Genomic DNA, 436,300 nt, shown 5'->3' on the forward strand with positions numbered 1-436,300 from the left:
ACGGCGTCGTCCCGTGCGTCCATCATAAGCTTGTCGAGACCGCGGCGGGTGAAGGGATCGACGCCCTCATGCGCTGTGTGGGCGCCGTCCTCCATCAGGACGTAGTCGCCGCCCTGCGCGATCATCGCGGTCAGGAGGTGGTCGATGAAACCCGAATCGATGAAGGGCGCGTCGGAGGAGACGCGGACCACGATGTCCGCGTCGGTCGCTTCGGCGGCGAGGGCGAAGCGCGCCAACACGTCGTCTTCCGGGCCGCGGATCACGGCGATGCCGTTTTCCCGGCCGAATTCGACGATGGCATCGTCCGCGGCATTCGTCGTCGTGGCAACGGCGACGTCCTCGATCAGATGCGATTTCTTGAGGCGATGGACGATGTGCCAGAGCAGCGGACGGCCCGCGATGGGGCGCAGCACCTTGCCGGGAAGGCGCGTCGAACCCATGCGCGCCTGGATAATGGCGACGATCCGCAGATGCTCGCTCACGCGGCGCCTTTCCACTCGGCGCGAATGCGGCGCAGCGGACGCATGCCGTCGGACGGATCGGCGCGCCAATCGCGGTCGGCCAGCTCCGAGGGCTGCGGGCCCTTGAAGCCCTCGCCGTCGGCGATCATCGATTCGCGGATGCGGGCGATGACGGGCGCGATCTCGCCCGGCAGCCAGCAATGGCCGGCGGCGTATTCGGCGCCCTCGCCGTCGAGGTCGAGATGGAATTCGACCGCCGCCGCGTTCCAGTGGTGCACGGCGCGCTCGATCACGGCGGGACGGCGGGTGTGGTCGGACCAGCCGACCTTGCAGCCGGTGGCGTCGCGAATCGCGGCGATCGCGGCGAGATTGGCCTCGGCGGCCGGCGTCGGATAGGCCGAGACGCAGTGCAGGAGCGTGATCTCGGCAGCGCCGGCGCGCTTCAGCGTATTCGCGGCGGCGGCGATCTCCTCCATCGTCGCCATACCGGTCGACAGGACGACGGGCTTGCCCGTCCTGGCGCAGGCTTCGAGGAGCGGCGTCACGAGCAGCTCATAAGACGCGACCTTGTAGAAAGACACGAAAGGCCGCAGTTCCTCGACCGCTTCGAGATAGAAGGGCGTGCAGGAGAACTGGATGCCGCGCGCCAGGCAGCGCTCCGCCAGGGGCGCCAGATGGGCCTGCGGCAGCTCCCATTGCCGACGCGCCCGGTGCTTTTCGCTGCGCGCCAGAATTTCGGGGGCGAACATCCGGTCGATCTTGAAGAGCTGGAATTTCACCGCGTCGCAGCCCGCATCCGCCGCCGCGTCGACGAAGGCGAGCGCCCGGCCCAGATCGCGATCGTGGTTGCTGGAGGCTTCGGCGATGAAAATCGGCGGGGCGGTCATGCGTCGGCCATCTGAATGTGTCTTAACCGTTTTTAAATCGGTCATGGCTAAAAGAGCGTTAACGAGGGGCCGCCATGGGCGCAGAAGTCGCGCAAATCAGCATCGCATGGGCAGACCATGAAGGGCCGCGCGTCGCGCGCAAGGCCGGCTTCGACATCATCCATTGCGAGATGTGCGGGTTCCGCCATGCCGTGCCGTTGCCGTGCGCGGCCGACCTGGAACGCGAATACCGCGAGACATACTACAGCGACGAAAAGCCCGCCTTCCTTGCCCATGCCGGCGAGGACCAGCAATGGGGCGAACTCGCCCAGCAGGATCGGCTGGAAAGCCTGGAACGCATCCTGGGACCGGGACGGCGGCGGCTTCTGGATGTCGGGTCGGGACCGGGCTTCTTCCTGCAAACCGCGAAGAATCGAGGCTGGCAGACGGTCGGAATCGAGCCGTCCCGCCAGGCGGCAGCGCATGCGCGCGGCCTGGGCCTGGAGATCATCGAGGGCTTCTTCGGCCCGGAGACCGCATCCTGGCTCGGCCGGTTCGACGCCATCAGCCTGAACAACGTGCTGGAGCACGTGCCCGATCCGATCGCCGTCCTGATCGCGGCGCGGGATATTCTGGAGCCGGGCGGCGCGCTTTGCGTCACCGTGCCGAACGATTTCTCGCCGCTCCAGATCGCCGCCGCCGCGACGGCCGCGACCGGGGACTGGTGGATCGCGCCGCCGCACCACCTGAACTATTTCGACTTCGCGACTTTGGCGAACCTGCTCGAACGCCTCGGCTTCGATATCGCGGAGAAGACGACGAGCTTTCCGATGGAGGCGTTCCTTTTGATGGGCGACAACTATCGCGCCGATCCGGCGCTGGGCCGCGCCTGCCACAACAAGCGCAAGAAATTCGACCTTGCGCTGGATGCCGCCGGCCTGAAGGAAACGCGGCGCGGCCTCTATCGCGCGCTGGCCGAGGCCGGCATCGGCCGCGAAGCAGTCGTGATCGCGGTCAAGTCTTGAGCGACGTGACGCAGCCCTTCTTCGTCGTGTCGAGCGGACGCTCCGGCACGGCGATGCTGCACAAGGCGCTGTCGGCCGAGCCGGGTGTCGAGATGCATCACGAATACATGGTGCAGATCACCCAGCCGCTCGCGGTGCGGCGCTATCTTAGCCTCGTCGATGATACGGAAGCGCTGAAAATACTGGGCGAAACGCATGTCGCGGCGGTCGGCTACAGCGAGGCCCGGCATTGGGGCGATTCGTCCAACAAGCTGTCCTGGCTCATTCCGGACCTGGCGAAGGCGCTGCCTTCGGCCAAATTCGTCCACCTGGTGCGCGACGGCCGCAAGGTCGCCGGGTCCTATTTCCGCAAGCTCGGCGATGAATGCTACGACGACCGTTCCACCCGCATCCTTCAGGCCCACTACGACAACCCCGCCCATGCTCCGGCGCCGCCGCCCGAGAAGAAATATTGGTGGCCGGTGCCACGCAAGGCCGATCCGACGTCTCGGGGTTTCCGCTGCTTCAACCAGTTCGAGCGCATCTGCTGGCATTGGGCGGAGATCAACCGGGTCATCCTGAACGAGTTCGCGCGTCTGCCGGCCGGGCGGCAGATGTTCGTGCGTCTGGAAGATCTGCACGACGACCCCGGTGCGGTAGAGCAGGTGTACGATTTTCTCGACCTGCCCTTCTCGGATGCCGCCTTCGCGGCCTTCGCCCGGCCGCACAATGTGAACCGGCCGGAAGACCGGCTGCTGGAGCCCGCCGAGCGGGCCCGTTTCGACGCCATCGCGGGCGGTATGATGGAGCGCCTCGGCTATGCAAAACGTGCCGAGTACGTGATGAATTATTAACCAAGAAGCGCCGATGATGGTTACCGGACTATTTCATCGGGCCATTCCATGAGCGACCTCTGCGAGATCTGCCAACGCGCGGCGCTCGAGCCGATCTACAAGCCGGAAAAATCGATGCGCGGACTGACCGTCTATCTGTGCACGGTCTGCGGGCTGCTGCAGAGCCTGCCGCGCATCGACCGCGCCGCGCGCGCGCCGGCAGCGGTCTCCGGCGGCGCCGATTGGGGCAATGTCCGCTATGGCAAGGGTTTCCGCACCCAGATCGCGATCGAGGCGCTGCGCCGGCATCGCGACTTCGCAACCGAATTCACATTGCTCGATGTGGGATCGAACCGCGGCAGTTTCGCCCGCGCCTTCCTGGACGCCGCACCAGACGCACATCTCGTTGCCGTCGAGCCCGACGAACGGGTGGCCGCGAACTGCGCCGGACTTCCGCACACCCATCTGATCCGCGAGCGCATCGAGAACGTCGCGCTGGAGACGGGCCGGTTCGACGCCATCCATTCCTGCCACACGATCGAGCACCTGGTCCATCCGGCCGCCACGCTCGCCGATCACCACCGCATCTTGAAGGACGCCGGCATATTGGTGCTGGACGCGCCAAACACCGCTCTTCTTGCCAGCGACGACATCGTCGAAGAATGGTTCATCGACAAGCATCTCTATCATTTCTCGGAAACGACGTTGACGCGGATGCTCGAAGCTTCTGGCTTTACGATTCTGGAGCGGCCCGACGCCAAGGACCGCAGCAACCTGTTCTTCGTCGCCAAAAAGAACGGCAAGACGCCGTCCAACGCCGGCATCAATCTCGGCGAGGTCAGCCGAGCGCGCGATTTGATCGCGACCTATGTCGCGGGCCGCGCGCGCAATCTCGCCGCGCTGACGGCGGCGGCGACCGAATTGCTGAGCCTGGCGCCGCGGCGCGTCGCGATGTGGGGCGCGGGCCGGTTGTTCGACAGCCTGGTGACCCATGGCAAGTTCGACGCAAGCTCGCTCGCCGTGCTGGTCGACAAGCATCTGAAGGCCCATGTCGGCGAACGCCATGGTTGCGCCCTGACCGGACCCGAAGGCCTCGCCTCCGCCAAGCCCGGCGTCGTGGTGGTGATGAGCCGCGACTTCGCGAGCGAGATCGCGCAGGAGGTCAACAAGCTGACGCCGGGCGCCGAGATCATCCTCTATACCGACCTGATGAGTCGGGCGCGCGCCGCGGCATAGGAGCTCCCATGGCCTTGACCCTCAGGTCCATCACCGAAGAGGCGCCGCGCACCGCGGCGCAGGATCTGGAGGACCAGCTTGCGAAGGCCGCCGCCTTCGTGCGCCGGCATACCATCGCGTCGATCTATCACGCGGGCTCGGGCCATCCGGGCGGCGCACTATCTTGTGCCGACATTTTGGCCTGCCTGTTCGGCGCTGAGCTGAACTTCTGGCCCAACGCCGTTGACGATCTCGAGCGCGACCGCTTCGTGCTCTCCAAGGGCCATGCCGCGCCGGCGTTGTACGCGGCCGGAGCGCAATACGGCTTCTGCGACGCCAAAGCGGCGCTCAATCTGCGCAAGCTGGGAAGCCCGTTCCAGGGCCATCCGCATGTGCTCGACCTGCCCTGGGTCGAGACCAGCACGGGTTCGCTGGGCCAGGGGTTCTCAGTTGCGCTCGGCATGGCGATGGGGCTGAAGCTGAAGAACAGTTCGGCGCGGGTCTACGCCCTGCTCGGCGACGGCGAGTTGCAGGAGGGCGAGGTGTGGGAGGCCGCGATGTGCGCGGCGCATCATTGCCTGGACAATCTTTGCGTCATCATCGACTACAACAAGCTGCAGAGCGACAACCGTAACTCGGCGATCATGCGGCTGGAGCCGCTGGCGGCGAAGTGGCGCGCCTTCGACTGGGCGATCGCCGAGATCGACGGCCACGACATCCACGAGATCCTGTCGACCTTCCGCCGCGCCGGCATCACCCAGGGCCGCCCTTCGGTGATCATCGCCAACACGATCAAGGGCAAGGGCGTCAAATACATGGAAGACGTCGCGGCCTGGCACGGCAGCGTGAAGCTGACACGCGAGCAGGCCGAGGACGCGCTGCAATCGCTGGGCGCCAAGAGCGCCGAGATCAAGGAACTGCTCGATGGGCACTAATAGGCCTACCGCTTCGCTGCACGAGGACGGGAACGCGCCCGCACTGATCGGCACCAGCGGCGACAGCCTGCGCGAGGCGTTCGGCAAGGCGCTGTCCGCTCTCGCCGACGAATTTCCCAAAGTCGTCGTGCTCGACGCCGACATCGCCGGCGGCACGGGCGTGCATCACTTCCGCAAGAGCCATCCCGAGCGGCTGCTGCAATTCGGCATCGCCGAGCAGAACATGATGGCGGCGGCCGGCGGATTGGCCGCGACCGGGTTCATTCCCGTAGTCACGACCTTCGCGGTGTTCTGCCTGCGCGCCGTAGAACAGGCGCGGCTGTCGCTCGCCTATGCGCGGCGCAACGCCAAGATCGTCGCCAGCCATCCCGGGCTCGACGTCGGACCCGACGGCGGCTCGGCCCAGGCGCTCGAAGACCTCGCGGCGTTCCGCGCCATTCCCGGCATGACCGTGATCTCGCCGGCCGATCCGACCGAGATGGCGCTCGCGACCCGCGCCATCCTGGAATTCGACGGCCCCGTCTATATGCGCACCGGCCGCAGCGCGTCCAGGCGCCTGTTCGGCGACGACCACGCCTTCGAGATCGGCAAGGGCCGGATCGTGCGCGACGGCGGCGACCTCACCATCGTCGCCTGCGGCGTGGAAGTCGCCCGTGCGCTCGACGCCGCGGAGCTTCTGGCGCAGGAGAATATCTCGGCCCGCGTCGTGAACATGGCGACGATCAAGCCGATCGACGCCGATCTGCTCGTGCGCTGCGCCGAAGAGACCGGCGCGTTCGTCACAGCCGAGGACCATAACGTCCATGGCGGGCTCGGCAGCGCCGTCGCCGAGGCGCTGGCCCGTTCACGGCCCTCACCCATCGAATTCGTCGGCGTGAAGGACGTGTTCGGTGCCTCGGGAGAGCCGGAGGAACTGGCCGAATTGTACGGCCTGACCGCGCCGCACATCGCCGCGGCGGCACGTGCGGTGCTGGCACGGAAGGCGGGCAACGCATGAGTCGGTTCTCGCTTGCCGGAAAGAACGCCGTCGTCACCGGCGGCAGCCGCGGGATCGGACGCGCCATCGCGCTTGGCCTGGCAAATGCCGGCGCGGACATCGTCTTCACCTATCGCGAGAAGCGCGACGAGGCCGACGCCGTCGCGGCAGACATCGTCAAGACTGGACGCCGCGCCTTGGCGCTGCCGATGGACGTGACCGATCGCGCCAGCGTCGAGGCGGCGGCGCGCGGTGCGCGCGCTTTCGGCAAGATCTCCATTCTGGTGAACAATGCCGGCATCAACAAGCCGACCGATTTCGACAGGATCGCGGACGCCGACTGGGACACGATCCTGGCGACCAATCTCAAGGGCCCATTCATCTGCGCCCAGGTCTTTCTGCCGCTTCTTAGCGAGGCCGGCGGCGGCTCCATCGTGCATATCGGCTCGGTCAGCGGGCAGTATGGCGGGCCGCGCACGGCGCACTACGCCGCGTCGAAAGCCGGATTGATCTCGCTGGCGCAGGTCATCGCGCGGTTCGGCGCGGCGTCGCATGTGCGCTCCAACGTGGTGGCAGCGGGTCTGATCGCCTCCGACATGGGCAATGCCGGGCTTCAAGCGGCGAGCGTGCAGAAGGCGGCGGAGGGCATCATCCTCAAGCGGCTGGGCCGCACCGAAGAGGTCGCCGACGCCGTCGTGTTTCTGGCGAGCGAGGCGTCGTCCTACATCACGGCGCAGACCATCAACGTCAATGGCGGGCTATATTTCTGATGGCTTCCAGCGGCAAGACGCTCCTCATCGTGTCCGGCGGGATCGAGGCGGCCGACGCCGCCAGACGCGCCAAGGAAATGGGACACACCGTCGTGGTCTCCGACCGCGACCCGCAGGCGCCGGGCTTTGCTTTCGCCGATTCCTGTCTGATCGCGGATGTCTACGGCCCGACCGAGACGGCGGCCGCTGCCGAACGCTATAGCCGCAAGATCCGCAAGATCGACGGCGTGATCTGCGTCGCCGCCGACGCGCCGGTCACCGCCGCGACGGTGGCGCAGCGCTTGCGCCTTCCCGGCATCTCGCTCGCCAGTGCGGAACTCGCCTGCGACAAGCTCGCGATGAAGCGGCGCTTCGCGGACTGCGGCGTTCCGGTGCCGTGGTTCGCCGAAATCCCGACGCCGCAGGCCTTGCAGCGCGTCGCGATCGAACGCGGCCGCGACCTGGTGATCAAGCCGGTGGATTCGCGCGGCAGCCGCGGCGTGCAGCGCGTGGCGCAGGTCGCCGATCTCGACAAGGCCTTCCTGTTCGCCCGGTCGCATTCGCCCAGCGAGCGCGTGATGGTGGAGCAATATCTAGACGGCCCCCAGGTTTCCACCGAATCCGTGATCGTCGACGGCCGCTGCTTCACGCCGGGTTTCTCGGACCGCAATTACGAATATCTCGAACGCTACGCACCGTTCTTCATCGAGAACGGCGGAGATCTTCCGAGCCGTCTGCCCGCGGACATCCAGCAGAAGGTCAAGGATGTCGTGGCGCGCGCTGCCGCGGCACTCGGCATCACGAACGGCACCGTCAAGGGCGACATCGTGGTGCACAAGGGCGAGCCCTGTGTCATCGAGCTGGCGGCGCGGCTTTCGGGCGGGTTCTTCTGCACGCGTGAGATCCCGCTCAATACCGGCGTCGACTTCGTCGGCGCGGCGATCCGGATCGCGCTTGGCGAGGCGGTTTCGCCGGACGACCTCGAGCCCAAGCATTTCACGCCCGTCGTCCAGCGCTATGCCTTTCCCAAAGCGGGGCGCGTGGTCGCGATCGAGGGCGCCGAGGAGGCGCGCCGGATCGCCGGCGTCGCCGATGTGATCGTGACCGCCAAGCCGGGCGACGTCATTCCCGATGCCGGCGACAAGCGCCCCTCGGCGGCGATGGTGCTGACGGTCGGGCCGTCGCGCGAAGCAGCACTGGCGGCGGCGAATGATGCGCTCGCCTGTCTGAAGATCGTGACCGCATGAACGCCCCTCTGCAAAGACGCGAGCTGGCGGCCGCCGCGGGCACGCTTCAGCTGTTCGCGCTGTTTCATCTCAATCTCGCCTTCTCCTCCATCGAGGAGGAGCAGCGCGACGATGTCATCGCGCGCTGCTACTGGCCGCTGCTGCGCCTGGCCGAGCGGTTCGGACCCATCGGCATCGAGGCGACAGGCTACACGCTCGAAGAGATCGCCAAGCGCGATCCGGAATGGATCGGGCGTGCACGCGCGCTGATCGCTGGCGGGCGCGTCGAATTGATCGGCTCCGGCTATTCGCAGATGATCGGGCCGCTGGTGCCGGCGCGCGTCACCGAGGCCAATCTGCGCATCGGCAATGGCGTCTATGAGGACTTGCTGGGGACGCGGCCGACGCTGGCGCTGGTCAATGAACAGGCCTATTCCGCCGGCCTTGTCGGGCTCTATCTCGATGCCGGTTATGCCGCGCTGGCGATGGATTGGGACAACCCGGGCACCGCGCATCCCGAGTGGCCGGCCGAAACGCGTTACCTGCCGCAGCGCGCACTGGGCGCCGACGGACGCTCCATCGGGCTCGTGTGGACCAGCACCGTGGCGTTCCAGAAGATGCAGCGCGTCGTGCACCGCGACATCGGCATCGAGACCTATCTGGACTATATCCGCGGACGGCAGGCGACGGGTCGGCGCGCCCTTTGCGTCTATGCCAGCGACGCCGAGATCTTCGACTTTCGTCCCGGTCGCTACAAGACGGAAGAGAAGCTGACCGGCGAGAGCGAATGGGCACGGATGGAAGAAGCCTTCGCGCGGCTGACGGGCGAATTCGCGCTGGTCTCGCCGTCCGAAGTGCTTGCGCTGCGCGACACGGCAAATGCCGGACAAAGCCTGCGGCTGGAGACGGCGGCGAGCCCGATCCCGGTGAAGAAGCAGCGCAAATACAATGTGGCGCGCTGGTCAGTCACCGGTCGCGACGATCTGGGCGTCAACGCCGCGTGCCAGCGCATCTATCGCGGGCTGGACGGAGCCGGCGAAGACGCCTGGAAAGAGCTCTGCTATCTGTGGTCCAGCGATTTCCGCACCCATATCACCGAGACGCGCTGGACGAATTTTTGCGCGAGGCTGCGCGAGGCCGAGACGCGCTGGGCCGTGCCGGCGGCGCCGGCGCTGGCCGCGCCGGAAGGCGTGACGGTCGAAGACCGGTTTATCGCGATCGAAACCGGACAGGTGACGGCGCGTCTCGATCGCCGCCGCGGCCTGGCGCTTGACAGCGTCCATTTCGCCGGCCATGCCGTGGCATCGCTCGGCGGCGTACCGCACGGGCATTTCGACGATATTGCGCTTCAGGCCGATTGGTATACGGGCGACTGCGTCTTCGAGGCGCCGGGCGAACATAAGGCGACCGACCTCGATTGGGCCGCCACGCGCATGCAGACCGCGGACGATGGCGACGTGATCGTGTCGGGCCGGATCGACACGCCGAAAGGCACCATCGAGAAGACCCTGCGCTTCGCGGCCGGCGCGCCGCGCATCGATTTCGAGCTGACTTTCCATTGGTCCGATTGGGGCAAGGGCAGCCTGCGCCTCGGCCATGTCACACTTCTGGGCGAGGCGTTCGATCTTTCGCGCCTGTTCCTGACCACCCACAATGGCGGCCATGCGGCAGAACGTTTCGACCTCGCAGGCCAGACGGTCGAGCATGGCGCGCCGGTGTCGTTCCTGGTGTCCTCGTCGCAAGGTCTCGGCATGACCGAAGGCTGGGCCGAGATCGGCGACGACGCTACGCGAATCCGGGTCGACGTCGATCGGTCGGCGGCCTGCCTGCTCGGCTTGCTGACGCACCGCGTCAGCGGCGGGCGGCTGTTCTGCCAGTTGATCCTCTCGGCGCTGGAATTGGACGATACGCGCAAGCCGATGGCCTATGAGACCGGTCCGCGCCGCTTCCGCTTCAGCCTGATCGGCTGCTGACCCAAAAGGAATACGGACGACGTCCCGTGGACGCCGTCCGCTTCTTTTTACCCACCTTCGATAAATTCCCTACGCCCCAGGGCGCGAAGGGTCGATTCTTCGACTCCCTCGAAACCGCTGTGAGCGGCGACGCTTTCGCGCCGCCGCTCTCAGGCCTAGCGGAACAGCGACAGGATCGTCTGCGGCGCCTGGTTGGCGATCGACAGAGCCTGAACGCCGAGCTGCTGCTTGACCTGCAAGGACTGCAGCAGGGCGCTTTCCTGCGCCATGTTCGCGTCGACGAGGTTGCCGATGCCGGTCGTCAGCGTGTCGGACAGCTTCTGCGCGAAGGTCGCCTGGATCGAGAACTTCTTCGCGCCGGCGGAGAGCTTGGCGAGAGCGGAGTTCACGTTCGTGAGAGACGCCTGGATGGTGGCGACCAGCGTCGAGGCCTTGGTCTGGGTCGAGATCGTGTTGGTCGTGCGCAGCGTCACGATCGTGCCCGAAAGCGCGAGCTTCTGGGCGGAGGTCGTGATGCGGCGCGTGCCGTCCGAGGACGCCAGGGCCGTGATCTGGGTCGTCGAGCCGTCGACCAGGTTGGTGCCGTTGAACGAGGCGTTCTTCACGATCGTGGTGATCTGATCGCGGAGCGCGACGAAGTCCTGGTTCAGGGCCTGGCGGCTGGCGGTATCCAGCGAGGAGTCCGCGGCGCTGAGCGCCTTGGTCTTGAGCTGGATCAGGAGGTCGGAGATCGACTGTCCGGCGGACAGGGCGACATCGACCGCCGAAGTGGCGCGATTGAGGCTGTCGGTGACGGCGGAATAGCCGGCGACGGCGCCACGCTGGTTCTGCGCGATGGCGTAGGTCGAACCATCGTCACGGGCCGAAGACACTTTGAGGCCGCTGTTGATCGCGGCTTGGGTGGTGTTCAACTGCGACTGCGTCGCGTTGAGGTACTGCAGCGCGACGAGCGCGCCGGAGTTGGTGTTGACGCTGAAAGACATGGCTGTCTCCGTTCTGGTGTGGGTCGAGCATTTTGCTCGCGGGCTTTTTGCCCGCCCTCACCTGTTGGCAAGGGCCGTGCCGGAGACGGTTCAGGAATTTCTAACCATCGATTGCGAAGCGCGCCCGGAAATCGCTGCCCGGTAAAATTTGACGCGCATTGTCCGCATTAGGCATTTTCTTCCGTCGAAGCGGCAAAACTTGCCCGGTTCGGGGCAACTATTGCCGGGTCATGGAAAAAAAGACGAGAGCGGCACGGGATTCCCGTGCCGCTCTCAAACGCAATTCCCCACTGCTACTTGAACAGCGACAGGATGGTCTGCGGCGCCTGATTGGCGATCGCAAGGGCCTGTACGCCGAGCTGCTGCTTGACCTGCAAGGACTGCAGCATCGCGCTTTCCTGCGCCATATTGGCGTCGACCAGCTGGCCGATACCGGCGGTCAGCGTGTCGGACAGCTTACTGGTGAACGTCGACTGGATCGAGAACTTCTTCGCGCCGGCGGAGAGCTTGGCGAGAGCGGAGTTCACGTTGGTGAGCGACGCCTGGATGGTGGCGACCAGCGTCGAGGCCTTGGCCTGCGTCGAGATCGTGTTGGTCGTCCGCAGCGTCACGATCGTGCCGGAAAGCGCGAGCTTCTGGGCGGAGGTCGTGATGCGACGGGTACCATCCGAGGATGCCAGGGCCGTGATCTGGTTCGTCGAACCGTCGACCAGATTGACGCCGTTGAAGACGGCGTTCTTCACGATGGTCGTGATCTGGTCGCGCAGGGCGACGAAGTCCTGATTGAGGGCCTGGCGGCTCGCGGTGTCCAGCGAGGAGTCCGCGGCGGCGAGCGCCTTGGTCTTCAGCTGGATAAGCAAATCCGAAATCGATTGTCCCGCGGAGAGCGCAACATCGATCGCGGACGAACCACGGTTGAGGCTGTCTGTCACAGCCGAATAACCGGCAACCGATCCGCGCTGATTCTGGGCGATGGCGTAGGTCGAGCCGTCGTCCTTGGCGGATGCCACCTTGAGACCGCTGTTGATCGCGTTTTGTGTCGTGGTGAGCTGCGATTGCGTGGCGTTGAGGTATTGCAGCGCGACCAGGGCGCCGCTGTTCGTGTTGACGCTAAAGGACATTGTTGTCTCCATTCCATTCTGGTGGGTGACGGCGTTCTGCACGTCGAGGGCGCAAGCGCCCCGGCTGTGGATTTCGCAAGCGCCATGCCAGAAAACGGATCGGTGGAAACCTTTTAAGCCGTTGTTTTCTCTGTATATTACTGCGAGGCAAGCGAGGGGCTGTTAGGCATATTTTGCCGCCCGGCAGAAACGGAAAAGGCCGGCATGCGCCGGCCCTTCCCCTAACCCAAGCCTGTGCGACGGCCCTGTTCAGGCGGCGCCCTGGAGGCCCTGCATGATGGTGCGGTTGATCTCGATCAAGGGATCGAGCGAGGCGCCGTTGCGCGTGACCTGCTTGGAATACTTCGTCACCCACAGCGAGAGCGAGACGATCTTGGCGCGGACGTCGGAGGTCAGCGCGTTGCGGTCGTCCATGCAGTCGGCGGCGAGGGTGCGCCACAGCGTGCGATTCCAGTCGATGGCCTCGGCCAGCGGTCCGCCGGCGATGCCGCGCTGCTTCGCATCGATCAGCGCGCCGGTGACCTGGCCGAACAGCCGGTACTCGGTCGACCGCGGATCCTCAGTAACCCGCTGCGTATTTTGGTAGGCTCTCAGGGTCATAGCTCAAGCGTTCCTGTTCGAAATCGAAGAGTTTGCGGCACAAGATCAGCGCCTTGTAGTAGGCTCCGGCCATGACGTCCCGGCTGATCTCGATGCAGGTGGTGAGCGTCTGGCGGTTCTGGACGGCGCCCATGAACTCGGTCATGCGCAGCGCGAATTCGTTGTAGTACTGCTCGGTCGCGTCGGGATCGAGATACATCATCATGATCGGCACATAGATGCGGCGCGCCGGCGTGGTCGCCTCGTGCGGCTGCATGATGTCCTTCTCGCGCAGGACGCAGGCCTTGTTCTGGATGACGAGGCTGGTGCGCTTGTCGCCATTGGTCAGGACGGCGCCGTTGAGCACGAATTTCTCGCCCGGCTTCAAGGACAGTTTCAGCGGCATCGTTCTCGTCTCCCAGCGTGCCCCGGCAGCACCGGCACACGTTCGATAGAGGCGAGACTAGCGCTGCGTGGTTAACAAACTGCTTGCGATCCGCGCCTTCGCGTTTACGCGGGATTAGGCATACCCGGGTCTTAATCGCCGCGGAAAATCCGGAAAACCCGCCATGGCGCAGCCAGCCCCCATCCCTTCCCTGGAAAGCCTCGTCGGCATGGACGCCAAGATGCGGGCGATCGAAAAGCTCGAACTGCTGCAGGAAGAAGTCGACGCGGCGATCGCGCGCAAGACGTCCAACGGCGTGCTGCGCCGCGCGATCCGGGCATGGCGCCGTGGCGACATCGTCCGCGCCGGCCGGCTCGCGCTGGAATCCACCGGCATCGACGAGGACAACGCCAAGGCCTATCACGTGCTCGGCATGGCGCTGGAGCGCATGGGGCATATCCACAAGGCGCTCGTCACCTATGAGCGCGCCTTCCGGCTCGATCCGGACGATCCGGAGCTCCTGATCAATCTGGGCCTGATCGCCTGGAACCTGAAGCAGATCGAGGGCGCGGCGCGGATGTTCAGCCTCTATATCGAGGCCTGTCCCGACAGCCCGCTCGGCTACAACAATCTGGGCTCGGTGCTGTGCGACATGGGCGATCCGGAGCGCGCCATCGAGACGCTGCGCGCCGCGATCTTCCGCATGCCGCAGGAGCCGATCCTGTGGAACGCGCTGGCGACCGTGCTGGCCGAGGAAGGCCGCGCCGAGGAGAGCCTGGTCTTCTACAACGAGTCCGTCCGCCTCGATCCCAAATTCGCGCGGCTGCACCACAATCTCGGCTATGCCTATGCGCATCTCGGCATGCTGAAGGAATCGCTCGCCGCCTATGAGACCGCGCTCGCCCATGCGACGGATCCGAGCGAGAAGCTCGAAACGGCGCATTCGCGGGCCATCTGCCTGATCGGCATGGGGCGGCTGGAAGAGGGCTTCCGCGATTTCGAGATCCGCAACACGCCGCGCTTCCGCGCCTATATCAACCACTTCATCAAGGCGCCGCGCTGGCAGGGCGAGGACCTGACGGGCAAGCGCATCGCGGTGATCGGCGAACAGGGACTGGGCGACGAGTTCATGTTCGCCACCATCCTGCCCGACCTGGCGCGGCGGGTCGGCGATACGGGGCTGCTGCAGATCGCGGTCGATCCGAGGCTCGTGCCGCTGTTCCAGCGCTCCTTCCCCAATGCCGAGGTCGGCACCTATGACGACCGCACGCTGATCGATCCCGACGGCGAAAAGCCGCTGCGCTTCGTGAAGTTCATCACCGACAAACAGGAGCCGGATTATTGGGTGCCGATGGGCTCGGCGCTGCAATATCTGCGCAAGGACATCCAGGATTTCCCGCACGAGGCGTTCATCCTGCCCGACCAGGGCAGGGTCGCGAAATTCCGCGCCGCGCTCGCGGCGAAGGGACCGGGGCCCTATGTCGGCGTCTGCTGGCGGTCGATGATGCTGGCAGCCAAGCGGGCGAAATATTACTCGACGCTCGACATGTGGGCGCCGATCCTGAAGACGCCGGGCGTCACCTTCGTCAACCTGCAATACGGCGACGCGGCGGCGGAGATCGCCCATGTGCGCGAGACCTTCGGAATCGAAATCCATGCGCTCGACGTCGACCTGAAGGACGACATCGACGGCGCGGCGGCGCTGTCGGCGGCGGTGGACCTGGCGATTTCCGCCCCGACGGCAGCGGCGGCGAATGCCGCGGCGGTGGGAACGGAAGTGTGGTTCCTGACAGCGGGCCGTACCTGGCCGCAGCTCGGCACCGACGAATATCCCTGGTACCGCAAGACGCATGTCTATTCGCCCGAGAAATTCGGCGACTGGGCGAGCCTGATCCCGCAAGTCGCGGATGCGCTGGCGGATTTCGCGAAGAACCGGGCATAGAATCGCGCGCGAGCCGGGCGCGGCAGGCGGCGCGGGCGCGCGCGATCATCTCCATCTGGACGATCAGCGCTTTCGCCGCGGCGATGAGGGTGCGGATCTCGGCGCGGCGCGCCAGGGCGGCGCGCGCATAGCGCCCGTGACGGAGCCGGTTGCGATTTCCCCGCGGCGCGCCGCGCGGGCGTCCCGTTCGCCTGCCCAATTGAACCTCAGACCTTGGGAGGGGGTGGGGGGTCGGCCGCGACATGGCGCACATTGATGTCGTGATTGAACTGGCCGTTGAGCTTGGCGAGGGCGAGCACGAGGCTGGCGGAGGTCTTGGCGACGTTGATCGCGTTTTCGAACTCGGCTTTGCGGAGAAATCCGTTCTCGTCGTAGTCGAGCGGGATGGTGTTGGCGCGCTTCAGGGCGTCGCGCATGCCCTCGGTGAGGATGTCGAGCTGCGCCTCGAGGCGGGCCTCGATGAGGCCCGCGGCGAAACGCGGCTTCGGTTCGTCCGTTTTGCGCCCGGCGGCGTTCGGGTCTGTCATGACAGGAAGATTGTCACGGCGCGCACGCGATTCAAGCGATTTTTAAGGAAAAAATACTTATCCGACAGGCGGTCGAGCCAAGAGGCTGCTCCGATTGGTTTTCGCGAAAACGCTGCGGGGATAAGTGGGAGCGCGCGACGTGGCCATGGTCGGTCGCCGGATCGCCAGCGCGCGCATGACAGGATCGGATGGCCGAGCGGGAGAACCGGCTACTGGCCCTTGCGCAGATTGTCTTCCACCGAGACGAGACAGCGGCGATAGGCATCGGTGTCGGGCTGATAGCCGCGCGCCTGGCAGAAGCGGGGCGCCTGCGGACAGCCCTGCGCCGTGCAGCCGTTCGGCGCCATCGTCGCCGACGAATCGTCCTCGCCGAAAAGCATCTCGGTGCAGCCGCCGAGCAGCGCGGCAAGGCCGATGGCGAGTAGGGCGGCGCGCAGTCTCACGAATGTCTCCCTGCCGGTTCCTGTCGTGGGTTTTTATAGCGCCGCGCAGGACCCCTGCCTATGGCGGGCGCGGCTTGTGCACATCGGCGTTCCCGTCGCCCCCGATGCGGGCTAAGGCCCGCCCCGGCGCAAATTCTGCGTCACCGAAACGAGGCAGCGATCGTAGCTCGCGGTGCCCGGCGCATAGCCGCGCGCGACGCAGAATTGCGGCGCCTGGGCGCAGCCGGACGATTCGCAGCCCCCCGCTTTCGCCGGACGCCTGTCGGAATCGCCCTCGGGAAACAGCGCGTTCGTCGCGAAGCCGCGCTGCGGCAGCCCGAGGCCGGTGATGATCCGGTCGGGCGTCGAAACGATCCGGTCGACCGAGCAGCCGGCGACGCCCGCGGCCAGCAGCAATACGAGCAGATGTCTCGCGTTCACGGCGACCTCAGAACTGCATGACGAAATGGAGGCTGGCGCCGTTCGGCTCCGGCTCCACGCTCAGGCGGTAGCGTTGGGGGCGGTAGCGCGTCACGATGGCGTAGTTGAAGCCATAGGCGACCGCGGCGCTGGCCAGCGTGTCGTACCAGTGGTTCTTCTTGTTGTCGGTCAGCGCGTAGCTCGAGACGAAACGCGCGGCATAGGCGGGCATACCGTACTGCCAGCCATAGCGATCCCAGAGAAAATCCGCCGAGGAATCTGCGAGCGCCAGGTCGGGCGGCGCGAAGGAATGAAAATCCGAATGGTCCGGCCGGCGGATGCGCACGATCTGGTTCAGGGCATAGGTCGTGCCGACCGTCAGGCCGGCCGCCACCGCGAATTCGCCGAACCCTTTCCAGTCGCGATGCAGAAGCGCGACGCCCGCGGCGCTCACCGGAAGCGCGATATTTATGATGTTGCCGGCCTTGCGCAGACCGGCATCCGCCGCGAACGCCGGAGGGGCGGTGAGCAGGATCGCCGCGCATAGCGCCGCGGAAACCGTCCTTACCCGCATGGCGCCCCCCAAAGACCCTGGTTTTGCGCAGTTGATGCGCAAGGCGCGGCGCCGGTCAAGCGGCGCGCCTATTGCTGCTGCTGGTGATAGATGTGTTCGGGCATCGACGGCGTGGGGCGAGGCGCGCTCATCGGGCGGGCGACGCGCAGGAAATCCTCGTGGCGGACCGGCGCCTGGGTCGGCTCGACCGCGACGGAGATCGCAAGCTCGCTCTCCGCGCCGCCCTTGTAGGTGCCGCGCGTCGGCGGCACGTCGGCATAGTCGCGGCCGACCGCGGCGCGGATGTGGCGCTCGCCCGCCACGATGTCGTTGGTGGGATCGATGCCGATCCAGCCGAGGCTGGGCAGATAGGCCTCGATCCAGGCATGGGTGGCGTTGTCGGCGGAGCGGTCCTGGCGGCTGCCGCGATGGTAGAGATAGCCCGAGGCGTAGCGCGCCGGGATGCCCCAGGAACGCGCGATCGCGATCATGATGTGGGCGAAGTCCTGGCAAACGCCGCGCCGCTCCTTGAGCGCGACCTCGATCGGCGAGGACGCATCGGTGATGCCGGATTTGTATTCGAAGGCATCGTGGATGGTCGTGCTCAGGCGGCGGAGCGCGGTCAGGGGATCGCCGACGGGCTTCTCCAGCCCATGGGCGGCGATGAAGGCACGCAGGGCCGGCGTGGTGTGCGCGAAGGTCGAGGGCTCGAGCAGGTCGAACTGCTCGTCTGAGAGGTTGTAGGAATTGTAGCGGCCCCATTCGAGCGAATCGGCGGCGGCGGGGAGCGGCGGCAGGCTCGCGATCTCCACCACGGCTTGCGCCTCGATCCGCAGCTCCTCGTGGTCGCGCAGCACGTTGAAGTGATAGACCGCGTTGCCGAGATAATCCGTATACGCATAGAGCTGGGCGCGCGGATTGGTGGCGATCTGGAAGCTGCGCAGCGACTGGGGTCCTTCCGAACGCGGCTGCATGCGCAATTCCATCACCGATTCGCGGATCGGCGCGGAGTAGCGGAAGCGGGTGATGTGCCGGATGGAGTAATACATCAGATGATGCTCCGCGATGCGTTTCCTCCCCCGCTGTTGCGGGGGAGGGGGACCGCGAAGCGGTGGAGGGGGACCGCTCCACACAAGCCCCCTCCGCCTCGCTTCGCTCGGCACCTCCCCCGCAACAGCGGGGGAGGGAAATGCTCGGCTTCGCACTTCGTTTTCACAGCACGGTCTCCGCGCCGTAGGAGATGTAGGCCAGGTGCACGCTTTCGTGGATCTGCTCGCATTGCCGCGTGATGTCGGCGAGGAAGGGGACGATGTCGCCGCCCATCAGATCGTCGATCTGGCCGAAATCGACCGTGGCCTTCAGCCGGCCCGCCAGGCGCTCCACCACGGCGCGGCGCGCGGACGGCGCGGCGGCGGCGACCTTGCCGAGCGAATCCACGACGCGGTCGACCGAGAAGCGCACCGAATGCGGGAATTCGCCGTCGAAGACGAGGAATTCGGCGATCTTCTCGGGCCGGATCTGCGCGGTGTAGGCGCGGCTATAGGGCTCGAAGGCGGAGCAGAATTTGAGCAGCACCAGCCAGTCGAAATATTTCGGCGCGGCGATGCCGGGCAGGTTGCGGAAATGCAGGTCGAGCAGGCGGCTGACGAGATGGGCGCGCTCGATATGGCGGCCGAGCTGAATGAAGTACCAGCCTTCGTTGTGGCTGAGCGTGGAATAGACGACGCCTTCGAGGGTATGGAAATCCTCCAGCGCCTCGCGGAAGACTCGGGCGGGATGATGGCCCCACACCGCCTCCGCCGTGACCGGCGACAACCGCAGATAGAGCTTGTTGAGGTGCTCCCACACTTCGGTGGAAAGCTGCTCGCGCACCTGGCGGGCATTGTCGCGCGCGAAACGCAGCGAGGCGACCAGCGAGGCGGGGTTGACGCGGTTGAAGGCGAGGTCCTGGGTGATGACATAGGCGTCGTGCGCCTTGGGCACGAACTCCTCGCCCGACAGCGCCTCGACCACGCGGTGCCAGGCGGCGTCGGCGTCCTCGCGGCTCTGCTCGACCATGGATTCGAGCTTGACGGCGACGAGGCGGGCGGTGTGCTCCCCGCGCTCGATATAGCGGGCCATCCAATACAAACTGTCCGCGACCCGACTTAGCATGCGCAAATCTCACGCGGAGACGCGGAGCCGCGGAGAAGAATTACCCTGCCCTTGAGGGAGGGTCGAAAAATTCGAAGCGGCGCGTAGCGACAGCGTTCGCGCGAGAATTTGTCGGGGAGGGGTTCTTTGCGGGGCCCGACCCCTCCCCGAAATTTGCTTCGCAAATTTCCACCCTCCCTCAAGGGGAGGGTAGAAACCTCGGCGTTCTCCGCGGCTTCGCGTGCGACGAAAATCATTCGCTCAGCACCCAGGTGTCCTTGGAGCCGCCGCCCTGGCTGGAATTCACCACCAGGCTGCCGCGCTTCAGCGCGACGCGGGTCAGCGCGCCGGGGACGATCGTGGTGTGCTCGCCGTGCAAAATGAACGGGCGCAGATCGACATGGCGCGGCTCGACCCCGCCGTCGACGAAGGTCGGCGCGGTGGAAAGCTGGATGGTGGGCTGGGCGATGTAGTTGTCCGGATCGGCCTTGACCTTCAGCGCGAAATCCTCGCGCTCCTTCTGCGACGCATGCGGGCCGACCAGCATGCCGTAGCCGCCGCTCTCGCCCACCGCCTTGACGACCAGCTTGTCGAGATTGGCGAGGACATAACCCAGCGATTTCTCCTCGCGGCACAGATAGGTCTCGACATTGTCGAGGATCGGCTCTTCGGAGAGGTAATAGCGGATCAGGCGCGGGACATAGGCGTAGACCGCCTTGTCGTCGGCGACGCCGGTGCCCAGCGCATTGGCGACGACCACGTTGCCGGCCCGGTAGGCGTTGAACAGGCCGGGCACGCCGAGCGAGGAATCCTCGCGGAAGATGAGCGGATCGACGAAATCGTCGTCGATGCGGCGGTAGATCACGTCGATGCGCTTGAGACCCGAGGTGGTGCGGGCATAGACCACGTTGTCGTTGACGAGGAGATCGCGGCCCTCCACCAGCTCGACGCCCATCTGGCGGGCGAGGAAGGCGTGCTCGAAGAAGGCGGAGTTGAACACGCCGGGCGTGAGCACCGCGATCGAGACGTCGTCGTGATAGGGCGCCAGGCTGCGCAGCGTGGCGAGCAGCTCGTTGGGATAGTGCTCGATGGCGCGCACGCCGGTGGAGCGGAACACCGCCGGGAAGGCCCGGCGCACCACGTCGCGGTTCGCCAGCATGTAGGAGACGCCGGAGGGGACGCGGAGATTGTCCTCCAGCACGACGAAATCGCCGGCCTCGTTGCGCACCAGGTCGCTGCCGCAGACATTGACATAGGCGCCGTGCGGCACGGGAAGGCCGCGCATCTCGCGGCGATAATGTTTCGAGCCGTAGATCATCGAGCGCGGCACGATGCCGTCCTTCAGCACGCGGGCGTCGCCATAGATGTCGCGCAGGAAGAGGTTCAGGACGGTGATGCGCTGGCGCAGGCCGGCGTCGATGCGGGCCCATTCCTTGGCGGTGACGATGCGCGGCAGAAGATCGGTCGGGATGATCCGCTCGGTCGCCTGGTTGTCGCTGTAGACGGTGAAGGTGATGCCCTGGTGCAGGAAGGAGAGCTCGCAGGCCTGCTGGCGGCGCTGGAGCTCCCCGGCGGGGAGCGTGGTCAGCCTTCCGTCCAGCGCGGCGTAGTGCGGGCGCACCGTGCCGTCGGACGCGAACATCTCGTCATAGGGCTTGCCGAGCGCGTAGTGCTCATAGGGCGCGTCCCGCCCGGGCAGGCAGGCGCGGTTGGGCTGGTGATGGTCCGGCCCCCCGAAATCCTCCGTATGCGCCAGCGCGTCGTGCTGCATCCGCGAAATGTGACGGGATTTCAGGCCCTTCCGTCAAGCGCTCCTTTTGCGGGTGCCCGGGCAAGCCGCGGTCAAATGCGCGCAGCCGCGCTCAGGCATGGGCCCGGCGATGCCGGACGGGCGCTCCCGGCACCATCCGGACGGGGCCGCCGAGGAATTTGCGCACGTCCAGGGCGGTCTGATCGGCGAGCTCTTCCATCGGGATATGGCCGGTCTCGGCATAGACGATGACCTTGGAGCCGGGGATCGCGTCGTGCCAGGCGGCCGCCACCGAGACGGGGATCAGGTGGTCCTGCTCGCCCCAGAGGATCAGGACCGGCATGGTCAGGGCGCCGATATGGTCCTTCACGAAGGCCGCGTCGGCCGGCGAAAACTGCGTGAAGCGCTGGGCGGTTGCCGGGCGCGAGCCTTCCATCCGCGCGAAATCGGCATATTGGTCGATCATCTGTTCGGTCAGGATCTTCTTGCGGACGATGGCGTCGGCCAGGCCCTCGCGCACCAGCGGCTTGGGATCGAGATGGCCGAGGACGGGCGTCAGCCAGGTCTGGCGCAGCAGCCAGAAGGCGATCGGCGGACGGTCGCCGCGCGGCGACGGCAGGCCGCCGGCATCGACCAGGATGAGCGCGCTGACGCGATCGGGATGGACCTCCGCGAAGCGGGCCGCGACGCCGCCGCCCATGGAATTGCCGGCCAGCGCGAAACGCTTGAGGCCGAGCTTGTCGGCGAAGGCGGCGACGAAGTTCACCATGCCGGCGGGGCTGTAATCGCCATTGGCGGTCGCGCCGGTAAGGCCGTGGCCGGGCAGATCGACCGAGACGACGCGGAACTGGTCGGACAGGGTCTGCGACCAGGGCTCCCAGGTGAACAGCGAAGCGTTGGAGCCGTGCAGGAGAAGAAGCACCGGCGCGTCGGCGGCGCCGCGGATGCGGTAATGGGCGCGGGCGGTAGGCATCGCGGACGCGGATTGCCCGGACGACGGGGCGGGCAAGGTCGAGGGATAGTTCAATGCGACGAATTGCGAGGGCGGCGTCGCGTATTTCGCTTCCAGCGCGGCGCGCGGGATGTCCGGGGCGCTGTAGACGTAGAGCAGGACGCCGAACAGCACGAGGAAGATGGCGACGATACCGGTGAACACACGCATGGACAGCTCCGGGATTGATGCGCAAGTGTAGAACGCTTTGAAGCGTCGCATCTATCCTACCCTGCCCTCGAGGGAGGGTGGACAGAGTCAATACTCCATCCCGCCCGGGCCGGGATCGTCGGGCGGACGCGGCAGCGAAACGATCGTCGCGGCGGGGCGTTTCGGGCTCGGGAGCTTGCGCGGCAGGGGATCGGAGGAGGCGGGCAGAAGCTCGGCGCGTGCCGCGCCGGCCGCGGACCACGCCAGCGTGTCGAATTTCGAGCAATGGGCGCAGACGGCCGACCATTCGGCCTGCGCCATGCCGCAGGAACGGCAGCGCCATTCGGCGTCGCGCGGCGCCCACGCGGCGCGGGCGAGCCAGGCGTGGGCGAGCGTCGCGTCGCCGCGCTCGCCTTCCTCGATCTCCGCCATCAGGGCGCAGACGCGCGCGCTGGCGGCATCGTTCGCGAGCGGCGCCAGGAGACGCCGCGCCTCGGACCAGTTCGCAGTCAGCACCGCTTCCTCGCATTCCAGAAGCCGGCTCTCGAAATGATCGCGGTTCAGATGCGCGAGCCCGACGAGGCGCGCGACGCGCTGCGCATTGCTCTCCTCGGGCTTCATCGCGGCATAGACCGCGGCGAGGTCGGGATGCGGCGACGCCGCCCAGCAGGCTTCCACCACGCCCTGCGCACGCCACAGCTTGCCGGCACCGGCCAGCTTCCTCGCCGCCAGCATCGCGACGGGCGCAAGGCCCGGTTCGAGCGCCAGTGCCTCTTCGGCGCGCGCAAGCGCGGTTTCGGAATCGCCGCGGCGGTCGGCGTCCAACGCTTCGGCGGCAAGCAGCACGGCGCGGCGGCGGCGCAGGACCGGACCGTCCAGCAGATTGAAGCGCGCGATATCCTCCAGCACCTTGCGCGCATCGCTCCAGTCGCCGCGCGCAGCCTTCAGCTCGAACAGCGCGTTCGCGGCCCAGGCCACGCGCGGCCGCAAGGCATGCGCGCGCTCGGCGAAGGCCAGCGCCTGGTCGGGCTCGCCGTCGCGCGCCGCCAGCAGGAAGAGGCCGCGCAGACCCAGGAACTCCGTCTGCTCGTGCTGCAGCATGGCGCGATAGGCGCGACGCTGCGCCGTGGCGTCGCCGTCGGCCAGCGCGCTCTGCGATTGCAGCAGCAGGGCGAGCGGATGCGTGCCGAGGATGCCGCGGGCGCGTTCGGCGTGGCGGCGCGCCTCGGCCGCGTCGCCCGACGCGATGGCGATGAGGCCCTGGCTGAGCGCATCGTTGCCGCGCCGCATGCGCCGGGCGTTGAACCAGGCGCCGATGGCGCCCGGGCCGCTGATGACGGCCGCGATCAGGCGCGCCAGAACGATGGCCGCGAGGGTGAAGAGCACCGCGAGCGCGATGGCGACTGCCGCGCGCATATGGATTTCATAGGCGTCGAGGATGAAGACGAGTTCGCCCTGGCGGTCGGCGATCCACACGATGCCGATGGCGATCAGCGCGGCGGCGATGAGGATGCCGACAAGGCGGATCACGGCGCGGCCAGCAGCGCCGCCATGCGGCGGGCAAGGCCGGCGGTGTCGCGCGCGATGGCGGCGCGCGCCCGCGCATCGTGGAGCCAGGGCCCGATGCTTGCGCGGGCGGCGCCGGCGAGGCCGTCCAGCTCTGCGATGGCGCCGTCGAGATCGCCGCCGTTCAGCCGCGCGCCGGCACGGGCCAGCACGGCGTCGCTGTCCCGGCCCGGACGCTCGCCGATGCGGCGCACCACGACGAGATTGCCGATATTCGCCCAGAGCCGGCCGAGCCAGGTCCTGGCGCCCGCGGCGCGTTCGGCGGCCAGCGCCTGTGCGGCGGCGGCGGGGAAGCGGGCGGCCAGCAGAGCTTCGGTCGGCGCGCCATGCGGCGCTATCGCCGCGAGATCGGCGGCCTCCGGCGTGCCAGGCATCAGGGCGGCGAAGGCGGCAAGCTCGGCCGTGAAGGCGGAGGCGGTGGCGCTGCCGCGCACCAGATTGGCCAGCGCGAGCGCGGCGGCGGCGCGTTTCAGCGTGACCGAGGCGTCGAGACTTTCGAGATGGGCGATGCGGGCGGCAAGCGCCGCCTGCTCCGCCTGCAAGTCGGTGAGGCGCTGGACGAGATCGGCGCCGGCCGTGCCGCGTTCGAGCGTGGCGAGCCGCAGATCGAGATCGGCGAGGCGACGGTCGGAGGCATCGAGCCGGGCCGCGGCCTGCGGATCGGGCGTGGTTTCGAGCTTGCCGACGCGGTCGGCGAGCGCCGCCAGATCGCTCCGGCTCTGCGCGAGCGCGGTCTTGGCACCGTCGTCGGGTTTCTCCAGCGCGGCGAGGCGGGCCTCGTCGGCGGCGAGACGTTCGCGCAGCAGCGCGACTTCGCTCTGCGTCGCGGGCGGCGGCTTGGCCCGATCCATCTGCCAGAACAGAAAACAGCCGGCGACGACGACGGCGAGGATGAGCAGGGCCGCGATCAGCCCCGCGCCGGCGAAACGCCGCGGCGGCGGATGCACGGCATGCGCGGTGTGCGGACCGGAGGAATCGGCGGCGCTCATGGGGCAAGTATGGCGTGCGGACAACAGCGAACCAAGCGACCTTCCTCCGCCCCGCTAAGGCGGCGAAGGAGAATCTTTTATCAGGTCCAAGAGCGCCGCCTGGTTCGGATGTCCGGCGATGCGGATGTCATGGAATGTCAGTCCGGCGAGCGGCCTGGCGGCGGCTTCGCTGATGCAGCAGGCGACGAGGCAAGCGCAGGCCGGCTTCAGGCCGGCTTCGGCGACGCAGGCGGCGAAGGCCCCGGCGCTGCGGGCGGAGAAGAGCAGGACGGCGTCGATCTCGCCGCCGTGCAGCGCGGCGCGGGCGGCTTCCGGGAACCGTTCAAGAGCCGGCACATCGTAGAGAATCTCGGTGCGCACGGTGAACCCGGCGGAGCGCAGCGCGTCCGCAAGGCGGCCTTCGGCCTCGGCGCCCGCGGCGTGGAGCAGCACCCCGTCCTGCGGCTTCGCCCAGCCGCGCACGGCGGCGGCCAGCGCTTGCGCATTGCCGTCGGCGTTGCGGACTTCGGCGAAACCGGCGGCGCGCGCCGCCTCGGCGGTCTGCGCACCGACGGCGAAGACGGGGAGATCGCGGCGCGAGGTGCGCCGGGCGAAGGCGCGCACGCCATTGGCGCTGGTGGCGAGGATCGCCTGCACGCCGTCCAGATACAGCGGATGGCCGTCGCGATAGCGCACGCTCAGGAGCGGCGCGACGAGCGGTTCGTGGCCGCGCGCGCGCAGGAGCGCGGCGGTTTCTTCGGCATCGTCGGCGGGGCGTGTGACGAGGACGCGCACCCGCTCACCCTGTCATTCCCGCGCAAGCGGGAATCCAGAGCAGCCGCCCGGTCGCTGGATGCCCGCCGTCTCGGGCATGACAGAAATAATTTTGCAGCAGGAGGATCATCGCTACAGCGCCAGCCATTGCGCGACGCGGGGCTTGAGGGCTTCGCCGGCTTCGCGGCCGGCATCTTCGGCTTCGGCGCGCGGGTTGTGGCCGAGCACGACCGTGAAAGACGCGGCATCGAAGGCGCTGCCGTCCGGCGCCAGCACTTCGCCGGCGAAAGCGAGCGCCGCGCGGTCGAGCGTCGCGAGGCCGGCGATCGGCGTGCGGCAGGAGCCGTCCAGCGCCGCCTGGAACGCACGCTCGCAGGTCAGCGCGAATTCGGTGGGCTCGTGATTCAACAGGCCGACGATCTCGCGGGCATGGGTGTCGGTCTCGCGGATCTCGATGCCGACGACGCCCTGCCCCAGCGACGGCAGCCAATCGAGCGGATCGAGCACCTGCGTCGCGCGCGCGGCGAGGCCGAGCCGCTTGAGGCCGGCGAGCGCCAGGAAGATCGCATCCATCTCGCCGTCGTCGAGTTTGCGCAGCCGCGTGTCGACATTGCCGCGCAGCAGCACGACGTCGAGATCGGGGCGGGCGCGCAGCGCCTGGGCGCGGCGGCGCACCGAAGAGGTTCCGAGACGCGCCCCTTGCGGCAGGTCGGCCAGCGTCGCCGCCTTGCCCGAGAGGAAGGCCTCGCTCGGATCCTCGCGTTCGAGGAAGGCGCCGAGCGCAAGGCCGGGCGGCAGCAGGGTCGGCACGTCCTTCATCGAATGGACGGCGAGGTCGATCTCCTCGTTCAGGAGCGCGTCTTCGAGCTCTTTCACGAAGAGGCCCTTGCCGCCGGCATCGGCGAGGCTCTTGTCCTGGATGCGGTCGCCGGAGGTTTTCAGGATCGCGATCTCGCAGGCCGCACCGTTCGCGATCAGAAGGTCGCGCACCATATTGGCCTGGACCAGGGCGAGCTTCGAGCCGCGGGTTCCAAGGCGAAGGGTGCGGTTTTGCGGCATGGGAGCAAACGGTCTAGAGACGGCGCGCGACGGTATCAAGAGTGCAAACGCTTTGCGCGATCTGACGGTTCTGGGCATCGAGACGAGCTGCGACGAAACGGCCGCCGCCGTGGTGCGCGGGCATGGCCCCGGGCCGGGGACGATCCTGTCCAACATCGTGTTCAGCCAGCTCGAGGCGCACCGGCCTTACGGCGGCGTGGTGCCCGAGATCGCGGCCAGGGCGCATATCGAGCGGATCGACGCCATCGTGGAAGAGGCGCTTGCGGCGGCGGGCGTGCGCCTCGGCGAGCTCGACGCGGTGGCGGCAACCGCGGGGCCGGGGCTGATCGGCGGGGTGATGGTCGGGCTGACGACCGCCAAGGCGCTGGCGCTGGCGGCGGGCAAGCCGCTGGTCGCGGTCAATCACCTGGAGGCGCATGCCCTGACCGCGCGGCTGACCGAGGGGGTGGAATTTCCCTTCCTGCTGCTGCTGATCTCGGGCGGCCATTGCCAGCTTCTGGGGGTCGAGGGCGTCGGCCGGTTTCGGCTCTACGGCACGACGATCGACGATGCGGTGGGCGAGGCGTTCGACAAGGTCGCCAAGCTGCTGGGCCTCGCCTATCCCGGCGGGCCGCGCATCGAACAGCTCGCGGCGGGCGGCAACCCCAAGGCCTATGCCCTGCCGCGGCCGATGCGCGGACGGGCGGGGGCGGACTTTTCATTCTCGGGGTTGAAAACGGCGGTCAGGCTGATCGCCGATGCGGGACCGGTCGACGCGGCCGGGCTGGCGGCGTCGTTCCAAGCGGCGGTGGTCGATATCCTGACCGACCGGACCGCGGCGGCCATGCTGCGCTTCCGGAGCGATTTCCCGGACGCCGCGGCGCCGGCCCTGGTGCTGGCGGGCGGCGTGGCCTCGAACGGGGCGATCCGCGCGGCGCTCGGCGGGCTCGCGTCGCGCGAAGGCTTTCAGACAAAAATACCCCCGCCCAGGCTGTGCACGGACAATGCCGCGATGGTCGCCTGGGCGGGGGTGGAACATGGCCAGCTGAGCTTGTTCGACGGCATTGGGGTATCGCCGAAGGCCCGCTGGCCGCTTGCCGGAACGCCGCTCGGGGGGAGAGAGAGCGCGCCGGCGAAGCTCTTGACCGGATCCTAAACGTTCAGGAACGCGGTGAACGCCACGACGCCGGCCATCGCCAGGATGGCGACCGAGAACAGGCTGGCGACGGCACCGCCGACGGCGGAATGCTGGGCGGGGGTGCGATAGGTTGCGTTGGTCATGACTGCCTCCAGTTGGTTGGGCGCCGTGGGTTTCGCCCCGTATCGCCGCTTCGAAATTCGTTGCCGGCCCTTGCCGACACGACCGATATAGGCGGCGTTCCTTGAAGTTCAATAAATGAAATGAATATTATTCAGCGTTCAGAGGTCTGTTTTTCAGGCATAAGATATTGAAAAACAACATTTATTGTGCAGTGCAGCGCAAAGCCATGCGCGGCTGTCATAGTTGGAAGGCCACTATTTCATAGGTCACACTAGGCCCGTCTGCCGGCGCCTGGGGACGGACGGGCGGGGCTCTTGTTTTCCGCAGCTCGAACCGTCACCTGTCGCTGTCCCCTTGCCCGCGAGTCCCCGTGAAGATCGCCACCTGGAATATCAACTCCGTCCGCCTGCGCGCGCCCCTGCTGGCGCGCTTCCTGCGCGAGCATCAGCCCGATGTCATGGCGCTGCAGGAGACCAAGGTCGAGAACGGGCTGTTCCCGGCAAAGCCCTTCGCGCAGCTCGGCTATGTCCATCAGGCGATCAACGGGCAGAAAGGCTATCACGGCGTCGCCGTGCTCTCGAAGATACCGTTCAAGAAGACCGAGGTCCTGGGCTTCTGCCGCGAAGGCCATGCGCGGCACATGTGCGTGACGCTTCAGAACGGCGTGGAGATCCATGATTTCTACGTGCCGGCCGGCGCCGATGTGCCCGACCCCGACGTCAATCCGAAATTCGCGCACAAGCTCGACTTCCTGCGGGCGATGGAACGCGACTTCGCGCGGCGGAGCGACCGCGCCGGCGCGGCGGCGATCCTGGTCGGCGACCTGAACGTGGCGCCGCTGGAGCACGACGTCTGGAGCCACAAGCAGCTTCTGGACGTCGTCAGCCACACGCCGGTCGAGACCAACCTGCTCGGCGAGGCGAAGGCGGCGTTCGAATGGACCGACGTGACGCGGGAGTTCGTGCCGCATGACGAGAAGAGCTATTCCTGGTGGAGCTATCGCGCCGCGGACTGGCTGACCAGCAATCGCGGCCGGCGCCTCGACCACATCTGGATCAGCCCGGCGCTGAAGGGCGGGCTCAAGAGCCAGGCCATCGTGACCAAGATGCGCGGCTGGCAGAAGGCCTCGGACCACGTGCCGGTGGTGGCGGAGATCGAGGTCTAGCGGACGGGTCCGCGCGGCAATTCCTGCCGGGCGCCGGCCGCGAAAACCCAGCCATTCCGCCGCGTCCCGGTTGGCGCGCGTCTTGCGGTGGCCCGGACATGACGTTCGCCGACTACTCCATGCATGCGGTCAATCCGATTGCCGCCGGCCCGGCGCCGGCTGCCGCGACCGCGTCCGGCGACGAAGGCGGCTTTTCGTTCGACGACCTGCTCGACATCGTCAATCCGCTGCAGCATCTGCCGGTGGTCGGCACGCTCTATCGCGCCATCACCGGCGACCGGATCAAGACCTTTCCCAAGATCGCGGGCGATGCGCTCTATGGCGGCTTCCTCGGCTTCGCCGGCTCGCTCGCCGATTCGATGTTCGAGAAGGTCACGGGCAAGAATTTCGGCGACACGGTCCTGGCCGCCGTCGAGGACGCGTTCTCGCCGTCCGACGCAGCGCCCACGGGCCTGGCGCGCGCCGCCGCGCCGCCGGTCGACACGACGGCGACGCCGGTCGCCTCCACCGCGCCGGCGCTGCCGGCGCCCGGCAATGTCGCGCCCGCCGCGTTGGACACCCTCATGGTGCCGGGCCAGGACGCGCTGCTCACCGCCCTGTCGCGCAACGCTGTCGGCCCCGATACCGCGACGCGCGCGGCGCTGGCCTATCGCCGCTCCCTCAACGTCGCGCCGGGTGCCGTTCCGCAGCCCGCGGTTCGCGCTACTGTCGGGCAATGAACGTCATCGTGCGGCCTCACGGCCGGCAAGCCCTGGTCGATTGGGGCAAGGGTCCGCGCCGCGCCGCCATCGGCCGCGCCGGCATCGGCGTCAAGCAATGCGAGGGCGACGGCATCACGCCGCTCGGTGCGTTCGCCGTGCGCCGCGTGCTTTATCGCGCCGACAGGATCGCCGCGCCGGCAACCGCGCTGCCGGTTGCGCCGATCGCGCCGCAGGACGGCTGGTGCGACGCGCCCGCCGACCCGGCCTACAACATGCCGGTGACGCGCCCCTATCCCGCGAGCAACGAAGCGCTGTGGCGCGGCGACGGTCTCTACGATCTCATCCTCGTGCTCGGCTTCAACGACAATCCGGTGGCGCCGGGCAAGGGCAGCGCGATCTTCCTGCATGTCGCGCGGCCCGATCGGGGACCGACGGAAGGCTGTGTCGCGCTGGCGCGGGAGGATCTGCAAGACGTCGTGGCAATCCTCAAGCCGGGAGATCTTGTTGTGGTTCGTCCCTGACAATCCCGATTGTCGTGCCCGCGAAGGCGGGCATCCAGCCTGCGACTCTGGATGCCCGCCTTCGCGGGCATGACAATTACACTTGTGCCCTGATGCGTTCGCCGAAGATGGCGCTGCCGACGCGGACATGGGTGGCGCCGAAGCGGATGGCGATCTCGAAATCCTCGCTCATGCCCATGCTCAGGAGCGGCAGGTCGTGGTCGCGTGCGAGCTTCGCCAGCAGCGCGAAATGCGGCGCCGGCGCCTCGCCGGCCGGCGGAATGCACATCAGCCCCTTGAGCGGCAGGCCGAGCGATTTGGCGTGGGCGATCAGCGCATCGGCCTCGCGCGGCGCCACGCCGGCCTTCTGCGGCTCCTCTCCGGTGTTCACCTGCACGAACAGGAAGGGGTTGCGGCCCGTCTTGTCCATCTCGGCGCGCAGGGCATCGGCCAGCCGCGCGCGGTCGAGCGTGTGGATGGCGTCGAACAGCATCACCGCGTCGCGCGCCTTGTTGGTCTGCAAGGGTCCGATCAGGTGCAGTTCGAGATCGTCATATTCGACGCGGACCGGCGTCCATTTGGCCGCCGCTTCCTGCACCCGGTTCTCGCCGAACACGCGCTGGCCGGCGATCAGCGCCGGCTGGATCGCCTCGGCGCCATGGCCCTTGCTGACCGCGACCAGCGTGGTCGACGGCGCCGGCGCGACGGCTGCCTTTCGCGCCGCCTCGATGCGCGCAATGATGGCTTCGAGGTTCTCGTTGATCTGTTCGGGGGTCATGTGAGCGATGCGCTTTCGAGACGGAGGCTAGCAAGCGCCGCCGCGCGCCTCAACGCAATGCACCGCATGGCGGGCCGGTTGCCGCCGCTGGTGCTGATGACCGACGACGAGCGCCTGCCCGATCCGCTGGCCGCCGCCGCCGCGCTGCCCAGGGGCGCGATGGCGATCGTGCGCGCGCGCGACGCGGCGCGCCGCGGCGAACTGGGGCGCGCGCTGATCGCGCTGGCGCGTCGCCGCGATCTCTTCGTGCTGATCGCCGACGATCCGGCGCTCGCGGCGCGGCTCGGCGCCGACGGCCTTCACCTGCCGCAGGCGCGTGCCCGCGAGGCCGGCCATTGGCGCGCCCGGCATCCGGCATGGCTCATCACGGCCTCGGCCCATGCGCCGCGCGCGCTGCAGGCGGCGGTGGACCTTCTTTTTCTCTCGCCTATCTTCCCGACGCGATCGCATCCGGATCGCGCCGCGCTGGGCGCCGTCCGCGCCAATCTCATCGCGCGGTCGGCGCGCGTGCCGGTCTATGCCCTCGGCGGGATCGCGCCGCGCAACGCGGCGCTTCTGAGCGGGTTCGCGGGGATCGCGGCGGTGGAGGCGCTGGCCCCCTCCGCCTCGCTTTGCTCGGCACCTCCCCCGTAAACACGGGGGAGGAACGTCAGATGTTCACCACGGCGTGCAGGAAGACCGCGTCCATCGCGATGCGGGGGGCGCCGTTGTAGAACGTGCCGCTGCTGCGCGCGTAATTGTACTTCTGCCAGCCGCCCGAAATCTGCAGGTTCGAATTCACCGCATAGGCCGCGTCCACCACATAGGCATGCAGCCCCAGCGTCGGCAGGCCAAGCAGGGGCGAACCGTCGGCGCCGCCATTGCCGAACTCGCCGCCGAGCGACCAGGAACCCCGCGTCACCACCGCGCTCAGATGCAGGCTCTGCGTCGCGCCCGTCGCCAGCGCGTCGTTGATGTCGAAGGTATAGGTATTGGCTTGGCGGAAGGCGCCGCCGACCGCGAGCTTGGTGTCGTCGTCGATATTCCAATCGGCCTCGCTGCCGACGGCCCAGTCGGTCAGGCCGGCATGGCCCGGCGTCTTGCGGTCGCCATGGGCGACGGTGACGCCGGCATAGAGACCGAGCGTGATCGGCCCGAAACTGTCCGAATAGTTGACCGCGCCTTCCCACATGCTTTTCTGGCGGTCCATCACATTCGGCCCGTTGTTGACGAAGGGCAGGATGTCCTTGCCTTCCGACGGCGTGAAGGAGACGGCGATCTGCACGCCGAACAGCCGGGGCGTGTAGTAGGAGATCTTGGCGTAGTTCAGCGAGGATTCGACCGCGCTGTTCAGCGCGAAGACGTTGATGAACGCCGCGCCGCCGGTCGAGGGATCGCGGAAGAAGGTCGCGTTGGGATTGTCGATCGTCACTTCGGGATTGACGGTCGGCCCGGTGATCGAGAGCGCATAGGCCGCGCCGTCGGCCATGCCCACATCGATCCGCCCCAGGCCCGTCTGGGCCGTGCCGTAGAGCTTGGCGAGGAAATCGCTGCCGTAATTATCGCCCGACAGCTTGTCGTGATAGAGCTCGAACTGCCCCTTGAGCCCCAGCGACAACCCGCTGTCGTAATCGCGCTGCACGCTGGTGTAGAGCGTGGCGGCGCCGGTGCCGTCGGTCTTGGAGAAGGTCCCGGGCTGGTCGGCGTCGAACGCGCTGCCATAGACCTGGCCGCCGACATTATAGTTGAGGTTGCCCAGCGAGCCGGTGAGCGGCGACAGGCTCCAATCGTCCCACGCGGCGTGCGCGGGCGCGGCCAGGGCCAGCGACAGGGCCGATCCGGCCAATAGCGATAATCTCATGCCCAAGCGATCCCGACCTTTTTGTTGCTCATAGCACATCCCCGCTGCAGTCAACGCCAACTTGCGCGCGCGCCGGTCAAGCCGGTGTTCTTAACCGCCCGGAATGGGTCCGGTTGCGCGGTCGAAAACGGCCATCTATAAGCGCGGACCTAGGGGGGACGCGCGAGGAAACGCCGTCCAGGCGTTCCAGACAACGAAAGCGGCCCAATGCGATTTCTGCCCCACCGAGTGTTGATAGCGTGCGCTCTGGCCCTCGCCCTGGCGGGTTGCAGCTCGGACAATACGATGCCCGATGTCGGCACCGGCGCGACCTCCATCTCCTCCGGCACCGGCGCGCGGACCCTGGGCGTCAATTCCTATCTGTGGCATGCCACGCTGGACACGCTGTCCTTCATCCCGCTGGCCTCCGCCGATCCGTTCGGCGGCGTGGTGATCACCGACTGGTACTCCGCCTCGCAAGTTCCCAATGAGCGCATGAAGGTCACCGTCTATATCCTGGACCGCAAGCTGCGGGCCGACGGGCTGAAGGTCGCGGTGTTCCGCCAGGTCAGGGGCGCCGACGGCTGGGCCGATGCCCAGGTCGCCAGCGACACCGCCACCAAGCTCGAAGACGCCATCCTGACGCGCGCCCGCGAGCTTCGACTTGCGAGCGAAGGCAACTAGTTTTCTGCAAATCGCTGTAGCCTGATCCATGCCGGAGGCCTCAGCGTCTCCAGAACCGGCAGCGGGAAGGTCTCGAAGCGATGGCGCGATACAACGCCAAGGAAGCGGAACGCAGATGGCAGGCGGCGTGGAACGCCGCCGGCAGTTTCCTGACGCCGTCGCTCGCCGAATCGGGCGGCAAGCCCAAATGTTATGTGCTGGAGATGTTCCCCTATCCGTCGGGGCGCATCCATATGGGCCATGTGCGCAACTACACGATGGGCGACGTCATCGCCCGCTTCCGCCGCGCGCAGGGGTTCAACGTCCTGCATCCGATGGGCTGGGACGCCTTCGGCCTGCCGGCCGAGAACGCGGCGCGCGACAATGTCAGCGCCGGCAAGAACACCGGCACCAATCCGCGCGACTGGACCTATGCGAACATCGATGCGATGCGCAGCGAGCTGCAGGCGCTGGGCCTGGCGATCGACTGGACGCGCGAATTCGCCACCTGCGATCCGGAATATTACCGGCACCAGCAGAAGCTGTTCCTGGATTTCTACAAGGACGACCTCGTCTACCGCTCCGAAGCGGATGTGAACTGGGATCCGGTCGACATGACCGTGCTCGCCAACGAGCAGGTGATCGACGGCAAGGGCTGGCGCTCCGGCGCGGCGGTGGAGCGGCGCAAGCTGAGCCAGTGGTTCTTCCGCATCACCCGCTATTCGCAGGACCTGCTGGCGGCGCTCGATACGCTCGACAAATGGCCGGAGAAGGTCCGGCTGATGCAGAAGAACTGGATCGGGCGCTCCGAAGGGCTGCGCTTCGCCTTCGACCTGTCGAGCGGCGGGACGCTGGACGTGTTCACGACGCGGCCCGACACGCTGTTCGGCGCCAGCTTCGTCGCGCTCTCGCCCGATCATCCGCTCACGGAAGAGCTGGCGAAATCCGATCCGGGGCTGGTCGCCTTCATCGCCGAGTGCCGCCGCACCGGCACCGCCGAGGCCGAGATCGAGACGGCGGAGAAGCTCGGCTACGACACCGGCCTGACCGCGGCGCATCCCTTCGATCCGGCCTGGAAGCTGCCGGTGATGGTGGCCAATTTCGTGCTCATGGGCTACGGCACCGGGGCGATCTTCGGCTGTCCGGCGCACGACCAGCGCGACCTGGATTTCGCGCGCAAATACGCCCTGCCCGTGCTGCCCGTCGTGGTGCCCGAAGGCGCCGACCCCAAGGACTTCAAGGTCGGCGAGGAGGCCTATGTCGGCCCCGGCCGGCTCGCCAATTCCCGCTTCCTGGACGGGCTGTCCGTCGAAGACGCGAAAGCCGAAATCGCCAGGCGGCTGGAGGCGCAAGGCCGCGGCACGCGCACGGTGAACTACCGGCTGCGCGACTGGCTGGCCTCGCGCCAGCGCGCCTGGGGCTGCCCGATCCCGATGATCCATTGCGCCAAATGCGGCGTGGTCCCGGCGAAAGAGAGCGACCTGCCGATCCGCCTGCCCGACGACCTGGATTTCACAGTCAAGGGCAATCCCCTGGACGCGCATCCCACCTTCAAGCACACGACCTGCCCCGCCTGCGGCGGCGAGGCCCGGCGCGAGACCGATACGCTCGACACCTTCGTGGATTCCTCCTGGTACTTCGCGCGCTTCGCCGATCCGACGGCGGCCGATCCGGTGAACCGCGACGCGGTGAATTACTGGCTGCCGGTCGATCAGTATATCGGCGGCATCGAGCATGCGATCCTGCACCTGCTCTATGCCCGCTTCTTCACCCGCGCGATGAAGGCGACCGGATGGGTCGCGCTCGACGAGCCCTTCGCGAGCCTCTTCACGCAAGGGATGGTCTGCCACGAGACCTATCAGGACGCGGCGGGCGCCTGGCTCCTGCCCGAGGAGGTCGAGAAGCGCGACGGCAAGGCCTATCGCAAGGGCAGCGGCGCCGAGGTGACGGTCGGCCATTCGGAGAAGATGTCGAAGTCCAAGAAGAACGTCGTCGCGCCGATGGGCATGATCGACACCTATGGCGCCGACGCGATCCGCTGGTTCATGCTGTCGGATTCCCCGCCGGAGCGCGACGTCGACTGGTCGGAGGCCGGGGCCGAGGGCTGCTGGAAATTCGTCCAGCGCATCCACCGGCTGGTGACGGAGGCCGAGCCCCTGCCGCCGCCCGGGGCCGCGATCGGCGACGTCGCCGGCGGGGCGCTGGCGCTGCGCCAGGCGACGCACCGCGCCATCGCCGCGGTGACCGAGGATCTCGCCCATCTGCGCTTCAACCGCGCCGTGGCGCAGATCTATACGCTGGCCAATGCCGTGCAGCAGCATGCGGGCGCCGACGGCGCGGTCCGGCGCGAGGCGCTGGAGGCCATCGTGCTCCTGATCGCGCCGATGATGCCGCACTTGGCGGAGACCTGCTGGGAGGCGCTCGGCCATAAGACGCTGCTGGTCGATACGCCCTGGCCGTCCTTCCGCGAAGCCCTGACGCGGACCGACAGCGTGACCATCGCGGTCCAGGTCAACGGCAAGCGGCGCGGCGAGATCACCATGCCGGTCGGCGCCAGCGAAGCCGAGCTGCGCGCCGCGGCGCTGAGCGAGGACAACACCGTGCGCGCGCTGGAGGGCAAGACGCCGAAACGGGTTATCGTGGTGCCGAACCGCATCGTGAATGTCGTGATATGACGCGCTTGCCCGCCATCGCGCTTGCCTTGGGCCTCGCCGGCTGCGGCTTTCATCCGCTCTATGGCGGGATGAACGGCGCGATGCGCGCGACGCTGGCGACGATCTATGTCGAGCCGGTGTCGGACCGGATCGGCTACGAATTGCGCAACCAGATGATCGACCTGCTCGACGGCCCCGGCACGCCGAGCGGCGCGGCCTATCACCTGAAGCTCCAGCTTACCGAGACGACCCAGGGCGTCGCCTTGCAGAGCGACCCGAACACCTCGACCATCACCCGCTACAACGACACGCTGAAGGTGACCTATTCGCTGACCGACGGGACCGGGAAGGTCGTGACCAGCGGCACCGAGACCGGCCTCTCGGCCTATAACGTGCTGCCGACGGGTCCGACGATTCCGCTGAGTCCCTCGGCCAATTACGGCACGCTCGCGGCGCAGCAGGACGCCGACAAGCGCGCCGCGCAGGACATCGCCGAACGCATCCGCCTCGACCTCAACGTGTTCTTCGCAAAGCGCTAGCTTGGGGCTAGTATGGCGGCATGAAGAAACGCCCGTCATCGCGCGGCATCATCGGCCACGACCGCTTCGCCAAGATCAGCGCCGTCGAGGGCATCCCGCGCAACGCCGACCTGGACGCCGATTTTCGCCGCTTCGAGGTGCGCAAGCTTTCGCAGGCGGAACGGCGAAAGTTCCTGGTTCGAAAATATGGCGGCAAGGGGTGACCGGGTACGACCCCGTCGCCGATCCTTATCGCTACGAAGGCACAACGATCCTCAGAAATCTCCAAGGCATCCGCAGCGCGCCCGATCTCGAGCGGTTCGAAGACGCGATGGCCCGCCAGCGCGCCAATGAACCGCCGCCAGCCGGCCGGTTCGGCGTCGCGCATTATCGCGCCGTCCACCGGCATCTTTTCCAGGACGTGTATGCCTGGGCGGGCAAATTTCGTACGGTGCGCGTGTCGAAAGGCGCGAACGCCTTTTGCTATCCCGAGCATATCGAACGCGAGATGCGGTCCCTTTTTCTGTCTCTTGGGGAGCAACGCCAACTCAGAGGATTGGCCAGGAAAGACTTCGTGCATTCGGCGACGGCCTTTCTTGCGACCCTGAACGCGATCCATCCGTTTCGCGAAGGAAACGGTCGGACGCAGCTCTCCTTCCTCATGCTCCTTGCGGAGCGAGCCGGGCACCCCATGGACATCGATCGTCTCGAACCGCGACTTTTCCTTGCCGCCATGATCGCCAGCTTTAGCGGCGATGAGCGGCCGCTCGCCGCCGAACTTGCCAAGCTCACGGAGGCATCATGACCGAGATCAAGGGGGCTGGGGTCGACCGTGCGCTTTCGCATTTCCCCAAGGAGATGGTCGCGGCGCTGATCTTCGGGCCCGACCAGGGATTGGTGCGCGAGCGCGCCGAGACGCTGATCAAATCCGTCGTGCCCGATCTCAAAGACCCGTTCCTCATCGCCGATCTCGACGATTCGACGCTCGCCTCCGACCCGGCGCGGCTGTTCGACGAGGCGGCGGCGATCTCCATGCTGGGCGGGCGGCGCGTGGTGCGGGTGCGCGGCGCCGGCAACGGCCTCGCCAAGCTGTTCGAGCGCTTCCTGGACGATCCAGCGGGCGACGCGCTGGTCGTGGTCGAGGGCGGCGATCTCGCGCGCGGAACCGGCCTGCGCAAGCTGTTCGAGGGCGCCGACAATGCCGCCGCCATCGCCTGCTATGGCGACTCGGCGCGCGACCTTCCCGATGTCATCCGCGACGCCCTGCGCGCCGACGGCTTCACCATCGCGCCGGACGCGCTGGCCGATGCCGCGTCGCGGCTCGGCTCCGACCGGGGCGTCACCCGCCGCGAATTGGAAAAGCTCGCGCTCTATGCCCGCGGACAGAAGCAGATCACGCTGGAGGATGTCCGTGCCGTGCTGGGCGACGAGGCGGAGGTGCGCGCCGAGGAGGCGCTCGACGCCGCCGGCCAGGGCGACCTGAAGAAGCTCGACCTGGCGCTCGAACGCCTTTGGGTCGCCGGCACCTCGCCGGCCGCGATCATCCGCATGGGGCTGTCGCATTTCCAAAGGCTCGCGCTGGCCAGATCGGAGATGGAGAAGGGCGAACCGCTCGACAACGCGCTGCGCAAGCTGCGCCCGCCGCTGCACTTCATGCGCCAGGCCGCGTTCAAGGCCCAGGCGAATGTCTGGGACAGCCAGCGCCTGCTCGAAGCCTGCGATCTGCTCCTGGAGACCGAGGCGCTCACCCGCACCACCGCCGTGCCGGCCGAAACCGTGACGGCGCGGGCGCTGTTCAACATCGCCGCGATGGCGCGGGCGCGGCGCTAATACTTTCCTCCCCCGCTGTTGCGGGGGAGGTGGCATGCCGTAGCGAAGCGAAGGCATGACGGAGGGGCGGCCGTCCCGCACAGGCCCCCTCCGCTTCGTTCGCTACGCTCACTCAGCACCTCCCCCGCAACAGCGGGGGAGGAAAACCGCGTCGCGATTTTGATGCGACTGCGATAGGCTTATGCAATGTTGAAAATCCGCATCATTCCCTGCCTGGACGTGAAGGACGGCCGCGTCGTCAAGGGGATCAATTTCGAATCCCTGCGCGATGCCGGCGATCCGGTCGAGCAGGCGATGGTCTATGACGCCGCCGGCGCCGACGAGCTCTGCTTCCTCGACATCACCGCCTCCCACGAGAACCGCGGCACCATCCTGGACGTCGTGCGCCGCACCGCCGATGTCTGCTTCATGCCGCTGACCGTCGGCGGCGGGGTGCGCACGCTGGAGGATATCCGCGCCCTGCTGCTCGCCGGGGCCGACAAGGTCTCGATCAACACCGAGGCGGTGCGCCGCCCGGAATTCGTGCGCGAGGCGGCGGAGAAATTCGGCAGCCAGTGCATCGTCGCCGCGATTGACGCGAAACAAGGTTCCCACAATCACAATGGCCCACCCTTCGAGGTGTTCACCCATGGCGGGCGAAACGCGACCGGCATCGACGCCGTCGCCCATGCCGTGAGACTTGTGGAATACGGCGCCGGAGAGATATTGCTGACCTCGATGGACCGCGACGGCACCAAGATCGGCTACGACATCCCGCTCACCCGCGCGGTCTCCGACGCAGTGCCGGTTCCCGTCATCGCCTCGGGCGGCGTCGGTACGCTGGACGATCTCGTCGCCGGGGTGCGCGACGGCCATGCCTCGGCCGTGCTTGCCGCCTCCATCTTCCATTTCGGCCAGGCGACGATCGCGCAGGCCAAGGCGGCGCTGGCGAAAGCCGGATTGCCGGTCAGGCCCGCATGATGGAATATAGGCTCATGGAAGAGCCGCGCGTCGCCATCGTCCGCTCCTACCGGCCCAGCCACGGCGATCCCAATGCGCGCGCGGTGAACGCGCGCCCGGTGCAGCTGCGCAAGCGCATGAGCGCGGCGGATGCCTTCCGCTCCACGGTGCTCGAATGCCTCGCCCAGGTCGGCGGCAACGCGCCGGCGATCCGCGCCCGCGATCCCGAGGGCGTGCACCAGGTGCGCGTCGGCCTGCGCCGGCTGCAGATGGCGCTGAAATCCTTCGGCGCGGAGACGCCGGAGCTCAGGGCGCTGGGCAAACGCGGCCGCGCCATCGCCGACGCCTTCGGCCCGGCGCGCGAGCTCGACGTCTTCGCCGGCGAACTCTTGAAGCCCGTCCAGGCCAAATACGCCGATCACGAATCCTTCGCCGCCTTCGTGCTGGCGCTGCGCCATGCGCGGGGCGAGGCGTGGGACGACGCGCTGGCCGAGATCCTCAATCCCGATTTCGGCGCCTTCCTGAACGACGTCGCCGCTGCGGCCGAGCAGATCCCGCGCGACGGGCGGCGCATCGGCAAGGTGAGCCGCAAGGCGCTCGACGAACACTGGGCCGTCGCGAAGAAGCGCGGCAGGAAGGTGAGGAAGACCTACGACCGGCGCACCCACAAGCTGCGCATCGCGCTCAAGAAGCTGCGCTATGCGGCGGAGTTCTTCGCGCCGCTTTATCCGCGCCGCAAGACCGCGGCCTATATCCGCGCGCTGAAGGACCTGCTCGACCGCATGGGCGAGGCGAACGACGTGCACGGCATTTCGGGCACGCTGGCGCGGATCGGCAATGCGGCCGAACTGCGGTTCGCCGCCGGCGTCGTCGCCGGCTGGCACGCCGGCCGCGAGAAGCGCCTGACGAAGAAGGCGATGAGGGGCTGGAAGGACTTTAGGAAGCTCAAGCCGTTCTGGGATTGAAGCGTCGGCCGCGGCCAATCCAAACTGTCATGCCCGCGCGGGCGGGCATCCAGGGCAGTCCCGAACGATGTCGCGAGACCATCGCTATTTCGTCTACATCATGGCGAGCGGCCGCACGGCACGCTCTATGTCGGCGTCACGAGCGATCTCCTTCGGCGTGCCCATGAACACCGCGAAGGACTGGTAGAGGGCTTCACCAAGAAATACGGCGTGAAGACGCTGGTCTGGTTCGAGGAATTCCGGGACGTCCGCGATGCGATCGATTTTGAAAAGCGTCTGAAGAAGTGGGAACGAAAGTGGAAGATACGGCTGATCGAAGAGGTCAATCCCACATGGGCGGATATCGCTCGCAATCTCTGAACGGTCGAGTTGTCTTGGCTCAGAGATCAGCAATCGTGCAGTCGGCTCTGGATGCCCGCCTACGCGGGCATGACAGAAATAGGTTTGTCATGCCCGCGCAGGCGGGCATCCAGAGTAGTCCCGCTCAGCGCTGCAGTGACATATTCAGCGCTCCCGCAACGGCACGTTCATCGCCGCGAGCCTGGGCACGCCATCCGCGCCGACCGCCAGAATCAGCGCCCCCGCCAGATCCAGTTTCTCCGGCATCGCCGTCGCCATGTTCCAACCCGTCGCCAGCGTGTACGCGCTTCGCAACACCCCGCGATGCGCAAACGCGATCGCGTCGCGCTCGTCCCGCGCCGCGTCGCGGAGGAAGCCCGCCACCCGCGCCAGAAGCGCCCGCGTGCTCTCACCGCCCTTGGGCGTGAAGTCGATGGCGCTGCCCGCCCGTACGAAAGCGTCGGCGCCGTCGCGCGCCATTATCTCCTCCCGCGTCAGGCCCTCCCATTCGCCCCAATGGTGCTCGGCGAGCCGCGCATCCGGCACGGCGTCGGGAAAGCCCAAGAGCGCCGCCGTCTCTCGCGCGCGGACCAGCGGGCTGGTGAAGGCCCGCGCCCGTTCGAAGCCCTCCGGCGGCAGGAGACCCGCCATCTTGGCGCGGCCGGCGGCCGACAGCGGCATGTCGATGCGGCCCTGGATGCGGCCTTCCGCGTTCCAGTCGGTCGGCCCGTGACGCAGGAATGCGATGCGCAATTTGTCTTCCCCCAAGCGGTATGCAGGATGGACGCATCGATATCATAAGACGGAATCCCATGCGCCGCGTCGTCGACAAGACCAAGCCGGAAGACTTCCCCCCGAACGTCCAGGCGATCTTCAAGCGGGCCGCGCCGTGCTCGGCCTGGCTGAACCAGGAGTTGCTGGAAGTCGACGTCGAGGAGGGCTGGGTCAAGATCGGCTACGACCTCGGCGCGGCGCATTTCAACCGCTTCGGCGCGCTGCATGGCGGGGCCATCGCCTGCGCGATGGACGACGTGCTGGCGGTCGCCGCCGGCTTCGTCGCGCAATGGGGCGAGATCGCGCCGACGCTGGAGATGAAGGTGAGCTATCTCAACCAGGGCGCCGCGGGCCGCCATGTCGCCGAGGCCAGGGTGCTCAAGCGCGGCCGCACCATCAACTTCCTCGAAGCGACGCTGGCGCGCGCCGACGGCAAGACCATCGCGACCGCCACCGCCACGATCATGATCGCGCCGCTGAAGCGCGGATAGCCTCACAGCAGGTGGCCGGACCGCTCCGCCTTGGTGCGCAGATAGGCGCGGTTGTGCTCGTTGTCGGGGAAGGCGTGGCGGACGAGGGCCGCGACCTTCACGCCGGCCGCCTTCAGCCCGGCGACCTTGTCGGGATTGTTGGTGAGCAGGCGCACCGATTTGTAGCCCAGCAATTGCAGCATGCGCGCGGCGATGCCGTATTGCCGCTCGTCGGCCTCGAAGCCCACGCGCTCGTTGGCGTCGATGGTATCGAACCCCTGGTCCTGCAGGCGGTAGGCGCGCAGCTTGTTGATCAGGCCGATGCCGCGGCCTTCCTGGGCGAGATAGAGCAGCACGCCGCCGCCGGCCTTGGAGATCGTGTCTATGGCGCCGCGCAACTGCGCGCCGCAATCGCATTTGAGCGAGCCCAGAAGATCGCCGGTGAAGCATTCCGAATGCAGCCGCGTCAGCACCGGCTTGCCGGTCGGCGGCGCCCCGATGACGATGGCGTAATGCTCGGGCCCGCCGTCCTCGGGACGGAAGGAGACCAGCTCCGTCTTCTCCGCGCCTTCCAGGGGCACGCGGGCCCGCGCCACGATTTTCAGGGTACGGACGATCTCGTTCTCGTAGGCGAAGGCATCGGCGGCGGCGAGCGCGGCTTTCGCGCCGCGGCGCGCCGGCTCGACCACGGCGGCAGGCAGAAGGCCCGCGAGCTTGGCGAGCTTGACCGAAGCGGCATAGGCGGCGGGCAGGGTGTCGCGCACCGTATCGAACGGGCCTTTCAGCGGATAGGCGAGATCGTCGGTCGGATCGGCGATGGCGCGCAGATGGGCGAGGTCCATGTCGCGCGGAACGGCGAGCGCCACGACGTCGGGCGTGTAGAGGCGGATCTTCAGCGTGCGGGCGCGCGCATGGCTGAGCACCAGGCGCGCCTTCCCGGAACGCCCGAGCGCCGCCAGCGCCGGCGCGGCCAGGGTTTCGACGGCGCGTGCGACGATTGCGCCGCCCGGCCCGCCGATCGTCACGGGACGGCCGCGGCGAAAGGCATCGACCGCCAGGATGACGCGGTCCACGACCGAGGGCACCGGGGATTTGGGGGAGGGCTTCATCGCGTTTCCACATACACCCGCGCCGCAAAACCGGGTAGAGTCCGCCGCCCCTAACCGAACGCCCATAAACGCATGCCCAGTGCCAAACGCGTCCTTCTCGTCGACGACGATGCCATGCTGCGCAGCTCGCTCGCCGAGCAGCTCGCGAGCGAAGGCCCCTATGCCATCGTGGAGGCCGCCGATTGCGCCGAGGCGCGGCTCCGCGCCCGCGAAGGCCTCTACGAATTCATGATCCTGGACGTCAGCCTGCCGGACGGCGACGGCCGGGCCCTGTGCCGCGAATTCCGCGACAGCGGCGTCACCGCGCCGATCATCCTTTTGACCGCGGCCGATTCCGACGCCGACACGATCGAGGGCCTGAATTCGGGCGCCAACGACTATATCGCCAAGCCCTTCCGCTTCGCCGTGCTGATGGCGCGGGTGCAGGCGCATCTGCGCAGCCACGGCCAGAGCGAGGAGGCGGTCTACCGCATCGGGCCCTATACTTTCCGCCCCAGCGCCAAGGTCCTGCTCGACGCGGCGGAGCGCAAGATCCGGCTGACGGAGAAGGAAACCAATATCCTCAAATTCCTCTACCGTTCGGGCGAGACGGTGCCGCGCGAGACGCTGCTGCACGAGGTGTGGGGCTACAACCCGGCGGTGACCACGCACACGCTGGAAACCCATATTTACCGGCTGCGCCAGAAGATCGAGACCAATCCCGGCCAGGCGCGTATCCTGGTGACGGAAAGCGGCGGCTACCGCCTGATGCCGTGAAACCAGGGGCTTAGCACTAGTTTGTTCCCCTTCCGTCCTCGCAGGGCGGTCGCGCAAAAATAACGTTCGTGTGCCACTAATGGGGACACCCTATGTGTCCCTCAAGACGAACGGCGCTCTCTGGCCGGCACTTCGCCGGCTTGCGCTTACGAGGCGAAAGAAAATGAATAGCGGAAGACATTCCATGCTGATCGGGGCCGCGGTGGCGGCCTTGCTGGTGCTGCCGGCGGCGGGCGCGGATTCGGGCTGGGTGGTGTGGCCGACCAAGAGCTTTCCCGCCAAGACGCTGCGCGTCGACGACGTCGTCGGCTCGGTCAAGGTCAACGTCCAGGACGGGCCGATGAAGGTCGACGTCTCCGGGTCGCGGGCGATGGTCGCCGGGCTGACGGTGAAGCAGGACGGCGGCCAGCTCACGATCTCGGGCAGCGAGGTCGAGAGCTTCAACGTCTGGGACTGGAAGAAGTGGTTCGACTTCTCCCACATCAATGACGGCCGCGAGGGCAAGCTGTTCATCAAGGTGACGGTGCCCAAGGGCGCGGACGTCCGCGTCGTCGACCTGGTCGGCAACGCCACGATCGGCGACACCTTCGGACCGGTGCGCCTGGACACCGCCGGCGACGCGACGGTCGGGCGGACCTCGACGGCGCGCATCTCGATGTCCGGCTCCGGCAAGACCACGGTCGCCGACGTCGCCGGCGAATTGCGGCTGGAGATCGCGGGCTCCGGCCGGATCGAGGCGCACAATGCCGGCTCGGTCCGGGCCGACATCGCGGGCTCGGGCGACGCCTTCGTCGGGGCGGTGGCCAACGGCATCAATGTCGACATCGCGGGCTCGGGCGATTTCACCGCCCAGAAGGTCAACGGACCGGTCAAGGTCGACATCGCCGGCTCGGGCAATGTGAAGATCGCCGACGGCTATGCCGATCCCCTGCATGTCGACATCATCGGCGCGGGCGACCTTTATTTCGGCGGCATCGCGGTGAACCCGCGGATCTCCGCGGTGGGCTCGGGCAGCGTCAGGATCAAGGCCTATCGCGGCAAGCTGTCGAATGACGGCATGGCCGATGTGCAGATCGGCGGGCAGAACTATCCGGCGGCGAATGCGATACCTCCGGTCCCTCCGATCCCGCCCATTCCGCCGGTTCCGCCGATTCCCGGCAGCCATGCGCCGCCGCCCGCACCGCCCGCGCCGCATCATTCGGACGACGACGACAATTAGCAGGCGTTCGGCCCACCCCTTGCGGAAGGGTAGATACTTCTACTCGTGCCGGAGCGCTTCGATGGGGTCGAGGCGCGCGGCGCGGCGGGCGGGGAAATAGCCGAAGGCGACGCCCACGGCCGCCGCGAAGAGAACCGCGATCACCACGATGCCCGGCTGGAAGATGAAGGGCATGTGCAGCACGCGCGCCAGCCCGGCCGAGGCCGCCAGGCTCCACAGCACGCCGACGATGCCGCCCGACGCCGACATCACCACCGCCTCGATCAGGAACTGCAGCAGCACGTCGCGCTCGCGCGCGCCGATGGCGAGGCGGATGCCGATCTCGCGCGTGCGCTCGGTCACCGACACCAGCATGATGTTCATGATGCCGATGCCGCCGACCAGGAGGCTGATCGCGGCGACGGCGGAGAGGAAGGCGGTCAGGATGCCGGCGACGCCCTGCACCACCTGGGTGATCTCCTGCATGTCGGTGAGGTCGAAATCGTCGACCTGGCCGGGCAGGATGTGGCGGCGCTCGCGCATAAGGCGGTTGATGGCGTCCTTGGCGTGTCCCATCTCCGAGGCGCTTGCCACCGAGACGCGGATGACGTTGATCTGGGTCGTGCCGGCGAGGCGGCGCTGCACGGTCTTGAGCGGCATCAGCACCAGCTCGTCCATGTCCTGGCCGAAGGACGAGGTGCCTTTCGGCTCCATGACGCCGATCACCTCGCAGGTCATCTTGTTGATGCGGATGCGCGAGCCGACCGGGATCTGGTCGCCGAAGAGCTCGCGCCGGGGCGTCTCGCCCAGGATGCAGACCGATTTGCCGCCGAGAATCTCGGCGGCCGAGAAATCGCGGCCGTAGATGACGTTCCAGTTGCGGCTGCGCAGATAGGAATTGTCGGTGCCGTCGATCTGGGTGGAGTGGTTGTGGTTGCCGCTCACCGCCACGCCCGGCGTGGCGAGCTCCGGCACGACTTCGGCGAGGCCCGGCACGTCGCGCCGGATGGCGTCGACCGTCGCCATGTCGAAGGGCGTCGTCGCGGTCGGCGGGCCGTTGCGCTGGCCCGGGAACAGGATGAGCATGTTGTTGCCCATGGTCGCGATGTCGGAGGTGACGCGGCTGTTGGCGCCGGCGCCGAGCGTGACCATCAGGATCACCGCGCCGACGCCGATGACGATGCCGAGCGTGGTCAGCCCGGCGCGCAAGAGGTTGTTGCGGATCTCGCGCAGCGCGAGCAGGAAGGCGTTGAGGATCATGGCGCCCCCGTGTCCGAGGCGATCAGCCCGTCATGGAAGCGCACCTGGCGGCTCGCATAGGAGGCGACGTCCTCCTCATGCGTCACCAGCACGATGGTGAGGCCGCGCTCGGCGTTCAGCGATTTCAGGAGACGCATGATCTCGTGGCTCTTGGCGCTGTCGAGATTGCCGGTCGGCTCGTCGGCGAAGACGACGGAGGGATCGGCGACCAGGGCGCGCGCGATGGCGACGCGCTGCTGCTGGCCGCCGGAAAGCTCGGCGGCGGTGTGGTTCTCGCGGCCGGCGAGGCCGACCTGGCCCAGCACGGCGAGGCCTTCGCGGCGGCGCTGGGCCGTGGCGACGCCGCGATAGATCAGCGGCAGCTCGACATTCTCGAGCGCGGTGGTGCGCTTGAGCAGATTGAAGCCCTGGAACACGAAGCCGAGATAGTGACGGCGCAAGAGGGCGCGCTGGTCGCGCGTCAGCGAGCTGACATCGGTGCCGCGGAAGAAATAATGTCCGGCGGTCGGCGCGTCGAGGCAGCCCAGGATGTTCATGCAGGTCGATTTGCCCGAGCCCGAGGGGCCCATCACGGCGACGAATTCGCCGTCCCGGATGGTGAGGTCGATGCCGGCCAGCGCCGCGACCTGAGCCTCGCCGGTCCCGTAAATCTTGGTGACCTTGCGAAGCTCGATGAGCGGGACATCGGCCATTCTATTCGGCCCAACGAGTCGATTGCCGGGGCCCCCTGCCTGCCGTCATCCCCGCGAAAGCGGGGATCCAGACACCGTTGCCGCCCAGACACTGGATGCCTGCCTTCGCGGGCATGACAGTTTTTGTTGGGATGGAGAGCATCATGCGCTACGGCTTCGCGACCGGCTTTGCGGCGGTGTCGATGACGGCGAGGTCGCCGTCCTTCAGATCGCCCGACAGCACGACGGTCAGATGGCCGTCGCTGGCGCCCAGCTTCACGTCATGCGGCTTCAGAACGCCGTTCTCCTGAACCCACACCCGGCCCCAATTGACGCCGTTCTGCGGCACGGGCTGCGGCGGCGCCTTCGCTTTCACGTCGTCGGGCGGCACGAAGCGCAGCGCCGTGTTGGGCACGAGCAGCGCATGGCGAACCTGGGCGGCGTCGATCTGCGCCGTCGCCGTCATGCCGGGCTTCAGGAGGCCTTCCTTGTTGGTGACCAGCAGCACGCCGCGATAGGTGACGACGCCCTGCACGGTCTGCGGCGCGTTGTGGATCGAGATCAGCCTGGCGGCGAAGCGCCGCGCCGGATAGGCATCGACCGTGAAGCTCGCCTGCGCGCCGGTCTTGAGCAGGCCGACATCGGCCTCGTCGATGTCGACGTCGAGTTCCATCTGCGACAGGTCGCTCGCCAGCGTGAACAGCACCGGCGTCGTCATCGCGGCGACCACGGTCTGGCCGGCGGAGACCTTGCGGTCGAGCACCACGCCGTCGATCGGCGAATAGATCGTCGCCTTGGCCAGCGTCGTCTCGTTCGAGTTCACCTGGGCGCGGGCGAGCTTCACGCCGGCATTGGCGCGGGCGAGATCGGCATTGGCGGTGTCGTATTCCTGGCGCGAGGCGGCGTTGCCCTTCATCAGGGCGGCGGTGCGGCGCTGGGTCTGGCCGGCCTGGATGAGCGTCGCCTGGGCCTGGGCCAGCGTGGCGCGGGACTGGGCCAGCGCCGCCTCGAAGGCCAGCGTGTCGATCCGGGCGAGCTTCTGGCCCTTCTTCACATGATCGTTGAAATCGACATAGAGCGCGTCGATCTTGCCCGAGACCTCGGCGCCGACATCGACCTCGTCGCGCGGGGCGAGCGTGCCGGTGGCGCTGACCGTGATGGCGAGATCGCCGCGGGCGACGGCCTGGGTCGTGTAGGCGGGCGCGGCGCCCCGGCCGAAGGCCATGCCGAGACCCACCAGCACGGCGACGATCCCGCCGGCGATCCACAGCCATTGGGTGCGGGTGAATTTCGGCGCGGACAACGCGCCCAGCCCGAGCCGCGAGGCGAGATCCTGGTCCTGCTTTGAATCGGCCAAGGCCCGTTAACCCCAAAACCCGGCAGACAAGTAGTGATCCGGCGGTTCAGGCGCAATGCAGTACCCGACATTTCTGTAGGGGAAGCTCCGAATGGTTCCCGCCGCCCGGATCGATATGTTTAACACCCGTTAACACTTGGCTCCTAGAAGCAGGATCCGAAGGGCCGCCCGATGCCACGCAAGGCACAGTCCGAACCGAGTTTCCGCGAGGGTCCCCCCCGGCCCGCGCCACCCGCGCCGCCGCCCCAAAAGCCGCGCCGGCGCCGCGCCTGGCCCTATGCCGTGATGCTGCTGATCGCCTGGGGCGCGATCTTCGGGGCGGTGTTCTGGTCGCATTTCCTCTCCGACCTGCCCGACACCACCAAGCTGATGATCGCAGGCTCGTCGCATGACGTGACGGTGCTCGACGTGCAGGGCCGGCTGATCGCGCGGCGCGGGCTGACGCAGGGCGAGCGGGTCGACGTGGCGCGCCTGCCGCCCTATGTGCCCAATGCCTTCATCGCGATCGAGGATCGCCGCTTCCGCTCCCATCTCGGCATCGATCCGATCGGGCTCCTGCGCGCCGCGTTCGAGAACATGCAGGCCGGCTATGTCCGCCAGGGCGGCTCGACCCTGACCCAGCAGCTTGCCAAGAACCTGTTCCTCAGTCCCAGCCGCACCTTCGAGCGCAAGCTGCAGGAGGCGATGCTCGCCCTCTATCTGGAGTCGCGCTATTCCAAGGACCAGATCCTCACGCTCTATCTGAACCGCGTTTATTTCGGCGCCGGCGTCTACGGCATCGAGGCGGCGGCGCAGCGCTTCTTCGGCAAGCATGCCGAAGAGCTCACGCTTCCCGAGGCCGCGATGCTGGCGGGCAGCGTGAAGGCGCCGGCGCGGTTCAATCCGCTGGCCGACACCGATGCCTCGATGCAGCGCGCCACCGTCGTGCTGCAGGCGATGGTCGAATCCGGCTTCATCGATGCCAAGACGCGCGCCGACGCCGAGGCGACGCGGCCGCGCATCGTGCGCGGCTCGGGCACGCCGGGCTCGGGCTATTTCGCCGACTGGGTGCTGAGCCGCCTGTCGGGCTATATCGGCGATACCGACGATTCGCTCATCGTCGAAACGACCTTCGATCTCGACGCCCAGGCGCTGGCCGAGCGGGCGGTGGCGCAGGGCCTGGCGGCGGACGGCGACAAGCTGCATGCGAGCCAGGCGGTGCTGGTGGCGATGACGCCGGACGGCGCGATCCGCGCCATGGTCGGCGGCCGCTCCTATGCCGCAAGCTCATTCAACCGCGCCACCGATGCGCTGCGCCAGCCGGGTTCGGCCTTCAAGCCCTTCGTCTATCTCGCCGCCTTCGAGCATGGCCGCACGCCGGACGACGTCATCAATGACGGCCCGGTCGACATCCATGGCTGGCGGCCGCAGAACTATGAGGGCCGCTTCGAGGGCGCGATGAGCCTGACGCGGGCCTTCGCGAAATCCTCCAACTCGGTGGCGGCGCAGTTGACGCAGGAAGTCGGGCCGGCGGCGGTGGTGCGCACCGCAAGGCGTCTCGGCATCTCCTCGCCGCTGGAAGCGGTGGCTTCGCTCGCGCTCGGCACCTCCGGCGTTTCGCCGCTGGAGCTGACGAGCGCCTATGTGCCGTTCGCCAATGGCGGGCATGGCGTCAACGCCTTCACGATCACCCGCATCAAGACGCGCAGCGGCAAGGTGCTCTACCAGCGCCGGGGCTCGGGCCTGGGCGAGGTGATGTCGCCGCTCAGCGACCAGCAGATGACGCGGCTGATGATGGAGACCGTGACCACCGGCACCGGCAAGGCGGCGCGGCTCGACGGAAGGCCGACGGCGGGCAAGACCGGAACTACGCAGGACTATCACGATGCCTGGTTCGTCGGCTTCACCGCCGATCTGGTCTGCGGCGTGTGGATCGGCAACGACGACAACGCGCCGATGGTGAAGGCGACGACCGGCGGCACGCTGCCGGCGCGGATCTTCCACAGCTTCATGGTTGCAGCGGAGGCCGGCCTGCCGGTGAAGCCTCTGCCGGGCGATGCCGGCGGCGTCGTGGCGACCGATGCGGCGGCGGTGACGCCGGCCGCAACGCCCGATGCCACGCCGGCCGCCGCGGCGCCCGCGCCGGATGCGCCCGACGCCGACAAGAAACCGGGGACGATCGAGGACCTGATCGACAATATCTTCGGCAAGAGCGGGACGTAGCTTAAGCCCTTAAGCACCCTACGGAATTTGTATTATTGAACTATTAGCTCCGAACGACTACATTAGTCGCGGAGGCTTTGTGGCGTGCGCGCTGCATTGCCTTTCTCATTCTCCTCCCGATTTTTCGATGATCGTGCGCAGGTCTGTGATGTGCGCGACGCTCCATATTTCGAAATTGGGATTACCCTGCCTATTGCGAAATGCGCGATGTCTCATCCGGGCGAGTTGAACGATATAGGGTGTTAGTTCTTCGCGCCGCGGCTTTGTCATGTTTGGCAGCCGAAAGCACCACGACATGCAATATGCCACGAGATCTGCGATTTGAACGCCGGTCGTAAGATCGCTGTGAACAAAAAACGGTTCCGGAATGATGAGCGACGCGCGGTGCCTACCGATTGCCGTTTCTTTAAAATAGCGCTGGGTTTGGTCAATTAGGATGTGACTTTTCGATTTCTCTAGCTCGTCGAAAACAACAATGCCCTGCGGCTGCGTACCCATCTCGGCGGCCGAATCTTCCAAGAAGTAGAAAAATCTCTCAAATAAATAACCGTAGTCCTTCCGCAAGCCATCGTGTTCCGTGTCCGGAGCACCTTGCTCCACCATGCTCACGAATATCTTGCAGCGATGTCTTTCGCAGATCGAAAATACTTCCGAGACATACCTGATTTTTGCAAGCGCCTGAGCTTTAAGATGACGCACAGTCGCGTTGAGCGCTCCGTCTTCGAGAGACGCCTTGGCGAGTGAAGGTATTTCGTGCGGTAACACCTCACAGTTTAAAGACGCGAGGCGAAACGTCTTCGCCTTAAGTATCTTCTTACCCTTAAGCTCTCTGCTTCCCGCGCTGTAGCGACGACCAAAGTTTGAAACCTCAGCGTCGTGCAGTTCCTTTATCAGATTCCAGAGGACGCGATCTTCTATAGCAACGCCCGCCAATACTTCGTAAGGCGACTCGTTATGATCTTGTCCACTTTCGTCTACAAATAGAAACCAAGCCATGCGCCATCATAACTCGCGCCGGCCGGCGGAGCCAATCGCCTACTTCACGCCGTAGCGGTGCAGGCCGGCGCCGTTCTTGCGCAGCCAGGCCTGCGGGGTCTCGATGTCCGGCACGAGGCTTTTCACCACGCGCCAGAAGCGCGGGCTGTGGTTCATCTCGCGCAGATGCCCCACCTCATGCGCCACGACGTAGTCGAGCACGAATTCGGGCGCCAGGATCAGGCGCCAGGAATAGGAGATGCACCGGCTGGTCGAGCAGGAGCCCCAGCGGCTCGACGTGTCGCGCACCGTCACGCGGCGCACGCGGGCATCGATGCGGCCGGCATAGTCGCGGGTGCGCGCCTCGAGCACCTTGCGCGCCTCGCGCTTGAGGAAATCGGCGAGGCGGCGCGGCGCATGCGCGTCATGGCCGCCGACGCGGATGACGGCGCGGTCGGGATCGAGCACGGCGGGGCCGCCCCGGTCGCACTTCACGATCTCGTGCTCGCGGCCGCGCAAGGGGATGCGCGCGCCGGGGACGAGCGCGATCGGCTTGGGCACGCGGGCAAGCTGGCTGGCGATCCAGGGCGTCTCGCCGCGCGCAAAATCGAGCGCGCGGTCCAGCGCGCGCTGCGACGGCGCGACGACGGTGACCTCGCCGGTCGAGGGATTGACCTTGACGATCAGCCTTCGCGCGCGCGGATTGAGCCGCATCGTCACTTCCACGGCGCGGCCGTCGATCTTCAGCAATTCCCGCCGATGGCTGCGGGTTGCCAGAGGCTTACGCATACGCTTCCCTGTACTTTCGCAAATTCGACCTGCCGCTCAACGAGATCCGACCCATGACCTCTCGCCCGCGCTTCCATCTGGCATTTCCCGTTCGCTCGCTCGGCGAGGCGCGTGCCTTCTATGGAAGCCTGCTCGGTTGCCCCGAAGGACGCTCGAGCGACGATTGGGTGGACTTCGATTTCTTCGGTCACCAAATCGTGGCGCATTTAAGCGCGGATGAGGCCGGCGTGAAAGCGCATAATGATGTCGACGGCGAACAGGTACCGGTGCGGCATTTCGGCGTGATCCTTTCTTTGGCGGAATGGCGCGCGCTTGTCGACAAACTGTCGCGCGAAAAAGTTCCCTTCGTCATCGCGCCTGACATAAGATTCGAAGGCCAGCCCGGCGAGCAGGCGACGTTCTTCATCCGCGATCCGAGCGGCAATGCGCTGGAGTTCAAGGCGTTCGACGACGAGAGCCGGATTTTCGCGCGTTAATCGAGGCGTGCCTGCGTATGACGATGACAGCAAATCAAATCGCATGGTTCGAAGGCGCGGTCAGCCTGGCGCTGATCCTGGGCGCGCTCGGCTTTCAGTACATCGGCCATTATCCGCCTTGCGAAATGTGTCATTGGCAGCGCTGGCCGCATATCGCCGCCGCCGCGATCGGGCTGGGCGGCATGGTCCTGGTAAGCACGCAGATTCTGCCGGCGCGCGCCGCGCTCGTCCTTGCGGCGCTGGCGACGCTGTGCGTCGCGATCACCGGCGGCCTGGGCATCTATCACGCCGGCGTCGAATGGCATTTCTGGCAGGGGCCCACGGCCTGCACCACGGGCTTTCAGTTCACCGGCGGGCCGCTCGACCTCAATGCGCCGGTGCCGCAATGCGACCACGCGGCGTGGCGGCTGTTCGGGATTTCCATGGCGGGCTACAATGCGATCATTTCGCTGGCCGCCGCGGCGTTCGGCGCCTTCCAACTGGTGCGCGCGAAATGACCCGCAAGGCCCGCCCCGCTTCGCCCGGCGCCAGGACCGCCGACGAGATCGAAGCGATGATCCGCGTCGACCACGCGGGCGAATACGGCGCGGTGCGCATCTATGAAGGCCAGCTTGCGGTGCTGGGCGCGCGTTCTTCCAAGACCGCCGACGCCATCCGCCACATGGCGGAGCAGGAACAGGTGCATCTGAAGACCTTCGACGCGCTGGTGAACGAACGGCGCGTGCGGCCGACGGCGCTGGAGCCGGTGTGGCGGGTGGCGGGCTTCGCGCTGGGCGCCGCCACGGCGCTGATGGGCGAGAAGGCGGCGATGGCCTGCACCGCGGCGGTGGAAGAGGTGATCGACGATCACTATGCCGCGCAGGTGGCGAGGCTCGGCGATGCCGATCCGACGCTGAAGAAGACGGTCGAGGATTTCCGCGCCGACGAGATCGCCCATCGCGACACCGCGCTCGAACACGGCGCGGAAGAGGCGCCGGGCTATCGGCTCCTGAGCGAAGCCATCAAGGCCGGCTGCCGGCTGGCGATCCGGCTGTCCGAGAAGATATGAGCGAGGATCGCCACGCCCTGCTGGCGGCGGCGGCCGATCCGCGCCGCGCCACGATCGACGATGCCGGCGCGCTGTCGCGGCTGTTCGCGGCGGCCTTCACCCATGACCCGGTGATGGACTGGATCGCGCGGCCGGCGCCGATGCGGGCCCGCGCGCTGGAACAGTTCTTCTTCTGGCTGCTGCGGGTGCGCGCGATTCCGTATGGCGAGGTGTGGATGAGCCGCGACGCGGGGGTCTGCGCCGCCTGGCTGCCGCCGGGCGCCGATGCGAGCCCCGGCGGCTTCGTCGAGCAGATGAAATTGATGCCGCTGTTCGTGCGCCTCTGCGGCTTCCCGCGCCTGTTGCGCGGCTCGGCCATGGCGGATGCGATGGAGAAGAACCATCCGGCGCAGAAGCACTTCTATCTCGCCTTCATCGCGGTGGCGCCGCGGCTGCAAGGGCTCGGACTTGGCGGCGCGATGCTGGAGACGACGGTCAGGCGCGCCGACGCGGCCGGCATGCCGGCCTATCTGGAGAATTCCAATCCCAAGAACACGCGGCTCTATGAGCGCGCCGGATTCGTCGCGGGCCGGAACATCGCGCCGAAGAACGCGCCGCCGCTGATCGCGATGTGGCGGAAAGCGGCCGTCTAGGCGGTTCTTTGCATGTGCGCGACGGGCGCGACGAAGCCGCATCCCGGAGCCAAGCCATCGCTTGCGCGTTCCCGCCATCGAACCGAAGCGGAGTTTCCGATGCGCCTTCCCGCCCTTCTGGCCGCAGGAGCGGTCATCTTCCTGAGCGCCTGCGCCAACGACGTCGGCGTCGCCGGCGGCGGCGATTATTTCGACGGCTATTATGACGGATTTTACGGGCCGTTCGACGACGGCTATTGGGGCACGGACGGGTTCTATTACTATTCGGACGGGCGCGATCATTCCTGGCACCGCGATGACGGCCACCATTTCCGCCACGATCCGTCGGGCGGATTCAATCACGTGCATGGCAGCGGCAGGCCGCCCGGCGCCGGGATGATCAATCATCCGGGCGGCGGAGGCGGACGACGGTAACGGCAACCTCTCCCGCGAGGCGGGAGAGGAGGACTCACGGCTCGAGCTCGCTGTCCCAGTACAAATAATCCGCCCAGCTTTCGTGCAGGTAGTTCGGCGGGAATTTGCGGCCGTTGGCCCGGAGCTCGTTGATCGTCGGGCGGTGCGGACGGTGCTTGGGATGCATGCCGATATGCTGCGGCAGGCGTCCGCCCTTCAAGAGATTGCACGGCGCGCAGGCCGTCACCACGTTCTCCCAGGTCGTGCGGCCGCCGCGCGAGCGCGGGATCACGTGATCGAAGGTCAGGTCCTCGCCATCGCCGCAATACTGGCACTCGAACCGGTCGCGCAGGAACAGGTTGAACCGCGTGAAGGCGGGATTGCGCGCCGGCCGGATATAGGTCTTCAGCGACACGACCGAGGGAAGCTTCATCTCGAAAGAGGGCGAGCGCACGACGCGGTCGTATTCCTCGAGGATGTTCACACGCTCGAGGAAGACCGCCTTGATGGCGTCCTGCCAGGACCAGAGAGACAGCGGATAATAGCTGAGCGGCCGGTAGTCTGCGTTCAGCACCAGCGCCGGGCAGTTATCGGGAACGCGCGCGGCTAACACGGAAAGGTCCCTTTGGCGAATACTCCTCGTTGCTCAGCCGAACATAAGGGGAAGCGCATGCCCTGCCAAGTTCGCCGAAATACTACGCGATTCGGCGTGACAGAAAGGTAACGGTCAGGGCACGGATCGAAGATGGGCGGCGGCGAGCTCGGCCGCCGCGGCGTCGTATTCCTTGCGGAAATCGGGGTTCTTCTGGAGTTCGAGCGCGAGCACGGTGCCAAGCGCCTGGCCGCCGACGATGTCGCTGCGGAAATGCATGCCGCAGACCAGCCGCCGCTCCGCATAAAGCGCGGCGCGGGCGAGGATCGCCTGCGCCTTGTCCGGCATCAGCCGCGCCAGCGTTACGCCCATAGCGTAGGCGATGGTGGCGTGGCCGCTGGGATAGGACGTCGGCGCCGGGCCGGGCTTGACCGGCGTGCAGGTCTTGATGTCGGGCGCCACGATCCAGGGCCGGTCGCGATGGAAATAGGTCTTGGCGGTCGTCGCGACGCCCTCCTCCGTGTCGCCGATATCGGCGAGCAGGTGCTGCGTCGCCGGCAGCCTGGCGAAATCGAAATCCGGGCCGATGGCGGAGGCGAACCAGTCGCCCGTCGAGTCCTTGGCGTCGGCCGTCGCGGCGTCCCATTCGGCGGGCGTGCGATGGGCGGCGATCGCCCGAAGCTCCGCGATCTCCTCCGCCTCGCGCGGCGAATCGTTCGCGGGCGGCGGCGGCAGGAGCAGGCCGGCGTCGATCTGCCCGGCCGTCAGGAACGACGCCGCGGCGGCCGGCGCGGCGAGCGCGCAGGCGAGCACGATGGCAAGGGCGAAACGGCGAACGATCATCATGGCGACCTCGGTCTTGATAGACGGGTTCTGTTTCAGGACTGCGAAGGCACGGGACAGCTTATCTCGGCCTCGCGGCGGCGCAGAAGGCCGCGGAACGCGGACGAGAGGAACGCGCCGCCCATCTCCAGCCCGACCGGATCGATGCCGTGCCCGACACCCGACGCGATGTGCCATTGCACGCCGGCGCCGGCGGCGCCGAGCATCATCGCGGAGGCCAGCATCGCCTCGGCCGGGATCATCTGGTCGGCATCGCCATGGATCAGGAGGATCGGCGGCGTGTCGGGCGGCAGCGTCTCCAACGCCGCGCCGCGCGCCAGGAGGCCGGAGAAGCCGACGATGGCGGCCGGTTTCACGGCGCGGCGCAGGCCGACTTGCAGCGCCATCATCGTGCCCTGGCTGAAGCCGACCAGCGCGAGGCGGTCGCCCGGCAGGCCGAGGCGCGCCAGCTCCGCATCGAGGAAGGCGTCGAGCTGACCCGCGGCGGATTCGACGCCGCGCTGCATCTCGCCGGGATCGAGGCGGGTGATCGGAAACCATTGATAGCCGTTCGGCGCGCCGGCGCAGCGCTCGGGCGCGTTGGGCGCGACGAAGGCGGCGGTCGGCAGCAGGCGCTGCCAATGCGGCGCCAGGCCGATCAGATCCTTGCCGTCCGCGCCATAGCCGTGACAGAGCACGACGAGATACGTGGCGGCGCCGCGCGTGGGCGGCAGACGCGGGCCGGAGAGGGTGCCGAAAGCCATGACCTATCTAAACCGCGCCTGCCGCCGGAAAGCCATAGGCCAGTTCGCGCAGATGCGCGCCGCCGATTTCGGTGACGACCTGCGCGCCTGAAATCAGTATGCCGCCCTGGCGTTCATAGAACCGTCTTGCGGCGCTGTTGGCCTCGAACACCCAGAGCAGGAACTTCGCATGGCCGCGCGCGCGCAAGCCGGCGGATGCGGCGCGGAACAGCGCGCCGCCGATGCCGTTCCGCATCGCGGCGGGACGCAGATAGATCGCGTAGAGCTGTCCGTCATAGCCGGGCGCCGCGTCGCGCACGGGTCCGAACATCGCATAGCCGGCGATGCCGTCCGCGCGATCCGCGACGAGGACGGAGTCGGCGAAGCTTGCGACATCCGTGCCCAGCCATTGGCGGCGCACCTCCTCCGGCGTCATGGCACCCAGCACGGCATCCGGCACCAGGCCGCGATAGGCATGACGCCAGGATTCCACCTTGATGGCGGCCACGGCGGGGATGTCGCTCTCGGTCGCGGGACGAATGATCACGGCGACGGGCTCGTGTAGGCTCCGGCGCATGATTGTCACGCGTTTCGCGCCGAGTCCAACGGGGCTGCTGCATCTCGGCCATGCCTTCGCCGCGCTGACGGCGGCGCGGGCGGGAGAGCGGTTCCTGCTGCGCGTCGAGGACATCGACGCGTCGCGCTGCCGCGCGGAATTCGTCGACGCGATCTTCGAGGATCTGCACTGGCTGGGGCTGGACTGGGAGACGCCGGTGCTGCGCCAGTCGGCGCGCGGCGCGGCCTATCGCGCGGCGCTGGATGCGCTGGAGCGGCAGGACCTGCTCTATCCATGCTTCTGCACCCGCAAGGAAATCGCCGAGGAGATCGCGCGCGCCGCCGCGGCGCCGCACTTCGAAGATTTGGCAGCGCCACGGCCGGGGCCCGATGGGCCGATCTATCCCGGGACGTGCCGGCATCTGTCCGAAGGCGAACGCGCGGCGCGGATCGCGGCAGGCATGGCCCATGTGCTGCGGCTCGACAGCGCCAAGGCAGCGGCGGTGGCGGGGCCGCTGACCTTCGAGGAACGGGGCGCCGGACCGATGGGCGAGCGCGGCGTCATGGCCGTCGAGCCCGGGATGTTCGGCGATGCGGTGCTGGCGCGCAAGGACATGCCGGCGGCGTATCATCTGGCGGTGGTGGTGGACGACGCGCATCAAGGCGTCACGCTGGTGACGCGGGGGAACGACCTGTTCGCGGCGACACATGTGCAGCGGCTGCTGCAGGCGCTGCTCGGACTGCCGGCGCCAGCCTATGCGCATCACCGGCTGATCCTGGATGCGAATGGAAAGAAGTTCTCCAAGCGCGACCATGCGGTGACGCTGCGAAGCTTGCGGGCGGATGGGGTGACGGTGGAGGAGAGCTGCAAGCGGATCGGGCTAGCTGGTTTGTAGAAGCGCTCTCAATTATTTTGCCATTCCCGCGGCTCCGGATGCCCGCCTTCGCGGGCATGACAGTTTTCATAGCGCCGCGAACAGCGCGTCGGCTTCTTTCCAATTCGCCAGCACACGTTCGGCGCCGGCTTGCGTGAGGCGGGCGCTCAGGCGATCCGTCATGTGGCCGCCGCCGGCGAAGCCCCAGACGCGCATGCCGGCCGCGATGCCGGCGGTGACGCCGTTGACGCTGTCTTCGATCACCAGGCAGTCCTCCGGCGCGACGCCCAGTGCCTTCGCCGCGTGGAGGAAGAGGTCGGGCGCCGGCTTGGAATGCGCGACGTGCTCGGACGAATAGATATGGGGCGCGAAATGCTCCCAATGGCCGACCTTTTTCAGCTTGATATCCAGGCCGCGCACCGAGCTGGAACTGGCGACTGCCTTGGGCAGGCGGCAGGCCCTGACCGCGACGAGCGCGCCTTCGACTTCCGTCAATCGCGCCGCGACTTCTTTCGCATAGCGCTCCCTGATCGGGCCGCGGATCTCGTCGGCGATGGGGCGGCCGAGGCGGGCGCGGCCGTCTTCGTCCAGCAGCTGGTAGAAGACCTTGCTGCTGCGGCCCATGAAGCGGGTAATGAAATCGTGGCTGTCATAGGTGAGGCCGATCTCGGCCAGGACCGCGATCTCGACCGCGTGGGCGATGACCTCGCTGTCGACCAGGACGCCGTCGCAATCGAAAATCACCGCCGAAATCATGGCGAGGGCGTAGGCGATCCCCGGCGGCTTCGCCACACACGAAAGGTTGCGGAATCTAACGGGTGAATTCCATCGCCACGGCGGCGAAATGCATGGCGGCGGCGACCAGCACGAAGGCGTGCCAGATCGCCTTGTGATAGGGGATGCGCTCGATCACATAGAAGGCGACGCCGGCCGAATAGACGATGCCGCCCGCCATCAGCAGCCAGAAATCGGTCGCGGTCATCGCGGCGTGCAGCGGCTGGATGACGAAGACGATCAGCCAGCCCATGGCGAGGTAGAGCCCCAGGCTCAGCCATTCGTAGCGGCGGGGGAACAGGACCTTCATCGTCACGCCGAAGCTGGCGCTGAGCCAGATCGCGGCCAGGATGACGGTGCCGTAGGGCGCGGCGAGCCGGTTGGCGGCGAAGGGCGTGTAGGTCGCGGCGATCATGATAAAGATCGCGGCGTGATCGAGCCGGCGCAGGAACTGTTTCGACGGCCCGTGCGGCGCCAGGTTGTAGGCGGCGGAGAAGGAGATCATCGCCAGGAGGCCGGCGCAGTAGATCAGCACGCTGATGGCCGCCGACATGCCGGTGACGTGCCAGAGCAGCCACAGGCTGGCATTGATCGCGAAAAGGATGCCGAGCACATGGACGACGGTGTCGGCCCGGTGCTCGAACTCGGAATAGATCCGCTCGGCTTTCTCGATGATGGTCATGTCAGGTTCCAACGCATGGCCCGAGGATGCCGTTCCGGCGGCCATTCGTCCATTTGGGAAATGTTCGCAGGGTAAATATGCCGATACCTCGATCCCGGGCGCCGAACGGCCCCTTTGCGGAAATGACAGGGCCGCGCTTGACTGGGCGGATGAAAGCCCCGCTCGCGATCCTGACCTGGCTGGCCGCGCTCGGCGGCGCCGCGGGCTTCGGCGCCCCGCCCGCGGATCTCGATACCAAGCTGGACAGACTCGTTGCCGCCTATCCCGACTTTCTCGCCGGCCATGACGGCAATCGGCTGCTTCTGAAGGACGGGCGGCGTTTCGCGATCTCCGACGGGCGCACGGACAAGTCGCTCGACGCGATGATCGAGCATCCCGACATCGACGACATGTTCTATGCCGACTATCCGGCGGGCGCCGACGCCGCGGCGTCGCCGGAGGATCCCGGCCGGGTGCGCTATGCGCCGCTGTTCGACGCGATGTATGGCGACTGCGCGAAAGGCGGCGTGACCGCGAAGCTGCGCCGCATCGCCTGGCTGCCCCTGCACCATGGCGGACAGGTCGAGATCACGACGGTCAACGGCGTGGACCGCAAGCTGGAGGCCGCCATCGCGGAACTCGACGCCCTGCCCGCGCCCGACATGCGATACCTGATCCCGAGTTCCGGCACCTATAATTGCCGCGCCGTGGCGGGATCGGCGGCGCGTTCCGCCCATGGCTGGGGCATCGCCGTCGACCTCAACAGCGCGGCGGCGGAATATTGGCGCTGGTCCGGCGCGGGCTGGCGCAACCGGGTTCCGGTCGAGATCGCACACATCTTCGAGCGCCACGGCTTCATCTGGGGTGGGCGCTGGCAGCATTACGACACCATGCATTTCGAATACCGTCCGGAATTGATCGCGCCGCGTTGACATGGATCATGGCTTTTCTCGCGCCGCCGGCGCTTATGGCCTTATCCGCTAGAGATCGGCTCGACAGATGAACCAAGACGATTTGCCTCCCCGGCCGCTCCAGACCGAGGACGGCTTTGCCGGCGAGCTCGGCGGCATGGTCGGCACGCTGGTGTGGATCGGCGGCTTCCTGGCGCTGGCGGGCGTGGCGCTGTTCTTCGTCATGCGGTGGAGCGGCCATAGTCCTTGGTAGGATAACTCCCGCGGCCACATCGTATTGTTTTCGAGATCGCGAATTTGCCGCCGCCCCGCGCATTGGTGCGCGGCCCCGGCCCGACTAGCATGCCCCCGACTTTACCGCCGGGAGGGGCGCATGCATACGGAAACGTTCGGGACGATCGAGATGCAGATGCTGTGGCTCAGCATCGTGCTGGGGCTCGTACAGCTTGTGCTCGCCACGCTGTTCAGCGTCGGCAAGCGCGGCATGCCCTGGGGCGTGGGGCCGCGCGACGAGCCGGCGCCGCCGATGGGCAAGTTCGGCGGGCGCATCGAGCGCGTCTTCAAGAACTTCCTCGAGACCTTCATGTTCTTCCTGGGCGCCGTCCTGATCGCGCAGGCGCTGGACAAGCACACCGCGGCGAGTGCGCTGGGGGCGCAGATCTATTTCTGGACGCGGCTGGCCTATCTGCCGGTCTATGCGCTCGGCATCCCGTTCCTGCGCACCATCCTGTGGGTCGCCTCGCTGGCCGGCATCGGCATGGTGATGCGCGCCGTATGGCCGGGGATGTGAGCCAAACGCGCCGCCATGCGTTTCGTTGAACGATGACGAAGCGCGCGAAACCGCAAGACGACGAACCGGACCTGTTTGGCGCGGCGCCGAAACAGTCGCTCGCGAACTTGCGCAAGGAGGCGGCGCATTGCACGCGCTGCGATCTTTACCGCCACGCCACCCAGACGGTGTTCGGCGAGGGGCCGGAGGCGGCGCGCATCGTGCTGGTCGGCGAGCAGCCGGGCGACTCGGAAGACCTGGCCGGCAAGCCCTTCGTCGGGCCGGCGGGCAAGCTGCTCGACCGCGCGCTGGAGGAGGCGGGGATCGAGCGCGACAAGGTCTATGTCACCAATGCGGTCAAGCATTTCAAATTCGAGCCGCGCGGCAAGCGGCGCATCCATTCCAAGCCGAACGCCGGCGAGATCAAGGCGTGCAAATGGTGGCTGGAGCGCGAATTCGCGGCGCTATCGCCCGCGATCGTCGTCGCGCTGGGCGCCACGGCGGCGCAGGCCCTGCTCGGCCACACCGTGTCGGTCATGCGGGAGCGCGGACGCGAGACGCAGATGATGGGGCGGCGGGGGCTGGTCACGGTGCATCCGTCCTACCTGCTGCGCATCCCGGACGACGATGCCAAGGCGGCGGAGTACAAGAAATTCGTCGCCGACCTGAAGCAGGCGGAAGCGTTGGCGGGCGCGGATTGACCCGGTAAGCTGCGCGTGCCGACCGCCGGGCGGCGCGGCCGCGAGGGGCACGCCGGGACAGAGGACGGGGTGCGCTGCCAAGCGCCGGACGGCGCGCTGATCGGCAAGATCCGCCTGCTGGAGACGACGGCCAATCTGTGCTTCGGCGGGCGAAGGCGGAACCGGCTGTTCATCGCGGCGAGCACGAGCGTCTATGCGGTGTATGTGAATGCGGTGGGGGCGTAGCTATGTGTCGCTCATCGGACGATCGCGAGCCGATGCTGGATCGTGAGGACGACAAGCTCATCCGCCGGCTCGTCGAGGAGATAGTAGACGATATTGCGTTACGACGCGTGACCAGCTTGCGGACGCCTTCGATAGACTGCCGGTGCACGATACGGGGGAAGTCGGCCGCGATGCGCAGCGATTCCAGGATGGCGTCGCGGACACGACGGGCGCCCTGTGGGCTCTGCGTTGCGATATAGTCGGCAATGTCGATCAGGTCGGCAGTAGCGCGCGGTGTGAGGCGGAGCTTCACCCGTCGAAGCGGCGGAACGCGGCCTCGACGTCGACAGCGGCCGCGTAACGACCGGCTTTGGCCTGCTCCAGACCTTCGAGCAGCGCCGGTAGATGTGCGGGATCGATGGCTTCCGGTTCGGCGTCGTTGGCAAGTTCCAACATCGCGCGGGCGATCTCATCCTGGCTTTCCGAGGAAAGCCCGCGGACGGTTTCGACGGCTTTTTCCAGCAGCTTCGTCATGGGGCCATAATAGGACAAATCCCGCGATCCGGAAAGAACGGCGGTACGGGTCTGAGAGAACCCCTCACCCGAAATTCGCTTTGCGAATTTCGACCTCTCCCGCGTTGCGGGAGAGGTATGCGTTCTCAATTATCGAGGAACGAACGCAGCTTCCTCGACCGGCTCGGGTGCTTCAGCTTGCGCAGAGCCTTCGCTTCGATCTGGCGGATGCGTTCGCGGGTGACCGAGAACTGCTGGCCGACCTCTTCCAAGGTGTGATCCGTGTTCATGCCGATGCCGAAGCGCATGCGCAGGACGCGCTCCTCGCGCGGCGTCAGCGTCGCCAGGACCCGCGTCGTCGTCTCGCGCAGGTTCGCCTGGATCGCGGCGTCGATGGGGAGGATCGCGTTCTTGTCCTCGATGAAGTCGCCGAGATGGCTGTCTTCCTCGTCGCCGATCGGCGTTTCCAGGCTGATCGGCTCCTTGGCGATCTTCAGGACCTTGCGGACCTTCTCCAGCGGCATGGCGAGACGCTCGGCCAGCTCTTCCGGCGTCGGCTCGCGGCCGATTTCATGGAGCATCTGACGCGATGTGCGCACCAGCTTGTTGATCGTCTCGATCATGTGCACCGGAATGCGGATCGTGCGCGCCTGGTCGGCGATGGAGCGGGTGATCGCCTGGCGGATCCACCACGTCGCATAGGTCGAGAATTTGTAGCCGCGGCGGTATTCGAACTTATCGACCGCCTTCATCAACCCGATATTGCCTTCCTGGATCAGGTCCAGGAACTGCAGGCCACGATTGGTGTATTTCTTGGCGATGGAGATCACCAGGCGCAGATTGGCCTCGATCATCTCCTTCTTGGCGACGCCGCTCTCGCGCTCGCCCTTCTGCACCGTCTGCACGTTGCGGCGGAATTCGCTGACCGACTGGCGCGTCTCCTGCGCCAGGGCCTGCATGTCGTCGCGCAGCTGGTTGATCTTGTCGCGCTCGTCCTGGACGAAATCCTTCCAGCCGGTGCGGCTGAGCCGGCCGACGCGGCGCGCCCAGTGCGGGTCGAGCTCGTTGCCGAAATGCTCTTTCAGGAAATCCTCGCGCGCGACGCCATGCGCTTCGGCGAGGCGGAGCAGACGGCCCTCCAGCGACACCAGCCGCTTGTTGATGCCGTACATCTGGTCGACAAGGGCTTCGATGCGGTTGTTGTTGAGCTTGAGGCCCTTCACGAGATCCATGGTCTCGTTGCGCAGCTTCTTGAAGCGGCGCTCCTGGCCGGTCGAAAGCTCGTCCGAGGCCAGCGCGGCTTCCACCGAGGCGTCCTGCAGGCGGCCGAGCTTCTTGTAGAGCGCGGCGATGGCGTCCAGCGCCTCCAGCACCTGCGGCTTCAGCGAGGCTTCCATCGCGGAGAGCGGCAGATTGCCCTCGTCGTCGAAGCCGTCGTCGTCCTGGGCGCTGTCGGCCGCGGCGGCGGCTTCGGCGGGATCGGGTTCCTCGCCGTCGGCGCGCGGCGCGGGCGCCGGCTTGGGCGGCGCGGGCGGCGGGGTCGGCTTGGGCGGCGGCGGCTGGCCGTTGATCGCCGCGACATGGGCGGCGGAGGCGGCGGCCTGGGCCGCGGCCTGGGCCTGGCCTTCGGGACCGACGGCATACATCGCTTCCAGATCGATGATGTCGCGCAGGAGGACCTTGCCCTCGTTCAGCTCGTCGCGCCACACGGTGAGCGCTTCGAAGGTGAGCGGGCTTTCGCACAGCGCGCCGATCATCAGCTCGCGGCCGGCCTCGATGCGCTTGGCGATGGCGATTTCGCCCTCGCGGGAGAGGAGCTCGACCGAGCCCATCTCGCGCAGATACATGCGCACCGGATCGTCGGTGCGGTCGTATTGCTCGGCGGCCGTGCCGGTCTTGGTGGTGACTTCCTTGCCGCCCTCGGGGACGGCGGGGAGGTTCTCATCGCCACCCTCTTCCTGTTCTTCGGACTCGATGACATTGATGCCCATCTCGTTGAGCATCGACATCGTGTCCTCGATCTGCTCGGAGGACACCTTGTCGGAAGGCAGAACCTTGTTCAGCTCGTCATAGGTGACGTAGCCGCGGGTCTTCGCCTTGGCGATCATCTTGCGGACGCCGACGTCAGACATGTCGAGCAGGGGCGAATCCGCGTCGCCGGGGGTCTCTTCGCCGGGCTTGCCCGCCTTGGCGCCGGCTTTCAGGGGCATCTTGGCATTGGCCTTGGCGGTGGGCTGGACCGCGGGTACGACGCCGGGCTTGGCACCCGCCTTGGCGGCAGGTGCCGGCTTGGCCGCAAGCTTGGGATCGGGCTTCTTGGCGGCGGCGGCCGTGGTCTTGGCGGCCGGCTTGGCGGTGGCGGCAGTCTTGGCGGCGGCGGGCTTGACGGCGGCCTTGGCCGGCTGGGCCGGCTTCTTGGGCGCGGCGTGCTTCGCCGGGAGAGGCTTCTTGGCGGGTTTCGCCGCTTTCTTGTTCGCCGTCTTGGTCGCCACGCTCATTACCGTCCGCAAAGGGCCTCTATATAGAGGCGAGTGAATCCCATTTTACGAATGGGCGCATCGCTGCGCCTCAATCGCCGTGCCGGGTCAGAAGGCGCTCGGCCTCGATCCAGCTTTCCTCCGTGCCCTCGGTCTTGAAACGCTCCATGGCACGGGCCCGTTCAGGAGCCCGTTCGGCCATTTCGCGAAGATCGCTGGCAGCCTTGAGAAAGCGGGCGTCGGAACCCTCGATTTCGGCAGGATCGCCGGCCGTGCCGGTCGTCCGCGCGCTCAATCGGGCAACGAGATCGTCCATTCCCAGACGGCTCAAATGGTGCTGAAACCCCTGTTTTTCAAGGCTGGAGCCGGAGGCGGCGAGGTTTAAGAGCACGTGGCGCAGCCTGTCAAGCGAGGGGTCCGAGAAGGGCAGGTCGGCCAGGAGCTCGGCATGGTGCATGCCCAGCGCCGGTTCCGCAAGCAGGAGCGCGGCCAGCTCCGCCTCTTTCATCCGGCGCGCGCCGGTCCGGCCAGAGCGGGCGAGCGGGCTGGATTTCACCGCCGAGGACACGGTTTCGCCCGAACCCAGCGGAGGGCGGGGCCGCTCGCCGCGGCGGTTGTTCCAGCGCGGCTGCCAGTCGCGTTTCGGCGCGGCGGGACGGCGCTTGAACGCCTCGAACACCTTCTGCTCGAAGTCGCGGCGATAATAATCGGCGATCTTGCCGTCGCCGATGGCGGCGACCACATCGGCCAGCGCCCGCTCGAGCCCGGCGCGGCGCTCGGGCGTGGAGAAATCCTTGCCCTCGGTCTCCACCTTCCACAGCACCTGGGAAAGCGGCAGCGCCTCGTCGAGCAGCTTCTTCATCGCGGCAGGGCCGTTCGCGCGCAGGAAGGAATCCGGATCCTCGCCCGAGGGCAGGAAGGCGAAGCGCAGCGAGGTGCCGGCCTTCAGATGCGGCAGGGCGAGGCGCGCGGCGCGGTGGGCGGCCTTGAGGCCGGCATCGTCGCCGTCGAACGCCAGGATGGGCTCGGGCGCGATGCGCCACAGGATATGGAGCTGGTCCTCGGTCAGGGCGGTGCCGAGCGGCGCCACGGCATAATCGAAGCCGGCGCGCACCAGCGCGATCACGTCCATATAGCCTTCGGCGACGACGATGCATTGCGCCTTGATCGCGGGCGCGCGGGCGGCGGCGAAATTGTAGAGCTGCTGGCCCTTGGAGAAGAGCGACGTCTCGCCGGTGTTGATGTATTTCGGCTTGGCGTCGGGCGAGAGGCCGCGGCCGCCGAAGGCGACGACGCGGCCGCGCCCGTCGGCGATCGGAAACATCAGCCGGTCGTAGAAGAAATCGCGCGGGCCGCGATCCTCCGAGGCGGGGCGCACGAGGCCGGCCTCGACCATGTCGTCGATGGTGACGTTCTTGCCCGTCAGGTGATCGCGCAAGGCGCTGTTGGAATCGGGGGCGTAGCCGAGGCGGAATTTCTTGGCGACCTCGCCGGTCAGGCCGCGCGTCTTCAGATATTCGCGAGCCTCGGTTCCGGCGCGCGCCTGCAACTGCTCCTCGAAAAAGGCGCAGGCCAGTTCGACGATATCGTAGAGCGACTTCTTCTTTTCCTCGCGGGCCTCTTCCTCGGGCGTCCATTTGGGCAGCTCGACGCCTGCCTCGCCGGCCAGCCGCTCGACGCTTTCCGGGAAGGAGAGGCCCTCGGTCTCGACCAGCCATTTGAAGGCGTCGCCGCCCTTGCCGCAGCCGAAGCATTTGTAGGTGCGCCGCGCATTCTCGACCTTGAAGGAGGCCGATTTCTCGTTGTGAAAGGGGCAGCAGCCCCAATAGGCCTGGCCCTTGCGGGTCAGCTTCACGCGGCGGCCGACGAGCTGGACGATATCCGTCCGCCGGAGGATTTCGTCGAGAAGATGGGGGCCGAAACGCATCCGCGCATTGTAGGGCCTGGGCGCGGCGCTGTCCCAACGGATGTTTTTCGTAACCCCTTTGTGGATAAGCTGTGGACGGCTCCGCGCCGTTTGCCCGAAACACCGGACACATTCTAGCGTTGCATCCATGACCCGCGACACGATCGACCCGGACGACGACCCCCGCTGGAAGCTTCTGGACGCGGCCCGCGATAGGCTCGCGGCGGCGCGAAACTTCGACGACATCGTTTCCGTGGTGCGGTCGACGGCGCGCTCGGTGACCTCGGCCGACGGCGTGACCTTCGTGCTGCGCGACGGCGACAAGTGCCACTATATCGAGGAAGACGCGGTCGGACCCCTGTGGAAGGGGCAGAAATTCCCGCTGAGCGCCTGCATTTCCGGCTGGTGCATGCTGAACGGCGAGACCGCGGCGATCTCCGACATCTATGCCGATCCGCGCATTCCGCACGACGCCTATCGGCCGACCTTCGTGAAGAGCCTGGTGATGACGCCGGTGGGCCGCCACGACGCGCGCGCCGCCATCGGCAGCTATTGGCGCGACCGGCGCATGTTCACCGCGCGCGAGATCGCGGCCATCAAGACGCTGGCCGACAGCGTCGCCGAGGCGATGGCGCGGCTGGGCTGAGGCGCGCCGGCCACCCTATTTCGGCGGACTCAGCGCGTCTTTCACCGCACCGCTCGCCTTGCCGAAATCCATCTGGCCGGCATAGCGCTCCTTCAGCGCCGACATCACCTTGCCCATGTCCTTGATCGACGCGGCGCCGACATCGGCGATCGCCGCGGCGATGGCGAGCTTGGCCTCGTCGGCCGTCATCTGCCTGGGCATGAAATCGCGGATGATCGCGATCTCGTCGCGCTCGGCGGCGGCGAGTTCCGGGCGGTTGCCCGCCTCGTAGGCGGCGATCGAATCCTCGCGCTGCTTGATCATCTTTGCGAGCAGCGAGAGGATCTCGTCGTCGCCCAGAAGATCGCGGCTGGTTTCGGTGCGCGCGGCGATGTCCCGGTCCTTCAGCGCGGCGTTGACGAGGCGCAGCGTGGCGACGCGGCGCGCATCCTTGGCCTTCATCGCCTCTTTCAGCGAATCGTTGATCTGTTCGCGCAAGCCCATGAACTGATTCCCGGTTGAGAAGGCGGCACTCTAGAACACGAAAGCGCCCGGCGAAAAACCATCTGTCATTCCCGCGCAGGCGGGTATCCAGCGGCCGGGCGATCCGCCAAGCGTGGATTCCCGCCTGCGCGGGAATGACGGTCCGGAATTCGGTCCAGACGGAATCGAAGTTCCATTTCCAATCGCGGCACTTTGCCAACCGGTTGAACCGCCAAGACAAAATAGCCGCCACATCCGCTTGACCCTGCCGGACACGCTCCCTATTTTCCGCCAAATCAATCCGGACCTCTCCATGCCCATCGCCTCGCCCGCCTCCGCCGCACCGCCAGCGGCGGATTTTGCGCGCGGACGGCTCGTGCTGGCGGACGGAACCGTGTTCGAGGGCCAGGCCTTCGGCGCGGCCGGCGACGGCGTCGGCGAGGTCTGCTTCAACACCGCGATGACGGGCTATGAGGAGATCCTCACCGATCCGTCCTATGCCGGGCAGATCGTGTGCTTCACGTTTCCGCATATCGGCATCGTGGGGACCAATCTGGAAGACATCGAGTCGCTCAATCCCGTCGTGCGCGGCGTGATCGTGCGCGCCGATGCGGAGCATCCGTCGAACTATCGCGCGCTGTCGGCGCTCGACGCCTGGCTCAAGAAGAACAACATCCCCGGCCTCGCCGGCATCGACACGCGGGCGCTGACCAACCGGATCCGCGAGAAGGGCATGCCGCATGGCGCGATCACGCGCGGCGGCCCCGATGACGGGCTTGCGGCGGCGAAGGCGTTTCCGGGACTGGTGGGCCTCGACCTCGCCAAGGACGTGTCGTCGCGCCAGACTTACAAATGGAGCGAGATGCCCTGGGCCTGGGGCAAGGGCTATGGCGAGCTGCCGGAACCCTCCTGGCGCGTGACGGTGGTCGATTACGGCGTCAAGCGGAACATGCTGCGCATCCTGGCCGGGCTCGGCGCCGACATCACCGTGGTGCCGGCGCAATCGACCTTCGACGAGGTGATGCGGCATAAGCCGGACGGCGTGCTGCTGTCCAACGGGCCAGGCGATCCGGCGGCGACCGGAACCTATGCGATCCCGACCATCAAGGGGCTGGTGGATTCCAATGTGCCGGTGTTCGGCATCTGCCTCGGCCATCAGATGCTGGGCCTGGCACTGGGCGGCGAGACGCGGAAGATGGCCCAGGGCCATCACGGCGCCAACCATCCGGTGAAGGACCTGGAGACCGGCAAGGTCGAGATCGTGTCGATGAACCACGGCTTCACGGTGGATCGCGACAGCCTGCCGGCCGGCGTTAAGGAAACGCATGTTTCGCTGTTCGACGGCAGCAATTGCGGGATTAGAGTCGAGGGCAAGAGGATATTCGGCGTGCAATATCACCCCGAGGCGTCGCCCGGGCCGATGGACAGCCACTATCTGTTCGACCGTTTCGCGCGCGCCGCGAAGAGAGAAGCCTAGGCCATGGCCAATCCGCCGTTGAAGATCGATTTCATCGCCTCGGCGGCCAAGCTCGCGGCGTCCGGCCAGCCGTCGGTATCGCTGTTCCAGCAGGGCGACGCCAATCTGCTGCTGTTCGTGCCCGCGGACCAGGACACCCAGCAGGCGCATAAGCGCGACGAGATTTATATCATCCAGGCCGGCCACGGCATCTTCAAGCGCGGCGGCGAGACGGTGCGCTTCGACGCCGGCGACGTGCTGTTCGCTCCCGCGGGCGTGCCGCACCGCTTCGCGAGCTTCTCCGCCGAGTTCAAGGCCTGGGTGATGTTCTTCGGGCCCGAGGGCGGGACGAAGGCGTGATCGCGTCCCCTCCCGCGCGGGAGAGGTAGAAAATGCGCAGCATTTTCGGGCGTCGTGCAGAACCCGTCACCTGGCAAAATCTAACGCTTAGCTTCGCTACGCGCTTCGCTAAGCGTGAGATTTTGCGTCCTCTCCCGCTCGCGGGAGAGGGTGTTTACTCCAACGGTCCGGCGACGACGTAGTCCGCTCCGTCCTTGCGCGCCACGGCGCGGGTGAAACCGAACAGCTTTTCCGTGTCGGCTTCCAGCATGGCGATGCCGTCGGCCGCGGATTTGGCATGGAAGCCGGTCAGGAGCGGCTGCACGGCGCGATACCAATCGAGCCACAGCGCAGGACCGTCATCCATCGCATCGGCGGTTTCGACGGCGACGAGGCCGGTCTTCTCCCAATGGCGCCGCCACCAGCCGGGCGAATGGAAGCAGCAGAAATCCCATTCCCACCAGGGTTCGAGATGCGGCGGCACTGCCGCGATCTCCTGCGCCAGGCCCGGCACGACGATGCCGAGGCGTCCGCCAGGCTTCAGGAATTTCGCGATATATCCGAGATAGAGATCGTCGGTGCCGAAATACTGATAGGCGTCGAGGCTGACGATGGCGTCGAACTCTTCGTGCGCGAAGGGCAGCGCGTGCGCTTCGGCGTGGACGGAGAAGACGCGGTCGGCGAGGCCGGCGGCTTCGATGCGGGCAAGATTCTCCGTCGGCTTGATCCAGAGATCGGCGGCGGTGACGGTCACGCCGAACTCCTTGGCGAAGAAGATCGAAGAGACCGCCTTGCCGCAGCCGAGATCGAGGATGCGCATGCCGGACTTGAGATCGAGCGCCTCGCTGAGATACTCCGCGAGCCAGAGCACGTTCGGGCCCATCAGATTGTCCGCAACCCAGCGGGCGTCATAGCCGGAACTGCGCGGAAAGCGCGGCTTTGCCAGCCGCGCGGTGAGCTGTTCGTTCGTCATGTCGTTCTCCTATCGGTTGTCCAATTGCGCGCGCACGGATGCGAGGCCCAGCCGCGAGATGCGGTAGGGTGCGCCGCCGCGAGACTCGATGAGTCCGCGCTGCTTCAGCTTCTTGAAAAGGCCGAGCGTGCAGTCGGCCAGGCGGTGGCCATCGCGGTTGTAGCAATCGACCTCAACGATGCGGCCGTCGTTTCGGGTATGTCGAATGCGGCCGCCCTGCGCCAGGCAGTGCAGCACGCGCTGCTCCAGTTTCGAGATGTTCAAGGATGTCGTCTTTCATCGCACCGAACTCCGCGCGACGCGACGGACAGGCAACAGCCTGCGCGCGCGAGAGCGCGTGTCTAGGCCCGCTTTCGAACGCGGGCGATCAGCGGATGGCGACAATCTCTAACATAAAACCTCTGGGGAGGCGGGCGAACGCGATCTATCGCGCAAGCCGGATCGTTGTCAAATATGCTATACGCAGCCCATGAACGATGGCCATGAACACTATGCGGGAGCCAGCGAAATCGGCTTGGCGGACTACACTTTCCAAGCCCACAAGGCGACGTTTGCATGCCAGCATGTCATGGCCGGCAAGCCAGTTCTGTCGGTTTTCCACGAAATGGATGGCGACTTGCAATTCTTGTGCGGCACGCCTGACCATGATGATGAAAAGCCAATACTGATCTGTCTTCACTGCGTAACGGAGCGGCATCCCGATCTGCTCGCGCTTCCGACTGTCGATTTCGGCATGGTTGCATGGCGCAAGAACGCAGACGCGCCTTGGACCGTGGCGATTTCCGAGCCGAACGCGTGACTAGAGTCGTTTTGGTTTGGACTGAATCACTCAGGAACAACCGTCATCGCCCGCTTTATGCGGGCGATCCAATTTGGCGGCGAGAAAAATGGGTTGCCCGGACAAGCCGGGCAATGACGACTTTTATGTCGGTAATTTCCAACCAAAACGACTCTAGCGCTTGAGCTCGATCACATCCAGCGTCGACTCCTGCACCGGGAAGGGCATTTCCAGGCGGGCGTGGCCGGCGCTGATCATCGTCAGGATGCCGATCTGGTCGTCCGGCGTCGCGGCGGCGCCGGCGCTGGCGCCGTTGCCGGAATAGGCGTGCGGCGGCTCGCCGGTCACCGACGAGGCGCCGAGATAAACAAGCCCGCCATCGGCGGGATAGAGGAAGCCGGCGGTGTGCTGGCTGCCGCTGGTCTTCTCGAAGAACAATCCGCCGCCGCGCTGCGAGATGCGGCAGTTGAACCAGGAATAGACGACATAGGGCGTGATGCCGCCGAGCTTGATGGTGCGGCAGCGCCAGCCGCCGAGAAGCTCGCCGCCCGAAGGCGCATGGCTGGCCGGGCCGAGCGCGGCGTCGATCGCCGAAGCGTCGCCCGAACCGGTGCCGGCATGGGCTTCGGCGAGGGCCTTCTCCTTGGCTTCGCCGAGCCGGGCGAGACGCTGCTGGTCGTAGGGCGAAGCGACGTCCTGCCAGGCGGCGGAGGCGGCGGTCGCGGTCAGCGCCAGGACGGCGGCACCGAGGAGAAGTTTAGACAGGTTCGCGGACATTCGCTTTGGCCCCTTCGGTCGCTTCGTTCTCGGGCGCGACCCAGCCTTTGAGATCGGAGGTCGGCGGCATGCCGACCACGTTGAATCCGGCATCGACGAAATGCACCTCGCCCGTCACGCCGCCCGCCAGATCGCTGAGCAGATAGAGCGCGGCGCCGCCGACATGATCGAGCTCGACGCTTCTCTTGAGCGGCGCGTGGCTCTTGTTCCATTTGAATACCATGCGCGCATCGCCGACGGCGGAGCCGGCCAGGGTGCGCATCGGGCCGGCGCTGATCGCGTTGACGCGGATGCCGTCCTTGCCGAGATCGGCGGCGAGATAGCGGACCGAGGCTTCCAGCGCCGCCTTGGCGATGCCCATGACGTTGTAATTCGGCATGACGCGGCTGGCGCCGAGATAGGTCAGCGTGACCAGCGAGCCGCCATCGGTCATCAGGGCGGCGGCGCGCTGCGCCACCGCGGTGAAGGAATAGCAGGAGATCGACAGGGTGCGGGAGAAATTGCCGCGCGTGGTGTCGACATAGCGGCCCTTGAGCTCGTCGCGATCCGAGAAGGCGATGGCGTGGACCAGAAAATCGATCTTGCCCCAATGGGTCTTCAGCCGGTCGAATACCGCGTCGAGCTCGGCATCGTTCTCGACATCGGCCGGCAGAACGATCTGCGCGCCGATGGATTGCGCCAGCGGCCTGAGCCGCTTGGCCTGGGCATCGCCCTGATAGGTGAAGGCGATTTCGGCGCCCTGGGCGGCGAGCACGCGCGCGATGCCCCAGGCGATGGAATGGTCGTTGGCGACCCCCATCACCAGGCCCCGCTTGCCCTGCATCAACTTGCCGTCCGCCATGTCTAACCTCGCCCTGTGTGGGTCTGTACCGTTTTGGGACAGCCGACACAGGGTCGGACCATCCGATGCAAGTTCTATGCGGCGCGCTGGAACACCAGCGAGGCATTGGTGCCGCCGAAGCCGAAAGAATTGGACAGCGCGGTCTCGATTCGGGCGTTGTCGATGCGCCGGCGCACGATGTTCGCGGAGGCGACGGCGGGATCGATCTCTTCGATATTGGCGCTTTCGCAGATGAAGCCCGATTGCATCATCAGGAGCGTGTAGATCGCCTCGTGCACGCCGGCGGCGCCCTGGCTGTGGCCGGTGAGGGACTTGGTGGCGCTGATCGGCGGCATGGCCTCGCCGAAGACCTCGCGGATGGCGTTGATCTCCGGGATGTCGCCGACGGGGGTCGAGGTCGCGTGCGGGTTGATGTAGTCGATCGGGGCCTTCACCTTCTCGATCGCCATGCGCATGCAGCGCACCGCGCCCTCCCCGCTCGGCGCCACCATGTCGGCGCCATCGGCGGTGGCGCCATAGCCGACCATCTCGGCATAGATCTTGGCGCCGCGGGCTTTGGCGTGCTCGTACTCTTCGAGGATGAGGATGCCGCCGCCGCCGGAGATGACAAAGCCGTCGCGATTCTTGTCATAGGCGCGGGAGGCCTTTTGCGGCGTCGCGTTGAACCTGGACGACATCGCGCCCATCGCGTCGAACAGTTCGGAGAGCGTCCAGTCGAGTTCCTCGCCGCCGCCGGCGAACATCACGTCCTGCTTGCCCCATTGGATCATCTCATAGGCGTTGCCGATGCAATTGGCCGAGGTCGAGCAGGCCGACGAGATCGAGTAGTTCACGCCCTTGGTCTTGAACCAGGTCGAGAGATTGGCCGAGGCGGTGGACGACATCGCCTTGGGCACCGCGAAGGGGCCGATGCGCTTGGGCGAATGGTTGGCGCGGGTGACGTCCGCCGCCGCGACGATGGCCTTGGTCGAGGGACCGCCGGTGCCGACGATGAGGCCGGTTCGCGGATTGGAGATGTCGTGCGCCTCAAGCCCCGCATCGGCGATGGCCTGGTTCATCGCGACCCAGCAATAGCCGGCGCCGTCGCCCTGGAAGCGCCGCGCGCGGCGGTCGACCACGGCGTCGAGATCGATCTTCAGGCTGCCATGCACCTGGGAGCGGAAGCCGTATTTCACATAGTCTTCCGCCGTCACGATGCCGGACTTGGCTTCGCGCAGCGAGGCGACGACTTCCTGGGTGTTGTTGCCGATGGATGAGACGATGCCCATCCCGGTGACCACCACGCGTCTCATGACGTTTTCCTAGATCCGATTGCGTCCGTCATTCCCGCGGAAGCGGGAATCCAGACCGGTCCGAGTCTGGATGCCCGCCTGCGCGGGCATGACAATGTGCGTGTGATAGCGCAAGCGCCACTATGGCAGCTAGGCCGTGACGGGTTGCGCGCCGGCGTTCTTGAGCGCTTCGACCGCGTCGCTGAAGAGGCCGACCTTCATGTCCTTCACCTCGTAGACGACCTTGCCGTCCACCTTCATGATGCCGTCGGCGACGCCCATCACGAGTTTGCGCATGATCACGCGCTTGAGCTCCACGTAATAGGTGATCTTCTTGGCGGTGGGCAGCACCATGCCGGAGAACTTCACTTCGCCGACGCCGAGGGCACGACCCTTGCCCAGCCCGCCCATCCAGCCGAGGAAGAAGCCGACCATCTGCCACAGGGCGTCCAGCCCCAGGCAGCCCGGCATCACCGGATCGTCCTGGAAATGGCATTTGAAGAACCACAGGTTCGGGTTGACGTCGAGTTCCGCCTCCACCGTGCCCTTGCCGGCCTCGCCGCCGTCGTCGGTGATCTTGGTGATGCGGTCGAACATCAGCATCGGCGGCAGCGGCAACCGGGCGTTGCCGGGGCCGAACAGCTCCCCGCGGGCGCAGGCGAGCAGGCCGGCCATGTCGAAGGAGGATTTGCGTGCGGGATTGGGCTTGTCCACGTCTTGGGTCCTTTGCGGCGGGCCCTTGACAGAGAAGGGCTTTGGGCCGATTTCTATGTTAGAAACGTTCTAACGAATACGCTTCGGGCAGGATAGCAAAGTTAGGCCCCAAGTGTCAGCGGTCTGGATCAGGTAACTCGACATGGCCAAGAAGGTTCGCGAAGCCGGAACCGACGCGGTGGAGCGCCTGCGCGACGCGGGCCTGCGCCCGACGCGGCAGCGCGTGGAGCTGGCCGGCCTGCTGTTCGCCCGGGGCCATTGCCACATGACGGCCGAATCGCTGCATGGCGACGCCCAGGCGGCGGGCGTCCAGGTTTCCCTGGCGACGGTCTACAACACGCTGCACCAGTTCACCGCCGCCGGCATCCTGCGCGAAGTGGTGGTCGACGCCGCGCGGTCCTATTTCGACACCAATACCGGCGATCACCAGCATTTCTTCGTCGAGGAAGACGGCGAGCTGATCGACATCCCGGGCGAGCATATCGAGGTCGCCGGCGTGCCCGAGCCGCCCAAGGGCATGGCCGTAGACCGCATCGATGTTGTCGTGAGAGTCAAAAAGACCCCCTCCGCCCTTCGCGGCTAACGCCATTACGGGCGTCGGCACGCTGCCGCCAGCGCGCTATGCGCATAGGAGGAGGTGGGCATCGTAAGTTTCGCCAATCCTGAGAACGACTCTCAACTTCTTTAGAAGCGTTCTAAACTGTTGACACGCGGTCCGCCGCGGAGTTTCCTTCTGCGCGGAAAGTGATTTTCCAGCCCCGAAGGAGAAGACGATGGCCGAGCTCAAAGGCTCCAAGACTGCCCAGAACCTTCGCGACGCGTTCGCCGGCGAAAGCCAGGCCAACCGCCGCTATCTCTATTTCGCACAGAAGGCCGACGTCGAAGGCTACAACGACGTCTCCGCCGTGTTCCGCTCCACCGCGGAAGGCGAGACCGGCCATGCCCATGGCCATCTCGAATATCTCGAAGCGGTGGGCGATCCGGCGACCGGCGAGCCGATCGGCGACACGACGCTGAACCTCAAGGCGTCGATCGCGGGCGAGACCCACGAATACACCGACATGTATCCCGGCATGGCGAAGACCGCGCGCGGCGAAGGCTTCGACGAGATCGCCGACTGGTTCGAGACCCTGGCCAAGGCCGAGAAGTCCCACGCCGGCCGCTTCCAGAAGGCGCTCGATACGCTGGGGAAGTAAGCCCTTTTCCTCCCCCGCTGTTGCGGGGGAGGTGCTGAGTGAGCGAAGCGAACGAAGCGGAGGGGGCCCGCCCGGTCGGGCCCCCTCCACCGCTTCGCGGCCCCCCCGTAAACACGGGGGAGGAAAGAAGAGATTTTCCCCATGTCCCGCGAAGGCTCCCTCGAAGCGCCGACACGGCATCCGATCGCCTGGCGCGACGAGGCGTTCTATGACGCCGAGGCGCTCGACAAGGAGATGCGGCGCGTCTTCGACATCTGCCATGGCTGCCGGCGCTGCTTCAATCTGTGCGATTCCTTCCCGCGCCTGTTCGACCTGATCGACAACAGCGCCGACGAAACCATCGAGGCGGTGAAATCGGAGGATTTCGGCAACGTCGTCGAGGCCTGCACGCTGTGCGACATGTGTTTTATGACCAAGTGCCCTTACGTGCCGCCGCATGAATTCCAGCTCGACTTTCCGCATCTGATCCTGCGCGCCCGCGCGGTCGAGGCGAAGCAGGGCAAGAAGGATTTCACCCAGCGCCAGCTCGCCGAGATGGACCGCAACGGCACGATGGCGCGTGTCGCCTCCCCGATCATCAACTGGGCATCAGCCACGACGAACAAGCCGATGCGGGCGCTGATGGAAAACGTCGCGCATATCGACCGCACGGCGGAGCTGCCGACATTCCACACGCGGACTTTCGTATCGGTCGACAAGGGCGATCCGATTCACGCCAATGCGGCGGCACCGGCCTATGGCAAGCGCAAGGCGGCGCTCTATGCCACCTGTTTCGTGAACTACAACAAGCCGGCGACGGGGATTGCGGCGCGCGCGGTGCTCAATCACATCGGCGTCGAGACCAAGGTCGCCTATCCCGGCTGCTGCGGCATGCCGTTCCTGGAGCAGGCGGAGCTCGATCGCGTCGCGAAGAACGCGGCCAAGGTCTCCAAGGAATTGGTCAAGCTGATCGACGAGGGCTACGACATTGTCGCGCTCACCGCGTCGTGCGGATTGATGCTGAAATTCGAATGGCCGTTGATCGTGCCGGAGAATGCGGACGTCAAGCGCGTCGCGGACGCCACCTTCGATATCGACGAATACGTCGTCGATGTCGCCAAGAAGGAAGGCCTGCCGGCCGGCATGAATGCGCTGCCGGAAGGCGTGACGGTGCATTTGGCCTGCCATGCGCGGGCGCAGAACATGGGGCCGAAGGCGGCGGAGATGCTGCGGCTGATCCCCAACACGCCGGTCGACGTGATCGAGCGCTGCTCCGGCCATGGCGGGACCTTCGGCGTGGTCAAGCCGACGCACGATCTGGCGGTGAAGGTGGGGCGGCCGGTGTTCCGCACCGCCAAGCAACAAGGGCGCGGCCATATCGTCAGCGATTGCCCGCTGGCGGCGCAGCATATCGTGCAGCAGGTGAAGGAATTGGCGGGGAAGGACGGAAGCGAGGCCAAGGCGCGCGAGCCCGAGCATCCGATTCAGATCATGGCGCGCGCCTATGGGTTGGAGTTTTCATGATGTCCCTCGCAGACCGCAAGATCACGCCCGCCGACATCATGTCGGACGCCGATTACAACGCGATGCGCACGGCGCTGCGCACGCAATCCATCGCGGAGAAGAAGGACCGGCGGATGGAGGTCGGGCCCTATGCGACGTTCTATTTCGAGAATTATCAGTCGATGTGGCTGCAGGTGCAGGAGATGCTGCGCATCGAGAAGGGCGGCGCCGAGCAGGTTGCCGGCGAGCTCGAAGCCTATAATCCGCTGATCCCGCAGGGCGCGGAGCTGATCGCCACCGTGATGATCGAGATCGAGGATGCCGACCGCCGCGACCGCGAGCTGCGCCGCCTCGGCCATATCGAGGACACCGCCTTCCTGGAGATCGGCGGCGACCGCATCAAGGGCACGCCGACCGATTACGAGGACCGCACCACGGCGGACGGCAAGACCTCATCGGTGCACTGGCTGCGCTTCACCTTCACGCCGGCGCAGATCGCCGCGTTCCGCGCGGGGACGGAGCCGGTGGTGTTGGGCTTCACCCACGAGAATTACGGCCATATGGCGGTGATGCCGGCCGCGACGCGCGCGGCGCTCTCGAAGGATTTCGCGTAGAGGCCGATCGGTCATATCATTCACAATGTCATTCCCGCGAAAGCGGGAATCCAGTCTTGGCAGATTGCCGGTTTCCTGGATGCCCGCCGGCGCGGGCATGACAAAGGCGTTTCAGGCCAACGACGCCGCGATGGCCTTGAACAGGGCGAACTGGTCGGCGGTGCGGTAGTGCTCGGGCCTGGCGCTGCGGCCGTAATCGCGGAAGGCCGAGGTCTTGGCAATCACCACGCGCGCCTTCGGGTCGACATAGATGAACTGGCCGTAGATGCCGATCGCAGTGTAGGCGCCGCTGTCGTCCGGCACCCACCATTGATAGCCATAGCCCCAGGGCAGCGCCGCCGATTCCCGCACGCCGGGCATCACATGCGGCGCGTCGGGTGTCGTCGAATCGCGCACCCAGGCGGACGGCACGATCTGAACCCCGTCGAAGACGCCGCCGTTCAGATAGAGAAGACCGAGCCTGGCATAGTCTCTGAGCACCGCGTTGAGGCCGCCGCCCGCGAATTCGGCGCCCTTGGTGTCCACGATCCAGAAGGCGTCGGCTTCCATGCCGAGCGGCTCCCAGAGCTTGTCCCGCAGATAGTCCGTCAGCGCGCGGCCCGTCGCCTGGCGCACGACCATGCCCAGGACATGCGTATCGGTCGTGTTGTAGCGGTTGAAGGTGCCGGGCAGCCGGTCGGGCACGCAGCTTGCCGCGAAATCGTCGAACGAGGTGCCGTCCACCAGCAGGCGGCCGAAACGGTTGATGTCCGATTGGGGGTCGCTATAGTCCTCGTTCCAGCGCGCGCCGGACGACATCTGCAGGACGTCCTTGAGCCGCACGCCGTCATAGGCGCTGCCCGCCAGCGCGGGCGCGTAGCGGGTGACGGGATCTTCGACCGAGCCGATGGCACCTTCGCCGATGGCGATGCCGATCAGGGCCGAGACGAAGGATTTGCACACCGACCAGGATATCGACTGCGTCGTCGCGTCGTTGCCGAGCCAATATTCTTCGAACACCAGACGGTCGTCTTTCAAGACGAGCAGGCCGGTGGTTTCGACCTTGGCCAGAAGCTCCGCGGTGTTCTGCGGTTTTCCGTCGAATTCGAACGTCTCCGGCAGGGTCAGCGATTCGCCGCGCGCGAAGGCGGCTGGCTTCGAGGCGCGGCGGATCACTCGGACGGGATAGATCGAACTCATCGCGCGGAAATTCGCGGCCTGCTCCGCGCCGGAAAAAAGCCGTGTGTTCTTCGTCGTCCAGCGCGCAGCCATCGTCCCCCCGGTCTTTCGCACGGCGCATTGTAGGCCGCGCGAATGCGGCACCACCACCATTCCCCAGCGGAAAATCGACGGCCTTGCGCCCAATGCCCGCCGCAATCGGCGCGCAGATTTCCGCCGTTCCCGGGGGAGTTCATGCGCGCGTTTCTTTCGATCCTGATCCTGTTCGGCTGGGCCGCCGCGGCGCAGGCCGCGACGGTGAAGGCCGAGAACGGCCGCATCGTGGTGGACGGCAGGCCGATCACGGCGGGGCCCCGCGACAGCGACCCGGTGCTGTCGCCGGACAGCAGGCGCGTCGTGTTTAACCGGCAGGGCCCGGCCATAAAATCCTGCTCCTGGGACGGTTCGGAAAATACCGCCTTCGAGCTTTGGAGCGTCGGCGCGGACGGCAGCAATCCCCGCGCGCTGCTCCGCGCCCATCACGACGACAAGCCCCAGGCGACGATCTGCGGCTTCGACGACAAGCAGTTCTCGTCGGACGGCAGGCTGCTCTATTTCGAGACGCCGGCCTGGGCGACATCGGGGGCGCTGCATGTGCTGGACCTGCGCAGCGGGCGCCAGCGCTATGTCATGGCGAGCAACGGAGCGACCGTGCTGGCGCATTGCCGCGACCCGCGCTACCGCGACGATCTGATCGTGTCGCAGCATCGCTATTTCGTGTTCGGCGGCAGCTATGACTGGGCGTTCCTGTTCACGCCGGCCGGCAAGGAAGTCGGACCGCTCGGCGACGGCGATTTCACGTCCTATCTCCAGGATGTGTGCGGGTGACGTCCGCCAGCGCAAAATCGATCGGATAGAACCGCTCATTGTCATACCCGCGCAGGCGGGCATCCAGAGTTGCTTGCAGGCAAGGCTGGATTCCCGCTTTCGGGGAATGACAATCGGGAAGCGATTCAATCCGACTCAGCGCTGCCTCAAGATTGCGGATAGGGCGTGCCGTCCTTGTGGACGAAGCGGCCGTCGGAATTGGCGCTCTTCATGTCGATGTCGGAGCACGTCGTCATGTCTTCGGGCGCGCGCGACCCGACTTCCAGATAGATCGCCAGTGCGGCCGACCGGTTGATCATGTGATGGCCGTTGCCCGAGCCCTTCGGAAAGGCGGCGCAGTCGCCGGCTCGCAGCACCGTCTCGCCGCCGTCCTCGATCAGCGTCAGCTCGCCCTCCAGCACATAGACGAATTCGTCCTCATGGCTGTGCCAGTGGCGCTGGCTCGACCAATTGCCGGGCGGCAAGCGCATGAGATTGACCCCGAAATCCGTGAGGCCGCCGGCATTGCCCAGCCTTTGCCGCACGCGCTCGGCGCAAGGCGCATCGAAAGGCGGCGGATAGCCGGAGCCTTTGCGTTCCGGCGCGGCGGCGATGTCGATCTTCGGCATGGCGGCCCTCCCCGGCTATCCCGGAACGCCCATGAAATCGCGCTTGCCGACGTCGACGCCGACGCTGCGCAGGATGTTGTAGGCGGTCGTGTAGTGGAAGAAGAAGTTCGGCAGGGCGAAGCCGACCAGGAACGGCAGCGCCTTGAACGGCGCCTCGCGCGTGCCGAACTTGACGACGATGTCCTTGTCCTCGGTTCCGTCGATCGCGGCCTCCGTCGCGGCCTTCACGAAATCGATCGTCCGGCTCACGCGGCCCTTCAGGCCCGCCAGCGTGGTTTCGGCCGGAACGAAATCGGGCTGCTCCACGCCGGCGAGGAGCGCTATGCCGCGCAGGGCATGGATCGAGACCTGCTGCACCTGGACGTTCAGGGGATACATGTCGGGATAAAGCCGCGTGGCCAGCAGCACCGCCTGGTCGAATTTCCGGGCCTCGGCGAACGCCGCCGCCTTGTCGAGCACGCCGTCCAGCGCCCGCAGGTGGCGCAGGAAAACGGGCACGGAAATCTGGAACATAGAAATAGTCATGCAGTCCCTCCGGTTGTCTTTGCCGGCAGTCTAGCGATGGGACCGATGCGCGCAACGCGGGGCTGCGCGTGCTAAAGTGGGTTCAGGCAACATGGGAGACGCGCGATGCTCGAACTCTATTACTGGCCGACGCCGAACGGGAAGAAGGTCACCATCCTGCTCGAAGAGCTGGGCGTGCCTTACGGGATCAAGCCGACCAATATCGGACGCGGCGACCAGTTCGATCCGCAGTTCCTGAAGTTCTCGCCCAACAACCGCATGCCGGCGCTGGTCGACACCGCGCCGCATGGCGGCGGCGAGCCGATCCGCATCTTCGAATCGGGCGCCATCATGATGTACATCGCCGAGCGCGAGGGACGCTTCCTGCCCAAGGACCTTGCGAAGAAATACGACGTCGTGCAATGGGTGATGTGGCAGATGGGCAATCAGGGGCCGAAATTCGGCGAGTGGGGCCATTTCACTCGCGCGGCGCAGAACCCGGCGAATGGCGACCTCGCCTACGCCGTCGCGCGATTCACCGACGAGGTGCACCGGCTCTACGGCGTGATGAATCTCGGTCTGCACAAGAAGGACTGGCTGGCGGCGGGCGAATACAGCATCGCCGACATGATCTGCTATCCCTGGGCGAGCGGCTACAAGCTGCGCAAGATCGACATCGAGGAATTCCCCAATGTGAAGCGCTGGCTCGAACGCATGGAAGCGCGGCCGGCGGTGAAGAAAGCGATGGAGGCGGCGCTGCCGCCCGCGGCGGTCGAAGATCCGGCGACGCTGTCCGACGAGGAGAAGGCGCGGCGCGCCAAGCTCCTGGTCAACCAGCGGGCGACGCGGATCCCGCAGGAATGGGCCTAAGGCGTCAGGCGAGCGTCATGCCGGTCGCCGCTTCGAGCTCGGCGATGGCCTGGGCCGCGGTCTCGACCTTGATGGTCGTCATGCCCATCGCCTTGGCGGGCTTCAGATTGCCGCCGAGGTCGTCGAGGAAGACGCAAGCCGGCGGTTCGACGCCGAGCCGTTCGCACATCAGCGCGTAGATGCGCGGGTCGGGCTTGCGGATGCCGATCTTGGCCGATTCGATCACGACGTCGAACAGCTCCATGATCTCGCGGGCATAGAGCGAACGGCCCGCCGCGGTACCGCCCGCCGCGTTGTGCGGCATGTTGTTGGTGATGCAGCCGGTCTTGAACCGCGTCTTGATGCGGCGCAGCGCCTCGATCATCTCGGGGCGGAAATCGCCGGCCAGCAGCGGAAGCACGTCCCGGCCCGGGATCGCATGGCCGAGCACGGCCGCTTCCGCCGCGAACAGGCGGTCGAAGCCGTCGATGTCGACCTTGGACTGCTCGAACAGCGCCCAGGCATTGGTCTCGTGGTTGGCGGAGTTGATCCTGCGGATGGTTCCGACGGGGATGCCGCGTTCCGTTTCGTAACGCGCGAAGGCCTCGAAGGGCGAAGTGGTGAACACGCCGCCGAAATCCCAAATCACCGCTTCGATCATGATCTTCCTCAATCGTCGTCCCGAGCCCGCCGAAGGACCTTGCTTCAAAAAGCAGGGCGCGCCCTAATCGGTCAAGGTCCGGCATCAGACCGCGACGGTGCAGGTGACAGGATGACGCTTTCCTTCCGTAAGGCTTCGTATGAACCCGGCGTGGTCGATTTCGGCACCGGCGCCTTCGCCTATCTGCAGCCGGACGGCGGCTGGGGTTTTTCCAATGCCGGGCTGGTGACGGATGGCGGCGAGGCGCTGCTGGTCGACACGATGTTCGATACCGCGCATACGCGCGATGCTGGACGGCTTCGCCAAGGCGACACCCGCCAAGATCGGCACGCTGGTCAACACCCATCACAATGGCGATCACTGCTACGGCAATGGCTGCCTCGACTGCGAGATCGTCGCGACCGTGGGCGCGGCGGAGGCGATGAAGCACGAGACGCCGAAAGGGCTGGCGCAGTTCATGAAGGCGGCGCCGGCGCTGGGCCTGACCGGCGAATATCTGCTGCACTGTTTCGGCGATTTCGATTTCGAGAATTGCGCGGCGCGGGCGCCGGACACCACCTTCACCGGGCGGGCGACGCGCATGGTGGGCGCCAAGCACGTCGAGCTGATCGAGGTCGGCCCGGCGCATACCGGCGGCGATGCGCTGGTCCATGTGCCGGCGGACAAGACGCTGTTCACCGGCGACATCCTGTTCATCGGCGGCCATCCCATCATGTGGGCCGGGCCGGTGGCGAACTGGATCGAGGCCTGCGGGGCGATCGAGGCGATGGATGTCGAGACCATAGTGCCGGGCCACGGGCCGGTGACGGACAAGAAGGGCGCGGCGCGGGTGAAAGACTATCTCGTTTATATCCGGGACGCGGCGAAGGCGCGCTACGAATCGGGGATGGGCGCACTGGAAGCGGCGCGATCCATCGCGCTCGACGACTTTGCCGGCTGGGGCGACGCCGAGCGCATCGCGGTCAACACCGCGACGCTCTACCGCGAATTCGGATCGAAGGATGTGCCGGGCGACCCCGCCACGCTGTTCGGCTGGATGGCGCAATTGTGGAAGGACAGGACATGACCGTCATCGTCTATGAGCATCCGCTCAGCCCTTATGCGCAGAAGGTGAAGATCGCGCTGGACGAGAAGGGCGTCGCCTACGAGACCAAGATGCCGGCGGCGATCGGCACCGGTCAGCCCGATCCGGAATTCCTCAAAGCCAATCCGCGCGGCGAGGTGCCGGCGCTGATCGACGGGGAGACCCGCATCTTCGATTCGACCATCATCCTGGAATATGTCGAGGACAAATGGCCCGCGCCCGCCCTGCTGCCGGCCTCGCCGGCGGAGCGCGCCACGGCGCGGATCATCGAGGACGTGATGGACACGCATTTCGAGCCGATCAACTGGGGCATGGGCGAGATCCGCTGGTTCAAGCGCGCCGACGGCGAGCGCGCCCGCACCATCGAGGCGAACGCGGCGATGCAGGCGCGCGGCATCTATCAATGGCTGACGCGGCACCTCGGCGACCGGCCCTGGTTCAACGGCGAGAGCTTCGGCTGGGCCGATCTTTCGGTGGTGCCTTATCTCAACGGCGCGCTCGGCAGCGGCTTCGCGCCGGAGCGCGGCTCGGCGCTGAGCCGGTGGCTGGCGCGCGCCAATGAGCGGGCGTCGGTGCGCAAGGCGGCGCAGGCCGCGGCCGACGTGCTGGCGAGCATGAGCCAGGTCGCGGGCGCGGTGGAAAGCGGGAGGTTCAAGCGCGAATACCGCGACCATCGCCTGGAGTGGATGATCCGCTCCGGCGGCATCGACGTGGTGCTGGAAGGGATGAAGAAGAACAATATCCGGTTCTCGAACGAGTTGACGTGATCGGGATTGCATTGCGCGGAAACCGGTCAAAGCTCCGCTGTCACTCCCGCGAAAGCGGGAGTCCATGCCTGCCGCAAGCGATTCTGGATGCCCGCCTGCGCGGGCATGACAGTTTTTGTTTGCTCGAGCGTGCGGCCCTGACGGAGTGACGACGCCATGACGACCGACGAGATCATCCTGCACAATTATCCGAACTCGCCCTTCTCGGAAAAAATCCGCGTCGCATTCGGGATCAAGGGGCTGGCGTGGCGCTCGGTCGTGCAGCCGGTGATCATGCCCAAGCCGGACCTGATCCCGCTGACCGGCGGCTATCGCAAGATTCCCGTGCTGCAGATCGGCGCCGACCTCTATTGCGACACCCCGCTCATCCTGCGCGAGCTGGAACGGCGCTTTCCGGCGCCCAGCCCGTCGCCGCAGAACAAGGGCGCGCCCTATGCGATCGGCCTCTGGGCCGACCGGCAGATGTTCCCGGCCGCGGTCGCCATCATCTTCGGCGAGATCGGAGATCTCGTGCCCGAGGATTTCAAGAAGGACCGCGCGGCGATGAGCGGCGGATCGTTCTCCTCCGAGGCCTTGAAACGCGCCGTGCCGTTCATGCGCGACCAGTATCGCGCGCATCTGGCGTTCCTGTCCGACCAGCTGGCGGACGGGCGGCCGTTCTGGGGCGGCGCCCAGGCGGGGCTGGCCGATATCCACGCCTTCATGAATCCCTGGTTCGTCGCCAACGCCCTGCCGCACAAGGCGAAGGAGATGACGGTAGAGTTTCCCGTCATCGAAGCCTGGTACGAGCGCGTGAAAGCCATCGGGCATGGTGCGAAAAGCGATATGTCGCCGGCGGAGGCGCTGGCCGTCGCCAGGGCCGCGACGCCGACGGCGCAGGATGCGGCCGATCCGCACGATCCCAACGGCCGCAAGCCGGGCGACAAGGTGACGGTGGCGGCCGACGATTACGGCCGCGATCCGGTCGCGGGGACGCTGGTGTTCTCCAATGCGCGCGAGATCGCGATACGACGCAGCGATCCCGCGGTCGGCGAGGTCGTGGTGCATTTCCCGCGCGCGGGATTCACGGTGACGGCGGGATGACGCTGTCCGATATCGCGCGAATTCCAGACTGTCATTCCCGCGCATGCGGGAATCCATGCAGGCCGCAAGCGACCCTGGATGCCCGCCTGCGCGGGCATGACGGTTTTTTTGCGGATGCCCCTACGCGCTCTCGGCCCGCGACAGCGCCTTGGGCGTGAAGTAGGTGCAGGCGATGATCGTGGCCGGCTTCTTGATGCCGTTGGAGAGCGGCGCGGAAAAGCTCTCGCCGTTCAGGTAGGACACCCGCGGGATTTCGAAATAGCTCAAAAAGCGCATCGGCACGCCGCCTTCGAGCACCGCGTCATAGCCGGCGATCCAGCGCTTCAGCCGATCCGGCGGGATCGACATCTCGATGAACTGGCCGGTCTGTTCGCCGAAGCGCTGCGCCAGCGCGCTGCCGTAGAAGCGGAAGCGGTAGCTGGGGCGGCCCGACGGATGCGTCGCACGCTCCACGATGGAGACGTTGCGCAGGAACGGCTTCAGCGTGCGGGCGTCGAAATCGGCGCGGGACGGCAGGCCGCCGGCGGCCTTGGCCTTCTCGGTCCACACATCGCGGATCGCGTTGAGCTCGGGGCAATCGAAATTCAGGGTCGTGTCCGCGCGCATGGACCAACCTTCCTTGTGCGACAATGCATTCAGTGTTTCGGCCGGGTCTGCCATCGCCGCAGGTTGTGCCCAATCGGTAGCCAAAGTCTTAAACCGCCCGTTCGAATTTTCATTTCCGCAACGGTTTCGGGGCCTTGCGCGGCGGCACGGGCGACGGGATCATGACCGCAAACGTGGAAAAACAGGAAGGAACCCGACATGGACCAAGCCATCGCCGCGACCGTCGAAATCGCCTGCGGCAAGCTTGCCGGCCTGGCGCGCGACGGCGTGCTGCGCTTCAACGGGATTCCCTTCGCCAAGCCGCCGGTCGGGCCGCTGCGCTGGCGCCTGCCCGAGCCGGCGGAGCCCTGGGCCGGGGTGCGTGACGCCACGCGCTTCGGCAACATCGCGCCGCAGGTGGCAAGCGCCAGCGGCGCCGTCCTGGGCGGCACGCCGGGCACCCGGTCGGAGGATTGCCTTTATCTCAACGTCCAGACGCCGGGCTGCGACGACGCCAAGCGGCCGGTGATGGTGTGGATCCATGGCGGCGCCTTCAACACCGGGGCCGGCAGCGTCGGCACCTATAACGGCAAGTTCTTGGTCCCGCGCGGCGACCTGGTGCTGGTGACGATCAATTACCGGCTGGGCGCCTTCGGCTTCCTCAACCTCGCGGATGCGACGGACGGCAAGCTGCCGGGGACCGGCGCAGAAGGGCTGGCCGACCAGATTGCGGCGCTGGCCTGGGTGAAGGACAACATCGCCGCGTTCGGCGGCGATCCGGACAACGTCACCATCTTCGGCGAAAGCGCCGGCGGCATGAGCGTGGGCGCGCTTCTGGCCTCGCCGAACGCCTCAGGGCTCTATCACAAGGCGATCCCGCAATCGGGCGCGAGCGATATCGGCACGGCGCGCGAGGTGTCGGCGCGCGTCGCGAAGCTCGTGCTGGACAAGCTCGGCGCGGCCGATCCGCGCGCGCTGTCCTGGGAGGCGATCCTGGAAGTGCAGAAGGCGCTGCTGGACGCGCCGCGCGAAGTCGGCCTCGGCATGCCGTTCGCGCCGACCGTCGACGGGACGATCCTGCCCCGGCGGGCGATCGAATGCGTCGCCGAAGGCTCGGCCAAGGGCGTCGCGGCGATGACGGGGACGACGCGCGACGAGTGGAAGCTGTTCACCGTCGCCGCCGCCAATCTCAAGACCATGGACGAGGCCGGCCTGCGCAAGCTGACGGCGCGGCTGGCGGGTGAGGAACACGCCGACGCTATCCTGGCGGCAACCGCGAAGGGCACGCCGTTCGACCGCTGGAACGACATCATGACGGATCACAGCTTCTTCGTGCCGGCGACGCGCCTGCTGGACGCGCAGAGCGCGCACGCGCCGACCTATGCCTATCGCTTCGACTGGCCGTCGCCGTTCCTGGACGGCGCGCTGGGCGCGTGCCATGCGCTGGAGCTGGGTTTCACCTTCGGCACGTTCCGCCTCAAGGGCGCGGCGCCGTTCTTCGGCGAGGGCAAGGAGGCCGAAGCGCTGTCCGATGCGATGATGGATTCGTGGATCGCGTTCGCCAATGACGGCAATCCGTCGAACGACACGTCGGGAGCCTGGATGCGCTACGATTCGGCCAAGCGCGCCACGACGATCTTCGGCGACGGCCCGCCGCATGTGACGAGCGCCCCGAACGAGGCGCGCCGGAAGGCCTGGGAGGCCGTTCCGGCGGCCAAGATCGGTCCGTGATGCGCCGCGCCTAGTGCGTCGCCGCCTTTTCGATCAGCGCCGCGACCGCGCGGGGCTGCGAGATATAGGCGACATGGCTGGCCTTCACCTCGACCGTGTCGGCGTGGGAGCGCTTGTACATGAAGCGTTCGAGCTCGGGATTGATCGAGCGGTCCTGCGTCGCGACCATCGCGTAGCTCGGCTTGGTCTTCCAGGCCGGCGAGGTCACCGGCGTGCCCGCGGCCTTGCCCGACACGAACACCTGCGAATGGGCCATGAAGTCGGCGACGGAGGCTGGCAGATCGGCCGCGAAATCGGCATGGAACGCGGCCGGGTCGATGAACAGGAAGCCGTCCTTGGTGGGCGTGATCGCCTTGGAGGCCGGTGGGATCTTCGCCGCGAGCGAACCCAGGCTCTCTCCGGTATCGGGCTGGAACGCCGCGATATAGACGAGGCTCTTCACATGGGCGTTGTTACCGGCCTCGGTGATGATGATGCCGCCATAGGAGTGGCCGACCAGGATCGCCGGACCGTCGAGCGTATCGAGCGCGCGGTTGGTGGCGGCGACGTCGTCCTCGAGCGAGGTCTCGGGCGGCTGGACGATGCTGACATGGTAGCCGTCCTTCTTCAGGATGTCGGCCACAGCCTTCCAGCCCGAGCCGTCGGCGAAGGCGCCGTGGACGAGCACGATGTTCTTCACCGCGTTCGCGGGCGCCGCCGAGGCGGCAGGGGCCGCGCCGCACACGGCAAAAGCGGCGGCGACCGCCATAAGACGGGATAGCCTGATCATGAAAATCTCCTTTGGTCAGTTTTTGGAACGATAGGGATGCCGGAGGTCCGCCGATTGGACGATTGGCGCCGAATGGGACGTTTGCAGCGCGTTCGGCACCCCTCGGGGAAACGCCACCTTACGCCACGGCAAATTCCGCGAGCCATGCAATGCCGCTACGGCGGGCTTGCGCGCCGGCGGGGTTGCTCACCGGCTCGTGATCCGGGTCCGCCGCAACCCGTACTATCTCAGCCGCGCTCGGGGAGCACGACTGGAGTGGGCCATGAATCCGATAGTGAAATGGGGCGGCGGCGCGGTAGGCAAACGGGTTCGAGTCGATCCGAAGTAGCGATCGTCATCGCCCGGCTTATGCGGGCGATGACGACGTTTGAGCGACGAGTACCCAGATCAAAATATCTTACGCGAATGGCCTGCCCGCCCGCGCATAAGCCGCCGCCGAGTTGAAGATGTTGATCGTCATGAGGCTCGTCTCGGTGTCGGCGCGCTTTTCGTAAACCGCGGCGACGCGGGCCTGGACGTCGGCATCGCCCGGCGCGGCTTCGAGCGCGAAATCGGCCAGATGACAGGCCAGGCGGAAATCGCCGGCACCAGCCAGCGCCTCGGCGCGCTCCGCGAGCGTGCGCACGCCGCCGGCGAGCGCGGCGACCTCGTTCGCGAGTTTCGCGCGCGGCGCGGGCTTGAGCTCGCTGGGACGCCCGCTCCACCAGCCGCCATAGAAGCGGATGACGTTGCGCACCAGGAATTCGGTGTCGTCATAGACCGGCTGCAGCCAGGGCGAATCCGATTTCGGCAGCGCGATCCCCGTGACGATGTCGACATGCGGCGGCGAGCCGTTCTCCATCGCCGCCAGGGTGCGGGACACGACGGTTTCGAGAAACGCCGCCGTCTCGGTCAGCATGCGGGCGATCTTTTCAGGCTCGTCGATCACCGGGCCGCCATGGCCGGGACAGAATGACGCCGGCGCCTTCGCCGCCATTTCGCGCAAACCCTTGGCGCGTTCCCACGGATAGCGCTGGACCTTCTGCGGATTGCCGTCGTTCGGTACCGCCCAGATGAAAAGATCGCCGGGGCACAGCACGCGCCGCGCCGGCGCGTAGACCCAGGTGTGATCGTCGGTCTCGCCCTTGCAGTGATGCAGTTCGAAGCGCTCGCCGCCGACGGTGACGGCCATGCGGTCTTCGTAGAGCGTGTCGGGCGGGATCGGCGGCTGGCCGAAAGCGGCATAGGCGTCGGCGCTCTGCGCCTCCACCGTGCCGCCGAACTGGCGGGCGTTGAGCGCCGCATTGTGCCGCGCCGTCGCGGCATAGCGCGCGAAGCGGGCCGGCATCGCCGCATGGGCGATGACGCGCGGTTTTTTCTGTCCCGGAAGAAGAAAACGGTCGAGGCCATAGGCGTGGTCGACATGGCCATGGGTGTAGATCGCGGTGTGCACCGGCGCCTGCGTCTTCTGCCGCAGCATGGCGGCGAGCATCGGCGCGAACTGTTTCGTGCCGGTGTCGACCAGGACGAGGCCCTCGTCGGTCTCGAAGGCGGTGCAGCCGGAGAATTGCGAGGCGAACCAGGTGCGCGGCGCGATATCGATGGGCCCGCCGGTCCAGAAGAACTTCGCCTCCTCCGGACTCTTGCCCCGCATGCTGCCGAATTTCATTGCCGGATTCACTGCCATGTTCCGCCCCTGACGATTGTTTGGTGTTTTGTGCCGGGGTTCATGCTAACGCGGGCCATGACAAGCCACAAAACCGTCAAGCTGAAGCCGAAAGAAGGCCGCCGCGCCCGCGCCGGCGCGCCGTGGATCTTCTCCAACGAAATCCAGATGGACGCCGCGGCGAAGGCGCTGGCGCCCGGCAGCGTCGTCAACATCCTGTTCGATGACGGCCAGCCGCTCGGCACCGGCTATTTCAACCCGAAGAGCCTGATCGGGCTGCGCGTGCTGGACAAGGCGGTCGACACCGTCATCGGCACCGGTTTCTTCGTGCGCCGGCTGGAGCGGGCGCTGGCGCTGCGCAGCGCGCTCTATGCGCGGCCGTTCTACCGGCTGGTGCATGCCGAGGGCGACGGGTTGCCGGGGCTGACCATCGACCGGTTCGGCGACAGCCTTGTGGCGCAGATCACCACGGCGGGAATGGAGGCGCTGACCGAGCCGCTTCTGAAGGCGCTCGACAAGGTGCTGGAGCCGGCGAACGTCATCCTGCGCAACGACGCGCCGTCGCGGGTTCTGGAAGGGCTCGACGAGCATGTCCGCGCCGCCAAGGGCGAGGCGGGGCGCATCGCGGTCGAGGAGAACGGCGCGCGCTATTTCGCCGATCTCGGCGCCGGGCAGAAGACCGGCTGGTACTACGACCAGCGCGACAACCGCGCCTTCCTGGCGTCGCTGGCGAAGGGGCGGACGGTGCTCGATGCCTATAGCTACACCGGCGGCTTCGGCATCGCGGCGGCCAAGGCGGGCGCGGCGGAAGTGATCTGCCTCGATTCATCGGCGCCGGCACTCGCGCTCGCCGAAGAGTCCGCGGCGGCGAACGGCGTGCGGGTGAAAGGCGTCAAGGCCGATGTGTTCGAGGAACTGGAGCGGCTCGCGGCGGCGAAGGAAACGTTCGACATCGTGGTGGCCGATCCGCCGCCCTTCGTGCGGGCGAAGAAGGACCTGGAGCCCGGCGCCAAGGCCTATCGCAAGCTGGCGAAGCTCGGCGCAGACGTGACGGCGCCGAACGGATTCCTCGCGCTGGCCTCGTGCTCGCACAACATCCCGATGGAGCGCTTCGCGAGCGAGTGCGCCGCGGGCATCGCGCGCGCCGGGCGCAGGGCGGCGCTGATCCGCCAGGCCGGCGCGGGGCCGGACCATCCGGTGCATCCGATGCTGCCGGAGACGGCGTATCTCAAGGCGCTGGTGTACGCGCTGGATTGAGCCCGGCCGCTTCCGGAGTGTCATTCCCGCGTAAGCGGGAATCCAGCCTTGGCCGCAAGCGACTCTGGATGCCCGCCTGCGCGGGCATGACAATCTTTTTAAATCACGGCCGCCGCACCGCATCGAACTCCGTCTTGCGGAAGTTCGCGACCGGGTGCGGGTGATCGTCGATGACCAATGTCTGCGGCGCGGCGCCTTCGAATTTCGGCCATGGCGGCAGGCCGGCGCCGTTGGGATCGCCGGTCTTGGCGAAATTCGTCCAATAGGACTGCATCGCCTGGCTTATCGCGGTGTCCTGCGGCGGGGCGAAGGCTGCCAGGGGACCGAAGCCGAAGATGAAGATCATCTCGCCGCCATGCGGCACGCCGGTCAGGCCGCGGCGCCGCGCCAGATCGGCCAGGAAGCCGAAGCGATAGACATAGGCGGGTAAGCCGGCGCGCGACACGGCAGTCGCGAGCGCCGCGGCGGGACCGGCGAGGAACTTGTCGCTGAAGACCAGGCGATGGAAGGCATCATCGCTCAGCTTGCCGTCCGTCTCGTACAGCGCGCGCACCGCATCGCGCCGGGCGCCCAGCGCTGCGTCGAGCCAGCCGGCATCGCCGGCGCCGAGCAGCGCGCCTTCGTCGCTGTTGGTGCCGGCGAGATAGGGCATGGCGGCAAAGCGGCCGGCGGCGAACGCGTCCACGATTTCTTCGGTGAGAACGTGCCCGTCGACGACCGGGCCGGATTCGTCGTCGCTCACGACCCGGTCGGCGCCGACGGCGCGCAACGTTGTCAGCGCGTCGGGGCCGGTGGCGTTCAGCCGGACGGCGAACGCCTGCGCGGCGGCGCGGGCTTCGGCCAGGGTGTCGGTCTTGAACAGGCCGGCGGATTCGCCGATCGCCTTGGCGAACAGGCCTTTCGCGAGCGGCGAGACCATCAGCGCATCGACGCTGACGCCGCCCGCGGATTCGCCGAACACGGTGACGTTGCCGGAATCGCCGCCGAACGCGGCGATGTTGCGCTTGATCCATTGGAGCGCCGCGATCTGATCGAGCAGGCCGAAATTCACCTCTTCGAGTCCCGGATAGGCGAAGAAGCCGAGTCGGCCGAGGCGATAGTTGATGCTCACCAGAACGACGCCGTGCCGCGCCAGCGCGGCGCCGTCGAACCGCGGCACGGAGGACGCGCCCTGGGTGAAGCCACCGCCATGGATCCACACCATGACGGGAAGCTTTGCCGAGCGGGTCTCGGGCGTCCACACGTTCAGCGTCAGGCAGTCCTCGCTCTGCGGAAGATTGGCGTGGACGAGGAGGCCCTCGGTCGGATGCTGCGGGCAGATGGGACCGAAGGCGGTCGCATCGCGGGTGCCCGGCCAATGCAGTGCGGGCTTGGGCGCGCGCCAGCGCAGCGGACCGACCGGCGGCGCGGCGTAGGGAATGCCCTTGTAGGCGTCGATGCCGTCGCCGCCGACGCCCGACAGCACGCCCTGTTCGACGACGACGGTTGGCGCGGCGAAGGCCGGCAGCGCCGACACGGTCGCGATGAGCAGTCCCAGGACGGCGGAGCGGATTTTCATGGGCCTGTTCGATGGGTGCTGCGGGCGGATAACGATTGTAGCAGGGGATTCCGGCGCCAACTAAGTAAGGTTTGCCATGCCCCGCGAATGCGGGGCACCCGGTTGGAGCCTGCACATTCGTTGCAAGGTTTCACCTGGGTCCGCCGCATTCGCGGCGGATGACGGCATGGATTTCGACGGGACGTGCCAAGATTCAAATCGTGATCTGCGTGCCCAGTTCCACCACGCGGTTGGGCGGGAGCTGGAAGAAGCGCGCGGGCGAGAGCGCGTTGGTCGCCAGCCATGTGTAAAGCGCGATGCGCCAGCTCTTGAGGCCGGGATGCTCGCCCGCGACCAGCGTCTCGCGGCCGAGGAAATAGGTGCAGGTCTCCGGCTCCAGCGGCAGGCCATAGGCGCGGCAGCGGGTCAGCGCCTCGGGCACGTCGGGGAATTCGAAGAAGCCGAAGCGGATCTTCACCTCGAAGAAGCCCTTGCCGAGCTTCTTCACCTCGACACGGCGGGTAAGGGGAACAAACGGCACGTCGTCGACCGCGATCGAGGTCAGGACCACGCGCTCGTGCAGCACGTGATAGTGCTTGAGGCTGTGCAGCATCGGGCCCGGCGTCACGTCGGTGCGGGCGGCGAGGAAGATGGCGGTGCCGGCGACGCGCTCCGCCGGGGCGCGGGCGAGGAAGAGATCGATGGGAAGCGTTCCGTCGCGCAGATGCTCCAGATGCACCCGCCGGCCGACGCGCCAGGTGTCGATCAGGACGAATACCAGCGCCGCCATCGCAAGGGGCAGCCAGCCGCCCTGCACCACCTTCAGCGTATTGGCCGAGAGGAAGGCGAGATCGACGAGGCCGAGCGTGCCGAACACCGCGATCACCACCGGCAGGCGCCAGCGCCAGCGCCGGACCGCGACCACGGCGACCAGGAAGGTCGAGATCACCATCACGCCGGTCACCGCGATGCCATAGGCCGCGGCCAGGGCGTCGGAGGTCTTGAAGATCAGCACGATCAGCACGACGCCGACCGCGAGCATCGTGTTGATGCGCGGCACGTAGATCTGGCCCAGCTGGGTCGCGGAGGTGTGGCGGATCTCCATGCGCGGCACCTGGCCCAACTGAACCGCCTGGCGGGTGATGGAAAAGACGCCGGAGATCACCGCCTGGCTGGCGATCACCGTGGCCATGGTGGCGAGCGCAACGACCGGGTAATGCGCCCAGTGCGGTGCGAGCGCGTAGAAGGTATTGGCGGTGGCGCGCGGATCGGAAAGCACCACCGCGCCCTGGCCGAAATAGTTCAGCAGCAGCGCGGGGAAGGCGAAATAGAGCCAGGCATTGCGGATCGGTCCGCGCCCGAAATGGCCCATATCGGCATAGAGCGCCTCGCATCCTGTCACGGCCAACACCACCGAGCCGAGCGCGACGAATGCGGTCCAGGGCTCGCGCGCGAACAGCGCATAGCCGTAATAGGGATTGATGCATTCGAGGATCTGCGGATTGTGCGCGATGGCGGCGGCGCCCAGTGCCGCCATCACCACGAACCACACCACCATGACGGGGCCGAACATCTTGCCGATGCGCTCGGTGCCGAAACGCTGCAGCAGGAACAGGCCGATCAGGATGGCGAGGGTCAGGGGCAGGATCAGGTGCTTCAGGCCGGCGCTTTCGACGCCCAGGCCCTCGACCGCCGAGAGCACCGAGATCGCGGGCGTCAGCATGCCGTCGCCGTAGAACAGCGCGAGGCCGGCGAGCGAGACCAGCGCGATGGCGGTCTTGAGGCGGCGGCCCAGCCCCGAGGAGCGATGCGCCAGCGCCGCCAGCGCCATGACGCCGCCCTCGCCATTGTTGTCGGCGCGCATGATGAAGACGACGTATTTGACCGTCACCACGATCACGAGCGACCAGAAGATCATCGAGAGCGCGCCGAGGACGGCGAAAGGCCCGGGCGAAAGGCCGCCGGCCGCGATCACCGACTGCTTCACCGCGTAGAGCGGGCTGGTGCCGATGTCGCCGAAGACGACGCCCAAGGCGCCGAGCGTCAGGCCGGCTTCGCGCCGCCAGCCGGTCGGCGATGCGATCGCGGCCGCTGTCATCGAGTCGTCGCAACGTCCCGACTGTCATTCCCGCGGAGGCGGGAATCCACGGCCGGCCCAAGCGACTTTGGATGCCCGCCTTCGCGGGCATGACAATGGAAAGTGGACGCGACGAACCCCGTCATCAGATCGTCACCTGCGTTCCGAGCTCGACGACGCGGTTGGGGGGCAGGTGATAGAACCGCGCCGGCGACAGCGCGTTGGATGCAAGCTGCATGTAGAGCCAGGTGCGCCAGCGGCCGAGCACCGGATGCTCGGCGGGCACCAGCGTCTCATGGCCGATGAAGAAGGTCGCGGTCTCCACATCCACCACGATGCCGAAGGGCCGCGCCTCGGACAAGGCGCGCGGCACGTCCGGCGTCTCGAAGAAGCCGTGATGGATCTTCACCGAATAGAAGCCCTTGCCGAGCTTCTCGACCTCCAGACGCTTCTCCGGCGGGACCAGCGGCTGATCCTCGACCATCACATTGCAGAGGATGACCCGCTCGTGCAGCACCTTGTTGTGCTTGAGGTTGTGCAGCAGGGCGCCCGGCATGACGTCGTTGCGCGAACTCATGAACACGGCGGTGCCGGCGACGCGCGTGGTGAACTTGTCGGCCCGCTCCAGGAACAGGCTGAGCGGCATGGATTCGCTGCGGATGCGCTCCTGATGGGCCCGGCGGCCGATGCGCCAGGTCTCCATCACCAGGAACACGCCGGCGGCGATGGCGAGCGGCAGCCAGCCGCCTTGCGGGATCTTGAGCAGGTTGGAGAGCAGCATCGTGACGTCGATCAGCGCCAGGAGGCCGAACACGCCGAAAGCGAGCTTCAGGCCCCAATGCCATTGCCGCGCCGCCACCAGGCTGACATGGAAGGTGTCGATCACCATCACGCCGGTCACCGCGATGCCGTAGGCGGCGGCGAGGTTGGACGAGTTGCGGAAGGTCAGGACGATCAGGACGACGCCGATCAGCAGGAGCGCGTTCATGCGCGGCACGTAGATCTGGCCGTAATCGGTCATCGAGGTGTGGCGGATCTCCATGCGCGGGAGCTGGCCGAGCTGCACCGCCTGGCGGGTGATCGAGAACACGCCCGAGATCACCGCCTGGCTGGCGATGATGGTCGCCAGCGTCGCCAGCGCCACCAGCGGATAATGCGCCCAGGCGGGCGCCATCGAGTAGAAGGCGGTGGCGGCATGATGCGGATTGATCAGCAGCGAAGCGCCCTGGCCGAAATAGTTCAGCACCAGCGCCGGCAGCGCCACGATGAACCAGGCGGCGCGGATCGGCCGGCGCCCGAAATGGCCCATGTCGGCATAGAGCGCCTCGCACCCTGTCACCGCCAGGACGACCGACCCGAGCGCGACGAAGGCGGTCCAGGGCTCGCGCACGAACAGCATGATGCCGTAATAGGGATTGAGCGCGGTCAGGATGATCGGCGCGCGGACGATCCAGCTCACGCCCAGGATCGCCAGGACCGCGAACCACACCACCATGACCGGACCGAACAGCCGCCCGATGCGCGCCGTGCCGCGGCTCTGGATGAGGAACATGCCGATCAGGATCGCCAGGGTCAGCGGCAGCACGAACGGCTCGAGCGAATGACGCCCGACCGTCAGGCCTTCCACCGCCGAAAGCACCGAGATCGCCGGCGTCAGCATGCCGTCGCCGTAGAACAGCGCCAGTCCCAGGATGGCGCCGAAACCGATCATCGCCTTGACGCGGCGGCCGAGCCGGGCCGAACGGTGCGCCAGCGTGGCCAGCGCCAGCACGCCGCCCTCGCCATTGTTGTCGGCGCGCATGATGAGGACGACGTATTTCAGCGTCACGATAATGACCAGCGCCCACAGGATGAGCGACAGCGCGCCGAAGATCGCGAGCTCGGCCGGCATGGCGCCGACCTTGGTGGTGGCGAGCACCGTCTCGCGCATCGCGTAGAGCGGGCTGGTGCCGATATCGCCGAAGACGACGCCGAGCGCGCCCAGCGTCAGCACCGCGTCGCGCTTGAGCGAGCGCGGCCCCTCGGCCACCGGTGGCGCGTGCACGGCGGGCACGTCGATGCCGGCGAGGGGATCGTTCGCCGAAACCGAGGCGAGGCGTTCTGGCTGGCTCACGGGGTTGGCTTAGGGCTCATCCGGTGGGGCGGTAACGCGAAGCTGGCCTTCAAGGTTTGCAACGCTCTCGCCCCTTTCGGGCGGGACTCGCGACAAAAGTTCCGTGCCGCGAGGGGCGGGAAAATAGGCTCCCCCGCCCGAGACGCAAAGAGGGGAGAGGCGGAATAGCGCAGAATTCCGCTAAAGGGCTGAAAATCTTCAGCGATCGACGTCGGGCGCGTCCATATCGGCGCCCGTGGCGGCGATCTGACGGGCGATCGGGTCATCCGCCGGGGACCTCCGGTTCGAGGCGACCACCGGATTGCCGGCCGGACCGGGCCCGATGAAGCCCTGGACGCGATAAACGCGGGTGCCCCAGGAACCGCTGCGGATGTTCCACACTTTCACCTGGGTCCAGTCGTTGTTCTCGCTGACATCGACCACCGGGTCGTTGACGTAGATCGCGCCGTCGTCGAGCCAGTTGGCGTGGTCGACGCGGATTTCGCGCGGCGAGACGATGCGGCGGACCACCGCGACATGGGCGCGGTGACGGGAATAGCCGTTGAGGACCAGGACCGCGCCGGGCATGGGCGACGACCCGCGTTCGTAGACGCCGGCAGCCTTGTCCCACCAGGCCGTGGCGTTGCCGAAGAGATTCACGCCGGAATGGTCGCGCGCATAGGGCACGCATTGCAGATGGGTGCCTTCGACGGTGGAGGGCGCCGTATCGGCGTCGTCGTCGGGGTAGAGGGTCGGGTCCACCAGCGGCGTCGCGGGCGTGGTGCCTCGCACGACGGGGGTATAGGCAAGGTCGGCGGTAGTCAGGCCGGTCCCGGCCGTCGCACCGCAGCCGCCCAGCAGGGCGCACACGGCTACAACGGACGCGATCCGGACGAGCGGTCCAGCGTTCATGCGATTTACCCCTTCAAGGCCCGGTGCAGCAGCCGGATGGCCACGCTATCGGGTCGGGTTCAAATCGCAGTTAGAGAAACCCACCGCATTTGAAAAGATCAAAGTTTACTTGATTTTTTTACCGTTCTTCGGGCCGGATTCCGCGGCGGGGCACCGAATTGCCCGATCCGGTGAGGCCCATGGCCCCGATCGAGACCAGGCCGGTGACGGCGAAGAAGAAGAAAAGGGCGCTCCAGGACTGTTCGGTAAAGGCGAAAATCGGCAGCAAAAGACCGATCGCCAGCTCCGGCCCGCCGCGCCAGCCGCCGGCATAGCGCTCCCCCGGGCGAAGCGTCCGGTGGAAGGTCATTTCCGAGCTGAAGAAGGCTTCCAGCGTGGCGCGGGTATTGGCCAGGATCAGCCCGGAGGGGAAGACCACGGCCAGCGCGATCGACCGGGCGATGCAGGGCAGCTTCTCGCGCCCCAGCACGACCTGGCCCAGATAGAGGTAGCCGGCCGAGGCGACCAGACCCAGGGCGGATACCGACAGGCCCAGGAGCGAGACGCTGAGCAGATAGACCACGTCCATATACATCAGCGTCAGGCTGATGGCGGCGCTCGCGAAGGCCAGCGCGAAAAACGCGAACTGGCCCATCTGCAGGGTCATCGCCGCCTTCTTCCAGAGCGGCATGGCGCTTGCCCAGATCAGCGGCATCAGCTTGACCGCGGTCTGGGCGTGGCCCTTGTTCCAGCGCGCCTGCTGCGAGCGCCAGGCGGCCGCGGTCTCCGGCAATTCGCCGGGCACTTCGATGTCGGACAGCATGGCCGAGCGCCAGCCCTTCATCACGCAGCGCATGGAGAGGTCGAGGTCCTCGGTCAGCGTGTCGCCGGTCCAGCCGCCGCCATGGTCGATCGCCTTGCGGCTCCACACCCCGGCGGTGCCGTTGAACGACATCGGCAGACCGGCACGAAAGCGCCCTTCCTGCTCGACCGCGAAATGGGCGTCGAGCAGGATGCCCTGCGCCCGCGTCAGCCAGTTCTTGGTGCGGTTGGCGTGGCCCCAGCGCGCCTGGACGAAGGCGAGGCCCTGGTCGGCGACGAGCGCGGGCACCGAACGGCGCAGGAAGTCGGTCGGCGGCACGAAATCGGCGTCGAAGATCGCGACATAGGGCGCGTCGGAGTGATTGAGACCGAAGGCGAGATTGCCGGCCTTGAAGCCGCTGCGGTCGTTGCGGCGAAGCACGTTGAGGTTCACGCCGTCGGGCACCACGCTCAGGATGTTGCGGACGAGCTCGCCCGGATCGCCGACGCGGCCGTCGTCGAGAACCTGGATCTCCAGCTTGTCGGCGGGCCAATCGAGCCGGGCCGCCGCTGCGGCAACCCGCACCGCGAGCGGGCCTTCGTCGCACACCGGAAGCTGCACCAGGACGCGCGGCAGCGCCTCGTCGGGGAGCAGCGGCAGGCGCACGCGCGGCTTGGCGCTGAAGAGCCGGAAATAGCTAAGCACCACGAGCTGGATCGACAGCGCCGCGATGATGCAGAGCACGCCCGCCAGGACACATTGCAGTACAAGAGACAACCCGGTCATGCGAAGCGTTCGGTCCCCACTCGAATTTCCGAAGGTAAACGCCCCGCTTGCCGGGGAGTGGCCGGGAATTTGTAACGGCCGGTTCGCTTTAGCAAGGTCCGCTCGACGTCTTAGTTCTACCGGCGGATCATGTCCGTATGGCGATGATCGATTTGGTCATCCCCAGGAAGCGCTCCCGTCGAATTGTCGCATCAGGAAATAATTCCCGCATCTCCTTTACGGTCAATAGCTTAATGCCGCGCAGGAACGCCTCGGTCTGAGCACGGCTGCGACGCTGGGCCCAGCCGCGCAGCGAGAGCCAGGGCATCAGCCGGACCGCCCATGGGGTCGGCAGCCAGTGGATGAAGACGGCGAGCAGATGCGGCTCGACGAAGAACCACCGGTTGGGAGTCTGCACATAATAGCGCGGGGCGACACGACGCACCTCGCGCGCGAAAGCCTGGATCGCCTGCCAGTCCCCCACATGCTCGATGACCGAGTTGCTGAAGGCCACATCGAAGGCGCCGGCAGCCACGGGAAGAGCACGGGCATCGCCGAACTTGCAGACGACATTGCCCACGATCCTGGGCTTGCCGATCAGATTGAAAGCGATGACCCGCGGCTTCCGCGCGATGAGCGTCCAGTTGAAGGGACCGCCGCCGATGTCGACGACCGTCGTGCCGTCGACGATGCCGAACAAATGGACGAACGCGTTCATCCGTCGCGTGCGGAAGTGGCGCGATAGCCTGTTGTAGAGCGCGTAGATGTCGATGGCGCAGACCCTTGCTTGGCCGACCAACGATAACCTCAATCGAGGGTGCGGCGGAAGCGCAGCAGCGCGATGGTGCCCACGGCGAACAGGAAGAGAATGAGCGGCCAGACATCGGGCCAGATCTCCGCCGGGCCGTTGCCCTTGAGCAGGATGCCGCGCACCACGCGCAGGAAATGCGTCACAGGCAGGACTTCGCCGATCCATTGTGCCCAGACCGGCATGCCGCGGAACGGGAACGCAAAGCCGGACAAAAGGATGGCGGGCAGAAGGAAGAACACCATCATCTGCATCGCCTGAAGCTGGCTCTGCGCGATGGTGGAGAAGGTATAGCCGACGGCGAGATTGGCGGCGATGAAGAGCACCGCCACCACGAACAACAGGCCGAGCGAGCCGATCATCGGCACGCCGAAGACGAAGCGCGCCGCCAGGAGCACGAGCGAGGCCTGCACGAGCCCGACCAGGATGTTGGGCGCGATCTTGCCGATCATGATCTCCAGCGGCCGCGTCGGCATGGCGAGGAGATTCTCGTAGGTGCCGCGCTCGCGCTCGCGGGTCAGCGCCATCGACGTCATCAGCACCATGGTCATGGTCAGGATGATGCCGAGCAGGCCGGGCACGATGTTGTACTGGGTGATGACCTCCGGATTGTAGAGGCGGTGGATTACGGTGGCGAAGGCCGGCGTCGGCGGCGCGCGGACGGCGAGCGGTCCGGTCAGGTCGTCGCGCAAGGCGTCGCTCGCGATCTCGCCCAGCGCGCCGACGGCGTTGGAGGCGGAGGCCGGATCGGTGGCGTCGGCCTCGATCAGGAGTTCGGGATGGGCGCCGCGCACGAGGTCGCGGCTGAAATTGGTCGGGATCTCGACGATGAAGGAGACCTTGTCCTCGGCGAGCAGGCGGCGCGCGACGGCGGGATCGTCGGTCGCCTGCACGATCTCGAAATAGCCGGAATTGCGGAGCGCCGCGACGATGGAATTGGCGAAGGTGCCGGGATCCAGGATCGAGACCGCCGTCGGCAGATGCTTGGGATCGTTGTTGATCGCGAAGCCGAACAGCAGGAGCTGCATCAGCGGTACGCCGAAGATGAGCGCGAAGGTCAACCGGTCGCGGCGGAGCTGGATGAACTCCTTGATCAGGACGGCGTAGATGCGGCGGAGGGAGAATGCCGCGCTCACGCGTAGTCCCCCGTGCCGCGCTCCTGGAGCTGGATGAAGACGTCTTCCAGGCTGGGCGGGGCTTCGTGGATCGCGAGGTCCGGCGTGTCTCGGAACGGCGCCAGCGCGGCCTCCAGCGCGGCGCGATCCCTGCCGCTGACATGCAGCGCCGCGCCGAAGAAGGCGACGAATTCCACGCCCGGCCGGCCGCGCAGCCTGCCCGCCAGGGCACGGGCGCCCTCGCCTTCGACCACGAAGGTGAAAAGTCCCGACTGCGCCACCACCTCGGCCACCGTGCCGCGCGCCATGACGTTGCCGAGATTGATGTAGACGATGCGGTCGCAGCGCTCCGCCTCGTCCATGTAATGCGTGCTGACGAGCACCGTCAGCCCTTCGCCGGAGAGGCGGTGGATCTCGTCCCAGAAATCGCGCCGCGCCTTCGGATCGACGCCGGCGGTCGGCTCGTCGAGCAGGAGCATTTTCGGGGAATGCAGCATGCACGCGGCTAGCGCCAGGCGCTGCTTCCAGCCCCCGGAGAGATCGCCGGCCAATTGCTCCTGGCGCTTGACCAGGCCGAGGCGCTCGAGCGTCTGGGTCACCGTCGCGCGGGCATGCGGCAATTCGTAGACCCGGGCGACGAAATCCAGGTTCTCGCGGATCGACAGATCCTCCCAGAAGCTGAATTTCTGCGTCATGTAGCCGACATCGCGCTTGATCCGCTCGGATTGGGTGCGGAAGTCGTGGCCGAGCACCGTGCCCTCGCCTTCGGTGGCGCTGAGCAGGCCGCACAGCATGCGGATGGTCGTGGTCTTGCCCGAGCCGTTGGGGCCCAAGAACCCCCACACCTGACCCGCCGGCACGGCGATGTCGATGCGGTTGACGGCGAGCTTGACGCCGAAGCGCTTGGTCAGGCCGCGCACGTCGATGGCGAGCGAGTCGGACATCTAGACCGATCCCGCAGTCTTACGATTGTCATTCCCGCGTAGGCGGGAATCCAGTTGCACCGCCGGCACAAGTGACTCTGGATGCCCGCCTTCGCGGGCATGACAGTCGGAGAGCATCATCACAGCGGCCTGACGTCGACCGGCTGGCCGGGGTTGAGCCTGATGCCGCCGGGGACGCGCGCCTCCAGCTTGAAGACCAGCTTCTCCCGGCTGCCGATGGAAAAGATCACCGGCGGCGTGAACTCCTCCTGGCTCGCGATGAAGGTGATCGTCGCGGCGATGGCATGCGTGCAGCCGTCGCAGGAGATCGCGACGCGCTGGCCGAGCTTGACCCGCGCAAGCTCGCTTTCCGGCACGAAGAAGCGGACGAAGACGTTCTGCGGCGGCAGGACGGAGACGACCGGCGTCATCGCCGGGGCATATTCCCCGGTGCGGAAGTAGACGTCCTCGACCCGCCCGGTGGTGCGCGAGACCACGCCGCGCTCGGAAAGCTGATAGGCGGCGCCGGTCAGCGAGGCGCGGGCCTGGGCGATCTGCGCCTCGATCTGCGCCACCTGCGCGGCGGCGGAATCGTAGCTCGCCTTGGCGACGTCATAGGCCTGTTTCGTGCCCGCCTGTTCGGCGAGCAGGTTCGCCTGGCGCGCGAGCTGTTTCTGCGCCAGCACCAGATTGGCCCTGGCGGCGGTGAGCTGGCCTTGCGCCATGCCGATCGCGGCGTTCGCCTGGTCGCGGGCCGAGGCCTGGTTGGTGTCGTCGAGCGTGAAGAGAAGATCGCCGGCCTTCACCGCGTCGCCGCGCCGGACCGCGACCTGCGCGACCCAACCGGCCTGCGGCGCGGCGATGAAGGCGTTTTCGCCTTCGACATAGCCGAGCCAGGCCTTGCCCTCGTCGCCACGCCCGCAGGCCGCGAGCAGCAGCAACAGGGCAAGGGTCAGCGCGCGTTTCATGGCGTGGCTCCTTCCGGCGCGAGGCCGCGGAACAGGACGTCGAGATGGGTTTCGATCAGGCCCTGATAGTCGTAGGGCTCCGGATCGAAGACCGCGAAGGTCGAGCGCCACACCGCGCCCAGGAGCACCGGCGCGACGCAGATGCGGATCACATGATTCACCGGGGCGCGGCGGAATTCGCCCCGCGCCATGCCGCTTTCGATCACCGAGGACAGCGCCGCAAGACCCGTCTCGATGATCTCGAACCGGTAGAAGCGCGCGAGTTCGGGGAAATTGCCGCTCTCCGCGATGATGATCTTGGGCAGCACCACGCGGTCGCTGTTCATGAGAAGCGTCGCCATCGCGGCGAGCGCGAAGCGCAGGAGGTCGCGCGCCGGGCCGTCATGGCCGGCGATCTGGCCGGCGACGGCGCCGATCGTGGTGCCGATCGATTCGCGCACCAGCGATTTGAACACCGCCTCCTTGTTCTCGAAGTAGAGATAGATCGTGCCCTTGGTCACGCCGGCCTCGCGCGCGATGTCGTCCATCCGGGCCGCGGCATAGCCCTTGGCGGCGAACACTTTCAGCGCCGCGTCGAGGATTTCGGCCGGACGGGCCTGTTTGCGGCGACTCCAGCGCTGTTCGTGGGTGTCCATATTTCCACATTAATAACTGACCGGTCAGTTATAAAGTGAAACTTACGCGAGCACGCCGCGCCGGAACTTTTGGGTATAGGATCGTGTTTTACAGATGGCGGCAGGAGAATAATAATGAAATTCAAAGCCCTAGCTGTTCCCTTCGTGCTTCTGGGCCTCGCCGCCTGCGCCACGCCGACGCCCTATGCGCCGGCGACGAGCGACCGCGGCAACGGCTATGCGGACCAGCGCCTGGCCGAGAACCGCTATCGCGTGACGTTCAACGGCAATTCCCTGACCAGGCGCGACATGGTGGAGAACTACCTGCTGCTGCGATCGGCCGAGGTGACGCGCGATGCGGGCTATTCCTGGTTCGAATTCGACACCCGCGACACCGAATCCAAGACCACCTATCACACCGACTTCGCGCCCGGCTGGGGCTGGGGTCCGGGCTTCGGCGGCTATTGGCATAGCTGGCGCTACGATCCCTGGGATCCCTACTGGCACGACACCGCCTTCCCGACGACGCGCTACGAAGCCTATGCCGAGATCATCCTGCTGACGCCCGAACAGGCGAAGCAGGACCCGCATGCGCTGCAGGCGTCGGACGTGATCGCGCGGCTCGGCCCGCAAGCCGCGCCGCCGCCGCCGGCACATTGAAGCGATTTCGTCTTTGATGGGACAATTCCAGATTGTCATTCCCGCGAAAGCGGGAATCCAGGTTTGGCAACGCTCCCAGTCTCTGGATGCCCGCCTTCGCGGGCATGACAAGCTGGCTGCGCGGGGAACGCATCAAATATCAGGGCCGGCGCACCACCAGCCTGACGACAGCGCCGTCGCGTTCGCTCGAAACGACCGCGTAGCCTTCCTGGCGGCACATATGCGGGATGTCGATATGCGCGAGCGGATCGTCGGCCAGCAGCGCGATCTCCGCGCCGGGCGCGGCACGGGCCAGGGCGCGGCGCACCATCAGGGCTGGCAGCGGACACTTCAGGCCTCTGAGGTCGAGCGGCTCGGTCATAGTCTCGCAATCGTTTACCGGCTAACCATATCCTGGTCTTGAAACCGTCATCCCGCCTATCACGGATCCCATGGGACTTGCCGACGCCGTCGCGCGCGAAGCCACTTATATAACCACGATCGCCAGGACGCTGTGGTCGCTGCGCGACGTCAAGCCGGACAGCCCGCACACCATCGTCGACATCGTCAAGAAACAGGCGAAGGCGACGCCGGACGCGGTCGCGTTCTACTACCTCGACCGCACCATGACCTATGGGCAACTGGACGCCTATGCGGATCGCGTAGCGCATTGGGCACGGGCGTGCGGCATCGGACGCGGCGACGCGGTCGCCCTCCTGATGGAGAACCGGCCGGAATATGTCGCGACCTGGCTGGGCCTGTTGAAGGTGGGCGCGGTGACCGCGCTGATCAACACGAATTTGCGGGGCCAGCCCCTCGCCCATTCCATCGCCATCGCCGAGGCGAAGCACGCGATCGTCGGCGCCGAGCTGGCCGAGACCTTCGCCGAAGCCGCGCCGCAGATCGCGCCGGCGCCCAAGGCCTGGAGCGCCGGTGGTGCCGCGGCCGGATGCGAAGACTTCGATGCCGCGCTGGCGGCCCAGCCGGCCGGGCCCGCCGACAAGGCCTGGCGCGACGGCGTCACTGCCAAGGACAAGGCGTTCTACATCTATACGTCCGGCACCACGGGGCTGCCCAAGGCGTCGAACTTCACCCATCTGCGCATGCTGTTCATGATGCATGGCTTCGCCAGCGGGCTGAACGCCAAGGCGACCGACCGGATGTACAACGTGCTGCCGCTCTATCATTCGGCGGGCGGGGTGTGCGCCATCGGGCCGGCGCTGCTGACCGGCGGATCGGTCATCCTGAAGCGCAAGCTTTCCGTGCATGAGTTCTGGGACGACGTGCACCGCTATCGCGCCACGCTGTTCCAATATATCGGCGAGCTGTGCCGCTATCTCTTGAACGCGCCGGCGCGGCCGCATGAGCGCGACCACGCCATCCGCGCCATCACCGGCAACGGGCTTCGGCCCGAAATCTGGAAGAATTTCCGCGAACGCTTCGCGATCCCGAAGATCATCGAGTTCTACGGCGCCACCGAGGGCAATGTCTCGATGCTGAACTATGACGGCACGGTCGGCGCGGTCGGGCGGGTGCCGCCCTATATGCGCTCCATCATCGAGACGCGGATCGTGAAGTTCGACATCGAGCACGAGATGCCGGTGCGCGGGCCCGACGGGTTCTGCATCGAATGCGCCGACAACGAGGTCGGCGAGACCGTCGGCAAAATCGAGAACGAGCCCGGCAAGACCTTCGACGGCTACACCAAGGCGGCCGACACCCAGAAGAAGGTGCTGCACGACGTGTTCGCGAAGGGCGATTCCTGGTTCCGCACCGGCGACCTGATGCGGCACGACCGGCTGGGCTACTACTATTTCGTCGACCGGATCGGCGACACCTTCCGCTGGAAGGGCGAGAACGTCGCGACCAGCGAAGTGTCGGAGGCGCTGGGCGTGGTGCGCGGCGTCAAGGAGGCCAATGTCTATGGCGTCGCGGTGCCCGGCGCCGACGGCCGCGCCGGCATGGCGGCGCTGGTGACCGGCGAGGGCTTCGATATCGGCAAGCTGGCCGAGGCGCTGGCCGGAAATCTGCCCGGCTATGCGCGCCCCGTGTTCGTCCGGCTGTTGCCGGAGCTGGAGATCACCGGCACGTTCAAGCAGCGCAAGGTCGATTTGGTGCAGGAAGGGTTCGATCTGAAGGCGATCCGTGATCCGCTCTATTGGCTCGATCCGGCGACGGGGCGCTATGAGCCGCTGACGCCGCAGGCGGTGGATGCGATCTGCAGTGGTGGGGTGAAGCTCTGAATTGCTTTCCTCCCCCGTGTTTACGGGGGAGGTGCCGAGCGGAGCGGTCCGTAGCGCCAGCGTACGGACGAGGGGGCCAGCGCGGAGAGCATCTGCCCAGTCGGCCCCCTCCACCGCTTCGCGGTCCCCCTCCCCCGCAACAACGGGGGAGGAAACGGGTTGCGCCATAGATCGCTATGCGAAAGTCACCATCGCCGTCGGGATCACGTCGGCGAAATCGCCGGCCATGGTGTCGTTCTGGATCGCGACGATGTCTTTCGCCTTCGCCACGCGCGTGTCGCCGGTCGCGTGCGCGTCGGCAACCAAGGTCACCGTGTAGCCGCGCTCATGGGCGCCGCGGATCGCGGAATCCACGCAATATTCCGACTGCATGCCGGCGATCACCAGATGATCGATGCCGGCCGCCTTCAGCTTGGCGTCGAAATCGGTGCCGTGGAAGGCGCTGGAATTGTGCTTCACCGTCACATCGTCTCCCGGCGCGGGCGCGACGGCGTCGTGGAAGGCAAATCCGGGCTTTCCCGGCATCAGCGGATGGCCCGGCTCGCCCAGCGCGTGATGCTGGACATACAGCACCGGAACGCCGGCGGCGCGGGCCTTGCCGATCAATTCGGCGATGCGCGCGACCACGCCGTCGCCGTCATGGGGCGGATAGTCGGGATGCTCCCACATGCCCTTCTGCACGTCGATGACGACCAGCGCCTTGCTCATGGGACACGCTCCGTAAGACCGCGCTTCGCAATATAGCGCAACCTTGCGCCCGCGTATGTCAGCAGAACGGCGCCTGCGACAGACCCCCTCCCCGAAAAATGCTCCGCATTTTTCGACCCCTGCTCCGCTACGCTCCGCGTCCGTACGCTGTCGCTACGGACCCCATCAACGGGAGGGTACGGGATTCCTTACTCCGCCGCCTTGGTCGCCTTCTTGGCTTCGGCCTCGTGATGCTTCTGGATCGTCTGCATCGCCGCGCTCATCGCGGCGCCGATGAAGCGCTCCTTGTTGTCGCGGGCCCAGGCGAAAGCCTCTTCGCGCTTTTCGTTGGCGCCGTTGATCACCGGCGTGACGTGGCGCTGCCAGAGTTCGTAGGACTTCTTGGTCGCGTCGAAATTCGCCCAATTGTGCGCGAGCTGGAGGAAGACGCCGAACTCGCCCTGCTTGGCCTGAAGCCGGCGGATCTGCGCGATGGCGTCGTCGGGCGTGCCGATGACGAGCTGGCCGTCCTCGACCAGCTTCTCCACCGAGCGCGCCTCGGTCGCCTCGCGGCCCGCGACCGCGCTGATGCCGCCGAAATAGCTCTGCCATTTGGCGAGGCCGAACTTCACGTTCTCGAACGCCTGTTCGCGGGTCTCGGCGATGTGCACGGGACCGACCAGGCGCAGGCGCTGCGGGTCCATCGTCTTGCCGTGCTCGGCGGCGGTGTCGTTGGCGATCTTCCAGTTGATGCCGAGCGCGTCATAGCCGCCGGCCTGGGTCGCCGCCACGCAAAGCATGCCGAAGCCGTGACGGCCGGCGAGCTTGCCGCCCGAGGGCGTGACCGACGACGCCACCGCCACTTCGGGATGCGGCCAGGTATAGGGCTTGAGCTGGCAGGTCGCGTCGACCAGCGTGAACCAGTCGGATTTGTGCGTGACGCGCTCGCCCTTGAAGAGGCGCAGGATCACCTCGATCGCCTCGACCATGCGGTCGCGCTGGGTCGAAGGCTCGATCCCCATCGAGAAAGCGTCCGACGGCAGAAGGCCCGGACCGACGCCGAGCATGAAGCGGCCGCGCGTCTGATGATCGAGCTGGATGACGCGGTTCGCGGTCATCAGCGGATTGTGATAGGGGAGCGAAATCACGCCCGAGCCGAGCATGATGCGCTTGGTGCGCTCCGCCGCGGCGGCGATGAAGACTTCGGGACTGGCGATGATCTCGTAGCCGGCGGAGTGATGCTCACCGATCCAGGCTTCTTCGTAGCCCAGGCGATCCAGATGCTCGATCAGCTCCAGGTCGCGCTGGATGCAGAGCGTCGGATCCTCGTCGACCGGATGGAAGGGCGCGAGAAAGATTCCGTTTTTGAGTTTGATCGCCATGGTCGTTTCCCCGGTATATCTCTGAGGGCCTTATGCCATAGGCGCGGGTGCGAGTCGCCATTTCCCCAACGTCAAAGCGGCGGCGGCGCGAAGCCGCCGAGGTCTTCCTCAACGGCAGCGGCAAAATCGAACAGGCGATCCTCGCCGTGCCACGGGCCCATGATCTGCACGCCGACGGGGAGGCCCTGCGCCGTTTGCCCAGCCGGCACCGCAAGCGCCGGCGCGTGCAGCGCGGAAGCGGGCGAAATCCAGTTGAGCATGAAGCGGTACGGCACGGTCGTCCCGTCGACGTCGAGGACGCGTTCGTTGAATCCCGGCTCCTGCTGATGGGCGAAGGGCGGCACCATGCCGATGGGCATGACGACCGCGTCGTAGCGTTCGAAGAATTTCGCGAGCTTGTCTTTCAGCGCCTGGCGGCGCACCAGCGCCGCGACGTGTTCGCGATAGGTCGGCACGGCGAGCAGGCGCGACAGGGCGATGTCGGCGCCTTCGCCGCCCTCGGCGACAAGCTTGCGGTCGGCCTCGCGCATCGCCTCGAACGCCGCCAGCAGCGCGTCCGGATACTCGACCGAGACGATCGGCACCAGGATCGCCAGATAGGTTTCGAGCAGCGCCTGGCCGTCGATGTCGGGCTTGGCGCGCTCGACATGCGCGCCGGATTTTTCGAGCGCGGCGGCGGCGCGGTTCACGCCGTCGCGCACGTCGCGGGCCAGCGGCCAGGAGGCTTCCTCATCCCACACCGCGACGCGGGCGCCTTTCACATCGCGGCGCGCTTGTTCGGGCGTGCCGCGCAGCACGCTCCACAACAGCTTGAGATCGCCGGCGTTGCGCGCCATCGGGCCGTAGACGCCGATGTCGCATTCGTAATAGGCGGCGGGATCCGGCGGGACATGGCCGCGGCCGTCGAGCACGCCCCAGGTCGGTTTCAAGGCCGTCACGCCGCAATAATTCGCCGGATGGCGCAGCGAGCCGCCGATGTCCGAGCCGATCTCCAGCGGCGTCACGCCGGTGGCGAGCGCCGCGCCGGCGCCGCCCGACGAGCCGCCGGGGACTTTCGTGAGATCGTAGGGATTGTTCGTGGTGCCGTGGAGGACGTTGAAGGTCTGGTAGTCGCCGAGCATGAAGGGGACGTTGGTCTTGCCCCAGATCACCGCGCCGGCGGCGCGCGTTTTGGCGACCAGCGCCGCGTCGGCGCAATCCTTGGCGCGGTCCTTGAACTGCGGCGCGCCCGCGGTGGCAGGCATGTTCTGGACGTCGAAGCCGTCCTTGATCGTCATCGGCAGGCCGGCGAGCGCGCCCGGCGCCGCGCCTTTCGCGCGGGCCGCGTCGATCGCGGCAGCGTCCGTCTTCGCGCGTGCGATATCGGTTTCGATGACGGCGTTGATCTTCGGCGCGACCGCATCGTTGCGCGCCAGATGCGCATCCAGCAGTTCGCGGGCCGAGACCTTCTTCGCCGCCAGATCGGCGAGCATCGATCGTGCCGTAGCGTAAGTGTCCATCGCTGCGCCCTCCCGTTTGCCTCAACCGGAACATGGCATAACGTGCCGCCGCTCGAAATGCTTTGGGGTCCCCATGCGCGCCGCCGTGTTCCAGGAAATCGCCAAGCCGCTGGTCGTGGAGACCATCGCCGACCCGGTGCCGGGGCCGCACGACATCGTCCTGCGCGTGAAGACCTGCGGCATCTGCGGCTCCGACCTGCACATGACCGAAGCCGGCACGATCATGCCGCTGCCGGGCGGAGCGGTGATGGGACATGAATTCGCCGGCGAGGTGATGGAGGCCGGCAAGGCCGTCACCCATCTGTGGAAGACAGGCGACCGTGTCGCGGGCTTTCCGGTGATCTGCTGCGGCGAGCATTCGCCGTGCCTGTCGCTGTCGCTGAGCAGCGCCTGCCCGAAACTCATTCCCGTCGGTCTCGGCCAGAGCCCGGGCGCCTATGCGGAGTATGTGCGGATCGGCGCGAGCAGCGGCTATCGCCTTCCCGACAGCGTATCGTTCCGCGAGGGCGCGATGGTCGAGCCGCTTGCCGTCGGCCTGCACGCCGTCGACATGGCGAAGCTGGAGCGCGGCGCGACGGTGCTGGTGATCGGCGCGGGGCCGGTCGGGCTCGCGGTGATGCTGTGGGCCAAGTTCCTGGGCGCGCGGCATGTGATCGTGAGCGAGAAGGCGGATGTGCGGAAGAAAATGGCGGCGCGCTTCGGCGCCACCGACGCGATCGATCCGGACCAGCCGCTGACGCCGCAAGTGATGAAGATCGCCGGCAAGGCACCGGACGTGATCTTCGAATGCGTCGGCGCGCCAGGGCTTCTGATGAGCGCGATGGCGGAGGCGCCGCGCGGCGGGCGCATCCTGGTCGCCGGCGTCTGCCAGAAGCCCGACACGATCATGCCGCTGATCGGCATCGTGAAGGAGATCGCGATCCAGTTCGTGCTGGGCTATCGCCCGGCGGATTTCGACTACGTCATCGCGATGATCGCGTCCGACCGCGTCGACGTCGAGCACATGATCACCGACATCGTCGACCTGGACGCCCTGCCCGCCGCCTTCGAGGCGCTGCGCAAGCCGTCGCACCAGTGCAAGGTGATGCTGGAGAACTGACGGTCATGCCGGCGCATTACGACTACCTGACCTTCACGCTGATGCGCGGGCGCAAGGCCTGGGCGGATTTCGCCGCGCATGTGCGGGACGTCGCGGCACCCGCCATCGCAGCGGATGGCGGCGAGGTGCTGGGACTGTTCCAGGGGCAGCTCGGCTTCGCCTCGAACGAGGCGGCGATCCTGCTGCGCTGGCCGGACGCGCGGCGCGACCGGCTGCGCGAGATCGACACGGCGCCCGGCGTCGCGGCGATTCATCCGCAGAAGCTGACGCCGACGGTGCGGCCGGCGGACGACAAGCGCCTCAGGAGCGGCGGCATTTATGTGCATCGCTGGTTCACCGTCGACGCCGACAGCGTGGCGGATTTCGTGGCGCTGTCGAACCGCGCCTGGGAGAACTTCGAAGGCAGCTACGACACCGAGATCTTCGGGCTCTTCACCGCCGAGGCCACGGCCGAGGACGTGCGCGACGGCGCCGGGCGGCTACTTCTGCTGACCTATTACGCGAGCCACGGCGTGTGGGAGACTTCGCGCGACCAGACGCGCGATCCGGCGGGCCTGTTCGCAAAGCGCCACGAACTGACGCGGTCGACCGTCGGGCGCAGCTCTTTGACGGTGCCGCTCGCCGCGGCGTAGGGAACTGATCTCAAACGGGAATTCTCGCCGCGGCCGAAATTTCGTGACGTGGACGTCACCTTAAGCCTTGCCTCGGCCCCCGCGTCTCTCTTAGATGCAGGCCTTCGATACAAGGGAGGACGATATGTCCGTCGATGGCAAGTGGAACATCACGATCAATTCACCGATGGGCGCGCAGAAGGCGACGCTCGATCTCAAAGCCGAAGGCGCCACGCTGACGGGCACGCAGGCCGCCGCGCAGGGCTCCATGGCGATCGCCAACGGCAAGGTCGACGGCAACACCATCTCCTGGGCGGTGTCGATCACCTCGCCCATGCCGATGACGCTGGAGTTCAGCGGCAAGGTCGAAGGCGACAGCCTGAGCGGCAATGTGAAGGCCGGCGCGTTCGGCTCCTTCCCGTTCTCGGGCGGCCGCGCTTAAGCCTGGTCCCGATCCATGGAACAGGGCGGTGCTCCGGCGCCGCCCTTTTTCTTTGCGCGCGCGTTACCATCGCGGCGCTTTGCATGAGGACCGTCTCCTTGCGCATTCCCATCCATCGCGAAGGCTGGCCGTTCATCGCGATTTTCGCGGTGGCCAATCTCCTGCTCTGGACGTTTTCGCCCTGGGCCGCGGCGGCGTTCCTGCCGCTGACGCTGTGGTGCGTCGCCTTCTTCCGCGATCCCGAACGCACGCCGCCGCCGGGCGAGGCGCGGATCGTCAGCCCCGCCGACGGCAAGCTGCTGCCGATCGTAGAGGCCGTTCCGCCGGAGGAACTGGGCCTTGGGCCCGAGCCGCGCCGCCGGCTGTCGATCTTCATGAACGTCTTCAACGTGCATGTGAACCGCATGCCGCTGAGCGGCACGGTCGTCGCGCTCGCCTACCGGCCGGGACGGTTCTTCAACGCCTCCTTCGACAAGGCGAGCGTGCACAACGAACGGATGTCGGCGCGGGTGCGGCCGGCGGGTGCAACCGATCCGAGCAGGGACCTTGTCGTGGTGCAGATCGCCGGCCTGGTGGCACGCCGGATCGTCTGCGACGTTAAACAGGACGAGGCCGTCCGGCGGGGGATGCGCTACGGCATGATCCGCTTCGGCAGCCGGCTGGACGTCTATTTGCCACCGGATGCCAAGATCGTGATACAAGACGGTTCTGTGACAAAGGCCGGCGAGACCGTGCTCGCCGAATTGCAAGGGTAGGTTAACCTATTGGCGCACCATAGACTTCATCGTCGGCGCATGGCCGAAAGGCTGGAAGAGCTTTCAGTCGGCCGCGTCGTGCCCAGCGTGCTGACGCTGCTGGGCCTGTGCAGCGGCATCACCGCCATCAAATTCGCCATCGAGGCCGATTGGAGCGCCGCGGTTATCGCCATCATCTTCGCGATGGTGTTCGACATGCTGGACGGGCGCGCGGCGCGCTTCCTGGGCGCCGACACCTCGTTCGGGGCGCAGCTCGATTCGCTCGCCGACCTCGTCAGCTTCGGCGTCGCGCCGGGCGTTCTGATCTATATGTGGAGCCTGGAGCGCATGGGCAATGCGGGCTGGATCGCGGCGCTGATCTTCTGCGTCTGCTCCGCCATCCGCCTGGCCCGCTTCAACGTGCAGAGCGTGCGCGACGAGGGCGCGTCCTCGCGCCATCCCTATTTCACCGGCCTGCCGACGCCGGCCGCCGCCGGTCTCGTGATGCTGCCGATGCTCCTGAGCTTCCAGGGCGGCGGCGAGATTTTCCGCGCGCCGATCGTCAGCGGCGTGATGATCGCGCTCTCCGCCAGCCTGATGGTGAGCCGGCTGCCGACGCCGTCGATCAAATACATGCGCCCGGCGCGCCGCCACCGCGTGCTGGTGTGGGGCTTCGTCGGCCTGTTGGCGGGCTTCATGTTCACCTGGCCCTGGGTGACGGCGACAGTGGCGATGGCGATCTATCTGATGTCGATCCCCTTCGGCATCGCCATGCAGGCGCGCCGCGCCCGCACCCATCCGGGCGAATAGCGGCCGCGTCAGTTCTGCGCCAGGATTTCGTCGAGCTTGATGCCCTGCTTCTGCAGCATGGCGAGCAGCATCTCGTTCTGCCGCTCCAGGTGATGCAGGATCAGCTCGACCTCCCCTTCCGCCTTGATGTTCACCTCCAGGTCGTGCTCGGCGCGCGCCTCGGAGGCGCGGCCCTGGATGTTCTGCCCGATCATCAGGAGCGGCATCAGCATGATCTGGATCAGGTTGGAGATGAACAGCCAGAACACGAAGCCCATCGGCGGGTCGAATTGCAGCGACGGCGGCGCCAGCAGGTTCCAGCCGAGCCAGAAGACCGTCCACACCACGATCGCGAGGAAGAAGGTCATGGTGCCGACGTGATCGGTGATCCACAGCGCGACTTTTTCGAGTTGGCCCATCTCGGCCCTGATGCCGGCATAGGTGTTGCGAAGCGGATGCCTGGCGCGGATTTCTGCAAGCTTGGCGAGCGCGGCGGATGCCATGGCGATGTCCCCCAATTCAAAGCGTCCGGACTATTGTCGCGCGCGTGCGGCGGGGACAATGGCCGGAGCGCGGCGATCCCCTAAACTTCGCGTAATGCGGTAGGCCCAATGCGCGCCGGCCAATTCAAAAATTGTCATGGCCCGCATTTGCGGGCCATGACACCGTTTTTTATTTGGAATTGCGAGCAGACACTACAGCGCGTAAGCCGCGCCGAGCAGCGCGATGCCGATCGCGCCGAACGCCATCGCGGCGGACCACAGCCAGTTCTTGTGCGTGATGATCGCAACGGTCGACATGGCAATGCCGATCTCGAACAGCGTGGCGGCGCCGGTCAGCCATCTGTGGCGCTCCTCATGGGCGGCGCTGGCGGCAAGAAGGCGGTCGCGGTCCTTCTCGTTGTCCTCGGCCTTCTCGCGCAGCTTGGCCTGGGTGTCGCCATAGTCCTTCGACTGCTTCTTGAAGAACGCGCCGTCGGCGCTGCCGGCCGGAGCGTTCCGCGCCGCGATGCCGTAGACGTGCTTCTTGATGCTGTCGGCCTGGAACTCGTTCCACGAATCGGTGGCGCGGTCCTGCTGCAGCACGGCCTCGCTGGTCGCGGCGAGCGAGCCTTCGCCCTCCATCGTCTCCAGGCTGCCGGCGACCGCGGTCAGGACCGCGAGGACGGCGACGGTGATCGCGACCCGCGAGATGAAGGGATCGTGCTCGTGCGAGGCGTGCTCGGCATGCTCCATGTGCTCATGCGCTTCGAGCGCGGGATTTTCCATCGTCATGCTCCCCCTAGAAACCGGTCGGCGATCGCGGCGTGCAGCGCGACGCCGTTCGCCATCGCCGCCTCGTCCATCATCATGCGGTTGGAATGACAGGCATGGGCATGGTGGGCGGAGACGCCGTGCGGCGCCACGCCCAGGAACACCATCGCGCCCGGCATCTTCTGGAGCACATAGGAGAAATCCTCGGCGCCCATGACCGGCGCCGGCAGGCGGGCGAAGCCGCGCTCGCCGAACAGGTCGGTGACGACGCCGTGCGCGAAGGCGACGAATTTGTCGTCGTTGACGGTGACGGGATAGCCCTGCGTCAGCGTCACCGTCGCCTCGATATCATGCGCCCTGGCGATGTTCTCCGCGATGCGGACGATGCCTTCGCGGGCGGCGGCGCGGCTCCTTTCCGAGAAGCTGCGAAGCGTGCCGAGCAGCTTGGCGCTTTCAGGCACGACGTTGCCGGTCGTGCCGCTTTCGATCTTGGTGATCGAGAGCACCACCGGATCGAACGCGTCGATGCGGCGCGTCACCAGCGTCTGCAGCGCGATCACGATCTCGCAGGCCGTCGGGATCGGGTCCAGCGTGTAATGCGGCTGCGAGGCGTGGCCGCCCTTGCCGGTGATCGCGATCTCGATCGTGTCGGTCGCCGCCATCAGCGGGCCGGGACGCGAAGCGATGACGCCGGTCGGGATGTTGGGCGAAATGTGGATCGCGAAGGCGGCGGACGGCGCGGGGGCGGCGTCCAGCATGCCTTCCTCGATCACATGGCGGGCGCCGGCAAAGCCTTCCTCGCCGGTCTGGAAGAAGAATTTGACGTTGCCGTTCAGGCGGTCGCGATGGCGATGCAAAAGATGCACCGCGCCGACCAGCATGGCGGTGTGCGAATCGTGGCCGCAGGCATGCATGCGGCCTTCGTTGACGGATTTGAAATCGAGATCGGTGTCCTCCGGCATGGGCAGCGCGTCCATGTCGCCGCGCAGCAGGATGGTCGGGCCCTGCTGGGCGCCGCGCAGCGTGACGATCATGCTGGAGGTGGTCTTGCTGTCGGCGATCTCGACATCGAGGCCGGCAAGCGCCTCGCGGGCACGGCGCGTGGTTTCGGGCAGGTTGAGGCCGAGCTCGGGATGCTTGTGGAGGTCGCGCCGGAGCGCCACCACCATCGGCATCAGGTCGTTGGCACCCTCGCGCCAGAAACTCAGATCGCCCGTCGGATTGTCCATCGCAGTCCCCCGCTGTTGTGTTTTGCTAGCGGGCCGCGAGGCCCGCGTAAAGTGTCTCAGCCCAGAACCGCCTCGATCAGGCGCGGGCCCTTGCCGCGCATCGCCGCCGCGAACTGGCTTTCAAAGTCGCGGATGTTCGCGGCGCGCGAGGCTTCGACGCCCAGGCCGCCGGCGAGCTTCGTCCAATCCAGCTCGGGATTGTGCAGGTCGAGCATCGAGAGCGCCTTTGGACCCGGATTGCCGGCGCCGACGCGGGCGAGTTCGATGTTGAGGATCGCATAGGACCGGTTGGCGAAGATCACGGTCGTGACGTCCAGTTTCTCCCGCGCCTGGGTCCACAGGGCCTGGAGCGTGTACATCGCGCCGCCGTCGCCCTGGATGCAGACGACCTTGGCGCCGGGCGCCCCGACGGCCGCGCCGGTGGCGACGGGAATGCCCTGGCCGATGGAGCCGCCGGTCAGGCTCAGAATATCGTGCGGCGCCGCGGTCGCGGTGGCGAGCGCGGTGCCGGCGCCCGAGGTGGCGCCCTCGTCCGAAACGATCGCGCCTTCGGGCAGATGGCGGGCGATGACCTGGCCGATGGTGTACTGGTCGAACTTGTCGGCGATGCCGTCGGGCCGCTTGAGCGGCGCGACATAGGCCGGCGCGGCCGGCGCGCCGAGGGCTTCCGCGACCGCTTCCAGCGCCTGCGTGCCGTCCTCGCCGGGATGGGCGAGATAGTGGATGACGCAGCCTTGCGGCAGACCCCAGCTCGGCTTGCCCGGATAGGCGAAGAAGGAGACCGGCGGCTTGGCGCCGACGAGGACGAGCTGCTCGGTGTCGGCGAAGAATTCGACGATCTGCTCGGCGAAATAGGGAATGCGCGCGACCGCGACGCGGCCGGCGCCGCGCTGCAGCCGCGGCGCGAAGGTGTCGCAGGCGAGGCGCGCATCGGACTTGGCCGCGATGCGGCCGGCGGCGGCGAGGCCGCGCTCTTTCAGGGCGAGCCCGCGGATCAGGATCGTCGTCTTCTTGCCGTTCTTGAGCGCCGAGACAGAACGATAGACCGCTTCGTCGGAAACGGGGGACGGATAGGGACGCGGCAGCGCGGGCGCTTCGCCTTCGGCTTCGTTCCACGCCGTGTCGGCGGGCAGGATGAGCGTCGCGATCTGGCCCGGCGGCGACAGCGCCGCCTGCACCGCGCGGGCGCCGTCGGCGGCGACGGTCAAGGCGCTCGGCGAGGACTGCACCCAGGCCGAGACGGGCCTTGCGAAGCCCGCGATGTCGGACGCGAGCGGCGCGTCGTATTGCGCGTGATAGGTCGCGTGATCGCCGACGATGTTCACCACCGGCGTCGCGGCGCGGCGGGCGTTGTGCAGATTGGCGAGGCCGTTGGCGAGGCCCGGCCCCAGATGCAGGAGGGTGCAGGCCGGCTTCTCCGCCATGCGGCCATAGCCGTCGGCCATGCCGGTCACCGCGCCTTCGAACAGGCCGAGCACCGCGCGGATGCCCTCCACCCGGTCGAGCGCGGCGACGAAATGCATCTCCGAGGTGCCGGGATTGGCGAAGCAGACCTCGATGCCCGAGGCCGCCAGCGTGCGCACCAGGCTTTCCGCGCCGTTCATGCGTTTCTCCCCTTTTTTCCGGACTTTCTTAGCACCGATTCCGCGGCCGACCGCCCGTTTCGACCGCTCCGGCGGCGACCTCGAAACGCTGACCGGCCGAAGCGCCGAGGCGCTGGAGGGGCCGGCGGTGAAGCGTCATCGCCATATCGAGATATCGAGCGTGGTCGATATCGACGCCATCGGCAAGGACGCCGCCAGCCGGATGACCAACGTCCTGCTGGCGGCGGTGAAAAGGGCGGCCGGCGGACGACCAGCGCGTGCGCATCGCCGCGATCCATGACGAGGAGCGGGCGCGCCTGAAGGTGATCGTCACCGGCGGGATCGATACGACGCGCGCGCTGCTGGGCACCATCAAGGCGCTGGCGATCCTGGGCGGCAAGGACGCGATGGCGGATTCGCCGGGCATCCGGCGGCGGCTCGAAGCCCATGCACCGCGCGTGCAGATCCGCTGGTTCGCAGAGGACGGTCACTTCCTGCGCGGACAGTCGCTGCCGGTCGACGACTTCCTGATGCCGGCAAACCGGATAACATGACAGGATATTCCTACAAGATGCCGCGACGCTCCCGCCTTAGCGTTCGCGCAACGAAGGAGTTTTCGATGTTCCGTCTGCTGACCGTTCTCGCAGCCGCGCTATTCGCCGCCGCCCCCGTCCGCGCGATGGCGGCGGATGCGCCGCCGGCGCTCGCGCCGCACGAAGCCGATTTCACGGTGCACGATTTCACCTTCGCCTCCGGCGAGACGCTGAAGGACCTGCGCCTGCACTACACGACGCTCGGCACGCCGAAGCGCGACGCCAAAGGGCGCGTGACCAATGCGGTGCTGATCCTGCACGGCACGGGCGGCGACGGGCATCAGTTCCTGGCGCCGCAATTCGCCAATGTGCTGTTCGTGCCGGGCGGACTGCTCGATCCGGCGAAATATTTCATCATCCTGCGCGACGGCATCGGGCACGGCAAATCCTCCAAGCCGAGCGACGGACTGCATGCGCGGTTTCCGCATTACGACTATGACGACATGGTGAAGGCCGACCATCTGCTGCTCACCGAGGGGCTGCGCATCGCGCATCTGCGTCTGCTGATGGGGACGTCGATGGGCTGCATGCAGAATTTCGTGTGGGGCGAGACCTATCCCGATTTCATGGACGCGCTGATGCCGCTGGCCTGCCTGCCGGTCGAGATCGCGGGCCGCAACCGGATGTGGCGCAAGATGATCATCGACGGGATCAAGACCGATCCGGCGTGGGAGGGCGGCGAATACAAGAGCCAGCCGCTCGCGGGTTTGCGCACGGCGGCCGATTTCCTGGTGATCGCCGGCACCGCGCCGCTTCTGGCGCAGAAGACCTATCCGACGCGCGACGCGGTCGACGCCTATCTCGCCAAGGTCATCGACAGGAACCTCGCGACGCTGGACGCCAACGATCTTCTTTATCAGGTGGAGTCCTCGCGCAACTACCATCCCGAGGCCAGACTCGGCCTCATCAAGGCGCCGGTGATGTGGGTGAATTCGGCCGACGATTTCATCAATCCGCCGGAGCTCGGCATCGCGGAGCGCGACGTCAAGAATATCGCGCATGCGCAGTTCGTCTTGATTCCGATCAGCGACCAGACGCATGGCCACGGCACGCACACCTGGGCGGCGCTGTGGCAGGATCATCTCGCGGAACTTCTGAAAACCTCAGCGCGCTGAAACGGAAAAAACATCGCGCGACGTCGGGCGGGCGCCGGTTCCCGCGGGAACCCGACGCAACTTCGCTCAAGCCTCTTGACGCAACTTCGTTGCCGGGCCATTTGCCCGCCTGCGCGCATGAGCGCGCGGGCCTTTGAGCGCAAGCCAAGGCATCCGGCGAAGCCGATGGCCTCGCCGTCCCCGTCAACGCACAGTTCGCGAGAAGGTTCCCCATGCACAACGACGTTCGCGCACGCCCCGTCATGCGCGATTGGTTTTCCTCCCTGCTTCACCTGGCCCTGGCCTTCGCCTTCATTCCGATGGCGGTCTTCCTGGCCCTGCCGCACAAGACGCGCGGCCCGATGACCTATGTCGTGAACGTGATCACGCAGATGGTCGGCGAAGCGGCGCCGCCGCCGGTCGGCGGCGTGTTCGCCCGCGAAGAAGCGATGAGCGCGAGCGCGCTTATCGGCCGCTGGAATCCGCTGATCGCGGAAGCCTCGCGCCGCTTCGGCGTTCCGGCGGACTGGATCCGCGCGGTGATGCAGGTCGAAAGCGGCGGGCGAACCGTGCTGGCACAGGATCGCCCCATCACCTCGCGGGCCGGCGCGGTCGGCATGATGCAGGTGATGCCCGGCACCTATGAGGAGATGCGCGCCCAATATGGGTTGGGCGACGATCCCTACGATCCGCGCGACAACGTGTTCGCCGGCACCGCCTATCTGCGCTGGCTGCACGGCAAGTACGGGTTTCCCGAGATGTTCGCGGCCTATAATGGCGGGCCCGGCCGGCTGGAGGCGCATCTGCGCGGCGAAGGCGAGTTGCCGAAGGAGACGCGCGACTATGTTGCGAGCGTTACCGGCAAGCTGAACGCGCCGCATCGGGCCACGCATGTCGCCGGCCGTCTGCGCCTTGGACGCGCGGCCGCCGCGCCCTAGCAACCGGAGGCCGTAACGGAACTGCCGCTTAAACAGGCGCTTTGCCGGACATCGCATCGTCCCCATGAAGCGACCGTGACGCAGGACCTTGGGTCACAATCCGCATGCGCCGCCGCCGCAATTTCACTACGCTCGGCCCGAAAGCGCGAAAGCGGGCATAGGCTATGAGGCAATCGAACCCACCGGCGGGGCCGCCATCGCTGATCGGCGCGGATCTCGTCGTGCAGGGGACGATCACGTCCGAGAGCGACATCCAGATCGATGGCCGCATCGAGGGAAAAGTGCGCGGCAAGGCGGTCGTGATCGGCGAGGCGGCGTCCGTCGAGGGCGAGATCGTCGCCGACGTGCTGACCATCCGCGGCCGCGCGAGCGGCATCCTGCAGTCGCGTAACACGCATCTGAAGGCCGGCGCGCGGGTCGAGGGCGAACTTCTGCACGATGTGCTGACGGTCGAGCCGGGCGCCCATCTCGACGGATCGGTCCGCCACACGCCGCGGCCGCTGACCCGCGAGATGGAACCGGCAGGGACGGCGTCTTCGGTCGCCATCGGATTGCTGGCGCCGGCAGCGACCTGACGCAGCGGCCGGTCGGCGCGGGGCGTTCTTTACGAGTCTTCCGCCGGGTCGCCGGCTAGGTTCTGGCGTAGTCCATGCGAAGACGATTCTTGTCGATCTTGCCCGTTGCCGCGAGCGGCATGCGCGCCACCTGGATCACCCGATCGGGTATCCACCAATCGGCCACATTGCCGCGCAACGCCGCCAGGAGCGCGCCGCTGTCGATGGTATGGCTCTGCTGCGGCTCGACCACGAGGATCGGCCGCTCGCCCCATTTGGGATCGGCCTGGCCGATCACGGCAACCTGCCCCACGCCCGGCAGGCGTCCCACGATGGCTTCGATCTCCGCCGGATTGATCCATTCGCCCCCAGATTTGATCAGGTCCTTGGAGCGGCCGCAGATCGTGAGGTTGCCGGCGTCGTCGATGCTCGCCAGATCGCCGGTGTCGAAATAGCCTTCGGCGTCCACGGCCTCGGCTTCGGCCTTGAAGTAGCGCTGCACGACGCCCGCGCCCTTCACCTTCAGATGGCCGGCGACATTGCGCTGCCGCGGCAGGGGCGCGCCGGCGGCGTCGGTGAGCTTGAGATCGAGCCCGACCGGCGGACGGCCGGAGGCGACGGCCCGGTCCCGGCCGCGCGGCGCCGCGATGGTGCCGAGCGGCGAAAGCTCCGTCATGCCCCAGCTCGTCTGCACGCGCGCCGCGAGGCGCGTCTCCATCCGTTCGATCAGCGCATCGGGACAGGTCGATCCGCCGATGATGATGCGCTCGAGCGTCGGCACGTCGCCGCCATTCGCGTCGAGATGGGCCAGCAGGCCCTGCCACACGGTCGGCACGCCCACGGCGATCGTGACGCCCTCCTCGCGGATGAGCCGCGCCAGATTCGCACCGTCGGCGTGACGGCCCGGCAGGACCAGCTTGGCGCCGGCGGCCGGCGCGGCGAAGGGGAGGCCCCAGCCATTGGCGTGGAACATCGGCACCGCCGCCAGGACGCAATCGGCGGTGGTCAGCGCGATGGCGTCGGCCTGCAGCGCGCGCAGCGTGTGAAGGTAGTTGGAGCGGTGGGTGTAAAGCACGCCCTTGGGCGCGCCGGTCGTGCCGGAGGTGTAGCAGAGCCCCGCCGGCGCGTTCTCGTCGAATGCGCCCCAGCCCGTCTCCCTGCCGAAGTCCGCGAGCAGCGCCTCGAACGCGAAGGTCCGGACATTCGCGATGGGTTCGTCCGGCGCGCCGTCCAGAAGCACGACCGTCTCGATGCCCGGGCAGCGGCCCACAAGGTCGCGCGCCAGTTCCGCGAGCCCGCCGCCGACCGCGAGGACGCGGTCTTCCGCCTCGTTCACCATCGCCGCGAGATGCGCCGCCGTGAGGCGCGGGTTGAGCGTGTGGCACACGAAGCCCGCGCCCATCGCGCCGTAGTAAAGCTCAAAATGGTGCTGCGTATTCCAGGCGAGCGTCGCGATGCGCTGGCCGGTCTTCAGGCCGAGCGCGCGCAGGCTTCCCGAAAGCCGGTTGGCGCGCGCCCGCAGGGCGGCATAGCCGATGCGCGTGGTCGGGCCCGCCACCGACACGACTTCGGCAGCGCTGTGCCACTTGGCGGCGTGATCGAGAAACTTGTCTACCGTGAGGGCGTAAGCTTGCATGGCCTGCATTCGAACAGTCCGGCCGCCGGCGGTCGTTCAGCCGGCGGCCAGAAAGAGCCCCCTCTCAGAAAAACTTGGACAAGCGGATGCCGTACTGCCGCGGCGCGCCGGCATAGAGGCCGCCGGAATTGTTGGACGCCACGTACTGCTTGTCCGTCAGGTTGTCGCCATAGAGCGTCCAGAACCAGCTGCCGGTCTTCCATTCGAGCTGCGCGCTGAGCAGATCGCGCACGCCCAGGAGATCGCCCAGGGCCGGATTGTCGAATATCGACGCCCATTGCCCCGATACATGGGCAAAGCTCAGGCGCGGGGTCAGCGTGTCGCCCTCGCCGATGTCGAAGATGTACTGGGCGCCGAGATTGTAGGTGACGCTGGGCGCATAGGTGATCGGATGCCCCTTCACGTTGACGCAGTAGGGATCCGTCCCGCCGGTCGCCGGCAGGCACGTCCCGCTCGCCACGAGATTGAATCGCGGGTCGACCGTCCAGTAGCTGCCCAGTTCGCTCTTCAGCAAGCCGAGGGAGGCGGTGAGGGAGAATTGCCCGAACGTGGCTTGGGTCTCCCCTTCGAAACCGTAGATCGTGGTCGTCTTGGGAAGGTTGATCTCGTAGCTGTTGCGCGGCGTCTGCGGATCGGACAGCGAGATCTGGAAGTTGTTGTAGGTCGTGTAGAAGGCGGCCAGCTGGGTGCGCAGATGCCCGTCGAACCAGGAATTCCTCTTCCAGCCCACCTCGTAATTGGTATCCGTCACGTCGCCGAACGGAGACGGGCCGCCGGCCGCGGATGTGAAGGTGTTGAGGCCGCCGCCCGTATAGCCCGTCGCCACGAAGGCATAGAGGAAGTCGCCGTCATTGACGGCCCAGTCGACCGCCGCCTTGTAGGAGAGATTGTTCGACTGCTGACCCTCGAAATCGTGGATCGGCACCGGCGTCAGCGTCGTCACGCCGAAGCCGTTGCCGTAGTTCCAGAGCATGACGTCGTTGTGCGTGCGGGTCTGGGTCCAGCGGCCGCCCAGGGAAACCTGGACGCCGTCGCCGAGCTTGGCTTCGACCTGGCCGAAGGCGGCAATGTCCTGATTGCTCGTATGTCCCTGGAACGTGTAGGAGGTATATTGATAGAGATTGCCCGCATTGGGCGTGGGGCCGCCCGGGAAGCGGGGGCCGACGGCGATCCAGAACTGATAGGGCGGAAGCCAGCCGTAGTCGTTTTCCTGCGCGTACAAGCCCAGCACCCAGGTGATCGGCCCGTCGTCGGGCGAGACCAGGTTGAGCTCCTCGGAATAGACGGTCTCGTCCACCCGATCCAGGAAGGTCCAGTTCTTCGTGCCGGCAAGCCAGTCCGCAACGGTGGCGGCGCTGCCGAAGTAAGGATAGTCGGACGGGGCTCCGTAATCGGTGCCGTCGAGGTCGGTCGTCCAATTGCCGTTGCCGACATTGTAGTCGGAAATGGACTGCAGCTTGATCCCGCTCGGGAAGACGTAATCGATCTTCACGATGCCGCGCTGCTCGCGATCCATTCGCGCCATCGGCGCATTGGCCGTCGCATGGAAAAGATTGCCGTCGTGATACGGATTGGGAATGCCGTATGGCGCGACGGGAGCGCCGACAGGTAGGAGCTGCGAGAACGGAACGGACGGCGCGGCGCCGAAATCCTGATAGAGGGCGTCGTACTTGACCGACACCGTCAGGGCGTCGGTGGGCTGCCACAGGACGCTGAGGCGCCCGGCGGCCACCCGGAGATCGCCCGGATTGTAGCCGGGCTTGCAGCCGTCATATTTGAAATGCGGACAGGCATCCGCCGGATCCCTGTCGATGATGCTGTAGAAGCTGCCGCGGGCCTCGCCGAAGCCCGAGATGCGGATCGCCAGGTCGTCGGTGATCGGAACGTTGACCGCGCCCTGCAACTGGCCGTCATTGTAATTGCCGTATTGGCCCATGAAATAGCCGTTATAGCCGCCGCCGATCACCGGATCGTTCGTCGACACGAACACCGCGCCGCCCGTCGCGTTCTGGCCCACGAAGGTGCCTTGCGGCCCGCGATACACTTCGACGCTCTTGATGTCGTAATAGGGCTCCGCCGTCAGATAGCCCGGGAAGGTCGACGCGCCGTCGCGGTAGGTGACGACGCCCGGCGGCGTCTGGGTGTTGTGCTCGCCCTTGCCGATGCCGCGGATGTCGAAGTCGACGCCCTGGCCCAGATCGTTGACCGTCACATTGGGCGCGATGAACTGCAGCGCGTTGACGTTGAACACGTCCCGGTTCTGAAGATCCTCGCCGCTCAGGACGCTCGCCGTGATCGGCGTCTTCATCAGATCTTCGGACCGGCGCTCTGCGGTGACGACCACCGTCTCGATGCCGCCGTTCGCATTGTCGGCGGCCGATGCGGCCGACGGCCAGGCCGCGCCGCAGCAGACAAGCGCCAGAACGGACGTGGATAGGCTAAGCGTGCGCCTCATGAGTTTCGCTCCCCTCTCGCCCGCGGGCGATGAACCTCGTGCTCTGCGGCACGTTCGCAAACGCTGGCAGGAAACCGGATCATGGTCAATACTGACTTACACAACAGTCAATATGTTTGGCCCGGCGTGATGCGGGAACGACACAGGGGCGGGGCGCCGGAGCGGTTCGAGCAGGTCCGGCGGAAGTGCCGGACGCGTCGCGCACGCGTCGAGGGACGCCGTCGACGCGACGGCATCGCGCTGTGCGACGACTCAAACCACCCCCCAGCGGATGTCGCCCATGCGCGCGAATCTTGAAGGAGCAGGCGGCCAGCGCGCCGCTTGCGAGCAACGACGCCGCGTTGACGCGTCAGTTACAGGTCGGCAATCTGGCCCGCAATGAGCAATATCGAAAAAGTCGTACAGACCGGCGCGCCGGCGCCGCGGCGTCCGCGTGCCCGGAACAACAAGGCGCGCGCGCGTGAAGCGTCGATCGAACGCATTCTCAACGCCGCCGAGCAGCTGTTCGCCGAGTTCGGCTATCACGGCGTCACGCTGAAGGACGTCGCATCGCGCATCGGCGTCAGCTCGACGCTGATTCACTACCATTTCAAGGGCAAGGAAAGCATTTTCGAGGCGGTCTGGGCGCGGCGGGCGCCGCTCTCGGCGCGCAACCGGCTCGAGGCGATGCGGCGCTATGCCGAAGAGGTGGGCGGGAACGTCACGGTCGAGGGCGCGCTGCGGGCCTGGATCAACACCGACCTGAACGTGCAGATCGAAGACGAGGAAAATTGGGCGTCGTTCGGCAAGATCGCGGCACAGGCCAACAGCACGGCCGGCTGGGGCGCCGAGAAGATGACGAAGTATTTCGATCCGGTCGCGCTCGCGCTGATCGACCTGCTCAAGAAAGCGATGCCGAATTGCGACGAGGAACGGATCTACTGGGGCTATCACTTCTTGTCGGGCGCGATGACCCACAATATGGCGCGCACCGGCCGGCTCGACAGCCTGTCCCATGGAATCTGCTCGTCGGACGATTTCATCTCGATCCGGGAGCATATGGCGGCGTTCATGGCCGCCGGCTTTCGGGCGATCTGCGAAGGCCCGGCCGCCGGGAAGACGGCGCGCCGCCGGCGCAGACCTTCCTGACCTGACCGGAGACGGCCGAAGCGGAGCCGGCGCGAAACAGCCCCAGACTCCGCCACGCGATGCGCCGGCGCGTCATTTTCCGGGCGGCTTGACGTCGCCGCCGCCGCCGTGACCGCCGCCCGAGCGGCCGCCGACCCCGATGTGAACATGGCCGAACACGTCGTCGAGGAACGAGCCGCGCTTCTGGCAGGTGCCGTTCTTCTGCTCCGTGCCTTCCGGACATTCGCACGCCGTGCCCTCTTCATCGAGGACCATGGGGGCGCGGCAACTCGGATGCCGCGGCACGGTGCAGATCTTCCGGGCGTCGTCCCAGTCCTCGCCGCGCTCGCAGGTCACGCAGCGCCGGCCGTTCCAATGGCTCCCGTCGGGGCAATTGTCGCCGGTCGTCGTGTGCGTCTCTTCGCATTGCAGTTCGTTGCGCACGAGGATCACGTTCGTCGGGCGCGCGCCGATCGTCACCGGGAAGGAGCGGATCGGCTTGCCGTTGAGCTGATAGCTCGTCTCCCAATGGCAGCCCTGGCGGCCGGGCGGCGGCGGCGCCGTCGGCTCGCGGACCGTGCACTTCGTGCCCGCCGGCACGGTCTTCTTGGTCGAGTCGAAGCCCGCGGCCGCCGAAGCGGTGTAGCTCAGATTCGTCACCGCACCCCGCGGATCGACGCAGGTCGCGCGGATCGGGAAGGACTGGCGCGGCGCATAGGTCAGCCGGCCGTCGATCACCGTCACCTTGGAGATCAGGACCGTCGCGCCCTCGGTCGGCTGCGTCTCGCAGACCTCGGTATTCAGAATGTGCACGGTGACGGTGCCCGCCGCGATCGTCGCCTGCTGACCGTCGGGGTAGGTCGTGACCCAATGGCACTTGGCGTCCACCGGCGGCGGCGGCGGCTGTTCCGTGACCGTGCACACCGTGCCGGTGGCCAGGTTCTCGACGTCCTGCGAATAGCCATTGGTGCTGCCCAGGGAGTTCGTGCCGCCGAGCGCAAGCGTAACCGTCACCGGCGTGCCGCCCGGCGGCGTGCACAAGGCATCCGCATGGAACTCGAGCGAGGAATTGTCGTGGCCGTCCACGGAGCGGAGGACCTTTTCGACCGTGAGCTTGCCGGAGCCGCCCTTGGTGCCGGTGACGCAGCTCTGGTCGTTCACCGGATTGTAGTCGGTCAGCCCGCTGCCCGTCGCAAAGCCGACATGGGCGCAATTGGTCACCGTCGGCAGCGGCACGCCCGGGCGCGCATTGGTCGAGACCACCGTGATCGGCGGGAGGAACTGGCCGGTCGCCACCGTCCCGCTGCCGGTATAGGTGCAGGTCAGCGTGCCGCCAGCCGCGATGGGGAACGGGCCCACGCAATTCCAGTCCGTGCCGGTGGCGCTTGCGAAGCTCAGCCCCGCGGGCACGACGTCGGTGACGACGACATTGTTCTGGCCGTTGATCGGCTCGCTGACATTGGTGACGGCCAGCGTATAGATATAGCCGCTGCCATCGGCCGGCCCCTGGCCTTCGGATGTGGCGGTCTTCTGAATCGCGACATCGGTGTGATGGTGGTGCTCTTCGCGCGGCACGACGACGGTGATCGTCGAGGAGCAGCATTTGTCGCTGCCGTTCGTGCCGGCGCCCGGATCGACGGCGTCGATCTGGATGTCGATGCTCTGGCCGGGCGTGACGCCGGTGAGGACGAAGGTCGTGTTGATCGGCCCCGGCGGCACGGTGCGGGTCGGCGGCGCGATGCCGACGCCGGGCGTGGTCGTGTGGACGTTGAGCGTCGTCGGATTGAACCCGGGCGGCCCCGATCCGGTGATCGTCAGCGTTCCCGTACCGTCCGGATTGAGCGTGATCGCCGATTGCAGGTCGAGCAGGCAGGGCGGCGGGCCGCAATGGCCGCCCACGACCTTGCCGAGATTGACGCTCGCCTGGTTGGTGCCGTTGGCGTCGGTATAGACCGCCGTGTTGGTGACGGGCCCCTGGGTCAGCGTCTCCGTGCAATCCAGCACCGTCGTCTTGTAGCAGATCTGCGGATCGACATCGGCGGTGTAGTTCAGCGTGACCTGATAGCCCGCGGTGGGCGGCGTGTTGGTGCCGTAGTTCGGCGTGAACTCGACCGTGAGCGTGGCGTTGGCGCCGGTCGCCGGCAGGTTGACGGCATAGGAATTGGCGGCCGTCACGGAGATCGTCTGCACCACCGCGCCGGTCGAATCCTTGATCGTGATCGTGCCGCCGACCAGCTCGGTCGGCCGGCCGACGATGTCCACCGTCGTCCAGTTCGCCTGTTTCGGCTTCTTGGCGCAGAACGGCGCGTTGATGTCGAAGGTCTGCTGCACATGCTGCTGCATGCAGACGCCGCGGCCCATCGAGCCGTCGCGGCGGAAGCGCCAGAGAATCTCGTGATCGCCCAGGCCGAGCAGACAGTGCTCCGGATCGGTCGGATCGGCGGCGTAGCCGTAATCCCGCGAGTCGTTCAGGATCGGATTGACTGGATTGTTGTTGTTCGAGTTCCACACGGCATTGAAGCCGGCGCACGCCGCATTGGTCGCGAAGTCGAAGCAATAGGGGCCCGTCCGGGTTATGTAGTAGGGATAAAGGACCTGCCGCGTGCCGGGGATATGGAAGGCGGCAATCACGTAGCGCGCATGATTGGTGGCGGCGTTGGGAACATAGGTGTTGTCCGTCCCATTGAACTGCCCGCCCGACGTGGTGAAAACCGACGGCATCGCATAAGCCGAGCCATTGGCCGTCTTCAGGCAGGCCGGCGGACCCTGCAGCGCCTGGTGCGCGCAGACCGCGACCCAGCCCGGACCGGCATCCGGAACGGGCGATATCGTCATGTAAGCTCCGGTCCTGAGCGGCAGAACGGTTTCCGACGATCCGCCGATCAAGGCCCATCCCGGGCAGTTCGCACCTGTCGCCAGAACGCGGCAAGCAATGCGGGCCGACGCCGTGCCGCCGTTGTATTCGACGAACACCCGCGGATTGCTTCCGGAGTCTTCCGCGATCATGTCGCGAAACTGGCCGGCCATCGTGGCGCCGGCCAGCGGCGGCGAACTCACCCAAGCCGCACAGGGCGCCGACGTCGTCGCATCGATGCAATAGAGCTGGTTGTTCGCGTTGACGATCAGATGCGTCGGCTGCGCCGGATCGGTCACCACGCCGGCCAGATAGCTGGTGGAGTGGGCGCCATACTGGCTCGTCGTGATCGACGACCAGACGAACGGGAACGTCGGGCCGCCGGGGAGCGTGATAAAGGGACACGCCGCCTCGGTCACGGTGTCCCAGCAGCCGATGCCGAGATCGGCGGTCGTGTTGTTGGCTTGCTCGTGGCTGGCTGGGAAATAGAACTTGGTGCCCACGACCACGGCATGCGGCCAATGGGGCGTGATCACATTGCCGCCTCCGGCCGCGCTGATCAGCTTCGAATAGCCGGCGCAGGGGCTGAGATCGGACGCGCTCCAGCACATCACGCCTGCGTAAGAACCGGGCTGAGGATTGGGCATGTGGTGCCACACGCTGTAGATACGTCCGGCCGCCGGGACCGGAATCGGCTGAAAGCCGTCGCCGGTGGAATTGCCGGCCAGGCCGATCGCCGGGCCGATCGGCGCGACATTCATCGTGAAGCCGGTGCCCGGCCCGAAGCCCGGATTGCTGTAGGTTTCGACGTTGCCGGGATAGCCGGGGCTCGTCGGATAGGTCCAGCCCGGCGGCGCCTGGATGGACGGATCGACATAGCTCTGGTTGGCGCTCAGCGTGTCGGTGATGGTGGCCGGGCCGCTCGAACCGCTGGCCGGCGGCTTGTAGGTCAGCACATATTCGATCCGGTCGCCGGGATGGACCGAGCCGGAAAAGGGCACGGGATCGCCGTTCGAATCGAGGACGAGATTGCCGCTCGAATCCACCTGATAGGCCGTCTTGGTGAAGTTGGGCGAGGTCGACGACGTCACCGGGGCCAGGGCCACGGCCGGTGCCTTCTTCTGAAGATAGGGCAGGCCGAAATAGACCGCAGCGGCGATCACGGCGGCGCCGGCGGCCGTGCCGCCGGCGATCAGAAGCGCTTTCATCCAGCCGGTCATTGGGCGCGCCCCTCGTTCGGCTTGCACACGCCACGCGGCACACGCACCCGGATCTTCTCGTGGCAGCAGTCATAGGGCTTGCCGGCCAGGTAGTTCGGATCGGCGCTGTTGAAGCCGCAGATGTCGACCGTCACGACCTGTCCCGGCGACGCGCCACTGAGCTGGATCACGCCCGGGGGCGGATTGAGCGGGATCTGCGGCCCGTTCGACACCGTCACGCCCGGCACGCGGGAATAGGCGCTCACCGTATCGATGCCGATCCCGAGCGGATCGGTCGCGGTCAGCTTGTAGACCCAGCCGCCGGAGGCGGGATCGCACACCGCGCGTCCCTCCACCGACATGCAGATCTTCGGACCCGTGCAATCCGGTCCTTTGCAGCAATCGGGGCCCGTGCAAGGCGGCCCGCAATCCGGCCCGGTACAGGGCGGTCCGCAATCGGGACCCGTGCAGGGCGGGCCGCAGTCCGGGCCGGTGCAGGGCGGGTTCGTGCAGTCCGCACCCGTGCAGCCGGCCGGGTTCGACGGCGGCGGCGGGGCGACGGGGGGAACGGTGTTGACGGCAAAATCGGCATCGCGCGGCAGGGGACACGCGCCGGTGCAGGGCAGGCGATAGACGCGCACGCCGCCCACGCTGCCGGCATGGTTGGCGTTGTCCATCTGGGCCGAATAGTTGACGAAATAGCTGATCGCCGGCGGCGCGTTGAAGCCGCGCACGGGCCGCGCGGGGCTGATCTGCAGGCCGTTGAGCTGGAGCGCGCCGACCGGTGCGAAGCCGTCCGGCGTCTTGTGGAAGCTGCGCAGGCTGTCGCCGGTGAAGACGATCGCATCCTCGCAGCCGTCGATGTCGAAAGTGACGACGCCCTTGTCGTCTATCCGGTAGCCATAGGCGAGATCGACGCCGCCGCCGCTGGCGCGGTTGCCGTGCCCATAGCCCACCGCATATTCCTCGGGCTGCTGGTACCAGGCGCTCGCCGTCTTCGGATCGTCCGGCCGTTCGGGCCAGAATCGCCAGACATGCGCGGCGCCGGAGGGCGCCAGCGGGCTGTAGTCGAAATGCGCGCCGATGACGGCGCGCTCGGCCACGATCATCGCGCCGTCATGGCCGAACACGATGTCGGAGACCGGCGCGTCACCGGCCGGAAGATCGATCTCCTTGCGCGGATCGCCCGCGAAGTCGCCGTCGTCCTTCAGCCCCACCGACCAGATATGGCCGTCGGCGGTCGCGTAATAGAGTCTGCTGTCATGCACCGCGAGGCCCCAGACGCGGCGGGCCGAGGGCGCGAAGCCCCAGGTGGCCGGGTTCTCCGGATTGAAACCCGTATCGGTGATCTGCACGCGGCCGGACGAATCGTAGGCGACCGCGTCCAGGCCGGCGGCGCGGCGGCCGTCCGTGCCGTGATCGAAATTGCCGAGATCGCGCCCCGCCAGGTCGAGCCTGTGGATCAGCCCGGTCGACAGGTTGGAGACGAAGATCTGACGATGCGCGGCATCGTAGGCGAGATTGCCGAGCCCCGCCGGTCCGCCGGCGCCGCCATCCACCGTCGCGAACAGCGTGACCTGGCCGGTGCGGCCGTCGACGCGCCAGATGCTCGAGGGACCGCCGCCGGCGCCGAACTGGCCCGCCATCCATTCCGCGCGGGGTCCGCCCGTGTGAAGGCGGTGCGGCAGCGCATCGTCGTCGTCGTCATCGCCCTTTTTCTTGTCGTCATCGTCGTCGTCGCCGTCATGCGGCGGCCGCTCGACCAGGTTCAATCCGTAGACGGACGTCGCGGCGAGATAGATATTGGGGTGGGAAGCATCGTCGATCGCGACGCCGAAGACCTGCCCGACATCCGCGGCGCGGATCGCATGGGTCTGCGGCGCGACCCACATGTCTCCGTTCCAGACCGAGCGCGGTTCGCGCGCGTTGAGGATGCGCGCCGCCGGACCATGGATGTCGATGAAGGTCTGCGCGAGCGCCTGTGCCCCCATCGGAGACGGGGCGAGCTCTTCGGCGCGGATTGCAGTGCCCGCGAAGCCGGTCACGACCGCATCGTTGAGGGCGAGAAGCTGCCCGCCGGCCAGCGAAACCGGCACGGCGCTTTTTTCGGGCGGCGTCTCGTGGCGAATGAGCGTGCAATAGGAAAGCAGCAGGACGAGCACAAGTATGACCACTGCCGCAAGCAGCCACAGCAGGCGATTGTTTTTCACGAAAATCCCCACGCGTCGGAAACAACGCGCCCCATCCATTACGAGAGTTTCACAAAACGGTTCGGAAAGGAAGGATTATAATATTTCCCGTCGCCGCTTCGCGATCGACCGACGGTCAACGCCTGAGAACGGCAAGTTGTAGGGCGCCTTATTTCGGCGCGCACTCAGGATATTCGTTTGGGCGACGCGACTTACCGCGGACGCGCCGGTGCTTTCCATCGATGATGCCGGCTGAACCAAGTCTTCGATCGCACCTCGAGACGATGCCGCGATCAGCGGTTGTCTTCGGGACCGAAAAGACTGGTGCCGCCTGCGTGACTCGAACACGCGACCCCATCATTACGAATGATGTGCTCTACCGGCTGAGCTAAGGCGGCTTTCCGAAGCGCGCCGCCAAAGGCCCGCCCGAAGAGGCGCGGAAAATACGCATGTCGCCCCAAGACTGCAACACAGGATTTCCCCTTGGGAAACCTCGATTTTTGCCGTTGCCGGACGCGGGAGCGGGGGCCATTCTGGCCGCCAACCACAATAAGAAGCGCCCATGCTGACCAAAGCCGACGACTACCCGGTGCACCAGCTGCCGGAACCCATCGCCACGTCCGGCACCGACCGCAACTTCTACGACCGCTATTTCTTCAACGGCTATTCCGCCGACGGCGCGGTGTTCTTCGCCGCCGCGCTCGGCGTCTATCCGCATCTGAACGTCATGGATGCCGCCCTGTCGGTGATCGACGGCGGGGTGCAGCACAATCTGCGCGCCTCCAAGCTGCTCGCCATGGAGCGGATGGATACCGCGGTCGGCCCCATCGCGGTGCAGGTGATCGAGCCCCTGAAGACGCTGCGCCTCGTCGTGGGCAAGAACGATCACGGCATCGCGGCGGACATCACCTTCCATGCCCGCGCCCTGCCCGTCGAGGAGCCGCGCTTCACCTATCGCATGGGGCCGCTCACCTTCATGGACTATACAAGGCTGACGCAGAACGGGACCTATGACGGCTGGATCGAGGTCGCGGGCAAGCGGATCGAACTTTCGCGGGACAAGATCGTCGGCACGCGCGACCGCTCCTGGGGCGTGCGGCCGGTGGGCCTCGCCAATCCGCAAGGCGCCGCGCCGCCGCGCCTGCCGCAATTCTATTGGCTGTGGTCGCCGCTGAATTTCCCCGACCGCTTCATGCTCTATCACAACAATGCCGACGCTTCGGGCAAGGCGTGGAACACCGCCTCGGTGATCGGGCCGGCCGGCACCGACGAGGCCGAGCACATGGCGGCCTGCTGGTCGACCATCGACTACAAGCCGGGCACGCGGCACGCCCGGCACGCGACGATCGAGACGCGCGACGCGCGCGGCGGAGAATGGCGCGCCGAGATGACGCCGAAGTTCAATTTCTACATGTCAGGCATCGGCTATGGCCATCCCGAATGGGGCCATGGGCGCTATCACGGCGAATTGGCGGTCGGCTATGACGCCTACAAGACCGCCGAGGTCGACGAGAACCTGCCGCAATTCCAGCACATCCAGGCCTTCGTCGAAGCCAGGCTGACCGGGCCGAACGTGAACACCAGCGGCACCGGCGTGCTCGAACAGCTCGTCGTCGGCGCCTATGCGCCGCACGGCCTCACCGGCATTTTCGATCCGGCGCCATGAACGATCTTTCCGACAGGCTTCAGACCTATCTGCGCAGCCGGCTCGACGCGCCCGATCTGACCGTCACGGGACTGGCGCGGATTCCGGGCGGCGCGTCGCGCGAGACCTATCGCTTCCGCGCCCGCAGCGGCGGGCGCGAGCGCGGACTGATCCTGCGCCGCGATCCGCCGGCCAGCCTGATCGAGACCGAGCGGACCACCGAATATCGCGCCTATGAGGCGTTCCATGCCCTCGGCCTGCCGGTGCCCGAGCCGGTGGCGCTGGAGCTCGACCCGGCGCCGCTGGAGCGGCCCTTCTTCATCATGGAGGAGATCGAGAACTGCCTGGCGGGCTCGATCATGAGCCCCGATCCCTATGGCGCGCATCGGGACGCGATCGGGCGGGAGTTCTTCAGCGTGCTGGGGCGGATCGCGTCGGTCGATCCGCGCGATGTCGGGCTGTCCGAATTCGAGGGCGAGACCGACATCCACGACGTCGCGATGCACGAGGTGGCGCGCTGGGAAAAGGTGATCGACGAGGACGAGAGCGAGCCGCAGCCCATCGTGCGCGCCGCGATCCGCTGGCTGAAGCGCAACCCGCCGCCGCCGGCGCAGAAGATCGCGGTGGTGCATGGCGATTATCGCACCGGAAATTTCCTCTATGACGAGACGGGGAAAATCCGCGCGATCCTGGACTGGGAGATGGCGCATCTGGGCGATCCGCTGGAAGACCTCGGCTGGGCGATCGATCCCCTGTGGTCCGGCGGCAATCCCGATTTTCCGGGCGGCATGATCGCGCGGGCGGAGGCCATCGCGATCTGGGAGAAGACGAGCGGCCTGAAAGCCGAGCCGGCGGCGCTGCGCTGGTGGGAGATCTTCGCGGGGGTCAAGGGCGCGGCGATCTGGATCTCGGCGGCGCGCGAATATGCGCAAGGGCGCAATATCGATCCGATCAACGCCTTTTCAGGATGGTATTGCCTCGCCTTCCACAACATGGTGCTGGCTCACCGGCTGGGAGACGCGGCATGAATCCCGACGTCGGAACGATCCTGGACAAGTCGATCGAGAAGATCGCGAGCGGCCTCAACGAACACGGCGCGGCCTTCGCGCAGGGCACGGTGGGTCTTCTTTCGACCGTGCTGACGATGGCGGCGAAGGAATACGACCGCGGCGCCGATATCCGTGTCGCGGAGAACAGCGATCTGCGCGCCCTGTTCGGCGAAATCGCGGGCGCGGTGGGCGATGCCGAATTGAGGGCCGGGCTCGAAGCGGCGGCGGCATCGGCGGACGAGAACCTGCGCATCTCCACGCTGAACGCGAACAACTACGCGCTGCGCCGCCTTCTGACCGAGGCGATGATCTTCGCGGAGCTGCATCGCCTCAGCGATGCGGAGAAGAAGATCTGGGCCGTTCTAAAGGCGGCGGCGACCCGGCGGCTTGTCCAGCTCGGTCCCTGAGCGGTCCTTTGCGCGGCACGATGGGTCCCGGCTCATGCTCGCTGCGCTCGCTTGGCCGGGATGACGATCTTGCACTATCCGCGCGGGTGGGCTTTTTCATAGACCGCCATCAGCTTCTTCGTGTCGATCTCCGTGTAGGTCTGTGTCGTGGACAGCGAGGCGTGGCCCAGGAGCTCCTGCACGGCGCGGAGGTCGCCCCCATTGGCGAGCAGATGCGTCGCGAAGGAATGGCGCATCGCATGCGGCGTCGCCCGCTCCGACAGGCCCAGCGCGCCGCGCAAGCGTTCCATCAGGAGCTGCGCCTCGCGCGGGCTCATCGGCTTGCCCCGGCGGGACAGAAACAGCGCTGTGTCCTTCGCGCCGGCGAAGGGAATGACACCCTCATAGGCGGCGATGGCCTCGCGCACGGAGTCGAGCATCGGCACGACGCGTTCCTTGGCGCCCTTGCCGAGGATGGTCAGCGACGGCGCCAGGGGCACGTCGCCGCGCTTCAGGCTCAAGGCCTCCGAGATGCGCAGGCCGGCGCCATAAAGAAGAGTCAGCAGCGCCGCATCGCGGCGCGCGATCCATTCGACGGCGTTCTCGCCCGCGACTTCGATGGCACGCGCCGCGTCGCGTTCGCTGAGCGGGCGCGGCAGGCCTTTGCGGATGCGCGGGGTGCGGATGCTGCGCGCGGCGGCGCTTTCCAGGATATTCTCGCGCGCCAGATAGCGGAAGAAGCTGCGCACCGCGGCCATGGCGCGCTGCACGCCCTTCGCGCCCAGACCTTCGGCGCGGCGGACGGTGATGAAGGCGCGGATGTCGGCCGGGGCGAGCTTGGCCAGCGCGCGTTCGTTGACGCCGCCGCCGAGATGGCCGTGCAGGAAAGCGAGAAAGCGCGCCATGTCGTCGCCATAGGCGCGCAGCGTGTGCGGGCTGGCGCGCCGCTCATGCGCGAGGCTGGCGAGCCAGGCCTTCTTCAGATCTTCGGCAGATCGAGCCATGCCCTTATGGCCCGTTCGAGCGCGCGCGCGGCGAAGCGCAGATCGGTGGCGATGGCCTCGTCCTCGAACGCGGCTTCCGCCAGGGCGCCGATGACGAGGAGCGCGGCGGGCGCGTCGCGGCCGATCTTGACGCGGAACACCGCGAGGCTGCGGAAGTCGCCGCCGCCGCTGCCCAGGAGAAGTTCGCCGCCGCCCGAGAGGATCGCCCCGGTGCCGTCGCGCCCCAGCACCGCTTCGGTCGTGCCGGGCGGGATCAGACGGACGCCTTCGGTGCGGATCTTCGCGATGCCGGCTTCGCCTTCGACGCAGATCGCGGCGCGGTCGGCGCCGAAGGAGGGCGCGGCGGCGATCACCACCGCGATGGCCTCGGCGAAGCTGCGCGCATCGATCAGGTCGAGCACGAAGCGACGCACGCCCTCGCCCATGCGGACGGAGGATTTCTGGAGGCCCAGCAAACCGTCGCGCTCGGCCCGCAGCGTCGCGTTCTCCGCCGCCAGCCGGTCGATCACGAAGCGCTGGAAATCCCGCGCGTCGCCGATGTCTTCGCGCTCGGGCAGCAGCAGCGACAGCAATTCGCCGTCATCCGCGAGCTTGCCGCGGTTCATCCGGATATAGGCCTTGATCGCGTCCGCCGCCGCCTGCCCCGGTGGCGCGGTTTTCGCCTGTTCGCTCATTCGTCCCTGATTCTGACGCCGGCCTTCTTCGCATCCGCGATGAAGGCCGCCAGCCCCTTGTCGGTCAGCGGATGGTTGAGGAGGGTCTTGAACACGTCGACCGGGATCGTCGCGACGTCGGCGCCGCTGAGCGCGCTTTCGCGCACATGCGGCACGCCGCGGATCGAGGCGGCGAGGATCTGCGTGTCATAGCCGTAATTGTCGTAAATGGTGCGGATCTCGCGGATCAGTTCCATGCCGTCCTGGCCGGCATCGTCGAGCCTTCCGATGAAGGGCGAGATGAAGGTGGCGCCGGCTTTGGCCGCCAGCATCGCCTGCACCGGCGAGAAGCAGAGCGTGACGTTGACCATCATGCCATCGCCGCGCAGCGCGCGGCAGGCGGCCAGCCCGTCCCAGGTGAGCGGCACCTTGATGGTGATGTTCTTGCCGATCTTGGCGAAGATCTTCGCCTCGGCGATCATGTCCTTGGTCTCGACCGCGAGCACTTCGGCGCTCACCGGGCCGGAGACGGAGGCGCAGATCTGGTGCAGCGATTCGACGTAGTCGAGGCCGGTCTTGGCGGCGAGCGAGGGATTGGTCGTCACGCCGTCCACCAGGCCGGTGGCGGCCCATTTCGCGATTTCCTTGGGGTCGGCGCTGTCGATGAAGAGTTTCATGGGACCACTTTACGGTTGACCCGGAAGAATCACCAACTCAAGTGTACCGCATGAAGCTTGCGGCGTTGAGACCTGCCGGGGATTTGTTGCTGCAGCCTGCGCCGCGGGCCGGAGTGTTGCTGCCTTTGCCGCTATCCGGCGCCTACGATTACAAGCTGCCCAGAGGAGCAAACGTGCTGCGCGGCCTTCTGGTTTCGGCGCCCTTGGGCCCGCGCGCGCAAATGGGCGTGGTTTGGGGCGCGGCGGAAGGAAGCGTCGGCGACAACCGCCTGCGGGAGGCCATACCCTTCGAAGGGAATCCCGCGATCCCGGAAAGGCTGTGCGACTTCATCGACTGGGTGGCGCAATACACGCTGTCGCCGCCGGGGTCGATCCTGGCCATGGTGCTGCGCAGCGGACGGGCCTTCGAGCCGCAGGCGATGCGCACGGCCTTCGTCCGCGGGGCCGAGACGCCGAAGCGCCTGACGCCGGCACGGGCGCGGGTGCTGGACCTGGCGGCGGACGGGCTGGCGCGCAGCGTGCCGACCCTCGCCGAAGAGGCCGGCGTCTCGCCGGCGGTGGTGCGCGGGCTGATCGAGGCGGGGGCGCTGGCGCCGACAGAGCTTCCCGAGTTTCCGCCCTTTCCCGCGCCCGATCCCGCCTTTGCCGCCGTCGAACTGAACGGCCCCCAGGGCGAGGCGGCGGAGGGCCTGCGCGCCGAGGTCGCGGCACATCGTTTCGCGGTCAGCCTGCTCGACGGCGTGACGGGATCGGGCAAGACCGAGGTCTATTTCGAGGCCGTCGCCGAGGCGCTGCGCGCCGGGCGGCAGGTGCTGATCCTTTTGCCGGAGATCGCGCTGACGGTGCAGTTCCTGGAGCGCTTCGCGGAGCGTTTCGGCTGCCGGCCGGCGGAATGGCATTCCGATCTCTCTTCGAAGGAGCGCACGCGCACCTATCGCGCGGTGATGAACGGCGAGGCGCGGGTCGTGGTCGGGGCGCGGTCGTCGCTGTTCCTGCCGTTCAAGGACCTCGGCCTCATCGTCGTCGACGAGGAGCACGAGCAGGCCTACAAGCAGGAAGACGGCGCGATCTATCACGCGCGCGACATGGCGGTGGTGCGGGCGCGCTTCGAGCAATGCCCCGTCGTGCTGGCGAGCGCGACGCCGTCGCTGGAGTCCTACGTCAACGCGACGAGCGGGCGCTATGCGCATCGGCGGCTTGGGAGCCGGCACGGCGCGGCGGTGATGCCGGTCGTCCGGCTGATCGACCTGCGCCACGAAAAGGCGGAAGCCGGAAGCTGGCTGTCGCAGCCCTTGCGCGAGGCGGTCACGGCGGCGCTGGCGGCGGGCGAGCAGTCGATGCTGTTCCTGAACCGGCGCGGCTATGCGCCCCTCACTTTGTGCAGCGCTTGCGGCCACAAGATGACCTGCCGCGATTGCTCGTCCTGGCTGGTGGAGCATCGCTATCGCAAGCGGCTGGCGTGTCATCAATGCGGCTATGAGATCGCGACGCCGCCGAAATGCCCCGCATGCGGCGCGGAGCACACGCTGATCGCCTGCGGCCCCGGCGTCGAGCGCGTGGCCGAGGAATTCGCGGCGCTGTTTCCCGGGGCGCGCGTCGCCATCGCGTCGTCGGACACGATGCACGGCCCGCGCGAGACCCAGGCCGCGATCCGCGCCATGGCGCGGCGCGAGATCGACGTGCTGATCGGCACCCAGATCGTCGCCAAGGGGCATCACTTTCCGCAGCTCACCCTGGTGGGCGTGATCGACGCCGATCTCGGCGGCTCGGACGGCGATCTGCGGGCGCGTGAGCGGACGTTCCAATTGCTGCATCAGGTGTCGGGACGCGCGGGACGCGCCGAGAAGCCGGGACTCGTGCTGATCCAGACGCGCAATCCGAAGGACGCGGTGATGGGGGCGCTGGCGAGCGGCGACCGCGACGCATTCTATGAACAGGAGCGCCTCTACCGCGAGCGCGCCGGCGCGCCGCCCTTCGGACGGCTGGCGGCGATCATCCTGTCGGGCCATGACGGCGTCGCGGTGATGGATGCGGGGCGGGCGCTGGCGAAAGCGGCGCCGGCGGCGCGCGGCGTGAAAGTGTGGGGCCCGACGCCGGCGTTCTATCACCTGCTGCGCGGGCAGACGCGTGAGCGGCTTCTTGTTCAAGCAGAACGAAACGTCGACGTGCAGGCCTATCTGCGGGCGTGGCTCGGCGGCGCGAAGCTGTCGAACAAGGTGCGGGTGACGGTGGACGTCGACCCGGTGAGTTTTTTTTGAAGACTCACGCGGAGACGCAGAGAACGCGGAGTTCTTTAGCGGTCGGCACGGATTGATCGTCATTGTCATTCCCGCGCAAGCGGGAATCCAGGGCCATCCCAAAGACTGGATGCCCGCCTTCGCGGGCATGACAATGTTAGAGGAAGCTGCAACTCCGAGTTCTCCGCGGCTCCGCGTGAATCAAAAACTGGCGGAGGGTGAAGGAGTCGAACCCTTAGCGTTGCCGCTACCCCGGTGTTCGGAACCGGTTGCCGGCCATTCGGCGGCACCCTCCGTTTGGCGGAAGGGGTTGGGATCGAACCAACGCGGGATAACGAACCCCGGCTACGGCTTTCAAAGCCGACACATTGCCTCTCTGTCACCCTTCCTGGTCAGGACGAGCAACGCGATGAGTGCAATGGAAGCCGCATGTTCATTGTTCTTATTTGCGCGAACTCAAGCGCAGGGTCAAGTCAGATCAGCCATGCGTGATCGACGGTCGGCTTCGATTTGGAAATTCGGTGGTACAACTATACATCGTGAAAATTCAGGTATGGCGCGATGGCTTCCTTGAGCCGTAGAAGCCCATTCTCAAAGTCGTTGAGTTGGATGTCCTGAATTTCTTCAAACTTCTTGTGATAAAAAGCGGGATCAGCCACATACAGCTCCGGATTCTCCTTGAAATATATTACTCGTCCACCTTTCTCGTTTAAGCCTTTGAGAAGAGACTCGATTTCAGATTTGTTGCTGAACAAAAATTTTGACTCTTGGTATGCGTGAAAAAATCGCCTTTTAGCGGCTTCTTGTTCTGGCGTTCCCTTCCACGAGACCATCGCATCCCAGTAGTCAAAGATACTATCAAAGATCGCGAGCCGCCTGCCGAAGAGGTCAAAGCGAAGCTTTTGTTCGGCAATTGTCTTTTGATGCCACGCGAAGTACGCGGTTACTGATAAGGCAGACAGCGCTGCAATAACTGTAGCTACAGGTCCTGCGAAATCTTTCAGCACTTGGTACATCGTTAAGCACTCCCTTCAAACTCGGGAATGCTACTGAAACTCCCGCACATCCGCGAGATGGCCGGCAATCGCGGCGGCGGCGGCCATCGCGGGGCTCATCAGATGGGTGCGGCCGCCGCGGCCCTGGCGGCCTTCGAAATTGCGGTTCGAGGTCGAGGCGCAGCGCTCGCCGGGCTCCAGCTTGTCGGCGTTCATCGCCAGGCACATCGAACAGCCGGGCTCGCGCCATTCGAAACCGGCGTCCACGAAAATCTCGTCGAGGCCTTCCTCTTCCGCCTGCGCCTTCACCAGGCCCGAGCCGGGAACGACCATCGCGCCGACATGGGCCGCGACCTTGCGGCCCTTCAGGATCGCTGCGGCGGCGCGCAGATCCTCGATCCGGCCATTGGTGCAGGAGCCGATGAAGACGCGGTCCACCTTCACGTCCTTGAGCGCCACGCCGGGGAGCAATCCCATATAGTCGAGCGCGCGCGCGACGCTGGCGCGATGCGCCTCGTCCTGGATCGCGGCGGGGTCGGGCACGTTTCCGGTCACCGGCAGCGCCTGCTCCGGCGAGGTGCCCCAGGTCACCATCGGCACGATCTCGGACGCGTCGAGCGTCACTTCCGCGTCGAACACCGCGTCGGGATCCGATTTCAGTGTCTTCCAGTACATCACGGCATGCTCGAACGCCGCGCCCTTGGGGGCGCGCGGCCTGCCGGCGACATATTTGAACGTCGTTTCATCGGGCGCGATCAGGCCGGCGCGGGCGCCGCCTTCGATCGTCATGTTGCACAGGGTCATGCGGCCTTCCATCGAGAGGCCGCGGATCGCGTCGCCGGCATATTCGATCACATAGCCGGTGCCGCCGGCGGTGCCGATCTTGGCGATGATCGCCAGCGCGATGTCCTTCGCCGTCACGCCGAGCGGCAGCGCGCCGCTCACCGTGATGCGCATGTTCTTCGACTTGCCGATCAGCAGGGTCTGGGTCGCCAGCACGTGCTCGACATCCGAGGTGCCGATGCCGAAGGCGAGCGAGCCGAAGGCGCCATGGGTCGAGGTGTGGCTGTCGCCGCACACGATGGTCATGCCGGGCAGCGTGAAGCCCTGCTCCGGCCCCACGATATGGACGATGCCCTGGCGGATGTCGGGCAGCGGCAGATACTCGACGCCGAACTCCTTGGCGTTGGATTCGAGCGTGGCGACCTGGAGACGCGATTCCGGATCGGAATTGCCCATGGAGCGGCCGATGGTCGGCACGTTGTGGTCGGGCACCGCCAGCGTCGCCTCGGGCCGGCGCACCTTGCGATGGGCGAGGCGCAGGCCTTCGAAAGCCTGCGGGCTCGTCACCTCGTGCACGAGATGGCGGTCGATATAGAGCGTGGCGGATTCGCCCGGCGGCTGCTGCACCAGATGGGCGTCCCAGATCTTGTCGTACAATGTCTTCGGCATGGGGTCACAAAGTCAGATTTTGGGTCAGAATGTTGCGTTGCCGTATCAGCCGGCGCAAGGACGCGCAAGCGGACTCGTTCCCGCAGCTATTTGCGGCTGAAATACAGGACCGCCATGATGATGACGACGGCGATGAACTGCGCCAGGACGCGCAGCCGCATCAGCCGGTTGGACCACGTCGCCGAGACGGCGCCGCCCTTCCAAAGCGTGTAAAGCCCGGCCAGCAACACGCCGAACACCACGGCGATGGCGATACCGACGGCGACCTTTCCGCTCATGAGACCTATATCCGCCCCGCGCCGGGCCGGTGCAAGACCCGCCGCGTCTCAGCCGCACCAGCCGTCGCGGCGGCCGCCGGCATAGGCGCGGGCGAGGCGGGCGCGGATCATCGCGTTCGCGATGTCGCCGCCGCCATCCGCTACCGCGGCGTCGACCCGGCCGCCGAACTTGTCGTAGCGCACGGCGCTGAGCGTCACGTCGCCGCCCTCGATCCGGCGGGCGAGATAGTCCCGCGCCGCCGCGGCGCCCCTGCGCTCGGCGTCGCAGCGCGCCCGCAGCTCCGGCGCATCGATGCCCGCGATGCGGACGCGGATGGAAATCTGCTGGTCCAGCCAGATGGCGGCGGAGGCCTCGAAGGTGTCGCCGTCGATCACCCGAACCACGCGGGCGTTGACCGGCCCCTGAAAATATCTATCGGAATCAAACGCTTGCGCAACTTTCGGCAATATAATTGTTATTGAGAGCAGCGCGAGACCCAGCCCAATCCGCTTCCAATCCAAGATCGCAACCCGCGCTCAACGCAAGGTTGCGTATAGAACAAATATGCAACCTATTCAAGCGAGGGCATCTATCTTCTCGTCGGAGAAATTGCCCGGGACGATGGTGACGGGGATCGCCTGGACGCCGCCGGTGAACAGGGACACCAGGGGCCCCGGGCCGTCTTTCGCGGTGCTCGAAGCGACGACGAGGATGGAAATGTCCTTATCGGACTTGATCAGCTCCAGCAGCGCGTCGGTGGGGCGGCCTTCGCCGAGCACCAGCTCGGGGATGATGCCGGCCAGCTCGTTCACGGTCTTGGCGGCGGCATAGATCAGGCCTTCGGCTTCCTGGCGCGCCTCGTCCTTCATGATCTCCTCGACGCCGCGCCATTGCTGGAAGTCGGCGGGCTGGGCGACGCAGAGCAGCGTGACGCGGCCGTCCGTATGCTGGGCGCGGCGCGCCGCGAAGCGCACGGCGATCCGGCATTCCGGCGTCTTGTCCACGACGACCAGGAATTTGCGTTTGCGGTCGGGCTCGCTCATGGCGGCCGATGCTGACACCAGGACGGGCGCGGCTTCAAGGGTGGCGCTGCCTATGGGCGCGGCCGCTTCGACAGATAGGCCGCCTGCATCTCCACGATCGCCGCGACGAAGGAGGATCGCGACGGCCGGCTTGCGAACAGGCCGGCCTGGGGCTCGAGCCAGGTCACTTCCACCGCGCCATACAAGGCGGCGAGCGAAAAGCGCAGTGCGGCTTCGCCGCCGGCGATCTCGGGCCCGAAGCGCGCCAAGGCGGCCTTCAGCAGCGTGGCGCGGCCCCGGCTCTGCTGCCGCGCGAACCGCGTGCGCCATGCGCGATCGGGCGTCGTCCGCGCGAAGGCGCGGATCGCGAGCAGGAGGCCGCGATGCTCGCACGCGACCCGAACGGCCGCCTCGCCGACGCGGCGCAGGAAGTCGGGCAGGTTCCGCGCGCTGGCGGCGAAGGCCGCGTATTCCGCCTCCCGCTTTCCGTCGCCCAGAGACGCGAAATCGAGGAACGCGGCCGCAACGAGGGCGTCCTTGTCGGGATAGCGGCGGTAGATCGTGCCCACCGCGACGCCGGCCCGTTCGGCGACGGCCGGCACGGTGCAGGCATCGAGGCCGCCCCGGTCGGCCAGCGCGAGAACCGCGGCGAGGAGGCGCTCTTCGGTGCGGAAGCTGCGCCGCTGGCGCTTCCGCTTCTGCGGGGAGGCCGGTGTCTTGACCAAGGCCGTCATTCTCCTGTTAATGTGAATCCACTTTCACATATGAGGTTGCCATGGGCCTGTCCAGTAGCCGTCAGCGAACGCGCCGCATCGTAGCGGTTCTCGGCCTTTATGCCCTGGCCTATCTCTTCGCCAGCTGGCTCGACCTGTTCACCACCGCGCTCGCCCTCGTCCGGCCGGAGGCCAGCGAGGGGAACATCTATGCGACGGGCGCGGCAGGCTATGTCTCCGCCAAGGCCTGGCTGATCACGGTCGCGGGCGGCATCGCGATCGAAGCGTGCCTGCTCTGGGCGATCCTGGCGGCCGGAACGGTGACGCAGCACTGGCTCGCCCATCCCATCCGCTCCTTCGCCCGCCCTTACGTCAATCCGTGGTCGCGACGGGTACGGGACCGTTCGCCGCTGCATATGGCGAGTTTCGTCATCGCTTTCGTGCCGCTGCGGGTGCTGGCCGCGCTGAACAATGTCGCCATCGCCGCCACCGGAACCGCGCCGCTCGGACGGCTCGTCGGCCTCGCCTCGCGGGCGACCACGCCGGCGATCGGATTCTGGCTGGTGCTGGGACCGCTATTCTATCTCCTGGCGATCCTGCTGGCGCCGCTCGCAGCGCGCCTCATCGTCTGGGTCCGCGGCGGCGAGGATGCCGCCAGGATGCCCCCGGACACGCGGTCTACGGTTTGATCGCCTTGAGCTTGTAGATCAACTCCAGCGCCTCTTTCGGCGTCAACGTGTCGGGCTCGATCGCGCGCAGCGCTTCCTGGAATCCGTCGGGCCTGGGCGCCGGCGCGGCCGCGGCGAAAAGCGGCAGGTCGTCGATGCGGGCCAGCGGCTTGTGGCCTTCGCGGCCGTCTTCGAGCGCCTTCAGCACCTCCTCGGCGCGGCCGACCACGGCCGGCGGCAGGCCCGCCAGCTTCGCCACATGGATGCCGTAGGAACGATCCGCGGCGCCCGGCGCGACCTCGTGCAGGAAGACGATGCTGTCGTTCCATTCGCGCACCCGCATCGTCACGCAGGCGAGCGACTTCAGACGTTCGGCCAGCGCCGTCATCTCGTGATAGTGCGTCGCGAACAGGGCGCGGCTCTTGTTCTTCTCGTGCAGATGCTCGGCGGTCGCCCAGGCGATGGCGAGGCCGTCGAAGGTCGCGGTGCCGCGGCCGATCTCGTCCAGGATCACCAGACTCTTCGCCGTCGCCTGGTTCAGGATCGCGGCGGTCTCCACCATCTCGACCATGAAGGTCGAGCGGCCGGCGGCGAGATCGTCGCCCGCGCCGACGCGGGAGAACAGCCGGTCCACGATGCCGATATGGGCCGAATCGGCGGGCACGAAAGCGCCGGCCTGGGCGAGGATCGCGATCAACGCATTCTGGCGCAGGAAGGTCGACTTGCCCGCCATGTTGGGGCCGGTGACGAGCCAGAGTCTTCCAATTCCCCCAGGAGACAGGTCGCAGTCATTGGGCACGAAGGGATGGGCGTTGTCGTGCGCCAGCGCGGCTTCGACCACGGGATGGCGGCCGCGCACGATCCTGAAGGCCGTGCCGTCGTCGATCTTCGGACGGGTGTGGCGACAGGCGACCGCGAGCTCGCCCAGCGCGCAGGACACATCCACCACCGCGAGCGCGGCCGCGATGCGGTTGAGCGCCGGGGCGCAGGCGATGGCCTCTTCGCACATCCGGTCGAACAATTCGCGCTCCAGCGCGAGGGCCTGGTCGGCGGCCTGGGAAATGCGCGACGCCAGCGATGCGAGCTCATCGGTGGTGAAGCGCACGGCGCTGCCGATGGTCTGGCGGTGGCGGAACAACGCGCGGTTGTCGCCCGATTGCAGCTTGTCGGCATGCTGCGGCGTGACCTCGATGAAATAGCCCAGCACGCCATTGTGCTTGATGCGCAGCTGCGCCACGCCGCTGTCGCCGCGATAGCGCGCTTCGAGGCCGGCGATCACGCGGCGCGATTCGTCGCGCAGCTTGCGCACCTCATCCAAGGGCGCGTGCACGCCGGCCGCGATGAAGCCGCCGTCGCGCGCGAAAAAGGGCGGCTCGGCGATCAAGAGCGTCTCGACCTTGTCGGCCAGGCGCGAGGCGCCGGTCGTGCCTTCGATGAGATCGTGGCAGGCGTCGCGCAATTCGCCGGGCGCCGGCTTGAGCGGATCGTCCAGCTTGAGGCGGGTGCGCAGATGGCGGGCGCATTTGATGCCGTCGCGCAGCGCGGCGAGATCGCGCGGGCCGCCGCGGCCGACCGAGATACGCGCCAGGGCGCGGGCGATGTCGGGGGCGCGGCGCAGATCCTCGCGCAGGCTGCGGCGCAATTCGGAATCGCCCTCGAAGAAAGCGACGGCGTCGTGGCGCCGCGCGATGGCCGTCTCGTCGGTCAGCGGCGCCGCGAGCCGTGCCGCCAATTCGCGCGCGCCGGCGGCGGTCACGGTACGGTCGACGGACGACAAGAGGCTGCCCTTGCGCGCGCCGGCGAGAGTCTCCGTCAATTCCAGATTGCGCCGCGTCGCGGCATCGATCCCCATGAAGGCGCGCGGCGCGACGCGGGCGAGCGTGCGCAGCGCCGGCAGGTTGCCCTTCTGCGTCAGGTCGAGATAGGCGATCAGCGCGCCGGCCGCCGACAACTCGGCGCGGGAGAAGGCGCCGAGGCCGTCCAGGCTCTGCACCTTGTAATGCGCCTTCAGCGCGCGCTCCCCGGCGCCGGACTCGAACTTGATCGACGGCAGCGGCGACAGGGCGGGGCCGAGCGCTTTGAGAATCGGCGCCAGCGCCGCGTCGGCGAGCAGCGCATCCGGTACGAGCAATTCGCGTGGGGACACGCGCGCCAGCTCCGTCGCGATCTCGTCCGCTTCGACCGGCGCGACCGAGAAGCTGCCGGCGGACATGTCGCAGGCCGCGATGGCGAAGGCGCCGCCGGAACGGCCGAGCGCGGCCAGCGTGTTGGCGGCGCGCGCCTCCAGCAGCGAATCCTCGGTCAGGGTTCCCGGGGTCACCAGACGCACGACCTCGCGCTTGACGACGGATTTGGCGCCGCGCTTCTTGGCCTCGGCCGGGTCCTCCATCTGCTCGCACACCGCGACGCGGAAGCCCTTGCGGATCAGCTTCTCCAGATAGCTTTCCGCAGCGTGAACCGGCACGCCGCACATCGCGATATCCTCGCCCTGGTGCTTGCCGCGCTTGGTGAGCGCGATGTCGAGCGCCTCGGCCGCCGCCACCGCATCGTCGAAGAACAGCTCGTAGAAATCGCCCATGCGGTAGAACAGCAGATAGCCGGCATGCGCCGCCTTGGTCGCCAGGTACTGCGCCATCATCGGCGTCGCCGCATCGGGCGACGCCTTACTTTCTTGCGGGGCCTCCGGCGCGTGTTCGTTCATGTCGCGGACTTTATCATGTCGCAGCGCATGCCGCGGTTGCGGCATTGATATAGGATGGGTCAAAGGGGGATATTCTGTGGATCACTTCAGCCGGTAACCCCATGTCCAACATCAAGAAGCCCTCTTTCACCAGGGACGAAGCCCTCGCCTTTCACGCCCAGGGAAAGCCCGGAAAGCTCGAGATCACGCCGACCAAGCCGATGGCGACGCAGCGCGACCTGTCGCTCGCCTATTCGCCCGGCGTGGCGGTGCCCGTGCTGGCGATCGCGGAGAATCCCGATCTCGCCTATGACTATACGTCGAAAGGCAACATGGTGGCCGTGATCTCCAACGGCACGGCGATCCTGGGGCTGGGCGATCTGGGCGCGCTGGCGTCCAAGCCGGTGATGGAGGGCAAGGCGGTGCTGTTCAAGCGCTTCGCCGACGTCGATTCCATCGACCTGGAGGTCGACACCTCCGACGTCGAGCAATTCATCGGCGCGGTGCGCTATCTCGGCCCCTCCTTCGGCGGCATCAACCTGGAGGACATCAAGGCACCGGACTGCTTCGTCATCGAGGAACGGCTGCGCGAGATGATGGACATTCCCGTCTTCCACGACGACCAGCACGGCACCGCGATCATCTCCACCGCCGGCATCATCAATGCGATGCACCTGACGGGGCGCAAATTCGAGGACCTCAAGGTCGTGGTGAACGGCGCGGGCGCGGCGGGTATCGCCTGCCTCGAACTGCTCAAATCCATGGGCCTGCCGAGCGCCAATGCGATCCTGTGCGATTCCAAGGGCGTGGTCTATCGCGGCCGCACCGAGGGCATGAACCAGTGGAAGTCGGCGCATGCGGTGGAGACCAAGGCGCGGACGCTGGAAGACGCGGTCAAGGGCTCGGACGTGTTCCTCGGCCTGTCGGTCAAGGGCGCGATGACCCAGGAGATGGTGATGTCGATGCGCAAGGCGCCGATCATCTTCGCCATGGCCAATCCCGATCCGGAGATCACGCCGGAGGAGGTGAAGGCGGTGCGCTCCGACGCCATCGTCGCCACCGGACGCAGCGACTATCCCAACCAGGTGAACAACGTGTTGGGCTTTCCCTACATATTTCGCGGAGCACTCGACGTGCGGGCGCGGACCATCAACGAGGCGATGAAGATCGCCGCCGCCGAGGCGCTGGCGGAGCTGGCGCGCGAGGACGTGCCGGACGAGGTCGCCGCCGCCTATCGCGGCGCGCGCCCGGAATACGGGCCGGACTACATCATCCCGGTGCCGTTCGATCCGCGCCTGATCAGCCGCGTGTCGCGCGCGGTGGCGGAAGCGGCGATCAGGACCGGCGTGGCGCGGCGCGAGATCAAGGACCTCGACGCCTATTCCTTCCAGCTTTCGGCGCGGCTCGATCCCTCCGCCGCGCTGTTCCAGCGCATCACAGCCAGCGTGCGGGCCAATCCCAAGCGCGTCGTGTTCGCGGAGGGCGAGGAGGAATCGGTGATCCGCGCCGCCGCCGCGTTCCAGAACTCCGGCCTCGGCAAGGCGATCCTGGTGGGGCGCGAGGAGATCATCAAGAACGGCATCCGCCGCGCCGGCCTCGACGAGCACGGGCTGGAGATCCGCGTGCCGCATTCGGCGCAGGACGCCCAACCCTATATCGAATTCCTCTTCAAGCGGCTGCAGCGGCGCGGCGTGCTCTATCGCGACGCGGTGCGCATGGTGACCAACGACCGCAACGTCTATGCGAGCGCGATGCTGGCGCAGGGCGATGCCGACGCGATGGTGACGGGCGTGACGCGGAACTATGCCGCGGCGCTGACCGATGTGCGCCTGGTGCTCGATCCGCCCAAGGGCGAGCGGCCGATCGGCGTGATGCTGATCTTCGCGCGCGGCAGGCTGGTGTTCGTCGCCGATACCTCGGTGCACGAGATGCCGACGAGCGAGGAGCTGGCCGACATCGCGGTGCAGGCGGCCGGCGTGGCGCGGCGCTTCGGCTTCACGCCGCGCGTGGCGCTGCTCGCGTCCTCGACCTTCGGCTTTCCGCGCAGCGAGCGCTCGGAGCGCATCGTCGAGGCGGTGCACATCCTGGACGAGCGCCATGTCGATTTCGAATATGACGGCGAGATCGCGGTGGACGTGGCGCTCGACCGCGAGAAGATGCTGCTCTATCCGTTCTGCCGGCTGACCGACACGGCGAACGTCCTGATCATGCCGGCGATCCATTCGGCGGCGATCTCGACCCGGCTCCTGTCGCAGCTCGGCGGCGTGACGATGATGGGGCCGCTTCTGATCGGGCTGGAGAAATCGGTGCAGATCGCCCCGCTCGGCGCCAAGATGAGCGAGATCTACAACGCGGCGGTGATCGCGGCGCTTTAGGGCGCAATGAGCGGCACGGACGGAAAATAGGTTCGATAGCGGCTAGGATCACGCGTCAGGAGCCGATAGCCGCCGACCGCCGCATGCGCTCCGATGAAGAAATCCGGCAGCGGCGAGCGACGGACGCCGCCGCGTCTGCGATATCGCGCGAAGGCCTTGCCGGCGAGGAATGCCGCCTCGTACGGAACGATCTCACGCTCGATGGCGGATGGTATCGCGTCGTCGGCCAGCTCCGGACTGTCATAGCCGACCGACATTTCGGCGTAGATCACCAGATTGATGACCACGCGTCCGCGATCGAGCGCATCCAGCAGTGCGGCAGATGAAACCGCCGACCAAACAGGATCCGGAACCAGAATGTCGAGAAGGACATTGCTGTCGACAAGAACCGCCACTCAGTCGTCGCCGCGCGTAAGCGCCATGATCTCGTCGGTTGTCATGCGGATCGGATGCGCCTTGGCGAAACGCCGCATATGCTCGACGACCTTCTCGCCGCGGGTCTTGCCTTTGGGCTTCTTGGCGCGGAAGAGCACCACCCGATCCTTCCCTTCATAGGCGAAGTCGACTTCCGTGTCCGGAAGAAGCCCGGCTTTTTCGCGGATATGGGCCGGGATCGTGACCTGGCCCTTGCTGGTGATGCGCATCGCCCTACTTTCTTACTTGGCCGGGTAATACTACCGCCGGGGCCGCGCGGCGGCAACCGTCAGACACGCACGAACGGCCGCAGCACCATGCCCAGCATCACCAGGCTGACGAAGGCGCGGTAGAAGGCGAGCGTCAGTGCCATCGGGAAGTAATTCGGGTTGGGCTCGATCTGCGAGAGCTGGCAGCCGAAGGCGGCGGGGATGTCGAGCGTCATGGCGTTGAACGTGTCGTTCAGCCAGAGCTGGGCGAGCTGCTGGGCGCGGTCGCGCTCGGGCGCATAGCTCGCGGCGTCGAAGGTCTTCAGGTGCAGGGCGCCCATCATCGTTTCGGTGCAATGGGGCGTGACATGGCGCAGACCGTAGCGACCGAACTCGCCATAGGCGCTGGCCGGATCGGCGATCCAGTTGGGATTGCCGCGCTGGAACGGGACCGTCTCGCGCTCCAGGAAGGTGCCGAAGGCGACCAGCGCGAAGGGCATGGCGAGGATGCCGAGCACGCCGACGACATAGAGGTGCCAGTAGAAATCGGGATTGCGGAAGGCGTGCACGATGGGGATCGCGATAAGCAGGAGCAGCGCGGGTCCCCATATCCAGGTGGCGGAATCGCGCACCACGATGAAGATGTCGAGGAACAGGAGATCGGCGTCGCCCAGGATGTCCGCCGGATCGAAGGTGGCGACGAAGCCGTGCGGCAGCCAGTAGAGGCTCGCGAGCCAGCTTCCCAGAAGGATCATGGCCACCGCGAAGGGGGCGAGCAGCCAGGGATCGAAGCCGAAGCCATCGCCCCGGGCCAGGCGGCGCAAGCCGGCCCCGATCTCGCGCAGGCCGCGCCAGATGGCGAGCAGCCACAGGATCGCCAGACTGAGCGCGCAGAGCTTCAGCAGGATGAATTCGGTCGCCATGGCCCCCTTACGGAGCCATAGCATAATGGCGGCATGACCGAATTGGGGCGGCCCGGATGACGCAACCGGCGAAATGCGGCATGTTCGGCCGCCCTCCAACGAGCCCGACCATGACCGTGCCCGCCTTCATCGAACGCATCTGGGAAGACGACATCCTTCCCGTCCTGACCGACTATATCCGCATCCCCAACAAGTCGCCGCATTTCGACCCGCAATGGGAGGCGCACGGCCATATGGAGCGCGCCGTCGCCATGTTCGAAGCCTGGGCACGCAAGAAGCTCGCGGCCGTCGCGGGCGCCACGCTGGAGGTGGTGCGCCTCAAGGGCCGCACGCCGCTGATCTTCATCGAGATCCCGGGCGAGGCGAAGGGCACGGTGCTGCTCTACGGCCATCTCGACAAGCAGCCGGAGATGAAGGGCTGGGCCGAGGGGACCGGGCCGTGGACGCCGGTGTTCAAGGACGACAAGCTCTATGGCCGCGGCGGCGCCGATGACGGCTATGCGATGTTCGCCTCGCTGGCTGCGATCCTGAATCTGCGCGACGAGAAAAAGGACCATGCGCGCTGCGTGATCTGCATCGAGGCGTGCGAGGAATCGGGCAGCTACGATCTGCCGTTCTACATCGATCACTTAAGCGACCGCATCGGCACGCCCGATCTCGTCGTGTGCCTGGATTCCGGCTGCGGCAATTACGACCAGCTCTGGCTGACCACCAGCCTGCGCGGCATCGCGATGGGAAACCTGACCGTCCGTGTGCTGACGGAAGGCGTGCATTCGGGCGACGCCAGCGGCATCGTGCCGTCGTCCTTCCGCATCGCGCGCACGCTGCTGAGCCGCATCGAGGACGAGAAGACGGGCACGATCCTGCTCGACGAGCTGTTCGTGCAGGTGCCGCCGGACCGGCTGGAGCAGGCGCGCGCCTCCGCCGCGATCCTCGGCGACGAGGTCTATACCAAGCTGCCGCTGGCCGGCGCGACCAAGCCGATGGCATCCGACCTGACCGAGCTGATCCTGAACCGCACCTGGCGGCCGCAGCTCGCGGTGACCGCGATGGACGGCTATCCGCTGCCCGAGGACGGCGGCAATGTGCTGTTGCCCTATACCGTCGCCAAGCTGTCGATCCGCCTGCCGCCGACCTGCGACGCCGAGCGCGCGACCCAGGCGATCAAGGCGAAGCTGGAGGCCGAGGCGCCCTACGGCGCCGAGGTCGAATTCGACGCCGATGCCGGCCAGACGGGCTGGAACGCGCCGGCGCTGGCGCCCTGGCTGGCGGCTTCCTTGAAGAAGGCGAGCGAGGCGCATTTCGGCCGGCCGGTGGCGTTCATGGGCGAAGGCGGCTCGATCCCGTTCATGGCGATGCTGGGGGAGAAATATCCCAAGACGCAGTTCGTCGTGACGGGCGTGCTGGGGCCGAAGTCCAACGCGCACGGGCCGAACGAATTCCTGCACGTGCCCACGGCAAAGAAGGTGACGGCCTGCATCGCCGACGTGCTGGCGGATCACGCGGGGCGCCAACCGTAGAGCCTCGCGCCGTGGCCGACGAACAAAGGCCTCCCTGGCTTGTACCGCGCATCACGGCGGCGCCGAAGATTCGGCAACTCTACTGGTGCGACTTCTGGAAAGATGCCGTGTTGCCGGAGTTCTAGAAGACCCGGCCCGTTATTGTCATTTCCTACAAGAACACGCTGCACGGCCCGTGCCTGGTCGTTCCGACGACGACAATTCCCCAGGACGACAACAGGTGGGCGCACCGGCTGTCGGTGACCTTCGACGGCGTCCAGTCCTGGGCGGTATGCAATCAGCCGACGACGGTCTCTCCCAGCCGTTTCAGCCAATTCCGGGGCCGGATTCCGCTGGTTCCGGAGGCCGATTTCAATGCGATTCTGACCATTTTGAACCTGTGGCTCCCGAAGCCATTTCCGTAATTGAAAATTCAGAGCCGCAATACTATGTTTTCAGCATATGCGGCCCCGAAAGGGTGTCCGTTGCCCGCAAGGGAGACAATCGACCAAGGGGAGCCCTAAAAAGCTCCCCTTTGGTTTAACTGGACGGCGGGATCGCAAGCTGCGGCGCCGCCAAACTACCCCGCCGACAGCACGATCACACCCACCGCCGCGGCGAAGAACGCGATGTGGACCGCGAAGCTCGTGCGGTCCAGCCGCATGACGCGCTCGTCCGGCACGTTCGACGTCTTCTGCCAGCTTGCCGTGCCCACCACCTGCGCCAGGGTCGCGATCACCAGCAGGTAGGCGATGGCGTAAATCTTGTCCATCAAGACCAGCGAGCCGATCTCCGGCAATTCGTCGGAATAGGATTTCTGCAGGAAGACCAGGGTCAGGAGCGCGGTCGCGGTCAGCGCGGTGCGCACGTCGACCAGGTCCGGCTTGATCAGGAAGGCCAGCCAGTTGGCGAACATCACGATCAGGAGCGGCAGGAACAGCTTCCAGAGGAAGAAGCTCGCGCGGCGCTCGATCGCGATGGCGAAGCGCAGGCTGGGGTGATGCGTGCCCTCCACCACGCCGGGGGCGCCGAAATGCGTCGCATAGTCCTGCACCGACGCCTCGGCATGCCAGCCCAGCATGCGCCAGCCGGGGACCTCAAGATTGGCGCCGAAGCCCGAATCCTTCAGGTCCGGAACGTAGACGAGGCGGTGATGGGCGTTGATCTCGTCCTCGATCACGATGCTCAGCATCTGCCGGTCGAACGGGAAATCGATCAGGCTGAAGGGCTGGAAGAAGCGGCCATGGATCTGCAGGAGCTGGTAGGAGCTGCCGTCGGCCAGCTTGCGCGGGACGTCGAACAGCTTCTGCTGGGTGAAATTCTGCCGCTCGCTGGCATTGGCGAATTCCAGGCCCTCGGTCGGATCGACCGGGCCTTTCCATTTGAGCCAGACATAGGCGACGACGTCATAGGTGCTGGCGGCGATGTTGAGATCGTCCACCACGGTCGGATAGACGCCGACCGTGACGACCTCCGCCGGCGCCGGCTGGGCGAGCGCGGGCGCGGCGCAAAGGACAAGCGCCGCCAGCAAAGCCCAAAGCCGTCCGAACGCCTCCGCCATCGCGCCTGCCCTCCTGTGTTTGTCCTACCGCTTATGCCAAAAAGTCGAGGGGATTGAAGGGCTTTCTGCGAGATCCCGTCTGCGGCCTGTGGCGCCGGGGCCGCGAATCAGGCCCTGGCCGCCCTTGCCGTGCCGGTAGGCCGACCCTATATACCCCATGACGCGGTAAGGGCCATTTCCCGGCCTTTTGCCGTGGTTTTTTATGCTAGGGGACGGCCCGGAGGGCGCTTCTTCGGAAGGCCAGGAACCCGTCCGCCAAAGGTAAGGAAACAGACATGGCAAAAGTCATTGGCATCGACCTCGGCACCACGAATTCGTGCGTCGCGGTCATGGAGGGGTCGGCCCCCAAAGTCATCGAGAATGCGGAAGGCGCGCGCACCACGCCCTCCATCGTGGCCTTCGCCCAGGACAGCGAACGCCTCATCGGACAGCCCGCCAAGCGGCAGGGCGTCACCAATCCCGAATTCACCTTCTTCGCGATCAAGCGCCTGATCGGGCGCCGGTTCGACGATCCGATGACCCAGAAGGACATCGGCATGGTCCCGTACAAGATCGTGAAGGCCGACAATGGCGACGCCTGGGTCCAGGGCCGCGACGGCAAGAAATACAGCCCGTCGGAAGTCTCCGCCTTCATCCTGCAGAAGATGAAGGAGACCGCCGAGGCCCATCTGGGCGAGAAGGTGACCCAGGCAGTCATCACCGTCCCGGCCTATTTCAACGATGCCCAGCGCCAGGCGACCAAGGACGCCGGCAAGATCGCGGGCCTCGAAGTCCTGCGCATCATCAACGAGCCGACGGCCGCGGCGCTGGCCTATGGCCTCGACAAGAAGCAGTCCGGCACCATCGCGGTCTACGACCTTGGCGGCGGCACGTTCGACGTGTCGGTGCTGGAGATCGGCGACGGCGTGTTCGAGGTGAAGTCGACCAACGGCGACACCTTCCTGGGCGGCGAGGATTTCGACCAGCGGCTGGTCGGCTATCTGGCCGACGAGTTCAAGAAGGAAAACGGCATCGACCTGCGCGCCGACCGTCTGGCGCTCCAGCGCCTGAAGGACGCGGCCGAGAAGGCGAAGATCGAGCTTTCCTCCGCGCAGCAGACCGAAGTGAACCTGCCCTTCATCACGGCGGACGCCTCGGGTCCGAAGCACCTGACGATCAAGATCACCCGCGCCAAGCTGGAAGCCCTGGTCGACGACCTGATCCAGAAGACGGTCGGGCCGGTCAAGGCGGCGCTCAAGGATGCCGGCGTCACCGCGAACCAGATCGACGAAGTGATCCTGGTCGGCGGCATGACCCGCATGCCCAAGGTGCAGGAGATCGTCAAGAACCTGTTCGGCAAGGAGCCGCACAAGGGCGTCAACCCGGATGAAGTGGTCGCCATCGGCGCCGCGATCCAGGGCGGCGTCTTGAAGGGCGAGGTCAAGGACGTCCTGCTGCTCGACGTGACCCCTCTCAGCCTCGGCATCGAGACGCTGGGCGGCGTGTTCACCCGCCTGATCGACCGCAACACCACCATCCCGACCAAGAAGTCGCAGATCTTCTCGACCGCGGAGGACAACCAGACCGCCGTCACGATCCGCGTCTTCCAGGGCGAGCGCGAGATGGCGGCGGACAACAAGATCCTCGGCCAGTTCGACCTGATGGGCATTCCGCCGGCGCCGCGCGGCGTACCGCAGGTGGAAGTCACCTTCGACATCGACGCCAACGGCATCGTGTCGGTGACCGCCAAGGACAAGGCGACCAACAAGGAACAGCAGATCCGCATCCAGGCGAGCGGTGGACTTTCGGAAGCCGACATCAAGAAGATGGTGCAGGAAGCCGAGAGCCATGCCGCGGACGACAAGAAGCGGCGCGCGGCGGTGGAGGCCAAGAACCAGGCCGACGCGCTGGTCCATTCGACCGAGAAGGCGCTCTCCGAGCACGGCGACAAGGTCGGCGCGGAAGAGCGCACCGCGATCGAGAATGCGATGGCGGCCTTGAAGGAAGCTTCCAAGGGCGACAATGTCGACGACATCCAGGCCAAGACCCAGGCCCTGGCGCAGGCGTCGATGAAGCTCGGCGAGGCGATGTACAAGGCGCAGCAGGCCGGCGCCGCCGCGGCGGATGCCGCAGCCGACGGTGCCGGCAACAAGCCGGACGACAATGTGGTCGATGCGGAGTTCTCCGAGGTCGACGACAAGAAGGACGGTTCGGCTTAAAAGCCGGGCCAGATAACAAAGAGCCCGGCGTGTCGAAGCGCCGGGCTTCTTTTTAAAGGGGCGTGTGTGCACAGACCGTCATGAGCAAGCGCTGCTATTACGAAGTCCTCGGGTGCCAGAAGGGCGCCGGCGTCGCCGAGCTGAAGGCAAGCTATCGCAAGCTCGCGATGGAGCTGCATCCCGACCGCAACCCCGACGACGCGACCGCCGAGGTCAAGTTCAAGGAAATCAACGAAGCCTATGACGTCCTGAAGGACGATCAGAAGCGCGCGGCATACGACCGCTTCGGCCATGCGGCGTTCGAAGGCGGCATGGGCGGGCGGGGCCCGAGCGGCTTCGACTTCGCCTCCTCCTTCACCGACGTGTTCGACGATCTGTTCGGCGAGTTCATGGGCGGGCGGCGCGGCGGGCGGCGGCAGAACCGCGGCGGCGACCTGCGCTACAACCTCGAAATCTCCCTCGAAGAATCCTTCAAGGGCCGGGGCGCCGAGATCAAGGTGCCGAGCGCGGTGGCCTGCGAGGCCTGCGGCGGCTCGGGCGCCGAGCCCGGCACCAAGGCCGAGCAGTGCCCGACCTGCTCCGGCATCGGCAAGGTGCGCGCCCAGCAGGGCTTCTTCACCATCGAGCGGACCTGCTCGACCTGCCGCGGCAACGGCCGCGTGATCAGGAGCCCGTGCAAGAGCTGCAAGGGCACCGGCCATGTGCAGAAGGAACGCACGCTCTCCGTCGACATCCCGCCCGGCGTCGAGGAGGGCACCCGCATACGGCTTTCCGGCGAGGGCCAGGCCGGGCTGAACGGCGGGCCGGCCGGCGATCTCTACATCTTCGTCTCGGTGAAGGCGCATGAGATGTTCCAGCGCGAGGGCCACGACCTTTATTGCCGCGCGCCGGTGAGCTTCGTGACCGCGGCGCTGGGCGGGGCGATCGACGTGCCGACGCTGGACGGCGGGCGCACGCGGGTGACGATCCCCGAAGGCACGCAGTCCGGCCGCCAGTTCCGCATGCGCGGCAAGGGCATGCCGGTCTTGCGCGGCGGCGGCATGCACGGCGATCTCTATGTCGAGGTCGCGGTCGAGACCCCAGCCAAGCTGAGCAAGAAGCAGAAGGAACTCCTGAAGGAGTTCGACAAGCTCAGCGACGCGAGCACGCACCCCGAAAGCGAAAGCTGGCTCGCCAAGGCGAAGAATTTCTTCGAGACGAAGAATTAGCGAGCGTCCCGCTCACCTGTCATCCCCGCGATAGGACGGCAGGTCAATTTATGATTGAAAAACAGCCGGATATTTTGCTGATTTTGGCTGTGTAGGATTTGTGTAGGTTGTTCTGCACATTCTGCCTATTTCTACCAGTTGGTACAGCGGTTTGCATCTTTTGCAGCGACGTTGTCCACATCGGAAAACGTCGCTGAATTTGCGAGCCATATTTGGAGCGAGCAACGGACCATCCAGCTATAGTACGCGCGGGTTCCCCGAGGCGAGCGTGATGACCAACTATGAGCCGTCCTTCTTTGTCGGTAAATACTTCAACGTCTTTCCGGCTGTCGTCAGTGTGTTCACAATTCCAAACGAACGGCTTCGCCTCGTCCTGCGCCGTCACTGGATGTTTGCCGTGACGGGATATTCCGATACCGAACTGACCGCTATCAACACCACGACCCATCACAACCTGACCATTTCACTGGATGAAATAGCTTCGTGCGCTGATGAAGGTAACGGGCTGCCGAGCCATCTGAATCCCCTTGCCCTGCGGCTTACTTCTCAGGTCTGTTGGGATCATACGAGATTATGGCGTCAGTCGTTACACAGCTTCAGCGACCTTGGCCCTCGCGACCGCCTCTTGGTATCGAGGCGGCGTACCGTTCATTGAATTTTGTGGTTGCGCATGCAACCGAACTAGCCCTGCGGCAATGAGCGGGGTTAAGCCGTCATAGGCCGCAGCGCGTGAATCTTGGTGCGGGCCGGAGTGAAGCGACTACCCGGTCACTCGATGCGCTTGTCTTGGCCTTGACGGAAAGAGGGGCGCAGCCCCAACTCACCTGCTACTTTAGAGGCTTTCAATTGGATCGATTCTCAGAATAAACGCTGCTGTGCACCGCTATCTGCAAGACCGTATAATTGGCGCATCTGTCCCAAAAACTCCGTCTGTCCGCCATAACTCGGATGACGCACTTGCGTGATCTCTAGAGTGTCGGTCAGACGGCCAGCAGCGTGTGCCGCATCATTGCCTATTGCGATCAGTCTGCGCGGTTTCAAAAGTAGAATTAGCTGGACAAGAATTTCTTCCCCGGCCCGTCGTTCTCGGGAATTGTGCGAACGATTGCTGAAGGGATCGCCGGGTTCATGTGGATGTAGCGGAAACACATTCCAAAGAAATACCGGGGCTTCTATTTGAAATAGCACAGCCCAGATGACCGCGGCTGTTCGCTCCGCGACAGCGCCTCCCTTGGTGGGGCGCTCCACTGAAACACCCCATCGCTCCGCGTGCGCGTCTATATGGACATCATCGGTTAGTGCAAGTCCGGTCCGCCGTCCTCCACGATATCCTAGGTCTCGACCAATCCATATGGAGTCGATATCGCTATCGACTGCGACTTCGAGCATGGCCCGCAACGTTGCGGAACGCCGGCGTGGCGCATCACGCACATCGTGCACAGCACAGTGATCGGAGTAGGGGTTAAAGGTGTTGTCAAAATCTAACGCGCCGAGCGCATCGACAAACTGAGTCGGTGTCATGTACGCCTCCCCCTTTTCAACGATCTGTACCCAATGGTGCGCGCCTTACGATCACCGATGACGATGCCTCCGTTGTTGTCACGCACTTTCCGAAAAACCGCAAATCCTTGCAGAATGGCCCTTTCCCAAAGCATGAGCGGACATTGATCGACCTCGTAACCCTTTACGAACTGGCCAATTGTTTTCAGTAGATCGAACGAAATGCTCTTCTGATCTTCAAAATAGTTTAGAGCTTTCGCGCGCGAGAAAATCCAAGCCGTCAAGCCTTCCTCCACGACGATAGCTCTCCCGCCGTCCTGGGCCTCGTCATATTCGCGGTCGCTTTTACGTTTCTGCTTGATGAGCGCACGAAAGACCGGCGACCAATGAAGGATTGCAGCGTGCGCGAAGTGAAACACATCGTGGAATCGGTAGCCGTCTCGGTCGAGGATATTGTCGGTTAATGGATCACCGACGAATACGCCGTTCCATTGCAGATAACTTTGACCGCTCTTGCGCTGGGTTATCTTGATCGCAAAATTCTGTGGAATCCGTTCTTCTTCGAGAAACTTGTGATCGAATGTTGGCAAGCGAGAGAAATCGGGATGGAGAAACCGGCCACGCGTTTTAGCGATATTTTCATGAACGACGCTTGAGAAGGTTACGCCTGCCGCTCGTAGCGCTTGCAAATAGTGGTCGGCGAACACGCTAAGGTGCCCACGAACACTTTCTCCCGGCCCTCTCAGGTCGAGAAGGGGAGAAACTGCGTCGCCGAGCTTCAGGAATGCGTCATGCAGGGATGGTGAAGCAACGAAGGACGCAACGTGAGAAACGGAACCTTCCAGAAGATCGCTAGCGGCAATGCTCTCGCCATACCCCGGCCCCTTGGAAACCGCCGAGAATACTGATTCGAGCTCAATCTTGAGACGTCGGCATAACGCAGCGAAATACCACAGGGTGTCGCCGAATTCTTCGGCGACCGTGTCATGAAATCCGATATAGGCCTTTCCCTCGCGGTCGACCTTTTTTGCGGTAGCCAGGATGCTTCCGACCTCACCGAATAGGCCCAAAAGAACGGGGCGCAGATCATGGGGCGGCAGTTTGTCGGTCTTGGCTATTTCGCTTACGTACTCGCGCAGCAGAATCGAGCCTTTATCAGAGGCTGATTTCGGCCTTTTGAGACTGACGATCTGTTTAGTCATGGCGACCGTACCCAATCAAGCGGTCGTCCCGCGTAGCCATGCCGATCTAGAGATTGGAGCCATGCCGCAAAATCTCCGATCAAATGGGGATCGTCAAAGATTTTGCGACCTTGACCCTGTTTGCAGATGTCTTCGCCGCCATAGTTGCGAAATTGCGCGGGTATTTTCGGACCTTCGCCGCCAAAATAGACAAACGTGTTGCTTACCAATACCCGGTCAACGCCTGTGTCACGCTTAATATGTCGCGGGTTGGGCGAGCCATCGTCTCGGCTATGGAACGAATTGAGCTGGCTCCATGCCCCGTCGGCCGATTGGCTATATATATTATCGCCACATTCACGCATGCGACTACGGCTCAAATTCGGCTTTTTGTTCTGGAAACGCGGATCCTGCCAATACTGTGCAAAACGGGGCGTTTCGGTGACGCGCATTGCATATACGAGAAAGCCGCCACGCTTGAGTTTCTTGTCTGCGCTGCCCGAGCCTACCACCCAGTCTCCGATTGCCGCTGCCTTTCGTATGTCGGGCTTGCAGGTTGCGAGGGTGCAGAAACCATAGAACGGATTGGGGGCAAAACCGCTGTCATAGCGTACGACGTAGGAATGTAACCGCATGGCTGGAGGGCCAGCTAACACGGGTGCCGCTTTATAGGCCGAGGCAACGTGGGCGTGCCGTCAGGTTTCTCCCAATCTTCATTTGTCCCGTTGATCGCATCGACGATGCTCGGCCCATGCCAGCCGACAATGACCGCATCGGCATAGTTCTTGAGAGCTTCCGGCATATCGCATTCGGCGGCCCCGTGTTCCCAAACGCCGACAATTTTCTTTTCCAGCTTAAGGGCGTATTCGATTTCCCAATTCACCCATTCGCTGTTTTTGGTGTCCGGCGAAATGTACACCAGTAGCGTGCTCGCCCACTGAATCTGAGGAGCCAGAATCTGAGACTTTATGTACTCTAGCGACGTGGCGTCGTTGGGCTTTTCGGAATTAATCGAGGAATCGCGGATTTCCATGCCGTGTTTCGCCAGCAATTCCTTGATCTTGCCAAGTGCCGCATCGTCCTCGTGAATATGGCTTATAAAGACATGCTTTCTGTCATCGGCCATGACACACACCAGCCCTTCTAGATCGCAGAGGATGCGCGCAACTAATAGTATTGAGCATTCGATTCGTGCAATTTGCCATAGATAAGTGCAGAGCGCCAATGTAAATGGGTTCTATACGGCGTGCGTCTACTTGGACGATGGCGAGATGTGACATGTGGGGGACACGATGGAGTGGAATTGCCCTGAACAAATCTTCAAGCGTCTCAACAGCGCGTCTGAGCGTGTGGTCAATAACCTCTTGGCAACGCTATGACCGGCGCGACGCCATCACCCGGACTCGGGCTCTTTTCAGTGAGCCTGCAGCCCGACTGGTCACTCTCGATCCAAGTCAGCTTTTGGGTCGGGTTGGCGTTGATTGTCGGCGTCGTCATCTATTTTTTATGGCGCTGGTACTACGGAAGCGCGGCCTGGAAAAACTTCGAGATAGACCGCGCTGAAATCGGGGTTGGTACGGGAAAACTCACGCTCAAACCCAACATGACCGATCGACAGGTCGCCTACTCAATATGGGTCGAACTCAGCACTCGAAAGATCGGCCTGCCAATTGATTTTGAACATGACGTGATCGCGGAGATTTATGATAGCTGGCATACATTCTTTTCCGTCACTCGCGACCTCATAAAGTCCGTGCCCGTCAACAAGGTTCGGCATGGCAGCACGCAGAAGATCATCAAACTGTCGATAGAGGTCTTGAACGATGGTCTGCGGCCACATTTGACAAAATGGCAGGCGCGTTTCCGGCGGTGGTATGACTACGAGCTTGGGAAAGTGAGCGGTGAGCTTGTGATTGATCCGCAAGACATTCAGCAGAAATTTCCAAAATGGGCTGAATTAAAAACCGACATGGAGCGCGTCAACGGGCACCTAATGCACTATAGAGAGAAGATGCGATTACTCGTGTTGACCGACTAACGGCGTGGGCGTCACTCGCTCAAAGTAGCCGAACCTCGGCACACCATCTTTGCCGGTGAATTTTGTCGCTTGCGGCAATGCCTGTATAGCCGCCGGAGGGTCGGTGTTCTCTACGATGATGACCTGCTCGTTGGCGCTTAGCGCTTGCAGATAAGTGTAAAACTTAGTGTTCAAATCCGTGCCACGCAGATCATCTTCCTGATTGTCGGGCTTGCGATAGGACAACAGCGGCGAATCGAGGATCAAAAAACCTGGGTGGGGTTTATCGTTTTTGCGGCAGAACTCCATTAATCCGACGCTGAACGCGGCCTGCGTGATCGCGCGCATACCTTTTCCGTAAGAAATGCGATCCTTGCCGTTTATGACCAAGTCCTTCGCTTTCAGATCGAAGTGAACGCGGTCGGCATTTGGGAAATGCCATGCTTTGAGAATAGCAAGAACTTCGGTAGCGAATGCATCTACTACGGTGGAGGGAAGCCCAACATCGACAGAGCCCGCCCCTCCATTCGCGGCCTCTTCGGCGAGCAGCCTGACCTTGCGGTCTTCCAAATCCTTCAGGGTTTTATGGAAGCCCAGCGCCTCGCGAACTTCCCCCTTTTTATCCGCGAGTTGGCCGTAACCGCTACGAAGCTGACGCAGATTGGGCGCTAGCAGCGTCTCGATCTGCTGCGCCGCAGCGTGGTAATCCGCTTCGATTTTTGGAAGTCGGCGCTCGAACGACCGTTGCTCTTTCTCAAGGTTGGAAATCGTGTCCTGCAACTCCGATTGCCGAAGCTGGATCTTCGCAGCCTCAGCTCGCGCAGCCGCCACGACTGCATCTACATTCCCGTCGCATTCTTCTTTGAGACGATGATGCTCTGGCAATGCGCCGCACAACGGACAGGCGGTTTCCGCCAGCGCGGAGAACAGGCTGCCGGCTTCCTCGATTCCCTTGAGGCGCTCCAGGTCAGAGCTGTAATGGTCGTCCAGCAGGTTAAAGCGATCCAACAGATTCGTAATCTCGGTCAGCCGATTGTTGCCTTCATCCAGCCGGGTCAGTAAGTCACGACGCTTGGCGGAGGCTTCGCGATACTGCGCCTCCGAACTAGGGTCCAGACTCATAAAGTCCACCACACGATAGCAGCGACGAGGCATACGGAGGCTAGGAAGTTTCTGGCGAGCCTGTCGTAGCGTGTGGCGATGCGCCTGAAGTCCTTGAGGCGGCAGAAGGCGTTCTCGATCTTGTGTCGCTGCTTGTAGGATTTTCTGTCGAAGCTGAAGGGCTGCTTGCGGTTCGATCTGTTGGGCACGACGGGCTTGGTGCCGCGCGCCGTCAGCCATAATCGCAGTTCTTCGCTGTCGTAGGCTTTGTCGCCGAGCAGCTTCTTGGCGATCTTGCTTCGGCGGATGAGACGCTGGGCCGGCGGGCAATCGTGCGCCTGGCCGCCGGTCAGGAGGATGGAAAGAAGACGGCCCTTAGCATCTGCGATTGCGTGGATTTTCGTGTTTCGCCCGCCGCGCGAGCGGCCGATCGCCTGCTTAAGCTCCCCCTTTTTGCGCCCGATGCCGAGCGGTGGGCTTTGACATGCGTCGAGTCGATCATCTGGGTATCGGTGGATCGTCCGCGCTCCGCCAATTTGCGGAACAGCCGCTCCCAGATGCCGCGCTCGGCCCAGCGCACGAAGCGATTGTAGATTGTCGTATGGGGGCCGTATTCCGGCGGGCAGTCGCACCACCGGCAGCCGCTCTTCAAGACATGTAGGATGCCGCTGATTACGCGACGGTCGTCCACACGATCTTTGCCGCGCACGTCCGTCGGCAAGTGCGGCTCGATCCGAAGCCATTGCTCGTCGCTCAGCCAAAACAGGTTGTTCCGCATCCCAATGCCTCCGAATCACGAAGCAACGGAATCATCAACCGATTCAACCGACAATGACTTTTTTGGGTTTCGGCCCTAGCCAATTGTTGTCCACGTTCCGCAATGGATGCATCGAGTTTTTCGAGCTGGGCTTCGAGTTCTGAAGGTGCGCCCGCCAATTCTTTCACCTGGCGTCTCATGTCGGTGATAAGCTGGTCGAGCAATTCGAGCTGACCCTCGCGCGAATTCTCTTCGGCGCTGGCGGTGCGTGTCGCAGTCAGCGCCGAATCGTCCATGCCGGTAATCAGAAGCTTGAATGCGGATGTGTTAGCTGTGTCTGCGGTGTAGTTGCCGTCTGACAGCGGCGAGCGTTTTTGGATTATCTCTTCTTCGTTCACGATCACAAGTCGGGCTAGGTTGCGAAAGCTCAAACTTTGGGTTTCCAATCGCGCATTCTTACGAATGCGTTTTCCCGCTAACCCAATCTTTTCCAGCAGGAACATCGACAGGTTGTCGGTCCGCTTTTCGTTATGTGTGTCAGACAGCGGTATGCCTTGGCCTTCTGGTGCCTTCTCGAAGTGAAGACCCTGGAAGAGCAAGAATGCACCGCCATCGACGCTGCGCTGAACCGTATACTTTTCTCCCGCCAGCGTTTCGAGGGCGAGTAAGATACGGTCGTATCCATCCCGCTCGGTAAAGTAGCGCAACGGCCCCTTACCACCCAGCATGTAGTCGATACTATCGACGATAAAGGACTTACCGGTGTCCGACGCGCCATAGATCACATTAAGCCCGGCACCAAATTCCATGGTGGCGGGTAGTCGCACCGGCCCCATGAAAGTTAGGTGGCGAATACGCAATCCAAGGGCGGTCATTCGACCCCCAGACTATTCTCGACGGCTTGGAATTCCATTATCCAGCTATCGAAAAAGCGGCGCATCAGCTCATCGAAATCAGCATCGGTATAGTCAGCAAGATACGTCACCAACCAACGCGCACGCTCCTTGAGAGCATCCATATAAGGTGTTTGTAGCGAATTCAGAAAGAACGAAGCCGTCTCGCCAGCACGGTAACGAATACCGTCCGCATGCGGCTGCCGCACGACAAGGTCACGCGCCATCATCAACAACAACGATTGCTGCACAAGCTTACGTCGCACTTCAGTAGCCGGGGTCTTAAGCGGCGTTGAAGGGTGTAGGTCCTCAGGGCCGCCCAGCTGTTCCGTCCTGACAAGCAAATAATCGAGCGCCGTCAGGCGCTGAAGGTCGAACGAGCGCGGAAACGCGGCAGCTAAAACGGCAACGGCGCGCACACCGGCCTCCAGCGGACCGTTGAAGGTCAGTGTCAGTCTGTCTGCTGTCACTCCGTCCATGTAATCCGTTCGTCATTTGCTAGCTGGTGGCAGATGCCGTGCTTATCCTCAGCAAAAGTGTTGTGAACCAGCGGGTGGGCAGTAAGCGGTAGAATCTGCGCCCGGTCGGTCACCGCAACCAGACGCTCAAGCTGATCGCTATACGCTGCGTCGCGCGTGTCAATGATGCCCTTGTAAATCTCGTCTTGGAGATTTTCAAACGTGCCCGCTTCGACCTTATCGCGTACGAACACGCGAAGTGATTCGGCATGGTAAAATGCTTCGCGCTGGCGTCGGAAATGTTGTGCCAGCTTTTGCGTGAGTTCCGCAGCGGCGGTCACCGGCTTTTGAAGCCGTTCGGAATAGGCAACCAGCAACTTCGTGATGTAACCGCTTTCCACGTCGTCGATTTCGACTGGCGGTGCGCCCGGCTTTGGCCGCGGTGGCAAGCCGCCCCCAAAACGTGACAGGAAATACGGCGTAGCTTTGTGCTGCTCTATGATCTCCCGGACGGTCTTCGCCTGAAAGATCGAAAAGTCAAACGCGTTCACATACACTGCGAACGCACCTTCAAGTGGCACGGGCTGAGTCTTGGTGATGTGTTCGCGAATGTTAGCGTCCCATACCTCCAGCACCTTTGCCTTCAGCACAGGCGCGTTGGCAAGGTACTGGCTTAGCGTCGTGCCACACTCGCGCGGCGCCACGAAGTAGTAGGCGCGCGGCGGAACGTAGTGCCCCTTAAATGAATGCCAGAGTATCTTGCCAATCTCGGGCCAAGCATCGCCGGGGTGAAGCGGGTGGTCATAGTGCTTGCACTGATAATTATCCCAGGCACCTTTCAGCATCGACTTATGCATGAACCCGGCAATGTCGATGCCGCGATCATTCGAACCTGAGAAGCGCTTGACGGCCTTGTACTTCGGTTTCTTCAAACCGTGTGTCGCCCATTCGTCGATGAACTTTTCCCAGTCGTCGGCTGTGTAGGTGAGAATGCGCGTCAGCGGGTCGATGGGCGGCCCGCTCTGCAATTGCATGGCGGTAAGCATGGTATTAGCAGGTGGAGGCGGCGCGATATCCGAGAAATCATCCATGAAGCCCACATCGTGTTTGCGTTTGAAATCGCCGGTGGCGGCTATGAATGCCGCTGAAATAAAATGAGTCCTATAATACCCACACAGCAATAGAGGATTGTAAAAATATAGACAACAATGACATTCGCCTAGCATGGCCGATTGCGTGACTGCGGCGTGCGAAGAACCGCAAGGAGTCGAGCGTGACCGTGCGAGGGGCTGTAGCAATCCGAACTTTGACGCAGAGCTCACGTGCCGGACCGGCGCGGTGGCACGTCGCGCCGGAACGCAGTCGGGCAATTTCGCATTCCTTCGACCGGAGGCTGCTAGGAGCCTGCGCAACAGCGCAGGCGGGACGCGCCGGATCGCCCTGCCAGTCAGCGCCGCGAGGCGCACGCAGTGGCGCACCCGTAGGAGTCGCGTAGCGGCGGGACCGAGTGCGCCTGACTGGCATCGCCATTCTCGAAACGAGAGGCCGGTCTTGGATGGCCCGAACCCAAGCGCAAGGGTGCGGGAAGGCGTACTGCCCGCTCCGCCAAAATGGGAATGGCGGCGGATCGCCGGGTCACAGGGGTTGGCGCGAACCCCTCCAAGTCCCCCTCGCTCGGGTGTGTGCTCGATGCACCAGTCCGACGCGAATACATCAACTTTTGCTCAACCTGAAAGCGAGTACTTGAAAACGCACGTTGCGTAGCAATGTATAAGTGCACCCATAGCGGTTGAGCTACTTACTTCTTACTTCGTTCGGCAGGCGGGGTTAAAGGAGTTGCGGCTAGTGGCGATCTACCACCTTCGCCTCAAGGTGCTGTCCCGTTCGCTTGGCAGAGTTGCCAGGTCTGGCGGCGCTACGCGCAGATCGGCGGTGGCGGCAGCTGCTTATCGCTCGGGCGAAAAACTTTACGACCAGTCGCAGGGCAAATGGTTCGAGTTCGAAAACGCCGTCATTCATAACCACATCCTTGCACCGGAGGGGGCACCCGCCTGGGTATTTGACCGACAGGCCCTCTGGAACGTGGTTGAACGTGCTGAAAAGCAAGTGAATTCCCAGCTTGCCCGGGAAGTCGAACTCTCGCTGCCGCGTGAACTGACGCGCGCACAGCAGATCGACCTTGTAACGCGGTTTGCGCGCGACCATTTCGTGTCCAGGGGAATGATCGCGGATGTGGCGATCCATGAACCGCTGGCGACCGACGGCATAAAACAGCCGCATGCTCATATTCTATTAACGATGCGTCCTCTCGACCCGAGTACCGCGACGGGGTTCGCACGCAAAAAGAACCGCGACTGGAACGAACGCGAGGATGTCGCCCGGGTCGTGGCGGAAGCGCGCAAGCGGTTCAACGACACGGGGGCGCCGCATCACAAGGAAGCGCTCGCGATGGCCGAGGCGCTGCGCAATGTGAATATCTGGCGCAAGGGCTGGCAGGACTATGCCAACCGGGCGCTCGCCGATGCCGGATCGGCGGCGCGGATCGATCACCGGACGCTGGAAGCGCAGGGGATCAAGCGGCTCGCACAGCCCAACCTCGGCATCGCGCGCCATATCGAGCATGCTTATGCCTACCTGAAAGACCGCCTCACTCAATGGGTTGCGGTCAAGAAACGGGCGGGGCTTTACGAGGAAGCGGCGCGCTACCAGCGGCGCGATCCGGCCAAGCTCGCCGACTTCCTGCTGCGCCTGCACGACATGGCGGAAGGCATCACCTCGCAATTCAAACGGCCCACCCCTATCCCGGAGGTCCCCCTTGAGCGCTAACGATTTCGACCGCGTGTTCGGCGGGGGCTCCCGCCCCAGCTTCACCGACCGCCTTGGGCGGGCAACCCCCGAGGCGGCGGCAAGCGCGCCCGATGCAGCCACGCCCGACCCGCACGAATACCGGGCCTATGGCTACCTACCCAGCGGCAATGTCGGGGAGACGTGCGAGATCGCGCGCTGGATTGACGGCACGGATGTGCCGGAGGGGATGGAGTTCGGCTACCGGTTCCTCATGCGGATGGGGTTCGTGGCCGACGAGGAGATCCGTCTGTTCCTGCCGGACTGCATCATCGTCGTCGAAGGGCGGAACCTGCGCGAGCTGCGCCAGAAGCTGGCGCGCCGGCAGGTAACCTTCGTGCGGCAATATTCGGCGCGGGTCTGGCCGAAGGCCCCGGCGCCGACGGACCCGATCATCGAGCGGGTGACGATCACCGTGCCGGACCGCGACTAGTGTCCTGAGTCACAAATTCGCCACCATAGATTCGCGTTAGATTCGTGCTTGGCCCTCATGCTTTTCTGGAAGCGAAGCGGGAGCGGACGGATGGCGGGTCGGCAAGTTTCAGGGCTGGAGCTGAGCGCTGAAGAGCGTTCGGAGCTTGTGTCGCTATCCTCGCGGCGCAAAACGGCGCAAGCCTTGGCGCTGCGGGCGCGGATCGTCCTGGCCTGCGTGGACAGCGGACAGAACGACAAGCAGGTCGCGGCGGCGCTGGGCCTGGACCGCTCGACGGTCGGCAAATGGCGACGCCGCTTCCTTGCGCAGGGCATAGACGGCTTGCACGACGAGGCGCGCTCAGGTGCGCCACGTTCCATAGACGATGCGCGCATCGAAGCGGTCATCGTCAAGACGCTGGAGAGCATGCCTGCCAATGCCACGCATTGGAGTTCGCGCGGCATGGCCAAGGCCAGCAACGTGTCGGTCTCCAGCGTGCAGCGCATCTGGCGCGCCTTCGGCTTGCAGCCCCACCGGATGGAGACGTTCAAGCTCTCGACCGACCCGAACTTCGTGTCCAAGGTGCGCGACGTGGTGGGCCTCTATGTCTCGCCGCCGCAGCACGCCATCGTGCTGTGCGTGGACGAGAAGTCCCAGATCCAGGCGCTCGACCGCAGCCAGCCGATGCTGCCGATGCGGCCGGGCCAACCGGCACGAAGGACCCACGACTACAAGCGGCACGGCACCACGTCGTTGTTTGCGGCTCTGGACATCGCCACGGGCCATGTCATCGGCAAATGCTACAGCCGCCACCGCGCAGCCGAGTTCCGCAGCTTCCTCGACGAGATCGAAGCCGCCGTGCCGGCCGATCTCGACGTTCACTTGGTCATGGACAACTACGCCACTCACAAGACGCCGATGGTGCGCAAATGGTTCGCCAAACGGCCGCGCTGGCATGTGCATCTGACACCGACAAGCGCATCTTGGCTCAATCAGGTCGAGCGCTTCTTCGCTCTCATAACCGGCAACAAGATCAGGCGTGGCGTCTATCGAAGCGTCGCAGCGTTGCGCGCCGACATCTCATCCTTCATCGACAAACACAACGCCAGTCCAAAACCCTTCCGGTGGACGAAGTCCGCAGACGACATCCTCGCTTCTATCGAGAGGTTCTGCCGCTACAACGCACCGGCCAAGCCGTGACAAAAGATAGCGAACTTCTGGTTCAGGACACTAGGTAGAAGCCCCCAAGGGGAAATGCACGCGCGGGGTCGCACGTAATCCTTTTTTTTCGCTTCCATTGCGATTTCGCAAAGGCGGCCCGGCCCCACTTCGTTAAAGAACTCTTAACGCGGCCAGTAACTTTTGTCCGGGCGGAATCTGTCAATTCCATCCGGGCATTAGCTAGAATCACGCTGCCGACTCATCTTTTTTGGAAGCCGCCCGGTTCATGACCAGCGTTGCGCCATTTGAATTGCGTCTCCCGCGACCCGCGCTGGCCGTCGCACGCCCGCAGGAGATCGCCAGCGTAATTCAATTTACCTATGCCGCCGAGACCATCGCGGCGGCAAAGCAATGGGTCGCCAAAGCCCGGGCAGCGCTCACCTCCGCCAAGGCGGACGCTGCCGCCGATGCGGTCGAAAAAACAATTGCCTTCATCAATGAAGCGCTGGCATCCCATCTACCCGCCGACTTCGTCCGAAGCGACGAAGCGCTGATCGCACGGGCTTTGGCCGTACCCGGCTTCCGCACATGCCTTGAGGAAATATTCGGCGGACCGCCGCGTTCGCCGCCATTTCCCATCAACAGCGATGCGCAGGAGCCAAGCGGTGCTGACGGGTATCTCGCCGCGTTCTTTTGGGAGGAAATTGAAACCCTTAGCAAATGGCATAGGACGCCGACCGCTGCCGAACTTGCGGCCTACCTCTCACATGATCGAGCAACTAGCCGAGCCTTAGCCAATTTCAACACCGCAATGCCGGGCCTGAATGTTTTGCGCCTCATGCTCCGCGACGAAGCGGCGATTCAATTCAACAGCAAGCTGAGTAAAGAATTTGGAACGCCGTTAAATCGATTGCTCGGCGTTTCGGATTCGGTTGCGAGAAAATTCATTGGGGCAAAAGTCTGGGACAAGTACCTAAGCTTTCGCGCGAAAAAATTGCAGAAAGACGAAAGCATTCCTGATCTGCTCGACGTGTTGCTGAAAGTCACACGTTACGCGCAGGACGAGATTTTGTGCCTTGTTCGTTGCAATAGCTCTCCTAATGAAGTTCCCGAAAATTCAGATGCTTTGTCGGCTGAACAAGCTGCGCAACTAGCTTCGAAGTGTTTAGTAGTCGGCGGTTGCCTGCTCAGCGACTATCGAACGTATAGCGATAAGTTTCGACGTACCGCATTCGACCGCAATATGTTGCAGTTCGCCAAATTTCATGGCGATAACCAACCAAGTGACAAAGCGGCCGGAAGAATTGATCGGCGAAGCAAAAAAAACGCGACCCTCAACGAACAAATTGCCGAACTGGACAAAGTCCGGTATCCTGTACGCAAGCTAAATTCATTTGTTGAGTTTGCATTCGAAGTCATTTCTGAAGGCGTTATCGGCAACGACAAAACAAATTTAGAGAAGCGCCGCGAGAGCATCGAGGAATGGCTAGCCTCGCTTGACAAGTTTGCGACCGATAACCCCGACACACCGATCTCTAGCTACGTGCGTCGGACATTGCCATCGCCCATTCGGCATTTGCTTGAGCCCTCACCGCTCTCCGAGCAGCGCCCATTGCCTACCAAAGCGCCTGCGCTTTGGGCAAAGGATCGAAAGCCGGGTGACACCCCCGCTAGCTTTTTTGCGCGTGTTTATGAGCCGTGGGTCGGACGAATGACGCGCAAGGATGTTGGGAGGCTTGATCATGCTTGGTATGCCGCGCTCTCAAATTGGCTGCGGCGAAACGAAATTCCGGCAGATATCGATTTACCGACGGTAAGCGAGATGAATGATCGACTTCTGGATCAGTTCCAAGTGCGCGAACGAACACTTGATAGGCAGGCAGACGATAGCGCCAAATTTAGAGAACTAAAGCGTCTAGCTTCCGCCATGCAGCGACGCACGGGAAAAAAAGAGCTATAAGTCGCCTGTCCTTCGCTATTCTTTGCGTTAGAAATAATACAAGAAAATCATGGCCAGCACCGTACCTATGGCGGTCGCGGCGGTCATGACCAAGAAATCTGCCACATAGCGCATCTTTGATCCCAACGAATCTGCTTCGATTGGGCAAAGGTACAGACACAACCCTAACATACATTGAACGGTACACGAGATACGCGAAATTAACACTTTTCGGCCAACATCCGTCAGTCAGCGAACGCACTCCGATCAATAGGCGCTCGCAACGGGAGTGGCACCAATGCCTCAACGAAGACTACTTATTTCGCTGCTCGGCCGTGTGGCCGGTGCGGTCCTCAGTGCCGTTCTAACCGCCGCTTTCCATAGTGCGTCTCGGCCGTTCTTCCCATGAACATCCTGCGCCGCAGCACGCCAACCCGCGTCGTCGCCCCCAAATGCTGGAGCCTCGACGCGCCGCTCGTCTCGCTTTCGAGCGCAACAAGCGACAGCCTCACGCTGGGCGATTGCCTTGAGCATGTCGCCATTTTCGGCGGCACCGGCAGCGGCAAGACGAGCGGCAGCGGCAGCACCGTCGCGCAAACTTATTTGCGCGCCGGGTTCGGCGGCCTCGTCTGCTGCGCCAAGCCGGACGAGGCCGCGCGGTGGCAAGCCTATGCGCAAGCCACCGGCCGCGCGAATTCCGTCATCCGCTTCGACGCGTCGGGCCGCTACCGGCTCAACGTCCTCGACTACCTGCTGCACCTGCCGCCCGAACTCGGCGGCGGGCTGGTGGACAATGCGGTGCATACGCTGATGCACCTGCTGCAGGTCGCCCAAGGCAAGAACGGTGGCGATAGCGAGCGGACAGACTTCTGGCTGAAAGCCGTCCGCGAACTGCTCTCCAACGCGATCGCCAGCCTGTACCATGCCTATGGGACGGTGCGGCTGGATGAATTGCTGCAACTCATTCACTCGGTGCCGACCTCCGAAGAACAGGCGCGCGATCCCGATTTCCAAACATGGTCCACCTGCTATTCGACCATGCGGCGGCTTTTCGACAAGCCGAAGATCCCGCTGCCGGAGCGCGAGGCCAAGCTGCTCGTCAGCTATTTCGGGCAGACGTTCGGGCGGCTCGATCCCAAGACGCGCTCCAACATCATCATCACGCTATCGACGGAGCTGAGCCCCTTTCTCAAGGGGCCGCTGCATACGCTGTTCTGCACGGGCACCAATATCACGCCCGAGGTGACGCATGACGGCGTCGTGCTGGTGATGGACTTGCCGCTAAAGCGTTTCGAGCAGGCGGGCTATGTCGCCCAGATGCTCGTCAAGTATCTCTGGCAGAAAGCGGCGGAACGGCGCGGGCCGTCAGGGCAGGCGCGGCCGATCTTCCTGTTCGCCGACGAGGCGCAATTCTTCGTCTCGCCCTATGACATGGAGTTCCTGAGCACGGCCCGCTCGGCACGGGCGGCGACGGTCTATATCACGCAGAACCTGCCGTCGCTCTATGCGAGCGTCGGCGGGACGCATCCGCAGGACCGCATCGATGCGCTGCTGGGGAATTTCCAGACGAAAATCTTCCACGCCAATAGCTGCCACCGCACCAACCAATGGGCGGCGGACCTGATCGGCAAGTCCGTCCAGCGGCGGTCGAACCGCAGCTGGTCGTTCGGCGAGAGCAGCCAGACCAGCGACGGACACAGCGGCAATTGGGGCATGCAGCGCGGCACCAGTCGCGGCGACAATCGGGGCAGCAGCGTGGGCGGTTCTTATAGTGCCGAAGGACAGCACAGCATCTCATTCAATGTCAGTGCGGGACGGCAGAAAGGCACCAGCCATTCGCGTTCCGTCGGCGGTGGCTGGTCGACCGGCACCAGCAGCGGGCAGAGCGATACGGCGGGCGGCGGCTGGTCGGAAGTAAGCGACTACACGGTTATGCCCAGCGACTTCGCCAATGGACTGCGCCAGGGCGGGCCGCGCAACCACTTCGTGGTGACCGGGCTGCTCCTGCAAGCCAATCGCCGGTTCTCGCGCAGCGGGGCGTGCTGGACGCCTGTCAAATTCAAGCAGCCATAGGAGATATGCCATGATGAACAAAGACAGCGGCAGCTTTCGCGCCTTCGCCTGCCTGACAGGTGTTGTTGCGATTCTTGGCTTCTTCCTGCCCGTCGGCGGGCTGGCGACACTGGCGATCATCTGGGCGGCGTACCTGCTCCTGCATACGGCCGTCGCCGTGGCGCGGTATGGCATCCGCGCCTTCTTCATGGCGACTGGCGCAATTGCCGTTGTCGGCGTCCTGCATCTCGACGCGCTGGGCGGCCTCTGCCTCGGCCTGTGGATCGCAACGGCGCTGCTTTCGATCTGCGTGCTGCCGCTGCGCGGCGTCTTCGCCAAGATGTTCGGCTATGCGCTGCCGCCGTCCGCTGCCGGCGGCGCGGACAAGCGCGAGTTCGTCTCCATCGCCGTGCCCGGCGCAGGCGATGTCGATGCGCAAACCGTGCTGGCCGAACACGGCCTTGGAGGGAGCTAGATGAGCGGGCGGCAGGATAGCGGTCTCGGCGCGTTCTTCGTCCACGAAGCGCGCCAAGCCGTCCAGGACATAAGGCAGAAGCTGTTCGAGGAGGCGTGGTTCGGCCGGGTCGTGACCGCCGCGCCGGTGATGGAAGTGGAAAAGGAGAGATCGCCGGAGGACCGGCGCACCGTCCATGACGGGTTGGGCGAACGGCGCTCAGCGTTCGACGAGGCGTGGGGCAAAGGGATGCACCCATCCCACGCCGAGGAGCGGCAGTTGACGCGCGAGCAGGACTTTGAACGGTAACAGGAGGATGGGATGAGCACGGCGAACGACGATTCCAAGACGCAGGGCGAGATTCCGCTTTGGCTGAGTGTTGCGATCCTTGCGCTGGTTCCTATCGTCATTGTGCTTCTCGGCGGTGGCAAGATCGTTTTCGCCGTGTTTGTTGGTTGTGGGCTGATTTTTCTCATCACGAAACTTCTTCCGGCTGCGCCTGACGGCCGCAAGCCGGTGCGAGCATCGAATCTCATGTCGCTGGAGCGGCTACGCACCTTGCGCGAGAGGCTTGGCGACAGCCTTTCCGCATTTTCGCGGCTCGAAGTGTTCCGCGCCGACGACGCCGAGCTTGCGGCGGCATGGGCGCGCAAGAACACGGCCAGGATCGAGGAATTGCTGCGGAAAGGCGATGCCCTGACGCGCAGCAACTGGAAGGCGGGAATCCGCCTTTATAACGACGCGGCCAAGGCTGTGGACCTCGCGCGGGGCAAGATGGCCTACCTGCTGACGAAGGCTGAGGGCGCGCTTGCGCCATTCGCCATCGACTATGCTTCTATCGCGGTGGGCGAAAGCAAGCTGCTCCGTGGCAGCGCCCCAAGCATGAAGCGGCAGCGGCGCGTTGCCGAGCGGCTGAATTACTGCCGCGGCGCCGGTATCACGCTGGCGCGCGGGCTGAACGGCCAGATCTCCGGCCCGGCCGCTTTGGCTGTGAGCGCGGGCCTATTGATCCATCACGCCATCAACCAGAGCAAAATCCTGCGGCAGTTGAAGGAAGTCGAGGGCAAACTGAAAGCCAACGCGACGGCAGCCAAGGGCGATTTCCGCATGTTTCAGGCGGTGCTTAAGACCCGCATCCTGCCGCAGTTCGACGGGCTGCTGGCGATTGCGGCGAAGCTGGAAAGCGAGTTGGCGGCGCTTGGCCGGACAAACGATATCGCCGCGCCCGAGCAGAAGGACCGCGCATTCCGGCTGGCCTGCGCGCTGTTGGAAGGAAAGCAGCTTCTTGAACTGACGGCAGGTGACTGATGGGCGAGATTGAAGACAGCACGGGAACGATCTTGATGGCGGCGCGCGAGCGCGGCCGCAGGGCGGTCAGCGCAACGGCGATTCCAGCCGGGCTTGACCATTTCACTGTCTATGTCGGGCTGATTGGCAGCGCCCTGGAGCTCGGCAAGCTGGTGGCGACGCAGAAGCGCGATCTCAAGGTGATCGACAGCCACTACGAGATCGAGGCGTCGAAGATCGATACCGCGATGCGCGAAGTGGAAGCGGCGATGAGCGCCGATTTTCGACGGGACCGCTCGCTGCGCAAGCGGACCTTCGAGTCGATCAACATGCTGATCGCTGCCGGGCAGCATGAGATTGCCCTGAAGTTCTACGAGCGCCTGCTGGACGGATTTACGCGTGGCGCGCTCGAAGGGCTGATCGCGCTGAGAAACCATGTCGCCGTCGAAAGCGGCACGCGGCTGCGCCTCAAATGAAACACTACCATAAACTCATTATGCATGCTTCAATCGTAACAGAATCTTCTTATTCGTATCTGAGTCTGAGCTGTACAATGGGGCGTTGGAGACATCCGTCGAGGGAGCGGAAAGATGAATATGGGCAAGACAACAGCGGATGTCGTTCAAAGACCTAAATGAGAAGTATTTCTGGCTGAAGAAAAAACAGACGAAGACCTTTTGAATAGCGTCGATGGATTAGTGGCTCGACTGCACGAGCTGCTTTTGAGCAATCCAAAGGCTGAGATTTCCTCAGCGACACGCGACAAACTCGTTGCCGTGGCGCAGGTAGTGGATGAAAGGGGCAGGCCCGACCGCCCTCCGCTGCCTAAGAAGGCGCCGGCGCTTTGGGCAAAGGATCGTCTCAAGGGCGATACGCCAGTCAGTTTTTTCAAACGCGTCTATGAGCCGTGGGTCGGTCAAATGACGCGTAAAGATGTCGGCAGGCTCGATCATGCCTGGTACGCGGCGCTGTCTAATTGGTTGCGGCGAAATGAAATTCCGGCCGATGTCGATCTTCCAACGATAGCGGAGATGAACGACAGGCGTTTGGAGCAGCTATTTGCGGGCCGCGAAAACGAACTCGGCGGCGGAAGAGCAATGGTCAAGCAACTGAGGCGGCTATCGTCGGCCATGGAATGGCGGATACATAGGACAGAGAGATAGATATCGGCGAAGAGAATACAGACAAAGCTTCCCCTTCGGATAATGCCGACGATCTGATCGCACGCTTGGACAAAGTTTTGGCTGATGATCCAAACGTAGTCATTTCCGATGTCGCGCGGGCGAAGCTTGCCGTGCTGGCGAAGAAAGTGACCGAATTTAAAGACCCACTGTCGAATGTGCCACCGTCGCCGAAGAATATTCCCCCATTGCCAGTCAAAGCGCCCGTCCTTTGGGCTGACGGTCGAAAATTCAAGGAGCGACCACCACAGTTTATCGCACGAGTTTATGGGCCATGGTTGGGAAACGGATTTACAACAGGTGTCCTTTATAGTCTCGACGCTCGCCTGTACTCGGCTTACCAGAAATGGGAGGGCGCGCACCCAGGCGCTGACTTTCGACTTCCAAGAAAAATGCAAGACAATGACCAATGGATTGCACAGCTGACCGCCGAAACGCCGGGAGGATTGTCGGCTGTGCTGAGGGAGGCAGAACGGCGTGTGTCAGCGCTGCGCCGTCGAATGACCCATCCTGATCTTCCGCCGTTGCCTAAAGTGCCTCCAGCGTTATGGGAGAAGGATAAACTGCCGGACGATACGCCAATGAGCTTCTTCATGCGGCATTACCAGCCGTGGGTCGGGCGACTGTTCGAAGGGGACTACCGGCGCCTGGACCAGAAGGGCTACAACGCCCTCCGGTACCATTTAAAATGCGGCGGTGAAATTCCAGAAGACTTCGAGCTTCCGTCGCGCCGCGACCGAAACCGGAAGTGGGCTGAAGAAGTGGAAACGACCGGCGTACTGGTGCCACCGACCGGCAAGGCAGAAGTGTCATATCGGGACTTGGAAAGGCTGGCGGCATCCATGAGACGTAAGATCGACCGGTCAAAGAGCTAATTTATCTTTCAGCATCGCCAGCTGCGCCAAAGTCGCCGTGCAAAGGCGGTTTCCTCGCGGCCCACTGCCTGCTGGTAGATGGCGGTGGTTTCCAGCTTGGCGTGGCCGAGCCATTTCTGTGTGGTCGCCATCGGTACGTTCTCCTCCGCATTGGCGACACCGAAACCATGCCGCAAGCCCTTCGGCATGGCTTGCGACCCGGTAATGCCCGCGTCCTCCATGACGGCTTTGACATGCCGCCATGCGGTCTGTCGGCACCAGCGCCATAGCCGCTCGCCCGGTGCGCGGCCATCGGCCAGGCGGACCAAAGCCGCCATCAGGTCGGCCGGGACGGGCACGGCACGGAAGGCCTGCCGCCGCCGCTTCAGGGTGCGAAAGACCACGCGGCCCGTCGCCGGGTCCAGCTGGTCGGGCGTCAATGCCAGCGCTTCACTGATGCGACAGCCGGTGAAGGCAAGCAACCGGCAGAAGGTGCAGGTCAGCGTATCGGCGCGGCGCGCCGCATCGAGGAATCGCGGCAGTTCACTTGCGCAAAGATATTTGCGCCCGCCGTCATGATCGAACAGTGCGATCTGATTGGACCCGTTCATCGGCCTATTCCAGGTGCTGCAACACTATGAGGAATAGTGTTGCAAGCCGGGGGGCCGCCGAAAGGCGCAGCCAATCTAACAAAATCGAGAATCTGCGGATCGCGCCGCTTACAGCTATCCATGGAAGGAAACATGCGTTCACTCTTGGAAGATCGCCGCCAATGGCGCAACCGAATTCCTCATAGTGTTACAAATTCCTTGCCAATTACCGGGGCGAGGACCTGCACATGGCGCATAAATATGAAGCTCACACGAAGCACGGCAAAGTCTACGCTGTGACAACGGACCACCATCACGACGATCACACCGACGATAACTTCAAGAAGTTATTGGCAAAGATCATCGAAGGCGCGGCAAGCGGCGCGGCGAGCAGCGTTGTCGGCGTCGTCGTCACCAAGTTCGTCTTCAAAGGCAAGCACTAGCGGGCGGCCATGTCTGGAAGATTTCGAACGGCAGTGCGTATGGCTGCCCTGCCGGCGGCCTGTGCCTTTGCGCTCTGCGCGGGCACGGCCGCCGCGCAGGACGACGCGGTAACCCGCGCAAATCGGATGGCATATGAGCTGGCGATGAAATGTTACGTCGCGAATGGTGTTGCGCGCGGCGACAATCTCGACGCAGGTAACGCCGCCTATGCGAAGATTTTCGAGGCGGACGCACGGAAAGCCTTCGATATCGCGGTGAAGCTGGGCAACGCGCTTGGCTATTCGGGCAGCCGGCAAAATCAGGACTTCGGCATGGCGGAAGCGCAAGAGCTTGCGCGCTTCGTGAAGGACAAGGCCTACCTTAAACAGACGCTGGCGACGTGCAAAGCTGCCGGCGCGACCTAGAATTCATCCGCGCAACGGAATGTCCGCTTGCGCGACGGCGGCGGCGGAAACGCCGTGACCCTGTCGCGCATTGTCCCCACCCGCGAGCTGCGCTGCCCGGAAAACCGCGACCACGTCGGGCGGGACCGATGACGTTGCATCCGGCGATGCGGCGTTGGCAGGGCCGGGCGGGCTGACTGCAGGCGGCTTGCCTTCCTTCGCAGGCGGCGAAGCCGCTATCAGCTGGTCGCGCGCATTCTGGAGGCCCGTCAGCCTGGACGCATAATCGGGACTGCGGTCGGCGCCATGCGCGCCGGCGTCTTTTAATTGGTCGATCGCCAATTGATTGGCCCGCAGGTTGCCTTCGGGCGTGCCCTCGGCAAGCGCCTTTTCGATGGCAAGGCGGCGTTCTTCCTCGCGGTGGCGATAGCCGTCCTCATCCTCAGCCGAGGCGAATTTGAGATAAGGATCGAAGATACGGCGACCGTAAAAGTCGCGTTCGAAGTCGGTGACGGCGCTGCGGGCCGCATCGCTCGCCTGGGCGAGCGCCGCCTGCGCCGCGCCTGCGGCCTTGTCCGCCTGCTCCTGTCGCACGAAGGCTTGCGTGGCGGCGACACAGGCAGCCACCTCATTGCGGATGGCAGTGAGCGTGGCTGCATCGGCGGATGCGATGCGGCGCTGGAGTTGGGAGAGGCCTTGCAGTTGCGTTGTCGCGGAGATGACGGCGCTGCCGACTGCTCCCGTACTCAGCGCGCCGCGCAATTCCGAAAGCCTGTTCTCCACGTCGAACTGGGCGCTGGCGATTTTCGTGGAAAGTTCGGCGCGGAGATTGGAATCTGCCTCATGCGGCGGCTGGGCCGCATGGCGTAGCATCGAAGGCTGATCTGTACGGTCGAATGCGATGGCGCGTCCGTCTACGAGTGCATGTACTCAATTCTAGATTGCAGGCGTTAAGAACGCGTTAAGTTTTCGGCTTATGCCCAGGCCGCGGCAAAGACGAAAATTCAGTCGCTTACGCGACCAGGTCCGCACGTCGTCATCCAATCTTCTCTTTTTGGGCCCGCAGATGATCCGTATACTGATTGTACTAACGTCCTGCTTGCATGGAGACCTTATCGGACAAGAGCGAACAGCGCACGATGCAAGGTCACTCGATGAAAAGTTCATCGAGTTTCTTCGCGAGCATGGTATCGCCGAGCCCGCCGACAAATCCATTCTTTCGAAGTTTCTGGAACGCGAGGTGCCCGAGTTTGCGGCGCTACCGGCGATTCGCGAGTTGCGCGACCAACTCACATTGCAGAAAGTGCCGCCGCGAGCACCCTACCACGATAGTGGCGGCGCCGATCCGTTCACTCATCTGAAGGAGCAATATGGCGAGGACATTCGGCAAGGGAGGCTTGGGCCGGGTCGATTGGTCCGCCTAGACTATAAATTGTACGCGAAGTGTGCCGCCAGATTGAAAGATATGGAGCCGCCCAAATCCATGACCGAGTATTTTCAAGAGCTCGCAGATGAGGGTAAAGCCGGTTCACCATACAAGCGACGGGTCCGCGCCTGCGCTGCCATCCTCGGCACGGACGAAGAAAGGGCAAAGGCATTCTTCCATGGAATCTACCGTGGGCGCGCGTCCCTGCCGAACGATGAGCAAGTCCCAGTCCGGTAAGACTCCATTTAGACACATATGATAGAGCTACGGTGCCACTGGAAGTCTGAAATGACCCGTGAAGTTGGGGGGCGTTTTGACACTGGAAGGCATTTGCAATGACAAGAAAGCAGCGCGAACGCGCGCAAAAAATTAGTGCCGCTGTCGGAGCGGTCATCGGTGCCATCGTATTTGCGCCGTTGACGCCTCTGGGCCTTGCGCTTGGCGCCAAGGCCGGATGGGCGATTTACGAAGACCCCAAAAAGCAGCGGGCTAAGAGGCGGAGATAAACGCCGACCAACGGCTATCGAATCGGCCATCGCCGTTCGATCCAGCCAACCTAGAGATTTGTCAGCTCGGCCAGCGCGTTAAGCGCAGCCGGGGAAAGGAGAGCTATGGCTAAAGGGATATCCAACCGTCTGGTGAAAATTCCAACTGCGATGCAGAGAACCATCTATTGGTCGGCACTCGCCCTTGGGATTGAAGGTTTGTTTGGCGTGTTCACGGTGCATGCCGACGTACCGATAATCGTTGCGGCATGGACCGGGATGTTTGTCAAACTCGCCTCTCAGGCCGGACGCAAGATGGACAAAACCACTGCAACAAAAGTCGCGGCAGGTATTGTGGTCGGCGTCGGCGGGATCGCCTCAGGCATGAGGCTCGCCGAAACCTGGCTGGCCTATACCGGGGTTGGCACGCTCCCCGCCATGATCTGCAATGCCGGGACCAATGCTGTCTTTACCTACATGGTTGGTTGCGCCATCGCGCGCGTCTTTCTCGCGAGAGACAGGAATGCACCGGTGGCGACGATCGTCAGGGAGGTAAAGAAATTCCTTCTTATGTCGTTGGGGCATGGCGTTCATCGCCACGCGTAGCAATAAAAGTGCAGTCGGACGGTCAAGCCATTAAACAATGCGGAAAGTAGCCGGTCACTCGCCCGGCCAGTCATAGCGCGTGCCTCTGAGACGGCGTATTGCCTCGGCAATCCGCACAACGTGCCGGCGGCAGAATTCGGCAATCTCAATGTATGCGCAGGGATCGCCGTTACCATATGCGTCCAGCACGACTTCAAATTCCAGCTTGCTGAGAACAGATATGCTGGCGATAAAATCGATCAGCAGTCGCTCCGCGCCCTGACGTACGTACCGCGTCAAGCGACCTTGCTTGCAAGCGCCGCTCAAATGATCTGCATAGTTCAGGAGATTGCGGAAAGATTCTTCGCGCTCGATTTGCGACGATCTGCGACCTTCCGTCGAAAGGGTATGGAAGCGTGCGGAGATTTCAGCGAGCGCCGCTAGATCTTCCCTACCGACCGAGCGAACGGCGTTAAAGATCGAAACAGCAAGGGCTACTAGCGATATGATGAGGCCGCCGCCGCTTAAGGCAAGCGAATCGAGTTGGTATTCCTGCACTTGAAAAGCCTCCCACGAATAATCACTTTCCGCCCCGCCTGTTCTGCGAGCGGGCACAGTTTGAAATCGCCATGAGATTCTTGAGTCTTAGTTGGCGGCGGGTGAGTCGCGCTCAGCGCTCGCGCGTGACGCGGAATGTCGCGCAAAACGTCGAGCAGTTCGGGAGTGGGAAATAGGCTGAACACGGCCACGACAGGGTGCTTTCAAAATATCAGGCCCCCGCCTTTAGCGATCAAAACGCGATATGTATTAAAGAGTCGTCAAAAAGCCAATTACCGGCCTAGACCGTCTGTTTTTCGGATGAGGGCAGACGGCTCATCGTCAACGACGTTTTTGATTCTGGGCACGCGGATGTTCGTCAAAAAGCGCGCCGCTTCGCGCTCATCTGTCGCAAGAATTTCCGCGCAAGCGCGAAACCGCCGTTGAAACGGCGTTGTCAGGGTTTTGCCATCCGACAGCTCCGCGAAATATTCGCCGATCGAAAGGGGAGGATTGCGCCGTGCAAGCTCGAAGCCAAGGCTTACATACAGTGGGCGGTTAATGGTCTGCAGTCTGCCCGGTCCCATACGACCGCCGCGAATGTCATCGCCATAGTGCTCCAGCAGGAAATCGAATGGATCAACGCCCTCGCGTTTCCCGGGATACGGCCTTTTTGCCTCGACCTTACCACCATGGAGTTGCCGGCGAAGCTCCGATACCGCGTCGATTGCGCCGAACTCAGGAAAGAGCTCTTTGAGATAGGTGGAGATCGGTTTGCCCGGATGCAGGGCGGCCCATTCGTCAAGCTTCTTCAGCCGCGCTTCCGCAGTACTTTCGCCGTAGGTCTTGTCTGTAGGCGGTAATTTAATAGAGCCGGGTTCAATGACGGTGTGAAGCGAATATGCGCAATTATAGCGCTCGCTGCCGAAGATTCAACGAATAAGCGATGCGAGATGCAACGCGGAGCCAGTCGAAGCTGTATCATCGCAGTCGTGGACCGGGCCGTCTTTCGGCCCGGTCCACGAGCCGGTCAGAAAAGGCTCAACTGCCGTGATGCCTGTTCCCGGCGCTTCCACGCGGGAGTTGCTGCTTCGGACTCCAGCCAGCGGCGCACATATGCCAGCGGACCGCCGGCCTCGTCCACGTAGACACTGCTGATGAAATGGGAACGGTAGCCGGTATCGGTCAGCGGAATGACTGCGCCTTTCGGGCCCAGCACACGGATTTGCAGATGGGCGATGGTGTCTTTCATCCCCATCCAGTCGCGCTCGTAGGAGACTGCGAGCGTGACATCGCGCCATTGCAGCGTCTGCTCGCGGATGGCGCGCTTCTTCCGCCTGGCAACCGGTTTCGACGGCTTGCGTTTTGCGGGCTTGCACCGGCGCTTGCGAGCGGAAGAGGAGGTCATTGCTGGCCTCCCTCGGCGCGAACGGCGCGCATGACGATGCGGCCTTGCAGCGGCACGGCATCGCAGGAGAGCGAGAAGCCCTGACCGTCCTTATGGTTCCATGCTGCGCCGATGGGCGTCCAGCTTGCGGCATCGCCTTCGCCGATGACGCGGTAGAGCCGATGCGTCGGCTTGCGGCCCGGCAGCTTCGGTTGGGTTGTCGATTTAGCCATGATGGTCTCCTTCCAATTCCGCCACGGACCATTCCGCGGCTTCATGGGGAGCCAGGGGAGCGGGCCACCGAGCCGGCGGTCACACCCCGCGCGGATGCGCGCCCGAGGGAGCGGAGCTGCACGGACCCCGCACTAGTTGCGGGGGTAGGAAGCGAGCTGGGTTGATCGGCGGCGGGCCCGCTCCATAACGCTCACCCATAAGAAGCCGTGATGGTCACGGTTGCCGGCAGGAAGGGACCATGGCGAACAGACCAACGCGCCAGGCGGCACGACCCGTCGGCTCTACGTTGCGGAATGAATGACCGGGCTGTGTCGGGGAAGCATATTCACAGCGGTTCAGGCGTCCTCGCAGCTCCGCGCGCCCTTTGCGGCCTGGCTTGATCGGTAGCGCCTTCGTCGGCTTGGGGCGGCAAGTGCAGGCACTCCTCCTCTTCGTTGCGGTCGCAGGCGATGCAGCCGCCTCCTGCGGCGCGAAAACCCTCCGCGCATGGCCGCGACGGTCGCGGTCGGAAACAAAGGAGCACTTATGGAACCACTGACGAATATCGATCTCAGCCGCTGCAAATGGCTTGGCGCAATCGCCATCGCCTGCGCGGTCGCCGCCGAGCTGATCGACATTGCGCAAATCCCGGCACGGCAACGCTCTACTTTCGCAAGCCGCGAGCGGCTGCGCCGCTCGGTGCGCCAGCGCAAGCTTCGCTCTCGCTAGGAGGCCGGTCATGACCAGCACGAAATTCGCGTTATTGCTGGCTGCGCTCGCACAGTTGATCGCAGCTCTTGCCCAACTCGTTGGAGCAATCAGGATGCCGCCGTGAGCGCGACAAGCTCTGACATACAACGTGTGCACTTTCATTGCTTACAGTAAGATTCTGAGTAGAGGATCCTCGCACCCGTCCATCCCAGAGGCCAGCGGCCGATGGGCGTGTGCTGCGGAAGACGCCGGCAGGCGGGTCGCATCGAGGCTCGACGCGCCTTTTCCGCCTGCCGTCTTTGCGCCATGACGGCTAAGTTCGCCAGCGGCGCGCCGTCATGGCGCGGAGCCGCCCGCCGCCGGGCGCAGCGAAGCTCGCTGCTTGGTTTCCCGGCTTCGGGCGGCTCCTGAGAAGATCAGTGAGGTTTGGTGTCCTTGCGGCGGATCGCCATCGCGCGGGCGGCCTTTGCGTCGGCCTCCGTGGGGGCGCTGGCCTTGGCGCGCGCCTTCTTGCGCGAACCGGCCTTCTTGTCCTTGAGCTCGCCATCGGTGCTGGCCGCCTCGGCATTCTGCGCCGGATCGATTGGGTCCCAGCTGCCGATGCCCTGCAACACGCGGTCGGCGTGCTTGATGGTGTTCACGTGGCCGTAGTGCTCCTCGATCATCTTGACTGACGTGCCCATCTGCTCGGCCAGGAAATACACATCGACGCCCTCGCTCAAGCGAAGCGTGGCGTAGGTGTGGCGGAAGCAATAGGTCGAGCGCGGAATACCCTGCGGGCCGTCGCGCAGCTCGGCAAAGTTCAGCATCATGTCGATGAGGCGCTTATAGAGCGACTTGTCGGACTTGCCGTTGTGGGTCGAGAATACCGGATCGGCAGGCCCCGTAGCCCTGCTCAGTTTGCGAATACGGTCGAGGTAATCACCGACGCTTGCGGGAGCGACCAGCTTGCGCGACTTGCCCTTTCCGGTCACGTAGAGCACGACCAGCTCGCGCCCTTCGCGGTCCTTGGCATGGGTGACGTCCCGCCAGCGCAGATTGCGTGCCTCGGGCGGCCGCATGCCGGTGTTGCACATGACGAGCATGAAGTTATAGGCAACCTCGCGATACCATTTCGAGCGGGCGTCTGTCGCCTCCTTGATCCAATCGCGAGCCTTGGTATGCAGGCGGCGGTATTCCTCCAGCGTGAACTCGTCGCGCCGCAGCTTCTTGAGATTGAGTCTGCCTTCGAAGCGCTTTTCGGCCGACACGTAGCGTTTGCGCTGCGCGTAGGCCATGACCGCACCGAAGATGGACATCTCGAAACCGATGGTGGCGTCGCTGACGATGATCCACGGCTTGTCCTTGCCCTTGGCGGTGGCGTTGACCTTGGGAAACTTGCGCCCGTCTATTTTGGCGCGCTTTGCTTTGGCGCGGGCGGCGTCGGCCGCGTCGGCCAGTTTCTTCGACCGCTCGGCTTCCTCATCGGTGCGCGGGCGGGTAAAGCCGGGACGCGCCATGCGGCCCTCTCCATAGGCGCGGCGCCAGTTGGGGTAGTTCTCCCAGCGGTCGGACCCGATGAGGTTGATCTGAATGGAGCCAACGTAAGCGTTGAGCTTGCTTTCGATCACCGAGCGGATGCGCTTCACGCGCTCGTAGGTGATCTGGCCGGCCTTGGCCCGCAGCTCCTCCTCGGCAAGGAAGTCCTTCGCGATCTGGCGGAAAGGCCGGTTGAACAGCGGCATGTCGTGCTTGATGGCGACACGCAACTCGATTTCCTGCTCCCCCGCCATGCGGCGCGCATCTTCGATGTACGGCGTCTTGAGGGAGACCGTCTTGTAGCGGTCCTGCTTCGGCAGCCGCATCCGGCAATACCAGTCCTTGTGATCCACGTCAGCGCGCCGAAAGATCACGACGCCGCGCTTCACCTCCTCCTTGTCCATCATGAACGCCATGACGCCTCCGATCCTGTGCAGATTCTGTGTAGGTTTTCCATCGTAAGTATTTGATTGATCGTGCTGTGTGGGTTTTGTGTAGATACTTTATACCAGAAATAGTTGTTTACTTCTAGTTATTTAGCTTATTATTGTCATCCCCGGCCGAGCATCACGCAGTGATGCGGGGAAGGGGACCCAGGCGCTCAAGCGTCCCCGTCGCTGCAATTCAAGTACGAACGCATCGGCATCACGCCATGTCGAACCACCTGGGTCCCCTTCCCCTCACACCGCTTCGCGGTGTTCGGCCGGGGATGACAAGTGGTACACAATGGCCCTATGTCCGACACGCTTCGCTTCATCGCCCGCCTGATCGCCCAGCCCCGTGCCGTCGGCGCCATCGCGCCGTCGTCGAAGGCGCTGGCGCGGGCTATGGCCGGCGAGATCGACGCTGGCGGAGACGGACCCGTGTTGGAATTGGGCCCGGGCACCGGCGTGGCGACGCAGGCGCTGATCGCGCGCGGCATCGCGCCGGAGCGCATCTGGGCGGTGGAATATGACGGCAATTTCGCCCGGCTGATCGCGGCGCGCTTCGCCGGCGTGCATGTCATCGCGGGCGACGCCTTCGACCTCGACAAGACGCTGGGCGCCCGCGCGCTTCCGCCCTTCGCCGGGGCGATCTCGGGCGTGCCGCTGCTCAACCATTCCATGGCGCGGCGGCAGGTGTTCCTCGAAGGCGTGCTGGCGCGGCTGGAACCCGGGGCGCCCTATGTGCAGTTCTCCTACGGGATGCACGCCCCCGTCGCACCGCCGGCCGGCGTCACGGTGCACCAGTCGGCATTCGTGCTGTTCAACCTGCCCCCGGCGCGGGTGTGGGTGTATCGGCGACTTGGGTGACCTGCAGGCCGAATTTTCCGGCTGCGAAATGCGCGACAAAGCCGCAGGGCGAGATCAGCGTCACCATCGGCACCAGCGGTCCGACCAGCGAGACGCGACCGTCACGCAGCAGCGGCATCGAGACGGCCAGCGATGGACCGACCTCCCATGTGTTTGCGCCGCACCACGGGCATGCGGCAGGCTTGAGCGTACCCTTCATCGCCTGGGCGATGTAGTCGCGTTCCGCCTGTGTCAGGAGACCTTTGTCGTCAGGCATCGATCCTCCCTTAAGCAAAAGGCCCGCGACGGGTCGCGGGCCTTTCGATGTCATGATCGAGAGACTACTCCGCCGCGACGGCCAGGGCGGGGGCGGCTTCCAGGACGTCCTGGCCGACATGGGCCTCGAACTTCTCGAAATTCTTGCGGAACATGCCGACCAGCTTGGTCGCCTGCGCGTCATAGGCCGACTTGTCGGCCCAGGTGTCGCGCGGGTTCAGGATCTTCGAGTCGACGCCGTGCACCGCCACCGGCACGCGGAAGCGGAAATGCGGATCGACCCGCATCTCGGCATTGGCGAGGCTGCCGTCCAGCGCGGCGTTGAGCAGGACGCGCGTCGCCTTGATCGGCATGCGCGAGCCGGTGCCGAAGGCCCCGCCCGTCCAGCCGGTGTTGACCAGCCAGCAATCGGCCTGGTGCAGGCCGATCAGGTCGCGCAGCAGGTTGCCGTATTCGGACGGATGGCGCGGCATGAAGGGGGCGCCGAAGCAGGTGGAGAAGGTGGGCTGCGGCTCTTTCCCCAGGCCCTTCTCGGTGCCGGCGACCTTGGCGGTGAAGCCGGAGAGGAAATGGTACATCGCCTGGCTGGGCGTCAGCTTGGCGATCGGCGGCAGCACGCCGAAGGCATCGGCCGTCAGCATGATGACGTTCTTGGGGTGGCCGGCGCGGCCGGTCTCCGACGCGTTCGGAATGAAATCGATCGGATAGGCGGCGCGGGTGTTCTCCGCGTAATGCGCGCTGTCGAGGTCGAGGACGCGGGTCGCATCGTCCATCACCACGTTCTCGAGCACGGTGCCGAAGCGTTCCGTGGTCGAGAAGATCTCCGGCTCGGCCTCGCGGGAGAGCTTGATCACCTTGGCGTAGCAGCCGCCTTCGAAATTGAACACGCCGTGCTCGGACCAGCCATGCTCGTCGTCGCCGATCAGCGTGCGCGAGGCGTCGGCCGACAGCGTCGTCTTGCCGGTGCCGGAGAGGCCGAAGAAGATCGCCGACTTGCCGTCCTTGCCGACATTGGCCGAGCAGTGCATCGGCATCACCCGCTTGGGCGGCAGGAGGTAGTTCAGGATCGTGAACACCGACTTCTTCATTTCGCCGGCATAGGAGGTGCCGCCGATCAGGACGAGCTTCCTGGTGAAGTTCACCGCGATGACCGTCTTGCTGGCGCAGCCATGCTTGGCCGGATTGGCCTCGAAGCTCGGCAGGTCGACAATGGTGAATTCCGGCGCGAAATCCTTGAGCTGCTCAGCGGTCGGGCGGATCAGGAGCTGGTGCACGAAGAGCGAGTGCCAGGCATATTCGGTGACGATCCGCACCGGCAGGCGGTGCGCCAGGTCGGCGCCGCCGAACAGGTCCTTGGCGAAGAGTTCCTTGCCTTCGGCGAAGGCGACCATGTCGGCATAGAGGGCGTCGAAATGCGCCGGGGACATCGGCTTGTTGTTGTCCCACCAGATGTTCGGCTCGCTGGCGGCGTCGCGCACGACGAACTTGTCGGAGGCGGAACGGCCGGTGTGCTCGCCCGTGAGCACGACGAGCGGGCCGTCCTTGGCGAGGCGCCCCTCGCCCCGCCGGATCGCGATCTCGTAGAGCTCTGCCGGGGTCAGGTTCCACCGGACGGCTTTGAGACTGCGAAAGCCTTGCTGCTCAAGGCCATAGGCGCTGGACATGGACTACCTCAAGGTGAAAGCGGACCGGCGCCGGACCGGCACAGGTTCTTTGGGACTGGCTCGCAAAATAGAGACTGGCGCCCCCGCGAGCAACGCGAGGTTCGATTCAAGGTTTCTCAAGAAATGTTACTGATTTCAAACGGTTAATTATGACACCGGTAGCAATATCGGGCGTCACTCCGCCGCGCATGACGGTTTTGAGGCGCCCGCCAATGGGTTATGACCTGCCCATGGCCCTGTCCGACGACGAGATCGACCGCTATGCCCGCCATATCGTCCTGCGCGAGGTGGGCGGCACCGGCCAGCGCAGGCTGAAGGACGCCCGTGTCCTGGTGATCGGGGCGGGCGGGCTTGGCAGTCCCGTCATCCTCTATCTGGCGGCCGCCGGGGTGGGGACGATCGGGATCGCCGATTTCGACACGGTGAGCCTTTCCAACCTGCAGCGCCAGATCGCCCATCGCACGGCGGATATCGGCCGGCCGAAGACGGAGTCGGCGCGCGCCGCCGCGCTGGCGATCAATCCGAACGTCCGGATCGAGACCCATGACCTGCGGCTCGCCCCCGACAATGCGCCGGCGCTGATCGGCGAATACGACATCGTCGCCGACGGGTCGGACAATTTCGCCACGCGCTTCCTTGTCAACGATGCCTGCTTCTTCGCGCGGAAGACACTGGTGTCGGCCGCGGTGACGGAGTTCGACGGCCAGCTCGCGACCTTCAAGGCGCATGAGCCCGGCTGCCCCTGCTATCGCTGCCTGTTCCCCGAGGCGCCGCCGCCGGGCACCGCGCCATCCTGCTCGGAGTCCGGCGTGCTCGGCGCCGCGGCCGGCGTGATGGGGACGCTGCAGGCGCTGGAGGTGATCAAGGAGATCACCGGGGCCGGCGAATCCATGGCCGGCAAGCTTCTGATTTACGAAGCGCTAACCACGCGCTTCCGCACCGTGCGCTTCAAGCCGGATCCGGCCTGCGCCCTGTGCGGTGCGGTGCCGACGATCCGCGCCGGATCACGCTTAACCGCGATTTAATTCCCGAAAATACATAGTGCCCATGCCGCCGACATCGGTCGCAGGGAGCGCATGGCGCAGTCCATCCACTACGAAGTCTTTTCCCGCCAGGGCGCCAAGGGCGGCTGGAAGATGCTCGACGTCCGCACCGAGCGCGATGCGGCTATCCAATACGCCCAGAACCTGATGGCCGAGGAAAAGGCGACCGGGGTGAAGGTCGTCAAGGAGACCTATAACGACGAGACCGGCGATTATCTCACGCTGAAGATTTTCGAGGACGGCCACAACCAGGTGAAGACCACGCCGGCGCAGGAAGACGTGCCGCATGCGCTGCCCTGCTTCAAGCCGGACGATCTTTATTCCTATCACGCGCGCGCGACGATGACCCGGCTCATTCCGGACTTCCTCAGCCGCAACAAGATCACCATCACCGAGCTCAGCCATCGCGCCGATCTTCTGGAGAAGCTCGAGGCCACCGGCACGCTCCTGCAGCACGCGATCCAGAAGATCGCGGTGGCCCAGGCGGCGTCGACCACCACGCCGGTCGCACAGATCATCAAGAGCCTGAACGAGCTGACCACCAAGGCGTTCAATCGCGTCTATCGCGACGACCGCGCCAAGCTGTTCCCGAGCACCAAGCCGGGCGGCTTCGGCGCGCTGGCGGTCAAGCTGGCGGCGCAGCCCGACGGGCTCTATGTCCTGAACGGCGCGATCGCCAACCATCTGCGCAACGCGGGCGGCTGGGACGAGAAGGTGCTGCGCCTCCTGAAGATCATGGCCGAGGCACCGGCGGAAGGGCCGGGGCGCACCCTGCTGCTGAGCGCCATCGATTCGCTGCTGGCCGAGATCCTGACGGGATCGGCGGCGCTGCACGAGCTGATCGGCGATAGCGAGAATCTGGGCGAGGCGCTGATGAGCCTGGTCCGGCTGTTCCTCGGCCAGGAGCCGCTCGGCGCCGGGGCGCGCGCCGGATTGATCGCGCTGACCCAGAATTTCGCCGCCGACAACCTGCCCGAGGCGCGCACCGCGGTCGCGAGCCGCATCATGGCGGAGTTCAAGAGCCCCAAGCGGCTGGTGCCGACCGCGCTGGACGAGGAATTCAAGACACTGCGCCAGATCGCCAATCGCGTCGTGCTCGGGATCGGCAAATATCTCAGCCACGAAGACCTGATCGGCGCCTTCACGCTGCGCTCCAAGCGGCTGGTGACGCATGAGACGCTGGGCGAATACATGGCGGGCGCCGCCACGCCGGATGAGAAGCTGGAACGGCTTCTGTTCGTCGAGGAGAACATCATCGGGGCGGAGAACAAGCGCCAGCTCTCGACCTTCGTCCTGCCGCTCCTCACCGCGGCCAGTTTCGAGACCCATTTCACCGTCGCCCGGACGCCGGTGCTGGCGCGGCTGCAGCGCCTGGCGCAGCTTCAGGCGCGGATCCGGCGCTCTGGCTTCCAGGAGAACCAGCGCCAGGAGATGGCGGAGGTGCTCGACAAGCTCGCCTGCACGCTCGAGGCGCGCGCGAAGATCTTCGAGGCGATCGAGACCAAGCCGGGGAGCCCGTCCGACAAGGCGACCACGATCCTGAAGCTGTGCACCGGCGGGATGCTGACCGAGGGCCGCCTGTCGGGCCGCGCCCGCGACATGGTGCTCGGCTATCTGGGCCGGCCGGGGTTCCTGAGCGGCTATATCGCGCAATCCGCGCCGCCGCGCGACGCCGACGCCGCCGTGGCCGAGCTGATGGCGATGCTGGGCAAGGCCGGCATCACGGCCGAGACCGGGCTCAAGAACATCGCCGCCTGAGGCGGGCGCACAGCTTCGTCCGAATCCAGCCACATCCACGCCGTCATCGCCCGCGTCTGCGGGCGATCCATCTCGGCCGCTGCGTGAAAATCGGGTTGCCCGGACAAGCCGGGCAATGACGACTATTCTGGAAAGCGCATCGCGAGTCCGACAACGCCATGATGTTCACGAAGAAGCTGCGCGAGCCCGTCATGCGCGGCAAGATCACGACCAGCATTCGCATCTGGCAGAAGCCGCGCGTGAAGGTCGGCGGCACCTATGCGCTGGGGCCTGGGCGTATCCGCGTGACATCGATCAAGGAGATCGGCCTCGCCGACATCACGCCCAGGATGGCGCGGGATTCCGGCTTCGAGGGCGTCGTCGACCTGCTGAAGACCGCCAAGCACGGGCCGGGCGAGCGGGTGTATCTGGTCGAGTTCGTGTACGAGGAATAGGGTCAGTCCGGCGCGAGTGTAGACAGTTCGACCGCAATATCCATTGCGCCGTGTAGGACACGTACGACCTTGACCTGCGGGCCACCCAACAAAAAATATGCAATCAAATACCGCTTGAAACGGGACGATACCCGCATCAGCCGAATATCGGGATTGGCCGTCGCGGCACGAGCGACAGGGCACTCATCTGCGCCTTTTGGCGCGATCGATACCTTCCTGAACGGCGCGATCAATCAGTTCCGGCGTCAGCTCGCCGGCATCTGGCGATGCCAGGCCTTCCTCGATCTTCTTCAGGAACCACGGCTGCCGCGCAATGGCGTCGAGTTCGTCGCGATCTTCCAGCAAGAGAGACTCGATGTACCCGTCGGTCGTCGCAAAGCCCGCCTCGGCCGCGTTTTTCGCGGCCACCGCGAGAGCTTCCTGTGAAATCTCGATCTTCGCCTTGGCGTTCATAAGCCCGTTCTACCACATCAATGCGCCGCGTCCCAGTTCTGGGCGGCGCGGGCGTCGACGGTCAGGGGGACGCTGAGCCGGATCGCCGGCAGCGCGGCCTTTTCCATCACGCTCTTCACCGCGGCCTGGGTCTTCTCCACCTCGGCGTCCGGCGCCTCGAAGATCAGTTCGTCGTGCACCTGCAGAAGCATCTTGGCCTTCAGCTTCTTCGCCGCCAGCATGTCCGGCACGCGGATCATGGCCCGGCGGATGATGTCGGCGGCGGTGCCCTGGATGGGCGCGTTGATCGCGGCGCGCTCCGCCCCGCCGCGATGGCCGGGCACCGGCGACTTGATCTCGCGGATGTGCACGCGCCGGCCGAACAGCGTCTCGACATAGCCGTGCTCGCGCGCGAAGGCCTTGGTGGTCTCCATATAGTCGCGGATGCCGGGGAAGCGCTGGAAGTATTTCTTGATGTAGTCGTCCGCCTCGCCGCGCGGGATCGAGAGCTGGTTGGCGAGGCCGAACGCCGAAATGCCGTAGACGATGCCGAAATTGATCGCCTTGGCGCGGCGGCGCGTTTCGGCCGGCATGCCTTTCACCGGCACCCCGAAAATCTCCGAGGCGGTCATCGCATGGATGTCCAGCTCTTCGGCGAAGGCCTTTTTGAGCTGCGGGATGTCGGCGATGTGGGCCAGCAGGCGCAGCTCGATCTGGCTGTAATCGGCGCTGATCAGCTTCGACCCCTTGGGCGCGATAAAGGCCTGCCGGATGCGGCGGCCCTCTTCGGTGCGCACCGGGATGTTCTGCAGGTTCGGATCGGTCGAGGCGAGGCGGCCGGTCGAGGTCGAGGCCATCGCGTAGGACGTGTGCACGCGCCCGGTCTTGGCGTTGATATAGGTCGGCAGGGCATCGGTGTAGGTGCCGCGCAGCTTGGCGAGGCCGCGCCAGTCCAGCACCTTCTTGGCGATCGGATGGCCCTGGGCGGCGACGTCTTCCAGAACGTCGGAATCGGTCGACCAGGCGCCGGTCTTGGTCTTGCGGCCGCCTTCGAGCTTGAACTTGCCGAACAGGATGTCGCCGAGCTGCTTGGGCGAGCCGATGTTGAAGCTCTCGCCGGCGAGCTTGTGGATTTCCGTCTCCATCTTCGCCTGTTCCTGGGCGAAATCGTTGGAGAGCCGGCGCAAGAGGTCGGGATCGATCGTCACGCCCTCGCGCTCCATGTCGGCGAGCACGGTGACGAGCGGACGTTCGAGCGTCTCGTAGACCGTCGTCTTGCCCTGGGCGGGCAGGCGCGCCTTCAGAAGGAGATAGAGACGCAGCGTGACGTCGGCATCCTCGGCGGAGTAGCGCGTCGCGGCCTGGATCGGCACGCAATCGAAGGTGATCTTGTCCTTGCCCTTGCCGGCGACGTCGAGGAACGAGATCGGCTTGTGGCTCAAATGCAATTCCGACAGCTCGTCCATGCCGTGGCCGTGCAGCCCGCCGTCGAGCACATAGGAGATCAGCATCGTGTCGTCATAGGGCGCGACGCGGATGCCGCGCTGGGCGAAGATCAGGAAATCGTATTTCAGGTTCTGCGCGACCTTCAGAATCGACGGGTCTTCCAGCAGCGGCTTCAACCGCGCCAGCACATCGGCCGCGTCCATCTGCACGAGGTCGCCCTCGCCGCCCAGGTCGAAGCCGTCGCCCTTGCGGTGGCCGCAGGGCACGTAGCAGGCCTCGCCCGGCGCGACCGCCAGCGATACGCCGCACAGGCCGGCCGTCATCGCGTCGAGGCCGGTGGTTTCGGTGTCGACGCAGACGATTCCCGCCTCGCGGGCGCGGGCGATCCAGGCGTCGAGGTCTTTCGCGGTGGTGACGGTCTTGTAGGCGTCGAGATCGACCGGCTTCACGATGGCGTCGCGCAGCGGCACCGCGCCGACATGGCTTGCGACGGGCGCCGGCGTCTCGCGGTCGGCCTGTTTCACGACGCGGTTCGCGGCGGTGGCCGAGGGCTCGACCGCGGGCGCGATACCTTCCACGTCCTCGATGCCGAAATGGGCCGCGACGCGCCGCGTGATGGAGTTGAACTCCATCCCGCGCAGGAAGGCGATCAGCTCCTTGGGCTCGGGCTCGTGCACCGCGAAGCGTTCGGGCGTCTCCGGGATCTTCGCATTGAGATCGAGCGTGACGAGCTTCTTCGAGATGCGGGCGTTCTCGGCATTCTCGATCAGGGTCTCGCGCCGCTTGGGCTGTTTGATCTCACCGGCCTTCGCCAGCAGGGTTTCAAGGTCGCCGTACTGGTTGATCAGCTCGGCCGCGGTCTTGATGCCGATGCCGCGCACGCCGGGCACATTGTCGACGCTGTCGCCGGCCAGCGCCTGGACCTCGATCACCTTCGACGGCGGCACGCCGAATTTCTCCATCACCTCGGCCGAACCGATGCGCTTGTTCTTCATCGTGTCGTAGAGTTCGACCTTGCCGTCCTCGACCAGTTGCATCAGGTCCTTGTCGGAGGAGATGATGGTGCAGCGGGCGCCGGCCTCGCGCGCCAGGCGCGCATAGGTCGCGATCAGGTCGTCGGCCTCGAAACCGTCCATCTCGACGCAGGAGACGCCGAAGGCGCGGGTGGCGTCGCGCACCAGCGGGAATTGCGGGATCAGGTCTTCGGGCGGCGGCGGACGGTTGGCCTTGTACTGGTCGTAGATCGTGTTGCGGAAGGTCACGGCGCCGGCGTCGAACACCACGGCCAGATGGGTCGGCTGGTCGGGACCTTTCATGTCCTCCAAGAGCTTCCACATCATGTTGCAGTAGCCGCTGACGGCGCCCACCGGCAGGCCGTCGGATTTGCGCGTCAGCGGCGGCAGGGCGTGATAGGCGCGGAACAGATAGCCCGAGCCGTCGACCAGATAGAGGTGATCGCCCGCCTTCAGCGCGGCTTTCTTCGTCTCTGCGGGCGCCGGCTTGCTCAATGCCGATGCGCCCCCTTCTTCAGGACGAATTTGCGGTCGCAATAGGGGCACTCGACGAAATCCTTGTCGCCCATCTCCAGATAGACGCGCGGATGGCCGAGCGCGCCGCCAATGCCCTCGCACTTCACGCGGGTATCGTCGACTTCGATGATTTCGGGGGCTTCGATGGGCATTTTCTAGGGGCCTGGCTGGAAAGGCGGGCGGATATTAGCCTTGGCCCGGGGCACCGCAAGCGCCTTTGCCGGGGCTGCTGACAGGGGTTAGTTTGTCCCATGGTCACGCTGAACCGCATCTATACGAAGACCGGGGATACGGGCGAAACCGCGCTGGGGGACGGTTCGCGCCGGCCGAAATACGATCTGCGGATCGCGGCCTATGGGACCGTCGACGAGGCCAATTGCGCCGTCGGGCTGGCGCGGCTTCACACGACCGGCGAGCTCGACGCGATGCTGTCGCGCATCCAGAACGACCTGTTCGATCTGGGCGCCGATCTCTGCGCCCCGGAGGACGGGCGGCGCGGCGGCGAGCGGCTGCGCATCGCGGAGTCGCAGGTCGAGCGGCTGGAGCGCGAGATCGATGCGATGAATGAAGGCCTGGCGCCGCTCCAGTCTTTCGTCCTGCCGGGCGGGACGGCGGCGGCGGCGCATCTGCATCTGGCCCGCGCCATCGTGCGGCGCGCCGAGCGGCTGGCCGTCGAATTGGCAGAGGCGGAAAAGGTGAGCGCGGTCGCGATCCGCTATCTCAACCGGCTGTCGGATCACCTGTTCGTCGCGAGCCGCTTTGCCAATGACGGTGGCGCCAAGGACGTGCTCTGGATTCCCGGCGCCAACCGATAGCGCTTAAGCGACGTCGGCGACGCGGCGGCCGAACAGGAAGGCCAGGATGATTCCGGGAACGCCCGTCACGCCCCAGCCCGGCAGGCCGAACAGCGCGGCGATGCCGTGCGCCAGGAAGCCCGGCAGGTGACGATCGCACCAGGCGTGGAAGGCGACGACGGCGGATTTGTCGAGCAGCGCCCAGACCTGGTCGAGCGAGCGCACCATGATCTTGCCGCCGTTCTCCAGCGAAGTGACGATATCCGCGCCCAGCAGCATGATGGCCGACACGACGAGAATCAGGCTGAGCAGTCTCAGGACGACGAACATGGCGGTACCCCAACACCCCGGTAATGTACGCTAGCGAGCGGATTTCCGCGGCACAAGCAGGCCTAACCCCGGTTAACCATCATTCCTCGCGGAAGGTTTCCCGCTGTCGTTTTTGTGCCGCCGCTTTTGCGCAATTTGGCGCCAGCCTCGCTCCGAACTTAGGCAGACGCGCAAATTTTCGGCGGCGCCCATGCCAACATCGGTTCCGAGGCCGAGATACGGGACGCGCGCGACGACAATTTTTTAGCGATGAACAAGCAAAAAGCCGCCCGCGATTTCTCGCGGGCGGCTTTGGTTCGTAGGCGTTTCGGCTTACTCGGCCGCGGGGGCGTCCGACTTCGCCTTCTTGGAGAGGTCCTCGCCGGTGACCTGGTCGACCTGCTTCATCGACAGGCGGACCTTGCCGCGGTCGTCGAAGCCGAGAAGCTTCACCTTCACCGCCTGGCCTTCCTTGACCACGTCGGACGGCTTGTTGACGCGGCTCGCGGCCAGTTCCGACACATGGACGAGGCCGTCCTTGGGTCCGAAGAAGTTCACGAAGGCGCCGAAGTCCATGACCTTGACGATCTTGCCGTCATAGATCTCGCCGACCTCGGGCTCGGCCACGATGCCCTTGATCCACTTCAACGCGGCCTTGATCGACTCGCCGTCGGCGCTAGCGATCTTCACCGTGCCGTCGTCCTCGATGTTGATCTTGGCGCCGGTCTTCTCGACGATCTCGCGGATCACCTTGCCGCCCGAGCCGATCACTTCGCGGATCTTGTCGGTCGGGATCTTGATCTGCTCGATGCGCGGGGCGTGCTCGCCGAGTTCGCCGCGGGCGTGATCGATCGCCTTGTTCATCTCGCCCAGGATGTGGATGCGGCCATGCTTGGCCTGGTCCAGCGCCACCTTCATGATCTCCTCGGTGATGCCGGAGATCTTGATGTCCATCTGGAGCGCGGTGATGCCGTCTTCGGTGCCGGCCACCTTGAAGTCCATGTCGCCGAGATGATCCTCGTCACCCAGGATGTCGGAGAGCACCGCGAAGCGCTCGCCTTCCAGGATGAGGCCCATCGCGATACCCGCGGTCGGCTTCTTCAGGGGAACGCCGGCGTCCATCAGCGCGAGGCTGGTGCCGCAGACGGTCGCCATCGACGACGAGCCGTTGGACTCGGTGATCTCCGACACGACGCGGAGCGTGTAGGGGAACTCTTCCTTGGCCGGCAGCATCGGATGGATCGCGCGCCAGGCGAGCTTGCCGTGGCCGATCTCGCGCCGGCCGGGAGCGCCCATGCGGCCCGTCTCACCCACGCTGTAGGGCGGGAAGTTGTAGTGCAGCATGAAGTTCTGCTTCACCGTGCCTTCGAGCTGGTCCATGAACTGCTCGTCCTCGGTGGTGCCGAGGGTGGTCACGACCAGCGCCTGGGTCTCGCCGCGGGTGAACAGCGCCGAGCCATGGGTGCGCGGCAGGATGCCGACCTCCGCCACGATGGGACGCACCGTGGTCAGGTTCCGGCCGTCGATGCGCGTCTTGGTGTCGAGCACCGCGTTGCGCATGACCTTGGCTTCGAGGTCGTGGAAGAGGTTGCCGAACTCCTTGGCGGAAACCTTGCCGTCGCCTTCGCCGACGAAATACTCCGCCGTCTTCTTCTTGATCTCGGCGATGCGGTCGCGCCGCTCGAACTTCACCGGGATCTGGAACGCGCCGGCGAGGTTGATGCCGGCGACCTTCTCGATCTCCATCGCCAGCACATGCGTGCCGACGTCCGGCAGCGGCCGCGGCTCCTTGGCCGCCTTCTCCGCCAGCTTGATGATCGCGTCGATCGCGTGCTGCATCTCGCGATGGCCGAACATCACCGCACCGAGCATCACCTGCTCGGACAATTCCTGCGCTTCCGACTCCACCATCAGCACCGCGTCGGCGGTGCCGGCGACGACGAGGTCGAGCTTGGAATTGGCATAGTCGTCGATCGGCGGGTTCAGCTTGTACTCGCCGTCGATATAGCCGACGCGCGCGGCGCCGATCGGACCCATGAAGGGAATGCCCGAAATGGTGAGCGCCGCAGACGCCGCGACGAGGGCGACGATATCGGGATCGTTCTCCATGTCGTGCGAAAGCACCTGCACGACGACCTGGGTCTCGTTGCGGTAGCCTTCGGCGAACAGCGGGCGGATCGGGCGGTCGATCAGGCGCGAGATCAGCGTCTCACGCTCGGTCGGGGCGCGCTCGCGCTTGAAATAGCCGCCCGGGATCTTGCCGGCGGCGTAATAGCGCTCCTGGTAGTTCACGGTGAGGGGAAAGAAATCAATTCCCTCGCGCGGGCTGGGCGCGCCGACCACGGTGGCGAGAACCACCGTCTCTCCGTAAGTGGCGACGACCGAGCCGTCGGCCTGGCGGGCGACCTTGCCGGTTTCGAGCGTCAGCGTTCTGCCGCCCCATTCGAACGATTCCTTGTGTACGGTAAACATCTTCAGTCTTCTTTCTTCGTGCACCGGCGCCGGATTGCGGCGGTGCTTTGCACGCCGGGCCTCATTGCCCGGTCGAGCGGATGCACCCTTGGGCCCATGCCCTCGGGTGCGCATGCGCGCAAGCCCGCGACCATCGCGGGCTCGACGCGTATTCTTTTCGTGATGGAAGGCCGGCCGTTCAGCGGCGAAGCCCTAGGCGTTCGATCAGCGAATTGTAGCGCGCCACGTCGCTCGCCTTGACGTAGTCGAGCAGCTTGCGGCGCGTCGAGACCATCTTGATCAGGCCGCGGCGCGAATGGTTGTCCTTCGCGTGCTGCTTGAAGTGATCGGTCAAATTGTTGATGCGTTCGCTGAGCACCGCGACCTGGACTTCCGGCGAACCGGTGTCGCCTTCCTTGGTCGCGTATTGCGCAACGACTTCCTTCTTGCGTTCCGGGGTAATCATGTTCGGCGTCGGGTCCTTCAGAGGTTGAAAACACGGAATGGCCGAAGCTCGCCCAATGCGAGTTCCGCCAGCGCCACCGGCTCGCCCTCAGAGGTCTGAAGAAAAACCGTGAGCCCTTGAAGATCGTCGGTCTCGCCCCGGCCTTCCGTGATCTGCGCGAAATGGTTCGCGCGGATCAGGATCGGATTGCCGCTTCGAAGACGGACCGCATCCGGGCCCGTGACGGCCAGCGCCGGGATGCCGTCCAGCGCGGTCGCAATGGGCCTCAAGTGCTCAAAAGCGGCGGGAATATGCACATTACCCCCCTCCCGCGCTAGGGGGATCGCCATTTCTTCGGTAAATCCGCCGACCCGGGTGCGGCGGAGCTGGCAGACATGGCCCACCGTGCCCAGGGCGAGCGCCAGGTCGCGGACCCAGGAACGGACGTAAGTCCCTTTGCCGCAACGGATTTCGAACACGGCATGGTCCGGATCGGGCTGGCCGAGCAGGCGGGACTCATAGACCTCCACCGTGCGGGGGGCGAGTTCCACGATCTCGCCTTCCCGCGCCAGGTCATAGGCCCGCTCGCCCTGGACCTTGATCGCGGAGTAGGCCGGCGGCACCTGGACGATGGCGCCGGTGAAGCGGGGGAGCGCCGATTCGATCTCGTCTTTCGTGGGGCGCCTGCCGGACGTCCCGGTGACCTTGCCCTCGGCATCGTCGCTGTCGCGCGCCTCGCCCCAATGGGCGGTGAAGCGATAGGTCTTCTCCGAATCCATCGCGTAAGGCACGGTCTTGGTCGCCTCGCCGAGCGCCACCGCGAGCACGCCGGTCGCCATCGGATCGAGGGTTCCCGCATGGCCGGCCTTCCGGGCGTCGAAGATGCGGCGCACCGCGCCCACGACCTGGGTGGAGGTCATGCCTTGCGGCTTGTCGATGATCACCCAGCCATTGACCGGCTGGCCCTTCTTCCTGCGTCCCATCGAACTTCTTTCAGGACTTAGGATTGCGGCGCGCTTCTGCCAAAGGCCGAGGCAACAAGCAAGGCGCGGGTCAGGACTTGCCGTCGGCCAGCACCCGTATCGCGCGCGCCCGCGCGGCCAGCCAGCGTTGATATTCCGGTCGCCGCGTCAGCGCGAGCCAACGCGGATTCTGGAAGAACGCCGGCGGCGTGGTGACGCCGGGATAAAAGCCGAAAACCCATGCTTGCCGGTTGAAGGCTTTTTCATACCAGTCCATAGCCTGGTCAAAAGCCCCGGCATGACTCAGCATGAAGCCGGCGTCGCCGATGTATCCGATCGTCTTGCGGTCATGGGCCAGGACGTCATCGACATACGCGATCGCCGCCTTCGAGCCGTCGCTGTGCAAAGTGACAAAGAACTTGCAGTGGACGCCCATGAACGGCGGCGTCCCCGGCTGCAACAGCTGGCTCAAGACGTCCCTCGCCTCGCCGATGCGGTTCAGATTGGCCAGCGAAACGCATTTGTATTCCAGCGTCACCGGATCGCCGGGGTGAAGCTGGAGCGCCTTATCGCTGGCGGCGATTGCGTCCTGATACCGGCCCTGGGCGAAGAGATTGTTGGCAATCCCGTCCCATACGGATGCTGAGAACGGATCTCGCCGCGCCCCTTCCTGGTAGCTCGCCAAGGACTGGCCCAGCAGATTGAAGTCGAAATAGGCCCTCCCCAATCCTTGCGCGCCGACCGCCGTATGCGCGGCCGACCGCTTCAGCAGAACGGCGTTATCGATCACGCCGTTCCAGTCCCATATGCCTTCGGCATACTCTATCTTCACCAGCAGGGCCTGGGGGTTTCCAGGATCGATGCCGAGCGCGTGGTTTACGGCCTGCTGGATCTGCCCGTTCAATTCCGTATCATTCTGCGTCCATAGCAACGCGTGGGCCAGGGCCGCCTCTCCGTCCGCGAAATCCGGCGCCCGCGCCGCGACGCTGCGCAGCAGCGCCACGGCTTGAGCCAGGGCGTTCCGCGTCGCCGGCGTCTGGCTCTCGGACAAGCGCTGATCGAAATAGAATTGTGCCTGCAGGTAGTCGCGATAGACGTCCGGATCGATTTGCACCGGCTTTGGCGCGTGTGGCTTGGACGCTGTGCCCGTCAGCGTCGGCGCCAGCGCTTGCGCGATGGCCTGCGCGATCTCGGCCTGCACGGCGAGGATGTCGCTGAGCGAGCGGTCATAACTCTGCGACCACAATTGATAGCCGTTCTCGGCGTTGATCAGCGCCGCTTCGATGCGCACACGCCCGCCTTGCTGGCGCACGCTGCCTTCCAGGATGGAGCGCACATTCAGCTTTTGCGCGATGCCGCGGATGTCCTGTTCCTTGCCCTCGAAGAAGAAGGAGGACGTGCGCGCCGCGACGCGCAAGGCCGGGTTGCGCCCCAGAAGACCGATCAGCTCGTCGGAGATGCCTTCGCTGAAATAGCGTTGCTGCGGGTCGCCGCTCATATTGTCGAACGGCAGCACGGCGACGGAGCCGGCTGGCGCCGATGCGTCTTCGCTCGGTCCCGATGGAACGATGGCCGACCAATGCCATGCCAGCTCGCCCAGCGTCAGCACCCCGACCAGCGCGATGGCAGCCAGGAAAATCGCCTCGCTGCCCTTGAGCGATGACGGCGCGCCGACGCGCCCTTTGTTGAGGATCCAGCCGGCCGCCAAAGCGAGCGCAAAGCCGAGCACGGCCGCGACGATCAGCCAGCGCAGCGCCCAGGCCGGCGCATCGAAGGCCGGCAGGGCGATGGAGGCCGCTTGCACCAGCAGCCAGGCGGCCACGGCATAGGCCGCGGCCAGCCGGTCGAGCCGCCGCTCGCGGGCCGTTTCCAATAGCCGCTCGATCCATCCCGCCATTGGCGGTGTTTAGCATGAAAATGGCGGCCGCCATGGCCGGCCTGCGAGGAAACCCGTCCGTCACGCGCCTGTAATCAAGACGGGTACTCGTTCCCGATCACCCATTGCGCGGCACGCCTGTGGCCCGGCGAGCGGTAGGGGTGGTCCTGGATATGGGCCGCGAACATGCGATCGATCCACTGGGTGTTCTTGAAGATGCGGCGCGAGCGCGGCAGCGTGAAGGTCGCGATCTTGCGCGTTTGATTTTCCGCGTCGAACTCGGCCGCCGCGAGCAGCTCGCCGTTCGACGGATTGGCGCCGTCGACCCCGATATCGTCGAGATAGACCGGCACCAGCGGCAGACAATTCTCCGGCGCGCCTTCGAGGATCGGCATCGCGGCCTTGGCGGCGGAATAATTGTCGACATCGACCGACACGAAGCCGAGCGGGGCATCGGGCGTGAGCGTCCTGGCGAAGGCCGGCGCGGCTACGCGCGCTCCAGCCGCACCGCCAGGATGCCTTCCTCGCCCTTCACATAGGGCACATTGTCCTTCATCGAGGCGTAGAGATTGTGGTCCGCGCGGACGCCGAACAGGCGGACATCGTGCGCCTTGAACTCGGGACCGAATTTGTCGGCGACGGTTTCGTCCAGCTGGTGCGGCTCGGTCGGAGTCGGCGCGTGGCCGAACTCGACAATGACCAGGATGCGGCCGTTCGGAGCGGTGACGCGCTTGAGTTCGGCGACCGTGGCATCGACGTCGTCGACATGGTCCAGGCTGTTGAAGGTCGTGACGATGTCGAAATGGCCGTCGGGATACGGAATCTTCTCCGACGGCGCGGCGCAATAGGCCATCTTCTGGCGGTCGTCCTCCACCAGCTTGCGATAGGCCTCCGCCAGCGGATCGAGCCCGACGCGCTGGCGCGTATTGTCGGCCCATTCCAGGCTGCCGCAGGGGCCGCAGCCGATGTCGAGCACCGCCTTGCCGTCATAGTCCGCCTTGGTCAGGCCGAAGAAGGTCGTGAAGAAATATTCGTAGTGGGCGCGCTCATGCGCCTGCTGCGCCGGGTTCTCGACCATGGTCGCGGCCACGCCGCGCCAATAGCGCAGTTCGTGATGTTCCTTGTATTTCAGCCGCGCCGATTGCGGCAGCAGGGACAGGGCCGCGTTGAGCACCACCTTGGCCGTGGGCTTGAGCGAAGCGAGCATGGCAACGTCCTTCCGCGTGTTTCGAAACGGGACGAATCCCGCCGGCGGAAGAAGACGCTGCAAGGCCGGGGCCAGGACTATTCGTCGTCCTTGAGGTCCTGCCGCACGCGGGAGGATTTGAGGAGGGTCTCGATCTTCTGCGCCTCGGCGAAGGATTCGTCTTCCATGAAGCGCAGCTCGGGGGTGAATTTCAGGGCGATCAGCCGTCCCATTTCGCCGCGCAGGAGGCCCTTGTGCTTGTTGAGCGCCGCGACCACCGCCTTGGCGTTCTTGCCGCCGAGCGGCTCGCAGAACACCGTCGCGTGGCGCATGTCGGGCGAGGGCTTGACCTGGGTGATCGTCACCGAGACGCCGGCGAGGTCGGGATCGCGGATCTCGTCGCGGCGCAGGACGTCGGCCAGGGCATGGCGCAGCATCTCGCCGACGCGGAGCTGGCGCTGGGTGGGGCCGGAATCGCGGCCGGGCGCGGCATGACGGCGGGACATGGACGCCTTCTACTCCGGATAGCCGAAGCGCGCGACCCAGGGCGCCAGCACCGGCAGGACGGGCGCGAGCTGCCCGCCATAGCGCCGCCAGGCACCGACGCCCGCCGCGCTCACGCCCGCCGCGATCTGGCGGCTGGACGGCGTGTCGACGGCGCGCGCCCGCAGGCGTTCGGCCACCACGATCATGTCGCGATTCCAGGAGAGCCCGAGATGGCCGCAGAGCGCCCGCGCCTGGCCTTCGAAATCGGCGACGAAATCCTCGTGCCGAACGTCGCGCCAGTCGAGGCCGAGCTTCTCGCGATAGGCCGCGCAGGCGCCCATCACGGCATCGTAGTAGACCGCCGCACCTTCGAGCGTGAGGAGCTGATACATCTGGTCCGACATCGCGAAACGGCGGCGGAAGCTGGACAGGATCACGTCGCGCGGATCGCGCAGGGCGAACAGGATCCTGGCGTCGGGGAAAATCTTCGCCACCAGCGGCAGGAGCAGCGCGTTCAGCGGCAGCTTGTCGACGAAGACCTTGCCGGCCGCATCGAGGCCCGCCTCCGCGGTCCGCGCCCAATAAAGATCGCGGTAGCGGAGCGCCGCGTCGGGCGCGAGGGTCGAAAGCGTGTCGAGATCGGCCGGGCTGCGCGCGAAGGCCTGCGCGGCGTCGGCCAGAAGATCGCGCTCCTCGCTGGTGACGACGTCGGGATGGCCGGCGAGGGTCTGTTCGAGCAGCGTGGTGCCCGAACGCGGAAAGCCCACGAGAAAGACATGGCCGGCGGCGCGCGGATCGCGCGGCGCGTCGCGGTCGGCGGACCAGGCATCGCCCGGCGCCGTTTCGAAATAGCGCCGCAGCATCTGGGCGCTTTGCAGCGCCTCGCCGGCCCGGAAATGCGATTCATTGTCCCGGCGCTGCGCCTCGTTCGACCTCGCATAGGCATCGAAGGCGGCGTCCGCCGCGCCCTTGGCGTCGAACGCATCGCCGAGAAGGCCGAGCGCGATGACGCGATTGGCCGGGCCCAGCGCCGGATCGTTCAGCAGGGCGGTCAGCCGGGCGATGGCGGAGTCGGGACGGTCCAGCGCGATCTCGGCCATCGCCGCCGCGATCGCGCCGAGCTGATCGCGGGCATAGGACCCGAGCGCGCGCTCGGCGAAGGCCAGCGCCGCTTCGTATTGCCCGCGCAGGGCGTCGGTATAGGCCAGGCGCGAAAGCGCTTCGGCGTAGCCGGGCTGCGATTCGACCGCGCGCAGATAATCCGCGCGGGCGCGGCCGGCATCGCCCAGGCCTTCATGGGCGAGGCCGCGGTTGTAAAGCGGCGGGGCGAAGCCCGGCACCGCGGCGAGCGCCTTGTCGAAAGCGCGGATGGCGTCCCGATACTGGCCGAGATGATTGTGCGCGACGCCGAGCTGGTTCAGCAGGTTGGCGTCGTTGGGCGCCATGACGAGGCCGTTGCGCAACAGCGCGATCGCCTCCGCGACCCGGCCTTGGCGGATGTCGAGATAGGCGATCAGGTTGAAGAAGGCCGGATGGGCGAAGCCTTCCTCCATCGCGCGCTTGGCCCAGCCGAGGGCGCGCGGGATATCCTGTGCCCGCGTGGCGGCGTCGAACTCGCGCGCCAGCACCTGGAATCGCGCGGCGCGGACGGGATCGGCGGGACCTTTTTGAATCTCGACCATAGCTCGAACCGGCGCCCCCGCGGCCGGACCATCTCAACCGCGCCTTACAGCGCGCGCTGGATGGTCTCGACCTCGAAGCATTCGATGACGTCGCCCTTCTTCATGTCCTGGTAGTTGGCGAACGCCATGCCGCATTCCTGGCCGGTCTGGACCTCGCGCACCTCGTCCTTGAAGCGCTTGAGGGTCGAGAGCTCGCCCTCGTGGATCACGACGTTGTCGCGGATCAGCCGCACCTTGGCGCCGCGGCGCACGATGCCGTCGGTGACGCGGCAGCCCGCGACCTTGCCGACCTTGGAGATCTCGAACACCTCCAGGATCTCGGCATTGCCGAGGAACTTCTCGCGGATCTCCGGCGCCAGCATGCCCGAGAGCACGGCTTTGATGTCGTCCACGACGTTGTAGATGATGTTGTAGTAGCGGATTTCGACGCCGTCGCGCTTGGCCCGCTCGCGCGCGAGCTTGTCGGCGCGGACATTGAAGCCGATCACCGCCGCGCCCGATGCGTGCGCCAGGATGATGTCGCTCTCGGTGATGCCGCCGACGCCGCCCTGCAGGACCTGCACCGCCACTTCGTCGGTGCCGATCTTGGCGAGCGCGCCCTGGATCGCCTCGGACGAGCCCTGCACGTCCGACTTGATGACCAGCGGCAGAAGCCGCTTCTCGCCGCTGTCGCGGGTCTTGAGCAGCTGGTCGAGGGTCTGGCGCGAAGACGCGGCCTGGCGCGCCTCGCGGCGCTTGCGCTCGCGGTATTCGGTGACCTCGCGGGCGCGGGCCTCGTTCTCGACCACGACCATCTCGTCGCCGGCCTCCGGCGCGCCCGAAAGGCCCAGGACCTCGACCGGCATGGCCGGCCCGGCGCTGGGGATGGTCTCGCCGCGGTCGTTCTGCAGCAGGCGCACGCGGCCCCATTCGGAGCCGGCCACCACGATGTCGCCGACATGCAGCGTGCCGCGCTGGACGAGCACGGTCGCGACCGGGCCGCGGCCGCGGTCGAGCTTGGCCTCGATCACCGCGCCTTCGGCGGTGCGGTCGGGATTGGCTTTGAGATCGAGGATTTCGGCCTGGAGCAGGATCGCTTCTTCCAGCTTGTCGAGATTGGTGCCCTTGGTCGCCGAGACGTCGATGGCGAGCGTCTCGCCGCCGAGCTCTTCGACCTGGATCTCGTGCTGCAGCAGTTCGGTCTTCACCCGCATGGGATCGGCCGAGCCCTTGTCGATCTTGTTGACCGCCACGATGATCGGAACATGCGCCGCCTTGGCGTGCGCGATGGCCTCCACCGTCTGGGGCATGACGCCGTCATCGGCCGCCACCACCAGGATGACGAGATCGGTGACCTTGGCGCCGCGGCCGCGCATCGCGGTGAACGCGGCATGGCCAGGCGTGTCGAGGAAGGTGATCTTGTGGCCGTCCTTGGTCTGCACCTGATAGGCGCCGATGTGCTGGGTGATGCCGCCGGCTTCGCCCGACACGACATTGGTCTTGCGCAGCGCGTCGAGCAGCGAGGTCTTGCCGTGGTCGACATGGCCCATGACGGTGACGACGGGCGGACGCGACACCAGATGGCCGGCATCGTCCTCGCCGCCCTTCAGGCCCTCGAGCACGTCGGATTCGGCGACGCGCTTGACCGTGTGGCCGTATTCGGCGGCGACCAGTTCGGCGGTGTCGGCGTCGATCACGTCATTGGCCGTCGCCATATGGCCGTTCTTCATCAGGACCTTGATGATGTCGACCGAGCGGCGCGCCATGCGGTTGGCGAGTTCGGCGACCGTGATGGTCTCCGGGATCACGACCTCGCGCGGACCGGCCGGACCGGCGGGCGCCGATTGCACGCCCTTCACGCGCTGCAGATGGCGGCGATAGGACGCGACCGAGCGCATGCGCTCGTCGTCGCCCGACAGGGCCTTCGTCACGGTCAGCTTGCCGCGGCGGCGGCTGTCCTCGCCGATCTTCTTGGCGGGCGTGGGCTTCGCGGGGACCTTGGTGCCCTTCTTGGTGGTCGCCTCTTCTTCTTCCTCTTCCAGCGGACGGCGCACGCGCGCGGCGCCGGCCGGCGTCGCAGCGGCGGCACCCGCGGGCGCGGCGGCACCGGCAACGCCCGGCGCGGCGTCCGATTTGGGTTCGCGGCGCGCGACTTCCTCGGCGGCGTGCTTGCGCGCCAGTTCCTCGGCGGCCTTGCGGGCGTCTTCCTCGGCCTTGCGCTTCTCGGCGGCGATCCGCTCGATCTTCAGCTTTTCGTCTTCGGCGGCGCGGGTGCGTGCCTCTTCCTCGGCCCGTTTGCGGGCTTCTTCCTCATGGACGCGGGCGTCGGCCAGGGCCGCGCCGCGGCGGGCCTTTTCCTCTTCCGTGAGCTGGCGCAGCACGACGCCGCGCGGCGCCGGGGGAGGCGACGGCGCCGACGGCGCGCTCGGCGCGGGCTGGGCGGGCCTGACGGGCGCGACGGTCGTCTTGGCGGGCGGCGGGGTGGGACCCAGCGTGCGCTTCTTCTCGACCACGACCGCCTTGGTGCGGCCATGGCTGAAGCTCTGCTTGACGGTCGACGTCTCGACCTTCTTCAGCGTCAAGGGCTGGCGGCCGCCGGGCTTCTTCGTGGTGTCGTTCGTATCGCTCATTCGTCTCTTTCAAAGGGTCCGCGGCGCGCGAAAGCCATTCAGCCTCCCCGCGTCGAAGCTCAACCGTTCCTGCAGGCGCCCGGATTTGAGGGCTGCATGTATCACATTCTCGCGGCCCAGGGCCAAGCCCAATTCCGCGGAGCTAAGGCACTGGATCGTCTCGATTTTCAGGCCGCGGGCGTGCGCGGCGCCGAACAGCTTGCGCTTGCCGTCGGCGGCGCCGTCCGAGGCTTCGAAGATCAGCGCGGGCGGCGCGTCGGATTGCAGCGCGCGCTGGACCGTGTCGAAGCCTAAGAAAATCTGGCCCGAGCGCCTGGCCATGCCGAGATCGGCCTGGATGCGCGCGACCAGCAGCGCCTCGACGCGGGCCGCCAGATCGGGCGCAACCCTGACGGGCGCCTTCGCGGCCTTGGCGAACAGGCTGCGTTTCACGGCGGTATCGATGGTGGCCCGCGCGGCCCCGACCCAGATGCCGCGGCCCGGCAGGACCGCCGCGATGTCCGGCGTGACCTCGCCCTCCGGCGAGACGACGAAGCGGATCAGCTTGTCCTCGGACAAGACCTCTCCGCCGACGATGCACCGGCGTTCCCGCATCGCATCGTCCTCGTCGTTTATCCCGGTGGCGAGCGCCTGATTCAAGCCTCGGCGTCCTCCGTCGCTTCGCCGTCTTCGGCCGGCGCTTCGGGCGCCGCCGCCTCTTCCTCGATCCAGCCCGCCTTGACGCGGGCCTTCATGACGATGGCGTTGGCGTCGTCATTGGTCAGGTTGAAGCCTTCCAGGGCGCCGGGGATGCGGACGCGTTCCTTTTCCTTGTTGACCTCGTAATAGCCGAGCAGATCGTCGGTGGCGCAGCCGGCCAGATCCTCCAGGCTCTTGATGCCGGCCTCGCCCAGCGCGACCGCCATCGCCGGCGTCACGCCGTCGACCTCCAGCACGTCGTCTTCCACCCCGAGCTCCTTGCGCTTGTCGTCCATTTCCTTGTTCTTCGCCTCGATGAATTCGAGCGCACGCTGCTGCAGCTCGGTTGCGGTTTCCTCGTCGAAGCCTTCCACGGCCGCGAGTTCGTTCAGGGGCACATAGGCCACGTCCTCGATGGTCGCGAAGCCTTCCGACGCCAGAAGCTGCGCCACGGTCTCGTCGACGTCGAGCGAGTCCATGTAGAGCTTGGTGCGTTCGGTGAATTCCTTCTGGCGGCGCTCCGATTCCTCGGCTTCCGTCAGGATGTCGAGCTGCCAGCCGGTGAGCTGCGACGCCAGGCGCACATTCTGGCCGCGGCGGCCGATGGCGAGCGAGAGTTGCTCGTCGGGCACCACGACTTCGGTGCGGTGGGTGTCCTCGTCGAGCACCACCTTGGAGACTTCCGCCGGCGCCAGCGCGTTGACGATGAAGGTCGCGGCTTCATTGTTCCACGGAATGATATCGATGCGCTCGCCCTGGAGCTCTTGCACCACGGCCTGGACGCGCACGCCGCGCATGCCGACGCAGGCGCCGACCGGATCGATGCTCGAATCCTTGGAGATCACCGCGATCTTGGCGCGGCTGCCGGGATCGCGCGCCACGGCGCGGATCTCGATGATGCCGTCATAGATCTCCGGCACTTCCTGCGCGAAGAGGCGGACCATGAATTGCGGATGGCTGCGCGAAAGAAAAATCTGCGGCCCGCGGGTTTCGCGGCGCACGTCGTAGATATAGGCGCGGATGCGGTCGCCGGCGCGGAAGCTCTCGCGCGGGATCATCTCGTCGCGGCGGACCACGCCCTCGGCGCGGCCGAGATCGACGACGACCGAGCCGAACTCCGAGCGCTTGACGATGCCGTGGACGATCTCGCCGATGCGGTCCTTGTATTCGTCGAACTGGCGCTCGCGCTCGGCGTCGCGCACCTTCTGCACGATCACCTGCTTGGCGTTCTGCGCGTTGATGCGGTTGAAATCGACGGGGGGCAGCGTCTCGGCGATGATGTCGCCGACCTGGGCGGCGGGATTGCGGGCCCGCGCATCGGCCAGGGAAATTTCCGTCTTGTCGTTGTCGACCAGCTCCACGACGTGGAGATAGCGCGAGACATGGGTCTCGCCGGTCTTGGGGTCGATGTCGACCTTGATGTCGTTCTCGCTGCCGTAATGGGCCTTGGCGGCGCGCTGCATCGCCTCTTCCATCGCGGTGATCACCACCTGCTTGTCGATGGACTTGTCGCGCGCGACGGCGTCCGCGATCTGCAGAAGCTCGGTGCGGTTTGCGGCAATGCTGGCCATGATGGTTTTCTCTCTCTCCTTTAAAGTCACTGCGCGCGTTTGCGCGCCTTCAGATCTTCCGCGATGAGGGCGTCGGTCAGCACCAGTTTCGCCTCCGCGATGCCGCGGAACGGGAGCGAAAGGCGCTGACCTTGGCTCTCGATTGTGACGTCCTGCCCGTCGAGACCCAGGAGGCGGCCGCGGAACCGCTTGCGCCCGTCGATGGGATTCAGAAGTTCCAGCTTCGCCTCATGGCCGGCCCAGCGGGCGAAATCGGTCAGCCGGGTCAGCGGCCGGTCGATGCCCGGCGAGGAGACTTCCAGCTCGAAATCGCCGTCGATCGGGCTTTCCTGCTCCAGGAAATCCTGCAGCGCCCGGGCCAGGATGGCGCAATCCTCGACATTCATCGTGCCGTCGGGGCGCTCGGCCATGATCTGCAGCGTCTTGGTGTGGCCGCCCATCAGGCGCAGGCGCACGAGCCGGAACCCCGCCGCTTCCACGGCGGGTTCGAGGATCGGCTCCAGATGGGCCATGGCAGAAATCACGCGGCGAGGAACTCCGAATGCGAATACAAAGCCTTTTCCCGCGCGGCGGTCTTTCGACCGCCACACAACAGGACGTTCTGTTGTCTGGGATGACGGCTATGTACGCTTCGAAAGGGCCGATTTCAAGCCGCGCGGCCAATTAAGGCTGCGGCTTGGCCGGATGGATCGTGCTGCCCTGGCCTACGCCGATCATCACTTCGGTGGGCTGCGCCTGTGCGGCGGCCGGCTTCTCGGACGGAACCGTGAAGGTGAAGAAGCAGGTGGCGATGCCCGCCAGGGTGAGGACGGCGGCAATGCCGACCACGCCCATGTCCCAGAAGCCGCTGGGCTGCTTGATGTCGCCGTCTTCGTCGATCATGGGCCTGCGTTTAGCACAGAGGCTGCGGCCAAAAAATGGCTGACCTTGAAATCGGGGCTTGCTGTCATGCCCGCGAAGGCGGGCATCCAGAGGACGAGGCGCCGCGCCGCTTGCCCTGGATTCCCCGCTTGCGCGGGAATGACAGGTTTGGAAAGCACAATTCAAGGCCGGCCGACGTCCCCTAGCGCCGGACGAAGCGCAGAAACACCGGCGGGCCGTGCAATTCCTTGGCTTCGTAGCGGGTCGGCGGCCAATCGGGCGGCCGTGTTTTCCAGTCGGACGGTCCCGTCGCGGTCCAGGCGAAGGCGGGGTGCGCCATCAGCCGCTCCAGCGCATAGGCGAGATAGCCGGCGTCGTCGCTGGCGAAGCGCAATTCGGCGCCGGGCTTCAGAACACGCGCGAGACGATCGAGCATCTCCATCTGAAGGAAACGGCGCTTGTGGTGCCGCGTCTTCGGCCAAGGATCGGGAAAGAGGAGGAAGAAGCGGCCGATGCCGGCATCGGGCAGCGCATCGACGATATCGCGGGCGTCGTCTTCATAGAGCCGGATGTTGGGGAGCGGCGCGGCTTCGAGCTTCGAGAGAAGTTTCGCCGTGCCGGAAATATAAGGCTCGGCGCCGATCATCCCGATCCCGGGATGGTGCTGCGCCTGCCACAGCAGATGCTCGCCGGCGCCATAGCCGGTTTCGAGCCAGACGTCCTCGACCCCACCTCCCCGGAACGGGAAGGTCGAAAAATCGCGCAGCGATTTTTCGGGTGGGGCAGCGCAGGACGGCTCGCCACCACCCGACGCGCTGCGCGCGTCGACTTCCCCCGAAGGGGGAGGTGAGAAATAGGATCGCGGATCGGCGCCCGGCTCCAGATGCAGCAGGAACCGGGGCAGCAGCGTTTCGCGCAACCGCTCCTGATGTGCCGACAGCGCCGGACCCTTGCGCCGGCCGTAAAGCATCCGGCGCCGGCGCTCCGGCGCCGCGGTCACACCGCGTTCTTGATCGCGTCGGCGAGGTCGGTCTTCTCCCAGGAGAAGCCGCCCTCGGCATCGGGCTCGCGGCCGAAATGGCCATAGGCCGAGGTGCGCGCATAGATCGGCTTGTTGAGGCCGAGATGCTGGCGGATGCCGCGCGGCTTGAGGCTCATCAGCTCGGGCAGGATCTTCTCGAGCTTGGCCTCGTCGACCTTGCCGGTGCCGTGGGTGTCGACATAGACCGACAAGGGATCGGCGACGCCGATGGCATAGGCGATCTGGATCGTGCAGCGGTCGGCGACGCCCGAGGCGACGACGTTCTTGGCCAGATAGCGCGCCGCATAGGCGGCCGAGCGGTCGACCTTGGTCGGGTCCTTGCCGGAGAACGCGCCGCCGCCATGCGGGGCCGCGCCGCCGTAAGTGTCGACGATGATCTTGCGCCCGGTGAGGCCGCAATCGCCGTCCGGTCCACCGACCACGAAGGCGCCGGTCGGATTGACGTGCCACACCGTCTTGTCGCCGATCCAGGCGGCCGGCAAGGCCTTGCGGATATAGGGCTCGACGATCTCGCGGATGTCGGCCGAGGTCTGCTCCTCATGCATGTGCTGGGTCGAGAGCACGATCTGCGTCACCTCGACCGGCTTGCCGTTCTCGTAGCGCAGCGTGACCTGGCTCTTGGCGTCGGGACCGAGGGTCTTTTCCGCGCCCGATTTGCGCGCATGCGCCAGCAATTCGAGGATCTTGTGGCTGTAGAACAGCGGCGCCGGCATCAGCGCCGGGGTCTCGCGGCAGGCATAGCCGAACATGATGCCCTGGTCGCCCGCGCCTTCGTCCTTGTTGCCGGAGGCGTCGACGCCCTGGGCGATATGCGGCGACTGGGCGTGCAGCAGCACCTCGATATTGGCATTGCGCCAATGGAACCCGGCCTGCTCATAGCCGATGTCCTTGATCGCCTGGCGGGCGACTTCGACCACATCGTCGACCATGATGTGCTTGGGACCGCGGGTCTCGCCCGCGATCACGACGCGGTTGGTGGTCGCCATGGTTTCGCACGCGGCGCGGATGTCCCATTCGGACAGGCCGCTCTTGGGGCCTTCGCGGAAGAACAGGTCGACCACTTCGTCGGAAATGCGGTCGCAGACCTTGTCGGGGTGCCCCTCGGACACGCTTTCGCTGGTGAAGAGGTAGTTCGACCGCGCCATATGTCAAAACCTTTATGTGTTAGAGACTGTTTTTTGCAACAAACGCCCCCCGGGTCAACTGGCGCGTCAGCGCATCGCGCATTACCCTCGCCAAAAGCGGCGTTTCAGGGGGAATCGCATGGTCGCATCTTTTCAAGGCGGATGCCTCTGCGGCGCCGTCCGTTACGAAGCCAGGAGCGAGCCGATCGCCGTGATGGAATGCCATTGCCGCGATTGCCAGAAATCGACCGGCGGCGCGGCCACGGTCGCTGTCCTTCTGCCTCGGCCGGCCTTCGCCGTAACCCATGGGACGCCCAAGGGCTACACGGTGACGGGCGACAATGGCGGCGAGGTGACGCGGTATTTCTGCGCCGAGTGCGGCTCGCCGCTTTACAGCATACCGCACGCGGCGCCGCTGACCGTCGTCAAGGCCGGGTCGATGGACGATCCGAGCTGGATCACGATCGGCGGCGCGCTCTATGTGAGCTCGGCCCAACCCTGGGCCCATATCGACCGCAACCTGCCGGCCTTCGAGAAAATGCCGCCGATGGGGTGATCGGTGCGGTTTAGAGAATATACCGCGACAAATCCTGGTCCTTCGCCAGGTCGTCGACCCGGCTGTGGACATAGGCGCCGTCGACCGTGACCGTCTCGCCGTTGCGCTCGGATGCCGAATAGCTCACCTCGTCCAGCACGCGCTCCATGATCGTCTGGAGCCGGCGCGCGCCGATATTCTCCAGGCTGGCATTCACCTGCGCCGCGAGATCGGCGATGGCGGCGATGCCGCCCTCGGTGAAATCGAGGCTGACCTCTTCGGTCTTCAGGAGCGCTACATATTGCTTGATCAGGCTGGCCTCCGGCTCGGTCAGGATGCGGCGGAAATCCTCGCGCGTCAGCGCCTTCAGCTCGACGCGGATCGGCAGCCGGCCCTGCAGTTCGGGGAGCAGGTCCGAGGGCTTGGCGATATGGAACGCGCCGCTCGCGATGAAGAGGATGTGGTCGGTCTTCACCTGGCCGTATTTGGTCGCGACCGTGGTGCCTTCGATCAGGGGCAGGAGATCGCGCTGCACGCCTTCGCGGGAGACGTCGCCGCCGCCGCGCATCTCGCTGCGGGCGCAGATCTTGTCGATCTCGTCCAGGAAGACGATGCCGTGATTCTCCACCGTCTCGATCGCGTCGCGCACGATGCGGTCCTCGTCCAGCAGCTTGTCGGCCTCTTCCGCAACCAGGGGCTCATGCGCCTCCGTCACGGTCATGCGGCGCTTCTTGCCCTTCTGGCCGAACGCCTTGCCGAACATGTCGGAGAGGTTGAGCATGGAAATCTGCGCATTCGGCATGCCGGGGATCTCGAACATCGGGGCGCCGCCGGTGTCCTTCATCTCCAGTTCGACCTCCTTGTCGTCGAGCTCGCCGGCGCGCAGCGATTTGCGGAAGCTCTCCCGCGTATTGCCCGAGGACGAACCGACCAGGGCGTCGAGCAGCCGCTCTTCGGCGCGGGCCTCGGCCTGGGCCTCGACCTCGCGGCGGCGCGCGCTGCGCACCTGCGCGATGCCGACTTCGAGAAGATCGCGCACGATCTGGTCGACGTCGCGGCCGACATAGCCGACCTCGGTGAACTTGGTCGCCTCGACTTTGAGGAACGGCGCCTGCGCCAGCTTCGCCAGGCGGCGGGAAATCTCCGTCTTGCCGACGCCGGTCGGGCCGATCATCAGGATGTTCTTGGGCAGCACCTCTTCGCGCAGTTCGGCACCGAGCTGCTGGCGGCGCCAGCGGTTGCGTAAGGCAATGGCGACGGCGCGCTTCGCGTCGTGCTGGCCGACGATGTAGCGGTCGAGCTCGGAAACGATTTCGCGCGGCGTGAAGGAAGAACTCATGTGCTCTCGAGACTTTCGATGACGATGTTTTCGTTGGTGTAGATGCAGATGTCGGCGGCGATCTTCATGGCGCGGCGCGCGATCTCCTCCGCCGAGAGGTCGAGGCCGATCAGCGCGCGGGCGGCGGCGAGCGCGAACGGCCCGCCCGAGCCGATGCCGATCAGGCCGTCCTCCGGCTCGACCACGTCGCCGGTGCCCGACAGGATCAGCGAGGTCCTGGCATCGGCCACCGCCATCATCGCCTCCAGCCGGCGCAGATAGCGGTCGGTGCGCCAGTCCTTCGCGAGTTCGACGCAGGCGCGCGCCAGATTGCCGGGATGCTGCTCGATCTTGGCCTCCAGCCGCTCCGACAGCGCGAAGGCGTCCGCCGTGGCGCCGGCAAAGCCGACCAGCACGTCGCCCCCCTTGCCGATGCGGCGCACCTTGCGCGCATTCGATTTCATCACCGTGGCGCCCGCCGTCACCTGGCCGTCGCCGGCGACCACCACGCGGCCGCCCTTGCGCACCGCCAGGATCGTGGTGGACCGCCATTTCTCTTTGGTTGTCATGAACGCGTCACCTATGCTGCGCGACGTACCCAAGGGGTTCGCGCAAATGAGGAATTTGGCTATTCCGGCAAGCCTAGGCGCCCTGCTTTGGCTGGCGCAACCGGCTCTTGCCGCACCCCTCACCTATGACTGCCAGGCCCGCATGACAAGGGTTTGGGCCATCCCGCCCGTCGCCGTGGGCGACGCCGATCCCTGGCAATGCGCCGCCCCGACCGCGAAGACGCCGGCCGGCGTGCACTGGCAGCGCAATTCGCTGGAATATTGCCGGCTGAGCGTGAACGTCTACGACGAGGCGCTCGCCGCCGCGCAGCGCCTGGCCAAGAGCCACAAGCCGCACACCTGGCTGGTGCTGATGGATGCCGACGAGACCGTGATCGACAATTCGCTGTTCGAGCGCGAGCGCCAGATCTGCGGCGGCGAATTCAAGGACGGGCAATGGCGGAGATGGGTGAAGGCCGAGATGGCGGCCGATGTGCCGGGCGCCGCGGCCTTCACGGAGGCGGTGCACCGGCTGGGCGGACTGGTGGGCATCGTCACCAACCGCGCGGTCGAGGACGACGACCTGACCAGGGCGACCCTCAAAAAAGCCGGAATCACTTTCGACTATGAGATCGGCATGACGGGCGATCATTCCGACAAGACCGAGCGCTGGCGCGGCGCCGAAACCGCGCTGACGACCAAGGCGCATGGCCGGCCGGTGGCGGTGATGTGGCTGGGCGACCAGGTCACCGACCTTGCCATCCTCGACCGGCGCGGCAAGCTGCTGCGCGCGATGAACCAGGGCGACGCCGGCGACGGCATCGGCGACCATCTCTTCCTGCTGCCCAATCCGATGTATGGCGGCTGGCAGGACAATCCGGACCGGTGAGCATGGGCGAATTGCCGAGCATTCCTTACGCGGATATTCGCGGCGGCACGTCGCTCGACCTGCTGAAGCTCTATCCCGACAAGGCACGCGCCCTGGCGCGCGCCGCAACCGGCACCTTCGGCGTCGCCTCGCGCGCCGCGGGCGCGCTGGCGCTGCCGCTCGGCGACCGCGCCTCGCGCAACTGGCTGCGGCGGGCCGACAATCCGTTCCTCTCGGAGATCGACGCGCTGGCGGCACTGCTCCAGATCCGCGGCGTCTATTTCCTCAATCTGTGCTTCGAATGGGCCTGCACCGGCGGCGTGTGGCGGAGCGATGACGGCCCGGCGATGCGCCGGGTGCTCGACTGGCCGTTTCCCGATCTGGGGACGAGCATGGTGGTGGCGCATCAATCCGGACGCGCCGGCGATTTCTACAACATCACCTGGCCGGGCCTGAGCGGAAGCTTTCAAGGATTGGCGCCGGGCCGCTTCGCGGCGGCGATCAACCAGGCGCCGATGCGCAAGGGCGGCGCGGGCTATGCCGGCGACTGGGTGAAGAACCGTGTCCGGGTGAGGGGCGAGACCGGCATGCCGCCGGCCCATCTGCTGCGCCTGGTGCTGGAAAGCGCCGCCGACTATGCCGCGGCAAGGGCGATGCTGTGCGAGACGCGGCTTGCCGTGCCGGCGATCTTCCTTCTGTCGGGCGTGCGGGACGGCGAAGGCTGCATCGTCGAGCGCACCGAAACCGCGTTCGCCCTGCGCAAGCTGGACGGTGCGGCGGTGTGCGTCGCCAACCATTTCGAGACACCGATCGAGCGCGGCGGTGCCGGCTGGCGGGCGCGGCCGATCGACAGCCTGGGCCGCGCCGCGGCGGCGCGCGGATCGGCGCCTTGCGACGGCGGGTTCGCCTGGTTCCAGCCGCCCATCGCCAACGTCAACAGCCGGCTCGCCTTCGAGGCCAACGCAGCGACGGGATCGCTCGCGCTGATGGGCGCGGCAGGCGTGCATCCGTCGACCGGGATCTTTCGGTTGCCTCGCGCGGCTTGAGCCGGCGTTTCGACAGACCGCGGCGATTGGGATAAGAAACCGTCACAGAATCGGGAAGACGGCGCCATGCGTACCGCCACGGTGGAACGGAAGACTCGCGAGACGGAGATCACCGTCTGGCTCGACCTCGACGGCTCGGGCGAGACCGATATCGATACCGGCATCGGCTTCCTCGACCACATGCTGGACAGCTTCGGGCGTCATTCGATGATCGACCTGAAGGTGCGCGCCCAGGGCGATTTGCATGTCGACTTTCACCACACGACGGAAGACACCGGCATCGTCATCGGCCAGGCGGTGAAGAAGGCGCTGGGCGATTTCGCCGGCATCACGCGCTTCGGCGCCGCCACCATCCCGATGGACGAGACGCTGACGCGCGTCGCCATCGACGTGTCGAACCGGCCCTATCTGATCTGGCGGGTGGACATCCCCAAGCCCAAGCTGGGCGAGATGGACACCGAGCTGTTCAAGGAATGGTTCCAGGCCTTCGCGCAGAACGCCGGCATCTGCCTGCACATCGAAAACCTCTATGGCGAGAACAGCCACCACATCGTGGAGACCTGCTTCAAGGCCACGGCGCGGGCGCTGCGCCAGGCGATCGAGCCCGACGAGCGGCTCGAAGGCGGCGTCGCCTCGACCAAGGGCTCGCTCAGCGAGAAGGCCTGAGCGGCCGGGCTCAGCGCGACACGGCGGCCAGGATGTGGTCGCTCACCAGCTTGTCCGACAGCGCGTGCCCGCCGGGGCCGTTGAAGTTCGTCGTCGTGATCACGGCGACGAGGTCGAGTTCGGGAAAGGCCAGGACCTTGTTGCCGCCGGAGCCGTTCATCACGGCGGCGTGCCAAGTCCTGCCGCCGGCCGTGTAGTCCTGCAGCCAGATCAGATAGCCGTAGCCGGCGCCGCTGTCGGTCTCGGCATGCGGCGTCGTCATCGCCGCGATCCAGGACGCGGAGAGGACGCGGCGGCCCTGCGATGTCCCTTTGTCCAGGATCAACTGGCCGAGGCGCGCGAGATCGCGGCTGCGCAGGCCGAGCCCGCCGCCGCCCTGCGCCAGGCCGAGCGGCGAATATTGCCATTCCGGCGCGTCGATCCCGAGCGGGTCGAACAGGACCGCCTTGGCGAAGTCGGCCAGCTTGCGGTTCGTCGCCTGCTCGACCACCGCGCCGAGCGCCGTCGCGCCCGCGGTGCAATAGCTCCAGGCGCGGCCATATTTGGCTTTGGCCGGCGGCGTGGCCCAGGCCGCGAAGCCCTTGATCGGCAGGTCGAGCGCGAACTTGACCCAATCCTCGATCAGATACATGCGCTCTTCGTTGCCGCGCGAATAGGAATTGGAATCGTCGCATTCCAGGAGCGAACTCATGGTGAGGAAGTCCTCGATCGTGATCGCGTCCTTGCGCGGATCGGGATTTTCGAACGGCCCCCGCGCGCCGAGATAACGCATCACCGGCGTGTCGACGCCCGGAATCGCCTTGGCGTCGATCGCGGCGCCGACCAAAAGGGCGGTGACCGTCTTGGTCGCGGAGCGCGTGTTGCGGCGGGCCTCGGCGCCGCCGTCGTCGAAATAGCGCTCATAGGCGATGCGGCCGTGGCGGACGAGGACGACGCTGGTGGTCTTCTGGAAGTCGCCGCGCAGGATCGCCGCGCTCATCGCCGCGAGCCTGCCGGGGTCGAGACCGGCCTCGGCCGGCGTGGCCGTTTGCCAGGCGGCCGCCGCCGGCGACACGAAAGCGAGCAGGGTCAGGACGGAGAGGAATTTCGGCACGACGCCCTCATCGATGAAGCAGCGCGGAGCCTAGCCCGCGCCACCGCACGCATCTTGAACGGATCGAACCTGGCGGAACGCCGCGCGATAGCGGGCGGGCGTGGTGCGATAGGCGGCGCGGAAGGCGCGCGTCATATGGCTCTGGTCGCTGAAGCCGCTCGCATCGGCGATGCCGGCCAGCGACAGATCGGTCCGGCGCAGCCGGGCGGCGGCGCGCTCCAGCCGCAGCCGCTGGAGATAGGACGAGGGCGTGCAGCCGAAGGCCTGTCGAAAGCCGCGTCCCAGATGGACGGGATGAACGCCGGCGGCGGCAGCGAGCGTGTTCACCGTCGGCATTTTCGCGTCGCGCAGGAAAGCGAGGGCCCGCGGCATCCAGGGCAGATGCCGGTCCCGCCTGCCCGGCGCGGCGAATTGCAGGAGCGCCAGGGTCTCGCATTCGACGGCGAAGCGGTCGGCGCCGGCGATGCAATGACCCAGCATCCGCCGCGCCGCCACCATGCCGCCATGCGCCAGGACCGGCTCGCGCGGCAAGTCGAGGTCGGCGGACCATTCCGACAGCCGCGCGCGGGCGATGGACACGGCGAGGAAATGGCAGCCCGGCCCAACATAGCGGTCGCGGTGGACGGTCTGGAGCGGATTGAAGATCAGGACGGGCTCGGCGGAGACGACGGGAGCGTCACGGGCCGCGGTGACATAGCCCGGATCGAGCGCCAGCACGAAATGGGCGTCCTCGCCGTGGCAATGCTCGGCGACCCGGTCGGGCGGGATCGTGGCCTGGCGCAACGCCGCTTCTATTCCCGGCGCCGCGACGGCGCAGGAGCGGGAGCCGAAGAACCGGGCGGCGGCGAGATGGAGCATGCCACGTCCAAGATAGGCGGGCGGCGTCCGCTGGCAAGTGTGACGCTGGCGTCATTTTCATTGACTTTTAGGGGATGCCCGCTATATTGACGGGATCGTCATTCATTCCGCCCGTCGAGCCATTCGGAGATCGCCATGGTCCAGATCACCAAAGACAACGCCTATGACGCGGTGGCGCCCGACGATTTCCCCGCGATGCTGAACCCCGCGCGCTACAATGTGCGCTCGACCGCCTTCGACAAGATCATCAGCGCGACCCACGACCATTTCTGGGATCCGCTCGACAAGAAATACATCGACTTCGGCGCGCCCTATGACGCGACCGAGAAGATGATCATGCCGGAGAATTTCTTCCCGATCTTCCACACCCGCATCGGCGATACGATGACGCGCGAACAGAAGATCAAATTCGCCAACGAGGCGACGCGCTGGCAGCTTTCCGCCATCCTGCATGGCGAGCAGGGCGCACTCGCGCTCTCGGCCTCGCTTTGCCACATCCTGCGCGATCCGGGCGCCCAAGAATACGCCGCCAACCAGACGCGCGAGGAAGCCCGCCACGTCACCGCCTTCGCCGCCTATATCAAGTCGCGCTGGGGCACGCCGCTGCCCTGCGGCCCGACGCTGCAGTCGCTGCTGACCGAAATGGTCGGCGCGCCGGAGGTCTATAAGAAGATCGTCGGCATGCAGATGCTGGTCGAAGGCCTCGCCATGGGCGCCTTCGCGACGCTCTATCAGAACGCGCAGGACCCTTTGTTGGTCAAGCTATGTCAACTTGTGATGACCGACGAGGCGTTCCACCACAAATTCGGCAAGATCTGGGCCGACCGGACGATCCCCAAGCTTTCGAAGGACGAGCAGGCGCTGGTCGAGGACTGGGCGGCGCAGTGCTTCCAGACGCTGCTGTTCAACCTCATCAACGCCGAGCAGATGCAGACGGTCTATGACAGCGTCGGCATCGACTGGCAGGACGCGCGCGCCGCGATCATGGAGGCCTTCACCGACGACGACCGCCGCGAAGGCATGAAGCAGTCGGCCAACATCTTCCGCGTGCTGATCAAGACGCTGCTCAACGCCGGCATCATCACCGAGCGCACCAAGGCGTTCTACGGCATGTATGTCGACATGGACGAGCTGAAGAAGGAAGGCGACCGCATGGTCGGCGACGACATCGCCGAGGAGGGCATCAGATACCTCCAGACCATCAACTTCGCCGACCGCTCCAAGGGCGGCGAGCTGCTCGCGGCGGAGTAAGCCGGCACATTCCAGCCATGCGCGAAAGGGCGGTTCGAAAGAGCCGCCCTTTTGTTTTAGGGTCGCGCCATGGACAGGCGGTTCGACGACGGCAGCGCGGGCGATGCGGATTACGGCGCCATCGGCCCCGGCTATGCGGATTTCCGCCGGCCCGAGCCGCGCATCGCGGCATTCCTCCATGCGGCGCTGGGCGATGCGAAGACCGTGCTGAATGTCGGCGCGGGCGCCGGCTCCTATGAACCGTCCGACCGGATCGTGACTGCCGTGGAACCCTCAGCCCAGATGCGGGCGCAGCGGCCGGCGCACCTGCCGCGCGCCATCGATGCGGTCGCCGAGAAGCTGCCCTTCGCGGACGGTGCGTTCGATGCCGCGATGACGACCTTCTCGGTGCATCAATGGCCGGACCTCGCCGCGGGCCTGAAGGAGGTGCGGCGCGTGACGCGCGGGCCGGTGGCGGTCATGACCGGCGATCCCGAACGGCTCGATTGTTTCTGGCTGAACGACTATGCGCCGGAGGTGATCGCGACCGAGGCGCGCCGCTATCCGCCGGTCGCGGCCTTCGCGCCGCTCGGCGGCCGCATTGAAGCGATGAACATCCCCATCCCGCTCGACTGCAGCGACGGCTTCAACGAAGCCTATTACGGGCGGCCCGAAATGCTGCTCGATCCGAAGGCGCGACGGGCCTGCTCGGCCTGGAGCTTCGTCGCCTCCGAGGCAGTGGCGCGGTTCGAGCGCGACCTGGCGCGCGATCTCGCCAGCGGCGCCTGGGACGCGAAGCATGGCGCGCTGCGCGCCACGCCGGTCTTTCACGGCTCCCTCCTCTTGATAGTATCGCGGCCATGAGCATTGGAAGTGAGAGGGGGCGCCGCGCCAGGCTGGAAGAGGCCGAAGCAAAAGGACTGGCGCTGTTCGACGCCATCGAGCGCGAAGGCCTGATCGTGCCCGGCAAGCGCGAGGACGAGCTGAGCGCGGAGATCCACGCCCTCGCCCGCGACCGCTTCGGCGTGAAAGCGCATTGGCACAAGCGCATCGTGCGCGCGGGGCCGAACACGGTGTGCATCTTCTCCGACGATCCGCCGGTGCACACGATAGCGGAAGACGACCTGGTCTATCTCGATCTCGGCCCGGTGATCGCGGATTGGGAAGCCGATCTCGGCCGGACCTATGCGCTGGGACGCGATCCGCAAAAGACGGCGCTGGTCGCCGACCTGCCGCGCCTGTTCGACATCGTGGCCGCGCACTACCACGCCGCGCCCGACATCACCTGCGAGGCGCTCTATGCCTTCGCGCAGAAGACGGCCGAGGCGGCCGGCTGGCTGTTCGGCGGCGAGATCGCCGGCCACACGATCCAGGGCCGCTTTCCGCATCCGCCGGTGCCCCGCGCCGGACGGCTGATCGCGGCGGGCAACGCCAGCCGCATGCGCGACCCCGACGCCAAAGGCGAGGAGCGGCACTGGATCCTGGAGATCCATCTGGTCGACAAGGCGCGAACCTTCGGCGGGTTCTATGAGCGGCTTTTGTAGGTCGATTGACTCTTTCGTTCCCGAAGTGTTCCATCCCGATATGGCACTCGTCTCGACGGCAAATGCGGCGGAGGTGGCGCGCGGCGTCAGCCGGCTGCTGCTGCAACTGGGCTTCAGCCCGATCCTGGAATTCACCCTCGCCAACGGCCGTCGGCTCGACGTCGCCGCGCTGGGCGCCGACGGGACCCTGCTCGGCGTGGAGATCAAGGTGGCCCTCGCCGACCTGCGCGGCGACACCAAATGGCCCGACTATCTGGAGTTCTGCGAGCACTTCTATTTCGCCATCCCGCCGGATTTCCCCGACGAGCATGTGCCGCCGGGCACCGGCCTGATCGTCGCCGACAAATATGGCGGCGCCATCGTGCGGCACGCGACGCCGGCGCCGGTGCATGCCAGCCGGCGCAAGGCGGTCATGCTGCGCTTCGCCAAGGTCGCGGCCGACCGTCTCGCCACCCTGCTCGAATTCGCGGAAGACCCGCGCCAGCCTGCGGTGCTGCCCGATGCCGGTCACTAAGGCCGATCTGAAGAGGATCGCGCTGTCCTTTCCCGGCGCGCGGGAGGAACCGTCCTACGGCCGGCCCGCCTTCAAGATCGAGAAGAAATTCTTCACCCGGCTGCGCCGCGAGGACGATTCCATCGTCTGGGTCGTCGATTCGATCGACGAGCGCGACCACCTGCTCGAAATGGACCCAAAGACCTATTTCATCACCGACCACTACAAGAACCATCCCAGCGTGCTGGTGCGCATCGCCCGCATCGACAAGCCCATGCTGCGCAAGATGCTGGAGCGCCGCTGGCGCGCGGTGGCGCCGAAGAAGCTGATCAGGGCGGTCGAAGAGGCGTCGGCGAAGACGCTTCGTACGGGCGCGGCGGCGAGGAGGAAACGTTGAGGCAGTCCGTCCTTCTGGACTCGTTTCCTGATTGTCATTCCCGCGCAGGCGGGAATCCAGACGCGGCTGCTCGCCCGGTCGCTGGATGCCCGCCTGCGCGGGCATGACAGGCGTAGTTTGAGGGGCTATCTCAGCCTAACGCGGGCTGCGCTTCGCCAGGATGCGCTGCAGCGTGCGGCGGTGCATGTTGAGGCGGCGTGCCGTCTCCGACACGTTGTGGCCGCACAATTCGTAGACCCGCTGGATGTGTTCCCAGCGCACGCGATCCGCCGACATCGGATTCTCCGGCGGCTTGGGCTTGGAGCCGGGCTGCGCCATCAGCGCGGCCAGGATGTCGTCGGCATCGGCCGGCTTGGGCAGGTAGTCGATGGCGCCGTATTTCACCGCCGCGACGGCGGTCGCGATATTGCCGAAGCCGGTCAGCACCACGACGCGGCTGTCGGGCCGCACGACATGCAGCGTCTCCACCACGTCGAGCCCGTTGCCGTCGTCGAGCTTGAGATCCACCACCGCATAGGCCGGCGGCGCTTCCTTGGCGCGCGCCTTGCCCTCGGCCACGCCCTCGGCGATCATCACGGTGAAGCCGCGCGCTTCCATGGCGCGGGCCAGCCGCTCGCGCAGAGGGCGGTCGTCCTCGACCAGGAGCAGGGTCTTTTCGTCGCCGCTCATATTTTGCCTTTGATGTTGCCTTCAGGGGTTCTTGGCTGGCGGTGTCATATACCGCGCACCCCCCTGCGACAACCGAAAGCTTCGCCGGAAGTAGTACGTTGTTATGCTTAATGTTTTAATCCTGCGCCTCGATCGGGTCGGGGCTCAGCCTTCGCCGCGTCCGGGAGGGGCTTCGCCGTCGATCACGTTGCGCGGCCACACCGCGCTGACGCGCGCGCCGCCGGAATCGGGATTGACCGCGGCGACCGTCGCGCCGGTCTGTTCGAGCAAGGTCTTGGCGATGAAGAAGCCGAGCCCCATGCCCTCGTGCTTGTCGAGCGTGCCGGTCGGGCCGATCTCGGTCTCGCCGAGCGCGAAATGGCCGGGGCGCGAGGTGATGTAGGGCTCGCCAATGCGCTCGAAAATCTCCGGCGCGAAGCCCGGGCCGTCATCCTCCACCGCGATGCGCAGCAGGCTCGCATTCCAGCGCGCCTGGATGCACACCCGGCTCTGCGCGAAATCGGCGGCGTTCTCGATGATGTTGCCGAGGCCGTGCAGGAGCTCCGGCGCGCGCCACACTTGCGGCATGGCATCACCTTCGACATCGGGCCTGATCTCGATGGCGATCTCCAAGTCTTCGCCGCGATAGGGCTCGGCGAGGTCTTCGAGGAAGGCGCCCAGCGGCAGGCGCGCGGTCTCGCCCAGAAGCGTCTCTTCCGGATTGGCGAGGCGGGCGAGGATGGCGCGGCAGCGCTCGGCCTGCTCGCGCAGCAGCGCCGCGTCCTCGGCCTCCGGCGAGCCGCGCGGCAGGGCGCGTTCGAGCTCGCGCGCCACCACCGCGATGGTGCCGAGCGGCGTGCCCAGCTCATGCGCCGCCGCGGTCGCCAGCGCGCCGATCGAGGCCAGGCGATGCTCGCGCGACAGCGCGAGCTGCGTCGCCGCCAGGCCCGCCGACATCCGCGCGCCCTCGCTCGCGATGCGCCAGGAATAGATCGAGGTGAATCCGATGCCGATCACCAGCGAGGCCCAGATGCCCGCCAAGTACAGCGTCGGCAGGACCAGCGCCTCGCCCGCCGCCCAGGGCAGCGGCTTGTGCAACACCGAGATCACGCAGACCGAGGCGAAGGCGATGCCGGCCAGGATCAGCGTATTGCCGAGATTGAGCGTCGCGGCCGCGATCACCACCGGCGCCAGGAACATCAGCGCGAAGGGATTCATGATCCCGCCGGTCAGATAGAGCAGCGCCGCGAGCTGCAGCACGTCGAAGCCGAGATAGCCCGTCGCCTCGCGATTGGTGAGGCGGTGGCTCGCCGGATAGCGCAGCGTGAGCACGATATTGACGACCACGCTGGCCGCGATCGCGCCGGCGCATTGCAGAAGCGGGAGCGAATAGCCGAAGCCGAAATAGACGATGAACAGCGCCGCCGACTGGCCGCCCACCGCCATCCAGCGCAGATTGGACAGCGTGCGCAGCCGCACCCGTCCGCGCGCCGCCGAGGCCGGCGTCGCGGTGAAAGTCCGAAGCCTTGCCCGGTCCGTGTCGCTCACGCGCGCCGATTCGCCTCTTTCGCTCGAGGCATCCTGCCATTATCAAACGCCCGGCGCGCGGTTCAATCGCGGCACCCCAGACGGTTCCATGCGGCGCATTTCGGTCATTCTCATCCCGGTCCTTCTCCTGCTGGCGCTGCTTCTGGGCGCCGCGCTGTGGCGGGTGAGCGATACGCTGCCGGGGCTCGGCCGCGTCGTCGGAACCGGAACGCCGGCGATCGGGGCGCCCTTCGCGCTGACCGACCAGGACGGCAGGACGCGGCGCTCCGCGGAATTCCGCGGCCGCTACATGCTGATCTATTTCGGCTATTCCTATTGCCCCGATGTCTGCCCGACGACCCTGGCGATGATCGGCGAGGCGCTCGCCAAGCTCGGTAGCCGGCAGGACCGGATCGTTCCGATCTTCATCACCGTCGATCCGCAGCGCGATACGCCGGCGCAGCTCAAGACCTATCTGAAGGCATTCGGGCCGCAGTTCGTCGGGCTGACCGGCGACGCCAGGGCGATCGCGAAAGTGGCGGGCGACTACCGCGTCTATTTCAAGAAGCAGCCCCTGCCCGGCAGCGGCTACGGCATGGATCACTCCAACGTGATCTATCTGATGGGCCCGGACGGACGCTTCGTCACCTATTGGGACGACACCGCCATCGGCCCGGACAAACTCGCCGAAGAATTGCGCGCGCGGCTTTAGGGAATGACGGGCTTGCCGTCCTTCATCTCGACCAGGCCCATGCCGTTGCCGGCCGGGTCCTTGAACAGGCCGATCACCGCCACGCCCTTCGCCTCGAAACGCGGTACGATGACGGTGCCGCCGGCGGCCGTCACCTGCGCCAGCGCCGCCGTCACGTCGGGCACCCCGAGATAGAGGATCTTGTCGGCCGGGTCCTTGCGCAGCGTGCCGTCCAGCCCGGCATTCTTGATCGCGCCCGACGGATCGATGGTCCAGCCGAACACGCCGGCATAGAAGGCGTGCTGCTTGTCCTGGTCGGGGCCGGCGATATCGAAGAACACGATGGGGGCAGGGGTCACGAGTGTCTCCTTGGGATCGGCGGCGCGCGCCGCAACGGGCGCCAGCAGGATCAGGACGGCGAGCAGCGCGTTGCGCATCGGTTCACCCCGGCATCAGATGTTGGGCATGTCCAATCCTGCCTGAACGGCGGCGGCGATCAAGGTGTTCCGCATCAGGCAGACGATGGTCATGGCGCCGACGCCGCCCGGCACCGGCGTTATATAGGACGCGACCGCGGCCGCCGGCTCGTAATCGACGTCGCCGACGATCTTCGTCTTGCCGCCGCCCAGATCGATCCGGTTGATGCCGACGTCGATCACCGCCGCGCCGGGCTTCACCCAATCGGCCTTCACCAGCCCCGGCTTGCCGATGGCGGCGACCAGGATGTCGGCGCGGCGCGCCAGCGCGGGCAGGTCGCGCGAGCGCGAATGCGCCATGGTGACGGTGGCGTTGGCGGCGAGCAGAAGCTGCGCCGCCGGCTTGCCGAACAACAGCGAGCGGCCGATCACGATGGCGTCCTTGCCGGCGATATCGCCGACATACTCTTTCAGCAGCATCATCACGCCCGCCGGGGTGCAGGACACCAGCGCGGCGCGCCCGCTCATCAGCAGGCCCGCATTGGTCGGCGTCAGCGCGTCGACGTCCTTCGCCGGATCGAGCGTGTCGAGCACCGCGGCTTCGCGCACCTGCGACGGCAGCGGCATCTGGACCAAAATTCCGTGTACGGATTTGTCGGCGTTGAGCGCCCGGACGCGCGCCAGAACCTCGGCCTCCGACGCGTCGGCGGGGAGGGAGAAGTGCAGCGACTTGAAGCCGATGGCCTCGGCCGTCCTGCCCTTGTTGCGGACATAGACCTCGCTCGCCGGATCGTTGCCGACCAGCACGGTGGCGAGGCCCGGCACGATGCCGTGGGCGCTCTTCAGCGCTGCGGTCTCGGCCACGATGCGCTCGCGCAGCTTCGCGGCGGCGGCTTTTCCGTCGATGATCTTGGCGGTCACTTGGCAGCTCCGATGGTCTCCAGCCGCCGGATGGTGTCGGCGGCGGGCGCGGCGATGGCGATGGTCTTCAGGCGCGAGGTTTGCCCCGCGACGATTTCGATTGTGGTCTTGCGCACGTCAAGCGTCTTTGCCAGCAGCGCAATCAAAGCCGCATTGGCCTTGCCGTCCTCCGGCGGCGAAGCGACGCGGGCTTTCAGATGCTCGCTCCCATCGGCGCCCACGCTCCAGCCCTCGACGGCATCGCGGCCGCCTTTCGGCGTCAGGCGCAGCGCGAAGAGGATGCCGCCGTCCCGGGCCCGCACGCGCGCCATCGCCGTCAGCGCGGGTACATCAGATAGAGGATGAGGTTGTTGAGGAAGATGCGCAGCAGCTCGACGCAGATCCACACGATGATGGGCGACAGGTCGAGGCCGCGGATCGGCGGGATGATCCGGCGCACCTGGCGGAACACCGGCTCGGTCAAGGCGTCCAGGATCTGCATGATCTGGCGCGCCACCGGATTGCGGATGTTGAGAATGCCGAACGCGACCAGCCAGCTCGCGACCACCGCGATGATGATGATCATGATGTAGAGGTCCGCGACCGTGTTCACGAGCCACAGCAGCGGGGAGAGGAAGACGTTTGCCATCGAAGGAAAGAGGCCTTTCGCCAATCGCGTGAGCGCCCTTGTACTGGCTGGCTCGCCGCATTCCAAGCGCGCGGGAACCGGGCGGCGGCGTCAGATGCGCCGATTTCCCGGTGTTTTCGCCAGCCTTGACACGCGAAGGGCCCGCTCCCTACATACCCGCCGCGCCGGGCGACCGGCGTTCAAGCGTGGTTCGGGGCTGTAGCTCAGTTGGGAGAGCGCCTCGTTCGCAATGAGGAGGCCAGCGGTTCGATTCCGCTCAGCTCCACCAATCTACGCTGCGCAGCAGCGGAGATTGCCCTCCGAAGCTCCGCAGGAGCGTAGGAGGGCCGAGCCACGGACCTGCGCAGCTTCGATTGGCAGGCCAACCGATTCCATCCGCCTACTTCCCCGCATAGCTCACCCGCCACACCACGTTCCCGGCATCGTCGGCGATCAGGAGGCTGCCGTCCTTGGCGACGGCGAGGCCGGCGGGGCGGCCCCAGACCTCGGCCGGGTCGCCCGGCTTGGACGCACCGTTCCAGAAGCCGGTGACGAAATTCTCGTAGCCGCCCAAGGGCCGGCCGTTCTTGAACGGCACCAGCACCACCTTGTAGCCGGTCGGCGCGCCGGCGTTCCACGAGCCGTGCAGCGCCACGAAGGCATCGCCTTTGTAGGATGCCGGGAACTGGCCGCCTTCGTAGAACACCAGGCCCAGGGGCGCGGAATGGGCGCGGAATAAAAGGTCCGGCGGAATCGCCTTGGCCACCAGGTCGGGACGCCTGCTGCCCCAATCGGGATCGGGATGCGGACCGAGCCAGGCATAGGGCCAGCCGTAGAAGCCGCCCGGCTGCAGATGGGTGAGATAGTCCGGCACCATCTGGTCGCCATAGCCGTCGCGCTCGTTGACGGTGACGAAGAGATCGTCCGTACCCGGATAGAAGGCCAGGCCCACCGGATTGCGCGTGCCGGTCGCGAAGGGCCTCAACGAACCGTCGGGCGCGATGGTCTGCACGCTGGCGCGCGTCGGCGCATCCGGCCCGACATTGTTGGAGCTGCCGATGCCGACATAGATCGTCCCCTTGGAATCGATCGCCAGATCGCGCGTCCAGTGATAGCCGTTGGGCGACAGGTCCGGCGCGGTCGTCACGCGCTCTTTCTTGCCGGCCCTGGCCGCGCCGTCGGCATAGGCGAGGCGCCACACCGCCTTCACGTCGCCGACATAGAGCGCGCCCTTGCCCATCGCCAGGCCATGCGGCTTGTCGAAGCCGGAGGCGAAGGTGCTGACGACGACCTTGCCGCCCGCCTCGTGGAGCAGGTCGACACGGCCCGCGGATGGTTCGGCCAGGAAGACGTCGCCGTTCGGCGCCACCGCCATCCAGCGCGGATTGACGAAGCCGGACGCATAGACCGCGATCTTGAAGCCGGGCGGCACGGCGGGGACGGCGCCGGCCGGCCGGGCCACGACAGTCGATGAATTGGCCACCGCGGGCGTTGCGAAGGGTTTCGGCAAGTCCTTGACCTGGATATCGAATTTCTGTCCGGGCCGGTCGGCGGCCGGGCTCGGCCCGGCGCTCAGCAGAAGTGCGGCGGCAAGGGCGGGCAGGCGGGCCATGGGATCTCCCGAAAGGAAGGCTTTACGCGCTTAGCGTAAACCAGTGGCGAGAACGTTCGAGTCCCGTCATGCGATCCGTGCCCCTTGCCGCGCTGCTGCTATCGGCCGCCCTTCTGGCCGGGCCGGCGCGCGCCGCGGAGGGCGGCGACGACAAGGACGGCGACGGCAAGGCGCCCAAGCACAAGGTGACCCAATCGGATTCCTACATGATGGTCGATCCCCTGTATCTGCCGATCTTCGAGGGCGACCGGCCGGTCGGCATGCTGATGATCGGCGTCGGCATCGACATCCCTGACCCCCGGCTGCGCGCCGAGGCGGAGCACGCCATGCCGATCCTGCGCGACGGCTTCGTGCGCAACCTGATGAATTTCAGCACGACCTCGGTGCGCTCCTGGCGCCAGCCCGACGCGGCGGCGATCGCCGACCGCCTGCAGCGCGTGACCGATCGCGTCCTGCGCCGCAAGGGCGCCAGGCTCCTGCTCGCCCAGGTCGCGATGCGGATTTCGAAATAGCGAGGCTCAGCGACCGGTGAATTTCGGTTCGCGCTTTTCCAGAAAGGCCTTGATCGCCTCGCGGTAGTCCTCGCTCGTCGTGGCGAGCGCGTACTGGTCGAGATCCATGAAGGTCGTGGCGTGGTGCAGCGCATTGGCCGCGGCGTTCACGCCCTGCTTGGACATGCGAACCGCATTCGGCGGCAGCCCGGCGACCTTGTCCGCCCAGCGCCGTGCCGCGGCGAGCGCTTCGCCGTCCGGCACGACCTCGTCGGCGAGGCCCCAGGCGAGCGCCTGCTCCGCCTCGAGCTTCTCGCCGAAGATCACGAACTGCTTGGTGCGCGAGGGTCCGATCAGCGAGACCAGGCGCGGCACGGCGTGCCAGCTCATGTTCATGCCCAGCGGAATCTCCGGCAGGCGCATATGCGAGCCCCTGGCCATGATGCGGAAATCGCAGGCTGCGGCCAGCGCGCCGCCGCCGCCGATGCAGTATTTCTCGATGGCGCAGATGGTGACCTGCTCCACCTTCTCCCAGGCGTCGCACAGGTCGGGACCGATGCGAGTCATATGACGGCGTTCGAGCAGGCCGGAAGCGCGGCGGCGGTCCATCGCGGGGTCTTTCAGGTCGGCGCCGGCGCTGAAAGCGCCCTTGCCGGTGAGGATCACCGCCTGGGTCTCCAGATCGTCGGCGAAGCCCCGCGCCGCCGCGGTCATCTCCAGGATGAGCTGGCGCGACAGCGCATTGCGCCCATCGCCGCGATCCATCGTGACGGTCGCGACGGCGCCGTCGCGCTCCACCGATACGAACGCGCCGATCTTCGTCGCCATGCGATCCCTCCGGGCGAAAACTAGAGTTTGTTACAATCGGATTTATCCAAAAAACCGTCATCGCCGGCCTTGTGCCGGCGACCATAAGCACACCTGCCGCGGTTGGAAGTATGGGCGGCCGGGACAAGCCTGGCCATGACGACCTTTTCCAAACGATTCAACCCGATACGAAGCCAACCCTAGCGCATCACGGCGGCGAGTTCTGCACCGCGGTCACGGTCTGGCCGGAAACCATGTAGCGGAGGACATATTCCTCCAGCTCGGCACTGCCGGCCTCGCGGTCGTGGAAGCGGAACTCTGCCTCGTCGGCGCCGGCGCTCACGCTGCCGAAATCGTCGTCCGCGACGGACAGGCTGTGGCGCCCCGCGAATATCGTTCGCGGCGCGCGCGCGGTCGGGCCCGGCCGGCGGATGGAATAGGCGATGTCCGACAGCGGCGCCTCGCACAGCGTGGGCAGGTGTTTCTCAGCCAGGAAGCGTCGCCCGTCCGCGTCGGGCGGCGAAACCGCGTAGTCGAACCGGTCGTAGGATTTGCGGCTGTCGCGATAAGGCGGCGACGCCACGCGCATGATCTCGGTCCAGCCGGCGTCGCCATGCTGGAACAGCATGAGCTCGGTATCGGTGCCGCACGGGATTCCGAAGGTCGCCGTGATGCCGAGCAGGCCGGGATCGATGCGCCGCACCTCGAAGGTCAGCTCCCATCCGCCGCGGGCGGCGCCCATCGTGACCGGTGTGTCGGTGCGCGCCCAGCCGAGACGCGACAGATCGACTTCGATGCCGTCGGCGTCGACGTTTTCCGGCTGGCAGCGCATATAGGCGAGCACGAAAGCGGCCAGGCTCGACTTCATCTCGATGATCGCGACGCCGGCCTCGCGCGACAGGAGGGTGCTTGCATCGGCGCCGGCGGGAATCGTCAGCAGCGCGCTACGGGCGTCCTGCACCAGCGAGGCGGAGGCGCTGATATCGGCCTGCGGACAATTCGCGGCCCGCGCGAGCGGCGCCGTCGCGAGAACGATGACAAGCACGAATATCGGACGCCACACAGCACTCCCCCCGAGGCGGCGCGCGGAGCATCGGTTCGCTTTGCGGCGGATTTATGCCGGACTTTGCATGTTGTGCACGATGCCGAGCAGCGTGGTGCGCGGCAGGAAGGGCGCCAGCGTGGCGAGCATCCTGTTGCGCGCGCCGGTGACGACGATGCGGCGGTTCTTCTGGAAGCCGCGATAGCCCATCCGTGCCACCGTGGCCGAGCTCATCGGCGTTCCGAGATTCGACAGCTTGGTCTTGCCCGTGCCGGCGCGGGCGCGGAAATTGCTTTCTGTCGGTCCGGGACATAAGCAGCTCACATGCACGCCGGTGCCTTCGGCCTCTTTCCACAAGGCTTCGGAGAACGACAGCACGAAGGCCTTGGACGCGTAATAGACCGCCATCAGCGGGCCGGGCTGGAAGGCGGCGGTCGAGGCCACGTTGAGCACGCCGCCGCGGCCATAGGACAGCATCCGCGGCCAGAAGGCATGCGTAAGCTCCGCGAGAGCGCGGATGTTGAGATCGATCATGCCCATCTCGTCCTTGAGGTCCGAGCCGGCATAGGCGCCGGCGATGCCGTAGCCGGCATTGTTGACCAGAACGTCGACGCCGAGGCCGCGCGCGCGGATCGTGTCGGCGAGGACACTCGCGGCGCCGACGACGCCGAGGTCGGCCGCGATGGCGGTGGTTTTGATCTTATGTTTGGCGGCGAGTTCGCCCGCGAGCTTTTCCAGCGCATCCGCCGACCGGGCGGTGAGGATGAGGTCGTAGCCGCCTTCCGCGAAGCAGCGCGCCAGTTCGACGCCGATCCCCATGCTGGCGCCGGTGACGAGCGCGGTCTGTCCTTCACCCTTGCGTTTGCGAGCCATGATGTCCTCCCTCAGGTGTTGGCGATGGCGCGCCACAGCGCGTCTTCCATGGTGGCGGCGGTGACGGCGTCGAACGCGATCGCATCCTGGCCGGCGAATTTCGCGAGTCCGGCTGCGGCGCCCCACATCAGGGCGACGACGAGGGTCGGATCGATGTCGCGGATCGCGCCGGCCGCGCGCGCCTCGGCCATGAAGACCTGGGCGGTTTCGGCATAGGTGCGGCCGAGGGCGCGGGACTCCGCGTCGAGATAGGCGCCGTGATGGTGCAGGTCCATGAACCTTGCGGCGCTGGGATAGGTCCGGGCGAACGCCATCATGCGCTGCCAATAGGCGGAGAACTTCTCGCGCGCGGATAGCGACGGCGGCAGGGGCGCCAGGACGAAGGCGTTGTAGACGCCCTTCCAATGGCGGTAGAGCGCGTTGACCAGCGCCTCTTTGCTGGCGAAGTAACGGTAGACCGTGCCGATGGCGACCCCGGCCCTGGCGGCGATTTCCGGTACCGCGACGCCGTCGAAGCCCCGCGCCTCGAACAGGTCGAGCGCGGCATCGAGCAACCGGACGCGCTTGTCGCTTCCGGCGAATTTTCCTGTGTTCTCAATCGTTTCTAACGTCGTCACGTCGCGCTGACACATGAATGAACGTTCATTCATATCGCGACCCGGTGCTTTCGGCAAGGGAGGGAGGATCGGGAAAGAAGCCTATTCGGCCGGGACGAAGGCGGCGCGGGCGTCGCGCAGCGCGGCTTTCAGCGTGCCTGCAAAGCTGGCCCGCTCCTCCGGCGCCAGGAACTGGCCGATGCGCAGGAACCGGCCATGGCTCCACAGGGTGAGCTGGCTGGCGTGTTCGGGCGGATCGTCCATCTCGACCCGCACCCAATAGGGATTGAACATCCATTCCCGCGACGGGCCGTCCGGCGGGATGCGGGCGACGGTGAGCCGCGCCGGCGTCAGCGTCACCCGCTCCGCCCGCCTGGCGGCGCGGCTGCTGGCGCGGAAGGCCCAGGCCAGCAGCGCCACGTCGAGGCCCATGAACGGCGCGATCGGCCAAGCGCCCTTGAGGACGAAGCTCAGCGCGAAGACGACGTTGATGAGCCCGACCGCGATCAGGATCGCGCGCAGTGTCTGCGGCCGCAGTGGCGGACTGGGCCGCAGGACCGCGTCGAGCAGGATGTCGTCTTCGGACGCCATGGCGAGGGCAATACTTGCGCGGCAAATCCGTTCCCGCAACAGTCCGCGTGCATCCGCATCAGGCCCGCAATGCCACGCGCCTTCACGCCCGCCGAGATCGACGATTTCTTCGCCCGGCTGAAGAAGGCGATTCCCGAGCCCAAGACCGAATTGAAATCGGTGAATCCCTACACGCTGCTGGTGGCGGTGGTGCTGTCGGCGCAGGCGACCGACAAGAGCGTGAACAAGGCGACCGAGCCGCTGTTCAAGATCGTGGACACGCCGGAGAAGATGGTCGCGCTGGGCGAGGCGAAGCTGACACAGTACATCAAGACCATCGGGCTTTATCGCGGCAAGGCGAAGAACGTCATCGCGTTGTCGAAGCTTCTGATCGAACGCCATGGCGGGAAGGTGCCGCACACGCGCGAGGAGCTCGAAGCGCTACCCGGCGCGGGGCGCAAGACGGCGAATGTCGTGCTCAACGTCGCCTTCGGCCAGAAGACCATCGCGGTCGACACCCACATCTTCCGCGTGTGCAACCGCACCAACCTGGCACCGGGCAAGACCGTGCTCGAGGTCGAGCTGAAGCTCGAGAAGAAGGTGCCGGACAAATACAAGCTGCATGCCCATCACTGGCTGATCCTGCACGGGCGCTATACCTGCATCGCGCGCAAGCCGCTGTGCCCGACCTGCGTGGTGCGCGATCTCTGCCGCTACAAGAACAAGACGCAGGAAGGCGAGGTCGTCAGGAAACCGGCCGCGGCGGCGCGACGCGGGCGCGCAGCGCGCTGAGGCAGGTCTCGTCGGCGGCGATGCTTCGGCCGCGCGGCGCGGTCTCGACATGCCACACCGCGGTATCGCCGGCGCGCGAATAGAGGAAGAAGAACGCCTTGCAGGACGCGCCGTCGAAGCGCCAGATCTGCGCCGTACCGTCATGGCGCACGAAGGCCGGCTGGCCGTATTGCGCCTTCAAATCCGCCTCGTGCAGGCCGGTGGTTCCCACCGGCTCGCCTTCCGGCGGCGCGGCCGGAAGCGCGACATGGTCCGGCCCGGCCGACCGCGGCGCGGCGCAGGCGCCGAGCAGGGCGCAGAGCAGAAGAACGAGGACCGGCCGGTTCATGACTTTCCTTCCAGATGCGTCACGCGTTTGAACAGATGTGCCATCAAAGCGGCACCGAAAAAAGGCGCGATCAGGTCGATGCCGGGAATAAGGGTCAAGACCGCGATCACCAGTCCGCCGGCATAGACCTTTCCCGCATGGCGGCGCCGCAACGCATCGCTTTGCTGCGACGAAAGATGGCGCAACGCCGCGAGCTCGAAGAACTCGCGCCCCAGCAGCCAGCCATTGGCGAGCAGCGCGACGGCTTCCGGAACGAACGGGATCTCGGCGTCCAGCGCCAGCGCCGCGCCGTTGATCAGCACGGCCAGCACGATCAGCTTCACGCGCTCGCCGGTGCCGCCGAGGAAGGGCGCGCCCGGCGCCTTGGGATCGTTGGGATAGAAGCGGGCATCGACCTTGGCGGCGATGCGGTCGAGGAACAGCGAGCCGACCAGCGCCGCCACCGGGGCGCCCAGCGCGAGGACGGCGAGGAGCAGGGCCAGCGGCGCGGCGACTTCGAGCAGCGTCTTGAGCCAGGCCGGCACCGAGGCGGGAAGCTGGACGATGACGTATTCGAGGCCCACGATCAGGCCGACGAACACGAGCCCGGACACCACCAGCACCCAGAACAGCAGGCCCACGAAGTCGCGGCCGAACAGTGTCGCGACCGTCTTGCGCAAGCTTGCGAACATGGCCGGCGTCCTCTAACTCACTAGCGGTTATAGCGGGGAACGGCGCATGGCGCACAAATTCGACGTGACGGGAATGGGCAATGCGATCGTGGACGTGCTGGCGCCCGTCGAGGAGCAATTCCTGCTCGACCATTCCATCGCCAAGGGCGTGATGACGCTGATCGACGAGCATCGCGCGGTCCAGCTGCACGGCGCGCTCCGGAACACGCGCGAGATCGCGGGCGGCTCGGGCGCCAACACCATGGCGGGCTTCGCCTCGCTGGGCGGCAACGGCGTCTTTCAGGGCAAGGTGAAGCAGGACCGGCTGGGCGAGGCCTTCCGCGCCTCGATGAAGGACACCGGCGTGCATTTCACCACGCCGTCCGCAACGGACGGGCCCGCCACCGCGCTCTGCGTCGTCGCGGTGACGCCGGACGAGCAGCGCAGCATGAGCACCTATCTCGGCGCGGCGCAGAAATTCTCGGTCGCCGACCTCAACGCGGAAGAAATCGCGGCGTCGGCCGTCCTTTATATCGAAGGCTATCTGTGGGACCCGCCGAGCGCGCGCGAGGCCTGCATCGCGGCGATGGACATCGCGCACAAGGCCGGCAACAAGGTCGCCTTCGCGATGTCGGACCCCTTCCTGATCGGCCGCTATGGCGACGAATTCCGCGCCAGGCTCGACAGTTTCGACATCATCTTCGCCAACGAGGATGAGTCCAAGGCGCTGTTCGAGGTGGAGACCTTCGACGAGGTGCTGCAGGCGGCGCGCCGCCACAAGGGCATCAAGGCGCTGACGCGCTCCGAGAAGGGCTGCGTGATCGCCAGCGGCGACGAGGTGCATGTGGTGGACGCCGCGCCGGTCGCGCGCGTGCTCGACACCACGGGCGCGGGCGACCAGTTCGCCGCCGGCTTCCTCTATGGGCTGACGCACAAGAAGCATCTGGCCGATTGCGGACGGATCGCGGGTCTGTGCGCGGCGGAGGTGATCTCGCACTACGGCGCCCGCCCGGAAGTCCCGCTGCGCAAGCTCGCGGTGGAGGCGGGGTTGATCTAAGACGCGCTGGTTTCGCGGAACCAATTCCAAATCGTCATTCCCGCGAAAGCGGGAATCCAGACCCAGCTATCCGCCCGTCACTGGATGCCCGCCTGCGCGGGCATGACAGAAACTTTTCTTACGCGGCTATTCGCCCATCACATGCGCCGCGACCTCGCGCACATGCCCGCGATCCCGGTGCTCGAACACATAGATCGCCTGCCAGGTGCCCAGCACCATCCTTCCGTCCGAGACCGGAATCGACAGCGACGTCTGCGTCAGTGCACTGCGGATATGCGCCGGCATGTCGTCGGGGCCTTCCGTCGTGTGCCGGTAGAGGCCCGGGTCGCGCGACACGGTGCGGCGCATGAAACCTTCCAGATCGGTCAGCACATCGGGATCGGCATTCTCCTGCACCAGCAGCGACGCCGAGGTGTGGCGGATGAACAGCGTCAACAATCCCTCGCGGATTGCCGACTGCGCGACGAAGCGCGCGACCTCCGCCGTGATGTCGACGAGACCGGGACCGCGCGTGCGGATCGCGAGCGTGGCGGAGTGCTGCTTCATCGGCCCTTGCGCAGATAGACATAGAGCGCGCCCTCGCCACCGTGTTTGCGATGCGCGCCACGCGTGCCGGCGAGCAGGCCGGCGAATTCGGGCTCCTTGAGCCAGCGCGGCACCGCGGCCTTCAGCACGCCGCGCGCGCGTCCGTGCAATTCCAGGTCGAACGGCGCGTCCGCATCCATCGCCTTACCCTTTCCGGTCACCACCAGAACGAGCTTGTGCCCCCTTTGTTGCGCGCCCTTCAGAAACAGGATCAGCGCGCGATGCGCGGCATTCTCCGTCAGGCCGTGCAGGTCGAGCTTGGCCTCGGGCTCCAGGAGGCCGCGGCGCAGGCGTTCCGTGGTGCGGCCGTCGACGCCGCTGCCGCCCTCGACGATGCGCGCGGGGCGCTTGGGCGGCGCGGGCGGCTTCAGGACGTCGGCGTGGAGCGGACGCGCCTCGGCGAAGCTCTGCACGAAGAGCTCGCGTTCCTCCTCGGTCGTCTTGCGCCGGCTCATGGCGTCGGCGCCACGCCGTCCGGCAGCAGCACGAAGAAACGCGCATGCGCCTTCATCTTGCCGGCGGTGTCCTCGGCCTCCGGCCCGAAGCCGAAGAAGATGTCGGCGCGCGCCGGCCCCCGGATCGCGCCGCCGGTGTCCTGGGCGACGAACAGGCCCTCGCCCGCGATGAACATCGGCGTCCCGAAGGCATGAATCGTCGGATCAACGGCGACGCTGGCGCGCGGCGTCAGCGCCACGCCCTCGCTGCCCGCCGGGCCCAGCGCGCGGTCGCCCACCTCTTCCTGTCGGAAGAAGATGAACGACGCGTCGGTCTCCATCACCCGCCGCCCTTCGACCGGATGCGCCGTCAGCCAGGCGCGGATCGACTGCATCGAGACGTCCGCGCGCTTGAGCGCGCCGTCGGCGATCAGCGTGCGCCCGATCGGCGTATAGGGATGGCCGTTCTGGCCGGCATAGGTGACGCGCAGCATCCGCCCGTCGTCCAGCCGGACGCGGCCGGAGCCCTGGATGTGCAGGAAGAACACCGACACCGGATCGTCGCTCCAGAACAGCACCGGCGCGGTCCGGGGCGGATGCGCGTCGATCTGGGCGCGCGTCGGATAGGGCTTGAGATAGTGGCCGTCGACGCTTCCGGCGATGCGAACACCCTTCCATTCGGGGCGGAACAGGCCGAGATCCACCATCACCAGGTCGTCCGGCACGCCATAGACCGGGGCGCGATAGGCGCCGTGACGCGTGGCGCTGCCCTTCAGCAAGGGTTCGTAATAGCCGGTGACGAGGCCGTCGCCGTTGTCGATGGCATAGGGCGTGAAGGCGCTTTCGAAGAAGCCGCGCGCGTCGCCGGTGGCGGCGGCGCAGGCTTTCTGCCAGTCCCGGGCGGTTCCCGCATAGGCCATCGGGGCGTCCGGCGGCAGCGCGGCGATCTTGGCGCAGGACCGTTTGAATGCGGCCAGGGCGGCCGTCGTGTCGGCCTCGCGCCAGCCCGGCAGATCGGCATAGGTCGCGGCGCCGAGCCGCAAATGCTCCAGCGGCGGAACGCGGACATAGCTCCACCACACGCCGAAACCGACGGCGGCGATCAGGACAAAGAGGAGAACTAAGAGAATCCGCGGACGCATCGAGACACAGTAATGCGATTTCGGACTACGCTTAAACCCGTTAGGGGCGGGCCTGACCCGTCGATCTGTGATTCACGCGGAGCCGCGGAGACCGCGGAGTTCTGTATTACCTCCGCGGTCTCCGCAGCTCCGCGTGAAAACGAATCCGATAGACGGACGGTCGGATTAGGGCGTCCCGCCGGAGGTCGCGACCAGGAGCCAGTTGGGATCGCGGGCCTTCACGTCGCGCGTGAAGCTCCACACATCGGTGACGTCGCGCACCGATTTGGCGTCGCCCTCGATGGCCTTGCCGTCGGCGTCCACCGTCGCCGAGATGAACTGCGCCCCGATCGCCACCGTGATCTCGGCCGCGCGGTTCTTGAGCGCGGCATGCACGATCTTCACGTCCTTGAAGCCGACGAAGGTGAAATCGACCGTTTCCCTGCGCTGCTCGCGCCCGGCGATCACGCCCGCGAAGGCGGCGAACACCTCGGCGGACAGCAGTGGCTTGAGCGTCGCGCGGTCGCCCCGCGCGAAGGCGGTGACGATCGTCTCATAGGCGGCACGCGCGCCGGCGAGGAAATGCTCGGTCTCGAAGGTGCGGTCCGCCAGCTTGATGTCGAACAGGCCGCGCGCCACCGGATCGGCCGGCCGTTCGGCGATCTGCTCCGAGCGGCTCGGCAGCGTCACGACATTTTCCTTGGGCGGCGCATCGGCGGGCGGATTGCCCGACAGGCGATAGCTCTCCTGCGGCGGCCGCTCGTTTCCCGTGCGGCGGCCCAGCACGGTGTACAGACGGAACAGGATCACCGCGGCGACCACGGCGAGGACGAGGATTTCCAGATATTGCGCGTTCGGCATTGTCGTAACTTTCGCAGCGGCCCGCCCATCCGCCGAATTCCCATCCTAAACCCAGGAGGCCCGAGGGTCCAGCTTGGAGGTTCGGCGTATGGCGATGCCGCCTCGCGGAAACCAGCCCTTTGCCTTGTCACGCTTGCGCGATCCGTGGTACCCGGCGGCCCCCACAAAACCCTCTGCAAGGAACGCATGATGAGCGCAACCGGTGCCCCGCCAAGCGGCGACAATGGAGCGGGCGGCGCGCCGCGTATCCAGATCATCGCGCAATACGTCAAGGATCTGTCGTTTGAGAATCCCGGCGCCCCGGCCTCGGTGACCATCCGGCCGCAGATCGATCTCGGCGTGGACCTCCAGGCCAGGCGGCTGGAGGGGCAGCTGTTCGAGGTCGAGCTCAAGCTGCGCATCAACGCAAAATCGCCGGAGGACAAGCCGGTGTTCCTGCTGGAACTGGCCTATGCCGGGCTGCTCCAGATCGTCAACGTGCCCGACGACGTGCTGCAGCAGGTCCTTCTGATCGAGGGGCCGCATCTTTTGTTCCCCTATGCGCGGCGGATCATCTCGGACGCGGTGCGCGACGGCGGCATGCCGCCGCTGATGATAGAGCCGATCGATTTCGCCAGCCTCTACCGCTCCAAGATGGATCAGATGCAGCAGGTCCGCGGCGGATCGAACGGGCTGGCGTAGAATGAAATCTACCCTCCCTCAAGGGGAGGGTAGGGCCATTCCCCACAGCGGGTCCTTGCCGAGCTCCTTCGCCACGAAGGCGGCATGGGCTTCGGCTTCGGCCGCGGTCAGGCGGGTGCCGAGCGGCTCGGGACGCTGACGGGCGGCGCCGGCCATGACGGCCCCCAACGCCGCGATCGCCTCGACCGGATCCAGCGACAGCTTGCGCTGCCGCCCGCCGACGAGTTCGAGATAGACCTGTGCCGTCAACTCCGCGTCGAGCAGCGCGCCGTGCTTGGTGCGGGCCGACAGGTCGATGGCGAAACGCTTGCACAATTCGTCGAGCGAATAGCGCGCGCCGGGGATTTTGGCCTTGGCGATCTCGATCGTGTCGATGGCGCGGGCATGCGGGATGGGCGATTTGCCGACGCGGTGCAGCTCCGAATTGACGAATTTGAGATCGAAGCTTGCATTGTGGATGACCAGCGCCGCGTCGCCGAGGAATTCGAGGAATTCCTCGACCACTTCGGCGAATTTCGGCTTGTCGGCGAGGAATTCGTCGGTCAGGCCATGGACCCGCGTGGTCTCGGGCGGCACCAGCCGCTCCGGATTCAGATAGGCCCGGTAGGTGCGCCCGGTCGGCAGATGATCGAACAGCTCGACACAGCCGATCTCGACGATCCGGTGGCCCTCCGCCGGCTCGAACCCCGTCGTCTCCGTATCCAGAACCACCTGGCGCATCAGCCCAATTGCCCTTGGCTGCGGCGCTCCCGCAGGGTCGCCACGATCATCTTCACCTGTTCGAATGCATGCTCCAGGCCCCGGTCGGTCACAACCACGAAATGGGCTTTTGCACGCTTTTCTTCGTCGGGCATCTGGCGCGAATGCAGATAGGCGAATTTCTCTTCCGTCATGCCTGGCCGCGCCAGCACCCTTTCACGCTGGATATGGGAGGGCGCGCTGACCACGACAACCGCGTCCATCGCGGCCTCGCCTTTGGTCTCGAACAGGAGGGGTATGTCGAACACGACCATGTCGGCGCCCTCGGCCGCGTCGAGGAAGCGCTTCCGCTCGCCGGCCATCAAGGGATAGACGATCGCTTGCAGCCGCGCCGTCGCTTCGGGGTTGCCGGTGACGTATTTGGATAGCTCGGCGCGGTCGACGGCGCCGGCTTTCACGGTGCCCGGAAAGGCCGCTTCGATCGGCGCCACGGCCGCGCCGCCCCGGCTGTAGAGCCGGTGCACGGCGGCGTCCGCGTCATAGACGGGGATGCCCAGCCGCGCGAACATCTTCGCCGTCTCGGACTTGCCCATGCCGATGGAGCCGGTCAGCCCGACATGCAGGGGACGCTTATCGGGCACGCAGCGCCTCTTCGAGATAGGCACGCAGCGCCGGCGTGACGGCGGGCCGGACGCCGAAGAAAGCCTCGAAGGCCGGCACGCCCTGATGCATGAGCATCCCCAAACCATCCGCCGTCCGCAGGCCCCGCGCCCGGGCGCGGGCGATCAGCGAGGTCTCCAGCGGATTGTAGACGATGTCGCACAGCGCGGCATCCCTCGGCAGGACCGACAGATCGATGTCGAGCGACGGCGCGCCCTTCATCCCGGCGCTGGTGGTGTGGACGACCAGCGCGACGCCCGCGGCCGCCTGGGGCCAATCCGCCATGTCGAACACGACGAGCTTCGGCGCAAGCTGCGGCGACAACGCGGCCGCAAGCTGATCGGCTCTACTCCGCCCGCGATTGAGGATGCGGATTTCCGCCGCGCCCAGATCGTGCAGCGCCACGGCGGCGGCCCGCGCCGCGCCGCCCGCGCCGAGCAGGACGGCCGACTTGCCCCTCACACAATCGGCGCCGAGATCTTCGCGCAGCGACGCCGTCAGCCCCGTGGCGTCGGTGTTGCGGCCTTCGATCCGGCCGCCCTCATGGAAGATCAGCAGGTTGACCGCGCCGGCCGCCTTGGCCGCGAGATCGCAATCGTGGCAGAGCGCGAAGGCGGCTTCCTTGTGGGGAATGGTGACGCTCGCGCCCCTGAACCCCGCCGCCATGATGCCGCGCACGGCGAGGCTAAAATCCTCCGGCTTGACCGCGAGCGGCACCAGCGCGCCGTCGATGTCCATCTCCCGCAGCCAGAAGCCGTGCAGGCGCGGCGAGAAGGCCTGCGCGACCGGCCAGCCCATGATGCCGGCGACCCTGCCGGCGCCCGTGATCGTCATGTCCGCAACACGCCCCGTCGTCTGAGTTCGGCCAGCAAGGGATGCAGCGCCAGGCCCAGGATGGAAAAATAGTCGCCTTCGATGCGCGCGAAAAGCTGCGCGCCCAGGCCCTCGAGCCTGTAGCACCCCACGGCCGACAACAGGCTCTCGCCTTCCGCCGCCAGATAGAAATCCAGGAAGCCGTCGCTGAAATCGCGGACGCTCAGCGTCGCGGTTTCGCCATGACGCCAGACCGCGGCGCCGGCCATGGCCAGGACATAGCCGCCGACCAGCCGGTGCGTGCGGCCGCGCAGGCGTTCGAGCAGGTGCCGTGCCGCGACCAGATCCGGGCATTTGCTGATGACCGCACCGTCGAACAGCAGCGTCTGGTCGGCCCCCAGGACAAGGGCTTGTGGATGACGCGTCGATATCTGGAGCGCCTTGGCCTCTGCCAGGCGGCCGGCGATGTCCTCGGCCGGCGTATCGGCACGCAAAAGATCGGCGGTCAGCGCGTCCTCGTCGATATCCGCCGGAATCGCGGCGAAGGGCACCCCGGCCGCGGCCAGGAGCCGCCTTCGGGACTCGCTGCCGGAGGCGAGGATGAAATCCACTACGCGCCTTCCTGCCGCTCGGCGAGCAGATTGACGATGGAAGCCGCCGTCTCTTCCACCGAGCGCCGCGAGACGTCGATCGCCGGCCAGTCCTGGCTTTCGAACAGGCGCCGCGTGTTGGTGACTTCCAGCCGCACCAGTTCCAGATCAACATAGTCGGTATCGCGCGCCTCGCCCATGGTCGAGAGCCGGTTGCGCCGGACCTGGATCAGACGGTCCGGCGATGCCCACAGGCCGACGATGAGGGGCTTCTTCACCGCCATCAGCTCGACCGGCAGCGGCATGTTGGGGACAAGCGGCACATTCGCCGCGCGGTAGCCGCGCATCGCGAGATAGACGCAGGTCGGCGTCTTGGAGGTGCGGCTGGCGCCGGTCAGGATGATCTCCGCCTCGCCCAGGGTCTCGAGGTTCTGGCCGTCGTCATGCGCGATGGTGAAATTGAGGGCTTCGATGCGATGCAGGTATTTCTGATCGACGTCGTGCTGGCCGCCGGGCTTGTGCGTCTCCGCCGCGCCGCTGCCGAGGAAGTTGCGCAGCGCGGCGATGGGCGCCTCCAGCACGTCGTAGAACGGCACCGCCAGCGCCGCGCAGGCCCTTTGCAGTTCCTGGCGCAGTTCCAGATTGACCAGCGTGAAGAACACCAGACCGGGCTCGGCCTTGATATGCTCGATGGCGCGCTGGAGCTGCCGCTGGCTGCGCACCAGGGCATAGAAATGCTCGTTCACCACGACGCCTTCAAACTGTGCCAGCGCGGCACGCGCGATGGCGTTCAGCGTCTCGCCGGTGGCATCGGAGACCAGATGGACATGGAACTGGGGATTCACAAAACCATTCCTCTTTCATCCACGCGCCATGTTGATGGACCCCGTTTCCGAGGAGATCCCGCGACGCTCGTGCGTAACCTTCGAAGCATACCGTTTCCGTCACCAGAAAGGCGAGCGCGGGGCGATGCCGCCGGCAGGCTAGACACTTGAGTCCAAAGCCTTTCCGGCCTAGAGCATTTTCCGCTCACCGACTCTTCCACAAATCACAGGCCTTACACCATCTTCAGAATCTTAGAATCTAAGATTCTATTTTGAAGTAGTAAGGCGTAACGACGGGATAAGGTGTGAAGCTTGCCATCGTTCTGTTCAACCTGGGCGGCCCGGATTCGCCGGATGCGGTCGAACCGTTCCTGCGCAATCTTTTCAGCGATCCCGCAATCCTGACCGTTCCGGCCTTGCTGCGCGGCCCGCTGGCCTGGTTCATCGCCAGGCGCCGCGCGCCCTTCGCGCGCGCGATCTACGCCAAGATCGGCGGCGCATCTCCGATCCTGGCCGAAACACGGGCGCAGGCCGACGCTTTGGACAAAGTGTTGATAGCCCGCGGCATCGATGCGAAGGCGTTTATAGCGATGCGATGCTGGCATCCGTTCAGCGACGAAGCGGCATCGCAGGTCGCGGCGTGGCGGCCGGATCGGATCGTGCTCTTGCCGCTCTATCCGCAATTCTCGACGACGACGACGGGATCGTCGTTCCTCGACTGGAGGCGGGCAGCAGCGCGGCAGGGGATCGTCGTGGCGAGTACGCGGATCTGCTGTTACCCGACTGCAGCGGGATTTATCTCAGCGGAGGCCGAGCTTATCCGACGGGCTTTCGCCGATGCCAAACCCGGTGTGAAATATCGCCTGCTGCTGTCGGCGCACGGATTGCCCAAGCGGACGATTGCGAAGGGCGATCCCTATCAATGGCAGGTCGAGCGCACCGCCAAGGCGATTGTGGATGCATTGGGGATCGACGATCTCGACTGGTCGGTCTGCTATCAGAGCCGGGTCGGTCCGCTGGAATGGATCGGGCCCGCGACCGATGCCGAAATCCGCCGCGCCGGCGCCGACGGCAGGGGCGTGGTGATCGCGCCGATCGCGTTCGTGTCGGAACATTCCGAGACGCTGGTCGAGCTCGATATCGAATACGCCCATCTTGCAAAATCGTGCGGCGTCGCGGACTACCTTCGGGTGCCGACGGTCGGCACGCATCCGGACTTCATCGCCGCACTGGCCGATCTGGTGGTGCGTGCCGCAGAAGGGCACGCTACGATGGGCGAAGCGGGCGGGTGTCCGAAGGAATTCAACGGCTGTCCGTACGGGGAGGGATGACATGCTGATGTGGCTGTCGGATCACATCGACTGGATCAAGGCGCTCCATGTCATGGCCGTCATCGCGTGGATGGCCGGCATGCTCTACCTGCCGCGGCTGTTCGTGTATCACTCGGAAGTGCCGGCCGGTTCGCCTGAGGCGGAGCTGCTGAAAAAGCAGGAGCTGCTTCTGCTGCGCCGGATCGTGAACCCGGCGATGATCGCGGTGTGGATCCTGGGCCTCACCCTCGCCTATGTCACCGGCGCCTATGAGGACACCTGGCTCCAGATCAAATTCGTGCTGGTTCTGATCATGACCGGCCTGCACGGATTCTTCGCGGCCTCGGTCAAGACCTTCGCGCGGGACGCCAATACGCGGTCGAGCCGCTTCTGGCGGATCGTCAACGAAGTGCCCTTCGTGCTGGTGATCCTCATCGTGACCCTGGTCGTGGTTAAGCCGTTCGACTGAAGTTTTAATGCCCCCGAGCCTTGACGGGCGTTTGCAACGTCCCCAAATCGGTCTATAAGACGTTCGTTCTCCTTGGCACGCATCGGCATCCGCCTGTAACGGCGCGGCGCCGGAACCGGCAAAAGCCGGGCGCGGGCCGGCAAACCCCGACCATACGCTGGCGACCGGTGCAATCCCGCTCCTCAGGCCAGCCGGACACTTTCCTCCCCCATGTTCCCCCCTAGGTAGCAATCCACAATGACGGTCCAAGAAGGCCTGCAAACGATGAAGTTGCAGGATCTCAAATCCAAATCCCCCACCGATCTTCTCGCCTTCGCGGAGGAGCTGGAGATCGAGAACGCCTCGTCCATGCGCAAGCAAGACATGCTGTTCGCGATCCTCAAGGAACTCGCCGAGCGCAATGTCGAGATCATGGGCCAGGGCGTGGTGGAGACGCTGCAGGACGGCTTCGGCTTCCTGCGCTCACCGGAATCCAACTATCTCGCGGGGCCGGACGACATCTATGTGAGCCCGTCGCAGATCCGCCGCTTCGGCCTGCGCACCGGCGACACGGTGGAAGGCCCGATCCGATCGCCGAAGGACGGCGAACGCTATTTCGCGCTTCTCAAGGTGACCACGATCAATTTCGAGGATCCGGAGAAGATCAAGCACAAGGTCCATTTCGACAATCTGACGCCGCTCTATCCGACGCGGTGGCTGAACATGGAATTGAAGGACCCGACCATCAAGGACAAGACCGGCCGGGTCATCGACATCGTGGCGCCGCAGGGCATGGGCCAGCGCGCCCTTATCACCGCCCAGCCGCGCACCGGCAAGACCGTGATCCTGCAGAACATCGCCAAGGCGATCACCGCCAACCATCCCGAGTGCTATCTGATCGTGCTTCTGATCGACGAGCGCCCGGAGGAAGTGACCGACATGCAGCGCTCGGTGAAGGGCGAGGTCATTTCCTCGACCTTCGACGAGCCGGCGACGCGCCACGTCCAGGTCGCCGAGATGGTGATCGAGAAGGCCAAGCGCCTGGTCGAGCACAAGCGCGACGTCGTGATCCTGCTGGATTCGATCACCCGTCTCGGCCGCGCCTACAACACCGTCGTGCCGAGCTCCGGCAAGGTCTTGACCGGCGGCGTCGACGCCAACGCCCTGCAGCGCCCCAAGCGCTTCTTCGGCGCGGCGCGCAATATCGAGGAAGGCGGTTCGCTGACGATCATCGCGACCGCGCTGATCGATACCGGCAGCCGCATGGACGAAGTCATCTTCGAAGAGTTCAAGGGCACGGGTAACTCCGAAATCATCCTGGACCGCAAGGTGGCCGACAAGCGCATCTTCCCGGCGATCGACATCCTCAAATCCGGCACCCGCAAGGACGAGTTGTTGCTCGACAAGAACACCCTCGCCAAGACCTATGTCCTGCGCCGCATCCTGGCGCCGATGGGCACGATCGACGCGATCGAGTTCCTGCTCGACAAGCTGCGCGCCGCCAAGAACAACGCCGACTTCTTCGACAGCATGAACACCTGAGCCGGTGCGGCTGGTCCTGCTCCACAGCCCGCTCGTCGGTCCGGCGAGCTGGGCGAAGCTGGCGCCGCTGCTGCGAGGCCGCGGCCATGCCGTCGCGGTGCCGGATCTGACGCCGCTGATGGCCGGCGAGGGGCCTTACTATCCGGCCCTGGCGGAGGCCGCGTCGTCTGCCGTGTCGGACAATTCCATTCTTGTCGTCCATAGCGGCGCCGGCGCGCTGGTGCCGGCCGTCGCGGCGCTGGTGCCGCCGCGCGGCGCGATCTTCCTCGATGCCTTGCTGCCCCATCCCGGCGCGAGCTGGTTCGCCGGCGTGCCCGAGCAATTGGGTGCGAAGCTTCGCGGCCTTGCACGAGACGGCAGGCTGCCGCCCTGGCATGCCTGGTGGCCGAAAGGCGCGATGGAGGCGCTGCTGCCGGACCGCGCGCTTGGCGCCGCCTTCATGGCGGAGCAGGGCGAGGTGCCGCTCGCCTATCTCGACGAGATCGCGCCGGCGATTCCGCTGACGACGCCGGGCGCCTATCTGCAATTGAGCGGCGCCTATCGGGAAGATGCCGACGCCGCCGAGGCCGAAGGCTGGCCCGTCGCGCGGCTCGCCTTGAGCCATCTGGCGATGCTCACCCACGCGGACGCGGTCGGCGGAGAGATCGAGCGGCTGGCCGCAGATCTTTAGAAACGAAAACGGCGCCGAAGCCGGCGCCGTTTCCTTCATCCCTTGTCCGCGACGCGCCGGGCCTAGTGGTGATGCGCCTCGGCTTCGATCTCTTCTTCTTCGATGTCGTGGTTTTCCGCGCCCTTTTCGCCCAAATAATCCATGCAGGCGAGGACGACGCCGGACACCAGGAACATGCCATGCAGGGCCATCAGCCATTGCAGATTGCCCTTGTCGACCACTTCGATCGACATGAACGATTTGAGCAGATGGATGACCGAGATCGCGATGATCGACGCGATCAGCTTCAGCTTCATGTTGGAGAAGTCGACCTTGCCCATCCAGACCGGCTTGTCGGGATTGCCTTCGAGGTCGAGCTTGGAGACGAAATTCTCGTAACCCGCGAACACCACCATCAGGGTCAGGTTGCCCGCCAGCGACATGTCGATCAGGGTCAGGAGCCACAGGACGACCGTGTTCTCCTCGAGTTCCATACTGATGACCTTCTGGGTCTCCTCGACCACTTCCTTGCCGAAGGTGATCATCAGGACCAGCAGCGCGATGATAAGGCCGACATAGAACGGCGCCATCAGCCAGCGGCTGCGGAACAGAGATTGCTCGAAAATCTCTTCGAAACTCTTGCCGGCCATTTCGTCCCCCAATTTTCGCGGTGATTCGCTGGCCAGAGTAAACTCGACATTGCAGGGCGTTAGAAGGTGCGTGGCGGGCGTTTATTTTTGGAACGGTTGACGACGCGGCGCCCCGGGCGGACACTGATATCGTACGCAAACCGGGGTTTGGCGATGACCGAAGATGCTTCCGACCGCGCCCAGTTCAAGGCGATGGTGGACGGCACCCAGGAAGACTGGATGAAGATCGTCGCGGCGACCGCGGATTTCAACCGCGGCGTGGCCGACCGGGTGCTGGCGCATCTGAAGACTCTGGCCGGCGACTGCGGCGGCTTTCCGGTCGACCGGCTGGAACATTCGCTGCAATCGGCGACCCTCGCGCACCGCGACGGCATGGACGAGGAATACGTCGTCTGCGCCCTCATTCATGACATCGGCGACATCTTGTGCTCGGCGAGCCATGCCGATCTCGGCGCCACCATCATGAAGCCGTACGTTTCGGACGCGAATTACTGGATGATGGCGCATCACGGCATCTTCCAGGGCTATTATTTCTTTCACTATCTGGGGCTCGACCGCGACATGCGCGACCAGTTCCGCGGCCATCCGCATTTCGAGCACACGGCGCGGTTCTGCGCCCGGCACGACCAGAATGCCTTCGATCCCGCCTACGACACCATGCCGCTCGAGGCCTTCGAGCCGATGGTGCAGCGCGTGATGGCGCGGCCGAAAAACACGATCTACATCCGGCAGGAGCAGAGGGCGGCGGCGGAGTAGCGCGGGGTGGGCGCGGAGGGGAACAAGGCGCTCATCCGGCACATCCTGAACGCCTATGCGCAGTCCGATCTCGGGCCGCTGCTTTCGGCGATCCATCCCGACATCGTGTGGACCAGCCAGTCGCCGGCGGCGCTTTTCGGCTTCGGCGGCAGCCACAAGGGCCGCGCCGGCGCGCTGACCGAGTATTACGACTCGGCCTCGCTGCTTTTGGCGGAAGGCCGCCTCGTGCCGGCGCGCGCCGCTACGGGATAAGCACCGTCGCGCCGGTGGTCTGGCGCGAATGCAGCGCCTCATGCGCCTTGCGCGCGTCGGCGAGCTTGAAGCGCTGATGGACCGCGATCTTCACCGCGCCGGACGCGATGACGGCGAAGAGGTCGTCGGCCGTCTCCTGAAGCTCCTGGGCGGTGCGGACGTAATGCGCGAGCGTCGGCCGCGTCAGATAGAGCGAACCCTTGCCGGCGAGGATGCTGGGCTCGAAAGCCGGCACCGCGCCGGAGGAATTGCCGAAGGACACGAGCAGCCCGCGCACCGCCAGGCTGTCGAGCGAGCCGGCAAAGGTGTCCCTGCCGATGGAGTCGTAGACCACCGGCACGCCGACCCCGCCGCTGAGCTCTCGCACTTTCTTGGGCCAATCGGCATCGTGCGAACTCAGGACATGCGCATAGCCGTTCGCCTTGGCCAGTTCGGCCTTGTCGGCATGCCCGACGGTGCCGATGACGGTGGCGCCGAGATGCTGGGCCCATTGGCCGGCGATGAGCCCCACGCCCCCCGCCGCGGAATGGAACAGGATCGTCTCGCCGCGCTTCACCGGAAAGGTGCGCTTCAGCAGGTATTGCACCGTCATGCCCTTGAGCATCGCGGCGGCGGCGGTCTCGTCGCCGACGCCATCGGGGATCTTCACCAGCCGGTCGGCCGGGACGTTGTTCGCTTCGGCATAGGCGCCCGGCGTGCCGGCATAGGCGACGCGGTCGCCTTTCTTGAGCGTGGTGATGCCCGGCCCGACGCTTTCCACCACGCCGGCCGCTTCGCTGCCCAGGCCGGACGGCAGCGGCACCTTGTAGAGGCCGGAACGCTGATAGGTGTCGATGAAATTCACTCCGATGACGGTGTGCCTGACCTGTACCTGGCCCGGGCCGGGCGCCGGGAGCGCCACGTCGACATAACGGAGGACCTCGGGGCCGCCGGTCGTCTCGAAACGGATCGCTTTCATCGCCTTGATCTCCAGATATCGACGCGTCCGACGGACGGCGGGTCGGAACTCGCACTTCGGCATTATTTCAGGGTTCGTCAAGACTTCCGCCCTAACGTCCCCGGCCACGCAGTCCGTCGGGGGAAGAATATGGCGACCATCGTCCTTGTCCATGGACATATGCACGGCGCGTGGTGCTGGGAAAAGGTCGTGCCCCTGCTCGAGGCCAAGTGCCACAAGGTCGTGGCGTTCGATCTGCCGGCGCGGGGCGGCGACAAGACGGCGCATGGTACCGCCTCGCTCGAACAATTCGTCGACGCGGCCGAGCGCGTGGTCAAGGCGCAGTCCGAGCCGGTCGTGCTGGTCGGACATTCCGCCGGCGGCACGGTGCTGAGCGAGATCGCCGAGCGCATGCCCGAGCGGGTGTCGCGCCTCGTCTATGTCGCGGCGATGCTGCTGCCGGACGGCGAGTCGATCTTCTCCGCCTTCGTGACCAAGGCGCCGATGGACCCGGCGCTCGCCATCGACGGCGCCAGCGCGGTCAAGACCGAGGACAGCCTGGTCCGCCGCCGCTTCTACAATATGAGCTCCGACGCCGATGCCGCGCGCGCCATCGAGAAGCTCTGCGCCGAGCCGATCCCGCCCATGACCCAGCCGGTGCGCATCACGCCCGAGCGCTATGGCAGCGTGAAGCGGTCCTTCATCCAGACGCGGTTCGACAATGCCGTGCCGATCGACGCGCAGGCCGCGATGTGCGCCGCGCTGCCCTGCGATCCGGTGATCGTGATGGACACCGACCACTCGCCCTTCCTGAGCGCGCCGCAGGAATTCGCCGCGCATATCCACGCCCTGGCGAACTGATCAGCGGCTCTCGAAGTCGTCGAGCTGCGCCCGGAGCGCGCGCTGGAAAGCCGGCCGCGCCTCGCAGCGTTTGTAATAGGCCAAAAGATTCGGCTCGGCGCCGAGGAAATCGTAATCGGCCACGATGCGCATCACGCTGAACGTCATCAGGTCGCCGATCGACACTCGCTGAGTTTGGCTTCCGTGATCATGTCAGGAATCCGGCGTCAGCTCAGATGCTGCCGGAAGAAGGTCGAGGTCCGGCCGTTGGCGAGGTCGGCGCAGGCCTTGTCGTAATGCGCTCCGCCGGGCCGCGCGAAGGCGTGGTTCATCTCGGCATAGACATGGATCGTCACGAGCGGATTGGATTTGAGGCCCTCGACCACCTGCTTCTGCGCATCCGGCGGGGCGAATTCGTCCTTGCCCGCGATGTGCAGCATCAGCGGCTTCTTGATCTTGGCGGCCTCGCCGAGCTTGTCCTGAATGTTCACGCCGTAATAGCCGACCGAGGCGTCCGTGTCGGTGCGCGCCGCGCTGAGATAGGCCAGCAGCCCGCCCAGGCAATAGCCGACCGTGCCGACCTTGCCGGTGCAGCCGGTCACCGAATGGCGCAGATAACCGATGCTGGTCTGGATGTCCTTGATGCCCGCATCAGGATCGAATCGGTTCATCAGGTCGAAGGCGCGCTGCCATTCCGCGTCGGTGCGGTCGGTGAGCTGCACGCCGGGCTCGAGCCGCCAGAACAGGTCGGGGCAGAGCGCGAAATAACCGCGCGACGCGAACTCGTCGGCGACGGTGCGCATCACCCGGTTGACGCCGAAAATCTCCTGGATGATGACGATGCCCGGGCCCCGGCCCGAGGCGGGCGCGGCGAGATAGGCCCCGAACTCGCCTTCGGGACTGCTTTTGATCCTGACGTCCTGGCCGGCCATGACCGTCTCCCCGGTTTGCCGGAGAGGTTAACGGGATCGACGCCCCAAGGACAATCGCCGCGGCCGGGGTGCGGCTATTGCGGCCGGGCGGCCGGGCGCTGCACCGGCAGTTGCATCATCTGCACCAGCGTCACCGCATTGGTCACGGGCGGCGAGACCTGGCCGCGCTGGCTGATATAGACGGTGGGCTGGCCGTTCTGCATCTGCTTGCCGGCCATCGGATGGTTTTCCGGGAAGGCTTCGCCCGGCGCCACGACGGTGAGAAAGCGGTTGGGAAGGACGGTGCCCAGGATCGCGTTGGCCAGCTCATGGGTCTTGGGCGAGCTCGGCGGGCCGATCACCACGAGCTGGAGCGCCGCGATGGCGAATTCCAGGCCCGAGAAATAGGACGGCATCGAGATGAAGGCGCGCTGCGCCTCGCCGGCGAAGGCGCCGACCAGCGCGTTGACCCGGTCGGCATAGGCGGAATCGCCCGTCGCCATCATCAGGCAGGTGAGCACCTTGAGCATGACGGCGTTGCCCGAGGGCGCCGGCTGGTCGAAAACCATCCGTGAACGGACGATCATCGTGTCGGCGTCGTCGGCTGTGAAGCAATAGCCGCCGCGGGCGCCGTCCCAGAAATGCTCGTTCAGGATGCGCGTCCAGCGCTTGGCGAATTCGAGATAGCGCTTGTCGCCGGCGACTTCGTAGAGCGCGATCGCGGCGCGCGCCATCTGGGCGTAGTCGTCGGCGAAGGCCGGGGCGCCGCGCTTGCCGTCGATCCAGCTGTGATAGAGCCGGTCGCCGTCGCCCAACGCCTTGACGATGAATTCGAAGGCTTCGATGGCGGCCTGGATCCAGGCGGTGTTCTGGAAGGCGCCGCCGGCATTGGCGATCGCGGCGATGGCGAGGCCGTTGAGGTCGGCGAGGACCTTCTCGTCGCGCGCCGGCTGGCGGCGCTGGCGGCGCGCCTTGAACAACAGCTCGCGCTGCTTGGCGAAGAGCGCTTCGTCGGCGTCGGATTGCGGATAGGGCGCGCCGGTGTTCAGGCGCTGCAGCACGGTCCTGCCGTTGTAATTGCCGTCGCGCGTCACGCCATAGGCGGCCTTGAACTTGGCGACGAAGGTGCCCATCAGGGCCGCGTCGATCTCCGGCTCGGTCCACAGATAGTAATTGCCCTGGTTCAGGCCGTCGGCTTCGGCCTGGACGGTGGTGACGAAGGCCGCGCCGCTGCGCATGTCGCGCAGCAGGAATTCGACCGTCTCGGGAATCCGCTCGCCGCACAACTTGTTGCGGTTGAACTGCCAGAAGGTCGTCATGATCTCGAGCAGGAGCGCGGTGTCGGCCAGGGTCTTCTCGAATTGCGGGAAGAGCCAGCGTTCGTCCTGGGCATAGCGGAAGAAGCCGCCGCCGACATGATCCCACAGGCCGCCGAGCAGGACGTTGTCGAGGGTCTGGGCGCTCAATTGCAGGAACTGGTTCATCCCGGTGCGCAGATAGGCGCGCAGCAGCACGTCGATATGGGTGACGGAGGGGAATTTCGGCTGCTGCTGGGTGAGGCCGCCGAAGAAGATGTCGAAGCGCTGGGCGATGCGGACCGCGGCGCTGTCGAGCATGTCGGAGCCGATGGGTCCGCGCATGTCGCGCTGCCACAGAATGCCGAGCTGGGCCACCACGTTCTCGGCGACGGTGGCGACCTGCGGGGCTTCGTCGCGCAGGGTGCGCAGGACGTTGTCGATGATGGTGCGGAACGGCGGCGCCTGGCCGGCGCGCTCCTCCTTCGGGAAATAGGTGCCGACGAGGAACGGGACTTTCTGCGGCGTGAGGAACGCGCTCAGCGGCCAGCCGCCGGCATGGCCGAGGACGTTGGCGGCCGCCTGGTAGCACTGGTCGACATCGGGGCGCTCCTCGCGGTCGACCAGGATGTTGATGAAGTTCTCGTTGAGGACATTGGCGATCTCGGGATCGGCGAAGCTCTCCTCCGACATCACCGTGCACCAATGGCAGGCGCTGTAGCCGATGGAGAGGAAGATCGGCTTATTCTGCGCCGCCGCCAGGGCCAGCGCGTCCGGTCCCCAGGGATGCCAGTCCACCAGATTGTCCTTGTGGGCGAGCAGGTAGGGGCTGGATTCTTGCGCGAGGCGGTTCATCGGTCTTTTCCGTGGAGCGGCGGGCCTCGAAGCCTCGCGGCGTTGCATTGGCAGGCGGGATCGGGGGAAGCTTCTAGCGGCGGCGAAGGCCGCTCACAAGCGGTGCGCGCGAAACGGGGTTAAGCCGATGAAGATGAACATCCAGATCGACATGACGCCGGACGAGGCGCGCAAATTCCTCGGCCTGCCGGACGTCTCCAAGGCCCAGGACCGCATGATGGCCGAGATCGAGAAGCGCATGAAGGCGGCGGTGGACGTCAACGATCCCGAGGCCATGATGCGGGCCTGGATGCCGCTGGGCGGCCAGGGTTTCGAGCAGTTCCAGCGCTTCCTGTTTGACAGCGCGCGCCGCGCCGCGGGCGGCGGCTCGGTCAAGAAAGACGCGGACAAACCGGCAAAGTAGTCGTCGCATGAGCGGCACGATCTACGCGCTGTCCTCGGCGCCGGGGCGCGCCGGCGTGGCGGTGGTGCGCGTGTCCGGTCCGGCGGCGCGCGCCGTCGCCGAGCGGCTGTGCGGCGCCCTGCCCCCGCCGCGGCGGGCGGTGCTCCGTACGCTGACGGCATCCGACGGCGCGGCGATCGACGCGGCGCTGGTGCAGTGGTTTCCCGGGCCGGCGAGTTTCACCGGCGAGGACGTGGTCGAATTCCACGTCCATGGCGGACGCGCGGTGGTCGAACGCCTGTCGGCCGAGATTTCGACCGTGCCCGGCACGCGCCCGGCGGAGCCCGGGGCGTTCACCCGCCGCGCCGTCGAGAACGGCAAGCTCGACCTGACCCAGGCCGAAGCGCTGATCGACCTCATCGACGCCGAAACCGAAAGCCAGCGGCGACAGGCTCTCGGGCAATATGGTGGTGCGCTGGGCGAGATCTATGAGGGCTGGCGCGAGCGGCTGGTCCGCGCCCTGGCCTGGGCGGAAGCGGCGATCGATTTCGCGACCGAGGAATTGCCGGACGATATGAACGCGCAGGTGCGCCGGCAAGTACATGATATAGCTGAGGAAATACGGTTGCATCTGGCCGACGACCGCCGGGGGGAGATTGTCCGGGACGGTCTGTTCTTAACGGTGATCGGCCCTCCGAACGCCGGAAAGAGTTCGCTGATCAATGCGCTGGCAAAGCGGGACGTTGCCATCGTGGCGGAGACCGCCGGGACGACCCGCGATGTGATCGAAGTCCGCTTGGATATCGGGGGTTTCCTGGTCCTGGTGGCCGACACGGCCGGCCTGCGCGAGACGGCGGACGCGGTCGAAAGCGAGGGGGTACGGCGCGCTCTGACGCGGGCCGGGCAGTCGGACCTTGTCCTTCTCTTGCTCGACGGCAGCCAGGAGGAGCCCTGGGCGGGGTTGCCCGAGGGCACGGTCGCTTCGGCCGATCTCGTCGCGTGGAACAAGGCCGATCTGCCGGCTCCGCGTCGGCGGGATGGGTTGCACATCTCGCTAAAGACCGGCCAGGGCGTCGATAACCTATTGAACGAAATAGAGAAAATTGTCTCCAGCCGGCTCGACCACGCCGCGGAGGCGCCGGTGGTGACGCGGTCCCGCCACCGTGACGCGCTCGGCGAGGGCCTGGCGGCGCTGCAACGGGCGCTGCGGGCGGACGATGTCGAATTGTTCGCCGAGGACCTGCGCCTTGCCGTCCGCGCTATCGGCCGGATCACGGGCAAGGTGGACGTGGAGGATCTGCTGGACGTCGTCTTCCGGGATTTCTGCATCGGGAAGTGATGTTTCACGTGAAACATTTTCCCGGCCTTGAGCCTTGGGCTGCCCTACCCTATTGAGCGGTATGGATCGGTACGACGTCATCGTCATCGGCGGCGGGCACGCGGGCTGCGAGGCCGCCGCGGCGTCGGCGCGGTTCGGCGCCCGGACCCTGCTCCTGACCCACAAGCTCGAGACCATCGGTGAGATGTCGTGCAATCCGGCCATTGGCGGGATCGGCAAGGGCCATCTGGTCCGCGAGATCGACGCCATGGACGGCGTGATGGGCCGGGTCGCGGATGCGGCGGGCATCCAGTTCCTCGTCCTCAACCGCCGCAAGGGCCCGGCCGTCCGCGGGCCGCGGGCGCAGGCCGACCGCAAGCTCTATCGGCGGGCGATGCAGAGGGCCTTGGCCGAGACGGCGAACCTGACCGTGCTGGCGGCCGCTGCCGAGGACCTCCTGATCGAGGGTGGCCGTGTGGCTGGCGCGATCATCGCGGACTCGAAAACAATACGTTGTGGTGCGGTGGTGCTGACCACCGGTACCTTCCTGCGCGGCCTGATCCATATCGGGGAGACGACGATCCCGGCCGGCCGTGCGGCCTCGAATGGCGAAGCGATAGGCCAAAAGAACGTCGATGCGCCGTCCATCGGGCTGTCGAACACGCTCTACGGCCTTGGGCTGAACATGGGCCGGCTCAAGACCGGCACGCCGCCCCGGCTCGACGGCAAGACCATCGCCTGGGACCGGCTCGCCATCCAGCGCGGCGACGACCCGCCCTCGCCCTTCTCGTTCCTGAATTCGACCATCGCGAACCCGCAGATCGTCTGCCATATCACCCGGACGACGCCGGAGACCCATGCGATCATCCGCGCCAATCTGCATCGCGCGCCGATGTATTCCGGCCAGATCGAGTCGACCGGCCCGCGCTATTGCCCCTCCATCGAGGACAAGATCGTCCGCTTCGCTGCCCGCGAGAGCCACCAGGTCTTCCTGGAGCCGGAAGGCCTGGACGACGACACCGTCTATCCCAACGGCATCTCGACCTCCCTGCCCGAGGACGTGCAGCGCGCGATGCTGGCGACCATTCCGGGCCTCGAAAACGCCGCCGTCAAGCGGCCGGGCTATGCCATCGAATACGACTATGTCGATCCGCGCGAGCTGAAGCCGTCATTGGAGACCAAGGCGGTCCCGGGCCTGTATCTGGCCGGCCAGATAAACGGCACGACGGGGTATGAAGAGGCGGCCGCCCAAGGGCTGGTGGCGGGTCTCAACGCGGCGCGGGCCGCCGGCGGTGCCGATCCCATCGTGCTCGACCGCGCCCAGGCCTATATCGGCGTGCTGATCGACGACCTGGTGACCAAGGGCGTCAGCGAGCCCTATCGGATGTTCACCAGCCGGGCCGAATACCGCCTGACGCTCAGGGCCGACAATGCCGATCAGCGCCTGACGCCGGTCGGGGAACGCGCCGGCAGCGTCGGCTCAAATCGAAGTACGGTGTTCGCCGCGAAGATGGCGCGGCTCGACGCCGCCCGTGTCGCCATGCGGAACTGGAATCTGACTCCCAACGAGGCGCAGAAGCACGGCCTGGCGGTGAAGCTCGACGGCGTGCGCCGGACGGCGATGGATCTGCTTAGCCTGAACGAGGTCGACCTGCCCGTCCTGGCGCGGATCTGGCCCGAGATCGGCGGCTTCGCGGCCGACATCGCCGAGCAGCTGGAGATCGACAGCCAGTATGCTGGCTATCTCGACCGCCAGGAGGCCGACATCCTGGCGTTTCGTCGCGACGAGTCGTTGCGCCTGCCCGAGGCGCTCGACTATGCCGCGATCCGCGGCCTCTCGACCGAGGCGGCGAGCAAGCTTGGCCGCATCCGGCCCGCAACCCTCGGCCAGGCGGCGCGCATCGACGGCGTGACGCCGGCGGCTCTCACCCTGGTACTGGCGCATGCCCGAGCCAAAGCCGGCTGATCCCTTCGGACCCGAGGACTTCGCCGCGCGGACCGGTGTTTCACGTGAAACACTGGCGCGGCTGAAGGCCTATATCGGGCTGCTGACCGACTGGAACGCGCGGCACAATCTGGTCTCGGCCAAATCGCTGGAAGACGTCTGGCGCCGCCACATCTGGGACTCGGCCCAGCTCGTCTCCTATGTGCCGACGACCGCCGCAACCCTCGCGGACCTGGGCAGCGGAGCCGGGTTTCCGGGCCTCATTCTGGCCGAACTCCTGCGCGGCAAGGTCAGGGTCAGCCTGTTCGAATCCACCGGCAAGAAGGCCGAGTTCCTCCGCGCCGTGGCCGGCCGGCTCGGTCTCGACGTCGAGATCCGCAATGAGCGGATCGAGTCCGCCCAAGCCGCGCCATTCGATGTCGTCACGGCCCGGGCGCTTGCGCCGCTCGACAAGCTGCTCGGCTATGCACAGCATTTGGCGGGCAAACGGACGATTTGCCTGTTCCTAAAAGGTCAATCCCTAGCGTCCGAATTGACCGAAGCCCGTAAATCTTGGAGGATGAAAGCCCTCCAGCACCAGAGCGCCACCGACCCTTCCGGTGTTATCCTGGAGGTCCGGGAGCTCGAACATGCCCAGTCCAAGCGCCAGGCCTAGGGTCCTGGTCGTCGCCAACCAGAAGGGCGGCGTCGGCAAGACCACGACGGCGATCAATCTCGGCACCGCGTTGGCCGCGGTCGGCGAGCCGACGCTGGTGATCGACCTCGACCCCCAGGGCAACGCCTCGACCGGGCTCGGCATCCCGCGCGCCGAGCGCAGGCTCACGACCTATGACGTGCTCATGGGCGAGGCCAGGATCGCCGAAGCCGTGATGCCGACGCGCATTCCGCGCCTGTCGATCGTGCCGTCGACGGTCGACCTGTCCGGCGCCGAGCTCGAGCTGATCGACCGCGACCGCCGCAATTTCATCCTCAAGGACGCGCTGGAGGAATATGCCGCACACGGATCATCACCGTTCTCCTATGTGCTGGTCGATTGCCCGCCTTCGCTGACGCTCCTGACCGTGAACGCGATGGCCGCGGCGGACGCGGTGATCGTGCCGCTGCAATGCGAGTTCTTCGCGCTCGAAGGCCTGTCGCAGCTTCTCAAGACCATCGGCCTGGTGAAGGCGAATTTGAACCCGTCGCTCGACATCCAGGGCATCGTCCTGACCATGTACGACAAGCGCAACAAGCTCTCCGAACAGGTCGAGGCCGATGTGCGCCAGACCATGGGCGATACGGTCTATCGCACCACCATCCCCCGCAATGTGCGGATTTCCGAGGCGCCGAGCCACGGCCTGCCGGCGCTGGTCTACGACCTGCGCTGCCCGGGCAGCCAGGCCTATATCAAGCTCGCCGGCGAGCTCATCGCGCGCGAACGCGAACGGCTGAAGGCGGCGGCATGATGGCGGCGGAAGAGCGTCATCGCGGCCTCGGCCGCGGGCTGTCGGCTTTGATCGGCGAGGAGGCGGTGCCGACGCGCGGCGAAGTCCGCGCGACCCACAAGCTGCCGGTCGCCTTCCTGCGGCCCAACAAGCTGCAGCCGCGCAAGCGCTTCGCGCCAGAGGATTTGAACGATCTCGCCGAGTCGGTGAAGGAGAAGGGGGTGCTCCAGCCGATCCTGGTCCGCCCGGTCAAGGGCGAGGCCAACGCCTATGAGATCGTCGCCGGCGAGCGGCGCTGGCGCGCCGCCCAGATGGCCAAGCTGCACGACGTGCCGGTGGTGGTGCGCGAGATGGGCGACTCCGAGTCGCTCGAAATCGCCATCATCGAGAACGTCCAGCGCGCCGACCTCAACGCGATCGAAGAGGCGGCCGCCTATCACGAGCTGATGGATCGGTTCAAATACACCCAGGACCAGGTTGCCAAGGAGGTCGGCAAGAGTCGCAGCCACATCGCCAACACGCTTCGCCTCCTCACCCTGCCCGAGTCGGTCCGGGCCATGGTGCGCGACGGTCGGCTGACGGCAGGCCACGCCCGTACGCTGATCGGCGCGCCGGATGCCGAGATGCGGGCGCTGCAGATCGTCTCCGGATCGCTCAACGTTCGACAGGCCGAACAGCGTTCGAAGACAAAGAGATCATCCAAAGGGCGTCCGACCGAAACCGATCCAAACCTCCGCGACCTTGAATCCCGTATTTCCAATGCCTTGGGGCTAAGAGTTAAAGTTATACACAAAGGTTCCAAAGGCGGGGAAGTCCGGATTTCCTACAAAACCCTGGAGCAGCTCGACGACGTCGATCGCCGTCTCAGCAGAAGCCGCTAACAGGCTTATACACAGGCATATTAAGGATATTTCGGGGAACTTTAAACGGCGTTCGTCAGATCGAGCGCGGCGGCGGGATCGATCCGGCCGTCATAAAGCGCCCGCCCGATCACCACGCCCTCGATATTCGGCTCCCGCGCCGCCAGCAGGCGCTCGATGTCCTCCAGGCTCCCCACGCCGCCCGACGCGATCACTGGGATCCGGACCGCCCGCGCCAGGGCGGCGGTCGCTTCGACATTGACGCCCTGCAGCAGCCCGTCGCCGTCGATGTCGGTGAACAGGATCGCGGCGACGCCGGCATCCTCGAACTTCCGGCCGAGATCGGTCGGTGTCAGGTCGGAGACCTCGGCCCAACCTTCGGTCGCGACCTTGCCGCCCTTCGCGTCTGCTCCCACCACGATCCGGCCCGGATGCGCCCGCGCCGCCTCCCGGACGAAAGCCGGGTTCTTCAGCGCCGCCGTGCCCAGGATCACCCGCGTGATCCCCACGGCCAGCCAGGCCTCCACCGCCGCCATGTCGCGGATGCCGCCGCCGAGCTGGATGGGCAGGTCGATGGCGGTCCGGATGGCGCGGATGGCGTCGGCATTCACCGACCGGCCGTCGAACGCGCCGTTGAGGTCGACGCAGTGCAGCCAGCGGAAGCCGGCGGCCTGGAACTGCCGCGCCTGCGCCGCAGGGTCGTCGTTGAACACCGTCGCCTGGTCCATCAGGCCGCGCTTCAGCCGGACGCAGCGCCCATCCTTCAGATCGATGGCGGGAAACAGGATCATGGCCGCCACGCGAGGAAATTGCCGAGCAGGGCGAGGCCGACCGCCTGGCTCTTCTCGGGATGGAATTGCACGCCGACAAGATTGTCGCGCGCGACCGCCGCGGTGACCGGCCCGCCGTAGTCCGTACGCCCCAGCACGTCCGCTTCGCGCGCGCAGGAATAGGCGTAGGAATGCACGAAATAGGCGTTGGCCTGCGCCGGCAGTCCGTCCGTGACCGGATGGGGACGGGCGAAGGCAAGCTCATTCCACCCGATCTGCGGAATCTTGAGCGCCGGATCGGACGGGGTCATGCGAACGACCTCGCCGGCGATCCAATCCAGCCCCGGATGATCGCCGAATTCGCGGCCGACGCTCGCCATGAGCTGCATGCCGACGCAGATGCCGAGGAACGGCACGCCCCCCGCGATCACGCGTTCGTCCAGCGTCGCCACCATACCGGGCAGTCCCGAGAGTCCGGCCATGCAATCGGCGAAAGCGCCGACGCCCGGCAGCACGATTCGCTCGGCCCGTCCGACGACGGCGGCATCCGATGTGACGACGATCTCCTGCCCGGTGCCGCGCTCGGCCGCGACGCGCGCCAGGGCCTTCTCCGCCGAGCGGAGATTGCCGGAGCCGTAGTCGATCAGGGCAACAAGCGGAGTCATGGCGCGGGCCTGAGTTTCGCGCCGGTCCTAGCATCAAGCCCGGACGGAGGCGAGCGCGAGGCTAGCCGCAGACGTGCTTTTGCGCCGTCTCCACCTGCAGCACGATCCCGCCGACCGCGACGTCCCGGTATAGCGGCGCGACCAAGGTGAATTGTCCGTTGCGCAAGGCGTCGGCGATCATCGCGCAGACGGGAATGACGATCTGTCCCGCGCGCGTCCAATGGCCGTCCGCCCCGTCGCGGAACAGCCCTGCAACGCCTCCCAGCCCGATATTGTCCGCAATCAGAATTTCGTCCTGGCCGTCGCCGTCCAGGTCCACGAGGACGGCGTCGCATTTGGCGCCCGCCAGCCGCAGGCAGTCGGGCACGAAAGTACCCGGAATGAAATTTTGCGCATGCCAGTCCTGCTTCTGGAAGCTGTCGGGAAGCTTGGCGCCCTTGGGATAGACCGCGATATTGGCCGCCAGATCGGCCGGCCCCGCCGGCTTGATCGGCGCCGCCGGCTGAAACGGCTCGATCAACGCCGCCTTGGCCATCTTGCGGACCGTCGCGGTGGCCGGCCCGAAATCGGTGCTCGCGAACCGGACAAGCGCGTCATGGCCATAACGGCCGCCTTCGGACTTCAGATAGGCGTAGTCGAATGCGTTCGCCGTCACCGCGCCGCTCTTCAGGCGCGCGACCTGGCTCGACACCGCCAGACGAGACGGATCGCCCAAAGGCGTGAACAGGGCCAGCAGCACCGCGATCACCGCGAAAGCGGTCGTGACATTGACCGGTGCGACCAGCCGCATCCATCCGCCGCCGCCGAGCGAGAGCAACGCCGCCGCCGCATAGCCGAACGCATAGCAAAGCGCGATCAGCACCGTCGCGGCGGTCACGACCCGCTCCACCGTCCATCCGTACTGCGCGACCCGCAGCCACACCGCATAGGCCGCAAGGGTCACCAGCGGCACCAGCACCAGCGCGGCGACGAACTCGGCATAGCGGAAGATGCGCGCGCGGCTGTGTTCGGGCGAACCGTCTTGGAACGCCATGTTCAGCAGCACGACGACAACGCCGGCGGCGCTGAGCAGCAGGCCCGCGGCCGAACGCGTCGCCCAGAGCGGAGTCAGGCCGGTGAACAGGAGGCTCGCGGTGAAACCCGCCGCGATCAGCGTCATCAGCGGCAGCAGCCAGGAGAGCAGGGTCAGCGCCACGGTGCGGATGCCGGTCCACAGCCCGGCGCGCACATCGGTGACGTGGATCGCCGCCGCCGAGGCCAGCGCGGTCGCCGGGATCGCGAACCAGTCCTTTTCGAGCAGCGCCTCGAGGAAACCGAGCTTGATCAGATTGAACAGCACCGCGCCCAGCCACAGCACGCCCCAGAACACCGCGACGAAGGCCACCGTCGCCGCGAACTGCACGCCGAGCTTGGTCGCGGCATCGAAATAGGCGGGATAGGGCGCGACGAACTTGCGCTCCGCATCGCCGGCGAGAATAAGCGACTGGCCGATGAAGAGCCCGACGAAGCTCGCCGCCAGCAGTGCGAAGGTCATCGCGGCATCGGGCGTGTCCGGCCCATTGCCGGCCGGCGGCCAACTGCGCCACACGCCGTACCAGCCGAGTGCCGCCAGAAGCGCCGTCACGCCGACGAGCCAGGGCACCAGCGTCCGGACCCGCAACGTGCCGGCGCCCTGGACGAGAAGCAGCGGTACGAACAGGAACACCAGTCCCAGCGGCACCGCCCGGTAGGAGTCGACCGCCGCTGCACCGCTATCCTCGATCCAGCGATACAGCAGGTAAAGCGCCAGTCCTTGCGCCGCGCCGGCGGCGAGCCGGGTCAGGGCGAGCGTGCGTTCGGCTTCCGGCCTTAGCGGCGCGGCATCGGCACTACGATCCGACATGGAATTCCCCTGCAGGCAGTGATCGGGAGTCTAGACCCGATTGCGGCGGATTGGAGGTCTATGGCCCGGGCGGCATTTCGGATCGGTTCTTCAGGATACGCACGTCGCGCTCTTCCGGCGATTTGCGCCAGAAGAACAGCAGATAGAAGACCCCCAGGCAGAGGATCCAGATCGCGCCGTTGAACAGGACGGCGGTCGCGGTCCCGAGCCAGGTATCGTACAGCCCAACATAGTACGCGGTCACCGCCGATGGGTGCACCAAGGCATGCAAAGACGCCAGAACCTCGAATTTGATGTTGGCCTCGAACAGCATCTCGCCGAAGAACAGCAGCATTCCGACCATATAGGCGGCGAAGGCGAACAGCTTCATCGCCAGCTGGGCCTGATTGAGGAAATAATAGATCGCCACGATCATCGCGAAATTGATGGTGATCATCTGGCCGAAATAGGAGATCTCATCCGCCGTCGCGGACCGCGATAGATTGAGGAGATCGAGTTCGGTCATTGCGATCAAGGGTGCGCGGCGCGGCAAAAGAGGTCAAGTCCGTGGGAAACGTCGCGATCGACCGCATCGACCATTTCGTGCTCACCGTGCGCGCGCTCGAAACCACGCTGGCTTCTATGAACGGGTGCTGGGCTTTGCGCGCGCTTGCCTCCGCAGAAATACTGAATTACGCTTGACGTAACGCATACAAGCTCGCTAGCCTCGATACATGATACTGAGTTATGGCGACGCCAGGACGGAGCGCTTCGCCAAAGGCGAACGGGTCAGGCAGTTTGAGCCGTTTCGCCGACAGGCGGAGAATCGGCTGGTGCGTCTCGAATCGGCGGGAAGCCTTGGCGAACTCGCTGCCCTAGGCGGCAAGCGGCTCGAAAAGCTCGCCGGCGATCGAAAAGGCCAGTGGAGCATGCGAATCAATGATCAATGGCGCATCTGCTTCAAATGGGTCGAAGGTTCCCCCGGCCCCACCAATGTGGAAATCGTGGATTATCATTGAGGTATTTCATGGCGCGTCTTCCCATCCATCCCGGCGAAATTCTTGAGGAGGAGTTGGAACTGCTCGGAGTGAGCGCGGCTGAACTCGCTCGCCAGATCGACGTTCCAACGAACCGCATCACTGGTATTCTGAACAAAGAGCGCGCGGTAACGGCTGACACGGCCCTGCGATTGGGCCACTGGTTCGGCACGAGCGCGGATTTCTGGCTGAATTTGCAGAAGCTGTATGAATTGCGGCTGGCCGAACAGGAAGTCGGCGCTGAGATTAGGAAATTGCCGAAGCGGAGGGCGGCGTAACGTCAGGCCCTCACGACCAGGCAGGGCCGGGACAGCGCGCGCAGATCGGTTGTCCATTCGGTCCGTAGCAGCGCCGCGCCGATCAGGCTCAGACAAGGGTCTTCCGTCACGGCGCTGGCGAACGTCTCAGGCTCTTCCATTCCGCGCTGGAACGCAGCGATTGCCGCATATGCATCCTCAATGTGCCGGGCATCGCTCGATTTACCTTGATTCGTGACAAATGCTTCGAAGACAAGCAACCTGGTCTCGCTCGCCAGCGGCGTGCGCCAATCCATTGTTGCCGAAACGCCCGGTGCTAGCACGCGCAAGCGGCTGAGCACGTGCGGGACGATCGTCAGCGCGGTGACCAACACCGAAGCTCCGGCCGCTGCCGAGAATGGTCTATTGATTCCGCCGGCACACTCGCCTGCCCGCGCCTTCGTCAGAGAAAAAGGGTCGTCCCGCAAGGGTACGAACAGTGGCGCTTCAAAGCCCAGCGCCAACTGGCCTTGCGTTAGCGCCAAGCCCAGCGCTGCAATGCATTCGTCCAATCCGCCTCCTTGTCCGTTAATCTTGGCCCCGCGAATTGCCCACCCAAGGTTCTTCGGACTGCCGATATCGATGACGGCGACATGCATCGGCGGCTGCTCAATCCTGATCCATCTTCAGCGCGGCGATGAACGCTTCCTGGGGGATGTCGACCTTGCCGAACTGGCGCATCTTCTTCTTGCCCTCTTTCTGCTTGTCGAGGAGCTTGCGCTTGCGGGAGATGTCGCCGCCGTAGCACTTGGCCGTCACGTCCTTGCGCAGGGCGCTCAGCGTCTCGCGGGCGATGATCTTGCCGCCGATCGCGGCCTGGATCGGGATCACGAACATGTGGCGCGGGATCAACTCTTTCAGTTTCTCGCACATCGCCCGTCCGCGGCCTTCGGCGCGCTGCTTGTTGACGATCATCGACAGCGCATCCACCGGATCGCCGTTCACCAGGATCGACATCTTGACGAGGTCGCCCTCCTCATAGCCTTCGATGTGATAGTCGAACGAGGCGTAGCCGCGGCTCACCGATTTCAGCCGGTCGTAGAAATCGAACACCACTTCGTTCAAGGGCAGGTGATAGACCACCATGGCGCGGTTGCCGGCATAGGTGAGCTCCACCTGACGGCCGCGGCGGTCCTCGCACAGCTTCAAGACGGCGCCGAGATAATCGTCGGGCACCAGGATCGTCGCCTTGATCCAAGGCTCCAGGATCTTGTCGATCTTCATCACGTCCGGCATGTCGGACGGATTGTGCAGTTCGATGGTCGAGCCGTCGGTCAGGTGGATCTGGTAGATGACGCTCGGCGCCGTCGCGATGAGGTCGAGGTTGAACTCGCGCTCCAGGCGCTCCTGCACGATCTCCAGATGCAGCAATCCCAAGAACCCGCAGCGGAAACCGAAGCCCAGCGCCGCGCTGGTCTCCATCTCATAGGTGAAGCTGGCGTCGTTGAGGTGCAGGCGGCCGAGGCCGTTGCGCAGGTCTTCGAACTGCGCTGCGTCGACCGGAAAGAGGCCGCAGAACACCACCTGCTGCGCCGGCTTGAAGCCGGGAAGCGCCGTCGCGGTGCCGCGCTTCTCGTCGGTGATCGTGTCGCCGACCTGGGTGTCGGCCACCTGCTTGATCTGCGCCGTGAGGAAGCCGACCTCGCCGGGGCCGAGCACCTCGACATTGACCTTCTTGGGCGTGAAGACGCCGATCTGCTCGGCCTGGTAATAGGCGTCGGCGTTCATCATGCGGATCTTCTGGCCCTTGCGCAGTTCGCCGTCGATGACGCGGACCAGCACGACCACGCCGAGATAGGCGTCGTACCAGCTATCGACCAGGAGGGCCTTCAGCGGCGCGTTGATATCGCCCTTGGGCGGGGGCAGGCGGGTGACGACGGCTTCCAGCACCTGGTCGATATTGAGGCCGGTCTTCGCCGAGATCGGCACCGCTTCCGATGCATCGATGCCGATCACGTCCTCGATCTGCTGGCGGATGCGCTCGGGCTCGGCGGCGGGCAGGTCGATCTTGTTGAGGACCGGAACGATCTCGAGATTGGCGTCCATCGCCTGGTAGACATTGGCGAGCGTCTGGGCTTCCACGCCCTGGCTCGCATCCACCACCAGCAGCGCGCCTTCGCAGGCGGCCAGGCAGCGGCTGACCTCATAGCCGAAATCGACATGGCCCGGCGTGTCCATCAGGTTCAGCGTATAGGTCTCGCCGTCCTTCGCCTTGTATTGCAGGCGCACGGTCTGCGCCTTGATGGTGATGCCGCGCTCGCGCTCGATGTCCATCGAATCGAGCACCTGGTCCTTCATCTCGCGTGTTGTCAGCCCGCCGGTGAACTGGATCAGCCGGTCGGCGAGCGTCGATTTGCCATGGTCGATATGGGCGACGATGGAGAAATTGCGGATGTGGGCGAGGTCGGTCATGGATTCTCGGTTATGGCCCGTCGCTGCGCTGCTTGAGGCCGAGCGCGGGGTATAGCGGCCGCTGCGGGCGCGGTCCACACCCTGTCGCACCCACCTCGATAACGCTAACATCACGGCGAAGCGCCCCGGAAACGAGGGCGGAAAAAGGGGGATCCGCGTGCGGAACAGGATGAAGGCCGGCGTCGCGCTGCTGATCGCGACGGTCGCGGCCGCCTCGTCGGCGAAGGCGGCGGATTCCGGCTTTGCCGGCACCTGGGTCAACGCGGAGCCGGCAGAAGGCGGCGTCGCACGCGTTGTCGTGACGCCGGATGCCGCGCCGCGCCTTCACGTCTTCGGCAGATGTTCCGCCGCGGAGTGCGACTGGGGAGTCCAGCCGGGGCACGGCTTCAGCGACGATCCGGCGTCCGACCGGCTCAGCAGCCTGACGGCGGAGTTCGACACCGGCGGCGCGCACAAGCGCGTCACCCTGCAGCGCGACGTGGATGGCCGGATCCGCTTCGAGACGCTGACGATTTTCACCGACGGTTCGGGCCGTCGCGACTTCGCGGCGCGGGGTCTTCTTGCCGCGCCGGGCACGCCGCCGGCGGCCATGACCGGCGAGGACGAGGGCGGGCTGTTCTCGGGATGGGGCCTCGGGCGCGCCAAGCCGAAATCGGAAACGGGCGGCGACGGCGGCGGCCTGTTGTCCACCCTGGGCTTCGGATCGTCCAAACCCGAATCGAAGCCCGCCGCGAGCGGCGACGACGATGGCGGCATCTTCTCCGGCTGGGGCCTCGGGCCGGCGAAGCCGAAACCCAAGCCCAACCCTCCGCCCTCCGGCGGCTGAACTGCGGCGGGCGATTTTCATTGCATGCGCCGGGCGCGATAGACTGCCGGCATGGCGAAACAGACGCGCGGGGAAACACGACCCGATCCGGTGGCGGAGCTTTGGCCCGGCCAATCGGTGGCCCTGCTCAAGGCGCTGCATATCCTGACGCGCGACGGCGCGCTGAACGCGGATTCGCGGCGCAAGCTGAAACAGGTGCTGCACCTGGCGCAGCTGATCAAGCCGGCGCTGGACGGCGCCTTCGCGGAGAAGGCCGAGCCGGTGCTGGCCGATCTCGGCGCCGGCAAATCCTATCTCGGTTTCGTGCTTTACGACCTCTTCTTCGCCAAAGAGGGACGCGGCCGCGTCGTCGCCATCGAGGCCCGGCACGATCTGATCGAAACCTCGCGGCGCATCGCGGCCGACAGCGGCTTTGCCCGGATGAATTTCATCGAGAACACCATCGCCGATGCGAATGTGCCGGGCGGCGTCGACGTGGTGACGGCGCTGCATGCCTGCGATACCGCGACGGACGAGGCGATCCTGTTCGCGTTGCGCCACGAGGCGAAATTCATCGCGCTGGTGCCGTGCTGCCAGGCCGAAGTGGCGGCGCTGCTCGAAAGCTCGAAAAAGCCGGAGCGCCAGCTCTGGCGCCATCCGATCCAGCGCCGCGAATTCGGCGCCCATCTGACCAATGTGCTGCGCGGCCTGTTCCTGGAGGCGCAAGGCTACAAGGTGCGGGTGACGGAGTTCGTCGGACTGGAGCACACGCTCAAGAACGAGTTCATCTTCGCCGAGCGGCACCAGCGCGCCAATGCGCAGGCGCGGGCCGAATTCGAGCGGCTGAAGGCGCAGTTCGGCGCGGCGCCGTCGCTTCTTACGTTCACCGATTGAAATCGCGGATCGTCAGCGCCAGCGGAACGAGCGCGACGAGCTGCGCCGCAACGGCGACGATGACGAGCACGCCGCGCGATGTGTCGTACAAGGCGCCCAGAAGCGCGCTGCCGGCGAACCACGCCGTGCCGTAGATCGCGGAGAACAGGCCATAGGCGCGCGCCCGCGACGCTTCGGGCACGAGCCTGGCGACCGAGGCGGACATCAGCGCGTTCAGCGTGCCGGTGGCCAGGCCCCAGAGGATGGTGCCGGCGAGCGCGGCACCGAAGCCGCCGAAGAACACCAGCGGCGTCGTTGCCGCGCCGGCCAGGATCGCGGGCACCAGCACGACGATCCCTTTGCGGTCGAACAGCAGGCCGAACAGCAGCGCGCTCACCGCCGAGGTCCCCATCGCGGCGGCATAGAACACCGGCACCAGCGCCGTCGAAATCATGCCGGTGCGGCCGAAATGGAACGCGAAGAGCGAGAAATCCGCGAAGCCGAAACCCAGCAGGGCCGCGGTCGCCGTGTAGAACCAGAAGGCGCGCGACAGGTCCGGCGGCGGCGCCGCGCCATCGGCCGGCGCGATGCGGCCGGCGAAGCGGTAGCGGATCGCCAGCGCCGCGACCGTGATCATGGTGAGCAGGGCCGGCACCGCCAGCCAGGCATAGGCCGCGCGATAGCTGCCATGGTGCGCCAGCACGAAGGCGGTGATCAGCGGGCCGGCGATGGCGCCGGTCTGGTCGAGCGCTTCCTGCAAACCGAACGCCCAGCCCTGGCCGATGTGATCGCCTGCTCTCGCCTGCATCGTGTTGGTGGCGGGGCTGCGGATCGCCTTGCCGGTGCGCTCCAGCACGACGAAGACGGCGGCGGCCTGCCAGCTGAAGGCGAAGGCCATCGCGGGCACCGCGAGCATGGTCAGCGCATAGCCGCCGATGGTCAGCGGCCAATAGGCGCCGGTGGCTTGCGCGATGCGCCCCGAGACGAGACGGATGGCATAGCCCGCGAGTTCGCCGCCGCCGGCGATGATCCCGACCGCCGCGCCGCTGGCGCCGAGCGCGGCGAGGTATTCGCCGTTCAGTCCGCGCATGCCTTCATAGGCCATGTCGGCGAACAGGCTGACGATTCCGAAAGCGACGATGAAGGCGAGCGCGCTGCGCCGGTCGAACTGTTCCATGCCGTCGACGATGCGCGCGCGCCGCCGGCAAGATCAAGCGGATGTTCAACACGACACTGCTGTCATGCCCGCGCAGGCGGGCATCCAGTGACTGGGAGCACGGCCAAGACTGGATTCCCGCTTTCGCGGGAATGACAGTCTGGGATCGGATCGATCGGGGAGAGATCGTCTATTGACGCAAAATCTCAATAGCGCGCGCGAGGATCGCATCCCCGCCCGGCGCCCTGGGATCGACGAAGACCGGCGGCGACCATGTCTCGCGCGGCGTGCCGTCGAGGTGATAGAGCCGCTCGGTCGGAAAGGCGATGCCGATCCCGCTCCTGGGCAGCGTGACGTCCGACGTCGCGCCGCACAGTCCCGCCATGCGCGTGCCGACAATAGTGGCGCGCGTCATGCCGTCGAAGCCGATGGCCATGCCCTCGCCCATGCTGCCGGTCCACCGGTCGACAAGGACGGCCAGCGGCTGCGTCACCGTCGTGCCGCGCGGCGCGACTTTGCGTACCCAGGAACCGGCCGGCGCCACTTTGCCAGGCCTCGGATCGAAGACCCGCTGATAGCCGGAGGGCGCGGAGATAAAGCGTCCCAGGATCGGCTCGGCGACATCGGTGTTGCCGCCGCTCGGCGTGTTGCGCAGATCGAGGATCAGCGCCTTGGCCGCGCTCAGCGCCGCAAGCGCCGCGTCGAAAGCGGCGACGAGCGCGCCGTCGCCCAGGCTGTTTTCGATGCGGATATAGCCGATGGTGCCGATCGTCCGCTGCGTCAGCGGCGTGTCGGATCGCGGTCGGACGAAGCTCGGCAGATCGATATTCCGCTCCGTGCCGTTCCGCACGACGAAGCGACGACGTGCGTCATGCGTGCCGGCCAGCACAACGCGCAGCGTATAGTCATCGGCTTCGGGATCGGCCGCGGCGAGGCAGCGCGGCGCATTGGCTGCGATCGCTTCCGTCACCGCGACGCCGCCGATCGAGACGATCTCGTCGCCGGCCCGCAAGCCGGCCCTGGCGGACTCCGACTGCGGTCGCACCTGTTCGATGACCGCCTTGCCGTCGCGCACACTCGCCCACAGATCGGTGCCGCTGGGCACGAGCTGCGGCGAATGGGCGTTGTTGACCTTCGCCTCGACGTGATCGTCGTGGAATTCCGCGAGACAGCGCTCCAGCACGTTCAGGAAGGCGTGCGGCTCGCAGACCGCACCGGCCTCGCCGACATAGAGGCGCCGCAACTTGTCGATATCGACATGGCGGTCCGGCAGATAGGTATAGCGCGCCGCCATCTGCGCGATCAGCCAGTCGATATCCCGCGCATTGTCGGCGCCGTCGCGGCATTGGTCGGCGCGGGAAGGAAAGGGAAGAGCGGTAGCCATCAGCGCGGCGAGAAATATCCTGCGATCCATGAGGCCGCTAGATCAGCCGCAGCTTCGGCGTCGGCAATTCCGGCGCCGCCTTGGCCAGCTCACCGCGCTCGAACTCCTCCGCCCAATCGTCGAAAGACCCCGCGCCCTGGCCGCGGCTGTGGAAGTAGAGCCGCTGCGCCAGCGCTTTCATCGGCGCGGTCATCAGCAGGGCGTTGATCAGCGGATTGGGCGGCGCGCCGTCGAGCACCCGGCGCAGGACGCGCGCCTTGCGGAAGCGCGGCGCCTCGCGCGCGAGCTGCGCGACGGGATGGGGTCCGCGGTCGTTCAGATAGTCCGACACGAGCTGCGCGGCGCGACGCCCGAAATTGAGCGCCAGGTGAATGCCGCCGCCCGTGGTCGGCGACACCATGCCGGCCGCATCGCCCACCAGCAACACCCGATTGGTGCCCAGATGCGAGAGCGTGCCGCCGGTCGGGATCAACCCGCTGCGGCGCTGGCGCACGCGGATATTGCGGATGTCGCACACGCCTTTAAGGCGCCGCAGCAATTCGCCGAGGTCGGGCCGGTCGGGGCGCCGTGCCGCGACGCCGATCTGCGTCGAATCCACGCCGGGCACTGCCCAGGCGATGTAACCCGGCGCGATGCGGCTGTCTGCGAAGCAGTGCAGGAAGCGGCCGTCGAGGTCCTCCAGCGGATCGCATTCGATCTCCAGCCCGGCGACGAAGCGCGTGTTGCGGCTCAGTCCAAAGGTCTCGGCGACTCGGGAGCGCGCGCCGTCGGCGCCGATCAGGAAGCCGGCATGCAGGCCGAGACCCGAGAGCGCCACGCCGCGGGCGTGCTCGATCGCGGTCTCGAATTTGCGGCCATAGAGCAGGGCGGCGCCGGCGCGTTCGGCCTCGCCGGCCATCCAGCGCAGCACGCCGGCGGTATCGGTCGCCTGGAAGAAATAGCCCGGCGCGGAGAGGTCGAGCGAACGGCCATTGGGCGCATAGAGCCGCACGCCGCGCACCTTGCGCATCAGCCGCGCCGGCAGGTCGAAATCGTCGCTCGCTTCCTTGACCACGATGCCCGTGGTGCGCACCCGCGCCCCCGGCTCCGGCTTGGAATCGATCACGGCGACCTTCAGGCCCTTGAGCGCGGCGGTGCGCGCGCAGGCGAGGCCCGCGAAAGAACCGCCGACAATGACGACGTCGTAGCGCTGGATCACTGCTCCCTCCCGTGAGAGGGAGAATTCTACGCCCGTTTGGCGGGATTGTGACCGCCTTCTAAGTCCGTACCAGTTCGACCAGTCCGTGCATGATCTGGTTCAGGTCGTAATCCTTGGGCGAAAACACCGCCGAGATGCCGGCCGCCTTCAGCGCCGCCTCGTCCGCCTCCGGGATGATCCCGCCGGCGACCACCTTGATGTCCGAAAGCCCTGCCGCGCGCAGCTTGGCGACCACGTCGCGCGCCAGGCTGACATGGCTGCCCGACAGCACCGACAGGCCGATCAGATGCGGCCGCTTCGCCAGGGCTTCTGCCACGATGTCGTCGGGCGAATAGCGGATCCCGTTGTAGATGACGTCCATCCCGGCGTCGCGGGCGCGGATCGCAATCTGCTCGGCACCGTTGGAATGGCCGTCCAGCCCCGGCTTGGCCACCAGGAAGGTCAGCCTGCGGCCGAGCGTCTTCGAGACGGCATCCACTTCGTCCTTGATCTGCACGATACGCTCGTCATTGCGCGCCGGCGCGCTGGCCGCGACGCCGGTCGGCGCGCGATACTCGCCGAATACCTTGCGCAGCGCCCGCGCCCATTCGCCGGTGGTGACGCCGGCCTTGGCGCAGTCGATGGAGACCGGCATCAGGTTGGTGTCTTTCCGCGCCGCGCGCTCCAGCGCGGCCAGCGCCGTTGCCGCCTTCGCCGCATCGCGGCTTTCGCGCCAGGCCTTCAGGCGTGCGATCTGCTCGGCCTCGGCCGATTCGTCGACCGTCATGAAGGCGCCGTTGCCGGCGGTCAGCGGCGAGACTTCGGTCTCCTGATAGGCGTTGACGCCGACGCGGATTTCGTCGCCGCGCTCGATCGCCTCGACCCGCGCCGCATTGGAGGCGACGAGCCGCTCCTTCATGTACTCCAGCGCGTCCTGGGTGCCGGTGCCGCCGAATTGCGCGATACGCGCCATCTCCTCGCGGATCTGCCCTTTCAAGAGCTCGACCTTGTCGGCGATGACGGTAGAGCCGTCGAAGATGTCATCATATTCGAGCATGTCGGTCTCGAAGGCGCCGATCTGCTGCAGGCGCAGCGACCATTGCTGGTCCCAGGGCCTGGGCAGGCCGAGCGCCTCGTTCCATGCCGGCAATTGCACCGCGCGGGCGCGGGCGTTCTTCGACAGCGTCACGCCCAGCATGCCGAACAGCACGCGATAGACGTTATTCTCCGGCTGCTGCTCGGTCAGGCCCAGCGAGTTCACCTGCACGCCATAGCGGAACAGACGCTGCTTGGGATCGGTCACGCCGTAACGCGTGAGCGTGATCTCGTCCCACAACGCCGCCATCGCACGCAGCTTGCAGATCTCGGTGATGAACTTGACGCCGGAATTGACGAAGAAGCTCATGCGCCCGACGGTCTTCGAGAACTCGTCGGCCGGGATCGCGCCGCGCGCCTTGGCGGCGTCGAGCACCGAGACAGCGGTGGCGAGCGCAAAGGCCGCCTCTTCCACCGCGTCGGCGCCGGCCTCCTGCAGATGATAGGAGCAGAAATTGATCGGATTCCATTTCGGCATCTCGGCCGTCGTGAAAGCGATCGTATCGGTCGTCAGGCGCAGCGCCGGGCCGGGCGGAAAGATATAGGTGCCGCGCGCCAGGTACTCCTTCACGATGTCGTTCTGCGTCGTGCCGGCCAGGCTGTCGCGGGGCGAGCCCTGCTCGTCAGCCACCGCGACGTAAAGCGCCAGCAGCCAGGCGGCCGGCGCATTGATCGTCATGGAGGTGTTCATGTGCGAAAGCGGGATGCCTTCGAACAGCGTGCGCATGTCGCCGATATGGGAGACCGGCACGCCGACCTTGCCGACCTCGCCCTTGGCGATGGGATCGTCGCTGTCGTAACCCGTCTGGGTGGGCAGGTCGAACGCCACCGACAGGCCCGTCTGGCCTTTGGCCAGATTGCCCCGGTAAAGCCGATTTGACGCCGCGGCGCTTGAATGGCCGGCATAAGTGCGGAATATCCAGGGCTTGTCGCGCGACATGGAATGCTGATCGTTACGGAAATTGCGTGACGCAGAGCCTAGTGGAAATTTTGCTGCACTGCAAAAAGGGCTCTTCTGTCATACCCGCGAAAGCAGGTATCCAGGCGGCCGCCGGACGGGATGCCCGCCTGCGGGGGCATGACAATCGAGCAGGAGAATTTATGAGCGCACGACATTTCATCGGCATTCTTGCCGCCACGCTTCTGCTGGCGGCGGCGCCGGCGGCGAAGTCCCCGGAACAGGCGTGGCGCGACGGCATCGTCGACGCCAACAAGGCGTGGGCCAAGACCCCGCATGCGATCCTGAAGATCCAGGATGCCGCCTATCTCAGCGAGGGACAGAGCGCGACGCTGACCGGGACCAAGGGCAGGCCCGAGACCTACAAATGGGTGGCGGGCAAATCGGCCGGTGTCCTGACCGCGACCTTCCATGCCGGCAAGATGAGCGCCGCGATGGGCGGCAAGACGCTCGACGACGCCACGCTGCAGAAAAGCGTGCCCATCGACACCGACATCGACATCCAGGGCTTTTCGACCCAGGTCTCCGCCGGCGTGATGGGCGTGCGCATCATGCTCTACAATCAGAAGCGCGCCGACGCGCTGGCCTTCCAGGGCGTGATCTACTTCCCCTACAATCCGGCCTATCGCGTGATCGCGACCTTCAAGCCCGATCCGAAGCTGCCGCCGCGCGTCTTCCGCACCTCGCGCGGCACCGACAAGCAGTTCTTCCATGCCGGCGACGCGACCTTCGCGCTGAACGGCAAGACCTTCACGCTGCCCTTCTATGCCGGCGACAACGATCCGAAGAAGATCGCCGAGCTGAGCGCGTTCTTCATGGACGACCTGACGGGCAAGATCACCTATGGCGCGGGGCGCTATGTCGACATCGACGGCTTCGGGCCGTTCCCGCCCAGGACCGCGACCATCGACTTCAACGACGCCTACAATCCCAATTGCGCCCGGTCGGCCTTCTACACCTGCCCGGTCGCGACGGACGCGCTCGCCACCGCCGTTGAAGCGGGCGAAAAGGATCCGCATCACGTACACTGATCAACAAGACCATCGGGGGGAAACATGCGCAAATCGGTTCTGGCGGCGTTCGCCGCTTTGTTGTCCTTGTCGGCCGCCTTCGCGGCGCCCTTGCCGCAGGTCGCGCCCGATACCGTCGGCCTCGACGCGGACAAGCTGAAACTGCTCGACGCGACGATGGACAAAGCGGTCGATACCGGCGAAGTCGCCGGCATCGAGGTCATGGCGGTGCGGCACGGCAAGATCGCCGAGCTGCACACGTACGGCCTCGCCAGCATGGCGGCGGCGACGCCGATCGCGCGCGACACGATCTTCCGCATGTATTCCCAGACCAAGCCGATGACCGGCGTGGCGATGATGATCCTCTACGAGAAGGGCCTGTGGAAGCTCGACGATCCGGTGACGAAATTCATTCCCGAATTCGCCGGCCTCAAGGTGCTGCGCGCCGATGGCGGGCTCGAAGACATGAAGCGCCCGCCCACCATGCGCGAGCTGATGACCCATACGGCGGGCTTCGGCTACGGGCTGCGCACCGGCAATCCGGTGGACGACGCGTTCCGCGCCGACAAGGTGCTGCAGTCGAACGGGCTGAAGGAGATGATCGACAGGATCGCCAAGATCCCGCTGCTCTACCAGCCCGGCACCAAATGGTCCTATTCCGCCGCGGTCGATATCCAGGGCTACATCATCGAGAAGCTGTCGGGCCAGACCTTCGGCCAGTTCATGCATGAGCACATCTGGGGCCCGCTCGGCATGAAGGATACCGGCTTCTTCGTTCCGCCGGCGGACGCCGCGCGGCTGTCGGGCGTCTATGCCAAGAACCAGATGACCGGCGACAGGCTCTATGAGCTGACATCGGCGATCCCGATGATCCAGGACTTCACCAAGCCGCCGTCGATGGAATCGGGCGGTGGCGGATCGGTGTCGACGGTCGACGACTATGCGGCGTTCTGCCAGATGATGCTGAACAAGGGCGAGCTCAATGGCGTGCGCATCCTCAAGCCCGAGACCGTGGCGCTGATGGAGACCGACCAGATCGAGCCCGGCGTGCAGCCGTCGGACGCGATCGGCGGCCGCTCCATCGGCGGCGAGGCGCTCGGTTTCGGTCTGGATTTCGCGATCACCAAGGACCCCGCGAAGATCGACAGCAAGCTCGGCGCGGGCTCGATCTGGTGGGGCGGCGCGGCCGGCACCTGGTTCTGGATCGATCCGAAGAACGATCTGTTCTTTCTCGGCATGATCCAGCGCTTCGGCACCGGCGCCGCCGGCAATGAATCGCTTTCGACGGTATCGCAGAGCCTGTTCTACGACGCGTTGACCGATCCGAAGCGCTAGGCATTTTCGGGTGCGTTTATCCGCGTATCGGGCTCGAACAGGCCGCGGCCGGGGACGTGGTTGATCTCCAGCCTCACCCCATCGGGATCTTCGAACAGCACGGAGTAATAGCCGGGCGCGAAACCGTCCGGCTGCGGCGGGTGCACGATCGTCGCGCCGAGCCCGACCAGAAAGGCGTGCGCCGCGTCGACATCGCCGCGCTCGCGGGCGCGCCAGCAATGATGGTGCAGGCCGACGCTGCCCTGCTCGAAGCGCTTGCCCTCATGCTCCGGCGCCGGGGCGCGGATGCCGAAGCCCGTGCGGCCGCCGACGCAGTAATAGAATCCGTCGAGGTCCATGACGGGTTTCAGGCCCAGGAACGGCAGAAACTCGCCGTAGAACGTCCGCGCCCTGGCGAAATCGCCGGCGGTGATGAAGGTGTGCGCGACGCCGTTGATCTCCATGCCTCGTTCCTCCAGCCTGCGTCTCAAGTCCAGACCTTCGGCCCGTCCCGCACAAGCGATGAAAACCCGACAGCCCACATTCGAAGACCGCAAGGCAGCCGCCAAGCGCGCCGCGCTCCGGGCGCTCAAGAAGGCGCGCAAGGCCGCCGAGGCGGCGGGCGTGACGCTGTCCGACTGGGAGGGCGAATTCCTGGGCTCGGTCGAGACCCGCGTCGAGAAATACGGCCGCGCCTTTCGCGACCCCGAAAAGGGCGGCTCCGGCGCGTCACTTTCGCTGCGCCAGGCCGTTAAGCTCAAGGAGATCGCGGGAAAAGCCTCGGGAAAGAAGGCCTGGCGAAGTCGCTGATGGCGGCGCTTGCCGGTAACTTTATTGCAGAAATGCCATAGGACAGCGCATTTATGACAAGTCCTGTTGCAATGCAGCAGGAACTTAGGGCCTAATCCGCGCCTTATTGAGCAGCCGCAACAAGACGGCCGAGGGGAAGAGGACCAACGCAATGTCGCAGCAAGCCGTGCCGCAACTCGAAGTCTACAAGGACCTCTACGAGATCGGCGAGATCCCGCCGCTCGGTCATGTGCCGTCAAAGATGTACGCCTGGACGATCCGCAAGGAGCGCCATGGCGAGCCGGAAAAATCCTTCCAGATCGAGGTCGTGCCCACCTGGCCGCTCGACAGCCACGACGTTCTGATTCTCGTGATGGCGGCGGGGGTGAACTACAACGGCGTCTGGGCCGGCCTCGGCACGCCGATCTCGCCGATCGACGGCCACAAGAATCCCTATCACATCGCCGGCTCCGACGCGTCGGGCATCGTGTGGGCGGTCGGCTCCAAGGTGAAGCGCTGGAAGGTCGGCGACGAGGTCGTCGTGCACTGCAATCAGGACGACGGCGACGACGAGGAATGCAATGGCGGCGATCCGATGTTCTCGCCCAGCCAGCGCATCTGGGGCTATGAGACGCCGGACGGCTCCTTCGCGCAATTCGCCCGCGTGCAGGATCGCCAATTGATGGAGCGGCCCAAGCATCTGACCTGGGAAGAGAGCGCCTGCTACACGCTGACGCTCGCCACGACCTACCGCATGTTCTTCGGCCACCGGCCGCACATCCTGCGGCCCGGACATAATGTGCTGGTGTGGGGCGCGAGCGGCGGCTTGGGCTCCTTCGCCATCCAGCTCTGCGCCGTCAGCGGCGCCAACGCCATCGGCGTCATCAGCGACGAGACCAAGCGCGAATTCGTCCTTTCGCTCGGCGCCAAGGGCGTGATCAATCGCAAGGATTTCAATTGCTGGGGCGCGATGCCCAAGGTCAACACGCCCGAATACGACGCCTGGACGAAGGAAGCGCGCAAATTCGGCAAGGCGATCTGGGACATCACCGGCAAGGGCAACGACGTCGATATGGTGTTCGAGCATCCGGGCGAATCGACCTTCCCGGTGTCGTGCCTCGTGGTGAAGCGCGGCGGCATGGTCGTGTTCTGCGCCGGCACCACCGGCTACAACATCACCTTCGACGCCCGTTACGTCTGGATGCGGCAGAAGCGCATCCAGGGCTCGCATTTCGCCAACCTGTTGCAGGCGTCGCAGGCCAACAAGCTCGTGGTCGAGCGCCGCATCGATCCGTGCATGTCCGAAGTGTTCTCCTGGGCCGACATCCCGCGCGCCCACACCAAGATGTGGAAGAACGAGCATTTGCCGGGCAACATGGCGGTGCTGGTGAACGCCCAGCGCACGGGCCTGCGCACCTTCGAGGACGTGCTGGACGCGCAGAAGGACTGAGCGCCGCCGCCACGCATCGCAATCGGACTCCCAGGATGCATCGCATCGGGGAGTCCGATAAGCTCAACCGCTTGAACTTTTGAAGACGATGTCCATGCTGCCGCTCAGCGTTCCGCACCTCCTGGCCAAGTGCGAAGAGGCCGTGTTTTCCGCGCAAGGCCTCCTGGCCGCCGCCAAGGATGCGGTCGGCCGGCTCGTCACCGTCGACGGGAAAATCTCGCCCGACGCGCTCGACCGCGAACAGCGCGCGACGCATGGCCTGGCCTGGCTCGCGACCTATGTCGAAGCGCTGCGCCAGATGGCGCGCTGGGGCCGCCAGCTCGAGCACGACAAAAGGTTTGGCGAGATCGAGCAACTCCTGCTGCTCGCCGGCTTCGCCGAATATCTCAGCCAGATCGCCGGCGGCATCCAGATGAGCCAGAACGAGATCGCGCGGCCCTTCGATCTCGGCCTCGACGATTCCAATGCGGCCGAGTTCTGGACGCCGACGCTGGGCGAGTTGGCAACCCTTGGCGGCCGTCCGGAAATCCGCGGCGCCATAGCCGAATACATGGCCAAGCACGCCGGCGCGATGTTCGTCGGCGATCCCGGCCTGGACGACACGATGGGCCTGATCCGCGAGCAATTCTTCCGCTTCGCCCAGGACAAGGTCGCGCCTTTCGCGCATCAATGGCACCTGAAGGACGAGCTGATCCCGATTTCCGTGATCGACGAACTTAGCGATCTCGGCGTGTTCGGCCTGACCATCCCGGAGGAGTTCGGCGGCGCCGGCCTCTCCAAGACCGCGATGTGCGTGGTGTCGGAGGAGCTTTCGCGCGGCTATATCGGCGTCGGCTCGCTGGCGACCCGCTCGGAGATCGCCGCCGAGCTGATCCTCACCGGCGGCACCCAGGACCAGCGCGCGCATTGGCTGCCGCTGATCGCGAGCGGCGCCAAGCTGCCGACGGCGGTGTTCACCGAACCCTCCGGCGGCTCCGACGTGGCGGCACTGAAGACCCGCGCGGTGAAGGACGGCGAGGTCTACAAGATCACGGGCAACAAGACCTGGATCACCCATGCGGCGCGCGCCGACATGATGACCCTGCTCGTGCGCACCAATCCGGAGAAGCCGGGCTATCGCGGCCTCTCCATGTTCCTCGCCGAAAAGCCGCGCGGCACCGAAACCGAGATATTCCCGGCGAAGGGTATGAGCGGCGGCGAGATCGGCGTGCTCGGCTATCGCGGCATGAAGGAATACGAGATCGGCTTCGACGGCTTCGAGGTGCCGGCGGAAAACCTGCTTGGCCGCGAGGAAGGCCAGGGCTTCAAGCAATTGATGCAGACCTTCGAATCGGCGCGCATCCAGACCGCGGCGCGCGCCGTCGGCGTGGCGCTCTGCGCGATGGATTTGGGCGTGCGCTATGCGCTGGAGCGCCGGCAATTCGGCCGGCCGCTGATGGATTTCCCGCGCGTGCGCGACAAGCTCGCCATGATGGCGGTGGAGATCACCATCACGCGCCAGCTCAGCTATTACGCGGCGCGCGAAAAGGACGAGGGGCGGCGCTGCGATCTGGAGGCCGGCATGGCCAAGCTGCTTGGGGCGCGCGTCGCCTGGGCGTGCGCCGACAACGCGCTGCAGATTCACGGCGGCAACGGCTTTGCGCTGGAATATCCGATCAGCCGCGTCTTATGCGACGCGCGCATCCTGAACATTTTCGAGGGCGCGGCGGAGATTCAGGCGAACGTCATCGCGCGCCGGCTCCTGGAAGACAGGTCGAACTAGTGGCGCCGCATCCGATCGACAGGCTGTTCGCGACCATCGCCGCGCGCAAGGGCGGCGATCCGGCGACGTCCTATACCGCCGCGCTCTTGAAGGACGGCGTCGCGAAATGCGCCAAGAAATTCGGCGAGGAAGCGGTCGAGGCGGCGATCGCCGCCGCGATGAAGGACAAAAAGGCGCTCGCGTCGGAATCGGCGGACGTGCTCTATCACCTGCTCGTGCTGTGGGCGGCGAGCGGCGTCACGCCGGACGACGTCTATGCCGCGCTTGCCGCGCGCGAAGGACAATCGGGACTTGCCGAAAAGGCTTCGCGCGCGAAAAAACGCTGACCGTCAGTCTTGCGGGTCTTCCGCCATTTGCTTGACGAGATCGAGGACGCGCTTGCGCAGCTTCGGGTCCTTGATCTTCATGAAGGCGAGGCTGAGCTGAAGTCCTTCGCCGCTGGAGACGAACTCCATCACCGGCGGCGATGCATCGCCTTCCGCGAAGCCTCCGCCCGATTGCTGTCCGATCACGCCTTCGTAGAAATAGTCGATCGGAACGCCGAGTATGCGGGAGACTTCAAACAGGCGGCCCGCGCCGATGCGGTTCACGCCTTTTTCGTATTTCTGAACTTGCTGAAATGTGAGGCCGAGCAACTCGCCCAGCCGTTCCTGACTCATGCCGATCAGCATGCGCCGCAGGCGGACGCGATTTCCCACCTGCCCGTCGATCGGGTTCGCTTGTTTCTTTGGCACGGTAATTACACAACGCTCCGTTTCTATCCGGCTCTGACGCGCCGGCAGGTTAAAGGAAGAATTGATTCAAACACTTATGTTCGAAACCCTACTGGCGGGAAAGCGCCATGGGAAGGGCGGCGGCGAGGATCAACAGCAGAAAAAATACCAGATCGCCGAAGCGTGCGTAAGGTGACTGCGGGTCAGCCTTGGGTAGAAGCGCGTCGACGATACCCGTGCGGTTGAGCCCAAGCTCCGCGATAATGCGGCCCTGGGCGTCGACGACGGCGGAGATTCCGGTGTTGGCGGCGCGCGCCAGAGGCAGGCCCTCCTCGATGGCGCGCACGCGCGCCGCCAGAAGATGCTGCCGCGGCCCGGCCCAGGGACCGAACCACGAATCGTCCGTCACGTTCAAAAGCCACATCGGCCGCGGCGTGCCGACGACGGCCGACGGAAACAGAATTTCGTAGCAGATCAACGGACTCGCGGCCGGCGCGCCCGGAATGGCGAGCGTATGCGGACCGTCGCCAGTCGAAAAACTTCCCGGAAAATCGACCAGTTTGGTGATTCCGAGATAGCGCAACCAGGATTCGAGCGGCAGGTATTCGCCGAACGGCACCAGGTGGAATTTGTCGTAGGTCGCGACGAGCGCGCCGCCGGGCCCGAAGACGTAGAGGCTGTTGAACCGGCGTTCGCCGTCCGCGTCGATCTCTTTGCGCTGGTTGCCCGTCACCAGGACGCGGTTGCCGCCGGTCAGTTCGGCAATCTGCGCGAGAGCATCGGGATTGCGCTGCAGAAGCACCGGCGGTGCGGCTTCCGGCCAAATGATGACGCCTGCTGTGCTACCACCCGGCCGCGTGCTCAACTCCATCAGCCGCTGCCAGTTGCGCGCGACCAAGCGGCGCACATACTTCTCGTCCTGCGGAATGTTGGGTTGCACCAGCCGCAGATGGACGTTCGGAACGAACGCCGTCGGCGTGGTCGCAAGCCGCGCCGCCCCGCCCAGCCACAGAGCGGCGAACAATGCGACCGCGGCGACGGGAAGAGTCGCGCGCGGACGGGACGCTTCAAAAAATTCCGCTAAAGCCATCCCGAAAAGAACTGTCAATAACGACAGACCATAGGCGCCGAAGAGCGCCGTGCTCTGAAGAATCGCGAGCGATGCGCCCCAGCCATAGGCCGGCAGGTTCCACGGCAGTCCGGTCAGGACATGGCCGCGCAGCCATTCGGCCGCGGCGTAGCAGGCGGCGAAGATGAAAATACGCGGCCGGCCCGGGCGCCACGCCGCCATCGCCGCGGCGCAGGCCGCCGTCGCGAACAGAGCCAGGCCGCCGGGAAACAGGATCGCGACGAATGGAATCTGCCAGGCATGTTCGAGCGGATCGACGAGAAAGGGATAGAAGATCCAGTGCATGCCGACGAAGAACTGGCCGAACCCGAAACCCCAGCCGATCGCCGCGGCGTGGCGCACCGGGCGCGCCCGCGCGGCTATGCCGTCGAGCAGCAGCACGAGGGCGGCCAGTCCCAGCAGCATCGCGGGAAAGATCCCGAGCGGCGCGAAGCCGAGGGCGTAGACTGCGCCGGCGAGGATGGAGGCGAGAAGCGCACGCCAGCCGGTCAGCGCGCGGAAGAAGTCCCCGATGCGCGCCAGCGTCACAACGGCTTTCCATCCGCCGGATCGGCAGGCGAAGGCGGCGCCGGCGCGCGGACGCGCAGCCGCTTCACGCGCCTGGGATCGGCTTCGAGCACCTCGAATTCATAGCCCGAAGGATGCGCGACGATCTCGCCGCGCTGCGGCACCCGTCCCAGCAGCGAGACCACGAGGCCGCCCAGCGTATCGACTTCCTGATCCGCATCCTCCGGCGCCAGCGCGATGCCGGTCTGGGCGCGGAAATCCTCCAGGTCGACGCGGGCATCGGCGACGTACACGCCGTCCTCGATCTTGCGGACCTGCTGGTCGTCTTCGTCGTGCTCGTCGGCGATGTCGCCGACGATCTCCTCGATGATGTCCTCGATGGTGACGAGGCCGTCGGTGCCGCCATATTCGTCGATCACCAGGGCGAGATGGCTGTGCACGGTCTGCATCTTGAGCAGCAGATCGACCAGCGGCATGGACGGCGGCACGAACAGCAGGTCGCGCTTGAACTGGGCGAGCGATCCGCTCTTCCAGTGGAAGCTGCCGTCGGGCTGGGCCTCGAGATAGGCCAGGATGTCCTTGATGTGCACCAGGCCGATGGGATCGTCGAGCGTCTCGCGATAGACCGGCAGGCGCGAATGCTGCACGTCGCGGAACAGGGCGACGATATCGGTAAGCGGGGTGTCCTCGGCGACCGCGACGATATCGGCGCGCGGGATCATCACGTCGCTGACGCGCAGCTCGCCGAATTTGAGCAAATTGGCGAGCATCCGCCGCTCGGGCGCCGAAAGCTGCGTGCTGTGGCGGTCGCTCTCCTCGATGGCTTCCTCGATGCTTTCGCGCATCTGCGTGGTGGAATCGTCGCCGCGCAGGAAGGCGCCGATGCGGCGCAGCAGGGACGGCGCGCGGCCGTCGCCATCATCGGCGGCCTCGCTCATCACGCGGCCTCCGTCCGGTAAGGATCGGCGATGCCGAGCTCGGCCAGGATGCGCGTCTCCAGCGGCTCCATCTCCTGCGCCTGGCGCTCGGTCGTGTGATCGAAGCCCAGCAGATGCAGCACGCCATGCACGACCAGATGCGTCGCGTGATCGACCAGGCGCTTGTCCGCGGCGCGCGCCTCGTCGCGCGTCACGTCATAGGCGAGCGCGACGTCGCCGAGATAGTTGTCGCCGTTGGCGGCCGCGGGGAAGGACAAAACGTTGGTCGGCTTGTTCTGGCCGCGGAAATCGCGATTGAGGGCCTTGAGCTGGGCGTCGTCGCTGAGCAGCACGGTCAGCGACGCCTTGCGCGGCGCGGCGCCTCGCCTCAGGGCGCGCTCCGCCGCGGCCTCGAGCCGCGCCGACAGGCCGCGGACCTTGCGCCAGCGGGCGTCGCCGAACTGAAGATGCACGGAAAAAGTCACGGGCCGGGCTTCTGCGCGTCGGCGCGATTATAGGCGGCGACGATGCGGGTGACGAGGGCGTGGCGGACCACGTCTTTCTCGGAAAAATGCGCCACCGCCGCGCCTTCGACGCCGGAAAGGATGCGCAGCGCCTCGTTCAGCCCGTCGGCGCGGCCGCCGGGAAGGTCGCTCTGCGACGGATCGCCGGTCACGACCATGCGCGAATCCTCGCCCAGGCGGGTCAGGAACATCTTCATCTGCGCCGATGTCACGTTCTGCGCCTCGTCCAGGATGACGAAAGCGCGGGTCAGCGTGCGGCCGCGCATGAAGGCCAGCGGCGCCACTTCGATGGTCCCCATCTCCATCAGCTTCTGGGTGCGCTCGCCCAGGACGTCGAACAGCGCATCGTAGAGTGGGCGCAGATAGGGATCGATCTTCTCCTTGAGGTCTCCCGGCAGGAAGCCGAGCCGTTCGCCCGCTTCCAGCGCGGGGCGCGAGAGGATCAGGCGCTCGACCTGGCGCTCGTGCAGAAGATGCGCCCCGAAGGCGGCGGCGAGATAGGTCTTGCCCGTGCCCGCCGGCCCGACGCCGAACACCAGGGGATGGGTGCGCATCAGGTCGAGATAGGCGGCCTGGGCCGGCGTGCGGGTGCGCGTGACCTTGCCCGAAGCGGTGCGGATCGCCTGCGAGCCGAAGGAATTGCCGACGAGGCCGGCGGACTTCTCGGCCGCGAAGCGGATCTCGGCATCGACATCGGAGGCGGTGCAGCCGTCGCCGGCCTCGATGCGCGCATAGAGACCGCGCAGCACGGTGGCGGCGCGCTCGCGCATGCCGGCATCGCCCTCGATCGCCACGAGGTTGCCGCGCGTCGCGATGCGCACGCCGAGCTTCTGCTCCAGGCGCACGAAATTGCGCTCATGCCCGCCGGCCAGCGCGGCAAGCAAGCCGTTGTCGGAAAATTCGAGCGTCACCTGCTCCTTCGCCGCGCGTTTGGATTTCGCCGCACTCAATGCGCCGGCACCTTTTCGCGGACAAGGCTGCCCTTCAGGCTGTTGGGATAGGCGGCGTCGATGCGCACGGGGCGGATCGCGCCGATCAGCTCAGCCGCGCCCTCGACATGCACCGCCTGGAGATAGGGGCTGCGCCCGATCGCCTGGCCGGGCTGGCGGCCGGGCTTTTCGAACAGCACGTCCAGCGTGCGGCCCTCGCAGGCGCGCTTGAACCCGTCCTGCTGCGCCAGCAACAGCGCGTTGAGCGTCTGCAGCCGCGCATCCTTGACGTCTTCGGGAAGATGCTTGCGCGCCGCGGCGGCCGGCGTGCCGGGCCGCGGGCTGTATTTGAAGGAGAAGGCGCTGGCATAGCCGATGTCGCGCACCAGATCGCGTGTTGCTTCGAAATCCTTGTCGCTCTCGCCGGGAAAGCCGACGATGAAATCCGAGGACAGCGCGATATCGGGACGGGCGCGGCGGATACGCTCCACCAGCCGGCGATAGTCGTCGGCGGTATGCTGACGGTTCATCGCGGCGAGGATCGCATCGGAGCCCGACTGCACCGGCAGGTGCAGATAAGGCATCAGGCTTTCGATATCGCCATGCGCGGCGATGAGGTCTTCGCCCATGTCGCGCGGATGGCTGGTGGTGTAGCGCAGGCGCGCCAGGCCTTCGATCCGCGACAGGCGATCCAGCAGCCGCGCCAGCGACCAGTCTTTTCCGTCCGGCCCTTCGCCGCGATAGGCGTTGACGTTCTGGCCGAGCAGGGTGATCTCGCGCACGCCCTGCGCGGCAAGCCGGCGCGCTTCGTCCTCGATCTGCGCCACGGGCCGCGAATATTCGGAGCCGCGCGTATAGGGCACGACGCAGAAGGTGCAGAATTTGTCGCAACCCTCCTGCACGGTGAGGAAGGCGGCGACGCCCGGCGCCACCGCATCCATCGGCAGCGCGTCGAATTTCTCCAGCGCAGGGAAATCGGTTTCCAGCGCATGGCCGCCGGCGCGCGCGATCCTGGCGATCATCTCGGGCAGGCGGTGATAGGCCTGCGGCCCGACCACGATATCGACCTGCGGCGCCCGCGCCACGATCTCCGCGCCTTCCGCCTGCGCGACGCAGCCGGCGACGGCGATGGTGAGGCCCCGCGCGTCCTTGATCTGCTTGAGCCGCCCGAGCTCGGAATAGACCTTCTCGGCCGCCTTCTCCCGGATATGGCAGGTGTTGAGGATCACCATGTCGGCGTCCTCCGCCGTGTCGGCCGGGCCATAGCCGATCGGCGCCAGCAACGCCGCCATCCTGGCGGAGTCGTAGACGTTCATCTGGCAGCCATAGGTCTTGACGAAGAGCTTTTTCATCGGGCGGCGGTTATACGGTCACGCCACGGCCGGCGCCAGCACGGGCGCGGCCTCCGCAACGGGCGCCGCATCCACCGGCGTCGGCCCGGTCAGCCCGGCCAGCGCCCGCATCTGGCCGCGCCGCACGATCGTTTCCGTCTTTGCCGCCAAGGCCTTACGTCCGCCGGCCTCGTCCACATCCATGGGCGGGTGGAACTCGACCACCACGTCGATCGGCCCGGTCAGCAGCGCCTCCCAGAGGTGCGGTACCAGTTCCATGTCGCCGTACCAGGCATAGAGCGGCCGGTTCTCCCGCCCCATGGGGAAGCCGTGCAACCCGACATAGGCGGTGGAGATCGGCTGGACCCGCACGGCCCGGCTGCCGCCCTTGCCGTCCCCTACCCGCGCTTCCACCGCGCCCATCAGGGCGCTCTTGAAGGGAAGCACCTGGTTGCCGTCGGCCGATGTGCCTTCGGGGAACAGGATCAGCGTGTCCCCGGCCAAGAGGCGGTCGCGGATTTCGTCGCGCGCCGCGCCGGTCGCCTGCCGCCGCGTCCGCTCGACGAACACGGTGCGCTGGAGCTTGGCCAGGGTCGAGAACAGCGGCCAGGTCGCGACCTCCGACTTGGCGACGAAGGACACCTGCCCAAGGGCGGAGAAGATGAGGATGTCCAGCCAGGAGGTGTGGTTGGCGACGACCAGAACGCCCTCGTCCAGCACCGATTTGCCCACCGTATGGATGCGGATGCCGAACAGCTTCGTCATGAAGCGGTGATAGCGCCAGGGAAAGGTCTTCGCCGCCTTGGGGCGGAAGCGCAGGTTGAAGCTCTGATAGGGGATCAGCAGCAGAGTCACGGTCAGGAAGACGGTGACGATCGCCCAGGCGCGCAGCGTGGCCATCAGCGCGGCTTCTTTGCGCCTTTCGGCACACCGTAGAGTTCGAGGCGGTGGTCGACCAGTTCGAAGCCCAGTTCCTCCGCCACGCGGCGCTGGAGCTTTTCGATGTCCTCGTTGCGGAATTCGATGACGCTGCCGGTCTGCACGTCGATCAGGTGGTCGTGGTGCGATTCGGGCGCCTCTTCATAGCGCGAGCGTCCGTCGCGGAAATCGTGGCGCTCCAGGATGCCGGCATCCTCGAACAGCTTCACGGTGCGATAGACCGTGGCGATGGAGATATGCGGATCGATCGCCGAGGCGCGGCGGTACATTTCCTCGGCATCGGGGTGGTCGGCCGCCTCCGACAGCACGCGCGCGATGATGCGGCGCTGTTCGGTCATGCGAAGACCCTTCTCGGCGCAGAGTTTTTCGATGCGCGTCACTCGGTTTCCTGTCGCGTGGCGTCGGAAGCGAGTTTACCCAGTGGGCGGGCTTTTCCCAAGGGGCGAAAGCGGGAGATTGCTGCGCAAAACGAGGGCATCTTCGGGCTGGCTGCGTCCGGCGGTGTAATAGCCCTTGCGGCGCCCGGTTTCTGCAAAGCCGAGACTGTCATACAGCGCGCGGGCGGCCCGATTGCCCGCCGCGACTTCGAGAAACAGGGCATCGGCGCCCAGGCGGACGGCATGCGCGCCGGCGGCCTGCACCAGCGCGAAACCGGTGCCGCGGCGGCGCGCCCGGGGCGCCACGGCCAAGGTGAGGATTTCGGCCTCCACGGCGGCGGCGCGCGCCATCACGAAGCCGTCCGCGCCCGCAATGATGAAGGTGCCGGCCGTCGCCAGCAGGTCCGCGATCGCCCGCGCGCTCCAGGCATCGGGGAAGCATTCCGCATGGATCGCGGCCAAGGATCCGAGGTCGTCGCCGGCGGGAAGAAGCGCGACGCTCATCGCGCCGCCGGCAATTTCGCGTCGGGGTTCCGAAGATAAAGCGGGCGCGGCGCAACATCGCTGTCCGGCAGGGCCTGCGCCAGCCGCGCAACCCACAACGCGTCGGGCTGATGTACGGCGGAGAGAACACCGTTCGATAGACGTGTCGCGGCCATCGGCGCCGCCGTTCCGGCCAGCGCGAAGCGGCCGTCGAGGCGCAGGATCGCTTGAAGCGCGTCCGCGAAGCCCAGCACGGCGGGATCGTCCATGCCCGACATCTGGAGATAGACCTCGTCGCGCCTGGCATCGTGCAGGGCGGCGAAAGCGGCAAGGCCGGTCTCGGCCATCGCCTGATGACCCATCGCCGCCAGCGTGGTGACGCCGAGCAGCGGCTTATGCAGCGCGACGCGCAGGCCGCGCATGAAGGCAAGTCCCACACGCTGGCCCGTGAAGGTGCCCGGTCCCGTGGTCACCGCAAGCCGGTCGAGCGCGGCGAAGCCGATTTCGGCGTCGCGCATCGCATTCTCGACCATCGGCGCCAGCGCTTCGGCATGGCCGCGCTCCATCGGCTCGAAGACATGCGCCAGCACCGCGTCGCCGTCCAGGATGGCCACGGAACAGGCGCCGAGCGCGGTGTCGACGGCCAGCAGCTTCACAGGATCTTGCAGGCTTCGTCGAATTCCAGCCGCGGATTGCGCGGGAAGACGCCGGACGGATCGCCATGTCCGATCCCGCAGATGAAGTTCGACTTGATCCGCGTGCCGGCGAAGAATTCCTCGTCCACCTTGGCGTTGCTGAAGCCCGACATCGGCCCGCAATCGAGCCCCAGGGCGCGCGCCGCGACGATGAAATAGGCCCCTTGCAGCGACCCGTTGCGGAACGCCGTCACCTGCTCGACGGCCGGATCGGCGAACCAGGTCTTCGCCGTCTTGTCATGCGGGAACAACTCGGGAAGCCGCTGCGCGAAATCCAGGTCATAGCCGATGATCGCGGTCACCGGCGCGGCGCGGATCTTCGGCTGGTTGGCATGCGAGGCATATTGGGCCAGCCGCTCCTTCGCCTCCGGCGTCGTCAAGAAGACGAAGCGCGCCGGCGAGCAATTGGCGCTGGTCGGCCCCAGCCGCATGAGGTCGTAGACCGCCATCAGCAGCGCGGTGCTGACCGGCTTGTCGGTCCATTTGTTCTGGCTGCGCGCCGACCGGAAGATCGTGTCCAGCGCTTCGTCGTTGATGGCGTGATGGTCCATGGCGGCCGTGCTCGAAAGAATCGGGGCGAGCTTACACCGCTTCGACGGCGTTCACTTCCGGCACGTAGTGGCGCAGCATGTTCTCGATGCCGTTCTTCAGCGTCATGGTCGAGGACGGGCAGCCGGCGCAGGAGCCCTGCAGATGCAGGAACACGATGCCCGCGCCGCCGTCGAAGCCCTTGTAGATGATGTCGCCGCCGTCCTGTGCCACGGCGGGACGGACGCGGGTGTCGATCAATTCCCTGATCTGGGCCACGACCTCGGGATCGCCCTCTTCGCCGAAAGAAACGGTCTCGGTCTCTTCCGCCGTGCCGGTCATCAGCGGCAGGCCGCGGGTGAAGTGCTCCATGATCGCGCCGAGGATGGCGGGCTTGAGGTGCTTCCAGTCGCCGTCGCGCTTGGTGACGGAGACGAAATCGGACCCGAAGAACACGCGGCTGACATCGGGGATCGCGAACAGCGCCGCCGCCAGGGGCGAGCGCGCGCCGGCCTCGGCGGTCGGGAAATCCGCCACCTCGCCCTCGCCCATGACGTCGCGGCCGGGCAGGAATTTCAGCGTCGCGGGATTGGGCGTGGATTCGGTCTGGATGAACATGGGTCTGGCTCCGTCAAGCTTATGTGGACCCTGGGCGGCGCGCGATCAAGGTGCGCCGCAATAACCCTAGAAATCCGAGATGATTCCCTTCTTCTCCCAATCGCCATAGCGGGTGGGTTCCGGCCCCGCCCGGCCACCCAGCTCCGCCGGCAGTTCCAAGGGCTTTTGCGCCTTGCGGCGGGCCTCGGCTTCCGCGTTGGCGCGCTCGCCCGCCTCCCGGATACGCCGGGCGATCTCGGCCTTGCTGGGTCTGGACGGCATTGTCGCCTCCGCTTGACGCTGCGCGGGGCCAGCTTACATCAGTCCGGCCATGAACGTCCTGCGCACCGGCCTTCTGATGGCGGCATTGACCGCCCTGTTCCTTCTTGTCGGCTTCCTGATCGGCGGCCAGGCCGGAATGGGCATCGCCTTCCTGTTCGCGGCCGGCACCAACCTGTTCGCATACTGGAACTCGGACAAGGTCCTGCTGTCGATGTATGGCGCCCGTCCGGTCGACGCGGCGAGCGCGCCCGATCTCGTCCATCTCGTGGAGCAGCTCGCGGGCCAGGCCGGCCTGCCGATGCCCAAGGTCTATATCGTCGAGAACGACCAGCCCAACGCCTTCGCGACCGGCCGAAACCCGGAGCACGCGGCGGTGTGTGTGACGACCGGTCTGTTGCGGAATGTCGACCGGGAAGAGCTCGCCGGCGTCTTGGCGCACGAGCTCAGCCATGTGAAGCACCGCGACACGCTGATCATGACGATCACCGCGACCATCGCCGGCGCGGTCTCCATGCTGGCGAATTTCGCCTTCTTCTTCGGCAGCGGCAACGACCGGCGCGGCGGGCTGGGTTTCGTCGGCGTGCTGCTCGTCGCGATCGTCGCGCCGATCGCCGCCATGCTGGTGCAGATGGCGATCAGCCGCAGCCGCGAGTTCGACGCCGACCGCGAAGGCGCCGAAATCTCCGGCCGGCCGCTGTGGCTGGCCTCGGCGCTGCAGAAGATCGAGCGCGTCGCCGAACGGGTCCCGAACGAAGAGGCCGAGGCGCATCCTGCGACGGCGCATATGTTCATCATCAATCCCCTGCATGGCGGCGGCCTGTCGGGGTTGTTCTCCAGCCATCCTTCGACCGAGGAGCGTGTCGCGCGGCTGCGCGCGATGGCGGGCCGGCCCGCGACGCAACCCGGTCCCTGGGCGTGAGCGACGGCCTTCCGGCGCGCGCCGCGGCCCTGGCGGTTCTTTCGGATGTCCTGCGCAAGCGCCGGCCGCTCGATGTCGCGCTCGAAAGCTTGCCCGCGATGGAGCCGCGCGATGCCGGCTTCGCCCGCGTCATCGCGAGCGAGACGTTGCGGCGGCTGGGCCAGATCGAAACCATTATCCGTCATTTCGTTCCGAAGGCGCCGCAGCCGCACAAGGCCGGCCCAACGCTGGAGATCCTCTATGCCGGCGCCTGCGAGCTCCTCTTCTTGGATGTGCCGGCGCATGCCGCGGTCGACGCCGCGAACCGCCTGGCGCAGGCCGATGCCAAGGCGGTGCATTTCAAATCGCTGATCAACGCCGTGCTGCGGCGCGTCTCGCGCGAAGGCAAGGCGATTGCCGACGCGCAGGACGCAGCGCGGCTGAACACGCCCGACTGGCTTTGGAATCGCTGGTGCGGAGCGTATGGCGAAGAAACAGCGCGGGCCATCGCGGCGGCGCATGCGCGGCAGGCGCCTGTCGATATCGTCCTGAAAACCGCCGGTCTTCCGGCTCCTGCCGGCGATCCCGTTTTCGACAATGTCCTTCGCCTGACGGAGGGTGGACGCATCGATGCGCTGCCCGGCTTCGCGGAGGGAAACTGGTGGGTGCAGGACGCGGCGGCGACCTTGCCGGCGCGGCTGTTCGGCGATGTGCGCGGCCGAACGGTGATCGATCTCTGCGCCGCGCCGGGCGGCAAGACGATGCAATTGGCGGCGTCGGGCGCGCATGTCGTTGCCGTCGAACGCGAGGCGGCGCGGCGGGAACGGGTGCGCGAGAATCTCGCCAGGACCGGGCTCGAGGCGACGCTTGTCGCAGCCGATGTCCGCGACTTCCGGCCCGACATACCTGCGCCTTTCGTCCTGCTCGATGCGCCCTGCACCGCGACCGGTACGATACGGCGCCATCCCGAACTGCCCTGGATCAAGAGTGCCTCGGACGTCACGCTGTGCGAGCAGGGCGCGGCGGAGTTGCTGGATGCCGCGGCGGAGATGGTCGCGCCCGGCGGGCTTCTGGTCTTCGCGGTGTGCTCGCTCGAACCGGAAGAGGGTTTCGAGCAGGTCGAGAGCTTCCTCGGACGTGACGCGCGTTTCGCGCGCGAGGCGGTGAATTTATCCGATGTGTTCGGACGCAGCGAATGGATCGGCCCGCAAGGCGATTTACGCACGTTGCCCTGTCACGGAATGGACGGTTTCTACGCGGCGCGTTTGCGGCGCGTCGGCTGAGCCCCACTGTCATCCCAGCGGAGCCGCGCGTAGCGCGGCGAGGGAAGGGGACCCAGGCGGTGGAGCTTGGGGTGGTGTTGACGGCTTCGAACGTACTTGTCTGCGAGCGCACAGCGTTTGCTCCACCTGGGTCCCTTCCCTTCGCGATGCTGCGCATCGCTCAGCCGGGGATGACAGCGGTGCTGCTATAGCCGCCCCAGCGCATAAGCCACGGCGAGATAGATCTTGCCGGTATCGGCGCTGAGCATCGTCGAGGTCAGAAGACCGCCGCCATCGCCTTCCTTGGCGCGCGCCAGGAGCGACTCGAATTCGCCGATATAGGCGTTGGCCGCCTCGCGGAAGCGCGGATCCTCGCGATAGAGCGTGGCGATCCGGTTGACCGTGTCGTCGTCGATCGCGGCGGCGAGCTTGCGCACGAAGACCGAGCGGTCGCCCGCGAGATAGCGGCGCCATTCGTCCTCGCCGGGGGCTGCTTCCGCCGTGATGCCGTCGAGGTCGACCGCCATGTCGGACAGGGCCGCTTCCAGCGCGCCCATCGCCGCCGCGCTTGCCGGCTTCAGCTCGCGCTGCTCGTCCTTTTCGACGGCGGCGAGAAGCGTGCGCATCTCCCAGCCCTTGCCGGGTTCCGCGGGCGGCGCGTCGGTCCTCGGCTTGCGCGGGCGCTGCGTCAGGCGCTTGGCCATGCCGAGCAGGCCTTCGCTTTCGGGCTGCTCCGGCGGCGCGGGCTCGACCGGCTTGCGCAGCATGGCGCGCGGCACGGTGCGGGCGTGGATGGTGGAGAGCGTGCGGGCGGAGAGGTCGAGGATCTCCTCGGTCTCGCTGCGCACCATGTCGCGCACGCGGCGTGCTTCCTGCTGGGCGATGCCGGGCAGGGTAAGCAGATGGTGCTGCACGTCCTCGACCGTCTTGGCCAGCGTGGTGCGGATTTCCGCCGCTTCCGCCGACAGCTCGCCGGAGGTGCGCAGCAGGCGTTCGCATTCCGCCATCGCCTCGCCCACCAGGGCGCGGGCGTTGGTCTTGGCCTCGTTCGCCGTTTCGCCGATCAGGGTCTGGGCGCCGGCATTGGCCTGCTGCAGCGCGTTGATCATGTTGTGCAGCGTCATGTTCGCGCTGTCGCTCGCCTCTTTCAGCTTCTCCGCTTCGCGCATGAAGTTGGAGGTGAGCTGCGCCGCGCGGGCCGAGGCGTTGGCCATGATGATCTCGAGATGGCGCTCGGCGTCGCCGGTGACGGTCTCGAATTTCTGCGCCTCGCCGCCCAGGGCCTGGATCGCCTGCTCCATCGAGGCGCGCTCCTTGGACAAGGCCTGTTCGAACGACGCGCTCTCTTCCTTCAGGCGCTGCATCAATTCGTTCATGCCGGTGCGGTGGCGTTCCTGGCGGCCGAGCACGAATTCGGCGCGCGCCATCGCCGCGTCGGCGACGGATTCGATCCGCTTGGCCTGGCGGTCCAGTTCGACGGCGGCGGCATGCGGCGCGTCGGCGGCGGCGCTCGCCGCGGCCCGGAAGCTCGCGGCCTGGGCGTCGAGCGTCGTGCCGGCGGTCTTGAGCGCGCCTTCGGCGGATTCGATGGAGGCCTTCAATTGCGCGGTGCGTCCGGCAATCGTCTCGGCGGCACGCGAAGCGGATTCGCTCATCGAGCCGGCGACGGCTTCGATGCGCTCCCGTTCGGCGGTCAGGCGCGAGGCCACGGCCTCGCCGCGAACCTCGGCGCGCGCGCCGGCTTCGTCGAGCGCGGCGATCTGGTTTTCCAGCACGGCTTCGAGCGCGCGCAGCCGGGTGAAGGCGCCGTCGAGGCCCGCGTTCAGCGCGTCGAGCTCGCGCCGCACCGCGCGCCCCAGGCGTGCCGCAGCGCGCGATGCCGTTTCATCCGCGGCAAAGAGCCGGTCGGTGGCTTCGGCCAAGGTCTGCGAGGCGACGGCCATCTGCTGCGCCCGCGTCATGGCCCAGGCGGCGGCGATGAAGAGAAGCGGCGGGATGAACGTCGCGGCGACGAACAGCGCCAGCTCCTGGACATCGAGACCGGCAAGACCTTTGGGTCCGAAATATCCCCAGAGATAAGCGGCCGCGGCGCCGGCCCAGAAGGCGGAGAGCACGAACGCGAAGGTGAGCGCCGCCAGACCGAATTTCGGCTCGGGCCGGCGGGCGGTGCGCGCCTCGGCGTCCCCGATGGGTTCGGCCGTCTGGAGCAACACGGGCTGGCTGCCCGATCCGGTGGTGGCCATGCGTCCCTCGAAGGATTCGGCTAGGTAGCGCCGCACTTTAACCATCGAACGCCCGATTGCACGAGGATTAGAGTAAATTTTGCCGCCCGGGCATTCGGGTGCCCATCCGCCGTCCATCCGTTAACGGAGTGTTGGTCAGTCCCTGCCATGATGGCCCGTCGATCTCTTGAAGAGAGTTCAGCATATGGCCGGCGGCCAGGTTGTCGATCTGGAACATCTGGCGCGGTACACCGGCGGCGATCGCGCGATCAACGCCGAAGTGATGCGCCTGTTCGACGGCCAGGCGAACGAGCTCGTGGCCAGGCTGCAAAGCATCCTCGATGCGCGCGACGCGAAGTCCTGGAAGGAAGTCACCCACACGCTGAAGGGCGCGGCACGCGGCATCGGCGCTTTCGCGATGGGCGACGCGGCCGCCTGTTGCGAGCCGATCGATCTCGCCGACCGCCAGGGCGCTGCGGCCGCCATCGCCGTGCTCAAGACGCGGGCCGATGCGGTCCAGGCCTTCATCCGGGATTATCTCGCCGCCTGAGCGCGCGACGCCGCGCCGCCTGGACGGGATTTCCCATTTCAGGCAGACGCTTGACGCGCGACGACGTCACGCCCTTGGCGCCGCCAAGGCGCTGCGGCACAGTCGCCGCCCACTTGAAAGGGTTGTGGGCGGTGCCTTTTTTACATATGAGGGCCGCTAGTTTCCCATTTCATACATAGAGAGCCTGTGAAATAGCCCATGAGCACGCCTATCGAGACCGATATCGCCATTGTCGGAGCCGGCCCGATCGGCCTGTTCGCGGTGTTCGAGCTAGGCCTGCTCGATCTCAAGGCGCATCTGGTCGACATCCTCGACCGGCCGGGCGGGCAGTGCACCGAGCTCTATCCCGAGAAGCCGATCTACGACATTCCGGGCCTGCCCATCGTTACCGGTCAGGACCTGACCAACCGCCTGCTCGACCAGATCAAGCCGTTCGGCGCCCAGTTCCATTTCGGCGAGATGGCGTCGGCGCTCGAGAAACTGCCCGACGGAAGGTGGAAGCTCTCGACCGATGCCGGCACCGAGATTATCGCGCCCGTCGTGGTGATCGCGGCCGGCGGCGGCAGCTTCGTGCCGAAGCGCCCGCCGGTGCCGGGCATCGAGGCGTTCGAGAACAAGGGCGATGGCGTCGGCGTGCACTATGCCGTGCGCAAGATGGAGACCTTCAAGGGCAAGAACATCCTGATCGCGGGCGGCGGCGACAGCGCGCTCGACTGGACGATCAACCTAGCGCCCATCGCCAAGAGCCTGACCCTGGTGCATCACCGCGACGGCTTCCGCGCCGCGCAGCACAGCGTCAACCAGATGCGGGCGCTGGAGAAGGAGGGCAAGGTCAAATTCCACGTCGCCAGCGTGAAGTCGCTGCACGGCGACGGCGGCAAGCTTGCCGGCGTGACGCTCGCGGGCGCCGACAAGAAGGAATGGCTGCACGACGTCGATGCGTTCCTGCCGTTCTTCGGCCTGACCATCAAGCTCGGCCCCATCGCAGAGTTCGGCCTGAACCTGCATGAGAACCTCATTCCGGTGGACACGGCGAAGTTCGAAAGCTCCACGCACGGCATCTTCGCCATCGGCGACATCAACACCTATCCGGGCAAGCTCAAGCTGATCCTGTCGGGCTTCCACGAGGCGGCGCTGATGGCCCAGGCCGCGTTCCACATCGTCAAGCCGAACGAGAAGCTGCGCTTCCAGTACACGACCTCGTCGTCGAACCTCCAGAAGAAGCTGGGTGTCTCCGCATGAAGATCATCGCCACCGACCGCGTCGGCGCGACGCGCGAAATCGAAGGCCGCGACGGCTGGAGCGTGATGGAGATCCTGCGCGACGCCGGCCTGCCGATCGCGGCGGAGTGCGGCGGCGCCTGCGCCTGCGCCACCTGCCATGTCTATGTGACCGACGGCTGGTACGAGAAGCTCACGCCGCCCTCCGATGCCGAGATCGACATGCTGGACATGGCGCTGGCGGTCGAGCCGACTTCGCGCCTCTCCTGCCAGATCGTCTGTGCCGACGAGCTCGACGGGATCAAGGTGACCGTCGCGCCGGAATAGGCGGGTTCGACAAGCCGGCTTGCCATGGTTATACATTTGTTATAACGTGCCGTTCTAACATCCGTTGGAACGGAGACGGCTATGCACTACAAGCTCAAGCTCATCCAGATCGGCAATTCCGTCGGCGTCACGCTGCCGAAAGAGATGCTGGCCGCGATGAAGATCGACAAGGGCGACACCATCACGGTGACGCCCGCGCCGGACGGGTTTCGTCTCAGTCCCTATGATCCCGATACAAGCAGCCAGATGGAAGTCATGCGTCAGGTCATGAAGAAGCGGCGCAATGCGCTTCGCGAGCTCGCGAAATGACGGACTGGGTCTGGCTGGACCCGGATGCCCTGCTGGCCGCACATGACGAGCAGCTCGCCGAACATGGCGGGGCTTCGGGGATTCGCGATCCGGGAATGTTCGAATCGGCGTTGGCGCGGCCGCAAAATCTGGCGGCTTACGGCGAACCGGATGCGGCGGCCTTGGCCGCCGCCTATGCGTTCGGCATCGCCAAGAATCACGCCTTTATCGACGGCAACAAACGAACCGCCCTTGTCGCTCTGGAATCCTTTCTTGTGCTGAACGGCTTCGAACTCGCGGTCGACGACGGACAAGCCGTCATGGCGATTCTGTCCGTCGTGTCCGGCGCCTTCAGCGAGGACGAACTGGCGAGCTGGATCCGCAAGAACATCCAGCCGCGTTAGCCGGGACCCGTGGCGGAAGGAAGGCTGGCACCAAGCCGCTTCGCCGCCTAGTTTCAAACCCCGCCCGGCACGCAAACGTGACACGCCCGCGAGCATCGCCCCTTGCCGGGCGCAGGCCCGCTTCCTAGCTTCCAGCCGACGCCGAAGGAAACCGCAACATGCTGGATCGCCGTTCGCTGCTCAAATCGGGAGCGGCAAGCGCCGCCGCGCTGGCCCTGGCCCGGCCTGCCCTGGCCGCCGACGCGCCGTCCACGCAGTTGAACGCGCTGTTCGACGCTTTCGTCAACGAGAACCTCGACCTTTCGCCGACCGCCGCGACAGCACTGGGCGTCGATACCGGGGCGCGCAAGCACCAGAAGAGCGAGATCGACGAAGCCTCGCTCGCCGCCATCGTGCGCAACCAGACGCAAGCCGCCAACCAGCTGGCGCGCCTCTCGACCTTCGACCGCAATTCGGTGAGCGGCGAAGACCGGCAGAGCTACGACGTCGTGATCTTCGGCCTGCGCAATGCCGTCACCACCGATGCGCGCTACGCCTATGGCGGCGGCGGCGCGGGCTCGCCCTATCTGATCAACCAGATGAACGGCCTCTACAGCGCCATTCCCTCCTTCCTCGACAACCAGCACACGATCGAAACCAAGGACGACGCCGACGCCTATCTCGCGCGCCTGGAGCAGTTCGCGCTCCGCCTCGACGAGGAGGCGGAGGTCGTGCGCCACGACGTGGCGCTGGGCGTGGTGCCGCCCGATTTCTGCCTCGACAACACGATCAAGCAGATGACGGCGCTGCGCGGCCAGCCGGCGGACAGCGCGTCGATGACGATGTCGCTGGTGCGGCGCACCGGGGAAAAGAGCATCGCGGGCGATTGGGGCGCGCCGGCGGCGAAGATACTGTCCGACAAGGTCTATCCCGCGCTCGACCGCCAGATCGCGCTCGTGACCGATATGCGCAGACAGGCGACGCACGACGCAGGGGTGTGGAAGCTGCCCGACGGCGAGGCCTATTACCGCGACAGCGTCCTCACCTGGACCACGTCGGCGATGAGCCCGGCGGAGATCCACAAGACCGGCCTCGACATCATCAAGGATCACACCGCGCAGATCGACGCGATCATGAAGCAGTACGGCATGACCAAGGGCACGGTCGGCGCGCGGCTGCATGCGATGTACGCCGATCCGAAGATGATCTATCCGAACACCGACGCCGGCAAGCAGCAGCTTATCGCCGATCTGAACGTGAAGGTCGCCGCGGTCCGCGCCAGGCTGCCGGACTATTTCGGCGCGCTGCCCAAGGCCGAGGTGACGATCAGGCGGGTGCCGAAGGAGATCGAGGCGGGACAGGCCGGCGGCTATTACAATGCGCCGTCGCTGGACGGGAAGGTTCCGGGCATCTACTGGATCAACCTGCGCGACACCGCCGAGCAGCCGCGCTGGCTCCTGCCGACGCTCACCTATCACGAGGCGATTCCGGGGCATCATCTCCAGCTTTCGATCCAGCGCGAAGCCAAGATGCCGCTGATCCGCAAGCTCACCTATTTTTCGTCCTACATGGAAGGCTGGGCGCTCTATGCCGAACGGCTCGCCGACGAGATGGGGATGTACCGCGACGATCCCTTCGGTCGCATCGGATTCCTGCACGACGCGATGTTCCGCGCGGTGCGCCTGGTGGTCGATACCGGCATTCACAGCATGAAATGGAGCCGCGAGCAGGCGACCAAATTCTACGTCGACACGCTGGGCGACCAGGAAAGCGGCGCGATCACCGAGATCGACCGCTATTGCGTCATGCCGGGCCAGGCTTGCGGCTACATGCTGGGCAAGCTGACCTTCCTCGCCGCGCGCAAGAAGGCCCGCGCGGCGCTCGGCGCCCGGTTCGACATCAAGAGCTTCCACGACGCGATGCTGATCGGCGGCGCGGTGCCGCTGGCGATGCTCGATGCGATGACCGACCGCTACGTCGAATCGCGCAAATCGGCGTGAGCCGTCAGCCTATCGGCGACGAATTTTCGAGTTCCGCATAAATCCGATAGGGGCACATCGCCGTGAAGCTTCCCCCAACCTCGATGGTCTCGCTGCCGCCGTCCGGCGACACCCGGTTGAACGTCGCGGTATAGGACAGCGTCAGCTGGGCGCAGGCCTCCCGCGCGCCATAGGCCACGGCGGTCTTCGGCGGCACCGCGACGATGATCTGGAACGGCGTGTCGACGAACGACTGGGCGGACGCTCCATACTGCCAATCGCCCTCGACCAGCACGACAAGCCCATTCTCGTCCAGGGCAGGCCGGGGACCGTGATAGGGGATTTCGATGTCGGAGGAGCCGGCCACCGGGTGAAAACCGTAGGCGGTCGTCAGCCTTTGCACCGTGAAAATCGGCAGGTTGGCCTGCACGGATTCGTTGTTGAGCACGCCTATGTCATTGCCGGCGATCGGCGCCAGCGGATCGATGCGCGCCTTGGCCGTATCGAATGCGAGCGAGACCAGCTTGTAGCTGAACCTGTCCGCGCTCACCTGCGCCCATAATTCGTTGGGCGCACCATGGCTCCATTGCCAGGTCACGAGCCCCTGCCCCGGGGGATAGGGACCGTCCGTGGGGATGTTGATCTTCTGCTCCCAATCGACGGACGCGTTGATCGCGTTGTAATCGCCCGGAACCTGGTCGTCGCGCCAATGCGTGAACGGGCCGGTCTCGATCTGATCGAGCGGATAGAGCATGAGCGGCGTGCCGTTCTGCGGCGGATAGGCGCCGATGCAAAGATCGGCCGCCTTGTTGATCAGCGCATAGCTTCCGTCGGAGAGGGCCCGCCGCGTCCACAATTGCCGATCGTCGTCCGCCTGATACGCCGCCACGATCACCCGGCCGTCCGCCGCGGCGATGGCGAGCACGCCGCCCGCGGCGCTTGGCGCTTTGCTGAGGATGTAAAAGTGCGTGCCGGGCAGGGGAACGGCCGGGCGCCCCGGCCCGTCGGCTGTACGTGTCATGGCCTTCCTACCTCCGACCGATACTGCGATCGTCTAGCGGCTCATCAACGCGTACTCGCCACCTTTTTCGATGCCGCGTTTGTAGGCGGGACGCGCCTGCAGGCGCTCGCGATATTTCACCAGCGCGGGATAGGGCGCAAGCCGCGCCCCGGCCGCCTCCACGACGAAGATCAACTGGATGTCGGCGCCGGTCAGGTCGTTGCCCACGAAGAAGTCCTTGGTGCCGAGGCTGGCTTCCATATGGGAGAGGTTGTTGGCGATCTCGCTGTCGACGCGCGGCTTCAGCACCGCCGCGGCGTCGCCCAGCATCCCGGTATAAAGCGCCATCAGGAGCGGCAGCATCGCCGAACCCTCGGCATAGTGCATCCATTCGATGTAGCGCCAATAGTCGTCGGTCCCGGTGGCCGGCTTGAGGCGGCCCTTGCCGTAGGTGTCGATGAGATATTCGACGATGGCGCCCGATTCCGCGATCGTCGTCTTGCCATCGGTCATCACGGGCGACTTGCCGAGCGGATGCACGGCCTTGAGTTCCGGCGGCGCGAACGGCACCGGCGACATGCGCTGGTACTTCACGATCTCATACGGCGCGCCGAGTTCTTCGAGCAGCCACAGGATGCGCTGCGAGCGCGAATTGTTGAGATGGTGGACCGTTATCGTCATGGCGCTCTCCCGGATGTTTGGCCGCATCGGATCAGGTGTCCTGCGGGCCCGCAAGAGGCGTCAGCGCGCCTTGCGCCACATCGGCCAGATCGTGGGACCGTCCGGGATGTTGATCTCGCCGGTCACCTCGAAGCCGAAGCTGCGATAGATGGGGATGTTGGTGTCCTTGCTCGATTCCAGATAGCAGGGCAGGCCCGCCGCGTCGGCGGCCGCCAGGCGATCGCGCATGATGAGGCTGCCGAAGCCCTTGCCCTGCTTGTCCGGATCGGTGCCGATGACCTGCAGATACCAGTGCGGCTCCTTCGGATGGACTTTCTCCACGCGATCCAGCGTGGCTATCACATTGAAGACGCCGAACCCGAAGATGCCGAGCAGTTCCGGCGCGTTGACGACGTAGTCTTTGAGATGCACGTGCCAGCCGTTCGGCGGCCGCCACAGCGTCGCCGCTTCATAGCCGCCGGTGACGAAACAGGCGCCGTGCGGCAGGCCGAGCTTGAACATAAGCCGGAAGACGCGCGACAGGACCTTCGCGCGCGCCGCCGCGTCCGGCAGGAAGTGGGCCATCACCGGATCGTCGTGAAATGCGCGACCCAGCGTGGCGGACAGCGGTTCGGCGTCGGCCCAGACGGCGTTGCGGACCACCGCTCCTGCGCCGCGCGTCGCTTCGCCCACGCTACTTTCCGATCATGACGTCGGACGCTTTGATCACGGCATAGGCGTCGTCGCCGATCTTCAACCCGAGATCGTCCACCGCCTCGTTGGTGATGGAAGAGGTGACAACGGCGCCGCCGATATCGATTCGAACATGCGCCGTGGTGGTGCCTTTCTCGACCGCCACGATCCGGCCTTTGAGCTGGTTCCGGGCGCTCAGCTTCACCGGTTCAGCTCCCGCATCGCATTGTCGAGGCCGGCGAGCGTCAGGGGATACATGCGGCCGTTGAAAAGCTGGCTCATCAAGGCGATGGACGGGGTGTATTCCCAGTGCTTCTCGGCCACCGGATTGAGCCACACCGCGTGCTCGAACAGGTTCGTCACGCGGTCGAGCCAGACCGCGCCGGGCTCCTCGTTCCAGTGCTCGACGCTGCCGCCGGGATAGGTCACCTCATAGGGGCTCATCGTCGCGTCGCCGACGAAGATGATCTTGTAGTCCTTGGGATATTTGTGAAGCACGTCCCAGGTCGGGATCTTCTCATTGTGGCGCCGGCGATTGTCCTTCCACACATCCTCATAGAGGCAATTGTGGAAGTAGTAGAAATCCATGTGCTTGAACTCGGTCTTGGCCGCGCTGAAAAGCTCCTCGCAAAGCTTGATATGCGCATCCATCGAGCCGCCGATGTCGAAGAACAGCAGCACCTTGACCGTGTTGTGCCGCTCCGGCACCAGGCGCAGGTCGAGATAGCCCTTGTTGGCGGTATCGGTGATCGTGCCGGGCAGATCGAGCTCGGTCTCCGCCCCCTGGCGCGCCCATTTGCGCAAGCGGCGCAGCGCGACCTTGATGTTGCGGGTGCCGAGCTCGACCGAATCGTCGAGGTTCTTGTATTCGCGCTTGTCCCAGACCTTGACCGCCTTGCCGTGGCGCGACTTGTCCTGGCCGATGCGCACGCCCTCGGGATTGTAGCCGCTGTTGCCGTAGGGCGAGGTTCCGCCCGAGCCGATCATCTTGTTGCCCTTCTCATGGCGCTTCTTCTGCTCTTCGAGGCGCTGCTTAAGCGTCTCCATCAGCTTGTCCCAGCCGCCGAGCGCCTCGATCTGCTTTTTCTCGTCTTCGGAGAGGAATTTCTCGGTCAGCGCCTTCAGCCACTCCTCGGGAATCTGGGCGAGGACGGAGGCGTCGAGGCCTTCGAGGCCCTTGAAGACATGGCCGAACACGCGGTCGAACTTGTCGAGATTGCGCTCGTCCTTCACAAGCGTGGTGCGCGAGAGGTAATAGAACTCGTCGATCTTCATGTCGATCACGTCGTGATCGAGCGCGTCCATCAGCGCCAGATATTCCTTGAGCGTGACGGGAATCTTGGCGGCGCGGAGCTCGTCGAAGAACTGGAAGAACATGGGGACCTTCCGGGAAATGCGATAGCGGTTACGCGAAGTCTAGCGCGGGTTTTCCGGCGCGGCCAGCGGCGCCGGCTGGGCGGGAGCGGCCGAAGGCTGGCCCGGCGGCAATTTGGCGATATGCGCCAGCGCCTCGGCATAGACCGCGTCGAGGAAGCCCTGCTGGGCCGCATCGTCGCGCGGGGTGGCGAATTCGACCGTCGCCTCCAGCGCCCAATTGCCGACCGTCCCGCCGGAGAACAGGATGCGGTAGTGCAGCGTCTCCAGCGCTGCGGTCTCATAGGTGCGCTGATAGACCGAGATCGGCGTCTTGCCGCCGCCGAGCAGCAGGGTCTTCTCCCCGACCATCTTGCCGCCGATGCCTTCCTGCTCGGTGAATTCGGGCACCAGCGCGGTCTTGGGGTCATAGGCCGCCTTCAGCGGCGTCAGCGTGATCGTGCCATAGACACCGTCGCGCGCCGAATAGGCGCAGAAATCCGAGCCGATCGACGGGTCGCGCTCGCCGAAGGCGTCGCGCTCGAAATGGCCGATGAATTGCGGGCAGATGAAGCCCGAGGCGGCATGGATCTTGGCCTCGTCGGGCGCGTCCTTGAAGGCGTCGATATCGGTGGTCTGGGCCAGCGCGGGGCTGGCCAGAAGTAGTATAGCTAGAAAGGGGATAAGCCGGCGCATCCTGACAGCTTAAGCCCTGCGAGCGCCCACAGGAAGTGGCTCTAGTTGGCGGGGACCTTTGCCTCGAGCTCGTCCTTCAATGGGGAAAGCGGAAGAGTTGCATTGTCTTTGCCGTCGGGCAGGACCGTCCAACGGATAGCGTCGACGTCCGGAATTTGACCTCGGGCAACATCGAGGCGAAGCCACCGCATAGTCTTCTCGTCGATGAATTCGTAGTCGGCGATCCAATCGCCGACATTTGGATGACGCGGAAAGCCGAAGCCGTGGCAGCTTAAAATTCGTTCTGGAAGCACTTCGGAAAATTCACGGGATGTATTCTCCATAAGCCAGCCGCATAGAGCTTTGGCGTTGGGTTCGCTGTGATGCACGCATTCGGCCGTTCCGAGAATGCCAGACGGCTTCCAGAGAAACACGACGGAACGTGGTGCTTGCGTCACGCCGCTTGGGAATGGCGCCCGGTCGAATGCGTCGAGACGATTGCAAATTTCATCGTCGTCCACCGGAGCCCCGAAGACTGCTTTCGGGATGATCAGAAGAGCGGCCATAACCACTGCCGCGCGCCGCATGCTAATTCCGGCTCTCCCGCCGCGCCAGGAAAGCCAGGCGCTCGAACAGGTGGACGTCCTGTTCGTTCTTCAGCAGCGCGCCGTGCAGCGGCGGGATCAGCTTGGTCGGGTCCTTTTCCTTCAGCGCCTCCGGCGGGATGTCCTCGTTCAGCAGGAGCTTCAGCCAGTCGAGCAATTCGCTGGTCGACGGCTTCTTCTTGAGACCGGGCACGTCGCGGATCTGGTAGAAGACGTTCAGCGCCTCGCTCACCAGCTTCTGCTTGATGTTGGGATAATGCACGTCGACGATCTTCTGCATCGTCTCGCGCTCGGGGAATTTGATGTAGTGAAAGAAGCAGCGTCGCAGGAAGGCGTCCGGCAGTTCCTTCTCGTTGTTCGAGGTGATGAGGATGATCGGGCGCACCGCCGCCTTGATCGTCTCGCCGGTCTCGTAGACGAAGAACTCCATGCGGTCGAGTTCGAGCAGAAGGTCGTTGGGAAATTCGATGTCGGCCTTGTCGATCTCGTCGATCAGGAGCACCGGGCGGCCCTTCATCTCGAAGGCTTCCCACAGCTTGCCCTTGCGGATGTAGTTCTTGACGTCCTTCACCCGCTCCTCGCCAAGCTGGCTGTCACGCAGGCGCGTCACCGCGTCGTATTCGTAGAGGCCCTGGATCGCCTTGGTGGTCGACTTCACATGCCAGGTGATCAGGGGCGACTTCAGCGCGCCGGCGACCTGGAAGGCGAGTTCCGTCTTGCCGGTGCCCGGTTCGCCCTTGATCAGGAGCGGGCGTTCCAGCGTAATGGCGGCGTTGACGGCGATCTTCAGATCGTCCGTCGCGACATAGCGGTCGGTACCTTCGAAACGGGCCATGATGCTCTCTCGGATAGATAATAGCGTGGCCGAAAGCGTAGGTGGCGGCGGGAACATGCGCAAGGGCGCGTCCTTCGGGCGCTTTGCCGCGAAACGGTCGTCATGAGCGGACAAGGCCAGATCGCCGGGCCGATCGCGCAGGCGATCAACCTGATCCGGCAGCATCAATGGGGATCGGCCGAGCGGGTGCTGAGCCAAGTGCTGTCGGTGCGGCCGCTGGAGCCGGACGGGCTGCAGCTCATGGGCCTGGTCCGCGCCAATCAGAGCCGGCTTTCCGATGCGGAAGCGCTCTATCGCCGCTCGCTGGCGCTGCGGCCCAAACAGCCCAACGTGCTCATCAATCTCGGCCGGCTGCTCGCCGGAACGGGGCGCGCGGACGAGGGCAGCGCGATGCTGCGCGCGGCGGCGCGCGCCGATCCGGGCAACCCCGATCCCTTGCTCGTGCTGGGCCAGATCCAGCACGGCCTGGGCGATCTCGTCTTCGCGGAGAAGAATTTCCGCGCGGCCTTGAAGCTGGAACCCGACAACATCACCGCGCTTTTGAGTTTCGGCGCGCTGCTCAACGATCTCGAACGCCCGAAGGAAGCCGAGGCGCTTCTGCGCTTGGCGCTCGCGCTTCCGTCGCCGCCGGCCATGCGGGCCGCGCTGGAGCACAATCTCGGCGTCGCCTTGAAGCTGCAAGGCCGGCACGGCGAGGCGCTGACGCAGTTCGATGCCGCGCTCGCCCGCGCGCCCGAGCTGCCGCAGGTCGAGGCCAATCGCGCCGGCGTGCTGTCGCATCTGGGGCGCCAGGAGGAGGCGATCGCGGGCTATCGCCGCGTCCTCGCGCGCGATCCCGGCCACCTCGCCGCGCACCGGGAATTGAACGCCCTGCTCTATCGCACGGGGCGCGACGGGGAGTTCCTGAAATCCTATGACGAAGCCGTGGCGCGCATGCCGATCCCGGCGGCGCTCCTGACGGCCAAGGGCGGCTTCCTGGCGCGCACCGAGCGTTTCGAGGAGGCCCGCGAATGCTTCGAACGCGCCGCCATGTCGGAGCCGCAGAACCCGGCCGTGCAGAACGGCCTGGCGCTGGCCTTCGCCGGCCTGAGGCAATTCGAGCCCGCTATCGCGGCCTATGAAAAGTCGCTGGCGCTGAAACCCGGCGACGTGCCGACGCAGGTCAATCTCGCCGGCACGCTCCTGCGCGTCGGCGATGTCGCGCGGGCACTGACGCTCACCGAAGATGCCGTTGCGCGGCAGCCGCACGATCAGGCGGCCCTGGCGATGCACGAGCTTGCGCTCCGGCTCAACCACGATCCCCGCGCCGATGTTCTGGCCGACTATGAGCGTCACGTGCAGGTCTTCGATCTCGATCCGCCGGACGGCTTCGCCGACACGGCCGCGTTCAACGCGGCGCTGAACGCCCATCTCGACACGCTGCACGGCGATGCGCGCGAGCATATCGACCAGACGCTGCGGCGCGGCACGCAGACGATGGCGCCCCTGTTCGACGGCGACAATGCCCTGATCTCGGCCTTGCGGGCGCGGATCGAAGATGCCGTCGCCGCCTATATCGCCCGGATGGACGACGACGAGACCCATCCGCTCCGTTCGCGGCGCGGGAACGGATTTCGCTTCACGGGCTCGTGGTCGTCGCGGCTTCGCGATGCCGGCTTCCACACCAACCACATCCATCCCAAGGGCTGGATCAGCTCCTGCTATTACGTTGCGGTGCCGGATGCGGTGGAGGACCAGACGGCCCGTCAGGGCTGGATCAAATTCGGCGAGCCGTCCTTCAAAACGGCGCTCAACCAGCCGATCCGGCGCGCGATCAAGCCGGCGGCCGGACGGCTTGTCTTGTTCCCCTCCTATATATGGCACGGCACGGTGCCGTTCCGCTCGGCGACGGAGCGCACCACCATCGCGTTCGACGCGATTCCCGTCTAGATTGCCGCCGTTTCAAGCGGGGGGTGCGCATGAACGGGATGCTGGTCGCGGCCGCGTTCGGCGCGGGTACGGTGGCGACCTTCACCGACTGGCTGTTCATGGGCGTGCTGTTCCACGACGCCTACAACAGATTTCCCGAAGTCTGGCGGCCCGGCATCCGCGAAGGGACGGAGCGCAGGGCGATCATCTGGTCGAGCATCATCGGCTATGTGATGAGCGGCGCGATCGTCGCGCTCTGCGCCGTTGCCGGCGCGCATGGGATCGTCGCCGGACTTGAGATCGCGGTCCTGGCCTGGCTTGCCGGTCCCGTCGCGATCCTCGCGATCAACGGCTTCTTCATCAAGATCGACGGCAAAGTCACCTTTGCCCATTGCCTGGGCTGGCTCGCGCGCATGGCGCTGGCCGGCGCGGCGGCAGGTTATGTTCTGGCGATGCCTTGAATCGTTCAAGACCGGAGGGTCCGATGACCAGGTTCGGTGTGCGTTTCGCATTGGCCGTTTCTCTGTTTGCCACCGCCGCGTCCGCGGCGCCGCCGGACAGGATGGCGTGGGACGTGTTCGTCCGGATGACGGCGCCCGCGAACATCCGCGGCATCAAGGCCGTCGCCTTCGAGACCTGGGCCTCCGACGACGACATCTATTCCGGCAAGCCGCCGAAATGGCCGGCGCCGGGCGCCAAGCGGCTGACCCGCAGCCTTGCGGCCGTCTCCGAACGCAGGGCCGTTCACGGCACGCCGTCGGCGGATTGCCAGCCGAAGGACGGCAAGGCCGGGAATTTCCCGCCCGGCGCCTGCATCGGCGAGCAGGTCCAGCACAATCGTCCGGTCTTTCGATATATCGTCGCCAACGATCTGTATTCGACCGCGGGTCTCGTCGCGGCTTACGGCGCGGCGGAGCCGATCGATTTCCCCAGGGACTCGATCGTCGTGAAGGCCGATTGGGTGATGATCGCCGACCTCCTGCGCTGGCTGCCGCGCGCCTACAAGACCGCCGCGGACGTCCGCCGCGCCTATTACACGAACACCGCGACGATGAACGGCCGCACCGGCGAATACGCCCTGGTCGGGATGTCGGTGCAGAGCAAGGCCCTGCCGCAATGGCTCTGGATGACGTTCGAGCATCGCAGCAATCCCGGGCGCTGCGACATCGTCGGCTGCCATGACGGTTTCGGCGCGCTCGTCGCCCATGTCCCGTCGCGGCCGGCGCCGAACGCCGACTATGGGCTTTGCCTCAAGACGCTCGCGCTGGTGAAGGTTTTCGCCAGCCGCCACATCGATCCGGTATGGACCAATTACTGTCTCAAAGGCACGCAAGTCGCCGTCGTCGTCGGCCGGCGGCCGACCGTCCTTGCCAATTCGGTGATCGAGCGGATGAACAAGGGCGTGCCGGTGCCCGACACGTCCTGCATCACCTGTCATGCCTATGCGGCGTTCGACGCGCAGGGGACGCCGAACTACGCGATCTTGCCGCGGCATCCGGTCGGCCGGGTAGACCCGGCCCTGCTGCAAGGCTTCAAGACTCACGACTATCTCTGGAGCCTCCTGGCGGCGCATTGATCGCGGCGCTTTGGCGGGCTTAGATGGCGCCGCAACGCCGCGTTGCATGTCGTGTTGCGGCCCCTCCCGAAACATCGCCCTAAGGGGCCGGCCCGCCATGACGGTTGCACACGTCTATACCGTTGCGTTCCAGGGGATCGAGGCGCGCGAGGTGGACGTGCAGGTCCATATCGGCACCGGCACGCAGGGACATTTCAACATCGTCGGCCTCGGCGACAAGGCGGTGGCCGAAAGCAAGGAGCGGGTGCGTGCGGCGCTGTCGGCCATCGGCTTGGCGCTGCCCTATCAGCGGATCACGGTGAACCTCGCGCCGGCCGACCTGCCGAAGGAAGGAAGCCATTACGACCTTCCCATCGCGCTCGGCCTGCTCGCCGCCATGGGCGTGCTGCCGGCGAGCGAACTCGCGAACTATGTCGCCCTAGGGGAGCTGTCGCTCGATGGGCAGGTCACCACGGTTGCCGGCGTGTTGCCCGCGGCGCTCGCCGCCAGCAGCCAGCATCGCGGCCTGATCTGCCCGGCCGCCTGCGGCGCCGAAGCCGCCTGGGCGGGAGAGCTCGAGATCGTCGCGGCGCCCTCGGTGATCGCGCTGGTCAATCACATGAAGGGCCACCAGGTCTTGAATCGGCCCGTCGCGAAACTCGCCGACGACACGCGCAGCGTTCCCGATTTGCGCGACGTGAAAGGCCAGGAGACCGCCAAGCGCGCCATCGAGATCGTCGCCGCCGGCGGCCACAATCTCCTGATGATCGGTCCGCCGGGCGCGGGCAAATCGATGCTGGCGCAGAGACTGCCCGGGCTGCTTCCGCCGCTCGATGCGCGCGAGGCGCTCGAACTCTCCATGGTGCAGAGCCTGGCCGGCGAATTGCCGGGCGGCGCGATCTCGCGGGTCCGCCCGTTCCGCAATCCGCATCACTCCGCCTCGATGGCGGCGCTGACCGGCGGCGGCTTGCGCGTCAAGCCGGGCGAGGTGAGCCTTGCCCATCTCGGCGTGCTGTTCCTCGACGAATTGCCGGAATTCCAGCGCGGCGTGCTCGATTCCCTGCGCCAGCCGGTCGAGACCGGCGAGGCGGTGGTGGCGCGCGCCAATGCGCATGTCCGTTTCCCGGCGCGGTTCCAGCTGATCGCGGCGATGAACCCCTGCCGTTGCGGCTATCTGAGCGATCCGGCGCAGGCCTGCGGAAAGGCGCCGAAATGCGCGGTCGACTACCAGGCGCGGATTTCCGGTCCCCTGTTCGACCGCATCGACGTGCATGTCGAGGTCGCAAGCGTCTCGGCCGCCGATCTCACCCTGCCGCCGCCGGCGGAAGGCAGCGCCGACGTCGCGCGGCGGGTGGCACGGGCCCGCGATGTCCAGCGCGCCCGCTATGCGGGGCGAAACCTGCGCACCAATGCCGAAGCCGAAGGGGAATTGCTGGAACAGGTTGCGACTCCGGAGCCGCCGGGACAGCGCCTGCTGACGGAGGCGGCGGAGGCGATGAAGCTGACGGCGCGCGGCTATCACCGCGTGCTGCGCGTGGCCCGTACCATCGCCGACCTCGCCGGCGCGGAGCGGGTCGGCCGGCCGCATATCGCCGAAGCGCTGTCCTACCGGCGAATCCGGCATTTGGGCTGACGGAACGATCCGTCTTACGGCCCGTTCCCTTGGCGCCGGATATGGCAATGGGGGATTGCATGCGTGGTCTGACTCTGATCGGTGCCCTGCTCGTCGTCGTGGGTGTCGGCGCTTTGCTGTTCGGCCATTTCAGCTACACCGAGACCAAGCCGGTGCTCGACGCCGGACCGCTCCATGTAACCTCCCAGGAAGACCACACGGTCTGGATTCCGACCATTGCCGGCGTGGTGGTGGTTCTGGCCGGTATCGGCCTGGTCCTCGCCGGCCGGCGCACGGCCGGATAGCCATCTCGACTCGTGATATTCCTTCGGATATCACGGTGGGCGAAGTTTTCTTCATCCGGGGGGATATCCATGCGTTTCGGACGGCTGCTCCGCGCCGGTCTTGCCGCGGCGGTTTTCGCGCTCGCTCCGCTCGCCGCGCAGGCCGCGAGCGTCACCTTCTTCGCGGCGGCGTCGCTGACCGACGCGCTGAACGACGTCGGCAAGGTCTACAAGACGAAGACCGGCAACGACGTGGTGTTCTCCTTCGCCGCCTCGTCGGTCCTGGCCAAGCAGATCGAATCGTCGCGCGGCGCCGACCTCTTCATGTCGGCGGACACCGACTGGATGGACTATCTCGACAACAAGGGCTTCATCGCGCACGACACGCGCAAGAACCTGCTCGGCAATCAATTGGTGCTCATCGCGCCGGCCGGCAGCAACGTCTCGGTGACGATCGCGCCGCATTTCGATCTGCTCGGCGCGCTCGGCGGCGGGCGGCTTTCGGTCGCCGATCCCGATTCGGTGCCGGCCGGAAAATACGCGCGCACCGCCCTGACGGCGCTCGGCGTCTGGAACAGCGTCGTCGACCATCTGGTGAACGCCGAAAACGTCCGCGTCGCACTCGCTTACGTTTCGCGCGGCGAGGCGCCGCTCGGCATCGTCTACACGACCGACGCCTTGAGCGACAAAGGCGTGCACATCGTCGGCACGTTTCCCGAGAACACCCACGCGCCCATCGTCTATCCGGCCGCCCTGACCAAGGAAGCGAAGCCGGACGCGAAGGCGTTCCTGGATTTCCTGTCCGGTCCGGAAGCGCGCGCGATCTTCCAGAAGGACGGCTTCACGATCCTGGGGGCGAAGTAGCGTAAGCAAAGGTGGGGGCGCCAAAATGCGATTGAGAACCATCCTTCTCGCGGGCGCGGCGCTCGCCATCGCGGCCGGCCCGGCCCGGGCGGACGACGCGGCGATCCTGAAGCGGCTCGACGATCTGCAGCGGACGATGGAACTGCAGCAGAAGCAGATCGCCGCCCAGCGCAGCGAGATCGATACCCTGAAAGGCGCCCTCAGGCGCAAAGGCGTCAGGCTCCCCGCGGCGCCGGTGCAGACCGCCGAAACGCCGCCCCCGACACCCACGCCCGCGCTGGAGGCCAAGGTCGCCGACCAGCAGATCGCGATCAACGCCCTCGTCGGCAAGTTCGCGGCGCTGGAAGACAGCGCGCGCATCGAAAAGGCGGATCGCCCGAGCTTCACCATGGCGAACGGACGTCCGACCTTTTCCTCGCCGGACGGCCGCTTCTCGCTCGCGATCCGCGTCCTCGGGCAATACGACATGGCGTATTTCGTCCAGGATGCGCATGCCCGCCAGCTCGCCGCCGCGAACGCGCCCGACCTCTCCAGCGGCTCGAACTGGCGCCGGGCGCAGCTCGGCATCCAGGGCAAGGTGTTCGGCGACTGGAACTATTTCTTCAACTACGACTTCGGCGGCGGCGCCTCGAGCGGCAACGAATTGCAGGGCCGCATCCAGCAGGCCTATGTCGAATATGCCGGGCTCGGCCCGCTGGCGTTCCGCATCGGCGCCTTTCCGGCGAGCGCGAATCTGGAGGACGCGACGTCTTCGGGCGACGTAATCTTCCTGGAGCGCAATGCGCCCTCCGACCTGTCGCGCAGTCTGGCCGGCGGCGACGGGCGCGATGCCGTCGCGGTGGTCTATGCGGGCGAGCAGCTTTTCGCCTCCCTCGCCTATACCGGCGGCAAGGTCGCCGACACCACGCTGTTCTTCGACGAGCAGCAGGCGGTGGTCGCGCGCGCCAGCGACCTCTTCTACGCCGACGGCGACTGGAAGCTGCTGGCCTCGGTGGCCGGAACCTATGTCTTCCGCGGCCCCGACGCGGTGGCGGGCGCGGGCTCGGCGCAAAACATCACCCTGCAGGACGGCCCGGAACTGACGACCGACGACAACAGCCTGAGGCTGATCTCGACGGGCGCGATCAATACGTCCAAGGCATGGAATTACGGCGTTGAAGGCGCCGCGGAATGGCGCAACGTCTACACCCAGGCCGGCTATTTCGGCTACGGACTGGACCAGATGACGGCCGGCGCGCCGACCCTGGATTTCGACGGCTGGTACGCCCAGGCGACCTGGATCATCACCGGCGAAAGCCGGCCCTACAACGTCGCAAACGGCTCGTTCTCCAATCCCAAGCCGCGCATTCCCTTCTCCATCGACGGCTGGGGGCCGGGGGCTTGGGAATTGGCCGCACGCTACAGCGATCTCAATCTCAACAACCATGCCGGCGTGGCGGGCGCGGCGCTGCCGGCCGGCGGCGTGCGCGGCGGCGACCAGCGCATCTTCACCGCCGAGGTCAACTGGTATCCCAACAACGTCCTGAAATTCGGACTGCAATACCAGAACATCGATGTCAGCCGGCTCGGCACGATTCCGGCGGGCTTCGGCCATGGCGTGCTGAACAACGTGCAGGTCGGCCAAAGACTCGATACCATCTCCTTCCGTTCGCAGATCTCCCTGTAGGAGCCCCGTCTTGCGCCGCCTTTTTCTTTTCGCCCTGGCCTTCTCGCTCCCGGCGCTGCCCGCGTTCGCCGATCCGGCGTGCGGCAAGCTGGCCTGGCCCCTGGAGCACGAGCGCGCGCTGTTGAACGGAACGCTCGACGCTTTTGCATCGGGCGCGACGCGCAAGGCGATGCCGCCGCGCGCGATCGGCGTGCTGCTGGTCCCGTCCGACAAGGCGGCGCTGCCCTATCCCGCGGGCAAGCCGGCCGACGCCGCGAAATTCTCCGGTTACTTCACGGTGCCGGTGACGACGGCGGGCGATTATCTGGTCTCGGCGTCGTCCGAGGGTTGGATCGATGCGGTTCAGGACGGTGTCGTGGTTGCGTCGACGGCGCATACCGGCGATTCCGATTGCCCGGGCCTGCGCAAATCCGTGCGCTTCACGCTTGCCGCGAAGCCCGTGACGCTGGAGATCAGCAGCGCGCCGGGCAGCACGATCGCGATTGCGATCACGCCGGCGCCCTGAGCGTCACGCGGTCTTCGGCCTGACCAGGGCGGCCATCGCCAGCCCCGCCACCAGGAACGCCACGACCTCGATCAGGCTGTTGGCCAGCGTGTAGTCGAGCGGGAAGGCGTACCAGTTCCAATAGGGAATGTTGGTGACGAGCGCGCCGACTACGCCGACCAAGGTGACAAAGCCGACCCGCATCGCATAGGCCGCGAGCGCCGTCTGCGCCAGCAGCCAGGCGGCCAGGATCGACTCCACGATCTCGGTCAGGAATTCGATAACCAGGTTCGCCGGCGTCATCGCCAGCGGCGAATGCGGATTATAGACCAGCAAGCCGCCTGGCGCGGTCGCCGCCGAGGCGTTCGCGTTCATGTCGAGCGGGAAGAGAAAAAGCCCTTTCTTGTCGCCAATGGACGAAGCGAGAGTGGCGACCGTGGCGCTTTCGTTCGGCAGCGTGCCGACGCCCACCATGCCGAGCCCCGTCAGGTCGTGCGCCACGAAAGACCAGAGAAACATAACGATGCCGCCGGCAAGGCCGGCCAGAAGAATACGCATGGGGCTCCCCCCGCAAAGCCGTCCGGGCGATCTTAGCGCGGGCCACCCCGTCCGTCAGCCTTTGCGGATTTCGCGTCCTGTCGTAAAGGATTTGTCCAAGAGAATCAGGGGGCAGGCATGGCCGAACCGAAGCGGCGCGGGCGTTTCCGCGCGATCCATCTTCTGCTGCTGATCCCTTATGTCGCGATGCTGTGGGTGCCGTCCTACAACCGCGTCGAGCCGATGCTGGTCGGCATTCCCTTCTTCTACTGGTACCAGATGCTGTGGATCCTGCTCGGCGTCGCCATCCTGCTCCCGGTCTATTTCCTGGATGAGCGCGCGCCATGAACACGGTCGCGGTCACCATCTTCGTCGCCCTCTTCCTGCTGGTCACGGTCCTGGGCTTCGTCGCGGCGCGCTGGCGGCGCGGCGATCTCAACGAGATTTCCGAATGGGGCCTGGGCGGACGGCGCTTCGGCACCGTCGTCACCTGGTTCCTCCTGGGCGGCGATCTCTACACCGCCTACACCTTCATCGCCGTGCCGGCGCTGATGTTCGGCGCGGGCGCCAGCGGCTTCTTCGCCGTGCCCTATACGATCCTCGTCTATCCCATCGTCTACGCGGTCTATCCGCGGCTCTGGGCGGTGTCGAAGGCCAAGGGCTATGTGACGGCGGCCGATTTCGTGCGCGGCCGGTTCGGCAACGGCACGCTGGCGCTGGCGGTCGCGGTGACCGGCATCGTCGCCACCATGCCCTATATCGCGCTCCAGCTCGTCGGCATGGAAGTCGCCATCGCCGGCCTCGGCATCGACATGGACATGGCGGTGCCCGGCATCGGCGTGGTGCACGACCTGCCGCTCCTGATCGCCTTCGTGGTGCTCGCGGTCTACACCTATTCGAGCGGGCTTCGCGCCCCGGCGCTGATCGCGCTGGTCAAGGATGCGCTGCTCTACGTCACGGTCATCGCCGCCGTCATCGTGATCCCGGCGGAGCTCGGCGGCTTCGGCAAGATCTTCGCCCATGCCGATCCGAAAACCCTCATCCTCGGCCCGGCGACCGCCACGAGCCTCGGGCCGCAGGCGGCCTATGCCACGCTGGCGCTGGGTTCGACGCTGGCGCTGTTCCTCTATCCGCACGCGGTGACGGGCCTCTTGAGTTCGTCGAGCCGTCATGTCGTGCGGCGCAATGCCGTGGCGCTGCCGGCCTATTCTTTCGCGCTGGGGCTGATCGCGCTGCTGGGCACCATGGCGGTGTCGGCAGGGGTCAAGTCGATGCCGGAATACGCCGCGGGCTTCAAGGCCTTCGGCAACCAGTACGCGGTGCCGGCGCTCTTCCTGCACATGTTCCCGAGCTGGTTCGTCGGCGTCGCCTTCGCGGCGATCGCCATCGGGGCGCTGGTGCCGGCCGCCATCATGTCGATCGCCTGCGCCAATCTCTTCACCCGCAACATCTACCGGGAATATATCGACCCCACCTGCAAGCCGGCGCGCGAGGCGCAGGTCGCCAAGATCGTGTCGCTTATCGTGAAATTGGGCGCGCTGCTTTTCATCATCGAGCTGCCGACGAATTACGCGATCCAGCTCCAGTTGCTGGGCGGCATCATCATCATCCAGACGCTGCCGAGCGTGATCCTCGGCCTCTACACCAATCGCCTCAATCCCTGGGCGTTGCTGATGGGATGGATCGCCGGCATCGCAAGCGGCACCTGGATGGCGTATCTCAACGCCTTCAAGGTCTCGATCTTCCCGATCCAGATTTTCGGGCTGACGATCCCCTGCTACGCCGCGGTGTCGTCGCTGGCGTTGAACCTGGTCGTGAGCGTGGCGTTCAGCTGGCTGTTCAATGCGGTTCTACGCACGCCGCCGTCCGACGCGACGGTGGAAGCGGACTATGCGTGACCGGTGCCCGGCGCGCTTTTTGCGCTCCGGGCATCCATATGCGACTTAGCGGCCGTGCCAGCCATTGTTACGGTCACGCGTGTGATTGTAGCCGTGGAAATTCGAGCCGTGATTGCTGCGATAGCTGGTGCGTTCGGCATTGTTGCGCCAGGTATGCCAGCGATGTCCGGTATCCCAATAGCCGTCGTTGAAGCCGAAGGCGACCGCGCCGAAATCGACCGACAGCGACGTGCTGCCGTGGCGATGGTCGTTGTTGTTTCCGAGATTCAGAGTTACGGCGCCCGCCGAGCCGGCGCACAGCGTAATGGCGGCCGTTGCGAGCAACAGGCTCATCTTGTTCAACATTATCGTGTCCTTGAAGATACCCGCGCGAGGCTTCCGAAGGGAAATGGAGCGGGATAGGGCGCGCGCCCGAAGCGCTTGCTCACCAAGGTAACACGCTCACGCCGCATTCGATCCGCAGCGGCGTGCTTTGCTATTGCGCTGCAAGAGGCGTACGGTCCCGGCGCTTTCAGAAAGATCGTCGTGGAAAAGCTCTTCGAGCAAGTCGAAGATGCGCGCGCGCTCGCGCAAATCATCGTGGACACGGTGCGCGAGCCCGTGCTCGTTCTGGACAGCGAATCGAACATCCTTTTCGCGAGCGCCTCGTTCCATCGGGCGTTCCATTTCGATCCGTCGGCGGCGCTCGACATGTCCCTGTTCGCGCTGGACGGCGGCGCCTGGGACGTGCCGGCGCTGCGCGATCTGCTCGGCGACGCCGCGCGGTTGCGGAACATCGCCGAGCCGGTCGAGATTTCGCACGAGTTCCCGCGCATCGGCCGGCGCGTGCTGTGCCTGTACGCCCGAACCATCGCCCACCAGCCGGGCGCGCGACCCGCCGTCACCCTCAACATCGAGGACATCACCGACCGTCGCACCGTCGAGGCCGAAAAAGCGCGATTGAAGGAACAGGCCGACGAGCTGCTGATCCACAAGGAGATGCTGCTCGAAGAGATGCAGCACCGCATCGTCAACAGCCTGCAGATCATCGCCAGCATCCTGATGCTCAAGGCGCGGGCGGTGAACTCCGACGAGACCCGCCAGCACCTGCAGGACGCGCATCGCCGCGTGATCTCGGTGGCCGCGGTGCAGCGCCATCTGCACAGTTCGGGCCGCGCCGATCTGATCGAGATCGAGCCCTATCTGTCGAAGCTCTGCGCCTCGCTGGCGGAGTCCATGATCGGCGACGATCACGCCGCGACGCTGAAGGTCAGCGCCGATCCCTGCCAGATGATTTCGGCCGACGCGGTCAGCCTCGGCCTGATCGTGACCGAGCTCGTCATCAACGCTTTGAAATACGCCTTTCCGGGCCAGCCCGCCGGTGCGGTCGTGACGGTGCACCTGGAAGCGAACGGGACGGACTGGCGGCTGTCGGTATCCGACAACGGTATCGGCCGGGCCTCGGAAGCGCCGGCCAAAGGCGGTCTCGGGACGAGCCTGGTGAACGCGCTCGCGCAACAGCTCAACGCCAAGGTCGAATCGACGAACTCGTCCGCCGGGCTGACCGTGGCGGTGACCCATGCCACCTTCACCGCGCGCGGCGGCGGGGCGGTCTGAGCGCGATGGACCGTATCCCGCGCGGAACCGATCTGACGGCGGGCGAGATGAGCGCCCTGCGCGACATCATCGCGCGCAGCGCCATCAGCACCGGCTCCGTGCCGCGGCTCTGCCGCGAGCGCCTGCTGGCGCTGGGGCTGGTCTCGACCGGCATGGGCCTCGTGATGCCGACGCCCGCCGGGCGCATCGTCGCCCGGATGATGCAGTAGGACGGCGGCTCAGCCGAACCGGCCGGTGATGTACTGCTCGGTCTGCTTCTTGTCGGGCGCGGTGAAGATCTTCTCGGTCGGACCGAACTCGATCAGCTCGCCCAGATACATGAACGCAGTCTGGTCGGAGGTGCGGCTCGCCTGCTGCATGTTGTGGGTCACGATCACGATCGTGTAGTCGGCGGAGAGCTCGTCGATCAGCTCCTCGATCTTCGCGGTCGAGATCGGATCGAGCGCCGAGCACGGCTCGTCGAGCAGGATCACCTCGGGGCGCGTCGCCACGGTGCGGGCGATGCACAGGCGCTGCTGCTGGCCGCCGGAGAGCGACAGTCCCGATTCGCGCAGCTTGTCCTTGACCTCGCCCCACAAAGCAGCGCGCTGCAGCGCGTCCTCGATGCGGCCGTCGAGCTCGGAGCGCGCCATGCGCTCATAGAGTTTGATGCCGAACGCGACGTTGTCGTAGATCGTCATCGGGAACGGCGTCGGCTTCTGGAACACCATGCCGACGCGGCTGCGCAAGAGGTTGGTGTCGATCCGGCTTCCCAGGATGTTCTCGCCGTCGAGCACGACCGAGCCTTCGGCGCGCTGGTTGGGATAGAGCTCATAGATGCGGTTCAGGATGCGCAGCAGCGTAGACTTGCCGCAGCCCGACGGGCCGATGAACGCCGTGACCTTGCGGTCGTAGAGCGGCAGCGAGACATTCTTCAGGGCCTTGGTCGAGCCGTAGTAGAAGCTCAGATCCTTGATATCGACCTTGACGTCCGTGGCGACGGTAATGGCGTTCATTCCTAGCTCCGCTTCGGTTGCAGGAGACGTGCGACGATACTCAGCGTCAGCACGGCGGCGGTGATGAGCAGCGCCCCGGCCCAGGCCAGGCGATGCCAGTATTCATAGGGGCTCATGGCGAACTGGAAGATGACGACCGGCAGGCTCGCCATCGGATGGCTGAAGTCGGTGCTCCAGAACTGGTTGTTGAGCGCGGTGAACAGCAGGGGCGCGGTCTCGCCCGAGATGCGGGCGATCGCCAAAAGGACGCCGGTGACGATGCCGGCGCGCGCGGCGCGCCAGGTGACGGCGCGGATCACATTGCTGCGCGGCGCGCCCAGCGCGGCGGCGGCCTCGCGCAGTCCGTTGGGCACCAGGAGCAGCATGTTCTCCGACGTGCGCACCACGACCGGGATCACGATCACCATCAGCGACGCGGCGCCGGCCCAGGCCGAGAAATGGCCCATCTTCACGACGATCACCTCATAGACGAAGAGGCCGGTGACGATGGACGGCGCGCTGAGAAGGATGTCGTTGACGAAGCGGACGAAGAAGGCGAGGCGGCCATAGCGTCCGTATTCGGCGAGATAGGTGCCGGCCAGAAGCCCGATCGGCGTGCCGATGACGACCGCCATGATCGTCATGATCAGGCTGCCGACGATGGCATTGGCGAGGCCGCCGTCTTCGCCCGGCGGCGGCGTCATTTCCGTGAACAGCTTCGGGTCGAAGGATGAGATGCCGTTGTAGAACAGCGCGCCCAGGATGAAGCCGAGCCAGGCCATGCCGAAGATGGCGGCGGCCACCGCGAGGGTAAGGAAGAAGACGCTGCGGAATTTGCGGCGGGCGTAGAGCGCCGAGCTCTTCACTTTCATGAGGCGCTCCCGGCGCGGCGCTCCAGCGCGCGCAGCATCAATTGGGCGCTCGCCAGCACGACGAAGGTGATGAAGAACAGGATCAGGCCGAGCTCGATCAGCGAGGGAAGGTAGAGATCGCCGATCGCCTCGGTGAATTCGTTGGCGATGGTCGCCGAGATCGTGGTGGCCGGCGCGAACAGCGATTGATGGATGTGGTGGTCGTTGCCGATCACGAAGGTCACCGCCATGGTCTCGCCGAGGGCGCGGCCGAGCGCCAGCATGGCGCCGCCGACGACGCCGGTGCGCGCGAAGGGCAGCACGACGCGCCACATCACTTCCCAGGTCGTGCAGCCGAGGCCATAGGCCGCTTCCTTGAGCATGGGCGGCACGGTCTCGAACACGTCGCGCGTCACCGAGGAGATGAAGGGCAGGATCATGATGGAAAGGATCAGTGCGGCCGTGAACATGCCGATGCCGTAAGGCGGGCCGCCGAAGATGGTCTGGAGATAGGGCACGTCGACGAGCCGGTCGACGATCCAGGTCTGGACGTGTTCCTGGAACCACGGCGCGAAGATGAAGAGGCCCCAGATGCCGTAGATGATGCTGGGAATGCCGGCGAGCAGCTCGATGGCGATGCCGATCGGGCGACGCAGCGGCCGGGGGCAGATTTCCGTCAGGAAGATCGCGATGCCGATGCCGGTGGGAACAGCCAGCAGCATCGCGAGGAAGGACGTCACCAGCGTGCCGTAGACCGAGGCCAGCGCGCCGAAACGCTCGGTCACCGGATTCCAGGCTTCGGTCCAGATGAAGGGAAAGCCGAACGCCTTGATCGCCGGCATCGCGCCGATGATCAGCGAGGCCATCACGCCGCCGAAGATGGCCAGCACCGTCAGCGCGGCGATGAAGGTGACCACGCGGAATCGCGCATCGCGCGTTCCGCCCTTGCGGACTGCGGCGGCTCTCTCGGGGGTACTCATCATCTGTTCGGCAGTCGCGATATCAGCCATAGAAGAGCGCCAGTCGAGAGGGTGCGAAGGCAGCGTCGCTGCCTTGCGGAGGTCACGGGACACCCATCCCACCGGCGTTGCGCGCAAGGACCATCACAGTTTTGCAAAGCTTTTGTGACAGACGGCTGGCCTGGCCGGGAACCTCTCTTAAGCATTTGATTATAAAAAAGAACCGCGCGGAGAGACCTCCGCGCGGCACTTCGGCCGAACGGGGTTCAGCGGCCCGTGCTCACCACGACATCGAAGCTTTGTCCGGTGCTGTTGGTCACGGTCCAGTGTTCGCCGACCGGATGGGTCGCCAGCGGCGAGCAGCTTTCGCCCGGCCCGTTGGGGATCGAAGGCGTCAGGCAGAGCGTGGCGCCGCCGTCCTTGGTGGCCCATTTGCCGGGATAGGTGATCGCCTTGCCGTCGGCGCCGGTGCCGTTGGCGGTATAGGTGCCGTCCGCGTTGAAGAGAAGCGTGACGACCGCGCCGGTCTTGGCGTCCTTGGTGGTGACGGTGTTGCCATAGGTGACCGCCATGGGATCGTCGGCATAAGCGGCCGTGGCGACGAGTGCAAAAGTGCCGGCAAGCGCCAGCATCAAGATGCGCATGAAAATCCTCCTTGAAGGTTTGTGCCCCAGAATGACCCGGCGCTTCTGCGGCGCGGGCGGGTGAGATTAACCTTTTCTGAACCTTGCCGGAACCCGGTGCTTTAAAGCTTTTTGAAGGCGCGGCATTGCAAGTTTCTCAAGGGGCCTAGAACAGGTACAGCCGGTTGCGCGCGCTTCGCACTTCGACGGGATTGATCGCGTTCGCCGCGTTGCTGATCGCGTTCGGCGACGTCGTGCTCCACAACCGCTTCACGCTGATGGCGCCGGGCGTCTTCGCGGTGCTCGTGGCGATCGTGCTGGGCTTCCTGCTGCACGAATTCGTCGTGGCGCGGCAGCGCACCGAACTTCTAGATCGCCAGGCGGCGCAGCTCAAATCGGCGAGCGGGCGGCTCGAGCAGTCGCTGGCATCCGCCGCGGCGTTCAACACCAGGCTCAACCACAGCGAGGCCCGCTACAAGGCGCTGGTCGATGCGCAGGGCGACGCCATCTTCCGCCGCGCGCCGGACAGCCGGCTCACCTATGGCAATGACGCGTTCTTCAAGCTGTTCGGCCTCGATCCCCGGCGCGCCATCGGCGCGGCCTTCGCGCCGGAGCTGCATCCGACAAGCCGTGCGCCCCTGTTCGGCAGCTTCGCCGGTCTCGAGACCGGCCGCGCCCGCGTACGCTACGACCAGCATGTCCGCACCGCCTATGGCTGGCGCTGGATCGCCTGGGAAGACTATGCGGTGCGCGACGCGCAGGGCCGGCTGGTCGAAGTGCAAAGCGTCGGTCGCGACATCACCGAACGCAAGGCGCTGGAGGATGCGATCGTCGAGGCGCGCGACAAGGCGGAAGCCGGCAGCCGCGCCAAGTCCGGCTTCCTCGCCACGATGAGCCACGAGATCCGCACGCCGATGAACGGCGTCTTGGGCATGGCGCGCCTCCTGCTGGAAACCGAGCTTCGCCCCGAACAGCGCACCTATGTCGAGGCGATCAGCCAGTCGGGCGAGGCCCTGCTCACGCTGATCGGCGACATCCTGGATTTCTCCAAGATCGAATCGGGCACCTTCACGCCGGAGGACGATGAGGTCGACCTGCGTCCCTTGATCGAAGCCGTGGTCGAGCTCTCCTGCCCGCGGGCGCACGACAAGGATATCGAGCTGGTCGCCATCGTCGATCCCGCCGTGCCTTCCGTGGTGCGCAGCGACAGCGTGCGGCTGCGCCAGGTCCTGACCAATCTGGTCGGCAACGCGGTCAAGTTCACCGAGCGCGGCGGCGTCGAGCTTTCGGTGCGCGTGGTCGACGGTCCGGACCGCCGCTTCCTGTGCTTCGAGGTGCGCGACACCGGCGTCGGCGTGCCGAAGGAAAAGCGCGACGAGATCTTCCGCGAATTCGTCCAGGCCGATTCCAGCCATGCGCGCAAATTCGGCGGTTCGGGGCTCGGCCTCGCCATCTCCAAGAAGCTCGTCGAGGCGATGGGCGGCGAGATCGGCATCGACGAGGCGCCGGGCGGCGGCAGCCGGTTCTGGTTCACCCTGCCTTCGGTCGTGGTGAAGCCCGCGCCGGAGGCCCAGGCCGCGACCCTGGAGGGTCTTTCGATCGCCATCGTGACGCGTAACGTACTGCTGCGCGACGGGCTGGCGGCGCAGATCCGGGCCGCGGGCGGCGCCGTCTTCATGCCGCAGGACAGCCGACGCCCGGACTTCATGCTGATCGATGCCGGCACGGATTCCGAGCCGAACCCGCCGGCCGCGCCCGACCGCGGCGTGCCGGCGCTGGTCGTGCTCACGCCGGCGGCGCGGTCCCAGCTCGGCGCCATGCGCGAGATGGGCTTCGCGGGCTATCTGGTGAAGCCGGTGCGCCTCTCGACCCTGGTCGCGCGGCTGCGCCATCTGGTGGAGAAGCAGCCCGACCAGCCCCTCCCGATCCACGCCGCGGTGCCGCCGTCGTTTGCAATCGCCCCGCCCACGCGGACCGAGGCGCCGGGCGCCATCCGGATCCTGCTGGCCGAGGACAACCCGATCAACCTCATGCTCACGCGCGAATTGCTGCGCCGCCGCGGCCACGCGGTCGTCGAGGTCACCTCCGGCGAGGCGGCGGTGAAGGCGATGGAGAACGACACGTTCGACATCGTGCTGACCGACATCCACATGCCCGGCATGGACGGCATCGAGGCGACGCGCGCGATCCGCGCCTATGAGACCGCGACGGGGCGCCGCCGCACGCCGATCGTCGCCCTGACGGCCGATGCGCTCGAAACCGGCAAGCGGGCTTGCAAAGATGCGGGCATGGATGGTTTCCTGACCAAACCCGTCGACCCTGCCCAGCTGGATGACATGTTCAACGTCTTCTTCCCGCCTGCGCCGATCCAAAACGCCGCGGCATGACGGCAGCGGCCCCCGCTCGTACCCGACATTCGCTCAAAGCCTATCTGCAACCGAAGACATTGCAGATGCTCGTTCTGGGTATCTCGTCCGGCATTCCGTTTCTCCTGATCGGCAACACGCTGGGCTATTGGATGCGCGACGAAGGCTCGTCGCTCGCGGTGATCGGCTATGTCTCCTGGGTCGGGATCACCTATTCGCTGAAACCCATCTGGGCCCCGATCATCGACCGCGTCAGCGCGCCGATCTTCGCCCGGCTCGGCCGCCGGCGGAGCTGGATGGCGCTGGCGCAGATCGCGGTCGGCCTCGGCCTGATGGGCATGGCGGCGGTCGGCCTCAAGAACGGCCTCCTGGCACTGACCTGCTTCGCCTTTCTGACGGCGCTGGCGGCGGCGACCCAGGACATCGTGGTCGACGCCTGGCGCATCGAATCGGCCAGCGACAATGACGAGCTCGGCCTGCTCTCCTCCGCCTATCAGTTCGGCTATCGCGTCGCGCTGCTCGCCACCGATGCCATCATCCTGGCGGTTGCCGAGCATACGAGCTGGCCGTTCTCCTATGCGTTGTACGGCGCCTTGATGGCGATCGGTCTGGTCGCGACCTTCCTGGCGAGTGAGCCGGCGCGCGCCGACGCGGTGATGGAGCGGAAATCCGAGACGGCGCCGCTTTATACCCTGCGCGGTCTCGGCGACGCTATCATCGGCCCCTTCCTGGCCTTCTTCAAAACCTATGGCTGGATCGCGCTCCTGATGCTCGTGGCGATCAGCTTCTACCGGGTGCCCGACTTCATCATGGGGCCGATGGTTAATCCCTATTATCACGATATCGGCCTGACCAAAGACACGGTGGCGGCGGTGCGCGGCTCCTTCAGCTTCGCGGCGTCCCTGGCCGGCATCGCCCTGGGCGGGTTCTGCGCGCTGCGCTTCGGCTATATCCGGGCCCTGATCCTGGGGGGCATCCTCCAAGCCCTCGCCATCGCCGCCTTTGCGGTGCTGGCGACGACCAAGACGGATATCGGCGCCTTCATCGCCGTCATGATCTTCGACAGCGTCGCGACCAGCTTCGCCGGCGTGGCGCTGGTCTCGTATATGTCGAGCCTGACGAGCCTCGGCTACACCGCGACGCAATACGCCCTCCTGGCCGCGAGCTACACCGTGCTGGGAAAGTTCCTCAAGGGCTTCTCGGGCGAGGTGGTGGAGTGGCTGGGGCGGGGCGGCGACCTGATGCACGCCTATGCGGTGTTCTTCATCGGCTGCGGCCTGGCGGGCATACCCGGCCTGTTGCTCTTCCTGGCGCTCGCGCGCATCCATGCGCTGCGCGCACGGGCGGCGGCGGCGTGATCGTTTGCCTGTATCCGGGGGCTTAAGGTAAAATGCGCTTCGGGTCGGGCCAGCTGGCTGCAGCCAAGTCGGCGTCCACCCTTGGGATCTGTTCGCTTGGTGAACATCCACGAGCCTGGCCCGTTCGAGGGCCGACTTGCGCAATGGCCCGTCCTGGCGACGGCGGGCGCCCTCGAAGTGCGCCTGGCGGAGACCGAGAGCGAAGTCGAGCAGGCCCAGCGGCTGCGCTACCACGTCTTCTATGAAGAGATGGCGGCGGTGCCCTCGCCCGCGATGCGCGAGGCGCGCCGCGATTTCGACAAATACGACGAGGTCTGCGACCACCTGCTGGTCGTCGACCGTTCGGTATTGGACGACGACGGTGTCCCCCTGGTCGTCGGCACCTACCGGCTGACCCGCGACATCGACGCGGCGCGCGCCGGCGGCTTCTACACGGCGGGCGAGTTCGACATTTCCGGCATGCTGAACGGCTATCCGCCGGGAACCCGGTTCCTGGAGCTCGGCCGCTCCTGCGTGCTCAAGGCCTATCGCAACCGCACCACGACCCTGCAGCTCTTGTGGAAAGGGCTTCTAGCCTATGTCGCACGCTTCTCCATCGATGTGATGTTCGGCTGCGCCTCGTTCCCCGGGACCGACCCGGATGCCATCGCGCTGCCGCTGTCTTACCTACACTACTTCCACCCGATTCCGGCTCCCATCGCGGTCAAGGCGCGGCCGGAACTCTTCGTGCCGATGGACCGGCTGCCGAAAGAGGCGGTGGACCCCAAGGAAGGCATGCGCGCCTCGCCGCCGCTCCTGAAGGGCTATCTGCGCGCGGGCGGCTGCATCGGCGACGGCGCGGTGATCGACAAGCAGTTCTCGACCATCGACGTGTTCATCTACTTCCCGCTCTCGAACATCGACGCGCGGTACAGAAGCCGGTTCGGGCTGGCGGAGTAACCCGGCTTAAGCCGTCTTCCTTTTCTCGATTGCATCCCACACCAGCGCCGCGATATCGGCGCCGCCGAAGCGCCGGACTTCGTGGATGCCGGTCGGGCTCGTCACGTTGATCTCGGTCAGGTAGTCGCCGATCACGTCGATGCCGGTGAAGATCAGCCCGCGGCGCTTCAGCTCCGGGCCGATCGTGGCGCAGATATACTTTTCGCGCGCCGTCAGCTCGGTCGCCTCCGGGCGGCCGCCGACATGCATGTTGGAGCGCGCCTCGCCCGCCGCCGGCACGCGGTTGATCGCGCCCGCGACTTCGCCATCGACCAGGATGATGCGCTTGTCGCCTTTGCGCACTTCGGGGACATAGCGCTGCACGATCACCGGCTCGCGATAGAAGGCGGTGAACATCTCCAGCAGGGCACCGAGATTCTCGTCGTCCTGGCGGATGCGGAAGACGCCGGCGCCGCCATTGCCGTAGAGCGGCTTGACGATGATGTCCTTGTGCTCGGCGCGGAAGGTGTCGATCTCGATGCGGTCCGTGGTGATCAGCGTCGGCGGCATCAGCCCTTCGAACTGGGTGACGAAGATCTTCTCCGGCGCATTGCGCACGCTCGCCGGATCGTTCACCACCAGCGTCCTGGGATGGAGGTTCTCCAGGATATGCGTCGCGGTGATATAGGCCATGTCGAAGGGCGGGTCCTGGCGCATCAGCACGACATCGGCCTTCGAAAGGTCGAAGACCTCCTTCTCGCCCAGCGTGAAGTGATCGCCCTTGACCGCGCGCACGCTCAGCGAACGCACGCGCGCCGTGACCTTGCCGTCGCGGAACGACAGATCGCGCGGCCCATAATAAAGAAGCGAATACCCCCGCGCCTGTGCTTCCAGCGCCAGCGCGAAGGTCGAATCGCCGTTGATGTCGATCTTCTCGATCGGGTCCATCTGGATCGCGACGGTCAGCATGGCGGGCTCCTAGTTCAGACGGCGCTTGAGCTGCGACAGGGACAGCACGATCTCGTTGTACAGCGCCTCGCCCGCGGGCGTGAGGCCAAGGCAGCGCTCATAGGCTTTGCGCGCGGCGCCGAGCACCCCGGCATTCTCGTTGAGGCGGGCCAGATCGAACCATACCTCGGCGCGCTTGGGCGCGATCAGCGCCATGCGCATCGCCACGTCCAGCGCCCGGGCGGCGTCGCCGTTCTCCAGCGCGCGGAGTTTCAGATTGTTCTGCAGCCGCAGCAGGACGTCGGTATCGCCGACCGCCTGGGCCAGATGCGCGTCGCCGAGCTGCGCCGGAAGCGCGGCGCCGGCCTCCAGCGCCACGCCGCCGTTGAACGGATCGATGGTGACGTCGTCATGGCGATGGCCCAGCCGTACCAGGAAATGGCTCTGGGTGTTGAGCCCGCTCGCCGTCATGCCCGCGGCCCGCGCGGCGTGCATGTAGAGGATGCCGAGCGAGACCGGCAGGCCGCGGCGGCGTTCGATCACGTCGATGAGGTCGGCGTTCTTCGGATCGTCATAGCTCAGCCGGTCGCCGTCATAGCCGTGGCGGGTGGTGAGCAGGATCGAGAGCGCCCGCGCGCCGTCGCCGACGCGGGCGATCATCGCCGCCTGGCTCTTCATCGCCTCGGCGATCTCGTTCAGATGGGCGCGGAAGGGTTCGAGCGGCAGGCCCGGATGGTCGAGCGCCGCCAGCATCAGCGCCGCCCGCGCGATGTCATGGGGGCCGTCGCCAGCCCGGCCCAGCATCTCCAGATAGGCGCGCGGGTCCTCGCTCATGGCCGCCAGGCATCGCGGATATGGCGCGGCAGGGCGCGGGGCGAGACGGTCACGATATCGAAGCGGCGCAGGGCGCGCGCGAGTTGCGGCTTGCCGGCGACGTACAGCAGGGCGGCACGCGCGATGCGGTCGCGCTGGCGCGGCGCCAGCGATTCGACGGCGGCGCGCGCGTCGGGCCGCGCCTTCACTTCGACGAAGCAGAGGATGCCGCGCGGCGAGCGCGCGATGAGATCGATCTCGCCGGCATGGGTGCGCACGCGCCGGCCGAGGATGCGATAGCCCTTCAGCCGCAGCAGAAGCGCGGCCCAGGTCTCGCTGCTGCGGCCGGCCCGTTCCGCCCGCCGCCGCTTGCCGGTGATGCCGTCAGCCGTCATCGTTCTTCTTCATCAGCGCGCGTTCGTAGATTTCCTTGCGCGGGATGTCGAGCGCCAGCGCGATCATCTCCGACGCCGCCTTCACCGGCATGAAGGGCAGGGCATGGTCGAGCAGCGCGTCGATGCGCCCCGTGTCGGCCCCGGTCTGCGCCGGCGGTCCGATCAGGATCGTGACCTCGCCCTTGGGCGGCGGCGCGTCCGCATATTGCGGCGCGAGGCGCGCCAGCGTACCGCGGCGGACCTCCTCGTGCAGCTTGGTCAGCTCGCGCGTCACCGCCACGGCGCGGTCGCCCAGCACCTGCGCCATCTGCGCCAGCGATTCGGCCAGGCGCTGCGCCGATTCGAAAACGATCAGCGTGGCGCGGATGGGTTTCAGCTCCTCCAGGAAGGTGGCGCGCTCGCCCGCCTTGGCCGGGACGAAGCCCGCGAACAGGAAGCGGTCGCTCGGCAGGCCCGCCAGCGCCAGCGCGGTTAAGGTTGCCGACGCGCCGGGGATCGCATGCACGGGCACGCCTTCGGCTAGCGCCTCGCGCACCAGCTTGTAGCCGGGATCGGACACCAGCGGCGTCCCGGCGTCGCTCACGAGGGCGATCCGCGCCCCATGGCGCAGCCGGGCGATCAGCTTGGGACGTTCGCGCGCGCCATTGTGGTCGTTATAGGCGGTCAGGGGCTTGGAGATCCCATGGATGGCCAGCAGCTTCGACGTGACCCGCGTATCCTCCGCCGCAATGACGTCACAGCCAGCCAGTACATCCAGCGCCCGCAGGGTGATGTCGCGGGCATTGCCGATGGGGGTCGCCGTCACGTAAAGCCCGGGCGCGAGTTCCGCCGCCTCGCCCGATTTACGGAATACACCCAAAGCTTTAGTTTCGCCGGTCAGTGGAGGTCTCAATGTCTGGTTTATCCCGTCCGGCGGCCCGATCCGGTGCCGCGCTCCTTTTTGCCATCGCAAGCCTCGCCGCGATAGCACTGGCCGGCTGCGTCGCCAAACCGGTCGCGCCCCCGCCGCCGGCGCCCGTCGCCGAGCCCGAGGCGCCGGCCGGCCACCCCCTGACCGAGAACAAGCCGACCTTCCTGAACCTGCCCAACGTGCCGGGCGACCGCACGCCGGTGCGGGTGGGCGTGATCCTGCCCTTCACCAGCGGCACGCCCGCGGTGAAGCTGCTGGCGCAGGCGATGCTGCGCTCCGCCCAGATGGCGCTCTACGAATCGGACAACCACGACATCATCCTGATGACCGCGGATGAAGGTTCGTCGCCGGGCGAAGCCGCGGCCGCCGCCGACCGGCTGCTGGAACAGGGCGCGGAGATCATCGTCGGGCCGCTTTACGGGCCCTCGGTCAAGGCGATCTCGGGCGCGGCGCGGGATCGCGGCGTGCCGGTGCTTGCCTTCTCGACCGACCGGAAGGTGGCGGGCGACGGCGTCTATCTGATGGGCTTTCAGCCCGAAGGCGACACCATCCGCGTCGTCGACTACGCGCTCGGCCGGGGCAAGCACAAATTCGCGGCCCTCGTATCGTCGACGGCCTTCGGCGACGTGACGCTTTCCGCGTTCAAGAGCGCGGTGACGGACGGCAAGGGCGAAGTCGGCCAGATCGAGCGCTTCGAAGGCACGCTGGACGGTGTCGTTGCGCCGGCGGCACGGATCGCCAAGACGGACGCCGATGCGCTCTTCCTGCCCCAGGGCGGCGGGGTGTTGCGCGCGGCGACGCCGGCGCTGACCGCGGGCGGCTTTCTGCCCGGAAAGGTGACGCTGCTGGGCACCGGCCAGTGGAACGAGACGGCCAATCTCGCCGAACCCGTGCTGTCCGGCGCCTGGTTCGCCGGCCCCGACCCGAAGAACGAGATCGCATTCAACGCGAAATTCCGCGAGGCGTTCGGCACGACCCCGCCGCCGCTCGCCGCGCTCGCTTACGACGCGGTGTCGCTGGTGGCGGCGCTGGCCAAGGGCGAGCCCTATAAGCGCTTCACGCGCGCGGCCCTGGCCGATCCCAACGGCTTCGCCGGCGCCGACGGCATTTTCCGCTTCACCCCCGACGGCACGGCAGAGCGGGGCCTCGCCATCATCGCGATCGCGCCGGACGGGTTCCACGTGGTGGACCCCGCGCCGACGACCTTCGTGAAGCCGGGGAGCTGAATTCCTCCCCCGCGTTTGCGGGGGAGGAAACTAAGCCAATTCCGCGATCACGCTGTTGAGCAGCAGGCGCCCGCGTGGCGTGGCGGTCAGGTGGTCCCCGTCGAGCGTCAGGAGACCGTCTTCGGCCAGCGACGTGATGCGCGCGGCGCTCGGCGCCGTGCCCCATCGCGCGCGATAGGCCGCGAGATCAAGGCCCTCGGCAAGCCGCAAATTCATCAGCAGATGTTCGTGCGCCGCGTCTTGCGGTGCGATGTCGCTCTGCTCGATCAGGCCGTGGCCTTGCCGCAGCACGGCCTCGCGCCAGCGTTCCGGCAGGCGTTCGGTCCGGGTCGCGATGCGCTTGCCGCCGATATCGAGCCGGCCATGCGCGCCGGGGCCGACGCCGGCATAGGACCCATAGCGCCAATAGATCAGATTGTGCCGCGCCTCCGAACCGGGACTCGCGTGATTGGAGATCTCGTAGGCCGGGCGGCCCGCGGCCTGCGTCATCTCCTGCGTCAGCTCGAAGAGTTCGGCGGCGCGGTCGTCGTCGGGGATCGTCAGCGCTCCGGTCTTGTACAGCGCGGCGAACGGCGTCGCCGGCTCGATGGTGAGCTGGTAGAGCGACAGATGATCGGTGCCGAACGCCAGGGCCTCGGCGAGTTCGCCGCGCCATTGCGCAAGGGTCTGATGCGGCCGCGCATAGATCAGATCGAGCGAAACGCGGTCGAAATGGCGCATCGCCAGCGCCAGCGCCGCCTTTGCCTCGGCGACATCGTGCAGCCGGCCCAGCGTCTTCAGGTCGGCATCGTTCAGCGCCTGCACGCCGAGCGACAGCCGGTTCACGCCCGCGGCGCGGTAATCCGCGAAGCGCGCCCTGTCCGCGCTGGCCGGATTGGATTCGAGCGTGACCTCGACGTCGTTGGCGGTGCGCCACAGCTTCGCGATGGTGTCCAGCGTGCGCGCCACGCTCGTGCCCTGCATCAGCGACGGCGTGCCGCCGCCGAAGAACACGGTCTCCACGATGGGCCGGTCCGCGCCCTGGCGCGCCGCCGTCCATTCCAGCTCCCGCACGATGGCGTCGATCCAGCCGCTTTCATCGATCTGCTGGCGGACATGGGAGTTGAAATCGCAATAGGGGCACTTGGCCGCGCAGAACGGCCAGTGGACATAGATGCCGAAGCCGCTCATGACGCGAAGACGTCGCTCGCGATGAGCTTCTCGAAGGCGCGGCTGCGATGGTTCATCGCGAGCTTGGCGGCCGGTTTGATCTCGCCGAAGGTCTGCGTCATGCCCTCGGCGACGAAGATCGGATCGTAGCCGAAGCCGTTCGTCCCGCGCGGCGGAAAGAGGAGATGGCCACGGACCTCGCCCTCGAAGATGCGCGGCGTCTCATACGGCAGGGCAAGCGCCAGCGCGGACACGAATTTCGCGGACATGTCGGTCGCGCCGCGATCTTTGAGCGCCTGCTCCACGCGCGCCATCGCGGCCCCGAAATCCTTATGCGGTCCCGCCCAGCGCGCGGAATAGACGCCCGGCGCCCCGTCCAGCGCCGCGACGCTCAGGCCCGAATCGTCGGCCAGCGCGATCTGGCCGCAGCGATCGGCGACCCACAGCGCCTTCAGCGCCGCGTTGCCGGCGAAGGTCGTTTCGGTCTCCTCCGGCTCCTCGATCTCCAGATCGCCGGCGCCGATCACATGCAGCCGGTAAGGCGCGAGCAGTTCGACGATCTCGCGGACCTTGCCGGGATTGTGGCTTGCCACCACCAGCGTGTCGCCGCGCGAAAGCTTCATGCGCCGAGCACGCTCTTCTGCAAGGCGACGAGTTCGCCGATGCCCTTGCGCGCCAGCTTGAGAAGCTGCGCGAACTGTTCGTCGCTGAACGGCTCGCCCTCGGCGGTGCCCTGGATCTCGACCAGGCCGCCCTTGCCGGTCAGGACGAAATTCGCGTCGGTCTCGGCGGTCGAATCCTCGGCATAGTCGAGGTCGAGGCAGGCCTCGCCCTTCCATATTCCGCAGGAAACCGCTGCGATATGGTCCTTGATCGCGGGCTTGGTGATCGCGCCGGTCTTCTTCATGAAGGCGATGCACTGGGACAGCGCGATGAAGCCGCCGGTGATCGAGGCGGTCCGCGTCCCGCCATCGGCCTGGATGACGTCGCAATCGATCACGATCTGGCGCTCGCCGAGCGCGGACAGGTCGACCACGGCGCGCAGGGACCGGCCGATCAGCCGCTGGATCTCCAGCGTGCGGCCGGACTGCTTGCCTTGCGCCGCCTCGCGCCGCATGCGCTCATGGGTCGAACGCGGCAGCATGCCATACTCGGCCGTGACCCAGCCCTTGCCGGTGCCGCGCAGGAAGCCGGGGGCGGTATCCTCCAGGCTGGCGGTGCAGCGGACATGGGTGTCGCCGAATTTGACCAGGCAGGAGCCCTCGGCATGCTTGGCAACCCCCGGTTCCAGGGTCACGGTACGCATCTGGTCGTTTGCGCGGGAAGAAGGGCGCATGTTGTTTGCCTTGAAGTTTCGGGCACAGGCCGTTACCTAGCGGCTTTGCCGCGGGCGGCGCAAATGGCGCGCCCACCCGTGTAAAAACGTAAGTCCTTTCAAAGGCTTGTATAATTGGATCAGACGGCTGCCCGCACCTTGAACGCCATCCTGGGGGACCGCCCCCGGGAGGTCTTCCGCCATCTGGTGGAGGCCTTTCTGTCGAGCGGCGAGCCGGTGGGTTCGCGCACCCTGTCCCAGCGCCTGCCCCTGGCCCTCTCACCGGCCTCGATCCGCAACGTCATGGCCGATCTGGAGACCATGGGCCTGCTCTATGCGCCGCACACCAGCGCCGGCCGCGCCCCGACCGAGAAGGGCCTGCGCCTGTTCGTCGACGGCCTGCTGGAAGTCGGCGAGCTGTCGCCGGACGAGCGTGCCTCCATCGAGGCGCGGATGAGCGGCACCGGCCGAAGGCTCGAGGAAGTCCTGACCCAGGCGACCAGCCTGCTCTCCGGCCTGTCCAACTGCGCCGGCCTTGTCGTCTCGTCCAAGCAGGATGCCGTTCTCAAGCATGTCGAGTTCACCGCCATCGCGCCCGGCAAGGCGATGGTGATCATGGTCAGCGAGGACGGTCAGGTCGAAAACCGCCTGATCGACACGCCCAAGGGTCTGCCGGCCTCGGCCCTGTCGGAGGCCTCGAATTATCTCAACGCCCGGCTGCGCGGCCGCACGCTCGATTCCGCCCGCGCCGAGGTGCTGGCGGAGCTCGAAGGCGAGCGCGCCGAACTCGATACGCTGACCGCGAAGATCGTCGCCGAAGGGCTTGCGACGCTGTCGGTGCCCGCCGGCGAGGCGCGCGATACCGAGGAGAAGGTGCTGATCGTGCGCGGCACCTCGCATTTGCTCGACACGGTGGAGGCCGTCGCCGACATCGAACGCGTCCGCACCCTGTTCGAGGACATCGAGCGCAAGGCCGACCTGATCCGCCTGCTCGAACTCGCCAAGGACGGCGACGGCGTGCGCATCTTCATCGGCTCGGAGAACCGGCTGTTCAGCCTTTCGGGCTCCTCCATCGTCGCCGCGCCCTATGCCAACGCGGCCGGCAAGATCGTCGGCGTGATCGGCGTTCTGGGCCCCACCCGCCTCAACTATGGCCGCATCATCCCGATGGTCGACCACACCGCCAAAGTCGTCGGCCGATTGCTCGGCTGACGCGTTAGAGAGAAGACATGAGCGAAGAAGACGAAATCCCCCAGATCGATCCCGCACAGCCCCATCCCGCGGACGTGATCCAGGCGCTGAACGCCGAGAATGTCGAGCTGAAGGACAAGCTCCTGCGCGCTTTGGCGGAAACGGAAAACGTCCGCCGCCGCGCCGAGAAGGAACGGGTCGACGCCAGCCAATACGCCGTGACCCGCTTCGCCCGCGACATGCTCGAGATCGCGGACAATTTCGCCCGCGCGCTCAGCCATCTGCCGCAGGCGGTGCGCGACGCCGCCGATCCGCAGATACGCTCCGTGATCGAGGGCGTGGAGGCGACCGAGCGGCAATTGCTCGCCAAGCTCGGCGTGCACGGCGTCAAGCAGATCGACACGACCGACGCGAAATTCGATCCCAACCTGCACCAGGCGATCGCCGAGGTTCCGGGCGAAGGCCGGCCGCCCGGTACGATCGTGAACGTGGTCCAGTCCGGCTACACCATCGCCGACCGCCTGCTGCGACCCGCCATGGTGACGGTGGCGAAGAAGGAAGCCGGCAACGGCGCCGTCCCCGGCGGCAGGGTGGACACGACGGCATAAGGGGCCGCACTCGACAAGCCCGCACCCCCGGCGCAATCCTTGGCGCATGAGCGACGCTCCCGCCGTCCTATCGAAAGCGCCCGCCGCGCCGGCCCTGCCGTTCGAGCAGCTCCTGTTCGTGCGTTCGCCCTTCGGCACTTTCGGCACGGCCTGCGCCGTCTTCGTCCTGTTGTTCGGAAGCTTCCTGCTGCTTGCCGCGGCCGAAGGCGACGCCGCGATCCGTGGCGGGGCCGGACAGATCGTATTTTCCGGTCCCGCCTGGCCTGCTTTCGTGCTGTCGCTGCTGAGCGCCACGGCGCTCGCCGCGCAGCGCATCGCCCGGCTGTCGGAAGCCAGGGATGCCGCCGACTATGCCAGGATTCTGACCGGCGGCCTGGCGAGCGCGCGGGACGTCACCTCGGTCGCGCCGCGCGAGGCGCGCTTCGGACGCGCCACGGCGATCGGCATCGCGATCGGCCTGGGCGTTAGCGCCCTCATCCGGTTCAGCGAGTTCGACGAGGGCCGCTTCATCGCGAATCCGACGACGGCGTGGTTCGCCGTCGTGACGACCTTCATGATCGTGATGTTCACCCGCGGCGTCGAACAGACCCGCGCCGGCAATCGCGGCTATGCCCGCACGCTCGACGCCGAACTGAGGATCGACCTCTTGCGCATCGACCAGCTCTCGGTGCTCGGCCGCTCGGCGGCGCGCACGGCGCTGATCTGGTTCGTGATCTCCGCCGTGGGCTGCCTGTTCTTCGTCGGCGGCGATCTGAACTGGCTGACGATCCTGCTGACCGCCGCCTGCGCCGCGATGGGTCTGGGCATGTTCGTGAACGTCGTGAGCCGCATCCACCGCCAGATCGTCGCCGCCAAGCAGGCCGAGCTCGAACGCATCCGCTGCCGGATCGACGCCTTGCGCGAGACCCTGCACGAAGACGCCTTCGCCTCCGCCAAGCTGCACGGGCTCCTGGCGTATGAAAAGCGCATCTCCGACGCGCCCGAATGGCCGTTCGACCAGACCACGGCGGTGCGGGTCGTGGCGTCGGCCCTGATCCTGACTGTGCCGTGGTTCGGCCAGGCGGTCGCGGCGTCCCTGGTCGAGCATTTCGGCCATATCGCGGGCTAGGTTAGGGTGGGGTCATGAGCGATATCGCTGTCGTCATTGCCGGGGCCGGCGGCCGCATGGGCCATCAGGTTCTGCGTGCCGTCTCCGACGCGCCGGGCATGACCGTGATCGGCGCGCTGGAAGCGGCCGGCCATCCCGACCTCGGCCAGGACGCCGGGGTCCAGGCGGGCCTGAAGCCGCTCGGCATCCCCTTGAGCGACGATCCGCTGCCCTTGCTGGCCAAGGCCCAGGCGCTGATCGACTTCACGATTCCGCGCGTGTCGGTGGAGCTGGCGGCGCTGTCGGCGCAGGCGCGCATCGTCCATGTGATCGGCACGACGGGATGTTCGGCGGAAGACGACGCGAAGATCCGCGCCGCCGCGCGCCATGCGGTGATCGTCAAGTCGGGCAATATGAGTCTCGGCGTCAATCTTCTCGCCAAGCTGGTCGCGGAGGCCGCGAAGGCGTTGCCGACCTACGACGTCGAGATCGTCGAGATGCATCATCGCCGCAAAGTCGACGCGCCGAGCGGCACCGCGCTGATGCTGGGCGAGGCGGCGGCACGGGCGCGGGGCATCGCGCTCAAGGAGAATTCGGCGCGCGGGCGCGACGGCCAGACCGGCGCGCGCCAAGACGGCGTCATCGGCTTCGCCAGCCTGCGCGGCGGCACGGTGATCGGCGAGCACCAGGTGATCCTGGCCGGTCCCAGCGAGCGTCTCGTGCTCGGCCATATCGCCGAGGACCGCGCCATGTTCGCGCCCGGCGCGATCGCTGCGGTCCGCTGGGGCCAGGGCAGGAAGCCCGGCCTCTATGCGATGGCGGACGTGCTTGCCGCTGACTGACGCTTAGACTGGCGTGCCGCCTCGACCGCGAGCATGGCGCGCTTGCGCGCCATGCCCCAGTGATAGCCGGTCAGCGCGCCGGTGCTGCCCAGCACCCGGTGGCAGGGAATGATCCAGGAGATCGGATTGCGCCCGACCGCCGCGCCGACCGCGCGCGACGCGGTGCTCTTGCCGACATGCGCGGCGACGGCGCCATAGGTCGACATCCGGCCTTCGGGGATCGCGAGCAGCGCCTCCCACACCTTGATCTGCCAGGGCGTGCCCAGCAGATGCAGGCGCAGATCGCTCCGGTTTTTCACCCCGAAGATTTCGGCCGCGTATTTGGCCGTGCGCTCCGGCGCCTTCGCATAGGCCGCGCGCGGCCAGCGCGCCTGCATGTCGGCGAGCATCGCCGCTTCCTCGCCCTCGTCGCCGAAGGCCAGGCCGCAAAGGCCCTTCGCCGTCGCCATGACCAGCGCCACGCCGAACGGACAGGATTGAAAGCCATAGTCGATGACCAGCCCGTCGCCGCCCCTGGCATATTCGCCCGGTGTCATCGCCTCGATCTTCAGGCAGAGGTCGTGCAGCCGCGACGGACCCGAGAGGCCGGCGTCGAGTGCGGCGTCGAGCAGGCTCTTGCCGTCGGCCAGATTGCCCTTCGCGTGGCCGAGGGTGAGGTGGCCGACGAAGGTCTTCGGGCTGACTCCGACATAGCGGGTGAACAGCCGCTGGAAATGGAATGGCGACAGGCCGACCGCGCCGGCGGCGTCCTCCAGCGACGGATGATCGAGATAGTTGGCGGCGAGGAACCGGATGGCGCGGCCCATGCGGCGCCAATTCGCGTCGTTCTCGTCGAAGGAGATCACGTTGTTCATGAGCGGAAGATGGCCCCGCTGCCGCCCGATTGCGACCCGATTCTTGCGACGACTTTAAGGTTCAATCGCGCCTGACAAAACAACACTGTCATGCCCGCGAAGGCGGGCATCCAGCGACTGGGCGAGGTGGCCAAACCTGGATTCCCGCTTTCGCGGGAATGACAGTCTGGAAAGTATTTCATCAAAGAAAATCCCGCTCAGCGCGGTTCCACCATCACCTTGCACTGGGTGGTGCGTTTCTTCAGCCCCTCGAAGGCCTTGGGCATATCCGCGAGCGCGACCGTGTCGCTGATCATCGCATGCGGCGGCGCTTGGCCGCCGTCCAGCATGTCCAGCGCCGCCTGGTATTCGCCCATGGTGAAGAAGGCGGAAGTCAGGATGCGGGCCTCCTTGGACACCGCGGCGAAGGGCACGAAGCTGTCCAGCGCCGTGCACAGGCCCATCATCACGATGGTGCCGCGCGGCCGCAGATAGTCGAGCGCCTGGGCGATAGCGCCCGGCCGTCCGACGCATTCGAACACGATGTCCGGCGCTGCGCCCAGCGCCGCCTTCACCCGCGCCGCCGCATCGTCCTTCACCGTCACGAAAGAGGTTGCACCCAGCGTGTGGGCGAGATCGGTTTGCAGGTCGTTGAGATCGCACACCGCGACCTTGGCGGCGCCGAGCCGGCGCGCCCAGAAGGCGACGCCGAGCCCGATCGGTCCCGCACCCATCACCAGCACGCGGGCGCCGGGCGTCAGCCCCGACAGCGCCACGCCGTGCAGCGCCACCGCCAAGGGCTCGACCAGCGCGCCGTCTGCCAGCGAGGTCGTGCTCGGCAGGACGCGGCACTGTCCGGCGCCGGCGACCGCCAGCTCGGCATAGCCGCCGCCTTGAAGCATGAATTTGTTGCACCAGGCCGTCTCGCCCGCGAGGCAGCTTGCGCAATGCCCGCAGCCGCGCAGCGGCGCCACCGCGACGCGGTCGCCCTTGCGCAAGCCTTCAACCTCCTTGCCGGTCTCGAGAATCTCGCCGGCGAATTCATGGCCGAGCACCGTGCCGGCCGCGATGCCGAAGGCGGGTTCCTCGGTCATGTGCAGATCGCTGCCGCAGATCCCGCAACGTCCGACGCGGATCAGCACTTCGTCTGCCGCGGGGCGCGGATCGGCGACGCTCTCGACCGCGAGCGGCTGGTGCAGGGCGTGGAAGACGGCGGCTTTCATGGCGAAGCTTTCCAATGCGCGCGCGAAGGTAGGCGCAGGCCGAACGGGCGCGCAAGAAAAAGGGCGGCCGCAAGCCGCCCTTTTCCCTTATCGAACGATCGGGCTTCGCTGTGCGGCGCTTATTCCGCGGCGAGCAGGGACGCGCCCAGCTTGGTGCCGCCGTTGAGCTGGAGCAGGTACTTGATGCCTTCCTCCGCGATGTCGTCGCCGACCATGCGGTCGCCTTCGGCATAGAGTTCGGCCATGTCGATATAGGCGGCATAGATGGGCTTGGTGCGCTCGGTGATGATGCCCGCCTTGAGCAGCGTCTTGATCAGCACACGGAAGATGTTGGTGGCGTCCTGCATCTCCTCGCGGATCGCCGCGTCGGTGATCGCCTCCATGAAGGCCTGCTGGCACCATTCGGGGTCGAGGCCGACCTCGCGATAGATCCACGCCTTCTGGTCGGGCGAGCCCAGATTGTACAGCAGCACCTGGAACACCTGCGCCGCCCAGTCCTCGATCAGCTCGTGCTCGGACTTGGACAGATGCGGGATGGTGCGGTCGGCCCAGATCTTGCCGAACTTGTGATGGAACGCCTCGTCGGTCATCACCATCTGCATCAGATGGCGCATGAGCGGATCGCGCGCTTCCTTGAAGAAGGTGGCGAAGGCGCCCATCGCGAGGCCCTCGACCAGCATCTGCATGCCGACGATCTTCTTCCACACCAGCGGCGAGGACACCATGTCGTTGAGCAGGTTGCCGAGTGCGGGCCCGACCTGGCATGGCGCGCCCCAGCGCGCCTGGATGTATTTCGAGAACGCGGTGACGTGACGCGCCTCTTCGCGCGTCTGGTTGGCGGCGTATTCCTGGGCGCCCGGATCGCGCAGGATGTGGCAGAGCGAGGCCGAGAGCGACAGCGCGCCCTGTTCGCCGTGCAGGATCGAGGACAGCGACCACAGCGTGTCGAGATTGGCGAGCTTGATCTTCTGGCCTTCGTCGAGCTTGTCGCCGATCGCGGTCTTGAGATCGCCGTTCAATTGCGGATTGACGAGATAGTCCTTCGTCATGTCGAAGGGCTGGGAGAAGTCGATATACTTCTTGTCCAGCGGGTCCCAGAAATGGTCGTGGGTCGCGCTGATGATCTTGTCGAAGGCGGTGGAGCGCTCGCCATAGCGCTTGGTGTCCAGCATCGCCGGAAAATCGTTGGGATCGACCGCGTTATAGGCCGGGTCCTTGGTGATATTGTCCATGTTCCGCTCTCCCTCATCCACGCTGGGTTATTGCTCTTGGGCGAAGGATACGCCGCTGTGCCACTAGAGCAAGTAAAAATGACGGTGCCGTCAAGAAATTCAATGGATATTATAACCAAAGCAATAACAGGCACTTATGCCAAGTCTTGCACTGTTGGTGATCTCGAAAATCGCCGGCGCCGGGTCGGTCGGGCGCGAAAACCGGGCAAATCCGGCCTGCGGGATCGCGCCGGTTGCGCGACCGGCACGCGGTCTGTTGCGGGCGGCCAAATCTTCCGCGATGACACGTGTTAGGATTCGTCTTCGCCATACCCAAGGTCCGGAATGATTTTTCAGGGCAGACCGCTCGCCATCTGGGCGCTTCCCGGCCTCGTGCTTGCCGCGGCGCTGTTCCTGCTCGGCAGCGATGCCGGCGCGGCCGCCTCGCGGCTGCGCGGCGTGCTGTTCGATTCCTATCAGCGGGCCCAGCCGCGGGCCTATCAGGACACGCTGCCGCGCGCCGGCTTCGCGGTGCGCACGCTGGAGGCCGACGCGCCCAGCCTGAAGCGCTTCGGCAAATGGCCCTGGCCGCATGGCGTGCTCGCCAGGCTGGTGGGCGATCTGAAGGCGCAAGGCGCAGCCATGGCGGTGCTCGCCTTCCCGCTGGACGCGCCCGACCCCGCTTCCCCGAAGAACCTCGTCGCGCTGGTGCCGCCGGGGACGCAGAACGATGCCTTGCGCACGGCCCTCGGCCAGATGGCGTCGCCCGACGCCGCGCTGGTCCAGGCGATGGACGGCCTTCCAACCGTGACCGGCCTGGCGCTGCAGGACGCGCCGGGCGCGCGCGCGCCGAAGTTCAACGCGACCCTGCGCTTCATCGGTTCCAAGAATCCGTTCGGCCGTGCGCCGGACTTCCCCGCGGCGGCCGGCGCGATCCAGGAGATCGAGCATGCCAGCCAGGGCGACGGCGCGCTGAACCTGGACCTCGATGCCGACGGCACGATGCGGCGCCTGCCGCTGGTGTTCCGCCTGAACGGCGTGGCGGTGCCGGCGCTGACGGCGGAGATCCTGCGCGTCGTCCAGAACAAGAAGTACCTCTCCTTCCGCAGCGATGACGGCGACAGCGGGTTGTTCGGCTCCCAGCCCGGCGTCGCGGGGGTGGAGACGCCCAATGGCGACGTGGCGACCGCGCCCGACGGATCGATCTGGATCGCCTATTCCGGCGAAAATCCGGCCCGCAAGATTTCGGCGGCGACGCTGGACAGCGGCACGCTGGCGCAAGGCCGGCTCGCGCATGCCATCGTCATCCTCGCGCCGCCGGGCGACAGCCTGCCGACGCCCGGCGGCTTGCGCAGCATCGCCGCGGTCTATGCCGAGGGGTTGGAGAATATCCTGACCGGCACGCCGCTGCGCCGCCCGGCCTCGGCGATCGAGGCCGAGCTGGTCTGCCTCGCCATCTTCGGCCTCGCGACGATCATCCTGTTCGCGCGGTTCGGGCTCGCCTGGTCGGGGCTTTTCACCGCCGCCAGCATCCTGGGCGCGTTTTTCGTGTCGTGGCGGCTCTATTCGGCCGACCGTACCTTGTTCGACGCCTTGGGACCGGGGATTGCCCTGGCGCTGACCTACGCGACGGCGACCATCGTGCGCGGCGTCGGCGTCGCCAGCGCGCGGGCCCGGGTGCGCAGCGCCTTCGCCGAATCGCTGCCGCCCGCGGTGATCGAGCAGATCGCGCGGCGCCCCGAACTGCTCAGGCTCGAAGGCACCAGCCGCACCGTCACCTATCTGCATTGCGGCGTGCGCGAATTCGGCGGGCTGTCCGACTCGTTCAAGGACGATCCGGCCGCCTTCACCCGGCTGATGCAGCGCGTGCTGGTGCCGCTGATGGACGTCGCCCTGGCGCGCGGCGGCACGATCGACCGGCTGACCGCCGACGGCTTCTCCGCATTCTGGAACGCGCCGCTGGACGATCCGGAGCATGCGATCCACGCCTGCGAGGCGGCGAACGCGATGATGGAAGCCATCGCCAAGAGCAACGAGGTCATCACCCATGAGCGGCGCAATGACGGCGTCGCCTTCACGCCCGTGGAGATCGGCATCGGCGTCTCGACCAGCCAGGCGATCGCCGGCGGCTTCTCCGCCCATGGCCGCACCGCCTATTCGATCACCGGCGACTGCGCGGTGGAGGCGGAGCGCATCCAGGAATTGTCGGCGCAATACGGACCCGCCGTGATCGTCGCGGAGGACACGCGCAAGGCGGCAGAGCGTGGCTTCGCCTTCCTGGAAGTCGATTACATCGCGGCCGGCGCGCATGACGCGCCGATGAAGCTCTATGCCATGCTGGGCAGTCCGGTGATGCGCGCCAGCCCGAAATTCCGTGCCCTGCTGACCTTCCACGAGCACATCTTCCAGTCGCTGCGCACCCAGCAATGGGACAAGGCGCGCGAGCTGATCGAACAGTGCAGGAAGCTCTCCGGCGCCAGCCAGAAGCTTTACGACCTGCATCTGGCGCGGATCGACTATTTCCAGGACAACCCGCCCGGCGAAGCCTGGGACGGCGCGTTCCGGCCGATCCTCAAATGAATCACGCTGAGGCGCGGGCCGGCGCGCGTTGCGCGCCAAGGTTTCCTCCACGGTCTCCGCGGCTCCGCGTGAATCAATCCGGGACCGCCAACCCGTAATGCGCGGCGGGCGCGCCGCTCAGCTTCGCCCAGAGCTGGTCGCCCCAGGAGAAGTGCCACCATTCGTCGGGATGGCCGGCGAAATCCTCTTCCGCCATCGCCCAATGCAGCAGTCGCCGGTTGGCGCGCGCCTCCTCGTCGGAAAACGACATCGCATCGTCGCGCAGGCTTTCAAAGCGGTCGCGATGGGCCAGCGCGGTAGCATCGTCGAAGATCGAACCCATCCACAGCGCCTCGCCGCCTTTCCAGCGGATGGTGAGATCGACCGCGGCGCCCGTCGCATGCGGCGCGGGCGAAGCCGCGTCGCCGCTCGGCGCCGCCCAATAGCGTTCGACCTCCCGCGTCAGCGCCGCGCCGCCGAGCGACGGATCGCGCCGCCGGAGTTCCGCCGGCATCCACACATCGTGGAAATAGGCCTGCACCGCCTTGGGCCGCCAGGCATCGAACAGGAAAAGCTCGAGCCCCGCCGCGCCCAGCCGCGCATCGATGCGCGCCAGTCTCTCGCCCACCGTCCGGCGGACCAGAAGGTCCGGCACCGCGCCCGCGATCCGGCGCCAATAGGGCGGGTTGCGGGCGGAATGGTAGAAGTTCTCGCCGGCAATGCCGAAGCCGCGGACGTCCGCCAGGCTTTCCGAAAAATGCACGTTCGACCGCGCGATGGGATGGCCGCGGAATCCGGCCTTCCGCGTCCGCGCCGCGGCCAGATCGCCGATCGGCCGCGTGCGAAATTCCTCCAGCCGTCCGAATACCGACATTCGAAAAATCCGAAACTGACGCTAGACTATAGCGATGACCACCGATGCTTCCGAACATTTTCCCGCCGATTACCGCCAGGGCCGTCACGCTTTTATCCAGGCTTGCGAGCAGGCCGGCATCGACGTCGTCAGCCGCGTCCACCCGGCGATGGCGGGCCGCGACGGCAAGCCCTTGTTCCTCGATACCGCCGTGATCGGTCCGCGCGAGGCGACCAGGGCGCTGCTGCTGATCTCCGCCACGCATGGCGTCGAGGGCTATTTCGGCTCCGGCGTGCAGACCGGGCTGATGCGCGAGGGCCTCGCGGGCCGCGCGCCGAAGGACACCAAGATCGTTCTCCTGCACGCACTCAATCCTTATGGCTTCTCCTGGGACCGCCGCGTCAACGAGGACAATGCCGACATCAACCGCAACTGCGTCGACTTCGCCCATCCGCCGGCCAACGAGCCCTATGACAGCCTCGCCGCCGCGATCTCGCCGCGCGACATCTCCGCCGCCGCGATGAAGAGCGCCAATGCCAGGCTCGTCGAATTCCTCAAAAACCACGGCGCCTTCGCGCTGCAGGAGGCGATCTCCAAGGGCCAGTACAAATATCCCGACGGCGTCTATTACGGCGGCGCGCGCGAGAGCTGGTCGATCAAGATGCTGAAAGACGTGTTCGTCGAGACGTTGGCGCATGTGAAAAGACTGACGGTGATCGACTTCCACACCGGCCTGGGCGCCTTCGGCGCCGGCGAGATGATCACCGAGGACATGCCCGGAAGCGCCGCCTATCAGCGCGCCCGGGCGATGTGGGGCGGCAAGGTCGCCTCGAGCGAGGCGGGCGAATCGGTCTCCGCGCCGCTCTCCGGCACGATCGACAAGGCGGTGGCGACATGGCTGAAGGCCGTGGAGCTCACCTTCGCCGCGCTGGAGGTCGGCACGCGCGACACCCGCGCGGTGTTCAATGCGCTGCGCAAGGACAATTGGCTGCACTGCTTCGCGCCCGGACGCTTCAGGCACAAGGACGCGCAGACCATCCGCCTCGAATTGCGCGACGCCTTCTATCCCGACACGGCGGAATGGAAGCGCCTGGTGTGGGGCCATGCCGACGAAGCCGTCGCCGCCGCGCTCCGGGCGCTGGGCTGATGGCCGCGCCGGACGCAAGCGAGGTCAATCCGAATTTCACCGTCGCCGGAAGGCTGAAAAGCGTGCGCCACGCGCTGGCCGGCATCGCCGTCATGCTGCGCACCCAACACAACGCCTGGCTCCATCTGGCCGCGACGCTGGCCGTCATCGCCGCCGGCCTGGTGCTTCGCATCAGCGCCGAGGACTGGCGCTGGCTGGTCGTCGCCATCGTGCTGGTCTGGGTGTCCGAGGGCATGAACACCGCGTTCGAGCATCTGTGCGACGTGGTCTCGCCGGACTTTCATGCTTCGGTGAAGATCTCCAAGGACATCGCCGCCGGCGCGGTCCTGATCACCGCGATCGGCGCCGTCGTGCTGGGCCTGATGATCTTTCTGCCCTATCTGGTCCGGTGACGAGGCCGGTTTGCGGCGGGTGGGGCGCTTAAGCTATAGAGACCGTCGCACGCACCCGTAGCTCAGCTGGATAGAGTGTCGCCCTCCGAAGGCGAAGGTCACAGGTTCGAATCCTGTCGGGTGCGCCACCCTACGCCGCTCCGCGGCTTCGGGTGGCAGGCCACTGGCGTTGCATTCGGCGTAGGGTGTCTCCCGAAGCTCCACAGGAGCGCAGGGAGACATGTGGTACGTGCATTTTCTGCAACTTGAAAATGGCGACCTTTATGTCGGATCGACCGGTGATCTGAGACGGCGCGTTGCGTCTCACGGTCAAGGCCGCGTGGATTCGACCAAATCAAGTCTACCCGTCAAATTGCGTGCCTACGTGGCTGTCGAAACCGAGGTCATCGCGCGCAGTCTTGAGCGATACTTCAAGTCGGGTTCCGGAAAAGCCGTCGCCAAGAAGCGGTTTCTCTAGGTTCTTCGACCAAGGCCGATGACAGGACGCTTCACCGCGGCCCAAGGATCAATCGCCGTCGAACGGTCCGGAGAAGGTCAGCCTGAGCGCGCGGGCGTCCCGGCATTCGCGGCGGGCGAACCGGAGTGCGGCGTCGCGCTGGAAGAACGTCCCCGACACCAGCCCGTCGGCCCGGCGGGCGCACCACCGCCCGATCCTGTTGCGGAAAATCCGAAAGACCGTCTCGCCGCTCTCGCTCATGACCGGCGCCGGGCGATCAGGAGAAGATGCGTGGCGTGGTCGATGAATCCGCCGTCGCTTCCGGCCGGCGCGTTCCAGCGCGGATCGTCCGCGAACCGGCCATGGAAAAGATCCAGGCCCGACAGATCCTCGATGTCGAGATGGGGCGACACCAGGGCGCGCAGCTCGGCCGAGCGGAACAGGTGCGAGGGCAGCGACAGGCGCCGCCCGTCGTCCAGCTCGACGTCCAGCCGGTCGACGGCGTTATCCTGCCGGAACCGGCAGGCATGCTCCATCGCATCGACATAGAGGGTGGGCGTGCTGCCGGCGGCGCGAACGGAGCTGACGAAATATCCTGCCGTCACGCGCCCGATCTGCGACAGGATGCGGGGCAGTTCGGCGGCGGGCAGGTGGTTGAGGACGCCGCACAGGCAAAGAACCATATCGACGCTCGCGTCGGCCTCGGGAAGCGGCCGGACGATATCGCCGACCTCGAATGTCAGTGTGACGCCCGGAAGTCCGGCCAGATCGGCCGACAGCTCCCGCGCCCGCCGGACCTGGGCGTCGGCGATGTCGAAGCCGCGCGCGACGATGTCGTCGAAGCCGATCGCCCGCGCGCGCGTCGCGATGCGGCGCAGCCAGGTGCCCGGTCCGCATCCCAGGTCCAGGACGCGCAGGGAACGCCTGCCGCGGGCGCGCAGCGCGCAGAGCTTGGAGAACAGCAGCTCCCAGATGCGGCTGTCGCCATAGGCATATTGACCGCTGAACGCGTAGAGCTTCCGCGGATCGCCGTCGGCGTAGGAAATGTAGCTGTCGCCGGCCTGGTTATGGGGCCGGCGCCATAAAGCTTCGAGCGGAAATCGCTGCGCCGCACATAAGAACGGCATAGGAAAGCCGGCGTCCGGGTGGAACCCGTTCGCGGTTTGCGGCCGCGCTGCTATGGTGTGGGCGCGTTCGGATAGGCCAAGCGATGATCGTCCACCCCACCGGCAAGTTCGACAACCACGCCAGGCGCTACGACCATATCGAGGCGCGGCCGCTGGCGGCGGCGATGGGGGCGGAGATCCGCGGCGTGCAGATCGCGAAGCTCAATGACGCGCAGTTCGCCGAGATCCGCGATGCCCTGTTCCGCCACAAGATGATCTATTTTCGCGACCAGGACATGGGCCATGCCGACCAGGAATCGTTCAGCCTGCGCTTCGGGCCTTTCGCGGAAGACGCCTATACCAAGGGCATCGCGGGCCATGTGAACGTCCAGCCGCTGATCAAGGAGGCGGATGCGCGGACCGGCATGGTGTTCGGCTCGGGCTGGCACACCGATTCGCCGTTCCTGGAGAATCCGCCGGCGATCAGCATGCTCTACGGCGTCGACATTCCGCCCTATGGCGGCGACACGATCTGGGCCAATGCCGTGCTCGCCTACGCGATGCTGAGCCCGACGATGCAGCGCATGCTGGCGCCCTTGCGGGTGCACATGTCGATGGGGCGCGTGCTCGAATCGGCTCAGACCTACGGCAAGGTCGACGCCTCGGCGGTCGGCAGGCTGGCGGCCACCCGCGGCGCGGCCGCGCTGCCGGACGATGTCGTGCGCAAGGTGCAGGGCACGATGCATCCCCTGGTGCGCACCCATCCCGTCAGCGGCGAGAAATCGCTCTATTGCGACGGCTCCTATGCCGTCGGCATCGAGGGATTGACGGAGCCCGAGGCCGAGGCGCTGCTGCGCTTCCTGGCCGCGCATATGACTCAGCCCGCGTTCACCTGCCGGCTGCGCTGGGAGCCCAAGACCTTCGCGCTGTGGGACAACCGGATCTGCATCCACCAGGCCTTCAACGACTATGACGGTTTCCGCCGCGAGCTCTATCGCACGACCGTCGCCGGCGAAGTGCCGCGCTAGATGCTTGTCGACGACGCGAACGGTGCCGCGCCCGCGCGGCGGCCGGCCGAAGCGGTCGCCGAATAAGCTTTGCCCGGCCCGCCGCCGCCGGTAGATTCCGCGCGCAATTTCAAAGGCCGCACGCCATGCGCATTGCCGGGTTGATTTTCGCGGCCCTCGTCATGGTCGCCGCCCGCGCGGCCGCCGACGCGCCCGCGCCCGATGCGCCCGCAAACGCTGCGCCGGCCGGGCCGAAGGTCCTGATCTCCACCGACATGGGCGATATCGTGCTGCAGCTCGATGCGGCGCACGCGCCGGCGACCGTGGCGAATTTCCTGCGCTATGCGAAGGAAGGCCACTACGACGGCACGATCGTCTATCGCGTCGTGCCCGGCTTCGTGATCCAGGCCGGAAGCTGGGAACCCGATCTGCGGACGCGGCCCGTCCATGCGCCGATCCCGCTCGAAGCCGGGCTTCCCAATCTGCGCGGCACGGTGGCGATGGCGCGGGGCGACGCGCCGGCCAGCGCCACGGCGGAGTTCTTCATCAACCTCGCCGACAATCCGGCGCTCGACCGTCAGGCGGACGACACGACCGGCGGCACCGGCTATGCCGTGTTCGGCCAGGTCGTGACGGGCATGGATACGGCGGACAAGATCGCCGCCGTCCCGCTCGGCGACCATGGGCCTTTCGCCGGCGCCGCGCCGGTGACGCCGATCGTGATCGCCCATGTCACCGTCCTGCCGGAAGCGGCGCCGTGACGCCGGCCGGCTATAAGGCGGTATCCAGACTCTATAACGCGCTGATGACGGGCCTGGTCCTGACGCTCGTCGCGCACAAGGACGCCGAGGCCGCGCGCCGCTTCGTGTTCGCGCATTTCCGCCGCCAGCATCTGGAGAAATTCCGCGACGGGCTGGCCAAGCTCGGGCTCGACAAGCTCCCCGATGCGGTGGCCTGCGCGCAGTATCATTATTTCTCCAACGCGCTGGGCGGGGTGAAGACCGAATACATGCCCGAATCGGACCGCAAGGCCTGGGTGCGCTATCCGCCGCCGCGCTGGATCTGGTCGGGCGCCGCGATCTGCGCCGTCCCGCGCGCCGTCAACGAAGCGATGCTGCATGGCTGGCACGGCCATAACGGCGTGACGCTGGGAAATCCCCGGCTCGGCTTCGTCTGCACCGGCCAGACCGTCGACGGCGATCCGGGCCTCGAAGGCTATTACCGCGAATATGACCGCGACCTTGCGCCGGACGAACGTGTGCGCTTCGCATCCGACGAACAGGCACCGCCCTTCGATCCGGCGCGTGCCCCGAAACTGGACTCCGCCGATTGGCCAGCCGAGCGTCTCGCCAAGGTCGAACGCTCCTATGCGATGGAATATGTGCGCTCGCTGCTGCCGACGATGCTGGAACTGTTCGGCGCCGACGAAGCCCGCGCCCTGGTCGGGCGCACCGCCCGCCTCATCGGCCTGCAATATTACGACGAGATCGCGGCGCTGCTTGCAGTCGAGGCCAGAGACGCGCAGGGCTTCGCGCGGCTTCTGGCCTCCCTTGCCGCGGCGCAGGGTGAGCGGGTCGAAATCCACCCCGACGGCGATGCGGCCGTCGTCGAACAATCCGGCTGGCGGCTGATGGACGGCGTCGCCGCGGGCACGGTGATGTTTCCCGCCTGGAACGCGCTTTGGGAAGGCGCCCTGGCGGTGCATAATCGGCGCCTGGGGCTGACGGCGGCGCGGCGTGGCGAAGACATCGCCTGGCGCATCGGGAACATGGAAATGATGCGATGAGCGAGCCACAAGAAGGAACCCGTCTGGTCGCGCGCGCCGGCGCCAGGCTGGCGGAGGCGCGCTATCACACCGATCTCCGCGTCGGCCATCACGCGCTCGTCGCCGACGAGTCGGTCGCGGCCGGCGGCGCCGATGCGGGACCTTCGCCCTTCGGTTTCGTGCTCGCGGGTCTGGGCGCCTGCACCGCGATCACCCTGCGCATGTATGCCGAGCACAAAGGTTGGACGCTGACCGGTCTCGCCGTCGACCTCGAATATTACCGCGACGGCAAGGCGTTCCGGGTCGAACGTGTCCTGCATATCGAAGGCGATCTCGACGACGAACAGCGGGCCCGCCTGGTCGACATCGCGGAGCGCACGCCGGTGACGCTGGCGCTCAAGGCCGGTACCACGATCAACACCAAGGTCGGCTGATGGGCGAGCTCGGAGCCGGCGAACCCTATGCCACGCTGACGCTGAAGGACGGGCGCAAGCTCGGCTATCTCGATGTCGGCAAGGCCGGCGGCCCTGTCGTGTTCCATTTCCACGGCCACGGCTCCTCGCGGCTCGAAGCCCTGATGCTGGAGGATGCGGCGAACCGGCTGGGCCTGCGCGTCATCGCGCTCGACCGCCCGGGCGTCGGCTATTCCGACCCGAAGGACGGCGACCGCCTGCTCGACTGGCCGGCCGATGTCGCCGAGGCCGCCGACCAGTTCGGCATCGACCGTTTCGCGGTCCAAGGCATGTCGGCCGGCGGGCCCTATGCGCTGGCCTGCGTCGAGCGGCTCGGCGATCGCGTCACCGCCTGCTCGCTGGTCAGCGCCGTGCCGCCGCCGGAGATCGCGCGCCGCACCGGCCCGCGCGTGCGGCGCCTCGCCTGGTGGGTTGCCCATCGCTATCCCAAATATCTGCGCCGCCGCCTGATGCAGTTCCGCCCCGACGGGCCGCCGCGCGAAGACGCGGTGCGCCAGCGCATGCTGCGCGTCGCGCAATGGCTGGGCGGCGAGGATCAGCGGCTGATGCAGGTGCCGGAGATGCGCGCCATCCTCGCCCGCACCATGATGGAGACCGCGCGGCAGAGCGGCGCCGGGAACCGCGCCGAGATCGAGCGGCTGGTGCGGCCCTGGGGCTTCGACATTACCCGGCTCTCCGGCCCGCGCATCTTCGTCTGGCATGGCGATCAGGACCGCATCATGCCCATCGGGCCGGCGCGCATGATGGCGCGGCGGATCCGGAACGCGACGGCGACCTTCTATACCGGCGAAGGCCACTTCTCCGTGCTGGTCAATCGCGCCTACGACCTGCTCGCCGTCTTGCGGCCGTGATGGAAGGAACCCATCTTCCCCGTTAGGGTTTGTTGACGGAACGCGCTCGGGGGAAGCAATGAAACGTCGATTCTCCGCCGGCCTGTTCCTGGCGCTTCTCGCTGTCGTGCCGGCCCGCGCCGAAGACGCCGAGACCTGGTCGCTGCATGGGCAGGCGACCTTCGTCTGGCAGTTCCAGCCCGCCTTCCGCTCCCCCTTCCAGGGCGCCAACAGTCTCGATCCCGTCGCCAACGGACGCGAGACCTTCGACCTGACGGCCTTCGCCGGCGTGCGGCTCTGGGATGGCGGCGAGGCCTATGTGAATCCGGAGATCGATCAGGGCTTCGGGCTGTCCAACACAGTCGGCGTCGCCGGCTATCCCAGCGGCGAGGCCTATAAGGTCGGTAAGGAGACGCCCTATTTCCGGCTCCAGCGGCTGTTCTTCCGTCAGACCTTCGACCTCGGCGGCGACAGCCAGACGATCGAGCCGGACGCGAACCAGCTCGGCGGCACGCGCACCGCCGACAATCTCGTCCTCACCGCCGGCAAGCTCTCCGTCACGGACATCTTCGACGCCAATTCGCTGGCGCACGATCCCAAAGCGGGTTTCCTCAACTGGTCGCTGATCGATACCGGCGCGTTCGACTACGCGGCCGATGCCTGGGGCTACAGCTACGGTATCGCTGCGGAATGGACGCAGGACTGGTGGACGCTGCGCGCCGGCCTGTTCGACCTGTCGCGGGTGCCCAACACGACCGAACTGGTGCGCGGCTTCGGCCAATATGAGGTCGTCTCCGAACTGGAGATGCGCCATTCCCTGTTCGGGCCGCCCGGAATCGTCAGGCTGCTCGGCTGGGTCAATCGCGGCCGCATGGGGTCCTACAACGACGCCGTCGCGCTCGGCCTGGCGACCCACAGCACGCCCGACACCGCGCTGGTGCGCCGTCCCGCCGACCGCGGCGGCTTCGTCCTGAACGCCGAGCAGCAGTTGGGTGGCGACTGGTCCGCCTTCCTGCGCTTCGGCTTCGACGACGGCAGCCAGGAAGCATTCGAGTTCACCGAGATCAACCGCACCGTCGCGGCCGGCCTGTCGCTCAAGGGCGGCGGCTGGGGCCGGCCGAACGATACGGTGGGCCTTGCCGGCGTCGACAACGCCATCTCCGGCGCGGCCCGCGCCTATTTCGCCGCCGGCGGTCTGGGGATCCTGATCGGCGACGGTGCGCTGCCGCGCGCGGGCGACGAGCATATCCTCGAGGCCTATTACAGCGCCGCGGCGACGGACTGGCTGGCGCTCAGCCTCGACTATCAGTGGATTTCGGACCCTGCCTACGATGTCGATCGCGGGCCGGTCTCGATCCTCGGCCTGCGCATGCATGCCGCGACGTGAGGCGAGACAGTCTCGCGGTCGCACGGCATAAAGAGGCATGAACGAGCATCGCCACGCCGCGGTCCATGATGCGGTCGGACCCGACCTTCCCTTGAACGAAGCGGTCGCGGCGCTGGCGCTGGGGGTGATCGCGCTGCTGTTCGCCGGCGTGCTGCCGGCGCTCCTCGGCGCGCTGGGGGAGGAGCACCGGCTCTCAGCCGCGGGCTTCGGGCTGACCGCCACCGCCGAAGGCCTCGCGATGGGCCTCGCCACGCTCGCCGCCGGTATCGTCCTGCCGCCGCGCCATTTGAAGCTTATCGGCGCGGGCGCCGCCCTCGCCCTGGCCGCGATCGACTTTTCCACGCTGCACGCCGCCGGGACGGCGATCATGGCGATCCGGGCCCTCGCCGGCGTCGCGGAGGGCATCCTGCTGTGGATCGTGACCAGCATGATCGCACGCACCGCGATGCCGGAGCGCTGGGCCGGCATCTACTTCACCGCGCTCTGCGCCGGCCAGATGGTGGCGGCCCTTCTCTTCGCGGTGTGGATATTGCCGGCCTTCGGTGCCGATGGCGGCTTCGCCGCCCTGGCCTTGGCCAGCGTCGCCGGCATTGCCGCCGCCGTCTTCCTGCCGGACCGCTTCGCGCCCCTGCTGACGGACGAAAGTCTGAGCGGCTCGCCGCCGCCGCGCGGCTGGTTCGCCCTGTTCGCCACGCTGATCTATATCGGCGCCACCGCCACGGTCGGCGTCTACCTCGAGCCGTTCGCGCGGCAAGCCGGTCTCGGCCCCGACGTGGCGCGCACCGCGGTATGGACCTCGCTGGCGGCGCAGATCGCGGGCGGCGCCTTTTCGACGGTGCTGGCCGGCCATGTCCGCTGGCTGACCGTGTTCGTCGGCTCCAGCATCGCCTTCCTCGTCAATTGGGGCGTCTTCCTGCTGCATGCGCCGGGCTGGGCCTTCATCGCCGCCAACGCGCTGGGCGGTTTCGTCAGCATCGTCGTCGCCGCCTTCATCGTGCCCATGACCATCGAGGCCGATCCCTCGCGCCGCGCCGCCGTGCTGGGCGGCAGCACGCAGGTGCTGGCCGGCGCGCTCGGTCCCTTCGCGGCATCTTTCGTCGTCGCCGACGACGACGTGCATGGCGCGATTCTTCTGGGCACAGTATCGTTGTTCGCCGGCCTTGCGTTGATTGCAGGACTGCACGTCACCGCGCCGAAGGCATCGGCTCGCTGAACCAACCCGCGGCCTGGCCGTTCACCGGCTTCAAGTCGCGCGAACAAGGAGATGGACATGGCCGCGAAGAAGAAAAAGCGGAAGACGACGAAGGCGACAAAGACGACGAAAACGATTGCCAAGAAGAAGGCGCCGGTGAAGCGCAAGGCCGTTAAGGCCGCGCGCAAAGCCGCGCCCAAGAAGAAGACGGCGCCGAAGAAGAAGGTCGCGGTCAAGGCAAAGGCCGCGGTCAAGACGAAGACCAAGGCCAAGAAGGCCGTCAAGCGCACGCCGAAGGGCGAATATGGTGAGGGTAATTACAAGGCCTCGAAGCGCTTCCGCACGAGCGAGGAAGCCTTCGTGAAGGCGAACAAGACGAAGATCCCGGCGCTGGGCAAGGCGGCCGAGGAAGCCCTGGAGGGGCCGGAAGGCGATGAGCTGCGGGCCGCGGAAGCGGAAGCCGCCAACCACGCCGCCGGCCAGGGCTGACGTCAGATCGGATCGCTCGCCGCCGTCCAAAGGGCGGCGAGCGCTTCCAGCCCTTTCGCATCCTCGCCGTCGAACCGTCCCGGGACGGGACTGTCGAGGTCGAGCACGCCGATCAGGCGGCCGTCCTTGAGCAGCGGCAACACGATCTCCGACCGCGAGGCCGCGTCGCAGGCGATGTGGCCGGGAAAGGCTTCGACGTCGGGCACCACCACCGTCTCGCGCCGCGCCGCCGCGGTGCCGCAGACGCCCCGGCCGAGCTCGATCCGCACGCAGGCCGGCTTGCCCTGGAACGGGCCGAGCACGAGGACTTGTTCTCGGGCCGCGCCTTCGGCGCTGCGCAGGAAATAGAATCCCGCCCAGTTGAGCTCCGCGAGGCCCATATAAAGGAGTCCCGCGAGATTGGCGGCATTGGCGATGCCGTCGCGCTCGCCGGCGAACAGGCCCTCGGCCATCAGCGCGAGCTGGCGGTAGATTTCGGGCTTGGTGCCGGTCGGGCGGTCGGCGTCGAACATCAGGATTTCGGCTCGAATTTCAGCGCCGCGCCGTTCATGCAGTAGCGCAGGCCCGTCGGACGCGGCCCGTCGGGAAAGACATGGCCGAGATGGCCGCCGCAATTGGCGCAAAGGACCTCGTCCCGCACCATGCCGTGGCTGACATCCGTGTTGATCGCGACCGCTCCGTCCCTGGCCTGGTAGAAGCTCGGCCAGCCCGAGCCGCTCTCATACTTGGTCGCGGAGTCGTAAAGCGCCGCGCCGCACCCGGCACAGAGGAATTCGCCCGCCCGCTTCTCGCGGTTGAGGGGGCTGGACCCGGCCGGCTCGGTGCCGTGCTCGCGCAGCACGCGATACTGCGCCGGGCTGAGCGCGCTGCGCCATTCCTGTTCGGTTTTCTTGATGGTCATGGTTCTCTCCTGTCGTCGCGCCTTAATTCGCGCGCGGGACCCGTCCGGTTACTGGAAATGGAGCACCTGGCCCAGCGTCTGGCTCAGGCGGCCCTTGTTGCCGAAATCCCAGGTCCCGCCATAGCCGATATCGTCCACCCGCCAGCCCTCCGGCGTGTTCGACAGATAGACCGTGTCGGTCCATTGCGTCGGCTTTTGCCCGGGCGTGGCGTAGCTCAGCGAGGCGGTGCAGCGTCCTGTCGGCCCCGTCGCGGTGCAGGCGCCCACCGTGACCTGCGTCGCGCCCTCGAACAGCGAGCTGAAAATGTCGCCCTCGACCAGGGGCGGGGCGTCCTCGTTGGTGGCCGCAAAGCGGGTTTCGGCGTCGCCGGCGTCGCCCAGCAGGGCATCGAGGCGCGGCGACAGGAAAGGGCGATAGCGCGCCCGCCCCGCCGCGTCCGGGATGCCGTGGGACGGATGGAACGTCTGATAGACGCCGTAGAAGCCCTCCGCCGCGCCGCGCAGCGCCGCCGTATCGTCGGCCAGGACCGGGCCGGCGAACGCCGCCAGCGCCAGCGCGAGAGCGATCATGCGCCTCATTTCGCGTCCGCCTTCAGGGCGTCGCGGATCTCGCGCAGCAGCTTGATGTCTTCCGGCGGCTCGGCGGGCGAGGTTTCCGGTGGCGGCGCCTTCAGCTTGTTGATCTGGCGCAGCAGCAGGAACAGCACGAAGGCGACGATCAGGAAATTCAGGATCGTGTTCACGAACAATCCGTAGTTGAGCGTCACGGTGCCGGCATCGGCCGCGGCCTTGATCGACGCCACCGCATGGTTGCCCTTGAGCACGATGAAGAAGTTCGAAAAATCGATGCCGCCCAGAAGCAGTCCGACCGGCGGCATCAGGATGTCCTTGACCAGCGAGTTGACGATGCCGGTGAAGGCCGCGCCGACGATCACGCCGACCGCCAGGTCGATCACGTTGCCGCGCATCACGAAGGTGCGGAACTCCTTGAACATGGGGTCCTCCGGTTCGATCGGGTCGGTGTCGATTGTACCGGCCCTTTGGCGCCGCTTCACGTCTCGCGTTGACTAACCGTCCGACGGGGGCGTCTCGTCTTCGACGACCCTTCGCGCCCGCAACAGGGCGATGCCGGCCCAGCCCAGCCCGAGCCCGGTGGCCGCTCCCAGCGTATTGGCAACCTCGTCGAATATATCCGCGTCGCGGCCGGTCAGCCCCTGGACGATCTCCAGCGCCCCGCCCAGCGCCACCAGTCCCAGGGCCCACCACAGCGCCCGGCGGTCGGCACGCACCGCGATGGTCGTCATCAGCGCCAGTCCGAAATAGGCCGTGAAATGCAGCGACTTATCCCAGAAGTCGTGCTCCAATTCGTCGACCAGGGCGGAGTGCGTCAGCTCGCCGAGCACGACGACGACGACCGCGGGCGCGATCAGCCAAGTGTCGATCTGGCGCAACCAATGAAGGAATTTGCGTGGGGGCATGTTCGCTTGCGGACGTTGCGGACCATTAAGACGTTTTTTCCGCGCGCGAGGCCAGACGCACATTCCCGCAGGCGGCTGCCGCCGGCCGGAAGCCGGGATAATGGAGTAAAGCCAGGAGCTTGCTTGCCGTGGCGACCGGGGCTCGCGGGCCCGAACCTGGCGACGTCCGCCTTGCAATCCGCAGAACTCCCCTTTAAGACGCCGGCTCTTTCGTGAGCGGCCGGGCAGGGCATGCCCAGGCGGCTCGTAAAGCGAACCGGGCCGACGGCCTTAAGGAGACACGCGAAATGCCCAAGATGAAGACCAAGTCGGGCGCCAAAAAGCGCTTCAAATTCACCGCGAACGGCAAGATCAAGACCCATCAGGTCGGCAAGCGCCATCGCTTGATCAACAACTCGCCGGCCCGCACGCGCAATTTGCGCGGCACGGCGGTGCTGTCGGAATCCGAGACCCAGCGCGTCAAGCGCTGGATGCCGTATGGCGGGGGTATCTGAACCATGTCGCGCGCCCCCCGTTCCGTACCCAGCCACGCCCGCCGCAAGAAGGTCTTCAAGGCCGCCAAGGGCTTCTACGGCCGCCGCAAGAACACGATCACCTCGGCCAATGCCGCGGTCGACCGCTCGCTGCAGCACAATTACATCGGCCGCAAGGAGAAGAAGCGCAATTTCCGCGCCCTCTGGATCCAGCGCATCAACGCCGGCTGCCGCCTCTACGGCATCACCTACAGCCGATTTATCAGCGGGCTCGCCAAGGCGGGCATCGAGATCGACCGCAAGGTCCTCTCCGATCTCGCCACGCACGAGCCCGGTGCCTTCAAGGCCCTGGTGGATCAGGCGTCGGCGAACGCACCGTCGCTCGGTTAAGTCGCCTTCCACCGGGGAAATTGTTCCCCTTTTCGTCATCGCCCGCTTTATGCGGGCGACCCATTTTCGTCTAGGAAATTGGGTTGCCGGGCAGGCCGGCAATGACGGACGAAATGATGGAAGAAAATCGTGAGCGACATCACTGAACTCCAACGCGAGCTTCTGGGCGCAGTGTCGGCTGCGTCGGACGAGGCCGCGCTCGAAGCCATCCGCGTCTCCGCCCTCGGCAAGAGGGGCTCGGTCAGCGAACTCCTGAAGACGCTGGGCGGCATGACCGCCGAGGAACGCAAGGTCAACGGCCCTTTGTTCAACGGCCTGCGCGACACGGTCGGCGCCGCCATTGCCGCGCGCAAGGCCGCGCTCGGCGACGCCGCGCTCAACGCGCGCCTGGCGGGCGAGAAGATCGACGTCACGCTGCCGCCGCGGCCGAGCCCGCAAGGCAGCATCCATCCCGTCTCCCAGGTGTTCGACGAGATCACCACGATCCTGGGCGATCTGGGATTCACCGTCGGCGAAGGGCCGGACGTCGAATATGACGACTACAATTTCACCAGGCTGAACATCCCGCCCGATCATCCGGCGCGGCAGATGCAGGACACCTTCTACCTCGCCCGGCAGGCCGACGGCAGCCAGCACATCCTGCGCACCCACACCTCGCCGGTGCAGGTGCGGACCATGCTCAAGCAGAAACCGCCGATCCGCGTCGTGGCGCCGGGGCGCACCTACCGCGTCGACAGCGACGCCACGCATTCGCCCATGTTCCACCAGTTCGAGCTCCTGGTGATCGACAAGGACATCCATCTCGGCCATCTCAAATGGACCATCGAGGAATTCTGCAAGGCGTTCTTCGAGGTCGACAAGGTCGAGCTGCGGGCGCGGCCGAGCTTCTTCCCCTTCACCGAACCCTCGGTCGAATGGGACCTGCGCTGCGACCGCTCGGTGCCGGGCAGGATCACCTTCGGCCATGGCAATGACTGGCTGGAGCTCGGCGGCTCCGGCATGGTCAATCCGAAAGTGCTGGAGATGTGCGGCCTCGACCCCGATGTGCATCAGGGCTTCGCCTTCGGCGGCGGCATCGACCGGCTCGGCATGCTGAAATACGGCATCCCCGACATCCGCTCCTTCTTCGAATCCGACCTGCGCTGGCTGCGCCATTACGGCTTCGCGGCGCTCGACACGCCGACCCTCGACGGAGGGCTCAGCCGATGAAATTCACGCTCTCCTGGCTCAAGGAGCATCTCGACACCGACGCCGACGCCGCGACGATCGCGGACAAGCTCACCGCCATCGGTCTCGAAGTGGAATCGATCGAAGACGCCGGCGCGCGCCTGAAGGATTTCGTGGTCGGCTATGTCGTGTCGGCCGAGAAGCATCCCAATGCCGACAAGCTGAAGCTCTGCATGGTCGATGCCGGCGCCGGTGCGCCGATCCAGGTGGTTTGCGGCGCGCCCAACGCGCATGCCGGCATGAAAGGCGTGTTTGCGCGGGCCGGCATCGTCATCCCGGTGACGGGCGAGGTGCTGAAGACCGGCACGATCCGCGGCGTCGAATCGCGCGGCATGCTGTGCTCCGCGCGCGAGCTGCTGCTCGGCGAGGATCACGACGGCATCATCGAACTCTCCGCCGCTGCCAAGGTCGGCGAACCGGTGGCGAAAGCGCTCGGCCTCACCGATCCGGTGATCGATGTGAATCTCACGCCCAATCGCGGCGACGCGGCCGGGGTCTACGGCATCGCGCGCGATCTCGCGGCATCGGGCCTGGGCACGCTCAAGGACGGATCGGTCGCGCCGGTGCCGGGTTCGTTTCCCTCGCCCAAGACCATCGCGCTCGATTTCGATGCCGCGGCGAAAGATGCCTGCCCGCTCTTCGCCGGCCGTCTGGTGCGCGGCGTCAAGAACGGCCCTTCGCCCAAATGGGTGCAGGATCGTCTCAAGGCCGTCGGCCTCCGGCCGATTTCCGCCCTGGTCGACGTGACCAATCTGTTGTCGCTCGACCGCGCCAGGCCGCTGCATGTGTTCGACGCCGACAAGCTGACCGGCAATCTCCACGCCCGCCTCGCGAAAGACGGCGAGCAGCTTCATGCGCTGGACGGCAAGACCTATACGCTCGATGCGGACATGACCGTCATCGCCGACGACGCGGCGGCGCGCGGCATCGCCGGCGTCATGGGCGGCGCGGACAGCGGCTGCTCGGAGACGACCACCAACGTCTTCATCGAATCGGCCTATTTCGATCCGGTCCGCACCGCGCGCACCGGGCGCAGGCTGGGCATCGTGTCGGATGCGCGCTACCGCTTCGAGCGCGGCGTCGATCCCGAATTCGTCGTGCCGGGTCTCGAACTCGCCACGCGGCTGATCCTCGACTGGTGCGGCGGCGAGCCCTCCGACATCGTCGTCGCCGGCGCCGTGCCGGACTGGAAGCGGACCATCGCCTTCGATCCTTCCTATGTCGCCCGTCTCGGTGGCATCGACGTGCCGAAGGCGGAAACGGTCTCGATCCTCTCCCGCCTTGGCTTCGCGGTCGAGGACGGCGCGCCGCTGAAAGTCACCCCACCCTCCTGGCGCAGCGATGTCGCCGGCAAGGCCGATCTGGTCGAAGAGGTCGTGCGCATTCACGGCCTCAACAAGGTGCCGTCGGTGCCGCTTTCTCGCGACAATCCCGTCGCCAAGCCGACGCTGACGCCGGCCCAGCGCCGCACCCGCATCGTGCGCCGCACGCTGGCAGCGCGCGGCTTCAACGAGACGATCGGTTTCTCGTTCATTCCCCGCGCCCATGCCGCCCTGTTCGGCGGCGGCGATGCGGCGCGCCAGGTGGAGAACCCGATCGCCGCCGAGCTCGACGCGCTGCGCCCCAGCGTGCTGCCCTCCCTGCTCGCCGCCGCCCAGCGCAATGTCGCGCGCGGCTTCCACGACCTGATGCTGTTCGAGGTCGGCGCCCAGTTCGACAGCGGTATGCCCGAGGCCCAGGCGACGGTCGCCGCCGGCATCCGCACCGGCGAAGGCCTGCGGAGCTGGACGAAGTCCACCCATCCGGCCGACGCCCTCGACGTCAAGGCCGACATGCTGGCGGCGCTGGAAGCCGCCATAGGCGCCGCGATGACCGCGCCGATCAAGCCGGGCGCGCCGTCCTGGTACCATCCGGGCCGCTCCGGCACGCTGGCGCTCGGGCCGAAAATCCTCGCGACCTTCGGCGAGGTGCATCCCAAGGTGCTGGCGGCGTTCGACCTCAAGGGTCCGGTCGCGGCGTTCGAGGTGATCCTCGACGCCGTCCCCGAGTCCAAGGCCAAGGGCAAGGCCCGCTCGGTGTTCGCGCCCTCGCCCTATCAGGCCATCGAGCGCGACTTTGCGTTCCTGGTGGACGCCGGCGTGAGCGCCGACGAGGTGTTGCGCGCCGCCCGGGGCGCCGAGCGCAACCTGATCGAACAGGTGACGCTGTTCGACGTCTATGAAGGCAAGGGCGTGCCCGACGGCAAGAAATCGCTGGCGGTTGCCGTGCGCATCCAGCCGAGGGACGGAACGCTGACCGAACCGCAGATCGAGGCGCTGGCGCAGAAGATCGTCGCCGCCGTCGCCAAGGCGACCGGCGCGGCCTTGCGGACGTAAGTTTCCGTGCGCGGAACCCGCACATTGCGGCGCGATGTCCGGCGGGTTGCCGATTCAGGGCCAATTGTGGCGGGTTTGCCGCATTCCCGCCGCGTTCCCGCTTAACTACATTTTTACCATGTCTCGGCGTGGGGACATCTCCGCGCGCTGACGCCTGCTGGGGGGCCGCTATGGTCGCTTATCTTCCGAAAAACGACGACACCTACGCCGTGCCGGTGCGCCGCAAGAAGCTGAGCCACGAGCTTTTCCACGGCCTGTCGCCGGAGGAGTTCGACCGCGAGGCCAGATCGCTCGCCGATGCGCAGGCGATGACGCCGCAGGTCCGCGCCCGCCTGGAGGCGCAGCTCGTCGAGCGTCTCAAGACCCCGATCGACACGCCGTCCTGGGGTCCCGACTGGGTCAAGCGCGGCGAGCGCGTCTCCGCCGCCAACCAGCACCGCCGCAAGGGCACCTTCGCCTGGTTCGGCAAGAAGGACGAAGACGACGAGGAGGGCGAGGATGACGATGCGACGCCTGATCCCTTGAGCGCGGTCGAACGCGACGACGCCGACATCATCATGCGCAACATGGAGAAGAGCCGCCAGGTCGCGCATTACCGCCCGCTCTATATCGCCGCCCTCGTGCTCGCGATCGCCATCGCCCTGCTCGCGATGTTCGTGGACTACCAGATCATCCGCGGCGATGTGTGGACGCGCGCGCTGTCGAACGAGTTCATGGTCGTTCCCGCCAGCCTGCAAAGCACCGTGATCTTCAAGAGCCTGCAGGTGATCTTCGCGGTCCTGATCGTGCACTTCTTCCTGAAGATCACCGGCGTCTACGGCCGCAACACGATGATCGCGACCGCCTTCGTGCTGGCGCTCGTCATGATCGGCTGCCTCGGCTATCTCGTCGCCTACAACAACATGGCCGGCGGCACCTCCGCCACGCTGGAACAGCCGCGCGAGGACGGCGCCAGCGGCGCCGGGTCGAGCTCCATCGACGCCCTGTTCACCGCGCCCAAACCGGCCTCCGACCCGCGCATGGCGACGCTGACGCCGGCCTCGGACGGCGTCTCGCTCGGCCTGCCGAAGCTGTCGACGGCCTCGCTGGCGGCGGCCGATTCCTGGTTCTGGCTCGCCTTCGCCTCGGTGATCTTCTTCATCGTGACCACGGTGGCGGCGCTTTACATGCTCACGGTCGAGAACAATGTGCGCAACCTGCACATCGCGCGCGACTACAAGCACCGCCAGCGCCAGTTCGCCCAGCTCCACCTGCTGCAGCTCGCCGACAAGCGCGGCGGCGGGGCGTAGCGCCCCGGCATGAAGATCCTGCTCGCGGCGGTCACGGCAATCGGACTCACCGGCGGCGGCGTCATGGCCGTGCACGCGACGCGCGACGCCGACATCGTCATGGCCTCGCTCAACGAGGAAGCGGCGATTCCGGCGCAGCGGCTCGTCATCGGGCTCGACATCTCCAAGTCCAACCCGCTGGTCGACGACCAGCAATTCGCCGACAAGGTGGCCGCCCGCATCGCCAATATCGTGCGCGGGCTGGGCATGGCGTCGGAGGTGCATGTGCGCACCTTCGGCAGCTACGACGCCTCGTCGAACAATTTCTACTACGACGCGCTGATTTCGGCGCGGAACCGTCCCGACCATGTCGCCGGCGAAATCCAGAAGCTGATCGCCGGCACGCCCTATCTCGTGAACAGCGGCAAATGGCGTTCGCAGGACAACACCAACATCCTCGCCTTCCTCGACAATGTGGCGCAGAGCATCGGCTGCGGCAGCCTGCCGACGACCGTGGTCCTGGCGTCGGACGGCGTCGAGGATTCAGAATATGTCCGCCTCCAGCGCCCCGGCGCCCATCTGCCGCCGCCGGACGGGCGGCCCTTCCGCGGCTGCGCGGAGATGGAAATCCTCGGCATCGGCCAGGGCACGGGCAGCCCCGTCGAAACCATCCGGCTGCGGACGGAATGGGGTCGCTGGGCCGTCGCCTCGGGCTTCCGCCGCTTCGTCGGCCTGAACGACTGGTAGGCCGCTTGGCCTAGCGATAGTTGAAGCTGATCGAGATGCGCGGCTTGCGCGCGTCGTTCTGCGGCACGTCGTGGCGCAGCCAGCTCTCCCACAGCAGAAGCGTGCCCGGCTTGGGCGCCAGCGTCGCGAAGGGCTTCTCGCGCGCGGTCGGCCGCTTCACCGGCGCCGCCATCATCAGGGGCAGGCGGGGGTCCTCGAAGCGGATGGCGCTCGCGCCCTTGGGCAGCGCCACGTAATAGGTGCCGCTGATCGCCGAATGGGGATGGATATGCGCGGCGTGCACCGCGCCGGGCTCCATGACGTTCAGCCACAGGCTGTCGAGCGCGAGCCTCGTCCGCGCGAACTGCAAGTCCCGCGCGAAGCGGCGGACATGGGGATCGATGCGGGCGACGAGCTCGGCGAATTCCGGCGCGCGGGTCGGCAAATCGTCGAGCGAGGCATAGGAGGTATAGCCGCGATAGCCATGCGCCTTGGCCCAGCGCCGCCCCGCCAGGTCGTCGCGCGCGATGGCGAGGCAGACGCGCGCCAGCGCCGCATTGGCGGCGGCCGGCAATTGCGCCTTGTAGATCTGGGTCGCGAAATAAGCCTTCGCCATTCAGAGTGCCGGAAAGAACAGGGCGCCGAGCAGCAGGAGGATCGCCAGCAGCGAGACCAGCCACACCAGCGTCCGCAGTCCCGGCACGCCGAAGCCGTAGAGCGGCAGATAGACGATGCGCGTCGCCAGATAGATCTCGCTCCCCCACACCGTCGCCCAATTGTGCCGTGCCGTCAGCGCCAGGAGGATCACGATCGTCGCGAAAAACGGAAACGTCTCCATGAAATTGCGCGCGGCGCGCTCCAGCCTGCCGGCGACCGGTCCGACCGGCGGCGGCGGTTCGTCCCGCGCCCCGACATTCCATTTGAGCCCGCGCTGGCCGTTGCCGGTGCGCGCGGCGACCAGAAGCTGGAACAGCCCCAGCGCCACCGCGAGCGCCAGCACGGTGAATTCCGTACCGAGCCCGCCGAGCGAGAATTCGTAAACCGGCAGATTGTGAAGAAATTGCATGATGCCCCCCGTTTGGGGGCGAGCGTAACCCGTCATCGGCCCTTCCTCCATGGCGGGAACCACAACGGTTACATTTGCGCCATGATCGCGCCGGGCGCGGTCAAGTTCCACTCCTTAGTGGTTCGTTGACATGGTTTGTGCGATCCTCGCCCGGTCGTCGAAGGGGATTGTCCGATGCGCGTTCTGTTTCCGCTTGCCGCCGTGGGTTTGTTGGGTTTCGCGCTGTCCGGCTGCATCGCCTACGATGTCGCGAGCGCCGGCGTCGGCGTGGCCACCACCGTGGTGAGCACGACCGCCCACGTCGCCGGCAGCGTCGTGCGGGGCGCGGCCGACACCGTCGGCGGCGATTCCGATGACGACGACGATTCCAGCCACCATCATCGCCACCACCACAGCGATGACGACGACGACGACAAGTAAGCCGTAAGCCAATTTCGTCTTTGCGAGACGATTTCCAGACTGTCATTCCCGCGTAGGCGGGAATCCAGTCTTGGCGGATTGTCCGGTCCGTGGATGCCCGACTTCGCGGGCATCACAACGTGTTTCGGCCAAAGGCCGCTGCGCGTCAGAAATTGTCCTTCCGCTTGCGCATCTCGGCGAAGACGTCGACGTCGCTCGCATGGATCAGGCCGAGCGAATGGCGGATCTCGGCCGAACCCGGCCGCAGGAAGGGATTGGTCAGCTTCTCGAGCCCGATGGTCGACGGGATGGTCGGGGCTCCCTTGGCGCGCAGGACCTCGACCTCGCGCTGGCGCTGCGCCAGCGTCGCGTTCCCCGGCTCGAGCGTCAGGGCGAAACGGCCGTTGCTCAGCGTGTATTCGTGGCCGCAATAGACCCGCGTCGCGTCGGGCAGCGTCATCAGCTTGGACAGGCTCGCCCACATCATCGCGGGCGTGCCCTCGAACAGCCGCCCGCATCCCATCGCGAACAGCGTGTCGCCGGTGAACACCGCGTCGTCGAACACGAAGGCGATATGGGCCCTGGTATGCGCCGGGATCTCCAGCACCGGCACGCTGCGCGCGCCGAAGGTCCAGGGCGCGTCTTCGCCCACGCCCTCGTCGATGCCGGGGATGCGTTCGCGGTCCTTCTCCGGCCCCACCACCTTGGCGCCGAATTGCTCCTTGAGCGGAAGGTTCCCGCCCGTGTGGTCGAAATGATGATGGGTGTTCAGGATATGGGTCAGCGCCCAGCCATGCCGCGACAGCCCCTGGCGCACCGGCTCGGGCTCGGACGGATCGACCACCGCCGTCAGCTTCGCATCCGCGTCATGGACCAGATAGGCGTAATTGTCCTTCAGGCACGGAACGAGTTCGATCTCAAGCGCGGCCATATTGTTGTCCTTTTGCGCGAATAGGGACCCTAACAGCGGGCCTGCGCGCGTTGAACCGGACGCGGCGTCGCGCTAGGCAATGAGCATGCAACTTGATGCCGCAGACTTGGCGGATTTCTACGAGGCGCCGCTGGGCCTTTTGACGCGGCGCATCATCGCCCGCCAGATGCGTGTCCTGTGGCCCTCGGCCAGGGGCACCTGCCTGCTTGGCTACGGTTTCGCCGTGCCTTATTTGAGGCAGTTCCAGGCGGAGGCGGAGCGTGTCGTCGCGCTCATGCCGGCGCAGCAGGGCGTCGTCGCCTGGCCCCCTGCCCGTTCCTTGACCGCGCTCGGCGACGAGGCGGCGCTGCCCTTTCCCGATGCCTTCTTCGACCGCATCCTCGTCGTGCACGGCCTGGAAGGCGCGGACGGCGCGCGTCCCTTGCTACGCCAGCTCTGGCGCGTGCTGGCGCCGGAAGGCCGCCTGCTGCTGGTCGCGCCCAACCGCACCAGCCTGTGGGCCCAGCTCGACCGCTCGCCCTTCGGCATCGGCCGGCCCTTCAGCCGCGGCGAGCTCGACCGTCTGCTGCGCGGCGCCCTGTTCGAACCGCTGGCCTGGGATCGCGCGCTCTACATGCCGCCGTTCCGCGGCCGCCGCCTGGTGCGCACCGGGCTCGGATGGGACCGCGTGCTCAAGCGGATCGCGCCGGGCATCGCGGGCGTGCATCTGGTCGAGGCCGGCAAGACATTCTACGGCGCTGCGCCCGTGCGGGTCGGCAAGACGGTTTCGCAATGGTCGCCCGCGCGCGAGGTGCAGGCCACGATGCGCACCGATCGTTAACGAATCGCGGCAACGATGACATCGCCGTCACGATGCAATCCGCTAGTTTGAACCGCATCCGATTTTCGCGCATCGGGCATGCGCTTCAGCGAATGCTGCGCGCAAAGCCCGTTTGCCGCGGAAGAAACGCGCGCCGCCGCGCGAGCGTAATAGGAACGTCATCACTCTGACGGATGCGTGATCGTCCCCCTCTTACATTCGTCATGCTCCTCCCCCAAATGCACCTCACCGGCCGAGTGCCGGTTCAAATAGGAGGATGCGATGAATCTCACGAAATATGTGGTCTCGGCCGCCGTGCTGTCGGTGATGCTGGGGACCGCCGCCGCCGCGCAGACCGACGAGCCGAATACGGTCTTCGGCTGCCTGCACATGCAGAAGAAGGTGTCGGCCGCTCTCGACGCCAACCAGCAGTCGCCGAACTATGCCAAGGCCCAGAGCCAGGCCCGGGGCGCGGCGGGCTTCTGCAACCAAGGCCTCTATAAGTATGGCGTGAACGGCTATTCCAAGGTGCTCGAACTTCTCGGCGCCGGCTGACGTCGGACGTTCGCCCTCCCCTTGAGGGGTTCGTAGCGTCAGCGTACGAACGCGAAGCGCAGCAGGGATTTTGCGAAGCAAATTTCGGGGAGGGGTCGGCCCCGCGCCCCCTCCCCGAAAAATCTTCGCTCCGCTCCGATTTTTCGGCCCTGCCCACAAGGGGACGGTCGACCCTCAGTCCTTTTTCAAAAGAAAGATCGCGCCGTCGGCCAGGATGTTCGGGCCCCAGGATTCCGCCCGCATCGCGCTCGACCGGCCTTTCTCATCCAGCGCCAGCGCGCGCTCGATCTTCGCCCCCATCTCCCGCGCCAGCCCGAGGAAATCGGCGATGGTGCACAGATGGATGTTCGGCGTGTCGTACCAGGAATAGCTCAGCGCGCGCGTCCGCGGCATGCGGCCATGCGCGAGAAGCGACGCGCGCACGCGCCAATGGCCGAAATTCGGCAGCGAGATGACGGTGCGCCGTCCGATCCGCAACAGATGTCCCAGCACGTCCTTCGGATTGCGCGTCGCCTGGATGGTCTGGCTGAGGATCGCCACGTCGAACGCGCCGGAAGGATATTCGCCGAGATCGGTGTCGGCATCGCCCTGCATCACCGGCAGGCCGCGCGCCACGCAGGCATTCACGTTCTGCTGCGACAGCTCGATGCCGCGGCCGTCGACGCCCTTGGTGGTCGACAGCACCTCGAGCAGCGCGCCGTCGCCGCAGCCGACGTCCAGCACGCGGGCGTTCCGGGGGATCATCTCCGCGATCGCCGCCAGGTCGGGGCGGAGCGCCGCCGTCATGCGCCCACCGACTGGGCGACGGAATTCAGGAAGCCGCGGATGGTCGCGAACATCTCCGGCTCGTCGAGCAGGAAGGCGTCGTGGCCGCGGTCGGTCGCGATCTCCACGAAGCTGACGGTGGCGGCGCTGGCGTTCAGCGCATGCGCGACATGCTTGTTCTCCGCGGTGGGAAACAGCCAGTCGCTGGTGAAGGAGACGATGAGAAAGCGCGCCTTGGCGCCGGCGAAGGCCTGCGCCAGCACGCCGCCGCGCTCGGCCGCGAGGTCGAAATAATCCATCGCGCGCGTGATGTAGAGATAGGAATTGGCGTCGAAGCGGTCGACGAAGGCGATGCCTTGATGGCGCAGATAGGATTCGATCTGGAAGTCCGGCCCGAAGCCGAAGGAAATCTGCTCGCGGTCCTGCAATTCGCGGCCGAATTTGCGCTGCAGCGCGGCTTCCGACAGATAGGTGATGTGCGCCGCCATGCGTGCAACCGCGAGGCCCTTCGACGGTTGCACGCCGTGCAATTGATAGGTGCCGTTCTTCCAGTCCGGATCGGCCATGATCGCCTGGCGGCCGACCTCGTGGAAGGCGATGTTCTGCGCCGAATGGCGCGCCGCGCAGGCGATCGGCACGGCGGAGAGGACGCGGTCCGGAAAGTCCGCCGCCCATTGCAGCACCTGCATGCCGCCCATCGAGCCGCCGATCACGCTGAGCACTTTCTCGATGCCGAGCGCATCGAGCAGCATGGCCTGCGCCCGCACCATGTCGCGGATGGTGACCAGCGGGAAGTCGAGGCCGTAGGGCCGCCCCGTCGCCGCGGCGATCTCGGCCGGGCCGGTCGTGCCCATGCAGCCGCCCAGCACGTTGGAGCAGATCACGAAGAACCTGTCGGTATCGATCGGCTTGCCTGGCCCCACCATCGTGTCCCACCAGCCCTGCTTGCCGGTGACGGGATGGGCGGAGGCGGCGAACTGGTCCCCGGTAAGCGCATGGCAGACCAAGACGGCGTTCGATTTGTCCGCATTCAGTGTGCCATAGGTCATGTACGCCACGGTCAGGGGCGCGATCGTCCTGCCGCAATCGAGCATAAGCGGCGCGTCGAAGGTGATCGCATGGCCGATATCGGCGTCGGTGTCGGCCACCGGACGCAGGAATTTCGGATTGCCGACTCCCGCCATTCGCCTCTCTTTTCCGCAGTTGCCCTGACCTAGGGGCGGTTTTGCTAAGGCCAGCGGCCGGCGGTGTCAAACCGGCGCTTTGATTTTGCGCGGCGCCGCCCTTATCAATACCGCCCCTTCGGCCATCCGGCGGGGCGTTTCTTGAAAAACAAGGATAAATACGAATTTCACCGATGCCGCCGCGCAAGACATCATCCGCCGATCTGCCCGCCAAGCTGGATGCCCTGGACGACAAGATCCACGACCTCCTGATGAAGTGGGCGCAGCTTGCCACCCTCGCCTCGCCGGCCGAGCAGGCCATGCGCCTGCGCCGGCTTGCCGGCCGCCACAAGGGCAGCCTGCCGCTGCCCGTCCTGCTGCGCATCTGGCGCGAGATGATGGCCGCAAAGGCGCCGGCGGGCCGCACCGTCCATGTCTATGCCGCCGACCGTGCCGGTCCGTTCCGCGACCTGGCGCGCGATCTGTTCGGCTCGCTGGTGGCGATGAAGGGCCATCTGTCGGCGACCGCCATCGTGCACGAATGCTCGGGCGATCCCGCCGCCTTCGGAGTCGTGCCGCCGCCCGAAAGCGATGAGAACGCCCGCGCCTGGTGGGCCCAGCTCACCCCGGCCGGACAGGTCGGGCCGCGCGTCGTCGCCACCCTTCCGCTCGCCGGCGCCGAGCAGCCATCCGCCTATGTCATCGGGACGCTGGAGCCGGAGCCCAGCGGCGACGACACCACGCTGGTCCTGCTCGAAGCCAGGGACGGCCTCAGCCTCACCAAGCTCCAGTCGCTGCTGAAGCAGGGTGGGTTCGAAGCGCGCCTGCTGGCCGTCAGCCGCGATTCGGGCAACAGCCCGGTCCGCCATCATCTGCTCGATGTCGCCGGCTTCGTGCAGCCGGGCGATTCGCGCCTCGGCGCGCTGATGGAACAGGGCGGCGAGACCATCCTGCGCACGGCGATCGTCGGCTGCTATGCCAATCCGCTGACCGGAGTTCCCGCGCCATGACGCTCACGCCCCGTCCCGGCATTCTCGACATCGAGCCCTATGTCGGCGGCCGTGCCGGCGTCGACGGCGTGGCGAAGACCTACAAGCTGTCGTCCAACGAATCGGCGCTCGGTGCCAGCCCGAAGGCGATCGAGGCTTTCCGGTCCACGGCAGACGGCCTGGACATCTATCCCGAAGGCAGCGCGAAAATCTTGCGCGAGACCGTCGCGCAGCATTACGGCCTGGACGCCAGCCGCATCGTCTGCGGCAACGGCTCGGACGAGATCCTCACCCTGCTGGCGACGGCCTATCTGCGCCCCGGCGACGAGGTCCTGTTCAGCGAGCACGCCTTCCTCGTCTATCGGATCGCGGCGCTCACCAACAGCGCGACGCCGGTATCGGTGCCGGAGAAGAATCTGACGACCGACGTCGATGCCCTGCTGGCGGCGGTGACGCCGAAGACGCGCCTCGTCTATCTCGCCAATCCGAACAACCCGACCGGCACCTATCTTCCGCATGAGGAGGTGCGCCGCCTGCATGCCGGGCTTTCGCCCGACACGTTGCTCATCATCGATGCCGCCTACGCCGAATATGTCCGCCGCAACGACTACGAGACCGGGATCGAAATGGTCTCGCGCTTCCCCAATGTGGTGATGACACGGACCTTCTCGAAGATCTACGGCCTGGCGGGCCTTCGGGTCGGCTGGTCCTATTGCCCGGCGGACGTGGCCGATGTGCTCAACCGCATCCGCGGCCCGTTCAACGTCTCGGTGCCGGCGCAGCGCGCCGCCGCCGCGGCGATGACCGATGGCGCCCATCTCGAAGCCAATTTCGCGCACAACGAAACCTGGCGTGCCTGGCTGACCGGCGAGATCCGCAAGCTCGGGCTTCGCGTCGACGACAGCGTGGCGAATTTCGTCCTGATTCACTTCGCCGATGCCAAGACCGCGAAGGCTGCCGACGAATTCCTGTCTCGCCGCGGCGTCATCCTGCGCGGCGTCGCGGCATACGGATTGGCCGACTGCCTGCGCCTGACCGTCGGAACGGAAGAGGCCAATCGCGCCGCCGTCGCGGCGCTGGCCGATTTCGCGAAAGCCAGATGACGAAGCCCTTGTTCGACCGCGTCGCCATCCTGGGCTTCGGCCTGCTCGGCTCGTCGGTCGCGCGCGCCATGCGCCGCGGCGGTGCCGCGCACCACATCGTGGCGCATGACCGCAGGGAGCCGCTCGCCGTCGCGCGTCGGCTGAAACTCGCCGACAGTTATGCGGCGACGCCCGCGGCGGCGGTCAAAGGCGCGGACCTCGTGATCCTGGCGACGCCGGTCGGCGCCTATGGCGCGCTCGCCAAGGCGTTCGCCTCCAGCCTGAAGCCGGGCGCCATCGTCAGCGATGTCGGCTCGGTCAAGGGCGCGGTGATCGCCGATGTGGCGCCGCATCTTCCCAAGACCGTCCATTTCGTGCCGGCCCATCCGGTCGCGGGCACCGAGCAGTCGGGGCCTTCCGCCGGCTTCGCCGAATTGTTCGACGGCCGCTGGTGCCTCCTGACGCCGCCCCGGGGCGCCGACAAGCGCGCGGTCCGGGCCGTGCGCGCCTTCTGGGAGCGGCTCGGCAGCAAGGTCGACATGATGGATGCCAAGCATCACGACCTGGTGCTCGCGGTGACCAGCCATGTGCCGCATCTGATCGCCTACAACATCGTCGGCACCGCCGACGACCTGAAAAGCGTCACCGAAGGCGAGGTGATCAAATACTCCGCCGGCGGCTTTCGCGACTTCACGCGCATCGCGGCCTCCGATCCGACGATGTGGCGCGACGTGTTCCTCAACAACAAGGACGCCGTGCTCGAAGTGCTGGGCCGCTTCAGCGAGGATTTGAGCGCGTTGCAGCGCCAGATCCGCTGGGGCGACGGCGACGCGCTGTTCAAGCTCTTCACCCGCACCCGCGCGATCCGGCGCGGCATCGTCGATGCCGGCCAGGACAGCGCTGCGGTGAATTTCGGGCGCACGCCGGCCCCGGTCGCGCCCGCGAAAAAGACGAAGGCGCGAAAGCGCAATCCGTCCTCCCGCTGACTGCGATCTCAGATCTTGGCGCGGGTCGCGCTTGCGGGTCTGTCGGGACGGGCGGTTGCCATCTCGGCGCGCTCGGTCGAAAGGGTGCCGTACAAATCGGCGGCGGCGATGCTCAGGAGCCGTTCGGCCGCCAGGCGCCCGAAGCCGATATCCGGCTCGTGCGGGACCAGCAGGCACACGACGAAGATGCCGAACACGATCCGGAAGATCACGATACGGGCCTCTCTGCAGCGCTCTTTTGGCGGCGCGGATTTCGTTTTTCGCGAAGGCCGAGCGTGTAGATGCGGTCCAGCCAGCGGCCGCGGTCCGCCGGCGAGATCGTATCGACGCTCCCGATATAGGTGGATTGCGCGATGCGCAGGCCCGGCAGCGGCGTCGCGACCTTTCCGGTGCCGGCCCGATAAAGAAGCGCCGGCAGGCTCGTCGTAACGACGACCCGCGCCTCTCGGTCTTCGACCTGCAATTCGCCGGCGCCGAACAGCGACTTTTCCGACGCGCGACGCTCCGCGAAGGCGTCGAACAGGAATTTGAGCGCCGGCGGCGGACCGTCGAACCACATCGGATAGACGACGAAGAGCCGGTCGGCCCACCAGATGCCCTCGAGCATCTGGGCAAGGTCGCCTTGCACGCCGGCTCCCGATTTCCACACTTCAAAGGGCAGCCCCTGCCTTCCGATATCCAGCCGGCGCGTCCGGAAGCCGCTCGTGCGCGCGCCCTTCGCGTAAGCCGCGCACACCGCGGCGCAGAAACGTTCCGGCCGCGGATCGGGATGCCCGTTGACGACCAGAATGCGCTGCGCCGTCGCGGCCGGCAGCATCGATTGCAGGTGGGATAGGAGCGCCAGCATCACGCCGCCATCGTCAAGGCCGCAAGCGCCGGCAGCCGCGGCGCCGGCAGCACCTCGGCGAAGATCACGCGCGTGTCGCCGCCCGGCATGCGGGAAAAGGAAAGCGACACGGCCTGGCCGTCGCCGCGTATGAGCGCGCCCCAATCGTTGTAACGCTCGGGCTCCGCCGACGCCGCGCCCGATGCGACGACGTCCCATATCCCGTCGGGACCCAGGACGGCCGCGCACAGGGCGGCGAGCTCGCGCAGATGCGGATGGGCGCCGATCTCCTCGGCACGCAGCGACCATTGCCGCGCGAAGGCCGGATTGTACTGCCTGAGGCGGCCGTCCGCCCCGACGACGATGGCACCCTCGGTCAGCGAGTCGATCGCCGCGGCCTCGTCGGGCGATGGGGGCTTCGGGGCCGCGTCATCGACGACGGCCAGATGCCGGTTCCGGACGACGCGCCCCTGCGCAGCGTTTGCGGCAAGCGTCGCATCCCGCGACGAAGGCCGGCTGAACGAGCGACTGTCCTGGATGAAGATCGCGACGCTGTCTCCGACGCGCCGGCCGCGAACGGCCATCGGCCGGATGCCGATCGTGCGAACCGAAAGCGCGAACGCGGCCCCGCGCGACATCAGATCGTCGATCGCGGTCGCGAGCTTGACGGCGTCCGGCCCGGCCAGGCAGTGCTTCAGAAGGGCGCTCCCGCCGCCGAAGCTGAGCGGCGCGCGCGCATTGGCCCGCAGCACGACAACGGCTTCGGGGAGCGCGCCGATCAGCGCGTCTCGGAAATGCAGCGCGACCTGCTGGCGGCGAAGCGTCGCCAGCATGCGTTCGCGATGCCGCGACGACCGCATCCGCTCGCCGATCGCCCACGACCCGCAGCCGATGCCGACCGCGATCGACGTGACGACGACCGCCGCGACGGCAAAGGCGCCCCATGGCGTGCAGGCGAATGCCGCGAAATGCCCGGCAAGCAGCGCCGCCAGGCTTTCCAGCGGTGCGAATATCCGTGTCGTGAATTGCGCGAAAGCGTGCATATTTTATCTGCCTGCTGCGGTTGGTATCAACGTGCGCCGGACACCGAGTTCCGGACTCGGACCGGAGAAGCGCGTCGCCGGCGAAAACGTCGGACGACGACGATCCGGTCTGCGGCGACTTCGCCGATGATGACGAGATAGGCGTCCGCGCCGCGCTCTGCTTTCAAAATTCGCGGCCGATTTTCACGCCCGCGACGCAAAGTTTGCCGGCGCGGCGAACATTCGGAGATGGAACTCGCGGATCCGCGAAGCCCGCGAGCGTCCAGGCGCGTCGCCGCACGGTCGATCCGGTCGCCCGACGAATAAAAGCGCGAACGGAAAAAAGATCGCTGCTTTCAGCAAGAGATTCGCAATGGATCGCCGCATGGTGATCTTGCCGGTTTCCGCGAAGCGCGCGGCGCCGGCCAGAAAACCAAGTCCGAATGGAACCAGGCCATGCGCGTACTCGTGATCGACGACAATCCGGCGGCCGCGGAGGATTTGCGCGCGGTTCTGCGGTCCGAGGGCTATGGGAGCTATCTCTGTTCCGTCGGAGAAGAGGCCATCGATCTGGCGCGGCGCTATGAGTATGACGCGATCATCCTTGAGCAGTCGCTGAGCGGCAAGTCGCGCAACGATATCCTGCGCGCGCTGCGGGCGGCCCATGTCGGCACGCCGGTCCTTGTGCTTTCGGGCGACGCGGCGATATCGGCGCGCGTCGCGGCCTTGAGCCTTGGCGCGGATGACTGTCTGGCCAGGCCGTATCATAAGGTCGAACTCATCGCGCGCCTGCGCGCGATCATCCGCCGGTCGCGGGCCCATGCCCAATCGCTCATCACGATCGGCAGTCTGTCGATCGATCTGGAAGCGAAGACGGCCCGGGTTTCCGGCGTCGAAGTTCCGCTGACGACGATGGAATATCAGATGCTGGAGTTCCTGGCGCTTCGCAAGGGCAGGACCTTGAGCAAGAGCACCCTGCTCGAGCATCTCTATGACGGCCGCGACGAGCCCTGCATAACGACGATCAACGTCTTCATCTGCAAGCTCCGCAAGAAGCTGACTCAAGCAAATCCCGGCGAGAGCTACATCCGGACGGTCTGGGCACGCGGCTATCAGCTGTGCGATCCCGCGGCCGCCCGGATCGCGGCCTGACCGAAGCGCCTGACCCGCCGGCTTTGAAGAAAAATCGGGAATTCCTGCGCGCTACAGGATTTTGCAGCCGGAATAAGCACCGCTTAATATCGCTTAACACGCCGCGAATGATCTCTTCCGCAAGCTGCGCCGTTCTCCATCCGGCGGAACGACCGCCATGGATCGCGATGGAGTTTTCGATGTACGCCGTATCGGACGAGCCGCCGATTGCCGCCGTCCAACCTTGCCTGCCGGCCAACAGCAATGCGCGCAAGGCGGATCGGATCGCGGTGGATTTGCTGCGCGTCGGCCTGAAAATGCTGGATACGAACCGCGAGGCCGCGTGCGGTTATATCTTGAGGGCATGCTCGGTTCTCGAGGCGGCGGATGTCGTTCCCGATCCCATCGCAAGACCCGCGCGCGGCGGACTGGCGCCGTGGCAGGTGCAGCGCGTCAAGACCTATGTCGAGGCGAACCTCGAAGGGTCTCTGACGATACCGGAGCTGTCCGCGGTCGCTCGCCTCGGTCCCAGCCACTTCCAGCGCGCCTTCAAGACGCAGTTCGACGTCAGCCCGCACGCCTATGTGGTGCAGCGCCGCATCGAGAAGGCGCAGGAACTCATGCTGACGACGGACAAGCCTCTATGCGAGATCGCGCTTTGCACCGGTTTTTCCGATCAGGCCCATCTTGCGACGCGCTTCCGCCGTCTCGTCGGCACGTCGCCCAGCGTCTGGCGGCGCGAGAGAACGCAACCGTCGGAGCACGAACCGGTTCTTGGACCGTCTTCCGGGCTCTGGATCAGTACAGCGGCTCTTCCGTCGTCGCAGGCTCGCCGCCGACGGTGACGATGCCGCCATGGACGCCGACCACCGCGCCCAGCAGTCCTGCCGGATTGCTGCCCGCCAGCGCCGCGCGGTCCAGCAGGGCCGCCGCGATGCCCGCGTTCTGATTGCCCCGCACGCCGTGCCGGCGCGCATTGTCGAGCAGCGTCTCGATTCCCGCGATCTTGAAATCCAGCAGCCCGTCCGCCGCATGCGTGGGGTCGAGCGCGAGACGGCCCTTGCCCATCGCGCTCAATCCCTTCCAGGAAATCTCCAGGTCGTTCACCGCCAGCGCGCCGTTCGCGGTGCGGAAGGTTTCGAGCGCGCTCACCCAGTCGGTCAGGCCGGCGCGCAGCCCGTCGAACGCCCGCGCCGGCGTGGCGGAGGCGTTGAGCTTCACCGATGCGATGTCCGGGCCGAACAAGGATGTCAGCCGCGGCGAAAGATGCACCTCGTCGGCGGTGACGAAGAGATCGAGCGTGGTGCCGCCGGGCGCGATCCGCGCGTGAAGCTGCACGCGTCCCGCCGTCAGCGCCGGCGAGCCGAAGCCCACAAGGTCGAGATCGACGCGCGACAGCCCGCGCGCCCCCGCGATCGTGCTGGCGTGCAGATCGCCGACCGCGAACGGCATCTCGTGCGGTTTGCCGGCAAGATCGCGCCAGCGCAGCGCCTGGCGCCCCGCCGCCTCATAGATGAACTGCTCGCGGCCATAGGTCAGGCCGTGCATCGCGAATTTTTCGCTTCTCCAGGACGAAGGCCCATGCGGCGTCGTCGCCGTCACGCTGAGATCCTGGAACACGACGTCGAGGTTGAACGGAAAGCCGCTGACGCTTTTCGACGCGAAGGCGAGCGTCACGCCCGGCATCGCCTCATGGCCGTTCATCGCGTCCAGCCGCGACGAAAGGGCGCTCGCCGCGATCCACCAATAGATGCCGGTCCCGCCCGCCAGGGCGAGGAACAGCGCCAGCGGCGCATAGAGGAAGAACCGGCTGGAATATTTCATCGGGCGCGAACCTGGTGTCCTGAGCTGGAAATTCCTGCATTCAAATAAGGTGTCATGGCCCGCGAATGCGGGCTACCCAGGTGACATCTGCTCCGACCGTGCAGGTTTCACCTGGGTCCGCCGCACGTTACCCTGAGCGACGCCGCAGGCGGCGTCGAAGGGCGCGGCGGATGACAGTGAAGGGCGCAGAATTCCGACGTGGGACACTAGACGGTTTTGAGCGCGCTGGCCGGGAACAGGATGTCGCGTACCTCGCCGAGCCGGGCCTGGCGCGCCAGCTCGCGTTCGAGCTTGCTCCGCCGGGCCTTGCTCAGCGTCAGGCGCGGCTCCATCCACAGCGCCTTGACCGCCAGCGCGTCCTTCGCCCGCTCTGCCTTCATGTCGATCCGCCCGACGAAGCGGTCGCCTTCCAGCAGCGGGAAGACATAGTAGCCGTATGACCGCTTGTGCCCGGGCACGAAGACCTCGAGCCGGTAGTCGAAGCCGAAGATGCGCTCCACCCGGGCCCGGTCGCGCAGCACCGGATCGAAGGGCGACAGCACCCGCAGCCGCGAGGTCGGCGCCGGCAAGTGCGCCATCTGCGCCTCGATGTCGGGCCGCGCCACGGCCTGAAAGCCGCGCAGGCCCGGCGCGCCTTCCAGCGTCACGTCGATCAGCCGGCCCTTCTTCTTTTCGGCCTCGATCCATTTGGCCGCCTCGGGAATGGAGGCATGGCCCCAGAAATCCGCGATCATCCGCGCCGTGCCGGCGCCCAGCCGGTCGAGCGCCGCGTTGTGCGCCCAATCCAGGGTCTGGAGCCGCGTCGGCCGCGCCGCGCGCAGGTCTTTCGCGATGGCGCGCTCCGAAAGATCGTAGATCTTCTCGAAGCCGTCGCGCGCCAGGACCGCGAGCTCGCCGGTGCGCCAGAGATATTCCAGCGCCGCCTTGGCCGGCCCCCAGCCCCACCACGGTCCGGTGCGTCCGCCCAGATGGGCGAAGTCGCGCGCCCGCGACGCGCCGTGCGCCGCGATGTGATCGCGCACCACGCCCAGCACCTTGTCGTCGCCGATGCGCTCGCGCCAGGCCGCGACATTGGCTTTGCTCTGGGCGAAGCGGTGGCGCCAATGCGGATAATGCTCCAGCGGAATGAGCGAGGAATCGTGCGTCCAATGCTCGAACAGCGCCGGGGCCCTGGCCTGCAGCCGGTCGAGATGGCGCGGCCGGTAGCCGGTGTGGCGCGAGAACAGGATGTGATGATGCGCCCGCTCGACGATCTTGATCGAATCGAGCTGGACATAGCCGAGCTTGCCGATCAGCGGCGCCACGGCGCTCGCCCCGCCTTCCTGCCGCACCCCGGATAGGCCGTGCCGCGCCAGGATGAGGGCGCGCGCCTTGTCGTTCGCAATGTGGAACGGCTTATTCAACGGCCCGTCGCTTCGCTGCCGGCCCTGTCATCCGCAGCGCGAATAGCCGCAGGAGATGCAGGATTCGCAGCCTTCGAGCTTGACCAGGCTGGGCGAGCCGCAGCGCGGGCAGAAGCGCGCCGGCGCGCCTTGCGCGGCCACCGCCACGGCGCGCCGCTCGCTCGGCACCAGCGCGTCGCCATGCGGCGCGATGAAGCCGGTGTCGATCATGTGCTTCTCCAGCACCTCGCCGATCGCCGCCATCAGGGAGGGGACATAACGCTCGCCGCTCCACTGCCCGCCGCGCGGATCGAAGATCGCCTTGAGCTCCTCGACCACGAAGGACACGTCGCCGCCGCGCCGGAACACCGCCGAGATCATCCGCGTCAGCGCCAGCGCCCAGGCATAGGCCTCCATGTTCTTGGAGTTGATGAACACCTCGAAGGGCCGGCGCCGCCCATCCTTCTCGATGTCGTTCACCGTGATGTAGAAGGCGTGGTCGCTGTCCAGCCATTTGATCTTGTAGGTCTGTCCGATCAGCACCTCCGGCCGGTCGAGCGGCCGCGTCATGTAGACCACCCCGCCCATGCTCTCGCGCGGCCGCGGCGCCGGCACGGTCTCTTCCGCCGGCTCGGCGGCGGACGGCTCCGCCTGCAGCACGGCGCCCGTTACCGCGTTCGGGCGATAGGTCGTGCAGCCCTTGCAGCCGAGCTCATAGGCGCGGGCATAGACGTCCTTGAACGCCTCGAAGGAAATGGCGGCCGGCACGTTGATCGTCTTGGAGATCGAGCTGTCGATATGGCGCTGCGCCGCCGCCTGCACCGCGAGATGGTCTTCCGGCGCGATGGTCTGCGCGGTGACGAAATAATCCGGCAGCGCGGCCTCCTCGCCGAAGCGGGCGCGGAAGGCGCGATAGGCGTAATCCTCGACTGCCTCGGTCGTATGCGTGCCGTCGGGCTGGAGGACGCGGCGCGTATAGGTATAGGCGAACACCGGCTCGACGCCGCTCGACACATTGCCGGCGAACAGCGAGATCGTGCCGGTCGGCGCGATGGAGGTCAGAAGCCCGTTGCGGATGCCGCTCTTCGCGATGGCGCCGCGCACCTCCTGCGGCAGGCGCAGGATGAAAGGCCGGTTCAGGAATTCCTGCGCGTCGAACAGCGGGAACGCGCCCTTCTCGGCGGCGAGTTCGGCCGAGGCGAGATAGGCCGCGTCGCTCAGCGCCGACAGCCAGGCATCGATCAGCGCCACGCTTTCTTGCGAGCCGTAACGCGTGCGGCAGAAGATCAGCGCATCGGCGAGGCCGGTGACGCCGAGCCCGATGCGCCGCTTGGCTTTGGCCTCGGCCTCTTGCTCGGGCAGCGGAAAGCGCGACACGTCGATGACGTTGTCGAGCATGCGCACGGCAACCTTGGTCAGCCGCACCAGTTCCTCGACGTCGAGATGCGCGTCCGCTTCGAAGGGATGCTTCACCAGCTTGGCCAGATTGATCGAGCCCAGCAGGCATGCGCCGTAAGGGGGGAGGGGTTGCTCGCCACACGGGTTCGTCGCCGAGATCGTCTCGCAGTATCCGAGATTGTTCTCCGCGTTGATGCGGTCGATGAAGATCACCCCGGGCTCGGCGGTCTCGTAGGTCGCGCGCATGATGCGGTCCCACAGATCGCGCGCCCTGACGCTGCGATAGACCCGGCCGCCGAAGTTCAGGTCCCATTGCGCGTCCGCCTTCACCGCGTCCATGAAGGCGTCGCTCACCAGCACCGAGAGGTTGAAATTGGTGAGATGGCCGGGCTCGCGCTTGGCGTCGATGAAGGTCTCGATGTCGGGATGGTCGATCGCCAGCGTCGCCATCATCGCGCCGCGCCGGCTTCCCGCCGACATGATGGTGCGGCACATCGCGTCCCACACTTCCATGAACGACACCGGGCCCGAAGCGTCCGCCGCCACGCCCTTCACGGCGGCGCCCTTGGGCCGCAGGGTCGAGAAATCGTAGCCGATGCCGCCGCCCTGCTGCAGCGTCAGCGCCGCCTCGCGCACGGCACGGAAGATGCCGTCCATCGAATCTTCGATCGTGCCCATCACGAAGCAGTTGAAGAGCGTCACCGAGCGGTCGGTGCCCGCGCCCGCCAAAATGCGTCCGGCCGGCAGGAAGCGGTGTCCGGCCAGCGCCTGGGCGAAGGCCAGCGCCTGTTCGCCGCGCGTCTCCGGGGCCTCCGCGGCGGAAGCGGCCAGGGCGACACGCGCCCAGGTGTCGGCGACATCGCCGTCCACGGGCGTGCCGTCCGGCTGTTTCAGCCGGTACTTCATGTCCCAGATCTGGCGGGAAATATCGCTCATGGCCTCGTTCCAGGGGCCCGCGTGGCGGGCTACACAGCTAACGCTTTCGGCCGCGAAAATCAAGGTTTGTTCGCGGAACGTTCCGACTTGGTTACCGGCTGTTCCTGCGGTCCAAAAGGGTCCGCCCCTCGGCGATCAGCGCGTTCGTCGCCGTCTCGATGGCGCCCTCAAGCCGGTCCATGAATTCGCGGCGCTTCAGCCCGGCCGGGATGGCGGGCAGGAACTCGACCACGATGGTGCCCTTCTTCTTGAGGAACCCCACCGGCCCCGTCCAGAACAGGCCCGAATTGAGCGCCACCGGCACGCAGGGCACGCCGAGCTGTCCGTACAGCGCCGCCACGCCCGGCTTGTAGTCTGGCGGCGCGCCGGGCTTCACGCGGGTGCCTTCCGGGAAGATCGCGATGCTGCGGCCGGCCTTAAGCTCGGCGCGCGCCGCCGCCGCCATCTTGCGCAGCGCATTGGCCTTGCCTTCGCGGTCGATGGCGATCATCCGCGCCTTGGCGATGTACCAGCCGTAGAACGGCACATATTGCAGGCTCTTCTTGAGCACGATGGCCGGATCGTCGAGCAGGAGGTAGATCGCCATCGTCTCCCACATGCTCATATGCTTGAGCGCGATGACGACGCCGTTGGGCGGCAGGGTCCCGCGCACTTCGAAACGCAGCCCCGCGAACACGCGCAGGCCCCAGAAATTGACCGCCACCCAGCGCCGCGCCATCCACGCCGTGATCTTCCGCGGCAGGACCAGCGCCGGCAGGAACGCCACCGCCATCACGGCGGTCACGAGCGAAAACCAGACGATGAAGATCGTCGAGCGGAAGATGGTCATGCGTGAAGAATCGCCCGGGCCCTTGTTTCAAGCCTTGCCGGGCGCCGTCCTGTGGTCAACCGCGGTCATCACAAAGCTTGCGACGTATTTCAAGTACTCATTGTGCAGCAGGTGCAGCGTGCCGGGATGCCACCACGCCGCCATGTTCACCCCGGCCGGCTCGACCGGATAGGCGATCAGCGTCACGCGGGGCATCATGGCATGGAAGAGGCGCAGGCTGCGCGGCATGTGATAGCTGGCGGTGACGACGATCAGGCTCTTGAAATGGTGCTTGGCGGCCCAGGCGGCCGCTTCCTCGGCATTGCCATAGGTGTCCTCCGCCGCATAGCCGATATCGGCGCAGCACGCGAAGCGCCGCCCGCCGTTGGAAATCTGCTTCAGCTCTTCCTTGCTCGAAATCTTGTTGGCGCCCGAGATCAGGAGCCGCTTGCCGGTGCCGGCCTCGAACAGCGCGACCGCCGCGTCGACGCGCGCGTCGCCGCCGGTCAGCGCCACGATGCCGTCCGCCTTCAGCTTCTGGGTCGGGCGCGCCGGCAGCGTCGCCACGAACAGCAGGAAGCCCGCGACATAGATCGCGATCAATCCCCCCAGGATCTGCAAGACGCGCATGGTCACGACTCTGCCGTCATCGGCTTAAGATACAATTAGGCGTGAATCCGGGCAAAATCCGGGCGCTCAATAGATTTCCCGCACCGCGGCCAGCACCGAAAGCCGCGCCGTGATCCAGGCGATCAGCGTCGCGATCACCGGCACGGCGGCGAGCCGGGCGACTTCGTCGAGCCGGAGCGCGATGGGCGGCAGGAACGGCACCGGTTCCACGCCGGCGAATTCCAGTCCGCCGGCGGCGAGGAACAAAAGCGCCGCGACCACCGCGCCGGCCGCGCTCGCGCCCAGCGCCGCCAGCGCATAATGCCGCTCGAAGGCGCGCGCGATGAAGCCGGCATGCGCGCCCATCTGGTGCAGCAGCTGCACCATGTCGTGCTGCGCCTCCAGGCCGGCGCGCGTCGCGAAGGCGACGATGGACGCGGTGGCGACCGCGATCAGCAGAAGGATGCCATAGGCGCTCCACACGATCGTGTTCGCCAGCGTCTTCAGCCGCGCGATCCAGCGGCCGTGATCGTCGAGCTGCGCGTCGGGCGCCGCCCGCTTCAGCCGCACGGCGAGCGCGGGGACGTCGACGACCGTCCCCGGCACGATCGTCGCGTCGATCAGTTTGGGCAGCGGCAGTTCGGCGACCAGCGCGCCCTTGCCGAGCCAGGGCTCGACCAGGCTTTGCATTTCCGAATCCGAAAGCGGCGCGGCGTGCGCGATGCCCGGCGTCGCGCGCAGTACGGCGAGCGCGGCGTCGGTCTCGCGGCCCAGGCTTGCATTCACGTCGCCCGCGCCCGGCACCAGGATCTGCACCGTCAGCCGGTCCGATAATCCTGCGCGCCAGCCGAGCGAAGCGCGCTCGGCCACCAGCGAGGCGCCGAGCGCCAGCGCCGCCAGGAACGCCATCACGCCGATCACCAGGTCGAGCGGCGCCGCGCCCTTCTCGCGCGGCAGCATGCGGCGCGACGAACGGCTCATGTCCGCACCGCGTTGCGCAATTCGACCAGGCGGCCGTCGACCAGCCGCATCTCGCGCGCCTTGGTGCTCTCGATCAGGGCGCGGTCATGGGTGGCGATCAGCACGGTCGTGCCCAGCCGGTTCAGCTCCCCGAACAGGCGGATCAGCCTGGCGCCGATCTCCGGATCGACATTGCCGGTCGGCTCGTCGGCGATCAGAAGATCGGGCCTGGCCACCACGGCGCGGGCGATGGCGATGCGCTGCTGCTCGCCGCCGGACAGCGTTGCCGGCCTTGCGCTCATCCGGTCGCCGAGCCCCACCCAGGACAGCAATTCCTCCACATCGTGCTCATATTCGCCCTCATGCCGCCCGGCGAGGCGCAGCGGCAGCGCGACATTGTCGAAGGCGGAGAGGTGCGGCAGCAGGCGGAAGTCCTGGAACACGACGCCGATGCGGCGGCGCAGGGCGGGGAAATCGGCCCGCCTGAGGGTCGCCATGTCGTTGCCGAAAAGGGTGATGAGGCCGCGCGACGGCGGCTCGGCCAGATAGATCAGCTTGAGCAGGGTGGTCTTGCCGGCGCCCGACAGGCCGGTCAGGAAGGTGAAGGAGCCGGCCTCCAGCACGAATGTCACGTCGCGCAGGACCTCCGGACCGGAGCCGTAGCGCATGCCGACATTTTCGAAGCGTACCATGGACTTGGACCATATCGGGCAGGCCCGCGCCTTGCGAGGGCTTGAGGCTTAAAGGTATTTTCGTCTCAACCGGAGACACTCCTTCGTATGATTCTGACCTGCCCACAATGCGCCACGCGCTATCAGACGGACGCGGCCAAATTTCCGGCTGCCGGCCGCAATGTGCGCTGTGCCAAATGCGGTCATGTCTGGCATCAGATCGGGCCGGTGCCCGAGCCCGATCCGGAGGCCGAGATCGAGGTGCACGAGCCGCCGGCTCCCCCGCCGCCGCCGCCGGAGCCGGTCGGCATCGCCGCCCCGTCCCGCGTTGCCGCTTTCGCGCCGGCGCCGGTGGCGGTCGTGCAGGAAGCGGAAGAGGCGTCCGCGCCGCGCGCCGGCGCGTCCTGGCTCGGCCGTGTCGCGGTCGTCGCCGGCTGGATCCTCCTCGTGGCGTTGATCCTGGTGATCGGCTGGGCTGCCGTCAGTTTCCGCGACAGCGTCGCCACCTGGCTGCCGCAGACCTCGTCCTTCTACGCCGCCGCCGGCCTGCCGGTGAATCCGCGCGGCATCGACTTCACCGACGTGGCGCAACAGCTCGGCACCGAGGACGGCCAGCAGGTCCTCGCCGTCACCGGCCGCATCGTCAACCGCAGCAATCACGAGCTGAGCGTGCCGCTGGTGCGTGTCGGCCTGTTCGACATGGACAGTCGCGAGCTCTATCACTGGACCTTCGTGCCGGGCGTCTCGACGCTGAAGCCGGGCGCCTCGGCGAAATTCCGCACGCGTCTTTCCAGTCCGCCCGCCGGCACCCACGACGTCGAAGTCCGCTTCGCCGCCACCGGCGAATAGCTTTCCTCCCCCGCTGTTGCGGGGGAGGGGGACCGCGAAGCGGTGGAGGGGGCCGACCGGGCGGATGCTCTCCGCAGGCTCCCTCGCGCGCACGCTGTCGCTACGCGCCGCTGCGTTCGGCACCTCCCCCGCAAACGCGGGGGAGGAAAATCAAAACTCCTTCAGCAGCCGGTCGATGTAATCCAGCTCCTGCTGCGGCCTGCCGCGCTCGGCGGCCCGGCGGCGCAATTCCATCAGGATGTCGCGGGCGCGCTGCAGCTCCGAGGCGCTCGGCACCTTCACGTCGTTGCCGAACGAGGTGCCGTTGCCGGCGCGGCCGAGCGGGTCGGCATTGGCGCCGTTCCGCTGGTCCTGCCCCATTTCCTTCAAGAGCCGGTTCGTCAGCTCGCCGGCGGCGCTGCGCAGCGCGTCCAGCGCGTTCTTCTGGTCGAGGCTGGAGCCGTTGAAATCCTGCGAGCCCAGCTCCTGGCCCGACTGGCCCATCGAATTGCCGGCGCGGCCCAGATCGCCCGGTGCCGGGATCTTCTGGCCGTTCAGCGAATTCATGATGTCGCCGAGTTGCTTTCTGATGTCGCCCTGTTCCTGCTGCAGCGCCTTGGGATCGACATGCTCGCCCTGGCGGCCCTTGAAGGTCTTGTCGAGCAGCGAGCGCTGCCGGCCCATCAGGTCGCCAAGTCCGCGAATGGCATCCGACAATGCCTTGTTCTGCGGCGATTGCGGGCCGTTGCCGCTGCCCGCACCGTTGGAGAGCCGCAGGTTCTCGAGCAGGTTCTGCAGCAATGCCAGCATCTGCTGCGCCTGGCCGCGCGCGCCGCTCTGCGCGAGCTGCTGGATCGTCTTGAGCAGGGTCTGCAGATCCTGCTCGCTCAGCGTCTGGGTGCCCGGCGGGGGTGGTCCGGCGTCGGCCTGCGGATTGGCCGCCAGCGCCTGCATGTAGCGCTGCATCGCCTCGTTGTAGCGTTGCAGAAGCTCGTCGATCACGTCCTGCGGCGCGCCCTGGGCCAGCGCCTGCGCCAGCATCGCCTGCAAGCGCCTGAGGTCTTCCGCCGCCGACAGCATGCCGCCGCGCTCGAGTCCGGCCGCGATCTGCCACAGGAGGTTCTCGACATGATCGACCTCTTCGGCATGGGCGGCATGGACAAGGCCCCAGCGCGCCGCGCGGATCGCGGTGTAGACGCCCGATTGATTGGCGTAGAAAATCTGCGGCGCGATGGTGAGCGCGTCGAGCATCTTCACCACGCGGTTACGGTCCTGCGGCGTCGTGCTGGTCGCCAGATTCTGCCGCTGCTCGATCAGCGCGCGCGCCAGCGGATTGGTGAACACCCGCGCCGGCAGGCGATAGGTCACCGGCTTGGTCGACGCCGTCTGGCCCGCGCCGTCCACCGCCTGCAGCACGATGTCGACGTCGAGCCCGGCATAGGGATGCGCCGTCAGGTCCTGGAACGAGGTCTCGTTGACCGACTTCGCCGACGCCGGCAGCGACAGGTCGAGGACCAGCGCCTTGCCGTGCCGCTTGTGCGGCGTGAGGACCGCGCGCACCGCCGTCACGCCGTAATCGTCGCTCGCGCGATAGGCGAGTTTGAGGACCTGGTGCTCCGTCTTGCCCGGCGGTCCGGCGAAGGCGATGGTCGGCACATGGTCCGGGATCGCGGTGAACGACCAGTCGCCGATGGCGCGGCCCGAGCTTCTCACCCGCACATGCGCATCCGCCAGGATGCGCGCGCTCGCGGCATATTCGCCCCGCCCGCCGGCAAAGCCGGCGCCGCCGCCGCTGTCCGAGTCGAAGGCGAGGCCCGGCGCATGGCCCGCGCCATGGACGCGCAGATGGAGCACCGATCCCGCCGGCACGGCGAGCGTCATGCCCTTGGCGAGATAGACCGGCGGCTGGCCGGTATAGGCCGGCGGATCGATCCAGGCATCGAGCGTGGCGCTGGCCGCCCCGTTCTCGTCGTTGAACCCGGCCCATAGCCGTCGCGCCGAATCCGCTCCGGCGACCGCCAGTCCCGCCGCCAGCAGCAGCAGCACGACGAAACGCAGCGCGCGCGGATCGCGCTTCGGCAGTCCCGGCGACGGCCAGGCCACCGAGAGCCTGCCGATGCCCATAAGCTTGCGGCGCAGGTGAAGCGCCCACAATTCCTCCGCCAGCGCGTCGCCGCCGCCGATGGCGAGCCGGTCGCCGGCTTCCGAGATCGGCCGGTGGGCAAGGCCGCTGGACCGCTCCAGCCGGCGCGCCCCTTCGAGCCAGCCCGGCAGGGTGAGGTCGCGGAACCCGAAATAGAGCGCCAGTCCCGTCGCCGTCAGGGCGGCCGCCAGGATCAGGGCATGGACCGTCCAGGGCAGCGGAGCGAACAGGTCGAACAGGGCCGCCGCGGCGAACAGGCCCGCGATGCCGCTCGCCGGCCACAGCGCCGGCCAGACGCGCTCGAAGGCCAGCGCCGCCCGCGACCACAGGATATAGCGATCAGCCCTCAAGCCAGTCCGGAATTCTTTCGGATCCGAATAACGCGTCATCGTCCATTCTTGGCCTGACCACGCTCCATCGCTCGTCCTTGACGAGCACTTCCGGCGCGGGCGGGCGGGCATTGTAAGCCGAAGCCATCACCGCGCCATAGGCGCCGGCGGAGAGGATCGCCACCAGGTCCCCGGCTTCGAGTTCCGGCATCTCCCGGTCGGCGGCGAAAATATCCGAGGTTTCGCAGACCGGGCCGACCACGTCATAGCGCCGGCGCGGCGTCCGCGCGCCGGGCTCCTTGACGCGCACGATCTCGTGATGGGATTCGTAGAGCGCCGGGCGGATCAGGTCGTTCATCCCCGCATCGACGATGGCGAAGGTCTTGGCCTCGCCCTTTTTGATGTACAGCACCCGCGTCACCAGGATTCCGGCATTGGCCGCGATCAGCCGCCCCGGCTCCAGGATGAGCCGGCAGCCGAGGTCCTTCGTGATCCGGGTCGCCAGCGCCCCATAGGCCGACGGGTCCGGCGGCGGCGCGTTGTCGGTCACGTAAGGCACGCCCAGCCCGCCGCCGAGGTCGAGGCGGGAGATCGTGTGGCCGTCGGCGCGCAGCAGCGCGGCCAGATCCACGACCTTTTGGAACGCCTGCGCGAACGGCTCCAGCTCCACGATCTGGCTGCCGATATGGACGTCGATCCCGACGACGGCGATGCCGCTCAGCGACGCCGCAAGCCGGTAGGCCTCGCGCGCCCGCGACCACGGAATGCCGAACTTGGTCTCGGCCGTGCCGGTGGTGATCTTGGCATGCGTCCTGGCATCGACATCGGGATTGACGCGGATGGTGATCGCGGCCGTCCTGCCCAGCGAGCTCGCCACCTCGCTCAGCGCCAGCAATTCGGGCTCGCTTTCGACGTTGAACTGATAGATCCCGGCATCGAGGCCGAGCGCCATTTCGATCCTGGTCTTGCCGACGCCGGAGAACACGATGCGGTCGCCGGGAATCCCGGCCCGCAGCGCCTTCTTGAGCTCGCCGCCCGAGACCACGTCGGCGCCCGCGCCGAGCCTCGCCAGCGTCTTCAAGACCGCGACATTGCCGAGCGCCTTGACCGAGAACGCGACCAGCGAGCCTTTCGGGACCGCGTCGGCGAACACGCGATAGTGCCGCTCCAGCGTCGCGCTCGAATAGCAGTAGAACGGCGTGCCGATCTGCTCGGCCAGCACGGTCAGATCGACGTCTTCGGCACGGAGAACGCCGCCGCTATAGCCGAAATGATTCATAAGCCCTGCTGCTGCGTCGTCGGCGGCTTGGAGGGATCCTTCTGCCCCTTCGGCGTCGGCTTGCCGTCCGGCATGACGAGATCGTTCTTCACGCCGCACCCGGCGACGCAGAGCGCCAGCAGGATGGCGGGGACGAGCCTGGCCTTCACTTCATCTTCTCCCGCCAGAAGAAGAGCTGCTCGCGCACCCGGTCGGGCGCGGTGCCGCCATAGCTCATGCGCGCCTTGACCGACGCCTCCAGCGACAGCACCGCGAACACCTCTTGCGTGATCCCCGGCTCGGCCGCCCGCATCTCTTCCAGCGGCAGCTTCTCGAGCGGCAGGTCCAGTTCCTCGGCGCGCCGCACGATGGCGCCCGCGATGTGGTGCGCCTCGCGGAACGGTTTCTTCAGCGTACGGACGATCCAGTCGGCGAGATCGGTCGCGGTGGGATAGCCGGCCTCGGCCGCCGCCCGCATCGCCTCCGGGTTCACCGTCATGTCGGCGATCATCCCGGCCATCGCGGCGAGACAGACCTCGACCGTGTCGGCGGCGTCGAACACCCGTTCCTTGTCTTCCTGCAGGTCGCTGCCATAGGCCAGCGCCAGGCCCTTCACCACCGTCGCCAGCGCCACGAAATCGCCCAGCACGCGCCCGGTCTTGCCGCGGATCAGCTCGGCCGCATCGGGATTTCTCTTCTGCGGCATGATGGAGGAGCCGGTGGTGAACGCGTCCGACAGCCGCACGAAGCCGAAGGCCGGCGTCGACCATTGCACGATCTCGCCCGCCAGCCGCGACAGATGCGTCGCCGCGATGGTCGCCGCCGCGAGATATTCCAGCGCGAAATCGCGCGCCGACACCGCGTCCAGCGAATTGCGCATCGGCCGCAGGAAGCCGAGCGCCTTGGCCGTCACATCGCGATCGATCGGATAGGGCGTGCCGGCCAGCGCCGCGGCGCCGAGCGGGCTCTCGTTCAGCCGCTTGGAACAATCGGCGAAGCGCGCGCGGTCGCGCGCGAGCATCTCGACATAGGCGAGGCAATGATGCCCGAAGGTCACCGGCTGGGCCGGCTGCATATGCGTATAGCCCGGCATGATGGTGGCGTAATTCGTTTCGGCCTGCGCGAACAGCGCGCGCTGCAGCCCATCGAGGCCGGCATCGACGCGGGCGCAGGCCTCGCGCACCCACAGCCGGAAATCCGTCACCACCTGGTCGTTGCGCGAGCGCGCGGTGTGCAGCCGCCCCGCCGCGTCGCCGATCAGCTCCTTGAGCCGCGATTCGATGTTGAGATGGATGTCCTCGAGCGTGCGGCTGAAGACGAAGGTCCCCGCCGCGATCTCCTTTTCGATCGTGTCCAGCCCGTGAAGGATCGCCTCGCAATCGGCATGGCCGATGATCTGTTGCACCGCCAACATGCGGGCATGCGCCCGGCTCCCGGCGATGTCCTGGACCGCCATCCGTTTGTCGAAATCGATGGAGGGCGTTATGACCTCCATGATCGATGCGGGGCCGCCCTCGAACCGGCCGCCCCACATTTTGTTCTGAGCCATGAGATGCCCGTGACGCTATCCCGCACACATTACATCGTAATCGCCGCGGTGATCGCGGTCCTGGCCGCGGCTGCTGTTCTATATGAGATGCGGGGCGGCGCTGTCCAACAACAGGCGGGCCCGCCGGCCTCCCTGGCCCCCTTTGCGGCGGCAAAGGCACCCGCGCCGGTGCCCCAGGTCGCGATCGTCAACAGCAGCGGCACCCGCCGGACCCTGGCCTCGTTCAAGGGCAAATATGTGCTGCTCAATCTCTGGGCGACCTGGTGCGCGCCCTGCGTGCGCGAGCTGCCGGCACTGGCGAAGCTCAAATCCGCGGTGTCCTCCAACCGGTTCGACGTCGTGGCGGTCGATGTCGGCCGCGGCACGGCGGCCGATGCGCGGACCTTCCTCGACGCGCACGGCGCCAAGGCGCTCGACACCTATGTCGATTCCAACCTCGCGCTGCTCAGGGCCTTCGGCGCCTTCGGCCTGCCCCTGACCGTCCTGATCGATCCGCAAGGCCACGAGATCGGCCGCGCCATCGGCCCGGCGGCCTGGGATTCGCAGGACGCGATCGGCTATTTCCGCACGCTGGCCGAGACCGCCACGCACAGCTAGGCGTTCTTCGGCCGCCTCGTACGCATTGCCGGTTCGACTTCGCCGGTGGACGGCCAATGTCCGCCACGACTGCCCGCATGTGTCGTGTAGCGGTCCAGTTGCTTCGGGTCGGGCTGAACCGCGCGACCCTCATCCACAAATACGAGGCCGGCCTTTTCGGACGGCATCTGGAGGACAAACGCCTCAGCTTCATCGAGTGCGGCGCGAACACGCCTGGAAAGCTTGGCGGCCGAAATGGGTTGCTCCATGTCGAGGCCTTGGAGATCGTCATCCCGATAGCGGCCGTTGCGCCTGATCTGTGCGATCAGCGACTCGGGACTCCAGCCGGGATCCTTCGCCACCGCCGCCCATATCGCGGCGCCCAAGGGCAATATTTCGTCATGGATGTGGACGAGATCGACGAGATCGCGGGGCTCGCGGCGGCCGGCCGCGGCCAACACTTTGTTAGTTGCGATGCCCACCGGATGAAGCGCGAAGCCAAGCTCCTCGTCCTGCATCACGGGAAAGAAACGGAAATCGCTGTCATGGACCCATTCGAGCTGGTTTCGTTCGCGTCGTCGCGGACGATCGCGGTCCAGATGCCGGGGTCTCTCCGCACCCACCGGACTTCGTAACCGGCGCCTTCAAGCAGCACCGCGTCGGCCAGCGCGGCCCGGACCAGAGCCTGGTCGTTGTCGTGAAAGATATCGATATCCATCGAATATCGCGGCCCGATGCGGCTGAGGGGCGTCGCCCCAGCAACGCTGCTCTCCGGATTGCGATTTTACGCGAGAAGGCGAAGCAATTTCGATTGAAAGGGGCTAAGCGGCATGTATGGCGCGCTCGATGCGTTCGGCGAGCCAGCGCGCTGCCATATCGCCCTCGTAGCGCAGCTGGCGCGCCGCCGAGAGCGCCGCGCCGGGCGTCGGATCGGCAAGTTCGCGCAAATTCCAGAGACACAGGCCGCGATAAAGCCGGAACGCCTCTTGATAGAGGACCTTCCAGTCTTCCGCGGCGGCTAAATGCGCGTCCTGTTTCATGCCTCTTTTATAGCATGATTTCGCGCCGCGTCGTAGCCGGCCCAGAGCGGCGCGCAGTCGACGATGCGGCGCTCGGCCATCGCGCGGTCGATGGCCATGACCGTCAGGCCCGCTTCCATCGATTCATAGGGCGTCACGGGAAACGTCGCCCCGGTCTCGAGCGTCGCCAGAAGGTCCTTCGCCATCGCCTGGTCGGCGCCGTTGTGGTTGTCGTCGGTGCGGTTGGCATAGTCGATGCGCTCGGGTTTGCCCTTGTCCATCGCGCGGCGCACCATCAGCTTGTTGCGCACCAGATCGGCCAGCAGCGTGCCCTCGGTGCCCGCGATGTACCAGCGCCGCTCGCCCAGGCTGACATGGCTGTTGGAATGGAAGGAGAGCTGGAAGCCGCTCTCATACTCGACGATCGCCGTCTGGTGATCGGTCACGTCCATGTCGGAATGGAACGCGTCGTTGGCGCCCGCCCAGCCGGCATCGCGCATCGCATAGGCGGGCGAGCCGTCGGAATAGGTCCGCGGGGCGTTCTCGCGATCGGAGCGAAAGATTTTCCTGCCGCCGAAGCTCGCGACGCGCGCCGGCCGCGCCCGCGCCAGCCGGCCGAAGATATCGAAATCGTGGCACACCTTGTCGAGGTAATAGGAGCCGCCCCATTCCTGTTTGCGCCGCCAGTTGCGCGCCAGATAGCCGCCATGCTCCGGCGGCAGGTGTTCGGTCGCGTCCATCGAGACGAGCTCGCCGATCTCGCCGGAATCGACGCGCGCGACGGTCTCGCGCACGATCGGCATGGAGCGCATGACGAGGCCGATGAACAGCGGCGGCGTGCTCTTGTCAGCGAGGTGCCGCGCCAGCGCGAAGGTTTCCTCTTCCGTGCGCACGATCGGCTTTTCGGCGAAGATGGGATAGCCCGCCTCGAACGCCGCCAGCAGATGCTCGTAATGCAGGTGATTGGGCGAGCCGATCATGACGAGATCGAACGGCCCGTCCTTCAGCAGCGCGGCCGTGCTCGCATAGGCGTTGCCCGGCGCGATGTCGCGCTCCGCCAGGATCGGCAAGCCGACCGGCCGGGGGTCGGCATAGCCCGCGACATCCAGTTTCCAGCCGACCTCTTCCATGGCGCGCAGCACATGCGCGATCCGCTGGCCCAGACCGATGACGCCGACGCGATAGGTTCTCATGGCGTCGAGGCTAGCGGCAGAATCACCCGGAAGGAAGATCGGGGATTGGCGTTCCTGCCCGGCCGGGTCAGGATCGCAAATGCGTCCGGAGTTCGTTCATGCTTGCTCTCTATACCGATGTGTTGAGCGTCGCGGCCGGCGACGGCTTCGTCATCCATGCCAGCGCCGATGCCGGCCCCTGCCGTCTGGAGATCGCGCGTGTCGGCGCCGTTCGAGACATCATGCTCGTCCGCGAAGGCATCGCCATCGGCAGCCATCCCGTTCCGGGCGACGCGGACCAAAAGGGCTGCCGCTGGCCGCCTCTGCTGCGTGTCGAAACCGGCGCCGATTGGCGATCCGGCTATTACGACATCCTACTGACTCAAGGCGCGGAGGAGGCACACCACTTCGTCTGCGTGCGCGCGGGCGCGGACACGGCGCGCATGGTTCTGGTCCTCGCGACCAACACGCTGCACGCCTACAATTATTGGGGCGGCGCCTCGGCCTATTGCCATGTCGAATCCCTGATGCGGCGGGAAAAGTCGCTGGCCGAGGCGATGGAAGGCGCGATCGGCGTGCTCTCGACCCAGCGCCCCTTCCCGCCGCTGCTTCTGGCCCCGCCGCCGGACATGCCGCGCCTCGTCAATCTGCGCCCGCGCGGCTTTCAGGAACGGACCTGGGCAAGCGCCGATCCCGGCTGGTCGCGGGCGCATCGCCAGTCGCCCTATGACGGCTCGGCCGGCTATCTCAACAAATGGGAGCACGCCTTCGTGCGCTGGGCGGAGGGCGAGGAGAATTTCGCCTTCGACTATCTCACCGACCACGATCTCGACCGCGATCCGGCGGCGCTGGACGGCTATGACGTCGCGGTGCTCGTCGGGCACAGCGAGTACTGGTCCGGTGCCGAACGCGCCGCGTTCGAGGCATTCGTCGATCGCGGCGGAAGGCTCGCGATCTTCTCCGGCAACACGGCGTTCTGGAAGGTGCGCTGGGAGGACGAGGGCAGGACGCTGGTCTGCCGCAAATGGAAGGGCGAAGGCGAAGCCGTCGCGGATGCCGACAAGACCCATCTGTGGTCGCATCCGATGTTCGGCGCGCCGGAAGCGGCGATCACCGGTCTCAGCTTCCTCTATGGCGGCTATCACCGCCTCGGCCTTTGCGCGGCACGCGGCCAGGGCGGCTACACGATCTATCGCGACGGCCATTGGGCGCTGAAGGGGACCGACCTCTTCTACGGCGACGTGATCGGCGCGGACGTGCCCCTGATCGGCTATGAAAACGACGGCTGCCCGATCCGCTTCGGCGCCGACGGCCTGCCGGCGCCCGACGGCGGCGCCGGCGTGCCCGACGCTCTGGAGATCGTGGCCTTCGTGCCCGCCGTGTTCGCGGAGAGTCCGGACAATCCCTATCGCCCCCTGATCCCGCCGGAGCAGATGGACGTCGTCGCGCGCATCGCCTATGGCGACGCGAGCCTGGCAATGCAGGCGCGGGTGTCGCGCGGCCATGCGGTGATGGCTTCGTTCAAGCGCGGCGAGGGCGAGGTGTTCAACGCCGGCACGACCGAATGGGCGTACGGCCTGGCCGCGCGCGACCCCTTCGTCACGCGCATCGCCCGCAACGTCCTGGAACGGTTTCTGGGTTAGCTACCGCGTCGGGACCGGATGGTCGCCGCGATAGTCGTAGAAGCCGCGGCCGGTCTTCTGCCCCAGCCAGCCGGCCTCGACATATTTCACCAGCAGCGGACAGGGGCGGTATTTCGAATCCGCCAGGCCCTCATACAGCACCTGCATGATCGACAGGCAGGTATCGAGCCCGATGAAATCTGCGAGTTGCAGCGGGCCCATCGGATGGTTGGCGCCCAGCCGCATCGCGGTGTCGATCGCCTCGACGTTCCCGACGCCCTCGTACAGCGTATAGACCGCCTCGTTGATCATCGGCTGCAGGATGCGGTTGACGATGAAGGCCGGGAAGTCCTCGGCATAGGCCGCCGTCTTGCCGACCCGCCGCACGATCTCCAGCGCCGCCTGGAAGGTCGGATCGTCGGTCGCGATGCCGCGGATGACTTCCACGAGCTGCATCATCGGCACGGGGTTCATGAAATGGATGCCGATGAAGCGCTCCGGCCGGTCGGTCGCGGTCGCGAGCCGGGTGACGGAAATCGACGAGGTGTTGGTCGCGATCAGCGCCTTGTCGTTCAGGCGCGGCGTCAGGTCCTGGAAGATCTTCTTCTTGACCGCTTCGTCCTCGGTCGCCGCCTCGATGACGAGGTCGCGGTCCTTCAGGTCGTCCAGCGCGGTGGTCGTGCGGATGCGTTTCAGCGCCGGCTCGATCTGGTCTTCCTTGATCAGGCCGCGCGCCGCCTGGCGGTGCATGTTCTTGGTGATGCGCTCCAGCGCCTTGCCGAGCTGGTCCTTGTTGACGTCGTCGAGCACCACGTCGTAACCGGCCAGCGACAGGACATGGGCGATGCCGTTGCCCATCTGGCCCGCGCCGATAACGCCGATGCGTTCAATAACCATGTGCTTCTGTCCTCGTTGGCCTAGTAGCCAAGCTTGGTGAGCTCTTCGTCCATTTCGGGGATTGCCTTGAACAGGTCCGCGACGAGGCCGTAATCGGCGACCTGGAAGATCGGCGCTTCCTCGTCCTTGTTGATGGCGGCGATGACCTTGGAGTCCTTCATGCCGGCGAGATGCTGGATCGCGCCCGAGATGCCGACCGCGATGTAAAGGTCCGGCGCCACGACCTTGCCGGTCTGTCCGACCTGGTAGTCGTTGGGCACGAAGCCGGCATCGACCGCGGCGCGGCTGGCGCCGACCGCGGCGTGCAGCTTGTCGGCGATCTTGTCGAGCAGGTGGAAATTGTCGCCCGACTGCATGCCGCGCCCGCCCGAGATCACGATCTTGGCCGAGGTCAGTTCGGGGCGTTCCGACTTGGACAGCTCCTCGCCGACGAATTTCGACAGGCCCGGATCGGCGGCCGCGCCGATCTTCTCGACCGCAGCCGAACCGCCCTCGCCCACGACCTTGAAGGTGGTGGTGCGTACGGTGATGACCTTCTTGCCGGCGCCGGCCTGCACGGTGGCGATGGCGTTGCCGGCATAGATCGGGCGCTCGAACGTGTCCGGGCTGACGACTTTGATGATCTCGCTGATCTGCGCGACGTCGAGCTTGGCGGCGACGCGCGGCAGGTAGTTCTTGCCATTGGTCGTGGCGGGCGCGAGGATCGCATCGTACTTGTCGGCGAGGGAGAGGATCAGCGTCTCCATCGTCTCGGCGACCATCTTGGCATAGAGCGGATCGTCGGCGAGGATCACCGTCTCCACGCCCGCGAGCTTGGCGGCCGCTTCGGCCACGCCCGCCGCGTCGGAGCCGGCGACCAGCACATGCACCGGCGCGCCGAGCTGTGCCGCGGCGTTCACGACCTTGGCGGTCGCTTCCTTGAGGGATTTGTTGTCGTGTTCGGCGATCACGAGAGAGGTCATGGTCAGATCACTCCCGCTTCGTTCTTGAGCTTGTCGAGCAGCTCGGCGACGGTCTTCACCTTGATGCCGGCCTGGCGCTTGGGCGGCTCGGTGACCTTCAGCACCTTCAGCTTCGGCGCGATGTCGACGCCGTAATCGGCCGGCGACTTCTCCTCGATCGGCTTCTTCTTCGCCTTCATGATGTTGGGCAGCGAGGCGTAGCGCGGCTCGTTGAGGCGCAGGTCGACGGTCATCACCGCCGGCAGCTTGACCTCCACGGTCTGAAGGCCGCCGTCGATCTCGCGTTCGATCTTGGCGCTCTCGGCGTCCAGTTCGAGTTTATGGGCGAAGGTGCCCTGGGCCCAGCCCAGGAGCGCCGCCAGCATCTGGCCGGTCTGGTTGCTGTCGTCGTCGATTGCCTGCTTGCCCGTGATGACCAGCGAAGGCTTCTCGATCTCGCAGATCGCTTTCAGGATTTTGGCGACCGCCAGCGGCTCGACCTCCTGGTCGGTCTTCACCAGAATCCCGCGGTCGGCGCCCATGGCGAGCGCGGTGCGGATGGTCTCGGAGGCCTGCTGCGGCCCGATGGAAACGGCGATGACTTCCGTCGCCTTGCCCTTTTCCTTCAGGCGCACCGCTTCTTCGACGCAGATCTCGTCGAACGGGTTCATGGACATTTTGACGTTGGCGAGGTCCACGCCGGACTGGTCCGCCTTCACGCGAACCTTGACGTTGTAGTCGATCACCCGCTTGACGGGCACCAGCACTTTCATGAGTTCGAAAATCCCTGAACGGTGGCGGTTGGTTTAGCTCTTAGGCGCGAGGCATGCGCCGCGATTTTTGGGTCCCGCCCCTCTTTTTGCGGCGCAAAAACTAGGACCGGCGCCATCCCTGTGTCAACGAACCGTCATTCCGGTTTCTTTGGGGAAACAAGGGCAGGCAATCCCTCGGATTAATTGGTTGCAGCGCAGCATTTTGTGCCAAGCCGCGTCATTCCGCCGCATAAGCGGCGAACCTTCCCGGAACCGGAGGCGTCATTTGAGCGTGCCCAGATAGGCGACGACGTCCGCCACTTGCGCCGGATTGGAGATCCCGCCGAACACCATGCGGGTGCCGGGCACGAGCTTGGCCGGGCTGGCGATCCAGGCCGTCAGCTTGGCGTCGGTCCAGGTGATGCCGGCGCCGCGCAGCGCGGAGGAATAGCTGAAATTCGGCAGCGACGCCGCTTTGCGACCGACCACGCCGAACAGGTTCGGCCCCAGCCCGTTGCCGCCGCCCTTCGCCACGGTGTGGCAGATGGCGCATCGCCCGAAGATCGCCTTGCCGTTATCGGCATCGGCGGCCACGGCCGGAGAGGTGGCAACCAACAGGGCGGCGAACAACAACTCTTTGCGCATTGCGATCTCCCAATCACCGGCTCGATCCTAACAGAGGGACCGTGAACTGAAATAGCCCGCTGTACCGATCGCGGTTTGGAGCATGATCGCGCTTTGCAGAAGCAATACTGTCATGCCCGCGAAGGCGGGCATCCAGGGCCGTCTGCACCGATTCCCGCTTTCGCGGGAATGACAGTCGGGAATTGGCTTGGTCGATGGCAACCCGGCGCTAGGAAGAAAAATGTCTGTCGCCCAATCGCCGCCCACCGGCGCGCGCCGCGCCGAGCTGATCGTCATCCTCGGCGCGCTGACCGCCTTCGCGCCGCTCTCGACCGACATGTACCTGCCGGCGCTGCCCTCGATCGCGCGCGACTTCGGCGCCTCGATTGGCGATGTCGAACGCACGCTGGCATCCTTCTTCTTGGGCTTCGCGCTCGGCCAGGCGCTGTTCGGCCCGCTTGCCGACCGCTTCGGGCGCAAGGCGCCGCTCATCGCCGGCCTGGCGGTCTATGTCGTCGCCTGCCTCCTGGGCGCGGCCTCCTTCGGGGTGCCGCTCCTCACCGGCCTGCGCTTCGTCCAGGCGGTCAGCGCCTGCGCCGGCGCGGTCATCGCGCGCGCCTGCGTGCGCGACCTGTTCGCGGCGGCCGAAGTGCCGCGCATCTTCTCGGTGATGATGACGGTGATGGGGCTGGCGCCGCTGCTCGCGCCCCTCGTCGGCGGCTATCTGCTCCTGCTGTTCGGCTGGCGCGCGATCTTCCTGACCCAGGCCGCGCTGGGGCTGCTCGGTCTTCTCGCCGTCCTGCTGCGCCTGCCGGAAAGCCATGCCGGGCCGCGCCGCGACCTGCATCTGGGGACGATCTTCCTCGATTACGGGCGCATCGTGACCGACCGCCGCTTCATCGGCTATGTGCTCGGCGCGGCGACCTCGGCCGGCGGCCTGTTCGCCTATATCACCGCCAGCCCGCACGTCTTCATCGATCTGTTCCACGTGCCGGCGCAGCATTTCGGCTGGTTCTTCGGCGCCAACGCCATCGCCCTCATCACCGGCTCGCACGTCTCCGGGCGGCTGCTGAAGACGCGGCGGGCGGAGCAGGTTTTGATCGTCGCCCAGCTCGGCCAGGCCGGCGCCGGCGTCCTGCTCATGACCTTCGCGACCACGGGCATCGGCGGGATCTGGGGCATCGCCTTCGGCCTGATGCTCTATGTCGGGCTCAACGGCGCGGTGATGCCGACGGCAAGCGGCGTCGCCATGCGGCCCTTCAGCCTGAACGCCGGCATGGCCTCGGCCCTGCTCGGCACCTTCCAGTTCGGCATGGCGGCGCTGGCCTCGGTCGTGGTCGGCGCGCTGCCGCAGACCAGCGCCCTGACCATGGCGGCGGCGATCGCCGCCTGCGGCATCGGCGGGCTGGCGTTCAACCTGCTGCTCAGTCCCAAAGCGGCTTAGTGCCCGGTGCCGGACTTCGCGGTCTCGATCGCGGCGCGGAAGGCGAGCGGATCGGCGATGCTGGGCAGGTCGACATGATCGACGCCGGTGCCCTCGATGCGCAGCGAGCCATAGCCCAGCATCCGGCCCCAGACGTTCTGCGTCACCCGCACGCCCTCGATGTTCGGCAGCGCCACCTCGAAGGTCTTGAGGCTGAACAGCCCCTCCTTCTCGACGAAGCGGTGTGTGGTGACGCCGATCTCGGTCGTCCATTTGCGCACCATCATGCTGATGAAGATCACGATGCCGATCAGGCACCAGCCGAGCAGGATCAGGGCGAGCCACGCTTTGAGGCTGTACCACCAGTGGAAATGCGCCCGCGCGACCAGGCGCTCGCCCTCGCCCAGCGTGTTGTCGATATAGGACATGGCCCGGCTCCCCGACTCGATACGCGATCCTAACGCGCGGACCGCCGGAAATGGAGCGGCCGGGCAGGCGTCGTATCATCGCGCCGCCCGCGGCCGCCTCATTGGCCGCCGGCCTCGCTTTGCCGTATTTTGACCGGCATGGCGCGGCGGGGACGACTGCACGGGACGGCATTCATCGCCTTTGCGCTCGCGGGCGTCGGCGCCCCGGCCGCTGCGCCGGCGATCGTCAATGACGTGACCGGACTTAATCCCATCGCGGTAGAGCGTATCGTCTCGCCCACCTCGGCACAGGAGATCGCAGGGCTCGTCCGCGCCCATCGCGGACCGGTCTGCATCGGCGGCGCGCGCCACAGCCAGGGCGGGCAGATCGCGACCGAGGGCTGCCTCTTCCTCGACATGCGCCGCATGGACAAAATCCTCGGACTCGATCCGAAGAACCGGCGGATCAGGGTCCAGGCCGGCGCGAGCTGGCGCCGGATCCAGGAAGCGATCGATCCGCATCAACTGTCGCTGCGGATCATGCAGACCTATTCCAACTTCACGGTCGGCGGATCGCTCAGCGTCAACGCGCATGGCCGCTATGTCGGCGAAGGCGCGATCATCCGCTCGGTGGAGGCCATCACCGTCGTCCTGGCCGACGGCACGATCGTCGCGGCGAGCCGCACGCAGCACCGCGATATCTTCGGCGCGGCGATCGGCGGTTATGGCGGCATCGGCGTCATCGTGGACGCGACGCTGGACCTCGTGCCCAACACGCATATCCGGCGGATGGTCCGGCGTGTGGCGGTGTCGCAATATCGGGACTATTTCCTCCGCAGCGTCGCCAATGCGCCAGGCGCCGTCTTCCACAACGCCGATCTCTATCCGCCCGACTACCGCACGCTTACCGCCGTCACCTGGCTGAAGACGGACCGTCCGCTGACCGTCGCCGACCGGCTGGCCCCTGTCGGCGCGCCGTCGTCGTTCGACCGGTTCCTGCTGGATTGGCTGTCGCGCGGTCCGCTCGGGAAAGAGATACGGGAATATGTCTACGACCCGGCTCAGTACAGCCGCGCCGGCGTCGAATGGCGCAACTATGAAGCGAGCTACGACGCGGCGAGTCTCGAACCGGCATCGCGGGCACAGTACACCTATGCGCTCGAGGAATATTTCGTGCCGGTCGCCCGGTTCGAAACCTTCGCGTCCGCCATGGCCAAGATCCTGACGGATGCCCACGCCAATGTGCTGAACGTCTCCATCCGACACGCAGGCGCCGACCGCGAATCGCTGCTGTCCTGGGCGCCGCAGGAGCGGTTCGCCTTCGTCCTGTATTTCGGCCAAGGCGTGAGCGCCGCCGAACGGGCGGATGTGCGGGGCTGGACGGCGCGGCTCATCGCGGAGGCGCTGCGCGAGGGCGGCACCTACTATCTGCCTTATCAGATCGTGGCGACGCGCGCGCAGTTTCTCAAGGCCTATCCGCGCGCGCCGGCGTTCTTCGCGCTGAAGGCGAAGCTCGATCCGGACTGCAAATTCCGCAACGAGCTATGGGATCGCTACGACGACATGCCGGCATGCCGTTCGCCGGCCGCGCGCGCCGCACCCCGTTGAAACCCTCCGCGAGGTCTATTCCTCGCCGTGGTCCGGCAGCAGGACCTCGCGCAAGCCCTTGTGGTTGGGCTTCGACACCACCCCGTCATGCTCCATGCGCTCGATCAGGCTGGCCGCCTTGTTGTAGCCGATCTGCAGCCGGCGCTGGAGATAAGACGTCGTCGCCTTGCGCTCGCGCGCCACGATGGCCAGCGCCTTGTCGTAGAGATCGTCGCCCGAATCCGAATTGCCGCCGCCGCCCGCGCCCATCAGGGCATAGGGATCGTCGCTCTCCTCGTCCGGCTCCTCGGTCACCGCTTCGAGATAGTCCGGCGTTCCTTGCGTCTTCAGGAAGCGCACCACATCCTCGACCTCGCGGTCGGTGACGAACGGCCCATGGATGCGGCGGATGCGGCCGCCGGCCATCATGTAGAGCATGTCGCCGGCGCCCAGGAGCTGCTCGGCGCCCTGTTCGCCCAGGATGGTGCGGCTGTCGATCTTGCTCGTCACCTGGAACGAGATGCGGGTCGGGAAATTCGCCTTGATCGTGCCGGTGATGACGTCGACCGAAGGCCGCTGCGTCGCCGCGATCAGGTGGATGCCGGCGGCGCGCGCCATCTGCGCCAGGCGCTGCACCGCGCCCTCGATCTCCTTGCCGCTGATCATCATCAGGTCGGCGACCTCGTCGACAATGACCACGATATAGGGCATCGGCTCCAGTTCGAGCACCTCGTCCTCGTAGATCGGCTTGCCGGTCTCGCGGTCGAAGCCGGTCTGCACCGTGCGCTTCAGGCTCTCGCCCTTCTCCTTGGCCTTGCGCACGCGGTCGTTGAAGGCTTCCACGCCGCGCACGCCCAGCTTGGACATCTTGCGGTAGCGCTCTTCCATCTCGCGCACGGCCCATTTGAGCGCGACGACCGCCTTCTTCGGGTCGATCACCACCGGCGACAGCAGGTGCGGGATCCCATCGTACACGGACAATTCCAGCATCTTGGGATCGATCATGATCAGCCGGCATTGCTGCGGCGTCATGCGGTAGAGCAGCGACAGGATCATGGTGTTGAGCCCGACCGACTTGCCCGAGCCCGTCGTGCCCGCGACCAGAAGATGGGGCATCTTGGCGAGGTCAGCCATCACCGGCTCGCCGCCGATGGTCTTGCCCAGCGCCAGGGTCAGCGGCGCGCGCGCCTTGTCGTATTCGCCGCTCGCCAGCATCTCGCGCAGATAGACGGTCTCGCGGGTGTGGTTGGGCAGCTCGATGCCGATCACGTTGCGCCCCGGGATCACCGCGATTCGCGCCGCGACCGCGCTCATCGAGCGCGCCACGTCGTCAGCCAGGCTGATCACGCGCGAGGATTTCACGCCCGCCGCCGGTTCGAACTCATAGAGCGTCACCACCGGGCCGGGGCGCACCGCCATGATGCGGCCCTTGACGCCGAAATCGGTCAGCACCGCTTCCAGCATGCGGGCATTCTCTTCCAGAGCTTCGTCCGACAGCGCCGTGGCGTCGTGCACCACCACCGGCTCGGCCAGAAGGTTCAGCGCCGGCAATTGGTATTCGCCGCTGACGAGATCCAGCGCCGGCTGCTTGGGCCGCTTGATGTTGGTGGCCGCGGCCTTCTTGGCTTCCTCGCGCTTGACGCGGCTCTCGCGCCGTTCGGCGAGGCGGGTGGCCGCGATCGGCTCGGGCGCCACGTCGAGCGCGTAGCCTTCGTCCTCGGGTTCGCTCTCTTCGTCGAATTCGGGCTCGAATTCCTCTTCGTCGTAATTGTGCTCGGCCTTGCGAAACGAGAATTTCGGCATCTTGAGCAGCGAGCCGGCCCACAGGACCGTCGCCGGCACATTGGCGAGGCCGCGCAGGATCGGCGTCAGGCGCAGGCCCGTGGCGAGAAAGGACAGCGGCAGGCCGGCAACCAGCAGCAGCACCGGCAGCGCGATGGCGATCCAGGGCTGGCGATAGACCAGCGCGACATGCGCCGACATCGACGCCGCGGCGATGCCGATCAGCCCGCCATCCTGCGCCGGCAGGCTCTTGAACGCGGGCAGGATGCCCAGCCCCGCCGCCAGAAGCAGGGTGCCGAGCGGCCAGGCGAAGGCCCGCCACATGGCGTGTTTGAGGTGCAGCCCGCGCAGGGCGCGGACGCCCCAGACGATCGGCGGCGCCAGCGCCGCGATGGCCGCGATGCCGAAGGCCTGCAGCAGCATGTCGGCCGCCATCGCGCCCATGCCGCCCAGCCAGTTGGATGTCGTCGCGCCGGTCGCGTTGTTCCAGGAGGGATCGGAGGGGTCATAGCCCGCCAGCGCCACCAGCGCCGCGGCCGAGCCGAGGAAGAGGAGCGCCCCCGCGCCGCGCATGACGGCGAGCCGGAACAGCCGCGCCAGCGACCGCCGCGCATCGGCCAGGGCATCCGCCATGGCGGCGCCGCGCGAGCGCGGTTGGTACACGCCCCCTGCCGTCACCCGCCGCGTTGCCTGGCTCATGCGGTCCCCTTGAGCGCAACCCGGCGAAGCCGGACACGTTGCGCGTCCATCAAATGACTTCCGTCATCCTTTCGAGTGCCGCCATAATGGTTGACACCTCGTTAACGAGCGCCACCCGGATATAGGAAAACCCGGGATTCGACTGGGCTTTTCCCGCGATCACTTCTCGCCCCATGAAGGCGCCGGGCAGGGCGCGGACTCCCGCCTCGCGCCACAGCCGGAGCGCCGTCTCCTCGCCATGGCCGACATCGAGCCACAGGAAGAACCCGCCCTCCGGCACCCTGAAGCCTGCCCGGTTGCCGAGCAGGCGCTGCGCCAGGCGGAATTTTTCCCGATAGGTCTCGCGATTGGCCGCGACATGCGTCTCGTCGCGCCAGGCAGCGGCGCTGGCCGCGATGATCGGCAGCGGCACTTGCGGCCCGGCATAGTTGCGGAACTGGCGAAAGCGCTCGATCAGCCCGGCCTCGCCCGCGACGATGCCCGAGCGCAGCCCCGGCAGGCCCGACCGCTTGGACAGCGAATGGAAGGTCAGCAGGCGTTCATACGGCGCGCCCCGCGCCGGCAGCGCGCTGAGCGGCGGCTTGTCGATATAGATATCGGCGTAGCACTCGTCCGCGAACACCGTAAAGTCGTACCGTTCGGCAAGCGCGAACAGTGTTCGCCAGTACGGCTCGCGGGCGCAGGCGCCCTCGGGATTGGACGGCGAGCAGATATAGACCGCCGCCGTACGCTCCAGCAGCGTCTGGGGCAGGGATGCGTAGTCGGGCAGGAAACCCGTTGCCGCCGTCGCCGGCACGAACACCGGCTCGCCGCCCGCCGCGAGCGCCGCCGCCGCATAGCACTGATAGAACGGATTGGGCAGCAGCACCGCCGGCCGCTGGCCGGCCTTCGCCTCCGGCATCACCGTGAAGGCGGCGAGGAACAGCCCCTCGCGCGTGCCGTTCAGCGGCAGCAGGTTCTTGTCCGGATCGATCGAGCCTTCCGCCAGCCCGAAGCGCCGCGCCAGCCACCCCGCGGCGGCCGCGCGCCAGTCCGCGCTGCCATTGATCGGCGGATAGGTCCCGAACTCCGAGGCATGCCGCGCGAGCGCCGCGCTCACGAAATCCGGCACCGCGCCATTGGGATCGCCGATCGCCAGGCTGATCGGCGGCTTGCCGGGCTTGTGCGGGTCGAGCAGCGTCGCAAGCTTTGCGAAAGCCGATGGCGGCAATTCGGACAGGCGGCCGGGAAAGAGCATCCCGGCACCTTAGCGAAGGCCAAATGCGGCGCGCCAGCGAAACATGGTCAACCGCAATTTAACCTTGAGGCCCGAACATCGCTGCGCATTCCTTGTCGCGGCCCCCGCATGCCCACCGCCTTCACGCTGCTCCTGCCCTGCGCCGGCAAGTCGTCGCGCTATCCGGGCGTGCGCCCGAAATGGATGCTGACCCTGCCCGAGGGCGATCTCGCCATCGCGCGCGCCGCCGCCAGCGTCCCCGCGTCCCCCCATCGCCGCATCGTCGCCGCCATCCGCGCCGATCACGAAGCGCGTTACGGCTGCAAGGCGCTCCTGGCCAAGGTCTTCGGCGAAGGGCTCGACGTCGTGGTGCTGGAGCACGACACCAACGGCCCGGCCGACACCGTGGCGCAGATGATCCGCCGCGCCGGCGTGGCGGGCCCCATCGCCATAAAGGACGCCGACAGCTTCTTCACCCCCGGCCCGCTGCCGGCCCCGGGCTTCGTCTCGGTGAGCGATGTGCGGCGCAGCCCCGCCATGAGCAATGTCGGCGCCAAGAGCTTCGCGGTCGTCAACGACCAGGGCCTGGTGGTCGAGATGGTCGAGAAGAGCCTCGTCTCCAACCATGTCTGCGTCGGCCTCTACGGCTTTTCCGACGCCGCCCTGTTCCTCGGCGCTTTCGATGCCGTGGCCGGGTCTTCGCCGGAGCGCGAGATCTTCGTCTCGCATGTGATGAACCGCGCCATCGCCGGCGGCATGGTGGTCAAGCCGCATGTCGTGGACGGACTCGTGGACGTCGGCACGCTGGACGACTGGCGCCGCTATGTCCGCGGCCGCGGCACCATCGTCTCCGATCTCGACGGCGTCGTGTTCAAGAACCATGCGCGCTATTTCGAGCCCTCCTGGAACCAGCCCGACGAACCCATCGCCGAGAACGTCGCGGCGCTGCGCCACTGGTCCGATGGCGGCGCCCAGCTCGTCTTCATGACGGCCCGCACCGAAGCCTATCGCACCCGCACCGAAGCGACGCTGCGCCAGATCGGCCTCAAGCCCCACGCGCTGATCATGGACTGTCATCATGGCCGCCGCTTCCTGGTGAACGATCACGCCGCGACCAATCCCTTCCCCTCCGCCGTCGGCATCAGCCTGGAGCGCGACAGCGCCACGCTCGGCGATCATTTGAGAGACTGGCAGTGAGCACCGCTCTGGCCGAGGCGGAACGGCACCGGCAGAGCGGCGGCCGTACGGTCCAGCGCCTGGGCGGTCACTCCGGCGCCGAGGTTGCGCTCTGCGTCGGTGCGCAGGACCGGTCCTTCGTGCGCAAGACCGCCGCGGCGCGCGCCGGCAATCTGCGCCTGCGCCGCCAGGCCCTGAAGCAGCGCCTGTTCGCGGCGCAAGGCCTCGCCTTTCCGCCCATCTACGACATCGGCCTGGACAGCGGCGGTCTCGCCTATTTCGACATGGCCTATCTGCCGGCCCGCACCCTCGCCGAAACGATTCTTCACGCCTCGCCCTACGACCGCGCCGCGGTCCGCGCGGCGATCGCCGGACTGCTCAGCCTGTTCGGCGCGTCGGCGGGCGCCGCCATCGCCCCGCACCTCTTCCGCGCCAAGATCGGCGATATCGTGGAGCAGTCGCGCCGGCGGCCCCGCCTCTTCCCGCACGCCGCGGCCATCGCAGCGCTGGCCGCCCGGCTCGCGGACGCCGACTGGAGCGGCATTCCGCAATCGCCCGATCACGGCGACCTGACGCTCGAGAACATCCTTCTGACCCAGGACGGCGGCATCGTCTTCATCGACTGCGACGTGCCCTGGGTTTCCTCCTTCTGGCTCGATCTCGCCAAGCTGCTGCAGGACCTCGAAGGCCGCTGGTTCCTGCGCGACGTCGCCGCGCCCAGCGTCGATGCGCTGGAGCGGATGACCCGGCTGGCCGACGACATCCGCGGCGTCGCCGAGGAGATGGATTCCCGCCTGCCGCCGCGCCTCGGCCAGATGGCGGCGCTCCACCTGTTCCGTACGCTGCCCTATGTCCGCGAGGGCGCGCATGCCGCCTTCGCCTGCGCCGCCGCGTCGCGGCTCCTGGCGGAAAGCGGGTCATGAGCCGCCCCGTCGACGTGATCGTCACCGGCTTCACCCGCAGCGCGGCGCTTTGCGTCCGGAGCTTCGAGACGCCGCGCCGCCTTCGGCAGGAAGGCCTGGTCCGCGCCATCCGCTACGTCACCTGGGATTCGCCCGAACTCGACGCGGCGGTGGCGCCGGTCCTCGCGATGGACGAGGTGGCCGTCACGCGCGTGCCGGCGCCGGCGCCGTCCGGGAACGCCAAACAGAAGAGCGTCGTCTGCCAGGTGCGCAACCTCGAAGCCGCGCTGGCCCTGGTGCCGGAGGACGACACGCTGGTCGTCAAGACGCGGCCCGATTTCCTGTTCGACGCCGGTTTCCTCGCGCGCAAGATCGCCGATTTCGACCGCGGGTGCCGGATGGAGGCGAACGCCACCGCCTTCGGCGTCAAGCTTCGCCGCCCGCCCTTCGCGCGCAAGATCTGGCTGCCCTGGGCCGACGCGAACCAGCCCTTCTTCTACGAGGACGCCGCCTTCGCTGGGCTCAAGCGCGATCTGGCCCATCTCGTCACGCCCGATGTCGAATCGCGGCTCGGCGCGATGCAGGACCCCGAATGCGGTTCGCTGGCGCACGCCGTCCGCTTCGGCACGGTCTTCCTCGAGAGCTTTCCGATCTTCCGCCGCTATTTCGCGCACTACCACGTCTTCGCCAACGACATCGACTATCGCCGCGACCAGCTCGGCAAGGCGATCCGGCATCCCTTCTTCTGGCATCTCATCCTGGCGCATGCCTGGATCCTGTACAGCGGCTTCCATGTCGATGCGGGCCGCCCCGGCGATCTGCGCTTCTTCGCCAACACCGCCAATCCGGCGGCCGATTGGAACGACCTGGCCACGGTGCGGCTCACCGCGCCCTACAACGACCTCGCGGGCTGGCGCGAGACCGCCAAGGCCGGCGCCGAGGTCTGCTCGGGCGTCAGCCGGGTCTATGGCCGCCTGATGGACGACGCCTGGCAGCAGGCCCTGTTCACCCGGCGTTTCGCGGACATCCCGTGGGAGACGCTGCAGGGCGTCGCGCGCAATCTCACGCACTACGACGCCGGCGTTCTGGACGACCTGGAACGCGAATATTACGCGCTCCTGGACGACCATTGGCGCGAGGACTGGCTGCCCTGTCGCGGCTTCTGAAGGAACGCGCGCCATGACCCGCCCCGTCGACGTGATCGTCACCGGCTTTGCCCGCAGCGCCGAGCTCTGCCGCAAAAGCCTCGATGCGCCGCGCCGCCTTCGGCAGGAAGGGCTGATCCGCGCCATCCGCTACGTCACCTGGGACGGGCCCGAACTCGACGGCTTCGTCGCGCCCATCGCGGCCATGGACGACGTCGCGGTCACGCGTCTGCCGCAGCCGCCCGCGAGCGGCAATCGCGACCAGAAAGGCGTCGTGTGGCAGGTCAGGAATCTGGAGGCGGCCCTGGCGCTGGTGCCGGAGGACGATGCTCTGGTGGTCAAGCTGCGTCCCGATTTCGTCGTCGCGACCGATTTCCTGCGCGGCAAGATCGCGGAATTCGACACGCTCTGCGCGATGGACGCCGGCGCCACCGCGTTCGGCGTCAAGCTCCGCCGCGCGCCCTTCGCCCGCAAGATCTGGATCCCCTGGGCCGACGCCAACCAGCCCTTCTTCTTCGAGGACGCCGCCTTCGCGGGACTGAAGCGCGACCTCGCGCATCTCGTCACCCCGGATGTCGAGAGCCGGCTCGGCGTGATGGACGATCCGGCCTGCGGCCCCTTCGCCCATGTCGTGCGCTATGGCTCGATCTTCCTCAAGCGCTTCCCGATTTTCCGGCGCTATCTCGCCGCCTATGGCGCCTTCGCCAACGATGTCGACTACCGCAAGGATTTGCTCCGGATGATGCTGGACGATCCGTTCTTCTGGCACCTCATCGTCGCCAATGCCTGGATTCTGTTTTCGTCCTTCCATGTCGATGCCGGCGCTCCCGGCGACATCGCCTTCTACGCGAACACGGTGAACGCGAACGCCGATTGGAGCGATCCGTCGCGCCTCGCGATCGCCCCGCCCTACGACGATATCGCCGGATGGCGCGCCAATACGAAGGCGGGCGCGGAGGTGTTCCCCGGCGTGGGCCGGCGCTACGGGCGGCTGGTGGACGATGCCTGGCCGCGCGCCCTGTTCACGCAACCCATGCCGGACATCCCGGCCGATACGATCCGGGGACTGGCGGAGAGCCTTTCGCAGTACGACAAGGGCGCCCTGCGCGAACTCGAAGACGCCTATTACGGGAAGCTGGCGCGCCACCGCCGGGAGAACTGGCCGCCGCCCGCGAGCGTCGCGGCCTGAAAGGCCCTACGCCGCCATCTTGATCAGGAAATACTGCGTGCCCATGAAGACGCGGACGAATTTCCTGCCCTCTTCGGTGCGCAGGAATTCGTCGAGGGCGACGAAGGCGCCATAGAGCCCGGGCGTCGAGGCGGGGTCTTCGCAGACGATGATCCCGCGGGGCGCAACGAGCGGCGCCGTCTTGCACAGTCCGGCCAGCGTCGCCTCGTAGAGATCGACGTCGACGTTCACCAGCGCCAGCGTCTCGATCCCGGCCGGAATGGGGTCGGCGCAGATATTGCCTTTGACGAAACGGAACTCCTGGCCGACGCCGCGCATCCGCTCCGCCAGCAGCGTCTGCTGCGGCGCCGCCGCCATCAGATGCGTGCCGTTCCAGATGCCGTCGGCGCTCGCTTCCGCTTCCGCATAAGTAAAGCCCTCGAACGTATCCATCAGATGGCACCGCCGCCTGATGCCGCGATTGCGCATATGGGTCATGGCGGTGACGGCGCTCGATCCGGTGAACACCCCGATCTCCAGGAAGTCGCCCTCGACGTCCTTCGTCATGTCGACGGCCTGGCAGATGTTCTCGTGCAGCGCTTCGCCGCAGAACAGCTCGCCGACCGCGCGATTCGATTCCGCCAGGGTCTCGGCGACATGGGCGGCGACGCGGGAATAGCGGGTCTTGGCGAACTGCATCGGCGGAACGAACATCCCGCCGCATGCGATGATGCGCCGGATCGGCTCCACGCAGAGCTCGTCGACGCTGAAATAGACGTAGAACGCGCTCTCGCCGATTTCCTCGTCGTTCAGTTCGTCGAGCGACGCCAGGACGCCGTCGCAGGCCAGCATCAGCTCGATGTCGCGGAACGGCGCGATGTCGGTCAGGACATAGACCGACTCTTTCATCTTGCGGACGTCTTCGACGGCGAAGCGCCGCTCACGGCAACCGAAACCGGCGGAACTGAACGGCGTTGCGGGCAAAGACATCGAAGGTCCATCGCGGCGATGCGGCCACGCGATCATCATGGTGCAGGGTTAGCGGCGGGTTAACCCTGTCTGCATCCCAGGCAACAATCCCTTAACCGCGTTTCGCTAGGGTTCGCGCGGTCTGCGCCTCCCCATGCAGGCGGTTCGTCCCCATCCCAAGTGCGGAGCACGCGTCGATGAGCAATCCGGCCCTTCGTGAACAGGCTGACCCGGCCGATGACGAGCTTCTGCGCTATGCTGGCATGCAGAAATCGTACTACCAGAATGCTGGACTGAAGAATCCCGAGAGCTGGGTTGTCGGCCATTACGACTATCACGAGAACGTCCCCTACGAGACCAATCTGCTCTTTCTCTACGGCGATATCCGCCATCCGGTCTTCGAGGATTTCGGCTCGCGCCGGGCGTTCGACATCGCCTGCGGCGAAGGCCGCATGGTCCGGCGGATGCAGAACGTCTTCGGCAAGGTGGACGGCGCGGATATCAGTTCGGTGATGATCGACCTGGCCGAGGACCGCACGCCGGGCAGCGATTTCTGGGTGACGGACGGGCTGAGCGCCGGTGCCGCACCGTCGGGCGCCTACGATTTCGTCTACTGCACGATCTCCCTGCAGCACATCTGCGTGTTCGAAACGCGCGACATGATCCTGAAGGACATCTGCCGCATCCTCAAGCCGGACGGCAAGATCACCCTGCAATACGCGTTCTCGAAGAACTACCCGGCGCTTCCCACCGGGCCGGTGCAGCAGGTCTCGCCCGGCGTCGCGACGCAGGTCTTCAAGATCGACCGCCATCACGCGCAATGGTTCGACAACAAGACCGAGGCGCAAAGCACCAATGGCGGCTGCGACGTGGTGATCGGCCCCGACGACCTTCCCGCCGTGCAGGCCTATTTCAACCGCTATTTCGAGAGCGTCGATTTCTGGTTCTACGACGTGTCGGTGGGCCGCGGCGGCTTCGGCCAGCCGCGCATCCTGCCGCCCGTCCATCCCAACAGCCATATCTCCGACGAGTGCCATGTCACGCACTTCGTCTTCATCCATTGCTCGGGAAAGAAGGTCTGACTCCAAACAAAAGGGGCGCCGGTCGCCCGGCGCCCCAGTTGAGGGAGATAACCGCTACACGGGGGATCAGCCGTGTATCGTTTCTCCGTGGAGGTTGATGTCGAGACCTTCGACCTCGACCTCCTGGGAGACTCGGATGCCCACGATCATGTCGATCACCTTCAGGATGATGAAGGTCGCGATGCCGCAATACACGAAGACGACCACGACGCTGTAGAACTGGATCGCCACCTGGTGGAGATTGCCGTCCGCCAGCCAGCCCTTGCCGGCCGAGTTGATCGCGTTCTTCGCGAAGACGCCGGTCAGGATCGCGCCCAGCGCCCCGCCCACGCCGTGCACGCCCCAGGTGTCGAGAGCGTCGTCATAGCCGAGCAGCTTCTTCACCCAGACCGAGGCGATGTAGCAGACCACGCCCGCGGCCACGCCGATGATGAGCGCGCCCAGCGCATCGACGAAGCCCGAGGCCGGGGTGATCGCCACGAGGCCGGCGACCGCGCCGGAGATCATGCCGAGCACCGACGGCTTGCGGTTGATGATCCACTCCGCGAACATCCAGGCCAGCGCCGCCGCCGCCGTGGCGATCTGCGTCGCCGCCGCCGCCATGCCGGCATTGTAGCCCGCCGTCACCGCGGAACCGGCGTTGAAGCCGAACCAGCCGACCCACAGCAGCGAGGCGCCGATCAGGGCGAACAAGAGGTTGTGCGGCGCCATGTTCTCGGTGCCGTAGCCCACGCGCTTGCCCAGCATCAGGCAGGCGACGAGGCCCGCCGTGCCGGCGTTCAGATGCACGACCGTGCCGCCGGCATAGTCGAGCGCGCCCCACGACGCGCCGAGGAAGCCGCCGCCCCACACCCAATGGGCGATCGGCACATAGACGAGCAGCAGCCACAGCGACATGAACCACATGAAGGCGGAGAACTTCATGCGGTCCGCGATCGCGCCGGCGATCAGCGCCGGGGTGATGATCGCGAAGGTCATCTGGAAGAACATGTAGACCGACTCGGGGATCGTTCCCGCGAGCGGGTTGATGCTCTTCAGCGTCATGTTGAACAGCATGAACTGGTTGAAGCTGCCGATATACTGGTTGAGGTTGCTGTCGGGATTGGTGGTGAGCGCCGCCGAATAGCCGATCACCATCCACAGGATGGTGATGATCGCGGTGGCGCCGAAGCTCTGGGCCGCGGTCGCCAGCATGTTCTTCTTGCGCACCATGCCGGCATAGAACAGCGCCAGGCCCGGAATGGTCATCAGCAGTACCAGGGCGGCCGAGGTGATCATCCAGGCGGTGTCGCCGGAATTCAACGGATCGGGCGGCGGCGTCTCCGCCAGGGCCGATCCCATCGTCAAGGCCAACGCCCCAAGACCGGCGCCTATGCCGATCCCCACTCGCTTCAGCTTCGCAGAACTCATTTCAAACTCCCCTTCATGGATCCCAATGCGTTTCGGTTAAGCGGTCTAGAGCGCGTCGCCGTCGGTTTCCCCCGTGCGGATACGCACGACCTGTTCGAGCGGTGTGACGAAGATTTTCCCGTCGCCGATCTGGCCGGTCTTGGCCTTGGAGGTGATCGCCTCGATCACCGCCTCGGCCATTTCGCTTTTGACGGCGACTTCGATCTTGAGCTTCGGCAGGAAGCTCACGGCGTATTCCGCGCCGCGGTAGATTTCGGTATGGCCCTTCTGCCGTCCGTACCCTTTGACTTCGGTGACGGTCATGCCCTGCACGCCCAGCGCGGAAAGCTGTTCCCGGACCTCGTCGAGCTTGAAGGGTTTGATGATCGCCGTGATCAGCTTCATCTGGCGTCCTTCCATGGTTAATCGCGCCCAGCCACAGTCCGGGCGTTAACACTTCATCAAGAACCGTGCCGCGGCGGAGAAATGTGACGGATCGTTGATTCAAAAGGGAATTTTCTATCGGCCCGGCACCGCCGGCCTTTGGGAATCGTATAATTTGACTATATTTTTGGCAGAGAGATTTTCTGTGCCCAAAAATTAGCCACGTCCTTGAAAGCCGAGCCCGGAATGACGACGTCAGAATCGCTGGCAGTGGTCTCGGCGATCCGTCCGGCAACCGAACGGCTCGTCGCAGGTTGGCCCATCGGGGCATGAGCGGGTTGCTATCCCGTGAATTTCCCAAATAATTTCAGCCGCTTACATGGAATTCTTTGGAATCGAACCGCTTTTCCGGAACGAATCGGGGAGGGGCGGCAATATCCCGCGATTCAATTGAGCATGCTCACGGCGTAGGCTGATCCCATGAGCCAGTGTGACGTGATTATCGGCGGCGGCGGCATGGTCGGGCTGACCCTGGCCATCGCGCTCGCCCGGGGCGGCCTCAAGGTTTCCGTGGCCGACCCGCTGCCCCAGGCCGCCGCGCTGGACGCCGCCTTCGACGGCCGCGTCAGCGCGCTCGCCTTTGCCACGGTGCGCATGTTCCAGGCGCTGGGCATCTGGGAGCATCTGGCGAAAGACGCCCAGCCCATCAACGACATCCTGGTCACCGACGCGAAGTTGAACGGCGAGCCCTCGCCCTTCTCGCTGCATTTCGACGCGGCGGAGGTCGGCGCCGCCTCGCTCGGCCATATCGTGGAGAACCGCCGCACCCGCGCCGCCCTGTTCGCCGCCGCCGCCGCCCTGCCCGATCTGCGCCTGATCGCGCCGGCCGCGCTGGTCGATCTCGCGCCGGGGCCGCACAGCGTCCGCGCCACGCTCTCGAACGGCGAGACCGTCGAGGCCGCGCTCGCCATCGCCGCCGACGGCCGCGACTCGGCGATGCGCGATCTGATGGGCCTGGGCGTGATCGCCTGGTCCTATCCGCAATGGGGCATCGTCGCCACCGTCACGCATGAGAAGCCGCACAACGGCGTCGCCTATGAACACTTCCTGCCCTCCGGCCCCTTTGCGATCCTGCCGATGACCGGCAACCGCTCTTCGCTGGTGTGGACCGAGGACGAAAAGCTCGCGCCGAAAATGCTCGCGCTCGATGCCGAGGCCTTCGATGCCGAGATCGCGCGGCGTTTCGGGGCGCATCTGGGCGCGACCACCGCGGCGGGTCCGCGCTGGTCCTATCCACTGAAATTCCATCTCGCGCGGGGCTATGTGAAGCCGCGTTTCGCGCTGGCCGGCGACGCCGCGCACGGCATTCATCCGATTGCGGGGCAGGGGCTCAATCTCGGCCTCAAGGACGCCGCGGCGCTGGCCGACGTCCTGCTCGATGCGGCGCGGCTCGGCCTCGATATCGGCGCGCTCGACACGCTGAAGAAATACGAACGCTGGCGCCGCTTCGATTCGCTCGCCATGGCGGTCGCGACGGACGGCTTGAACCGACTCTTCTCCAACGACATCGCGCCCCTGCGGGCCTTGCGCGACGTCGGCATGGGGATCGTGGACGCCATCGGCCCGGCCCGCCGCTTCTTCATGCGCCACGCCGGCGGCGATATCGGCAAGCTGCCGCGCCTGATGCGCGGCGAGGCGGCTTAATTGAGCTTGTCCTTCCGCCGCTCGGCCAGTGCGACCGGCAGGTCCTGGTAATAGCCGCGCGCGATGGCGCGGATTTTTTCGGTGCGCACGCGTTCGGCGTCGGCGCGGCTCGCGAAGCGCTCGCCCTCGAACATATAGCGCGTCACCGGCATGCCAAGTCGCTCGTCCGGCTCCACGATCTCGCTCACCGCCTCGACCTGCTCCTCGGCGGTGCGCAGCGTATGGCGGAAATGCGCCAGCGGATCGGCGCGGTCGCGCTCCTGTTCGGCGATGCGGCGCACATTCTCGTCGTCGAAGCGCTTCAGGCGCTCCACGATCCAGCGGCGGTAACGATAGGCGACCAGCGCTGCCACGATGACCAGGAAGGTTCCGACGATCTGGCTCAGCATCGCTTGCGACTATACAGCCGCGACCGCGTCGCCGCGAACGCCATGGCCGCGCTTCAGATAGTCCTCGCTCTGCATTTCGTGCAGGCGCGACACGGTGCGGCGGAAGGCGTCGGCGCCGTCGCCGGCGACATAAAGCTCCTCCGGCGGCGCATCGGCCGAGCAGATCAGCTTGACGCCCTCGTCATAAAGCGTGTCGACCAACAGAACGAACCGCCGCGCCTCGTTGCGCTGGTTCGCGCCCAGCCGGGGGATATGGTCGATCAGCACGGTATGGAAGGCCCGCGCCACCGCGAGATAGTCGGCGCCCGCCAGCGGCTGGGCGCAGAGATCCTCGAACCCGAACCGCGCCACGCCCTTGGCGGCCTGCGGCACGCGCAGCGTGCGTCCCAGGATGGTGAGGTTCTGCGGCGCGCCCTGCTGGCGGTCGGTGAGCTTGAGCCAGGCGGCGTCCATCGCCGCATCGGCCTTCGGCCCCAGGGGATAAAGATAGACGCTGAGGCCGGAAATCCGGTGCAGGCGATAATCGACCGCGCCGTCGAGCTCGACCACGTCGAGCCGCCGCTCGATCTCCGCGATGAAGGGCAGGAAAAGCTGGCGGTTCAGCCCGCCCTCATACAGCCGGTCCGGCGGCGTGTTCGAGGTGGCCACCACCACCACGCCGCGCTCGAAAAGCTGCTCGAACAGCCGGCCCAGGATCATCGCGTCGGCCACGTCGGTCACCTGGAATTCGTCGAAGCACAGAAGCCGCGCCGCCTCCGCGATGCCGCGCGCCACGGGCGGGATCGGGTCGCCGCCGCCGCGCTGGCGCTCGGCATGGATCGCGGCGTGGGTCTCCATCATGAATTCGTTGAAGTGGATGCGCCGCTTTTGCGCGACCGGCGCTTCGGCGAAGAACAGGTCCATCAGCATGGACTTGCCGCGCCCGACATCGCCCCAGAGGTAAAGTCCGCGCGGCGGCCTGGGCGCCGCGAAGAAGAACCGCCGCCCCGGCCGCCAGGATTTCAGCGCCCTGGCCAGCGCGGCAAGCTTCGCCGCCGCGCGCTCCTGCGCCGCGTCCTTCTTCAGTTCGCCCTTGGCGATGGAGGCGCGATACCGCTCGAGAAGGCTCATGCGCGCGGCATCGCCGCCCAATAGTCGAAATCCAGGATGACGCCCGCCGGATAGGCGCCGTCGTCGCCGCGGTCGGGGAATTCGGCGCAGGGCAGATTCTTGGTCGCGACCAGCCTGAGCCGCAGCAGGCCGACATCCTTGCGATGGGCGAGCGGCTGCTTGTCCAGCACCTGGCTCCACGCGAACACCGTGTCGCCGGCGAACAGCGGATTGACGTGCCGCCCGCCATTGATCCCCGCGATGGTCAGCGCGTTGCCCAGCCCGTTGAACGAGATCGCGCGCGCCAGGCTGATGACATGGCCGCCATAGATCAGCCGGCGCCCGAAGCGGCCCTGGCCTTCGGCATATTGGTTGAAATGCACCCGCGCGGTGTTCTGATAGAGCCGCGTCGCCATCATGTGCTCGGCTTCTTCCACCGTGACGCCGTCGACATGGTCGATCTTCTCGCCGATCGCATAGTCGTCCCACAGATGCTTCGCGCCGGACTGCTCGGTGTTGAACAGCGTGTCGTATTTCAGATGCCCGGGGATGCGCAGGTCTTCCACCGCGACCGCCTCGGCCAGCGTCGGCACGACGGCGGGCTTTGCGGCGGCCTCCGGATCGCGCTTCTTCACCATCACCCAGCGCACATAGGAGAGCACGCCCTCGTCCTTCTCGTTCATGCCCGTGGTGCGGACATAGACGACGCCGGTCTGGCGGTTGGAATTCTCCTTAAGGCCGATCACTTCGGAATGCGCCGACAGCGTCTCGCCGGGATAAACCGGCTTGAGGAACCGCCCCTCGGCATAGCCGAGATTGGCCACGGCGTTCAGCGAGATGTCCGGCACGGATTTGCCGAACACGGTGTGGAAGACGAGCAGGTCGTCCAGCGGACTGCGCGGCAGGCCGACTTCCTGGGCGAAGAAATCGGACGACTGCAGCGCGAAGCGCGAGCCGTAGAGCGCCTGGTACAGCGCCGCATCGCCGTGGGTCAGGGTGCGCGGCGTGGCATGCGCGATCTTCTGCCCGACATGGAAGTCCTCGAAGAAATTGCCGACATTCGTCTTCATTCCGATACCCCGCTACGTCCCCAGTTCGGCGATCGCGTCCGCCATGGCGACGGTGCCGCGCGCGATCTCGGCGTGCAGCAGTTCGACCATCCGCCCGTCCAGCTTGATTGCGCCCTTGCCCTTGTTCTCCGGCAGCTCGAACGCCGCGATCACCTTGCGCGCCGCCTCGACCTCTCCGGCCGAAGGCGCGAACACGGCGTTGCAGGGCTCGACCTGGGACGGATGGATCAGCGTCTTGCCGTCGAAGCCGAAGGCGCGGGCCTGTTCGCAGCTCGCCCGGAAGCCTTCCGCATCGGCGATGTCGTTATAGACCCCGTCGATGACGGCGAGCCCGTTCGCCCGTGCCGCCAGGACCGACAGGCCGAGCGAAGCGGCGAGGTTCATCCGGTCCGGTGTATGGACGCCGCGGATTTCCTTGATCAGGTCGTTCGTCCCCATGACGAAGGCCGCGAGCTGCCCGCCGGCCGCCGCGATGCTCGCGATGTTCAGGATCGCCGCTGGCGTTTCGACCATCGCCCAGACCGCGATGTTTCGCAGATGCCGGTACTGGATCAGCCGTTCCCCGATCGCGTGCAGGTCGGCCGGCGTGGAGATCTTCGGCACCAGGATGGCGTCGGGCTGCGCCTCGGTCGCGGCCCTGAGGTCCGCCTCGCCCCAGGGCGTCGCAAGGCCGTTGATCCGTACGATGATCTCGCGCTTGCCGAAGCCGCGCGCCTTGACCGCGTCGCACACCTGCTGCCGTGCGATGTCCTTCGCGTCGGGCGCGACCGCGTCTTCGAGATCGAGGATCAGCGCATCGGCCGGCAGCGTACGCGCTTTCTCCAGCGCGCGGGCGTTCGAACCCGGCATGTAGAGCACCGAGCGGCGCGGCCGTATCGTCGTCATGGCAGGTCCTTCGATTTTCGCCGGGCGGCAGATTACCGGTTTTGCGCGCCGGCGTGGCGTGCGCGAACCGCCGCACGATAGGCCTCGACATCCGGCCGCTCGCGCAGCCTTTTGGCCCAGCGCGCCATGACCTTCGCCATGCGCTCCGGCGCGATCCCGAGCTGGGCATGCGCCACGCCGCCGTTCACGCTCTCATGATATTCGGCGATCAGGCCGTCCTTCAGGACGAAGCGGCTGATGCCGTCGATCACCACCTCGCGGCCGGCATAGTCCGGCACCGTCGAGATGAAGGTCGACAGCGAATGGGCATAGCCGATGTCGCCGTTCACGACCGGATCGAAGAACGTCCAGTCATATTCCGTTGCGTCGCGATGGAACAGGTTTTCCAGCATGTCGGCGATGCTGTCGCGGCTCGTATGGGCGCCATAGATATAGTCGAAATAGGTCCCGTCCGGCGTGAAGCAGGCGGCCAGCGCCTTGCCGTCGCCGGCCGTCGCCGCGGCGGCGAAGCGCGCGACCAGGGCGGCGAAGTCCGCCGGCGTCACGCCGCCCTCAACAGCTTGCGGTTGATCAGGCATTCGGCGATCTGCACCGCGTTCAGCGCCGCGCCCTTGCGCAGATTGTCCGCCACGATCCACAGCGACAGCCCGTGCTCGACCGTCGGGTCCTTGCGGATGCGGCTGACATAGGTCGCGTCCTCGCCGGCGCATTCGATCGGCGTGACATAGCCGCCGTCCTCGCGCTTGTCGACGACCAGGATGCCCGGCGCGGCGCGCAGGATCTGGCGCGCCCTGTCGGCGGTGATCGGCTGCTCGAACTCGATGGTGACCGCCTCGCTGTGGCCGATGAACACCGGCACGCGCACGCAGGTCGCGGTGAGCTGGATGTCGGGATCGAGGATCTTCTGCGTCTCGACCATCATCTTCCACTCCTCCTTGGTCAGGCCGGAATCGAGGAAGTCGTCGATCTGGGGAATGACGTTGTAGGCGATCTGCTTGGTGAAATGCTCGACCTCGACCGGATCGGCGACGAACACCGCCCGCGTCTGGCGGAACAGCTCATCCATCGCCTCGCGCCCCGCCCCGGACACCGATTGGTAGGTCGAGACCACCACGCGCTTGATCCGCGCAGCGTCGTGCAGCGGCTTCAACGCAACGACGAGTTGCGCGGTGGAGCAATTGGGATTGGCGACGATGCCCTTCTTGATGTCGTTCAACGCGTCGGCGTTCACTTCCGGCACGACCAACGGCACGTCGCGGTCCATGCGCCAGGCGCTGGAATTGTCGATCACGATGGCGCCCTGCGCCGCGATTTTGGGCGCCCAGGCCTTCGAGACCGCGCCGCCCGCGCTCATCAGCACGATGTCGGTGCCCTTGAAATCGTAGTAGTCGAGCGCCTTGACCTTCAGCGTCTTGTCGCCGAACGAAACCTCGGTTCCCACCGAGCTGGTCGAGGCCAGCGCCACCACTTCGCTCGCCGGAAACAGGCGCTCGTCGAGCACGCTGAGCATTTCGCGGCCGACATTGCCTGTCGCGCCGACCACCGCCACCTTGTAGGACATCGCGTTTTCCGCCTGTTTTCGCGCGTTCCCATACGCCAAAAGGCGGGCTTCGGAAAGCTACCAGGTCAGCTTGAGTTTCACCCCGCCGCCGTCGATCACGCCGTCCAGCATGGTCTTGTCGGACGGCGCATTGTCGACATGGTAGCGGAACAATTCGGCGTGCCCGTCGGCAAGGCCGAGCTTGACGGCGATCAACTCGCCGATCGGCCGCTCCGTCAGGCGCGTGTCCGGCTGCCGGCTGGCCCAGGGCTGGGCGATCTCGGGCGAAGCATAGGCATTATAGAAGACCGGCTTGTCTTCCGGTATCACCAGCCGCGCCGCCATCGCCGGTCCGACCGCGACCGTCGCTGCGGTCAGCGCGAACAGGACGGACAGGCGGCGGCATGGCGAGATCATGACGCCGAGGATAACGCGCGGCGCGAAACCTTCGTTGCGAAACCTCGGAGCCGTGCGGCAATTAAACGACGCCGTTGTCGCGCAATTGCGCGATTTCCGCGAGCGACAGGCCCAGCACCCCGCCCAGAACCTCGTCGGTATGTTCGCCCAGAAGCGGCGGAGCGCTTTTGTACTCAGGCGGCGTCGCCGACAGGCGCAGGGGACTGGCGGGCAGCAGCATCGGTCCCGTGGCATGCGTCATGGCGACCGTCAGTTGCCGCGCCACGGCCTGCGGATCGTCGAACACCTGGTCGACCCGGTTGATCGGCCCGCAGGGCACGTTCGCGGCTTCGAGCTCGGCGATCCATTGCGCCGTCGTGCGCCGGGCGAGGACGGGCTTGAGCACATCGACCAGCGCCTCGCGGTTCGCCACCCGTTCGGCATTGGTCGCATAGCGCGGATCGGCGGCGATATCCGCGATCCCGGCGACGGCGGCGAAGCGGCGGAATTGCGGTTCGTTGGTCGTCGCCAGGATCAGATGGCCGTCGGCCGTCGCGAACACTTGATAGGGCACGATATTGGGATGCGCATTGCCGAGGCGCCCCGGCACCATGCCGCCGGCAAGATAGTTCGTCGCTTGGTTGGCCAGCGCCGCCGCCTGGCAGTCGAACAGCGCCATGTCGATCGATTGGCCCTCGCCGGTCCGGGCCTGGTGGATCACCGCGGCCAGGATCGCGATTCCGGTATAGAGCCCGGTCACCAGATCGCTGACCGCCACGCCGACCTTCATCGGTTCGGCGCCGGGCTCGCCGTCCTTCTGGCCGGTCACGCTCATCAGCCCGCCCATGCCCTGGATGACATAGTCGTAGCCGGCCTTGTCCTTGTACGGCCCGTCATGGCCGAAGCCGGTCAGCGAGCAATAGATCAGCGCCGGGTTCAGGGCGCGCAGGCCGTCATAGTCGAGGCCGTATTTCGCCAGGGCGCCGGTCTTGAAGTTCTCCACCACGATATGCGCCCGTCGCGCCAGCCGCTTGATCAGCGCCTGGCCCTCGGGCTTGGACATGTCGACCGTGACCGATTTCTTGTTGCGATTGGCGGTCAGGAAATAGGTCGCATCGCCCTTGCTGCCGTCGGGATTGGTCACGAAAGGCGGCCCGAAATGGCGCGTTTCGTCGCCTTCGCCGGGCTTTTCGATCTTGATCACCTCGGCGCCCAGATCCCCGAGGATCTGGGTCGCCCAAGGTGCTGCCAGCACGCGGGAAAGATCGAGGACCCTGAGATGCGATAGGGCCCCCATTCCGGTCAGCGCGGATCGATGACGGCGCGGCGGTTCTGCGGTTCGCGCACATGGTCGCCGGTCTTCACCAGAAGATCGTCGGAGCCGCCGGTGTCGATCGCGGCGGGATCCATTCCGCGGCGGACGAGCTCGTCCTTGACCGCATCGGCGCGCCGCACCGACAGGTCCTTGCAGTGATGCTCGGCGGTGTCGCAATAGCCGATCACGACCACATGATGCGGGGCCGAATGGCCCTGCTCGAGGAAGCCGGCCACCTGATCGGCGGCGGTGGCGGTGAGATTGGCCTTTTGATAGTCGAAATACACCGTGACCGCTTCATGGTGCGCGAATGGCGGTGGTGGAGGCGGCGGTGGTGGCGGCGGTTCATGCGACGCGCAGGCGCTCAACGCTGTCGCGAAAAGTACGGCAATGGCTGTCTTGGTCTTCATCTGGGGTCTCCCACCCGTTTGATAGCCCCGGTGGGACTGTAGGGCGTGTGCCGATTTGTAACAATGAACGCGGGGAGGATGGTTAAGGGCCTCAAATCTCGCCCCTGACCGCCCAGAGCTCGGGATAGAAGGTGAGGTCGAGCGCCTTCTTCAGATAGTTCACGCCCGATGTCCCGCCCGTGCCGCGCTTGAAGCCGATAATGCGCTCCACGGTCTTCATGTGACTGAAGCGCCAGAGGTGGAAGCGATATTCGAGGTCGACCAGCTTCTCCGCCAGTTCGTACAGGTCCCAATGGGTCCGCGCATCGCGGTAGACGACCCGCCAGGCTTCGGTCACGCGAGGATCGGCGGCATAGGGCTTGGCGAAGTCGCGGCTGAGCTTGTTCGTCGGAATGGAAAGGCCGCGCCGCGCCAGAAGCGCCAGCGATTCGTCGTAGATGCTGGGCTCGATGAGCGCGGCGCGCACCCGGGTCGAGACGGTCTTGTCGGACTCGAAGACGCGCGCCATCGCGGCGTTCTTGTTGCCGAGCCGGAATTCGAGCATCCGGTACTGGAAGGACTGGAAGCCCGACGACTTTCCCAAACTGTCGCGGAAGCTCGCATAGTCGAACGGCGTCATCGTCGACAGGATTTCCCAGGACTGGATAAGAAGTGCCTGAACCCGGCTGACGCGCGCCATCATCTTGAAGGCCGGTCCCAGCTCGTCCTTGCGGATCTGCCCGATCGCCGCGGCGATCTCGTGCAGGCAGAGCTTGATCCAAAGCTCGCTCGCCTGGTGGATGACGATGAACAGCGTCTCGTCATGCGCGCCCGATAGCGGCTTTTGGCAGTCGAGAAGCTGGCGCAACCCGAGATAGTCGCCATAGGACATCGCGTCGCGAAAGTCCCAATGGACGTCCTCGCCCTTCAGGTCGACGGCCGGCGGCGCGGTGCGGTTTTTTCGAAGGGGCATGGGCGCTGCCGGAACCTTAACCAAGGCGTGCATGACGCATTCGCAGCGCCGAAAAGCCGATGCTAAGGTGCCGCCCGCAGCCGCACAACGAGCAAGAAAAGCATGGGAAAAGCATGGAAGGCGGGAATTTGCCTGGGGGTTCTCGTCGCGGTCGGCGCCGGCAGCGCCGAGGCCGCGCGCAGGCCCGTTCTCAAATGCGCCCAGCCGGCCGAGGTCGCGGCCATCCAGACGACGGTGGTCGACCAGCAATTGGTGGACGCCGCGCTGACGTGCGGCGATGCGACCCGCAACGGCTTCAACGCCTATCGCACGGCCTTCGGCGCCGAATTGCGCGGTACGGACAAGCTTCTGCTCACCATGTTCAAGCGCGTCCTGGGCGGCGCGCGCGGCGACGCCGCCTACAACCTGTTCAAGACCGACATGGCCTCGAAGGCGGAGCTGCGCCGCGTCAAAGACGCGGCCGGCTTCTGCCAGGCCGCCGATCTGGTGCTGGCGGCCGCCAATGCGCCGGCCAAGCCGGCGCTCAGGGATTTCGTCGCCGGCGTGCGGTTCACCGAGGTCGAGACGCCGGTCGATACCTGCGCGGTGAAGGTCGATGTGACCTTCAGGGGCGTCCAGGCCGGCCCGTCGGTGCGGCCCAAGCCGCGGCCGCCGCAGCCGGACGACGAGCCGATCGTGCTCGCCGCTGCCGAGCCGCCGCCGCCCGCCGGCATCAAGGTCGGCAGCCTGACCTGCAACGTGTCGAGCGGCTTCGGCCTTCTGTTCGGCTCGTCCAAGGAGCTTAAATGCACCTATGCGCCCAATAGCGGCTCGGGCGAGCACTACACCGGCACGTTCTCGAAATACGGCGTGGACATCGGCTATGCCGACAACGCGACCTTGATCTGGGGCGTGGTGGCGCCGACGTCGGATGTCCGTCCGGGCTCGCTGGAAGGCGATTATGCCGGCGCCACGGCCGGCGCGACGTTCATCGTCGGGTTGGGCGCCAATGTGCTGATCGGCGGTCTCGACAAGTCCATCGCGCTGCAGCCGGTGAGCGTGCAGGGCAATACCGGCCTCAACATCGCCGCGGGCGTCGGCGTGATCACGCTGAAGCACGAGGAATAGGCGCGCCGCGACGCCGAAGGCCGTGCGGACCCGTAGCCGCGGAGGGGCATGCGCGCCTCCGCGTGCTTCCTTCGCGGTCGCAAGCGCCTCGCGGGCCTGACCAATTTCGGTCGGGATTGAACCGACACTTGCAAGCCGGTCGCCGTCCACGGATCGCGCTCGGGCGCGACCCGCGGAGAGGCTCTTGCGCCGCCGCGTGCGCGGCCTGCTGCCGTTGACGATACGAGGGACCTTCCGGTGACAGCCCGGCCGGGATAGCCTGTTTCACGGGCCTGCCTTGCCGCTGCCGCCGGCCCCAAACGAAAAGGGCGGGCCGTGAGGCCCGCCCTTTCCGTATTCTGAAGCGAGGAACTGCTTAGCCGCCGAGGTCGATGACCGCGCGACGGTTCTGCGGCTCGCGGACGCCCGGTCCGGTCGGGACCAGCGGATCGTGGAACGACTTGCCCACGATCTCGATGCCGCCGCCATCCAGGCCTTCGCGGACCATCTCGTCCTTGACCGACTGGGCGCGGCGAACCGACAGCGCCTGATTGTAGCTGTCCGAACCGACCGTGTCGGTGTGGCCGGTGACCAGCACCTTGACGAAGCCGTTGGCCTTGGCGGTGCGAACCGCTTCCGCGACCACTTCCTGCGCCTTGTCGGTGAGGTTCGACTTGTCGAAGTCGAAGAAGACGATGAACGTCTTGACCGGCGGCGGCGGGGGAGGCGGCGGCGGCGGGGGAGGCGGCGGGGGCGGCGGCGGCGGTGCAGCCTGATCCACGTACCAGCGGACGCCGATCATCGCCACATGCTCGCGAGCCTGCGAGATATGGATCGGGTCGATCGCCACGAAGTCGGAGACGTAGTCGCGGTCGATCTCGGCCGAGCGATAACGGTAGTCGAGGAACAGCTCGGTGGAAGGATCGATCTCGTAGTTCACGCCGACGATGCCCTGCCACATGAACTCGACATGCTGGCCGCGGATGACCTTGAGGCCGGGGAAGAGCGAGTCCTTGATGGACAGGTCGAGCGCGCCGGCGCCGACGCCGCCGCCGAACGACAGGCTCCAACGATCGCTGAGATTCGCGTCATAAAGGAAGTTCACCAGGGCGGACTTGAGCTGGTTCGTGCCGCTCAGCGTGCCGGCGAAGGGCGGGTTGTGCTCGTGCTGGTCGTGCCAGGAATAGCCCGCTTCGAATTCGAGGCGAAGGCCGCTGGCCCATTTGTAGCCGAAGGAGCCGGCAACCAGGCCCGCGTCCTGCTGTCCGAGATTGGCGTGCGCTGAAAGCGGCGGAGCCGTGACCGCATGGATCGGGTCCATGTGATCGTAGCCGGCGCCAAGGCCCAGATACCACCCCTGGGTATCATTGGCCATTGCAGGGGCGACGCTAAGCGCCGCCAATGCCACGCCCGTCAAGGCGATCGAACGAAGTTTCATTTCTATCCTCGCTTCAAATACCGACGGGCAGGGACCCCCCCACCTAAACGTTCGGACGACAGTGGACTTATAACGACGCCGGCAGCGGATGTCTCCACTTACCCTTTTGGGATTCGGCCGTTTTCGGGTCTTGAAAACCCGTTTGCAGCCGCTCTGTGACCGGCCTGCAACAGGATTTGACCGAATTCGGTCCGTTCGCGTCGAATGGTGCATTTGTCAAGGCGGGCCGGCACTTAACAAGCGTTCCCGCGTCGAATATTTTGACGCGTGCAGTGCGTCCGAAATGCGGAGCGCGGCGCGAGCCTATACCGATCCCGGCCGGCACGCGGTTCGCGCACTGTCGCACCCTATACGCCGCGCCCGGCCGCCCTCGGACTTGGAAGAAGTCTTTGTTCGAAAAAGGATTTCAGGCGGGTCTGCGCTCGGCGGACCAGAACCCGTCGCTCCGCTGCGCGGTCCAGACAAAGGCATAGCGTCCGGCAAGCAGGTCGAGGCTGCCCGTGCCGCTGCCGGCCTCGATGCCGTGCAGGAGTTCTTCGCGCGGCGTGACGTGGAAGAGGCTGAGCCAGAACCGCAGCAGGCCTTCGCCCAGCCGCCCCAGCCCTTTCAGGTCGCCGAAGTCGACGACATGTATCGTCCCGCCCGGCGCCAGCGACGCCTGCGCCGCGGCGAGCGCCTTGCGCCAATCGGGAATCATCGACAGCGAATAAGAGAATACGATCGCGTCGAACGGCTCGCTTTCGCCGAAAAGCCCGGGCCCGAGGTCTTCGGCATAAGCCTGGACGAGCTTGACCTTGAGCCCGGCGCGCGCGACCGCCTTGGCCGATGTTTCCAGCATCTCCGCCGAGGCGTCGAGCCCGTACAGGACGGCGTCGGGATAGGCCCGGGCGATCTTGATCAGATTGCGCGAGGTGCCGCAGCCGACCTCGATCACCCGCGCGCCGGGCCTCAAGGCCAGTTTGCGGATCAGCCTGTCGCGCCCGAAAAGGTAATATTTCCGCGTGAAATCATAGATATAGCGCTGGCGCCGGTAGATCCGGTCCATCAGCGCGGCATGGTCTGTCATCGGCGCGTCACGACGGCTTGCGGCGCGCATAGACATGGAAGCCGCCATAGATCGACGACCGGTCCTTGGCATGCCAGGCGCGGCTTTCGGCCTCCAGATAGGTCCAGGGCGCCAGCACCTCGGGCGGCAATTTGCGCGGCAGCGGCGAATCAGGCCCCGCGGTCCGGAAGATCACGCGCGCGTCGCGCATGTCCGCGGTGCGGTCGATCTCGCGCCACAGCGCGGTGATCTGGTCCTGGTTCATCCAGTCCTGCGCGTCGAGCAGGACATAGCGGTGCAGCGATCCGGGCGCCTGGGCCTGCAGGAAATCGGTCAGCGAGGCGTGGTGCACCTCGACCTTGTTCGTGCGCGTACGGATGAAGTTGTAGGTCTCGCGCTGCAGATAGGCGGGCACCGCCTCGCGGTGCTCGACGTCGTAGCCGCGGCCGAAGGCCTGCCAGGCGAAATAGTTTTCCTGGATCGGAAAATCGCAGGCCAGCCGCTCGACGCGCTCGCGCAGCACCGCGACCGGATCGCCCGCCGCGACCAGCTCGTCATACTGCGCCGGCGGAATCCCCAGTGCATAAAGCGAGACCGGGCTCTTGGAGAGCAGCTTGATCGACTTGTAGTCGAACAGGGGCGCGATATCGCGCTCGAACAGCCGGCGCTGCTCCTCCGGCGTGCGCGCCGCCAGGATGGGCTCGAGCTTCTTGCCGTGCAGCTTGGCGACGGCGTGCAGGATTCCGATGAAGCGCCCGAGCAGGCCGTAGCGGTAGAGGTTCTTGCCGAACATGTTGATGCGCCGGCCGCGCAGGGGACGATCCTTCTCCCAATATTTCCGCGTCTCGGCGTCCAGCTTCGGGCGCAGATATTTGTCGTAGGCCGCGCGGTTGGCCTTGTCGTTGGCCTGGCCGAAGAAGCGGAAGAAGGCGTCGTGGCTGGGAAGGCTCTCCAGCGCGGCGAGTTTCAGCTTGGTCAGCGCGATATGGTTGGGATTGAGATCGACGGCGATGATCTTCGCCGGATCGGCGGCGATGTAGTTCAGGACGTTGCAGCCGCCCGACGCGATGGTGATGACCCGGTGCTCCGGAATAAGCGCCAGGGCGGCCAGGTCGACGACCGGGTCCTCCCAGATTTGGTTGTATACAAACCCTTGAAACATAAGGGTAAAGAGCCGCTCCAGGGCGCCCCTCTTGGTGGTTGCCGGCTTCTGATGGGCCGCCTTGTCGAGAAGCAGATTTGCCATGGATGTCCTTTGGAACCTCCCGCGTCGCGGGTCGCGTGAAGGGAGTGCCTAAGATTTATGACGGATTGAAGGAGGCAGGCAAAGAATTTCGCGCCGCGCGGGGTCCGCCTTGCACGCCGCGCCGCCCGACTTTAAGGGGAACCGCATGACCAAGCCCGCCAAGAAGACCGCCATCGCCGAAGTCCTCGACCTGCTCGATCTCGAAAAGATCGAGGAGAACATATTCCGCGGCCAAAGCCCGGAAGACCGCATGCAGCGCGTGTTCGGCGGCCAGGTGCTGGGCCAGGCGCTGGTCGCGGCGAGCCGCACGGTCGAAGGCCGCGTCTGCCACTCCTTCCACGCGTATTTCCTGCGCGGCGGCGATCCCAAGGTTCCCATCCTCTATGAGGTCGATCGGGCCCGCGACGGCGCGAGCTTCACCTCGCGCCGCGTCGTCGCCATCCAGCACGGCAAGCAGATCTTCAACATGTCGGCGTCGTTCCAGGTCCCGGAAAAGGGACTGGAGCACCAGTTCGAGATGCCGAACGTGCCCGGCCCCGATTCGCTGGTCGACGAGCACGAGGCGCGCAAGCAATGGCTGGACAAGATGCCGGAGGAGCAGAAGGCCTGGATGAGCCGGCCGCGCCCCATCGAGTTGCGCCCCGTCATCCTCGACAATTGGATGGACCGCGCGCCGCGCGAGCCGTTCGACAATGTCTGGATCCGCGCCACCGGGCCGGTGCCGGACGACGTCATCGTGCAGCAGTCGGTGCTGGCCTACGCCTCCGACATGTCGCTGCTCGACACCGCGCTCCTGCCGCATGGCCGCTCATGGCATTCGCCGATGCAGATGGCGAGCCTGGATCACGCGATGTGGTTCCACCATCCCTTCAAGATGGACGACTGGCTGCTTTACGCCCAGGATTCGCCGAGCTCGTCCGGCGCGCGCGGCTTCAACCGCGGCTCGATCTTCACCCGCGAGGGCAAGCTGGTCGCCAGTGTCGTCCAGGAGGGTTTGATGCGGGTGCGCGAGGAAAAGAAGAAATAGCGCCCGCCCTATGGCGTGCGGTTGATGATGGTGCTGCGGCGGGGCCGGGCATAGAAGATCTCGGACATGTTGATCGTGCCCGTGATGTAGTCGCTGACCGGCGAGGAATAGGGATAGCTGACCTCGGCCAGGATCACGCTTCCGCCGGTGGAGATCACGCCGGCCGGCAGCACGATCGTGCTGCCCGTGACTCTGGGCGTCGCGTTCTGCGCGGAGCTCCAGGCGACCTTGGCGGTGCCGGCATTGTCGACGATGCTCGTGATCACGATCTTCAGACCCGTCGCCGAATAGGGATAGACGATCGAATTCACCGCCGAGAAGACGTTCGAGATGTCGCTGTTGGTGACCTGCGTCTCCTGGGCGACGAGGTCGGCGGCGGTCGCCGCCATGCCGGTGACCTTCTGCTGGCAGTCGAGCGCGTCGCACAATTCGATGCTGCCCAGGAACAGCGCGACCAGCACCGGCGCCAGCATCGCGAACTCGATGGCGGCCAGGCCGTCCTTGGCGCGGCGGAAGCGGGCGATGAGGTTCAGCATCCGGCCACCGCGACGTTGAAGGGCTCGTTGCGGAAGGCCGCGGTCGCGGTGATCAGGTGATAGCCGCCGGTGATGTTGGTGAGAAAAACCGAAAGCCCCGGCGTCAGCACCTTCCAGGTGTAGAAGGCGCGCACCAGCACGACGTTGCAGGCGACGCCGGGCTGGTAGTGGCTGAGATTGGGATTGACGTTGCCGTTGGCGTCGGTCGGCGGGGAGAATGTCGCGCCGCCATAGCCGGCATAGGCCTGCATGTCGATCTGCAGGTTCGAATCGCAGGCCAGGAGGGGCGCGATGTCGTTGCAGATCCGCGTGCGGAACTGGGCCTGCGTCATGCTCGCGGCCTGGGCCTGGCCGGTGCGCACATAGCGCGCGGCGTTGTCGGTCGCGTATTGCAGCGTGGATCCGGCGAAGAAGATCACGCCGTTCTCGACGATGCCCAGGAGCAGGATGAAGAACACCGGCGCGATGATGCCGAATTCGAGCGCCGCGGAACCTTTGCGCGAATCGTCGCGCATGCGGCGCGCGCGGCGGCGAACGCGCTCGGCGATTCTGGCGAATATGGAAGGGACGCCTGTCACGGCACTCGATCTTAAGCCTCTTGCCCCGGACCGTTCTTAGGCCGGCGCGGGGACGATCCGAACAACAAGCCGCAACCATGCTCTCCAAACGCTTAAGGCAATGCCAACACGACGCATCGAATGGTTACGAAGCGGCGGCGCGTTCACACATCGCTAATCTTTCTTTATTTCGATGCGACTGTCCGGCGCATCGCTAACGATCGCCTAACCATGCCGCGCAATCGCAACTTCATTTTCATACCGTCGGGAGGATGATGCGGCCGCTGTCCCTCTTTCGAGACGACCGACATGTTCCTGGCCGAGACATTCCGCGCCGCCGACCGGCGCGTCCGCGCGTTTCTCCGCAATCGCAATGCCAATGTCGCGATGATCTTCGCCATCTCGATCATTCCGGTGGTGATCGCGGCCGGCGCCGGCCTCGACCTCGCGCGCGCCATGATCGTGAAATCCGCGCTGAGCGAGGCGCTCGACGCCGCGGCGCTGTCGGTCGGCAGCACGCCCGGCCTGAGCCAGGCGCAGATGCAGACCCAGGCGCAGAACTATTTCAACGCGAACTACAAGGTCGATCCCGCCTTCGGCACGCCGGGCCCCCTCGTCGTGACACCGAGCGGTCAGCAGGTCACGGTCTCGACCTCGGTGCCGATGCCGACGACGCTGATGAACGTGGCGGGCATCCGCACCGTCGCGGTCAACGGCTCCTCCACCGTGGTGTGGGGCCAGACCAAGCTGTGGGTCAGCCTCGTGCTCGACAACACCGGATCGATGTGCGAGTCCGACTCCAATCCCAACGCCATGAGCCCGTGTCCGCATCCCGCCGCCGGCAGCAAGATCGTGGCGCTGCGGTCGGCGACGCACAGCCTGCTGACCATGCTTCAGAACGCATCGACCACGCCCGGCGACGTCCAGGTCGCGCTCGTGCCCTTCGTCAAGGATGTCAATGTCGGAACCGGGTTCTCCAGCGCCTCCTGGATCGACTGGGGGTATTTCGGCTCGTGCAACATCTCGGGCATTACCTATCAGTCGAAATGCCAGAGCACCCACGGCACCTGGACCACGAGCTGGTTGGGCGGCGGCAGCTGCAACATCTCGGGGCGCACCACGCAGAGCAGCTGCCAGAACGCCACCGGCACCTGGACGGGGACGAACCACAACACCTGGAACGGCTGCGTCAACGACCGCGGCAATGACAGCGGCCCCGATACGACCAACAATTACGACGCCATGAAAACCTCGCCCTCGACCGCGACGCCGTCGAGCCTGTTCGTGGCGGAACAATATTCCTCCTGCCCGCAATCGCTCATCAGCCTCGGCTACAATTGGAGCGCGCTGAGCGCCAAGGTCGACGCGATGGTGGCGGACGGAACCACCAACCAGGCCATCGGCCTGGTCTGGGGCTGGCACGCACTGTCCACGGGCGCGCCGCTGAGCGCGCCGTCCCTTCCGGCGAACACGGCGCGCTACATCATCATCCTCAGCGACGGCCTCAACACACAGAACCGCTGGTCCAGCTCGCAGTCCCAGATCGACGCGCGCATGTCGCAGGTGTGCGCCAACGCCAAGGCGGACAAGATCGTCATCTACGCCGTGTTCGTCGACATCGGCGGAACGCAGGGCAATTCGTCCGTGTTGCAGAACTGCGCCTCCGACCTGAGCAAGTATTTCGATCTGACCAGCGCCAGCCAGATCGCGGACACCTTCGACAATATCGGCCAGCAGATCACCAATCTGCGCGTCGCGCGGTGAAAGTTTTGCGCAAGGATTTGGGACTTAGGCTCGTCTTGCCTCCGCACGGAACCCCTTCATGATCGGTCCCCTGGCCGCCGACATCGTCAACGGCTTCGCGCACACCCTGCTGCGCGTGCTGCCCTACATGGCCGTCATGGGCGGGGTCTTCGCGGGCCTGAGCGCGTTCGCGCCGTGCAATCCGGGCGCGCCGTGGTGGAAGAAGCGCGGCCTCGTCACCGACCTGTGCTACTGGTTCATCGTGCCGGTGTTCACGCGCTATGGCCGCATCGGCTTTTCGGTGCTGCTGACCGTCTATCTGCTGGGCATCAACACCACCCAGGGCATCGTCGCGTTCTTCGAGTTCGGGCACGGGCCGATCGCGCGCCTGCCGTTCTGGCTGCAATTCGTGCTCTATCTGCTCAGCACCGAGTTCCTGCTCTACTGGTCGCATCGCTTCTTCCACATGACCAGGCTGTGGAAGTATCACGCCATCCATCATTCCTCGGAAGACGTCGAATGGACGTCGGCGGCGCGGTTCCACCCGGTCAATCTGCTGCTCGGCACCGTGCTGGTCGACGTGCTGGCGCTGATGGCCGGCTTCTCGCCGGACATCTTCCTGATCATGGCGCCGCTCGACACGCTGACCTCGGGCTGGGTGCACGCCAATCTCAACTGGACGCTGGGGCCGCTGAAATACGTGATCGCCGGACCGGTGTTCCACCGCTGGCATCATACCCGCGAGCATGACGGCAAGAACTTCGCCGGCACCTTCTCGTTCTTCGACGTGCTGTTCGGGACGTTCTACATGCCCAAGGGCGAACTGCCGGAGAATTACGGCATCGACGACGCCGCCATGCCCGAGAGCTTCGGCCGCCAGGTGCTCTATCCGATCGTGAACTGAAAGGCGCTATTGCGCGGTCTTGCTGCCGAGGTCGAGATGCTTCGAGACGTCGCCCATCACGTCGGAGAAGCGCGCATCGCCCGGCAGCGGCGCGGTCTCGCAGCGCGAGCTCGAACAGGCGAGCGTCGTCTGCGCCGCGCCCCGGGTCAGCGTGACCGTCGCGCCGCGCGCGCCCGATACGGTGACGGAGGTGTTGGAGATCTCGCGGCCCTGCGAATCGAGCGCGATGACGTTGGTCGTGCCGAAGGACTTGCCGAGCACGAAGGCGTGCCGCGAGTCGATGACGTTGACGTCTGCGATCGAGGGATTGCCGACATAGACGGTGGTGACCGGCTTGCCGAAGGTGACGGTGCGCACCTCGTCCATCGGAACCGAAACGCCGGCGGCGAAGGCGGTCGTGCCGGCAAGGCTGAAGGCGAGTGCGGCAAGAGTGACGCGGCGCATGTGCGTGATCCCGGGTTTCGCTGTCCGCCAAAGTATCGCGCGCGGCGTAAAAGAGGGCTTAACTTTTCATCGCGCCGGATCGCCGGTCCTGTCCCGAAACTGGACGACCGCGAAGCGGTCGGCATGGAGCCGGCGCCAGCCCGGCATCGCGTCGAGTTCCGCGACGAGCGGCGAGGACGCATCCAGGATCGACCAGCGGATGCCGTACCGGCGGATGGTCGCGCGAAGCGCATCGGGCCTGGCCAGCGCGGCGTAGTTCTCGAGCGCCGCCTCGCCGTACAGCTCGGCGCGCGAATCGATGAAGGGCTTCACGCCCGAGAAGATGAGATAGCCGCCGAAGGCATAATCGTTGAGCACCGGCTCCGCCCGCAGCGTTGCGGGCACGGCGGCCAGCGCGCTTTGCGGCGCCACCGGGGAATCGCCGCGCAGGACGGGTAGGGCGAGGCGCAGCCCGCAAAGGACCAGAAGACCCGCCATCGCAAGCGCGACCGACAGCCTGGACCGGTCCTCGCGGACCTTGCCGAACGCCCGCGACAGCGGCTCGGCAAGCAGCAGCGGCGCCGCCACGGCGAACACGATCTGATGACGCGCATGCGCGAAGGCCAGGACGGCAAGCGCGACCAGCATCGCCGCGCGCACCGCCGAGAGGCGCACCCGCCGCGTCGCGATCACATAGAGCGCCGCCGCGATAACGGGCACGATCGGCTGGAACAGCGTGAGCGGCGTCGCCTGCCACTCGCCGATGGCGGCGAGCGCCGGCGTCGCCATCAGGGTCAGCGGAAAGACCACGCCCTGCGCGAAATGCGGATTGATCAGCGCCGCGCCCAGCGAAGCCATCCCGAAGACGCCCCAGCTGCGAAGCGTGCGCAGGCTGCGCTCCTCGAGCAGCGCTTCGAGCGCCAGTCCGCCCGCCAGCGCGAAGCCGAGCAGGAAGCTCGCATGGACATTGACCCAGATCGCCATCACCGGCAGCAGCGCGAGGCTCGGGGCGCGCCT

468 protein-coding genes, 4 tRNA genes and 2 pseudogenes (2 of these 474 only partly in view) are annotated in these 436,300 nt (G+C 66.3%); 208 read left to right on the plus strand and 266 right to left on the minus strand.

The genetic code is table 11. From position 1 onward, the window contains the following. Positions 1 to 482, minus strand: partial view of an NTP transferase domain-containing protein gene (locus WDN01_15930; protein MEJ0027514.1) — the 5' end (the start) only. It extends 1,300 nt beyond the left edge of the window; only the first 482 of its 1,782 coding nucleotides appear in the window; its start codon is at positions 480 to 482; its stop codon lies off the left edge, out of view. Next, the gene (locus WDN01_15935; GenBank protein ID MEJ0027515.1) at positions 479 to 1,348 is read right to left on the minus strand and encodes an N-acetylneuraminate synthase family protein; all 870 of its coding nucleotides are present in this window, start codon (positions 1,346 to 1,348) and stop codon (positions 479 to 481) included. The genes WDN01_15930 and WDN01_15935 overlap by 4 nt, the downstream gene beginning before the upstream one ends. 74 nt (positions 1,349 to 1,422) lie before the next feature. On the opposite strand from WDN01_15935, the gene WDN01_15940 reads away from it, so the two are divergent. Genes WDN01_15940 through WDN01_15975 form a run of 8 tightly spaced genes read left to right on the plus strand, consistent with a single transcriptional unit; the run spans position 1,423 to position 10,238 of the window. Continuing rightward, positions 1,423 to 2,352 carry a class I SAM-dependent methyltransferase gene (locus WDN01_15940; protein ID MEJ0027516.1) on the plus strand — a complete coding sequence of 310 codons (930 nt, stop codon included), beginning with the start codon at positions 1,423 to 1,425 and terminating at the stop codon, positions 2,350 to 2,352. A 5-nt stretch (positions 2,353 to 2,357) separates the two neighbouring features. Then, positions 2,358 to 3,185: a sulfotransferase gene (locus WDN01_15945; protein ID MEJ0027517.1), complete on the plus strand. Its 828-nt coding sequence runs from the start codon at positions 2,358 to 2,360 to the stop codon at positions 3,183 to 3,185. A 48-nt stretch (positions 3,186 to 3,233) separates the two neighbouring features. Next, complete coding sequence (locus tag WDN01_15950; GenBank protein ID MEJ0027518.1) at positions 3,234 to 4,400, plus strand: class I SAM-dependent methyltransferase; 1,167 nt, start codon at positions 3,234 to 3,236, stop codon at positions 4,398 to 4,400. An 8-nt stretch (positions 4,401 to 4,408) separates the two neighbouring features. After that, positions 4,409 to 5,314: a transketolase gene (locus tag WDN01_15955; GenBank protein MEJ0027519.1), complete on the plus strand. Its 906-nt coding sequence runs from the start codon at positions 4,409 to 4,411 to the stop codon at positions 5,312 to 5,314. Further along, entirely contained in the window at positions 5,304 to 6,311 is a 1,008-nt protein-coding gene (locus WDN01_15960) for a transketolase C-terminal domain-containing protein (protein MEJ0027520.1), read from the plus strand. Before WDN01_15955 ends, WDN01_15960 begins: the two co-directional genes overlap by 11 nt. Next, a complete protein-coding gene (locus tag WDN01_15965; GenBank protein ID MEJ0027521.1) occupies positions 6,308 to 7,060 on the plus strand; it encodes an SDR family oxidoreductase in 753 nt (250 codons plus the stop codon). Before WDN01_15960 ends, WDN01_15965 begins: the two co-directional genes overlap by 4 nt. After that, positions 7,060 to 8,286, plus strand: coding sequence for an ATP-grasp domain-containing protein (locus WDN01_15970; GenBank protein ID MEJ0027522.1), 1,227 nt, complete (start codon positions 7,060 to 7,062; stop codon positions 8,284 to 8,286). The genes WDN01_15965 and WDN01_15970 overlap by 1 nt, the downstream gene beginning before the upstream one ends. Further along, positions 8,283 to 10,238: a hypothetical protein gene (locus WDN01_15975; GenBank protein ID MEJ0027523.1), complete on the plus strand. Its 1,956-nt coding sequence runs from the start codon at positions 8,283 to 8,285 to the stop codon at positions 10,236 to 10,238. The genes WDN01_15970 and WDN01_15975 overlap by 4 nt, the downstream gene beginning before the upstream one ends. 155 nt (positions 10,239 to 10,393) lie before the next feature. On the opposite strand, the gene WDN01_15980 is transcribed toward WDN01_15975, so the two are convergent. Further along, positions 10,394 to 11,221, minus strand: a complete 828-nt coding sequence (locus WDN01_15980; protein ID MEJ0027524.1) for a flagellin — start codon at positions 11,219 to 11,221, stop codon at positions 10,394 to 10,396. Here WDN01_15980 and WDN01_15985 point away from each other — a divergent pair. Then, a complete protein-coding gene (locus tag WDN01_15985) occupies positions 11,205 to 11,366 on the plus strand; it encodes a hypothetical protein (GenBank protein ID MEJ0027525.1) in 162 nt (53 codons plus the stop codon). The two genes, WDN01_15980 and WDN01_15985, sit on opposite strands and share 17 nt — an antisense overlap. A 148-nt stretch (positions 11,367 to 11,514) precedes the next feature. Here WDN01_15985 and WDN01_15990 read toward each other — a convergent pair whose 3' ends face one another. The 3 genes from WDN01_15990 to flbT all read right to left on the minus strand — a co-directional run bounded on the left by WDN01_15990 (position 11,515) and on the right by flbT (position 13,327). Next, positions 11,515 to 12,342 (minus strand): flagellin, encoded by an 828-nt coding sequence (locus WDN01_15990; GenBank protein MEJ0027526.1) that lies wholly within the window; start codon positions 12,340 to 12,342, stop codon positions 11,515 to 11,517. A gap of 249 nt (positions 12,343 to 12,591) precedes the next feature. Then, positions 12,592 to 12,942, minus strand: coding sequence for a flagellar biosynthesis regulator FlaF (gene flaF / locus WDN01_15995; protein ID MEJ0027527.1), 351 nt, complete (start codon positions 12,940 to 12,942; stop codon positions 12,592 to 12,594). Next, positions 12,902 to 13,327, minus strand: coding sequence for a flagellar biosynthesis repressor FlbT (gene flbT, locus WDN01_16000; GenBank protein MEJ0027528.1), 426 nt, complete (start codon positions 13,325 to 13,327; stop codon positions 12,902 to 12,904). Before flbT ends, flaF begins: the two co-directional genes overlap by 41 nt. 163 nt (positions 13,328 to 13,490) lie before the next feature. On the opposite strand from flbT, the gene WDN01_16005 reads away from it, so the two are divergent. Beyond that, positions 13,491 to 15,248, plus strand: a complete 1,758-nt coding sequence (locus tag WDN01_16005; GenBank protein MEJ0027529.1) for a tetratricopeptide repeat protein — start codon at positions 13,491 to 13,493, stop codon at positions 15,246 to 15,248. Positions 15,249 to 15,454: 206 nt separating this feature from the next. Here WDN01_16005 and WDN01_16010 read toward each other — a convergent pair whose 3' ends face one another. The 12 genes from WDN01_16010 to hemC all read right to left on the minus strand — a co-directional run bounded on the left by WDN01_16010 (position 15,455) and on the right by hemC (position 26,561). Then, positions 15,455 to 15,775: a hypothetical protein gene (locus WDN01_16010; GenBank protein ID MEJ0027530.1), complete on the minus strand. Its 321-nt coding sequence runs from the start codon at positions 15,773 to 15,775 to the stop codon at positions 15,455 to 15,457. A gap of 209 nt (positions 15,776 to 15,984) precedes the next feature. Continuing rightward, a complete protein-coding gene (locus WDN01_16015; protein MEJ0027531.1) occupies positions 15,985 to 16,218 on the minus strand; it encodes a hypothetical protein in 234 nt (77 codons plus the stop codon). 111 nt (positions 16,219 to 16,329) lie between these two features. Next, complete coding sequence (locus tag WDN01_16020) at positions 16,330 to 16,638, minus strand: hypothetical protein (GenBank protein ID MEJ0027532.1); 309 nt, start codon at positions 16,636 to 16,638, stop codon at positions 16,330 to 16,332. 7 nt (positions 16,639 to 16,645) lie between these two features. After that, positions 16,646 to 17,191 carry a hypothetical protein gene (locus WDN01_16025; GenBank protein ID MEJ0027533.1) on the minus strand — a complete coding sequence of 182 codons (546 nt, stop codon included), beginning with the start codon at positions 17,189 to 17,191 and terminating at the stop codon, positions 16,646 to 16,648. Between the two features lie 68 nt (positions 17,192 to 17,259). Next, a complete protein-coding gene (locus tag WDN01_16030; GenBank protein MEJ0027534.1) occupies positions 17,260 to 18,219 on the minus strand; it encodes a transglutaminase family protein in 960 nt (319 codons plus the stop codon). 163 nt (positions 18,220 to 18,382) lie between these two features. Next, on the minus strand, positions 18,383 to 19,324 hold the full coding sequence (locus WDN01_16035) for an alpha-E domain-containing protein (protein ID MEJ0027535.1): 942 nt from the start codon (positions 19,322 to 19,324) through the stop codon (positions 18,383 to 18,385). A gap of 232 nt (positions 19,325 to 19,556) precedes the next feature. Further along, positions 19,557 to 21,074 carry a circularly permuted type 2 ATP-grasp protein gene (locus WDN01_16040; protein MEJ0027536.1) on the minus strand — a complete coding sequence of 506 codons (1,518 nt, stop codon included), beginning with the start codon at positions 21,072 to 21,074 and terminating at the stop codon, positions 19,557 to 19,559. Positions 21,075 to 21,165: 91 nt separating this feature from the next. Next, positions 21,166 to 22,215, minus strand: a complete 1,050-nt coding sequence (locus WDN01_16045; GenBank protein ID MEJ0027537.1) for an alpha/beta hydrolase — start codon at positions 22,213 to 22,215, stop codon at positions 21,166 to 21,168. An 87-nt stretch (positions 22,216 to 22,302) separates the two neighbouring features. Beyond that, positions 22,303 to 23,724 (minus strand): heme biosynthesis HemY N-terminal domain-containing protein, encoded by a 1,422-nt coding sequence (locus tag WDN01_16050; protein MEJ0027538.1) that lies wholly within the window; start codon positions 23,722 to 23,724, stop codon positions 22,303 to 22,305. After that, entirely contained in the window at positions 23,721 to 24,749 is a 1,029-nt protein-coding gene (locus WDN01_16055; GenBank protein MEJ0027539.1) for a mitofilin family membrane protein, read from the minus strand. The genes WDN01_16050 and WDN01_16055 overlap by 4 nt, the downstream gene beginning before the upstream one ends. 54 nt (positions 24,750 to 24,803) lie before the next feature. Further along, positions 24,804 to 25,523: a uroporphyrinogen-III synthase gene (locus tag WDN01_16060; GenBank protein MEJ0027540.1), complete on the minus strand. Its 720-nt coding sequence runs from the start codon at positions 25,521 to 25,523 to the stop codon at positions 24,804 to 24,806. 111 nt (positions 25,524 to 25,634) lie between these two features. Next, on the minus strand, positions 25,635 to 26,561 hold the full coding sequence (hemC, locus tag WDN01_16065) for a hydroxymethylbilane synthase (protein ID MEJ0027541.1): 927 nt from the start codon (positions 26,559 to 26,561) through the stop codon (positions 25,635 to 25,637). A gap of 52 nt (positions 26,562 to 26,613) precedes the next feature. On the opposite strand from hemC, the gene tsaD reads away from it, so the two are divergent. Then, positions 26,614 to 27,696, plus strand: coding sequence for a tRNA (adenosine(37)-N6)-threonylcarbamoyltransferase complex transferase subunit TsaD (tsaD, locus tag WDN01_16070; GenBank protein ID MEJ0027542.1), 1,083 nt, complete (start codon positions 26,614 to 26,616; stop codon positions 27,694 to 27,696). Here the strand turns inward: tsaD and WDN01_16075 are convergent. Further along, entirely contained in the window at positions 27,693 to 27,821 is a 129-nt protein-coding gene (locus tag WDN01_16075) for a hypothetical protein (GenBank protein ID MEJ0027543.1), read from the minus strand. The genes tsaD and WDN01_16075 overlap by 4 nt on opposite strands. 350 nt (positions 27,822 to 28,171) lie before the next feature. On the opposite strand from WDN01_16075, the gene WDN01_16080 reads away from it, so the two are divergent. From WDN01_16080 to WDN01_16090, 3 genes are all read left to right on the plus strand, one after another. Next, on the plus strand, positions 28,172 to 28,966 hold the full coding sequence (locus WDN01_16080) for an exodeoxyribonuclease III (protein ID MEJ0027544.1): 795 nt from the start codon (positions 28,172 to 28,174) through the stop codon (positions 28,964 to 28,966). A 98-nt stretch (positions 28,967 to 29,064) separates the two neighbouring features. After that, on the plus strand, positions 29,065 to 29,685 hold the full coding sequence (locus WDN01_16085; protein ID MEJ0027545.1) for a hypothetical protein: 621 nt from the start codon (positions 29,065 to 29,067) through the stop codon (positions 29,683 to 29,685). Continuing rightward, a complete protein-coding gene (locus tag WDN01_16090; GenBank protein MEJ0027546.1) occupies positions 29,682 to 30,188 on the plus strand; it encodes a L,D-transpeptidase family protein in 507 nt (168 codons plus the stop codon). Before WDN01_16085 ends, WDN01_16090 begins: the two co-directional genes overlap by 4 nt. Positions 30,189 to 30,264: 76 nt before the next feature. Here WDN01_16090 and WDN01_16095 read toward each other — a convergent pair whose 3' ends face one another. After that, positions 30,265 to 30,945 carry a YggS family pyridoxal phosphate-dependent enzyme gene (locus WDN01_16095; protein MEJ0027547.1) on the minus strand — a complete coding sequence of 227 codons (681 nt, stop codon included), beginning with the start codon at positions 30,943 to 30,945 and terminating at the stop codon, positions 30,265 to 30,267. 66 nt (positions 30,946 to 31,011) lie between these two features. Here WDN01_16095 and WDN01_16100 point away from each other — a divergent pair, with 66 nt between their 5' ends. After that, on the plus strand, positions 31,012 to 31,578 hold the full coding sequence (locus WDN01_16100) for a thiamine phosphate synthase (GenBank protein MEJ0027548.1): 567 nt from the start codon (positions 31,012 to 31,014) through the stop codon (positions 31,576 to 31,578). Between the two features lie 16 nt (positions 31,579 to 31,594). Here the strand turns inward: WDN01_16100 and WDN01_16105 are convergent, their stop codons facing one another. Beyond that, entirely contained in the window at positions 31,595 to 32,785 is a 1,191-nt protein-coding gene (locus tag WDN01_16105) for a hypothetical protein (GenBank protein MEJ0027549.1), read from the minus strand. A gap of 285 nt (positions 32,786 to 33,070) precedes the next feature. Here WDN01_16105 and WDN01_16110 point away from each other — a divergent pair, with 285 nt between their 5' ends. From WDN01_16110 to WDN01_16150, 9 genes are all read left to right on the plus strand, one after another. Beyond that, the gene (locus tag WDN01_16110) at positions 33,071 to 33,448 is read left to right on the plus strand and encodes a DUF3576 domain-containing protein (GenBank protein MEJ0027550.1); all 378 of its coding nucleotides are present in this window, start codon (positions 33,071 to 33,073) and stop codon (positions 33,446 to 33,448) included. Positions 33,449 to 33,528: 80 nt separating this feature from the next. Beyond that, positions 33,529 to 36,102: a leucine--tRNA ligase gene (gene leuS, locus WDN01_16115; protein MEJ0027551.1), complete on the plus strand. Its 2,574-nt coding sequence runs from the start codon at positions 33,529 to 33,531 to the stop codon at positions 36,100 to 36,102. Then, entirely contained in the window at positions 36,099 to 36,620 is a 522-nt protein-coding gene (gene lptE, locus WDN01_16120; GenBank protein MEJ0027552.1) for an LPS assembly lipoprotein LptE, read from the plus strand. Before leuS ends, lptE begins: the two co-directional genes overlap by 4 nt. Before the next feature lie 20 nt (positions 36,621 to 36,640). Beyond that, positions 36,641 to 36,823: a hypothetical protein gene (locus tag WDN01_16125; protein ID MEJ0027553.1), complete on the plus strand. Its 183-nt coding sequence runs from the start codon at positions 36,641 to 36,643 to the stop codon at positions 36,821 to 36,823. Beyond that, complete coding sequence (locus tag WDN01_16130; protein MEJ0027554.1) at positions 36,820 to 37,404, plus strand: Fic family protein; 585 nt, start codon at positions 36,820 to 36,822, stop codon at positions 37,402 to 37,404. The genes WDN01_16125 and WDN01_16130 overlap by 4 nt, the downstream gene beginning before the upstream one ends. After that, positions 37,401 to 38,429, plus strand: coding sequence for a DNA polymerase III subunit delta (holA, locus tag WDN01_16135; GenBank protein MEJ0027555.1), 1,029 nt, complete (start codon positions 37,401 to 37,403; stop codon positions 38,427 to 38,429). Before WDN01_16130 ends, holA begins: the two co-directional genes overlap by 4 nt. A 186-nt stretch (positions 38,430 to 38,615) precedes the next feature. Next, the gene (gene hisF, locus WDN01_16140) at positions 38,616 to 39,389 is read left to right on the plus strand and encodes an imidazole glycerol phosphate synthase subunit HisF (protein ID MEJ0027556.1); all 774 of its coding nucleotides are present in this window, start codon (positions 38,616 to 38,618) and stop codon (positions 39,387 to 39,389) included. Between the two features lie 14 nt (positions 39,390 to 39,403). Next, complete coding sequence (locus tag WDN01_16145; GenBank protein MEJ0027557.1) at positions 39,404 to 40,333, plus strand: CHAD domain-containing protein; 930 nt, start codon at positions 39,404 to 39,406, stop codon at positions 40,331 to 40,333. Positions 40,334 to 40,513: 180 nt separating this feature from the next. Then, complete coding sequence (locus tag WDN01_16150) at positions 40,514 to 40,693, plus strand: hypothetical protein (protein ID MEJ0027558.1); 180 nt, start codon at positions 40,514 to 40,516, stop codon at positions 40,691 to 40,693. Between the two features lie 144 nt (positions 40,694 to 40,837). Here WDN01_16150 and WDN01_16155 read toward each other — a convergent pair whose 3' ends face one another. Further along, positions 40,838 to 41,425 carry a histidine phosphatase family protein gene (locus tag WDN01_16155; GenBank protein MEJ0027559.1) on the minus strand — a complete coding sequence of 196 codons (588 nt, stop codon included), beginning with the start codon at positions 41,423 to 41,425 and terminating at the stop codon, positions 40,838 to 40,840. Positions 41,426 to 41,484: 59 nt separating this feature from the next. Between WDN01_16155 and WDN01_16160 the strand changes: the two genes are divergently transcribed. Next, on the plus strand, positions 41,485 to 41,937 hold the full coding sequence (locus WDN01_16160; GenBank protein MEJ0027560.1) for a PaaI family thioesterase: 453 nt from the start codon (positions 41,485 to 41,487) through the stop codon (positions 41,935 to 41,937). A 2-nt stretch (positions 41,938 to 41,939) separates the two neighbouring features. On the opposite strand, the gene ribA is transcribed toward WDN01_16160, so the two are convergent. Continuing rightward, positions 41,940 to 43,025: a GTP cyclohydrolase II gene (gene ribA / locus WDN01_16165; protein MEJ0027561.1), complete on the minus strand. Its 1,086-nt coding sequence runs from the start codon at positions 43,023 to 43,025 to the stop codon at positions 41,940 to 41,942. 72 nt (positions 43,026 to 43,097) lie between these two features. Between ribA and WDN01_16170 the strand changes: the two genes are divergently transcribed. Together WDN01_16170 and WDN01_16175 are read left to right on the plus strand one after the other, a co-directional pair. After that, positions 43,098 to 43,781, plus strand: a complete 684-nt coding sequence (locus WDN01_16170) for a response regulator transcription factor (protein MEJ0027562.1) — start codon at positions 43,098 to 43,100, stop codon at positions 43,779 to 43,781. 184 nt (positions 43,782 to 43,965) lie between these two features. Next, complete coding sequence (locus tag WDN01_16175) at positions 43,966 to 45,000, plus strand: DUF2807 domain-containing protein (GenBank protein ID MEJ0027563.1); 1,035 nt, start codon at positions 43,966 to 43,968, stop codon at positions 44,998 to 45,000. A 39-nt stretch (positions 45,001 to 45,039) separates the two neighbouring features. On the opposite strand, the gene WDN01_16180 is transcribed toward WDN01_16175, so the two are convergent. The 3 genes from WDN01_16180 to WDN01_16190 all read right to left on the minus strand — a co-directional run bounded on the left by WDN01_16180 (position 45,040) and on the right by WDN01_16190 (position 48,267). After that, positions 45,040 to 46,239 (minus strand): ABC transporter permease, encoded by a 1,200-nt coding sequence (locus WDN01_16180; protein MEJ0027564.1) that lies wholly within the window; start codon positions 46,237 to 46,239, stop codon positions 45,040 to 45,042. Beyond that, the gene (locus WDN01_16185; protein ID MEJ0027565.1) at positions 46,236 to 46,931 is read right to left on the minus strand and encodes an ABC transporter ATP-binding protein; all 696 of its coding nucleotides are present in this window, start codon (positions 46,929 to 46,931) and stop codon (positions 46,236 to 46,238) included. The genes WDN01_16180 and WDN01_16185 overlap by 4 nt, the downstream gene beginning before the upstream one ends. A gap of 148 nt (positions 46,932 to 47,079) precedes the next feature. Further along, positions 47,080 to 48,267 carry an efflux RND transporter periplasmic adaptor subunit gene (locus tag WDN01_16190; protein MEJ0027566.1) on the minus strand — a complete coding sequence of 396 codons (1,188 nt, stop codon included), beginning with the start codon at positions 48,265 to 48,267 and terminating at the stop codon, positions 47,080 to 47,082. A 171-nt stretch (positions 48,268 to 48,438) separates the two neighbouring features. On the opposite strand from WDN01_16190, the gene WDN01_16195 reads away from it, so the two are divergent. Further along, on the plus strand, positions 48,439 to 50,469 hold the full coding sequence (locus WDN01_16195) for a PBP1A family penicillin-binding protein (protein ID MEJ0027567.1): 2,031 nt from the start codon (positions 48,439 to 48,441) through the stop codon (positions 50,467 to 50,469). Positions 50,470 to 50,574: 105 nt separating this feature from the next. Here the strand turns inward: WDN01_16195 and WDN01_16200 are convergent, their stop codons facing one another. Next, complete coding sequence (locus tag WDN01_16200) at positions 50,575 to 51,465, minus strand: DUF3800 domain-containing protein (GenBank protein MEJ0027568.1); 891 nt, start codon at positions 51,463 to 51,465, stop codon at positions 50,575 to 50,577. A 39-nt stretch (positions 51,466 to 51,504) separates the two neighbouring features. Beyond that, on the minus strand, positions 51,505 to 52,233 hold the full coding sequence (locus tag WDN01_16205) for a SprT family zinc-dependent metalloprotease (protein ID MEJ0027569.1): 729 nt from the start codon (positions 52,231 to 52,233) through the stop codon (positions 51,505 to 51,507). Between WDN01_16205 and WDN01_16210 the strand changes: the two genes are divergently transcribed. From WDN01_16210 to WDN01_16230, 5 genes are all read left to right on the plus strand, one after another. Further along, the gene (locus tag WDN01_16210; protein ID MEJ0027570.1) at positions 52,215 to 52,709 is read left to right on the plus strand and encodes a VOC family protein; all 495 of its coding nucleotides are present in this window, start codon (positions 52,215 to 52,217) and stop codon (positions 52,707 to 52,709) included. The two genes, WDN01_16205 and WDN01_16210, sit on opposite strands and share 19 nt — an antisense overlap. Before the next feature lie 23 nt (positions 52,710 to 52,732). After that, complete coding sequence (locus WDN01_16215) at positions 52,733 to 53,206, plus strand: disulfide bond formation protein B (GenBank protein MEJ0027571.1); 474 nt, start codon at positions 52,733 to 52,735, stop codon at positions 53,204 to 53,206. Next, positions 53,203 to 53,757, plus strand: a complete 555-nt coding sequence (locus WDN01_16220) for a demethoxyubiquinone hydroxylase family protein (protein MEJ0027572.1) — start codon at positions 53,203 to 53,205, stop codon at positions 53,755 to 53,757. The genes WDN01_16215 and WDN01_16220 overlap by 4 nt, the downstream gene beginning before the upstream one ends. Next, the gene (locus tag WDN01_16225; protein ID MEJ0027573.1) at positions 53,754 to 54,389 is read left to right on the plus strand and encodes a GNAT family N-acetyltransferase; all 636 of its coding nucleotides are present in this window, start codon (positions 53,754 to 53,756) and stop codon (positions 54,387 to 54,389) included. The genes WDN01_16220 and WDN01_16225 overlap by 4 nt, the downstream gene beginning before the upstream one ends. Before the next feature lie 99 nt (positions 54,390 to 54,488). Continuing rightward, on the plus strand, positions 54,489 to 54,803 hold the full coding sequence (locus WDN01_16230) for a hypothetical protein (GenBank protein ID MEJ0027574.1): 315 nt from the start codon (positions 54,489 to 54,491) through the stop codon (positions 54,801 to 54,803). Between the two features lie 34 nt (positions 54,804 to 54,837). Here the strand turns inward: WDN01_16230 and WDN01_16235 are convergent, their stop codons facing one another. The 4 genes from WDN01_16235 to WDN01_16250 form a co-directional block, all read right to left on the minus strand. Then, a complete protein-coding gene (locus WDN01_16235) occupies positions 54,838 to 55,395 on the minus strand; it encodes an HNH endonuclease (GenBank protein MEJ0027575.1) in 558 nt (185 codons plus the stop codon). A 114-nt stretch (positions 55,396 to 55,509) separates the two neighbouring features. Next, the gene (locus WDN01_16240; protein ID MEJ0027576.1) at positions 55,510 to 56,220 is read right to left on the minus strand and encodes a phosphatase PAP2 family protein; all 711 of its coding nucleotides are present in this window, start codon (positions 56,218 to 56,220) and stop codon (positions 55,510 to 55,512) included. Positions 56,221 to 56,252: 32 nt separating this feature from the next. Beyond that, the gene (locus WDN01_16245) at positions 56,253 to 56,960 is read right to left on the minus strand and encodes a dienelactone hydrolase family protein (GenBank protein MEJ0027577.1); all 708 of its coding nucleotides are present in this window, start codon (positions 56,958 to 56,960) and stop codon (positions 56,253 to 56,255) included. 7 nt (positions 56,961 to 56,967) lie between these two features. Beyond that, a complete protein-coding gene (locus tag WDN01_16250; protein MEJ0027578.1) occupies positions 56,968 to 57,486 on the minus strand; it encodes a GNAT family N-acetyltransferase in 519 nt (172 codons plus the stop codon). A 28-nt stretch (positions 57,487 to 57,514) separates the two neighbouring features. On the opposite strand from WDN01_16250, the gene gluQRS reads away from it, so the two are divergent. After that, entirely contained in the window at positions 57,515 to 58,390 is an 876-nt protein-coding gene (gene gluQRS, locus WDN01_16255) for a tRNA glutamyl-Q(34) synthetase GluQRS (protein MEJ0027579.1), read from the plus strand. Positions 58,391 to 58,456: 66 nt separating this feature from the next. Here the strand turns inward: gluQRS and WDN01_16260 are convergent, their stop codons facing one another. After that, positions 58,457 to 59,161 (minus strand): HAD family hydrolase, encoded by a 705-nt coding sequence (locus tag WDN01_16260; GenBank protein ID MEJ0027580.1) that lies wholly within the window; start codon positions 59,159 to 59,161, stop codon positions 58,457 to 58,459. 19 nt (positions 59,162 to 59,180) lie between these two features. Beyond that, positions 59,181 to 59,825 (minus strand): hemolysin III family protein, encoded by a 645-nt coding sequence (locus WDN01_16265; protein MEJ0027581.1) that lies wholly within the window; start codon positions 59,823 to 59,825, stop codon positions 59,181 to 59,183. Positions 59,826 to 59,974: 149 nt separating this feature from the next. Here WDN01_16265 and WDN01_16270 point away from each other — a divergent pair, with 149 nt between their 5' ends. The 5 genes from WDN01_16270 to WDN01_16290 all read left to right on the plus strand — a co-directional run bounded on the left by WDN01_16270 (position 59,975) and on the right by WDN01_16290 (position 62,410). After that, positions 59,975 to 60,736, plus strand: coding sequence for a M15 family metallopeptidase (locus tag WDN01_16270; protein MEJ0027582.1), 762 nt, complete (start codon positions 59,975 to 59,977; stop codon positions 60,734 to 60,736). Positions 60,737 to 60,803: 67 nt separating this feature from the next. Then, positions 60,804 to 60,968, plus strand: a complete 165-nt coding sequence (locus WDN01_16275) for a hypothetical protein (GenBank protein ID MEJ0027583.1) — start codon at positions 60,804 to 60,806, stop codon at positions 60,966 to 60,968. Between the two features lie 120 nt (positions 60,969 to 61,088). Further along, complete coding sequence (locus WDN01_16280; protein MEJ0027584.1) at positions 61,089 to 61,505, plus strand: MAPEG family protein; 417 nt, start codon at positions 61,089 to 61,091, stop codon at positions 61,503 to 61,505. Positions 61,506 to 61,537: 32 nt separating this feature from the next. Next, positions 61,538 to 62,185: a UdgX family uracil-DNA binding protein gene (locus tag WDN01_16285; GenBank protein ID MEJ0027585.1), complete on the plus strand. Its 648-nt coding sequence runs from the start codon at positions 61,538 to 61,540 to the stop codon at positions 62,183 to 62,185. A gap of 69 nt (positions 62,186 to 62,254) precedes the next feature. Next, the gene (locus WDN01_16290; protein MEJ0027586.1) at positions 62,255 to 62,410 is read left to right on the plus strand and encodes a hypothetical protein; all 156 of its coding nucleotides are present in this window, start codon (positions 62,255 to 62,257) and stop codon (positions 62,408 to 62,410) included. 288 nt (positions 62,411 to 62,698) lie between these two features. Here WDN01_16290 and WDN01_16295 read toward each other — a convergent pair whose 3' ends face one another. The 3 genes from WDN01_16295 to dnaG all read right to left on the minus strand — a co-directional run bounded on the left by WDN01_16295 (position 62,699) and on the right by dnaG (position 67,306). Further along, a complete protein-coding gene (locus WDN01_16295) occupies positions 62,699 to 62,923 on the minus strand; it encodes a hypothetical protein (GenBank protein ID MEJ0027587.1) in 225 nt (74 codons plus the stop codon). Positions 62,924 to 63,048: 125 nt separating this feature from the next. Continuing rightward, entirely contained in the window at positions 63,049 to 65,400 is a 2,352-nt protein-coding gene (gene rpoD, locus WDN01_16300) for an RNA polymerase sigma factor RpoD (protein ID MEJ0027588.1), read from the minus strand. A gap of 70 nt (positions 65,401 to 65,470) precedes the next feature. After that, complete coding sequence (dnaG, locus tag WDN01_16305) at positions 65,471 to 67,306, minus strand: DNA primase (protein ID MEJ0027589.1); 1,836 nt, start codon at positions 67,304 to 67,306, stop codon at positions 65,471 to 65,473. Positions 67,307 to 67,433: 127 nt separating this feature from the next. On the opposite strand from dnaG, the gene WDN01_16310 reads away from it, so the two are divergent. Further along, complete coding sequence (locus tag WDN01_16310; GenBank protein ID MEJ0027590.1) at positions 67,434 to 67,931, plus strand: GAF domain-containing protein; 498 nt, start codon at positions 67,434 to 67,436, stop codon at positions 67,929 to 67,931. A 15-nt stretch (positions 67,932 to 67,946) separates the two neighbouring features. Here WDN01_16310 and WDN01_16315 read toward each other — a convergent pair whose 3' ends face one another. Then, positions 67,947 to 68,414 (minus strand): GatB/YqeY domain-containing protein, encoded by a 468-nt coding sequence (locus WDN01_16315; protein MEJ0027591.1) that lies wholly within the window; start codon positions 68,412 to 68,414, stop codon positions 67,947 to 67,949. A gap of 292 nt (positions 68,415 to 68,706) precedes the next feature. Here WDN01_16315 and carA point away from each other — a divergent pair, with 292 nt between their 5' ends. Next, positions 68,707 to 69,870: a glutamine-hydrolyzing carbamoyl-phosphate synthase small subunit gene (gene carA / locus WDN01_16320; protein MEJ0027592.1), complete on the plus strand. Its 1,164-nt coding sequence runs from the start codon at positions 68,707 to 68,709 to the stop codon at positions 69,868 to 69,870. 3 nt (positions 69,871 to 69,873) lie between these two features. After that, a complete protein-coding gene (locus WDN01_16325) occupies positions 69,874 to 70,209 on the plus strand; it encodes a cupin domain-containing protein (GenBank protein ID MEJ0027593.1) in 336 nt (111 codons plus the stop codon). 154 nt (positions 70,210 to 70,363) lie between these two features. On the opposite strand, the gene WDN01_16330 is transcribed toward WDN01_16325, so the two are convergent. Both WDN01_16330 and WDN01_16335 read right to left on the minus strand, forming a co-directional pair. Next, a complete protein-coding gene (locus tag WDN01_16330) occupies positions 70,364 to 71,161 on the minus strand; it encodes a methyltransferase domain-containing protein (GenBank protein ID MEJ0027594.1) in 798 nt (265 codons plus the stop codon). Positions 71,162 to 71,170: 9 nt separating this feature from the next. After that, positions 71,171 to 71,425 carry a YjhX family toxin gene (locus WDN01_16335; protein ID MEJ0027595.1) on the minus strand — a complete coding sequence of 85 codons (255 nt, stop codon included), beginning with the start codon at positions 71,423 to 71,425 and terminating at the stop codon, positions 71,171 to 71,173. A gap of 205 nt (positions 71,426 to 71,630) precedes the next feature. Here WDN01_16335 and WDN01_16340 point away from each other — a divergent pair, with 205 nt between their 5' ends. Further along, entirely contained in the window at positions 71,631 to 71,960 is a 330-nt protein-coding gene (locus tag WDN01_16340; protein MEJ0027596.1) for a hypothetical protein, read from the plus strand. 153 nt (positions 71,961 to 72,113) lie between these two features. Here WDN01_16340 and WDN01_16345 read toward each other — a convergent pair whose 3' ends face one another. The 4 genes from WDN01_16345 to fabA form a co-directional block, all read right to left on the minus strand. After that, complete coding sequence (locus WDN01_16345) at positions 72,114 to 72,716, minus strand: DUF4893 domain-containing protein (protein ID MEJ0027597.1); 603 nt, start codon at positions 72,714 to 72,716, stop codon at positions 72,114 to 72,116. Continuing rightward, positions 72,697 to 73,557 (minus strand): enoyl-ACP reductase FabI, encoded by an 861-nt coding sequence (gene fabI / locus WDN01_16350; GenBank protein MEJ0027598.1) that lies wholly within the window; start codon positions 73,555 to 73,557, stop codon positions 72,697 to 72,699. The genes WDN01_16345 and fabI overlap by 20 nt, the downstream gene beginning before the upstream one ends. 74 nt (positions 73,558 to 73,631) lie before the next feature. Then, positions 73,632 to 74,849: a beta-ketoacyl-ACP synthase I gene (gene fabB, locus WDN01_16355; protein ID MEJ0027599.1), complete on the minus strand. Its 1,218-nt coding sequence runs from the start codon at positions 74,847 to 74,849 to the stop codon at positions 73,632 to 73,634. A gap of 129 nt (positions 74,850 to 74,978) precedes the next feature. After that, a complete protein-coding gene (fabA, locus tag WDN01_16360; protein ID MEJ0027600.1) occupies positions 74,979 to 75,542 on the minus strand; it encodes a bifunctional 3-hydroxydecanoyl-ACP dehydratase/trans-2-decenoyl-ACP isomerase in 564 nt (187 codons plus the stop codon). Positions 75,543 to 75,684: 142 nt separating this feature from the next. Between fabA and irrA the strand changes: the two genes are divergently transcribed. From irrA to WDN01_16380, 4 genes are all read left to right on the plus strand, one after another. Then, positions 75,685 to 76,125 carry an iron response transcriptional regulator IrrA gene (gene irrA, locus WDN01_16365; protein ID MEJ0027601.1) on the plus strand — a complete coding sequence of 147 codons (441 nt, stop codon included), beginning with the start codon at positions 75,685 to 75,687 and terminating at the stop codon, positions 76,123 to 76,125. 190 nt (positions 76,126 to 76,315) lie between these two features. Further along, on the plus strand, positions 76,316 to 76,738 hold the full coding sequence (locus WDN01_16370) for a rubrerythrin family protein (GenBank protein MEJ0027602.1): 423 nt from the start codon (positions 76,316 to 76,318) through the stop codon (positions 76,736 to 76,738). 141 nt (positions 76,739 to 76,879) lie between these two features. Then, complete coding sequence (locus WDN01_16375; protein MEJ0027603.1) at positions 76,880 to 78,241, plus strand: heterodisulfide reductase-related iron-sulfur binding cluster; 1,362 nt, start codon at positions 76,880 to 76,882, stop codon at positions 78,239 to 78,241. Next, positions 78,241 to 78,834, plus strand: a complete 594-nt coding sequence (locus WDN01_16380; GenBank protein ID MEJ0027604.1) for a DUF3501 family protein — start codon at positions 78,241 to 78,243, stop codon at positions 78,832 to 78,834. Before WDN01_16375 ends, WDN01_16380 begins: the two co-directional genes overlap by 1 nt. A gap of 111 nt (positions 78,835 to 78,945) precedes the next feature. Here the strand turns inward: WDN01_16380 and WDN01_16385 are convergent, their stop codons facing one another. Then, complete coding sequence (locus WDN01_16385; GenBank protein MEJ0027605.1) at positions 78,946 to 80,085, minus strand: serine hydrolase; 1,140 nt, start codon at positions 80,083 to 80,085, stop codon at positions 78,946 to 78,948. Between the two features lie 141 nt (positions 80,086 to 80,226). Here WDN01_16385 and WDN01_16390 point away from each other — a divergent pair, with 141 nt between their 5' ends. Next, positions 80,227 to 80,859, plus strand: coding sequence for a hypothetical protein (locus WDN01_16390; GenBank protein MEJ0027606.1), 633 nt, complete (start codon positions 80,227 to 80,229; stop codon positions 80,857 to 80,859). 146 nt (positions 80,860 to 81,005) lie between these two features. Here the strand turns inward: WDN01_16390 and WDN01_16395 are convergent, their stop codons facing one another. Both WDN01_16395 and WDN01_16400 read right to left on the minus strand, forming a co-directional pair. Further along, positions 81,006 to 81,467 (minus strand): cupin domain-containing protein, encoded by a 462-nt coding sequence (locus tag WDN01_16395; protein MEJ0027607.1) that lies wholly within the window; start codon positions 81,465 to 81,467, stop codon positions 81,006 to 81,008. A 15-nt stretch (positions 81,468 to 81,482) separates the two neighbouring features. Continuing rightward, a complete protein-coding gene (locus WDN01_16400; GenBank protein ID MEJ0027608.1) occupies positions 81,483 to 81,992 on the minus strand; it encodes a DUF1993 domain-containing protein in 510 nt (169 codons plus the stop codon). Between the two features lie 105 nt (positions 81,993 to 82,097). Between WDN01_16400 and WDN01_16405 the strand changes: the two genes are divergently transcribed. Then, positions 82,098 to 82,841, plus strand: a complete 744-nt coding sequence (locus WDN01_16405; protein ID MEJ0027609.1) for a glutathione S-transferase N-terminal domain-containing protein — start codon at positions 82,098 to 82,100, stop codon at positions 82,839 to 82,841. Between the two features lie 4 nt (positions 82,842 to 82,845). Here WDN01_16405 and WDN01_16410 read toward each other — a convergent pair whose 3' ends face one another. Both WDN01_16410 and WDN01_16415 read right to left on the minus strand, forming a co-directional pair. After that, positions 82,846 to 83,481 carry an HAD-IA family hydrolase gene (locus tag WDN01_16410; GenBank protein MEJ0027610.1) on the minus strand — a complete coding sequence of 212 codons (636 nt, stop codon included), beginning with the start codon at positions 83,479 to 83,481 and terminating at the stop codon, positions 82,846 to 82,848. A gap of 84 nt (positions 83,482 to 83,565) precedes the next feature. Continuing rightward, positions 83,566 to 83,787, minus strand: coding sequence for a hypothetical protein (locus tag WDN01_16415; protein MEJ0027611.1), 222 nt, complete (start codon positions 83,785 to 83,787; stop codon positions 83,566 to 83,568). On the opposite strand from WDN01_16415, the gene WDN01_16420 reads away from it, so the two are divergent. From WDN01_16420 to WDN01_16430, 3 genes are all read left to right on the plus strand, one after another. Next, the gene (locus WDN01_16420; protein MEJ0027612.1) at positions 83,768 to 84,547 is read left to right on the plus strand and encodes an MBL fold metallo-hydrolase; all 780 of its coding nucleotides are present in this window, start codon (positions 83,768 to 83,770) and stop codon (positions 84,545 to 84,547) included. The two genes, WDN01_16415 and WDN01_16420, sit on opposite strands and share 20 nt — an antisense overlap. Next, positions 84,544 to 85,332: a glutathione S-transferase family protein gene (locus WDN01_16425; GenBank protein MEJ0027613.1), complete on the plus strand. Its 789-nt coding sequence runs from the start codon at positions 84,544 to 84,546 to the stop codon at positions 85,330 to 85,332. Before WDN01_16420 ends, WDN01_16425 begins: the two co-directional genes overlap by 4 nt. 156 nt (positions 85,333 to 85,488) lie before the next feature. Continuing rightward, the gene (locus WDN01_16430) at positions 85,489 to 86,415 is read left to right on the plus strand and encodes a glutathione S-transferase family protein (protein ID MEJ0027614.1); all 927 of its coding nucleotides are present in this window, start codon (positions 85,489 to 85,491) and stop codon (positions 86,413 to 86,415) included. A gap of 120 nt (positions 86,416 to 86,535) precedes the next feature. Here WDN01_16430 and WDN01_16435 read toward each other — a convergent pair whose 3' ends face one another. Beyond that, positions 86,536 to 87,021, minus strand: coding sequence for a PAS domain-containing protein (locus WDN01_16435; GenBank protein ID MEJ0027615.1), 486 nt, complete (start codon positions 87,019 to 87,021; stop codon positions 86,536 to 86,538). Positions 87,022 to 87,219: 198 nt separating this feature from the next. Between WDN01_16435 and WDN01_16440 the strand changes: the two genes are divergently transcribed. Continuing rightward, positions 87,220 to 88,731, plus strand: a complete 1,512-nt coding sequence (locus tag WDN01_16440; GenBank protein MEJ0027616.1) for a carboxylesterase/lipase family protein — start codon at positions 87,220 to 87,222, stop codon at positions 88,729 to 88,731. A 10-nt stretch (positions 88,732 to 88,741) separates the two neighbouring features. On the opposite strand, the gene WDN01_16445 is transcribed toward WDN01_16440, so the two are convergent. After that, positions 88,742 to 89,500 carry an alpha/beta hydrolase gene (locus tag WDN01_16445; protein ID MEJ0027617.1) on the minus strand — a complete coding sequence of 253 codons (759 nt, stop codon included), beginning with the start codon at positions 89,498 to 89,500 and terminating at the stop codon, positions 88,742 to 88,744. 397 nt (positions 89,501 to 89,897) lie between these two features. Next, entirely contained in the window at positions 89,898 to 91,166 is a 1,269-nt protein-coding gene (locus WDN01_16450; GenBank protein ID MEJ0027618.1) for an alkyl sulfatase dimerization domain-containing protein, read from the minus strand. A gap of 57 nt (positions 91,167 to 91,223) precedes the next feature. On the opposite strand from WDN01_16450, the gene WDN01_16455 reads away from it, so the two are divergent. Continuing rightward, the gene (locus tag WDN01_16455) at positions 91,224 to 92,402 is read left to right on the plus strand and encodes a class I SAM-dependent rRNA methyltransferase (protein MEJ0027619.1); all 1,179 of its coding nucleotides are present in this window, start codon (positions 91,224 to 91,226) and stop codon (positions 92,400 to 92,402) included. Between the two features lie 103 nt (positions 92,403 to 92,505). On the opposite strand, the gene WDN01_16460 is transcribed toward WDN01_16455, so the two are convergent. The 10 genes from WDN01_16460 to WDN01_16505 all read right to left on the minus strand — a co-directional run bounded on the left by WDN01_16460 (position 92,506) and on the right by WDN01_16505 (position 105,015). Next, the gene (locus tag WDN01_16460; GenBank protein ID MEJ0027620.1) at positions 92,506 to 93,960 is read right to left on the minus strand and encodes a carboxylesterase family protein; all 1,455 of its coding nucleotides are present in this window, start codon (positions 93,958 to 93,960) and stop codon (positions 92,506 to 92,508) included. A 193-nt stretch (positions 93,961 to 94,153) separates the two neighbouring features. Continuing rightward, entirely contained in the window at positions 94,154 to 96,037 is a 1,884-nt protein-coding gene (locus tag WDN01_16465) for a potassium transporter Kup (GenBank protein ID MEJ0027621.1), read from the minus strand. 124 nt (positions 96,038 to 96,161) lie between these two features. Then, positions 96,162 to 98,129 (minus strand): potassium transporter Kup, encoded by a 1,968-nt coding sequence (locus tag WDN01_16470; protein ID MEJ0027622.1) that lies wholly within the window; start codon positions 98,127 to 98,129, stop codon positions 96,162 to 96,164. A gap of 198 nt (positions 98,130 to 98,327) precedes the next feature. After that, positions 98,328 to 99,020, minus strand: coding sequence for a CHAP domain-containing protein (locus tag WDN01_16475; protein ID MEJ0027623.1), 693 nt, complete (start codon positions 99,018 to 99,020; stop codon positions 98,328 to 98,330). 118 nt (positions 99,021 to 99,138) lie between these two features. Continuing rightward, entirely contained in the window at positions 99,139 to 100,587 is a 1,449-nt protein-coding gene (locus WDN01_16480; protein MEJ0027624.1) for a glycosyltransferase family 2 protein, read from the minus strand. 127 nt (positions 100,588 to 100,714) lie between these two features. Next, positions 100,715 to 101,365 (minus strand): methyltransferase domain-containing protein, encoded by a 651-nt coding sequence (locus WDN01_16485; GenBank protein ID MEJ0027625.1) that lies wholly within the window; start codon positions 101,363 to 101,365, stop codon positions 100,715 to 100,717. Between the two features lie 8 nt (positions 101,366 to 101,373). Beyond that, positions 101,374 to 102,510 (minus strand): ABC transporter permease, encoded by a 1,137-nt coding sequence (locus WDN01_16490; protein MEJ0027626.1) that lies wholly within the window; start codon positions 102,508 to 102,510, stop codon positions 101,374 to 101,376. Beyond that, positions 102,507 to 103,433 carry an ABC transporter ATP-binding protein gene (locus WDN01_16495; protein MEJ0027627.1) on the minus strand — a complete coding sequence of 309 codons (927 nt, stop codon included), beginning with the start codon at positions 103,431 to 103,433 and terminating at the stop codon, positions 102,507 to 102,509. Before WDN01_16495 ends, WDN01_16490 begins: the two co-directional genes overlap by 4 nt. 119 nt (positions 103,434 to 103,552) lie before the next feature. Beyond that, positions 103,553 to 104,380 (minus strand): efflux RND transporter periplasmic adaptor subunit, encoded by an 828-nt coding sequence (locus WDN01_16500; GenBank protein MEJ0027628.1) that lies wholly within the window; start codon positions 104,378 to 104,380, stop codon positions 103,553 to 103,555. After that, positions 104,377 to 105,015 carry a TetR/AcrR family transcriptional regulator gene (locus WDN01_16505; GenBank protein MEJ0027629.1) on the minus strand — a complete coding sequence of 213 codons (639 nt, stop codon included), beginning with the start codon at positions 105,013 to 105,015 and terminating at the stop codon, positions 104,377 to 104,379. The genes WDN01_16500 and WDN01_16505 overlap by 4 nt, the downstream gene beginning before the upstream one ends. A gap of 114 nt (positions 105,016 to 105,129) precedes the next feature. Between WDN01_16505 and WDN01_16510 the strand changes: the two genes are divergently transcribed. After that, on the plus strand, positions 105,130 to 105,654 hold the full coding sequence (locus tag WDN01_16510) for a hypothetical protein (GenBank protein ID MEJ0027630.1): 525 nt from the start codon (positions 105,130 to 105,132) through the stop codon (positions 105,652 to 105,654). A 139-nt stretch (positions 105,655 to 105,793) separates the two neighbouring features. Here WDN01_16510 and WDN01_16515 read toward each other — a convergent pair whose 3' ends face one another. Then, positions 105,794 to 106,015 carry a sulfurtransferase TusA family protein gene (locus tag WDN01_16515; GenBank protein ID MEJ0027631.1) on the minus strand — a complete coding sequence of 74 codons (222 nt, stop codon included), beginning with the start codon at positions 106,013 to 106,015 and terminating at the stop codon, positions 105,794 to 105,796. 70 nt (positions 106,016 to 106,085) lie between these two features. On the opposite strand from WDN01_16515, the gene WDN01_16520 reads away from it, so the two are divergent. After that, on the plus strand, positions 106,086 to 107,876 hold the full coding sequence (locus WDN01_16520; protein ID MEJ0027632.1) for a long-chain-acyl-CoA synthetase: 1,791 nt from the start codon (positions 106,086 to 106,088) through the stop codon (positions 107,874 to 107,876). A 174-nt stretch (positions 107,877 to 108,050) separates the two neighbouring features. On the opposite strand, the gene WDN01_16525 is transcribed toward WDN01_16520, so the two are convergent. From WDN01_16525 to WDN01_16535, 3 genes are all read right to left on the minus strand, one after another. Beyond that, entirely contained in the window at positions 108,051 to 108,584 is a 534-nt protein-coding gene (locus WDN01_16525) for a cysteine hydrolase family protein (protein MEJ0027633.1), read from the minus strand. A 188-nt stretch (positions 108,585 to 108,772) separates the two neighbouring features. Beyond that, positions 108,773 to 109,945, minus strand: a complete 1,173-nt coding sequence (locus WDN01_16530) for an LLM class flavin-dependent oxidoreductase (GenBank protein MEJ0027634.1) — start codon at positions 109,943 to 109,945, stop codon at positions 108,773 to 108,775. 71 nt (positions 109,946 to 110,016) lie between these two features. Then, positions 110,017 to 111,444 carry an amidase family protein gene (locus tag WDN01_16535; GenBank protein ID MEJ0027635.1) on the minus strand — a complete coding sequence of 476 codons (1,428 nt, stop codon included), beginning with the start codon at positions 111,442 to 111,444 and terminating at the stop codon, positions 110,017 to 110,019. A 73-nt stretch (positions 111,445 to 111,517) separates the two neighbouring features. On the opposite strand from WDN01_16535, the gene WDN01_16540 reads away from it, so the two are divergent. The 5 genes from WDN01_16540 (at position 111,518) to pssA (ending at position 115,140) form a co-directional block, all read left to right on the plus strand. Next, positions 111,518 to 112,543: an alcohol dehydrogenase catalytic domain-containing protein gene (locus WDN01_16540; GenBank protein ID MEJ0027636.1), complete on the plus strand. Its 1,026-nt coding sequence runs from the start codon at positions 111,518 to 111,520 to the stop codon at positions 112,541 to 112,543. A gap of 5 nt (positions 112,544 to 112,548) precedes the next feature. Further along, entirely contained in the window at positions 112,549 to 113,175 is a 627-nt protein-coding gene (locus WDN01_16545) for a hypothetical protein (GenBank protein ID MEJ0027637.1), read from the plus strand. Between the two features lie 124 nt (positions 113,176 to 113,299). Then, entirely contained in the window at positions 113,300 to 113,596 is a 297-nt protein-coding gene (locus tag WDN01_16550) for a hypothetical protein (GenBank protein MEJ0027638.1), read from the plus strand. Between the two features lie 83 nt (positions 113,597 to 113,679). Continuing rightward, positions 113,680 to 114,351, plus strand: a complete 672-nt coding sequence (locus tag WDN01_16555; protein ID MEJ0027639.1) for a phosphatidylserine decarboxylase — start codon at positions 113,680 to 113,682, stop codon at positions 114,349 to 114,351. A gap of 39 nt (positions 114,352 to 114,390) precedes the next feature. After that, positions 114,391 to 115,140, plus strand: a complete 750-nt coding sequence (gene pssA, locus WDN01_16560; protein MEJ0027640.1) for a CDP-diacylglycerol--serine O-phosphatidyltransferase — start codon at positions 114,391 to 114,393, stop codon at positions 115,138 to 115,140. 8 nt (positions 115,141 to 115,148) lie between these two features. Here the strand turns inward: pssA and WDN01_16565 are convergent, their stop codons facing one another. The 4 genes from WDN01_16565 to WDN01_16580 form a co-directional block, all read right to left on the minus strand. Then, positions 115,149 to 115,622, minus strand: a complete 474-nt coding sequence (locus WDN01_16565) for a DUF1003 domain-containing protein (GenBank protein MEJ0027641.1) — start codon at positions 115,620 to 115,622, stop codon at positions 115,149 to 115,151. Between the two features lie 192 nt (positions 115,623 to 115,814). Then, positions 115,815 to 116,387: a DUF4337 family protein gene (locus WDN01_16570; GenBank protein ID MEJ0027642.1), complete on the minus strand. Its 573-nt coding sequence runs from the start codon at positions 116,385 to 116,387 to the stop codon at positions 115,815 to 115,817. A gap of 2 nt (positions 116,388 to 116,389) precedes the next feature. Then, positions 116,390 to 117,601, minus strand: coding sequence for a M20 family metallopeptidase (locus WDN01_16575; protein MEJ0027643.1), 1,212 nt, complete (start codon positions 117,599 to 117,601; stop codon positions 116,390 to 116,392). Between the two features lie 56 nt (positions 117,602 to 117,657). Beyond that, positions 117,658 to 119,205, minus strand: coding sequence for an acetolactate synthase large subunit (locus WDN01_16580; GenBank protein ID MEJ0027644.1), 1,548 nt, complete (start codon positions 119,203 to 119,205; stop codon positions 117,658 to 117,660). Here WDN01_16580 and WDN01_16585 point away from each other — a divergent pair. From WDN01_16585 to WDN01_16605, 5 genes are all read left to right on the plus strand, one after another. Beyond that, entirely contained in the window at positions 119,159 to 119,485 is a 327-nt protein-coding gene (locus WDN01_16585) for a hypothetical protein (GenBank protein ID MEJ0027645.1), read from the plus strand. The two genes, WDN01_16580 and WDN01_16585, sit on opposite strands and share 47 nt — an antisense overlap. Further along, a complete protein-coding gene (locus tag WDN01_16590; protein MEJ0027646.1) occupies positions 119,463 to 119,738 on the plus strand; it encodes a hypothetical protein in 276 nt (91 codons plus the stop codon). The genes WDN01_16585 and WDN01_16590 overlap by 23 nt, the downstream gene beginning before the upstream one ends. A gap of 65 nt (positions 119,739 to 119,803) precedes the next feature. Continuing rightward, complete coding sequence (locus tag WDN01_16595; protein MEJ0027647.1) at positions 119,804 to 120,892, plus strand: alpha/beta fold hydrolase; 1,089 nt, start codon at positions 119,804 to 119,806, stop codon at positions 120,890 to 120,892. A 212-nt stretch (positions 120,893 to 121,104) separates the two neighbouring features. Then, positions 121,105 to 121,809 (plus strand): lytic transglycosylase domain-containing protein, encoded by a 705-nt coding sequence (locus WDN01_16600; protein MEJ0027648.1) that lies wholly within the window; start codon positions 121,105 to 121,107, stop codon positions 121,807 to 121,809. 164 nt (positions 121,810 to 121,973) lie between these two features. Further along, complete coding sequence (locus tag WDN01_16605; GenBank protein ID MEJ0027649.1) at positions 121,974 to 122,384, plus strand: polymer-forming cytoskeletal protein; 411 nt, start codon at positions 121,974 to 121,976, stop codon at positions 122,382 to 122,384. Between the two features lie 55 nt (positions 122,385 to 122,439). Here the strand turns inward: WDN01_16605 and WDN01_16610 are convergent, their stop codons facing one another. Further along, complete coding sequence (locus WDN01_16610; protein ID MEJ0027650.1) at positions 122,440 to 123,999, minus strand: AMP-binding protein; 1,560 nt, start codon at positions 123,997 to 123,999, stop codon at positions 122,440 to 122,442. 64 nt (positions 124,000 to 124,063) lie between these two features. Next, complete coding sequence (locus WDN01_16615) at positions 124,064 to 126,454, minus strand: TonB-dependent receptor (GenBank protein ID MEJ0027651.1); 2,391 nt, start codon at positions 126,452 to 126,454, stop codon at positions 124,064 to 124,066. A 378-nt stretch (positions 126,455 to 126,832) separates the two neighbouring features. On the opposite strand from WDN01_16615, the gene WDN01_16620 reads away from it, so the two are divergent. Then, a complete protein-coding gene (locus tag WDN01_16620) occupies positions 126,833 to 127,582 on the plus strand; it encodes a TetR/AcrR family transcriptional regulator (GenBank protein ID MEJ0027652.1) in 750 nt (249 codons plus the stop codon). A 72-nt stretch (positions 127,583 to 127,654) separates the two neighbouring features. Here WDN01_16620 and WDN01_16625 read toward each other — a convergent pair whose 3' ends face one another. From WDN01_16625 to WDN01_16635, 3 genes are all read right to left on the minus strand, one after another. Beyond that, positions 127,655 to 131,635, minus strand: coding sequence for a DUF5979 domain-containing protein (locus WDN01_16625; protein MEJ0027653.1), 3,981 nt, complete (start codon positions 131,633 to 131,635; stop codon positions 127,655 to 127,657). Continuing rightward, on the minus strand, positions 131,632 to 133,824 hold the full coding sequence (locus tag WDN01_16630) for a hypothetical protein (protein MEJ0027654.1): 2,193 nt from the start codon (positions 133,822 to 133,824) through the stop codon (positions 131,632 to 131,634). Before WDN01_16630 ends, WDN01_16625 begins: the two co-directional genes overlap by 4 nt. 301 nt (positions 133,825 to 134,125) lie before the next feature. After that, a tRNA-Thr gene (locus WDN01_16635) sits at positions 134,126 to 134,201 on the minus strand. A 164-nt stretch (positions 134,202 to 134,365) separates the two neighbouring features. Between WDN01_16635 and WDN01_16640 the strand changes: the two genes are divergently transcribed. The 3 genes from WDN01_16640 to WDN01_16650 are packed head-to-tail and all read left to right on the plus strand — an operon-like array spanning position 134,366 to position 136,904. Next, positions 134,366 to 135,469 carry a hypothetical protein gene (locus tag WDN01_16640; protein MEJ0027655.1) on the plus strand — a complete coding sequence of 368 codons (1,104 nt, stop codon included), beginning with the start codon at positions 134,366 to 134,368 and terminating at the stop codon, positions 135,467 to 135,469. Next, positions 135,466 to 136,476: a phosphotransferase family protein gene (locus WDN01_16645; protein MEJ0027656.1), complete on the plus strand. Its 1,011-nt coding sequence runs from the start codon at positions 135,466 to 135,468 to the stop codon at positions 136,474 to 136,476. The genes WDN01_16640 and WDN01_16645 overlap by 4 nt, the downstream gene beginning before the upstream one ends. Further along, entirely contained in the window at positions 136,473 to 136,904 is a 432-nt protein-coding gene (locus WDN01_16650; protein ID MEJ0027657.1) for a hypothetical protein, read from the plus strand. The genes WDN01_16645 and WDN01_16650 overlap by 4 nt, the downstream gene beginning before the upstream one ends. A gap of 74 nt (positions 136,905 to 136,978) precedes the next feature. Here WDN01_16650 and WDN01_16655 read toward each other — a convergent pair whose 3' ends face one another. From WDN01_16655 to fsa, 3 genes are read right to left on the minus strand one after another with little or no spacing between them, the layout of a single operon-like run. Then, positions 136,979 to 137,887, minus strand: coding sequence for a tyrosine recombinase XerC (locus WDN01_16655; protein ID MEJ0027658.1), 909 nt, complete (start codon positions 137,885 to 137,887; stop codon positions 136,979 to 136,981). Continuing rightward, positions 137,863 to 138,561, minus strand: a complete 699-nt coding sequence (locus WDN01_16660; GenBank protein MEJ0027659.1) for a DUF484 family protein — start codon at positions 138,559 to 138,561, stop codon at positions 137,863 to 137,865. The genes WDN01_16655 and WDN01_16660 overlap by 25 nt, the downstream gene beginning before the upstream one ends. Then, positions 138,558 to 139,217 (minus strand): fructose-6-phosphate aldolase, encoded by a 660-nt coding sequence (gene fsa, locus WDN01_16665; GenBank protein ID MEJ0027660.1) that lies wholly within the window; start codon positions 139,215 to 139,217, stop codon positions 138,558 to 138,560. Before fsa ends, WDN01_16660 begins: the two co-directional genes overlap by 4 nt. A gap of 113 nt (positions 139,218 to 139,330) precedes the next feature. Between fsa and WDN01_16670 the strand changes: the two genes are divergently transcribed. After that, complete coding sequence (locus WDN01_16670; GenBank protein ID MEJ0027661.1) at positions 139,331 to 141,475, plus strand: primosomal protein N'; 2,145 nt, start codon at positions 139,331 to 139,333, stop codon at positions 141,473 to 141,475. 277 nt (positions 141,476 to 141,752) lie between these two features. On the opposite strand, the gene WDN01_16675 is transcribed toward WDN01_16670, so the two are convergent. The 7 genes from WDN01_16675 to WDN01_16705 all read right to left on the minus strand — a co-directional run bounded on the left by WDN01_16675 (position 141,753) and on the right by WDN01_16705 (position 145,906). Continuing rightward, positions 141,753 to 141,843: transfer RNA gene (locus tag WDN01_16675), tRNA-Ser, on the minus strand. Between the two features lie 141 nt (positions 141,844 to 141,984). After that, positions 141,985 to 142,470 (minus strand): hypothetical protein, encoded by a 486-nt coding sequence (locus tag WDN01_16680; protein MEJ0027662.1) that lies wholly within the window; start codon positions 142,468 to 142,470, stop codon positions 141,985 to 141,987. Positions 142,471 to 142,500: 30 nt separating this feature from the next. Continuing rightward, complete coding sequence (gene leuC, locus WDN01_16685; GenBank protein MEJ0027663.1) at positions 142,501 to 143,901, minus strand: 3-isopropylmalate dehydratase large subunit; 1,401 nt, start codon at positions 143,899 to 143,901, stop codon at positions 142,501 to 142,503. Positions 143,902 to 143,987: 86 nt separating this feature from the next. Beyond that, complete coding sequence (locus WDN01_16690; protein MEJ0027664.1) at positions 143,988 to 144,179, minus strand: twin transmembrane helix small protein; 192 nt, start codon at positions 144,177 to 144,179, stop codon at positions 143,988 to 143,990. Between the two features lie 48 nt (positions 144,180 to 144,227). Beyond that, complete coding sequence (locus WDN01_16695) at positions 144,228 to 144,563, minus strand: thermonuclease family protein (GenBank protein ID MEJ0027665.1); 336 nt, start codon at positions 144,561 to 144,563, stop codon at positions 144,228 to 144,230. A 171-nt stretch (positions 144,564 to 144,734) separates the two neighbouring features. Further along, entirely contained in the window at positions 144,735 to 145,202 is a 468-nt protein-coding gene (locus tag WDN01_16700) for a universal stress protein (protein ID MEJ0027666.1), read from the minus strand. A 50-nt stretch (positions 145,203 to 145,252) separates the two neighbouring features. After that, positions 145,253 to 145,906, minus strand: coding sequence for a helix-turn-helix domain-containing protein (locus WDN01_16705; GenBank protein ID MEJ0027667.1), 654 nt, complete (start codon positions 145,904 to 145,906; stop codon positions 145,253 to 145,255). 50 nt (positions 145,907 to 145,956) lie between these two features. On the opposite strand from WDN01_16705, the gene WDN01_16710 reads away from it, so the two are divergent. Further along, complete coding sequence (locus WDN01_16710; GenBank protein ID MEJ0027668.1) at positions 145,957 to 146,583, plus strand: hypothetical protein; 627 nt, start codon at positions 145,957 to 145,959, stop codon at positions 146,581 to 146,583. Here the strand turns inward: WDN01_16710 and mutS are convergent. Beyond that, positions 146,573 to 149,263, minus strand: coding sequence for a DNA mismatch repair protein MutS (gene mutS, locus WDN01_16715; protein MEJ0027669.1), 2,691 nt, complete (start codon positions 149,261 to 149,263; stop codon positions 146,573 to 146,575). The genes WDN01_16710 and mutS overlap by 11 nt on opposite strands. Before the next feature lie 101 nt (positions 149,264 to 149,364). On the opposite strand from mutS, the gene WDN01_16720 reads away from it, so the two are divergent. Further along, on the plus strand, positions 149,365 to 151,617 hold the full coding sequence (locus WDN01_16720; GenBank protein ID MEJ0027670.1) for an NADP-dependent malic enzyme: 2,253 nt from the start codon (positions 149,365 to 149,367) through the stop codon (positions 151,615 to 151,617). Here the strand turns inward: WDN01_16720 and WDN01_16725 are convergent. The 3 genes from WDN01_16725 to WDN01_16735 are packed head-to-tail and all read right to left on the minus strand — an operon-like array spanning position 151,614 to position 153,163. Further along, positions 151,614 to 152,012, minus strand: a complete 399-nt coding sequence (locus WDN01_16725; GenBank protein ID MEJ0027671.1) for a type II toxin-antitoxin system VapC family toxin — start codon at positions 152,010 to 152,012, stop codon at positions 151,614 to 151,616. The two genes, WDN01_16720 and WDN01_16725, sit on opposite strands and share 4 nt — an antisense overlap. Beyond that, the gene (locus WDN01_16730; protein MEJ0027672.1) at positions 152,013 to 152,261 is read right to left on the minus strand and encodes an AbrB/MazE/SpoVT family DNA-binding domain-containing protein; all 249 of its coding nucleotides are present in this window, start codon (positions 152,259 to 152,261) and stop codon (positions 152,013 to 152,015) included. Between the two features lie 59 nt (positions 152,262 to 152,320). Beyond that, positions 152,321 to 153,163 (minus strand): hypothetical protein, encoded by an 843-nt coding sequence (locus WDN01_16735; protein ID MEJ0027673.1) that lies wholly within the window; start codon positions 153,161 to 153,163, stop codon positions 152,321 to 152,323. A 110-nt stretch (positions 153,164 to 153,273) separates the two neighbouring features. Here WDN01_16735 and WDN01_16740 point away from each other — a divergent pair, with 110 nt between their 5' ends. Then, positions 153,274 to 154,683 (plus strand): M20 family metallopeptidase, encoded by a 1,410-nt coding sequence (locus tag WDN01_16740; GenBank protein MEJ0027674.1) that lies wholly within the window; start codon positions 153,274 to 153,276, stop codon positions 154,681 to 154,683. A gap of 559 nt (positions 154,684 to 155,242) precedes the next feature. Here WDN01_16740 and WDN01_16745 read toward each other — a convergent pair. Beyond that, the gene (locus WDN01_16745; protein ID MEJ0027675.1) at positions 155,243 to 156,223 is read right to left on the minus strand and encodes a hypothetical protein; all 981 of its coding nucleotides are present in this window, start codon (positions 156,221 to 156,223) and stop codon (positions 155,243 to 155,245) included. A gap of 254 nt (positions 156,224 to 156,477) precedes the next feature. Between WDN01_16745 and dnaK the strand changes: the two are divergent. The 3 genes and pseudogenes from dnaK (at position 156,478) to WDN01_16760 (ending at position 160,284) form a co-directional block, all read left to right on the plus strand. Further along, positions 156,478 to 158,421 (plus strand): annotated as a pseudogene (gene dnaK, locus WDN01_16750) (molecular chaperone DnaK). Between the two features lie 80 nt (positions 158,422 to 158,501). Beyond that, the gene (gene dnaJ, locus WDN01_16755) at positions 158,502 to 159,629 is read left to right on the plus strand and encodes a molecular chaperone DnaJ (protein MEJ0027676.1); all 1,128 of its coding nucleotides are present in this window, start codon (positions 158,502 to 158,504) and stop codon (positions 159,627 to 159,629) included. A gap of 271 nt (positions 159,630 to 159,900) precedes the next feature. After that, positions 159,901 to 160,284, plus strand: coding sequence for a hypothetical protein (locus WDN01_16760; protein ID MEJ0027677.1), 384 nt, complete (start codon positions 159,901 to 159,903; stop codon positions 160,282 to 160,284). A 203-nt stretch (positions 160,285 to 160,487) separates the two neighbouring features. Here WDN01_16760 and WDN01_16765 read toward each other — a convergent pair whose 3' ends face one another. The 4 genes from WDN01_16765 to WDN01_16780 are packed head-to-tail and all read right to left on the minus strand — an operon-like array spanning position 160,488 to position 163,436. Then, positions 160,488 to 161,150, minus strand: coding sequence for a uracil-DNA glycosylase (locus tag WDN01_16765; protein MEJ0027678.1), 663 nt, complete (start codon positions 161,148 to 161,150; stop codon positions 160,488 to 160,490). After that, positions 161,147 to 162,331, minus strand: a complete 1,185-nt coding sequence (locus tag WDN01_16770) for a nucleoside triphosphate pyrophosphohydrolase family protein (protein ID MEJ0027679.1) — start codon at positions 162,329 to 162,331, stop codon at positions 161,147 to 161,149. The genes WDN01_16765 and WDN01_16770 overlap by 4 nt, the downstream gene beginning before the upstream one ends. Continuing rightward, a complete protein-coding gene (locus WDN01_16775; GenBank protein ID MEJ0027680.1) occupies positions 162,328 to 162,945 on the minus strand; it encodes a hypothetical protein in 618 nt (205 codons plus the stop codon). The genes WDN01_16770 and WDN01_16775 overlap by 4 nt, the downstream gene beginning before the upstream one ends. 14 nt (positions 162,946 to 162,959) lie before the next feature. Beyond that, positions 162,960 to 163,436, minus strand: coding sequence for a TIR domain-containing protein (locus WDN01_16780; protein MEJ0027681.1), 477 nt, complete (start codon positions 163,434 to 163,436; stop codon positions 162,960 to 162,962). A gap of 249 nt (positions 163,437 to 163,685) precedes the next feature. Between WDN01_16780 and WDN01_16785 the strand changes: the two genes are divergently transcribed. Beyond that, positions 163,686 to 164,348, plus strand: a complete 663-nt coding sequence (locus WDN01_16785) for a hypothetical protein (protein MEJ0027682.1) — start codon at positions 163,686 to 163,688, stop codon at positions 164,346 to 164,348. Here the strand turns inward: WDN01_16785 and WDN01_16790 are convergent. The 5 genes from WDN01_16790 to WDN01_16810 all read right to left on the minus strand — a co-directional run bounded on the left by WDN01_16790 (position 164,328) and on the right by WDN01_16810 (position 168,627). Next, positions 164,328 to 165,449: a hypothetical protein gene (locus WDN01_16790; GenBank protein ID MEJ0027683.1), complete on the minus strand. Its 1,122-nt coding sequence runs from the start codon at positions 165,447 to 165,449 to the stop codon at positions 164,328 to 164,330. The genes WDN01_16785 and WDN01_16790 overlap by 21 nt on opposite strands. Then, positions 165,446 to 166,206 (minus strand): IS5 family transposase gene (locus WDN01_16795; GenBank protein ID MEJ0027684.1). Its coding sequence is split into 2 segments (ribosomal slippage): positions 165,446 to 165,879 and positions 165,879 to 166,206, totalling 762 coding nucleotides; the frame shifts between segments, so codons are not numbered across the junction. Before WDN01_16795 ends, WDN01_16790 begins: the two co-directional genes overlap by 4 nt. Continuing rightward, positions 166,182 to 167,060 carry an AAA family ATPase gene (locus WDN01_16800; GenBank protein MEJ0027685.1) on the minus strand — a complete coding sequence of 293 codons (879 nt, stop codon included), beginning with the start codon at positions 167,058 to 167,060 and terminating at the stop codon, positions 166,182 to 166,184. Before WDN01_16800 ends, WDN01_16795 begins: the two co-directional genes overlap by 25 nt. Continuing rightward, complete coding sequence (locus tag WDN01_16805; protein MEJ0027686.1) at positions 167,057 to 167,557, minus strand: ABC-three component system middle component 2; 501 nt, start codon at positions 167,555 to 167,557, stop codon at positions 167,057 to 167,059. Before WDN01_16805 ends, WDN01_16800 begins: the two co-directional genes overlap by 4 nt. After that, a complete protein-coding gene (locus tag WDN01_16810) occupies positions 167,545 to 168,627 on the minus strand; it encodes an ABC-three component system protein (protein MEJ0027687.1) in 1,083 nt (360 codons plus the stop codon). Before WDN01_16810 ends, WDN01_16805 begins: the two co-directional genes overlap by 13 nt. Before the next feature lie 754 nt (positions 168,628 to 169,381). Here WDN01_16810 and mobQ point away from each other — a divergent pair. The 11 genes from mobQ to WDN01_16865 all read left to right on the plus strand — a co-directional run bounded on the left by mobQ (position 169,382) and on the right by WDN01_16865 (position 179,741). Continuing rightward, the gene (mobQ, locus tag WDN01_16815; GenBank protein ID MEJ0027688.1) at positions 169,382 to 170,362 is read left to right on the plus strand and encodes a MobQ family relaxase; all 981 of its coding nucleotides are present in this window, start codon (positions 169,382 to 169,384) and stop codon (positions 170,360 to 170,362) included. Beyond that, the gene (locus WDN01_16820; GenBank protein ID MEJ0027689.1) at positions 170,352 to 170,813 is read left to right on the plus strand and encodes a hypothetical protein; all 462 of its coding nucleotides are present in this window, start codon (positions 170,352 to 170,354) and stop codon (positions 170,811 to 170,813) included. Before mobQ ends, WDN01_16820 begins: the two co-directional genes overlap by 11 nt. A 90-nt stretch (positions 170,814 to 170,903) precedes the next feature. Next, positions 170,904 to 171,992, plus strand: coding sequence for an IS630 family transposase (locus tag WDN01_16825; GenBank protein MEJ0027690.1), 1,089 nt, complete (start codon positions 170,904 to 170,906; stop codon positions 171,990 to 171,992). A 247-nt stretch (positions 171,993 to 172,239) separates the two neighbouring features. Continuing rightward, positions 172,240 to 173,913 (plus strand): hypothetical protein, encoded by a 1,674-nt coding sequence (locus WDN01_16830; GenBank protein ID MEJ0027691.1) that lies wholly within the window; start codon positions 172,240 to 172,242, stop codon positions 173,911 to 173,913. A 384-nt stretch (positions 173,914 to 174,297) separates the two neighbouring features. Next, positions 174,298 to 175,965 carry a TraM recognition domain-containing protein gene (locus tag WDN01_16835; protein MEJ0027692.1) on the plus strand — a complete coding sequence of 556 codons (1,668 nt, stop codon included), beginning with the start codon at positions 174,298 to 174,300 and terminating at the stop codon, positions 175,963 to 175,965. A 10-nt stretch (positions 175,966 to 175,975) separates the two neighbouring features. Continuing rightward, complete coding sequence (locus WDN01_16840; GenBank protein ID MEJ0027693.1) at positions 175,976 to 176,419, plus strand: hypothetical protein; 444 nt, start codon at positions 175,976 to 175,978, stop codon at positions 176,417 to 176,419. Continuing rightward, the gene (locus WDN01_16845) at positions 176,420 to 176,707 is read left to right on the plus strand and encodes a hypothetical protein (GenBank protein MEJ0027694.1); all 288 of its coding nucleotides are present in this window, start codon (positions 176,420 to 176,422) and stop codon (positions 176,705 to 176,707) included. Positions 176,708 to 176,719: 12 nt separating this feature from the next. Next, positions 176,720 to 177,706, plus strand: coding sequence for a hypothetical protein (locus WDN01_16850; GenBank protein ID MEJ0027695.1), 987 nt, complete (start codon positions 176,720 to 176,722; stop codon positions 177,704 to 177,706). Positions 177,707 to 177,741: 35 nt separating this feature from the next. Further along, positions 177,742 to 178,161: a hypothetical protein gene (locus WDN01_16855; GenBank protein ID MEJ0027696.1), complete on the plus strand. Its 420-nt coding sequence runs from the start codon at positions 177,742 to 177,744 to the stop codon at positions 178,159 to 178,161. 201 nt (positions 178,162 to 178,362) lie between these two features. Further along, positions 178,363 to 178,848: a hypothetical protein gene (locus WDN01_16860; protein ID MEJ0027697.1), complete on the plus strand. Its 486-nt coding sequence runs from the start codon at positions 178,363 to 178,365 to the stop codon at positions 178,846 to 178,848. Positions 178,849 to 178,913: 65 nt separating this feature from the next. Beyond that, on the plus strand, positions 178,914 to 179,741 hold the full coding sequence (locus tag WDN01_16865) for a hypothetical protein (protein ID MEJ0027698.1): 828 nt from the start codon (positions 178,914 to 178,916) through the stop codon (positions 179,739 to 179,741). 8 nt (positions 179,742 to 179,749) lie between these two features. Here WDN01_16865 and WDN01_16870 read toward each other — a convergent pair whose 3' ends face one another. Beyond that, positions 179,750 to 180,331 (minus strand): tyrosine-type recombinase/integrase, encoded by a 582-nt coding sequence (locus WDN01_16870; protein MEJ0027699.1) that lies wholly within the window; start codon positions 180,329 to 180,331, stop codon positions 179,750 to 179,752. 227 nt (positions 180,332 to 180,558) lie between these two features. Between WDN01_16870 and WDN01_16875 the strand changes: the two genes are divergently transcribed. Beyond that, positions 180,559 to 180,753: a hypothetical protein gene (locus WDN01_16875; GenBank protein MEJ0027700.1), complete on the plus strand. Its 195-nt coding sequence runs from the start codon at positions 180,559 to 180,561 to the stop codon at positions 180,751 to 180,753. 39 nt (positions 180,754 to 180,792) lie between these two features. Next, on the plus strand, positions 180,793 to 181,158 hold the full coding sequence (locus tag WDN01_16880) for a hypothetical protein (protein MEJ0027701.1): 366 nt from the start codon (positions 180,793 to 180,795) through the stop codon (positions 181,156 to 181,158). A gap of 3 nt (positions 181,159 to 181,161) precedes the next feature. Here the strand turns inward: WDN01_16880 and WDN01_16885 are convergent, their stop codons facing one another. Next, positions 181,162 to 182,010, minus strand: a complete 849-nt coding sequence (locus WDN01_16885; protein MEJ0027702.1) for a hypothetical protein — start codon at positions 182,008 to 182,010, stop codon at positions 181,162 to 181,164. Positions 182,011 to 182,203: 193 nt separating this feature from the next. On the opposite strand from WDN01_16885, the gene WDN01_16890 reads away from it, so the two are divergent. Next, on the plus strand, positions 182,204 to 182,800 hold the full coding sequence (locus WDN01_16890; GenBank protein MEJ0027703.1) for a hypothetical protein: 597 nt from the start codon (positions 182,204 to 182,206) through the stop codon (positions 182,798 to 182,800). 374 nt (positions 182,801 to 183,174) lie between these two features. Beyond that, a complete protein-coding gene (locus tag WDN01_16895) occupies positions 183,175 to 183,654 on the plus strand; it encodes a hypothetical protein (GenBank protein MEJ0027704.1) in 480 nt (159 codons plus the stop codon). Positions 183,655 to 183,708: 54 nt separating this feature from the next. On the opposite strand, the gene WDN01_16900 is transcribed toward WDN01_16895, so the two are convergent. The 3 genes from WDN01_16900 to WDN01_16910 all read right to left on the minus strand — a co-directional run bounded on the left by WDN01_16900 (position 183,709) and on the right by WDN01_16910 (position 185,790). Beyond that, complete coding sequence (locus WDN01_16900; GenBank protein ID MEJ0027705.1) at positions 183,709 to 184,191, minus strand: hypothetical protein; 483 nt, start codon at positions 184,189 to 184,191, stop codon at positions 183,709 to 183,711. Between the two features lie 1,009 nt (positions 184,192 to 185,200). Further along, complete coding sequence (locus tag WDN01_16905) at positions 185,201 to 185,578, minus strand: hypothetical protein (GenBank protein MEJ0027706.1); 378 nt, start codon at positions 185,576 to 185,578, stop codon at positions 185,201 to 185,203. After that, entirely contained in the window at positions 185,575 to 185,790 is a 216-nt protein-coding gene (locus WDN01_16910) for a hypothetical protein (GenBank protein ID MEJ0027707.1), read from the minus strand. The genes WDN01_16905 and WDN01_16910 overlap by 4 nt, the downstream gene beginning before the upstream one ends. A 487-nt stretch (positions 185,791 to 186,277) precedes the next feature. On the opposite strand from WDN01_16910, the gene WDN01_16915 reads away from it, so the two are divergent. After that, positions 186,278 to 186,499, plus strand: a complete 222-nt coding sequence (locus tag WDN01_16915) for a hypothetical protein (GenBank protein MEJ0027708.1) — start codon at positions 186,278 to 186,280, stop codon at positions 186,497 to 186,499. Positions 186,500 to 186,897: 398 nt separating this feature from the next. On the opposite strand, the gene WDN01_16920 is transcribed toward WDN01_16915, so the two are convergent. Then, positions 186,898 to 188,415, minus strand: coding sequence for a site-specific integrase (locus tag WDN01_16920; protein MEJ0027709.1), 1,518 nt, complete (start codon positions 188,413 to 188,415; stop codon positions 186,898 to 186,900). 318 nt (positions 188,416 to 188,733) lie between these two features. On the opposite strand from WDN01_16920, the gene WDN01_16925 reads away from it, so the two are divergent. Continuing rightward, positions 188,734 to 189,291: a hypothetical protein gene (locus WDN01_16925; GenBank protein MEJ0027710.1), complete on the plus strand. Its 558-nt coding sequence runs from the start codon at positions 188,734 to 188,736 to the stop codon at positions 189,289 to 189,291. Here the strand turns inward: WDN01_16925 and WDN01_16930 are convergent. Together WDN01_16930 and WDN01_16935 are read right to left on the minus strand one after the other, a co-directional pair. Further along, on the minus strand, positions 189,245 to 189,547 hold the full coding sequence (locus tag WDN01_16930; protein MEJ0027711.1) for a hypothetical protein: 303 nt from the start codon (positions 189,545 to 189,547) through the stop codon (positions 189,245 to 189,247). The genes WDN01_16925 and WDN01_16930 overlap by 47 nt on opposite strands. 64 nt (positions 189,548 to 189,611) lie before the next feature. Beyond that, positions 189,612 to 191,210: a phosphoenolpyruvate carboxykinase gene (locus WDN01_16935; protein ID MEJ0027712.1), complete on the minus strand. Its 1,599-nt coding sequence runs from the start codon at positions 191,208 to 191,210 to the stop codon at positions 189,612 to 189,614. A gap of 230 nt (positions 191,211 to 191,440) precedes the next feature. Between WDN01_16935 and WDN01_16940 the strand changes: the two genes are divergently transcribed. The 3 genes from WDN01_16940 to WDN01_16950 all read left to right on the plus strand — a co-directional run bounded on the left by WDN01_16940 (position 191,441) and on the right by WDN01_16950 (position 194,445). Beyond that, entirely contained in the window at positions 191,441 to 192,235 is a 795-nt protein-coding gene (locus WDN01_16940; GenBank protein ID MEJ0027713.1) for a molybdopterin-synthase adenylyltransferase MoeB, read from the plus strand. Between the two features lie 51 nt (positions 192,236 to 192,286). Further along, a complete protein-coding gene (locus WDN01_16945; protein ID MEJ0027714.1) occupies positions 192,287 to 194,011 on the plus strand; it encodes a hypothetical protein in 1,725 nt (574 codons plus the stop codon). Between the two features lie 158 nt (positions 194,012 to 194,169). Continuing rightward, positions 194,170 to 194,445 carry a hypothetical protein gene (locus WDN01_16950; protein ID MEJ0027715.1) on the plus strand — a complete coding sequence of 92 codons (276 nt, stop codon included), beginning with the start codon at positions 194,170 to 194,172 and terminating at the stop codon, positions 194,443 to 194,445. 183 nt (positions 194,446 to 194,628) lie between these two features. Here WDN01_16950 and WDN01_16955 read toward each other — a convergent pair whose 3' ends face one another. From WDN01_16955 to WDN01_16965, 3 genes are read right to left on the minus strand one after another with little or no spacing between them, the layout of a single operon-like run. Further along, on the minus strand, positions 194,629 to 194,898 hold the full coding sequence (locus tag WDN01_16955) for a hypothetical protein (protein ID MEJ0027716.1): 270 nt from the start codon (positions 194,896 to 194,898) through the stop codon (positions 194,629 to 194,631). Positions 194,899 to 194,915: 17 nt separating this feature from the next. Next, positions 194,916 to 197,831 (minus strand): DNA polymerase I, encoded by a 2,916-nt coding sequence (gene polA / locus WDN01_16960; protein ID MEJ0027717.1) that lies wholly within the window; start codon positions 197,829 to 197,831, stop codon positions 194,916 to 194,918. After that, positions 197,828 to 198,004, minus strand: a complete 177-nt coding sequence (locus tag WDN01_16965; GenBank protein ID MEJ0027718.1) for a zinc-finger domain-containing protein — start codon at positions 198,002 to 198,004, stop codon at positions 197,828 to 197,830. Before WDN01_16965 ends, polA begins: the two co-directional genes overlap by 4 nt. 99 nt (positions 198,005 to 198,103) lie before the next feature. On the opposite strand from WDN01_16965, the gene WDN01_16970 reads away from it, so the two are divergent. Next, positions 198,104 to 198,667: a cob(I)yrinic acid a,c-diamide adenosyltransferase gene (locus WDN01_16970; GenBank protein MEJ0027719.1), complete on the plus strand. Its 564-nt coding sequence runs from the start codon at positions 198,104 to 198,106 to the stop codon at positions 198,665 to 198,667. Positions 198,668 to 198,670: 3 nt separating this feature from the next. Here the strand turns inward: WDN01_16970 and WDN01_16975 are convergent, their stop codons facing one another. The 16 genes from WDN01_16975 to metK form a co-directional block, all read right to left on the minus strand. Beyond that, positions 198,671 to 198,976, minus strand: a complete 306-nt coding sequence (locus WDN01_16975; protein ID MEJ0027720.1) for a hypothetical protein — start codon at positions 198,974 to 198,976, stop codon at positions 198,671 to 198,673. A gap of 312 nt (positions 198,977 to 199,288) precedes the next feature. Further along, entirely contained in the window at positions 199,289 to 201,427 is a 2,139-nt protein-coding gene (gene pnp / locus WDN01_16980) for a polyribonucleotide nucleotidyltransferase (protein MEJ0027721.1), read from the minus strand. Between the two features lie 178 nt (positions 201,428 to 201,605). Next, positions 201,606 to 201,872, minus strand: coding sequence for a 30S ribosomal protein S15 (gene rpsO / locus WDN01_16985; protein ID MEJ0027722.1), 267 nt, complete (start codon positions 201,870 to 201,872; stop codon positions 201,606 to 201,608). Positions 201,873 to 201,889: 17 nt separating this feature from the next. After that, positions 201,890 to 202,834: a tRNA pseudouridine(55) synthase TruB gene (gene truB, locus WDN01_16990; GenBank protein ID MEJ0027723.1), complete on the minus strand. Its 945-nt coding sequence runs from the start codon at positions 202,832 to 202,834 to the stop codon at positions 201,890 to 201,892. Between the two features lie 70 nt (positions 202,835 to 202,904). Further along, complete coding sequence (locus tag WDN01_16995; GenBank protein MEJ0027724.1) at positions 202,905 to 204,686, minus strand: tetratricopeptide repeat protein; 1,782 nt, start codon at positions 204,684 to 204,686, stop codon at positions 202,905 to 202,907. Positions 204,687 to 204,784: 98 nt separating this feature from the next. Next, the gene (locus WDN01_17000) at positions 204,785 to 205,126 is read right to left on the minus strand and encodes a hypothetical protein (GenBank protein MEJ0027725.1); all 342 of its coding nucleotides are present in this window, start codon (positions 205,124 to 205,126) and stop codon (positions 204,785 to 204,787) included. A gap of 50 nt (positions 205,127 to 205,176) precedes the next feature. Beyond that, entirely contained in the window at positions 205,177 to 205,896 is a 720-nt protein-coding gene (locus tag WDN01_17005; GenBank protein ID MEJ0027726.1) for a class I SAM-dependent methyltransferase, read from the minus strand. Between the two features lie 77 nt (positions 205,897 to 205,973). Beyond that, complete coding sequence (gene rbfA / locus WDN01_17010; protein MEJ0027727.1) at positions 205,974 to 206,381, minus strand: 30S ribosome-binding factor RbfA; 408 nt, start codon at positions 206,379 to 206,381, stop codon at positions 205,974 to 205,976. A gap of 9 nt (positions 206,382 to 206,390) precedes the next feature. Further along, positions 206,391 to 208,043: a sulfotransferase gene (locus WDN01_17015; protein MEJ0027728.1), complete on the minus strand. Its 1,653-nt coding sequence runs from the start codon at positions 208,041 to 208,043 to the stop codon at positions 206,391 to 206,393. A 44-nt stretch (positions 208,044 to 208,087) separates the two neighbouring features. Next, entirely contained in the window at positions 208,088 to 210,652 is a 2,565-nt protein-coding gene (gene infB / locus WDN01_17020) for a translation initiation factor IF-2 (GenBank protein MEJ0027729.1), read from the minus strand. Positions 210,653 to 210,661: 9 nt separating this feature from the next. Further along, positions 210,662 to 211,291, minus strand: a complete 630-nt coding sequence (locus WDN01_17025) for an RNA-binding protein (GenBank protein MEJ0027730.1) — start codon at positions 211,289 to 211,291, stop codon at positions 210,662 to 210,664. Then, the gene (gene nusA / locus WDN01_17030; GenBank protein ID MEJ0027731.1) at positions 211,288 to 212,901 is read right to left on the minus strand and encodes a transcription termination factor NusA; all 1,614 of its coding nucleotides are present in this window, start codon (positions 212,899 to 212,901) and stop codon (positions 211,288 to 211,290) included. The genes WDN01_17025 and nusA overlap by 4 nt, the downstream gene beginning before the upstream one ends. A 26-nt stretch (positions 212,902 to 212,927) precedes the next feature. Continuing rightward, positions 212,928 to 213,413, minus strand: coding sequence for a ribosome maturation factor RimP (gene rimP, locus WDN01_17035; GenBank protein ID MEJ0027732.1), 486 nt, complete (start codon positions 213,411 to 213,413; stop codon positions 212,928 to 212,930). Between the two features lie 151 nt (positions 213,414 to 213,564). Then, the gene (locus tag WDN01_17040; GenBank protein MEJ0027733.1) at positions 213,565 to 213,783 is read right to left on the minus strand and encodes a hypothetical protein; all 219 of its coding nucleotides are present in this window, start codon (positions 213,781 to 213,783) and stop codon (positions 213,565 to 213,567) included. Positions 213,784 to 213,964: 181 nt separating this feature from the next. After that, positions 213,965 to 214,762, minus strand: coding sequence for a tRNA (guanine(46)-N(7))-methyltransferase TrmB (locus WDN01_17045; protein MEJ0027734.1), 798 nt, complete (start codon positions 214,760 to 214,762; stop codon positions 213,965 to 213,967). Next, the gene (metK, locus tag WDN01_17050; protein ID MEJ0027735.1) at positions 214,759 to 215,949 is read right to left on the minus strand and encodes a methionine adenosyltransferase; all 1,191 of its coding nucleotides are present in this window, start codon (positions 215,947 to 215,949) and stop codon (positions 214,759 to 214,761) included. The genes WDN01_17045 and metK overlap by 4 nt, the downstream gene beginning before the upstream one ends. Positions 215,950 to 216,067: 118 nt before the next feature. On the opposite strand from metK, the gene WDN01_17055 reads away from it, so the two are divergent. Continuing rightward, positions 216,068 to 216,484, plus strand: a complete 417-nt coding sequence (locus tag WDN01_17055) for a GFA family protein (GenBank protein ID MEJ0027736.1) — start codon at positions 216,068 to 216,070, stop codon at positions 216,482 to 216,484. 10 nt (positions 216,485 to 216,494) lie between these two features. Here WDN01_17055 and hslU read toward each other — a convergent pair whose 3' ends face one another. Continuing rightward, complete coding sequence (hslU, locus tag WDN01_17060; protein ID MEJ0027737.1) at positions 216,495 to 217,802, minus strand: ATP-dependent protease ATPase subunit HslU; 1,308 nt, start codon at positions 217,800 to 217,802, stop codon at positions 216,495 to 216,497. Continuing rightward, positions 217,799 to 218,350 carry an ATP-dependent protease subunit HslV gene (gene hslV / locus WDN01_17065; protein ID MEJ0027738.1) on the minus strand — a complete coding sequence of 184 codons (552 nt, stop codon included), beginning with the start codon at positions 218,348 to 218,350 and terminating at the stop codon, positions 217,799 to 217,801. The genes hslU and hslV overlap by 4 nt, the downstream gene beginning before the upstream one ends. A 142-nt stretch (positions 218,351 to 218,492) precedes the next feature. Here hslV and WDN01_17070 point away from each other — a divergent pair, with 142 nt between their 5' ends. From WDN01_17070 to hisB, 3 genes are all read left to right on the plus strand, one after another. After that, on the plus strand, positions 218,493 to 219,218 hold the full coding sequence (locus WDN01_17070) for an HAD family acid phosphatase (GenBank protein MEJ0027739.1): 726 nt from the start codon (positions 218,493 to 218,495) through the stop codon (positions 219,216 to 219,218). Between the two features lie 2 nt (positions 219,219 to 219,220). Further along, complete coding sequence (locus WDN01_17075) at positions 219,221 to 220,243, plus strand: hypothetical protein (protein ID MEJ0027740.1); 1,023 nt, start codon at positions 219,221 to 219,223, stop codon at positions 220,241 to 220,243. Positions 220,244 to 220,309: 66 nt separating this feature from the next. Continuing rightward, positions 220,310 to 220,909, plus strand: coding sequence for an imidazoleglycerol-phosphate dehydratase HisB (gene hisB, locus WDN01_17080; GenBank protein MEJ0027741.1), 600 nt, complete (start codon positions 220,310 to 220,312; stop codon positions 220,907 to 220,909). Between the two features lie 10 nt (positions 220,910 to 220,919). Here hisB and WDN01_17085 read toward each other — a convergent pair whose 3' ends face one another. Both WDN01_17085 and WDN01_17090 read right to left on the minus strand, forming a co-directional pair. Next, the gene (locus WDN01_17085; GenBank protein ID MEJ0027742.1) at positions 220,920 to 222,002 is read right to left on the minus strand and encodes a serine hydrolase; all 1,083 of its coding nucleotides are present in this window, start codon (positions 222,000 to 222,002) and stop codon (positions 220,920 to 220,922) included. Between the two features lie 30 nt (positions 222,003 to 222,032). Next, entirely contained in the window at positions 222,033 to 222,860 is an 828-nt protein-coding gene (locus WDN01_17090) for a helix-turn-helix transcriptional regulator (protein MEJ0027743.1), read from the minus strand. 135 nt (positions 222,861 to 222,995) lie between these two features. Between WDN01_17090 and WDN01_17095 the strand changes: the two genes are divergently transcribed. From WDN01_17095 to WDN01_17115, 5 genes are all read left to right on the plus strand, one after another. Continuing rightward, a complete protein-coding gene (locus tag WDN01_17095; protein ID MEJ0027744.1) occupies positions 222,996 to 224,111 on the plus strand; it encodes a ferritin-like domain-containing protein in 1,116 nt (371 codons plus the stop codon). 69 nt (positions 224,112 to 224,180) lie between these two features. After that, positions 224,181 to 224,954, plus strand: a complete 774-nt coding sequence (locus tag WDN01_17100; GenBank protein ID MEJ0027745.1) for a class I SAM-dependent methyltransferase — start codon at positions 224,181 to 224,183, stop codon at positions 224,952 to 224,954. Next, positions 224,951 to 225,634, plus strand: a complete 684-nt coding sequence (locus tag WDN01_17105; protein MEJ0027746.1) for a M24 family metallopeptidase — start codon at positions 224,951 to 224,953, stop codon at positions 225,632 to 225,634. The genes WDN01_17100 and WDN01_17105 overlap by 4 nt, the downstream gene beginning before the upstream one ends. A 40-nt stretch (positions 225,635 to 225,674) precedes the next feature. Next, entirely contained in the window at positions 225,675 to 226,148 is a 474-nt protein-coding gene (locus WDN01_17110) for an MmcB family DNA repair protein (GenBank protein ID MEJ0027747.1), read from the plus strand. Beyond that, on the plus strand, positions 226,135 to 226,524 hold the full coding sequence (locus WDN01_17115; GenBank protein ID MEJ0027748.1) for an MmcQ/YjbR family DNA-binding protein: 390 nt from the start codon (positions 226,135 to 226,137) through the stop codon (positions 226,522 to 226,524). The genes WDN01_17110 and WDN01_17115 overlap by 14 nt, the downstream gene beginning before the upstream one ends. Before the next feature lie 135 nt (positions 226,525 to 226,659). On the opposite strand, the gene WDN01_17120 is transcribed toward WDN01_17115, so the two are convergent. Continuing rightward, entirely contained in the window at positions 226,660 to 227,193 is a 534-nt protein-coding gene (locus tag WDN01_17120; protein MEJ0027749.1) for an ActR/PrrA/RegA family redox response regulator transcription factor, read from the minus strand. Positions 227,194 to 227,337: 144 nt separating this feature from the next. After that, positions 227,338 to 228,720 (minus strand): ActS/PrrB/RegB family redox-sensitive histidine kinase, encoded by a 1,383-nt coding sequence (locus WDN01_17125; GenBank protein MEJ0027750.1) that lies wholly within the window; start codon positions 228,718 to 228,720, stop codon positions 227,338 to 227,340. Positions 228,721 to 228,808: 88 nt separating this feature from the next. On the opposite strand from WDN01_17125, the gene WDN01_17130 reads away from it, so the two are divergent. After that, positions 228,809 to 229,411, plus strand: coding sequence for an SCO family protein (locus WDN01_17130; protein MEJ0027751.1), 603 nt, complete (start codon positions 228,809 to 228,811; stop codon positions 229,409 to 229,411). Here WDN01_17130 and WDN01_17135 read toward each other — a convergent pair. The 4 genes from WDN01_17135 to WDN01_17150 are packed head-to-tail and all read right to left on the minus strand — an operon-like array spanning position 229,408 to position 231,355. Then, positions 229,408 to 229,827 (minus strand): VOC family protein, encoded by a 420-nt coding sequence (locus WDN01_17135; protein MEJ0027752.1) that lies wholly within the window; start codon positions 229,825 to 229,827, stop codon positions 229,408 to 229,410. The two genes, WDN01_17130 and WDN01_17135, sit on opposite strands and share 4 nt — an antisense overlap. 15 nt (positions 229,828 to 229,842) lie before the next feature. Continuing rightward, positions 229,843 to 230,727, minus strand: coding sequence for a bifunctional methylenetetrahydrofolate dehydrogenase/methenyltetrahydrofolate cyclohydrolase FolD (gene folD, locus WDN01_17140; protein MEJ0027753.1), 885 nt, complete (start codon positions 230,725 to 230,727; stop codon positions 229,843 to 229,845). Next, positions 230,724 to 231,029: a DUF167 family protein gene (locus WDN01_17145; GenBank protein ID MEJ0027754.1), complete on the minus strand. Its 306-nt coding sequence runs from the start codon at positions 231,027 to 231,029 to the stop codon at positions 230,724 to 230,726. The genes folD and WDN01_17145 overlap by 4 nt, the downstream gene beginning before the upstream one ends. 14 nt (positions 231,030 to 231,043) lie before the next feature. Then, on the minus strand, positions 231,044 to 231,355 hold the full coding sequence (locus WDN01_17150) for a YggT family protein (protein ID MEJ0027755.1): 312 nt from the start codon (positions 231,353 to 231,355) through the stop codon (positions 231,044 to 231,046). Between the two features lie 192 nt (positions 231,356 to 231,547). Between WDN01_17150 and WDN01_17155 the strand changes: the two genes are divergently transcribed. After that, positions 231,548 to 231,623 (plus strand) — tRNA-Ala (locus tag WDN01_17155). Between the two features lie 111 nt (positions 231,624 to 231,734). On the opposite strand, the gene WDN01_17160 is transcribed toward WDN01_17155, so the two are convergent. After that, positions 231,735 to 232,946 (minus strand): PQQ-dependent sugar dehydrogenase, encoded by a 1,212-nt coding sequence (locus WDN01_17160; GenBank protein ID MEJ0027756.1) that lies wholly within the window; start codon positions 232,944 to 232,946, stop codon positions 231,735 to 231,737. Positions 232,947 to 233,014: 68 nt separating this feature from the next. Between WDN01_17160 and WDN01_17165 the strand changes: the two genes are divergently transcribed. Then, positions 233,015 to 233,458, plus strand: coding sequence for a hypothetical protein (locus WDN01_17165; GenBank protein MEJ0027757.1), 444 nt, complete (start codon positions 233,015 to 233,017; stop codon positions 233,456 to 233,458). A 6-nt stretch (positions 233,459 to 233,464) separates the two neighbouring features. Here WDN01_17165 and WDN01_17170 read toward each other — a convergent pair whose 3' ends face one another. The 5 genes from WDN01_17170 to WDN01_17190 all read right to left on the minus strand — a co-directional run bounded on the left by WDN01_17170 (position 233,465) and on the right by WDN01_17190 (position 237,346). Further along, complete coding sequence (locus WDN01_17170) at positions 233,465 to 234,265, minus strand: enoyl-CoA hydratase/isomerase family protein (GenBank protein ID MEJ0027758.1); 801 nt, start codon at positions 234,263 to 234,265, stop codon at positions 233,465 to 233,467. Positions 234,266 to 234,452: 187 nt separating this feature from the next. Next, the gene (locus WDN01_17175; protein MEJ0027759.1) at positions 234,453 to 235,289 is read right to left on the minus strand and encodes a hypothetical protein; all 837 of its coding nucleotides are present in this window, start codon (positions 235,287 to 235,289) and stop codon (positions 234,453 to 234,455) included. Positions 235,290 to 235,358: 69 nt separating this feature from the next. Next, entirely contained in the window at positions 235,359 to 236,159 is an 801-nt protein-coding gene (locus tag WDN01_17180) for an SDR family oxidoreductase (protein ID MEJ0027760.1), read from the minus strand. 11 nt (positions 236,160 to 236,170) lie between these two features. After that, positions 236,171 to 236,776, minus strand: a complete 606-nt coding sequence (locus WDN01_17185; GenBank protein MEJ0027761.1) for a TetR family transcriptional regulator — start codon at positions 236,774 to 236,776, stop codon at positions 236,171 to 236,173. Between the two features lie 81 nt (positions 236,777 to 236,857). Then, on the minus strand, positions 236,858 to 237,346 hold the full coding sequence (locus WDN01_17190; GenBank protein ID MEJ0027762.1) for a DUF2244 domain-containing protein: 489 nt from the start codon (positions 237,344 to 237,346) through the stop codon (positions 236,858 to 236,860). Positions 237,347 to 237,415: 69 nt separating this feature from the next. Between WDN01_17190 and nth the strand changes: the two genes are divergently transcribed. Continuing rightward, positions 237,416 to 238,117, plus strand: coding sequence for an endonuclease III (nth, locus tag WDN01_17195; GenBank protein MEJ0027763.1), 702 nt, complete (start codon positions 237,416 to 237,418; stop codon positions 238,115 to 238,117). On the opposite strand, the gene WDN01_17200 is transcribed toward nth, so the two are convergent. Then, positions 238,071 to 238,445, minus strand: coding sequence for a hypothetical protein (locus tag WDN01_17200; protein MEJ0027764.1), 375 nt, complete (start codon positions 238,443 to 238,445; stop codon positions 238,071 to 238,073). The genes nth and WDN01_17200 overlap by 47 nt on opposite strands. Continuing rightward, positions 238,442 to 239,116 (minus strand): EI24 domain-containing protein, encoded by a 675-nt coding sequence (locus WDN01_17205; GenBank protein MEJ0027765.1) that lies wholly within the window; start codon positions 239,114 to 239,116, stop codon positions 238,442 to 238,444. Before WDN01_17205 ends, WDN01_17200 begins: the two co-directional genes overlap by 4 nt. 46 nt (positions 239,117 to 239,162) lie before the next feature. Between WDN01_17205 and WDN01_17210 the strand changes: the two genes are divergently transcribed. Next, complete coding sequence (locus WDN01_17210; protein MEJ0027766.1) at positions 239,163 to 240,152, plus strand: adenosine kinase; 990 nt, start codon at positions 239,163 to 239,165, stop codon at positions 240,150 to 240,152. Positions 240,153 to 240,278: 126 nt separating this feature from the next. Here the strand turns inward: WDN01_17210 and WDN01_17215 are convergent, their stop codons facing one another. The 4 genes from WDN01_17215 to WDN01_17230 form a co-directional block, all read right to left on the minus strand. Further along, positions 240,279 to 240,698, minus strand: a complete 420-nt coding sequence (locus WDN01_17215) for a secondary thiamine-phosphate synthase enzyme YjbQ (GenBank protein MEJ0027767.1) — start codon at positions 240,696 to 240,698, stop codon at positions 240,279 to 240,281. After that, the gene (locus WDN01_17220) at positions 240,695 to 241,192 is read right to left on the minus strand and encodes a Smr/MutS family protein (GenBank protein MEJ0027768.1); all 498 of its coding nucleotides are present in this window, start codon (positions 241,190 to 241,192) and stop codon (positions 240,695 to 240,697) included. Before WDN01_17220 ends, WDN01_17215 begins: the two co-directional genes overlap by 4 nt. Beyond that, positions 241,189 to 242,313, minus strand: coding sequence for a murein transglycosylase A (locus WDN01_17225; GenBank protein MEJ0027769.1), 1,125 nt, complete (start codon positions 242,311 to 242,313; stop codon positions 241,189 to 241,191). The genes WDN01_17220 and WDN01_17225 overlap by 4 nt, the downstream gene beginning before the upstream one ends. 165 nt (positions 242,314 to 242,478) lie before the next feature. Next, entirely contained in the window at positions 242,479 to 243,153 is a 675-nt protein-coding gene (locus WDN01_17230; GenBank protein ID MEJ0027770.1) for a Tim44/TimA family putative adaptor protein, read from the minus strand. A gap of 189 nt (positions 243,154 to 243,342) precedes the next feature. Between WDN01_17230 and secB the strand changes: the two genes are divergently transcribed. Then, positions 243,343 to 243,834, plus strand: a complete 492-nt coding sequence (gene secB / locus WDN01_17235) for a protein-export chaperone SecB (GenBank protein MEJ0027771.1) — start codon at positions 243,343 to 243,345, stop codon at positions 243,832 to 243,834. A gap of 18 nt (positions 243,835 to 243,852) precedes the next feature. Here secB and dnaQ read toward each other — a convergent pair whose 3' ends face one another. Genes dnaQ through WDN01_17260 form a run of 5 tightly spaced genes read right to left on the minus strand, consistent with a single transcriptional unit; the run spans position 243,853 to position 247,441 of the window. Next, positions 243,853 to 244,554, minus strand: a complete 702-nt coding sequence (gene dnaQ / locus WDN01_17240) for a DNA polymerase III subunit epsilon (protein ID MEJ0027772.1) — start codon at positions 244,552 to 244,554, stop codon at positions 243,853 to 243,855. Then, positions 244,554 to 245,174, minus strand: a complete 621-nt coding sequence (gene coaE / locus WDN01_17245) for a dephospho-CoA kinase (protein ID MEJ0027773.1) — start codon at positions 245,172 to 245,174, stop codon at positions 244,554 to 244,556. The genes dnaQ and coaE overlap by 1 nt, the downstream gene beginning before the upstream one ends. Continuing rightward, on the minus strand, positions 245,164 to 246,027 hold the full coding sequence (gene aroE, locus WDN01_17250) for a shikimate dehydrogenase (protein MEJ0027774.1): 864 nt from the start codon (positions 246,025 to 246,027) through the stop codon (positions 245,164 to 245,166). Before aroE ends, coaE begins: the two co-directional genes overlap by 11 nt. Beyond that, positions 246,024 to 246,617: a Maf family protein gene (locus WDN01_17255; protein ID MEJ0027775.1), complete on the minus strand. Its 594-nt coding sequence runs from the start codon at positions 246,615 to 246,617 to the stop codon at positions 246,024 to 246,026. Before WDN01_17255 ends, aroE begins: the two co-directional genes overlap by 4 nt. Next, entirely contained in the window at positions 246,617 to 247,441 is an 825-nt protein-coding gene (locus tag WDN01_17260; protein MEJ0027776.1) for a pyruvate, water dikinase regulatory protein, read from the minus strand. Before WDN01_17260 ends, WDN01_17255 begins: the two co-directional genes overlap by 1 nt. A 284-nt stretch (positions 247,442 to 247,725) precedes the next feature. On the opposite strand from WDN01_17260, the gene hemH reads away from it, so the two are divergent. The 4 genes from hemH to WDN01_17280 all read left to right on the plus strand — a co-directional run bounded on the left by hemH (position 247,726) and on the right by WDN01_17280 (position 251,390). After that, a complete protein-coding gene (hemH, locus tag WDN01_17265) occupies positions 247,726 to 248,751 on the plus strand; it encodes a ferrochelatase (GenBank protein MEJ0027777.1) in 1,026 nt (341 codons plus the stop codon). A gap of 1 nt (position 248,752) precedes the next feature. After that, entirely contained in the window at positions 248,753 to 249,199 is a 447-nt protein-coding gene (gene hemJ, locus WDN01_17270) for a protoporphyrinogen oxidase HemJ (GenBank protein MEJ0027778.1), read from the plus strand. Positions 249,200 to 249,463: 264 nt separating this feature from the next. After that, positions 249,464 to 250,720, plus strand: coding sequence for a transcription termination factor Rho (rho, locus tag WDN01_17275; protein ID MEJ0027779.1), 1,257 nt, complete (start codon positions 249,464 to 249,466; stop codon positions 250,718 to 250,720). Positions 250,721 to 250,724: 4 nt separating this feature from the next. Continuing rightward, positions 250,725 to 251,390, plus strand: coding sequence for a hypothetical protein (locus WDN01_17280; protein ID MEJ0027780.1), 666 nt, complete (start codon positions 250,725 to 250,727; stop codon positions 251,388 to 251,390). 62 nt (positions 251,391 to 251,452) lie between these two features. Here the strand turns inward: WDN01_17280 and WDN01_17285 are convergent, their stop codons facing one another. Continuing rightward, complete coding sequence (locus WDN01_17285) at positions 251,453 to 252,019, minus strand: TIGR00645 family protein (GenBank protein ID MEJ0027781.1); 567 nt, start codon at positions 252,017 to 252,019, stop codon at positions 251,453 to 251,455. 153 nt (positions 252,020 to 252,172) lie between these two features. Between WDN01_17285 and WDN01_17290 the strand changes: the two genes are divergently transcribed. Next, on the plus strand, positions 252,173 to 252,775 hold the full coding sequence (locus WDN01_17290; GenBank protein ID MEJ0027782.1) for an HD domain-containing protein: 603 nt from the start codon (positions 252,173 to 252,175) through the stop codon (positions 252,773 to 252,775). 6 nt (positions 252,776 to 252,781) lie between these two features. Then, positions 252,782 to 253,027, plus strand: coding sequence for a hypothetical protein (locus WDN01_17295; GenBank protein MEJ0027783.1), 246 nt, complete (start codon positions 252,782 to 252,784; stop codon positions 253,025 to 253,027). Here WDN01_17295 and WDN01_17300 read toward each other — a convergent pair. Then, the gene (locus WDN01_17300) at positions 253,017 to 253,985 is read right to left on the minus strand and encodes a quinone oxidoreductase (GenBank protein MEJ0027784.1); all 969 of its coding nucleotides are present in this window, start codon (positions 253,983 to 253,985) and stop codon (positions 253,017 to 253,019) included. The two genes, WDN01_17295 and WDN01_17300, sit on opposite strands and share 11 nt — an antisense overlap. A gap of 129 nt (positions 253,986 to 254,114) precedes the next feature. Between WDN01_17300 and WDN01_17305 the strand changes: the two genes are divergently transcribed. Beyond that, positions 254,115 to 254,825: an alpha/beta fold hydrolase gene (locus WDN01_17305; protein ID MEJ0027785.1), complete on the plus strand. Its 711-nt coding sequence runs from the start codon at positions 254,115 to 254,117 to the stop codon at positions 254,823 to 254,825. Here WDN01_17305 and WDN01_17310 read toward each other — a convergent pair whose 3' ends face one another. The 3 genes from WDN01_17310 to WDN01_17320 form a co-directional block, all read right to left on the minus strand. After that, positions 254,826 to 254,990, minus strand: coding sequence for a hypothetical protein (locus WDN01_17310; protein MEJ0027786.1), 165 nt, complete (start codon positions 254,988 to 254,990; stop codon positions 254,826 to 254,828). It lies immediately after the preceding gene. A gap of 41 nt (positions 254,991 to 255,031) precedes the next feature. Then, positions 255,032 to 255,736, minus strand: coding sequence for a dienelactone hydrolase family protein (locus tag WDN01_17315; GenBank protein MEJ0027787.1), 705 nt, complete (start codon positions 255,734 to 255,736; stop codon positions 255,032 to 255,034). 74 nt (positions 255,737 to 255,810) lie between these two features. Continuing rightward, positions 255,811 to 257,865 (minus strand): thioredoxin domain-containing protein, encoded by a 2,055-nt coding sequence (locus WDN01_17320; protein ID MEJ0027788.1) that lies wholly within the window; start codon positions 257,863 to 257,865, stop codon positions 255,811 to 255,813. A gap of 127 nt (positions 257,866 to 257,992) precedes the next feature. On the opposite strand from WDN01_17320, the gene WDN01_17325 reads away from it, so the two are divergent. The 6 genes from WDN01_17325 to WDN01_17350 all read left to right on the plus strand — a co-directional run bounded on the left by WDN01_17325 (position 257,993) and on the right by WDN01_17350 (position 263,815). After that, positions 257,993 to 258,268 carry a DUF6489 family protein gene (locus WDN01_17325; protein ID MEJ0027789.1) on the plus strand — a complete coding sequence of 92 codons (276 nt, stop codon included), beginning with the start codon at positions 257,993 to 257,995 and terminating at the stop codon, positions 258,266 to 258,268. Between the two features lie 7 nt (positions 258,269 to 258,275). Beyond that, on the plus strand, positions 258,276 to 259,586 hold the full coding sequence (gene mnmE / locus WDN01_17330; protein ID MEJ0027790.1) for a tRNA uridine-5-carboxymethylaminomethyl(34) synthesis GTPase MnmE: 1,311 nt from the start codon (positions 258,276 to 258,278) through the stop codon (positions 259,584 to 259,586). 61 nt (positions 259,587 to 259,647) lie between these two features. After that, positions 259,648 to 261,531, plus strand: coding sequence for a tRNA uridine-5-carboxymethylaminomethyl(34) synthesis enzyme MnmG (gene mnmG / locus WDN01_17335; protein MEJ0027791.1), 1,884 nt, complete (start codon positions 259,648 to 259,650; stop codon positions 261,529 to 261,531). Beyond that, complete coding sequence (rsmG, locus tag WDN01_17340; protein MEJ0027792.1) at positions 261,509 to 262,165, plus strand: 16S rRNA (guanine(527)-N(7))-methyltransferase RsmG; 657 nt, start codon at positions 261,509 to 261,511, stop codon at positions 262,163 to 262,165. The genes mnmG and rsmG overlap by 23 nt, the downstream gene beginning before the upstream one ends. Continuing rightward, positions 262,140 to 262,955: a ParA family protein gene (locus tag WDN01_17345; protein MEJ0027793.1), complete on the plus strand. Its 816-nt coding sequence runs from the start codon at positions 262,140 to 262,142 to the stop codon at positions 262,953 to 262,955. The genes rsmG and WDN01_17345 overlap by 26 nt, the downstream gene beginning before the upstream one ends. Continuing rightward, positions 262,952 to 263,815 carry a ParB/RepB/Spo0J family partition protein gene (locus WDN01_17350; protein ID MEJ0027794.1) on the plus strand — a complete coding sequence of 288 codons (864 nt, stop codon included), beginning with the start codon at positions 262,952 to 262,954 and terminating at the stop codon, positions 263,813 to 263,815. The genes WDN01_17345 and WDN01_17350 overlap by 4 nt, the downstream gene beginning before the upstream one ends. 41 nt (positions 263,816 to 263,856) lie before the next feature. On the opposite strand, the gene hisA is transcribed toward WDN01_17350, so the two are convergent. From hisA to WDN01_17370, 4 genes are all read right to left on the minus strand, one after another. Continuing rightward, on the minus strand, positions 263,857 to 264,585 hold the full coding sequence (hisA, locus tag WDN01_17355) for a 1-(5-phosphoribosyl)-5-[(5-phosphoribosylamino)methylideneamino]imidazole-4-carboxamide isomerase (GenBank protein ID MEJ0027795.1): 729 nt from the start codon (positions 264,583 to 264,585) through the stop codon (positions 263,857 to 263,859). After that, positions 264,582 to 265,229, minus strand: a complete 648-nt coding sequence (hisH, locus tag WDN01_17360; protein ID MEJ0027796.1) for an imidazole glycerol phosphate synthase subunit HisH — start codon at positions 265,227 to 265,229, stop codon at positions 264,582 to 264,584. The genes hisA and hisH overlap by 4 nt, the downstream gene beginning before the upstream one ends. 61 nt (positions 265,230 to 265,290) lie before the next feature. Then, entirely contained in the window at positions 265,291 to 267,111 is a 1,821-nt protein-coding gene (locus WDN01_17365; protein ID MEJ0027797.1) for a hypothetical protein, read from the minus strand. A 58-nt stretch (positions 267,112 to 267,169) separates the two neighbouring features. Next, entirely contained in the window at positions 267,170 to 267,616 is a 447-nt protein-coding gene (locus tag WDN01_17370) for a hypothetical protein (protein MEJ0027798.1), read from the minus strand. A 41-nt stretch (positions 267,617 to 267,657) separates the two neighbouring features. Between WDN01_17370 and WDN01_17375 the strand changes: the two genes are divergently transcribed. From WDN01_17375 to WDN01_17385, 3 genes are read left to right on the plus strand one after another with little or no spacing between them, the layout of a single operon-like run. Further along, positions 267,658 to 267,792: a hypothetical protein gene (locus tag WDN01_17375; protein ID MEJ0027799.1), complete on the plus strand. Its 135-nt coding sequence runs from the start codon at positions 267,658 to 267,660 to the stop codon at positions 267,790 to 267,792. Positions 267,793 to 267,824: 32 nt separating this feature from the next. Beyond that, entirely contained in the window at positions 267,825 to 268,109 is a 285-nt protein-coding gene (locus tag WDN01_17380) for a type II toxin-antitoxin system RelE/ParE family toxin (protein ID MEJ0027800.1), read from the plus strand. Between the two features lie 8 nt (positions 268,110 to 268,117). Beyond that, positions 268,118 to 268,405, plus strand: a complete 288-nt coding sequence (locus WDN01_17385; GenBank protein ID MEJ0027801.1) for a HigA family addiction module antitoxin — start codon at positions 268,118 to 268,120, stop codon at positions 268,403 to 268,405. A 2-nt stretch (positions 268,406 to 268,407) separates the two neighbouring features. On the opposite strand, the gene WDN01_17390 is transcribed toward WDN01_17385, so the two are convergent. Together WDN01_17390 and lepA are read right to left on the minus strand one after the other, a co-directional pair. Continuing rightward, positions 268,408 to 269,022, minus strand: coding sequence for a hypothetical protein (locus WDN01_17390; GenBank protein MEJ0027802.1), 615 nt, complete (start codon positions 269,020 to 269,022; stop codon positions 268,408 to 268,410). A 10-nt stretch (positions 269,023 to 269,032) separates the two neighbouring features. Beyond that, positions 269,033 to 270,835 (minus strand): translation elongation factor 4, encoded by a 1,803-nt coding sequence (gene lepA, locus WDN01_17395; protein MEJ0027803.1) that lies wholly within the window; start codon positions 270,833 to 270,835, stop codon positions 269,033 to 269,035. A 157-nt stretch (positions 270,836 to 270,992) separates the two neighbouring features. Here lepA and WDN01_17400 point away from each other — a divergent pair, with 157 nt between their 5' ends. Next, positions 270,993 to 271,661: a hypothetical protein gene (locus WDN01_17400; protein MEJ0027804.1), complete on the plus strand. Its 669-nt coding sequence runs from the start codon at positions 270,993 to 270,995 to the stop codon at positions 271,659 to 271,661. A gap of 51 nt (positions 271,662 to 271,712) precedes the next feature. Beyond that, on the plus strand, positions 271,713 to 272,534 hold the full coding sequence (locus tag WDN01_17405; GenBank protein ID MEJ0027805.1) for an SAM-dependent methyltransferase: 822 nt from the start codon (positions 271,713 to 271,715) through the stop codon (positions 272,532 to 272,534). On the opposite strand, the gene WDN01_17410 is transcribed toward WDN01_17405, so the two are convergent. The 5 genes and pseudogenes from WDN01_17410 to WDN01_17430 form a co-directional block, all read right to left on the minus strand. Continuing rightward, positions 272,524 to 273,690, minus strand: coding sequence for an MFS transporter (locus tag WDN01_17410; GenBank protein MEJ0027806.1), 1,167 nt, complete (start codon positions 273,688 to 273,690; stop codon positions 272,524 to 272,526). The two genes, WDN01_17405 and WDN01_17410, sit on opposite strands and share 11 nt — an antisense overlap. Positions 273,691 to 273,859: 169 nt before the next feature. Further along, the gene (locus tag WDN01_17415) at positions 273,860 to 275,053 is read right to left on the minus strand and encodes a S41 family peptidase (protein ID MEJ0027807.1); all 1,194 of its coding nucleotides are present in this window, start codon (positions 275,051 to 275,053) and stop codon (positions 273,860 to 273,862) included. A gap of 37 nt (positions 275,054 to 275,090) precedes the next feature. Beyond that, a complete protein-coding gene (locus WDN01_17420) occupies positions 275,091 to 276,251 on the minus strand; it encodes an NAD(P)/FAD-dependent oxidoreductase (protein ID MEJ0027808.1) in 1,161 nt (386 codons plus the stop codon). 58 nt (positions 276,252 to 276,309) lie between these two features. Then, positions 276,310 to 276,747 carry a cobalamin-dependent protein gene (locus WDN01_17425; GenBank protein MEJ0027809.1) on the minus strand — a complete coding sequence of 146 codons (438 nt, stop codon included), beginning with the start codon at positions 276,745 to 276,747 and terminating at the stop codon, positions 276,310 to 276,312. Between the two features lie 54 nt (positions 276,748 to 276,801). Beyond that, positions 276,802 to 278,271, minus strand: a pseudogene (locus WDN01_17430) (methylmalonyl-CoA mutase family protein). Between the two features lie 155 nt (positions 278,272 to 278,426). On the opposite strand from WDN01_17430, the gene WDN01_17435 reads away from it, so the two are divergent. Together WDN01_17435 and WDN01_17440 are read left to right on the plus strand one after the other, a co-directional pair. Further along, positions 278,427 to 279,314 (plus strand): DUF1684 domain-containing protein, encoded by an 888-nt coding sequence (locus tag WDN01_17435; GenBank protein MEJ0027810.1) that lies wholly within the window; start codon positions 278,427 to 278,429, stop codon positions 279,312 to 279,314. A gap of 24 nt (positions 279,315 to 279,338) precedes the next feature. After that, positions 279,339 to 280,628, plus strand: a complete 1,290-nt coding sequence (locus WDN01_17440; GenBank protein ID MEJ0027811.1) for a serine hydrolase domain-containing protein — start codon at positions 279,339 to 279,341, stop codon at positions 280,626 to 280,628. On the opposite strand, the gene WDN01_17445 is transcribed toward WDN01_17440, so the two are convergent. Further along, positions 280,625 to 281,071, minus strand: a complete 447-nt coding sequence (locus tag WDN01_17445; protein MEJ0027812.1) for a VOC family protein — start codon at positions 281,069 to 281,071, stop codon at positions 280,625 to 280,627. The two genes, WDN01_17440 and WDN01_17445, sit on opposite strands and share 4 nt — an antisense overlap. 58 nt (positions 281,072 to 281,129) lie before the next feature. Here WDN01_17445 and WDN01_17450 point away from each other — a divergent pair, with 58 nt between their 5' ends. The 4 genes from WDN01_17450 (at position 281,130) to WDN01_17465 (ending at position 284,934) form a co-directional block, all read left to right on the plus strand. Next, positions 281,130 to 281,417 (plus strand): hypothetical protein, encoded by a 288-nt coding sequence (locus WDN01_17450; protein ID MEJ0027813.1) that lies wholly within the window; start codon positions 281,130 to 281,132, stop codon positions 281,415 to 281,417. Between the two features lie 151 nt (positions 281,418 to 281,568). After that, complete coding sequence (ccrA, locus tag WDN01_17455; GenBank protein ID MEJ0027814.1) at positions 281,569 to 282,846, plus strand: crotonyl-CoA carboxylase/reductase; 1,278 nt, start codon at positions 281,569 to 281,571, stop codon at positions 282,844 to 282,846. 94 nt (positions 282,847 to 282,940) lie between these two features. Continuing rightward, positions 282,941 to 284,608, plus strand: a complete 1,668-nt coding sequence (locus tag WDN01_17460; GenBank protein MEJ0027815.1) for an acyl-CoA dehydrogenase family protein — start codon at positions 282,941 to 282,943, stop codon at positions 284,606 to 284,608. After that, on the plus strand, positions 284,608 to 284,934 hold the full coding sequence (locus WDN01_17465; GenBank protein MEJ0027816.1) for a phosphoribosyl-ATP diphosphatase: 327 nt from the start codon (positions 284,608 to 284,610) through the stop codon (positions 284,932 to 284,934). Before WDN01_17460 ends, WDN01_17465 begins: the two co-directional genes overlap by 1 nt. Before the next feature lie 3 nt (positions 284,935 to 284,937). Here WDN01_17465 and WDN01_17470 read toward each other — a convergent pair whose 3' ends face one another. The 13 genes from WDN01_17470 to WDN01_17530 all read right to left on the minus strand — a co-directional run bounded on the left by WDN01_17470 (position 284,938) and on the right by WDN01_17530 (position 294,559). Next, entirely contained in the window at positions 284,938 to 285,279 is a 342-nt protein-coding gene (locus WDN01_17470) for a helix-turn-helix transcriptional regulator (protein MEJ0027817.1), read from the minus strand. Between the two features lie 151 nt (positions 285,280 to 285,430). After that, the gene (lnt, locus tag WDN01_17475) at positions 285,431 to 286,978 is read right to left on the minus strand and encodes an apolipoprotein N-acyltransferase (protein MEJ0027818.1); all 1,548 of its coding nucleotides are present in this window, start codon (positions 286,976 to 286,978) and stop codon (positions 285,431 to 285,433) included. Next, entirely contained in the window at positions 286,975 to 287,895 is a 921-nt protein-coding gene (locus WDN01_17480) for a hemolysin family protein (GenBank protein ID MEJ0027819.1), read from the minus strand. Before WDN01_17480 ends, lnt begins: the two co-directional genes overlap by 4 nt. Next, positions 287,895 to 288,359: an rRNA maturation RNase YbeY gene (ybeY, locus tag WDN01_17485; GenBank protein MEJ0027820.1), complete on the minus strand. Its 465-nt coding sequence runs from the start codon at positions 288,357 to 288,359 to the stop codon at positions 287,895 to 287,897. The genes WDN01_17480 and ybeY overlap by 1 nt, the downstream gene beginning before the upstream one ends. Beyond that, positions 288,356 to 289,309, minus strand: coding sequence for a PhoH family protein (locus WDN01_17490; GenBank protein ID MEJ0027821.1), 954 nt, complete (start codon positions 289,307 to 289,309; stop codon positions 288,356 to 288,358). The genes ybeY and WDN01_17490 overlap by 4 nt, the downstream gene beginning before the upstream one ends. Positions 289,310 to 289,344: 35 nt before the next feature. Beyond that, positions 289,345 to 290,679 (minus strand): tRNA (N6-isopentenyl adenosine(37)-C2)-methylthiotransferase MiaB, encoded by a 1,335-nt coding sequence (gene miaB / locus WDN01_17495; protein ID MEJ0027822.1) that lies wholly within the window; start codon positions 290,677 to 290,679, stop codon positions 289,345 to 289,347. 18 nt (positions 290,680 to 290,697) lie between these two features. Next, entirely contained in the window at positions 290,698 to 291,558 is an 861-nt protein-coding gene (locus WDN01_17500; protein MEJ0027823.1) for a lysophospholipid acyltransferase family protein, read from the minus strand. Further along, positions 291,558 to 291,977 (minus strand): Fur family transcriptional regulator, encoded by a 420-nt coding sequence (locus WDN01_17505; protein MEJ0027824.1) that lies wholly within the window; start codon positions 291,975 to 291,977, stop codon positions 291,558 to 291,560. The genes WDN01_17500 and WDN01_17505 overlap by 1 nt, the downstream gene beginning before the upstream one ends. A 33-nt stretch (positions 291,978 to 292,010) precedes the next feature. Beyond that, the gene (locus WDN01_17510; GenBank protein ID MEJ0027825.1) at positions 292,011 to 292,478 is read right to left on the minus strand and encodes a GNAT family N-acetyltransferase; all 468 of its coding nucleotides are present in this window, start codon (positions 292,476 to 292,478) and stop codon (positions 292,011 to 292,013) included. After that, positions 292,475 to 293,113 (minus strand): tRNA (adenosine(37)-N6)-threonylcarbamoyltransferase complex dimerization subunit type 1 TsaB, encoded by a 639-nt coding sequence (gene tsaB, locus WDN01_17515; protein MEJ0027826.1) that lies wholly within the window; start codon positions 293,111 to 293,113, stop codon positions 292,475 to 292,477. Before tsaB ends, WDN01_17510 begins: the two co-directional genes overlap by 4 nt. Beyond that, positions 293,110 to 293,703 (minus strand): malonic semialdehyde reductase, encoded by a 594-nt coding sequence (locus WDN01_17520; protein ID MEJ0027827.1) that lies wholly within the window; start codon positions 293,701 to 293,703, stop codon positions 293,110 to 293,112. Before WDN01_17520 ends, tsaB begins: the two co-directional genes overlap by 4 nt. 31 nt (positions 293,704 to 293,734) lie before the next feature. Further along, positions 293,735 to 294,298, minus strand: coding sequence for a NifU family protein (locus WDN01_17525; GenBank protein ID MEJ0027828.1), 564 nt, complete (start codon positions 294,296 to 294,298; stop codon positions 293,735 to 293,737). Positions 294,299 to 294,364: 66 nt separating this feature from the next. Further along, positions 294,365 to 294,559 (minus strand): DUF1674 domain-containing protein, encoded by a 195-nt coding sequence (locus WDN01_17530; GenBank protein ID MEJ0027829.1) that lies wholly within the window; start codon positions 294,557 to 294,559, stop codon positions 294,365 to 294,367. A 49-nt stretch (positions 294,560 to 294,608) separates the two neighbouring features. Between WDN01_17530 and htpX the strand changes: the two genes are divergently transcribed. Further along, positions 294,609 to 295,478 carry a zinc metalloprotease HtpX gene (gene htpX / locus WDN01_17535; GenBank protein MEJ0027830.1) on the plus strand — a complete coding sequence of 290 codons (870 nt, stop codon included), beginning with the start codon at positions 294,609 to 294,611 and terminating at the stop codon, positions 295,476 to 295,478. Next, a complete protein-coding gene (locus WDN01_17540) occupies positions 295,475 to 296,740 on the plus strand; it encodes a transcription antitermination factor NusB (protein MEJ0027831.1) in 1,266 nt (421 codons plus the stop codon). The genes htpX and WDN01_17540 overlap by 4 nt, the downstream gene beginning before the upstream one ends. Positions 296,741 to 296,925: 185 nt before the next feature. Here the strand turns inward: WDN01_17540 and WDN01_17545 are convergent, their stop codons facing one another. After that, positions 296,926 to 298,962, minus strand: a complete 2,037-nt coding sequence (locus tag WDN01_17545; GenBank protein ID MEJ0027832.1) for a hypothetical protein — start codon at positions 298,960 to 298,962, stop codon at positions 296,926 to 296,928. Positions 298,963 to 299,146: 184 nt separating this feature from the next. Between WDN01_17545 and WDN01_17550 the strand changes: the two genes are divergently transcribed. From WDN01_17550 to WDN01_17575, 6 genes are all read left to right on the plus strand, one after another. After that, complete coding sequence (locus WDN01_17550; protein ID MEJ0027833.1) at positions 299,147 to 299,491, plus strand: Hpt domain-containing protein; 345 nt, start codon at positions 299,147 to 299,149, stop codon at positions 299,489 to 299,491. Between the two features lie 198 nt (positions 299,492 to 299,689). Continuing rightward, entirely contained in the window at positions 299,690 to 300,733 is a 1,044-nt protein-coding gene (locus tag WDN01_17555) for an NAD(P)/FAD-dependent oxidoreductase (GenBank protein ID MEJ0027834.1), read from the plus strand. Next, positions 300,730 to 301,038, plus strand: a complete 309-nt coding sequence (locus WDN01_17560; protein ID MEJ0027835.1) for a 2Fe-2S iron-sulfur cluster-binding protein — start codon at positions 300,730 to 300,732, stop codon at positions 301,036 to 301,038. Before WDN01_17555 ends, WDN01_17560 begins: the two co-directional genes overlap by 4 nt. An 81-nt stretch (positions 301,039 to 301,119) precedes the next feature. Further along, positions 301,120 to 301,347 carry an AbrB/MazE/SpoVT family DNA-binding domain-containing protein gene (locus WDN01_17565; GenBank protein ID MEJ0027836.1) on the plus strand — a complete coding sequence of 76 codons (228 nt, stop codon included), beginning with the start codon at positions 301,120 to 301,122 and terminating at the stop codon, positions 301,345 to 301,347. Next, positions 301,344 to 301,730, plus strand: coding sequence for a type II toxin-antitoxin system death-on-curing family toxin (locus tag WDN01_17570; GenBank protein ID MEJ0027837.1), 387 nt, complete (start codon positions 301,344 to 301,346; stop codon positions 301,728 to 301,730). The genes WDN01_17565 and WDN01_17570 overlap by 4 nt, the downstream gene beginning before the upstream one ends. A gap of 158 nt (positions 301,731 to 301,888) precedes the next feature. Next, the gene (locus WDN01_17575; protein MEJ0027838.1) at positions 301,889 to 303,709 is read left to right on the plus strand and encodes a DUF885 family protein; all 1,821 of its coding nucleotides are present in this window, start codon (positions 301,889 to 301,891) and stop codon (positions 303,707 to 303,709) included. Positions 303,710 to 303,713: 4 nt separating this feature from the next. On the opposite strand, the gene WDN01_17580 is transcribed toward WDN01_17575, so the two are convergent. Genes WDN01_17580 through WDN01_17615 form a run of 8 tightly spaced genes read right to left on the minus strand, consistent with a single transcriptional unit; the run spans position 303,714 to position 309,509 of the window. Beyond that, complete coding sequence (locus WDN01_17580) at positions 303,714 to 304,709, minus strand: RICIN domain-containing protein (protein MEJ0027839.1); 996 nt, start codon at positions 304,707 to 304,709, stop codon at positions 303,714 to 303,716. 33 nt (positions 304,710 to 304,742) lie between these two features. Continuing rightward, complete coding sequence (locus WDN01_17585) at positions 304,743 to 305,369, minus strand: glutathione S-transferase family protein (GenBank protein ID MEJ0027840.1); 627 nt, start codon at positions 305,367 to 305,369, stop codon at positions 304,743 to 304,745. Positions 305,370 to 305,429: 60 nt separating this feature from the next. After that, on the minus strand, positions 305,430 to 306,041 hold the full coding sequence (locus WDN01_17590) for a GNAT family N-acetyltransferase (protein MEJ0027841.1): 612 nt from the start codon (positions 306,039 to 306,041) through the stop codon (positions 305,430 to 305,432). A 1-nt stretch (position 306,042) separates the two neighbouring features. Continuing rightward, positions 306,043 to 306,246 (minus strand): molybdopterin-binding protein, encoded by a 204-nt coding sequence (locus WDN01_17595; GenBank protein MEJ0027842.1) that lies wholly within the window; start codon positions 306,244 to 306,246, stop codon positions 306,043 to 306,045. Further along, complete coding sequence (locus WDN01_17600) at positions 306,243 to 307,418, minus strand: VWA domain-containing protein (GenBank protein MEJ0027843.1); 1,176 nt, start codon at positions 307,416 to 307,418, stop codon at positions 306,243 to 306,245. The genes WDN01_17595 and WDN01_17600 overlap by 4 nt, the downstream gene beginning before the upstream one ends. A gap of 39 nt (positions 307,419 to 307,457) precedes the next feature. Then, positions 307,458 to 308,090 (minus strand): hypothetical protein, encoded by a 633-nt coding sequence (locus WDN01_17605; GenBank protein ID MEJ0027844.1) that lies wholly within the window; start codon positions 308,088 to 308,090, stop codon positions 307,458 to 307,460. A gap of 41 nt (positions 308,091 to 308,131) precedes the next feature. Continuing rightward, positions 308,132 to 308,635 carry a hypothetical protein gene (locus WDN01_17610; protein MEJ0027845.1) on the minus strand — a complete coding sequence of 168 codons (504 nt, stop codon included), beginning with the start codon at positions 308,633 to 308,635 and terminating at the stop codon, positions 308,132 to 308,134. 22 nt (positions 308,636 to 308,657) lie between these two features. Continuing rightward, positions 308,658 to 309,509: a MoxR family ATPase gene (locus WDN01_17615; GenBank protein MEJ0027846.1), complete on the minus strand. Its 852-nt coding sequence runs from the start codon at positions 309,507 to 309,509 to the stop codon at positions 308,658 to 308,660. 102 nt (positions 309,510 to 309,611) lie between these two features. Between WDN01_17615 and WDN01_17620 the strand changes: the two genes are divergently transcribed. The 8 genes from WDN01_17620 (at position 309,612) to WDN01_17655 (ending at position 317,903) form a co-directional block, all read left to right on the plus strand. Continuing rightward, positions 309,612 to 311,438 carry a tetratricopeptide repeat protein gene (locus WDN01_17620; GenBank protein MEJ0027847.1) on the plus strand — a complete coding sequence of 609 codons (1,827 nt, stop codon included), beginning with the start codon at positions 309,612 to 309,614 and terminating at the stop codon, positions 311,436 to 311,438. A gap of 29 nt (positions 311,439 to 311,467) precedes the next feature. Then, positions 311,468 to 311,878: a hypothetical protein gene (locus WDN01_17625; protein MEJ0027848.1), complete on the plus strand. Its 411-nt coding sequence runs from the start codon at positions 311,468 to 311,470 to the stop codon at positions 311,876 to 311,878. A 23-nt stretch (positions 311,879 to 311,901) separates the two neighbouring features. After that, on the plus strand, positions 311,902 to 312,993 hold the full coding sequence (locus tag WDN01_17630; GenBank protein ID MEJ0027849.1) for a hypothetical protein: 1,092 nt from the start codon (positions 311,902 to 311,904) through the stop codon (positions 312,991 to 312,993). Between the two features lie 97 nt (positions 312,994 to 313,090). Continuing rightward, a complete protein-coding gene (locus tag WDN01_17635; protein MEJ0027850.1) occupies positions 313,091 to 314,605 on the plus strand; it encodes a YifB family Mg chelatase-like AAA ATPase in 1,515 nt (504 codons plus the stop codon). 59 nt (positions 314,606 to 314,664) lie between these two features. Then, positions 314,665 to 314,889, plus strand: coding sequence for a hypothetical protein (locus tag WDN01_17640; GenBank protein MEJ0027851.1), 225 nt, complete (start codon positions 314,665 to 314,667; stop codon positions 314,887 to 314,889). 69 nt (positions 314,890 to 314,958) lie between these two features. After that, a complete protein-coding gene (gene modA, locus WDN01_17645) occupies positions 314,959 to 315,732 on the plus strand; it encodes a molybdate ABC transporter substrate-binding protein (GenBank protein ID MEJ0027852.1) in 774 nt (257 codons plus the stop codon). Between the two features lie 25 nt (positions 315,733 to 315,757). Beyond that, positions 315,758 to 317,398: a porin gene (locus WDN01_17650; protein MEJ0027853.1), complete on the plus strand. Its 1,641-nt coding sequence runs from the start codon at positions 315,758 to 315,760 to the stop codon at positions 317,396 to 317,398. A 10-nt stretch (positions 317,399 to 317,408) separates the two neighbouring features. After that, on the plus strand, positions 317,409 to 317,903 hold the full coding sequence (locus tag WDN01_17655) for a hypothetical protein (GenBank protein MEJ0027854.1): 495 nt from the start codon (positions 317,409 to 317,411) through the stop codon (positions 317,901 to 317,903). A gap of 3 nt (positions 317,904 to 317,906) precedes the next feature. On the opposite strand, the gene WDN01_17660 is transcribed toward WDN01_17655, so the two are convergent. Beyond that, on the minus strand, positions 317,907 to 318,440 hold the full coding sequence (locus tag WDN01_17660) for a hypothetical protein (GenBank protein MEJ0027855.1): 534 nt from the start codon (positions 318,438 to 318,440) through the stop codon (positions 317,907 to 317,909). A 117-nt stretch (positions 318,441 to 318,557) separates the two neighbouring features. On the opposite strand from WDN01_17660, the gene WDN01_17665 reads away from it, so the two are divergent. Both WDN01_17665 and WDN01_17670 read left to right on the plus strand, forming a co-directional pair. Then, complete coding sequence (locus WDN01_17665) at positions 318,558 to 318,767, plus strand: DUF3311 domain-containing protein (protein MEJ0027856.1); 210 nt, start codon at positions 318,558 to 318,560, stop codon at positions 318,765 to 318,767. After that, positions 318,764 to 320,317 carry a sodium:solute symporter gene (locus WDN01_17670; protein MEJ0027857.1) on the plus strand — a complete coding sequence of 518 codons (1,554 nt, stop codon included), beginning with the start codon at positions 318,764 to 318,766 and terminating at the stop codon, positions 320,315 to 320,317. Before WDN01_17665 ends, WDN01_17670 begins: the two co-directional genes overlap by 4 nt. 45 nt (positions 320,318 to 320,362) lie before the next feature. On the opposite strand, the gene WDN01_17675 is transcribed toward WDN01_17670, so the two are convergent. Continuing rightward, positions 320,363 to 320,662, minus strand: coding sequence for a hypothetical protein (locus WDN01_17675; protein ID MEJ0027858.1), 300 nt, complete (start codon positions 320,660 to 320,662; stop codon positions 320,363 to 320,365). Positions 320,663 to 320,842: 180 nt separating this feature from the next. Here WDN01_17675 and WDN01_17680 point away from each other — a divergent pair, with 180 nt between their 5' ends. Together WDN01_17680 and WDN01_17685 are read left to right on the plus strand one after the other, a co-directional pair. Beyond that, positions 320,843 to 321,913, plus strand: coding sequence for a histidine kinase dimerization/phosphoacceptor domain -containing protein (locus tag WDN01_17680; GenBank protein ID MEJ0027859.1), 1,071 nt, complete (start codon positions 320,843 to 320,845; stop codon positions 321,911 to 321,913). A 5-nt stretch (positions 321,914 to 321,918) separates the two neighbouring features. Continuing rightward, a complete protein-coding gene (locus WDN01_17685; protein MEJ0027860.1) occupies positions 321,919 to 322,122 on the plus strand; it encodes a hypothetical protein in 204 nt (67 codons plus the stop codon). A 9-nt stretch (positions 322,123 to 322,131) separates the two neighbouring features. Here WDN01_17685 and pstB read toward each other — a convergent pair whose 3' ends face one another. From pstB to WDN01_17705, 4 genes are all read right to left on the minus strand, one after another. Then, positions 322,132 to 322,908: a phosphate ABC transporter ATP-binding protein PstB gene (gene pstB, locus WDN01_17690; GenBank protein MEJ0027861.1), complete on the minus strand. Its 777-nt coding sequence runs from the start codon at positions 322,906 to 322,908 to the stop codon at positions 322,132 to 322,134. A gap of 2 nt (positions 322,909 to 322,910) precedes the next feature. Next, positions 322,911 to 323,759, minus strand: a complete 849-nt coding sequence (gene pstA / locus WDN01_17695; GenBank protein MEJ0027862.1) for a phosphate ABC transporter permease PstA — start codon at positions 323,757 to 323,759, stop codon at positions 322,911 to 322,913. Then, positions 323,756 to 324,718 (minus strand): phosphate ABC transporter permease subunit PstC, encoded by a 963-nt coding sequence (gene pstC, locus WDN01_17700; GenBank protein MEJ0027863.1) that lies wholly within the window; start codon positions 324,716 to 324,718, stop codon positions 323,756 to 323,758. The genes pstA and pstC overlap by 4 nt, the downstream gene beginning before the upstream one ends. Positions 324,719 to 324,963: 245 nt before the next feature. Continuing rightward, positions 324,964 to 325,341: a hypothetical protein gene (locus tag WDN01_17705; protein MEJ0027864.1), complete on the minus strand. Its 378-nt coding sequence runs from the start codon at positions 325,339 to 325,341 to the stop codon at positions 324,964 to 324,966. 164 nt (positions 325,342 to 325,505) lie between these two features. On the opposite strand from WDN01_17705, the gene WDN01_17710 reads away from it, so the two are divergent. From WDN01_17710 to WDN01_17720, 3 genes are all read left to right on the plus strand, one after another. Further along, on the plus strand, positions 325,506 to 327,707 hold the full coding sequence (locus WDN01_17710) for an ATP-binding protein (GenBank protein ID MEJ0027865.1): 2,202 nt from the start codon (positions 325,506 to 325,508) through the stop codon (positions 327,705 to 327,707). A 65-nt stretch (positions 327,708 to 327,772) separates the two neighbouring features. Next, the gene (locus tag WDN01_17715; protein MEJ0027866.1) at positions 327,773 to 329,044 is read left to right on the plus strand and encodes an MFS transporter; all 1,272 of its coding nucleotides are present in this window, start codon (positions 327,773 to 327,775) and stop codon (positions 329,042 to 329,044) included. Between the two features lie 99 nt (positions 329,045 to 329,143). Continuing rightward, positions 329,144 to 329,983 carry a GNAT family N-acyltransferase gene (locus tag WDN01_17720; GenBank protein MEJ0027867.1) on the plus strand — a complete coding sequence of 280 codons (840 nt, stop codon included), beginning with the start codon at positions 329,144 to 329,146 and terminating at the stop codon, positions 329,981 to 329,983. A 6-nt stretch (positions 329,984 to 329,989) separates the two neighbouring features. Here WDN01_17720 and gshB read toward each other — a convergent pair whose 3' ends face one another. Genes gshB through rsmI form a run of 4 tightly spaced genes read right to left on the minus strand, consistent with a single transcriptional unit; the run spans position 329,990 to position 332,977 of the window. After that, the gene (gshB, locus tag WDN01_17725) at positions 329,990 to 330,931 is read right to left on the minus strand and encodes a glutathione synthase (GenBank protein MEJ0027868.1); all 942 of its coding nucleotides are present in this window, start codon (positions 330,929 to 330,931) and stop codon (positions 329,990 to 329,992) included. A 9-nt stretch (positions 330,932 to 330,940) separates the two neighbouring features. Beyond that, positions 330,941 to 331,744: a transglutaminase-like domain-containing protein gene (locus WDN01_17730; GenBank protein MEJ0027869.1), complete on the minus strand. Its 804-nt coding sequence runs from the start codon at positions 331,742 to 331,744 to the stop codon at positions 330,941 to 330,943. Further along, complete coding sequence (locus tag WDN01_17735; protein ID MEJ0027870.1) at positions 331,741 to 332,118, minus strand: YraN family protein; 378 nt, start codon at positions 332,116 to 332,118, stop codon at positions 331,741 to 331,743. Before WDN01_17735 ends, WDN01_17730 begins: the two co-directional genes overlap by 4 nt. Continuing rightward, positions 332,108 to 332,977 (minus strand): 16S rRNA (cytidine(1402)-2'-O)-methyltransferase, encoded by an 870-nt coding sequence (gene rsmI / locus WDN01_17740; GenBank protein ID MEJ0027871.1) that lies wholly within the window; start codon positions 332,975 to 332,977, stop codon positions 332,108 to 332,110. Before rsmI ends, WDN01_17735 begins: the two co-directional genes overlap by 11 nt. 32 nt (positions 332,978 to 333,009) lie before the next feature. Between rsmI and WDN01_17745 the strand changes: the two genes are divergently transcribed. Next, positions 333,010 to 334,254: a penicillin-binding protein activator gene (locus tag WDN01_17745; protein MEJ0027872.1), complete on the plus strand. Its 1,245-nt coding sequence runs from the start codon at positions 333,010 to 333,012 to the stop codon at positions 334,252 to 334,254. A 30-nt stretch (positions 334,255 to 334,284) separates the two neighbouring features. On the opposite strand, the gene hemW is transcribed toward WDN01_17745, so the two are convergent. From hemW to rph, 3 genes are read right to left on the minus strand one after another with little or no spacing between them, the layout of a single operon-like run. Then, positions 334,285 to 335,424: a radical SAM family heme chaperone HemW gene (hemW, locus tag WDN01_17750; GenBank protein MEJ0027873.1), complete on the minus strand. Its 1,140-nt coding sequence runs from the start codon at positions 335,422 to 335,424 to the stop codon at positions 334,285 to 334,287. Further along, positions 335,421 to 336,026 carry an RdgB/HAM1 family non-canonical purine NTP pyrophosphatase gene (rdgB, locus tag WDN01_17755; protein ID MEJ0027874.1) on the minus strand — a complete coding sequence of 202 codons (606 nt, stop codon included), beginning with the start codon at positions 336,024 to 336,026 and terminating at the stop codon, positions 335,421 to 335,423. Before rdgB ends, hemW begins: the two co-directional genes overlap by 4 nt. Continuing rightward, positions 336,023 to 336,739 carry a ribonuclease PH gene (gene rph / locus WDN01_17760; protein MEJ0027875.1) on the minus strand — a complete coding sequence of 239 codons (717 nt, stop codon included), beginning with the start codon at positions 336,737 to 336,739 and terminating at the stop codon, positions 336,023 to 336,025. The genes rdgB and rph overlap by 4 nt, the downstream gene beginning before the upstream one ends. Positions 336,740 to 336,853: 114 nt before the next feature. Between rph and hrcA the strand changes: the two genes are divergently transcribed. Genes hrcA through dapB form a run of 4 tightly spaced genes read left to right on the plus strand, consistent with a single transcriptional unit; the run spans position 336,854 to position 340,446 of the window. Continuing rightward, a complete protein-coding gene (gene hrcA, locus WDN01_17765; GenBank protein MEJ0027876.1) occupies positions 336,854 to 337,930 on the plus strand; it encodes a heat-inducible transcriptional repressor HrcA in 1,077 nt (358 codons plus the stop codon). A 17-nt stretch (positions 337,931 to 337,947) separates the two neighbouring features. Next, on the plus strand, positions 337,948 to 338,517 hold the full coding sequence (gene grpE, locus WDN01_17770; protein MEJ0027877.1) for a nucleotide exchange factor GrpE: 570 nt from the start codon (positions 337,948 to 337,950) through the stop codon (positions 338,515 to 338,517). A gap of 46 nt (positions 338,518 to 338,563) precedes the next feature. Further along, complete coding sequence (locus tag WDN01_17775) at positions 338,564 to 339,625, plus strand: hypothetical protein (GenBank protein MEJ0027878.1); 1,062 nt, start codon at positions 338,564 to 338,566, stop codon at positions 339,623 to 339,625. A 14-nt stretch (positions 339,626 to 339,639) separates the two neighbouring features. Then, positions 339,640 to 340,446, plus strand: coding sequence for a 4-hydroxy-tetrahydrodipicolinate reductase (dapB, locus tag WDN01_17780; GenBank protein ID MEJ0027879.1), 807 nt, complete (start codon positions 339,640 to 339,642; stop codon positions 340,444 to 340,446). Here the strand turns inward: dapB and WDN01_17785 are convergent. The 3 genes from WDN01_17785 to WDN01_17795 form a co-directional block, all read right to left on the minus strand. After that, on the minus strand, positions 340,413 to 341,300 hold the full coding sequence (locus WDN01_17785) for a methylated-DNA--[protein]-cysteine S-methyltransferase (protein ID MEJ0027880.1): 888 nt from the start codon (positions 341,298 to 341,300) through the stop codon (positions 340,413 to 340,415). The two genes, dapB and WDN01_17785, sit on opposite strands and share 34 nt — an antisense overlap. Before the next feature lie 197 nt (positions 341,301 to 341,497). Further along, positions 341,498 to 342,502: an alcohol dehydrogenase catalytic domain-containing protein gene (locus WDN01_17790; GenBank protein ID MEJ0027881.1), complete on the minus strand. Its 1,005-nt coding sequence runs from the start codon at positions 342,500 to 342,502 to the stop codon at positions 341,498 to 341,500. A gap of 119 nt (positions 342,503 to 342,621) precedes the next feature. Further along, entirely contained in the window at positions 342,622 to 343,734 is a 1,113-nt protein-coding gene (locus tag WDN01_17795; GenBank protein ID MEJ0027882.1) for a ferritin-like domain-containing protein, read from the minus strand. A gap of 324 nt (positions 343,735 to 344,058) precedes the next feature. Between WDN01_17795 and WDN01_17800 the strand changes: the two genes are divergently transcribed. After that, on the plus strand, positions 344,059 to 346,293 hold the full coding sequence (locus tag WDN01_17800) for an adenylate/guanylate cyclase domain-containing protein (GenBank protein MEJ0027883.1): 2,235 nt from the start codon (positions 344,059 to 344,061) through the stop codon (positions 346,291 to 346,293). A gap of 73 nt (positions 346,294 to 346,366) precedes the next feature. On the opposite strand, the gene WDN01_17805 is transcribed toward WDN01_17800, so the two are convergent. Next, positions 346,367 to 347,146: a M15 family metallopeptidase gene (locus WDN01_17805; GenBank protein MEJ0027884.1), complete on the minus strand. Its 780-nt coding sequence runs from the start codon at positions 347,144 to 347,146 to the stop codon at positions 346,367 to 346,369. Positions 347,147 to 347,180: 34 nt separating this feature from the next. Between WDN01_17805 and WDN01_17810 the strand changes: the two genes are divergently transcribed. The 4 genes from WDN01_17810 (at position 347,181) to WDN01_17825 (ending at position 349,121) form a co-directional block, all read left to right on the plus strand. Further along, positions 347,181 to 348,272 carry a DUF2817 domain-containing protein gene (locus WDN01_17810; protein ID MEJ0027885.1) on the plus strand — a complete coding sequence of 364 codons (1,092 nt, stop codon included), beginning with the start codon at positions 347,181 to 347,183 and terminating at the stop codon, positions 348,270 to 348,272. Then, a complete protein-coding gene (locus tag WDN01_17815) occupies positions 348,272 to 348,664 on the plus strand; it encodes a diacylglycerol kinase family protein (GenBank protein MEJ0027886.1) in 393 nt (130 codons plus the stop codon). The genes WDN01_17810 and WDN01_17815 overlap by 1 nt, the downstream gene beginning before the upstream one ends. Positions 348,665 to 348,715: 51 nt before the next feature. Next, positions 348,716 to 348,792 (plus strand) — tRNA-Arg (locus WDN01_17820). Between the two features lie 92 nt (positions 348,793 to 348,884). After that, a complete protein-coding gene (locus tag WDN01_17825) occupies positions 348,885 to 349,121 on the plus strand; it encodes a GIY-YIG nuclease family protein (protein ID MEJ0027887.1) in 237 nt (78 codons plus the stop codon). A 48-nt stretch (positions 349,122 to 349,169) separates the two neighbouring features. Here the strand turns inward: WDN01_17825 and WDN01_17830 are convergent, their stop codons facing one another. Together WDN01_17830 and WDN01_17835 are read right to left on the minus strand one after the other, a co-directional pair. Then, on the minus strand, positions 349,170 to 349,361 hold the full coding sequence (locus WDN01_17830; protein MEJ0027888.1) for a hypothetical protein: 192 nt from the start codon (positions 349,359 to 349,361) through the stop codon (positions 349,170 to 349,172). Next, the gene (locus WDN01_17835) at positions 349,358 to 350,227 is read right to left on the minus strand and encodes a class I SAM-dependent methyltransferase (GenBank protein MEJ0027889.1); all 870 of its coding nucleotides are present in this window, start codon (positions 350,225 to 350,227) and stop codon (positions 349,358 to 349,360) included. Before WDN01_17835 ends, WDN01_17830 begins: the two co-directional genes overlap by 4 nt. An 83-nt stretch (positions 350,228 to 350,310) precedes the next feature. Here WDN01_17835 and WDN01_17840 point away from each other — a divergent pair, with 83 nt between their 5' ends. The 8 genes from WDN01_17840 (at position 350,311) to WDN01_17875 (ending at position 357,349) form a co-directional block, all read left to right on the plus strand. After that, positions 350,311 to 351,234 carry a TauD/TfdA family dioxygenase gene (locus WDN01_17840; GenBank protein ID MEJ0027890.1) on the plus strand — a complete coding sequence of 308 codons (924 nt, stop codon included), beginning with the start codon at positions 350,311 to 350,313 and terminating at the stop codon, positions 351,232 to 351,234. Positions 351,235 to 351,359: 125 nt separating this feature from the next. Continuing rightward, positions 351,360 to 351,974 carry a peptidylprolyl isomerase gene (locus tag WDN01_17845; GenBank protein ID MEJ0027891.1) on the plus strand — a complete coding sequence of 205 codons (615 nt, stop codon included), beginning with the start codon at positions 351,360 to 351,362 and terminating at the stop codon, positions 351,972 to 351,974. Further along, positions 351,971 to 352,999 carry a hypothetical protein gene (locus WDN01_17850; GenBank protein MEJ0027892.1) on the plus strand — a complete coding sequence of 343 codons (1,029 nt, stop codon included), beginning with the start codon at positions 351,971 to 351,973 and terminating at the stop codon, positions 352,997 to 352,999. The genes WDN01_17845 and WDN01_17850 overlap by 4 nt, the downstream gene beginning before the upstream one ends. Then, a complete protein-coding gene (locus WDN01_17855) occupies positions 352,996 to 353,412 on the plus strand; it encodes an OsmC family protein (protein MEJ0027893.1) in 417 nt (138 codons plus the stop codon). The genes WDN01_17850 and WDN01_17855 overlap by 4 nt, the downstream gene beginning before the upstream one ends. Continuing rightward, on the plus strand, positions 353,412 to 354,302 hold the full coding sequence (locus WDN01_17860) for an alpha/beta hydrolase (protein ID MEJ0027894.1): 891 nt from the start codon (positions 353,412 to 353,414) through the stop codon (positions 354,300 to 354,302). Before WDN01_17855 ends, WDN01_17860 begins: the two co-directional genes overlap by 1 nt. A 58-nt stretch (positions 354,303 to 354,360) precedes the next feature. After that, positions 354,361 to 355,668, plus strand: a complete 1,308-nt coding sequence (locus tag WDN01_17865) for a carbohydrate porin (protein ID MEJ0027895.1) — start codon at positions 354,361 to 354,363, stop codon at positions 355,666 to 355,668. A gap of 37 nt (positions 355,669 to 355,705) precedes the next feature. Continuing rightward, positions 355,706 to 356,881, plus strand: a complete 1,176-nt coding sequence (locus WDN01_17870) for a hypothetical protein (protein MEJ0027896.1) — start codon at positions 355,706 to 355,708, stop codon at positions 356,879 to 356,881. A 57-nt stretch (positions 356,882 to 356,938) separates the two neighbouring features. Beyond that, the gene (locus WDN01_17875) at positions 356,939 to 357,349 is read left to right on the plus strand and encodes a hypothetical protein (protein ID MEJ0027897.1); all 411 of its coding nucleotides are present in this window, start codon (positions 356,939 to 356,941) and stop codon (positions 357,347 to 357,349) included. A gap of 2 nt (positions 357,350 to 357,351) precedes the next feature. On the opposite strand, the gene WDN01_17880 is transcribed toward WDN01_17875, so the two are convergent. From WDN01_17880 to WDN01_17900, 5 genes are all read right to left on the minus strand, one after another. After that, positions 357,352 to 357,861 (minus strand): GAF domain-containing protein, encoded by a 510-nt coding sequence (locus WDN01_17880; GenBank protein MEJ0027898.1) that lies wholly within the window; start codon positions 357,859 to 357,861, stop codon positions 357,352 to 357,354. Further along, a complete protein-coding gene (msrB, locus tag WDN01_17885; protein ID MEJ0027899.1) occupies positions 357,861 to 358,250 on the minus strand; it encodes a peptide-methionine (R)-S-oxide reductase MsrB in 390 nt (129 codons plus the stop codon). The genes WDN01_17880 and msrB overlap by 1 nt, the downstream gene beginning before the upstream one ends. 48 nt (positions 358,251 to 358,298) lie before the next feature. Beyond that, the gene (locus tag WDN01_17890; protein MEJ0027900.1) at positions 358,299 to 358,820 is read right to left on the minus strand and encodes a hypothetical protein; all 522 of its coding nucleotides are present in this window, start codon (positions 358,818 to 358,820) and stop codon (positions 358,299 to 358,301) included. Positions 358,821 to 358,825: 5 nt separating this feature from the next. Next, positions 358,826 to 359,245, minus strand: a complete 420-nt coding sequence (gene mscL / locus WDN01_17895; protein MEJ0027901.1) for a large conductance mechanosensitive channel protein MscL — start codon at positions 359,243 to 359,245, stop codon at positions 358,826 to 358,828. 72 nt (positions 359,246 to 359,317) lie between these two features. Beyond that, a complete protein-coding gene (locus WDN01_17900; GenBank protein MEJ0027902.1) occupies positions 359,318 to 359,728 on the minus strand; it encodes a VanZ family protein in 411 nt (136 codons plus the stop codon). A 287-nt stretch (positions 359,729 to 360,015) separates the two neighbouring features. Here WDN01_17900 and rpmI point away from each other — a divergent pair, with 287 nt between their 5' ends. The 6 genes from rpmI to WDN01_17930 all read left to right on the plus strand — a co-directional run bounded on the left by rpmI (position 360,016) and on the right by WDN01_17930 (position 366,208). Further along, positions 360,016 to 360,222, plus strand: coding sequence for a 50S ribosomal protein L35 (gene rpmI, locus WDN01_17905; protein MEJ0027903.1), 207 nt, complete (start codon positions 360,016 to 360,018; stop codon positions 360,220 to 360,222). A 3-nt stretch (positions 360,223 to 360,225) separates the two neighbouring features. Beyond that, the gene (gene rplT, locus WDN01_17910; GenBank protein ID MEJ0027904.1) at positions 360,226 to 360,591 is read left to right on the plus strand and encodes a 50S ribosomal protein L20; all 366 of its coding nucleotides are present in this window, start codon (positions 360,226 to 360,228) and stop codon (positions 360,589 to 360,591) included. A gap of 129 nt (positions 360,592 to 360,720) precedes the next feature. Further along, positions 360,721 to 361,800: a phenylalanine--tRNA ligase subunit alpha gene (gene pheS / locus WDN01_17915; protein ID MEJ0027905.1), complete on the plus strand. Its 1,080-nt coding sequence runs from the start codon at positions 360,721 to 360,723 to the stop codon at positions 361,798 to 361,800. Next, positions 361,797 to 364,193, plus strand: coding sequence for a phenylalanine--tRNA ligase subunit beta (gene pheT / locus WDN01_17920; GenBank protein MEJ0027906.1), 2,397 nt, complete (start codon positions 361,797 to 361,799; stop codon positions 364,191 to 364,193). Before pheS ends, pheT begins: the two co-directional genes overlap by 4 nt. Before the next feature lie 170 nt (positions 364,194 to 364,363). Then, the gene (locus tag WDN01_17925) at positions 364,364 to 365,482 is read left to right on the plus strand and encodes a hypothetical protein (protein MEJ0027907.1); all 1,119 of its coding nucleotides are present in this window, start codon (positions 364,364 to 364,366) and stop codon (positions 365,480 to 365,482) included. Positions 365,483 to 365,491: 9 nt separating this feature from the next. Beyond that, on the plus strand, positions 365,492 to 366,208 hold the full coding sequence (locus WDN01_17930; protein ID MEJ0027908.1) for a hypothetical protein: 717 nt from the start codon (positions 365,492 to 365,494) through the stop codon (positions 366,206 to 366,208). Positions 366,209 to 366,218: 10 nt separating this feature from the next. Here WDN01_17930 and WDN01_17935 read toward each other — a convergent pair whose 3' ends face one another. After that, positions 366,219 to 366,803, minus strand: a complete 585-nt coding sequence (locus WDN01_17935) for a TIGR02466 family protein (GenBank protein ID MEJ0027909.1) — start codon at positions 366,801 to 366,803, stop codon at positions 366,219 to 366,221. Then, complete coding sequence (locus WDN01_17940; protein ID MEJ0027910.1) at positions 366,804 to 367,253, minus strand: MAPEG family protein; 450 nt, start codon at positions 367,251 to 367,253, stop codon at positions 366,804 to 366,806. It abuts the gene before it with no gap. A 174-nt stretch (positions 367,254 to 367,427) separates the two neighbouring features. On the opposite strand from WDN01_17940, the gene WDN01_17945 reads away from it, so the two are divergent. Further along, the gene (locus WDN01_17945; protein ID MEJ0027911.1) at positions 367,428 to 367,673 is read left to right on the plus strand and encodes a hypothetical protein; all 246 of its coding nucleotides are present in this window, start codon (positions 367,428 to 367,430) and stop codon (positions 367,671 to 367,673) included. Positions 367,674 to 367,818: 145 nt separating this feature from the next. Here the strand turns inward: WDN01_17945 and gloB are convergent, their stop codons facing one another. Beyond that, positions 367,819 to 368,583, minus strand: coding sequence for a hydroxyacylglutathione hydrolase (gloB, locus tag WDN01_17950; GenBank protein MEJ0027912.1), 765 nt, complete (start codon positions 368,581 to 368,583; stop codon positions 367,819 to 367,821). A gap of 85 nt (positions 368,584 to 368,668) precedes the next feature. Here gloB and WDN01_17955 point away from each other — a divergent pair, with 85 nt between their 5' ends. Together WDN01_17955 and WDN01_17960 are read left to right on the plus strand one after the other, a co-directional pair. After that, complete coding sequence (locus WDN01_17955) at positions 368,669 to 369,403, plus strand: methyltransferase domain-containing protein (GenBank protein MEJ0027913.1); 735 nt, start codon at positions 368,669 to 368,671, stop codon at positions 369,401 to 369,403. A 261-nt stretch (positions 369,404 to 369,664) separates the two neighbouring features. After that, positions 369,665 to 369,937: a hypothetical protein gene (locus WDN01_17960; protein MEJ0027914.1), complete on the plus strand. Its 273-nt coding sequence runs from the start codon at positions 369,665 to 369,667 to the stop codon at positions 369,935 to 369,937. A gap of 174 nt (positions 369,938 to 370,111) precedes the next feature. Here the strand turns inward: WDN01_17960 and metW are convergent, their stop codons facing one another. Next, positions 370,112 to 370,723: a methionine biosynthesis protein MetW gene (gene metW, locus WDN01_17965; GenBank protein MEJ0027915.1), complete on the minus strand. Its 612-nt coding sequence runs from the start codon at positions 370,721 to 370,723 to the stop codon at positions 370,112 to 370,114. Next, positions 370,720 to 371,886: a homoserine O-acetyltransferase gene (locus WDN01_17970; GenBank protein MEJ0027916.1), complete on the minus strand. Its 1,167-nt coding sequence runs from the start codon at positions 371,884 to 371,886 to the stop codon at positions 370,720 to 370,722. Before WDN01_17970 ends, metW begins: the two co-directional genes overlap by 4 nt. 173 nt (positions 371,887 to 372,059) lie before the next feature. Here WDN01_17970 and WDN01_17975 point away from each other — a divergent pair, with 173 nt between their 5' ends. The 3 genes from WDN01_17975 to WDN01_17985 are packed head-to-tail and all read left to right on the plus strand — an operon-like array spanning position 372,060 to position 374,922. Further along, complete coding sequence (locus tag WDN01_17975) at positions 372,060 to 372,875, plus strand: hypothetical protein (protein MEJ0027917.1); 816 nt, start codon at positions 372,060 to 372,062, stop codon at positions 372,873 to 372,875. Beyond that, on the plus strand, positions 372,872 to 373,957 hold the full coding sequence (gene hisC / locus WDN01_17980; GenBank protein MEJ0027918.1) for a histidinol-phosphate transaminase: 1,086 nt from the start codon (positions 372,872 to 372,874) through the stop codon (positions 373,955 to 373,957). The genes WDN01_17975 and hisC overlap by 4 nt, the downstream gene beginning before the upstream one ends. Beyond that, positions 373,954 to 374,922, plus strand: coding sequence for a prephenate/arogenate dehydrogenase family protein (locus tag WDN01_17985; protein ID MEJ0027919.1), 969 nt, complete (start codon positions 373,954 to 373,956; stop codon positions 374,920 to 374,922). Before hisC ends, WDN01_17985 begins: the two co-directional genes overlap by 4 nt. Positions 374,923 to 374,930: 8 nt before the next feature. Here WDN01_17985 and WDN01_17990 read toward each other — a convergent pair whose 3' ends face one another. From WDN01_17990 to WDN01_18000, 3 genes are read right to left on the minus strand one after another with little or no spacing between them, the layout of a single operon-like run. Next, positions 374,931 to 375,134, minus strand: coding sequence for a hypothetical protein (locus WDN01_17990; GenBank protein MEJ0027920.1), 204 nt, complete (start codon positions 375,132 to 375,134; stop codon positions 374,931 to 374,933). Further along, positions 375,131 to 375,769: an NAD(P)H-dependent oxidoreductase gene (locus WDN01_17995; protein ID MEJ0027921.1), complete on the minus strand. Its 639-nt coding sequence runs from the start codon at positions 375,767 to 375,769 to the stop codon at positions 375,131 to 375,133. Before WDN01_17995 ends, WDN01_17990 begins: the two co-directional genes overlap by 4 nt. Beyond that, positions 375,769 to 376,791: a hypothetical protein gene (locus tag WDN01_18000; GenBank protein MEJ0027922.1), complete on the minus strand. Its 1,023-nt coding sequence runs from the start codon at positions 376,789 to 376,791 to the stop codon at positions 375,769 to 375,771. The genes WDN01_17995 and WDN01_18000 overlap by 1 nt, the downstream gene beginning before the upstream one ends. A gap of 435 nt (positions 376,792 to 377,226) precedes the next feature. Between WDN01_18000 and WDN01_18005 the strand changes: the two genes are divergently transcribed. Next, on the plus strand, positions 377,227 to 377,922 hold the full coding sequence (locus tag WDN01_18005; protein ID MEJ0027923.1) for a response regulator transcription factor: 696 nt from the start codon (positions 377,227 to 377,229) through the stop codon (positions 377,920 to 377,922). 179 nt (positions 377,923 to 378,101) lie between these two features. Continuing rightward, on the plus strand, positions 378,102 to 378,746 hold the full coding sequence (locus WDN01_18010) for an AraC family transcriptional regulator (GenBank protein MEJ0027924.1): 645 nt from the start codon (positions 378,102 to 378,104) through the stop codon (positions 378,744 to 378,746). On the opposite strand, the gene WDN01_18015 is transcribed toward WDN01_18010, so the two are convergent. The 7 genes from WDN01_18015 to ftsE all read right to left on the minus strand — a co-directional run bounded on the left by WDN01_18015 (position 378,700) and on the right by ftsE (position 386,510). Continuing rightward, positions 378,700 to 379,725, minus strand: coding sequence for a DUF2125 domain-containing protein (locus WDN01_18015; protein MEJ0027925.1), 1,026 nt, complete (start codon positions 379,723 to 379,725; stop codon positions 378,700 to 378,702). The genes WDN01_18010 and WDN01_18015 overlap by 47 nt on opposite strands. A gap of 206 nt (positions 379,726 to 379,931) precedes the next feature. Further along, positions 379,932 to 381,128, minus strand: coding sequence for a crosslink repair DNA glycosylase YcaQ family protein (locus WDN01_18020; GenBank protein MEJ0027926.1), 1,197 nt, complete (start codon positions 381,126 to 381,128; stop codon positions 379,932 to 379,934). Positions 381,129 to 381,155: 27 nt separating this feature from the next. Beyond that, positions 381,156 to 383,441 carry an adenosylcobalamin-dependent ribonucleoside-diphosphate reductase gene (locus tag WDN01_18025; GenBank protein ID MEJ0027927.1) on the minus strand — a complete coding sequence of 762 codons (2,286 nt, stop codon included), beginning with the start codon at positions 383,439 to 383,441 and terminating at the stop codon, positions 381,156 to 381,158. A 91-nt stretch (positions 383,442 to 383,532) separates the two neighbouring features. Next, on the minus strand, positions 383,533 to 384,270 hold the full coding sequence (locus WDN01_18030) for a lysophospholipid acyltransferase family protein (protein MEJ0027928.1): 738 nt from the start codon (positions 384,268 to 384,270) through the stop codon (positions 383,533 to 383,535). A gap of 27 nt (positions 384,271 to 384,297) precedes the next feature. Then, complete coding sequence (locus tag WDN01_18035) at positions 384,298 to 384,879, minus strand: YdcF family protein (protein MEJ0027929.1); 582 nt, start codon at positions 384,877 to 384,879, stop codon at positions 384,298 to 384,300. Positions 384,880 to 384,945: 66 nt separating this feature from the next. Next, a complete protein-coding gene (locus tag WDN01_18040) occupies positions 384,946 to 385,839 on the minus strand; it encodes a hypothetical protein (protein MEJ0027930.1) in 894 nt (297 codons plus the stop codon). Beyond that, a complete protein-coding gene (gene ftsE, locus WDN01_18045; GenBank protein MEJ0027931.1) occupies positions 385,836 to 386,510 on the minus strand; it encodes a cell division ATP-binding protein FtsE in 675 nt (224 codons plus the stop codon). Before ftsE ends, WDN01_18040 begins: the two co-directional genes overlap by 4 nt. Before the next feature lie 87 nt (positions 386,511 to 386,597). Between ftsE and WDN01_18050 the strand changes: the two genes are divergently transcribed. Continuing rightward, positions 386,598 to 387,338 carry a DUF3426 domain-containing protein gene (locus WDN01_18050; protein ID MEJ0027932.1) on the plus strand — a complete coding sequence of 247 codons (741 nt, stop codon included), beginning with the start codon at positions 386,598 to 386,600 and terminating at the stop codon, positions 387,336 to 387,338. 150 nt (positions 387,339 to 387,488) lie between these two features. On the opposite strand, the gene WDN01_18055 is transcribed toward WDN01_18050, so the two are convergent. From WDN01_18055 to argH, 4 genes are read right to left on the minus strand one after another with little or no spacing between them, the layout of a single operon-like run. Continuing rightward, on the minus strand, positions 387,489 to 389,849 hold the full coding sequence (locus tag WDN01_18055; protein ID MEJ0027933.1) for a DUF4175 family protein: 2,361 nt from the start codon (positions 389,847 to 389,849) through the stop codon (positions 387,489 to 387,491). Next, positions 389,800 to 391,068 carry a diaminopimelate decarboxylase gene (gene lysA / locus WDN01_18060; protein MEJ0027934.1) on the minus strand — a complete coding sequence of 423 codons (1,269 nt, stop codon included), beginning with the start codon at positions 391,066 to 391,068 and terminating at the stop codon, positions 389,800 to 389,802. Before lysA ends, WDN01_18055 begins: the two co-directional genes overlap by 50 nt. Further along, the gene (locus tag WDN01_18065) at positions 391,065 to 391,217 is read right to left on the minus strand and encodes a hypothetical protein (protein MEJ0027935.1); all 153 of its coding nucleotides are present in this window, start codon (positions 391,215 to 391,217) and stop codon (positions 391,065 to 391,067) included. The genes lysA and WDN01_18065 overlap by 4 nt, the downstream gene beginning before the upstream one ends. Further along, on the minus strand, positions 391,214 to 392,596 hold the full coding sequence (gene argH, locus WDN01_18070) for an argininosuccinate lyase (GenBank protein ID MEJ0027936.1): 1,383 nt from the start codon (positions 392,594 to 392,596) through the stop codon (positions 391,214 to 391,216). Before argH ends, WDN01_18065 begins: the two co-directional genes overlap by 4 nt. A gap of 168 nt (positions 392,597 to 392,764) precedes the next feature. Between argH and WDN01_18075 the strand changes: the two genes are divergently transcribed. Next, positions 392,765 to 393,193 (plus strand): TlpA disulfide reductase family protein, encoded by a 429-nt coding sequence (locus WDN01_18075; GenBank protein MEJ0027937.1) that lies wholly within the window; start codon positions 392,765 to 392,767, stop codon positions 393,191 to 393,193. On the opposite strand, the gene WDN01_18080 is transcribed toward WDN01_18075, so the two are convergent. From WDN01_18080 to WDN01_18095, 4 genes are all read right to left on the minus strand, one after another. Continuing rightward, positions 393,190 to 393,693 carry a hypothetical protein gene (locus WDN01_18080; GenBank protein ID MEJ0027938.1) on the minus strand — a complete coding sequence of 168 codons (504 nt, stop codon included), beginning with the start codon at positions 393,691 to 393,693 and terminating at the stop codon, positions 393,190 to 393,192. The genes WDN01_18075 and WDN01_18080 overlap by 4 nt on opposite strands. Then, complete coding sequence (locus WDN01_18085) at positions 393,690 to 393,890, minus strand: hypothetical protein (GenBank protein MEJ0027939.1); 201 nt, start codon at positions 393,888 to 393,890, stop codon at positions 393,690 to 393,692. The genes WDN01_18080 and WDN01_18085 overlap by 4 nt, the downstream gene beginning before the upstream one ends. Positions 393,891 to 393,993: 103 nt before the next feature. After that, positions 393,994 to 394,212, minus strand: coding sequence for a hypothetical protein (locus WDN01_18090; GenBank protein MEJ0027940.1), 219 nt, complete (start codon positions 394,210 to 394,212; stop codon positions 393,994 to 393,996). Then, positions 394,209 to 395,384, minus strand: a complete 1,176-nt coding sequence (locus WDN01_18095) for a Gfo/Idh/MocA family oxidoreductase (protein ID MEJ0027941.1) — start codon at positions 395,382 to 395,384, stop codon at positions 394,209 to 394,211. Before WDN01_18095 ends, WDN01_18090 begins: the two co-directional genes overlap by 4 nt. 98 nt (positions 395,385 to 395,482) lie before the next feature. Here WDN01_18095 and WDN01_18100 point away from each other — a divergent pair, with 98 nt between their 5' ends. Beyond that, positions 395,483 to 397,006: a N,N-dimethylformamidase beta subunit family domain-containing protein gene (locus WDN01_18100; GenBank protein MEJ0027942.1), complete on the plus strand. Its 1,524-nt coding sequence runs from the start codon at positions 395,483 to 395,485 to the stop codon at positions 397,004 to 397,006. Here the strand turns inward: WDN01_18100 and WDN01_18105 are convergent, their stop codons facing one another. The 4 genes from WDN01_18105 to WDN01_18120 all read right to left on the minus strand — a co-directional run bounded on the left by WDN01_18105 (position 397,007) and on the right by WDN01_18120 (position 400,220). Beyond that, complete coding sequence (locus WDN01_18105; protein ID MEJ0027943.1) at positions 397,007 to 397,882, minus strand: 3-hydroxybutyryl-CoA dehydrogenase; 876 nt, start codon at positions 397,880 to 397,882, stop codon at positions 397,007 to 397,009. Between the two features lie 20 nt (positions 397,883 to 397,902). Beyond that, entirely contained in the window at positions 397,903 to 398,844 is a 942-nt protein-coding gene (locus tag WDN01_18110; protein ID MEJ0027944.1) for an FAD-binding protein, read from the minus strand. 2 nt (positions 398,845 to 398,846) lie between these two features. Next, complete coding sequence (locus tag WDN01_18115; protein MEJ0027945.1) at positions 398,847 to 399,596, minus strand: electron transfer flavoprotein subunit beta/FixA family protein; 750 nt, start codon at positions 399,594 to 399,596, stop codon at positions 398,847 to 398,849. A gap of 261 nt (positions 399,597 to 399,857) precedes the next feature. Then, a complete protein-coding gene (locus tag WDN01_18120) occupies positions 399,858 to 400,220 on the minus strand; it encodes a c-type cytochrome (GenBank protein ID MEJ0027946.1) in 363 nt (120 codons plus the stop codon). A gap of 220 nt (positions 400,221 to 400,440) precedes the next feature. On the opposite strand from WDN01_18120, the gene WDN01_18125 reads away from it, so the two are divergent. Then, positions 400,441 to 401,643 carry a Bcr/CflA family multidrug efflux MFS transporter gene (locus WDN01_18125; protein MEJ0027947.1) on the plus strand — a complete coding sequence of 401 codons (1,203 nt, stop codon included), beginning with the start codon at positions 400,441 to 400,443 and terminating at the stop codon, positions 401,641 to 401,643. Here WDN01_18125 and WDN01_18130 read toward each other — a convergent pair. Further along, the gene (locus tag WDN01_18130) at positions 401,640 to 402,050 is read right to left on the minus strand and encodes a PH domain-containing protein (protein MEJ0027948.1); all 411 of its coding nucleotides are present in this window, start codon (positions 402,048 to 402,050) and stop codon (positions 401,640 to 401,642) included. The genes WDN01_18125 and WDN01_18130 overlap by 4 nt on opposite strands. A 138-nt stretch (positions 402,051 to 402,188) precedes the next feature. Here WDN01_18130 and WDN01_18135 point away from each other — a divergent pair, with 138 nt between their 5' ends. Beyond that, entirely contained in the window at positions 402,189 to 403,637 is a 1,449-nt protein-coding gene (locus tag WDN01_18135) for an FAD-binding oxidoreductase (protein MEJ0027949.1), read from the plus strand. A 15-nt stretch (positions 403,638 to 403,652) separates the two neighbouring features. Here WDN01_18135 and WDN01_18140 read toward each other — a convergent pair whose 3' ends face one another. After that, positions 403,653 to 406,097, minus strand: a complete 2,445-nt coding sequence (locus tag WDN01_18140; GenBank protein MEJ0027950.1) for a DNA translocase FtsK 4TM domain-containing protein — start codon at positions 406,095 to 406,097, stop codon at positions 403,653 to 403,655. 49 nt (positions 406,098 to 406,146) lie between these two features. Continuing rightward, positions 406,147 to 407,334: an aminotransferase class I/II-fold pyridoxal phosphate-dependent enzyme gene (locus WDN01_18145; GenBank protein MEJ0027951.1), complete on the minus strand. Its 1,188-nt coding sequence runs from the start codon at positions 407,332 to 407,334 to the stop codon at positions 406,147 to 406,149. A 108-nt stretch (positions 407,335 to 407,442) separates the two neighbouring features. On the opposite strand from WDN01_18145, the gene WDN01_18150 reads away from it, so the two are divergent. The 4 genes from WDN01_18150 to WDN01_18165 are packed head-to-tail and all read left to right on the plus strand — an operon-like array spanning position 407,443 to position 411,725. Then, positions 407,443 to 408,510: a hypothetical protein gene (locus WDN01_18150; GenBank protein MEJ0027952.1), complete on the plus strand. Its 1,068-nt coding sequence runs from the start codon at positions 407,443 to 407,445 to the stop codon at positions 408,508 to 408,510. Next, positions 408,507 to 409,412, plus strand: coding sequence for a phosphotransferase (locus WDN01_18155; protein MEJ0027953.1), 906 nt, complete (start codon positions 408,507 to 408,509; stop codon positions 409,410 to 409,412). Before WDN01_18150 ends, WDN01_18155 begins: the two co-directional genes overlap by 4 nt. Then, positions 409,409 to 410,557 (plus strand): hypothetical protein, encoded by a 1,149-nt coding sequence (locus tag WDN01_18160; protein ID MEJ0027954.1) that lies wholly within the window; start codon positions 409,409 to 409,411, stop codon positions 410,555 to 410,557. The genes WDN01_18155 and WDN01_18160 overlap by 4 nt, the downstream gene beginning before the upstream one ends. A gap of 13 nt (positions 410,558 to 410,570) precedes the next feature. After that, positions 410,571 to 411,725 carry a hypothetical protein gene (locus WDN01_18165; protein ID MEJ0027955.1) on the plus strand — a complete coding sequence of 385 codons (1,155 nt, stop codon included), beginning with the start codon at positions 410,571 to 410,573 and terminating at the stop codon, positions 411,723 to 411,725. Positions 411,726 to 411,731: 6 nt separating this feature from the next. On the opposite strand, the gene WDN01_18170 is transcribed toward WDN01_18165, so the two are convergent. Further along, complete coding sequence (locus WDN01_18170) at positions 411,732 to 412,694, minus strand: TylF/MycF/NovP-related O-methyltransferase (protein ID MEJ0027956.1); 963 nt, start codon at positions 412,692 to 412,694, stop codon at positions 411,732 to 411,734. 176 nt (positions 412,695 to 412,870) lie between these two features. Here WDN01_18170 and WDN01_18175 point away from each other — a divergent pair, with 176 nt between their 5' ends. Beyond that, a complete protein-coding gene (locus tag WDN01_18175) occupies positions 412,871 to 413,755 on the plus strand; it encodes a class I SAM-dependent methyltransferase (protein MEJ0027957.1) in 885 nt (294 codons plus the stop codon). Between the two features lie 66 nt (positions 413,756 to 413,821). Here WDN01_18175 and WDN01_18180 read toward each other — a convergent pair whose 3' ends face one another. Both WDN01_18180 and WDN01_18185 read right to left on the minus strand, forming a co-directional pair. Next, a complete protein-coding gene (locus WDN01_18180) occupies positions 413,822 to 415,165 on the minus strand; it encodes an ammonium transporter (GenBank protein ID MEJ0027958.1) in 1,344 nt (447 codons plus the stop codon). 45 nt (positions 415,166 to 415,210) lie between these two features. Continuing rightward, the gene (locus WDN01_18185) at positions 415,211 to 415,549 is read right to left on the minus strand and encodes a P-II family nitrogen regulator (protein ID MEJ0027959.1); all 339 of its coding nucleotides are present in this window, start codon (positions 415,547 to 415,549) and stop codon (positions 415,211 to 415,213) included. Between the two features lie 459 nt (positions 415,550 to 416,008). On the opposite strand from WDN01_18185, the gene WDN01_18190 reads away from it, so the two are divergent. Further along, a complete protein-coding gene (locus WDN01_18190) occupies positions 416,009 to 417,232 on the plus strand; it encodes an FAD-dependent monooxygenase (GenBank protein ID MEJ0027960.1) in 1,224 nt (407 codons plus the stop codon). On the opposite strand, the gene WDN01_18195 is transcribed toward WDN01_18190, so the two are convergent. The 10 genes from WDN01_18195 to WDN01_18240 all read right to left on the minus strand — a co-directional run bounded on the left by WDN01_18195 (position 417,229) and on the right by WDN01_18240 (position 425,278). After that, complete coding sequence (locus WDN01_18195) at positions 417,229 to 417,621, minus strand: hypothetical protein (protein MEJ0027961.1); 393 nt, start codon at positions 417,619 to 417,621, stop codon at positions 417,229 to 417,231. The two genes, WDN01_18190 and WDN01_18195, sit on opposite strands and share 4 nt — an antisense overlap. 9 nt (positions 417,622 to 417,630) lie before the next feature. Beyond that, positions 417,631 to 418,731 carry a cell division protein ZapE gene (gene zapE / locus WDN01_18200; protein MEJ0027962.1) on the minus strand — a complete coding sequence of 367 codons (1,101 nt, stop codon included), beginning with the start codon at positions 418,729 to 418,731 and terminating at the stop codon, positions 417,631 to 417,633. Next, positions 418,728 to 419,780, minus strand: coding sequence for a MaoC family dehydratase (locus WDN01_18205; GenBank protein MEJ0027963.1), 1,053 nt, complete (start codon positions 419,778 to 419,780; stop codon positions 418,728 to 418,730). Before WDN01_18205 ends, zapE begins: the two co-directional genes overlap by 4 nt. Before the next feature lie 12 nt (positions 419,781 to 419,792). Next, a complete protein-coding gene (locus tag WDN01_18210) occupies positions 419,793 to 420,665 on the minus strand; it encodes a CoA ester lyase (protein ID MEJ0027964.1) in 873 nt (290 codons plus the stop codon). Between the two features lie 32 nt (positions 420,666 to 420,697). Then, the gene (locus tag WDN01_18215; GenBank protein MEJ0027965.1) at positions 420,698 to 421,210 is read right to left on the minus strand and encodes a nuclear transport factor 2 family protein; all 513 of its coding nucleotides are present in this window, start codon (positions 421,208 to 421,210) and stop codon (positions 420,698 to 420,700) included. Then, positions 421,207 to 422,226: an aspartate-semialdehyde dehydrogenase gene (locus tag WDN01_18220; protein ID MEJ0027966.1), complete on the minus strand. Its 1,020-nt coding sequence runs from the start codon at positions 422,224 to 422,226 to the stop codon at positions 421,207 to 421,209. Before WDN01_18220 ends, WDN01_18215 begins: the two co-directional genes overlap by 4 nt. Before the next feature lie 57 nt (positions 422,227 to 422,283). Next, a complete protein-coding gene (locus WDN01_18225; protein MEJ0027967.1) occupies positions 422,284 to 422,622 on the minus strand; it encodes a hypothetical protein in 339 nt (112 codons plus the stop codon). 61 nt (positions 422,623 to 422,683) lie between these two features. Continuing rightward, positions 422,684 to 423,898 (minus strand): CaiB/BaiF CoA-transferase family protein, encoded by a 1,215-nt coding sequence (locus WDN01_18230; protein ID MEJ0027968.1) that lies wholly within the window; start codon positions 423,896 to 423,898, stop codon positions 422,684 to 422,686. A 5-nt stretch (positions 423,899 to 423,903) separates the two neighbouring features. Further along, positions 423,904 to 424,326, minus strand: a complete 423-nt coding sequence (locus WDN01_18235; protein MEJ0027969.1) for an OmpA family protein — start codon at positions 424,324 to 424,326, stop codon at positions 423,904 to 423,906. A gap of 91 nt (positions 424,327 to 424,417) precedes the next feature. Next, on the minus strand, positions 424,418 to 425,278 hold the full coding sequence (locus WDN01_18240; protein MEJ0027970.1) for a tryptophan 2,3-dioxygenase family protein: 861 nt from the start codon (positions 425,276 to 425,278) through the stop codon (positions 424,418 to 424,420). Between the two features lie 102 nt (positions 425,279 to 425,380). Between WDN01_18240 and WDN01_18245 the strand changes: the two genes are divergently transcribed. Next, positions 425,381 to 426,385 (plus strand): DUF992 domain-containing protein, encoded by a 1,005-nt coding sequence (locus WDN01_18245; protein MEJ0027971.1) that lies wholly within the window; start codon positions 425,381 to 425,383, stop codon positions 426,383 to 426,385. A gap of 355 nt (positions 426,386 to 426,740) precedes the next feature. Here WDN01_18245 and WDN01_18250 read toward each other — a convergent pair whose 3' ends face one another. From WDN01_18250 to WDN01_18260, 3 genes are all read right to left on the minus strand, one after another. Then, complete coding sequence (locus tag WDN01_18250; GenBank protein MEJ0027972.1) at positions 426,741 to 427,802, minus strand: OmpA family protein; 1,062 nt, start codon at positions 427,800 to 427,802, stop codon at positions 426,741 to 426,743. 406 nt (positions 427,803 to 428,208) lie between these two features. Then, positions 428,209 to 428,868: a class I SAM-dependent methyltransferase gene (locus tag WDN01_18255; protein MEJ0027973.1), complete on the minus strand. Its 660-nt coding sequence runs from the start codon at positions 428,866 to 428,868 to the stop codon at positions 428,209 to 428,211. Between the two features lie 7 nt (positions 428,869 to 428,875). Further along, the gene (locus WDN01_18260) at positions 428,876 to 430,093 is read right to left on the minus strand and encodes a DUF3419 family protein (protein MEJ0027974.1); all 1,218 of its coding nucleotides are present in this window, start codon (positions 430,091 to 430,093) and stop codon (positions 428,876 to 428,878) included. Positions 430,094 to 430,238: 145 nt separating this feature from the next. Here WDN01_18260 and tesB point away from each other — a divergent pair, with 145 nt between their 5' ends. Further along, positions 430,239 to 431,120, plus strand: a complete 882-nt coding sequence (gene tesB, locus WDN01_18265) for an acyl-CoA thioesterase II (GenBank protein MEJ0027975.1) — start codon at positions 430,239 to 430,241, stop codon at positions 431,118 to 431,120. 8 nt (positions 431,121 to 431,128) lie between these two features. Here tesB and WDN01_18270 read toward each other — a convergent pair whose 3' ends face one another. Together WDN01_18270 and WDN01_18275 are read right to left on the minus strand one after the other, a co-directional pair. After that, the gene (locus tag WDN01_18270; protein MEJ0027976.1) at positions 431,129 to 431,656 is read right to left on the minus strand and encodes a TadE/TadG family type IV pilus assembly protein; all 528 of its coding nucleotides are present in this window, start codon (positions 431,654 to 431,656) and stop codon (positions 431,129 to 431,131) included. Beyond that, positions 431,650 to 432,171 (minus strand): TadE/TadG family type IV pilus assembly protein, encoded by a 522-nt coding sequence (locus WDN01_18275; GenBank protein ID MEJ0027977.1) that lies wholly within the window; start codon positions 432,169 to 432,171, stop codon positions 431,650 to 431,652. Before WDN01_18275 ends, WDN01_18270 begins: the two co-directional genes overlap by 7 nt. Positions 432,172 to 432,522: 351 nt before the next feature. Here WDN01_18275 and WDN01_18280 point away from each other — a divergent pair, with 351 nt between their 5' ends. Together WDN01_18280 and WDN01_18285 are read left to right on the plus strand one after the other, a co-directional pair. Beyond that, positions 432,523 to 433,977, plus strand: coding sequence for a TadE/TadG family type IV pilus assembly protein (locus WDN01_18280; GenBank protein MEJ0027978.1), 1,455 nt, complete (start codon positions 432,523 to 432,525; stop codon positions 433,975 to 433,977). Positions 433,978 to 434,035: 58 nt separating this feature from the next. Continuing rightward, on the plus strand, positions 434,036 to 434,860 hold the full coding sequence (locus tag WDN01_18285; GenBank protein MEJ0027979.1) for a sterol desaturase family protein: 825 nt from the start codon (positions 434,036 to 434,038) through the stop codon (positions 434,858 to 434,860). Between the two features lie 6 nt (positions 434,861 to 434,866). Here the strand turns inward: WDN01_18285 and WDN01_18290 are convergent, their stop codons facing one another. Both WDN01_18290 and WDN01_18295 read right to left on the minus strand, forming a co-directional pair. After that, on the minus strand, positions 434,867 to 435,304 hold the full coding sequence (locus WDN01_18290; GenBank protein ID MEJ0027980.1) for a pilus assembly protein N-terminal domain-containing protein: 438 nt from the start codon (positions 435,302 to 435,304) through the stop codon (positions 434,867 to 434,869). A gap of 66 nt (positions 435,305 to 435,370) precedes the next feature. Beyond that, positions 435,371 to 436,300 carry the 3' portion of a hypothetical protein gene (locus WDN01_18295; protein ID MEJ0027981.1) on the minus strand. The gene runs 501 nt beyond the window's last position, so the window shows 930 of its 1,431 coding nt (coding positions 502-1,431); the start codon falls outside the window, past its right edge; the stop codon is at positions 435,371 to 435,373.

The sequence above is a fragment of the Rhizomicrobium sp. genome, assembly GCA_037200985.1.
GTDB lineage: Bacteria > Pseudomonadota > Alphaproteobacteria > Micropepsales > Micropepsaceae > Rhizomicrobium.

What these genes read in the sequence shown, in the direction of transcription:
- WDN01_17525 (MEJ0027828.1), bottom strand. Translation starts at nt 294,298, where the DNA reads ATGTTCATCCAGACCGAATCCACGCCCAATCCCGCGACGCTGAAATTC.
- WDN01_16010 (MEJ0027530.1), bottom strand. Translation starts at nt 15,775, where the DNA reads ATGACAGACCCGAACGCCGCCGGGCGCAAAACGGACGAACCGAAGCCG.
- zapE (MEJ0027962.1), bottom strand. Translation starts at nt 418,731, where the DNA reads ATGAGCCTTCTCGAGCGGTATCGCGCCTCCATCGCCAAGGGCGAACTG.
- WDN01_16730 (MEJ0027672.1), bottom strand. Translation starts at nt 152,261, where the DNA reads ATGCGCATCACCAGCAAGGGCCAGGTCACGATCCCGGCCCATATCCGC.
- WDN01_18130 (MEJ0027948.1), bottom strand. Translation starts at nt 402,050, where the DNA reads ATGTCCTATATCGACAACACGCTGGGCGAGGGCGAGCGCCTGGTCGCG.
- WDN01_17205 (MEJ0027765.1), bottom strand. Translation starts at nt 239,116, where the DNA reads ATGTTCGCAAGCTTGCGCAAGACGGTCGCGACACTGTTCGGCCGCGAC.
- WDN01_16440 (MEJ0027616.1), top strand. Translation starts at nt 87,220, where the DNA reads ATGGACCAAGCCATCGCCGCGACCGTCGAAATCGCCTGCGGCAAGCTT.
- WDN01_17110 (MEJ0027747.1), top strand. Translation starts at nt 225,675, where the DNA reads ATGGCACTCGTCTCGACGGCAAATGCGGCGGAGGTGGCGCGCGGCGTC.
- WDN01_16745 (MEJ0027675.1), bottom strand. Translation starts at nt 156,223, where the DNA reads ATGGCGGAGGCGTTCGGACGGCTTTGGGCTTTGCTGGCGGCGCTTGTC.
- WDN01_16595 (MEJ0027647.1), top strand. Translation starts at nt 119,804, where the DNA reads ATGTTCCGTCTGCTGACCGTTCTCGCAGCCGCGCTATTCGCCGCCGCC.
- WDN01_16240 (MEJ0027576.1), bottom strand. Translation starts at nt 56,220, where the DNA reads ATGATGATCGTTCGCCGTTTCGCCCTTGCCATCGTGCTCGCCTGCGCG.
- dnaQ (MEJ0027772.1), bottom strand. Translation starts at nt 244,554, where the DNA reads ATGCGCCAGGTGGTTCTGGATACGGAGACGACGGGGTTCGAGCCGGCG.
- WDN01_18190 (MEJ0027960.1), top strand. Translation starts at nt 416,009, where the DNA reads ATGAGCCAGTGTGACGTGATTATCGGCGGCGGCGGCATGGTCGGGCTG.
- mscL (MEJ0027901.1), bottom strand. Translation starts at nt 359,245, where the DNA reads ATGTTCAAGGAGTTCCGCACCTTCGTGATGCGCGGCAACGTGATCGAC.
- hisC (MEJ0027918.1), top strand. Translation starts at nt 372,872, where the DNA reads ATGACGCTCACGCCCCGTCCCGGCATTCTCGACATCGAGCCCTATGTC.
- argH (MEJ0027936.1), bottom strand. Translation starts at nt 392,596, where the DNA reads ATGGCTCAGAACAAAATGTGGGGCGGCCGGTTCGAGGGCGGCCCCGCA.
- WDN01_17685 (MEJ0027860.1), top strand. Translation starts at nt 321,919, where the DNA reads ATGGACCGTATCCCGCGCGGAACCGATCTGACGGCGGGCGAGATGAGC.
- rplT (MEJ0027904.1), top strand. Translation starts at nt 360,226, where the DNA reads ATGTCGCGCGCCCCCCGTTCCGTACCCAGCCACGCCCGCCGCAAGAAG.
- WDN01_16375 (MEJ0027603.1), top strand. Translation starts at nt 76,880, where the DNA reads ATGTCCCGCGAAGGCTCCCTCGAAGCGCCGACACGGCATCCGATCGCC.
- flaF (MEJ0027527.1), bottom strand. Translation starts at nt 12,942, where the DNA reads ATGACCCTGAGAGCCTACCAAAATACGCAGCGGGTTACTGAGGATCCG.
- gluQRS (MEJ0027579.1), top strand. Translation starts at nt 57,515, where the DNA reads ATGATTGTCACGCGTTTCGCGCCGAGTCCAACGGGGCTGCTGCATCTC.
- WDN01_17970 (MEJ0027916.1), bottom strand. Translation starts at nt 371,886, where the DNA reads ATGGCGGGAGTCGGCAATCCGAAATTCCTGCGTCCGGTGGCCGACACC.
- WDN01_16465 (MEJ0027621.1), bottom strand. Translation starts at nt 96,037, where the DNA reads ATGACAGCGGCCGCGATCGCATCGCCGACCGGCTGGCGGCGCGAAGCC.
- WDN01_16540 (MEJ0027636.1), top strand. Translation starts at nt 111,518, where the DNA reads ATGCGCGCCGCCGTGTTCCAGGAAATCGCCAAGCCGCTGGTCGTGGAG.
- WDN01_18225 (MEJ0027967.1), bottom strand. Translation starts at nt 422,622, where the DNA reads ATGATCTCGCCATGCCGCCGCCTGTCCGTCCTGTTCGCGCTGACCGCA.
- WDN01_17560 (MEJ0027835.1), top strand. Translation starts at nt 300,730, where the DNA reads ATGAAGATCATCGCCACCGACCGCGTCGGCGCGACGCGCGAAATCGAA.
- hisA (MEJ0027795.1), bottom strand. Translation starts at nt 264,585, where the DNA reads ATGATCCTGTTTCCCGCCATCGATCTGAAGGATGGGCGCTGCGTCCGG.
- tesB (MEJ0027975.1), top strand. Translation starts at nt 430,239, where the DNA reads ATGACCAAGCCCGCCAAGAAGACCGCCATCGCCGAAGTCCTCGACCTG.
- fsa (MEJ0027660.1), bottom strand. Translation starts at nt 139,217, where the DNA reads ATGAAACTCTTCATCGACAGCGCCGACCCCAAGGAAATCGCGAAATGG.
- WDN01_17215 (MEJ0027767.1), bottom strand. Translation starts at nt 240,698, where the DNA reads ATGAAGCAGCACTCCGCCACGCTCGCGATCCGCACGCGCGGTCCCGGT.
- WDN01_17940 (MEJ0027910.1), bottom strand. Translation starts at nt 367,253, where the DNA reads ATGCAATTTCTTCACAATCTGCCGGTTTACGAATTCTCGCTCGGCGGG.
- WDN01_17585 (MEJ0027840.1), bottom strand. Translation starts at nt 305,369, where the DNA reads ATGACGATAACGGTCCACCATCTCAACAATTCGCGCTCGCAGCGCATC.
- WDN01_17545 (MEJ0027832.1), bottom strand. Translation starts at nt 298,962, where the DNA reads ATGGCCACCACCGGATCGGGCAGCCAGCCCGTGTTGCTCCAGACGGCC.
- lysA (MEJ0027934.1), bottom strand. Translation starts at nt 391,068, where the DNA reads ATGAATCATTTCGGCTATAGCGGCGGCGTTCTCCGTGCCGAAGACGTC.
- WDN01_17840 (MEJ0027890.1), top strand. Translation starts at nt 350,311, where the DNA reads ATGATCGTCCACCCCACCGGCAAGTTCGACAACCACGCCAGGCGCTAC.
- WDN01_17320 (MEJ0027788.1), bottom strand. Translation starts at nt 257,865, where the DNA reads ATGAACCGCCTCGCGCAAGAATCCAGCCCCTACCTGCTCGCCCACAAG.
- WDN01_16610 (MEJ0027650.1), bottom strand. Translation starts at nt 123,999, where the DNA reads ATGCAAGCTTACGCCCTCACGGTAGACAAGTTTCTCGATCACGCCGCC.
- WDN01_16805 (MEJ0027686.1), bottom strand. Translation starts at nt 167,557, where the DNA reads ATGGACGGAGTGACAGCAGACAGACTGACACTGACCTTCAACGGTCCG.
- rbfA (MEJ0027727.1), bottom strand. Translation starts at nt 206,381, where the DNA reads ATGTCCCGCCGTCATGCCGCGCCCGGCCGCGATTCCGGCCCCACCCAG.
- WDN01_16405 (MEJ0027609.1), top strand. Translation starts at nt 82,098, where the DNA reads ATGCTCGAACTCTATTACTGGCCGACGCCGAACGGGAAGAAGGTCACC.
- WDN01_16205 (MEJ0027569.1), bottom strand. Translation starts at nt 52,233, where the DNA reads ATGCGTAAGCCTCTGGCAACCCGCAGCCATCGGCGGGAATTGCTGAAG.
- WDN01_16095 (MEJ0027547.1), bottom strand. Translation starts at nt 30,945, where the DNA reads ATGACCCCCGAACAGATCAACGAGAACCTCGAAGCCATCATTGCGCGC.
- WDN01_16645 (MEJ0027656.1), top strand. Translation starts at nt 135,466, where the DNA reads ATGAACGATCTTTCCGACAGGCTTCAGACCTATCTGCGCAGCCGGCTC.
- lepA (MEJ0027803.1), bottom strand. Translation starts at nt 270,835, where the DNA reads ATGACCGACCTCGCCCACATCCGCAATTTCTCCATCGTCGCCCATATC.
- WDN01_17930 (MEJ0027908.1), top strand. Translation starts at nt 365,492, where the DNA reads ATGAAGATCCTGCTCGCGGCGGTCACGGCAATCGGACTCACCGGCGGC.
- hemW (MEJ0027873.1), bottom strand. Translation starts at nt 335,424, where the DNA reads ATGAGCGGCTTCGGCATCTATGTCCACTGGCCGTTCTGCGCGGCCAAG.
- miaB (MEJ0027822.1), bottom strand. Translation starts at nt 290,679, where the DNA reads ATGAAAAAGCTCTTCGTCAAGACCTATGGCTGCCAGATGAACGTCTAC.
- htpX (MEJ0027830.1), top strand. Translation starts at nt 294,609, where the DNA reads ATGAACGTCCTGCGCACCGGCCTTCTGATGGCGGCATTGACCGCCCTG.
- mnmE (MEJ0027790.1), top strand. Translation starts at nt 258,276, where the DNA reads ATGAGCGGCACGATCTACGCGCTGTCCTCGGCGCCGGGGCGCGCCGGC.
- WDN01_17370 (MEJ0027798.1), bottom strand. Translation starts at nt 267,616, where the DNA reads ATGACCGAACTCGATCTCCTCAATCTATCGCGGTCCGCGACGGCGGAT.
- WDN01_16925 (MEJ0027710.1), top strand. Translation starts at nt 188,734, where the DNA reads ATGTCCGACACGCTTCGCTTCATCGCCCGCCTGATCGCCCAGCCCCGT.
- WDN01_16265 (MEJ0027581.1), bottom strand. Translation starts at nt 59,825, where the DNA reads ATGACCATCATCGAGAAAGCCGAGCGGATCTATTCCGAGTTCGAGCAC.
- WDN01_17445 (MEJ0027812.1), bottom strand. Translation starts at nt 281,071, where the DNA reads ATGGAGATCAACGGCGTCGCGCACACCTTCATCACCGCCGGCGATTTC.
- WDN01_17640 (MEJ0027851.1), top strand. Translation starts at nt 314,665, where the DNA reads ATGCGTGGTCTGACTCTGATCGGTGCCCTGCTCGTCGTCGTGGGTGTC.
- infB (MEJ0027729.1), bottom strand. Translation starts at nt 210,652, where the DNA reads ATGAGCGATACGAACGACACCACGAAGAAGCCCGGCGGCCGCCAGCCC.
- pstB (MEJ0027861.1), bottom strand. Translation starts at nt 322,908, where the DNA reads ATGAACGCCATTACCGTCGCCACGGACGTCAAGGTCGATATCAAGGAT.
- pheT (MEJ0027906.1), top strand. Translation starts at nt 361,797, where the DNA reads ATGAAATTCACGCTCTCCTGGCTCAAGGAGCATCTCGACACCGACGCC.
- WDN01_16515 (MEJ0027631.1), bottom strand. Translation starts at nt 106,015, where the DNA reads ATGACCGAGCCGCTCGACCTCAGAGGCCTGAAGTGTCCGCTGCCAGCC.
- carA (MEJ0027592.1), top strand. Translation starts at nt 68,707, where the DNA reads ATGCCCATCGCCTCGCCCGCCTCCGCCGCACCGCCAGCGGCGGATTTT.
- WDN01_16380 (MEJ0027604.1), top strand. Translation starts at nt 78,241, where the DNA reads ATGTCCCTCGCAGACCGCAAGATCACGCCCGCCGACATCATGTCGGAC.
- WDN01_17555 (MEJ0027834.1), top strand. Translation starts at nt 299,690, where the DNA reads ATGAGCACGCCTATCGAGACCGATATCGCCATTGTCGGAGCCGGCCCG.
- WDN01_16200 (MEJ0027568.1), bottom strand. Translation starts at nt 51,465, where the DNA reads ATGGCTTGGTTTCTATTTGTAGACGAAAGTGGACAAGATCATAACGAG.
- WDN01_15970 (MEJ0027522.1), top strand. Translation starts at nt 7,060, where the DNA reads ATGGCTTCCAGCGGCAAGACGCTCCTCATCGTGTCCGGCGGGATCGAG.
- WDN01_16545 (MEJ0027637.1), top strand. Translation starts at nt 112,549, where the DNA reads ATGCCGGCGCATTACGACTACCTGACCTTCACGCTGATGCGCGGGCGC.
- WDN01_16660 (MEJ0027659.1), bottom strand. Translation starts at nt 138,561, where the DNA reads ATGAGCGAACAGGCGAAAACCGCGCCACCGGGGCAGGCGGCGGCGGAC.
- WDN01_15960 (MEJ0027520.1), top strand. Translation starts at nt 5,304, where the DNA reads ATGGGCACTAATAGGCCTACCGCTTCGCTGCACGAGGACGGGAACGCG.
- WDN01_17290 (MEJ0027782.1), top strand. Translation starts at nt 252,173, where the DNA reads ATGACCGAAGATGCTTCCGACCGCGCCCAGTTCAAGGCGATGGTGGAC.
- WDN01_18090 (MEJ0027940.1), bottom strand. Translation starts at nt 394,212, where the DNA reads ATGAAACAGGACGCGCATTTAGCCGCCGCGGAAGACTGGAAGGTCCTC.
- WDN01_17055 (MEJ0027736.1), top strand. Translation starts at nt 216,068, where the DNA reads ATGGTCGCATCTTTTCAAGGCGGATGCCTCTGCGGCGCCGTCCGTTAC.
- grpE (MEJ0027877.1), top strand. Translation starts at nt 337,948, where the DNA reads ATGAGCGAAGAAGACGAAATCCCCCAGATCGATCCCGCACAGCCCCAT.
- WDN01_18015 (MEJ0027925.1), bottom strand. Translation starts at nt 379,725, where the DNA reads ATGAAATATTCCAGCCGGTTCTTCCTCTATGCGCCGCTGGCGCTGTTC.
- WDN01_15940 (MEJ0027516.1), top strand. Translation starts at nt 1,423, where the DNA reads ATGGGCGCAGAAGTCGCGCAAATCAGCATCGCATGGGCAGACCATGAA.
- WDN01_17745 (MEJ0027872.1), top strand. Translation starts at nt 333,010, where the DNA reads ATGTCTGGTTTATCCCGTCCGGCGGCCCGATCCGGTGCCGCGCTCCTT.
- WDN01_17790 (MEJ0027881.1), bottom strand. Translation starts at nt 342,502, where the DNA reads ATGAAAGCCGCCGTCTTCCACGCCCTGCACCAGCCGCTCGCGGTCGAG.
- WDN01_16735 (MEJ0027673.1), bottom strand. Translation starts at nt 153,163, where the DNA reads ATGGCGACCGAATTCATCCTGCTGAAGCTCTGCGCGCTCAGTCTGGCG.
- WDN01_18085 (MEJ0027939.1), bottom strand. Translation starts at nt 393,890, where the DNA reads ATGGATATCGATATCTTTCACGACAACGACCAGGCTCTGGTCCGGGCC.
- nth (MEJ0027763.1), top strand. Translation starts at nt 237,416, where the DNA reads ATGCCACGCGCCTTCACGCCCGCCGAGATCGACGATTTCTTCGCCCGG.
- WDN01_16790 (MEJ0027683.1), bottom strand. Translation starts at nt 165,449, where the DNA reads ATGAGTCTGGACCCTAGTTCGGAGGCGCAGTATCGCGAAGCCTCCGCC.
- WDN01_18220 (MEJ0027966.1), bottom strand. Translation starts at nt 422,226, where the DNA reads ATGTCCTACAAGGTGGCGGTGGTCGGCGCGACAGGCAATGTCGGCCGC.
- WDN01_16105 (MEJ0027549.1), bottom strand. Translation starts at nt 32,785, where the DNA reads ATGAGATTATCGCTATTGGCCGGATCGGCCCTGTCGCTGGCCCTGGCC.
- WDN01_16295 (MEJ0027587.1), bottom strand. Translation starts at nt 62,923, where the DNA reads ATGACGAAGCTGCTGGAAAAAGCCGTCGAAACCGTCCGCGGGCTTTCC.
- WDN01_16550 (MEJ0027638.1), top strand. Translation starts at nt 113,300, where the DNA reads ATGTCCGTCGATGGCAAGTGGAACATCACGATCAATTCACCGATGGGC.
- nusA (MEJ0027731.1), bottom strand. Translation starts at nt 212,901, where the DNA reads ATGGCCAGCATTGCCGCAAACCGCACCGAGCTTCTGCAGATCGCGGAC.
- WDN01_17305 (MEJ0027785.1), top strand. Translation starts at nt 254,115, where the DNA reads ATGGCGACCATCGTCCTTGTCCATGGACATATGCACGGCGCGTGGTGC.
- WDN01_16620 (MEJ0027652.1), top strand. Translation starts at nt 126,833, where the DNA reads ATGAGCAATATCGAAAAAGTCGTACAGACCGGCGCGCCGGCGCCGCGG.
- WDN01_16275 (MEJ0027583.1), top strand. Translation starts at nt 60,804, where the DNA reads ATGAACCAAGACGATTTGCCTCCCCGGCCGCTCCAGACCGAGGACGGC.
- WDN01_17165 (MEJ0027757.1), top strand. Translation starts at nt 233,015, where the DNA reads ATGCGATCCGTGCCCCTTGCCGCGCTGCTGCTATCGGCCGCCCTTCTG.
- WDN01_17705 (MEJ0027864.1), bottom strand. Translation starts at nt 325,341, where the DNA reads ATGCGCATCTTGATGCTGGCGCTTGCCGGCACTTTTGCACTCGTCGCC.
- pstC (MEJ0027863.1), bottom strand. Translation starts at nt 324,718, where the DNA reads ATGAGTACCCCCGAGAGAGCCGCCGCAGTCCGCAAGGGCGGAACGCGC.
- WDN01_17825 (MEJ0027887.1), top strand. Translation starts at nt 348,885, where the DNA reads ATGTGGTACGTGCATTTTCTGCAACTTGAAAATGGCGACCTTTATGTC.
- WDN01_16605 (MEJ0027649.1), top strand. Translation starts at nt 121,974, where the DNA reads ATGAGGCAATCGAACCCACCGGCGGGGCCGCCATCGCTGATCGGCGCG.
- WDN01_16220 (MEJ0027572.1), top strand. Translation starts at nt 53,203, where the DNA reads ATGACCCGCAAGGCCCGCCCCGCTTCGCCCGGCGCCAGGACCGCCGAC.
- WDN01_17880 (MEJ0027898.1), bottom strand. Translation starts at nt 357,861, where the DNA reads ATGTTCGACGCCGACCGCCCGACCGGCACCAAGCCCGAAATCTACCGC.
- WDN01_17580 (MEJ0027839.1), bottom strand. Translation starts at nt 304,709, where the DNA reads ATGACACGTACAGCCGACGGGCCGGGGCGCCCGGCCGTTCCCCTGCCC.
- WDN01_15990 (MEJ0027526.1), bottom strand. Translation starts at nt 12,342, where the DNA reads ATGTCCTTTAGCGTCAACACGAACAGCGGCGCCCTGGTCGCGCTGCAA.
- WDN01_18145 (MEJ0027951.1), bottom strand. Translation starts at nt 407,334, where the DNA reads ATGCTCTTTCCCGGCCGCCTGTCCGAATTGCCGCCATCGGCTTTCGCA.
- leuC (MEJ0027663.1), bottom strand. Translation starts at nt 143,901, where the DNA reads ATGCCGAAGACATTGTACGACAAGATCTGGGACGCCCATCTGGTGCAG.
- WDN01_17860 (MEJ0027894.1), top strand. Translation starts at nt 353,412, where the DNA reads ATGGGCGAGCTCGGAGCCGGCGAACCCTATGCCACGCTGACGCTGAAG.
- WDN01_16895 (MEJ0027704.1), top strand. Translation starts at nt 183,175, where the DNA reads ATGGCTAAAGGGATATCCAACCGTCTGGTGAAAATTCCAACTGCGATG.
- WDN01_16855 (MEJ0027696.1), top strand. Translation starts at nt 177,742, where the DNA reads ATGGCGGCGCGCGAGCGCGGCCGCAGGGCGGTCAGCGCAACGGCGATT.
- WDN01_17470 (MEJ0027817.1), bottom strand. Translation starts at nt 285,279, where the DNA reads ATGCTGATCGGCATGAGTCAGGAACGGCTGGGCGAGTTGCTCGGCCTC.
- hemC (MEJ0027541.1), bottom strand. Translation starts at nt 26,561, where the DNA reads ATGCCGCAAAACCGCACCCTTCGCCTTGGAACCCGCGGCTCGAAGCTC.
- WDN01_16420 (MEJ0027612.1), top strand. Translation starts at nt 83,768, where the DNA reads ATGCTGGACGGCTTCGCCAAGGCGACACCCGCCAAGATCGGCACGCTG.
- WDN01_16025 (MEJ0027533.1), bottom strand. Translation starts at nt 17,191, where the DNA reads ATGCGGGTAAGGACGGTTTCCGCGGCGCTATGCGCGGCGATCCTGCTC.
- WDN01_17460 (MEJ0027815.1), top strand. Translation starts at nt 282,941, where the DNA reads ATGCTGCCGCTCAGCGTTCCGCACCTCCTGGCCAAGTGCGAAGAGGCC.
- WDN01_16800 (MEJ0027685.1), bottom strand. Translation starts at nt 167,060, where the DNA reads ATGACCGCCCTTGGATTGCGTATTCGCCACCTAACTTTCATGGGGCCG.
- WDN01_17095 (MEJ0027744.1), top strand. Translation starts at nt 222,996, where the DNA reads ATGGTCCAGATCACCAAAGACAACGCCTATGACGCGGTGGCGCCCGAC.
- WDN01_16575 (MEJ0027643.1), bottom strand. Translation starts at nt 117,601, where the DNA reads ATGGACAATCCGACGGGCGATCTGAGTTTCTGGCGCGAGGGTGCCAAC.
- WDN01_16690 (MEJ0027664.1), bottom strand. Translation starts at nt 144,179, where the DNA reads ATGAGCGGAAAGGTCGCCGTCGGTATCGCCATCGCCGTGGTGTTCGGC.
- WDN01_17550 (MEJ0027833.1), top strand. Translation starts at nt 299,147, where the DNA reads ATGGCCGGCGGCCAGGTTGTCGATCTGGAACATCTGGCGCGGTACACC.
- WDN01_17870 (MEJ0027896.1), top strand. Translation starts at nt 355,706, where the DNA reads ATGAACGAGCATCGCCACGCCGCGGTCCATGATGCGGTCGGACCCGAC.
- WDN01_16760 (MEJ0027677.1), top strand. Translation starts at nt 159,901, where the DNA reads ATGACCAACTATGAGCCGTCCTTCTTTGTCGGTAAATACTTCAACGTC.
- WDN01_17230 (MEJ0027770.1), bottom strand. Translation starts at nt 243,153, where the DNA reads ATGCCGAACGCGCAATATCTGGAAATCCTCGTCCTCGCCGTGGTCGCC.
- WDN01_18275 (MEJ0027977.1), bottom strand. Translation starts at nt 432,171, where the DNA reads ATGCGCGACGATTCGCGCAAAGGTTCCGCGGCGCTCGAATTCGGCATC.
- WDN01_16215 (MEJ0027571.1), top strand. Translation starts at nt 52,733, where the DNA reads ATGACAGCAAATCAAATCGCATGGTTCGAAGGCGCGGTCAGCCTGGCG.
- WDN01_17625 (MEJ0027848.1), top strand. Translation starts at nt 311,468, where the DNA reads ATGAACGGGATGCTGGTCGCGGCCGCGTTCGGCGCGGGTACGGTGGCG.
- WDN01_17945 (MEJ0027911.1), top strand. Translation starts at nt 367,428, where the DNA reads ATGCGCGTTCTGTTTCCGCTTGCCGCCGTGGGTTTGTTGGGTTTCGCG.
- WDN01_18055 (MEJ0027933.1), bottom strand. Translation starts at nt 389,849, where the DNA reads ATGACGCGTTATTCGGATCCGAAAGAATTCCGGACTGGCTTGAGGGCT.
- WDN01_16040 (MEJ0027536.1), bottom strand. Translation starts at nt 21,074, where the DNA reads ATGCAGCACGACGCGCTGGCGCATACGGAGGATTTCGGGGGGCCGGAC.
- WDN01_18120 (MEJ0027946.1), bottom strand. Translation starts at nt 400,220, where the DNA reads ATGCGCAAAGAGTTGTTGTTCGCCGCCCTGTTGGTTGCCACCTCTCCG.
- WDN01_16585 (MEJ0027645.1), top strand. Translation starts at nt 119,159, where the DNA reads ATGCCCGAGGCCGCCAGCGTGCGCACCAGGCTTTCCGCGCCGTTCATG.
- WDN01_17510 (MEJ0027825.1), bottom strand. Translation starts at nt 292,478, where the DNA reads ATGAGCGTCGCGCTTCTTCCCGCCGGCGACGACCTCGGATCCTTGGCC.
- WDN01_17570 (MEJ0027837.1), top strand. Translation starts at nt 301,344, where the DNA reads ATGACGGACTGGGTCTGGCTGGACCCGGATGCCCTGCTGGCCGCACAT.
- WDN01_16035 (MEJ0027535.1), bottom strand. Translation starts at nt 19,324, where the DNA reads ATGCTAAGTCGGGTCGCGGACAGTTTGTATTGGATGGCCCGCTATATC.
- WDN01_16505 (MEJ0027629.1), bottom strand. Translation starts at nt 105,015, where the DNA reads ATGGACACCCACGAACAGCGCTGGAGTCGCCGCAAACAGGCCCGTCCG.
- WDN01_17190 (MEJ0027762.1), bottom strand. Translation starts at nt 237,346, where the DNA reads ATGGCGTCCGAAGACGACATCCTGCTCGACGCGGTCCTGCGGCCCAGT.
- WDN01_17925 (MEJ0027907.1), top strand. Translation starts at nt 364,364, where the DNA reads ATGGTCGCTTATCTTCCGAAAAACGACGACACCTACGCCGTGCCGGTG.
- WDN01_18005 (MEJ0027923.1), top strand. Translation starts at nt 377,227, where the DNA reads ATGCGCGTACTCGTGATCGACGACAATCCGGCGGCCGCGGAGGATTTG.
- WDN01_16455 (MEJ0027619.1), top strand. Translation starts at nt 91,224, where the DNA reads ATGACAAGCCACAAAACCGTCAAGCTGAAGCCGAAAGAAGGCCGCCGC.
- WDN01_18260 (MEJ0027974.1), bottom strand. Translation starts at nt 430,093, where the DNA reads ATGGCAAATCTGCTTCTCGACAAGGCGGCCCATCAGAAGCCGGCAACC.
- WDN01_18195 (MEJ0027961.1), bottom strand. Translation starts at nt 417,621, where the DNA reads ATGCTGAGCCAGATCGTCGGAACCTTCCTGGTCATCGTGGCAGCGCTG.
- WDN01_17610 (MEJ0027845.1), bottom strand. Translation starts at nt 308,635, where the DNA reads ATGGCCGCTCTTCTGATCATCCCGAAAGCAGTCTTCGGGGCTCCGGTG.
- WDN01_16905 (MEJ0027706.1), bottom strand. Translation starts at nt 185,578, where the DNA reads ATGACCTCCTCTTCCGCTCGCAAGCGCCGGTGCAAGCCCGCAAAACGC.
- WDN01_18095 (MEJ0027941.1), bottom strand. Translation starts at nt 395,384, where the DNA reads ATGAGAACCTATCGCGTCGGCGTCATCGGTCTGGGCCAGCGGATCGCG.
- lptE (MEJ0027552.1), top strand. Translation starts at nt 36,099, where the DNA reads ATGACGCGCTTGCCCGCCATCGCGCTTGCCTTGGGCCTCGCCGGCTGC.
- WDN01_15975 (MEJ0027523.1), top strand. Translation starts at nt 8,283, where the DNA reads ATGAACGCCCCTCTGCAAAGACGCGAGCTGGCGGCCGCCGCGGGCACG.
- dnaG (MEJ0027589.1), bottom strand. Translation starts at nt 67,306, where the DNA reads ATGCGTTTCGGCCCCCATCTTCTCGACGAAATCCTCCGGCGGACGGAT.
- rpoD (MEJ0027588.1), bottom strand. Translation starts at nt 65,400, where the DNA reads ATGAGCGTGGCGACCAAGACGGCGAACAAGAAAGCGGCGAAACCCGCC.
- WDN01_16825 (MEJ0027690.1), top strand. Translation starts at nt 170,904, where the DNA reads ATGGCGGGTCGGCAAGTTTCAGGGCTGGAGCTGAGCGCTGAAGAGCGT.
- WDN01_16880 (MEJ0027701.1), top strand. Translation starts at nt 180,793, where the DNA reads ATGGCTGCCCTGCCGGCGGCCTGTGCCTTTGCGCTCTGCGCGGGCACG.
- WDN01_16890 (MEJ0027703.1), top strand. Translation starts at nt 182,204, where the DNA reads ATGATCCGTATACTGATTGTACTAACGTCCTGCTTGCATGGAGACCTT.
- mutS (MEJ0027669.1), bottom strand. Translation starts at nt 149,263, where the DNA reads ATGAACGAACACGCGCCGGAGGCCCCGCAAGAAAGTAAGGCGTCGCCC.
- WDN01_16835 (MEJ0027692.1), top strand. Translation starts at nt 174,298, where the DNA reads ATGAACATCCTGCGCCGCAGCACGCCAACCCGCGTCGTCGCCCCCAAA.
- pstA (MEJ0027862.1), bottom strand. Translation starts at nt 323,759, where the DNA reads ATGAAAGTGAAGAGCTCGGCGCTCTACGCCCGCCGCAAATTCCGCAGC.
- WDN01_18010 (MEJ0027924.1), top strand. Translation starts at nt 378,102, where the DNA reads ATGTACGCCGTATCGGACGAGCCGCCGATTGCCGCCGTCCAACCTTGC.
- secB (MEJ0027771.1), top strand. Translation starts at nt 243,343, where the DNA reads ATGAGCGCAACCGGTGCCCCGCCAAGCGGCGACAATGGAGCGGGCGGC.
- WDN01_17100 (MEJ0027745.1), top strand. Translation starts at nt 224,181, where the DNA reads ATGGACAGGCGGTTCGACGACGGCAGCGCGGGCGATGCGGATTACGGC.
- WDN01_15950 (MEJ0027518.1), top strand. Translation starts at nt 3,234, where the DNA reads ATGAGCGACCTCTGCGAGATCTGCCAACGCGCGGCGCTCGAGCCGATC.
- ftsE (MEJ0027931.1), bottom strand. Translation starts at nt 386,510, where the DNA reads ATGGTACGCTTCGAAAATGTCGGCATGCGCTACGGCTCCGGTCCGGAG.
- WDN01_17985 (MEJ0027919.1), top strand. Translation starts at nt 373,954, where the DNA reads ATGACGAAGCCCTTGTTCGACCGCGTCGCCATCCTGGGCTTCGGCCTG.
- irrA (MEJ0027601.1), top strand. Translation starts at nt 75,685, where the DNA reads ATGGCCAAGAAGGTTCGCGAAGCCGGAACCGACGCGGTGGAGCGCCTG.
- WDN01_17650 (MEJ0027853.1), top strand. Translation starts at nt 315,758, where the DNA reads ATGCGATTGAGAACCATCCTTCTCGCGGGCGCGGCGCTCGCCATCGCG.
- dapB (MEJ0027879.1), top strand. Translation starts at nt 339,640, where the DNA reads ATGAGCGATATCGCTGTCGTCATTGCCGGGGCCGGCGGCCGCATGGGC.
- WDN01_16875 (MEJ0027700.1), top strand. Translation starts at nt 180,559, where the DNA reads ATGGCGCATAAATATGAAGCTCACACGAAGCACGGCAAAGTCTACGCT.
- WDN01_17890 (MEJ0027900.1), bottom strand. Translation starts at nt 358,820, where the DNA reads ATGATCGCTCTCGCGCTGGCGCTGGCGGCGTTCGCCGGCCCGGTCCTG.
- WDN01_18180 (MEJ0027958.1), bottom strand. Translation starts at nt 415,165, where the DNA reads ATGAGTTCTGCGAAGCTGAAGCGAGTGGGGATCGGCATAGGCGCCGGT.
- WDN01_16935 (MEJ0027712.1), bottom strand. Translation starts at nt 191,210, where the DNA reads ATGTCCAGCGCCTATGGCCTTGAGCAGCAAGGCTTTCGCAGTCTCAAA.
- WDN01_17135 (MEJ0027752.1), bottom strand. Translation starts at nt 229,827, where the DNA reads ATGCGCAACGCGCTGCTCGCCGTCCTGATCCTGCTGGCGCCCGTTGCG.
- WDN01_18040 (MEJ0027930.1), bottom strand. Translation starts at nt 385,839, where the DNA reads ATGAGCCGTTCGTCGCGCCGCATGCTGCCGCGCGAGAAGGGCGCGGCG.
- WDN01_17040 (MEJ0027733.1), bottom strand. Translation starts at nt 213,783, where the DNA reads ATGATCGACGAAGACGGCGACATCAAGCAGCCCAGCGGCTTCTGGGAC.
- WDN01_17715 (MEJ0027866.1), top strand. Translation starts at nt 327,773, where the DNA reads ATGCTCGTTCTGGGTATCTCGTCCGGCATTCCGTTTCTCCTGATCGGC.
- WDN01_16145 (MEJ0027557.1), top strand. Translation starts at nt 39,404, where the DNA reads ATGGAAGAGCCGCGCGTCGCCATCGTCCGCTCCTACCGGCCCAGCCAC.
- pssA (MEJ0027640.1), top strand. Translation starts at nt 114,391, where the DNA reads ATGGCCGAAAGGCTGGAAGAGCTTTCAGTCGGCCGCGTCGTGCCCAGC.
- WDN01_17830 (MEJ0027888.1), bottom strand. Translation starts at nt 349,361, where the DNA reads ATGAGCGAGAGCGGCGAGACGGTCTTTCGGATTTTCCGCAACAGGATC.
- WDN01_17875 (MEJ0027897.1), top strand. Translation starts at nt 356,939, where the DNA reads ATGGCCGCGAAGAAGAAAAAGCGGAAGACGACGAAGGCGACAAAGACG.
- WDN01_15980 (MEJ0027524.1), bottom strand. Translation starts at nt 11,221, where the DNA reads ATGTCTTTCAGCGTCAACACCAACTCCGGCGCGCTCGTCGCGCTGCAG.
- hisF (MEJ0027556.1), top strand. Translation starts at nt 38,616, where the DNA reads ATGTTGAAAATCCGCATCATTCCCTGCCTGGACGTGAAGGACGGCCGC.
- WDN01_17800 (MEJ0027883.1), top strand. Translation starts at nt 344,059, where the DNA reads ATGATTTTTCAGGGCAGACCGCTCGCCATCTGGGCGCTTCCCGGCCTC.
- WDN01_16510 (MEJ0027630.1), top strand. Translation starts at nt 105,130, where the DNA reads ATGAAATTCAAAGCCCTAGCTGTTCCCTTCGTGCTTCTGGGCCTCGCC.
- WDN01_16075 (MEJ0027543.1), bottom strand. Translation starts at nt 27,821, where the DNA reads ATGACCAACGCAACCTATCGCACCCCCGCCCAGCATTCCGCCGTCGGC.
- WDN01_17300 (MEJ0027784.1), bottom strand. Translation starts at nt 253,985, where the DNA reads ATGAAAGCGATCCGTTTCGAGACGACCGGCGGCCCCGAGGTCCTCCGT.
- rdgB (MEJ0027874.1), bottom strand. Translation starts at nt 336,026, where the DNA reads ATGAAGCTTTCGCGCGGCGACACGCTGGTGGTGGCAAGCCACAATCCC.
- WDN01_17775 (MEJ0027878.1), top strand. Translation starts at nt 338,564, where the DNA reads ATGAGCGACGCTCCCGCCGTCCTATCGAAAGCGCCCGCCGCGCCGGCC.
- WDN01_16450 (MEJ0027618.1), bottom strand. Translation starts at nt 91,166, where the DNA reads ATGGCAGTGAATCCGGCAATGAAATTCGGCAGCATGCGGGGCAAGAGT.
- WDN01_17390 (MEJ0027802.1), bottom strand. Translation starts at nt 269,022, where the DNA reads ATGCATGTCGCCGTCATCGATATCGGCAGTCCGAAGAACCTTGGGTGG.
- WDN01_16245 (MEJ0027577.1), bottom strand. Translation starts at nt 56,960, where the DNA reads ATGGCTTTCGGCACCCTCTCCGGCCCGCGTCTGCCGCCCACGCGCGGC.
- WDN01_16435 (MEJ0027615.1), bottom strand. Translation starts at nt 87,021, where the DNA reads ATGCGCGCGGACACGACCCTGAATTTCGATTGCCCCGAGCTCAACGCG.
- WDN01_16765 (MEJ0027678.1), bottom strand. Translation starts at nt 161,150, where the DNA reads ATGACACCGACTCAGTTTGTCGATGCGCTCGGCGCGTTAGATTTTGAC.
- WDN01_16640 (MEJ0027655.1), top strand. Translation starts at nt 134,366, where the DNA reads ATGCTGACCAAAGCCGACGACTACCCGGTGCACCAGCTGCCGGAACCC.
- WDN01_17130 (MEJ0027751.1), top strand. Translation starts at nt 228,809, where the DNA reads ATGCGGCGCATTTCGGTCATTCTCATCCCGGTCCTTCTCCTGCTGGCG.
- WDN01_18205 (MEJ0027963.1), bottom strand. Translation starts at nt 419,780, where the DNA reads ATGAAGACGAATGTCGGCAATTTCTTCGAGGACTTCCATGTCGGGCAG.
- WDN01_16915 (MEJ0027708.1), top strand. Translation starts at nt 186,278, where the DNA reads ATGGCCGCGACGGTCGCGGTCGGAAACAAAGGAGCACTTATGGAACCA.
- WDN01_16870 (MEJ0027699.1), bottom strand. Translation starts at nt 180,331, where the DNA reads ATGAACGGGTCCAATCAGATCGCACTGTTCGATCATGACGGCGGGCGC.
- WDN01_18105 (MEJ0027943.1), bottom strand. Translation starts at nt 397,882, where the DNA reads ATGGTTATTGAACGCATCGGCGTTATCGGCGCGGGCCAGATGGGCAAC.
- WDN01_16390 (MEJ0027606.1), top strand. Translation starts at nt 80,227, where the DNA reads ATGCGCGCGTTTCTTTCGATCCTGATCCTGTTCGGCTGGGCCGCCGCG.
- WDN01_17955 (MEJ0027913.1), top strand. Translation starts at nt 368,669, where the DNA reads ATGCAACTTGATGCCGCAGACTTGGCGGATTTCTACGAGGCGCCGCTG.
- WDN01_18110 (MEJ0027944.1), bottom strand. Translation starts at nt 398,844, where the DNA reads ATGACCTCTCTCGTGATCGCCGAACACGACAACAAATCCCTCAAGGAA.
- fabB (MEJ0027599.1), bottom strand. Translation starts at nt 74,849, where the DNA reads ATGAGACGCGTGGTGGTCACCGGGATGGGCATCGTCTCATCCATCGGC.
- WDN01_18100 (MEJ0027942.1), top strand. Translation starts at nt 395,483, where the DNA reads ATGCTTGCTCTCTATACCGATGTGTTGAGCGTCGCGGCCGGCGACGGC.
- WDN01_18240 (MEJ0027970.1), bottom strand. Translation starts at nt 425,278, where the DNA reads ATGCCCCTTCGAAAAAACCGCACCGCGCCGCCGGCCGTCGACCTGAAG.
- WDN01_16700 (MEJ0027666.1), bottom strand. Translation starts at nt 145,202, where the DNA reads ATGAGCGAGCCCGACCGCAAACGCAAATTCCTGGTCGTCGTGGACAAG.
- WDN01_16810 (MEJ0027687.1), bottom strand. Translation starts at nt 168,627, where the DNA reads ATGGATGATTTCTCGGATATCGCGCCGCCTCCACCTGCTAATACCATG.
- WDN01_16850 (MEJ0027695.1), top strand. Translation starts at nt 176,720, where the DNA reads ATGAGCACGGCGAACGACGATTCCAAGACGCAGGGCGAGATTCCGCTT.
- WDN01_16430 (MEJ0027614.1), top strand. Translation starts at nt 85,489, where the DNA reads ATGACGACCGACGAGATCATCCTGCACAATTATCCGAACTCGCCCTTC.
- WDN01_16125 (MEJ0027553.1), top strand. Translation starts at nt 36,641, where the DNA reads ATGAAGAAACGCCCGTCATCGCGCGGCATCATCGGCCACGACCGCTTC.
- metW (MEJ0027915.1), bottom strand. Translation starts at nt 370,723, where the DNA reads ATGACGGCGGCGCTCCGCCCCGACCTGGCGGCGATCGCGGAGATGATC.
- WDN01_16170 (MEJ0027562.1), top strand. Translation starts at nt 43,098, where the DNA reads ATGCCCAGTGCCAAACGCGTCCTTCTCGTCGACGACGATGCCATGCTG.
- WDN01_17605 (MEJ0027844.1), bottom strand. Translation starts at nt 308,090, where the DNA reads ATGCGCCGGCTTATCCCCTTTCTAGCTATACTACTTCTGGCCAGCCCC.
- WDN01_17630 (MEJ0027849.1), top strand. Translation starts at nt 311,902, where the DNA reads ATGACCAGGTTCGGTGTGCGTTTCGCATTGGCCGTTTCTCTGTTTGCC.
- WDN01_17005 (MEJ0027726.1), bottom strand. Translation starts at nt 205,896, where the DNA reads ATGCTCGCTTCGCTCAAGCCCACGGCCAAGGTGGTGCTCAACGCGGCC.
- mnmG (MEJ0027791.1), top strand. Translation starts at nt 259,648, where the DNA reads ATGGATCGGTACGACGTCATCGTCATCGGCGGCGGGCACGCGGGCTGC.
- WDN01_17785 (MEJ0027880.1), bottom strand. Translation starts at nt 341,300, where the DNA reads ATGAACAACGTGATCTCCTTCGACGAGAACGACGCGAATTGGCGCCGC.
- WDN01_18185 (MEJ0027959.1), bottom strand. Translation starts at nt 415,549, where the DNA reads ATGAAGCTGATCACGGCGATCATCAAACCCTTCAAGCTCGACGAGGTC.
- WDN01_15955 (MEJ0027519.1), top strand. Translation starts at nt 4,409, where the DNA reads ATGGCCTTGACCCTCAGGTCCATCACCGAAGAGGCGCCGCGCACCGCG.
- WDN01_15965 (MEJ0027521.1), top strand. Translation starts at nt 6,308, where the DNA reads ATGAGTCGGTTCTCGCTTGCCGGAAAGAACGCCGTCGTCACCGGCGGC.
- WDN01_16400 (MEJ0027608.1), bottom strand. Translation starts at nt 81,992, where the DNA reads ATGACTATTTCTATGTTCCAGATTTCCGTGCCCGTTTTCCTGCGCCAC.
- WDN01_16110 (MEJ0027550.1), top strand. Translation starts at nt 33,071, where the DNA reads ATGCCCGATGTCGGCACCGGCGCGACCTCCATCTCCTCCGGCACCGGC.
- WDN01_16225 (MEJ0027573.1), top strand. Translation starts at nt 53,754, where the DNA reads ATGAGCGAGGATCGCCACGCCCTGCTGGCGGCGGCGGCCGATCCGCGC.
- truB (MEJ0027723.1), bottom strand. Translation starts at nt 202,834, where the DNA reads ATGGGACGCAGGAAGAAGGGCCAGCCGGTCAATGGCTGGGTGATCATC.
- WDN01_16480 (MEJ0027624.1), bottom strand. Translation starts at nt 100,587, where the DNA reads ATGACCGGGTTGTCTCTTGTACTGCAATGTGTCCTGGCGGGCGTGCTC.
- WDN01_17530 (MEJ0027829.1), bottom strand. Translation starts at nt 294,559, where the DNA reads ATGCCGTCCAGACCCAGCAAGGCCGAGATCGCCCGGCGTATCCGGGAG.
- WDN01_16425 (MEJ0027613.1), top strand. Translation starts at nt 84,544, where the DNA reads ATGACCGTCATCGTCTATGAGCATCCGCTCAGCCCTTATGCGCAGAAG.
- WDN01_18140 (MEJ0027950.1), bottom strand. Translation starts at nt 406,097, where the DNA reads ATGAGCCAGGCAACGCGGCGGGTGACGGCAGGGGGCGTGTACCAACCG.
- WDN01_16230 (MEJ0027574.1), top strand. Translation starts at nt 54,489, where the DNA reads ATGCGCCTTCCCGCCCTTCTGGCCGCAGGAGCGGTCATCTTCCTGAGC.
- WDN01_17865 (MEJ0027895.1), top strand. Translation starts at nt 354,361, where the DNA reads ATGAAACGTCGATTCTCCGCCGGCCTGTTCCTGGCGCTTCTCGCTGTC.
- WDN01_17090 (MEJ0027743.1), bottom strand. Translation starts at nt 222,860, where the DNA reads ATGCTCCATCTCGCCGCCGCCCGGTTCTTCGGCTCCCGCTCCTGCGCC.
- WDN01_16740 (MEJ0027674.1), top strand. Translation starts at nt 153,274, where the DNA reads ATGACCGTGCCCGCCTTCATCGAACGCATCTGGGAAGACGACATCCTT.
- WDN01_17410 (MEJ0027806.1), bottom strand. Translation starts at nt 273,690, where the DNA reads ATGGAACAGTTCGACCGGCGCAGCGCGCTCGCCTTCATCGTCGCTTTC.
- WDN01_17665 (MEJ0027856.1), top strand. Translation starts at nt 318,558, where the DNA reads ATGGCCGAACCGAAGCGGCGCGGGCGTTTCCGCGCGATCCATCTTCTG.
- WDN01_17075 (MEJ0027740.1), top strand. Translation starts at nt 219,221, where the DNA reads ATGGGCGAATTGCCGAGCATTCCTTACGCGGATATTCGCGGCGGCACG.
- hisH (MEJ0027796.1), bottom strand. Translation starts at nt 265,229, where the DNA reads ATGACTCCGCTTGTTGCCCTGATCGACTACGGCTCCGGCAATCTCCGC.
- WDN01_16055 (MEJ0027539.1), bottom strand. Translation starts at nt 24,749, where the DNA reads ATGAGCGCCGCCGATTCCTCCGGTCCGCACACCGCGCATGCCGTGCAT.
- WDN01_18250 (MEJ0027972.1), bottom strand. Translation starts at nt 427,802, where the DNA reads ATGAAACTTCGTTCGATCGCCTTGACGGGCGTGGCATTGGCGGCGCTT.
- WDN01_16910 (MEJ0027707.1), bottom strand. Translation starts at nt 185,790, where the DNA reads ATGGCTAAATCGACAACCCAACCGAAGCTGCCGGGCCGCAAGCCGACG.
- WDN01_17415 (MEJ0027807.1), bottom strand. Translation starts at nt 275,053, where the DNA reads ATGGCTACCGCTCTTCCCTTTCCTTCCCGCGCCGACCAATGCCGCGAC.
- ribA (MEJ0027561.1), bottom strand. Translation starts at nt 43,025, where the DNA reads ATGAAGCCCTCCCCCAAATCCCCGGTGCCCTCGGTCGTGGACCGCGTC.
- WDN01_16780 (MEJ0027681.1), bottom strand. Translation starts at nt 163,436, where the DNA reads ATGGCCGATGACAGAAAGCATGTCTTTATAAGCCATATTCACGAGGAC.
- rpsO (MEJ0027722.1), bottom strand. Translation starts at nt 201,872, where the DNA reads ATGATTACCCCGGAACGCAAGAAGGAAGTCGTTGCGCAATACGCGACC.
- WDN01_18150 (MEJ0027952.1), top strand. Translation starts at nt 407,443, where the DNA reads ATGCCCACCGCCTTCACGCTGCTCCTGCCCTGCGCCGGCAAGTCGTCG.
- WDN01_16345 (MEJ0027597.1), bottom strand. Translation starts at nt 72,716, where the DNA reads ATGTCCGCGAACCTGTCTAAACTTCTCCTCGGTGCCGCCGTCCTGGCG.
- WDN01_16270 (MEJ0027582.1), top strand. Translation starts at nt 59,975, where the DNA reads ATGAAAGCCCCGCTCGCGATCCTGACCTGGCTGGCCGCGCTCGGCGGC.
- WDN01_16045 (MEJ0027537.1), bottom strand. Translation starts at nt 22,215, where the DNA reads ATGCGTGTGTTCACCGGTATCGTCGCCATCTTCCTCGTGCTGTTCGGC.
- WDN01_16385 (MEJ0027605.1), bottom strand. Translation starts at nt 80,085, where the DNA reads ATGGCTGCGCGCTGGACGACGAAGAACACACGGCTTTTTTCCGGCGCG.
- WDN01_17115 (MEJ0027748.1), top strand. Translation starts at nt 226,135, where the DNA reads ATGCCGGTCACTAAGGCCGATCTGAAGAGGATCGCGCTGTCCTTTCCC.
- hemJ (MEJ0027778.1), top strand. Translation starts at nt 248,753, where the DNA reads ATGCTGATGTGGCTGTCGGATCACATCGACTGGATCAAGGCGCTCCAT.
- WDN01_17380 (MEJ0027800.1), top strand. Translation starts at nt 267,825, where the DNA reads ATGATACTGAGTTATGGCGACGCCAGGACGGAGCGCTTCGCCAAAGGC.
- WDN01_18285 (MEJ0027979.1), top strand. Translation starts at nt 434,036, where the DNA reads ATGATCGGTCCCCTGGCCGCCGACATCGTCAACGGCTTCGCGCACACC.
- WDN01_16770 (MEJ0027679.1), bottom strand. Translation starts at nt 162,331, where the DNA reads ATGACTAAACAGATCGTCAGTCTCAAAAGGCCGAAATCAGCCTCTGAT.
- WDN01_16920 (MEJ0027709.1), bottom strand. Translation starts at nt 188,415, where the DNA reads ATGGCGTTCATGATGGACAAGGAGGAGGTGAAGCGCGGCGTCGTGATC.
- WDN01_18230 (MEJ0027968.1), bottom strand. Translation starts at nt 423,898, where the DNA reads ATGGGGGCCCTATCGCATCTCAGGGTCCTCGATCTTTCCCGCGTGCTG.
- WDN01_18175 (MEJ0027957.1), top strand. Translation starts at nt 412,871, where the DNA reads ATGAGCAATCCGGCCCTTCGTGAACAGGCTGACCCGGCCGATGACGAG.
- WDN01_16370 (MEJ0027602.1), top strand. Translation starts at nt 76,316, where the DNA reads ATGGCCGAGCTCAAAGGCTCCAAGACTGCCCAGAACCTTCGCGACGCG.
- WDN01_17565 (MEJ0027836.1), top strand. Translation starts at nt 301,120, where the DNA reads ATGCACTACAAGCTCAAGCTCATCCAGATCGGCAATTCCGTCGGCGTC.
- WDN01_17210 (MEJ0027766.1), top strand. Translation starts at nt 239,163, where the DNA reads ATGGCGCACAAATTCGACGTGACGGGAATGGGCAATGCGATCGTGGAC.
- WDN01_16965 (MEJ0027718.1), bottom strand. Translation starts at nt 198,004, where the DNA reads ATGCCCATCGAAGCCCCCGAAATCATCGAAGTCGACGATACCCGCGTG.
- WDN01_16330 (MEJ0027594.1), bottom strand. Translation starts at nt 71,161, where the DNA reads ATGACGAACGAACAGCTCACCGCGCGGCTGGCAAAGCCGCGCTTTCCG.
- WDN01_17935 (MEJ0027909.1), bottom strand. Translation starts at nt 366,803, where the DNA reads ATGGCGAAGGCTTATTTCGCGACCCAGATCTACAAGGCGCAATTGCCG.
- WDN01_17180 (MEJ0027760.1), bottom strand. Translation starts at nt 236,159, where the DNA reads ATGGCTCGCAAACGCAAGGGTGAAGGACAGACCGCGCTCGTCACCGGC.
- WDN01_17325 (MEJ0027789.1), top strand. Translation starts at nt 257,993, where the DNA reads ATGAAGATGAACATCCAGATCGACATGACGCCGGACGAGGCGCGCAAA.
- WDN01_16175 (MEJ0027563.1), top strand. Translation starts at nt 43,966, where the DNA reads ATGCTGATCGGGGCCGCGGTGGCGGCCTTGCTGGTGCTGCCGGCGGCG.
- WDN01_17635 (MEJ0027850.1), top strand. Translation starts at nt 313,091, where the DNA reads ATGACGGTTGCACACGTCTATACCGTTGCGTTCCAGGGGATCGAGGCG.
- WDN01_17670 (MEJ0027857.1), top strand. Translation starts at nt 318,764, where the DNA reads ATGAACACGGTCGCGGTCACCATCTTCGTCGCCCTCTTCCTGCTGGTC.
- WDN01_16535 (MEJ0027635.1), bottom strand. Translation starts at nt 111,444, where the DNA reads ATGGACACTTACGCTACGGCACGATCGATGCTCGCCGATCTGGCGGCG.
- msrB (MEJ0027899.1), bottom strand. Translation starts at nt 358,250, where the DNA reads ATGACCATCAAGAAAACCGAACAGGAATGGCGCAGCGCGCTCAGCCCG.
- WDN01_17845 (MEJ0027891.1), top strand. Translation starts at nt 351,360, where the DNA reads ATGCGCATTGCCGGGTTGATTTTCGCGGCCCTCGTCATGGTCGCCGCC.
- WDN01_17105 (MEJ0027746.1), top strand. Translation starts at nt 224,951, where the DNA reads ATGAGCATTGGAAGTGAGAGGGGGCGCCGCGCCAGGCTGGAAGAGGCC.
- WDN01_16930 (MEJ0027711.1), bottom strand. Translation starts at nt 189,547, where the DNA reads ATGCCTGACGACAAAGGTCTCCTGACACAGGCGGAACGCGACTACATC.
- WDN01_16775 (MEJ0027680.1), bottom strand. Translation starts at nt 162,945, where the DNA reads ATGCGGTTACATTCCTACGTCGTACGCTATGACAGCGGTTTTGCCCCC.
- WDN01_17315 (MEJ0027787.1), bottom strand. Translation starts at nt 255,736, where the DNA reads ATGGCCGGCCAGGACGTCAGGATCAAAAGCAGTCCCGAAGGCGAGTTC.
- WDN01_16615 (MEJ0027651.1), bottom strand. Translation starts at nt 126,454, where the DNA reads ATGAGGCGCACGCTTAGCCTATCCACGTCCGTTCTGGCGCTTGTCTGC.
- WDN01_18280 (MEJ0027978.1), top strand. Translation starts at nt 432,523, where the DNA reads ATGTTCCTGGCCGAGACATTCCGCGCCGCCGACCGGCGCGTCCGCGCG.
- WDN01_16785 (MEJ0027682.1), top strand. Translation starts at nt 163,686, where the DNA reads ATGACCGGCGCGACGCCATCACCCGGACTCGGGCTCTTTTCAGTGAGC.
- WDN01_17200 (MEJ0027764.1), bottom strand. Translation starts at nt 238,445, where the DNA reads ATGAACCGGCCGGTCCTCGTTCTTCTGCTCTGCGCCCTGCTCGGCGCC.
- WDN01_18115 (MEJ0027945.1), bottom strand. Translation starts at nt 399,596, where the DNA reads ATGAAAGTGCTGGTGCCCGTCAAGCGGGTGATCGACTACAACGTCAAG.
- WDN01_17815 (MEJ0027886.1), top strand. Translation starts at nt 348,272, where the DNA reads ATGGCCGCGCCGGACGCAAGCGAGGTCAATCCGAATTTCACCGTCGCC.
- WDN01_16090 (MEJ0027546.1), top strand. Translation starts at nt 29,682, where the DNA reads ATGAACGTCATCGTGCGGCCTCACGGCCGGCAAGCCCTGGTCGATTGG.
- WDN01_16520 (MEJ0027632.1), top strand. Translation starts at nt 106,086, where the DNA reads ATGGGACTTGCCGACGCCGTCGCGCGCGAAGCCACTTATATAACCACG.
- metK (MEJ0027735.1), bottom strand. Translation starts at nt 215,949, where the DNA reads ATGGCGCGGTCGAACTACCTCTTCACCAGCGAAAGCGTGTCCGAGGGG.
- WDN01_17995 (MEJ0027921.1), bottom strand. Translation starts at nt 375,769, where the DNA reads ATGCTGGCGCTCCTATCCCACCTGCAATCGATGCTGCCGGCCGCGACG.
- WDN01_16495 (MEJ0027627.1), bottom strand. Translation starts at nt 103,433, where the DNA reads ATGTCCGACTCGCTCGCCATCGACGTGCGCGGCCTGACCAAGCGCTTC.
- WDN01_16650 (MEJ0027657.1), top strand. Translation starts at nt 136,473, where the DNA reads ATGAATCCCGACGTCGGAACGATCCTGGACAAGTCGATCGAGAAGATC.
- aroE (MEJ0027774.1), bottom strand. Translation starts at nt 246,027, where the DNA reads ATGACGATCACGGGCGCCGGCAGGGTCGCCGGCATCATGGGCTGGCCG.
- hslV (MEJ0027738.1), bottom strand. Translation starts at nt 218,350, where the DNA reads ATGACAACCAAAGAGAAATGGCGGTCCACCACGATCCTGGCGGTGCGC.
- WDN01_17350 (MEJ0027794.1), top strand. Translation starts at nt 262,952, where the DNA reads ATGATGGCGGCGGAAGAGCGTCATCGCGGCCTCGGCCGCGGGCTGTCG.
- WDN01_16600 (MEJ0027648.1), top strand. Translation starts at nt 121,105, where the DNA reads ATGCACAACGACGTTCGCGCACGCCCCGTCATGCGCGATTGGTTTTCC.
- WDN01_16885 (MEJ0027702.1), bottom strand. Translation starts at nt 182,010, where the DNA reads ATGCTACGCCATGCGGCCCAGCCGCCGCATGAGGCAGATTCCAATCTC.
- WDN01_17675 (MEJ0027858.1), bottom strand. Translation starts at nt 320,662, where the DNA reads ATGTTGAACAAGATGAGCCTGTTGCTCGCAACGGCCGCCATTACGCTG.
- WDN01_16970 (MEJ0027719.1), top strand. Translation starts at nt 198,104, where the DNA reads ATGGTCACGCTGAACCGCATCTATACGAAGACCGGGGATACGGGCGAA.
- WDN01_18255 (MEJ0027973.1), bottom strand. Translation starts at nt 428,868, where the DNA reads ATGACAGACCATGCCGCGCTGATGGACCGGATCTACCGGCGCCAGCGC.
- leuS (MEJ0027551.1), top strand. Translation starts at nt 33,529, where the DNA reads ATGGCGCGATACAACGCCAAGGAAGCGGAACGCAGATGGCAGGCGGCG.
- WDN01_18235 (MEJ0027969.1), bottom strand. Translation starts at nt 424,326, where the DNA reads ATGAAGACCAAGACAGCCATTGCCGTACTTTTCGCGACAGCGTTGAGC.
- WDN01_17500 (MEJ0027823.1), bottom strand. Translation starts at nt 291,558, where the DNA reads ATGGCCACGCTGCGCGCCTGGGCGATCGTCACCGTCTTCCTGACCGTG.
- WDN01_17015 (MEJ0027728.1), bottom strand. Translation starts at nt 208,043, where the DNA reads ATGGTCGAGATTCAAAAAGGTCCCGCCGATCCCGTCCGCGCCGCGCGA.
- dnaJ (MEJ0027676.1), top strand. Translation starts at nt 158,502, where the DNA reads ATGAGCAAGCGCTGCTATTACGAAGTCCTCGGGTGCCAGAAGGGCGCC.
- WDN01_18270 (MEJ0027976.1), bottom strand. Translation starts at nt 431,656, where the DNA reads ATGCTGAACCTCATCGCCCGCTTCCGCCGCGCCAAGGACGGCCTGGCC.
- WDN01_16285 (MEJ0027585.1), top strand. Translation starts at nt 61,538, where the DNA reads ATGACGAAGCGCGCGAAACCGCAAGACGACGAACCGGACCTGTTTGGC.
- WDN01_18170 (MEJ0027956.1), bottom strand. Translation starts at nt 412,694, where the DNA reads ATGTCTTTGCCCGCAACGCCGTTCAGTTCCGCCGGTTTCGGTTGCCGT.
- rph (MEJ0027875.1), bottom strand. Translation starts at nt 336,739, where the DNA reads ATGCGCCCTTCTTCCCGCGCAAACGACCAGATGCGTACCGTGACCCTG.
- WDN01_16945 (MEJ0027714.1), top strand. Translation starts at nt 192,287, where the DNA reads ATGGCGCAGTCCATCCACTACGAAGTCTTTTCCCGCCAGGGCGCCAAG.
- WDN01_16975 (MEJ0027720.1), bottom strand. Translation starts at nt 198,976, where the DNA reads ATGTTCGTCGTCCTGAGACTGCTCAGCCTGATTCTCGTCGTGTCGGCC.
- WDN01_17285 (MEJ0027781.1), bottom strand. Translation starts at nt 252,019, where the DNA reads ATGGCCGGCAAGAGTTTCGAAGAGATTTTCGAGCAATCTCTGTTCCGC.
- WDN01_16840 (MEJ0027693.1), top strand. Translation starts at nt 175,976, where the DNA reads ATGATGAACAAAGACAGCGGCAGCTTTCGCGCCTTCGCCTGCCTGACA.
- WDN01_17855 (MEJ0027893.1), top strand. Translation starts at nt 352,996, where the DNA reads ATGAGCGAGCCACAAGAAGGAACCCGTCTGGTCGCGCGCGCCGGCGCC.
- WDN01_16580 (MEJ0027644.1), bottom strand. Translation starts at nt 119,205, where the DNA reads ATGAACGGCGCGGAAAGCCTGGTGCGCACGCTGGCGGCCTCGGGCATC.
- WDN01_17170 (MEJ0027758.1), bottom strand. Translation starts at nt 234,265, where the DNA reads ATGGCGACGAAGATCGGCGCGTTCGTATCGGTGGAGCGCGACGGCGCC.
- WDN01_16475 (MEJ0027623.1), bottom strand. Translation starts at nt 99,020, where the DNA reads ATGAACGCTGGACCGCTCGTCCGGATCGCGTCCGTTGTAGCCGTGTGC.
- WDN01_18050 (MEJ0027932.1), top strand. Translation starts at nt 386,598, where the DNA reads ATGATTCTGACCTGCCCACAATGCGCCACGCGCTATCAGACGGACGCG.
- WDN01_16280 (MEJ0027584.1), top strand. Translation starts at nt 61,089, where the DNA reads ATGCATACGGAAACGTTCGGGACGATCGAGATGCAGATGCTGTGGCTC.
- gshB (MEJ0027868.1), bottom strand. Translation starts at nt 330,931, where the DNA reads ATGCTGACCGTCGCGATCCAGATGGACCCGATCGAGAAGATCGACATC.
- WDN01_17975 (MEJ0027917.1), top strand. Translation starts at nt 372,060, where the DNA reads ATGCCGCCGCGCAAGACATCATCCGCCGATCTGCCCGCCAAGCTGGAT.
- WDN01_17660 (MEJ0027855.1), bottom strand. Translation starts at nt 318,440, where the DNA reads ATGCGTATTCTTCTGGCCGGCCTTGCCGGCGGCATCGTTATGTTTCTC.
- WDN01_18000 (MEJ0027922.1), bottom strand. Translation starts at nt 376,791, where the DNA reads ATGCACGCTTTCGCGCAATTCACGACACGGATATTCGCACCGCTGGAA.
- WDN01_17960 (MEJ0027914.1), top strand. Translation starts at nt 369,665, where the DNA reads ATGAATCTCACGAAATATGTGGTCTCGGCCGCCGTGCTGTCGGTGATG.
- WDN01_18030 (MEJ0027928.1), bottom strand. Translation starts at nt 384,270, where the DNA reads ATGACCATCTTCCGCTCGACGATCTTCATCGTCTGGTTTTCGCTCGTG.
- WDN01_16950 (MEJ0027715.1), top strand. Translation starts at nt 194,170, where the DNA reads ATGATGTTCACGAAGAAGCTGCGCGAGCCCGTCATGCGCGGCAAGATC.
- WDN01_17365 (MEJ0027797.1), bottom strand. Translation starts at nt 267,111, where the DNA reads ATGTCGGATCGTAGTGCCGATGCCGCGCCGCTAAGGCCGGAAGCCGAA.
- WDN01_17225 (MEJ0027769.1), bottom strand. Translation starts at nt 242,313, where the DNA reads ATGCGTCCGCGGATTCTCTTAGTTCTCCTCTTTGTCCTGATCGCCGCC.
- WDN01_16195 (MEJ0027567.1), top strand. Translation starts at nt 48,439, where the DNA reads ATGCCACGCAAGGCACAGTCCGAACCGAGTTTCCGCGAGGGTCCCCCC.
- WDN01_17480 (MEJ0027819.1), bottom strand. Translation starts at nt 287,895, where the DNA reads ATGAGCGAGGCCGCCGATGATGGCGACGGCCGCGCGCCGTCCCTGCTG.
- WDN01_16525 (MEJ0027633.1), bottom strand. Translation starts at nt 108,584, where the DNA reads ATGAGCAAGGCGCTGGTCGTCATCGACGTGCAGAAGGGCATGTGGGAG.
- pnp (MEJ0027721.1), bottom strand. Translation starts at nt 201,427, where the DNA reads ATGTTTACCGTACACAAGGAATCGTTCGAATGGGGCGGCAGAACGCTG.
- WDN01_17735 (MEJ0027870.1), bottom strand. Translation starts at nt 332,118, where the DNA reads ATGACGGCTGACGGCATCACCGGCAAGCGGCGGCGGGCGGAACGGGCC.
- rsmG (MEJ0027792.1), top strand. Translation starts at nt 261,509, where the DNA reads ATGCCCGAGCCAAAGCCGGCTGATCCCTTCGGACCCGAGGACTTCGCC.
- WDN01_16160 (MEJ0027560.1), top strand. Translation starts at nt 41,485, where the DNA reads ATGCGCCGCGTCGTCGACAAGACCAAGCCGGAAGACTTCCCCCCGAAC.
- WDN01_16830 (MEJ0027691.1), top strand. Translation starts at nt 172,240, where the DNA reads ATGACCAGCGTTGCGCCATTTGAATTGCGTCTCCCGCGACCCGCGCTG.
- fabI (MEJ0027598.1), bottom strand. Translation starts at nt 73,557, where the DNA reads ATGGCGGACGGCAAGTTGATGCAGGGCAAGCGGGGCCTGGTGATGGGG.
- WDN01_18025 (MEJ0027927.1), bottom strand. Translation starts at nt 383,441, where the DNA reads ATGAGCGATATTTCCCGCCAGATCTGGGACATGAAGTACCGGCTGAAA.
- WDN01_16325 (MEJ0027593.1), top strand. Translation starts at nt 69,874, where the DNA reads ATGGCCAATCCGCCGTTGAAGATCGATTTCATCGCCTCGGCGGCCAAG.
- rimP (MEJ0027732.1), bottom strand. Translation starts at nt 213,413, where the DNA reads ATGGCCCATCTGGAGCCGATCCTCGAACCCGCCGTGGAAGCGGCGGGG.
- WDN01_17345 (MEJ0027793.1), top strand. Translation starts at nt 262,140, where the DNA reads ATGCCCAGTCCAAGCGCCAGGCCTAGGGTCCTGGTCGTCGCCAACCAG.
- flbT (MEJ0027528.1), bottom strand. Translation starts at nt 13,327, where the DNA reads ATGCCGCTGAAACTGTCCTTGAAGCCGGGCGAGAAATTCGTGCTCAAC.
- WDN01_16680 (MEJ0027662.1), bottom strand. Translation starts at nt 142,470, where the DNA reads ATGTACCAAGTGCTGAAAGATTTCGCAGGACCTGTAGCTACAGTTATT.
- WDN01_16030 (MEJ0027534.1), bottom strand. Translation starts at nt 18,219, where the DNA reads ATGTATTACTCCATCCGGCACATCACCCGCTTCCGCTACTCCGCGCCG.
- WDN01_18245 (MEJ0027971.1), top strand. Translation starts at nt 425,381, where the DNA reads ATGGGAAAAGCATGGAAGGCGGGAATTTGCCTGGGGGTTCTCGTCGCG.
- WDN01_17160 (MEJ0027756.1), bottom strand. Translation starts at nt 232,946, where the DNA reads ATGGCCCGCCTGCCCGCCCTTGCCGCCGCACTTCTGCTGAGCGCCGGG.
- WDN01_17575 (MEJ0027838.1), top strand. Translation starts at nt 301,889, where the DNA reads ATGCTGGATCGCCGTTCGCTGCTCAAATCGGGAGCGGCAAGCGCCGCC.
- WDN01_16185 (MEJ0027565.1), bottom strand. Translation starts at nt 46,931, where the DNA reads ATGGCCGATGTCCCGCTCATCGAGCTTCGCAAGGTCACCAAGATTTAC.
- WDN01_17070 (MEJ0027739.1), top strand. Translation starts at nt 218,493, where the DNA reads ATGACAAGGGTTTGGGCCATCCCGCCCGTCGCCGTGGGCGACGCCGAT.
- WDN01_16340 (MEJ0027596.1), top strand. Translation starts at nt 71,631, where the DNA reads ATGAACGATGGCCATGAACACTATGCGGGAGCCAGCGAAATCGGCTTG.
- WDN01_17795 (MEJ0027882.1), bottom strand. Translation starts at nt 343,734, where the DNA reads ATGGACAATATCACCAAGGACCCGGCCTATAACGCGGTCGATCCCAAC.
- WDN01_16530 (MEJ0027634.1), bottom strand. Translation starts at nt 109,945, where the DNA reads ATGGCGATCAAACTCAAAAACGGAATCTTTCTCGCGCCCTTCCATCCG.
- WDN01_16570 (MEJ0027642.1), bottom strand. Translation starts at nt 116,387, where the DNA reads ATGGAAAATCCCGCGCTCGAAGCGCATGAGCACATGGAGCATGCCGAG.
- modA (MEJ0027852.1), top strand. Translation starts at nt 314,959, where the DNA reads ATGCGTTTCGGACGGCTGCTCCGCGCCGGTCTTGCCGCGGCGGTTTTC.
- WDN01_16565 (MEJ0027641.1), bottom strand. Translation starts at nt 115,622, where the DNA reads ATGGCATCCGCCGCGCTCGCCAAGCTTGCAGAAATCCGCGCCAGGCAT.
- WDN01_16315 (MEJ0027591.1), bottom strand. Translation starts at nt 68,414, where the DNA reads ATGGGCTTGCGCGAACAGATCAACGATTCGCTGAAAGAGGCGATGAAG.
- WDN01_17615 (MEJ0027846.1), bottom strand. Translation starts at nt 309,509, where the DNA reads ATGGCCCGTTTCGAAGGTACCGACCGCTATGTCGCGACGGACGATCTG.
- WDN01_15935 (MEJ0027515.1), bottom strand. Translation starts at nt 1,348, where the DNA reads ATGACCGCCCCGCCGATTTTCATCGCCGAAGCCTCCAGCAACCACGAT.
- rpmI (MEJ0027903.1), top strand. Translation starts at nt 360,016, where the DNA reads ATGCCCAAGATGAAGACCAAGTCGGGCGCCAAAAAGCGCTTCAAATTC.
- WDN01_16180 (MEJ0027564.1), bottom strand. Translation starts at nt 46,239, where the DNA reads ATGATCCTCAACGCCTTCCTGCTCGCGCTGCGCGAGATCCGCAACAAC.
- WDN01_16445 (MEJ0027617.1), bottom strand. Translation starts at nt 89,500, where the DNA reads ATGATCAGGCTATCCCGTCTTATGGCGGTCGCCGCCGCTTTTGCCGTG.
- WDN01_16955 (MEJ0027716.1), bottom strand. Translation starts at nt 194,898, where the DNA reads ATGAACGCCAAGGCGAAGATCGAGATTTCACAGGAAGCTCTCGCGGTG.
- WDN01_16395 (MEJ0027607.1), bottom strand. Translation starts at nt 81,467, where the DNA reads ATGCCGAAGATCGACATCGCCGCCGCGCCGGAACGCAAAGGCTCCGGC.
- WDN01_16410 (MEJ0027610.1), bottom strand. Translation starts at nt 83,481, where the DNA reads ATGATCGAAGCGGTGATTTGGGATTTCGGCGGCGTGTTCACCACTTCG.
- rho (MEJ0027779.1), top strand. Translation starts at nt 249,464, where the DNA reads ATGAAGTTGCAGGATCTCAAATCCAAATCCCCCACCGATCTTCTCGCC.
- WDN01_16845 (MEJ0027694.1), top strand. Translation starts at nt 176,420, where the DNA reads ATGAGCGGGCGGCAGGATAGCGGTCTCGGCGCGTTCTTCGTCCACGAA.
- WDN01_17900 (MEJ0027902.1), bottom strand. Translation starts at nt 359,728, where the DNA reads ATGCCCCCACGCAAATTCCTTCATTGGTTGCGCCAGATCGACACTTGG.
- WDN01_18035 (MEJ0027929.1), bottom strand. Translation starts at nt 384,879, where the DNA reads ATGCGCGTCTTGCAGATCCTGGGGGGATTGATCGCGATCTATGTCGCG.
- WDN01_17385 (MEJ0027801.1), top strand. Translation starts at nt 268,118, where the DNA reads ATGGCGCGTCTTCCCATCCATCCCGGCGAAATTCTTGAGGAGGAGTTG.
- WDN01_18165 (MEJ0027955.1), top strand. Translation starts at nt 410,571, where the DNA reads ATGACCCGCCCCGTCGACGTGATCGTCACCGGCTTTGCCCGCAGCGCC.
- WDN01_16460 (MEJ0027620.1), bottom strand. Translation starts at nt 93,960, where the DNA reads ATGAAAATCCGCTCCGCCGTCCTGGGACTGCTCATCGCGACCGTGTCG.
- WDN01_16655 (MEJ0027658.1), bottom strand. Translation starts at nt 137,887, where the DNA reads ATGGCTCGATCTGCCGAAGATCTGAAGAAGGCCTGGCTCGCCAGCCTC.
- WDN01_17810 (MEJ0027885.1), top strand. Translation starts at nt 347,181, where the DNA reads ATGACCACCGATGCTTCCGAACATTTTCCCGCCGATTACCGCCAGGGC.
- hisB (MEJ0027741.1), top strand. Translation starts at nt 220,310, where the DNA reads ATGCGTACCGCCACGGTGGAACGGAAGACTCGCGAGACGGAGATCACC.
- WDN01_17730 (MEJ0027869.1), bottom strand. Translation starts at nt 331,744, where the DNA reads ATGAGCGAGGACCCGCGCGCCTATCTGGAGATGCTGGGCCGGGCTGGC.
- WDN01_18135 (MEJ0027949.1), top strand. Translation starts at nt 402,189, where the DNA reads ATGGCGCGGCGGGGACGACTGCACGGGACGGCATTCATCGCCTTTGCG.
- WDN01_16100 (MEJ0027548.1), top strand. Translation starts at nt 31,012, where the DNA reads ATGGCGGGCCGGTTGCCGCCGCTGGTGCTGATGACCGACGACGAGCGC.
- WDN01_16085 (MEJ0027545.1), top strand. Translation starts at nt 29,065, where the DNA reads ATGACGTTCGCCGACTACTCCATGCATGCGGTCAATCCGATTGCCGCC.
- WDN01_17440 (MEJ0027811.1), top strand. Translation starts at nt 279,339, where the DNA reads ATGCGCAAATCGGTTCTGGCGGCGTTCGCCGCTTTGTTGTCCTTGTCG.
- WDN01_18160 (MEJ0027954.1), top strand. Translation starts at nt 409,409, where the DNA reads ATGAGCCGCCCCGTCGACGTGATCGTCACCGGCTTCACCCGCAGCGCG.
- WDN01_17620 (MEJ0027847.1), top strand. Translation starts at nt 309,612, where the DNA reads ATGAGCGGACAAGGCCAGATCGCCGGGCCGATCGCGCAGGCGATCAAC.
- WDN01_16940 (MEJ0027713.1), top strand. Translation starts at nt 191,441, where the DNA reads ATGGCCCTGTCCGACGACGAGATCGACCGCTATGCCCGCCATATCGTC.
- WDN01_17405 (MEJ0027805.1), top strand. Translation starts at nt 271,713, where the DNA reads ATGGCGAAACAGACGCGCGGGGAAACACGACCCGATCCGGTGGCGGAG.
- WDN01_16710 (MEJ0027668.1), top strand. Translation starts at nt 145,957, where the DNA reads ATGGGCCTGTCCAGTAGCCGTCAGCGAACGCGCCGCATCGTAGCGGTT.
- WDN01_18210 (MEJ0027964.1), bottom strand. Translation starts at nt 420,665, where the DNA reads ATGACGACGATACGGCCGCGCCGCTCGGTGCTCTACATGCCGGGTTCG.
- WDN01_16625 (MEJ0027653.1), bottom strand. Translation starts at nt 131,635, where the DNA reads ATGACCGGCTGGATGAAAGCGCTTCTGATCGCCGGCGGCACGGCCGCC.
- ccrA (MEJ0027814.1), top strand. Translation starts at nt 281,569, where the DNA reads ATGTCGCAGCAAGCCGTGCCGCAACTCGAAGTCTACAAGGACCTCTAC.
- WDN01_17150 (MEJ0027755.1), bottom strand. Translation starts at nt 231,355, where the DNA reads ATGGCAAACGTCTTCCTCTCCCCGCTGCTGTGGCTCGTGAACACGGTC.
- WDN01_16005 (MEJ0027529.1), top strand. Translation starts at nt 13,491, where the DNA reads ATGGCGCAGCCAGCCCCCATCCCTTCCCTGGAAAGCCTCGTCGGCATG.
- WDN01_17835 (MEJ0027889.1), bottom strand. Translation starts at nt 350,227, where the DNA reads ATGCCGTTCTTATGTGCGGCGCAGCGATTTCCGCTCGAAGCTTTATGG.
- WDN01_16310 (MEJ0027590.1), top strand. Translation starts at nt 67,434, where the DNA reads ATGACCCGCGACACGATCGACCCGGACGACGACCCCCGCTGGAAGCTT.
- WDN01_17120 (MEJ0027749.1), bottom strand. Translation starts at nt 227,193, where the DNA reads ATGAGCGGCGACGAAAAGACCCTGCTCCTGGTCGAGGACGACCGCCCT.
- WDN01_17805 (MEJ0027884.1), bottom strand. Translation starts at nt 347,146, where the DNA reads ATGTCGGTATTCGGACGGCTGGAGGAATTTCGCACGCGGCCGATCGGC.
- WDN01_17450 (MEJ0027813.1), top strand. Translation starts at nt 281,130, where the DNA reads ATGAAAACCCGACAGCCCACATTCGAAGACCGCAAGGCAGCCGCCAAG.
- WDN01_17435 (MEJ0027810.1), top strand. Translation starts at nt 278,427, where the DNA reads ATGAGCGCACGACATTTCATCGGCATTCTTGCCGCCACGCTTCTGCTG.
- WDN01_16720 (MEJ0027670.1), top strand. Translation starts at nt 149,365, where the DNA reads ATGTCCAACATCAAGAAGCCCTCTTTCACCAGGGACGAAGCCCTCGCC.
- hslU (MEJ0027737.1), bottom strand. Translation starts at nt 217,802, where the DNA reads ATGAGTTCTTCCTTCACGCCGCGCGAAATCGTTTCCGAGCTCGACCGC.
- WDN01_17600 (MEJ0027843.1), bottom strand. Translation starts at nt 307,418, where the DNA reads ATGTTCTTCCAGTTCTTCGACGAGCTCCGCGCCGCCAAGATTCCCGTC.
- holA (MEJ0027555.1), top strand. Translation starts at nt 37,401, where the DNA reads ATGACCGAGATCAAGGGGGCTGGGGTCGACCGTGCGCTTTCGCATTTC.
- WDN01_17220 (MEJ0027768.1), bottom strand. Translation starts at nt 241,192, where the DNA reads ATGAGCCGGCGCAAGACGACCGAGGAGGAACGCGAGCTCTTCGTGCAG.
- gloB (MEJ0027912.1), bottom strand. Translation starts at nt 368,583, where the DNA reads ATGGCCGCGCTTGAGATCGAACTCGTTCCGTGCCTGAAGGACAATTAC.
- WDN01_17520 (MEJ0027827.1), bottom strand. Translation starts at nt 293,703, where the DNA reads ATGGACCATCACGCCATCAACGACGAAGCGCTGGACACGATCTTCCGG.
- WDN01_16500 (MEJ0027628.1), bottom strand. Translation starts at nt 104,380, where the DNA reads ATGAAACGCGCGCTGACCCTTGCCCTGTTGCTGCTGCTCGCGGCCTGC.
- WDN01_18125 (MEJ0027947.1), top strand. Translation starts at nt 400,441, where the DNA reads ATGTCTGTCGCCCAATCGCCGCCCACCGGCGCGCGCCGCGCCGAGCTG.
- WDN01_16555 (MEJ0027639.1), top strand. Translation starts at nt 113,680, where the DNA reads ATGAGGACCGTCTCCTTGCGCATTCCCATCCATCGCGAAGGCTGGCCG.
- WDN01_18290 (MEJ0027980.1), bottom strand. Translation starts at nt 435,304, where the DNA reads ATGCGCCGCGTCACTCTTGCCGCACTCGCCTTCAGCCTTGCCGGCACG.